Annotated in this window: 428 protein-coding genes, 5 tRNA genes, 1 other RNA gene, 6 pseudogenes and 1 riboswitch (2 of these 441 cut by a window edge); of the genes and pseudogenes, 239 read left to right on the top strand and 201 right to left on the bottom strand. The window is 64.8% G+C overall.

Annotated features, from left to right (window positions below; genetic code table 11):
- Together polA and AC24YW_RS12625 are read right to left on the bottom strand one after the other, a co-directional pair.
- Positions 1-2523, bottom strand: the 5' portion of a protein-coding gene (polA, locus tag AC24YW_RS12630; protein ID WP_487483030.1) for a DNA polymerase I. Its footprint begins 567 nt before the window's first position; 2523 of the gene's 3090 nt are visible here — the first part of the coding sequence; it begins with the start codon at positions 2521-2523; the stop codon falls past the left edge of the window.
- A 135-nt stretch (positions 2524-2658) separates the two neighbouring features.
- Positions 2659-3726 carry an acyltransferase family protein gene (locus AC24YW_RS12625; protein ID WP_487483029.1) on the bottom strand — a complete coding sequence of 356 codons (1068 nt, stop codon included), beginning with the start codon at positions 3724-3726 and terminating at the stop codon, positions 2659-2661.
- A 203-nt stretch (positions 3727-3929) separates the two neighbouring features.
- On the opposite strand from AC24YW_RS12625, the gene AC24YW_RS12620 reads away from it, so the two are divergent.
- From AC24YW_RS12620 to AC24YW_RS12605, 4 genes are all read left to right on the top strand, one after another.
- Entirely contained in the window at positions 3930-5246 is a 1317-nt protein-coding gene (locus tag AC24YW_RS12620) for a UDP-glucose dehydrogenase family protein (protein WP_487483028.1), read from the top strand.
- Positions 5247-5420: 174 nt separating this feature from the next.
- Positions 5421-7895: an ATP-dependent helicase HrpB gene (gene hrpB / locus AC24YW_RS12615; RefSeq protein WP_487483027.1), complete on the top strand. Its 2475-nt coding sequence runs from the start codon at positions 5421-5423 to the stop codon at positions 7893-7895.
- 127 nt (positions 7896-8022) lie between these two features.
- Positions 8023-8535: a TIGR02281 family clan AA aspartic protease gene (locus tag AC24YW_RS12610; protein ID WP_487483026.1), complete on the top strand. Its 513-nt coding sequence runs from the start codon at positions 8023-8025 to the stop codon at positions 8533-8535.
- Positions 8536-8722: 187 nt separating this feature from the next.
- Complete coding sequence (locus AC24YW_RS12605) at positions 8723-10222, top strand: phosphomannomutase/phosphoglucomutase (RefSeq protein ID WP_157283377.1); 1500 nt, start codon at positions 8723-8725, stop codon at positions 10220-10222.
- A 12-nt stretch (positions 10223-10234) separates the two neighbouring features.
- On the opposite strand, the gene AC24YW_RS12600 is transcribed toward AC24YW_RS12605, so the two are convergent.
- The 3 genes from AC24YW_RS12600 to AC24YW_RS12590 all read right to left on the bottom strand — a co-directional run bounded on the left by AC24YW_RS12600 (position 10235) and on the right by AC24YW_RS12590 (position 11702).
- Complete coding sequence (locus AC24YW_RS12600) at positions 10235-11074, bottom strand: sterol desaturase family protein (RefSeq protein WP_487483025.1); 840 nt, start codon at positions 11072-11074, stop codon at positions 10235-10237.
- 9 nt (positions 11075-11083) lie between these two features.
- On the bottom strand, positions 11084-11404 hold the full coding sequence (locus tag AC24YW_RS12595) for a cysteine rich repeat-containing protein (protein ID WP_487483024.1): 321 nt from the start codon (positions 11402-11404) through the stop codon (positions 11084-11086).
- A gap of 76 nt (positions 11405-11480) precedes the next feature.
- The gene (locus AC24YW_RS12590; RefSeq protein ID WP_487483023.1) at positions 11481-11702 is read right to left on the bottom strand and encodes a hypothetical protein; all 222 of its coding nucleotides are present in this window, start codon (positions 11700-11702) and stop codon (positions 11481-11483) included.
- 184 nt (positions 11703-11886) lie between these two features.
- Here AC24YW_RS12590 and AC24YW_RS12585 point away from each other — a divergent pair, with 184 nt between their 5' ends.
- Positions 11887-12609 carry a response regulator gene (locus AC24YW_RS12585; protein WP_487483022.1) on the top strand — a complete coding sequence of 241 codons (723 nt, stop codon included), beginning with the start codon at positions 11887-11889 and terminating at the stop codon, positions 12607-12609.
- A complete protein-coding gene (locus tag AC24YW_RS12580) occupies positions 12609-13958 on the top strand; it encodes a sensor histidine kinase (RefSeq protein ID WP_487483021.1) in 1350 nt (449 codons plus the stop codon). The genes AC24YW_RS12585 and AC24YW_RS12580 overlap by 1 nt, the downstream gene beginning before the upstream one ends.
- A 64-nt stretch (positions 13959-14022) precedes the next feature.
- On the opposite strand, the gene AC24YW_RS12575 is transcribed toward AC24YW_RS12580, so the two are convergent.
- The 4 genes from AC24YW_RS12575 to AC24YW_RS12560 form a co-directional block, all read right to left on the bottom strand.
- A complete protein-coding gene (locus tag AC24YW_RS12575) occupies positions 14023-14532 on the bottom strand; it encodes an Lrp/AsnC family transcriptional regulator (RefSeq protein ID WP_025032510.1) in 510 nt (169 codons plus the stop codon).
- Positions 14533-14629: 97 nt separating this feature from the next.
- Positions 14630-15547, bottom strand: a complete 918-nt coding sequence (locus tag AC24YW_RS12570; protein ID WP_487483020.1) for a sugar kinase — start codon at positions 15545-15547, stop codon at positions 14630-14632.
- Between the two features lie 11 nt (positions 15548-15558).
- The gene (nudC, locus tag AC24YW_RS12565) at positions 15559-16500 is read right to left on the bottom strand and encodes an NAD(+) diphosphatase (RefSeq protein ID WP_487483019.1); all 942 of its coding nucleotides are present in this window, start codon (positions 16498-16500) and stop codon (positions 15559-15561) included.
- Between the two features lie 10 nt (positions 16501-16510).
- Positions 16511-16930, bottom strand: coding sequence for an HIT domain-containing protein (locus AC24YW_RS12560; protein ID WP_487483018.1), 420 nt, complete (start codon positions 16928-16930; stop codon positions 16511-16513).
- A gap of 210 nt (positions 16931-17140) precedes the next feature.
- On the opposite strand from AC24YW_RS12560, the gene ffs reads away from it, so the two are divergent.
- The 5 genes from ffs (at position 17141) to AC24YW_RS12535 (ending at position 20584) form a co-directional block, all read left to right on the top strand.
- An RNA gene (gene ffs, locus AC24YW_RS12555) (signal recognition particle sRNA small type) lies at positions 17141-17237 on the top strand.
- A 96-nt stretch (positions 17238-17333) separates the two neighbouring features.
- A complete protein-coding gene (locus tag AC24YW_RS12550; RefSeq protein WP_487483017.1) occupies positions 17334-19169 on the top strand; it encodes a DNA polymerase III subunit gamma/tau in 1836 nt (611 codons plus the stop codon).
- 27 nt (positions 19170-19196) lie between these two features.
- Positions 19197-19517, top strand: a complete 321-nt coding sequence (locus AC24YW_RS12545; RefSeq protein WP_487483016.1) for a YbaB/EbfC family nucleoid-associated protein — start codon at positions 19197-19199, stop codon at positions 19515-19517.
- Positions 19517-20122, top strand: coding sequence for a recombination mediator RecR (gene recR / locus AC24YW_RS12540; protein ID WP_487483305.1), 606 nt, complete (start codon positions 19517-19519; stop codon positions 20120-20122). Before AC24YW_RS12545 ends, recR begins: the two co-directional genes overlap by 1 nt.
- Before the next feature lie 27 nt (positions 20123-20149).
- The gene (locus AC24YW_RS12535; RefSeq protein WP_487483015.1) at positions 20150-20584 is read left to right on the top strand and encodes a hypothetical protein; all 435 of its coding nucleotides are present in this window, start codon (positions 20150-20152) and stop codon (positions 20582-20584) included.
- A 160-nt stretch (positions 20585-20744) separates the two neighbouring features.
- Here AC24YW_RS12535 and AC24YW_RS12530 read toward each other — a convergent pair whose 3' ends face one another.
- The 3 genes from AC24YW_RS12530 to AC24YW_RS12520 form a co-directional block, all read right to left on the bottom strand.
- Positions 20745-22106, bottom strand: coding sequence for an AmpG family muropeptide MFS transporter (locus AC24YW_RS12530; RefSeq protein WP_487483014.1), 1362 nt, complete (start codon positions 22104-22106; stop codon positions 20745-20747).
- 173 nt (positions 22107-22279) lie between these two features.
- Positions 22280-22582: a GIY-YIG nuclease family protein gene (locus AC24YW_RS12525; RefSeq protein WP_487483013.1), complete on the bottom strand. Its 303-nt coding sequence runs from the start codon at positions 22580-22582 to the stop codon at positions 22280-22282.
- 133 nt (positions 22583-22715) lie between these two features.
- The gene (locus AC24YW_RS12520) at positions 22716-23915 is read right to left on the bottom strand and encodes a DNA recombination protein RmuC (protein ID WP_487483012.1); all 1200 of its coding nucleotides are present in this window, start codon (positions 23913-23915) and stop codon (positions 22716-22718) included.
- 169 nt (positions 23916-24084) lie between these two features.
- Here AC24YW_RS12520 and def point away from each other — a divergent pair, with 169 nt between their 5' ends.
- The 3 genes from def (at position 24085) to truA (ending at position 26523) form a co-directional block, all read left to right on the top strand.
- Positions 24085-24612: a peptide deformylase gene (gene def, locus AC24YW_RS12515; protein ID WP_487483011.1), complete on the top strand. Its 528-nt coding sequence runs from the start codon at positions 24085-24087 to the stop codon at positions 24610-24612.
- 138 nt (positions 24613-24750) lie between these two features.
- Positions 24751-25674 (top strand): methionyl-tRNA formyltransferase, encoded by a 924-nt coding sequence (gene fmt, locus AC24YW_RS12510; protein ID WP_487483010.1) that lies wholly within the window; start codon positions 24751-24753, stop codon positions 25672-25674.
- A 111-nt stretch (positions 25675-25785) separates the two neighbouring features.
- Positions 25786-26523 carry a tRNA pseudouridine(38-40) synthase TruA gene (gene truA / locus AC24YW_RS12505; RefSeq protein ID WP_487483304.1) on the top strand — a complete coding sequence of 246 codons (738 nt, stop codon included), beginning with the start codon at positions 25786-25788 and terminating at the stop codon, positions 26521-26523.
- Between the two features lie 164 nt (positions 26524-26687).
- Here the strand turns inward: truA and dapE are convergent, their stop codons facing one another.
- From dapE to rpmH, 11 genes are all read right to left on the bottom strand, one after another.
- The gene (gene dapE / locus AC24YW_RS12500) at positions 26688-27854 is read right to left on the bottom strand and encodes a succinyl-diaminopimelate desuccinylase (protein ID WP_487483009.1); all 1167 of its coding nucleotides are present in this window, start codon (positions 27852-27854) and stop codon (positions 26688-26690) included.
- Positions 27851-28456 (bottom strand): DUF805 domain-containing protein, encoded by a 606-nt coding sequence (locus AC24YW_RS12495; protein WP_487483008.1) that lies wholly within the window; start codon positions 28454-28456, stop codon positions 27851-27853. Before AC24YW_RS12495 ends, dapE begins: the two co-directional genes overlap by 4 nt.
- Positions 28457-28715: 259 nt before the next feature.
- Positions 28716-29561, bottom strand: coding sequence for a 2,3,4,5-tetrahydropyridine-2,6-dicarboxylate N-succinyltransferase (dapD, locus tag AC24YW_RS12490; RefSeq protein WP_298244734.1), 846 nt, complete (start codon positions 29559-29561; stop codon positions 28716-28718).
- A 235-nt stretch (positions 29562-29796) separates the two neighbouring features.
- Positions 29797-30489 carry a pyrimidine 5'-nucleotidase gene (locus AC24YW_RS12485; RefSeq protein WP_487483007.1) on the bottom strand — a complete coding sequence of 231 codons (693 nt, stop codon included), beginning with the start codon at positions 30487-30489 and terminating at the stop codon, positions 29797-29799.
- A gap of 14 nt (positions 30490-30503) precedes the next feature.
- A complete protein-coding gene (locus AC24YW_RS12480) occupies positions 30504-31490 on the bottom strand; it encodes a DUF1036 domain-containing protein (RefSeq protein WP_487483303.1) in 987 nt (328 codons plus the stop codon).
- A 77-nt stretch (positions 31491-31567) separates the two neighbouring features.
- Positions 31568-32455: an acetylglutamate kinase gene (gene argB, locus AC24YW_RS12475; RefSeq protein ID WP_487483006.1), complete on the bottom strand. Its 888-nt coding sequence runs from the start codon at positions 32453-32455 to the stop codon at positions 31568-31570.
- 252 nt (positions 32456-32707) lie between these two features.
- Positions 32708-33073, bottom strand: coding sequence for a DUF423 domain-containing protein (locus AC24YW_RS12470; RefSeq protein WP_487483302.1), 366 nt, complete (start codon positions 33071-33073; stop codon positions 32708-32710).
- On the bottom strand, positions 33073-33726 hold the full coding sequence (gene yihA / locus AC24YW_RS12465) for a ribosome biogenesis GTP-binding protein YihA/YsxC (RefSeq protein ID WP_487483005.1): 654 nt from the start codon (positions 33724-33726) through the stop codon (positions 33073-33075). Before yihA ends, AC24YW_RS12470 begins: the two co-directional genes overlap by 1 nt.
- Before the next feature lie 174 nt (positions 33727-33900).
- On the bottom strand, positions 33901-35781 hold the full coding sequence (gene yidC, locus AC24YW_RS12460; protein WP_487483004.1) for a membrane protein insertase YidC: 1881 nt from the start codon (positions 35779-35781) through the stop codon (positions 33901-33903).
- 16 nt (positions 35782-35797) lie between these two features.
- On the bottom strand, positions 35798-36184 hold the full coding sequence (rnpA, locus tag AC24YW_RS12455; RefSeq protein ID WP_487483003.1) for a ribonuclease P protein component: 387 nt from the start codon (positions 36182-36184) through the stop codon (positions 35798-35800).
- Positions 36185-36210: 26 nt separating this feature from the next.
- Positions 36211-36345 (bottom strand): 50S ribosomal protein L34, encoded by a 135-nt coding sequence (rpmH, locus tag AC24YW_RS12450; RefSeq protein WP_008542748.1) that lies wholly within the window; start codon positions 36343-36345, stop codon positions 36211-36213.
- A 349-nt stretch (positions 36346-36694) separates the two neighbouring features.
- Between rpmH and AC24YW_RS12445 the strand changes: the two genes are divergently transcribed.
- The 7 genes from AC24YW_RS12445 to AC24YW_RS12415 all read left to right on the top strand — a co-directional run bounded on the left by AC24YW_RS12445 (position 36695) and on the right by AC24YW_RS12415 (position 43250).
- Entirely contained in the window at positions 36695-38194 is a 1500-nt protein-coding gene (locus AC24YW_RS12445) for an ATP-binding protein (protein ID WP_487483002.1), read from the top strand.
- Between the two features lie 265 nt (positions 38195-38459).
- Positions 38460-38536, top strand: a tRNA-Arg gene (locus AC24YW_RS12440).
- A gap of 84 nt (positions 38537-38620) precedes the next feature.
- Positions 38621-38977 (top strand): 6-carboxytetrahydropterin synthase QueD, encoded by a 357-nt coding sequence (queD, locus tag AC24YW_RS12435; RefSeq protein ID WP_487483001.1) that lies wholly within the window; start codon positions 38621-38623, stop codon positions 38975-38977.
- Between the two features lie 152 nt (positions 38978-39129).
- Positions 39130-39708, top strand: coding sequence for a hypothetical protein (locus AC24YW_RS12430; RefSeq protein WP_487483000.1), 579 nt, complete (start codon positions 39130-39132; stop codon positions 39706-39708).
- Positions 39705-39962 carry a helix-turn-helix domain-containing protein gene (locus AC24YW_RS12425; RefSeq protein ID WP_487482999.1) on the top strand — a complete coding sequence of 86 codons (258 nt, stop codon included), beginning with the start codon at positions 39705-39707 and terminating at the stop codon, positions 39960-39962. Before AC24YW_RS12430 ends, AC24YW_RS12425 begins: the two co-directional genes overlap by 4 nt.
- Before the next feature lie 128 nt (positions 39963-40090).
- Positions 40091-40972: an SDR family oxidoreductase gene (locus AC24YW_RS12420; protein ID WP_487482998.1), complete on the top strand. Its 882-nt coding sequence runs from the start codon at positions 40091-40093 to the stop codon at positions 40970-40972.
- A 412-nt stretch (positions 40973-41384) separates the two neighbouring features.
- On the top strand, positions 41385-43250 hold the full coding sequence (locus AC24YW_RS12415; protein ID WP_487482997.1) for an adenylate/guanylate cyclase domain-containing protein: 1866 nt from the start codon (positions 41385-41387) through the stop codon (positions 43248-43250).
- Positions 43251-43350: 100 nt separating this feature from the next.
- Here AC24YW_RS12415 and AC24YW_RS12410 read toward each other — a convergent pair whose 3' ends face one another.
- From AC24YW_RS12410 to AC24YW_RS12400, 3 genes are all read right to left on the bottom strand, one after another.
- On the bottom strand, positions 43351-46860 hold the full coding sequence (locus AC24YW_RS12410) for a DUF4132 domain-containing protein (protein WP_487482996.1): 3510 nt from the start codon (positions 46858-46860) through the stop codon (positions 43351-43353).
- Between the two features lie 73 nt (positions 46861-46933).
- Complete coding sequence (locus AC24YW_RS12405; RefSeq protein ID WP_487482995.1) at positions 46934-48025, bottom strand: hypothetical protein; 1092 nt, start codon at positions 48023-48025, stop codon at positions 46934-46936.
- Between the two features lie 5 nt (positions 48026-48030).
- Positions 48031-48480 (bottom strand): hypothetical protein, encoded by a 450-nt coding sequence (locus AC24YW_RS12400; protein WP_487482994.1) that lies wholly within the window; start codon positions 48478-48480, stop codon positions 48031-48033.
- 226 nt (positions 48481-48706) lie between these two features.
- On the opposite strand from AC24YW_RS12400, the gene AC24YW_RS12395 reads away from it, so the two are divergent.
- The gene (locus AC24YW_RS12395; RefSeq protein ID WP_487482993.1) at positions 48707-49609 is read left to right on the top strand and encodes a hypothetical protein; all 903 of its coding nucleotides are present in this window, start codon (positions 48707-48709) and stop codon (positions 49607-49609) included.
- Positions 49610-49799: 190 nt separating this feature from the next.
- On the opposite strand, the gene AC24YW_RS12390 is transcribed toward AC24YW_RS12395, so the two are convergent.
- Positions 49800-50087, bottom strand: coding sequence for a type II toxin-antitoxin system ParD family antitoxin (locus AC24YW_RS12390; protein WP_487483301.1), 288 nt, complete (start codon positions 50085-50087; stop codon positions 49800-49802).
- Between the two features lie 66 nt (positions 50088-50153).
- Positions 50154-50924, bottom strand: a complete 771-nt coding sequence (locus AC24YW_RS12385) for an IclR family transcriptional regulator (protein ID WP_487482992.1) — start codon at positions 50922-50924, stop codon at positions 50154-50156.
- A 180-nt stretch (positions 50925-51104) separates the two neighbouring features.
- On the opposite strand from AC24YW_RS12385, the gene AC24YW_RS12380 reads away from it, so the two are divergent.
- The 3 genes from AC24YW_RS12380 to AC24YW_RS12370 all read left to right on the top strand — a co-directional run bounded on the left by AC24YW_RS12380 (position 51105) and on the right by AC24YW_RS12370 (position 55113).
- A complete protein-coding gene (locus AC24YW_RS12380) occupies positions 51105-51896 on the top strand; it encodes an enoyl-CoA hydratase/isomerase family protein (protein WP_487482991.1) in 792 nt (263 codons plus the stop codon).
- A gap of 3 nt (positions 51897-51899) precedes the next feature.
- Positions 51900-53993 carry an acetate--CoA ligase family protein gene (locus tag AC24YW_RS12375; RefSeq protein WP_487482990.1) on the top strand — a complete coding sequence of 698 codons (2094 nt, stop codon included), beginning with the start codon at positions 51900-51902 and terminating at the stop codon, positions 53991-53993.
- Positions 53994-54093: 100 nt separating this feature from the next.
- Complete coding sequence (locus tag AC24YW_RS12370) at positions 54094-55113, top strand: tripartite tricarboxylate transporter substrate binding protein (RefSeq protein ID WP_487482989.1); 1020 nt, start codon at positions 54094-54096, stop codon at positions 55111-55113.
- Positions 55114-55164: 51 nt separating this feature from the next.
- On the opposite strand, the gene AC24YW_RS12365 is transcribed toward AC24YW_RS12370, so the two are convergent.
- Positions 55165-55956: a phytanoyl-CoA dioxygenase family protein gene (locus AC24YW_RS12365; RefSeq protein ID WP_487482988.1), complete on the bottom strand. Its 792-nt coding sequence runs from the start codon at positions 55954-55956 to the stop codon at positions 55165-55167.
- Between the two features lie 184 nt (positions 55957-56140).
- Complete coding sequence (locus AC24YW_RS12360; protein ID WP_487482987.1) at positions 56141-56467, bottom strand: hypothetical protein; 327 nt, start codon at positions 56465-56467, stop codon at positions 56141-56143.
- A 273-nt stretch (positions 56468-56740) separates the two neighbouring features.
- Between AC24YW_RS12360 and AC24YW_RS12355 the strand changes: the two genes are divergently transcribed.
- The 7 genes from AC24YW_RS12355 (at position 56741) to AC24YW_RS12325 (ending at position 64353) form a co-directional block, all read left to right on the top strand.
- A complete protein-coding gene (locus AC24YW_RS12355) occupies positions 56741-57406 on the top strand; it encodes a class I SAM-dependent methyltransferase (RefSeq protein ID WP_487482986.1) in 666 nt (221 codons plus the stop codon).
- 15 nt (positions 57407-57421) lie between these two features.
- Entirely contained in the window at positions 57422-58465 is a 1044-nt protein-coding gene (locus tag AC24YW_RS12350; RefSeq protein ID WP_487482985.1) for a zinc-binding dehydrogenase, read from the top strand.
- Positions 58466-58633: 168 nt separating this feature from the next.
- A complete protein-coding gene (locus AC24YW_RS12345) occupies positions 58634-60778 on the top strand; it encodes a GumC family protein (protein ID WP_487482984.1) in 2145 nt (714 codons plus the stop codon).
- 2 nt (positions 60779-60780) lie between these two features.
- A complete protein-coding gene (locus AC24YW_RS12340) occupies positions 60781-61944 on the top strand; it encodes a glycoside hydrolase family 5 protein (RefSeq protein ID WP_487482983.1) in 1164 nt (387 codons plus the stop codon).
- Between the two features lie 57 nt (positions 61945-62001).
- Complete coding sequence (locus AC24YW_RS12335) at positions 62002-63561, top strand: hypothetical protein (RefSeq protein WP_487482982.1); 1560 nt, start codon at positions 62002-62004, stop codon at positions 63559-63561.
- Between the two features lie 104 nt (positions 63562-63665).
- A complete protein-coding gene (locus AC24YW_RS12330) occupies positions 63666-63884 on the top strand; it encodes a hypothetical protein (RefSeq protein ID WP_487482981.1) in 219 nt (72 codons plus the stop codon).
- 10 nt (positions 63885-63894) lie between these two features.
- Positions 63895-64353 carry a hypothetical protein gene (locus AC24YW_RS12325; RefSeq protein ID WP_487482980.1) on the top strand — a complete coding sequence of 153 codons (459 nt, stop codon included), beginning with the start codon at positions 63895-63897 and terminating at the stop codon, positions 64351-64353.
- An 81-nt stretch (positions 64354-64434) separates the two neighbouring features.
- Here the strand turns inward: AC24YW_RS12325 and AC24YW_RS12320 are convergent, their stop codons facing one another.
- The 5 genes from AC24YW_RS12320 to AC24YW_RS12300 form a co-directional block, all read right to left on the bottom strand.
- Positions 64435-64863: a hypothetical protein gene (locus AC24YW_RS12320; RefSeq protein WP_487482979.1), complete on the bottom strand. Its 429-nt coding sequence runs from the start codon at positions 64861-64863 to the stop codon at positions 64435-64437.
- Between the two features lie 22 nt (positions 64864-64885).
- The gene (locus tag AC24YW_RS12315; RefSeq protein WP_487482978.1) at positions 64886-65239 is read right to left on the bottom strand and encodes a hypothetical protein; all 354 of its coding nucleotides are present in this window, start codon (positions 65237-65239) and stop codon (positions 64886-64888) included.
- A gap of 60 nt (positions 65240-65299) precedes the next feature.
- Positions 65300-65824 (bottom strand): hypothetical protein, encoded by a 525-nt coding sequence (locus tag AC24YW_RS12310; RefSeq protein WP_487483300.1) that lies wholly within the window; start codon positions 65822-65824, stop codon positions 65300-65302.
- A 205-nt stretch (positions 65825-66029) separates the two neighbouring features.
- A complete protein-coding gene (locus AC24YW_RS12305) occupies positions 66030-66425 on the bottom strand; it encodes a hypothetical protein (RefSeq protein ID WP_487482977.1) in 396 nt (131 codons plus the stop codon).
- A gap of 74 nt (positions 66426-66499) precedes the next feature.
- Positions 66500-66844 (bottom strand): DUF1236 domain-containing protein, encoded by a 345-nt coding sequence (locus AC24YW_RS12300; RefSeq protein WP_487482976.1) that lies wholly within the window; start codon positions 66842-66844, stop codon positions 66500-66502.
- A gap of 21 nt (positions 66845-66865) precedes the next feature.
- On the opposite strand from AC24YW_RS12300, the gene AC24YW_RS12295 reads away from it, so the two are divergent.
- The gene (locus tag AC24YW_RS12295) at positions 66866-67057 is read left to right on the top strand and encodes a hypothetical protein (RefSeq protein ID WP_487482975.1); all 192 of its coding nucleotides are present in this window, start codon (positions 66866-66868) and stop codon (positions 67055-67057) included.
- A 309-nt stretch (positions 67058-67366) separates the two neighbouring features.
- The gene (locus AC24YW_RS12290) at positions 67367-68686 is read left to right on the top strand and encodes an aminotransferase class V-fold PLP-dependent enzyme (RefSeq protein WP_487482974.1); all 1320 of its coding nucleotides are present in this window, start codon (positions 67367-67369) and stop codon (positions 68684-68686) included.
- Positions 68687-68693: 7 nt separating this feature from the next.
- Here AC24YW_RS12290 and AC24YW_RS12285 read toward each other — a convergent pair whose 3' ends face one another.
- The 5 genes from AC24YW_RS12285 to AC24YW_RS12265 form a co-directional block, all read right to left on the bottom strand.
- A complete protein-coding gene (locus AC24YW_RS12285; protein WP_487482973.1) occupies positions 68694-71195 on the bottom strand; it encodes a hypothetical protein in 2502 nt (833 codons plus the stop codon).
- 302 nt (positions 71196-71497) lie between these two features.
- Positions 71498-72520, bottom strand: a complete 1023-nt coding sequence (locus tag AC24YW_RS12280; protein ID WP_487482972.1) for an LLM class flavin-dependent oxidoreductase — start codon at positions 72518-72520, stop codon at positions 71498-71500.
- Between the two features lie 55 nt (positions 72521-72575).
- Positions 72576-73130 carry a hypothetical protein gene (locus AC24YW_RS12275; protein WP_487482971.1) on the bottom strand — a complete coding sequence of 185 codons (555 nt, stop codon included), beginning with the start codon at positions 73128-73130 and terminating at the stop codon, positions 72576-72578.
- A gap of 147 nt (positions 73131-73277) precedes the next feature.
- Complete coding sequence (locus AC24YW_RS12270; RefSeq protein ID WP_487482970.1) at positions 73278-74138, bottom strand: L,D-transpeptidase; 861 nt, start codon at positions 74136-74138, stop codon at positions 73278-73280.
- Between the two features lie 112 nt (positions 74139-74250).
- Positions 74251-76488, bottom strand: coding sequence for a response regulator transcription factor (locus AC24YW_RS12265; protein WP_487482969.1), 2238 nt, complete (start codon positions 76486-76488; stop codon positions 74251-74253).
- Between the two features lie 371 nt (positions 76489-76859).
- Between AC24YW_RS12265 and AC24YW_RS12260 the strand changes: the two genes are divergently transcribed.
- Positions 76860-77153: a DUF718 domain-containing protein gene (locus AC24YW_RS12260; protein WP_487482968.1), complete on the top strand. Its 294-nt coding sequence runs from the start codon at positions 76860-76862 to the stop codon at positions 77151-77153.
- A gap of 249 nt (positions 77154-77402) precedes the next feature.
- Here AC24YW_RS12260 and AC24YW_RS12255 read toward each other — a convergent pair whose 3' ends face one another.
- The 3 genes from AC24YW_RS12255 to AC24YW_RS12245 form a co-directional block, all read right to left on the bottom strand.
- Positions 77403-78428, bottom strand: a complete 1026-nt coding sequence (locus AC24YW_RS12255; protein WP_487482967.1) for a DUF1254 domain-containing protein — start codon at positions 78426-78428, stop codon at positions 77403-77405.
- A 13-nt stretch (positions 78429-78441) separates the two neighbouring features.
- Complete coding sequence (bla, locus tag AC24YW_RS12250) at positions 78442-79329, bottom strand: subclass B3 metallo-beta-lactamase (protein ID WP_487482966.1); 888 nt, start codon at positions 79327-79329, stop codon at positions 78442-78444.
- 366 nt (positions 79330-79695) lie between these two features.
- Entirely contained in the window at positions 79696-80412 is a 717-nt protein-coding gene (locus AC24YW_RS12245; RefSeq protein WP_487482965.1) for a transglycosylase SLT domain-containing protein, read from the bottom strand.
- 703 nt (positions 80413-81115) lie between these two features.
- Here AC24YW_RS12245 and AC24YW_RS12240 point away from each other — a divergent pair.
- Positions 81116-81373, top strand: a pseudogene (locus tag AC24YW_RS12240) (autotransporter domain-containing protein); the annotation flags it as partial.
- Positions 81374-81606: 233 nt separating this feature from the next.
- Here the strand turns inward: AC24YW_RS12240 and AC24YW_RS12235 are convergent.
- Together AC24YW_RS12235 and AC24YW_RS12230 are read right to left on the bottom strand one after the other, a co-directional pair.
- Entirely contained in the window at positions 81607-82476 is an 870-nt protein-coding gene (locus AC24YW_RS12235; protein ID WP_487482964.1) for an outer membrane protein, read from the bottom strand.
- A gap of 861 nt (positions 82477-83337) precedes the next feature.
- The gene (locus AC24YW_RS12230) at positions 83338-85359 is read right to left on the bottom strand and encodes a YgiQ family radical SAM protein (protein WP_487482963.1); all 2022 of its coding nucleotides are present in this window, start codon (positions 85357-85359) and stop codon (positions 83338-83340) included.
- A gap of 201 nt (positions 85360-85560) precedes the next feature.
- Here AC24YW_RS12230 and AC24YW_RS12225 point away from each other — a divergent pair, with 201 nt between their 5' ends.
- The gene (locus tag AC24YW_RS12225; protein WP_487482962.1) at positions 85561-85725 is read left to right on the top strand and encodes a hypothetical protein; all 165 of its coding nucleotides are present in this window, start codon (positions 85561-85563) and stop codon (positions 85723-85725) included.
- A gap of 6 nt (positions 85726-85731) precedes the next feature.
- On the opposite strand, the gene AC24YW_RS12220 is transcribed toward AC24YW_RS12225, so the two are convergent.
- Together AC24YW_RS12220 and AC24YW_RS12215 are read right to left on the bottom strand one after the other, a co-directional pair.
- Positions 85732-86427: a GntR family transcriptional regulator gene (locus AC24YW_RS12220; protein WP_487482961.1), complete on the bottom strand. Its 696-nt coding sequence runs from the start codon at positions 86425-86427 to the stop codon at positions 85732-85734.
- 7 nt (positions 86428-86434) lie between these two features.
- The gene (locus tag AC24YW_RS12215) at positions 86435-87847 is read right to left on the bottom strand and encodes an FAD-binding oxidoreductase (protein WP_487482960.1); all 1413 of its coding nucleotides are present in this window, start codon (positions 87845-87847) and stop codon (positions 86435-86437) included.
- A gap of 164 nt (positions 87848-88011) precedes the next feature.
- On the opposite strand from AC24YW_RS12215, the gene AC24YW_RS12210 reads away from it, so the two are divergent.
- From AC24YW_RS12210 to AC24YW_RS12145, 14 genes and pseudogenes are all read left to right on the top strand, one after another.
- On the top strand, positions 88012-88896 hold the full coding sequence (locus tag AC24YW_RS12210) for a dihydrodipicolinate synthase family protein (RefSeq protein ID WP_487483299.1): 885 nt from the start codon (positions 88012-88014) through the stop codon (positions 88894-88896).
- Between the two features lie 198 nt (positions 88897-89094).
- A complete protein-coding gene (locus tag AC24YW_RS12205; protein ID WP_487482959.1) occupies positions 89095-91431 on the top strand; it encodes a TonB-dependent siderophore receptor in 2337 nt (778 codons plus the stop codon).
- Between the two features lie 2 nt (positions 91432-91433).
- Positions 91434-92639, top strand: coding sequence for a PepSY-associated TM helix domain-containing protein (locus tag AC24YW_RS12200; RefSeq protein WP_487482958.1), 1206 nt, complete (start codon positions 91434-91436; stop codon positions 92637-92639).
- A gap of 123 nt (positions 92640-92762) precedes the next feature.
- The gene (locus AC24YW_RS12195; protein ID WP_487482957.1) at positions 92763-94052 is read left to right on the top strand and encodes a DUF1963 domain-containing protein; all 1290 of its coding nucleotides are present in this window, start codon (positions 92763-92765) and stop codon (positions 94050-94052) included.
- Positions 94053-94132: 80 nt separating this feature from the next.
- Positions 94133-95365, top strand: coding sequence for a rhodanese-like domain-containing protein (locus AC24YW_RS12190; protein ID WP_487482956.1), 1233 nt, complete (start codon positions 94133-94135; stop codon positions 95363-95365).
- Positions 95366-95484: 119 nt separating this feature from the next.
- Positions 95485-96729: a phosphoglycerate dehydrogenase gene (gene serA, locus AC24YW_RS12185; RefSeq protein WP_487482955.1), complete on the top strand. Its 1245-nt coding sequence runs from the start codon at positions 95485-95487 to the stop codon at positions 96727-96729.
- Positions 96730-96930: 201 nt separating this feature from the next.
- On the top strand, positions 96931-97950 hold the full coding sequence (locus AC24YW_RS12180; RefSeq protein WP_487482954.1) for a patatin-like phospholipase family protein: 1020 nt from the start codon (positions 96931-96933) through the stop codon (positions 97948-97950).
- A 3-nt stretch (positions 97951-97953) separates the two neighbouring features.
- Positions 97954-99406: pseudogene (locus AC24YW_RS12175) on the top strand (GntP family permease).
- Positions 99407-99472: 66 nt separating this feature from the next.
- On the top strand, positions 99473-99922 hold the full coding sequence (locus AC24YW_RS12170; protein WP_487482953.1) for a MarR family winged helix-turn-helix transcriptional regulator: 450 nt from the start codon (positions 99473-99475) through the stop codon (positions 99920-99922).
- A gap of 15 nt (positions 99923-99937) precedes the next feature.
- Complete coding sequence (locus tag AC24YW_RS12165; protein WP_487482952.1) at positions 99938-100708, top strand: enoyl-CoA hydratase; 771 nt, start codon at positions 99938-99940, stop codon at positions 100706-100708.
- Positions 100709-100817: 109 nt separating this feature from the next.
- Positions 100818-102899 carry a methyl-accepting chemotaxis protein gene (locus tag AC24YW_RS12160; protein WP_487482951.1) on the top strand — a complete coding sequence of 694 codons (2082 nt, stop codon included), beginning with the start codon at positions 100818-100820 and terminating at the stop codon, positions 102897-102899.
- Positions 102900-103027: 128 nt separating this feature from the next.
- The gene (locus tag AC24YW_RS12155) at positions 103028-103966 is read left to right on the top strand and encodes a dihydrodipicolinate synthase family protein (protein ID WP_487482950.1); all 939 of its coding nucleotides are present in this window, start codon (positions 103028-103030) and stop codon (positions 103964-103966) included.
- A gap of 285 nt (positions 103967-104251) precedes the next feature.
- Positions 104252-105652 carry a selenium-binding protein SBP56-related protein gene (locus AC24YW_RS12150; protein WP_487482949.1) on the top strand — a complete coding sequence of 467 codons (1401 nt, stop codon included), beginning with the start codon at positions 104252-104254 and terminating at the stop codon, positions 105650-105652.
- A gap of 83 nt (positions 105653-105735) precedes the next feature.
- On the top strand, positions 105736-106329 hold the full coding sequence (locus AC24YW_RS12145; protein ID WP_487482948.1) for a hypothetical protein: 594 nt from the start codon (positions 105736-105738) through the stop codon (positions 106327-106329).
- A gap of 3 nt (positions 106330-106332) precedes the next feature.
- Here the strand turns inward: AC24YW_RS12145 and AC24YW_RS12140 are convergent, their stop codons facing one another.
- From AC24YW_RS12140 to AC24YW_RS12130, 3 genes are read right to left on the bottom strand one after another with little or no spacing between them, the layout of a single operon-like run.
- Positions 106333-107031: a DUF1045 domain-containing protein gene (locus AC24YW_RS12140; RefSeq protein ID WP_487482947.1), complete on the bottom strand. Its 699-nt coding sequence runs from the start codon at positions 107029-107031 to the stop codon at positions 106333-106335.
- Positions 107032-107049: 18 nt separating this feature from the next.
- Positions 107050-108243, bottom strand: coding sequence for an alpha-D-ribose 1-methylphosphonate 5-triphosphate diphosphatase (locus AC24YW_RS12135; RefSeq protein WP_487482946.1), 1194 nt, complete (start codon positions 108241-108243; stop codon positions 107050-107052).
- Positions 108240-108911, bottom strand: coding sequence for an LbetaH domain-containing protein (locus tag AC24YW_RS12130; protein WP_487482945.1), 672 nt, complete (start codon positions 108909-108911; stop codon positions 108240-108242). The genes AC24YW_RS12135 and AC24YW_RS12130 overlap by 4 nt, the downstream gene beginning before the upstream one ends.
- Before the next feature lie 174 nt (positions 108912-109085).
- Between AC24YW_RS12130 and phnC the strand changes: the two genes are divergently transcribed.
- The 4 genes from phnC (at position 109086) to phnE (AC24YW_RS12110) (ending at position 112697) form a co-directional block, all read left to right on the top strand.
- The gene (phnC, locus tag AC24YW_RS12125; protein ID WP_487482944.1) at positions 109086-109895 is read left to right on the top strand and encodes a phosphonate ABC transporter ATP-binding protein; all 810 of its coding nucleotides are present in this window, start codon (positions 109086-109088) and stop codon (positions 109893-109895) included.
- Between the two features lie 65 nt (positions 109896-109960).
- Positions 109961-110896, top strand: coding sequence for a phosphonate ABC transporter substrate-binding protein (gene phnD, locus AC24YW_RS12120; RefSeq protein ID WP_487482943.1), 936 nt, complete (start codon positions 109961-109963; stop codon positions 110894-110896).
- 71 nt (positions 110897-110967) lie between these two features.
- Complete coding sequence (gene phnE / locus AC24YW_RS12115) at positions 110968-111852, top strand: phosphonate ABC transporter, permease protein PhnE (RefSeq protein ID WP_487482942.1); 885 nt, start codon at positions 110968-110970, stop codon at positions 111850-111852.
- Positions 111853-111881: 29 nt separating this feature from the next.
- Entirely contained in the window at positions 111882-112697 is an 816-nt protein-coding gene (gene phnE, locus AC24YW_RS12110; protein WP_487483298.1) for a phosphonate ABC transporter, permease protein PhnE, read from the top strand.
- A 187-nt stretch (positions 112698-112884) separates the two neighbouring features.
- Here phnE (AC24YW_RS12110) and phnF read toward each other — a convergent pair whose 3' ends face one another.
- Positions 112885-113616, bottom strand: a complete 732-nt coding sequence (phnF, locus tag AC24YW_RS12105) for a phosphonate metabolism transcriptional regulator PhnF (RefSeq protein WP_487482941.1) — start codon at positions 113614-113616, stop codon at positions 112885-112887.
- A 170-nt stretch (positions 113617-113786) separates the two neighbouring features.
- Here phnF and phnG point away from each other — a divergent pair, with 170 nt between their 5' ends.
- From phnG to AC24YW_RS12050, 11 genes are all read left to right on the top strand, one after another.
- The gene (gene phnG / locus AC24YW_RS12100; protein WP_487483297.1) at positions 113787-114200 is read left to right on the top strand and encodes a phosphonate C-P lyase system protein PhnG; all 414 of its coding nucleotides are present in this window, start codon (positions 113787-113789) and stop codon (positions 114198-114200) included.
- 4 nt (positions 114201-114204) lie between these two features.
- Positions 114205-114813 (top strand): phosphonate C-P lyase system protein PhnH, encoded by a 609-nt coding sequence (phnH, locus tag AC24YW_RS12095; protein ID WP_487482940.1) that lies wholly within the window; start codon positions 114205-114207, stop codon positions 114811-114813.
- Positions 114814-114817: 4 nt separating this feature from the next.
- Positions 114818-115921 carry a carbon-phosphorus lyase complex subunit gene (locus AC24YW_RS12090; RefSeq protein ID WP_487482939.1) on the top strand — a complete coding sequence of 368 codons (1104 nt, stop codon included), beginning with the start codon at positions 114818-114820 and terminating at the stop codon, positions 115919-115921.
- On the top strand, positions 115918-116814 hold the full coding sequence (locus AC24YW_RS12085) for an alpha-D-ribose 1-methylphosphonate 5-phosphate C-P-lyase PhnJ (protein ID WP_487482938.1): 897 nt from the start codon (positions 115918-115920) through the stop codon (positions 116812-116814). The genes AC24YW_RS12090 and AC24YW_RS12085 overlap by 4 nt, the downstream gene beginning before the upstream one ends.
- Positions 116807-117604 carry a phosphonate C-P lyase system protein PhnK gene (phnK, locus tag AC24YW_RS12080; protein ID WP_487482937.1) on the top strand — a complete coding sequence of 266 codons (798 nt, stop codon included), beginning with the start codon at positions 116807-116809 and terminating at the stop codon, positions 117602-117604. The genes AC24YW_RS12085 and phnK overlap by 8 nt, the downstream gene beginning before the upstream one ends.
- A 22-nt stretch (positions 117605-117626) precedes the next feature.
- Positions 117627-118325 (top strand): phosphonate C-P lyase system protein PhnL, encoded by a 699-nt coding sequence (gene phnL / locus AC24YW_RS12075; protein ID WP_487482936.1) that lies wholly within the window; start codon positions 117627-117629, stop codon positions 118323-118325.
- A 12-nt stretch (positions 118326-118337) separates the two neighbouring features.
- A complete protein-coding gene (locus tag AC24YW_RS12070) occupies positions 118338-119486 on the top strand; it encodes an alpha-D-ribose 1-methylphosphonate 5-triphosphate diphosphatase (protein WP_487482935.1) in 1149 nt (382 codons plus the stop codon).
- Positions 119483-120112 carry a phosphonate metabolism protein/1,5-bisphosphokinase (PRPP-forming) PhnN gene (phnN, locus tag AC24YW_RS12065; protein ID WP_487482934.1) on the top strand — a complete coding sequence of 210 codons (630 nt, stop codon included), beginning with the start codon at positions 119483-119485 and terminating at the stop codon, positions 120110-120112. The genes AC24YW_RS12070 and phnN overlap by 4 nt, the downstream gene beginning before the upstream one ends.
- Positions 120109-120720 (top strand): pyridoxamine 5'-phosphate oxidase family protein, encoded by a 612-nt coding sequence (locus AC24YW_RS12060; protein ID WP_487482933.1) that lies wholly within the window; start codon positions 120109-120111, stop codon positions 120718-120720. Before phnN ends, AC24YW_RS12060 begins: the two co-directional genes overlap by 4 nt.
- A 486-nt stretch (positions 120721-121206) precedes the next feature.
- Positions 121207-121413, top strand: a complete 207-nt coding sequence (locus AC24YW_RS12055; protein WP_487482932.1) for a hypothetical protein — start codon at positions 121207-121209, stop codon at positions 121411-121413.
- A 28-nt stretch (positions 121414-121441) separates the two neighbouring features.
- Positions 121442-122395, top strand: a complete 954-nt coding sequence (locus tag AC24YW_RS12050; RefSeq protein ID WP_487482931.1) for an aliphatic sulfonate ABC transporter substrate-binding protein — start codon at positions 121442-121444, stop codon at positions 122393-122395.
- 14 nt (positions 122396-122409) lie between these two features.
- On the opposite strand, the gene AC24YW_RS12045 is transcribed toward AC24YW_RS12050, so the two are convergent.
- From AC24YW_RS12045 to AC24YW_RS12030, 4 genes are all read right to left on the bottom strand, one after another.
- The gene (locus AC24YW_RS12045) at positions 122410-122913 is read right to left on the bottom strand and encodes a DUF6496 domain-containing protein (RefSeq protein ID WP_487482930.1); all 504 of its coding nucleotides are present in this window, start codon (positions 122911-122913) and stop codon (positions 122410-122412) included.
- A 69-nt stretch (positions 122914-122982) separates the two neighbouring features.
- The gene (locus AC24YW_RS12040; protein ID WP_487482929.1) at positions 122983-123765 is read right to left on the bottom strand and encodes an alpha/beta fold hydrolase; all 783 of its coding nucleotides are present in this window, start codon (positions 123763-123765) and stop codon (positions 122983-122985) included.
- A 4-nt stretch (positions 123766-123769) separates the two neighbouring features.
- Positions 123770-125065: an O-acetylhomoserine aminocarboxypropyltransferase gene (locus AC24YW_RS12035; RefSeq protein ID WP_487482928.1), complete on the bottom strand. Its 1296-nt coding sequence runs from the start codon at positions 125063-125065 to the stop codon at positions 123770-123772.
- 263 nt (positions 125066-125328) lie between these two features.
- Complete coding sequence (locus tag AC24YW_RS12030) at positions 125329-126129, bottom strand: IclR family transcriptional regulator (RefSeq protein ID WP_487482927.1); 801 nt, start codon at positions 126127-126129, stop codon at positions 125329-125331.
- 130 nt (positions 126130-126259) lie between these two features.
- Between AC24YW_RS12030 and AC24YW_RS12025 the strand changes: the two genes are divergently transcribed.
- Genes AC24YW_RS12025 through AC24YW_RS12000 form a run of 6 tightly spaced genes read left to right on the top strand, consistent with a single transcriptional unit; the run spans position 126260 to position 130874 of the window.
- Positions 126260-127225 carry a Bug family tripartite tricarboxylate transporter substrate binding protein gene (locus AC24YW_RS12025; protein WP_487482926.1) on the top strand — a complete coding sequence of 322 codons (966 nt, stop codon included), beginning with the start codon at positions 126260-126262 and terminating at the stop codon, positions 127223-127225.
- Between the two features lie 3 nt (positions 127226-127228).
- Positions 127229-127846: a flavin reductase family protein gene (locus AC24YW_RS12020; RefSeq protein WP_487482925.1), complete on the top strand. Its 618-nt coding sequence runs from the start codon at positions 127229-127231 to the stop codon at positions 127844-127846.
- Positions 127847-127898: 52 nt separating this feature from the next.
- Positions 127899-128759 (top strand): fumarylacetoacetate hydrolase family protein, encoded by an 861-nt coding sequence (locus AC24YW_RS12015; protein ID WP_487482924.1) that lies wholly within the window; start codon positions 127899-127901, stop codon positions 128757-128759.
- A 3-nt stretch (positions 128760-128762) separates the two neighbouring features.
- The gene (hpaH, locus tag AC24YW_RS12010; protein ID WP_487482923.1) at positions 128763-129566 is read left to right on the top strand and encodes a 2-oxo-hept-4-ene-1,7-dioate hydratase; all 804 of its coding nucleotides are present in this window, start codon (positions 128763-128765) and stop codon (positions 129564-129566) included.
- A gap of 24 nt (positions 129567-129590) precedes the next feature.
- Positions 129591-129986, top strand: a complete 396-nt coding sequence (locus AC24YW_RS12005; RefSeq protein WP_487482922.1) for a RidA family protein — start codon at positions 129591-129593, stop codon at positions 129984-129986.
- 12 nt (positions 129987-129998) lie between these two features.
- Positions 129999-130874, top strand: coding sequence for an amidohydrolase family protein (locus AC24YW_RS12000; protein WP_487482921.1), 876 nt, complete (start codon positions 129999-130001; stop codon positions 130872-130874).
- A 182-nt stretch (positions 130875-131056) separates the two neighbouring features.
- On the opposite strand, the gene AC24YW_RS11995 is transcribed toward AC24YW_RS12000, so the two are convergent.
- Positions 131057-132064: an LLM class flavin-dependent oxidoreductase gene (locus AC24YW_RS11995; RefSeq protein ID WP_487482920.1), complete on the bottom strand. Its 1008-nt coding sequence runs from the start codon at positions 132062-132064 to the stop codon at positions 131057-131059.
- 309 nt (positions 132065-132373) lie between these two features.
- Here AC24YW_RS11995 and AC24YW_RS11990 point away from each other — a divergent pair, with 309 nt between their 5' ends.
- The 5 genes from AC24YW_RS11990 to AC24YW_RS11970 all read left to right on the top strand — a co-directional run bounded on the left by AC24YW_RS11990 (position 132374) and on the right by AC24YW_RS11970 (position 136971).
- Positions 132374-132877: a peptidase associated/transthyretin-like domain-containing protein gene (locus AC24YW_RS11990; protein ID WP_487482919.1), complete on the top strand. Its 504-nt coding sequence runs from the start codon at positions 132374-132376 to the stop codon at positions 132875-132877.
- A 13-nt stretch (positions 132878-132890) separates the two neighbouring features.
- Positions 132891-133529 carry a ferric reductase-like transmembrane domain-containing protein gene (locus AC24YW_RS11985; protein ID WP_487482918.1) on the top strand — a complete coding sequence of 213 codons (639 nt, stop codon included), beginning with the start codon at positions 132891-132893 and terminating at the stop codon, positions 133527-133529.
- A gap of 47 nt (positions 133530-133576) precedes the next feature.
- Complete coding sequence (locus AC24YW_RS11980) at positions 133577-134053, top strand: Crp/Fnr family transcriptional regulator (RefSeq protein ID WP_487482917.1); 477 nt, start codon at positions 133577-133579, stop codon at positions 134051-134053.
- A gap of 697 nt (positions 134054-134750) precedes the next feature.
- Positions 134751-135164, top strand: a complete 414-nt coding sequence (locus tag AC24YW_RS11975) for a hypothetical protein (RefSeq protein WP_487482916.1) — start codon at positions 134751-134753, stop codon at positions 135162-135164.
- 238 nt (positions 135165-135402) lie between these two features.
- On the top strand, positions 135403-136971 hold the full coding sequence (locus AC24YW_RS11970) for a hypothetical protein (RefSeq protein ID WP_487482915.1): 1569 nt from the start codon (positions 135403-135405) through the stop codon (positions 136969-136971).
- 716 nt (positions 136972-137687) lie between these two features.
- Here AC24YW_RS11970 and AC24YW_RS11965 read toward each other — a convergent pair.
- Positions 137688-138038 carry a RidA family protein gene (locus tag AC24YW_RS11965; RefSeq protein WP_487482914.1) on the bottom strand — a complete coding sequence of 117 codons (351 nt, stop codon included), beginning with the start codon at positions 138036-138038 and terminating at the stop codon, positions 137688-137690.
- Positions 138039-138101: 63 nt separating this feature from the next.
- Positions 138102-138176, bottom strand: a tRNA-Thr gene (locus tag AC24YW_RS11960).
- A gap of 319 nt (positions 138177-138495) precedes the next feature.
- On the opposite strand from AC24YW_RS11960, the gene AC24YW_RS11955 reads away from it, so the two are divergent.
- The 12 genes from AC24YW_RS11955 (at position 138496) to AC24YW_RS11900 (ending at position 146901) form a co-directional block, all read left to right on the top strand.
- Positions 138496-138684, top strand: a complete 189-nt coding sequence (locus AC24YW_RS11955; protein WP_487482913.1) for a hypothetical protein — start codon at positions 138496-138498, stop codon at positions 138682-138684.
- A gap of 39 nt (positions 138685-138723) precedes the next feature.
- Positions 138724-140430, top strand: coding sequence for an FAD-dependent oxidoreductase (locus AC24YW_RS11950; protein WP_487483296.1), 1707 nt, complete (start codon positions 138724-138726; stop codon positions 140428-140430).
- Positions 140431-140554: 124 nt separating this feature from the next.
- Positions 140555-140863 (top strand): EthD family reductase, encoded by a 309-nt coding sequence (locus AC24YW_RS11945; protein ID WP_157283268.1) that lies wholly within the window; start codon positions 140555-140557, stop codon positions 140861-140863.
- A 206-nt stretch (positions 140864-141069) separates the two neighbouring features.
- Positions 141070-141579: a hypothetical protein gene (locus AC24YW_RS11940; RefSeq protein ID WP_487482912.1), complete on the top strand. Its 510-nt coding sequence runs from the start codon at positions 141070-141072 to the stop codon at positions 141577-141579.
- A 132-nt stretch (positions 141580-141711) separates the two neighbouring features.
- The gene (locus AC24YW_RS11935) at positions 141712-142536 is read left to right on the top strand and encodes an alpha/beta fold hydrolase (protein ID WP_487482911.1); all 825 of its coding nucleotides are present in this window, start codon (positions 141712-141714) and stop codon (positions 142534-142536) included.
- 125 nt (positions 142537-142661) lie between these two features.
- Positions 142662-143105, top strand: a complete 444-nt coding sequence (locus tag AC24YW_RS11930) for a DUF2948 family protein (RefSeq protein WP_487482910.1) — start codon at positions 142662-142664, stop codon at positions 143103-143105.
- A 147-nt stretch (positions 143106-143252) separates the two neighbouring features.
- Positions 143253-144548 (top strand): histidinol dehydrogenase, encoded by a 1296-nt coding sequence (gene hisD, locus AC24YW_RS11925; protein WP_487482909.1) that lies wholly within the window; start codon positions 143253-143255, stop codon positions 144546-144548.
- Positions 144545-145042 (top strand): UPF0262 family protein, encoded by a 498-nt coding sequence (locus AC24YW_RS11920; protein ID WP_025032375.1) that lies wholly within the window; start codon positions 144545-144547, stop codon positions 145040-145042. Before hisD ends, AC24YW_RS11920 begins: the two co-directional genes overlap by 4 nt.
- Positions 145043-145048: 6 nt before the next feature.
- The gene (locus AC24YW_RS11915; protein WP_197953159.1) at positions 145049-145516 is read left to right on the top strand and encodes an arsenate-mycothiol transferase ArsC; all 468 of its coding nucleotides are present in this window, start codon (positions 145049-145051) and stop codon (positions 145514-145516) included.
- A gap of 154 nt (positions 145517-145670) precedes the next feature.
- The gene (locus AC24YW_RS11910; RefSeq protein WP_225124395.1) at positions 145671-146300 is read left to right on the top strand and encodes a Maf-like protein; all 630 of its coding nucleotides are present in this window, start codon (positions 145671-145673) and stop codon (positions 146298-146300) included.
- A gap of 157 nt (positions 146301-146457) precedes the next feature.
- A complete protein-coding gene (yacG, locus tag AC24YW_RS11905) occupies positions 146458-146640 on the top strand; it encodes a DNA gyrase inhibitor YacG (RefSeq protein ID WP_487482908.1) in 183 nt (60 codons plus the stop codon).
- 185 nt (positions 146641-146825) lie between these two features.
- Positions 146826-146901 (top strand) — tRNA-Phe (locus tag AC24YW_RS11900).
- Between the two features lie 101 nt (positions 146902-147002).
- Here the strand turns inward: AC24YW_RS11900 and AC24YW_RS11895 are convergent.
- Positions 147003-147860 (bottom strand): LysR family transcriptional regulator, encoded by an 858-nt coding sequence (locus AC24YW_RS11895; protein WP_487482907.1) that lies wholly within the window; start codon positions 147858-147860, stop codon positions 147003-147005.
- Between the two features lie 164 nt (positions 147861-148024).
- Here AC24YW_RS11895 and AC24YW_RS11890 point away from each other — a divergent pair, with 164 nt between their 5' ends.
- The 6 genes from AC24YW_RS11890 to AC24YW_RS11865 all read left to right on the top strand — a co-directional run bounded on the left by AC24YW_RS11890 (position 148025) and on the right by AC24YW_RS11865 (position 156661).
- Positions 148025-148468, top strand: coding sequence for a (2Fe-2S)-binding protein (locus AC24YW_RS11890; RefSeq protein WP_487482906.1), 444 nt, complete (start codon positions 148025-148027; stop codon positions 148466-148468).
- Positions 148469-148470: 2 nt separating this feature from the next.
- Positions 148471-149448 carry an FAD binding domain-containing protein gene (locus AC24YW_RS11885; protein WP_487482905.1) on the top strand — a complete coding sequence of 326 codons (978 nt, stop codon included), beginning with the start codon at positions 148471-148473 and terminating at the stop codon, positions 149446-149448.
- Positions 149441-151654: a xanthine dehydrogenase family protein molybdopterin-binding subunit gene (locus AC24YW_RS11880; protein ID WP_487482904.1), complete on the top strand. Its 2214-nt coding sequence runs from the start codon at positions 149441-149443 to the stop codon at positions 151652-151654. Before AC24YW_RS11885 ends, AC24YW_RS11880 begins: the two co-directional genes overlap by 8 nt.
- Positions 151655-152268: 614 nt before the next feature.
- Positions 152269-152901, top strand: coding sequence for a DUF1326 domain-containing protein (locus tag AC24YW_RS11875; protein WP_487482903.1), 633 nt, complete (start codon positions 152269-152271; stop codon positions 152899-152901).
- A 48-nt stretch (positions 152902-152949) separates the two neighbouring features.
- Complete coding sequence (locus AC24YW_RS11870) at positions 152950-153741, top strand: DUF2182 domain-containing protein (protein ID WP_487482902.1); 792 nt, start codon at positions 152950-152952, stop codon at positions 153739-153741.
- 352 nt (positions 153742-154093) lie between these two features.
- On the top strand, positions 154094-156661 hold the full coding sequence (locus AC24YW_RS11865) for a bifunctional diguanylate cyclase/phosphodiesterase (RefSeq protein WP_487482901.1): 2568 nt from the start codon (positions 154094-154096) through the stop codon (positions 156659-156661).
- 88 nt (positions 156662-156749) lie between these two features.
- Here AC24YW_RS11865 and AC24YW_RS11860 read toward each other — a convergent pair whose 3' ends face one another.
- The 3 genes from AC24YW_RS11860 to AC24YW_RS11850 are packed head-to-tail and all read right to left on the bottom strand — an operon-like array spanning position 156750 to position 160077.
- Entirely contained in the window at positions 156750-157967 is a 1218-nt protein-coding gene (locus AC24YW_RS11860) for a class I SAM-dependent methyltransferase (protein ID WP_487482900.1), read from the bottom strand.
- A gap of 3 nt (positions 157968-157970) precedes the next feature.
- On the bottom strand, positions 157971-158759 hold the full coding sequence (locus AC24YW_RS11855; RefSeq protein WP_487482899.1) for a DUF1365 domain-containing protein: 789 nt from the start codon (positions 158757-158759) through the stop codon (positions 157971-157973).
- Between the two features lie 4 nt (positions 158760-158763).
- Entirely contained in the window at positions 158764-160077 is a 1314-nt protein-coding gene (locus AC24YW_RS11850) for an NAD(P)/FAD-dependent oxidoreductase (protein ID WP_487482898.1), read from the bottom strand.
- Positions 160078-160243: 166 nt separating this feature from the next.
- Between AC24YW_RS11850 and AC24YW_RS11845 the strand changes: the two genes are divergently transcribed.
- Both AC24YW_RS11845 and AC24YW_RS11840 read left to right on the top strand, forming a co-directional pair.
- Positions 160244-161047: a DUF1295 domain-containing protein gene (locus tag AC24YW_RS11845; RefSeq protein WP_487482897.1), complete on the top strand. Its 804-nt coding sequence runs from the start codon at positions 160244-160246 to the stop codon at positions 161045-161047.
- A gap of 124 nt (positions 161048-161171) precedes the next feature.
- A complete protein-coding gene (locus AC24YW_RS11840; RefSeq protein WP_487482896.1) occupies positions 161172-161573 on the top strand; it encodes a DUF2177 family protein in 402 nt (133 codons plus the stop codon).
- Between the two features lie 60 nt (positions 161574-161633).
- Here AC24YW_RS11840 and AC24YW_RS11835 read toward each other — a convergent pair whose 3' ends face one another.
- From AC24YW_RS11835 to AC24YW_RS11820, 4 genes are all read right to left on the bottom strand, one after another.
- Positions 161634-161936, bottom strand: coding sequence for a hypothetical protein (locus tag AC24YW_RS11835; protein ID WP_487482895.1), 303 nt, complete (start codon positions 161934-161936; stop codon positions 161634-161636).
- 16 nt (positions 161937-161952) lie between these two features.
- Positions 161953-162537: an RNA polymerase sigma factor gene (locus AC24YW_RS11830; protein WP_487482894.1), complete on the bottom strand. Its 585-nt coding sequence runs from the start codon at positions 162535-162537 to the stop codon at positions 161953-161955.
- 79 nt (positions 162538-162616) lie between these two features.
- A complete protein-coding gene (locus AC24YW_RS11825; protein WP_487482893.1) occupies positions 162617-163258 on the bottom strand; it encodes a ChrR family anti-sigma-E factor in 642 nt (213 codons plus the stop codon).
- Positions 163255-163800, bottom strand: coding sequence for a sigma-70 family RNA polymerase sigma factor (locus AC24YW_RS11820; protein ID WP_487483295.1), 546 nt, complete (start codon positions 163798-163800; stop codon positions 163255-163257). Before AC24YW_RS11820 ends, AC24YW_RS11825 begins: the two co-directional genes overlap by 4 nt.
- A gap of 295 nt (positions 163801-164095) precedes the next feature.
- Between AC24YW_RS11820 and AC24YW_RS11815 the strand changes: the two genes are divergently transcribed.
- Positions 164096-164344: a hypothetical protein gene (locus AC24YW_RS11815; RefSeq protein WP_487482892.1), complete on the top strand. Its 249-nt coding sequence runs from the start codon at positions 164096-164098 to the stop codon at positions 164342-164344.
- A gap of 22 nt (positions 164345-164366) precedes the next feature.
- Here AC24YW_RS11815 and AC24YW_RS11810 read toward each other — a convergent pair whose 3' ends face one another.
- On the bottom strand, positions 164367-167255 hold the full coding sequence (locus AC24YW_RS11810) for an autotransporter outer membrane beta-barrel domain-containing protein (RefSeq protein WP_487482891.1): 2889 nt from the start codon (positions 167253-167255) through the stop codon (positions 164367-164369).
- A 506-nt stretch (positions 167256-167761) separates the two neighbouring features.
- Here AC24YW_RS11810 and AC24YW_RS11805 point away from each other — a divergent pair.
- The 3 genes and pseudogenes from AC24YW_RS11805 (at position 167762) to AC24YW_RS11795 (ending at position 170430) form a co-directional block, all read left to right on the top strand.
- Positions 167762-168423: pseudogene (locus AC24YW_RS11805) on the top strand (FABP family protein).
- 19 nt (positions 168424-168442) lie between these two features.
- On the top strand, positions 168443-169150 hold the full coding sequence (locus AC24YW_RS11800) for a RibD family protein (RefSeq protein WP_487482890.1): 708 nt from the start codon (positions 168443-168445) through the stop codon (positions 169148-169150).
- Between the two features lie 9 nt (positions 169151-169159).
- Positions 169160-170430: pseudogene (locus AC24YW_RS11795) on the top strand (flavin monoamine oxidase family protein).
- 60 nt (positions 170431-170490) lie between these two features.
- Here the strand turns inward: AC24YW_RS11795 and AC24YW_RS11790 are convergent.
- From AC24YW_RS11790 to AC24YW_RS11765, 6 genes are all read right to left on the bottom strand, one after another.
- On the bottom strand, positions 170491-170787 hold the full coding sequence (locus tag AC24YW_RS11790) for a hypothetical protein (RefSeq protein ID WP_487482889.1): 297 nt from the start codon (positions 170785-170787) through the stop codon (positions 170491-170493).
- Between the two features lie 228 nt (positions 170788-171015).
- Complete coding sequence (locus AC24YW_RS11785; protein WP_487482888.1) at positions 171016-171363, bottom strand: DUF3088 domain-containing protein; 348 nt, start codon at positions 171361-171363, stop codon at positions 171016-171018.
- 53 nt (positions 171364-171416) lie between these two features.
- The gene (locus AC24YW_RS11780) at positions 171417-171995 is read right to left on the bottom strand and encodes a hypothetical protein (RefSeq protein ID WP_487482887.1); all 579 of its coding nucleotides are present in this window, start codon (positions 171993-171995) and stop codon (positions 171417-171419) included.
- Between the two features lie 200 nt (positions 171996-172195).
- Complete coding sequence (locus AC24YW_RS11775) at positions 172196-173509, bottom strand: tetratricopeptide repeat protein (RefSeq protein ID WP_487482886.1); 1314 nt, start codon at positions 173507-173509, stop codon at positions 172196-172198.
- A gap of 11 nt (positions 173510-173520) precedes the next feature.
- The gene (locus AC24YW_RS11770; protein WP_487482885.1) at positions 173521-174531 is read right to left on the bottom strand and encodes an aldo/keto reductase; all 1011 of its coding nucleotides are present in this window, start codon (positions 174529-174531) and stop codon (positions 173521-173523) included.
- A gap of 179 nt (positions 174532-174710) precedes the next feature.
- Positions 174711-175136, bottom strand: coding sequence for a PaaI family thioesterase (locus tag AC24YW_RS11765; protein WP_036014328.1), 426 nt, complete (start codon positions 175134-175136; stop codon positions 174711-174713).
- 70 nt (positions 175137-175206) lie between these two features.
- On the opposite strand from AC24YW_RS11765, the gene AC24YW_RS11760 reads away from it, so the two are divergent.
- Complete coding sequence (locus AC24YW_RS11760) at positions 175207-175833, top strand: NUDIX hydrolase (protein ID WP_487482884.1); 627 nt, start codon at positions 175207-175209, stop codon at positions 175831-175833.
- Between the two features lie 56 nt (positions 175834-175889).
- Positions 175890-177104: a hypothetical protein gene (locus AC24YW_RS11755; protein WP_487482883.1), complete on the top strand. Its 1215-nt coding sequence runs from the start codon at positions 175890-175892 to the stop codon at positions 177102-177104.
- A 166-nt stretch (positions 177105-177270) separates the two neighbouring features.
- Here the strand turns inward: AC24YW_RS11755 and AC24YW_RS11750 are convergent, their stop codons facing one another.
- Complete coding sequence (locus AC24YW_RS11750) at positions 177271-177576, bottom strand: hypothetical protein (RefSeq protein WP_487482882.1); 306 nt, start codon at positions 177574-177576, stop codon at positions 177271-177273.
- Between the two features lie 192 nt (positions 177577-177768).
- Here AC24YW_RS11750 and AC24YW_RS11745 point away from each other — a divergent pair, with 192 nt between their 5' ends.
- The 9 genes from AC24YW_RS11745 (at position 177769) to AC24YW_RS11705 (ending at position 187443) form a co-directional block, all read left to right on the top strand.
- The gene (locus AC24YW_RS11745; RefSeq protein ID WP_487482881.1) at positions 177769-178248 is read left to right on the top strand and encodes a hypothetical protein; all 480 of its coding nucleotides are present in this window, start codon (positions 177769-177771) and stop codon (positions 178246-178248) included.
- Positions 178249-178578: 330 nt separating this feature from the next.
- Positions 178579-179526, top strand: coding sequence for a TAXI family TRAP transporter solute-binding subunit (locus tag AC24YW_RS11740; RefSeq protein ID WP_487482880.1), 948 nt, complete (start codon positions 178579-178581; stop codon positions 179524-179526).
- A gap of 113 nt (positions 179527-179639) precedes the next feature.
- Complete coding sequence (locus AC24YW_RS11735; RefSeq protein WP_487482879.1) at positions 179640-181751, top strand: TRAP transporter permease; 2112 nt, start codon at positions 179640-179642, stop codon at positions 181749-181751.
- Positions 181712-182131: a DUF1850 domain-containing protein gene (locus tag AC24YW_RS11730; RefSeq protein WP_487482878.1), complete on the top strand. Its 420-nt coding sequence runs from the start codon at positions 181712-181714 to the stop codon at positions 182129-182131. The genes AC24YW_RS11735 and AC24YW_RS11730 overlap by 40 nt, the downstream gene beginning before the upstream one ends.
- 12 nt (positions 182132-182143) lie before the next feature.
- A complete protein-coding gene (locus tag AC24YW_RS11725; RefSeq protein ID WP_487482877.1) occupies positions 182144-182950 on the top strand; it encodes an SDR family NAD(P)-dependent oxidoreductase in 807 nt (268 codons plus the stop codon).
- A gap of 68 nt (positions 182951-183018) precedes the next feature.
- A complete protein-coding gene (locus AC24YW_RS11720; RefSeq protein WP_487482876.1) occupies positions 183019-184260 on the top strand; it encodes an FAD-binding protein in 1242 nt (413 codons plus the stop codon).
- Positions 184260-185582 (top strand): glycolate oxidase subunit GlcF, encoded by a 1323-nt coding sequence (glcF, locus tag AC24YW_RS11715; RefSeq protein WP_487482875.1) that lies wholly within the window; start codon positions 184260-184262, stop codon positions 185580-185582. Before AC24YW_RS11720 ends, glcF begins: the two co-directional genes overlap by 1 nt.
- Before the next feature lie 85 nt (positions 185583-185667).
- Positions 185668-186018, top strand: coding sequence for a hypothetical protein (locus AC24YW_RS11710; protein ID WP_487482874.1), 351 nt, complete (start codon positions 185668-185670; stop codon positions 186016-186018).
- Between the two features lie 411 nt (positions 186019-186429).
- Positions 186430-187443 carry a TorF family putative porin gene (locus AC24YW_RS11705; RefSeq protein WP_487482873.1) on the top strand — a complete coding sequence of 338 codons (1014 nt, stop codon included), beginning with the start codon at positions 186430-186432 and terminating at the stop codon, positions 187441-187443.
- Positions 187444-187686: 243 nt separating this feature from the next.
- On the opposite strand, the gene AC24YW_RS11700 is transcribed toward AC24YW_RS11705, so the two are convergent.
- Positions 187687-189438 (bottom strand): ABC transporter ATP-binding protein/permease, encoded by a 1752-nt coding sequence (locus tag AC24YW_RS11700; protein WP_487482872.1) that lies wholly within the window; start codon positions 189436-189438, stop codon positions 187687-187689.
- A gap of 312 nt (positions 189439-189750) precedes the next feature.
- Here AC24YW_RS11700 and AC24YW_RS11695 point away from each other — a divergent pair, with 312 nt between their 5' ends.
- Together AC24YW_RS11695 and AC24YW_RS11690 are read left to right on the top strand one after the other, a co-directional pair.
- Entirely contained in the window at positions 189751-191415 is a 1665-nt protein-coding gene (locus tag AC24YW_RS11695) for an L-lactate permease (RefSeq protein WP_487482871.1), read from the top strand.
- Positions 191416-191645: 230 nt separating this feature from the next.
- Positions 191646-192044: an META domain-containing protein gene (locus AC24YW_RS11690; protein WP_487482870.1), complete on the top strand. Its 399-nt coding sequence runs from the start codon at positions 191646-191648 to the stop codon at positions 192042-192044.
- A 103-nt stretch (positions 192045-192147) separates the two neighbouring features.
- Here the strand turns inward: AC24YW_RS11690 and AC24YW_RS11685 are convergent, their stop codons facing one another.
- The 3 genes from AC24YW_RS11685 to AC24YW_RS11675 form a co-directional block, all read right to left on the bottom strand.
- Entirely contained in the window at positions 192148-193353 is a 1206-nt protein-coding gene (locus AC24YW_RS11685) for a hypothetical protein (protein WP_487482869.1), read from the bottom strand.
- 197 nt (positions 193354-193550) lie between these two features.
- A complete protein-coding gene (gene groL / locus AC24YW_RS11680; protein WP_487482868.1) occupies positions 193551-195182 on the bottom strand; it encodes a chaperonin GroEL in 1632 nt (543 codons plus the stop codon).
- Positions 195183-195368: 186 nt separating this feature from the next.
- A complete protein-coding gene (locus AC24YW_RS11675) occupies positions 195369-195665 on the bottom strand; it encodes a co-chaperone GroES (RefSeq protein ID WP_025033779.1) in 297 nt (98 codons plus the stop codon).
- A gap of 314 nt (positions 195666-195979) precedes the next feature.
- Between AC24YW_RS11675 and AC24YW_RS11670 the strand changes: the two genes are divergently transcribed.
- Positions 195980-196501: a hypothetical protein gene (locus tag AC24YW_RS11670; RefSeq protein ID WP_487482867.1), complete on the top strand. Its 522-nt coding sequence runs from the start codon at positions 195980-195982 to the stop codon at positions 196499-196501.
- A 91-nt stretch (positions 196502-196592) separates the two neighbouring features.
- Here AC24YW_RS11670 and AC24YW_RS11665 read toward each other — a convergent pair whose 3' ends face one another.
- Positions 196593-197378 carry a protein phosphatase CheZ gene (locus AC24YW_RS11665; protein ID WP_487482866.1) on the bottom strand — a complete coding sequence of 262 codons (786 nt, stop codon included), beginning with the start codon at positions 197376-197378 and terminating at the stop codon, positions 196593-196595.
- A 316-nt stretch (positions 197379-197694) separates the two neighbouring features.
- On the opposite strand from AC24YW_RS11665, the gene AC24YW_RS11660 reads away from it, so the two are divergent.
- Positions 197695-198510, top strand: a complete 816-nt coding sequence (locus AC24YW_RS11660) for a L,D-transpeptidase (RefSeq protein WP_487482865.1) — start codon at positions 197695-197697, stop codon at positions 198508-198510.
- A gap of 625 nt (positions 198511-199135) precedes the next feature.
- Here the strand turns inward: AC24YW_RS11660 and AC24YW_RS11655 are convergent.
- The 6 genes from AC24YW_RS11655 to AC24YW_RS11630 form a co-directional block, all read right to left on the bottom strand.
- Positions 199136-199963 carry a DUF2076 domain-containing protein gene (locus tag AC24YW_RS11655; protein ID WP_487482864.1) on the bottom strand — a complete coding sequence of 276 codons (828 nt, stop codon included), beginning with the start codon at positions 199961-199963 and terminating at the stop codon, positions 199136-199138.
- A 123-nt stretch (positions 199964-200086) separates the two neighbouring features.
- Entirely contained in the window at positions 200087-200932 is an 846-nt protein-coding gene (locus AC24YW_RS11650; protein WP_487482863.1) for a ChbG/HpnK family deacetylase, read from the bottom strand.
- Complete coding sequence (locus AC24YW_RS11645; protein WP_487482862.1) at positions 200929-201975, bottom strand: glycosyltransferase family 2 protein; 1047 nt, start codon at positions 201973-201975, stop codon at positions 200929-200931. The genes AC24YW_RS11650 and AC24YW_RS11645 overlap by 4 nt, the downstream gene beginning before the upstream one ends.
- A gap of 93 nt (positions 201976-202068) precedes the next feature.
- Positions 202069-203046 (bottom strand): ATP phosphoribosyltransferase, encoded by a 978-nt coding sequence (gene hisG, locus AC24YW_RS11640; RefSeq protein ID WP_487482861.1) that lies wholly within the window; start codon positions 203044-203046, stop codon positions 202069-202071.
- A gap of 4 nt (positions 203047-203050) precedes the next feature.
- Positions 203051-204202 (bottom strand): ATP phosphoribosyltransferase regulatory subunit, encoded by a 1152-nt coding sequence (locus AC24YW_RS11635; RefSeq protein WP_487482860.1) that lies wholly within the window; start codon positions 204200-204202, stop codon positions 203051-203053.
- Positions 204203-204345: 143 nt separating this feature from the next.
- Positions 204346-205101 carry a 16S rRNA (uracil(1498)-N(3))-methyltransferase gene (locus tag AC24YW_RS11630; RefSeq protein WP_487482859.1) on the bottom strand — a complete coding sequence of 252 codons (756 nt, stop codon included), beginning with the start codon at positions 205099-205101 and terminating at the stop codon, positions 204346-204348.
- Between the two features lie 211 nt (positions 205102-205312).
- Here AC24YW_RS11630 and AC24YW_RS11625 point away from each other — a divergent pair, with 211 nt between their 5' ends.
- Together AC24YW_RS11625 and ubiA are read left to right on the top strand one after the other, a co-directional pair.
- A complete protein-coding gene (locus AC24YW_RS11625) occupies positions 205313-206002 on the top strand; it encodes a hypothetical protein (RefSeq protein ID WP_487482858.1) in 690 nt (229 codons plus the stop codon).
- Positions 205999-206937 carry a 4-hydroxybenzoate octaprenyltransferase gene (gene ubiA, locus AC24YW_RS11620; RefSeq protein ID WP_487482857.1) on the top strand — a complete coding sequence of 313 codons (939 nt, stop codon included), beginning with the start codon at positions 205999-206001 and terminating at the stop codon, positions 206935-206937. The genes AC24YW_RS11625 and ubiA overlap by 4 nt, the downstream gene beginning before the upstream one ends.
- Before the next feature lie 103 nt (positions 206938-207040).
- Here the strand turns inward: ubiA and AC24YW_RS11615 are convergent, their stop codons facing one another.
- Positions 207041-207559, bottom strand: coding sequence for a DUF6101 family protein (locus tag AC24YW_RS11615; RefSeq protein WP_487482856.1), 519 nt, complete (start codon positions 207557-207559; stop codon positions 207041-207043).
- 264 nt (positions 207560-207823) lie between these two features.
- On the opposite strand from AC24YW_RS11615, the gene AC24YW_RS11610 reads away from it, so the two are divergent.
- The 7 genes from AC24YW_RS11610 to AC24YW_RS11580 all read left to right on the top strand — a co-directional run bounded on the left by AC24YW_RS11610 (position 207824) and on the right by AC24YW_RS11580 (position 213953).
- Entirely contained in the window at positions 207824-209215 is a 1392-nt protein-coding gene (locus tag AC24YW_RS11610; protein ID WP_487482855.1) for a TldD/PmbA family protein, read from the top strand.
- A complete protein-coding gene (locus AC24YW_RS11605) occupies positions 209202-210020 on the top strand; it encodes a 3'(2'),5'-bisphosphate nucleotidase CysQ (protein WP_487482854.1) in 819 nt (272 codons plus the stop codon). The genes AC24YW_RS11610 and AC24YW_RS11605 overlap by 14 nt, the downstream gene beginning before the upstream one ends.
- 59 nt (positions 210021-210079) lie before the next feature.
- On the top strand, positions 210080-210322 hold the full coding sequence (locus AC24YW_RS11600; RefSeq protein ID WP_036009212.1) for a DUF4170 domain-containing protein: 243 nt from the start codon (positions 210080-210082) through the stop codon (positions 210320-210322).
- Complete coding sequence (locus tag AC24YW_RS11595; protein ID WP_487482853.1) at positions 210319-211038, top strand: lysophospholipid acyltransferase family protein; 720 nt, start codon at positions 210319-210321, stop codon at positions 211036-211038. The genes AC24YW_RS11600 and AC24YW_RS11595 overlap by 4 nt, the downstream gene beginning before the upstream one ends.
- Positions 211001-212347, top strand: a complete 1347-nt coding sequence (locus AC24YW_RS11590) for a 3-deoxy-D-manno-octulosonic acid transferase (RefSeq protein ID WP_487482852.1) — start codon at positions 211001-211003, stop codon at positions 212345-212347. The genes AC24YW_RS11595 and AC24YW_RS11590 overlap by 38 nt, the downstream gene beginning before the upstream one ends.
- Entirely contained in the window at positions 212340-213356 is a 1017-nt protein-coding gene (gene lpxK, locus AC24YW_RS11585) for a tetraacyldisaccharide 4'-kinase (RefSeq protein ID WP_487482851.1), read from the top strand. Before AC24YW_RS11590 ends, lpxK begins: the two co-directional genes overlap by 8 nt.
- 261 nt (positions 213357-213617) lie before the next feature.
- Positions 213618-213953 (top strand): GYD domain-containing protein, encoded by a 336-nt coding sequence (locus AC24YW_RS11580; RefSeq protein WP_172787163.1) that lies wholly within the window; start codon positions 213618-213620, stop codon positions 213951-213953.
- 255 nt (positions 213954-214208) lie between these two features.
- Here AC24YW_RS11580 and AC24YW_RS11575 read toward each other — a convergent pair whose 3' ends face one another.
- The 3 genes from AC24YW_RS11575 to AC24YW_RS11565 form a co-directional block, all read right to left on the bottom strand.
- Positions 214209-214694: a hypothetical protein gene (locus AC24YW_RS11575; protein ID WP_487482850.1), complete on the bottom strand. Its 486-nt coding sequence runs from the start codon at positions 214692-214694 to the stop codon at positions 214209-214211.
- Positions 214695-214901: 207 nt separating this feature from the next.
- Entirely contained in the window at positions 214902-215138 is a 237-nt protein-coding gene (locus AC24YW_RS11570) for a hypothetical protein (RefSeq protein WP_487482849.1), read from the bottom strand.
- Positions 215139-215214: 76 nt separating this feature from the next.
- Positions 215215-215439, bottom strand: a complete 225-nt coding sequence (locus AC24YW_RS11565; RefSeq protein ID WP_260372720.1) for a DUF2093 domain-containing protein — start codon at positions 215437-215439, stop codon at positions 215215-215217.
- A gap of 194 nt (positions 215440-215633) precedes the next feature.
- On the opposite strand from AC24YW_RS11565, the gene AC24YW_RS11560 reads away from it, so the two are divergent.
- Together AC24YW_RS11560 and AC24YW_RS11555 are read left to right on the top strand one after the other, a co-directional pair.
- Complete coding sequence (locus AC24YW_RS11560; RefSeq protein ID WP_487482848.1) at positions 215634-216416, top strand: dienelactone hydrolase family protein; 783 nt, start codon at positions 215634-215636, stop codon at positions 216414-216416.
- 65 nt (positions 216417-216481) lie between these two features.
- Positions 216482-216628 carry a hypothetical protein gene (locus tag AC24YW_RS11555; RefSeq protein ID WP_487482847.1) on the top strand — a complete coding sequence of 49 codons (147 nt, stop codon included), beginning with the start codon at positions 216482-216484 and terminating at the stop codon, positions 216626-216628.
- Positions 216629-216807: 179 nt separating this feature from the next.
- Here AC24YW_RS11555 and xseA read toward each other — a convergent pair whose 3' ends face one another.
- A complete protein-coding gene (gene xseA, locus AC24YW_RS11550; protein ID WP_487483294.1) occupies positions 216808-218427 on the bottom strand; it encodes an exodeoxyribonuclease VII large subunit in 1620 nt (539 codons plus the stop codon).
- A gap of 136 nt (positions 218428-218563) precedes the next feature.
- Here xseA and AC24YW_RS11545 point away from each other — a divergent pair, with 136 nt between their 5' ends.
- From AC24YW_RS11545 to AC24YW_RS11530, 4 genes are all read left to right on the top strand, one after another.
- Complete coding sequence (locus tag AC24YW_RS11545; RefSeq protein ID WP_487482846.1) at positions 218564-219568, top strand: alpha/beta hydrolase; 1005 nt, start codon at positions 218564-218566, stop codon at positions 219566-219568.
- 240 nt (positions 219569-219808) lie between these two features.
- A complete protein-coding gene (locus AC24YW_RS11540; RefSeq protein WP_487482845.1) occupies positions 219809-220360 on the top strand; it encodes a hypothetical protein in 552 nt (183 codons plus the stop codon).
- A gap of 2 nt (positions 220361-220362) precedes the next feature.
- Positions 220363-220662, top strand: coding sequence for a winged helix-turn-helix domain-containing protein (locus AC24YW_RS11535; RefSeq protein WP_487482844.1), 300 nt, complete (start codon positions 220363-220365; stop codon positions 220660-220662).
- Positions 220663-220962: 300 nt separating this feature from the next.
- Positions 220963-221151 carry a hypothetical protein gene (locus AC24YW_RS11530; RefSeq protein WP_487482843.1) on the top strand — a complete coding sequence of 63 codons (189 nt, stop codon included), beginning with the start codon at positions 220963-220965 and terminating at the stop codon, positions 221149-221151.
- A gap of 317 nt (positions 221152-221468) precedes the next feature.
- Here AC24YW_RS11530 and AC24YW_RS11525 read toward each other — a convergent pair whose 3' ends face one another.
- From AC24YW_RS11525 to AC24YW_RS11510, 4 genes are all read right to left on the bottom strand, one after another.
- Positions 221469-221861 (bottom strand): HNH endonuclease, encoded by a 393-nt coding sequence (locus tag AC24YW_RS11525; RefSeq protein WP_487482842.1) that lies wholly within the window; start codon positions 221859-221861, stop codon positions 221469-221471.
- A gap of 400 nt (positions 221862-222261) precedes the next feature.
- Complete coding sequence (locus AC24YW_RS11520; RefSeq protein WP_487482841.1) at positions 222262-223011, bottom strand: endonuclease domain-containing protein; 750 nt, start codon at positions 223009-223011, stop codon at positions 222262-222264.
- A gap of 270 nt (positions 223012-223281) precedes the next feature.
- Positions 223282-225033, bottom strand: coding sequence for a GmrSD restriction endonuclease domain-containing protein (locus tag AC24YW_RS11515; RefSeq protein WP_487482840.1), 1752 nt, complete (start codon positions 225031-225033; stop codon positions 223282-223284).
- A 99-nt stretch (positions 225034-225132) separates the two neighbouring features.
- Positions 225133-227103, bottom strand: a complete 1971-nt coding sequence (locus AC24YW_RS11510) for an AAA family ATPase (RefSeq protein ID WP_487482839.1) — start codon at positions 227101-227103, stop codon at positions 225133-225135.
- A gap of 1068 nt (positions 227104-228171) precedes the next feature.
- Between AC24YW_RS11510 and purD the strand changes: the two genes are divergently transcribed.
- Complete coding sequence (purD, locus tag AC24YW_RS11505) at positions 228172-229455, top strand: phosphoribosylamine--glycine ligase (RefSeq protein ID WP_487482838.1); 1284 nt, start codon at positions 228172-228174, stop codon at positions 229453-229455.
- Between the two features lie 204 nt (positions 229456-229659).
- The gene (locus AC24YW_RS11500; protein ID WP_487482837.1) at positions 229660-230562 is read left to right on the top strand and encodes an alpha/beta fold hydrolase; all 903 of its coding nucleotides are present in this window, start codon (positions 229660-229662) and stop codon (positions 230560-230562) included.
- 145 nt (positions 230563-230707) lie between these two features.
- Here the strand turns inward: AC24YW_RS11500 and AC24YW_RS11495 are convergent, their stop codons facing one another.
- The gene (locus AC24YW_RS11495) at positions 230708-231166 is read right to left on the bottom strand and encodes a nucleoside deaminase (protein WP_487482836.1); all 459 of its coding nucleotides are present in this window, start codon (positions 231164-231166) and stop codon (positions 230708-230710) included.
- Between the two features lie 116 nt (positions 231167-231282).
- On the opposite strand from AC24YW_RS11495, the gene AC24YW_RS11490 reads away from it, so the two are divergent.
- Together AC24YW_RS11490 and rsmD are read left to right on the top strand one after the other, a co-directional pair.
- Positions 231283-233316, top strand: coding sequence for a pseudouridine synthase (locus AC24YW_RS11490; RefSeq protein ID WP_487482835.1), 2034 nt, complete (start codon positions 231283-231285; stop codon positions 233314-233316).
- Between the two features lies 1 nt (position 233317).
- A complete protein-coding gene (gene rsmD, locus AC24YW_RS11485; RefSeq protein WP_487482834.1) occupies positions 233318-233872 on the top strand; it encodes a 16S rRNA (guanine(966)-N(2))-methyltransferase RsmD in 555 nt (184 codons plus the stop codon).
- 48 nt (positions 233873-233920) lie between these two features.
- Here the strand turns inward: rsmD and AC24YW_RS11480 are convergent, their stop codons facing one another.
- The 5 genes and pseudogenes from AC24YW_RS11480 to mutL all read right to left on the bottom strand — a co-directional run bounded on the left by AC24YW_RS11480 (position 233921) and on the right by mutL (position 238149).
- Entirely contained in the window at positions 233921-234586 is a 666-nt protein-coding gene (locus AC24YW_RS11480; protein ID WP_487482833.1) for a hypothetical protein, read from the bottom strand.
- Positions 234586-234789, bottom strand: a pseudogene (locus AC24YW_RS11475) (DUF1963 domain-containing protein); the annotation flags it as partial. The gene AC24YW_RS11480 and the pseudogene AC24YW_RS11475, both read right to left, overlap by 1 nt.
- A gap of 39 nt (positions 234790-234828) precedes the next feature.
- A complete protein-coding gene (locus tag AC24YW_RS11470) occupies positions 234829-235659 on the bottom strand; it encodes a hypothetical protein (RefSeq protein ID WP_487483318.1) in 831 nt (276 codons plus the stop codon).
- Between the two features lie 147 nt (positions 235660-235806).
- Positions 235807-235863 (bottom strand): annotated as a pseudogene (locus tag AC24YW_RS11465) (hypothetical protein); the annotation flags it as partial.
- A gap of 471 nt (positions 235864-236334) precedes the next feature.
- Positions 236335-238149, bottom strand: a complete 1815-nt coding sequence (mutL, locus tag AC24YW_RS11460; protein WP_487482832.1) for a DNA mismatch repair endonuclease MutL — start codon at positions 238147-238149, stop codon at positions 236335-236337.
- 317 nt (positions 238150-238466) lie between these two features.
- On the opposite strand from mutL, the gene AC24YW_RS11455 reads away from it, so the two are divergent.
- Positions 238467-238775 (top strand): hypothetical protein, encoded by a 309-nt coding sequence (locus AC24YW_RS11455; protein WP_487482831.1) that lies wholly within the window; start codon positions 238467-238469, stop codon positions 238773-238775.
- Positions 238776-238832: 57 nt separating this feature from the next.
- Here AC24YW_RS11455 and arfB read toward each other — a convergent pair whose 3' ends face one another.
- From arfB to AC24YW_RS11420, 7 genes are all read right to left on the bottom strand, one after another.
- The gene (arfB, locus tag AC24YW_RS11450) at positions 238833-239249 is read right to left on the bottom strand and encodes an alternative ribosome rescue aminoacyl-tRNA hydrolase ArfB (RefSeq protein WP_487482830.1); all 417 of its coding nucleotides are present in this window, start codon (positions 239247-239249) and stop codon (positions 238833-238835) included.
- A gap of 116 nt (positions 239250-239365) precedes the next feature.
- On the bottom strand, positions 239366-240733 hold the full coding sequence (locus AC24YW_RS11445) for a M16 family metallopeptidase (RefSeq protein WP_487482829.1): 1368 nt from the start codon (positions 240731-240733) through the stop codon (positions 239366-239368).
- Positions 240730-242124, bottom strand: coding sequence for a M16 family metallopeptidase (locus AC24YW_RS11440; RefSeq protein WP_487482828.1), 1395 nt, complete (start codon positions 242122-242124; stop codon positions 240730-240732). Before AC24YW_RS11440 ends, AC24YW_RS11445 begins: the two co-directional genes overlap by 4 nt.
- Positions 242125-242327: 203 nt before the next feature.
- Entirely contained in the window at positions 242328-243053 is a 726-nt protein-coding gene (locus AC24YW_RS11435; protein WP_487483293.1) for a hypothetical protein, read from the bottom strand.
- A 97-nt stretch (positions 243054-243150) separates the two neighbouring features.
- Positions 243151-243645, bottom strand: a complete 495-nt coding sequence (gene lspA / locus AC24YW_RS11430; RefSeq protein ID WP_487482827.1) for a signal peptidase II — start codon at positions 243643-243645, stop codon at positions 243151-243153.
- Between the two features lie 10 nt (positions 243646-243655).
- Positions 243656-246700, bottom strand: coding sequence for an isoleucine--tRNA ligase (ileS, locus tag AC24YW_RS11425; RefSeq protein WP_487482826.1), 3045 nt, complete (start codon positions 246698-246700; stop codon positions 243656-243658).
- Between the two features lie 214 nt (positions 246701-246914).
- Entirely contained in the window at positions 246915-247886 is a 972-nt protein-coding gene (locus tag AC24YW_RS11420) for a bifunctional riboflavin kinase/FAD synthetase (protein WP_487482825.1), read from the bottom strand.
- Positions 247887-248114: 228 nt separating this feature from the next.
- Between AC24YW_RS11420 and AC24YW_RS11415 the strand changes: the two genes are divergently transcribed.
- Complete coding sequence (locus AC24YW_RS11415) at positions 248115-248510, top strand: response regulator (RefSeq protein ID WP_008567674.1); 396 nt, start codon at positions 248115-248117, stop codon at positions 248508-248510.
- A 178-nt stretch (positions 248511-248688) separates the two neighbouring features.
- Here AC24YW_RS11415 and AC24YW_RS11410 read toward each other — a convergent pair whose 3' ends face one another.
- Complete coding sequence (locus tag AC24YW_RS11410; RefSeq protein ID WP_487482824.1) at positions 248689-249543, bottom strand: TIGR01459 family HAD-type hydrolase; 855 nt, start codon at positions 249541-249543, stop codon at positions 248689-248691.
- Positions 249544-249558: 15 nt separating this feature from the next.
- On the bottom strand, positions 249559-251037 hold the full coding sequence (locus AC24YW_RS11405; protein WP_487482823.1) for an EAL domain-containing protein: 1479 nt from the start codon (positions 251035-251037) through the stop codon (positions 249559-249561).
- A 314-nt stretch (positions 251038-251351) separates the two neighbouring features.
- Here AC24YW_RS11405 and AC24YW_RS11400 point away from each other — a divergent pair, with 314 nt between their 5' ends.
- The gene (locus AC24YW_RS11400; RefSeq protein WP_487482822.1) at positions 251352-252191 is read left to right on the top strand and encodes a class I SAM-dependent methyltransferase; all 840 of its coding nucleotides are present in this window, start codon (positions 251352-251354) and stop codon (positions 252189-252191) included.
- A gap of 48 nt (positions 252192-252239) precedes the next feature.
- On the opposite strand, the gene AC24YW_RS11395 is transcribed toward AC24YW_RS11400, so the two are convergent.
- From AC24YW_RS11395 to uvrC, 7 genes are all read right to left on the bottom strand, one after another.
- Positions 252240-253370 (bottom strand): YihY/virulence factor BrkB family protein, encoded by a 1131-nt coding sequence (locus tag AC24YW_RS11395; protein ID WP_487482821.1) that lies wholly within the window; start codon positions 253368-253370, stop codon positions 252240-252242.
- A complete protein-coding gene (locus tag AC24YW_RS11390; protein ID WP_487482820.1) occupies positions 253370-253954 on the bottom strand; it encodes a phage holin family protein in 585 nt (194 codons plus the stop codon). The genes AC24YW_RS11395 and AC24YW_RS11390 overlap by 1 nt, the downstream gene beginning before the upstream one ends.
- A 91-nt stretch (positions 253955-254045) precedes the next feature.
- Complete coding sequence (prmB, locus tag AC24YW_RS11385; RefSeq protein WP_487482819.1) at positions 254046-255005, bottom strand: 50S ribosomal protein L3 N(5)-glutamine methyltransferase; 960 nt, start codon at positions 255003-255005, stop codon at positions 254046-254048.
- Positions 255005-255472 (bottom strand): molybdenum cofactor biosynthesis protein MoaE, encoded by a 468-nt coding sequence (locus AC24YW_RS11380; protein ID WP_487482818.1) that lies wholly within the window; start codon positions 255470-255472, stop codon positions 255005-255007. Before AC24YW_RS11380 ends, prmB begins: the two co-directional genes overlap by 1 nt.
- Before the next feature lie 4 nt (positions 255473-255476).
- On the bottom strand, positions 255477-255728 hold the full coding sequence (gene moaD, locus AC24YW_RS11375; RefSeq protein WP_487482817.1) for a molybdopterin converting factor subunit 1: 252 nt from the start codon (positions 255726-255728) through the stop codon (positions 255477-255479).
- Positions 255725-256342, bottom strand: coding sequence for a CDP-diacylglycerol--glycerol-3-phosphate 3-phosphatidyltransferase (gene pgsA / locus AC24YW_RS11370; RefSeq protein ID WP_487482816.1), 618 nt, complete (start codon positions 256340-256342; stop codon positions 255725-255727). Before pgsA ends, moaD begins: the two co-directional genes overlap by 4 nt.
- A gap of 97 nt (positions 256343-256439) precedes the next feature.
- Positions 256440-258500 (bottom strand): excinuclease ABC subunit UvrC, encoded by a 2061-nt coding sequence (gene uvrC, locus AC24YW_RS11365; RefSeq protein ID WP_487482815.1) that lies wholly within the window; start codon positions 258498-258500, stop codon positions 256440-256442.
- A 247-nt stretch (positions 258501-258747) separates the two neighbouring features.
- Here uvrC and AC24YW_RS11360 point away from each other — a divergent pair, with 247 nt between their 5' ends.
- Positions 258748-259371 (top strand): outer membrane protein, encoded by a 624-nt coding sequence (locus AC24YW_RS11360; protein WP_487482814.1) that lies wholly within the window; start codon positions 258748-258750, stop codon positions 259369-259371.
- A gap of 70 nt (positions 259372-259441) precedes the next feature.
- On the opposite strand, the gene AC24YW_RS11355 is transcribed toward AC24YW_RS11360, so the two are convergent.
- The 4 genes from AC24YW_RS11355 to AC24YW_RS11340 all read right to left on the bottom strand — a co-directional run bounded on the left by AC24YW_RS11355 (position 259442) and on the right by AC24YW_RS11340 (position 262276).
- Complete coding sequence (locus tag AC24YW_RS11355; RefSeq protein WP_008544396.1) at positions 259442-259657, bottom strand: cold-shock protein; 216 nt, start codon at positions 259655-259657, stop codon at positions 259442-259444.
- 291 nt (positions 259658-259948) lie between these two features.
- Positions 259949-260809 (bottom strand): 23S rRNA (adenine(2030)-N(6))-methyltransferase RlmJ, encoded by an 861-nt coding sequence (locus AC24YW_RS11350; RefSeq protein ID WP_487482813.1) that lies wholly within the window; start codon positions 260807-260809, stop codon positions 259949-259951.
- A 189-nt stretch (positions 260810-260998) separates the two neighbouring features.
- On the bottom strand, positions 260999-261691 hold the full coding sequence (locus AC24YW_RS11345) for a ribonuclease T2 family protein (RefSeq protein ID WP_487482812.1): 693 nt from the start codon (positions 261689-261691) through the stop codon (positions 260999-261001).
- 123 nt (positions 261692-261814) lie between these two features.
- Positions 261815-262276 (bottom strand): hypothetical protein, encoded by a 462-nt coding sequence (locus AC24YW_RS11340; protein WP_487482811.1) that lies wholly within the window; start codon positions 262274-262276, stop codon positions 261815-261817.
- 184 nt (positions 262277-262460) lie between these two features.
- On the opposite strand from AC24YW_RS11340, the gene AC24YW_RS11335 reads away from it, so the two are divergent.
- Positions 262461-262760, top strand: a complete 300-nt coding sequence (locus AC24YW_RS11335; RefSeq protein WP_487482810.1) for a hypothetical protein — start codon at positions 262461-262463, stop codon at positions 262758-262760.
- Between the two features lie 45 nt (positions 262761-262805).
- Positions 262806-263336, top strand: coding sequence for a DUF3617 domain-containing protein (locus AC24YW_RS11330; RefSeq protein WP_487482809.1), 531 nt, complete (start codon positions 262806-262808; stop codon positions 263334-263336).
- 8 nt (positions 263337-263344) lie between these two features.
- Here AC24YW_RS11330 and AC24YW_RS11325 read toward each other — a convergent pair whose 3' ends face one another.
- From AC24YW_RS11325 to AC24YW_RS11310, 4 genes are read right to left on the bottom strand one after another with little or no spacing between them, the layout of a single operon-like run.
- The gene (locus AC24YW_RS11325) at positions 263345-263755 is read right to left on the bottom strand and encodes a hypothetical protein (RefSeq protein ID WP_487482808.1); all 411 of its coding nucleotides are present in this window, start codon (positions 263753-263755) and stop codon (positions 263345-263347) included.
- A gap of 35 nt (positions 263756-263790) precedes the next feature.
- The gene (locus AC24YW_RS11320; protein ID WP_025033840.1) at positions 263791-265179 is read right to left on the bottom strand and encodes an ATP-binding protein; all 1389 of its coding nucleotides are present in this window, start codon (positions 265177-265179) and stop codon (positions 263791-263793) included.
- 20 nt (positions 265180-265199) lie between these two features.
- Entirely contained in the window at positions 265200-265931 is a 732-nt protein-coding gene (locus AC24YW_RS11315; RefSeq protein WP_487482807.1) for a response regulator, read from the bottom strand.
- On the bottom strand, positions 265928-266470 hold the full coding sequence (locus AC24YW_RS11310) for a MarR family winged helix-turn-helix transcriptional regulator (protein ID WP_057027673.1): 543 nt from the start codon (positions 266468-266470) through the stop codon (positions 265928-265930). The genes AC24YW_RS11315 and AC24YW_RS11310 overlap by 4 nt, the downstream gene beginning before the upstream one ends.
- A gap of 339 nt (positions 266471-266809) precedes the next feature.
- Here AC24YW_RS11310 and AC24YW_RS11305 point away from each other — a divergent pair, with 339 nt between their 5' ends.
- From AC24YW_RS11305 to AC24YW_RS11285, 5 genes are all read left to right on the top strand, one after another.
- The gene (locus AC24YW_RS11305) at positions 266810-267892 is read left to right on the top strand and encodes a branched-chain amino acid aminotransferase (RefSeq protein WP_487482806.1); all 1083 of its coding nucleotides are present in this window, start codon (positions 266810-266812) and stop codon (positions 267890-267892) included.
- Between the two features lie 265 nt (positions 267893-268157).
- Positions 268158-268682 carry a YegJ family protein gene (locus tag AC24YW_RS11300; protein WP_487482805.1) on the top strand — a complete coding sequence of 175 codons (525 nt, stop codon included), beginning with the start codon at positions 268158-268160 and terminating at the stop codon, positions 268680-268682.
- Positions 268683-268722: 40 nt separating this feature from the next.
- Positions 268723-270243, top strand: a complete 1521-nt coding sequence (hisS, locus tag AC24YW_RS11295; RefSeq protein WP_487482804.1) for a histidine--tRNA ligase — start codon at positions 268723-268725, stop codon at positions 270241-270243.
- Between the two features lie 121 nt (positions 270244-270364).
- Positions 270365-270568 (top strand): tautomerase family protein, encoded by a 204-nt coding sequence (locus tag AC24YW_RS11290; protein ID WP_025033847.1) that lies wholly within the window; start codon positions 270365-270367, stop codon positions 270566-270568.
- Between the two features lie 135 nt (positions 270569-270703).
- Positions 270704-271096 carry a thioesterase family protein gene (locus tag AC24YW_RS11285; protein ID WP_487482803.1) on the top strand — a complete coding sequence of 131 codons (393 nt, stop codon included), beginning with the start codon at positions 270704-270706 and terminating at the stop codon, positions 271094-271096.
- Positions 271097-271099: 3 nt separating this feature from the next.
- Here the strand turns inward: AC24YW_RS11285 and proC are convergent, their stop codons facing one another.
- Both proC and AC24YW_RS11275 read right to left on the bottom strand, forming a co-directional pair.
- Positions 271100-271924, bottom strand: a complete 825-nt coding sequence (gene proC / locus AC24YW_RS11280; RefSeq protein WP_487482802.1) for a pyrroline-5-carboxylate reductase — start codon at positions 271922-271924, stop codon at positions 271100-271102.
- A gap of 214 nt (positions 271925-272138) precedes the next feature.
- Complete coding sequence (locus AC24YW_RS11275; RefSeq protein WP_487482801.1) at positions 272139-272639, bottom strand: type III secretion system chaperone family protein; 501 nt, start codon at positions 272637-272639, stop codon at positions 272139-272141.
- Positions 272640-273073: 434 nt separating this feature from the next.
- Positions 273074-273232, top strand: a riboswitch (FMN riboswitch).
- A 78-nt stretch (positions 273233-273310) separates the two neighbouring features.
- Between AC24YW_RS11275 and AC24YW_RS11270 the strand changes: the two genes are divergently transcribed.
- Entirely contained in the window at positions 273311-273871 is a 561-nt protein-coding gene (locus AC24YW_RS11270) for a 6,7-dimethyl-8-ribityllumazine synthase (protein ID WP_487482800.1), read from the top strand.
- Between the two features lie 113 nt (positions 273872-273984).
- On the opposite strand, the gene AC24YW_RS11265 is transcribed toward AC24YW_RS11270, so the two are convergent.
- The 5 genes from AC24YW_RS11265 to lgt form a co-directional block, all read right to left on the bottom strand.
- On the bottom strand, positions 273985-274938 hold the full coding sequence (locus tag AC24YW_RS11265) for a ribose-phosphate pyrophosphokinase (protein WP_487482799.1): 954 nt from the start codon (positions 274936-274938) through the stop codon (positions 273985-273987).
- A 194-nt stretch (positions 274939-275132) separates the two neighbouring features.
- Positions 275133-275750: a hypothetical protein gene (locus tag AC24YW_RS11260; RefSeq protein ID WP_487482798.1), complete on the bottom strand. Its 618-nt coding sequence runs from the start codon at positions 275748-275750 to the stop codon at positions 275133-275135.
- Positions 275751-275975: 225 nt separating this feature from the next.
- Entirely contained in the window at positions 275976-276743 is a 768-nt protein-coding gene (gene pgeF / locus AC24YW_RS11255) for a peptidoglycan editing factor PgeF (RefSeq protein WP_487482797.1), read from the bottom strand.
- Positions 276740-277858, bottom strand: coding sequence for a class I SAM-dependent methyltransferase (locus AC24YW_RS11250; RefSeq protein ID WP_487482796.1), 1119 nt, complete (start codon positions 277856-277858; stop codon positions 276740-276742). Before AC24YW_RS11250 ends, pgeF begins: the two co-directional genes overlap by 4 nt.
- 20 nt (positions 277859-277878) lie before the next feature.
- Positions 277879-278724: a prolipoprotein diacylglyceryl transferase gene (gene lgt / locus AC24YW_RS11245; RefSeq protein ID WP_487482795.1), complete on the bottom strand. Its 846-nt coding sequence runs from the start codon at positions 278722-278724 to the stop codon at positions 277879-277881.
- Between the two features lie 217 nt (positions 278725-278941).
- On the opposite strand from lgt, the gene AC24YW_RS11240 reads away from it, so the two are divergent.
- The 4 genes from AC24YW_RS11240 to ychF all read left to right on the top strand — a co-directional run bounded on the left by AC24YW_RS11240 (position 278942) and on the right by ychF (position 282126).
- On the top strand, positions 278942-279193 hold the full coding sequence (locus AC24YW_RS11240; RefSeq protein WP_487482794.1) for an accessory factor UbiK family protein: 252 nt from the start codon (positions 278942-278944) through the stop codon (positions 279191-279193).
- A 340-nt stretch (positions 279194-279533) separates the two neighbouring features.
- Positions 279534-280253, top strand: a complete 720-nt coding sequence (locus AC24YW_RS11235) for a 50S ribosomal protein L25/general stress protein Ctc (protein ID WP_487482793.1) — start codon at positions 279534-279536, stop codon at positions 280251-280253.
- A 58-nt stretch (positions 280254-280311) separates the two neighbouring features.
- Positions 280312-280917, top strand: a complete 606-nt coding sequence (gene pth, locus AC24YW_RS11230) for an aminoacyl-tRNA hydrolase (protein ID WP_487482792.1) — start codon at positions 280312-280314, stop codon at positions 280915-280917.
- A 111-nt stretch (positions 280918-281028) separates the two neighbouring features.
- Entirely contained in the window at positions 281029-282126 is a 1098-nt protein-coding gene (gene ychF / locus AC24YW_RS11225) for a redox-regulated ATPase YchF (protein ID WP_487482791.1), read from the top strand.
- Positions 282127-282249: 123 nt separating this feature from the next.
- On the opposite strand, the gene AC24YW_RS11220 is transcribed toward ychF, so the two are convergent.
- Positions 282250-282546, bottom strand: coding sequence for a DUF4282 domain-containing protein (locus tag AC24YW_RS11220; protein ID WP_028134403.1), 297 nt, complete (start codon positions 282544-282546; stop codon positions 282250-282252).
- Positions 282547-282725: 179 nt separating this feature from the next.
- Here AC24YW_RS11220 and AC24YW_RS11215 point away from each other — a divergent pair, with 179 nt between their 5' ends.
- The 3 genes from AC24YW_RS11215 (at position 282726) to AC24YW_RS11205 (ending at position 284150) form a co-directional block, all read left to right on the top strand.
- A complete protein-coding gene (locus AC24YW_RS11215; RefSeq protein WP_487482790.1) occupies positions 282726-283178 on the top strand; it encodes a MaoC family dehydratase in 453 nt (150 codons plus the stop codon).
- Entirely contained in the window at positions 283178-283657 is a 480-nt protein-coding gene (locus AC24YW_RS11210) for a MaoC family dehydratase (protein WP_487482789.1), read from the top strand. Before AC24YW_RS11215 ends, AC24YW_RS11210 begins: the two co-directional genes overlap by 1 nt.
- Before the next feature lie 346 nt (positions 283658-284003).
- Complete coding sequence (locus AC24YW_RS11205; RefSeq protein ID WP_487482788.1) at positions 284004-284150, top strand: hypothetical protein; 147 nt, start codon at positions 284004-284006, stop codon at positions 284148-284150.
- 38 nt (positions 284151-284188) lie between these two features.
- On the opposite strand, the gene AC24YW_RS11200 is transcribed toward AC24YW_RS11205, so the two are convergent.
- The 5 genes from AC24YW_RS11200 to AC24YW_RS11180 all read right to left on the bottom strand — a co-directional run bounded on the left by AC24YW_RS11200 (position 284189) and on the right by AC24YW_RS11180 (position 287632).
- Positions 284189-284326 (bottom strand): hypothetical protein, encoded by a 138-nt coding sequence (locus AC24YW_RS11200; protein ID WP_007614812.1) that lies wholly within the window; start codon positions 284324-284326, stop codon positions 284189-284191.
- Between the two features lie 290 nt (positions 284327-284616).
- A complete protein-coding gene (locus AC24YW_RS11195) occupies positions 284617-285039 on the bottom strand; it encodes a hypothetical protein (protein WP_197953693.1) in 423 nt (140 codons plus the stop codon).
- 217 nt (positions 285040-285256) lie between these two features.
- Positions 285257-286180: a hypothetical protein gene (locus AC24YW_RS11190; RefSeq protein WP_487482787.1), complete on the bottom strand. Its 924-nt coding sequence runs from the start codon at positions 286178-286180 to the stop codon at positions 285257-285259.
- A 370-nt stretch (positions 286181-286550) separates the two neighbouring features.
- Positions 286551-286991 carry a nuclear transport factor 2 family protein gene (locus AC24YW_RS11185; RefSeq protein WP_487482786.1) on the bottom strand — a complete coding sequence of 147 codons (441 nt, stop codon included), beginning with the start codon at positions 286989-286991 and terminating at the stop codon, positions 286551-286553.
- A 200-nt stretch (positions 286992-287191) separates the two neighbouring features.
- The gene (locus AC24YW_RS11180; RefSeq protein WP_487482785.1) at positions 287192-287632 is read right to left on the bottom strand and encodes a nuclear transport factor 2 family protein; all 441 of its coding nucleotides are present in this window, start codon (positions 287630-287632) and stop codon (positions 287192-287194) included.
- A gap of 503 nt (positions 287633-288135) precedes the next feature.
- On the opposite strand from AC24YW_RS11180, the gene AC24YW_RS11175 reads away from it, so the two are divergent.
- Together AC24YW_RS11175 and AC24YW_RS11170 are read left to right on the top strand one after the other, a co-directional pair.
- On the top strand, positions 288136-288522 hold the full coding sequence (locus AC24YW_RS11175; protein ID WP_487482784.1) for a hypothetical protein: 387 nt from the start codon (positions 288136-288138) through the stop codon (positions 288520-288522).
- Between the two features lie 21 nt (positions 288523-288543).
- Complete coding sequence (locus AC24YW_RS11170) at positions 288544-289551, top strand: FRG domain-containing protein (protein ID WP_487482783.1); 1008 nt, start codon at positions 288544-288546, stop codon at positions 289549-289551.
- Between the two features lie 35 nt (positions 289552-289586).
- Here the strand turns inward: AC24YW_RS11170 and uvrB are convergent, their stop codons facing one another.
- The 4 genes from uvrB to AC24YW_RS11150 all read right to left on the bottom strand — a co-directional run bounded on the left by uvrB (position 289587) and on the right by AC24YW_RS11150 (position 294175).
- Entirely contained in the window at positions 289587-292562 is a 2976-nt protein-coding gene (gene uvrB, locus AC24YW_RS11165; protein ID WP_487482782.1) for an excinuclease ABC subunit UvrB, read from the bottom strand.
- A gap of 93 nt (positions 292563-292655) precedes the next feature.
- Entirely contained in the window at positions 292656-292883 is a 228-nt protein-coding gene (locus tag AC24YW_RS11160; protein ID WP_487482781.1) for a hypothetical protein, read from the bottom strand.
- Between the two features lie 53 nt (positions 292884-292936).
- The gene (locus AC24YW_RS11155; RefSeq protein ID WP_057027695.1) at positions 292937-293158 is read right to left on the bottom strand and encodes a hypothetical protein; all 222 of its coding nucleotides are present in this window, start codon (positions 293156-293158) and stop codon (positions 292937-292939) included.
- Between the two features lie 102 nt (positions 293159-293260).
- Positions 293261-294175 carry a LysR substrate-binding domain-containing protein gene (locus AC24YW_RS11150; RefSeq protein WP_487482780.1) on the bottom strand — a complete coding sequence of 305 codons (915 nt, stop codon included), beginning with the start codon at positions 294173-294175 and terminating at the stop codon, positions 293261-293263.
- Positions 294176-294484: 309 nt separating this feature from the next.
- On the opposite strand from AC24YW_RS11150, the gene AC24YW_RS11145 reads away from it, so the two are divergent.
- From AC24YW_RS11145 to AC24YW_RS11135, 3 genes are all read left to right on the top strand, one after another.
- Complete coding sequence (locus AC24YW_RS11145) at positions 294485-295264, top strand: TSUP family transporter (protein WP_487482779.1); 780 nt, start codon at positions 294485-294487, stop codon at positions 295262-295264.
- Complete coding sequence (locus AC24YW_RS11140) at positions 295261-295491, top strand: hypothetical protein (protein ID WP_128264786.1); 231 nt, start codon at positions 295261-295263, stop codon at positions 295489-295491. The genes AC24YW_RS11145 and AC24YW_RS11140 overlap by 4 nt, the downstream gene beginning before the upstream one ends.
- Before the next feature lie 163 nt (positions 295492-295654).
- The gene (locus AC24YW_RS11135; RefSeq protein ID WP_487482778.1) at positions 295655-296350 is read left to right on the top strand and encodes a glutathione S-transferase family protein; all 696 of its coding nucleotides are present in this window, start codon (positions 295655-295657) and stop codon (positions 296348-296350) included.
- Positions 296351-296487: 137 nt separating this feature from the next.
- Here AC24YW_RS11135 and AC24YW_RS11130 read toward each other — a convergent pair whose 3' ends face one another.
- Positions 296488-296691, bottom strand: coding sequence for a cysteine-rich CWC family protein (locus AC24YW_RS11130; RefSeq protein ID WP_487482777.1), 204 nt, complete (start codon positions 296689-296691; stop codon positions 296488-296490).
- Positions 296692-296810: 119 nt separating this feature from the next.
- Between AC24YW_RS11130 and AC24YW_RS11125 the strand changes: the two genes are divergently transcribed.
- From AC24YW_RS11125 to hmuQ, 3 genes are all read left to right on the top strand, one after another.
- On the top strand, positions 296811-298364 hold the full coding sequence (locus tag AC24YW_RS11125) for a DUF1800 domain-containing protein (RefSeq protein WP_487482776.1): 1554 nt from the start codon (positions 296811-296813) through the stop codon (positions 298362-298364).
- A 2-nt stretch (positions 298365-298366) separates the two neighbouring features.
- The gene (locus AC24YW_RS11120) at positions 298367-299584 is read left to right on the top strand and encodes a DUF1501 domain-containing protein (protein WP_487482775.1); all 1218 of its coding nucleotides are present in this window, start codon (positions 298367-298369) and stop codon (positions 299582-299584) included.
- 79 nt (positions 299585-299663) lie between these two features.
- A complete protein-coding gene (gene hmuQ / locus AC24YW_RS11115; RefSeq protein WP_025032212.1) occupies positions 299664-299987 on the top strand; it encodes a heme-degrading protein HmuQ in 324 nt (107 codons plus the stop codon).
- Positions 299988-300003: 16 nt separating this feature from the next.
- Here the strand turns inward: hmuQ and AC24YW_RS11110 are convergent, their stop codons facing one another.
- The 6 genes from AC24YW_RS11110 to AC24YW_RS11085 form a co-directional block, all read right to left on the bottom strand.
- Positions 300004-300945, bottom strand: a complete 942-nt coding sequence (locus tag AC24YW_RS11110) for an aldo/keto reductase (RefSeq protein ID WP_487482774.1) — start codon at positions 300943-300945, stop codon at positions 300004-300006.
- 267 nt (positions 300946-301212) lie between these two features.
- Entirely contained in the window at positions 301213-301668 is a 456-nt protein-coding gene (locus tag AC24YW_RS11105) for an N-acetyltransferase family protein (protein WP_487482773.1), read from the bottom strand.
- 86 nt (positions 301669-301754) lie between these two features.
- Positions 301755-302567 (bottom strand): PAS-domain containing protein, encoded by an 813-nt coding sequence (locus AC24YW_RS11100; RefSeq protein WP_487482772.1) that lies wholly within the window; start codon positions 302565-302567, stop codon positions 301755-301757.
- 128 nt (positions 302568-302695) lie between these two features.
- The gene (locus AC24YW_RS11095) at positions 302696-302845 is read right to left on the bottom strand and encodes a hypothetical protein (RefSeq protein WP_487482771.1); all 150 of its coding nucleotides are present in this window, start codon (positions 302843-302845) and stop codon (positions 302696-302698) included.
- Positions 302846-302918: 73 nt separating this feature from the next.
- Entirely contained in the window at positions 302919-303095 is a 177-nt protein-coding gene (locus tag AC24YW_RS11090) for a hypothetical protein (RefSeq protein ID WP_487482770.1), read from the bottom strand.
- 155 nt (positions 303096-303250) lie between these two features.
- On the bottom strand, positions 303251-303901 hold the full coding sequence (locus AC24YW_RS11085; protein WP_487482769.1) for a glutathione S-transferase family protein: 651 nt from the start codon (positions 303899-303901) through the stop codon (positions 303251-303253).
- Positions 303902-304514: 613 nt separating this feature from the next.
- Here AC24YW_RS11085 and AC24YW_RS11080 point away from each other — a divergent pair.
- From AC24YW_RS11080 to AC24YW_RS11050, 7 genes are all read left to right on the top strand, one after another.
- Positions 304515-305717, top strand: coding sequence for a pyridoxal phosphate-dependent aminotransferase (locus AC24YW_RS11080; RefSeq protein WP_487482768.1), 1203 nt, complete (start codon positions 304515-304517; stop codon positions 305715-305717).
- 281 nt (positions 305718-305998) lie between these two features.
- Positions 305999-306478, top strand: a complete 480-nt coding sequence (locus AC24YW_RS11075; RefSeq protein ID WP_487482767.1) for a DUF992 domain-containing protein — start codon at positions 305999-306001, stop codon at positions 306476-306478.
- Between the two features lie 167 nt (positions 306479-306645).
- Complete coding sequence (locus tag AC24YW_RS11070) at positions 306646-308694, top strand: elongation factor G (RefSeq protein WP_487482766.1); 2049 nt, start codon at positions 306646-306648, stop codon at positions 308692-308694.
- Between the two features lie 276 nt (positions 308695-308970).
- Positions 308971-309243: a helix-turn-helix domain-containing protein gene (locus AC24YW_RS11065; RefSeq protein WP_008566993.1), complete on the top strand. Its 273-nt coding sequence runs from the start codon at positions 308971-308973 to the stop codon at positions 309241-309243.
- Between the two features lie 105 nt (positions 309244-309348).
- Complete coding sequence (locus tag AC24YW_RS11060) at positions 309349-311091, top strand: SulP family inorganic anion transporter (protein ID WP_487482765.1); 1743 nt, start codon at positions 309349-309351, stop codon at positions 311089-311091.
- 66 nt (positions 311092-311157) lie between these two features.
- Entirely contained in the window at positions 311158-311997 is an 840-nt protein-coding gene (locus AC24YW_RS11055) for a shikimate dehydrogenase (protein WP_487482764.1), read from the top strand.
- A 56-nt stretch (positions 311998-312053) separates the two neighbouring features.
- Positions 312054-312680, top strand: coding sequence for a hypothetical protein (locus AC24YW_RS11050; RefSeq protein WP_487482763.1), 627 nt, complete (start codon positions 312054-312056; stop codon positions 312678-312680).
- Positions 312681-312799: 119 nt separating this feature from the next.
- Here the strand turns inward: AC24YW_RS11050 and AC24YW_RS11045 are convergent, their stop codons facing one another.
- Positions 312800-313936 (bottom strand): alpha-hydroxy acid oxidase, encoded by a 1137-nt coding sequence (locus AC24YW_RS11045; RefSeq protein ID WP_487482762.1) that lies wholly within the window; start codon positions 313934-313936, stop codon positions 312800-312802.
- A 128-nt stretch (positions 313937-314064) separates the two neighbouring features.
- Between AC24YW_RS11045 and AC24YW_RS11040 the strand changes: the two genes are divergently transcribed.
- The 10 genes from AC24YW_RS11040 to serA (AC24YW_RS10995) all read left to right on the top strand — a co-directional run bounded on the left by AC24YW_RS11040 (position 314065) and on the right by serA (AC24YW_RS10995) (position 323965).
- Entirely contained in the window at positions 314065-314232 is a 168-nt protein-coding gene (locus AC24YW_RS11040) for a hypothetical protein (protein ID WP_167361667.1), read from the top strand.
- A gap of 221 nt (positions 314233-314453) precedes the next feature.
- Positions 314454-315797 (top strand): phosphoglucosamine mutase, encoded by a 1344-nt coding sequence (gene glmM, locus AC24YW_RS11035; RefSeq protein ID WP_487482761.1) that lies wholly within the window; start codon positions 314454-314456, stop codon positions 315795-315797.
- Positions 315798-316076: 279 nt separating this feature from the next.
- A complete protein-coding gene (locus tag AC24YW_RS11030; protein ID WP_487482760.1) occupies positions 316077-317327 on the top strand; it encodes an MFS transporter in 1251 nt (416 codons plus the stop codon).
- 239 nt (positions 317328-317566) lie between these two features.
- Positions 317567-318397: an outer membrane protein gene (locus AC24YW_RS11025; protein WP_487482759.1), complete on the top strand. Its 831-nt coding sequence runs from the start codon at positions 317567-317569 to the stop codon at positions 318395-318397.
- A gap of 165 nt (positions 318398-318562) precedes the next feature.
- Positions 318563-319450: an outer membrane protein gene (locus AC24YW_RS11020; RefSeq protein ID WP_487482758.1), complete on the top strand. Its 888-nt coding sequence runs from the start codon at positions 318563-318565 to the stop codon at positions 319448-319450.
- A gap of 68 nt (positions 319451-319518) precedes the next feature.
- The gene (locus tag AC24YW_RS11015) at positions 319519-320109 is read left to right on the top strand and encodes a glutathione S-transferase family protein (RefSeq protein WP_487482757.1); all 591 of its coding nucleotides are present in this window, start codon (positions 319519-319521) and stop codon (positions 320107-320109) included.
- 18 nt (positions 320110-320127) lie between these two features.
- Entirely contained in the window at positions 320128-320592 is a 465-nt protein-coding gene (locus AC24YW_RS11010) for an N-acetyltransferase family protein (protein WP_487482756.1), read from the top strand.
- A gap of 156 nt (positions 320593-320748) precedes the next feature.
- Entirely contained in the window at positions 320749-320955 is a 207-nt protein-coding gene (locus AC24YW_RS11005) for a hypothetical protein (RefSeq protein WP_487482755.1), read from the top strand.
- Between the two features lie 79 nt (positions 320956-321034).
- Positions 321035-322207 carry a phosphoserine transaminase gene (locus AC24YW_RS11000; RefSeq protein ID WP_487482754.1) on the top strand — a complete coding sequence of 391 codons (1173 nt, stop codon included), beginning with the start codon at positions 321035-321037 and terminating at the stop codon, positions 322205-322207.
- A 168-nt stretch (positions 322208-322375) separates the two neighbouring features.
- Positions 322376-323965 (top strand): phosphoglycerate dehydrogenase, encoded by a 1590-nt coding sequence (gene serA, locus AC24YW_RS10995; protein WP_487482753.1) that lies wholly within the window; start codon positions 322376-322378, stop codon positions 323963-323965.
- Between the two features lie 130 nt (positions 323966-324095).
- Here serA (AC24YW_RS10995) and AC24YW_RS10990 read toward each other — a convergent pair whose 3' ends face one another.
- The 3 genes from AC24YW_RS10990 to AC24YW_RS10980 all read right to left on the bottom strand — a co-directional run bounded on the left by AC24YW_RS10990 (position 324096) and on the right by AC24YW_RS10980 (position 328002).
- A complete protein-coding gene (locus tag AC24YW_RS10990; RefSeq protein WP_487482752.1) occupies positions 324096-324773 on the bottom strand; it encodes a hypothetical protein in 678 nt (225 codons plus the stop codon).
- 189 nt (positions 324774-324962) lie between these two features.
- Positions 324963-326162: a Shedu immune nuclease family protein gene (locus AC24YW_RS10985; protein WP_487482751.1), complete on the bottom strand. Its 1200-nt coding sequence runs from the start codon at positions 326160-326162 to the stop codon at positions 324963-324965.
- 58 nt (positions 326163-326220) lie between these two features.
- Positions 326221-328002 (bottom strand): retron Ec67 family RNA-directed DNA polymerase/endonuclease, encoded by a 1782-nt coding sequence (locus tag AC24YW_RS10980; RefSeq protein WP_487482750.1) that lies wholly within the window; start codon positions 328000-328002, stop codon positions 326221-326223.
- A 479-nt stretch (positions 328003-328481) separates the two neighbouring features.
- On the opposite strand from AC24YW_RS10980, the gene AC24YW_RS10975 reads away from it, so the two are divergent.
- Together AC24YW_RS10975 and AC24YW_RS10970 are read left to right on the top strand one after the other, a co-directional pair.
- Entirely contained in the window at positions 328482-329654 is a 1173-nt protein-coding gene (locus tag AC24YW_RS10975; protein ID WP_487482749.1) for a thiolase family protein, read from the top strand.
- Between the two features lie 208 nt (positions 329655-329862).
- The gene (locus tag AC24YW_RS10970; protein WP_487482748.1) at positions 329863-331833 is read left to right on the top strand and encodes a methyl-accepting chemotaxis protein; all 1971 of its coding nucleotides are present in this window, start codon (positions 329863-329865) and stop codon (positions 331831-331833) included.
- A 119-nt stretch (positions 331834-331952) separates the two neighbouring features.
- On the opposite strand, the gene AC24YW_RS10965 is transcribed toward AC24YW_RS10970, so the two are convergent.
- The gene (locus AC24YW_RS10965; protein WP_487482747.1) at positions 331953-335315 is read right to left on the bottom strand and encodes a PAS domain-containing sensor histidine kinase; all 3363 of its coding nucleotides are present in this window, start codon (positions 335313-335315) and stop codon (positions 331953-331955) included.
- 632 nt (positions 335316-335947) lie between these two features.
- Here AC24YW_RS10965 and AC24YW_RS10960 point away from each other — a divergent pair.
- The 5 genes from AC24YW_RS10960 (at position 335948) to AC24YW_RS10940 (ending at position 338861) form a co-directional block, all read left to right on the top strand.
- Entirely contained in the window at positions 335948-336382 is a 435-nt protein-coding gene (locus AC24YW_RS10960; RefSeq protein ID WP_157287940.1) for a phasin, read from the top strand.
- A 412-nt stretch (positions 336383-336794) separates the two neighbouring features.
- A tRNA-His gene (locus tag AC24YW_RS10955) sits at positions 336795-336871 on the top strand.
- A 226-nt stretch (positions 336872-337097) separates the two neighbouring features.
- Positions 337098-337796 carry a type II RES/Xre toxin-antitoxin system antitoxin gene (gene parS, locus AC24YW_RS10950; protein ID WP_487482746.1) on the top strand — a complete coding sequence of 233 codons (699 nt, stop codon included), beginning with the start codon at positions 337098-337100 and terminating at the stop codon, positions 337794-337796.
- A gap of 9 nt (positions 337797-337805) precedes the next feature.
- The gene (locus AC24YW_RS10945) at positions 337806-338282 is read left to right on the top strand and encodes an RES family NAD+ phosphorylase (protein WP_487482745.1); all 477 of its coding nucleotides are present in this window, start codon (positions 337806-337808) and stop codon (positions 338280-338282) included.
- 81 nt (positions 338283-338363) lie between these two features.
- Positions 338364-338861 (top strand): DinB family protein, encoded by a 498-nt coding sequence (locus AC24YW_RS10940; protein WP_487482744.1) that lies wholly within the window; start codon positions 338364-338366, stop codon positions 338859-338861.
- A gap of 32 nt (positions 338862-338893) precedes the next feature.
- On the opposite strand, the gene AC24YW_RS10935 is transcribed toward AC24YW_RS10940, so the two are convergent.
- Positions 338894-339298: a nuclear transport factor 2 family protein gene (locus AC24YW_RS10935; protein ID WP_157285056.1), complete on the bottom strand. Its 405-nt coding sequence runs from the start codon at positions 339296-339298 to the stop codon at positions 338894-338896.
- Positions 339299-339935: 637 nt separating this feature from the next.
- On the opposite strand from AC24YW_RS10935, the gene AC24YW_RS10930 reads away from it, so the two are divergent.
- Complete coding sequence (locus AC24YW_RS10930; protein WP_271538937.1) at positions 339936-341186, top strand: vanadium-dependent haloperoxidase; 1251 nt, start codon at positions 339936-339938, stop codon at positions 341184-341186.
- 179 nt (positions 341187-341365) lie between these two features.
- Here the strand turns inward: AC24YW_RS10930 and AC24YW_RS10925 are convergent, their stop codons facing one another.
- The 4 genes from AC24YW_RS10925 to AC24YW_RS10910 form a co-directional block, all read right to left on the bottom strand.
- Positions 341366-341770 (bottom strand): nuclear transport factor 2 family protein, encoded by a 405-nt coding sequence (locus AC24YW_RS10925; RefSeq protein WP_157285054.1) that lies wholly within the window; start codon positions 341768-341770, stop codon positions 341366-341368.
- A gap of 340 nt (positions 341771-342110) precedes the next feature.
- On the bottom strand, positions 342111-343040 hold the full coding sequence (locus tag AC24YW_RS10920) for an AEC family transporter (protein ID WP_487482743.1): 930 nt from the start codon (positions 343038-343040) through the stop codon (positions 342111-342113).
- A 6-nt stretch (positions 343041-343046) separates the two neighbouring features.
- Complete coding sequence (locus tag AC24YW_RS10915; protein WP_487482742.1) at positions 343047-343970, bottom strand: HpcH/HpaI aldolase/citrate lyase family protein; 924 nt, start codon at positions 343968-343970, stop codon at positions 343047-343049.
- 2 nt (positions 343971-343972) lie between these two features.
- Positions 343973-345139, bottom strand: a complete 1167-nt coding sequence (locus AC24YW_RS10910; protein WP_487482741.1) for a CaiB/BaiF CoA transferase family protein — start codon at positions 345137-345139, stop codon at positions 343973-343975.
- Positions 345140-345587: 448 nt separating this feature from the next.
- Between AC24YW_RS10910 and AC24YW_RS10905 the strand changes: the two genes are divergently transcribed.
- Together AC24YW_RS10905 and AC24YW_RS10900 are read left to right on the top strand one after the other, a co-directional pair.
- Entirely contained in the window at positions 345588-345950 is a 363-nt protein-coding gene (locus AC24YW_RS10905) for a hypothetical protein (protein ID WP_487482740.1), read from the top strand.
- A 358-nt stretch (positions 345951-346308) separates the two neighbouring features.
- Positions 346309-346986: a ParA family protein gene (locus AC24YW_RS10900; protein WP_025032179.1), complete on the top strand. Its 678-nt coding sequence runs from the start codon at positions 346309-346311 to the stop codon at positions 346984-346986.
- Positions 346987-347148: 162 nt separating this feature from the next.
- Here the strand turns inward: AC24YW_RS10900 and AC24YW_RS10895 are convergent, their stop codons facing one another.
- The 5 genes from AC24YW_RS10895 to trxB all read right to left on the bottom strand — a co-directional run bounded on the left by AC24YW_RS10895 (position 347149) and on the right by trxB (position 351125).
- The gene (locus tag AC24YW_RS10895) at positions 347149-347295 is read right to left on the bottom strand and encodes a hypothetical protein (RefSeq protein ID WP_487482739.1); all 147 of its coding nucleotides are present in this window, start codon (positions 347293-347295) and stop codon (positions 347149-347151) included.
- 128 nt (positions 347296-347423) lie between these two features.
- Positions 347424-347573, bottom strand: coding sequence for a hypothetical protein (locus tag AC24YW_RS10890; RefSeq protein ID WP_167361666.1), 150 nt, complete (start codon positions 347571-347573; stop codon positions 347424-347426).
- 288 nt (positions 347574-347861) lie between these two features.
- A complete protein-coding gene (locus AC24YW_RS10885) occupies positions 347862-348770 on the bottom strand; it encodes a 4-hydroxy-tetrahydrodipicolinate synthase family protein (RefSeq protein ID WP_487482738.1) in 909 nt (302 codons plus the stop codon).
- Between the two features lie 461 nt (positions 348771-349231).
- On the bottom strand, positions 349232-350155 hold the full coding sequence (locus tag AC24YW_RS10880; RefSeq protein WP_025032176.1) for a LysR family transcriptional regulator: 924 nt from the start codon (positions 350153-350155) through the stop codon (positions 349232-349234).
- A 4-nt stretch (positions 350156-350159) separates the two neighbouring features.
- Entirely contained in the window at positions 350160-351125 is a 966-nt protein-coding gene (trxB, locus tag AC24YW_RS10875; protein ID WP_487482737.1) for a thioredoxin-disulfide reductase, read from the bottom strand.
- A 266-nt stretch (positions 351126-351391) separates the two neighbouring features.
- On the opposite strand from trxB, the gene AC24YW_RS10870 reads away from it, so the two are divergent.
- Positions 351392-351871, top strand: coding sequence for an Lrp/AsnC family transcriptional regulator (locus tag AC24YW_RS10870; protein WP_487482736.1), 480 nt, complete (start codon positions 351392-351394; stop codon positions 351869-351871).
- Positions 351872-352055: 184 nt separating this feature from the next.
- On the opposite strand, the gene greA is transcribed toward AC24YW_RS10870, so the two are convergent.
- The 3 genes from greA to AC24YW_RS10855 all read right to left on the bottom strand — a co-directional run bounded on the left by greA (position 352056) and on the right by AC24YW_RS10855 (position 357473).
- Entirely contained in the window at positions 352056-352529 is a 474-nt protein-coding gene (gene greA / locus AC24YW_RS10865) for a transcription elongation factor GreA (RefSeq protein ID WP_487482735.1), read from the bottom strand.
- Between the two features lie 211 nt (positions 352530-352740).
- Entirely contained in the window at positions 352741-356205 is a 3465-nt protein-coding gene (gene carB, locus AC24YW_RS10860; protein ID WP_487482734.1) for a carbamoyl-phosphate synthase large subunit, read from the bottom strand.
- A gap of 143 nt (positions 356206-356348) precedes the next feature.
- Positions 356349-357473 (bottom strand): MFS transporter, encoded by a 1125-nt coding sequence (locus AC24YW_RS10855; RefSeq protein ID WP_487482733.1) that lies wholly within the window; start codon positions 357471-357473, stop codon positions 356349-356351.
- Positions 357474-357586: 113 nt separating this feature from the next.
- Between AC24YW_RS10855 and AC24YW_RS10850 the strand changes: the two genes are divergently transcribed.
- A complete protein-coding gene (locus AC24YW_RS10850; RefSeq protein WP_487482732.1) occupies positions 357587-357958 on the top strand; it encodes an ArsR/SmtB family transcription factor in 372 nt (123 codons plus the stop codon).
- A gap of 228 nt (positions 357959-358186) precedes the next feature.
- Here AC24YW_RS10850 and AC24YW_RS10845 read toward each other — a convergent pair whose 3' ends face one another.
- Positions 358187-358888 carry a class I SAM-dependent methyltransferase gene (locus AC24YW_RS10845; RefSeq protein ID WP_487482731.1) on the bottom strand — a complete coding sequence of 234 codons (702 nt, stop codon included), beginning with the start codon at positions 358886-358888 and terminating at the stop codon, positions 358187-358189.
- A 114-nt stretch (positions 358889-359002) separates the two neighbouring features.
- Here AC24YW_RS10845 and AC24YW_RS10840 point away from each other — a divergent pair, with 114 nt between their 5' ends.
- Positions 359003-359524 carry a Dps family protein gene (locus tag AC24YW_RS10840; RefSeq protein ID WP_487482730.1) on the top strand — a complete coding sequence of 174 codons (522 nt, stop codon included), beginning with the start codon at positions 359003-359005 and terminating at the stop codon, positions 359522-359524.
- A 121-nt stretch (positions 359525-359645) separates the two neighbouring features.
- Here the strand turns inward: AC24YW_RS10840 and AC24YW_RS10835 are convergent, their stop codons facing one another.
- Complete coding sequence (locus tag AC24YW_RS10835) at positions 359646-360167, bottom strand: hypothetical protein (RefSeq protein ID WP_487482729.1); 522 nt, start codon at positions 360165-360167, stop codon at positions 359646-359648.
- A gap of 148 nt (positions 360168-360315) precedes the next feature.
- On the opposite strand from AC24YW_RS10835, the gene AC24YW_RS10830 reads away from it, so the two are divergent.
- Positions 360316-360531 carry a hypothetical protein gene (locus AC24YW_RS10830; RefSeq protein WP_487482728.1) on the top strand — a complete coding sequence of 72 codons (216 nt, stop codon included), beginning with the start codon at positions 360316-360318 and terminating at the stop codon, positions 360529-360531.
- A 41-nt stretch (positions 360532-360572) separates the two neighbouring features.
- Here the strand turns inward: AC24YW_RS10830 and carA are convergent, their stop codons facing one another.
- Complete coding sequence (carA, locus tag AC24YW_RS10825) at positions 360573-361763, bottom strand: glutamine-hydrolyzing carbamoyl-phosphate synthase small subunit (RefSeq protein ID WP_487482727.1); 1191 nt, start codon at positions 361761-361763, stop codon at positions 360573-360575.
- Positions 361764-361909: 146 nt separating this feature from the next.
- Here carA and AC24YW_RS10820 point away from each other — a divergent pair, with 146 nt between their 5' ends.
- The 7 genes from AC24YW_RS10820 (at position 361910) to AC24YW_RS10790 (ending at position 367702) form a co-directional block, all read left to right on the top strand.
- On the top strand, positions 361910-362611 hold the full coding sequence (locus AC24YW_RS10820) for an alpha/beta fold hydrolase (RefSeq protein ID WP_487482726.1): 702 nt from the start codon (positions 361910-361912) through the stop codon (positions 362609-362611).
- A gap of 58 nt (positions 362612-362669) precedes the next feature.
- Complete coding sequence (locus tag AC24YW_RS10815; protein ID WP_487482725.1) at positions 362670-363125, top strand: GatB/YqeY domain-containing protein; 456 nt, start codon at positions 362670-362672, stop codon at positions 363123-363125.
- A 229-nt stretch (positions 363126-363354) separates the two neighbouring features.
- Positions 363355-364491, top strand: coding sequence for an epoxide hydrolase family protein (locus AC24YW_RS10810; RefSeq protein WP_487482724.1), 1137 nt, complete (start codon positions 363355-363357; stop codon positions 364489-364491).
- 208 nt (positions 364492-364699) lie between these two features.
- Entirely contained in the window at positions 364700-366310 is a 1611-nt protein-coding gene (locus AC24YW_RS10805; RefSeq protein WP_487482723.1) for an acyl-CoA synthetase, read from the top strand.
- A 26-nt stretch (positions 366311-366336) separates the two neighbouring features.
- Entirely contained in the window at positions 366337-366804 is a 468-nt protein-coding gene (locus tag AC24YW_RS10800; RefSeq protein ID WP_487482722.1) for a MarR family transcriptional regulator, read from the top strand.
- Between the two features lie 98 nt (positions 366805-366902).
- Positions 366903-367256, top strand: a complete 354-nt coding sequence (locus AC24YW_RS10795; protein WP_487482721.1) for a nuclear transport factor 2 family protein — start codon at positions 366903-366905, stop codon at positions 367254-367256.
- 2 nt (positions 367257-367258) lie between these two features.
- Entirely contained in the window at positions 367259-367702 is a 444-nt protein-coding gene (locus AC24YW_RS10790) for a hypothetical protein (RefSeq protein ID WP_487482720.1), read from the top strand.
- A 1-nt stretch (position 367703) separates the two neighbouring features.
- On the opposite strand, the gene AC24YW_RS10785 is transcribed toward AC24YW_RS10790, so the two are convergent.
- Positions 367704-369932 carry an ATP-binding protein gene (locus AC24YW_RS10785; protein ID WP_487482719.1) on the bottom strand — a complete coding sequence of 743 codons (2229 nt, stop codon included), beginning with the start codon at positions 369930-369932 and terminating at the stop codon, positions 367704-367706.
- A 241-nt stretch (positions 369933-370173) separates the two neighbouring features.
- On the opposite strand from AC24YW_RS10785, the gene AC24YW_RS10780 reads away from it, so the two are divergent.
- Positions 370174-370947 (top strand): DUF2189 domain-containing protein, encoded by a 774-nt coding sequence (locus tag AC24YW_RS10780; protein ID WP_487482718.1) that lies wholly within the window; start codon positions 370174-370176, stop codon positions 370945-370947.
- A gap of 67 nt (positions 370948-371014) precedes the next feature.
- Here AC24YW_RS10780 and AC24YW_RS10775 read toward each other — a convergent pair whose 3' ends face one another.
- Together AC24YW_RS10775 and AC24YW_RS10770 are read right to left on the bottom strand one after the other, a co-directional pair.
- Entirely contained in the window at positions 371015-371527 is a 513-nt protein-coding gene (locus AC24YW_RS10775; protein ID WP_487482717.1) for an SRPBCC family protein, read from the bottom strand.
- A 27-nt stretch (positions 371528-371554) separates the two neighbouring features.
- A complete protein-coding gene (locus tag AC24YW_RS10770; protein ID WP_487482716.1) occupies positions 371555-371869 on the bottom strand; it encodes an ArsR/SmtB family transcription factor in 315 nt (104 codons plus the stop codon).
- A 126-nt stretch (positions 371870-371995) separates the two neighbouring features.
- Between AC24YW_RS10770 and AC24YW_RS10765 the strand changes: the two genes are divergently transcribed.
- Positions 371996-372616, top strand: coding sequence for a LysE family translocator (locus AC24YW_RS10765; RefSeq protein WP_487482715.1), 621 nt, complete (start codon positions 371996-371998; stop codon positions 372614-372616).
- A gap of 4 nt (positions 372617-372620) precedes the next feature.
- Here the strand turns inward: AC24YW_RS10765 and AC24YW_RS10760 are convergent, their stop codons facing one another.
- Positions 372621-373424, bottom strand: coding sequence for an N-formylglutamate amidohydrolase (locus AC24YW_RS10760; protein WP_487482714.1), 804 nt, complete (start codon positions 373422-373424; stop codon positions 372621-372623).
- 76 nt (positions 373425-373500) lie between these two features.
- On the opposite strand from AC24YW_RS10760, the gene AC24YW_RS10755 reads away from it, so the two are divergent.
- Positions 373501-373899, top strand: a complete 399-nt coding sequence (locus AC24YW_RS10755) for a gamma-glutamylcyclotransferase family protein (protein ID WP_487482713.1) — start codon at positions 373501-373503, stop codon at positions 373897-373899.
- On the opposite strand, the gene AC24YW_RS10750 is transcribed toward AC24YW_RS10755, so the two are convergent.
- The gene (locus tag AC24YW_RS10750; RefSeq protein WP_487482712.1) at positions 373896-374459 is read right to left on the bottom strand and encodes a chlorite dismutase family protein; all 564 of its coding nucleotides are present in this window, start codon (positions 374457-374459) and stop codon (positions 373896-373898) included. The genes AC24YW_RS10755 and AC24YW_RS10750 overlap by 4 nt on opposite strands.
- A gap of 237 nt (positions 374460-374696) precedes the next feature.
- On the opposite strand from AC24YW_RS10750, the gene dnaG reads away from it, so the two are divergent.
- The 3 genes from dnaG to AC24YW_RS10735 all read left to right on the top strand — a co-directional run bounded on the left by dnaG (position 374697) and on the right by AC24YW_RS10735 (position 381311).
- Positions 374697-376715 (top strand): DNA primase, encoded by a 2019-nt coding sequence (gene dnaG, locus AC24YW_RS10745; protein ID WP_487482711.1) that lies wholly within the window; start codon positions 374697-374699, stop codon positions 376713-376715.
- A gap of 378 nt (positions 376716-377093) precedes the next feature.
- Entirely contained in the window at positions 377094-379232 is a 2139-nt protein-coding gene (gene rpoD, locus AC24YW_RS10740; protein ID WP_487482710.1) for an RNA polymerase sigma factor RpoD, read from the top strand.
- 150 nt (positions 379233-379382) lie between these two features.
- Positions 379383-381311 (top strand): hypothetical protein, encoded by a 1929-nt coding sequence (locus AC24YW_RS10735; RefSeq protein WP_487482709.1) that lies wholly within the window; start codon positions 379383-379385, stop codon positions 381309-381311.
- A gap of 109 nt (positions 381312-381420) precedes the next feature.
- On the opposite strand, the gene AC24YW_RS10730 is transcribed toward AC24YW_RS10735, so the two are convergent.
- From AC24YW_RS10730 to AC24YW_RS10710, 5 genes are all read right to left on the bottom strand, one after another.
- Positions 381421-382404, bottom strand: a complete 984-nt coding sequence (locus AC24YW_RS10730) for a hypothetical protein (RefSeq protein WP_487482708.1) — start codon at positions 382402-382404, stop codon at positions 381421-381423.
- A gap of 24 nt (positions 382405-382428) precedes the next feature.
- Complete coding sequence (locus tag AC24YW_RS10725; RefSeq protein ID WP_487482707.1) at positions 382429-382800, bottom strand: hypothetical protein; 372 nt, start codon at positions 382798-382800, stop codon at positions 382429-382431.
- Positions 382801-383056: 256 nt separating this feature from the next.
- Positions 383057-383293 (bottom strand): hypothetical protein, encoded by a 237-nt coding sequence (locus AC24YW_RS10720; protein WP_487482706.1) that lies wholly within the window; start codon positions 383291-383293, stop codon positions 383057-383059.
- A 494-nt stretch (positions 383294-383787) separates the two neighbouring features.
- Positions 383788-384126 carry a hypothetical protein gene (locus AC24YW_RS10715; RefSeq protein ID WP_487482705.1) on the bottom strand — a complete coding sequence of 113 codons (339 nt, stop codon included), beginning with the start codon at positions 384124-384126 and terminating at the stop codon, positions 383788-383790.
- A gap of 15 nt (positions 384127-384141) precedes the next feature.
- The gene (locus AC24YW_RS10710) at positions 384142-384648 is read right to left on the bottom strand and encodes a hypothetical protein (protein ID WP_487482704.1); all 507 of its coding nucleotides are present in this window, start codon (positions 384646-384648) and stop codon (positions 384142-384144) included.
- 174 nt (positions 384649-384822) lie between these two features.
- Here AC24YW_RS10710 and AC24YW_RS10705 point away from each other — a divergent pair, with 174 nt between their 5' ends.
- Positions 384823-385629: a lytic murein transglycosylase gene (locus AC24YW_RS10705; RefSeq protein WP_487482703.1), complete on the top strand. Its 807-nt coding sequence runs from the start codon at positions 384823-384825 to the stop codon at positions 385627-385629.
- Positions 385630-385831: 202 nt separating this feature from the next.
- On the opposite strand, the gene AC24YW_RS10700 is transcribed toward AC24YW_RS10705, so the two are convergent.
- Entirely contained in the window at positions 385832-386662 is an 831-nt protein-coding gene (locus AC24YW_RS10700) for an SDR family NAD(P)-dependent oxidoreductase (RefSeq protein ID WP_487482702.1), read from the bottom strand.
- Positions 386663-386780: 118 nt separating this feature from the next.
- Here AC24YW_RS10700 and AC24YW_RS10695 point away from each other — a divergent pair, with 118 nt between their 5' ends.
- The 4 genes from AC24YW_RS10695 (at position 386781) to AC24YW_RS10680 (ending at position 390267) form a co-directional block, all read left to right on the top strand.
- Positions 386781-387155 (top strand): response regulator, encoded by a 375-nt coding sequence (locus AC24YW_RS10695; protein WP_487482701.1) that lies wholly within the window; start codon positions 386781-386783, stop codon positions 387153-387155.
- Between the two features lie 44 nt (positions 387156-387199).
- Entirely contained in the window at positions 387200-387811 is a 612-nt protein-coding gene (locus AC24YW_RS10690; RefSeq protein WP_487482700.1) for a LysE family translocator, read from the top strand.
- Positions 387812-388403: 592 nt separating this feature from the next.
- Positions 388404-389606 (top strand): GGDEF domain-containing protein, encoded by a 1203-nt coding sequence (locus AC24YW_RS10685; protein WP_487482699.1) that lies wholly within the window; start codon positions 388404-388406, stop codon positions 389604-389606.
- Between the two features lie 34 nt (positions 389607-389640).
- Positions 389641-390267: a peptidoglycan recognition protein family protein gene (locus tag AC24YW_RS10680; RefSeq protein ID WP_487482698.1), complete on the top strand. Its 627-nt coding sequence runs from the start codon at positions 389641-389643 to the stop codon at positions 390265-390267.
- A 121-nt stretch (positions 390268-390388) separates the two neighbouring features.
- On the opposite strand, the gene rpoH is transcribed toward AC24YW_RS10680, so the two are convergent.
- Together rpoH and AC24YW_RS10670 are read right to left on the bottom strand one after the other, a co-directional pair.
- Positions 390389-391288, bottom strand: coding sequence for an RNA polymerase sigma factor RpoH (gene rpoH, locus AC24YW_RS10675; protein WP_487482697.1), 900 nt, complete (start codon positions 391286-391288; stop codon positions 390389-390391).
- A 218-nt stretch (positions 391289-391506) separates the two neighbouring features.
- Complete coding sequence (locus AC24YW_RS10670) at positions 391507-392514, bottom strand: RluA family pseudouridine synthase (RefSeq protein WP_487482696.1); 1008 nt, start codon at positions 392512-392514, stop codon at positions 391507-391509.
- Here AC24YW_RS10670 and AC24YW_RS10665 point away from each other — a divergent pair.
- From AC24YW_RS10665 to AC24YW_RS10650, 4 genes are all read left to right on the top strand, one after another.
- A complete protein-coding gene (locus tag AC24YW_RS10665; RefSeq protein WP_487482695.1) occupies positions 392513-392857 on the top strand; it encodes a hypothetical protein in 345 nt (114 codons plus the stop codon). The genes AC24YW_RS10670 and AC24YW_RS10665 overlap by 2 nt on opposite strands.
- A gap of 57 nt (positions 392858-392914) precedes the next feature.
- Positions 392915-392989: transfer RNA gene (locus tag AC24YW_RS10660), tRNA-Glu, on the top strand.
- Between the two features lie 120 nt (positions 392990-393109).
- A complete protein-coding gene (locus AC24YW_RS10655; protein ID WP_487482694.1) occupies positions 393110-393655 on the top strand; it encodes a nuclease-related domain-containing protein in 546 nt (181 codons plus the stop codon).
- Complete coding sequence (locus AC24YW_RS10650) at positions 393603-394004, top strand: 3'-5' exonuclease (protein ID WP_487482693.1); 402 nt, start codon at positions 393603-393605, stop codon at positions 394002-394004. The genes AC24YW_RS10655 and AC24YW_RS10650 overlap by 53 nt, the downstream gene beginning before the upstream one ends.
- Before the next feature lie 317 nt (positions 394005-394321).
- On the opposite strand, the gene AC24YW_RS10645 is transcribed toward AC24YW_RS10650, so the two are convergent.
- From AC24YW_RS10645 to AC24YW_RS10630, 4 genes are all read right to left on the bottom strand, one after another.
- Positions 394322-394741: a CBS domain-containing protein gene (locus AC24YW_RS10645; protein WP_487482692.1), complete on the bottom strand. Its 420-nt coding sequence runs from the start codon at positions 394739-394741 to the stop codon at positions 394322-394324.
- Between the two features lie 35 nt (positions 394742-394776).
- Positions 394777-395247: an aminoacyl-tRNA deacylase gene (locus AC24YW_RS10640; protein ID WP_487482691.1), complete on the bottom strand. Its 471-nt coding sequence runs from the start codon at positions 395245-395247 to the stop codon at positions 394777-394779.
- Between the two features lie 196 nt (positions 395248-395443).
- Positions 395444-396427, bottom strand: a complete 984-nt coding sequence (locus AC24YW_RS10635) for an alpha/beta hydrolase (protein ID WP_487482690.1) — start codon at positions 396425-396427, stop codon at positions 395444-395446.
- A gap of 131 nt (positions 396428-396558) precedes the next feature.
- Positions 396559-397689: a hypothetical protein gene (locus AC24YW_RS10630; RefSeq protein ID WP_487482689.1), complete on the bottom strand. Its 1131-nt coding sequence runs from the start codon at positions 397687-397689 to the stop codon at positions 396559-396561.
- Between the two features lie 405 nt (positions 397690-398094).
- On the opposite strand from AC24YW_RS10630, the gene AC24YW_RS10625 reads away from it, so the two are divergent.
- Together AC24YW_RS10625 and AC24YW_RS10620 are read left to right on the top strand one after the other, a co-directional pair.
- Complete coding sequence (locus AC24YW_RS10625; RefSeq protein ID WP_487482688.1) at positions 398095-399585, top strand: amidohydrolase family protein; 1491 nt, start codon at positions 398095-398097, stop codon at positions 399583-399585.
- Between the two features lie 3 nt (positions 399586-399588).
- On the top strand, positions 399589-400521 hold the full coding sequence (locus tag AC24YW_RS10620; RefSeq protein WP_487482687.1) for a CobW family GTP-binding protein: 933 nt from the start codon (positions 399589-399591) through the stop codon (positions 400519-400521).
- A 61-nt stretch (positions 400522-400582) separates the two neighbouring features.
- On the opposite strand, the gene AC24YW_RS10615 is transcribed toward AC24YW_RS10620, so the two are convergent.
- The 4 genes from AC24YW_RS10615 to AC24YW_RS10600 all read right to left on the bottom strand — a co-directional run bounded on the left by AC24YW_RS10615 (position 400583) and on the right by AC24YW_RS10600 (position 403317).
- The gene (locus tag AC24YW_RS10615) at positions 400583-401410 is read right to left on the bottom strand and encodes a TIGR04222 domain-containing membrane protein (protein ID WP_487482686.1); all 828 of its coding nucleotides are present in this window, start codon (positions 401408-401410) and stop codon (positions 400583-400585) included.
- A gap of 4 nt (positions 401411-401414) precedes the next feature.
- Entirely contained in the window at positions 401415-401993 is a 579-nt protein-coding gene (locus tag AC24YW_RS10610) for a glycine-rich domain-containing protein (protein WP_487482685.1), read from the bottom strand.
- A gap of 338 nt (positions 401994-402331) precedes the next feature.
- Positions 402332-402802 (bottom strand): hypothetical protein, encoded by a 471-nt coding sequence (locus tag AC24YW_RS10605; RefSeq protein WP_487482684.1) that lies wholly within the window; start codon positions 402800-402802, stop codon positions 402332-402334.
- Positions 402803-402816: 14 nt separating this feature from the next.
- Complete coding sequence (locus AC24YW_RS10600; RefSeq protein WP_487482683.1) at positions 402817-403317, bottom strand: hypothetical protein; 501 nt, start codon at positions 403315-403317, stop codon at positions 402817-402819.
- A 295-nt stretch (positions 403318-403612) separates the two neighbouring features.
- Here AC24YW_RS10600 and AC24YW_RS10595 point away from each other — a divergent pair, with 295 nt between their 5' ends.
- From AC24YW_RS10595 to AC24YW_RS10570, 6 genes are all read left to right on the top strand, one after another.
- A complete protein-coding gene (locus AC24YW_RS10595; RefSeq protein ID WP_487482682.1) occupies positions 403613-405295 on the top strand; it encodes a methyl-accepting chemotaxis protein in 1683 nt (560 codons plus the stop codon).
- Positions 405296-405667: 372 nt separating this feature from the next.
- Positions 405668-408859, top strand: a complete 3192-nt coding sequence (locus AC24YW_RS10590; RefSeq protein ID WP_487482681.1) for a patatin-like phospholipase family protein — start codon at positions 405668-405670, stop codon at positions 408857-408859.
- A gap of 92 nt (positions 408860-408951) precedes the next feature.
- The gene (locus AC24YW_RS10585; protein ID WP_487482680.1) at positions 408952-409623 is read left to right on the top strand and encodes an aspartate/glutamate racemase family protein; all 672 of its coding nucleotides are present in this window, start codon (positions 408952-408954) and stop codon (positions 409621-409623) included.
- Positions 409624-409770: 147 nt separating this feature from the next.
- On the top strand, positions 409771-411489 hold the full coding sequence (locus AC24YW_RS10580) for an AMP-binding protein (protein WP_487482679.1): 1719 nt from the start codon (positions 409771-409773) through the stop codon (positions 411487-411489).
- A gap of 12 nt (positions 411490-411501) precedes the next feature.
- On the top strand, positions 411502-414807 hold the full coding sequence (locus AC24YW_RS10575; RefSeq protein ID WP_487482678.1) for an acetyl-CoA carboxylase family protein: 3306 nt from the start codon (positions 411502-411504) through the stop codon (positions 414805-414807).
- A 95-nt stretch (positions 414808-414902) separates the two neighbouring features.
- Positions 414903-416750 carry a sigma-54-dependent Fis family transcriptional regulator gene (locus tag AC24YW_RS10570; protein ID WP_487482677.1) on the top strand — a complete coding sequence of 616 codons (1848 nt, stop codon included), beginning with the start codon at positions 414903-414905 and terminating at the stop codon, positions 416748-416750.
- A 115-nt stretch (positions 416751-416865) separates the two neighbouring features.
- Here the strand turns inward: AC24YW_RS10570 and AC24YW_RS10565 are convergent, their stop codons facing one another.
- Both AC24YW_RS10565 and AC24YW_RS10560 read right to left on the bottom strand, forming a co-directional pair.
- Positions 416866-417420, bottom strand: a complete 555-nt coding sequence (locus AC24YW_RS10565) for a flavin reductase family protein (RefSeq protein WP_487482676.1) — start codon at positions 417418-417420, stop codon at positions 416866-416868.
- A gap of 58 nt (positions 417421-417478) precedes the next feature.
- Positions 417479-418576: an LLM class flavin-dependent oxidoreductase gene (locus AC24YW_RS10560; RefSeq protein WP_487483292.1), complete on the bottom strand. Its 1098-nt coding sequence runs from the start codon at positions 418574-418576 to the stop codon at positions 417479-417481.
- Positions 418577-418810: 234 nt separating this feature from the next.
- On the opposite strand from AC24YW_RS10560, the gene AC24YW_RS10555 reads away from it, so the two are divergent.
- The 6 genes from AC24YW_RS10555 (at position 418811) to AC24YW_RS10530 (ending at position 425686) form a co-directional block, all read left to right on the top strand.
- The gene (locus tag AC24YW_RS10555) at positions 418811-419725 is read left to right on the top strand and encodes a 2-dehydro-3-deoxygalactonokinase (RefSeq protein WP_487482675.1); all 915 of its coding nucleotides are present in this window, start codon (positions 418811-418813) and stop codon (positions 419723-419725) included.
- A 14-nt stretch (positions 419726-419739) separates the two neighbouring features.
- A complete protein-coding gene (locus AC24YW_RS10550; protein WP_487482674.1) occupies positions 419740-420372 on the top strand; it encodes a 2-dehydro-3-deoxy-6-phosphogalactonate aldolase in 633 nt (210 codons plus the stop codon).
- Positions 420373-420481: 109 nt separating this feature from the next.
- Positions 420482-422218 carry a ubiquinone-dependent pyruvate dehydrogenase gene (poxB, locus tag AC24YW_RS10545; protein WP_487482673.1) on the top strand — a complete coding sequence of 579 codons (1737 nt, stop codon included), beginning with the start codon at positions 420482-420484 and terminating at the stop codon, positions 422216-422218.
- A 192-nt stretch (positions 422219-422410) separates the two neighbouring features.
- Positions 422411-423640 carry a tyrosinase family protein gene (locus tag AC24YW_RS10540; RefSeq protein WP_487482672.1) on the top strand — a complete coding sequence of 410 codons (1230 nt, stop codon included), beginning with the start codon at positions 422411-422413 and terminating at the stop codon, positions 423638-423640.
- A 23-nt stretch (positions 423641-423663) separates the two neighbouring features.
- Complete coding sequence (locus tag AC24YW_RS10535; RefSeq protein ID WP_487482671.1) at positions 423664-424524, top strand: hypothetical protein; 861 nt, start codon at positions 423664-423666, stop codon at positions 424522-424524.
- A gap of 1 nt (position 424525) precedes the next feature.
- Positions 424526-425686, top strand: coding sequence for an SCO family protein (locus tag AC24YW_RS10530; protein ID WP_487482670.1), 1161 nt, complete (start codon positions 424526-424528; stop codon positions 425684-425686).
- 96 nt (positions 425687-425782) lie between these two features.
- Here AC24YW_RS10530 and AC24YW_RS10525 read toward each other — a convergent pair whose 3' ends face one another.
- Together AC24YW_RS10525 and AC24YW_RS10520 are read right to left on the bottom strand one after the other, a co-directional pair.
- A complete protein-coding gene (locus AC24YW_RS10525) occupies positions 425783-426148 on the bottom strand; it encodes a hypothetical protein (RefSeq protein ID WP_487482669.1) in 366 nt (121 codons plus the stop codon).
- Positions 426149-426216: 68 nt separating this feature from the next.
- Complete coding sequence (locus AC24YW_RS10520) at positions 426217-427125, bottom strand: PaaI family thioesterase (RefSeq protein ID WP_487482668.1); 909 nt, start codon at positions 427123-427125, stop codon at positions 426217-426219.
- A 136-nt stretch (positions 427126-427261) separates the two neighbouring features.
- Here AC24YW_RS10520 and AC24YW_RS10515 point away from each other — a divergent pair, with 136 nt between their 5' ends.
- Positions 427262-427582 carry a hypothetical protein gene (locus AC24YW_RS10515; protein WP_036009675.1) on the top strand — a complete coding sequence of 107 codons (321 nt, stop codon included), beginning with the start codon at positions 427262-427264 and terminating at the stop codon, positions 427580-427582.
- A 182-nt stretch (positions 427583-427764) separates the two neighbouring features.
- Positions 427765-428991 carry an LON peptidase substrate-binding domain-containing protein gene (locus AC24YW_RS10510; protein WP_487482667.1) on the top strand — a complete coding sequence of 409 codons (1227 nt, stop codon included), beginning with the start codon at positions 427765-427767 and terminating at the stop codon, positions 428989-428991.
- Between the two features lie 19 nt (positions 428992-429010).
- Here the strand turns inward: AC24YW_RS10510 and AC24YW_RS10505 are convergent, their stop codons facing one another.
- Positions 429011-430486: an amidase gene (locus AC24YW_RS10505; protein ID WP_487482666.1), complete on the bottom strand. Its 1476-nt coding sequence runs from the start codon at positions 430484-430486 to the stop codon at positions 429011-429013.
- Between the two features lie 116 nt (positions 430487-430602).
- Positions 430603-431712, bottom strand: a complete 1110-nt coding sequence (atzD, locus tag AC24YW_RS10500) for a cyanuric acid amidohydrolase (protein ID WP_487482665.1) — start codon at positions 431710-431712, stop codon at positions 430603-430605.
- Between the two features lie 1118 nt (positions 431713-432830).
- On the opposite strand from atzD, the gene AC24YW_RS10495 reads away from it, so the two are divergent.
- The 4 genes from AC24YW_RS10495 (at position 432831) to AC24YW_RS10480 (ending at position 437670) form a co-directional block, all read left to right on the top strand.
- Positions 432831-435167 carry a Tex family protein gene (locus AC24YW_RS10495; RefSeq protein WP_487482664.1) on the top strand — a complete coding sequence of 779 codons (2337 nt, stop codon included), beginning with the start codon at positions 432831-432833 and terminating at the stop codon, positions 435165-435167.
- A gap of 281 nt (positions 435168-435448) precedes the next feature.
- The gene (locus AC24YW_RS10490; RefSeq protein WP_487482663.1) at positions 435449-435817 is read left to right on the top strand and encodes a hypothetical protein; all 369 of its coding nucleotides are present in this window, start codon (positions 435449-435451) and stop codon (positions 435815-435817) included.
- Positions 435818-435914: 97 nt separating this feature from the next.
- Complete coding sequence (locus AC24YW_RS10485; protein ID WP_487482662.1) at positions 435915-436607, top strand: response regulator transcription factor; 693 nt, start codon at positions 435915-435917, stop codon at positions 436605-436607.
- Positions 436594-437670: a sensor histidine kinase gene (locus AC24YW_RS10480; RefSeq protein ID WP_487482661.1), complete on the top strand. Its 1077-nt coding sequence runs from the start codon at positions 436594-436596 to the stop codon at positions 437668-437670. Before AC24YW_RS10485 ends, AC24YW_RS10480 begins: the two co-directional genes overlap by 14 nt.
- 12 nt (positions 437671-437682) lie before the next feature.
- Here the strand turns inward: AC24YW_RS10480 and AC24YW_RS10475 are convergent, their stop codons facing one another.
- Complete coding sequence (locus AC24YW_RS10475; RefSeq protein ID WP_487482660.1) at positions 437683-438054, bottom strand: response regulator transcription factor; 372 nt, start codon at positions 438052-438054, stop codon at positions 437683-437685.
- Positions 438051-438917: a S1C family serine protease gene (locus tag AC24YW_RS10470; RefSeq protein ID WP_487482659.1), complete on the bottom strand. Its 867-nt coding sequence runs from the start codon at positions 438915-438917 to the stop codon at positions 438051-438053. The genes AC24YW_RS10475 and AC24YW_RS10470 overlap by 4 nt, the downstream gene beginning before the upstream one ends.
- A 193-nt stretch (positions 438918-439110) precedes the next feature.
- Here AC24YW_RS10470 and AC24YW_RS10465 point away from each other — a divergent pair, with 193 nt between their 5' ends.
- From AC24YW_RS10465 to AC24YW_RS10450, 4 genes are all read left to right on the top strand, one after another.
- Positions 439111-440076 (top strand): VOC family protein, encoded by a 966-nt coding sequence (locus AC24YW_RS10465; protein WP_487482658.1) that lies wholly within the window; start codon positions 439111-439113, stop codon positions 440074-440076.
- A gap of 63 nt (positions 440077-440139) precedes the next feature.
- Positions 440140-441015, top strand: coding sequence for a dihydrodipicolinate synthase family protein (locus AC24YW_RS10460; RefSeq protein WP_487482657.1), 876 nt, complete (start codon positions 440140-440142; stop codon positions 441013-441015).
- Between the two features lie 163 nt (positions 441016-441178).
- Positions 441179-442294, top strand: a complete 1116-nt coding sequence (locus tag AC24YW_RS10455) for a S1C family serine protease (RefSeq protein ID WP_487482656.1) — start codon at positions 441179-441181, stop codon at positions 442292-442294.
- A 126-nt stretch (positions 442295-442420) separates the two neighbouring features.
- A complete protein-coding gene (locus tag AC24YW_RS10450) occupies positions 442421-444745 on the top strand; it encodes a xanthine dehydrogenase family protein molybdopterin-binding subunit (protein WP_487482655.1) in 2325 nt (774 codons plus the stop codon).
- A 154-nt stretch (positions 444746-444899) separates the two neighbouring features.
- Here AC24YW_RS10450 and AC24YW_RS10445 read toward each other — a convergent pair whose 3' ends face one another.
- The 3 genes in view from AC24YW_RS10445 to AC24YW_RS10435 are tightly spaced (at most 13 nt apart) and all read right to left on the bottom strand, a layout consistent with a single transcriptional unit that may run on beyond the window.
- Positions 444900-446096, bottom strand: a complete 1197-nt coding sequence (locus AC24YW_RS10445; RefSeq protein ID WP_487482654.1) for an acyl-CoA dehydrogenase family protein — start codon at positions 446094-446096, stop codon at positions 444900-444902.
- 13 nt (positions 446097-446109) lie between these two features.
- Positions 446110-447258, bottom strand: a complete 1149-nt coding sequence (locus tag AC24YW_RS10440) for an acyl-CoA dehydrogenase family protein (protein WP_487482653.1) — start codon at positions 447256-447258, stop codon at positions 446110-446112.
- A gap of 5 nt (positions 447259-447263) precedes the next feature.
- Positions 447264-447816 carry the 3' portion of an enoyl-CoA hydratase gene (locus AC24YW_RS10435; protein ID WP_487482652.1) on the bottom strand. Its footprint extends 302 nt past the window's final position, so the window shows 553 of its 855 coding nt (coding positions 303-855); its start codon lies off the right edge, out of view; its stop codon occupies positions 447264-447266.

Genomic DNA, 447816 nt, shown 5'->3' with positions numbered 1-447816 from the left:
CACGCCGAACATTTCCGACGCCGTCATGGCGTGAATGTCGAGCCCGTCGCGGAAGGCCTGCTTCAGCACGGGAATGTCGGCGATCTCGGCCAGCAGCCGCAGCTCGATCTGTGAATAATCGGCCGAGACCAGCTTGTGCCCGGGCGTGGCGATGAAGGCGCGGCGGATCTTGCGGCCGTCCTCGGTGCGCACCGGAATGTTCTGCAGGTTCGGCTCGTTCGAGGACAAGCGCCCCGTCGTGGTCGCAGCCAGCGCGTAGGTGGTGTGGACGCGATGGGTCTGCGGATTGACGTAGGTCGGCAGCGCGTCGGTGTAGGTCGACTTCAGCTTGGAGACCTGGCGCCACTCCAGAATCTTCTTCGGGAAGTCGTGGCCCTGCTCGGCGAGCTCGTCGAGCACCTGCGCGGTGGTCGACCACGCGCCGGTCTTGGTCTTGGTGCCGCCAGGCAATCCCATCTTGCCGAACAGGATGTCGCCGATCTGCTTGGGGCTGCCGACATTGACCGGCTCGCCCGCGATCTCCTGGATCTCGGCTTCGACGCGCGCCGCGGTCTGGGCGAAATCGCCTGATAGCCGCGACAGCACCTGGCGGTCGATCGAGATGCCGCGCCGCTCCATGCGCGCGAGCACCGACACCAGCGGCCGCTCCAGCGTCTCGTAGACCGCATTCATGTGCTCGGAAACCAGGCGCGGCTTCAGCACGCGCCAGACCCGCAACGCGATGTCGACACCCTCGGCCGATAGCGGGGCGGCCTTGTCGACCGGCACCTGGTCGAAGGTGATCTTGCCCTTGCCGCTGCCGAGCAGCTCGCTCTCCTTCAGCATGGCATGACCGAACCAGCGCTCCGACAACGATTCGAGCGCATGCGAGCCGCGGCCGGCGTCGAGCACGTAAGAGATCAACAGCGCATCGTCGATGTTGCGCAAGGTGATGCCGTGCTGCGCCAGCATCACGGCGGTGAACTTGACGTCGAAGCCGATCTTGAGGATGCCCGCCGATTCCAGCACCGGCCGCAGCGCCTGCAGCGCGTCGTCGTGCTTGACCTGGTCCGGCGCGAGGCCGGCATCGAACAGGCCGGCGCCGCCGCCGGATTGCTTATGCGCCAGCGGCACGTAGCAGGCCTCGTTCGGCGCCAGCGCCAGCGCGATGCCGCAGAGGTCGGCCTGCATCGGGTCGATCGAGTTCGCTCGCGTCTCGATCGCGACATGGCCGGCGTCATGGATGCGCGCGATGAAGGCGTCGAGCTCCTTCAGCGACTTGATCGTCTGGTACTTGGATCGGTCGACCGGCAGCTTGCGCAACGCCTCTTCGCGTGCGGCGGCGAGCGAGATCGGTGCCCCCTTCGGGCTCGCAGCCTTGTCCTCCTTGCCCGCCGATTTGTTGGGCTGGCTCGGCCGCGCCGGCGCCGGGGTTCCCGTGCCTGGTGTGGGCACGATGTCCGAGGGCGGCAGCGTCGTGAACACGCTGGCGCCGCTGGCATAGCCGGGGTCGGCATCGACATTGGCAGGATCGATCTGCGCATATTCGGCGACGCGCCGCGTCAGGGTCGTGAACTCCATCGCCTTGAGGAAGGCGATCAGCTTGCGCGCATCGGGCTCGTGGACGGCGAGATCGTCCAGCGGCACGTCCAGCTCGACCTTGTCGTCGAGCAGCACGAGCTGTCGCGAGATGCGCGCCTTCTCCGCATTCTCGAGCAGCGCCTCGCGCCGCTTCGGCTGCTTGATCTCGCCGGCGCGGAACAGCAATTGGTCGAGATCGCCATATTCGGTGATCAGCTGCGCCGCGGTCTTGATGCCGATGCCGGGCACGCCCGGCACGTTGTCGGTGGAATCGCCCGCGAGCGCCTGCACCTCGACCACCTTGTTCGGGGGCACGCCGAACTTCTCGATCACTTCGGGGATGCCGATGCGGCGGTCCTTCATCGTGTCGTACATCGTGACGCAATCGGTGACGAGCTGCATCAGGTCCTTGTCGGACGACACGATGGTGGCGCTGGCGCCGCGCTCGCAGGCCTGGCGCACATAGGTTGCGATGAGATCGTCGGCCTCGAAGCCGGCCTGTTCCAGGCAGGGCAGGTCGAAGGCGCGCACGGCTTCGCGGATCAGGGCGAATTGCGGAATGAGATCGTCCGGGGCGGGCGGCCGGTGCGCCTTGTAGTCCGGATAGATCTTGTTGCGGAAGGTGATCTCCGACTTGTCGAAGATGATCGCCAGATGCGTCGGCCGGTTGTCCTCGGGCATCTCGCGCAGCAGCTTCCACAGCATGTTGCAGAAGCCGAGCACGGCGTTGACCTGCAGCCCGTCGGACTTGCGGTTCAGCGGCGGCAGCGCGTGATAGGCGCGGAAGATGTAGGAGGAACCGTCGACCAGGAACACATGGTCGCCCTTGCCGGCCGCCTTCGCTGCGACCGGTTTGGCAGCAGCTGTCACGGCAGGTTTGGTATCGGTGGCAGCGTTGGCTGCGACTTTGGACGCGGCCTTGGTGTCAGCTTTTGCGGTGGTCTTCTGCGATGTCTTGGGCATGGGCCGCAATGTATGAATTTTTGCGGGCTTTGACAGCCTTGGGAGGCGGATTTTTGGCGCGATTCCCACACCCTCGTCGTTCCCCGCCCCCCCTGCGCGATTACCCACTAGGCGGCGACGACTCGAAAAGGAGCGCTACTCCGCCGCCTGCAATCGCACGCCCGTCTTCCTCGGCGCGATCCAGAACGCATCGGGTCGCTCGAACAGGAAGCGCGCATTGAGCCGCAGCGCAATCTGCCAGATCGCCAGCGCACCGAGCACGCCGGCGACGGTGACGAGCAGCGACACCGTGCCGATATCAGGGATGATGCCGGTGTGCAGCAGCAGCGTCCGCGTCGCCGCCATCGGCAGGAAGAAGGCGAGATAGATCACGATCGAATGCTCGCCGCAGAAGCGGAGGAAATTGAGCCAGTGCGCCCGCGCGAGCAGCGTGCCCGCCGCGATGATGGCGCAGGCCCCGGCGAAGCCGAGCGCGAGCGAGACGATCGCCCACTCGCTTATCCCCGCTGCGACGAGGCCGGCATTGACCAGCGCCCAGGCGGCAAGCGCTGCAAGCGCCAGCGCAGGATGCTTCCGCGCGCGATCCGACAAAGCGAACACGTAAGGCGCGAACAGATAGCCCGAATAGAAATAGACGAAACGCGAGCAGAACTCGTCGATGGCGGTCCAGCCGGTGGTGATGTGCGCGGTCTCCAGCGCGGCGGCGACGAGCCAGACCGCGAGCGGCGGGACCTTGCGTGTCAGTTTCGTGACGACGAAGAAGACCGGCAACAGATAGATGAACCACAGCGTGCCGAACGGCTCGATGAAGGATTCGAGATACAACAGGCCAACGTGCTGCCAGCTGGTCTCGGCCGCGAAGGCCGGCGCCTTGAATCCGAATTGGATTGTCACCCAGATGACATAGAAGTAGGCGAAATGCACCACCTTGCGGTCGAGATAGGTTCGCCAGTCCCGGTCGATCACCAGAGACAGGAACAAGCCCGAAATCAGGAAGAAATCCGGCATCCGGAACGGCTTTGCGAAGGCCACGACGGCGTGCATGAAACCGGTCTGTCCGGCGGCAAGCTCGACCCCCAGCACCGAATGCATCATCACGACCATGACGATGCAGATGCCCTTGGCGTAGTCGACCCAGTCGATACGCGCGGCCGAAGTGGCCATGGAGGGGCTGGCCGCCGCGATTGTGCCCGATCGTGCCATGGTGTCCCTTTTCGAGGCGCGTTCCGCCCGCCCCTGTGCGGGCCTGAGGCAGTTTGGAGCCCAGTGGTTTCCGACTTCTTTACCGATTCAAATCGCGGGCCGGTTTTTGCATGTGGACTGTTCCATGACCTCGGGAAAATGCTAAACCGCCCCGGATTGGGCTGAGTTGGACGTCCGTTAACCAAGCTGGAACAGGATTTTTCATGCGAATTGCGATGATCGGCACGGGCTATGTGGGATTGGTGTCCGGCGCCTGCTTTGCGGATTTCGGCCACGACGTCACCTGCGTCGACAAGGACGAGCGGAAGATCGCGGCATTGCATCGCGGCGAGATCCCGATCTACGAGCCAGGCCTCGACGAGCTGGTCGCGAACAACGTGAAGGCCAAGCGGCTCGATTTCACCACCGACCTGAAGCAGCCGGTGGCCGATGCCGATGCCGTGTTCATCGCGGTCGGTACCCCCTCGCGTCGCGGCGACGGACACGCCGACCTGTCTTACGTCTACGCCGCCGCGAAAGAGATCGCGCAGTCGCTGCAGGGCTTCACCGTGGTGGTGACGAAATCGACCGTGCCGGTCGGCACCGGCGACGAGGTCGAGCGCATCATCCGCGAGGCCAATCCCAAGGCCGATGTGGTGGTCGCCTCCAACCCCGAGTTCCTGCGCGAGGGCGCGGCGATCCGCGATTTCAAATTCCCCGACCGCATCGTGGTCGGCACCTCCGACGAGCGCGGCCGCAAGGTGATGGGCGACATCTACCGTCCGCTGTCGCTGAACCAGGCGCCGCTGATGTTCACCGCGCGCCGCACCGCCGAGATGATCAAATACGCCGCTAACGCGTTCCTGGCGACCAAGATCACCTTCATCAACGAGATCGCCGACCTCTCCGAGAAGGCGGGCGCCAACGTGCAGGAGGTCGCGCGCGGCATCGGGCTCGACAACCGCATCGGCACCAAATTCCTGCATGCCGGTCCCGGCTTCGGCGGCTCGTGCTTCCCGAAGGACACCAAGGCCCTGATCAAGATCGCGCAGGACTACGACGTCTCCTTGCGCATCGTCGAATCGGTGCTGGCGGTCAACGAGAACCGCAAGCGCGCGATGGCGCGCAAGGTAGCCCAAGCGCTCGGCGGCAATCTGCGCGGCAAGACCATCGCCGTGCTCGGCCTCACCTTCAAGCCCGACACCGACGACATGCGCGATGCGCCGTCGATCCCGCTGGTGACCGGCCTGATCGACATGGGTGCGAAGGTGAAGGCGTTCGATCCCGTCGGCATGGAGCAGGCCAAGGGCGAATTGCCCGACATCACCTATTGCGAGGACGCCTATGCCTGTGCGCAAGGCGCCGACGCGCTCGTCATCGTCACCGAATGGGTGCAGTTCCGCGCGCTCGATCTCGACCGGTTGAAGGCGACCATGGCGCAGCCGGTCGTCGTCGACCTCCGCAACATCTACCGCCCCGAGGACATGGAAGCCGCAGGCTTCACCTATGAGAGTGTTGGGCGGCCGGCGGTGCAGGGCTGACGGAAGACTCGTTATTCGCGATGGCCCGTGTGACTTTGTCATTCCGCGGCGCGCATAGCGCGAACCCGGAATCTCGAGATTCCGGGTCTGGTCCTGCGGACCATCCCGGAAAGACGGCCTGAGGTAAGACGTGGATGCCCGGCACAAGGCCGGGCACGACGACCGGATGTTTCCTTGCCCCGCAGCTTCGACACGCCCCTCCCGATCGATGCCGTGCTCGACGATCTGTCGCGCACGCTGGAGGCCAGCAACGCCGCCGTGCTGGTGGCGCCGCCGGGCGCCGGCAAGACCACGCGCGTGCCCCTGGCCTTGCTCGATGCGCCCTGGGCCAGGGACAAGAAGATCATCGTGCTGGAGCCGCGCCGCATCGCCGCCCGCGCCAGTGCCGACCGCATGGCCAAATCGCTCGGCGAGCGCGCTGGCGAAACCGTCGGCTATCGTGTCCGCTTCGGCTCGAAGATCTCGCGCGCCACACGCATCGAGGTGGTGACCGAGGGCATCTTCACCCGCCAGATCCTCGACGATCCCGAACTGACAGGCGTTGCCGCCATCCTGTTCGACGAATTCCACGAGCGCTCGCTCGACGCCGACATGGGCCTCGCGCTGGCGCGTGATGCGCAAACCGGCCTGCGCGAGGATTTGCGCATCCTGGTGATGTCGGCGACGCTCGACGGTGCGCGGGTGGCAAGGCTGCTCGGCGATGCCCCCGTCGTCGAAAGCGAGGGCCGCGCCTTTCCGGTCGAGACGCGCTATCTCGGCCGCAAGGCCGACGCGCCGATCGAGCGGCAGATGGCGGATGCGATCGCATCCGCACTGCGCGCCGACAGCGGCTCGGTGCTGGCGTTCCTGCCGGGTGCCGCCGAGATCCGCCGTACCCAGAATTTTCTCGGCGAGCGCGTGCAGGACGCCTCCGTCGAGATCGTGCCGCTGTTCGGCGCGCTCGATGCCGCCGTGCAGGACCGTGCCATCGCGCCGGCACCCAAGGGCACGCGCAAGGTGGTGCTGGCGACTTCGATTGCGGAGACCTCGCTCACCATCGAGGGCGTGCGCATCGTCGTCGATAGCGGTCTTGCCCGTGTGCCGCGCTACGAGCCCGATATCGGCCTGACCCGGCTCGAGACCGTGCGCGCCTCGCGCGCGGCGGTGGACCAGCGCCGTGGCCGCGCCGGTCGCACCGAGCCCGGCATCTGCTACCGGCTCTGGGACGAGCCGCAGACCGCCTCGCTCGCGCCGTACACCCAACCGGAAATCCTCAGCGCCGACCTGTGCTCGCTGGTGCTCGATCTCGCGCAATGGGGCGTCAGCGATCCCGCGGCCCTGTCGTTCCTCGATCCGCCGCCGCAGCCGGCCTGGAAGGAAGCCAAAAGCCTGCTCAGCGAGCTCAACGCGCTCGACGGCGACGGCCGCATCACCGCGGAGGGAAAAAGCCTGCGCGCGCTGGCGCTGCCGCCGCGGCTGGCGCGCATGATCGTGGATTCGCATCGCGCGGGCAGCGGCGAAGCCGCCGCCGAGATCGCGGCCATCATCACCGAGCGCGGCCTTGGCGGCGACAGCGTCGATCTCGAGCAGCGGCGCGACCAGTTTCGCCGCGACCGCTCGCCGCGCGCGGCAAGCGCGCGCGATCTCGCGCGCCGCTGGGCCTCGCAGGTCGCGGCGTCGGAGAAGGCGGCGCAGCAGGAGGATCTCTCGACCGGCCTGATGCTCGCCTATGCGTTCCCGGACCGCGTCGCGCGCAATCGCGGCAATGGCAGTTTCGTGCTGGCCAACGGCCGCGGCGCCTCTGTCGAGCAGACCTCCTCGCTCGCCCGCGCGCCCTATATCGCGATAGGCGAGATGACGGGGACGGCGGCGAGCGGACGCATCCTGCTCGCCGCGCAAATCACCGAGGACGAAATCGAGCGGCATTTCGCCGAGCATATCGAGACCGCCGACGAGATTTCGTTCGATCGCGGCGCGATGGCGCTGCGGGCGCGGCGCAAGCGCGTGCTGCACGCGATCACGCTGTCCGAGGCGACGCTTGCCGTGCCGCCCTCTGAAGACACCGCGCGCATTCTCGCCGACGGACTGATCGCCGCGGGCCTCGACCGGCTGCCCTGGTCGAAAGCCGCCAAGCAATGGCGCGACCGCGTGATGTTCCTGCGCAAGGCCGAAGGCGACAGCTGGCCCGATTTGTCGGACGACGGCCTGATCGCGCGGCGCGACGACTGGCTGGTGCCGGCGCTCTACGACAAGATCGCACTCAAGGACATCTCCGCGGGCGATCTCTCCGATGCCCTGATGGCGCTCCTGCCTTGGGAGATGCGCGCGCGGCTCGATCGCGAGGCGCCGACCCATTTCGAGGCGCCGACGGGGAGCGTGCTCGCGATCGACTACGAGGCCGAGCAGGGGCCGACGATCGCGGTGCGGCTGCAGGAATTGTTCGGCCTCAACACCCATCCCTCGATCGCCGCCGGCAAGGTGCCGCTGGTGCTGGAATTGCTGTCGCCGGCCCAGCGCCCGGTGCAGGTGACGCGCGATCTGCCCGGCTTCTGGCGCGGCAGCTACGCCGCCGTCCGCTCCGACCTGCGCGGCCGCTACCCGCGTCACCCCTGGCCCGACGATCCCGCGAGCGCCGTGCCGACAAGGCGGGCGAAGCCGCGCGGGACGTGACCACTCGCAACCGGCATTAACCCTCCGCTCATCCTTTTCGTCAAAATGACAAGGGCTCCGACCTGCGTTCGCTCGCAGTCGGCATCGTCGCGTGATGAAATCGAGCTTTCGGCTCGGAAGTGGTGTGATGCGCAACATTATGATCATCGCGGCCGTCATGGTCGGCCTCGGCACCTTCATGGCGCAGATGGCGGACAAGATGAGCTCGGCGTCCGCCACGTCAGTGCCGCGCACGACGGTCGCAGTCGCGGCCACAGCCCCGGCCGGCGGCCGCAGCCTGGCCATTGGCCGCGACGGCCGCGGTCATTTCCAGACCGAGGGCCGCATCGACGGCCAGCGCATCGGCTTCATGATCGATACCGGCGCCTCCGTCGTTGCGCTCAACGAAACCTCCGCCGCCCGCTTTGGCCTCCGTCCCTCGCGCGGCGAGTACAACGCCACGGTCTCCACCGCCAACGGCACCATCAAGGCCGCGCGCACCCGCATCGCCATGCTCGACGTCGGCGGTCTCATTGTGCGCGACGTCGATGCCATGGTCCTGCCAGACGAGGCGCTGTCGGAGAACCTGCTCGGCCTCTCCTTCCTGTCCCGCCTGAAGCGTTTCGAATATTCCAACGGCCAGATGGTGCTGGAGCAGTAGCTCCCCGCGCGACCGCGCGGTCGTCATTTCAAGATAATATCCTTGCTCTGGCCGCCCCCGCGGTAACGTTTCTTCGTTACCAAACTGCCGCAATTATCGGCCATAAGCCTTCATTCCCGCCTTTCGCTGCGGTTTGGCATTCGCTAAGCCTGCAGCAATCCCGCCCCCTTTCCACGAGACCGACTCAATGTTCCCGAAGCCGAAATCCGTATTGTTGCCCAACACCTACGCCTTCGAATCCGAGCCGATGGTGAAGCCGACCGGCTTTCGCGAATACGACGCGCGCTGGTTGTTCCAGAAGGAAATCAACCTGATGGGTGTGCAGGCGCTCGGCATGGGGCTGGGCGCGCTGATCGCCGAGCTCGGCGTCCGCCAGGAGATCGTCACCGGCCACGATTTCCGCGGCTACTCGGCCTCGATCAAATACGCGCTGATCTCCGGCCTGATGGCGGCGGGCTGCAAGGTGCACGACATCGGCCTTGCGGTGACGCCGATGGCTTATTTCGCACAGTTCGATCTCGACGTGCCCGCCGTTGCGATGGTCACGGCCTCGCACAACGACAATGGCTGGACCGGCGTGAAGATGGGCGCCAACCGCCCGCTGACCTTCGGTCCCGACGAGATGACGCGGCTGAAGGAGATCGTCCTGAACGCGGAATTCAAGAACAAGGCCGGCGGCTCCTACCAGTTCCACGAGAATTATCCGGCGCGCTACATCGCCGACCTCACCTCTCGTCCGAAGCTGACGCGCAAGCTCAAGGTCGTCGCGGCCTGCGGCAACGGCACCGCCGGCGCGTTCGCGCCGCAGGTGCTGGAGGCGATCGGCTGCGAGGTGATCCCGCTCGACACCGAGCTCGACCACACCTTCCCGAAATACAACCCGAATCCGGAAGACATGGAGATGCTGCACGCGATCCGCGACGCGGTGCTGCAGCACAAGGCCGATGTCGGCCTCGGCTTCGACGGTGACGGCGACCGTTGCGGCGTCGTCGACAACACCGGCGAGGAGATCTTTGCCGACAAGGTCGGCGTGATGCTGGCGCGCGACATGTCGGCGATCCACAAGGACGCGCAGTTCATCGTCGACGTGAAGTCCACCGGCCTGTTCATCACCGATCCGGTGCTGCAGAAGCAGGGCGCGAAGACCGCCTATTGGAAGACCGGCCATTCCTACATGAAGCGCCGCACCAACGAGACCGGCGCGCTCGCGGGCTTCGAGAAGTCCGGCCACTTCTTCTTCAACAAGCCCTATGGCCGCGGCTATGACGACGGCCTGGTCTCCGCGCTCGCGATCTGCGACATGCTCGACCGCGCGCCCGGCAAGTCGATGGCCGATTTGAAGAACGCGCTGCCGAAGACCTGGTCGTCGCCGACCATGTCGCCGCATTGCGCCGACGAGACCAAATACGGCGTCATCGACAAGGTGGTGAAGCACTTCGAAGGCCTGCAGGCGAAGGGTGCGAAGATCGGGGGCCAGGCGATCCGCGATCTCGTCACCGTCAACGGCGTCCGAGTTACTGTGGAAGACGGCAGCTGGGGCCTGGTGCGCGCCTCCTCCAACAAGCCCGAGCTGGTCGTCGTGGTCGAGAGCCCGGTCTCCGAGCAGCGCATGCACGACATGTTCGAGATGGTGAACAGCGTGCTGCGCACGCATCCCGAAGTCGGCGAGTACAATCAGAAGATTTGAGCGCTTGCGCGCTCAGCCTTCCGGCGGACCGAACAGCGCGCGGAGCTTCGCACCTGCGCCGCGCGCCTTCCAGGCATCGCTCAGCATCGCGACCCATTCGCCGAGCGCGATCCGGACCGGATTGTAGGACGGCGTGCGGCCGACGAGGCCGTAGCGGAGCGGCTGATCCGATGGCCGCTCGGCAAAGGTCCCGAACAGGCGGTCGAACACGATCAGGATGCCGCCATAGTTCTTGTCGAGGCACGGCTCGTTGCAGGCATGATGCACGCGATGGTGGCTCGGCGTGTTGAGCACCCATTCCAGTACGCCGAGTTTCGGCGCAAATTCGCTGTGAATGAAGAACTGATAGAGCAGGTTGGTGCCGAGCATCGCCACGATCGCGAGCGGATGAAATCCGATCAGCGCCAGCGGCAGGAAGAACAGGAAATTGCCCGAGATGTTTCCTGTCCAGCCGAGCCGGATCGCCGCGGTCAAGTTCAGCCGCGTCGTCGAGTGATGGACCGCATGCGTCGCCCACATCCAGCGGATGCGATGCGAGGCGCGATGTTGCCAGTAATAGAGAAACTCGCTGCCGACGAATAATCCGGCGAGTGCGAGCGGTGCTGTTTGCGCAAAGTCGAGCAGCCGGTGCTCGTACAGGAATGCGAACGGAATGGCGAGGATGCCGGCCTCCAGCGCGCGCAGCAGGTTCTGTCCCAATGCCACGCCAAAGGACGCGACGCTTTCGCGCCAGTCGTGGATGTCGTGATGCGCCAGGCGGCCGATGCCGTATTCGAGCAGCATCAGGCCGAGCGCGGTTGCGAGGATCATGCTCTTGAGCGCAGGATCGAGCAGGAGCGAAGCGTAGCCCACGTTATCCTCCTATTTCGGCGCTGTGCCGGCACCGACGGAACTGTTGCGCAGCGCCTGGGCGCGGGGCAGCGCTTGGGCGCAGGACGAGGTGACCTGGCCAGCATGGGACTGCAGGCAGGCTAGAACGCGTCCGCCGCCCGGCGTGACGTTGCTGCAGAGCTTGTCGAAGTCGGTACGGCAGGCCTGCATCAGGCTCCTCGCTTCGCTGCGCATCTGCGGTGTGATCTGAGTCTGCGGTTGGGTCTGGGCGAGCGCGGAGGTCGCGGTCGCGACGAAGGCGACGACGGTCGCAATTCGCGGAAGTGAGATGCGATGGAATGTCGATGACACGGTGATGGTCCTTTCTGATCAGGCAGGGCTGGCCGTCGCCGCGCGGGCCGGCTGACGCGGCGACGGCGGCGCGGCGTCAGCGCGAGATTGTGCCGGTGCGGGTGTAGGTTTTGCCGGCCGGGCCCGTGCGGGTGACGTTGCGCGTGCAGCTTCCGTTGGCGCAGGCGCCGCTCGCGGTGACGGTGGACGTGCCGCGCGGGCCGCTCGCGGTCGCCGACCGCGTCCAGGCATTGGCGTCGGCCGCCGCGGCAACCGCAAGGGTGCCGATGACGAGGGAAGTAAGGAAGAACTTGCTCATGGTCGTCGTCTCCGTGTGAGGCTGCCGGGAGCGGGAGCCGTGCGGAGGAGACTGGGCGGGCGGCGTCGGTGCCGCATGGCCGGAACGAAACGATTGTTATGGCTTTGTCGGACGCACGTAACAGTATGTAACAACCGCGCTGCCGCTCTTGCATGCGACGTGCCGTCGGCCAAAAATGCCGACCATGAACGCGCATCCGGCTACGATCCTCATGGTGGAGGACGATCCCGAGATCAGCCGCCTCGTCGCCGACTTCATGCGGCGCGAGGGGTTCGAGGTCGCCTGCGTCGCCGACGGCAAGGCCATGGATTCGATGCTCCAGCGCCTGCGGCCCGACCTCGTCATCCTCGACTTGATGCTGCCGGGCGAGGACGGGCTTTCGATCTGCCGGCGCTTGCGCGCCGACGATGCCATCCCGATCCTGATGCTGACCGCCAAGAGCGACGAGATCGATCGCGTGGTCGGCCTCGAGATGGGCGCCGACGATTACCTGACGAAGCCGTTCGGGCCGCGCGAGCTGCTGGCGCGCGTTCGCGCCATCCTGCGCCGTGCCAACGGAACTCCGTCCAAGCCGCTGGTCCGGCGCTTCGCGTTCGACCGCTTCGTGATCGATCTCGATGCGCGCAGTGTCGAGACGACCGAGGCCGAGGCGTCGGAGCTGCAATTGACCAGCGCCGAGTTCGACCTGCTCGGTTGCTTCGTGCAGCGGCCGCGAAGGGTGCTCACGCGCGACCAGATCCTCGACTGGACCCGCGGCCGTTCGGCCGAACCGTTCGACCGCACCGTCGACATGCTGATCTCGCGGCTGCGCCGCAAGCTCGACGGTGCAAGTCCCGGCTCCAACCTGATCACGACAGTACGCAACGGCGGCTATCTGTTCACCGCGACCGTCAAGCAGGTGTCGTGATGCTGCGCGTGACGCTCGCCGCGCGGCTCGCTTTGATCGGACTGGTGGGGATAATCCTGGTGACCATCGTGGTCGTCGCGATCTTCTACCGGACGACCCTCCGCGAAAACGAGCTGACCCGGCCCTCACCCGCGCGTCTCGATGCTCTGGCCACGCTCCTGGAGCGAACGGACGCGGGTTCACGGCAGGCCGTGCTCGACGCGGTGTCTTCGCCGCAGTTCACCGTGCGCATCGTGCCGTCGGGTGCGCCGGTCGGCGGCGAGACGCCGCCGGATCAGCGGGAACTGCGCGAGACGTATGCGGCCGGCCTTGCGGGTCGCCCCGTCGAGATCGTGCCGCCGTCGGATCATCGGGGTAGCCGGGCGTTTCCCCGCCTCGCGCGGCTGATGGCCAATGCGATCGAATTCCGCATCGGATTGCGCAGCGGCGAGTTACTGGTCATCGACGCCTATACTCGCCTGCCGGTGACCCCGTTCGGCCTTCCCGTCGGCTTCGGCGCGGGCCTGTTCGGCTCGATCGTGGCGCTGCTGGCGCTGCTGGTCATGCAGCGCGAGACGCGGCCGCTGGCGCGGCTCGCCGCCGCCGTCGATCGTGTCGATCTGTCGACCGATCCGCCGCCGCTGCCGGATGCGCGACGCAGCGCGCCGGAGATCCGTGCCGTCATCGCCGCGTTCAACCGCCTGCAGGGGCGGCTTGCCGAGATGCTGCGCGCGCGCATGACGCTGGTTGGCGGCATCGCACACGACGTCAGGACGTTTGCGACACGGTTGCGGCTGCGCGTCGAGCACATTCCCGACGATGCCGAGCGGCAGCGGGCGGTCGCCGACATCGACGACATGATCCGCCTGCTCGATGATGCGCTGCTGTCAACGCGGGCGGGTGCCGGCGGACTGTCTCAGGAGATGGTCGAGCTCGCCGCGCTGGTGGCCGTCGAGGTGCACGACCGGCATGTTCAGGGCGCAGCGGTCGATCTGGTCACGGACGAACATGTGCGCAACGTTGTCGTCCTCGGCGACCGGCTCGCCTTGCGGCGGGTCTTCGCCAACATCATCGACAACGCGCTCGCCTATGGCCGTGCCGCGCACGTACGAACGGGCCTGAAGGATGGCGCCGTCGTCGTGTCGATCGGCGACGAGGGGCCCGGGATTCCCGCCGATCAGCGTCAAACCGTGCTGGAGCCTTTCCATCGGCTGGAGAAGTCGCGCAATCGCGCGACCGGCGGTGCCGGTCTTGGTCTCGCCGTTGTCCGCAGCCTGGTCGAGGCCCATGGCGGGACGATCGCGATCGGCACGGCGCCGGGCGGAGGCACGAGCGTCAGCGTCACCCTGCCGGTGTTTCAGGCGGCTTGAAGGTTTTCCAGCGAAGTGGTTGCCGGTTCGCGTGAAGAAAAACGCGTCAAGATGAGAGTTGGCGTCAGGCCGCCACCACAGCCGGAATCGGCAGCGCGGTGACCGACTTGATCTTCTCCATCGCAAAGCGCGAGGTGACGTTCTTCAGCGGCACGGCGCTGATCAGCTTCTTGTAGAACACGTCATAGGCCTGCATGTCCGCGACCACGACGCGCAGCATGTAATCGACGTCGCCGGCCATGCGATAGAACTCCATCACCTCCGGCATGGCGCTGACGGCCTCGGCGAACCGCTTCAGCCAGGCATCCGAATGATCGGAGCTCTCGACCGACACGAACACGGAGATGCCGAGCCCGATCTTGTTCTGGTCGACGAGCGCGACGCGCTTGATGATCACGCCGTCGGCCTCCAGGCGCTGGATGCGCTTCCAGCAGGGGGTCGAGGACAGGCCGACCCGGTCGCCGATCTCGGCGACGGAGAGGGAAGCGTCTTCCTGGAGCACCATCAGGATCTTGCGGTCGATGGCGTCGAGGCGGCGGCTGGTCTCGGGGATCTGGACGGCGACATCAGTCATTTGAAGAACTTTGTTCCAATTCAGGGGCGGATTTCCCTGATATAGAGAAAATCCTTCCACGGCAAGCCCATAATCTCGGCGCTTCCGTGGAATCGCTCTACGGGCGATCGCGCAAAAACCTTTCAACTTCAACGCGTTGCGGCGCGGCCAGGCCGCCGCCATGGTGGGTGCATTTCAGCGCTGCGGCGGCCGCGGCGAATCGCATCGCTTCGCGCAACCCCTTGCCTTCGGCGAGGCCGAGCGCGAACGCGCCATGGAAGACGTCGCCGGCGCCGAGCGTATCGACCGCCCGGACCGGGAACGCCGGCACCTCTTCCAGCGCGCCCGCATGGTTCAGCCAGATCGTGCCGCGCGGGCCGCGCGTGGCCGCGAGGCAGGCGGGCGTCAGCTGCGCCAAGCGCTTCAAGGCCGCGCCGTCGTCAGCGATGCCAGCCGTCTCCTGCAGCTGCGCGCTGGCGAACAGCAGATGCGAGGCCGCCGTGAGCAGGCCGTCCTGCAGCGCCATCGCGCGGTCGACGCCGACGATGACGGGAATGCCCCGCCGGCGTGCCTCGGCGCAAAGCGAGGTCGCGAACGGCGCGCAGCGGCTTTCGACGAGCACTGCCTGACAACCGGCAAGCAACGCGTCCGCCTCAGGCAGCATCACGGTCCACAGCGCGGGATCGCGATAGATCGTGAGCGTCCGCTCGCCCGAGGGCTCGATCATGATCGCCGACACCGGCGTGCTCAGGCCAGGCATGCGCACGATGTGCGTGGTGTCGATGCCCTCCCGCGCCATCTGCGCCAGAATGAAAGCGCTCGACGTCTCCCGCGCATCGCCCATCGGACCTGCGAACGCGATGCGGCCGCCAAGTCGCGCCATCGCTATGGCGGCGTTGAGCGCATTGCCGCCGCAAATCTCGGCGAGATGGCTGGCGTTCGCCTTGCTGCCGCGTTCGGGCAGGGCCTCGACGCGCAGGATGAGGTCGCGCACCGGCATGCCGATGGAGAGGATGCGCGGCGCGGTACCGGCCATCGTCGCTCGGCTCAGCTGCTCTTGTCGTGCACCCAGCGGCCGAGCAGATGATGGGCGATGGCGAAGGGATGCGGGCCGGCGAGCCCGTCCGGATGTGTCCGCGTCAGCATCTTTGCGGCCTCCTCGCGCGTGAACCAGCGCGCATCCTCGAGCTCGGCGTGATCGACCACGACGTCCTCGCTCACGGCGCGCGCGCTGCAGCCGATCATCAGCGACGACGGATAGGGCCAGGGCTGGGTCATGTAATATTGCACGTCGGTGCAGCGGATTCCGGACTCCTCGAAGATCTCGCGGCGCACCGCGTCCTCGATGGTCTCGGCGGCCTCGACGAAGCCGGCGAGGCAGGAATACATGCCTGCCGGAAACTGCTTCTGGCGTCCGAGCAGGCACTTGTCGCCGGACGCCACGAGCATGATCACGACCGGATCGGTGCGCGGAAAATGCTCGGCCTTGCAGGCCGGGCAGTCGCGCTTCCAGCCGCCTTCCTTCATGCTGGTGCGTGCGCCGCAATTGGCGCAATAGCCGTGGCGCTGATGCCAGCTCACCATCGATTTCGCCATCGCCACCGCCGAGAGCTCGTCGGGCGGAATCGCGCCCTGCATCGCCATGCCGCGCAGCTCGGTCACGGTATAGTCCTCGCGGCCGATCAGTTTCTCGGCGGCGGCCTGCGACAGGCCCATGCCGAACACGGCCGCACCGTCGCGAAGCCCGAGGAACACCGTGCCGGGATTGGCGCCGCATTTCAGCGCTTCGTCGATGCCGAGCAGCGCGCGCACCTTGTCGCCCTCGCGCTTGACCAGCAGCGAGTCGCGATAGACCACATAGGCGCGCGAGGATGGCTTCTGCTCCAGCGCGAACAGCTTCTCGTCGTCGCGGCGTAGATGCGCGGCGCGGTCGAGCACGTTGGTGACGAAGGCCGGCTGCCCCAGGGGAAATGCGTCGAATGCTGACATTATTGTTCTTTCAACCCAACCAGATCTTGCGGCGAAGCGCGCTGATGAAATTCTGAACCTCCGCGGCGTCGTGCGCCAGCGGCGGCATCACGCCCCACACCGGCCGCGGCCACGCGGCGTCACTGGTGCGGCGTGCGATGATGTGGACGTGCAGCTGCGGCACGAGGTTGCCGAGCGCGGCGACGTTGAGCTTGTCGCATTTGGTGATGTCCTTCAGCGCGCGCGAGACGCGGGAGATCTCGGTCATCAGCTGCGCCTGCTGCACCTCGTCGAGATCGATGATCTCGACCGTATCGGCGCGCCGCGGCACCAGCAGCAGCCAGGGATAATGCGCGTCCTTGATGACCAGGACCTTCGATAGCGGCAGATCGCCGATATCGATGGTGTCCTCTTTCAAGCGGGAGTGCAGCGACCAGGCGGGTTCGGACATGAAGGCTTCTCTGGATTGATTCTTACCGTCGCAGAGACCACGCCCCCAGACAACATCCGTATGCGCCGTGGTCCTCATGCGCCGGACCGGGTGGCGCACGCCGTTCGAGGGCGAAACGGTGCCGTTCGGGCCGGGAAGTCCTTAAAGCGGCATTGGAACAGCCTCAGACCCCGCTTGCTTTCCGGCTCCTTTGGCCCCAAATAGGGACCGGGAGATTGGCGGTGGACGAGCCACTCGCCAACCGGGTCAGGTCCGGAAGGAAGCAGCCCTAACGAGGTCCGGATCGGGTCGCTCGTCAGTCTCCTACCTGTTTTTCCGAGCGAACCAGCGCCGGCGGCACCAGCCGCCAGCGCGCTCCTTTCCGCAAAAGCCGGCCAAGAGACATTTCATTGCGGATCGACCGATGACCGACGCTGGCGCCCCTCCGAACCCCGATAGCGCCGGCCAGGCCGGCAATGCGCCCTACCGGGTGCTGGCGCGCAAATATCGCCCCTCCTCGTTTGACGATCTGATCGGCCAGGAGGCCGTGGTCCGCACCGTCTCCAACGCGTTCGAGACCGGGCGCATTCCGCAGGCCTGGATCCTCACCGGCGTCCGCGGCGTCGGCAAGACCACCACCGCGCGCATTCTCGCCCGTGCACTCAACTACGAGATGCCGGATGGATCGGTGAAGGGGCCGACCATCCACATGCCGACCCTGGGCGTGCATTGCCAGGCGATCATGGAAAGCCGGCACATGGACGTGCTGGAGATGGACGCGGCCTCGCATACCGGCGTCGACGACGTTCGGCAGATCAATGACAGCGTGCGCTATGCGCCGGCCAGCGCCCGCTACAAGGTCTACATCATCGACGAAGTCCACATGCTGTCGACGGCGGCGTTCAACGCCTTCCTGAAGACGTTGGAGGAGCCGCCGGAGCACGCCAAGTTCGTGTTCGCGACCACCGAGATCCGCAAGGTTCCGGTCACCGTGCTGTCGCGCTGCCAGCGTTTTGATCTCCGCCGCGTCGAGGCCGACGTGCTGATGAAGCACCTCGCCAGCATCGCGGCGAAGGAAAACGTCGAGATCGAGCCGGAGGCGCTCGGCATCATCGCGCGCGCCGCGGAGGGCTCGGTGCGCGATTCGCTGTCGCTGCTCGATCAGGCGATCGCGCATGCGGCCGGAGCCGTGAAGGCCGATGCCGTCAGGCAGATGCTGGGCCTTGCCGACCGCACCCGCGTCATCGACCTGTTCGAACAGCTGGCGCGCGGCGACATCGCGGCTGCCTTCAAGGAGTTCCGCGATCAATACGATGTCGGCGCCGATCCCATCGTCGTGCTCTCGGATCTCGCCGAGTTCGTCAATTTCGTCACCCGTGTGAAGGTCATTCCGGCGACCGCCGACAACGTCGCCTATGGCGAGACCGAGCGCGTGCGTGCCAAGGAGTTCGCCGCGAAGATCTCCATGCGCGTGCTGTCGCGGATGTGGCAGATGCTGCTCAAGGGCATCGCCGAGGTGCAGGCCGCAACGCGCCCCGCGGCCGCGGCGGAAATGGTTCTGGTGCGCATTGCCTATGTCGCCGACCTGCCGACGCCCGACGAAGCGATCAGGATGCTGGAGCAGAACGGCGGCGGCTCACCGGTCGTGAGCGGCGGAAGTAGCGCGCGCAGCGGCACGCCGGCCGCGCCGATGGCATCCGCAGCGTCGATATCCGCGCCCGTGCGGATGCCGACAGCCTCGCCTTCAGCCTTTGGCGGTGGCGCCCGGCCGCAGATGGCAGCCCCCGCGCCTGATACGCAAGGGGCGGCACCCCAGCTGCGGATCACGAGCTTCACCCAGCTCGTTGCGCTCGCCGGCCAGAAGCGCGACATCATGACCAAGAGCGCGCTCGAAGGCGACATGCGCCTCGTCCGTTTCGAGGAGGGGCGGCTGGAAGTCGCGCTCGAGCCCAACGCTTCCAAGACCATGATCTCGGAACTTGCGAAGAAGTTCGAGGTGTGGACCGGACGCCGCTGGACCGTGATCGTCTCGAACGAACAGGGGCAGCCGACTTTGCGTTCGGTGAACCAGGCGGCCAAGCAGGAGCATGCCCGTACCGCGGAAGCCGATCCGCGCGTGCAGGAGGTGCTGTCGCGTTTTCCCGGCGCCAAGGTCGTCGAGGTCCGCAGGCTTGCCCCCGAGACGCCGGAAACCGATATAAACGCCGACTATGGCAGCGACGATCCGCCCGACGGTTCTGACGGCGACGACGATCTCTGAGCCATTCTTTTCGAAGGACACGCACCGATGGCTGATTTTCTCGGCATGATGAAGCAGGCGGCGCAGCTGCAATCCAAGATGCAGGAGATGCAGGAATCTCTGGCCAACGTCGAGGTCGAGGGCATCTCCGGCGGCGGCCTCGTCGCCGTGCGCATGACCGCGAAGATGGACGTCAAGGGCGTCAGGATCGATCCTTCGCTGATGAAGGCGGAGGAGCGTGAGGTGCTGGAAGACCTGCTCGTCACCGCGCTCAGTGATGCGCGCCGCAAGGCCGAGACCGCCATGCAGGAGAAGATGCAGGCCCTCACCGGCGGGCTCGGCCTGCCGCCGGGGCTGTTCGGCCAGTAATTATGGGCGCTGTTGCGGGTCCTGAAATCGAGCGGCTGGTCCAACTGCTCGCGCGGCTGCCGGGCCTCGGTCCGCGCTCGGCGCGGCGTGCGGCGCTGCATCTGATCAAGAAGCGCGAAGCATTGATGATGCCGCTGGCTTCGGCCATGCAGGTGGCGCTGGACAAGGTCCAGGTCTGCAAGACCTGCGGCAACATCGACACGCAAAATCCCTGCACCGTCTGCACCGATCCGAAGCGCGATCCCTCCATCATCGTCGTCGTGGCCGATGTCGCCGACCTCTGGGCGCTGGAGCGGGCCAATGCCACCCAGGGACGCTATCATGTGCTGGGTGCGACATTGTCGCCGCTCGACGGCGTCGGCCCGCAGGACCTCACCATCGACGCGCTGGTGGCGCGCGCGCATGATTCGCAGGTGCACGAGATCATCCTGGCGCTGAATGCGACGGTGGACGGCCAGACCACGGCGCATTACATCACCGACCTGCTCCAGGACGCCAATGTGAAGGTGACGCGGCTCGCCCATGGAGTTCCCGTCGGCGGCGAGCTTGATTATCTCGATGAAGGTACGCTATCGGCTGCGATGCGGCAGCGCACCCTGTTCTAGCCATTCAGACTTTACGGAACGGACGACATGACGAAACTTTTCGCCACGCGATGGGCTTTGGTCGCGACGATGCTGATGCTGGTGACCCCGGCCATCTCCGCGCAGCAGGGCGACGCGGCGCTGCCGCCGTCCAAGCCCGGCAAGCCGATCAACACTGGCGACGTGCTCTCCGGCGAGCTCAACGCGCTGAAGGTGCGCGACGCCAAGAACGGCAAGCGCGTCGCGACCTACCAGATCACGTCGGAACCGCGCCGCCTGCCGCCGCCGAACGGGCTGTGCAATCTCGAAACCGGCCCCGAGACCTTTCAGCTCGTCACCTCCAGCGAGGCGCAGGCCGCCCAGCTGAAATCCTTCGTCGGCAAGGAGATCTCCGTGAAGGTGGACGAGGTCGCCTGCGCCAGCGATCCCGGCCAGATGAGCGAGGCCGTGATCACCAAGTGGAGCCTGATCAAGAAGCAGTAGGGAGCTCCACTCCCTCGGCCGCCATTGCGAGGAGCCCTCGCGACGAAGCAATCCAGACTGTCTCAGCGGTGACAGTCTGGATTGCTTCGCGGAGCCTGTCATCGGGCCGCGCTCTGCGCGGAGCCCGTTGGCTCGCAATGACGAAAGAGAGAGGTGAGTCCTACACCCGCACCGGCCCCAGCGCCTCGAAATGCCCGCGCCTCTGCAAATACGCCAGCAGCATCAGGCTCGGGATGGCGACGAGGACGGAGATCGCGAAGAACATCGGCCAGCCCGTCGCCTTCGCCAGATAGCCTGCGCCCGACGACAAATAGGTCCGTCCCACGGCGGCGAGCGCCGTCAGCAGCGCATATTGGGTCGCCGTGTGCAGCGGGTTCTGGCACAGCGCCGAGAGATAGGCGACGAAGATCACAGTACCGATGGCGTTGCAAAAATTGTCGGAGGTGATCGCGAGGGTCAGTGCCCATTCGTTGACGCCGACCAGCGCCAGCCACGAGAACGACAAATTGGACATCGCCTGCACGATGCCGCCGATCCACAGGCTGGTCGCGAGCGAATAGCGCCGGGCCACGAAGCCGCCGGCAAAGCCGCCGGCGAGGGTCGCGACGATGCCGACGCCCTTGACGATCACGGCATAGTCGTTCCGCGTGAAACCGATGTCGATGACGAACGGCACCGTCATGTTGCCGGAAAACGCGTCGGTGAACTTGAACAGCACGACGAAGGCGAGCACGACCCATGCTTCCTTGCGTCGCAGGAATTCCGAGAATGCCCCCAGCGCGGCATGGAACACCCGCGTGAGCGCGTCCTCGTCCTGTGTGGCGGCCTCGGCGCGCGCGGATTGTGCGGGCTCGGTGGCGGCGAGCGCAGTCACCGTGCCGATCAGCACCAGAGCTGCCATCACCACATAGCCCCACATCCAGGCGGCGCCACGAGGGACGATCGCCTCGAAGCCGGTGACGATGAACAGGGCGCCTGCGGTCGATACCAACATGCCGATGCGATAGGCGGCGACATAGGCGGCCATGCCGGCGGCCTGCTCGCTTTCGGGCAGGCTCTCGACGCGGAAAGCGTCGACCACGATGTCCTGCGTCGAGGACATCGTCGCGACCAGCAGCGCACCAAGCGCGACCAGTAGCGGCGAACGTGCCGGATCGGTCAGCGCCAACAGCAGAATCGCGCCGATCAAGAGCAGCTGCGCAAACACCAGCCACCCGCGGCGGCGACCGAAGGCGTGCGTGAAGAACGGCACATGCAGCGCATCGACCAGCGGCGCCCACAGGAATTTGAGCGTGTAGGGCGTTCCAACCAGCGCAAACAACCCGATCGTTCCGAGATCGACCCCGGCCTCGGCCATCCACACCAGCAGCGTCGATCCCGACAGTGCCAGCGGCAGCCCCGAGGAGAAGCCGAGAAACAGCACGATCAGCACCCGCGGCTGCAGATAAACGGCAAGGCTGTCGCGCCAGGAGGTCGAGGCGGCAGAAGTCGCGGCGGAGGAGGTCGCGTCGGGTGCGGTCATGGCGGGGTGTTAGCAGATTCTGGGGGGAAAGACTCGCGGTGAGGTGCGAGAAGCCTCAATACCCTCACCGTCATCGTCCGCGAAGGCGGACGATCCAGTAATCACCAGCACCTCAGCTCAACAACGACTGTCACGGGGTACTGGATGCCCCGCCTGCGCGGGGCATGACAGCATCATGGTGGCCCGGCTATCCCGGGATACAGATCATCCCAGGTCGGGTTATGCTGCTCGATCAGTCGAACCTTCCATGCCCTGTTCCACTTCTTCAACCGCTTTTCGCGCTTGATCGCATTCTCGGGGTCATCGAATTGCTCGAAATAAACCAGCCTTGCAACGTCATACTTCTCTGTAAAGCTCTCGATCACCTTTGACTTGTGCTCTGCCACCCGGCGAATGAGGTCGTTCGTCACGCCAATGTACAGAGTGCCGCCGATTTTGCTGGCGAGAATGTACACATAATAGTGGCGTGTGCCCATCTGTCGCCTCCCATTCTGCTGTCATCGTCCGCGAAGGCGGACGATCCAGTAATCACCAGCACCTCAGCTCAACAACGACTGTCACGGGGTACCGGATGCCCCGCCTGCGCGGGGCATGACGGCGTGCCTCGAGTCACTCCCCCGCCTGGAGCTTCCGCGGAAACAGCTCGGCCGCCCCCGTCGCCACCAGCCGCGGCGCCTCCGGCGCATCGCTCTTGCTGAAATCGAGCTCCTCGATGCGCCCTGCGCGCTTCTCGATCTTGTCGGCGGAGATCAGCACCTGGCGGACATCCTCGTTCACGTCGGCAAAATGCTTTTGTAGCTTGAGCACGCGGTCGCGCAGGCGCCCCAAATCGTCGCCGAGCTTGATCACCTCGGTACGGATCTGGTCGGCGGCATCGCGCATGCGCGCGTCCTTCATGATCTGTTGCATCACCTGGATCGCCAGCATCAGCAGCGACGGCGACACCAGCACGACGCGGGCGCGATAGGCCTTCTGGATCACGTCATCGAAGCCGTCATGGATCTCGGCATAGACCGATTCCGACGGCACGAACATCAGCGCCATCTCCTGCGTCTCGCCGGTGACGAGATATTTTTCGGCGATGTCGCTGACATGCTTCATCACGTCGCTGCGTAGGCGCTGCGTGGCAACGCGCCGCTCCTCGTCGGTGCGGGCGTCGTGCAGCGCCGTCATCGCCTCCAGCGGAAATTTTGCGTCGATGCAGAGCGGGCGCTGGTCGGGCAGGAACACGACGCAATCCGGGCGCTTGCCTGTCGAGAGCGTGAATTGGAACTCGTAGGACCCCTTCGGCAGTCCGTCCTGGACGATCGCCTCCATCCGCGCCTGGCCGAAGGCGCCGCGCGACTGCTTGTTGGCGAGCACGTCGCGCAGGGTCGTCACCTGCGTCGTGAGGTCGGTGAGGTTCTTGTGCGCGTTGTCGATGATGCCGAGCCGTTCATGCAGCGCGCGCAGGCTCTCCATGGTGTTGCGGGTCGAATGTTCCATGGACTGGCCGACCCGATGCGTCACCGAATCCAGCCGCTCGTTGACCGCCCGCGCCATCTCGGCCTGGCGGCCGGCCAGCGCCTGGGTCATGGCGTCGACCCGGCCCGACGACTCGCTCTGCGCCCGCAGCACCTCGCTCAGCCGTTCCTCGAGCTCGTCGGCCCGGATCGCGTTCGCCATGGCGAGTTCCGCGCCACGCCGACCCGAGCGCGCGATCACGACCGCAATCACAACCAGCAGGATGAGGACGAGCGCACCGAAGCCGATCAGCGCATCGACGATGCGCACCGGCCAGTCGCCCAGCATGACAATGATCTCGTTCATGCCGCCTTGTAGCCGATTCGTTGGGCTCTCGCGAACGAAGAGAGAACGTCCTGGGTTAACCGCCCCCTAATATTCATGGTTAACGAAAGGCGAAGTTTTATGGTTAGCGAGCGGTTAACGGGTTCCGGGCCGCATTGACCGTATCCGGCGCGCGGCTTAAATCGCGGCCATGGCCCTCAGAGAAATCATCATCCTGCCCGACAAGCAGCTGCGTCTGGTCTCCAAGCCGATCGAGAAGGTCACTTCGGAGATCCGCAAGCTTGCCGACGACATGTTCGAGACCATGTACGACGCGCCCGGCATTGGGCTGGCGGCGATCCAGGTCGCGCAACCCTTGCGTCTGATCACCATGGATCTGGCCAAGCGCGACGAGAGCGGCGAGACCAAGCACGCCCCGCGCGTCTTCATCAACCCTGAGATCATCGCCTCGTCCGAGGAACTGTCGGTCTACGAGGAAGGCTGCCTCTCGATCCCCGAATATTACGAGGAGGTCGAGCGTCCCGCGAAGGTGCGCGTGCGCTTCACTGATCTCGACGGCAAGGTGCACGAGGAGGATGCAGAAGGCCTCTACGCCACCTGCATCCAGCACGAGATCGACCATCTCAACGGCGTCTTGTTCGTCGACTATCTGTCCAAGCTCAAGCGCGACCGGGTCATGAAGAAGTTCGAGAAAGCCGCCAAGCGCGCGGCGGAGTAGGCCACATCCTCCGCCGTCATGCCCGGCCTTGTGCCGGGCATCCACGTTGTTGGCCGCCCGAGCAGGAAGAACGTGGATGGCCGGGACAAGCCCGGCCATGACGAGTACCTTGCTCGTTTTCAAGGATTCCTTCGTCCGATGCCCCTTCGCCTCATCTTCATGGGCACGCCCGATTTCTCCGTGCCGACGCTGCTCGAGCTGGTCGCGCATGGCCACGAGATCGCGGCCGTCTACACCCGCGCGCCCAAGCCGGGCGGCCGGCGCGGCCTGCAATTGCAGCCGACCCCGGTCGAGGAAGCCGCGCGAAAGCTCGGCATTCCCGTGCTGACGCCGAAGACGCTGAAGACGCAGGAGGCGCTCGAAGAATTTCGCGCCTTTGAGGCTGATGCGGCCGTCGTCGTCGCCTACGGCATGATCCTGCCGCAGGCGATCCTCGATGCGCCGAAACTCGGCTGCTACAATCTGCATGCCTCGCTGTTGCCGCGCTGGCGCGGCGCTGCGCCGATCAACCGTGCCGTCATGGCAGGCGACGCCGAGAGCGGCGTGATGGTGATGAAGATGGATGTCGGCTTAGACACCGGCGACGTCGCCATGGCCGAGCGCATCGCGATCACGGACGACATGACCGCGCTCGACCTGCACGATCGCCTGTCCCGGCTGGGGGCGGACCTGATGGTGCGCGCGATGGCCGCGCTCGAACGCGGCGGGCTCCAGCTCAAGGTACAGAGCGAGGACGGCGTCACCTATGCCGCCAAGATCGAGAAGGCCGAGGCGCGGATCGACTGGACAAAGCCGGCGCGCGCGGTGCTGCGTCACATCCATGGCCTGTCGCCGTTCCCCGGCGCCTGGGCCGAGCTCGACAATGCACGCGTCAAGATCCTGCGCTGCGAATTGGCCAAGGGCTCCGGCGCCCCTGGCGAGGTGCTCGACGATCTCCTCACCGTCGCCTGCGGCGACGGCGCCATCCGCATCATCGAGCTTCAGCGCGAAGGCAAGGCGCGCATGCAGGCCACGGACTTCCTGCGCGGCGTGCCGGTGAAGTCGGGATCGAGGTTCAGCTAGCCCACCCGTCATACGCGGGCTTGACCCGCGTATCCATCTTCCACCAAGACTCTTTCCAGGCGATGGATTGCCGGGGCAGGCCCGGCAATGACACTGGATCAAATCGGATCGATGCCCCGCTACAAGCTCACCATCGAATATGACGGCGCGCCGTTCTTCGGCTGGCAGGTGCAGGACACGCTGCCGTCGGTGCAGGGCGCGCTCGAGGCGGCCGTGAAGGCGATGACCGGGGCGGATCTGCGCGTGCACGGTGCCGGCCGCACCGATGCCGGCGTGCATGCGCGCGGCCAGGTCGCCCATGTCGACGTCGACAAGCAATTTCCGCCGGGGCGGTTTCGCGACGGGCTCAACGCGCATCTGCGCCCGCACCCGATCGCGGTGCTCGAGGCGGAGATCGTGCCAGACGATTTCGAAGCGCGCTTCTCGGCGGTCAAGCGCCACTACCGCTATCGCATCGTCAACACCCGCGCCAATCTCGCGCTCGACGTCGGCCACGCCTGGCGCGTGCCGCGCAAGCTCGATGCGGACGCCATGCATGCGGCGGCGCAGCGCCTGCTGGGCAAGCATGATTTCACCACGTTCCGCGACACCGAGTGCCAAGCCAAATCGCCGGAGAAGACGCTCGACCAGCTCGACGTGATTCGCGACGGTCGCGAGATCAACGTCATCACCTCGGCACGCTCGTTCCTGCACAGCCAGGTGCGATCGATGGTGGGATCCCTGGTCTGGGTCGGCGAGGGCCGCTGGACCGCGGACGATCTGTCCGCCGCACTCGCAGCCCGCAACCGCGCCGCCTGCGGCATCGTGGCGCCGCCGGAGGGGCTGTATTTAATGAAGGTGGATTATTAGCGAGGGGGTTAGACGCCCTTTGCCACGTCACCGCTGTCATTCCCCGCGAAGGCGGGGAATCCAGTACGCCGCGGCCTCCCGGTTCAATCACTGACGGTGGTGGAATACTGGATCGTCCGCCTTCGCGGACGATGACAGCTGTAAATTCAGGGGCAGCGCGACCTCTACCCAAAATACCGCGCCAAAATCCCGCGATACACTTTCGTCAGCTTCTCCAGATCCTTGACCGGCACGCGCTCGTCGATCTGGTGCATGGTCTGGCCCACGAGGCCGAACTCGATGACCGGGCAATAGCTAGAGATGAATCGCGCATCCGACGTGCCGCCCGAGGTCGACAGCTCGGGCTTGCGCCCCGTCACCTCCTCGATCGCGGATACCGCAAGGTCGGTGAACGGTCCCGGCTTGGTCACGAACACGTTGGAGTTGGAGGGCTCCCAGACGATGCGCGCCTTGATGCGGTTGCCGCAGGCTTTGGCGAGGCGCGTTTCGACCAATTCGCGCAAGCTCGCCTGGGTGTGGTTGTCGTTGTAGCGGATGTTGAATCTTGCGCGGGCCTCGCCGGGGATGACGTTGAAGGCCTTGTTGCCGACGTCGACCGAGACGAATTCGAGATTGGAGGCCTGGAATTGCGCGCTGCCATGGTCGAGCGGCTCGTCGGAGATCGCGACGATCAGCCGCGAAATGTCGGGCACCGGATTGGAGGCGCGGTGCGGATAGGCGACGTGGCCCTGCACGCCGTCGACGATGAGCGTGCCGGACTGCGAGCCGCGCCGGCCGATCTTGATGGTGTCGCCGAGCGTCTCGACGTTGGAGGGTTCGCCGAGCACGCAATGGTCGAATTTCTCGCCGCGCTCGGCAGCCCATTTGAGCAGCTTGATGGTGCCGTTGATCGAGACGTCTTCCTCGTCGCCGGTGATCAGGAACGAGATCGAGCCCTTACCGTCGCTGCGCGGCCTGCCGCCGTTGGCGGCGAGATGCTCCAGCACGGCTGCGACCGAGCAGGCGATGCCGCCCTTCATGTCGACCGCGCCGCGGCCATGCAGCACGCCGTCCCTCACCTCGCCGGAGAACGCGCCGACGCTCCAGGCGCTCTCGTCGCCGGGCGGCACCACGTCGGTGTGGCCGGCGAAGGTGAGGTGCGGGCCGTCGGTCCCGATCCGCGCATAGAGATTGTCGACGTCGGCGGTGCCTTCCTCGCCGAACGTCACGCGGTGACAGGTGAATCCGCCAGCGGTCAGGATTTTTTCGAGCACCCCGAGCGCGCCGGCATCGGCCGGAGTGACTGAGGGGCAACGGATCAGGTCGCGGGCAATGGAGAGAGCATCGGTCATGCGCCCCGCTTAACATGCATGCCGCCGGGTGGGCTAGCACTGGGCGGGACAATTTCGATCTCGCGGCGCTGGTCCCAGCGTCTCGCAGGCGGCGTCGACGAGGAGTCGTTCTCGGCCAACGGATCCGGACCGAAACGATTGGGCCCCCGGGTGCCGCGCAGGAAGCCGGTCTCGACGAAGCCGGCCAGGAGGAGGACGAAGCAGGCCAGCGCGATTGGCGCTATCCAGTAACTGTCTGGAAGCCGCTCTTCGAACTGCTTGAACAGACCGGGCATCACGAAGTAGGAGAGCAGCCACCAGGCGGACTTGCCGCGGTCGTGGAGACGCTTGACGAAGGCCGCGGCGAACACCCACGTGAACAATGGCGTGCCGATCAGCTTGGTCAGGATCAGCGGGAGATCGGCGCGCGACAGCGCGCGATACGTGTCTGGGTCGAAGGCCTTGAAGATGTCGCTGATCGAAAAGGCGAACGAGCGGGCGCCGAACGCCACCACGATTGCCGCCATGAAGACCATCCAGCAGAGGATGATCAGCCCGGCCAGCCAGAATTTGGCGCGGCCAATGCGCCCGTCGAAGCGGAAAAGGTACCAGGTCCAGCGCATGCGAGCGGCTCCGGGCGGAACGGGGCCGCCCGGAAATTGGTCGCGATGGAGGGAGGGTGGGTTCGACGGGCAGGCTGGTGCCGCGGGTCACTCGCCCCGCTTGCGGGGAGAGGTCGGATCGCCTCGGCGATGCGAAGCATCGTCCGGTGCGATCCGGGTGAGGGGGTACAGGTCTCTCGACGATCCAGCGTGTGGAGAGAGGCCCCTCAACCCAACCCTCTCCCCGTAAGAACGGGGAGAGGGGGAGGAGAGAATCTTATCAATCCCGCAGCAGCTCGTTGATGCTGGTCTTGGAGCGCGTGCGCTCGTCGACACGCTTGACGATGACGGCGCAGGCGGTGCTCGGGCCGATCTGGCCGTTCTTCATCGGCTTGCCTGGCAACGCGCCGGGCACCACCACGGAATATTCCGGCACTTCGCCCATGAAGACCTCGCCGGTCTCGCGGTCGACGATCTTGGTCGAGGCGCCCAGGAACACGCCCATCGCCAGCACCGCGCCCTTGCGCACGATCACGCCTTCGGCGACTTCCGAGCGCGCGCCGATGAAGCAATCGTCCTCGATGATGACGGGCTCGGCCTGCAGCGGCTCGAGCACGCCGCCGATGCCGGCGCCGCCCGAGATGTGCACGCGCTTGCCGATCTGCGCGCAGGAGCCGACGGTGGCCCAGGTGTCGACCATGGTGCTCTCATCGACATAGGCGCCGAGATTGACGAAGGACGGCATCAAGACGACGTTCTTGGCAATGAAGGCCGAGCGGCGCACCACCGCGCCCGGCACCGCGCGAAAGCCGGCATCGCGAAAGCGGTTCGGGCCCCAGCCTTCGAACTTCGAGGGCACCTTGTCCCACCAGCTCGCCTTGCCCGGGCCGCCGCCAATGACGTCCATGTCGTTGAGGCGGAACGACAGCAGCACGGCCTTCTTCAGCCATTGATTGACCTTCCACTTGCCGTCAGCGCCGCGCTCGGCAACGCGCGCCTCGCCCTTGTCCAAGGTCTCCAGCGCCTGGTCCACGGCCTCGCGCACCTCGCCCTTGGTCGAGGTCGAGATGCCGTCACGCGCGTCGAAGGCGCTGTTGATGGTGGATTCGAGGGCTGCAAGGGACATCGTGATTTCCTCTGGGGAGCGCGTGGTTTCGCGAGAATTGGAGCGCTTTTTCGGGATTTGCAGGGGTGGAGTCAAGGCAAACTCCACTGTCGTCCCGGGGCGCGCGAAGCGCGAGCCCGGGACCCATAACCACAGGCGGTCATTTGGCGAGGACTCGGAGTTATCGATCTCGCGCCACAACCACTCTCTGTGGTTATGGATCCCGGGTTCGCTTCGCGCCCCGGGATGACTTCGGTCATTGGGGCGACAGCCCCGCCAAAAACCCCGCCAGATCGTCCGTGACGTGGTCGACATGGGCGGCGTCGCGGCCTTCCAGCTCCCAATCCTCGCGCACCACCTCCTTGGTGCCGTCGGGCACCACCAGCACCGTGGTCATGCCGAGCTGATGAGGGACGGTGAGGTTGCGGGCGAGGTCCTCGAACATGGCGGCGCGAGTCGGATCGACCGCATGCTGGCCGAGGAATTTCCGGTAAGTCTGCTCCGCCGGCTTCGGCTCGAACTCGGCGGCGATGATGTCGAACACGGCCTCGAAATGGCCGGCGAAGCCGAGCCGCGCCAGCACGGCATCGACATGGTCGACCGAGCCGTTGGTGAGGATCAGCTTGCGGCCCGGCAGCTTTGCGATGGCCGCGCCGAGCGCCGGGTTCGGCTCCAGCGGCGAGTGGTCGATCTTGTGGACATAGGCGAGATAGTCGTCGGCGGAGACGCCGTGCAGGGTCATCATGCCGCGCATCGTGGTGCCGAAGCGCCGGTAATAGTCCTTCTGGATCGCCCGCGCTTCCTCCGGGCCGACATTCAGCCAGTTGCAGACGAACTCCCCGATCCGCGCATCGACCTGCTGCCACAGATTGACGTGATGCGGATAGAGCGTGTTGTCGAGGTCGAACACCCAGGTGTCGACATGGCTGAAGCTGCGGGGTGGGCGCATCAGAAGTCCCTCGCTCACGGCACGGCAAAGCGCAGCGTCTTGCCGCCGCTCGACATGTCTACCGCGCCGAAGCCCGTCGGCGCAAAGCCGCGCGCGGTGCAATCGGTCTGCTCGCTGGTCTCGAACTTGGTCTCGCGCGTGCAGAGCTGCCGGTCGCCGCCCCAGTTCAGCGGCTTGTCCTTCAGCTTGACGATTCGGTTGTCGGCGTCGACCGCTTCCGCGAAGCTGAAGATCTGCTTCGGCTGGCCTGATACATCGGGGTGCAGGCAGGTCTTGGGATCGATGCGATACCAGCCGCGGCTGGTCACCGCCTTGCCGTCGTCGGTCGCGATCGCCGCCATCACCTTGTGCGGGGTGTCGTTGCACCAGGTGAGGCCGGTCGCGGACGGCGTCTGCACCGCATCGACCATGGTCTTGAAGAAGGTTTGCGACCCGACGATGTCCGACGACAGGCCCCGGCTCTTCAGGAAGGCGGCCAGGGCGGCTTGCGTCTTCGGCCCGTCGACGCCGTCGATCGGGGCTGCGTCGTAGCCTGCGATCACCAGCAGCCGCTGGATGCCGGCGAGGCGCGCCTGCTCGTCGTCATATTCGGAATCCTCGGCGAGATAGGCGACGAGGTTGCCGTCCGCACCTTGCGTCGGCGTCACCTGCGTGAAGGGAACCTGGGTCTGGCCGCTGCGGCACTGCCGCGCAGCCGCGATGACGAAATTGTCCTGCGCGACGCATAGCATGTCGTTGCCGCTTTGCGGGATCGGGGACGCGCCGTAGACACCGAGCGCGCGGGCGTTGAGCAGGATGCGGTCGGCGGTCAGCGTGCCCTGTACCACCACGCGGCAGGCGGCGGGATCGATCCTGAACCAGCCGCGCGTCGCGGTGGCCGCCTTGTCGTCGATGCCGATCGCGGCCTCGACCACATAGGACATGCGGTTGCAGATCTTGAGGTCGGCGATCGCCGGCGCCGAGGAGAAGAAGAAGGAGACGACGGCCGCAGGCAGCGTCATCAGGAAGCGGGTGAGGGGGGAGCGGCGGTGGCGCTGCTCCCTTCGCTCCATGACGGCTTTCCTTTTCCGCTCCCGCATCACTTGTGGATCAGCGTGCCCGTGCCCTGGTTGGTGAAGAGCTCGAGCAGCACCGCGTGCTGCATCTTGCCGTCGATGATGACGACGCCCTCGACGCCCTGCTCCAGCGCGTAGATGCAGGTCTCGACCTTCGGGATCATGCCGCCGGAGATGGTCCCGTCGGCAATCAGCTTTCGCGCGTCCTTCACCGAGAGCTGCGGGATCAGTTTCTTCGACTTGTCGAGCACGCCGGGCACGTCGGTGAGCAGCAGCAGGCGCTTGGCTTTCAGCGCGCCGGCGACGGCCCCCGCAAAGGTATCGGCGTTGATGTTCAGCGTCTGGCCGTCCTTGGAGGTTGCGAGCGGCGCCAGCACCGGGATCAGCTCGTAGCCGATCAGCTGGTTCAGCAAGGTGAGGTCGACCTTCTCGGGGTCGCCGACGAAGCCGAGATCGACCGCCTTCTCGATGTGCGAATCCGGATCGACGATGGTGCGCGTCGTCTTGGTCGCCTTCACCATGTTGCCGTCCTTGCCGGACAGGCCCACCGCCTTGCCGCCGGCCTCGTTGATGTAGCCGACGATCTGCTTGTTGACGGATCCGGCGAGCACCATCTCGACGATCTCGATGGTCGCGGCATCGGTGATGCGCAGGCCGGCTGCGAATTCCGAGACGATGCCGAGGCGCTTGAGCATGGTCGCGATCTGCGGCCCGCCGCCATGCACCACCACCGGATTGATCGCGGTCTGCTCGAGCAGCACGATGTCGCGGGCGAAGTTCTTCGCGGTCTCCTCGTCGCCCATGGCATGGCCGCCATATTTGATGACGATGGTTTCCTCGTCATATTGCTGCATGTGCGGCAGCGCTTCGGACAGGATGCGGGCCTGGTCGAGCGGAGAGATGTCGGTCATGTCGCGGGTCTCGCTGGCGGGTCGGTCGGTTGCGCGTTCTATCCGATTGGTGGGCGTGGCGCAAAGTGTGGTGTTCGTCCTTACCCTCCCCTGGAGGGGGAGGGTCGATCGCGCGCAGCGCGAGCGGGGTGGGGTGATCTCTCAACACGGGCAGTGTGCGACGTGGAGAGACCGTCACCCCACCCCGCTACGCATTCCGCTTCGCTGCATGCGTAGCGACCCTCCCCCTCCAGGGGAGTGTAAGAGAAAGCGTCACTTCCGCACCACCACTGCGGCCAGCGTCACCGCCACCCAGCCCAAGATCATCACCATCCCACCAGTCGGCGCCGCCATCGGAAACAGCGCATGCCCGGCATATTGCCGCAAGGAGAGGTCGCCTGCGAACAGCGCGGCACCGATCGCGAAGCCGAACGCCGCCACGAGCCCAATTCCGCCGTGCAGAAGGCCGCGCGCGAGCAAGGCGACGGTCGCAAGTATGGCACTTGCATGAAACAGCAGCATGGCGCTGGCGGAGGCAAGACGGCTCGCGTCCGCGCCATGGGCGGAGGCGGCGGCCAGCGCGACGCCGGCGGCGCCCATCAAGCCGGCAAGCCCGATCAGCAGGCGCTGCGCTGGCATCACGAGGCCCGCTCTTCCAGCAGCTTCGCCATCGCGGCACGAAGCTCGGCCATGCCGGTCGCGCTGCGCGACGAGGTCGCGAGCACGGTGGGGAACGCGGCCGGATGCTTGGCGAGCGCGGCCTCGGTCTCGGCGATGCGCGCTTGCAGCTCGGCGGCCTTCACCTGGTCGGCCTTGGTCAGCACGATCTGGTAGCTGACCGCGGAGCGGTCGAGCGTCTTAAGCACCTCGAGATCGACGTCCTTGATGCCGTGCCGCGCATCGATCAGCACGTAGACGCGCGCCAGACTGGCACGTCCCAGCAGGAATTTGTGGATCAGCTCGGTCCAGGACGCGACCTGGCTCTTTGGCGCCTTGGCATAGCCGTAGCCGGGCATGTCGACGAGGCGCAGGTCGTTCTTGCCGGGGACCTCGAAAAAGATCAGCTCCTGGGTGCGGCCCGGCGTATGCGAGGTGCGCGCCAGCGCGTTGCGCCCCGTGAGCGCGTTGATCAGGCTCGACTTGCCGACATTGGAGCGCCCGGCGAAGGCGATCTCCAGCCCCGCCATCGGCGGCAGCGTTGCGATCGAAGGCGAGGCCCAGATGAACTGCCAGTCGCGGGCGAACAGCTTGCGCCCGGCCTCGATCAGCTTGTCGTCTGACTTGTCGGTCATCTGAAAGTCTATCCTCGCGTCATGGCCGGGCTTGTCCCGGCCATCCACGTCTTCACGGAGCAAGCTTCAAAAACGTGGATGCCCGGGCCTTCGCCGCGCCAAAGCGGCTTCGGCCGCGCAGGCGGGACAAGCCCGGGCATGACGACGTGGAGGCAGCTCAGTTCGCAATGACGCCTACACCGCCTCAGGCGTCACTTTTTTTTTGAACGAGTTTCGAATGTTGTCGAACAGCTCCACCTTCACGCCGTTGCGGCGCATGATGTAGCCCTGCTGGATCACCGAGAGCAGGTTGTTCCAGGCCCAGTAGATCACGAGGCCCGCCGGGAATCCCGCCAGCATGAAGGTGAAGATCAGCGGCATCCAGTTGAAGATGATCTGCTGGGTCGGATCCGGCGGCGTCGGATTCAGCTTCATCTGAATCCACATCGTGATGCCCATGATGATCGGCCAGATGCCGAGCGCGAGGTAATAGCCGAACACCGGAATCGTGGTCGGATCGAACGGGATCAGCCCGAACAGATTGAACAGATTGGTCGGATCCGGCGCCGAGAGGTCCTTGATCCATCCGAAGAACGGCGCGTGCCGCATCTCGATGGTGACGAACAGCACCTTGTAGAGCGCGAAGAAGACCGGGATCTGGATCAGCACGGGAAGACAGCCGGCGACCGGATTGATCTTCTCCTTGCGGTAGATCTCCATCATCTCCTGCTGCTGCTTCACCTTGTCGTCGGGATAGCGCTCCTTCAGCGCCAAAAGCTGCGGCTGGATCGACTTCATCTTCGCCATCGAGGCGTAGGACTTGTTCGCCAGCGGGAAGAACAGCAGCTTCACGATCACCGTCACCAGCAGAATCGAGACGCCGAAATTGCCGAAGAAGCGGAAGAAGAAGTCGAGGCCGAGGAACATCGGCTTGGTGAGGAAGTAGAACCAACCCCAGTCGATCAGCAGGTCGAACTGGTTGAGGCCGAGCGCCTTGTTGTAGCCGCCGAGGCCTGCGAGCGGGAAGTTGATGCCGACCACGCCGGCTTCCTTGGCGCCAGCGAACAGCCGCGCGTTGGCCGTCGCGGTGCCGCCGATCGCGACGGTGACGGGGTCGAGCAGGTAGTCGGTCTGGTAGGTATGGACCTTGCCGACCGGGTTCGACGAGAAACGCGCCTGGAGCTGGGCGTTGGTATCCGGCAGCAGCGCGGAGGCCCAGTATTTGTCGGTGATGCCGAGCCAGCCATTGGTGGCCTTGAAGTTCACCTGCTTGGCTTCGTCGATCTTGCTGTAGGCATATTCCTGCAGCCTGTGTTCGCCGAGATAGCCGATCAGGCCCTCATGCAGGATGTAATAGCCCGAAACGTGCGGCGCGCCGTGGCGCGAGATCAGCGCGAACGGATAGAGCGTGACCGGCGCATTGCCGACATTGCTCACCTCGTCCTTGATGGTGAAGAGATAATGATCGTCGATGGCGATGGTGCGGCGGAAGGTCAGGCCGTCGCCATTGTCCCATTTCAGCACCACGGGCGTCGACGGCGTCAGGCTGCCGCTGCCCTCCTGCTGCCAGACGGTCTGCGCATCCGGCATCTTTGCCGTCACGCCCGTCGCCGCAACCCAGCCGAACTCGGCGTAATAGGGCTCCGCCGTACCCGACGGCGAATAGAGGACGATCGGCGGCGATTTCGGATCGACCGTCTCGCGATATTGCACCAGCGCGATGTCATCGATGCGGCCGCCCTTCAGCGCGATGCTGCCGGCGATCCGCGGCGTCTCGATCTTGACGCGCGGGCTGGCTGCAATGGCGGCCTCGCGGGGAACGACCGCTTGGGGCTGGCCCGCAGCCGGCGTTGCCGGCTGGGTCGCGCCCGGCTGCGGCGCGCTGCCCGGCGTTGCCGGCGCGCCGCCCGGCGTCGCCGAGGCGGTCGGTTGCGGCGTCGTCTTCTGGAGCTCGGCCTGCGCCTGCTGCTGGGCGCGCTGCTTCTCCATCTGCGGCACGTTGTAGAAATACTGCCACGCGATCAGTACCAGGCCGGATAGAATGACGGCGAGGATGGTATTGCGATTATCGGTCATCTCGATTGTCTCGTCATCAATCCGGTTTGCGGCTGGTCGCTGCGGCGGGGCCTGGCCTGTGGCCGCGCGCTTTGGCCGTATGCCGCGCGGGCTTCGTGAACGCTATGCGCAGATCGTCGAGCATGGTGGCGAAGTCGCGCGAGAGCGCGTCCCTTCGTCCGACCAGGACATAATCATGGTGGGGCTGCATCGATGTCGGATCGAGCCGCTTCACCAGTTCCCGCAACCGGCGCCGGATGCGATTGCGCTCGGGGGCGTTGCCGTTCTTCTTGGTGACCGTGAAGCCGATCCTGACAGGGCCGGAATCATCGCGGTGGCGGCTTTGCAGGACGAACGCGGGACTGTTGACCCGCGCGCCATTGGCAACGGCGAGGAAATCCGCCCGCTGCCTCAGCCGATCCATGATGAAATCCCAAAAGGGGGTCCGGCTCAGGCGCTCAGACGCTTGCGGCCGCGGGCGCGGCGGGCGGCGAGAACCTTGCGGCCGCCGGCAGTGGCGAGACGGGCGCGGAAGCCGTGACGGCGCTTGCGCACCAGTTTGCTGGGTTGATAAGTCCGCTTCACGGGTTTTTCTCCGCTGACCGGGCAATTTGCCTGTAGAATTGATGGTAAAGTCCGGAAGATGCGGCCCAAAACGGGCCCTTTTCGGCCCCAAGAGAGCCGCTCCCGGTGTCGCACCGGGTCATCGCGGACAATTCGCGCGGCTTATAAGGGAGTGCCTTGTTTTCGTCAACGCCGCACAAGCGCGCGATTTTGGTGAATATCGCTGTTTGCGCGAGGTTTTTAACACTTGAGGTGGCGACTCGCGCTATCAGCGCCTACATCCCACCTCGGCAGATTAGCGATCCGTAATTTGACCGGACATCGGTCGGGTCGCATCCTCCATCAGCCAAGGCCAACAGGGGCGAGTTTCGTGCCAGCCACAGATCGCCAGCCGATCCAGGATCTGGATCAGCCGGACCAGCCGGCGACGCGGCCCCGCGGCTCGCGTGGGCTCGGCCTGTCCGGCAAGCTGCTGCTGCTCACTATTCCCCTGGTCATGATCGCCGCGGTGCTGCTCTACGTGCCCGCCATCGCGAATTTCTGGGTCAACCGGCTGAATGATCGCGTCGCGGCGGCCAACACCGCGGCGCTGGTGCTGGATGCGGCGCCGCTCGGCATGGTTCCCGATTCGCTGTCGCGGCAGATCCTGAAGAGCATCAATGCCCGCGCCGTCGCCATCAAGATGGGCCAGCAGCGCCGGCTGCTTGCCAGCGACAACATTCCCGCCGCTATCGAGCACGACATCGACCTGCGCGACATGACGGCCTGGGAGGCGATCACCGGCTCGTTCCGGATGATGCTGGAGACCGGCAACCAGGCCATCCGCATCGTCGGCCCCGGGGTCGGCAATGCCCAGTTCATCGAGATCGTCACCGACGAGCTGCCGCTGCGGAAGCAGATGTACCGCTTCTCCCGCAACCTCGTCGTGGTCGCGCTGATCATTGCGGTGCTGACGGCGGGCCTCGTCTACCTCGCGCTCCATTATCTCTTCGTGCGGCCGATGCGGCGGCTGACCGCGAGCCTGGTCGGCTTCCACGAGAATCCCGAGAGCTCGGCCGGCATCATCGTGCCGAGCCAGCGCAGCGACGAGATCGGGGTGGCCGAGCGTGAATTGTCGGACATGCAGCGCGACCTGATGTCGATGCTGCATCAGAAGAGCCGCCTCGCCGCCCTCGGCCTCGCCGTCTCCAAGATCAATCACGATCTGCGCAATCTGCTCGCCTCGGCCCAGCTGCTGTCGGACCAGCTCGCCAGTGTGCCGGATCCGCGCGTGCAGCGCTTTGCTCCCAAGCTCGTGCGCTCGCTCGAGCGCGCCATCGCCTTCTGCCAGTCGACATTGTCCTACGGACGCGCCCAGGAGGCCGCGCCCGACCGCCGCATGATCCTGATCGAGCCTGTCGTGATGGAGGTGCGGGAGACCGCGGGGCTCGCCAACGAGGCCTCGATCGCCTGGGTCGCCGCGATCGAGCGCGGGCTCGCGGTCGATGCCGACCCCGACCAGCTGTTCCGCGTCTTGCTCAACCTCGTCCGCAACGCCGCGCAGGCGCTCGAAAGCCATGCGGCGGGCGAGGGGCGTCTGCAGCAGATCCGGATCACCGGAAAGCGAGAAGGCGCCGTCGCGATTCTCGAGGTCTCCGACACCGGCCCCGGCGTCCCCCCGAAGACCCGGGAGCGCCTGTTCGAGGCCTTCCAGACCTCGGGCCGCCCCGGCGGCAGCGGCCTTGGCCTTGCCATCGCCGCCGAGCTGGTCCGCGCCCATGGCGGCGAGATCCATCTGGTCGAAGGCACCATCGGCGCCACTTTCCGCATCGTCATCCCCGACCGCCCGGTGGAACTGCTCTCCATTCGCAACGAGCGGCAGAGGGCCTAAGTCGGCCTGTGGCCGAGGCTGACGTCATTCCGGGGCGGCGCGAAGCGCCGAACCCGGAATCCAGACGTTTTTGGCACGAGATTCCGGGTTCTCGCTTCGCGAGCCCCGGAATGACCGGCGAGAGACCGTCAGCGCCCTGCCAAAATCTCCCCGTCCCGGACCTTGCCAATCGGGGCAAGAGCGGTTAGTCAGAGCGCTCTTTCGCACCCCCTCCGGCTTCGCCGGGGGCTGCTTGCGGGCTTTGCCCGCGCTGCTTGCGAAACACGCGCCCGTAGCTCAGCTGGATAGAGCATCAGACTACGAATCTGAGGGTCGGACGTTCGAATCGTTCCGGGCGCGCCATTCTTCGCCGAAAGGTCAGGACAGGACAGCATCTGGTCGCCAGACCGGCCCGAGACCGGATGGCCATGCCGTGTGGGGAGCTGGATGAGGATATCGCAGGCGTTCAAGTTCGAGGCGGCGCATCGGCTGCCAAACGTGCCCGAGACTCACCGGTGCAGCCGGCTGCATGGTCATTCCTATCGGGTCGAGGTCCAGCTGGACGGACCTGTCGACCCGCACACCGGCTTCGTCGCCGATTTCTTCGACATCGAGAAAAGCTTCGCCGGCATCATGGCGGCACTGGACCACCAGTGCCTGAACGAGGTGGACGGCCTCGCCAACCCGACCGCCGAGAACATCGCGATCTGGATCTGGGAGCGGCTGAAGCCTGGCCTGCCGCAGCTGTGGGCGGTCCGCGTCTATGAAACGGCGGATTGCTGGGCCGAATACCAGGGGCGGTGACGCTGGTCCCTGGCGCTGACCCGGTGCCGGCCTTACCGTCATTAGGTCATGTCAGGGCTCCAAGCCGCTCCGGCCGGAGGGCCGAAGCTTGCTGACGAGGGCGAAGCATCTGACTTGATGCAATCCCCAGTATCCCCCAAGTACTGCATCAGATGTTCAGTCGCATTGACATAGCCCGCCTTGCATTTGGGACCGTTCGCGTCGCGCACCTGCGCATGCCGTCTGTAGCGGAGGGGGGCAACGCATCCGTCGCGTTGCCCGGGTCGATCGCAGTGGGGTTTAACGGTCAGAAGAACGCCATCGTAGAGTTGGCGAGTGGGCGCACCGTCGCTCGCGATGCGCCCGCGGGAACAATCGGTTTGACCGGCGGAGAGCCCGTCAAATGGGTGCGAACGACAACGCCCGCCGAAGTGATAGAGATTTCAGCGGACGCGACTCTCCGAAAGGAAATCGCGGAGGAAGTTGGTGCCGAAGCCCATGCCGATCTCGCCGATCTTCATGGCTGGGAGAACCTGCACGCTTGGGCGATCGCTGACCGCTTCCGCTCAGCCGCTCGCGGGAGGCGCCATTTGAATGATGTTGAGCGCGATTCATTGGTGCGGACGCTCTACGCAATTGTTCTGTGTGTAAAGTTCGGCGGGCGGCCGGCCGAGCGCTCAAAAGGGCGCTGGATGCGCGCCGCCTTGGCAGGGTGCTGGATTTCGTTGAGGCGCACGTTGGGGCAGAATTGACGCTTTCGCAGCTAGGGCACGTTGCAGCACTAAGCCCGTTTCACTTTGCGAGGGCTTTCAAAGCCGCCACCGGGTCGGCACCGCATCAATATGTGTCGAGCCGCCGGCTCGAGCATGCGCGTCAACGCCTTCAGAAAACGCGCGATAGCGTCGAAGTGATCGCCGCCGAACTCGGCTATTCGAACATCAATCATTTTCGTCGCCGGTTCCGCGCCCAGACAGGCCTCCTGCCGTCCGAAATCCGCCCGCGCTGAAGCACACAGCAAGAGCTGGTCAACGCCAAAACAGCAAGAATCAACCTGTCGGCCCGTTGGGCATGCAGATATCGGTCGCGGCTCAGGCATTCACCCGATCCTTTCCGGCCGAGGAGCATGAGCGAGAGATGACAGGAGACGCACCAGAACTGGATGACCACGGCATCGACCGCCGCATGGCGATCACCGGCGTTGGGGTCGCCGTCATCACGGCGATGTCCGCAAAGGCCGAAGCGCAATCGGTTCAGCGCACGGCAGAGCGCGACCTCAACGGCAAGGCCGCGATCGTGACCGGCGCGCGCAACAATCTAGGCCGGGGCTTCGCGGTGGCGCTGGCAGAGATGGGCGCCGATATCCTGGTCCATCACCACACCCCCAACACGCGCGACCAGGCCGATGAAACCGCGCGCCTGTGCCGCGCCCGTGGCGTCCGGGCGGAGATATTCGTCGGCGATCTCTCCGTCCCGGCCAACGTCCGCGCCATGTACGATGCGTGCTTCGACGCCTTCAGGCGTGTCGACGTGGTCGTCAACAATGCCGGGCGCATCCGTAAGCTGCCGATGTCGGAGATCACCGACGAGGAGTTCGAGGCTTGCCTGGGCATCAATACCCGGGCCATGTTCTACTCGATGCGGGAGGCGGCGCGCCGGATTTCGGACCAAGGGCGCATCATCAATATCGGCACTTCGCTGTTGAACGCGTCGACGCCGAATTATTCTGCGTATGCTGGTACCAAAGCGCCGATGGAGGCATTCTCGCGCATGCTGGCACGCGAGATCGGACCACGCCGTGTGACCGTGAACGTGGTCGCGCCGGGTGCGGTCAACACGCCATTCTTTCACAGCCAGGAAACGCCCACGTCCGTCAGTTATCTGCAGAGCGCCACGCCTGCGCGGCGTCTGGGCGAAGTGGCAGACATTGTGCCGACGGTGGCGTTCCTGGCGTCCCCGCGAGCGCATTGGATCACGGGCCAGACGATCTGGGTCAATGACGGCTACAGCACGCGCTAAAAGGGATGCCTCGGCGGCGAGCTAAACTAAGTCGTCGAGAACCCAGGCCGGTCAATCCTTGCGGAACGCCATTCGCAGGGGCGCTGCAAGCCTGTCTAGGTCGATCCCCGCAACGACCCGTCCATTGCTTTCGGCTCGGGAGATCCGGGCCGGAAGCCGTATGTGAGGCGATCCCGAAAGCGTGACGCCCTTTCGGACCGCGCTCAAGGCTATCCGGCCATATTGGAACCCTCAGGAACACTCAGGATCGTTCTCTGAACGGAGTGCTGCCTGCACGCCGCCGCCGGGGCATTGCTCACGCACATATGAGCCGTGTTGATCACCGCATGCGGGTTGGAAGGTTTAATCTCAAGCTGGCGTAGAATGTCCGCAACGCCAGTTTTGGCTTGGCCCCTGTTCAGGGAAACCGTTGATGGAACGCAAGCTCGCCGCGATCATGGCTGCCGACATCGTCAGCTACAGCCTGATGATGGCCGAAAACGAGGCCTCCACCTACAAAGAGCTGCGCACGGTCTTCGACAATCTGATCGAGCCCACAGTCGCGCAGCATGGTGGACGCATCTTCAAGAAGACCGGGGACGGTTTTCTGGCGATGTTTCCCAGCGTCAACGAAGCGGTTGATGCGGGCACTGCTATCCAGCAAGGGTTCGACAACGCCCCGTTTGAGCTGCGCATAGGCATCAACCTCGGTGATGTCATCGAGGATAATGGCGATATGTACGGCGACGGCGTTAATGTCGCCACACGACTTGAGACGATGGCCGATCCCGGCAGCATCTTTGTTAGCGGCGCTGTCGTCATGGCCGCAGACCGCAATCGCGGCGAGGTGTTCGCGCGCGTGGGCCGCAGGCGCGCCAAGAACATTCCCGAGCGTCTCAATGTCTACCGGGTCCGGCGCGCGCAATCCTCGTGGTCTCGCTGGCGAAAAATCTCGCGTGTTCTGCACGGTACCGCTGCGCGCTGGTCGTATGGCGTCGCCGCGATAGCCCTCGTCCTCATCGGCACCCAAATCCAACCGCTTTCCCTGGCGGCGATGGTCAGCCGGCTCCCGGCCGCGCTGTTGTTCGACCAGCCCCGCACCGACCCGCGGCCGTCGGTTGCGGTCATGCCCTTTGCGGCCATGGGCGGCGACCAGTCATACTTTGCAGACGGGCTGACCGAGGATGTGACCACGGCGCTTGCAAGGAATTCCGAGCTTCAGATCATCGCGCGCGACTCCACCTATGCCGTGCGCGGGCAGGAAAGCGACATGCGCAAGCTCGGGGCGAAGCTGGGCGTTTCCTACGTGGTGGAAGGCAGCGCACGCCGCGAGGGGGACCGGCTTCGCGTCTCGGCGCAGCTGATCGACGTGAAATCGGGCGCGCACCTTTGGTCGCGCAGCTTCGACAGGCAGGTTGCCGACGTCTTCACCGTACAAAGCGAGCTGACCACGGAAATCGTCGCCCAGCTCGCGCCGTATATCGGCCGAAGTGAAGCCATCGCTGCCGCGCAACGTCCGACCGACAACCTTCAGGCTTACGATCTCCTCCTGCGGGCTCGTCATCGCTACCGGCATGGCGTCCAGGATGCGGAAGCACTTACGGAGGCACGCGGCCTCTATCAGCGCGCGCTGGAAATGGACCCGGCCTATGCCGCCGCCCGTGCGGGCTTGGCCCTCACTTACATCGCGGATGTGGCCAGGAGGTCGAATGGTCGGGCGACAGCGCATGAGCTGGAACTAGGTCTCAGCGAAGCGCGCCAGGCTGTGCGCCTCGATCCCAATCTCGCGCTCGGCTATCAGGTGATCAGCTTCGGGCTGGCGGTGCAGGGCGATTATGCCGGCGGCTTGCAGGCCGCCAAGCGCGCCGTCGAACTGAATCCCAATGACCCCGACAGCATGATGGCATTGGCAAAGGCGCAAGTCCGTTTCGGCGACTACGCGGACGCCGTTGCCAATGCCGAGCGGGCACGTCGTCTTCATCCCATGGCGCCGGAATATTACGCCTATGTGCACGGCCAGGCGCTTTACGCCGCTGATCGTCGCGACGAGTCGGCGACCGTGATCTCCGAATGCCTCGTAAGGGCGCCGCGCGATGCCAACTGCCTGCTGATCCAGGCTGCACTGCAAGGGCGGCGCGGTGACATAGAAGCGGCGCAGCTGACGATGGCAAATCTGGTAGGGGCCCAACCGACATTTTCGTTGGCGGCAGAGCGCTCTTATCGCCGGTTCGGCAACAAGCCGCTCATGGAGCAGTTCCTCAATGACCTGACGGTGGCGAAGGCGCCGGGGGCTGCGTAACAGGATTTGCAGCTTCTCAGTTTCATCTCGTCGGGCGCGCCGTTTCGATAGTTTGCGAAATGCGCCCGTAGTTCAGAGCATCAGGGTACGAATCTGAGGATCACACGCTCGAATCGTTCCGGGCGCGCCAACGTTCGAACTGGCTCAGGATGTCGGGGTCGGTGATCTCATCGTCGGCTGCGAGCATCGCTGCCTTTGACAGGATGATCGACAACATGTTGTCGCCCTCGAATGGCAGGCGCACATCGTCCCCGCCGGCGGACGCCGGGACGATGCACAGATACTGGTCGTTCGGCTCCATCAGGATGTTGCCGGAGCCAAGATGGATCTTGTAGGCGCGCAGCTTGCCCTCGACGCGCATGAACTTGCCGTCGATGATGCGCGAGACCTTGCCGACCGCCAGGCTCGGCAGAAGGGCGGTCAAGAATGCAAGACGCGTCTCCGCCATCGTGCCGAGGTCGCCGAAAGCCTGTGTCCGCCAATAGTCGGCGCCGATCGTGCGACGCCATTGGTTGGGATGTTCAGCATCTCGGCCGCCATCGGCCCAGTTGGGATCGTTCGCCACCGAGGCCACGCCGACAAACAGGTCGCAATGGCGCATCACCTCCGACAGCACGAGCGGCGGGACGTCGGCGATATCGACGACTGCCCCCCGTTGCGGCCCGTGAGCGGAGGCGACCACGGCTTCGGCGGGATTGGCGATCCGGTAGAAGCGAAGCTGGTCGGTCGTCAGATAGAGATAGGCCTGCGAATCCGTGACCTCCGGATCATCGCCGCCGGCACCCTCGGTCCAGAACTCGGCGACGAGGCCCTGCCGCGGCAGCACGATGTGGGTCGGCTGGTCGTTGGGCGTGTCGGCCCAGATCCGATGCGTCACCATCCAGCCATTGAGGCGAGCCAGCGCCATGAGCTGATGCTGCTTGACGATATGCCCGGCAAAGCGGTTCGAATAGGCGCCGGTACGCCGTTCGGCGTCGGTGACGAGATAGACTTCCCGGTGTGCCTGCTTGAACGGCTGCACGATGCCGAGCGCGTTGACTCTTGCGCGCCACCCCATCACCTCATCGACCTCGCAACCGATCGGGTGCCAGAGCGTGATCTCCGCGTCATCGATCGAGACCGGCTTGCCGCTGTGGTCGCTCATGCCGTCACCCGACCAGAGGGCAGCGACGCGCTCGTCGCCATGATGCACGTTCCAGATCAGTCGGCGGCTCAGCGCGCCGACCAGCGGATGCTGCGCGTAGCGTTGCCGCCAGCTCTCCGCGGTCCAGCGCCGGTCATCGAGCCAGAGCCGTTGCAGGCGTTGCGGCTGGACGGACAGATCGGCCTCGATCTCCTTAGCGAGCGCCTTCGCCGACTTGATGGCGCCCCTGTTCTCCTTTAGCCCGGCCGGGACCGACTTGGAGATTTTCCCGTTCGCCGCGCGCCACGCCACGTCGACCGAGGCTGTGCCGGCGATCGACAGAAGCGCGGCGCCGTCGCCGACGGCGATCTCTGTGGTGCCGAGCGCGTCGAGATCATGCGTCGGGATCGATAGCTCGTCTAGTTCGCTCCGGGTGATGCCTGCCTTCGCCGCGGCTTCGTTCAGTGCGGCCTCGATGCGCTTTTTCACCTTGGGATATTTCACGCGCGCCAGCAGCCGGGCGAGATAGCGCACGCCCCCGCCATCGGGAAGATGAATGAGGGCCCACAGACAGGCGTTGCCGAGGCGCTCGTTGCGCATGCCCAATCCGGGAACGGTTTCGAAGCAGATCTTCTGAGCGTGGCGCGTCAGGATCGGTCCGACGGCATCGGGCGCCCAGTCGGCCGAGATGTAGATCACCGCGCGCGCAAGCGGATCGGTCGGGAAACCCTGCTCGGGGTTCAAGACGTCGAGGATCGTGGTCAGAAACACGATCCGCTGTTCGGCGTTCAGATTGGACACCGAGGGGCGGGCTGCCTTCCGCCACTTCTCCGAAGGCGTGCTCTTGCCCTCGAGTTGGTAGGCGCAAACATGTAGCGCCTTCCAAGCGGCGTGAAATTCTGCGGGGATCGTAGCGGCCTTCCGCATCCGATTCAGGAGCACGTCGGAGAACCATCGCCTTTCCCTATGCCAATGGCTGATCGCCCATTCTTCGTCGAATCTTTCCTGTGTCGTCTCTTCGGTGACCTTGTAGGGCGTGTCGGGTTGCGCCGGGCCCTTCAGATAGTCTTCGACAAAGGCGACGTCCTGCAGGGTGCATTTTCTGAGATCATTGAGGTCGCCATAATAGGCCGTGAGGGCTTTTTCGAACGCAAGGGCGTTGGACCACCCCTTCAATTCGGGACGCGGCGGTAATGGCTCTTCGGTCGCCTGCTTGCCGTCGGTGGTATGAAGCGCGGCCTTGAGGCGGGGAATGGCCTGGGCGCGAAACGACCTTTGCTTGGTCGTAGCCGCGGTCGGATATTTCTCCTCGAGCCACGCAAGGCATGCACTGGCAGCCGCTCTGGTTTGCGGCGCCGCTCCGGCTTTCATCGTCGCGATTACAGCGTTGATGACGCGAACGTCCTGCAGGATTTCCAATCCGCGCATGGCGGTGAGCAAGGTGACCGCGGCCGCCTCACTGGTAACGAGCTTGGTCTTGAGCAGCTGGCGGTACAGATTCGAGAACGGACCGGACCCGTGATAGGTAATGTGTCCAATGCCTGCGTAGTCGGAATACTCCGAATAAGGCGGGAAATTGGCAACCTTTCCCGCTTCCAGCGCCTCCTTGCGGCGGTTTGCCTCGGCCATCATGCCAAGAGCCTCTCCCTTCGCCGACGGGGAAAAGGCCAGGATCTGCGCTGCCAGAGAATTCTGCATCTGCTGGACTTTGGCGTCCGGAGATCTCTGACAAAGTGCCTCGATCAAGTCTTTGACCGGTGGACTTATCCCGTTGCAAACATGAACGATGGCCAGACGCGCCGTTTCTCTGGCTCGCTCTCTGCGCTGAAACAGGATGCCGTCAGAAAATGTACTGCCAAGCCGATGATACAATGGCTCGACGACGCGGATCGCGTCTGCGTAACGATGGGGGGCCCAAGCAAAGCCATCGATCAAGTCGGCAACATCGGCGATGACTTGGCGTTGCGCGTCGCTCATGGACACGGGTGTGCAGCCGGCGAGGATCTCGGCTATGTACAGCAGATGCATTCTGCCGGCCTTGTCCTCCGGCGTTGACGCGCTGATGTGTGCGGTGCGCGCCAGATCGGTGGCAGTCCGATCATCCAGTTGGGCCTTCGTGTCCACGATTGAATGTACGGCATAATCGAGCAGGCGAGCCCACAACCGAGCTTTGTCCATTCGAAGCGTCTCGGGCCACGTCAGGTTGGGATTGCTGACGATCGCCGAGGTCTGCGCCGCGCGCCCGAGCAATCGCAGCTTGTCGGTATCGGGCAATTCGCGGGCGATACGCGATACGCGAAGGTAGTCGACCTGAAAGGGCAACTGCTCGCCGTCGAGGCACTCGCTCAGGAAGCTGTCGAGCGCCGTCACGCCCGACCGGCGCAGGTCGGCGAGCAGCGCGTTCATGTCGATGCGTGCGGGAGGCGTATCCGGCGACCAATCCTCGAGAGTCCGCACCTTCGGCTTCAACAGGTCGAGCGGCGCCATGAACGATCATCCTTCAAAGGTATCGTAGGGTTGTCACGCGCCCAGCATGGATCGCATGTGCGCACCGTCGCGGCTACCAAGTCAAACCTGTAAGCGCGCGGTATTCGTCGTGTGAAATGCGGTTCGTTGCGATCAAATGGCGGACACGGCGGGCATATTCCTCGGACATCATGCGCTTAGTATCCTTTGGGAGTTGCTCGGCCCAAGCCTCCTCGCCCTCGTAGATCAGCATCGGGATTTCGGCATACCGGCCGCCGGTCGGCTCGTATGAGTCGGCGGCGCGCGCCTCGAGCGCCGTCAAGCTGTTCCAATTCGCGATCCTCTCGTCGACTCGGCTATTGAAGTCGGCCCGCGCCTTCAATTGAAGTTCTTCCGCCGTGTGGGTCCGCCAACCCAATTCGCTCATGATGTCGTGAATTTCACGCGTGTAACGGTGGATGTCGGCGGCCGGAATTCCAACGGTGGTCGCGCCGAATTTGTAGTCCGTATATATTTCACCGCGATCACGGAGGCCGGCGATCATCGCCGCGAGGCTGCTGCTCAACGCTGGTAGCTCGTCGCGATCGCCGACATTGAACCATTCGAGCTGGCTCAGCAGCAGGTAGGCGACGCGCGCGCAATCCGGGTTGGCGACCGCGGCACGGAACCGCGGCGACGTCGCCAGGAGCTTTTCCTGCTGCGTCGCTTCCGGGTCTGCATCGGGATCGTATTTCGGCTTCGCTCGGGGATCGTCGATGAGCACGACATCGTCAGCCGTGATTTCGAAGCGGCCCCAAATCCAGCCGTCTCCGGAATCGTCGGGACGTCTCGGCTGTGCAGCCTCGATGCGCTTGCCCGTGGCGATGAGAACATTCCGCGCCAGGCAGAAATCGCAAGCCCCGCGCGTTCCGTGAAGCGACCAGAGGATCGTCGCGCGGCCATGACGTGTCCGGCAAAAATTGACGCTGTTGGGGATGCCAGCGAGAACGGGCCGTCCAGTCCGCGAATCGAAGGCTACAATGGGTTCGCGTTTTCCGCGATACCACCACAAGCTCAGGCGCATTCTGAGATGCGAGATCCTGTTCGAAACAGAACGTCGCATGGAGAACCATGCGCTCCGCACGCCTGCAACGAAGCCCCGCGCTGGCGGGAAATGGACGAAGCGATCGTAAGGATATTCCGGCATCCGAATCAGCCGCCGACCAGCGGCACAAGGCGAAGGAAGGTCACGGTGCTGTCGTGCCGGACCGACAAGACCTCGTCGAGATCGACGATCTGGCGGCCGTCGAAGATCATGAAGAAGCCGTTACGCGCAAACGCCTTGAGGGCGACCGCGATCAAGGGCTCGCTCTCGATCAGGTCGAGATAGGAGCCTGGACCGTAGACCTCGCGAGGCCCGTTCAGGGCTCGCTCGACCGGACCCGGCGTGACCAACCATCCGTCGGCAGCATCACGCTCCGCGGCGGCTTTCCCGTCAAGGCGGGCGCGTTCGAGCGCATTGTGCATGGCCACGTCCGCCTCGATGCGGCAGCGGATCACGTCGCGAGCGGTCATTCGTTCGGTCGGCAATTCGAGCCGGTGGCGCAGTTCGCGCGTGGCGCCCGGCTTCCGCTCGTCATAAACCTCCAACACGGCATTCATGCATCACACTCCCTGCGAGCCTACCCCGGAGAATGCTACCGCGAGATTACGATTCCGAAAATGCGATTCACTGCAATTGCGGCACCGTCGTAAATAGTTGGAGGTCGACTTTCCGCCGGTGTGCCAACTTTCGGCCCGCGGCGGATGGATTGAGATTGAAATTTCAATGGGATACATGCTCGCAATTGGTCCTGAATGGCGCGCCATTTCGATAGGAATTGATCCGATGCCTCCCATCGCCCGTCTGCTCTCCGGCCTCCTTCTATTCCTTGCCATCGCAGCCGCCCCGGTCCTTCCCGCCCGCGCGGCCGAAACCTGCCCGTTCATCAGCGCCCAGGAGCTCGCCCGCGCGATGCCGGCGCTGAAATGGTCGCTGATTTCGAACCAGGACGGCCGCGGCTGCATCTACCAGGCTGGGCGCGGCGACACGATGATGCTGAGCGTATTCCGCAATCCCGACAAGGACCGCGCCAGGGAATTGTACGCGACCTTCGTCAAGACGCTCGGTGAGCGCATGAAGCTGAGCGCGGTGTCAGGAATCGGCGACGAGGGCCAGGGTGGAACGAGCGCCGCGGGCGCCGAGCGCCAGGAGGCCTCGGTCGTCGCCCTGTCCGGCGACTACATTCTGCAGATCAGCGTTTATCCGATCGGCCGGCGTGCCGACGATGCGCTGCTCGCGCCGATCGCCGAAGCCGCGCGCGTTGCCGTCGGCAATGTGAGCAGGAGCAGCGAGCGGTTCGGCAATTGCGAGTGGTTCACGGCCGCCGATGCCGACGGCTTTCTCGACAACGGCACGCTGACGGTGCAGCGAACCGGCGCGGGCAGCTGCATGATGTTCGATCGCGAGGCCAACACCATGACGGTCGCGGTGATCGCGACCTCCCGCGATACCGCCCTCGGCATGATGAAGCGCGCAGGGCCCTGCATGCACGTGGCGATCCCCGAGCTCGGCCGCGAAGCCTTCGGCGAGCATTCCTGCACCAAGGGCAACGCCAACGCCGTCACCATCTATGTCTGGAAGAACGGCCGGCAGGCCTCGATCCTGTTCGCGCCGGTCAAGCCGCATCCGGAGTCCGGCTCGGTCGAGCGCCTGAAGGCGGTGGCGGCGCGGGTGTATGGAAAACTGTGACGGCGCCGGCCTGGAGCCCGCAACATTGGGACCGTCGGCAAGCTCGCCTATCGCTCGAACAATTGTGTCGCGATAGATCCGAGATTGTCGCGCGCCGAAATTCTCTGTGGTCCATCTGAGGATGTTGGCGAAGTCGACCTCTGCGGCTGCACCGAGACGAACGCGCCATCTCCGGCCGGCCATGACGGCTCTATTCGGCCGTTCGGGAGATGATCTTCTCCGAGAGATCGTTCAAATAGGTTTGCAGGTCTTTGATCGTTGCAAATTCCTTGAAGTCTCCCCGATCCAAGGCACCGACACCAGCGCGCGCTGCTGCCCGCAGGGCTTTCAGCTTGCCTGCGTCCTCCGCCTCGCGTTGCTCCACCAGCCGCAACCCGTCACGCAGAACCTCGCTGGCATTCTGGTAGCGGCCAGACTTGACGAGGGTCTCAAGCAGTTCTTCCTGACGCTCCGTCAGCACGACGTTCCGGGTGGGCATTGCCATTTACCTGTTGCTCAAAGCCAAGCTACCTATGGCATATTGTGCCATAGGCGTGTGATCGCCTCAACCCAGCACTTCCTTGCATTTCGCCGCAAACGCTTTGAGATACCCGCCGAGCTCGCTCGCCAGCGCATCGGAGCGCTCTACGTTCTGCAGGCTCATGTTGAGCGCGTAGACCGGAAGGCCCTCCAGCACGATCGGCGTTGCGACGGCGAGAACGGCGGGCTGCCACGACACCGCGCAATAGCCGTCGCGCTCGACGGCGCTGATCGATTGCCTGACCTCCGCCAGCAGCGCCCTCGTCGCAGCTGCGCTACGCCGCTTGAATTGCTTCAGCAATCGCTCGCGCTCGGTCTCTGTAGTGCCGGCGAGATAGGCGCGACCCAGCGACGTCAGCTCCATCGGGACCTGCTGGCCGGCGACCACGTTGCGCAGCGCCGCGCGCGGGCTGTAGCGGATCGATTCCAGGTAAACCATCATGGTCCTATCGGCAGTCGCGAGTCCGACGTTCAGCCGGCGCCTGGCCGATTCCGCCCGCATCATCGGGCCGATTGCGTTGAGCACGGGCGATCCGGTCCGCATGGCGTGACCGATGCTGATGACGGATGCGGCAAGGCGGTAGGCCCGCTCGCTGCGGACTTCGTCGAGCATCCCGGAATTGACCAGCGTCCGTGTCAGCCGGCTGACCGTCGATCGCGGCAAGCCTGTTCGCTCCGCGATCTCGCCATTGCCCAGCGTGTCGACGCCGGGACGGAATGCCCGGAGGATCTCGACGCCCCGCTCGAGCGAGCGGTTGCCGTCGATTCCGCCCGCATATCTGCGCGCCTGTGCCATCTCTGCTCTCTCCGACATTTCCACTGAGTGGAATTAAGAGGATGTGCGGGTTGCTGCAAGCCGCTATAGGCAGCGGAAAGAACAATGCCGGGCTGCGCAGGGCTCGACGAGGAAACCGCCGCTGCGGAGCTCGTGCCGATCATTCGTCGCGCAGATCGATCCGACTCCAGGGAGCTTGCCATGTCCTATCAGCTCATCGAATTTTCGCTCGAGGCCGGGATTGCGACGATCGCCTTCAACCGGCCGGACCGGCGCAATGCCATGAGCGACGAGATGCGCGCCGAGTTCTCAGGCGCGCTCGAAACCGTGTCCCGCGACAAGGCGATCAAGGCGCTGGTGCTGACCGGGCGCGGCAACGCGTTCTGCGCCGGCGGCGACATCAGCGGCATGAAACGCCGGCTCGAGGCGCCGCAGGGCGAAGTCGCATTCAACGGATGGAGCCGTCAGCAGGGCGTGCATCACGTGCAATCGCTGCTGCTCGGCCTGCCGAAGCCGACGATTGCCGCCGTCAACGGCGCCGCGGCGGGCCTCGGCGCCGACATCGCGCTCGCCTGCGACTTCGTCATGGGCACGGAACGATCGAAATTCACCTGGTCCTACATCAAGCGCGGCTTGATCCCCGACGGTGGCGGCCTGTATTTCCTGCCGCGTAGGGTCGGGCTTGCCAGGGCCAAGGAGCTGATCTTCACCGGCCGCGTCGTCGAGGCCGACGAAGCGCTCGCGCTCGGCATCGTCGATCGCAAGGTGGCGGCGGCCGAGCTGCTGTCAGCCGCACAGGCCTGGGCGGCTGAACTGGCGCAGGGGTCTGCCACCGCGCTCGCGCTCGGCAAGAAGATCCTGAACGAGACGTTCGAGCATTCCGCGCACGATATCTTCAATCTCGGCAGCCAGGCGCAGGCCATCTGCTACACCAGCGCGGAGCATCGCGAGGCCGTGGCGGCCTTCCTCGCGCAATCCCCGGCGAAGGGTTGAGCGATGAATGCGATCGAACGCCTGATCCGGCCGCGCAGCATCGCCGTGATCGGTGCATCCGCGGATCCGAGCAAGACCTCGGGGCGGCCGGTCTCCTATCTCCGGAAGCACGGCTTCGCGGGTGCGATCTATCCCGTCAATCCCAAGGTCAAGGAAATCGGCGGTCTCGCCTGCTACCCCGACATCGCCTCGCTGCCTGATGTGCCCGACGTCGGCCTTGTCCTGCTCGGCGCCGAACGGGCCCACGTCGCGGTGCGCGAATTGTCCGCGCGCGGTGCCGCCGCGGCCATCGTTCTCGCCAGCGGCTTCACCGAAACCGGCGCCGAAGGCGCCGCGCGCCAGCAGCAGCTGATGCAGGCCGCCGGAGCCATGCGCCTGCTCGGGCCGAACACGATCGGCCTCGTCAATCTCACCGACAGCATCGTGCTGTCGGCGTCCGGCGCGCTGGCCATGGACCATTTCCCGGCAGGTCCGGTCGGGTTGGTCTCGCAGAGCGGAGGCATTCTCGGCGCCATCCTGTCGCGCGCCGCGGCGCGCGGGGTCGGATTGTCGAAGCTGGTGTCGACCAGCAACGAAGCCGATCTCGATCTCGCCGACTTCATCGACTTTCTCGCCGACGACAATGCGACCAAAGTCATCGCGCTCTACATCGAGGCGATCCGCAATCCGGCGCGCTTCCGCGAAGCGGTGCTCAAGGCGCGCGGTGCCGGCAAGCCAATCGTCGCCTTCAAGATCGGGCGATCGGAAGCGGGCGCAAAGGCGGCTATCTCGCACACGGGCGCGCTCGCAGGCTCCGACCGCATGTACGACGCCTTGTTCAGGCAGCTCGGGGTGATCCGCGCGAAAACCTTCGAAGACCTGCTCGACATTCCGGCAGTGCTTTCGACGGGGCGGAAGCTCTGCGGCCGGCGCGTGGCGATCCTCACCTCGACCGGCGGCGCCGGCACCATCGTCTCCGACAGTCTGGGCGTCGCGGGCTTCGCAACGCCCGCTCCCGACGCGGATACGGCCGCGCAACTGCGCGCCCTGCAGTCGGGATCGCACGCCATGCTCGATCGCAACCCGATCGATGTGACCCTCGCCGGCCTGCAGCCGGATGTGCTGCGCGCCGCAATCCGCATCCTGCTCGCAAGCCCGTCCTACGATGCGCTGGTCGTCATCGCCGGCTCGTCAGCCGTGGGATCGCCGGCGCTGATGGCCGACGCCATCCACGATGGCCTGCCGCTCAGCGACAAGCCCGTCATTGCCTATGTGAGCCCCCACGCGCCCGACGCGGTCTCCGTCCTCACGCAGCGAGGCGTCCCCGCCTACACCTCCGCCGAAAGCTGCGCCGCTGCGCTGGACGGATTGTTGCAGGCCGGAATGCCGGAGCAGGTCGCGACGTCCGGCTCGGCTGCGACGGGCGTCGACATCACCGATCTCCCCGCGGGATCGCTGGACGAAGCACAGGCCAAAACCTTGTTCGCCCGCTTCGGTATTCCGACCGTGGCAGAGCAGGTGGTCGCGACGGCTGAAGAAGCGGAACGGGCCGCGCAAGCCTTCGGCGGCAAAGTCGTGCTCAAGATTCTCTCACGCGAGATCGCACACAAGAGCGACGTCGGTGGCGTCGCGGTCAACCTGACAGCCGAAACCATCGGCGCGCGACTCACGGCGATGGCCGACGAGGTCGAGGCAAGGACCGGGAAACGACCCGAGCAATTCGTGGTTCAGGAGATGATTTCGGGCGGCGTCGAAATCATTCTCGGGATGCACCGCGATTCCCTCGGCGTCGCCATCCTCCTCGGCATGGGCGGCGTCGCCGCCGAGCTGTTCAAGGACACGACGATGCGCCTGCTGCCGCCGGAAGGCGGCCTCGGCCTCGTAGAGGCACGCGCGATGGCGCGCGACCTCGTCACATGGCCGTTGCTGGATGGCTTCCGCGGCCGGCCGAAATGCGATGTCGAAGCCCTTACAGCAGCGATCGTCGCTTTCTCGCAGATGGTCGCGCAGCTCGGCGACCGGCTCGTCGAGGCCGAGATCAATCCGGTCTTCGTGCTGCCGGCCGGCCAGGGCGTGAAGGCGGCCGACGGGCTGGCTGTTCTCAACGCAAGCAAGTGAAGCCGCACCGCCAGGAACTTGCAGAAAGGCGCGTGGCTGCGTTCGTCGAACACGACAAACCTCGTTGAATAACTCGACAAGAATCGGATGGGAGGTCCGCATGGCAATCGGCAAGATCATCGGTCGCAACCGCGCTGCAGGGAGGGGCTGGCCGCGCTCCGTCATTCTCGTCTCCTCGGCCTTGCTGGTGCTGGCGGGACTGAGCACTGCGCCTGTTCGGGCCGAGTATCCCGAGAAGATCATCAAGATCGTGGTGCCCTTCGCGGCCGGCGGCGGAACCGACATCGTCGCGCGAACGACCGCCCAGGAGATCCAAACGGACCTCGGCAAGCCCGTCATCATCGAGAACAAGCCGGGCGCCGGAACCATCGTCGGGACCCAGACCGTCGCGACGAGCGAGCCGGACGGCTATTCGCTGCTGCTGGCGACCTTCGCGCACGCGGTCAACCCGAGCCTCTACAACAAGCTGCCGTTCGATCCGCACAAGGATTTCGCGGCGGTCTCGCTCATCGCGCGGTCCTTCAATGTCGTCGTCGTCAACCCCGCATCCAAGATCAACTCGATCTCCGATCTGATCACGGAGGCCAAGGCCAAGCCCGGCAAGCTCAATTTCGGCACGTTCGGCATCGGCACCTCGGCCCACCTCGCCGGCGAGCTGTTCAACGCCATGGCGAACGTCAAGATGACGGCGGTCCCCTACAAGGGCGCGGCGCCTGCGATCAGCGATCTCTTGGGCGGACAGATCGACGTGATGTTCACCACCGTGGCGAGCGCAGCATCGCTGGTAGCGGCGGGTCAGCTCCGGGCCCTGGCCGTCACCTCGGCCGAGCGTTCGGCCGCGTTCCCGCAATTGCCGACGGTTTCCGAGGCTGGATTGCCCGGCTATGCCGCCGAGTCCTGGTACGGATTGTACGCGCCGGCCAAGACGCCGGCTGCGGTGATTGCGCGCCTGAACCAGGCGATCGCGAAGGCGGTGCAGTCCGGGGCATTCAAAAAGCTGGAGACGAACGAAGGCCTCATCATGGTCGGCAGCGCACCGGAACAGCTCGATCGCTATGTCGCCCAGGAAGAGGAACGCTGGCGCAAGCTGATCAAGGACGCGAACATCGAGGTGCAATAGCCTCGAATCCGGCAACATCCGGGACCCTCGGAGGTCCCGGATGTCATCCGCCTAGACCGTCAGCCCGCAAGCCCGCCGGATCGCGAGCTGAACCGGCGAAGGTGGCAGCGCCGGATCGAATTCGCGCTTCGGCAGCAGCGGAGGCTGTGCCATGAAGCGCGGCTGTTTCCCGCGGTGGGGTTGCGCGGCATGAACAAGGAACGGGTGGCACAGATAGACGGTGCCTGCCGTGCCGGTCGCAAGTTCGACCTCGCAATCCCTGGTCGACGCCCAGTCGTCGGCCGCAAGTTGCCGGAGCGTTGCGCCCGCCTCGCCATGGGGCAGCAGCTCCCGCGCGATGGCCGCATGCGAGCCTTTCCGGATCCGCGTGGGCGCATCATCGTTTCCGACGTCCGAGAACAGGAACAGCATCAGCAGCGCGCGGCCGCTGCTCGTCACATTGGCACGCCATTCCATGAAGTCGGCATGGGCGGTGCCAAAGCTCATGTCCACATGCCAGCCATCGTCGCCCGGTGATTGCGATGACGGGAAGCGGATCGGAAAGGTTCCGAGCCCCGTCGGCGCAAGCCAGCGCCCTTCGCCGGCGAGCTGATCATAGGCCGTGTGCAGACGCGGCGTATTCGCGGCTTCAACGAAGGGGGGCGTCGCTTTGGCGCCCACCCGGACCACGGGCTGGGTCCAATGTTCGGGCTGGTCCGGCGACAGGCCGATATCCGCCCACAGCTCGTCCCTGCATTGCTCGGCAAGGTCGGCGCTGAAGGCATTCTCGAGTTTGACGAAACCGTCGTCGATGAAGGTCTGGACCTGACCGGGCGTCAGGCCAGCCTGTTCGGTCTTGGGCATTGCACATCTCTCCGTTCGGCCACCGCATCGCGCGAAGCCGTTTGATCTGAGTGGCGCAGGAGCGCCGGAACGACGTTCTGCCGTTCAGATCAGCGGGAAGAATGTGGAGATGAACATCATGGCGGGAACGTATAGCGCGGCGGAGCGCGGAATCAAGACACGGACAAACGGATGGGCAAGGCTTTCACCGCAGGCCCTGCTCGTCGATCAGGATGCGGTGGATCTCGATGCGCTCCGGCAGCTCGATCAGGAACTCCGCGTCGCGGGCGAGATGATGGACCTTGGTCGGCTCGCCCTTGGTGAAGGCGGTCATGGCTGCGATGTCGGCCCAATAGGAAGTGGTGGTGAACCACGTCTCCTCGTCGCGGTCCTCGCGCAATTGCTGCACGCCGAGCGCGGTCTTTCGCAGCGGCGGGATGCCCTCGGCTTGCAGATAGGCCTGGTAGGCGTCGGCGAGGTCGCGGCGGGTACGGCCGCGCCAGATGCGGGCGATGGTCGGCTTGGTCGGCATGGCAGGATTCTCCCTGCCTGCCGAACGCTGCGCGGCGCTTCTCGTTCCAGCGTCGCGATGTCACGGCACCGGCGGCTGCAGCTGGAACGCGGCGCTGGCCGGCTTGGCGAATCGGCGGCCGGTACTTGACCGGCGCCGCAGCAGCATCTCCACATCATTGATCTGAAACGATGATGGCCTTCGCCGCAACTGCTAGGGCTGCTCGCAGCTCACGTGCGAGGCTCACCAGGCCGGCCAAGACAATCTCGCGCGTGATGAAGATCCGAGGGGTCAATGGGACGACTGCTGAATATCGTGACGCCGCTGCACACTGCGACCAGGCGCGACTACATGGGCCGCATGAACGACGACAAGATCGGCTGCTCGCTGAAGGCGCGGGAATACGAGGCTGATTACTGGGACGGCGATCGCCGTTTCGGTTATGGCGGCTACCGCTTCATCGAGGGGCGCTGGGCTCCCGTCGCCAAGGCGCTGATCGAGACCTACGGCCTGAAGGACGGGTCCAGCGTGCTCGACGTCGGCTGCGGCAAGGGCTTTCTGCTGTACGAGATGCAGAAGATCCTGCCGGGCCTTGAGGTCACCGGCTTCGACATCTCCAGGCATGGTCTTGCCAATGCGCACGAGCAGGTGAAGCCGTATTTGTTCAATTATCGCGCCCAGGACGTCTATCCCTACGGCGACGACAGTTTCGACCTCGTCATCTCGCTCGGCACCCTGCACAATCTCAGGCTCTATGAGCTCGAGGCCGCGCTCAAGGAGGTCGAGCGGGTCGGCAAGAACAAATACGTCATGGTCGAGGGCTACCGCAACGTCGCCGAGCTGCACAACCTCGAATGCTGGGCGCTGACGGCGGAATCCATCCTGCACACCTCGGAATGGATCTGGCTCTACGGCAAGCTCGGCTACACCGGCGATTACGAATTCATCTATTTCGAGTGACCGGGCGCGCGATCCATGGACATCAAGACCGCGAAGGCCGCGATCCTTGTCGAATCCGGCAAGCCGCTGATCGTCGACGAGTTCAATCTGCCCGACAGGCTCGAGCACGGCCAGGTGCTCGCCCATGTGCACACGTCGAGCATTTGCGGCGCACAGATCAACGAGATCGACGCCGTCAAGGGCGTCGACAAGTTCCTGCCGCATCTGTTGGGGCACGAGGCGCTGGCGACCATCGTCGAGACCGGACCCGGCGTGGTCTCCTGCAAGCAGGGCGACACCGTCGTCATGCATTGGCGGCCGGGCAAGGGCATCCAGTCCGACACGCCGGTCTATTCCTGGCGCGGCAAGCGGCTCAATGCGGGCTGGGTCACCACCTTCAACGAATATGCCGTGGTGTCTGAGAATCGCGTCACGCCCGTGCCCGATACGATCGACCGCACCAGCGCGCCGCTGCTCGGCTGTGCGGTGACGACCGCGCTCGGCGTCGTCAACAACGACGCACAGATCGCCATCGGCGAAGCGGTCGTCGTATTCGGTGTCGGCGGGGTCGGATTGAACATCGTGCAATTCGCCGCGATGGTCGGCGCCTGGCCGGTCATTGCGATCGACCGTCTCGACAACAAGCTGGCCATGGCCAAGGATTTCGGCGCCACCCACGTCATCAATTCCGAGACGGTAAAGGATGTGGCCGCCGAGGTCCGGTCCATCACGGGGGCCGACGGCCCCGACAAGGTCGTCGAGACCACCGGCGTCAAGAACCTGATCGAGCTCGCCTACGAGATCACGGCCAAGAAGGGCCGCTGCATCCTCGTCGGCGTGCCCCGCGAGAAGGCGGAGATCTATACCCTGCCGTTGCATTTCGAGAAGGTGCTGAAGGGCTCCGAAGGCGGGCAGTGCCAGCCCGCGCGCGATATCCCGCGCCTGGTGCGTCTCAGCGATGCCGGCAAGGTGAGCTACCGGGGCATCGTGACCCACCAATTCGCGCTCGACGACATCAACGCCGCGCTGGATCTGATGCGCAGCGGCACATCGGGACGGATCCTGCTGAACATCAGCTGAGCGTCACTTCTCGCGCGGGAAGCGCATCGCAACCTTACACGGGGGCGGCGCCGGGGCGGGCCTATTCGGCCATGACCCCCGCGCGCTCGTAACCGCCGGTTAACCATGGATATTTACGGTGTGGCAAGCCTCTGAGCTATGTCTGTCAGTTGATTTCGAGTCCAACCCATGGCGTTCGGTAGCCGCGCATCTCCGCGAAGCATCGCCCCGACGGAGCAAGCGGCTTCGTGGGAAGCGCCGCCGGCTGCGAGGGCGAAGCCTGACGGCGCCGCGCCGGGCCTGACCAAGGGATCGCTGACCGTCTCCGGGACGCTGTCCTTTCTGCGCGAGAACGGCCGGCGCATTCTGACACTGGCCCTGGCCCTGTTCGCCCTCGGCGTCGTCGCCCTGATGGTGCTTCCGGTCCGCTATGCTGCGACGGCCCTGGTCGTGCTCGATCCGCGCGAGCTGCGCGTGACCTCCGAGCAGGACGTGCTGCCCGGCATCGGCCAGGATGCCGCGGCGCTGCAGAGCCAGATCGAGATCGCCAAATCCGACGGCTTCCTCCGCCCCCTGATCGAACAGCTCAAGGTCGCGGACGACGAGGACGTCGCGGGCGGCTACACCGACATGACGCGCCTGCTCGAAAGATTCCGCAACCGCCTCGAAATCACCCGGCGCGGGCTGACCTACGTCATCGCGATTTCCTTCACCTCCAACCGGCCGGATCGCGCCGCCTATTACGCCAATGCCATCGCCGAGGCCTTCGTCGCCAGCCAAGGCCGCGTCCGCACCGAGGCGACGGACGAGGCGGCCGGCTGGCTCCAGGACCGGCTGAAAACGCTGAGCGAGCGCCTGCGCGCGTCGGAAGACGCCGTTGCCACCTTCCGGCTCGAGCACAACATCGTCAATGCCGGCAAGGAATCCACCACGCAGCAATTGCGGGTGACCGACCTGACCCAGCAGGTCTCCGCCGCCCGCGCGCGCACCGAGGAGGCCAAGGCGCGCTACGAGCAGGCGCAGCGCGACGTCAAGGCCAATGTCGAAGGGCCGGTGAAGCAGGACCTCCTCAGCATGCTGCGCGCGCAGCGCTCGGCCCTGAACGACCAGATCGCGCAGAAGAAGGCGGTCTATGGCGACCGCCATCCCGACCTTGCGATCTCCTACAGCCAGCTGGCGGACATCAACCGGCAGATCGAGATCGAGCGCAAGAAGAACATCGACACGGCCAAGTCCGAATACGAGGCCCAGCTGGAGCAGCAGAACGCGCTGGAAAAGCAGCTCAAGGCGGTCGAGACCAAGATGCTGCGCGACGGCCAGGCGCTGGTGAAGCTGCAGGAGCTGCAGCGCGACGCCGATGCCAACCGCAACATCTACGAGCAGTTCCTGTCGCGCTTCAAGACCACCAACGAGCAGCGTCAGCTGCAGGCGTCCCAGACCAAGATCGCTTCGGTTGCCATTCCGCCGTTGCGCTCGACACGTCCGCCGCTCGCCTTGCTGCTTGCGGCGCTCGTGATCGGCTCGCTGCTGACGTCGACCGCCGCCGTGGCGGTGACGGCGAGCCTGTCCGCCGGCAAGCCCGATTCCGTTCAGGCGCCCGCCTCACGCGAAGCGGAGGAGGCGCCCGGCCCGCAAGTTGCCCCTCCGGCCGCCGCGGCGCGCCGGGCCGAGGCGATGCCCCGCCTTCCGGTCTGGGCCCGCATCCCGGAGCTCGCGCCAGGAGCCGGGATCAACACGGTCTGGCAAAGACCGGTCAGCGCGTCGGCCGAGCTCGATCTCGGCCCCCACTTACGGCCGCTGCTCGAACGCATCGACCGCGTGCCGGTGCGCGGCTGCAAGGTCGCGCTGGTCTTGTCCGTCGGCAAGAGCGCCGGCGGCAACACCGTCGCGCGCTCCCTCAATCGCGCCGCCGTCAACCGCGGCATGATGAGCGTGCTGATCCGGCTTCAGCCGGAATTTGCAGGCACCCAGCCGCCCGTGACCGAATGGAATGACGGCTCGACCACGGCGGGACTTCAGTCGATCGACGAGCTGCTCAGTGCCGGCCGCAAGCCCGATGCGCGGCCCGAGGACGATATTCGTTCCGAGTTCGACCTGATCGTCGTCCACGCCGGCAATCTCGCCTTGCAGCCCGACGCCATTGCCCTGGCCGCGCATGCCGACCTGATCGTCCTGGTGGCGCGCGCCGGCGAGCTCGGCTCGTCCGCGATGCGCAGGGTGACCGCGGCGCTGTCGAGATACGCGGCGGTGCCGACCGGCCTCGTCGTCAATCACGTGCCCGCCGATTCGATGGCGCCTCAGCCCGGCGGTGGCGCTTTGGGTGTTGCGGTCTGACGATGATAGCCTTGCGCCGCCGTCTGCTGGCTGCGGTGATGCTGTTGTCGATCTCGTTCGGCCGGCCGGTGCTCGCTGGCGATTGCGTGGCCCTGCCGTCGACGGTCTCGCCCGCGCGCCTTGCCGCGCTCTCGCGCGGCTTCAACGCCGATGGCTGGATCAATGGTGCACCGCCGAGCCGCGCGCTGCTGCAGCAGCTGCGCAAGGCGGGCATGAGCCATGTCCGCCTGCCGGTGCCGGCGGAGCGCGTGATGCCGCGCTTTGCCGCAAGCGACGAGCGCGAGGCGACGCTGCGCGTGCTCGACGGCGCGTTGAAGCAGCTGACGTCGCTCGGCTATTCCATCTCCGTCGACCTTCATCCGGGCGAGCGCTTCAATCGCCTGCACAAGGATGACCCGGATGCGGCGATGGGCGAGATGCAGGAGGCCTGGCGCGCGCTTGCAGAGGTCATGCGATCCTATCCTGCCGATCGCATCTTCGCCGAACTGCTCAACGAGCCCGATATCGAAGCGGACAGATGGCAAAAGCAGGTCGAGGCGCTCGCCGCCTTCGTTCGCGGGTTGCTGCCCACGACCACGCTGATCGTCGGTCCGGTCAACTGGCAGCGCGCGGACTCGCTGCCGCGGTTTCGTCCGCTGGCGGACCCTGACGTCGTCTACGCCATTCATTTCTACGATCCGATGGTGTTCACTCATCAGGGCCATTGGGACCTGCGCGATCCGCTGCACGACATCATGGACCTGCCTTATCCGATCGATGCCGGCGATCCCAAGGTTCAGGCGCAGCGGCAGGATTTGCAGGCGAGGGGCGCGGTCAAGGCGCTCGCCATGCTCGATACCGCGATTGCCGCCGCCAGGGACAAGCCGGGGGCCGATCGCTGGCTCGCGCCCGCGCTTCAATGGCAGCAGCAATTCTCGCGGCCGATCATCGTCAACGAGTTCGGCGTGTTGAAAGCCGGCGCGCCCCGGCAGAGCCGGTTGCGCTGGCTGGCGGAGGTCACGGCCTTCGCCCGCGCGCATTGCTGGGGCTGGGCGCATTGGGAACTGGCGCAAGGCTTCGGTCTGGTCGACGCCGCAACCGGCAAGCCCGATCCCGACGTGCTACGGGCGCTGCTCGGCGCGCCCGGCCGGCTTGAAGGGGCTCCCGCCGCAGGCCGCGATCGTTAACGGATCCTTACACCTCGCGCGGCTATCGTGTCCGGGCGCGATGCCAAAGGACGATTGATGAGCGCCGGGTACTCACCGCAAGGCCAGAGCGTGCAGGCCGCGCCGTCGCCGCCGGCCTGGCGCGAGCTGGCCGCGACCTTCTGCATCGCCATTGCGGCGATCGGCTCTGCGCCGGTCCTGCACCTCGCCAATCCCGCCCTGGCCATCGCCATCGAGGTCCTGATCGGCATCGCCATCGTCGTTGCGGTCCCGACCTCTGCGCCGGCCGTCGCGATCTTCGTCCTGTTCTTCCAGAACCTGTTCGTCTCCGTCCTGTCGCAGCTGGTCCCGCTACCCTCCGATCTCGATTTCATCAAGGGCTACAATTTCCTGCTCTGCTCCGTGATGTGGCTGGCGACGTTTGCGCTTTACGTACTGGGCCAGAGGAATCAGTCGAGGGAAATCAATCAGATCATGCGCTGGGGCGTCGTCACCCTCGCAATCGTCTCGCTCTATTTCGCGATTGGGTTCGTCCAGGACGGACAGCCGGCGGCGGTGTATTTGCGCAACATCGTTCTGCCGTTGTTTCTGTTTCAGCTGTCGCTCCTGACCGCGGCAACCTTTGAGGTGCGCATCACGCCGTTCCTGGTCGCGCTCGCAATCATCCTCATGCTGTGCGGCTATGTCGAGCTCGTCTTGCGCGATGTCTGGCTGGCCGTCACCAACGGCCATACGTTCTGGGGCTTCGACGAGCTCAAGGCGACCCATTCCGGCGTCTGGGAAACCCAGATGCGGCAGACCGGCAACGTGCCGGTCACACTCAAGGATCGTTTCAGCTTCGACTTCCTGAACACGCCCTTGCTCGAGGGCTTCGGCCTGTCGAAGATGCTGCGCATCAACGGTCCGAACATGCACCCGATCAGCTTCGCTTACGGGATCGGCTTTCTCGCCCTGTTCCTGTTCTCGGTCGGACGCCCGCTGCTCGCCCTGGCAGCCCTGCCGCTGCTGGTCTTTTGCAGCGTGAAGGGAGCGCTCATCACAGTCATCTTCGTGGCCGCGGGCTGGATCGGGACTCGCCTCATCGGTGCCGTGGCGACGTTGCTGCTGGGGTTCGCCGGCATGATCGCCTTTGCGATCCTGGCGATCCGCCTCGGCCTGCAGATCGGCGACTATCACGTCATTGGCCTGATGGGCGGCCTCGACGGATTCCTGCAGAGACCTTACGGACGGGGCCTCGGTATCGGCGGCAATCTGTCGGACAGTTATTTTTCGATCGATTGGAGCGCTGCGCAGGCGGCCGGCACGATCGACGGCGCGGTCGAAAGCGCGATCGGCGTCCTCTTGTACCAGATGGGCATCGCGGCCTTCGTGCCGTTGGCCTTCTATTTCGCAATGGCGCTCAAGGCCTGGCGCCTGTACGCGTCGTCGGGATATCTGACGCAGGGCCTCGCCGGCTTCGGCGTCCTCGTCGTTCTGCTCAACGGATTGTTTCAGGAAGAAGCCCTGTTCGCACCGCTCGCGCTGGGCCTGATGCTCTCGCTCGCCGGCCTCGTCATCGGCAGCCACGCGAGGGTGCAGAGCGTTGCAAACGAGGATGCCGAGCCCGCTGGGCTCACCGGCTACCAGCCGGCTGCGTGAGCTGCCGACCTGCCGACGGTCCCGGTACTCGGGACCGTGCCCATCCAGGAACTTCCGTTTTCTCCCGGCGTTGAACACGATCCGCACAAGCGGCCGACGCAGCGATGAAGAATTTTTCCAACGCCGAGTTTTCTCCCGAGGTGATCGAGATCATGACGACCGCGCTGGAGGCTGCCGTTGCGACCCTGCCGGACCCCGTGCATTCCGCGCACGTCAACGCGCTCGCCGAATCCATCCTGCGCACCGCCGGCGCCGGCGAGCGGAACGTCTCCGACCTGCAAAGGATCGCCTTGTTGGAGCTGCAGCTGGCGCCGCGCGAGTGACGAGACGGACATGAAGACATTGCTTGCCGCAATCATCGCGCTCTGTGCGACGTGCTCGATTGCCTCGGCAAACGGCTGGAGGACCTACCGCATCCCGGAATCCGGAACGTCGGTCGACATTCCCGCCTCGATCTTCATCGAGCCGGCCGGCAAGCCCGACGGATATGGGCAGCAGTTTCGCAGTTTCGACGGCAGTGCGGACCTCACCGTTCAGGCCGTCGAGAACCGGCAGGGTCTGTCGCCGGCCGAATTCCTCGCCGGGAAGAATCCGCCGACAGGGATCGTCTACAAGCGGATCACCTCGAACTTCTTCGTGGTCTCGAGCATCAAGCGCGACAAGATCTGGTACAACCGCTGCAATTTCGCGCGTGGCTACGTGCACTGCGTTCTGATCAATTACCCGGCCGCCCAGAAGCGGCGATGGGATGCCGTCGTCACCCGGATCAGCCGCAGCCTGCGCGGCGGCTGAGCCCGCACACATGACGGAAAAATCGCAAACAGAGAAAGCTGCCCGGGCGAGCCGGGCAGCAGATGTGAGAGCCACGCGATTCTAGCGCGCCGTCGTCGTCGTCCTCGACATGGTCGGCTTCGAGCCCGGCACGTGCGACATCGTCTTGGTGGTCGAGCCGACTTCCTCGCCGGCCTTGACCTTGGTGCGGGTATGTGAGCGGCTGAACGTGCCGCCGTCATGAGCCTGCGCACGGGCATTGGAGTTGAGCACCGGGCCGTTGCCCTTGTTCATGCTGACGCCGGTCTGGGACTTGCCGCTGGCGGCAGCTGCGCTTCCGCCGGCCGCGATCGACGAGCCGGTGTTGCCGGTCGCCGAGGTGGACGTGCCACCGGTGCCGACCGTCGAGGCCGACGTGCCGCCCACCGCGGCCGAGCCGCCGCTTCCGCCGGTGATACTTTTCTGGGCGAGAACGGGGGAAGTGGCGGCGAGCAGGCACGCGACCGCCGAGGTCGTAAGCAGAGTCCTCATGTTTCAATCCTCTCAGATGTGTTTAAGGCGAAGACGTCGAGATCGTGCAGCCGTTGACGGTAACGGTGCTGGCGCTGGTGGAGCCAGGTCCGCCGGCCGTCGACGAGGAGCTCGAGACAGTGCCGCCGCCGGCTTGCACATGGACCGACGATCCGCCGGCCGAGCTCGAGCTCGACAGCGAGCCGCTCGAAGCGGTCGAGCCCGTCGTGCCCGAGCCCGATGCGCCGACCGCCGTAATGCTTCCATCGGCATGCTTCTCGACGGTGACCTTGCAGGTCTCGCCGGATGCCGTCTTGCCGGTCTTTTCCATGGTTGCCGCCTGTGCTGCGCTTCCGATCAAGGCCAACGCTGCGATCGCGATGATGGATCTGTTCATGCGAGTTCTCCTCCAACGAAGACGAAGGGAGCGGCATCGCTGCCGCTCCCGGTCAAGGCCTTAGTCCTTGTCCTTCTTCATGTGGCCCTTGCCCTTTTCCATGCCTCGGTCGCTGGCATGACCGGCAGACGAGCCGGCCGCGCCGACGGTCGAGCCGCTCTTGCCATCGCCCGCAGACGAGCCACCGGTGCCGACCGTCGAGGCGGAGTTGGAGCCGGAGCCTGCAGCCGAGCCGCCGGTGCCGACGCTGGACGAGCTCTTGCCGCCGCCCGCCGATGAACCACCGGTGCCGAGCGTCGAGGCAGACCCGCTGCCCGAGCCACTGCCGGCTGCCGAGCCGCCGGTGCCGACGGTCGAAGAGCTGGTGCCGCCGCCCGCGGACGAGCCGCCGGTGCCGAGCGTCGATGCAGAGCCCGACCCGCTGCCGCCAGCCGACGAGCCGCCGGTGCCCACCGTCGAAGAGCTGGTGCCGCCGCCCGCCGATGAACCGCCGGTGCCGATCGTCGAGCTCGATTGCGCAACGGCGAGCGCCGTGCCGGCCAGCAGCGCGGCCGCAGCCGCAGAGAGCTTCAGGATCCTCATGATCATTTCCTCCAGGTTTGCAAAATCAAATCGCCAATCAGGCTCGGGATAAATTGGCAATCGAGCAAACGTTCCTTGTCGCGGACACGTTTGACGCGTCGATGCGGCCAGAGCCAGGTCCGCGACACCGGGCGCATCGCCCTTCATTCATTCAGCGTTCATCTGAGGTGCTGCAGCCACGAAGTCGCGTTCGCTGCGATCGCGGCTCTCAAAATGCTTCGACCGTCACCCGAGGCGTGGAGAGACGAGAGGAAGCCGCGCGGCCGTTCCGGTTCGATTGCAGACCGGCTGCTCGCGCAGTGTCGCGTCGAGATGTCGGCGCGACGTCCGGCTTGCGCGGCTCGAGCATCGCCATTGCATCGTTCGGACCATGATCGGGCGACCCGGCGGCGAGGAGCGGAGTGGAGACCGTGGCGGCGATCCGGGTGGACGTGTCGAAGATGATCTTCTCGGGCAGCGCCCGTGCGGAGTGGATGCGGATGGTGGTTCGAGCGGCCTCCGGGCCGGCAGCACGCTCGGTAGGCTGCGGCAGAGAGCGATCCAACAGCAAGAGCAGCGCCACCGCGAAAATGCTTGCAAATACGATATATCGAACGATCGGCATCAGGCGCTGCCGCAAACGAAGCTATCGAGAAAAGGCACCGGCGGGCCGCCTCCGACGACCCGCCGTACGGCGGTTCAGTCGATCTCCTGGACGACCACGCGGGTGCTGGGATCGACCAACATCACGCGGCTGCCGGAATAGACGTAGCGATACTTGGTGAGCGAAGGACCCCAGTCACTCGGCACGGCCGCGAGTTCGACGTCGCTCGGCACGGACGAGCCGACGACGATCTTTTCGCGTGTTTCGACCGGACGGATCTTGCGCTCGGTGACGTAGGACCGGATCTTGGTGCGGTATTCCGGTTCGATCTGCACGGCGGCGCCGTGCCCGGCCCCGGTCGTGGTGGTGATGGTGGTTTGTGCCATCGCGCCCGTCGACACGAGCAGAGCGGCGGCCGAAATCAACATGAGCTTCTTCATCGCGTTCTCCCTCGCCGCTGCATGCGGCGCTGCAATGAACTCGCCATCAGCCGCACCGTTCCGGGGAAACCCGGAACGTTTGCCGTTTTTTCCCGTTCTCTCCCCCGGGAGGATGCAACTGGAGGAGAGGAAATGCCCGTATTGATTCTTTGGGCGGTGCCCGCGATCGTGGTGCTGGGCGGCGGCATCTATCTCATCGGCTACCTGCACTGAACGTGAACGCTCCGGTTTCCGGACAAAGGAAGAAACCGGGTCCGACATCCGCTCGCGAGTGTTGAGGCCGATGCGCCGGCCGCGTCGTCGCCATCGCTTCCGATCATCACATTGTCATGCTGCGGTCATCTCCGCTGCATCGTCCGTTGCTCTTGTCCCGCGCGCCGGAGCCTGCTTCGTCCGGTGACGTCGGCACGGAGCTCGGGCTCGTCGTTTGGCGCGTCTTCGCGATGCGAGCCCAGGACGCTCCGCGCGAAAACGCGCCGCTTCGCCCGAAACGCTCTTGGGGAAGCTCTTGGGGAAAGTGACATGCAACTGATCAGGACGATTTCAGCGGACCGCCGCGCGATGCTCAAGGGCCTTGCGGCAGCGGCCGTGGCGTCGCTTGCGGCGCCGGCCTTTGCCGGTGTGGGCCTTCCGCCGCAGCCGGCCGGCTCAATGGCCGCCATCGCCACCGACAAGTCCTATTGGGCGGCCGTGAAGGGGCTCTACGCCGTGACGCCCGACATCGTCAATTTCGAGAACGGCTATTGGGGCATCATGGCCGAGCCCGTGCGGCGCGAGTTCATCCGCCAGTCCGACATGGTCAATTATCAGAACACCTATTACGCCCGGCTGCGCGCGGGTGCGGATTTCGAGGCGGTGCGCACCAAGGTGGCGGAGGCTGTCGGCGCGCGGACCGAGGAGATCGCGCTCACCCGCGGCGCCACCGAAGCGCTTCAGCTCCTCATCGGCGGCTACAACAGGCTGAAGCCGGGCGACGGCGTGCTCTATGCCGATCTCGACTATGATTCGATGCAATATGCGATGAACGCGCTGAAGGCGCGCCGCGGCGTCGACGTGGTCAAGTTCGACGTGCCGGAGCCCGCCACCCGCCAGGCGGTGCTCGACGCCTATGCCCGCGCCATCGAGGCGAACCCGAAGACGAGGCTTCTGCTCCTGACCCATGTCAGCCACCGCACCGGCTTCGTCATGCCGGTCGCCGAGATCGCCCGCATGGCCAGGGCCAAGGGCATCGACACCATCGTCGATGCCGCCCATTCCTGGGGACAGCTCGACTTCCGGGTGAGCGAGCTCGAGGCCGATTTCGTCGGCTTCAATCTGCACAAATGGATCGGCGCGCCGCTTGGCGTCGGCTTCCTCTACATCAGGAAGGATCGCCTTTCGGCCATCGATCGCGACATGGGCGACGAGGATTTTCCGGAAGGCGACATCCGCTCGCGGGTGCATACCGGCACGGTAAATTTCGCCACGGTGCTGACGGTGCCGACGGCTTTAGCGCTGCATCAAGAGATCGGCCCGGCGGCGAAGCAGGCGCGCCTGCGTTACTTGCGCGATTATTGGGTGAGCCGCGCCCGCGGCTTCAAGGACATCGAGATCCTGACGCCGGACGAAGCCGGCTCATATGGCGCGATCACGTCCTTCCGCCTCGCCGGCAGGACCAGCAAGGCCGACAACGAGGCGACGGTCGTGAAGCTCAGGGACAGCTACAAGATCATGACGGTGCGCCGCGCCGGCGTCGCCAGGGGCCAGTGCATCCGCGTGACGCCGGCGCTGTTCACCGACGAGGCCGACCTCGACCGCCTCGTCGAGGCGCTGGCCGTCATCACGGGGACGAAGACGGGGTGAGGGTTCGTCAATGAGGGAGCATTGAGCCGTCGTGTAATTGATTAGGGTCGAACTTGATCACCTCGATTTTGGTGACCCCATCCAGGCGCTCCCTCAGTCCTTTGATGCGGGGTTCTAAATCGGCACCGTCCATGCTTGCAAGTAAGAGAACGTCGGGGCGCACTCGGGTGCAGACGGCCGCGAGCTGGTCCATTTCACCGCTGCTTAGTCGCGAACCTGCCTTGACCTCGCAGAGGTATAAGGTTCCGTCCACCACTGCTAAGGCATCTAACTCAGCAACTGGTTCGGGAGCATTTTCGGGATATTCGTCCCACAATGACATCGAAGGCGCAAAGTAAAATGAGACTCTCGCGCGTTCTGACAACTGCCACAGAGTCCAAATCAGGGGCTCGATTCCGTGATCTCGATACGCCTCCAAGACGAAGCTATTGAGACGAAAGGCCCAATCACCTGAGACAGGAGCTGATTTCGTAGTGCCGCAGACTTCACACTGCAGCAAACGCGACATCTGCTCAATCGAGACCCAATTTCGGCTAAAGCATTTTTTGCATTGCCATTCTCTGCCTTGAAACAGAATCTGTGCGTCACAAAGAGCTTGAATTGATCGGTCGAGATGGTGATTACTTTGATAGTATTCCTTATCGCGCTCCGAAAGATCGGTCGCCTCCTCCATATCCTTTCGAACCAACTCCTCCCATTTGGACTTGAGTTGGCTATACTGAACGAAGCGCCTTTCCCTTTGGACTTTGCGGCCGAACTGCAGAGCCACACGTGCGAGCTGATGCCACTGCTCCTCACCTGCTACTGTGAGCGTGCTCGACTTAGACGCTAATCGCTTCTTTAAGGTCGCCACCAGTTCCTTTTGAAGAGTAACATTCTTTTCTGGAGATATACCACCAAGATGAATGACGATGTCTCGCCAATAGCCATTCATCAAGAACTCGAACGCTGTCGGCACTTCTTCAAAGTGCCCTAGTACGCCAAGCAGATATCGACCTTTGTCAGATGGCTCTGCGTAACGATATCGGCTGAAGCCGTGGACATTCGTCTCACGTTTGAAGGGTAGCCACTCCCTTTCGGCGCAAAGCGCGTACCGAAATGCGTCGATGTCTTCCGGAATCGCGAGTGTGCCGAAGTCGATGTCGGATCCACCCGTCACCGATAGCCTGCCAAAACGGTCGGTCCGAACAACGTTGGCATTGTACTGGAACGGCTGTTCATTTCTCGTAAGCTTAAAAGCGCCTTGTAGTCGGAGTCTTCTTGGCAAGACCCAATTGTGCACTACGTTGGAGTATGGGGAATGATTGACAGCGCGATTGATTGAAAGATCGATCATCCAATAGCCGTCGCGGATCGATGCCGGCGGTTTGGACTCGTGCATGTGCCACGGAGTTGCTGCCGGAACTCGCGTTTCGCTTCCTACGAAATCAATGTCGGTTGTCGTCCTTGGCGACGGACCAAAGTTGTATTCGTACGAGTAACCGATGTACCTCTCTTGATCTTTGAATTGAGGGATGCAACTAGCATGCGTTCTATCCGCGAGGATCTGCACAGAAATCCATCCGCCGTCGCTAAGCATACTTCCTATCTCGCGCAGATCTTCGATAGAAAGCGAGCAAGAGTATAACGACAAATGGTGATGCCCTTCACTGACTGGGCCTCGTCGTTTGATCAGCTCGCAAAGCGCTGTCATAAAATTCGGATCGTTAGTCTTCTCTCTGTAAAGATGAAGTGAGCTTAGCTCATGCAGCCCACGATTGCTTCGGTGATGACCGTTCCAAAATAAGAGTCTGTCATCGATACTATCCCCAACGACCAGCGTTAGCGCGGTCTCGGCTGCGTAATTGTTGGTTTCTAAGCGGGGTGCAAATACGTCGGATAGGTCAGATAGGCCAAAAATCTGGTTTGGCTTGGACAGCGCGCCTAGAATTGATATCTCATCGGTGAAGTACGTGGCGCTGGAACTCTTTCGAAGGCGACCGTCCGAAAGCGAGCTTTCCGAGATCAAGGTAGCGCACCTGTAATATTCGGGCGCCGCCTCAGAGCGGTTGGAGTTTCTGAAGGAAGTACGGATAAATCCGAAATTCTCCCTCAGAAACGCACTCTCACTTCTATCGAAGTATTTGTCGATGACTTGGATATCAGTTAAACGCTCCCAGAATAGTGACTGACGGCCCTGTAAGAATGGGACGATAGAAAGAGAATTTAGTCCTCGCCAGGGGAGTGCGGGTTCGTAGTTTGCCGGGTCAGAGGAAAAACGTCGATCGCGGTGAGCGACCAGGTATGCCGGGCAAAGCGTTTCATTCAGGTAAGCCACGGCTGAGTCGTCAAGCGACACGTAGCTATAGATAATGTCAGGATCGAAGAGTCGAAGCCACTGGAAATATCTTGCGTCGATCCCGGCTTGAGCCGTTGGAACAATAAGGGTGCGACGACCGCCCCAGCGGCTGTATGATTCATCGAATAGGGCGTCTAGCAGGTCGTGCGGACATTCCTCAAGCGCGATCAAATACGCGATGCGTACTGGCCGAGCGGATCCAAGTGCAGTTAGCTTTGATAGAGAGTCAGGCATAACTTTCGTAATTGTAAACGGAATTGAGCTGCCTTGTATGGAAAGTTTGTGAGCGCGGATAGAACTCTACTGGACTGGAACCGACGGCTTCATGATAACCAGAATAGCGGTCGTCAAACGTAAGTGAAATTGTCTGCAAGATAGCCGAGCCGCAAGAGAATTTCGCGTCTCAATCAAGGCAGGCTGGAGCCGTGAGTAGGTTTGTGACTGATGTCTAAGCTGGTTGTCCGGACATTCAATCACCGCCACCCCAGCGCCGGCGCGACGTGCTTCAGGAGCGCCTCGATCGCGTGCGCGCAATAATCGACGCCGAGCTGGTTCGGGATCGTCAGCAGCAGCGTATCGGCCTCGGCGATTGCCTCGTCCTGGCGCAGCTGCTCGATCAGAACGTCCGGCTCGGCCGCATAGCTGCGGCCGAAGATCGCGCGGGTGCGCGGGTCGATGAAGCCGATCTGGTCTTCGCTGCCGCGCTCGCCGCCGAAATAGGCGCGGTCGCGATCGTCGATCAGCGCGAAGATGCTGCGGCTGACGGAGACGCGGGGCTCCCGGCCGTGGCCGGCTTCCTTCCACGCCGCACGATAGCTTCGGATTTGCGCCGCCTGCTGCAGGTGAAAGGCCTCGCCGGTCTCGTCGTTCTTCAGCGTCGAGCTCTGCAGGTTCATGCCGAGCTTGGCTGCCCACACCGCGGTCGCGTTCGAGCCGGCGCCCCACCAGATCCGTTCGCGCAGGCCCGGCGCATGCGGCTCCAGTCGCAAGAGCCCCGGCGGATTGGGAAACATCGGCTGCGGATTGGGCTCGGCAAAACCTTCGCCGCGCAGGAGGTCGAGGAAGACCTCCGCATGGCGCCGTCCCATGTCGGCATCGCTCGCGCCTTCGGCCGGCCGGTAGCCGAAATAGCGCCAGCCGTCGATCACCTGTTCGGGCGAGCCGCGGCTGATGCCGAGCTGCAACCGCCCGCCGGCGATGAGATCGGCGCTGCCGGCGTCCTCCACCATGTAGAGCGGGTTCTCGTAGCGCATGTCGATCACGGCCGTGCCGATCTCGATTCGGCTGGTCCTGGCGCCGACCGCCGCAAGCAGCGGAAACGGCGAGGCCAGCTGCCGCGCGAAATGATGCACGCGGAAATAGGCGCCGTCGGCACCTAGCTGTTCGGCCGCGACCGCCAGCTCGATCGATTGCAGCAGCGTATCCGCCGCCGAGCGCGTCCGCGATTGCGGCGAAGGCGTCCAGTGCCCGAAGGAGAGGAATCCGATCTTTTTCATGCGGGCAAACATATGGTTGATCGGAAGAGTTTGCGAGACGTTCCTGGAGACCACCTCAGATTTCGCAGCCGGTCAGGTTCAAGGCCTTGAGCAGCCCGCCGAACGCCTTGAGCCGACAGTGCTCGGTCTCGCCGGCGGTCTTTGCGCGCTGAGCATTGGCGGCTCGTTTCACGACGATCGCCTTTGGCTTCGGCCTGGGAGGTTCGGCGCTCGCGGTCGGCTTCGGTTTGCTTCGCGGACGGACGATCGGCGCCGGCGCGAATGAACCGACATGCGCGTCCTGCGGAGCGACGGAGTTCTCCACCGAAGCGGTCTGCGTCAGCATCGTGCGGCTCTCGGCGGCAACCTCGAGGCGATCGGCCTTCGCCGGCGCATGGTGCGAAGCGGGGATGCCCGCGTTCTGCTCGGCAGGCGGCTGGACGGTCGCGGCGGCGCGACGCGGTGGCGCATTCAGCTCCATCGCCGACAGCATTCCCACACCCAGCAGGATGAGGAGGCCCAACAACGCCATTCTCAGCATAACGCGCCTCTGACCCAGGTTAGCGCCGCTGAAAATTCTCCGCGCCAATGAGGCAACTTTGCCGGCGGCTGCCGGCCCGTCGGCAATCATTTGCCGACAGGGTTAATATCGGTGATGCGTCCCGCCAGCGCAGACCAGCCTTGGTCAGGCAAGATGGTCTGATCGGCCCTGGCTCGCCAACGTGGAGTGACGACTTGAATTGTCTCTCTGTCTCCAGTGGCAGGGCCAGAACGTCAACTACTGCACCTCGGCGATCTTCGGTCCGGGTGACGGCAGCTGCGCGCTGGTTGCCGACGGCCGGTTCGACGGCGAGGCCGGGTCCGGCGATCGGGATGCGGCATCGGACGGCGCACCCTGCGACGGCCGCCGGGCCGCATTCGTCGGAAGCACGATCACCTTCGCGCCGACTTTCACGCGCTCGTAGAGGTCGACGACATCCTCGTTGGTCAGCCGGATGCAGCCGGACGACACCCGCTTGCCGATCGTGTCGGGCTTGTTGGTGCCGTGAATTCGATATTCGGTCTCGCCGAGATACATCGCGCGGGCGCCGAGCGGATTGCCGGGGCCGCCTGCCATGAACCGCGGCAGATAAGGCTGGCGCGAGACCATCTCCGCAGGCGGGCGCCAATCCGGCCATTCTGCCTTGCGCGCCACGGTCTGCTCGCCGGACCACGCAAAACCTTCGCGGCCCACACCGATGCCGTAGCGCATCGCCTGCGTGTCGTTCAGGACGAGATAGAGGAATGTGTTGCTGGTATCGATGATCACGGTGCCCGGCGCCTGACGGCTCGCGTAGTCGACCACCTGCCGGAGCAAGGCTCCGGGAGCATCGGCGTCGGCTTTGGGTGGTTCGACCAGCGGCGCCGGAGCCGGAAGCGGTGTCGGCGCGGGCGCTGCCGCATGAACCTGAGGTGCCACGTAGACCGGCGTTGACGATGCCATCGCCTGGGGCGCGGACGGCTTCCGCACCGGCTGCACGCTCGGGGGAGCCAGCAAGCCATACCCCAACGCTGCGACGGCCACGGCGGCAATTCCAATTCTCGCGGCCATCGGCAATGCGATCGTCTCGACCTTCCGGCGTTTGGGCCGCTTGCTCATGTCCTCTCCGAGATCACCATGCCCATGAGAGGTATCCAGCAAAATTTAACAAAGCTCGAAGCGATTTCGCCTGGGCTGGAACCGCTGGCGATGGTTAACGCCGGAACGAGAGCTAGAGGAAGAAATCCTGCGTCGGATGCTGCTCAATGCCTCTTGCGTGGTCGATTGCGCTTTGCTCCGCGTGCGAATGGCCAATCAGGTCCGTACTCAGGATCGCCGCCAATTCAGCATGTCCGGCGTGGTGCGGACCATGTTCAGCCCTATCGGTGCCGGAGCCAACTTCGAGATGATCTGAATGCCTTGGCGCCGGCAGGTCCTTCTTGAAATGGAACGACTCTCCGGCCCTGGGCGCAGCAGCGGCTTGTGCCGACCCTGAGTCCTGCTGGGCCTGGTCGTTGCCGCCAGCCTTCTGGGTCGGCTCCCCATCCGAATTCTTCGAATGCGAATTCTTGGCAGCTGCGGCACCGTCCTCCGACGCGTGATGCGGTTGCCCAGAATTGGTGTCGTGTCCGGTCGAATGCTGCTTCGCCTCATGCTTGCCGGCCGCGCCGTTCTCGGAAGCGTGCAGGTCACGCTGCGACTGCCCATGACTTGAACCATGGCCGGGTGGCTCGTGCTCGCCGTGCTTGCTGCCGGCTGCCGCGCTTTTCTCCGAGGCGTGCGATTTGTCTTGTTTCGATGCGTGGTCCGGTGGCCCGTGATCGGCATCCTGCTTCGCCTCATGCTTGCCGGTTGCGCCGTTCTCGGAAGCGTGCAGGTCACGCTGCGACTGCCCATGACTTGAACCATGGCCGGGCGGCTCGTGCTCGCCGTGCTTGTTGCCGGCTGCTGCGCCTTTCTCCGAGGCGTGCGATTTGTCTTGGTTCGATTTGTCTTGGTTCGATGCATGGTCCGGTGGCCCGTGCTCGCTATCGGGCTTGCCTGCTGCTGCGCCGTTTTCCGAAGCGTGCAAATCACGCTGCGATTGTCCATGGTCGCGTGCGTCTAGTGCGGCCGCCTGTGTCGTGCCGTGTCCTTCATTCCTCGCACCCGCTGCGGCAGCATGTTCGATGCCGCCATGATCGCTCAGAGCATCGATGGCGCCGGATCCGATAGGAGGGCTGCCGCTGCCGCTGTCCTCGCGTGCGGCCGTATCGATGATCAGAGCTTCGTCGCCCCCGGCGAAGGCCTCGCCCCGGGCAGCCGCGAAGGCGAATGAATCATGGTGAATTTCGGGATCGGGCCAGGCCAGCTTGTCGAAGCCGTCGAGGTTCGCATCCGGCGTGCCCGGATTGAGGGCGGCCGACGCGCTGGTGCTTGCGGCAGCCGACTCAAGGACGTCGCTCGGGCTGTCCCAAACAGCGAGCGCCTGTGCGTCACTGCTGAGGAGTTCGTAGACCGAGATTCCGACGGCCGTCATCATGAACGTGCTGAAGCTGCTCGAGCCCGGCCTTGGCGCGGTGACTGTCGGCACCGTGAACGTGCTGGCGGCAATGTCGGCCCGGGATTCCATCGGCTTGCCGGCCCGCGACGGCATGTCAGCCGGGGAATTCTCGACGCGGAGGGCTTTGCCGACAGCTTTGGCCGGTTTGTCCGGAGCAGCGGCCGCTTTCTGCGGGGTGATCTTGATGGTCACGACCGCGCCGGAGCCGTCTGCGGTCATGACCGTGACACGGTCGGCATCCTCGTGAACGCGTGCGGCCGCGCTCGCGGATTGAACGTCCTCGAGCGCCGCCCAAATCAGAGCTGTAAGCGCGCCGACCCCGCCGTAAAGGCGCGACAGCGTGAAGCTTGCGAGTTCCGTTCGAGTCTTGATGTCGAGACGCGCGGATATGCGATCGATCCGCGCCTGAATGGCGCCTGGAGAGGCCTTGAGCTCGCGCGCAATCTCCCTGTTCGACATGCCGCTGGCGACCAGGCGCATGATCTTGCGCTCCTGGTCCGTCAGCGCTGCCAGGCCATTTTCGCCAGACGCGCCATTGCCTGCCTCGGGGGCGGCCGCCGCTGGCGCTACCAGCCTCAGGGACTGCAGCAGGTTCTCGGGCTCTTCGCGCATCGGTATAGCCGTGCAGGCACCCGCTGCGATGGCCGTAGCGAGTTCGCCGCGTGCGATCGATGCGATGTAGAAGACCAGCCGTGTGGGAAGGCTTTCGGCATTGACGGCGGCGAGCATTGCCGAGGCCGTCAGGTCGCGAAATCCGTCCTCGACGAGCGCGACATCCGGCATCAACGTCCTGATAGCTTCGAGGCAATCGGCTCCGGTGAGGCAGGACGCCACGATCTCGAAGTCACGCTCCGTCGCAAGGAGCGTCGCAAAACCCTGCAAAACGACCGGACGGCGATCTGCGATCACGAGTCGGATACGACGCATCTGGTCTGGCTCGCCCGGCTTTCCCGTCTTGATTGGCCCAGCAAAGGCGACCTGGCTTCAGCCGCGTCACCTGCGAGAGCAGCGCGGCAACGCGCGACACCGGTGTTGGTTCCGCGAGGTGTGAAGTCCAGGGATGTCCGTTCGTAAAATCAGCAGAATGCGCAGCGAAAGATCGTGCTCGCTGGAGCAGCCAGGCCCGCTGCGGAGATCTATCCCGTCTCGCCGGGTTCTAAGCCGTTGATTTTGTTGCGCCGCCTGATGTGGCATGGGGTTGTTTTCGACTTTTCGCTGCGGGGGTGCAAAAATATCGGTCCGAACCCGATCCGGTCCGGCGCTCGCATTTTCATCCATTCATTTTCCGGAGGCGCATCATGCAGGTTTACAATGTGGTCAAGTTCAAGGTGAAGCCGGGCGAGGAAGCCGCTTTCCTCGACGCACACCGGAACGGGAAAGCGAAATGGCCGGGGCTGGAGCACGGCGTCATCATCAAAACCGGCGATCAGACCTTCTGCCTCATCGGCACGTGGTCCAGTCAGGATGCGATGGTGGCGGCACGTCCCGCGATGATCAAGACCCTCGACAGCTTCAGGTCTGTGCTCGAGGACCAGGGCAACGGACGCGGCGTGACGGACGCGGTGTCGGGCGAGGTCGTGCTCGCGCTGTAGCAGGCGAGCAGCGCCGCGCCGTCATTGCCCGCCCTCGGTCCGCGGATCGACACTTCCGGTATCCGTCCGGCAACCGGCGCTCGAATTGTCGTGCGAGTGGACGGCTCCGACATTCACTAGAGCATGAATGGGACAGCCTCCAAGAGGCGAAAGCCTTCACCCGTGCCTTCGGTGCGACCTCTCCCGCAAGCAAGCGGGAAAGGTTCGCACCGAGCCCGGGCAATCGATTCAACCTAAAGCCATTCCGCTCTAGGATGCTGGTCGCGCCTCCGGCAGCTTCCAGCTTCCGTTCAGGATTTCCTTTCGGGGCCTGTACAGGCGCATCGTGAAGTTCCAGCCTGCCATGATGGGCAGGCAGTTGGGTGTTGCCTTCTCGCAGCCGCCGAACTGTATCACGTAGGCGCCGCTCGCGTCCGGCTTGGCCGTCAGGTTGTTGAGCGAATAGGCGCCGAGCTCGTTCTTCTCGAAGAATCCGTTTCCGTTGTAGACGCTGATCGACCAGAAGCCGTCGACCGGCACCTCGTTGAGCGTGAGGCGATAGACCGTCTTGCCGTCGTTCTTCGACGGATAGACGCTCTGGTAATCGGCCGCGTAGCGCGGGTTGCCGCCCCATCCGATGGCGGTCCCGATGAGATGGTCGATCGGATCAACCTCGTCCTTCCTTCCGAAGCGATCGACAACGCTGCCCAACGAGCCGAGGCTTTCGAGCGCCGACCTGGCCTTGGTCTGTGAAGCCTGGTCCCAGTCCGGCACCTCGAACTTGCCCACGCCCGCCTGCTGCACCTCGATCGCGTCCTGCATCCCGTTGGCGGCTTTTACGTCCTGAGGGTCATCCGAGTTGGCCAGCGTGCGGATGATGACGTAGACGTAGCGGGTGCCGACCTTGTTCTTGTCGTAGCTGAAGGTGCCGGGCCCGTAGGCCACCTCGGTCGTGTAGTGATCCTGCGAAACCACCTGCATCGACATGAAGCGCTTGCCGGCGTCCGGCAGCTTGATGGTGATCGGTCCGGCCTCCAGGTCGAACACCCCGGAGGAGTATAGCGTGTCGCGGTTCATGCGCACCACGTCCTGCTTGTCGATCGAAGCCATTTCGCGCCGGTGCCTGAGCTTGCCGAAGGCGCCGTCGTCCACCGCGGCCTTCCGGAAATAGAGGTCGGTCTCGGCGCGAACGAAATTGTGGACATTGACCGCGCTGGGTTTGGCATCCTGAGCGAGCGCCGCAGTTGCGGAGGCCAGCAGCGCCACGGCAAATTCCGGACGGAACGGAGATTTCATCGCCAACAGCTCCCTATTTTGACGCAGCCTTAGGGGCGCCGAGTTCTTCGTCGACCTCGTCTTCGAACGCGCGCTTCTTGCCGGCGATAAAGCGCCTGTAGCCCTCCGGATCGATCCATGCTGCAACCCCTTCCGTTTCGGCGCGCTTCCGCTTGCCTTCGAGGTCGTAATACTCGTTGTGCTGCGCCAGCCAGATGTCGGGCTTGATCATCTCGAGCGCGTGGTGCGTTTTACGGTAGTCGTCGGTGATGCCGGGATACGAAGGATTCTTCGCCAACCGGTAGCCGGGGTTGAAACCCGCACCGTCCGGAAACGCCACCACGTAGGCCTTGCCGTCGATGACCAGGTTCGCGATCCAGGTGGTGGCGCCGCGGGTGTGGCCGGGAGTGTGGTAGGCCGTCAGCAGCACGTCGCCCAGCCTGACCGTGTCGCGGTCGCGCAGGACGCGGTCAACCTTCACGCCTTCGTAGGTCAGATCGTTGCCGTACTTGAAGTCGTCGCGATCACCGCTCTCCATCGCGGCGACGTCGTCCTTCATTACCGCCAGCTGGGCTCCGAACTGCTTCTTCATGAAAGCGAAGGCGCCGGCGTGATCGGCATGGGCGTGGCCGTTGATCATGACCTTGATGTCGTCGGGCCTGAAGCCGAGTTTGCGGATCGAATCCACGATCATCGGTCCCGAGGAGGGCATGCCCGTGTTCATCAGGATATGGCCCTCGGAGGTCGTGAACAGGAAGACGCCCAGTCCCTTGGTGCCCACGAAGTAGATCGGCCCGGCGATCCTGACGGGCTCGGCGGGCTCCTCCCATTTCAGCGCCCTCTTCGCCAGCGTGATGAAGAGGTTGTTGTCGTTGGCCAGTTCCTCTTTCGTCGGCAGATTGGGAGGGAGCGCTTGTGCCACTGCATGCCCTGTTGCGAGAAGGGTAGCAGCGCTCAGAATTGCACCAATTCGAGTTCGCGAAGCCATTTCAACCCCACGGAACTGGTATCGAGTTGTTCAAGCATAAGCTGAAACATGGCTATTGGAAGGTGGATATCTCGTGAGATGCAGCGATGAAACGCCGCTGTCATCCTGTCCGCTGTGAATCAAAAGCGTCGTTCAACCGGCGGTCGGGCGGTTCCGGTTTACCGCTGGCTCCGGACAACTCGCCGCGACGCACTCATGGAAGCGATGGGCCCCGAGTGGACTGCGTCTACCCAGCCGGGTCCGTTCCTCCACGATGACCAAAGGGAAATCAAGCGTGGCAGGGCGCTGCCGACGGCGGAATCATTGGCCCGCCGCCGCAGCGGCAGTCGCCAGATATTTCCCGTAGAATTCTGCGACCCGGCCGCGCCACATGCCGACGAACGCTTCCGACGTCACGTTGTCGACCGATTTCCAGGTGCGCTTGAAGGCCGGAAGTGCATTGCCCCAGATCGCGCGTTTGCACCACCTCTCGCCCTTCTCCTTGCCTTCGCCGGTGGCGCACATGGATTTCCACGCGAGGCGAGCGGGCTTGCTGATGTGCTCGGCGGCGCCTTCCCAGCCCTGCTGATGGATCAGGTAGAGATCGCTCATGTCCGGCTTGCGGTGGGTGATCCACTGGAACAGGACGCCTTCGGTGATGATCTTGTAGGCGGCCGCAACGGCGTTATCCCGCGGACTGCGAATCTCACCGACGCCGAACTTCCCGAACTCGTAATAGCTCAGCTGAAACAGCCCGATATACGAGCCGGTGCGTTGATTGGGGTTGAAGCCGGATTCGATCTTGGCAACCGCCATCATGAAATTGACATCGAGGCCGAACGCGTCGGCAGCGCGCTTGATCTCCTCGGTCGGCGTTCCCACTGGAATGTCCCTGAACGCACGCAAGACGATCTCCGCCGGCTTCTCGGCGGGCGGCAGTTCGGACCAGACGTAGTAGATCAGATGACGGAAATCCTGCGTCGACGCCGCCTTCGGAGCACCGCTCGACGCATCGCGCTCCGGCGGCAGCGTTTGCACGACATCCTGTCCCAACGACGCCAGTTTGGGCCCTACGGGTTCATCGACGATCTCGGCTTCGCTGAGTGGCGGCAAGGAACCTGCCGACGTCGCTGTGACAGGCTCTGCTCGTTCCGCCCGCAGCGCTGCCGCGAGTCTGGCGGCTGCCTCTGCGTACACGTCAGGCGTCACCACGCTCGCGGGAGCTGCCATGCTCGCCGCAGCCGGTATGCTCGCTGCCGCTTGCGACATGACATCCGGCACCGTCGCGGCCGGTCTGTTGGCCGCGGCCAGAAAAAGTCCCACGGATGCGAGCACAGCCACGACGCAGCCGGTCTGCCAGGCCTTCATTGCCCGAAGTCCACCAATGGCTTCTGTACGAAGGCTGTTCGCATGGTCCTGCGGCCTGTGGGTGAGTACTCTTGGTAGAATCTTAAGGTTTAAATGTGGTGAACGAGGGCAGGATTGCCGCCTGCGACCCGACGTGTTCCCCTTTGGGTCACAATCGGCGGTCCAGACCTCTGCAATCAGTTTCCGCTCTACACCCTAGAGCCGACGCCCCACCGAGCATTCCGCTGGGCAGCGATGGGCCCCCATAGCCGGCGTTGTCTCGCCACGCACTCCCCTCAGGAAAGCGGGAGATCGCCTCTGACGCGCGGCCCCCAAAAGCTCGCCTTTTTGTTGCGCCGCCGACACACCAGCCGGCAATCAAGCAGGGAACGAGAAAGGCACGCTGCGCGGCCGTGCCGCCTGGGCGCATGACTACAACCCGGACCGCAGCATCAGCGCGACGTTCCAGACGCTGCCTGGCGCATCGTTCGTCGTCAATGGCGCGCGACAGGCCGCCGATGCGGCATTGGTGACGGGCTCTGCCGAAATGAAGTGGATCAACAGCTGGTCGATGGCCGGCACGTTCGAGGGCGAGTTCTCCAACGTCACCGAGAGCTATGCGGGCAAGGGCGTGGTCCGATACGCCTGGTAGTTCTCGGACCTCTTGCAAGTCTGCTTCGGGTCAAAAGCGCCGGTTTGAACGCACCGCTTCACTTCCGGTGTGCCCCGATTAGCAGCCCATTTCTGATCCAAACCGAACTTCGCCATCGGCCCAGAAGCAGACTAACACGATCGCGGTAGCCTATTGCAGTTTGCAGATCTCCATAAGCGGAATGCCCGCACCAAACTTACCATTCACACATCTTCATCAATAGGAAGAAGAACTCAGTACTTGGCGACGACCGGGCCACCAAAGTGATAGTTCACACCGACACGGACGGTCTGAATGTTGGGGTTGGAGTGTACGTGGTTGATCGTACCCCCCGTGAAAGCGAACGGCGGGAAGTTCACGAAGGTGGAAGTCGTCGTGAAGTTTTCGAAGCCCATATAAAGGTACTCAGCCTTCACGCTCCAATTCGGGGTGAACTTGTACTCACCGCCCACGCCAGCCACCCAGCCAATCCGGAATTGATTGGTGGTCGCCAAGTTGTAGCCCGAGCCCCCTGAGGCCGCCAAGGTCGAACAGGTCGGCAGACGGACACCTCCAGTGTTGCAATCACGATAGTCGAAGTCAGCAAAGGCGACGCCGCCGGTCACGTACAGCAGCCAATTGCCCATGCCGCCTGTGAAGCCCAGCCTACCGCGGACCGTGCCGAAGCCCCGAACCCTGTAGTCTTGCGTCTGCGTGAAGTCACCACCGAAGCCGGTCGGCGGCAGTGCGTTACGAACGCTATGAAAGTCGGCCCAGTCGTAGTCGCCTTCGATGCCCAGAACAAACTGGCCGGTCTGCCAATTACAGCCGATCTGGCCGCCAGCCGCGGCGCTGTCAGACGTGTGGCTCGCGAGTGACGAAGCGTTGATCGCAACCGCACTGCCCGGACCAATCGCCGTACCGCCCGGCACCGGGTTCCACGACGAGCCGACCCTGTGCTCCGCCCAGCCGCCGTTGACACCGACATAGCAGCCCGTCCAAGTTGCAACGGCTACTGGCGCGGCCAACGGGCGAGCCTTCAGAGCCATGTCGGCGGCAGAGGCCGCGCCGGCAGCGGCAAAGGAAATAAGTCCGGTCAGGACTACAATCAATTTCTTGGTCAAGTGCGCCCCTCAATTTCAATCGAAATCTGACCAAATGACCTCCCTTTTAAGATGCATAGACAGATAGAGCTATCGGAAACGCGGCGACAACGGCGGTCTGCCAGCGTCTGTGGCACCTCCGCCACAGTCGGGCTTCCACACCCTATCCGTACGCTCCGTCCGCTTCGGGTCAGAAGCCGCTGTGAAAGGCGGGTCTGCCGGTTGTCTGGTCCGCCCCGAAGAGCGGCCATCATCGCACGCAGGCGAAGGGGCAGCAACGCGCCACCAGCGGCGAGCACCTTGAGCGCGGTGGCTAGGGCAAAGCAACGATATCGCAGGCTCTTGCTGGGCTGCCGGCGATCAAGCGATCAGGAGCGCCACCGCCTGCAGCGCGTCGACCCGCAGAGCGGATTGCGCGCGCGAAGCGATCGTCAGCTCGACGACGGTGGCACTGAGCAACGGGAGGGGCGCCTTGGCCCAATCCTTCCGATGCTGCCATTCTGCTCCTGTTTTGCCCGACGGTGCAACGGATTCTTAAAATCAGCAGAATGCGCAGCGGTCGTTCGACGAGTCGCGCTCGATGTGGCAGCCGGGTCGTGGTGACGACCAGATGCGCTAGCCCTCAATGACCCACGTTCCGCGATGATGGCATCATACGCCTGCTTTGCCCGACGATCAAGTAGATTTCGCAAAAACAGAAATTTGGCGTTTCGCGGGGCAGATCCCGGCTCGATTCGCGGTCGACGGCCGCGCCAATCCCATCGCGCCCGCAAGCCGTTGATATTGCTACCCCCGCCTACTGTGCATGGGGTTGTTTTCGAACTTTTGTCTTGGACGGCACGAAAGCGCCGCCGACCTGCGCGCCTGATCCGGCTCTCGCGGCTACTTCATCACCCGCAGGCCCTTGGTCGTGAACTTCTGCGTCTTGCCGCCTGATCGTAGCGGACGCCTGGTGCCGGCCGCCTTGCCGGTGCCGGGCGGCTGGTGCGCCGGCACGAGTTGGTGCGGCTGCGAGCCGATCAGGTCGCGGCGGCCCATCTCGATCAGGGCTTCGCGCAGCAGCGGCCAATTGTCGGGGTCGTGATAGCGCAGGAACGCCTTGTGCAGGCGGCGCTGGCGCAGGCCCTTGATCGCCTCGACCTTGTCGCTGCCGCCGCGGCGCACGCCGCGCAAGGGGTTGACGCCGGTGTGGTACATCGCGGTCGCGGTCGCCATCGGCGAGGGCAGGAAGGTCTGCACCTGGTCGGCGCGGTAGCGGTTCTTCTTCAGCCACAGCGCGAGGTTCATCATGTCCTCGTCGGTCGTGCCCGGATGCGCCGCGATGAAATAGGGGATCAGGTAGTATTTCTTGCCGGCGCGCTCGGCCGCCTCGTCGAACATGCGCTTGAACTTGTCGTAGGCGCCGATGCCCGGCTTCATCATCTTGTCGAGCGGGCCGCGCTCGGTATGTTCAGGCGCGATCTTCAGGTAGCCGCCGACGTGATGGGTGACGAGCTCCTTGATGTATTCGGGGCTCTCGACCGCGAGGTCGTAGCGCACGCCGGAGGCCACCATCACCTTCTTGATGCCTTTGGTCTCGCGCACCTTGCGATAGAGCCGGATCAGGTCGTCATGCGAGGTGTTGAGGTTCGGGCAGATCTCGGGGAAGACGCAGGAGGGACGGCGGCAGGCCGCCTCGACCTTCGGGTCCTTGCACGCCATCCGGTACATGTTGGCGGTGGGGCCGCCGATGTCGGAGATGACGCCGGTGAAGCCGGGCGTCTTGTCACGGATGCGCTCGATCTCGCGCAGGATCGAGCCTTCCGAGCGGTTCTGGATGATGCGGCCCTCGTGCTCGGTGATCGAGCAGAAGGTGCAGCCGCCGAAGCAACCGCGCATGATCGTCACCGAGAATTTTATCATGTCCCAGGCGGGGATTCTGGCCTCGCCGTAGGATGGATGCGGCGCGCGCGCATAGGGCAGGTCGTAGACCGCGTCCATCTCTTCGGTGGTGAGCGGGATCGGCGGCGGGTTGAGCCAGAGGTCGCGGTCGCCATGGCGCTGCACCAGCGGCCGCGCATTGCCGGGATTGCTCTCCCGGTGCAGCACGCGCGAGGCGCGCGCATAGGCTTCCTTGTCCTGCTCGACCTGCTCCAGCGCCGGCAGGCGGATCACGGTTGAACCCTTGTGGCGCGATGCGCCCTCGTCGGCGGACTCGAGATCGTCGGCGTGCAGCTCGGTGTAGTCGTCCGGCACTTTTCGGAACAGCGCCACGCCCCTGATGTCGTCGAGCTCGCGCGGCGCTTCGCCGGCGGCGAGCCGGTGCGCCACCTCGACCACGGCACGCTCGGCGTTGCCGTAGAGCAAGAGGTCCGCCTTGGCGTCGGCCAGCACCGAGCGGCGCACCTTGTCGGACCAGTAATCGTAATGCGCGATCCGGCGCAGCGAGGCCTCGATGCCGCCGAGCACGATCGGCACGTCCTTGAACGCCTCGCGGCAGCGCTGGGCGTAGACGATCGTGCAGCGGTCCGGCCGCTTGCCGCCTTCGCCGCCCGCCGTATAGGCGTCGTCGCTACGGATGCGCCGGTCCGCGGTGTAGCGGTTCACCATGGAATCCATGTTGCCGCCGGTGACGCCGAAGAACACCTTTGGCTTGCCGAGCGCCCTGAACGGCTCCGCCGAATGCCAGTCCGGCTGCGCGATGATGCCGACCCGGAAACCCTGCGCTTCCAGCAGCCGGCCGATGATCGCCATGCCGAAGCTCGGATGGTCGACATAGGCGTCCCCGGTCACCAGCACGATGTCGCAGGCGTCCCAGCCGAGCGCATTCATCTCGGCGCGGCTCATGGGAAGAAACGGCGCCGGCTTGCGCGGGCGGGCCCGGGCCATCAGCGGCTTTTCGGCGGTGATCATCTGGGTGTCCATGGCGCCTACGCATAGGACCGGGGGCGGGCGAATTCAACCGCTCGCTGTGCCGATGCTGCGGTTCCGGCGCCGATCGGATCCGGCCGCGGGAACCAACCGCGCCCGCGGGCATTCTGGCTTAAGGGTTCGATGTGGGACCCGGGTTGCGCGCGCCTCCATCGTTTCGGCGTCCGTGACGTCGCCTCTGGCGATGGGGAAATCGTGGGTACGGTCATAGAGAACTTGCTGCTGCGGAAGCAGAAGCTGGTGGAGCAACTCGAACAGGCGCCGTCTGTCGAAGACCGCGACAGGATCGAGCACCAGCTCGAGCAGATCAACACCGCGCTCGATTTTCTGGACAGGCCGGGGTCGAAGGAGGAGCGGTAGACGCGCTCAATCCACCTTCAGCGCCTCCACCTTCAGCGCCTCCACCTTCAGCGCCTTGGCATAGACGATCCCCGAATTCGTGATGTGCATGGTCATCAGGGCTTCGAAGGCGGCGAACTCGCCGCGTGCGAACAGATCGAGCAGCTTGCGGTGCTCGTCGAAGGACGTGCGGGTGCGCACGTCGATCGGCGAGGTCAGATTGGTGCGGAGCGCGGCGACGCGGCCGGAGACGAGCTGATAGGATTCGGCGAGATAGCGGTTGCCGCAATGGGCGAACAGCGCCTCGTGTAACGCGGCATCGGCGCGGCCATAGGCGATGTTGTCCTTGGCCGCGACCGCCGGCTCCATCGCCGCGATCGCGGCGCTCATGGTCGCGATCGCGCCGTCGCGGTCATGGCGGAAGGCGAGCTCGGCGGCCTTCGGCTCCAGCGCGATGCGGAAGGTGCAGAGCGCGTTGATGTCGTCCGCGCTCGGCGTGAAGACGAAGCTGCCGACCTGCGGCCGGATCACCACCAGTCCCTGCGCCTGCAGCTGGCCCATGGCCTCGCGCACCGGCGTGCGGCTGACGCCGAAGGAATTGGCCACCATCTCCTCTGAGATGGCCGCGCCTAACGCGAACTCGCCGTCGATGATGGCCTGGCGCAGCCGCAGCATCACCCGCTGCGACAGCGATTTCGGCGTATCGAGCTTGAGCGATCGCATGGTGCGTTCAGATCACCTTGCCGGGATTGAGCAGGTGATCGGGGTCGAGCGCCGCCTTGAGCGTGCGCATCAGCGCGATCTCGGCCTCGCTCCTCGCATGGCCCAGCCATTGCTTCTTCAAAGTGCCGATGCCGTGCTCGGCGGAGACGCTGCCGCCGAGCTCGCGGACCAGACCGTAGATGATCGCGTCCATCTCCTCCTTCGGCTGCTGCGCAACGGAAAGGCCGGTGACCCAGGAGACGAGATGCAGGTTGCCGTCGCCGATATGGCCGTAATAGACGCTCTCGCAGCCCGCAATGCCGGCCGCGAGCGCGGCCTTGCAACGCGTGACGAACTCGTCCATGCGTGCCACCGCAAGGCCGATATCGTAGGAGATGTGCGGTCCCAGCACCTGGCCGAACTCGGCGCAGATGTCGCGCACGCGCCAGAAGCTCAGCGTCTGCGCCAGCGATTGCGCGACCGCGGCATCCGCCAGCAGCCCGCGCTCCATCAGGTCCTCGAGCCAGCTCTGGAAGCGCGGCGCATCCACGCTCTCGTCGGTGCCTTGCGCTTCCACCAGCACGTAGAGACCGTGGCCTGGCGCGACCGGCGGCTTCACGCCGGCGCGATTCGTGATCACGTCCCAATAATCCGGCCACATTACCTCGAAGGCCGACAGCAGCGGGCCGAGCCCTGAGCGCGCCGCGTCGAGCAGCGCGATCACCGCGTCATAGTCCTTCAACGCGCACAGCGCAGCCATGGTCGAGCGCGGCTTCGGGAACAGTTTCAGCACCACGCGGGTGATGATGCCGAGCGTGCCTTCCGAGCCGATGAACAGATGCTTCAGATCATAGCCGGCATTGTTCTTCATCAGCTTGTTGAGGCTGGTGATGATGGTGCCGTCCGGCAGCACCACTTCGAGACCGAGCACCAGCTCGCGCGTCATGCCGTAGCGGATCACGCGGTTGCCGCCGGCATTGGTCGAGAGGTTGCCGCCGATCGCGCAAGAGCCGCGCGAGCCGAGGTCGAGCGGAAAGAAGAAGCCGGCTTCGTCCGCCGCCTTCTGGATCGTCTCCAGCGGCGTGCCGGCCTTCACCGTCATCGTCATCGAGGCGCGATCGATCTCTTCGATGCCGGTCATGCGCTCCAGCGAGATCGCGACCCAGCCGGCTTCCGGCGAAGCGCCGCGGCACAGCCCGGTCAGTCCGCCCTGCGGCACGAACGGCAGATGCGCCTGCCGGCAGGTCCTAATCGCATCGGCGACGCCCTGCGCATCGACGGGGCGGATCACTGCCAAGGGCGTCTGCGGCAGGCTCGCGCTCCAGTCGTTGCAATTGCGCGCCGGCACGTCGGTGCCAACAAGCACCGCGGCCGCGCCGAGCCTGTCGCGCAACGCGCCGAGCAATTGGTCAGGTCGTCCGGCGGGGGTCACCATGTCCATGCGAGACCTCCTCAAGATCAGGCTGCGCTCATGGCGCGTGTGATTTGCATCAGTGTTGTATGTAAGGTACAAGAGCGAAAGTAAAGTAACAACAGAGCCTCGGCAAGCGCGAAAGATCGTTGAAGATCAGTGGCTTGACCCGGGACGGCAGCAATGGTGGTGTGATGGCGGAGGCGATTCGCGGGTTCTGGGTGGCGTCGGCGACGCCGCTGGCGACGGACGGCAGTGTGGACGCCGCCAAGCTCGCCGCGCACGCCAAGCACCTCTTCGGCAAGGGCGTCGACGGCGTCGTGCTGTTCGGCACCACCGGCGAGGGGACCTCATTCAATGCCGCCGAACGGATTGCGACGATCGAGGCGATGCTCGAGGCCGGGGTCGCGCCGGAGCGCATCGGAATCGGTGGCGGCTTTCCTGCCATCACCGACAGCATCGCGCTGACGCGCGCCGTGCTCGGCCTCGGCCTGCGCCACGTCTTGCTGCTGCCGCCCTATTTCGATCGGAGTGTCACGCCCGAGGGCATCGAGGATGCCTTTGCCGCCATCATCGATGGTGTTGCCGATGATCGCCTGCGCGCCTCGCTCTACCACATTCCACAAGTCTCGGGCGTTGCGATCCCGACGACAGTCGCCGCAAGTCTGCGCAAGCGCTACGGCCAGGTGGTTGCGGGTCTGAAGGACTCCAGCGGCGACTTCAAGCAGTTCCAGGCCTTCCGTGCCGCCGCGCCCGAGCTCGCCATCACCGTCGGCAACGAAGCCGACATCGCCCGCGCCATCGCCGCGGGCGGCGCCGGCACCATCTGCGGCATGGCCAACGTCGTGCCCGAGCTGGTCAAGGGCATGCTCGACGGCAGGGAGGTCGAAGCGCGCATGCAGGCGGCGATCGATATCGTGGTGAAGACTCCGTCCCTGGTCGCGACGCTGAAGGCGATCCTCGCGGCGCAGACCGGAGATGCAGGCTGGCTGCGCGTGCGTCCGCCGCTGCGCGCGTTGTCGAACGGCACTGCGTTCAAGCGGAAGCTCGACGAGTTGGTCGCTCCTGCCATCGCGTGATCGTCATTTCGGGCCACGCTCTGGCAGTTTCGCGTACAGCGTGTCGTGCACGGAGCACCGGCAATTCATGATTGCGGTTGAGCGTCCGCCTGCTCTTAGAACCATTCAACACTAGAGCGATTCAAGCCTGGCTACGGTTCTCCTGGATCTCGGCGGCTGTTACACGCGCACACTTCAATGCTCCTGACTTGAAGTGGAATGAAAGTGCGTGCCTTTGTGGATGGCCAGCGTGATAACGGCCATCGAGCTCGTGTCGGCAAGAGCCGCGCAGGTCTTCTCATCGGAGCAGCGGTGCTGCTCGTCGAATGTCCGTCCATCACGACGAGCGCACAGGCCCAATCGGCTCTGCCGCCGGTGACGGTGGAAGCTCCGGCGCCACGACCGAAGCCGGCCCGCGCATCGGATCAGTTCTCACGCCGCAACCAAGCCGTCGCGCGTCGCCAGCCGAGTCGCAATCCCGCACAAGCGGCGCCGACGCTATCGGAGCGCGCCGCTGCCGAAGCCGCTGCGCAACAGGCCGCAAAGCTCGGCTATCGAGCGATGCCGAGCTCGACCACGCTGCGCAGCGGCGCCTCGCCGCTCGACACCTCGCAGGCGGTCAACGTCGTGCCCGCGCAGGTGCTGAAGGATCAGCTCCCGCGCAACATCGACGACGCGCTGATCAACGTCTCCGGCGTCACCCAGACCAACACGCTTGCCGGCAGTCAGGACGCGGTGATCCGCCGCGGCTTCGGCGACAACCGCGACGGCTCGATCATGCGCAACGGCATGCCGCTGGTGCAGGGCCGCAGCCTCAATCCCGCGGTGGAAAGCGTCGAGGTGCTGAAGGGCCCGGCCTCGCTGCTCTACGGCATCATGGATCCCGGCGGCATCGTCAACACCATCAGCAAGCGGCCCGAGCTCTATCAGCATGGCTCGATCACGCTGCTCGGCTCGGCCTTCAGTGCCTCCAAGACCGGCGCCGACGGCCTACTCGACGTCACCGGTCCAATCGGCGACCAGGGGCTCGCCTATCGTTTCATCGGCTACGGCGTCAGCGAGGATTACTGGCGGAATTTCGGTCGTCACCGCGAGATGCTGGTTGCGCCCTCGCTCGCGTGGTACGGCCAGGACACCACGGTGCAGCTGAACTACGAGCACCGCGAGTTCATCTATCCGTTCGATCGCGGCACGGCGTTCATCAATGGCGCTCCGCTGGCGATCCCGGCCACGCGCCGGCTCGACGAGCCCTACAACAACGTCTGGGGGACGTCCGACCTGATCCAGGCCTCGGTCGAGCATCGCCTCAATCAGGACTGGAAGCTGTTTGCCGGGTACAGCTACAACACGGAGACCTTCAGCGCCAACCAGCTCCGCATCACCGGCGTCAACGCGATAACCGGCGTCGAGACCCGCAGCAATGACGGCACGCAGGGGTCGCTCAGCAATTCGAGCTATGGGACGTCCTACATCTCGGGCAACTTCTGGCTCGGCAGCATGCGGAACGAGGTGCTGTTCGGCGGCGACGGACAGTATCGCACGATCTACCGCGACAACCTGATCCGGCAGGCGGCTCCCTCCTTCAATGTCTACAACCCGGTCTACGGGCTGATCGGGCCCGGCACCACGGTGTCAAATACCGACAGCGCCCAGACCGACAAGCTCGGCCAGTGGTCGCTGTTCTTCCAGGACACGCTGCATCTGACCGAACGCTTCGCGCTGGTTGGCGGTGTCCGCTATATGGACTACGATCAGATCGCCGGTCGCGGAAAGCCATTCATCACCAACACCAACGTGTCGGCGGACGCCGTGCTGCCGCTCGGGGGCGCGATTTTCAAGCTCACCGATCAGATGTCGCTGTATGCCAGCTACACCCAGTCGCTGAAGCCGAACTCGACCATTGCTCCGCTGAGCAATAGCGGCGGCGTCGTGCTCGGATCGAACATCGCTCCCGAGGAGGGCACGCAGTATGAGGCCGGGCTCAAGTTCGATCTCGACAAGCGCCTCTCAGGCACGCTCGCGGTTTACGAGATCGAGAAGCAGAACGTGCTGGTCAGCCAGCTCAACACTGCGACCGGCCTCAACGTGTACACCGCGGCCGGCAAGGTCCGCTCGCGCGGACTTGAGATCGACGTCACCGGCCGTCTCTCCGACAATTGGAGCATGATCGGAAGCTATGGCTACACCGATGCGCGTGTGATCGAGGATCCGACATATGCCGGCAAGCAGCTCCAGAACGTTGCGATGAATACGGCATCGCTCTACCTGGTCTATGATTTTGGGACGGTGCTTCCCGGCCAGCTCAGGTTGGGCGGCGGTGCGCGCTATGTCGGCGACCGGCCAGGCGATGCGTTGAATACGTTCGTGCTGCCGTCCTATGTGGTCGCAGATGTCTTCGCGACCTATGAGACGAAGCATCAGGCGCTGCCCGTCATCTATCAGCTCAACGTCAAGAACCTGTTCGACACCGTCTACTATACTTCTGCGCAGAACAATCTGGGCGTTGCCCTCGGCGACGCGCGCCGGGTGTCTGTCTCGGCGACGGTGAAGTTCTAGCCATGGCCGCGCGCGTAGGACCCACGGTCAAGGCGGTCCTGCTCCAGGTCCATTCCATCGCGGGCCTGCTGCTCGCGCTGCTGCTTACCCTGATCGCGCTGAGCGGCGCGATCATGAGTTTCGAGGACGAGATCGTCGATCATCTCAACGCCGGCATCATGCACGTCGTGCCGCACCAGATGCCGGCGCTGATGCCGGACGAGCTGGTCGGGCGGCTGAAGGCGGGGCGGGATTTCGGCCAAGCCTCAAGTCAGGTCTCGGCCGTCATGCTGTCGAGCGATCCGACTGCGGCCGTGCGGGTTCGCTTCGCGCGCGACGAGCAGGGCGATCGGCCGAATTCGCTCTATGTCGACCCCTTTGATGCGCGCGTGCTCGGGGCGCCGCGCGGCGAGGAATTTTTCGCGACGGTTCGCAAGCTGCATCGCTGGCTGCTGATATCAGGCGATGCCAAAGGCTGGGGCCGCCAGATCACCGGTGTGGCCGCGCTCGGCCTGATCGTCATGCTGGTCTCGGGCCTCGTGCTGCGCTGGCCACGTCGCGCGCGCAGCGTGAAGATGTGGCTCAAGCCCAATCTCGGTCTCAGTGGACGCGGACTGCATCGCTCACTGCATGCGGTGATCGGCACCTGGGTTCTTCCAGTCTATCTGGTGATGACGCTCACAGGGCTCTGGTACTCGTTCGACTGGTACAAGGACGGCGTGGTCTGGCTGCTGTCGCGTCCAGAAGTCTCTGCTGCAAAGATGCAGCCAAAAATGTCCGCGAAGGCGCCGCGCGCGCCGGCCCGTGCCGAACCGGCCCAGCCGATCGGGTTCGATCTGGCATGGACGACATTCCGGCGTGAGGAGGGCGGCCGCTTTGCCAGGGCCTTGCTGACGCTGCCGCCCAGCCCAGGCACAGTGATACGGATCCGGTCGTGGGGGAGGGATTCGACGCTCGACACCACGCGCGATGAATTCCGCATCGATGCGGTCACCGGTCAGATCGCCTCCGCGGAACGTTACGCCGACAAGACGTTCGGCGAGAAGATCATCGCCAACATGCTCGATATCCATCGCGGGGCGGTGCTGGGCTGGCCCGGCAAGCTCGCCTTCATGATTGCCGCGGCCCTGATGCCGCTGTTCTCGGTCACCGGCATTCTGCTCTATCTGTCGCGCCGCAAGCTACGGCGCCCGGCGCAGCCGCTGGGGCACCTCGTTCCAGGCGAGTAATGGAGCCTCCGGCCGAGCCGTTGTCCGCTCCGGCCACAACACTCCGCGTGTGCCATGAACACGAGGTGCTTGTGTCCGGTTACGCAAAGTGGTTCTTTGCACGCAAAAGTCGCGGAGAGCTTGATGGCGCGGTCCGAACGAGACGAGATTGAAGAAACGGCGCTGCCCGCGGTGCTCGTCCGGCGTAGTGACCTGCCCGTGCCCCTGAGCCATCCCTCGCGGAGCTTCTTCGGCGGGCTTCCCAAGTTGCCGCCGCAACTTGATTGGCCGACGGCAGAGGTCAGGGCGTGTGAGGCGCTGGAAGCGGCTGCGCTGACATTCGTGGCTCAGATTGACCTCGCCGACGTGCCTGGAGCCGGCTGGTCGCCGCTTCCGACGCGGGGTACCCTTTATTTCTTCTGCAGTTCTGTGTTCGTTGGCGAAGGACATCCGCCCTGTCGCGTGCTTTATAGCCCGAGGGACGGTGGCGCGTATCCCGACCGCGCGCCGCCGCCGGACCTGATGCCGTTGGCAGGCACCAAGGGTGATCGCCAGGTTAAATGGCTCGATCCCAACCAGGATCTTCATTCCAAGGTGGAGTTCAAATATCCGATCACCTTCCGACCGTTCCGTGACTTCTACTTCCGGGAGGACTCCGTGGGAGGGGAGCTTATGGTCAGGGAATTACGCAAGGCGCTGGGTCCGGGGAAGCCGGACCAGGATGATCTGCTTCAATTCCGAGGCGTCCGCGAATACGAGAAGGACGAAGCTTGGCCATTCAACTGGCTCCTGATCACGTTCGTGGTCCGGTCTGTACTGTCGTACGTCCAGGGCGATCTGACATGTGGATTTTATGGCAAGCCGCTCACCGACGAAGCAACTTTGGAATTGAAGCGCCTTCGCGCTGGTGCGATCGGGTGGCTAGAACGCTGTCGGGCGCTGACCCCCATGGATGACGTCGATCCGGATACAAAAGCGAGCTTCAGATCCTGGTGGTTCAACATCGTGCACACCTACGGGGAGCTGGCCGAGCAGGTGCCCACATATGCGAGTACAATCGTGGACTGCCTCGGCGATGCCATCAACCATACGGTCCGCTGCATGGTGACCCACGATACGGATATTTCCGACCATGCGCCCTCCAGCTACGTCACGAATCTGGCGCGGCAGAATCACTGGAAAACGCCGAGTGTGGACGAGGGCAAGCGCCGTCACTTCAGAACAGCGCTTCATCAGATGCTGGGATACGGCAGCGGCCCGCAAGATTCGACCGAGGTGCATTTGGAAGACGTGTTGTTGCTTCAAATTCAGGGTGATCGCGCTTTCTTCGATTGGCACTCCGACATCGGTGGTGTGCTCCATTTTTGGATCGACCGCGATGCTCTTGCTCAACGCGATTTCTCCAAGGCCGTTGCCACGTACGAGTGCGGCTAGCCCTGCTGTTCTCCGATATCACTGGTCAACGCCGCTGTGATGGTTCAAAAGCTCCTGGCTCCTCTCTCAAGGTCCCCGCCATGAAGCTGCCCACGGTCACCCCTGCCGATACCCGCCGCGCGCTGCTGCTGCGCGAGGAGATCGCGCTGCTCGATCTCAGATACGAGGCGGGCTTTGCCACCGGTCATCCGCTGTTTGCCGCCAACATGGCCGTCGACCGGATCGCGATCGAGGCCGAGGTGCGGCTGCCGCGCAAGGACGTTGCGATCGTGCTCTATGATGACGGTGAGGGGCTGGTCGCGACCGGCGCCGAACGTCTGGCTGCGCTCGGCTACACCAATGTCAGCGCACTCGACGGCGGGCTGAAGGCCTGGCGTGATGCGGGCTACGAAATGTTTGAGGACGTCAACTCGTATTCCAAGGCGTTCGGCGAGCTGGTCGAGTCGCGCCGCCACACGCCCTCGCTCACCGCCGACGAGGTCGCAAAGCTCATCGCCGACAAGGCCAATATCGCCATCCTCGACGTCCGCCGTTTCGACGAATATGCGACCATGAACATCCCGGGCTCGGTGAGCGTGCCCGGCGCGGAGCTGGTGTTGCGCGCGGGGCAGGCCGCGCCAAATCCTGAGACCACCATCATCGTCAATTGCGCCGGCCGCACCCGCTCCATCATCGGCACGCAATCGCTGATCAATGCCGGCGTGCCGAACAAGGTGCGCGCGCTGCGCAACGGCACCATCGGCTGGACGCTGGCATATCATACGCTCGATCACGGCGCCGACAGGCGCGCTCCGATCGGCCCGTTCGAGGGCGGCCCGGCCAATGCCCGCGACGTCGCCTATCGTGCCGGTGTCCGTCACATCGGCGCGAACGAGATGGCTACGCTTGTCGCAGAGACGCATCGCACACTGTATCGCTTCGACGTGCGCGATGTTGAAGACTACGCGGCCGGCCATCTCCCCGGCTTCCGCCATTATCCCGGCGGCCAGCTCGTGCAGGAAACCGACATGGCTGCGCCGGTGCGCGGCGCGCGTATCGTCCTGACGGACGACAGGAACATCCGCGCCGACATGACGGCGTCGTGGCTGGCGCAGATGGGTTGGGAAGTCTATGTGCTCGAGGGCGGCTATGACGGCGCGCTCGAGGTCGGCCCGCCGCCCGCCTTGCCCAAGCCCGATCCGGCCCACCGCTACCGGCGACCCTATGAAGGCACTGATGTAGGCGAAGCTGCGATGCAGGCCTATCTCGATTGGGAATACGGTCTCGTCGAGCAACTCCGCCGCGACGGCACGCACGGCTTCTATGTGATTTGAGCGAGCTCTGGGATGCCAAGTGCACCCATCGCCTCGTTCTCCCCGTATCCCAGCCCTATTGTGCTGTGCACCGCCCGCGGTCTATGTGCTCAGGCAAAGCTGCCACTTACGGAGATGCCATGCCAGCCCCCGGCCAAAGCCCTGAGCGAAGCGCCAAGGCGCTGCTGCTCGAAGGCGTCAATGACAGCGCTGTCGACCTTTTCAAGGGCGCGGGCTTCACCAATGTCGAACGGCTGACCAAGGCGCTGGACGGCGCGGATCTGCGGCGCGCGCTCGAAGGCGTGTCGCTGCTCGGCATCCGTTCGCGCACCGAGATCACCGATGAGGTGCTGGGGGCGGCGGACCAGCTTCTCGCGGTCGGCTGCTTCAGCGTCGGCACCAACCAGGTCGATCTTTCGGCGGCGCGCAAGCGCGGTATTCCCGTCTTCAACGCCCCGTTCTCCAACACGCGCAGCGTCGCCGAGCTCGTGATCGGCGAGATCGTGATGCTGCTGCGGCGGATCTTTCCGCGCTCGGTGTCGGCGCATGCCGGAGGCTGGGACAAGTCGGCGGCCGGCAGCCGCGAGGTGCGCGGCCGCACGCTCGGCATCGTCGGCTACGGCAATATCGGCTCCCAGCTTTCCACCTTGGCCGAAGCCATGGGCATGCGCGTGATCTATTTCGACCGCACCGACAAGCTTCGCCATGGCAACACCGAGCCGGTCGAGAAGCTGGAAGATCTGCTGGCGCAGAGCGATGTGGTCAGCCTGCACGTGCCGGAGACGCCGGAGACTGCGGGCATGATCGGCGAGACGGAGCTGCGGGCGATGAAATCAGGCTCGTTCCTGATCAACAACAGCCGCGGCACCGTGGTCGATCTCGATGCGCTGGCGCGTGCCTTGCGCGATGGCCATCTCGCCGGCGCGGCCGTCGACGTCTTTCCCGTCGAGCCCTCGTCGAATGCCGATCGTTTCAAGAGTCCCATTCAGGGCCTCGAGAACGTCATCCTCACCCCGCATATCGGCGGCTCGACCGAGGAGGCGCAGGAGCGGATCGGCGGCGAGGTCGCGCGCAAGCTGGTCGATTATTTCATCACCGGCTCGACCATGGGCGCGGTGAATTTTCCGGAGGTGCAGCTGCATCTTCGCCCGTCCGGCGCGCGCTTCAGCCATGTCCATCGCAACGTGCCGGGCATGTTGCGGCGGCTGAACGAGGTCTTCCTCCAGCGCGACATCAACATCGCCGCCCAATATCTGGAGACCGCCGGCGACCTCGGTTACGTTGTGCTCGACGCCGATCTCGGCGGTCAGGATTCCGGCGAGCTGCTTCGGCAGATCCGCGGCCTCGAGGGAACGGTCGGCGCGCGGCTGGTGTTCGAGCATTGAAGCGTCTTCGAGCGACGTGGATACAAAGAAGCGTCGACCCGAATCCTGAGCCACTCCGTTACGATCGCATCGGAATGGAAATAGCTCGAGACCATCCCACGTTCCGGTTGCAACTTGTAGCAATTGCTCCCAGACTGTTGTCGAATTCGGCCGGGTCGAAAATCGCGTCGAATTTGAGCTTCAGTTGCGTGAGTGTCCGCCATGGAACGGGACGGCGTACTGATTGATCTCGCGCTTCAGGGCGGCGGTTCGCACGGCGCCTTCTCCTGGGGTGTGCTCGACCGTCTTCTGGAAGAGAAATGGCTGGAGATTGCCGCGATCTCCGGAACCTCCGCAGGCGCGATGAATGCGGCGGTTCTGGCGGACGGCTGGACAGCCGGCGGCGCCGAGGGCGCGCGAGAGGCGCTCGACCGATACTGGCGCCGTGTCTCCAAGGCCGCGGCCTTCAGCCCGCTGCAACGCTCTCCGCTCGACCGCTTGATGGGGCGCTGGACCCTCGATACGTCGCCCTTCTACATTCTCACTGATTTGATGTCGCGTGTGCTGTCGCCCTACGACCTCAATCCGACCGGCTACAATCCGCTGCGTGCGGTGCTGGCCGAGAGTATCGATTTCGAACGCCTCGCGCGCTCCCCGATCCAGCTGTTCATCACCGCGACCAGGGTACGCACCGGGCGCGGCCGTATCTTCCGCAACGCGGAGATCACGGCGGATGTGCTGCTGGCATCGGCCTGCCTGCCGACCATGTTCCGCGCGATCGAGATCGACGGCGAGCCCTATTGGGACGGCGGCTTTGCCGGCAACCCGACGATCACGCCGCTGGTTCGGGAGAGCGACGCGCACGACACCATTCTCGTCCAGATCAATCCGACCGAGCGGCTGGAGGAGCTGCGGACGGCTGCGGAGATCCTCAACCGGGTCAACGAAATCTCATTCAACTCGCCGCTGATGAAGGAGCTGCGCATGATCGCGCTGCTGCGCCAGGCGGCCGATCCGGGCAGCGGCGAGGGCGCACGCTGGGCGAAGATGCGCACACACCGGGTCAAGAGCGACATGCTGGCGAAGTTCGGGGCCTCCTCGAAGCTCAACGCGGAGTGGGAGTTCGTCTCGATGCTGCGCGCCGAGGGACGCAAGGCTGCGGACGACTTCCTCGCCGAGCACGGCGCGGAGATCGGCCATCGTTCGACCGCCGATCTCGATATTCTGCTGTCGGAGTGCTGAGGCATGGGACTCCTCGGCCTCCTCGTCGGGCTCGGCCTGCTCGTCCTGTTCGCCTTCCGCGGCTGGAGCGTCCTGCTGCTCGCGCCGTTCGCCGCACTTGTTGCCGCGTTGTTCGGCGGTGAGCCGCTGCTCGCGAACCTGACCCAGGTGTTCATGGTGAACGCGGCGGGATTTCTGGCGCAGTTCTTCCCGATCTTTCTGCTCGGCGCCGTCTTCGGCAAGTTGATGGATGACACTGGCGCGGTGACGTCGGTCGCCGGTTTCATGGCGGAGCGCCTCGGCGAACGGCGCGCAATCCTGGCGGTCGTGCTCGCCGGCGCGCTGGTCATCTATGGTGGGGTCAGCCTGTTCGTTGCGTTCTTCGTCATCGTTCCCATGGCACGCTCGCTGTTTCGCGGCGCTTCGATTCCGCGTCGTCTGATCCCGGCCGCAATCGTGTTGGGAACGTCGACGTTCACGATGTCGGCCCTGCCCGGCACGCCGTCGATCCAAAATGCGATTCCGATGCCGTTCTTCGGCGCGACGCCGTTTGCCGCGCCGGGACTCGGCATCGTCGCCTCGCTCGTCATGCTCGGCACCGGATTGTGGTGGCTGCATCGCGCTGAAGCTGCGGCGCGCCGCGCTGGAGAAGGCTATGGCGACGATGCCGAGGGCGCGGTCGAGCAGGCCGCTGCCGACGAGCTCGTGCGCGAGCGCGCGACGACTGCCCGCGAGTTCGATCCGGCCGAGCTGCAGCACGGTCATCGCAGCGAGCGGCCATCGCCCGTGCTGAGCGCCATGGCGCCGCTCGTCGTCGTCGTGACCGTCAATCTGGTGATGTCGCTGGTGGTGCTGCCGCGGCTCGATGTCAGCTATCTCGCCGAGCAACGCTTTGGTGACACGACGCTTGCGGCCGTCGCAGGCGTATGGTCGGTCGCGGTGGCGCTGGCTGCCGCCATCGTCACAGCCATCGCGCTGAACTGGGTGCGCCTGCCGGCGCTGCGCCGGACCATGGACGCCGGGGCCAATGCGTCGGTCCTGCCTGCGTTCAGCGTCGCCAGTCGTCGGCTTCGGCGCCGTCGTGGCCTCGTTGCCCGCGTTCACGGTCGTGCGCGACTGGGTGCTGGCGATCGAAGGGGGGCCGCTGGTCTCGCTCGCCGTCGCGACCAACATCCTCGCCGCATTGACGGGGTCGGCATCGGGCGGCCTGACCATCGCCCTCGATGCCCTCGGCCCGACCTACGTCGAGCTTGCCGCGCGGACCGGCATCGACCTTGCGTTGATGCATCGCGTGGCGGTGATCGGTGCGGGTACCCTCGACATCCTGCCGCACAACGGCGCAGTGGTCAGCCTGCTCGCGATCTGCGGCCTGACACATCGTGACAGCTATGTCGACATCGTCATGGTGGGCATCGTGAGCTCGCTCCTGGCGCTGGTGGCTGTGATCGCCCTGGGCACTGCGCTGGGCTCGTTCTGACGGAAACCTGCGCGCCGTAGCGAACGCTCGTTTGACAACCGTCCCGCGCCCGGCTATCTATTTCGCATGCGAAATAACGGCGCCGGCGCGAGGCATCATCGGCTGATCTACCTGCTGAGCGTCGCCCATCGCCGGCTGCAGCGCTGGATGGCGGCGCGGCCCGAGAGCGCGGTGACGCCGGCGCAGGCGGGGCTGCTGTTCATCCTGGGCAAGCAGGACGGCATCCTGATGGGCGAGGCGGGCGCGGCGCTCGATCTCGGGCCGGCCGGCATTTCCGGTCTCGTCGACCGCACGGTGGCCGCGAAGCTGGTCGAGCGGCAGGCCGACCGCGAGGACGGCCGCGCCTCTCGCATCTGGTTGACGCCGAAGGGGCGCACCGCGCTCGCGCAGGCGAAGATGAGCGCAGCGGAGGTCAATGCGGCGCTGACGGAAGGTTTCACGGCCGCGGAAATCGACATCGTCGCACGCTGGCTGACGAGCATTCAGGGCAAGTTTCCAAGACGTTCAGACGACTAACCACGGAGCAGACCAATGACCGAGCACGTCCGGATCGAGAGCAGCGGCGGAATTCTCACCCTCACGCTGGCACGCCCCGACAAGAAGAACGCGCTGACCGATGCGATGTACGGCAAGCTCGCCGACGCGATCGAATCCGCCGAGCGCGACCCATCCGCCCGCGTGATCCTGATCCGCGGCGAGGGCGACATGTTCACCGCCGGCAACGACGTCGGCGAGTTTGCGGCCGTCGCGGCCGGCAAGTCCGAAGGCAGCCGCAACGTGGTGCGCTTCATCCAGTCGCTGGCGCGCTGCACCCGGCCGCTGGTCGCGGCCGTGCAGGGCCGTGCCGTCGGCGTCGGCACCACGATGCTGCTGCATTGCGATCTCGTCGTGCTCGCCGACAATGCGCAATTGTCGACGCCGTTCGTCAGCCTCGCGCTGGTGCCTGAAGCCGCCTCCAGCCTGTTGATGCCGGCCCGCATCGGCCACGCCCGCGCCTACGAGATGTTCGCGCTTGGCGAAAGCGTGCCGGCCAGGTCGGCGCTGGAATGGGGCCTCGCCAACCGCGTGGTGCCGCTCGACAAGCTCGATGCCGAAGCGCTTGCGCTGGCGCAGCGTCTCGCCCGCCAGCCGGCGGGCGCTCTCACCGCGACCAAGCGGCTGATGCGCAACGGCGAGGCGCTGGTCGCGCAGATGCAGGCCGAAGGCGAGCTTTTCGCGCAGCGCCTGCGCACCGCCGAAGCGCGCGAGGCGTTCACGGCGTTTGCGGAGCGCCGCCCGCCGGATTTCACCAGAATAGGATAGTATTCCGAATGGGTGCAGGTTGGATCGCTTCGATTCAACTCAAACCTTAACGAAACTTTGGCACGTGGCGGTTCAAGGTGACCTCTCCCCCGAGTTAGGTCCCCGACCCATGTCCATTTTTAAGAATTCGGTAAGCACGCTCCTCCTGGTCCTGATGACGCTGCTGGCGGCCGGCGCGCTGACCAGCACGGCTATCCAGATGGTCGGGGCTTTCGGTCGCTATAGCGACAGTCTGGAGACCGAGCGGCTGGCGAATGCCGACAAGTCGATCTTCCATGGCGTGGTCGCCCTGCGCAGCAATCGTGGCGATGCCCAGAGCGCGCTGCTCGGCGAGGACGATCCGCGCGCCAAGCTCGGGGTTGCCGAGAAGGCGGAGCAGGCCGGCTTCGAGGCCATCAGCGCTGCGCTCTCCACCGTCGAATTCGCCCGCCGTGACGAGCTCGCCAGCACGCTGAAGCAGCGCTGGAGCGAGGCCGCGCCGAAATTCCAGTTGTTCTACGACGAGGCCAAGCTGCCGCGCGCCGAGCGCAAGCTGGAGCGCACCGCGCCCTGGTACGATGCGGTCACCAAAGTGATCGAGACCGCCAATCTCGCGTCGACCGCGGTGTCGAACCGCGCCTGGATGAACGATCCTTACATCGCCCGCATGATCCAGGCCCGCCGCCTCGCCTGGCAGGTACGCGACCGCTACGGCATCCAGTGCTCGACCCTGCGGCCGAACGTCAACGCCAGCAAGCCGCTCGACGATGCCCAGAAGCAGACCGTGGCCGGATGGAACGGCGTCGTCACCGCCGGCTGGACCGGCATGGAGGAGCTGCTGGCTGCGCCTGACGCGCCTGCCGACCTCGTCAACACGGCCAAGGAGGCGAGGGCCAAGACCGACGGCGCCCTCAAGCATATCGGCGAGATCACCAAGGGCTTCGACGGCAGCGGCCGTCCCGCGATGCCCGCCGCGGAATGGAACGCGTTGTGCCAGTCTCCGTTCGCTTCGATCGTCGCGGTCGCGAGCAAGGCGCTCGACCTTTCGATAGCGCACGCGGAGGCGGTTCAGGCGAAAGCGCTGACCAATCTCATCGTGCAATCCTTCGCGTTCCTGCTTGCGCTGGCCGTGACCATGGCCGGCGTGTTCGTGGTGCGCAATCGCCTCATGCGGCCGGTGCGCGCCATCCTCGACGCCATCGCCCGCATCAGCGCGCGCGACTATGCGACGCCGGTGCCGCAATCGCGGCATCCCGACGAGTTCGGCACCATGGCGGCTGCGCTCGAAAGCCTGCGCGAGAGCGCAGCGACCGCGGAGCGGCTCGGTAAGGAACGCGAATCGCAGCAGGCGCTTCAGCTCGCCCGCTCCGGCACCGTCGACGCCGCCTGCCGCAGCTTCGACGACACGGTGCAGGCGGTCATCCAGAGCGTTGCGGCCTCGACGCGGGAGCTCGACGCCACCGCAAGCGGCGTGCGCTCGCTGGTCTCGGAATCGAGCAGCCAGACCGCGGCGGTCTCCTCGGCAGCCGAGCAGGCCACCAACAATCTCGAGACCATCGCCGCCGCGACCGAGGAGCTCTCCGCGTCCGTGGGCGAGATCTCCGCGCAGGTGCAGTCGAGCGCGCGCGAGGCCCGCGAGGCCGTGGCCCAGGCCGAGCAGACCAATGCGACGGTCGAGATCCTCGATCAGACGGCAAGCCGGATCGGCGAGGTCGTGAAGATGATCAACGCCATCGCGGCCCAGACCAATCTGCTGGCATTGAACGCCACCATCGAAGCCGCGCGCGCCGGCGAGGCCGGCCGCGGCTTCGCCGTGGTCGCGGGCGAGGTCAAGAGCCTCGCGGCGCAGACCGCGACGGCGACGGAGGAGATCTCGCGCCAGGTCGAGGAGATCCAGGGCGCCACCGGCCAGGCCGTCGCCGCGATCCGCTCGATCGGCGGCGCCATCGGCGGCATCGACGAGAAGATGACGGCGATCGCCGCGGCGGTGGAAGAGCAGCGCGCGGCGACGACGGAAATCTCGCGCAACTTCCAGCAGGCGGCGCAGGGTACCCGCGAGGTCACCGACACCATCGGCAGCGTCGCCAGGCTCAACCAGGAGACCGGCAACGCCGGCACGGTGCTGTCGGAGTCCGTCAAGAAGATGTCGGCGGATGCCGATCGTCTTCGCGTCGCGGTCGAGGGCTTCCTGGGCGCCGTGAAGAGCGCCTGATTTTCATACTCTTTCCATCGGACGTCGCGCGGGCATTGCCGCAGCTCGGCACTGCGGGTACATCTGTGCCGCCTCGCTCCCCGCGGGCGCGGCGACAGACGCAAGACAGATCAGGGATGGAGAGTTCGATGCCGGTCACCCCACACAAGGCCCAACGCCCCTATCGCGGCGTGTTCCCGGTCGCGCCCACCATCTTCGACGAGCGCGGCGAGCTCGACCTCGAGGGTCAGCGCCGCTGCATCGATTTCATGATCGATGCCGGCTCGCACGGCATTTGCATCCTCGCCAATTTCTCCGAGCAGTTCGTGCTCACCGATGCCGAGCGCGAGACGGTGATGCACGCGGTGCTAGACCACGTGGCCGGCCGGGTTCCCGTGATCGTCACCACCACGCATTTCAGCTCGGCCGTGTGCGCGGCGCGCAGCAAGCAGGCCGAGGCGGCCGGCGCCGCCATGGTGATGGTGATGCCGCCCTATCACGGCGCGACCTTCCGCGTCCCCGAGAAAGGCATCGTCGAATTCTTCAAGGTGCTCTCCGGCGCGATCAACATCCCGATCATGATCCAGGACGCGCCGGTTGCCGGCACGCCGCTGCCCGTCGAGTTGCTGGCGCGGCTGTCGCGCGAATTCTCCAACATCCGCTATTTCAAGATCGAGGTGCCGGGCGCGGCCTCAAAACTCCGCAGCCTGATCGAGGCGGGCGGCAAGGACATCGAGGGACCCTGGGACGGCGAGGAGGCGATCACGCTGCTCGCCGATCTCGACGCCGGCGCCACCGGCGCCATGACCGGCGGCGGCTATCCCGACGGTATCCGCCAGATCATCGATCCTTATTTCGCGGGCGATCGCGAAAAGGCGAAGGCTGCCTATGAGCGCTGGCTTCCGCTGATCAATTACGAGAACCGCCAATGCGGCCTGATCGCCTGCAAGGTCATGATGCAGGCCGGCGGCGTGATCAAGTCGGAGGCGGTGCGCCATCCGCTGCAGCCGCTGCATCCGGCGACGCGCGCGGGGCTATTGGAGTTGGCCAAGGAGCGCGACGCGCTGGCGCTTAGGTGGGGGAAGTAATTCTCTCCCTCGTCATTGCGAGGAGCGAAGCGACGAAGCAATCCAGACTGTCTCCGCGGAGAAAGCCTGGATTGCTTCGCTCCGTTTGCAATGACGTAGCCCATCGCTTTCGGCTGAAGGCGTCGAATTAACGCGATTCCGCCAGTTTCCCCCGGCGCGGCGATCAAGTATCGTACGCCTTGCCAGCCAAGGCCTGCAGAGCGATCGCGACACATCGAACAGCTCTTCTTTTGCCACGATCCCGAGCCAGGTTGGTGCAAACCGACAGAACAGGGAGGCAGTGCCATGACGATGAGGCCGGATCCCACCTTTCACGCATCGCCCAAGCTTGCGATGGAAGCGCCTGCGGAGAACTTTGCTTACACCTTGCTGCTCAGTCCGGATTTCTCAAAGCCGGACGCTCTCGCGGTCATCGACGTCAAGCCGGGATCGCCGACCTACAGCCAGATCGTCCACACCGTCACGATGCCCAACAAGGGTGATGAGTTTCATCATTTCGGCTGGAATGCTTGCTCCTCCGCCCTGTCGCCGCTCGCCGGACACGCCTTCATCGAGCGGCGCTATCTCGTCATCCCGGGGCTGCGCTCGTCGCGGATCTACATCATCGATACCAAGCCCGATCCGACGAAGGCCAAGATCCACAAGATCATCGAGCCAGAGGAGGTCTTCAAGAAGACCGGCTACTCGCGGCCGCACACGATCCATTGCGGGCCGGACGGCATTTACGTGAGCACGCTGGGCGGCGGCGGCAAGGACGGCACCAACGGACCTCCGGGCGTCTTCATCATGGATTGCGAGACGTTCGAAGTTCTTGGACGATGGGAGATCGACCGTGGCCCGCAGACACTGCACTATGATTTCTGGTGGAATCTGCCGCGCGATTACATGGTGACGAGCGAATGGGCGTTGCCGCCGCAGTTCGAGAACGGGATCGTCCCGGAAGATCTGCTTGCGAATAAATATGGCCATCGTCTCCACTTCTGGGACCTTCGCGCCCGTCGCAACGTCCAGACCATCGACCTCGGCGCCAATCATCAGATGGCGCTGGAGGTGCGCCCCGCACACGATCCGGTTCGCGAGTATGGTTTCGTCGGTGTCGTGGTCGACACCACCAACCTCGAAGCGTCGATCTGGACCTGGTGGCGCGAGGGCGGAAAATTCCATGCCGAGAAGACGGCGACGATTCCTCCCGAAGCCGCGCCCAAGGAGAAGCTGCCGCCGCTGCTGCAGGGATTTGGCGCCGTGCCGCCGCTGGTGACGGACATCGACCTGTCGATGGACGACCGGTTTCTCTATGTCTCGTGCTGGGGGACGGGTGAGATGCGCCAGTACGACGTCAGCGATCCCAGAAAGCCGAAGCTTGCGGGCTCAGTCCATATCGGCGGCATCGCGCGGCGCACGCCCCATCCGAACGGAAAGGCCTTTGCGGCGGGCCCGCAGATGGTCGAGATCAGCCGCGACGGCCGGCGCGTGTACTGGACCAATTCGCTCTATTCCACCTGGGACGACCAGTTCTATCCCGACGGGGTTCCGGGCGTGGAAGTCATGGCCAATGTCGGTCGCAACGGCGGCCTCGAGCTCGACAAGGACTATTTCGTGAGCTTCCCCGACGGATATCGTGCGCACCAGATCAGGCTCGAGGGCGGCGATTGTTCGACGGACTCGTTTTGCTACCCGTCGGTCTAGATGGGACGCAGGCGAGCCCGGCCCCTGGCTGGCTGTGGCTCGCGCTTGTTGCGAGCGGTCTCTACCACGGGGTCAATCCGGGAATGGGATGGCCGCTCGCTGTTTCGGCCGGGCTCATGGACAAGAGCCCCCTCGCGCTCTTCCGCGCATTGTGGGCTCTGGCGGCCGGGCATCTCCTGGCAACACTTCTCGTGCTGCTGCCGTTCGCCTTCCTGCTCGTACTGGCCGAATGGCAGCGTCCAATCCAGATCGGTGCGAGTCTTCTCGTCATCGGCTTTGGCGTCTACCGGCTGATCGGCCGGAGTCATCCGCGCGCGCTGGCACGAATTCCGCCGACGCAATTGGCGCTCTGGTCATTTGCCGTCGCCATCGCTCACGGCGCTGCCTTGATGCTCGTGCCGATCTATCTCGGGCTCTGCCAGGCCTTCGAGCTCGATGCCGGCCATCAGGCGGCAAGCACGCTGATGGCGGCAAATCTCGGGATGGCGGTGCTGGTGTCCCTGGTGCACGTTGCCGCCATGGTCGGCGCTGGCGGATGTCTGACGTGGCTCGTCTACCGCCATCTGGGATTGAGGTTCGTCTCGCGAAGCTGGTTCAATCTGGATGCAGTCTGGGCGATCAGCCTCGTTCTGGTTGGCGCGGTGGCGCTCGCTTTCAATCTTGCGGCCTCGCGCTGAGGTCTACCGCGCCAAAGCCCACTCGCCGATGATGCGAAACCGCGCCTTGGCATCATCCTGCTTGAACAGCGCAATGCGATCGATCGCGAGCGCCTCGATCCCCAGCGCCGCAAACCTTGTCCGCAGCATCTGAAGGATGGGCCCGCGCTGCTCCGCATCCAGCCGACGCGTCAGGGTCATGTGGAAGCGGAATTCTTCCATCACGTAGGGATAGCCCCAGCGGTCGAGATAGTCGCGCTGCTGCGCGCTGAGCTTCTCGGGCTTGCGACGGGCGCGATCTTCCGTCGTCAGCGCGGCGCGAAACGGGTCGAACTCGCGAACGCAATCGGCGGCAAGCTGTTGGAGAGCCTCGACCGGCTCGGCCGGAATGACGGCAATGAAGCCGCTGATGGCATCGACTATCGGTCGGACCGCCGGGATCGGCCTTGTCTTGCCCGCGAAGGCCGCGCAGGCGGCCACCAGTTCGGCTTCGGTCTTGCCAGGCGCCAGCGCCATCGGCGCCTTCAGCGTGGCGTGAAAGCCGTATTTGCGGGGATCGGTGGTGACCTCGCGCCAATCCGGTGCGACCTTCAGCGCCTGCTCTGGAAACGAAATCTCGCCGCCGCTGTACGCGTCATAGCCGAGCAACTCGGCGCCGAAGCGGGAGAGGGCGCTGTCGTGGCCGGCGGCAAAATAGATCGCGTAGCGAGGGAAACCTGTCATTGCCTCAGCATAACCAATCTACGCCGCGACGACAGTCTCGCGCGGCGCCGCCATTGCGGTGAGCAGCCGCGTCGCGTCGGTGAGATGCACGAGCCTGCCGCCCGAGATCACCGCGATCAGCCGCGGCCGCAGCTCGACGCTGTCGTCGACGAGGAGAATGTCGGCGCGGCGTCCCTCCGCGATCAGGCCGCGATCGGTGAGCCCGGTCGCGCGCGCCGGGCCGGCGGAGACCAGATCCCAGGCCTGCGCCAGCGGCACCACGCCATCGGCGGCCAGGCGGAACGCGGCGAGCAGTTGCGCGGGATAATAATAATCCGAGGCCAGCACCGAGCAGAGCCCTTTCGCGATCATGTCGGAGGCCCTGGTCCAGCCGGTGTGGCTGCCGCCGCGCACGACGTTCGGCGCGCCGTAGACGATGGCATCGCCGTGGCTGGCCGCAGCCTGCGCCGTCTCCTCGTTGATGGGAAATTCCGCGATCAAGGCGCCGAGCTCGCGAAATTCCCGGCGCATCGCCGGGCTCGCATCGTCGTGCGAGAGCATCCGCACCTCGGCCCCGCGGGCCGCGGCGGCCAGGCGTGACACCGAGGCGGGCACCTCGTCGGCACGCGAGACCACGCGCTCGACCAGCCGGTCGAATGCTTCACTCGACAGACCGGTGCGCTCCACCATGCGGTTGCGCTTGCGCGGATTGGAGATGTCGGCAACGACGCCGTCCATATGATCGTTGAAGGCGAACAGGTCGACGCGGCCCTCGCTGAGCCACTGTGCGATCTCCGCTTCGGCATCGAGATTGTAGGTCTCGTGCCGCAGGTGGAAGCGGGTATCGGCAGCGAATTGCGGACGCTGCCGCTCGATCGCCTCCATCAGGCCGAGCGCATTGTCGGCACTGCGCAGGCCCGGCTCCCAGGAGCAGGTCGTGGCGTGAAACACGGTGGTGATGCCGTTGCTGATCGCCTGGCGGTCGCTGTCGGCGAGCGCAACGTCGATCGGAAAGTCGACGCCGGCGCGCGGCATCATCTGCCGCTCGAAGGCATCTCCGTGCAGATCGACGATGCCGGGCAGCACCAGGAGGTCACGGGCATCCAGCGCCAGCCGCGCCCGGCTGCGAGAGGCATCGACCTCTGCAATGTCCGTTCCGGAGATGAGAAGGGAGGTTTCGACGAGTTCGGCGCCGATCAGGGCCCGGCCGCCTTCGATGAATGTGTCTGTCACGCGACCGCGCTTCGTTTGCTGGCAGGAGGATTGGCGAGTGAGCTCGCTTGTGCTTCGTATGTCGAGAGGAAATCTTCAATCCCGAGCTTGCGGAAATTGGGCAGCGCCTCGCGCAACTTGTCGTGATCCCAGTCCCACCAGGCAAGCTTTGCAAGCCGGCCGGCGATCTCCTCCGAGAACCGCCGCCGCACGATGCGGGCCGGATTGCCGGCGACGATGCCGTAGGCCGGCACGTCCTTGGTGACGATCGCGCCGGCGGCGATCACCGCGCCGGTGCCGATGTTGCGGCCCGGCAGCACGATCGCGCCATGGCCGATCCAGACGTCATGGCCGATATGAACGTGATGCTGTCGCCGCCAGTCGAAGAACTCGGAATCGTCGCTTTCACCCTCGAAATAGGCGCTGGAGCGGTAGGTGAAATGCGCCTGCGTGGCGCGATGCATCGGATGGTTGCCGGGATTGATGCGGGTCATGGCCGCGATCGAGCAGAATTTGCCGATGGTGGTGTAGGTGATCTGCGCATCGTTCACGACATAGGAGTAATCGCCCATCGCCACTTCATGCAGGATCGTGCGCGCGCCGACCTCGGTGTAGGCGCCGAGCCTGGTCTCATGCAGCTTGGCCGAGGGATCGACGGTCGGCTGAACCGAAAGAGCTTTGGCGGCCATGTTGCATCCGAAGTGCGAGGGCGGGCGTTTCTCTTCGAGCGCCTGGATGACGATGTCATGACAATGAGATGACAGGGGATGATCTGCGTAGGATGGACGCACTGCAACAGCGCTGTCACACAAGTGTTAACCACGGGCGTTAGCGGTTGGCTCCAGCTACTCTGGAGCCCCTGTATGCTGGTGGTTGAAGGCCTGACGTGTCGCTTCGGCGCGAAAGCCGCGGTGGACGATGCTTCGTTTCAAGTTTCCCCCGGCGGCTTCGTCGGGGTGATCGGGCGATCCGGCGCCGGCAAGTCGACATTGCTGCGGAGCGTCAATCGCCTCGTGGCGCCGACCGGCGGGCGCATCATGTTCGACGGCGTCGACGTGACCTCGCTGCGCGGCAAGGAGCTGCGTCGGTGGCGCGCCCGCTCGGCGATGATCTTCCAGCAGTTCAACCTGGTCGGCCGTCTCGACGTGCTCACCAATGTCCTGATGGGTCGGCTCGCCACCATGCCCGCCTGGCGCTCGCTGTCGCAGGCCTGGCCCGAGCAGGACAAGGCGCTGGCGATGTCCGCGCTCGAGCAGTTCGACATCGCTTCGCTCGCGGCCCAGCGCGCCGACCAGCTCTCCGGCGGCCAGCAGCAGCGCGTCGCGATCGCCCGCGCGCTGGTGCAGCAGCCCGACATCATCCTCGCCGACGAGCCGATCGCCTCGCTCGATCCGCGCAACACCAAGATCGTGATGGATGCGCTTTTGCGCATCAACAAGCATTTCGGCATCACGGTGATCTGCAACCTGCATTCGCTCGATCTGGCGCGGACCTATTGCGATCGCCTGATCGGCATGGCGGCGGGTCGCGTGGTGTTCGATGGCGCCCCGTCCGCGTTGACCGATCACGTCGCACGCGATCTGTACGATCTCGAAGCCGCCGACGTCATGGGTGGGCTGCCTGTCCCGGCGCCCGACGGCGTGCCGGCGCTCGGAACCGCCGCGGCTGCCTGAGCCGCGTCGCACCTGTTCAATTGCCAGTTTTCCGTCAACCGACCCCAAACGATGAAGAGGGTATCATGATCACTCGCAGATTAATCCTTGCCGGCGCCGCCGTGCTCGCGTTCACGGCCTCCGCTTCGGCGAGCGACTGGAAGGCCAAATATCCGGAGCTGACCTTCGCGGTCGTTCCGGCCGAGAACGCCTCCGGCGTCACCGAGCGCTGGGCGCCGTTCATGAGCTATCTGTCGAAGGAGCTCGGCGTGAAGGTCACGCTGCGCATTGCCAACGACTACGCCGCCGTCATCGAAGGCCAGCGCGCCGGCAACATCCACATTGCCAGCTACGGCTCGGCTTCGTTCGCCCGCGCCCGCCTCACCGGCGTCAAGACCGACGCCTTCGCCAACGACATCAACGCCGACGGCTCGACCGGCTACTACTCGGTGTTCTTCGTCAAGGCGAACAGCACCTACAAGAAGATTGACGACCTCAAGGGCAAGAACCTCGGCCTGGTCGATCCGAACTCGACCTCCGGCAACAACGTGCCGCGCTTCGAGCTCGACAAGATGGGCATCCACGATGCCGAGGGCTATTTCAGCAAGGTCGTCTTCACCGGCAGCCACGAGAACGCGATGCTGGCGTTGTCGCAAGGAACGGTCGACGTCGCGGCCAACCAGTGGACCACCGACGACGATTCGACACTGGCGCAGATGCTGACCAAGGGCATGCTGAAGAACGCCGATGGCACGCCGATGAAGAAGGACGATTTCCGCATCATCCACAAGTCGGCGCCGATCATCAACGGTCCTTACGCCTACAACTCCGACTTGCCGGACGACGCCAAGGCGGCCATCGCGAAGGCCTTCTTCGACGCGCCGACGAAGGACAAGGCGGCGTTCGATCGCCTCCAGGACGGCCAGAAGAAGGGGTTTAATCACGCCACCACCAAGGACTGGGATGGCACGATCGAGCTGATCAAGTTCGTCGACACACTGCGTAAGAAGAAGGCGTCCTGAGTTTCGGGACGAGGCACCTGGAGCCGGGTCGATGGACCCGGCTCTTTCTTTGACGGGACCTTCTCAGGCCGATGACAACAGCGGTTTCGATCCTCCCCGAGCAGCAGCTCGCCGCGCTGAACGCTGGCTATCGCCAGGCGGTTTCACGCAGGCGGCTTCGTCTCCTGTTGGGAGCGGGCGTGTTTGCCGCCGCGCTGGCTCTCGCCGCGATCGGCGCCGAAGTGAATTTGCGCACGCTTTTCACCTATTTCGGCAACTTCGTCAGTTATTTCGACCGCATCCTCACGCTCGACAGCGGCCAGCGGGTCTGGACCGATGTCGGCGAGTGGTTCTGGGGCTGGCGCAAATGGCTGAAGATGCTAGGTGAGACGCTGCTGATCTCCTATGTCGGCACGCTGATCGGTGCGACCTTCGCCTTTGCGCTCAATTTCTTCGCGGCCGAGAACACCTCGCCTGCGCCCTGGCTGCGCTTCGTCGTGCGGCGCCTGCTCGAATTCGCCCGCTCGGTTCCCGGGATCGTCTTCGCGCTCGTCTTCGTCATCGCCTTCGGGCTTGGACCGATGGCAGGCGTGCTGGCGATTGCGATCCACTCCACCGGTGCGCTCGGAAAACTGTTCTCGGAGATCGTGGAGAATGCCGACATGAAGCCGGTCGAGGGCATCCGCTCGACCGGGGCGAGCTGGCTCGCCTGCATGCGCTTCGCCATCGTGCCGCAGGTCACCGCCGGCTATGCCAGCTACGCGCTGCTGCGCTTCGAGATCAACGTCCGCGAAGCCTCGGTGATGGGATTTGTCGGCGCCGGCGGCATCGGCCAGGAGCTCGTCGTTGCAATTCGCAAATTCTATTATTCGGACGTCAGCGCCATCCTGCTCACCATCATCGTCACCGTGTTCCTCATCGACATCGCCACGGGCTGGCTGCGCGGCCGTCTGTTCGGCAAGGAGGCGCGGACGTGACGAAGTCGCAGGAGGTCGATACGCACCAGATGCGCGCGCGCTACCCCGATGTGTTCGACCGGCCGGCCTCGGCGCGCCTCGCGACGCCCGTTATGATCGCCGCGGCGCTCGCGATCCTGATCTATGGCCTCGTCGATCTCGACTTCTCGCCGTCGCGCTTCTTCGCCGGCCTCAGCCAGCTCGGCTGGATCAGCCTGATGATGATCCCGCCGGATCCCGGCTCCTCGCTGCCGGTCTACTTGAAGGCGCTCGGCGAGACGCTCTCGATCGCGCTGCTCGGCACCACGCTGGCGGCGGTGTTCGCGCTGCCGGTGAGCTTGCTTGCTGCGCGCAACATCGTGCCGTCGGGCATCCTGCGCTTTCCCGTCCGCCGCTTCCTGGATTCGATCCGCGGCGTCGACACCCTGATCTGGGCGCTGGTGTGGATCAACGTGGTCGGGCTCGGCCCGTTCGCCGGCGTGCTCGCCATCGCGGTGGCGGATTTCGGCGCCTTCGGCAAGCTGTTCTCGGAGGCGATCGAGAGCGCCGACCAGAAGCAGGTCGAAGGCATCCGCGCCTCCGGAGGCAGCGCCCTGCACGAGATCCGCTTCGGCTTGATGCCGCAGGTGCTGCCTGTCATTGCAGGCCAGGTGCTTTATTTCATCGAGTCCAACACCCGCTCGGCGACCATCATCGGCATCGTCGGCGCCGGCGGCATCGGCCTCCAGCTCGCCGAGCAGATCCGCGTGCTGGAATGGCAGAAAGTGTCGTTCCTGATCCTGATGATTCTGGTCGCGGTCGCCGCGATCGATTTCATCTCGGGCAAGCTACGCTTTGCGATTATTGGAAGGCGGGCTGTTGCGTAGCTTGCTTTTTCCCTTCTCCCCTTGTGGGAGAAGGTGGCGCGAAGCGCCGGATGAGGGGTGTCTTTCAGCGTGCTCAAGCGAGAATTGGACTCGCGGAGACATACCCCTCGCCCGTCTCGCCGCTATCGCGGCGAGCCACCCTCTCCCACAAGGGGAGAGCGGAAGAAGCGTGCCCGCGGCGAAACGCTCACCCGTTCTCCACCACAAACTCCACCCGCTCCGCGGCAAAGCGCGAGTGCTTCGTCATCAGCGGCTTGCCCGTGAGATCGTGGTCGGTGGCGTCGACCACCAGGATCGGTCGCCCCAGCGCCAGATCGAGCCGTGTGGCGTCCGTCGCGTCGACGATGCCGGCAGTGATTCGGGTCGCGCCGCGGCGATAGTCGCGGACACCGAAATGCTCCAGCAACTTCGTCATCGAGCGCGTCGCCGCGAACACGGCGCCCGCATCCGGGAACAGGTCGGCTGAGAGCCAGGTGGTAGAAACACAGATCGGCGTGCGGTCGGCGAGGCGAATCGCCTCGATCCGCACTAACGGCGCACCCGTCTTTAATCCCAATTCTCGTGCGAGCTCGCGCGTCGCGACGTCATCGGTCGCCTCGATCAGCCGGCCGTGCGGCTCGCGGCCATCAGCGCCGACGATCTCGGAGAAGCGCGTGCGCGAGCGCAGGGGATAGGCGAGCTTCTGCGCCTCGACATAGGTTCCGCTGCCGCGCTCGGCGCGCACCAGGCCGCGCTCGGCAAGGGCTGCCAGCGCGCGCCGCACGGTGTGGCGGTTGACGCGATAGGTCTCGGCGATCTCCATCTCGCCCGGCAATTTGTCGCCGGCCGCAAAGCGGCCGTCGGCGATGCCGCGCTCGATGCCGTCGGCCACGAGGCGCCATAGCGCGACGCCCGAGGAGGCTGTGTCCTGCATGCTCATGTCGCGGGAAGCCTACTCCAGAAATCACAGCATTGTCACGAAACAGTCATGGCGCGTCCGTATGAAGTTGTCTATTATCATAGACAACTTCGATGCGGCAAGTTCTGTAGAAGAGCTCGGTGGACCAGGTGAACCAGCAGACGACCCAGCAAGCCCAGCGCAAGGCCGCCATGGCCGTGCTGGCGCACGCGGAGGCGGGCGAGATCGCCGCTCGCCTCCGCAACTTGGCCCTCCCGGACCATCAGGATCTGCGCACGCCCGAGAGCGGCCTCGTCATGCTGCGCGGCCGGGTCGGCGGCGACGGTGCGCCGTTCAACCTCGGCGAAGCCACGGTGTCGCGCGCCGCGGTGCGGCTTGCCAGCGGCGAGGTCGGTTTCGGCTACACGCTCGGACGGAACGGCGAGAAAGCGCGGCTGATCGCGCTGTGCGACGCGCTGGTGCAATCCCGTGATTTCAGTGCGGCCGTCGAGCGCGACGTAATCGCGCCGTTGCGCGACCAGCTTATGATTCGCCGCAAGCAGGCGGCGGCCGAGACCGCCGCGACGAAGGTTGATTTCTACACCATGGTGCGCGGTGAGGGGTGAGGTCATGACCACGATTGCGGAGCTGCCACCGGGTTTCGCCGACAAGGTGCTGTCGGCGCAATCGACCTTTCGTTCGGTCATGGACGCCATGGCGCGGCCGGGCTCGGTGCAGCGCATCGTGCCGATGGCGGGCGCGCCGGGGCCTATGATGCGCGGCACCGCCGCGATCGCGCTGACGCTGTTCGACCACGACACGCCGCTCTGGCTCGATGCGCGGATGGCGGAGAGCTCGGACGTGACGAAGTGGCTGAAATTCCACACCGGCGCGCCGGTCGTGCAGGATTCGTCGATCGCCTCGTTCGCTCTCATCAGTGACGGTGGCGCCTTGCCTGCGCTCGAGCGCTTCGCGCTCGGTACCAGCGAGTATCCGGACCGCTCGACCACGGTCATCATCCAGATCGACAGCCTCGCCTCCGGACGCAGCTTCGAGCTTCGCGGCCCCGGTATCGACGGGATGGCGGCGCTGCAGGCGTCGATCAAGCCTTTCGACCTGTTCGAGCGCCTGCAGATGAACGAGGCGCTGTTTCCGCGCGGCATCGATGTGGTGCTGGTCGCCGATGACGCCGTGGTCGCGATCCCCCGCACCACGCGCATCGTGAGCAAGGGAAGTTAGAAGCATGTATGTCGCAGTCAAAGGCGGCGAACGCGCCATCGAGAACGCCCATCGTCTGCTCGCGCATAAGCGGCGCGGCGACCAGAGCGTTGCGGAAATCTCCCTTGACCAGATCTCGGAGCAGCTCGGCCTTGCCGTCGATCGCGTCATGAGCGAAGGCTCGCTCTATGACCGCGAGCTCGCATCGCTCGCGATCAAGCAGGCGCGCGGCGATCTGATCGAGGCGATCTTCCTGGTTCGCGCCTTCCGCGCCACGCTGCCGCGCTTCGGCGCCAGCGAACCGGTCGACACTGGCGCGATGCGGGTGCAGCGCCGGGTGTCGGCGACCTTCAAGGACATTCCCGGCGGCCAAATCCTGGGACCGACCTTCGACTACACCCACCGCCTGCTCGATCCATCGCTCGCCCAAGGTTTTGTGCCGGAGGCTCCGGCCGCGGCCGAAGCCTCCACCGCGCCGACCCCGCGCGTGACCGACATTCTCGGCCGCGACGGGCTGATCGAAGCATCGCCGGAAGCCGAGGACGGCGCCAGCGTCGGCGATCTCACCCGCGAACCGCTGAATTTCCCGGCGGATCGCGACTTGCGCCTGCAAAACCTCGCGCGCGGCGACGAAGGCTTTCTGCTCGCGATGGGCTATTCCACCCAGCGCGGCTATGGCCGCAACCATCCCTTCGTCGGCGAGATCCGCTTCGGCGAGGTGGAAATCGACTTTGTCGCGGAAGACGTCGGCTTCGCCGTGCCGCTCGGATCGATCGAGCTCACCGAGTGCCAGATGGTCAACCAGTTCAAGGGCTCCGCGACCGAGGCGCCGTGCTTCACCCGCGGCTATGGGCTCGCCTTCGGCCAGAGCGAGCGCAAGACCATGTCGATGGCGCTGGTCGACCGCGCATTGCGCGCCCGCGAGCTCGGCGAGGAGGCGCTCGCACCGGCGCAGGACGAGGAGTTCGTGATGTCGCATTCGGACAACGTCCAGGCGACCGGCTTCGTCGAGCACCTGAAGCTGCCGCATTATGTCGATTTCCAGTCCGAGCTCGGCCTGCTCCGAAAGCTGCGTCAGGAGTTTGCCGAGGCCAATGCGCCTGATGCCATGAAGGAGGCCGCGGAATGAACGCGCCCGCCTACAATTTCGCCTATCTCGACGAGCAGACCAAGCGCATGATCCGCCGCGCGATCCTGAAGGCGATCGCGATCCCCGGCTATCAGGTGCCGTTCGCCAGCCGCGAGATGCCGATGCCGTATGGCTGGGGCACCGGCGGCGTGCAGGTCACGGCCGCGATCCTGGGGCCGCAGGACGTGCTGAAGGTGATCGACCAGGGTTCGGACGACACCACCAACGCGATCTCGATCCGCAAGTTCTTCGCCAAGACGGCGGGCGTTGCGACGACGACGGCGACGGACGAAGCAACCGTGATCCAGACCCGTCACCGCATCCCCGAAACGGCGCTGAACGCGAACCAGGTGCTGGTCTATCAGGTGCCGATCCCCGAGCCGTTGCGCTTCCTCGAGCCGCGCGAGACCGAGACGCGGCGCATGCATGCGCTCGCCGAATACGGCCTGATGCATGTGAAGCTCTACGAGGACATCGCGCGCTTCGGCCACATCGCCACCGCCTACGCCTATCCGGTGAAGGTCAACGCGCGCTATGTGATGGACCCGTCGCCAACGCCGAAATTCGACAATCCCAAGATGGACAATTGCCCGGCGCTGCAATTGTTCGGCGCCGGCCGCGAGAAGCGCATCTACGCGATTCCGCCCTATACGCAGGTGGTGTCGCTCGATTTCGAGGATCACCCGTTCGAGCCCTACCGCTTCAACGCGCCCTGCGCGCTGTGCGGGGCGGAGAATTCCTATCTCGACGAGATCGTGACCGACGACAAGGGCGGCCGCATGTTCGTGTGCTCGGACACCGATTATTGCGAGGGTCGCCAGGCCGCCGGTCATCACGGCAGCCTCAGTGCCGCGCCGTACAAGGAGAAGGCTCAGGAGGCCACGAATGGCTGATCAGAATCTGATCGAGAACGACGAGCCGCTGCTGGTCGCGCAGTCCCTCAGCAAGTCGTTCGGCCGCATCAGTGCCTGCCGCGACGTCTCGTTCTCGCTCTATCCCGGCGAGGTGCTGGCGATCGTCGGCGAATCCGGTTCCGGCAAATCGACGCTGCTGCAGATGCTGTCGGGCCAGCTTGCGCCGAGCGCGGGCCATGTGTCGTACCGGATGCGCGATGGCGTCACCCGCGATCTCACGACGCTGGGCGAGGCCGAACGGCGCTTCCTGTTCCGCACCGATTGGGGATTCGTGCATCAGGATCCCGCACAGGGCCTGCGCATGGCAGTCTCGGCCGGCGCCAATGTCGGCGAGCGGCTGATGGCGGTGGGGTGGAATCATTACGGCCGCATTCGCGACACCGCGTCCGACTGGCTCACCCGGGTCGAGATCGACGTCGCGCGGATCGACGATGCGCCGCGCACCTATTCCGGCGGCATGCGCCAGCGCCTCCAGATCGCCCGCAACCTCGTCACCGAGCCGCGGCTTGTGTTCATGGACGAGCCGACCGGCGGCCTTGACGTGTCGGTCCAGGCGCGCCTGCTCGATCTCCTGCGCAGCCTGGTCGCCGAGCTGGACCTCGCCGTCGTCATCGTCACCCATGATCTCGCCGTGGCGCGCCTGTTATCGCACCGCGTGATGGTGATGAAAGGCGGCCGCGTCATCGAGACCGGCCTTACCGATCAGGTGCTCGACGACCCGCGCGAGCCCTATACCCAGCTGCTCGTCTCCTCGATCCTGCCGCCATGAACTTTACAATATGAGCTTTCCAATGACCGCCATGATCGAAATCACCGACGCCGGCAAGACCTTCACGATGCACCTGCAGGGCGGCATCGAGCTGCCGGTGGTGCGCGGCGTGACCTTCCAGGTCAATCCAGGCGAGTGCGTCGTGCTGTCGGGCCCGTCGGGCGCCGGCAAATCGTCGATCCTGAAGATGATCTTCGGCAATTACCGCTGCGACAGCGGCCGCATCGGCATCCGCCATCGCGGCAAGGTGGTCGATCTTGCCACCGCCGAGCCGCGCCAGGTGCTCAACGTCCGCCGCTCCACCATCGGCTATGTCAGCCAGTTCCTGCGGGCCGTGCCGCGGGTTGCGACCATCGACGTCGTCGCGGAGCCGCTGATCGTGAACGGCATGAGCCGGACTGAGGCACAGGCGCGCGCTGGCGAGCTGCTGCGTCGTCTCAATATCCCTGAACGGCTCTGGCAGCTTCCGCCTGCGACCTTCTCCGGCGGCGAGCAGCAGCGCGTGAACATCGCCCGTGGCTTCATCTCCGACCTGCCGATCCTGCTGCTGGACGAGCCGACCGCCTCGCTCGATGCGGCCAATCGCGCCGTGGTGGTCGAGCTGGTCGCCGAGAAGAAACGTCAGGACGTCGCCATGGTCGCCATTGTCCATGACGACGAAATCCGTCATTTGATTGCCGACCGCATCGTCGACGTCACCAGCTTTGCCGCCGCGGCCTGAAGGAATGGGGACATGAAGAAGGAATCCGTGATCGCCAACGCCAGGATCGTGCTGGCTGACCGGGTGATCGAGCGGGGCTGGCTCGCGCTTGCCGACGGCCGCATTGCGGAGATCGGCGAGGGGAGGGCGCCCGCGGGTGCCGAGGACGCCGGCGGCGATCTGATCATGCCCGGCCTGATCGAGCTCCACACCGACCATCTCGAAGCGCATTACGTGCCGCGGCCAAAGGTGTTCTGGAATCCGGTCGCCGCCGTCATCTCCTATGACGGCCAGCTTGCGACCTCGGGCATCACCACCGTGTTCGATTCGCTCCGGGTCTGGCGCGAGGACGGCGCCGAGGAGGTCGATGGCCGCGCCGGCGTGCTCGCCGCCGCGATCACCAATGCGCGCGAGGCCAACCTGCTGCGCGCCGATCACTTCCTGCATCTGCGCTGCGAGATCCCGATGCCGAGCGTGGTCGAGGAAGCGAAGGAGCTGATCGATCGTCCCGACGTCAAGCTGATGTCGCTGATGGACCACACGCCGGGCCAGCGCCAGTTCCGCGATGAGGTCAAGCTGCGCGACTATTATCGCGGCAAGGGCGGCGGCAAGACCGATGCCGAGCTCGACGAATTGTTCGCAAAGCGCTTCGAGTATCAGAGGCTCTATGCCGCGGCCAACATGCGCGAGATCGTGGCGCTGGCGCATGAGTACAACATTCCGCTGGCGAGCCACGACGACACCACCGAGGAGAACGTCGCGGACGCCGTGCGCGACCGCGTCTCCGTCGCGGAATTCCCGACCACGCTTGAGGCCGCGCGCGGCCTGCACCAGGCCGGCATCGACATCCTGATGGGCGCGCCGAACGTTGTGCGCGGCGGCTCGCACTCCGGCAACATCGCGGCGGTCGATCTCGCCCGCGAAGGCCTGCTCGACATCCTATCGTCGGACTACATCCCGTCGAGCCTTCTCATGGCCGCGTTGCAATTGCCCGAGCATGTGCCCGCGATCAGCCTTCCTGCCGCGGTCCGCACCGTGACCAAAGCGCCCGCCGAAGCGGTCGGGCTCACCGACCGCGGGGAGGTCGCGACCGGCAAGCGTGCCGACTTGATCCGCGTCCATGTCGCAGGCCAGGTTCCCGTGGTCCGCAGCGTCTGGCGCGAAGGACACCGCGTCGCATGAGCGAGGCCATGGCCACGGCCGAGGGCGAGACGGGTGCGATCGGCCCCGGCCGGCTCGTGCTCGTGGTCGGCCCCAGCGGCGCCGGCAAGGATACGCTGTTGCGACTGGCGCAGGCGGCCTGCAGCGACGATCCCGGCATCGTCTTCCCGCGCCGCATCGTGACGCGCGCGTCGTCCGCCGATGAGGACAATATCGCGGTCAGTCCCGACGAATTCCGCCGCGCGTGCGAGCACGGCGACTTTGCCGTGCACTGGGAGGCGCATGGGCATTCCTATGCGCTGCCGCTCGAGATCAACGACGACATCCGCGCGGGCCGCACCATCGTCGTCAACGTCTCACGCACCGTGATCGCCGCCCTGCGCCAGGTCTATGCCAACGTCGTGGTGGTCGTGATCACGGCGCCGCCGGAGGTATTGGCGCGGCGGCTCGCCGCGCGCGCCCGGAAGAGCGATGGCAACATCGCCGAGCGGCTGTCGCGCAGCGTCGATGAGGCGTCGGCACACGCGGACGTCACCATCGTCAATGCCGGCAGCGCGGATTATCACAGCCGCCAGCTGGTGCGCGTAATCAGGAATGAAGGCTGGCAGGATCAAGTTGCCGGCAATAACACGGAGAGAATGGAATGACGGTGATCGAAACGGTCGAGCAGCTCGAGGCCATCTACGGCGCCACCAACGACGCCTCGACCGTCAAAGTCGCCGACCACGTCACTCCGCTCTACCGCGCCTTCATCGAGAAGGCGCCGTTCGCTGCGCTCGCCACCATCGGGCCCGAGGGTATCGACTGCTCGCCGCGCGGCGATCTGCCCGGCTTCGTCCGCGTCCACGACCCCAAGACGCTGATGCTGCCCGACCGCCGCGGCAACAACCGGGTCGATTCCTTGCGCAATATCGTGCGCGACCCGCGCGTGTCGTTGATGTTCCTGATCCCCGGCTCCGGTAATGCAGTGCGCGCCAACGGCCGCGCGCATCTCTCCGTCGATCCGGAGCTGCTGGCCTCGTTCAAGGTCGAAGGCAAGGCGCCGCGCAGCGTCATGGTGATGAACGTGGAGGAAATCTACTTCCAATGCGCTCGCGCCATCGTCCGCTCCGAGCTCTGGAATCCCGACAAGCGCGTCGATCCGAAAACGCTGCCGACGCCGGGGCAGATTCTCGCGGAGATGAGTGACAACAAGGTCGGTGGCGCGGAGTACGATCGCGCTTGGCCAGAACGGGCGGCGGCGACGATGTGGTGATGTTCTTACCCTCTCTTCTTGTGGGAGAGGGTGCCTCGCCGCGAAGCGGCGAGACGGGTGAAGGGTATCTCTCCATTCGCGCATCTCTCGCGATCGCGTTCGTGGAGAGATACCCCTCATCCGGCGCTTCGCGCCACCTTCTCCCGCAACGGGAGAAGGGAAGAAGCGCCGGATGAGATGATTTCGGCTGCCGGTGCTTTCGGCAAGAGAAATGCTCCAGCGCGACGCTGCCAAATATGGATAGCCATTTCATTGACCGATCGCGCCGATCGTTCGATATTCGCAGCATCGTAACTGCTTCTCGAGCCCAAGCCGCGATATGAAAATCGATCACCAGCGCAGTCAGAACGACATGCATGCTTGCATGATGCTGCGCTGTGTCTCGGCAGCCACGGGCGCCTGTTGTTGTTGCTGACCGCCTTCTAGCAACTCTCCGCACCAACACTCCCGGAACAGGAACGCCGAGCCACCGGCGAACGAGCAGTCATGTCCCAGACCCAGTCGAACGCCTACATCATCGAGATTCAGGACCGCGCCGCCGGCATCATTACGAGAGATGAGCGCGGCTTCCGCTTCTTCTCCTCCGAGCGTCTGTTCGACAGCCTCGAAGGCCGCCAGTTCCATTCGGCCCGCGAGGCCGAACGGGCAGCCCGTGCCGTGTTGGCAGAGCGCCGGCACCTTCTCTCAATCTGAGCACCAGCAGAGCGAAAGGAATTTGCAAATGATCACGCGACGACACATTCTGGCAACGACGCTGTTGCTTGCGACGGCCCTGACTGCACCCGCGCACGCCGAGGACAAGCCGGCGGAGATCCGCATCGGCACGCAGAAGGGCGGCTTCTTCCCGGCGGTGCGCCAGCGCCAGACGCTTGAGAACGCCTTCAAGCCGCTCGGCATCGAGATCAAATGGGTCGACTTCCAGTTCGGTCCGCCGCTGCTGGAAGCCATCAATGTCGGCAGCGTCGATTTCGGCTATGTCGGCGACTCCCCGCCGATCTTCGCGCAGGCCGGCGGCGCCAAGATACGCTACGTCGCTGCGGTGAAGTCGGACGGCAACACCCAGGCGATCATCGTGCCGAAGGACTCGGCCATCAAGACGCTGGCCGATCTCAAGGGCAAGCGCGTCGCTTTCGGTAAGGGATCGAGCGCGCATAATCTCCTCGTCGCTGCGCTCGAAAAGGCCGGCCTGTCCTGGTCCGACATCACGCCGGCGCCGCTCGCGCCCGCCGATGCGACCGCGGCCTTCGTGAAGGGCTCAGTCGATGCCTGGTCGATCTGGGATCCCTATCTGGCGCTCGCCGAGCTGAAGGAAAAGGCGCGCGTCATTGCTTTCGACAAGGACGTGCACAAGCCGAATGCCTTCTACATCGCCAACACGGATTTCGTTGATAGATATCCTTCGCTGGTGGCGAAGCTGAACACCACCTTCGCGTCTGAAGGCGTCTGGGCAAACGAACACCACGAGGACGTTGCCAAAGCGCAGGCAGACGCGACCGGCGTCGACATCGAAGCCGTCAGGCGCTTCGTGGGTCGCTCCAACTTCCGCGTGGTGCCGCTGGATGCCGAGATCATCGCAAGCCAGCAGGCGGTCGCCGACCGTTTCGCCAAGCTCGGCCTGATCCCGAAACCCGTCAACGTCTCCGGCATCGTCTGGAAGTGGAATCCAGGCTCCTGAACCGGCGCGCCTGATCAGCTCCGCCGCCGCGCGCGGGTGCGCGCCGCCTTTTTGGCGGCGGCGGAGCGGACCTTGGCACCCTTGGTGTGGCTTGCCTTGCGCGCGGCGGCTGAACGAGACGTTGCGGTTCGGCGGCTTGCGGCGCGCTTGGCCTGTTTCGACAGCGCACCGCGCGATGCGGTCGAGCGCGGTTCCTTCTTCAGGACGTTCGTGACGGCGCGCGATACTTTCGGCCTCCGCTTCGGCGTGCGTTTGCCCTGGCCGACCTCATAGGCATATTTGGCACTGCGCCGTGTCGCCTTCTTGGTGCGCCCCTTGCGCGGCGGGGGCAGATCGACGCCGGCGCGCCGTGCTTCGGACAGGCCGATCGCGATGGCCTGTTTGGTCGAGCGCGCGCCGTGCTTGCCCTTGCGAATCTTGTCGATCTGGTCCTTGACGAATTCGCCGGCCTGCGTGCTGGCGGACTTGCCGGCGCGCTTGTCTTGCCTGGCTTTGCGAACGACTTCCTGTCTCGGCATGGTCGGGTTCCCCTGTCTTGAGTGAGAGGGATGTCTGACCGCAACGCGCAAGACATAAGATTGATCCGCTTAGTTCCGCAGCGCCGCCAGCAGTTCGTCCGGGCGCTCGGCCATGATCATGTGGCCGGCGCCGGGCACCACGACGGTCTTTGCATGCGGGATCGCCGCGGCGAGCGCCTTGCCGGCCTTCGCCGGCGTCATCATGTCCCGCTCGCCGAGGATCAGCGTCGTCGGCACTTTCACGCTCGCGGCAGCGGCAAGCGCATTCGTATAGGCGTTGCAGGCCGACAGATCCTTGAAGAGCACGCCCGGCTTACATGCCCTGAGGACCGCCTGCGCGCCGCCATGCATCCACAGGCCCGGCGCCAGGCTGCCGCCGAGCTCCGCGTTGAAGCCGAGGCCCCAGATCGAGACCATGTCGTTGGCGTCCTGCGAATTGGCTTCGGCGGCTTTGAGCAGATCCGGACCCACCGTCATGGTCGCGGCGGTGCCGATCAGGCTCAGCGCCGACACCTTGTCGGGATGCCGCGCGGCGGTCTCCAGCGAGATCAGGGAGCCCATGGAGTGGCCGATCAGATGCGCCTTCGCAGCTCCCGCCGCATCGAGCAGCGCCGCAGTCCAGTCGGCCATCTCGGCAATAGTCGAGAGCGAGGATCCAGCCGAGCGGCCGTGGCCGGGCAGGTCGGGCGCCAGCACGGCAAAGCCGTGATGGGCAAACCAGCGCGTATGCAGCGCCCAGGTCGAATGGTCGAAGCCGGCGCCATGAATGAAGACCACCGCGGGCAGGGATTTGTCGAAGTCGCGGCCGCCGGTTGCGACAAACACATCGGCGCCGTTGACGGAAAGCTTCATGGTGTCAGGCCTTTTGCGAGATGCGCAGCGCTTGGTTGAGGTCGTCGATGATGTCGCTTGCGGTCTCGATACCGACCGAGAGCCGCACCAACTCCTCGCCGATGCCGGCCGCCTTGAGCTGCTCGGCATCCATCTGCTGATGCGTGGTCGAGGCCGGATGGATCACCAGCGTCTTGGCGTCGCCGACATTGGCGAGATGGCTGATCATCCGCAAGCTCTCGATGAACTTGCGTCCCGCGGGACGGCCGCCCTTGATGCCGAAGGAGACGATCGAGCCCGCACCGCGCGGCAGCAGCGTCTTGGCGAGCTGGTAGTCCGTATGGTCCTCGAGCGACGGGTGCAGCACCCAGTCCACGGCCTTGTTGGACTTCAGCGCCTCCAGCACGGATAGCGTGTTCTGCATGTGCCGGTCCATGCGCACGCCGAGTGTCTCGACGCCCTGGAGCAGCTGAAACGCGTTGGTCGGCGACAGGCAGGCGCCGAAATCGCGCAGGCCTTCCGTGCGGGCGCGCATGATGAAAGCGGCGGTGCCGAACTGCTCGTCGAAGACGATGCCGTGATAGCCGCCATAGGGCTCGGTCAGCACGCCGAACTTGCCCGATGCGCGCCAGTCGAAGCGGCCGCCGTCGACGACGGCGCCGCCGATCGCAATGCCGTGGCCGCCGATCCATTTGGTCGCCGAATGCATCACGATGTCGGCGCCGAGCTCGATCGGGCGGCTGAGATAGGGCGTGGCGAAGGTATTGTCGATCAGAAGCGGAATCCTGGCCTCATGCGCGATCGCCGCAACCTTGGGGATGTCGAGCACCTCGAGGCCGGGATTGCCGATGGTCTCGCCGATCACGAGCTTGGTGTTCGGCTTGATCGCCGCACGGAACGCGTCGAGATCGCGCGGCTTGACGAAGGTCGTGGTGATGCCGAAGCGCGGCAGCGTGTGCGCCAACAGGTTGATGGTACCGCCATAGAGCGAGCTCGATGCCACGATGTGGTCGCCGGCATTGAGCAGCGTGGCGATGGCGAGGTGCAGCGCCGCCATGCCGCTGGCGGTGCAGATCGCGCCGACGCCGCCTTCCAGCGCCGCGAGCCGTTCTTCCAGCACGCCGGTGGTCGGATTGGAGATGCGCGTATAGATGTGGCCGGCGCGCTCCAGGTTGAACAGCGCGGCGGCGTGGTCGGAATCCTGGAACACGTAGGATGTGGTCTGGTAGATCGGCACCGCCCGGGCGCCGGTCGTGGGATCCGGATGCTGGCCCGCATGCAGGCTCAGGGTCTCGAAGGCAGGCGGTTTCGGCGCGGGCATGCGTGGCCTCGTTGGACGGTCGGTGATGGCGGCCGTTGTGCCACAAAACTGTGTGCCAAGTCAGCCCGTTGACAACACCGATGACTGTGCGCTCCCTCCCCCGCCAGCGGGGGAGGGTTGGGGAGAGGGTCTCTCCGCGTTGGGGGTGTTGAGAATTTGCCGAGTATGTCCCTGTGTGGCGAGAGCCCTCACCCGCCGCGCTCTGCGAGCGCGTCGGCCTCTCCCGCAAGCGGGAGAGGCGAAGAACCGGCACCGTACGTCCCCTACCCCCCGATCGCCTGCTCGATGATCCGCGCCTCGCGCAGCAAAATCTCCGCGACCTCCTGCTCGCGCCTTGGGCCGAGCCTCGTGCGAACGGCGGAGACGGTCATCGCCGCGGCCGGCTGCCCGTCCGGCGTCTTGATCCAGGTCGAGATCGATTTCGTCCCCTGCACCAGGCCGATCTCTCTCATGCCGTATCCCAGCCGCCTGGCGGCGGTGACCGCGCCGAGCACGGTCGCGACGTCGGTCCGGTAGGCCTCGAACCTCTTCTCGTTCGCCGCAACGATCTTTCGCGCCTCCGGCGCCGGCATCGCGGCAAGGATGGCAACGCCGGCGCTGGAGACGCCGAGCGGCCGCCGCGCGCCGACCTCGATCGACAGCACCTGGATCGGGTAGACGCCGATCCGGCGATCGACGCACAGCGTGTCGTTGCCGGTGCGCACCGTGAGGAACAGCGTGTCGCCGATCGCGGCTGACGCGCGCTGCAGCGACGGATTTGCGGCGACCAGGAGCCGCGAGGGCCGTGGACGCGCCAGCGCGAGCTCAGGTACCTGGTTGCCGATCGCGTAGCGGCCGGTGCGCTGGTGCCGCTCGACGATGCCTTCCTCGATCAGCACGTGGACGATGCGATGCACGGTCGGGCGGGTGAGACCCGTGGTACGGACCACCTCGGCCAATGGCACACCGTCCTCGCGTCCTGCGGCGAGGATGCGCAGCACCGCGAGCGCGCGCCGGATCGCCTGCGCGCCCTGTCGCGGTTCCACGGCGCTGCGGGCGGATGTCGTTGCGCGTCTCTTGTCCATAATATGGACGAGAACGCCACAATTCACTCGACAGGGCAAGCGCGCATCTGGAGATTGCGTTCCGATCGGGATGCCATGCACGACGTCATCTGCACCCGATATGGAATTGAAGCGCCGCCGGGAGGTTAACATGAGATTAATCTGGATTGCCATCGCTGCTGCCACCGCGATGCTGGCGGGCCCCGCCTCTGCCCAGCAATGGCCGGCGCGCAACGTCAAGCTGATCGTGCCCTATCCCGCCGGCGGCAATGTCGACAGCGCCGCGCGCATCGTCGCCGACAAGCTCCAGGAAAAGCTCGGCCAACCCTTCGTCATCGAGAACAAGGCCGGTGCCGGCGGCATGATCGCGGGCGAAGCCTTCGCGAAATCGGCGCCCGACGGCTACACGCTGTTCGTCGGCGCCAACGGCCCGGTGCTGTTCGCGACCGAGATCAACAAGCGCGAAGCCTATAATTGGAAAAAGGACTTCATGCCGATCTCGACGATCTCGATGACGCCGCTGGTGCTCGAGGTTCATCCCTCGGTGCAGGCGACGACGCTTAAGGAGTTTCTCGACCTCGCCAAGCGCGAGCCCGGCAAGCTGACCATGGCCTCGCCCGGCCCCGGCACCACCAACCACCTGCTCAGCGAGCTGATGCAGTCCAGCCTCGAGCTGCAATGGGTCACGGCGCATTACCGTGGCAACGCGCCGGCGATCAACGATCTCCTGGGCGGCCAGGTGCAGTTCGCCTTCGACCAGCTCACCGTTAGCCTGCAGCACATCAAGGCGGGCCTGTTCCGCGCGCTCGCCGTCACCTCACCGCATCGATTGAAGTCGCTGCCCGACGTGCCGACCTTCGCCGAGCTCGGCTACAAGGATCTCGACGGCCAGACCTTCACCGGCCTGTTCGCGCCCGCAGGTACCCCGGCGCCGGTTATCGAGAAGCTGCACGAGACGCTGGTCGCGATTCTCAAAGACCCGGCCGTGATCGACAAGTTCGAAAAGCTCGGCGGCGAAGCCACGCCGATGACGCCGGGCGAGTTCAGGGCCTATCTCGAGCGCGAGGACGCCAAGTGGATTCCGGTGGTGCGCAAGGCCAATATCAGGGCGGATTGATCGATGCGGATCGACCCGACCGAGCTCGGCGCCGAGCGCATCTACCGCTTGATGACCGGCATCGTGGTGCCGCGCCCGATCGCGTGGGTGACGAGCCTGTCAGCTAAGGGCGTGCTCAATCTCGCCCCGTTCAGCGCCTTCACCTTCGTCTCGCAGAAGCCGCCGATGCTCGCCATCAGCGTCGGCCGCAAGGGCGCCGAATACAAGGACACCGCGCACAACATCCTCGATACCGAGGAATACGTGATCCACATCGCCGACATGCCGCTGATGTCGGCGGTGCACGACTCATCCATCGAGCATCCGCCTGAGATCAGCGAGGTCGAGCATCTCGGCCTGGAGACGCTCGCGAGCGAGCGCATCAAGGTGCCGCGGCTCGCCGCCGCGCCGGTCGCGATGGAGTGCCGGTTCCGGCAGTGCCTCGAATTCGGTGACGCCAAGAGCCGGCTCATCGTCGGCGAGGTCGTGCTGTTTCATTTGCGCGACGGTCTCGTCAACGACGGCAAGGTCGAGACGAAAGCGCTCGACCCGATCGCGCGCATCGGCGGTCCGCGCTACGCCCGCCTCGGCGAGATCGTGACGCTGGGCAGCGTGTTCCAGACGCCCAAATCGAAAGACTGAGCGCGCGGGCCTCATCGCCGGACGCGGCCTCAAGATCATCGGAGGACATACAATGCGACTGCTGAGCTATCTGCTGGACGGCGAGGCGCGTTACGGCGCGGCCGTGGACGGCGGCGTGGTCGATCTGACCAGGCGCATCGGCCGCGACTATTCGGACGTGAAGGCGCTGATCGCGGCCAACGCGCTCGCCGATGCGCAGGAAGCCGTCGCCGGCCAGAAGCCGGATCATGCGCTGGACCAGCTCGTCCTGTTGCCGCCGGTGCTGGCGCCGGAGAAGCTCTGGTGCATCGGCGTCAACTACGCCGAGCGCAACGCGGAGTATAAAGACAATTCGGACCTGCCCAAATATCCCAGCCTGTTCGTGCGCAGCATGTCCTCGATGACCGGCTCCGGCCAGCCGATCGAGAAGCCCAAGGTTTCCGATCAGCTCGACTATGAAGGCGAGCTCGTCATCGTGATCGGGCAGGGCGGCCGCCACATTCCGCGCGAAAGCGCGTGGTCGCACATCTTCGGCATGACGCTGTGCAACGAGGGCACGATCCGCGACTGGCTGCGCCACGGCAAGTTCAACGTCACGCAGGGCAAGAACTTCGATCGCTCCGGCAGCATCGGCCCGTGGATCGTCACCGCCGACGAGCTCGACCCGCGCGGGCCGCACGACATCACCACGCGCGTCAACGGCGAGGTGCGGCAGCAGGACACCACGGAACGGCTGATGTTTCCGTTCGACTTCATCGTCTCCTATCTCTCCACCTTCGCGACGCTGAAGCCCGGCGACATGATCGTGACGGGCACGCCGACGGGCGCTGGCGCCCGCTTCGATCCGCCGCGCTGGCTGAAGCCCGGCGACGTCGTCGAGGTCGAATCGAGCCGCATCGGCGTGCTGCGCAACACCGTGGCCGCGGAGCAGTAAACGATGCTGGACACTGCCACGATCGAACGCCTCGCCGCGCGCCTCGACGAAGCCGAGCGCACCAAGACGCTGATCCCGATGTTCACGAAAGAATATCCCGATTTCAGCATCGAGGATGCCTACGCGGTCCAGCGCGCCTGGACCAAGCTCCAGCTCGGCCGCGGCCGCATCATCAAGGGCCACAAGATTGGCCTGACCTCGAAGGCGATGCAGAACGCGGTCGGCATCAATGAGCCCGATTACGGCGTGCTGTTCGCCGACATGTTCTATGCCGATGCCACGCCTGTTCCGTTCGACCGCTTCCACGCGCCGCGGATCGAGGTCGAGCTCGCCTTCGTGCTGAAGGCGCCGCTGCGCGGGCCCGACTGCACGATTTTCGACGTGCTCAACGCCACCGACTACGTCACGCCCGCGCTGGAAATTCTGGAGACGCGCATGCACCGCGTCGACCCCGAGACGGGCAAGACCCGCAAGGTCATGGACACGATCTCGGACAACGCCGCCAATGCCGCGCTGGTGCTCGGCGGCCGGCCGATCCGCCCGATGGATGCGGATTTGCGCTGGATCGGCGCATTGCTGTTCCGCAACGGCGAGTTGGAGGAGACCGGCCTTGCCGCCGGCGTGCTCAATCACCCGGCGAGCGGCATCGCCTGGCTCGCCAACCGCCTCGCGCCGCATGACGAGCATCTCAAGGCCGGCGAGGTCGTGCTGGCGGGATCGTTCACGCGTCCCGTCGACATCCGCCGCGGCGACACCTTCCATGCCGATTACGGCGCCTTCGGCTCCGTGTCATGCCAGTTCGTCTGAAGCAACAATAAAAGGGAGCGCACCATGAGTGGTCAAACGCGGCGCAGGAGCATCCACATCGGCGGCTTCAAGCATGTCAATCCGATTCCGAATGCCTGCCGCATCGGCAATCTCGTGATGTCCGGCGTCATCCTCGGCCGCGATCCCGCGACCAACGCGATGCCCGAAAGCCTGGATGCCCAATGCGCCAACATGTTCGCGCATATGAAGGCGACGGTGGAGGCCGCCGGCGGCTCGACCGCCGACATCATCAAGATGACGGTGTGGCTGAAGGACCGCGGCAATCGCGGCCCGGTCAATGTCGAATGGCTGAAGATGTTTCCGGACGAGCATTCGCGCCCCGCGCGCCACGCGCTGCCGATGGACAACATGGATGGCGGCGCGCTGGTGCAATGCGATTTCACCGCCGTGATCGACTGAGGGAGCGCTTGCATGCCGACTTATCTGCCGTTCGATCCCAACCCGCGCCGCCCGATCAAGGCGCCGCCGCCGAAGACCATCGATAGCCAGTTCCACGTGCTCGGGCCGATCGAGAAATATCCTGAGCGCCCCGGCGCCGCCTATCGGATGCCGACCGCGACCTGGGAAGCGGCGCTGCGCATGCACAAGACGCTCGGTATCGAGCGCGGCATCATCGTGCAGACCACGACCTACGGCGCCGACCATGCCGTCGTGCTCGACGGCCTTGCCGCGATGGGGCCAAACTATCGCGGCTGCGCCAACGCGCTGGTGTTCGCCGAAGCGAACGATGCCTATCTTGCAAAACTGCATGACGCCGGCGTGCGCGGCGCACGCTTCAGCTTCCGCCAGGAGCTCGGCGCCGTGCTGTCGGATGCCGATTTCGCCCGCGCCATCGCGCGCATCCGCGAGCTCGGCTGGTACGTCAAGATCCAGCCGGAGAAGGACGGCATCGTCTCGAGCGTCGCCAAATACGAGAATCTCGACGTGCCCGTGCTGATCGACCACATGGCGCGGCCCGACCCCGAGGCCGGCAGGAACGATCCGAATCTGCGCAAGATGCTGGAGCTGCTCGCCAAGGGCAATTTCTGGGTGATGCTCTCGCTCGGCGAGAAGACCTCGAAGGCCGGTCCTCCTTACGACGACGTGATCCCGATCGCGCGCGCCTATATCGAGGCCGCCCCCGACCGCTGCGTCTGGGCCAGCGACTGGCCGCATCCGGTCTCGGTGAAGCAGCCGCCGAACGATGCCGATCTGCTCGAGTTGATGTACCGCTACGTCGCGGACCAGACCGAGCTGGAGAAGATCCTGGTGAAAAATCCGGCCAAGCTGTTCGGCTTTGCGGATTAGGCATGAGAGAATTGGGCCGAGCACCTCGCCACGCGCACGGTGCGCTCCCTCTCCCGCGTGCGGGAGAGGGTCGGGGTGAAGGCTCTTTCCTCTAGGGGATAGTCCCGTTGCGGAGGCACCCTCTCCCCAGCCCTCCCCGCAAGCGGGGGAGGCGCACCTTCATCGCCGCGACAATCGGGCCCTCACACCGCCGGCTGCTTCGCAAGCCTATCCCGCACCTCGGCTGCGATCTCGAACGAGCGCAGCCGTGCCGTGTGGTCGTAGATCTGCCCCGTCGTCATCAATTCGTCCGCGCCGGTTTCAGTGATCAGCGCCTTCAGCTTTGCTTCGACCACATCGGGCGAGCCGACCGCCGAGCACGACAGCGCCTGCGCAACGCCGGCCTTCTCCGCCGGCGACCACAGTGCGTCCATGTCGTCGACCGGCGGCGGCAGCGGCCCCGGCGTGCCGCGGCGCAGGTTGATGAACTGCTGCTGCAGCGAGGAGAACATCCGCTGCGCCTCTTCATCGCTGTCGGCCGCGAACACGTTGACGCCGATCATCGCATAGGGCTTGTCGAGCTGCGCCGAGGGCTCGAACCGCGCCCGATATTCGCGCAGCGCCGGCATCATCATCTGCGGCGCGAAATGCGAGGCGAAGGCGAACGGCAGCCCCAGCATCGCGGCAAGCTGCGCGCCAAAGGTGCTCGATCCCAAAATCCACAACGGCACCTTGGTGCCCATGCCGGGCACGGCGCGGATCGCCTGGTTCGGCTGCACGTCGCCGAGCAGCGCCTGCAGCTCCAGCACGTCATGCGGGAAATTCTCGGAACTGGTGGCGAGGTCGCGCCGCAGCGCCCGCGCGGTGAACTGGTCCGTGCCCGGCGCCCGCCCGAGCCCGAGATCGATCCGTCCGGGATAGAGCGATTCCAGCGTGCCGAACTGCTCGGCGATGACCAGCGGCGAGTGGTTCGGCAGCATGATCCCGCCGGAGCCGACGCGGATCGTCTTGGTGCCGCCCGCGACATGTCCGATTACCACCGAAGTGGCCGCACTCGCGATGCCCGTCATGTTGTGATGCTCGGCGAGCCAGAACCGCTTGAAGCCCCACGTCTCGGCATGCTGGGCCAGATCGAGCGAGTTGCGGAACGCCTGTGCCGCGTCGCCGCCCTGGCGAATGGGTGCGAGGTCGAGCACGGAGAAGGGGATCATGTCGGGGAGTCCGGGAGAGGAGGATATGGAAATGACATGTAGTGTCAGCGCGTAGGATGGGTAGAGCGACTTGTCCGCCGTAGCTCAAAGAGCGAAGGCGGAAGCGAAACCGATCATGTTTATCGTTTGAACTCGGCCTTGATGGGTTGCGCCGCGCTCTACCCATCCTACGAAGCTGCTCGGGCGGTCCGCGCCTCCGTTCACAACACTGTTATTGCAGGCCCTGGCGCCCCTCGTGCCAACTGGGCGTTTTGCACTTGGTATTGTAGCTTGCGGGAAGCAGCTGCGCTGCTGCCAGGAGGAACTGACATGACCACGGTCGTATTCACCCGCCGCAATCTCCTCGCGGCCGGCGGCTCCGTCGTCGCAACCGGGCTACTGGCAACCGGCGCTTCCGGTCTCCTGCTGCCCGCCCGTGCGAGCGGCCTCGCGCCGACCGAGTCGATGTCGGGCGGCGCGAACAATTACCGCAAGGGCGCGGCGATCGTGGAGCGGATCGGCAAGGGCGGTTTCTGGATGAGCGGCACCGTGCGCCGCGCGGGCGACGGGGCTCCGCTGGCCGGGCAACGCATCCAGATCTGGGCGCACACCGTCGAAGGGCGCGAGCACGAGCCGCAGAGCCACGGCGCAACGCTCACCGACAAGGACGGCAAGTTCCGGCTGGAGATGCCGCAGATCATTCCGATCTTCGGCCAGCCGCACGGCCACCTCGCCTATGACAGCGGCGAGTTCAAGACCGTCTTCCTGCGGCCGGTGATGCGGAGCGCCAAGGAGACCAGCCTCGAGGCGCACTTCGTGCTGCAGCCGGCTTGAACCCGACTTGCAGATGACGCGATGGAGATTGGCCCGGGCGCCCCTGATCTGGGTCGCGCTTGCCTTGGCGATTGGCGTGCCGTTCGCAGCTGCTGCAGCCAGCGAGCAGCTGGCATGGCGCGATCCTGTCTACATTGTCGCCGGCTTCGCCGGGATCATCGCCCTCGGACTCGTGCTCGTGCAGCCCTTGCTGATCGGCGGCTACCTGCCGGGATTGTCGGCCTATCGCGGCAGGCGCGCCCATCACTGGATTGGCGGCACGCTCGTTCTGGCGATTCTGATCCACGTCGCCGGCCTCTGGATCACCAGCCCGCCCGACATGGTCGACGCGCTGACCTTTTCGTCGCCGACGCCGTTCTCCCCCTTCGGCGTGACCGCAATGTGGGCCATCTTCATCGTTGCCCTCCTGGCTCTGCTGCGAAGGCGATTGGGATTGCGTCCGCGAACCTGGCGCATCATCCATGTTCCCCTCGCCGTCGTCATCGTCGCAGGCAGCGTGGTCCATTGCCTGCTGATCGAGGGGACGATGGAGACGATCTCCAAGGCGGCGCTCTGCGCGCTCGTCCTCGCCGCGACGGTGAAGGTCTTGATTGACCTGCAGGTGTGGCGGAAGCGAAGGACGACGCGCGGGGAGAGTGCCGCGCAGCAATGAACGGCGCCTTGCTTGCCGCAGATAGCGGCGGGGCGTATCTTGGCGCAATGATCGTCACGCCCCCCGATCTGAAAGCGTTCCTGCTGGCGACGCCGTTCTTCGGCGGTCTTTCGGAGACAAGTCTTGACCTCCTGATCTCGATGCTGGTCGAGCGCCGTTTCGAGGCCGGCGCGACCGTCGTGGCCGAGGGCGAGCCGGGGCGCTCGATGTTCATCGTCAAGTCCGGCCGGCTCGCGGTGAGCAAGCGGACCCATGCGGGCAGCGTCATCCCGATATCGCGTCTGGAGCCTGGCGATTTCTTCGGCGAGATGACGCTGATCGAAATGCAGAACCGCTCCGCCAATGTCGTCGCGGAGGCGCCGACGGTGCTGTACGAGCTGACGGCCCAAAAGCTCTACGCCTGCTACAAGGCCGACATCCACGCTTACGTGATCGTCCTGCAGAACATCAACCGCGAGCTATGCCGGCGGCTGCGCCGTTCGGACGAGCGGTTTGCGGCGCTGCAGAGGAATGGCGACCATTGATGGTGCACAGGCAGGGCGATTGAATTTGAGAATTTTTCCCTGCGGCCATCCTTCGAGACGCCCGCTTGAGGCAGGCTCCTCAGGATGAGGACGCAGTGCGTGGCCACAGTTTCAAAGGGCACTGACGCTGATTAGCCTCATCCTGAGGAGGCGCGTCAGCGCCGTCTCGAAGGACGAGGCGTGCGTGCAGGCCGCGCAACGAGTCAACTGCGATAGCCCTGGCGCGCAGAGGGTAGAGCCGTCGCGAACCGCCATGTTAGCCACGGAGATCGGCCTCGATGGATCCTGGCAATCACGACTTGTCGTGCGCGTACTTCTCCAGGACCAGCCGATTATACTCGTCCCTGACGGCTCGGCGGGACACATGCCCCTTCCGGTCCTTGGCGATTTTCAGAAGATCAGGGTCGGTCGGTGCCTTCGATTTCCGCCGAAATCTCGCAAAGAGAGGAATCGTCGGCTCCGACATCCTTCCAAACAGGCGGTCGAACCATCCCATCGTGTCCTCCCGGGACAGGCTGCGAGCGGAAAGATTATCACCATGAAATGAGGGGTCAACGTGCCGTGTGAGGGTAGAGGCGCGACAGGTGAGCACTTGCGAAACCCCATCATGCCTTGTTGCCGATCATCGAATACGGCCATACCGCTTTCCGTGTATGTTGTATATTGCAACCTCACGGAGAATCTGGGAGGGAGAATCGTGCCGGGCTGGTGGGTCGACTATCAATATTGGAAGCAAGGCATCCCTCGGTTTGAGTACCGGGTCTTGCTCATCATTATGTTGGCATCGGCTACATTTTGTCTGGTCATTGGCTTTGGTTTAATCGAAATCACGGTGCGCGAAAAATGGGTGAATAGCGCGGGCCTTTTGCTTGATGTCAGCGGCGTGGTGCAGCTACACATTAGCGGTCTGTTCGACGAGATGATCAGAAATTACGGCGACGAGAAGAAATTTCCCTTCGGTCCACCGTCGCATATTACCCGACGGATAATCGATAATCCTGACGCTCCTGCTGGCATGTGGATACGCAACAAGCTTTTTTTTGAAGGCGCTACAGGCTTCTATCTGTTGTTAGGGGGCTTCATATTTCAGTTGCTTGGGACGTGGTTGTGAGTTCTGCCATGTTAGCCGCTGTGATCGCAGGTGCAGTCGCAATGCTTGTATCCAATTGATTATTAGAAACTCTATAGGCCTAGAGGCTGCGCTCGCAGTCGGTGATCAGTGCTGCCATATATAAATCAAAACTTCTAAGAGCTTCCAATATTTTTCGAAAAGGTGCACGAACGTGCCAAGGTCTCTAGGTCAGGGAAAGCATTTTACACCACAGGCGTCAGCGATCTCTGATGCAGTCATGTTCAGAGAGTGGCTGCAGGAACAGCCTCTCCAATGGTCGACCGTCATTGCAGCGCGCGCCAATTTAAGAACTATTCCGACTGCGTCGCTTCACCTCGGCGAGGTTGCCGAAATACTTCCGATTTTGCGTGCCAGTGCCGCTGCTTTGTACTCTGCAAAATTTCCAAATGAGACCTTGGGAAACTGGTACATACAATCTTCAATGGAAGCGGCTAGCAGCGCCATTAGCGTGAGTTCAATTGCTGCACATGCTGCGGCCGGAGCCGCGCGCACCGCGGCTGAGATTGTTGACTCGCGCATGAGACGGAGTTCGGCCAAAGCCGTATACGATATAGCTGCGAACACCGTAGCAGATTGCGTTGATGCTGCGGCGGAGTGTGGCTTTAAGGATCAATTGATCGAATCCATTCAGCTCGACATCGAAAGCTTGAAGAGCAGTAAGTTCAAAAGGCTTGCACACGAAAGTAATACGTTCAGCGATCTGATGGCCTCGCCGCTGTGGCACCCCATTCAACCGGAGCGCGCCCAATTTCTTTGGACCCAGCTAGCAACAGCGCTGCTCAAGAAGGCGGATCACTGGTCGGTATGGATTGATTGGTTCAACAAGTTGCTCGCTGGAGATGCTGGTCATCGGTCTCAGGCTGCTGCTTACACCGACTTGCACCGGAAGCTCCCTTGGCAGGATCCTGAGTCAGCAAACAGGGAGATCATCCAACGTCTTGCTACACTGCAACCTGACCCGGTTGCGATTGAAGGAATTGTAAGTCCTATCGCGATCGGGCTTCGATCGGACGGGCGAATCGGAATAGAGCCAGGTCCGTTCTCGATGCCAACGCTCCCCAGCGCAGCTGCATCTCGCGACCATGGAAACACTCTACTGGCGTGCAAGAACCGAGCCCGGCAGTTAATCGATGTGGCATCGTCTCCGAATTTTCAGGGCCGATCCGAGTACGCCCAAATTCTGGAAGATTATCTCGACTGGCTGCCCACGGACGTTGGTACCGGAAATCTGCTGCTCGCAGACGGGGAGGCTAGAACGCTCAACAAGCTTTTCACGGTCGAAGAAGCGATCCTTCCTGCAGTCTTTGCGAGCAGGTTGTCAGTCCTTTTGGAAGATCACATCGCGCTAAGATCATTCTACCCGGACATCGAGAGACATTATCACTCCGTAAACACTGGTCGGTTGCTCCAGCCATTGTCCCGCGATGCAGTGACTGCGATCCGAGCAATCATTCACGAGCAAACCCCAGCCGTATTTGATGACAGTGTTTCGCCGGCGATCGACGAGGCGACAAAACCTGCGACAGAGATCAAATCGCTCCCTGTCGAGGATCTGCCGCCCGTCGATCGGACCCGACCAAGACCGCCTAATGACCCGATTGTCGTTGCTGACCCCCAAAAATCTCAAAGCTACATCATAGCAAGTGCATACAACAGAATCTGGTCGATCCTGCAAAAGGGAAAAACTGCAGGTGAGACGATCGAAAGTTGGCAGAAGACCTACAACTCACTCAAACCTCACATTGGCCAGATCATTGACTTTCTGCGGAGCTTTCTGCCGGGGTAGAAGTTCCGTAAGTCACCTTACTCCGGCCCGTCGGGCAAAACACCCCCGCGTTCCGCGCAGCCCCCGTCAACCCTCCCTCACAAAATATTCCACTTTACCGAAATTCGGAATTAAAGTATCCATCGCGCATCCCGGCCCGAGGAGAGGGGCGATCGTACGTCGCAACGAACGAGGGCCGGGGTGCGGTGGACGCGGCTGCGTCGGGCACGCGGGGCGGGACCAGGGCGAGATGAACCTCGTGAGGTCTCACGGCGTGCGGAACGGACGGCGCCAACATCCGGCGAAGCCTCTGGGCCGAGCCGGAAGCTGCGTACGGCAAAACCGTGTGGTCCTGACCGTCGTTGCTACGGTCAAGCCTTGCGGAGATGCTTTTGGGCTCAACCGGGTCTGAAGGCATCGTCAATTCGCGAGGCGACGGAGGCCAGAAGGAACTCGGCTCCGGGGAGAGCAGGCATAAGCCGTCAAACCATCGCGCAGGGAAGGCCGGGTGTTTCCGGCCCACCTGTCGTTCCGTCTGCGCATTTGCGTGTGCAAATTCTTCGCGCGGCGGATCATGGGTGCCAGCCGGCACCCGGCCTTCCCTGCGCCCTCTCTTCAAAGAGGGACAAGGAAACAAGCAAAACTCGGGCGTTTTCGGGCCGCGAGAATGCTGCGCCATGTGTGGAGTGCTCGCGAAGCGACCGAGCTTTTTCGGCTCGCCGATGCCCCGTCGTCTATCAGCGGCGGGCGGCGGTCGCCGTCAGCTCCAGCTTGACGCCCGGGCCGAGATCCGCAACGCCGATCGCGGCACGCGCCGGCAGTTGCTCCGCGGTGAAATAGCGCTTCCACACCTGGTTGAACGCGGCCTTCTCAGTGAGGTCGGCCATGAAGATCGTCACCTGCAGGACGCATGACAGATCGGAGCCGGCCCCCTCGAGCAAGGTCTTCAACTGGCGCAGCACATCCTCGGCCTGGCCCGCCATGTCGAGCCCGGCATCTTCAGGGACGATGCCGCCGAGATAGAGCACGCCATTGTGCTCGACGATCTCGTGGAGCAGTCCGTCATAGGGCAGGGAACGTGTGATCACGATCGCGTCCGTGGCTGTTGCGGGCTCGCTGCCGGGTGGAGGGCTCGCGTCGATGAGGAAAGCTGGTGCTGCCAGACAGGATTGAACTGTCGACCTCTCCATTACCAATGGAGTGCTCTACCACTGAGCTACGGCAGCATGTGCTGGGACAAGAATCGGCCGCCCGAGGGGCCTACCAAGCGGGCCGATATCTGCCACAAGCCCCCCTCCTGCGCAAGCTTGCAAGCCCCGCCAAAACGAGAAAATCGGGCCGATATCGGCGCCAAAATCCCCGTTTTCGCTCGAACTGACCGCCTTCACGCCATTTCGGGGTCCGGATATCCCTGTCCAACTGGTCAGTTGGCGTGGGGGTCCGGATTCGATCCATCTTGCGTTTCGCAAGGGGTCCTATCGTCTCGCCTCTTGAGCTGCCACACTTCGATGGCATCCTGTCGCCGGTTGCTGGGATGGAGCGGCGATGGCTGACGAGACCGACAAGAGCGCGAGGCAGGCGAGGGCGTCCCGGGACGACAGGCTGAAATCGGCGCTGCGCGAAAACCTGAAGCGGCGGAAGGTGCAGGCGCGCGAACGCGCCGCAAGCACCGACCACTCGCAGAACGACGATGGTTCCCTAAATGAGGGGGCCGCCGGCAAGTCCTCTCGTTGAACGCCGGCGGCTGGAAATTTTGGAGTGCATGCAGTGGCCATGGGGCAGGACGACACACAACGAGCCGACCGTGATGCGCAGCTGATGCGGTTTACCCGCCCCGAGCAGACCTTTCCGACGCTGACGCCCGCCGAGATCGAACGGATCAGGCATTTCGGTGAAATCCGCACCTATGGGGACGGTGAATTGCTGTTCGAGACCGGCAAGCCCGGGCCCGGCATGTTCGTGGTGCTGAAGGGCCACGTCGCCATCACCCAGCGCGACGGTCTCGGTCACGTCACTCCGGTGATCGATCAGGGGCCGGGGCAATTTCTGGCCGAGCTCGGCCAGCTCTCGGGCAGGCCGGCGCTGGTCGACGGCCGCGCCGAAGGCGATGTCGAGGTGCTGCTCGTCCCGCCGGACCGGCTGCGCGCGCTGCTGGTGGCCGAAGCCGAGCTTGGCGAGCGCATCATGCGCGCGCTGATCCTGCGCCGGGTCAATCTGATCCAGGACGGCATCGGCGGCCCCGTGCTGATCGGGCCGTCGAACTCCGCCGGCGTGGTGCGCCTGCAGGGCTTTCTCACCCGCAATGGCCAGCCGCATCATCTGCTCGATCCCGAGAGCGAGCATGACGCCGCCGAACTGATCGCGCGCTATTCGCCGAAGCCGGAGGATTGGCCGCTCGTCGTCACGCCCGGCGGCACGGTGCTGCGCAATCCCAGCGAGACCGAACTCGGCCGCGCCATCGGCATGATCGGCGGGGCCAAGGACAACCGCATCTACGATGTCGCCATCGTCGGCTGCGGGCCGGCGGGGCTCGCGACCGCGGTCTATGCGGCGTCCGAAGGTCTCTCGGTCGCGGTCGTCGATACCCGCGCCTTCGGCGGCCAAGCCGGCGCCAGCGCGCGCATCGAGAACTATCTGGGCTTCCCGACCGGCATCTCCGGCCAGGCGCTGGCTGGCCGCGCCTTCACCCAGGCGCAGAAATTCGGCGCCGACATCATGATTCCGATGTCGGTGAGCTCGCTGGATTGCTCGCGCGCCAACGGCACCTTCGCGCTGGCGCTGGATTGCGGCGACACCTTGCGCTCCCGCTCGGTGGTGGTCGCCAGCGGCGCGCGCTATCGCCGTCCGGATATCGCCAACCTCGACAAGTTCGAGGGTCGCGGCGTCTGGTACTGGGCCTCGCCCGTGGAGGCGCGGCTCTGCGCCGGCGAGGAGGTGGCTCTGGTCGGCGCCGGCAATTCGGCCGGCCAGGCCGCCGTGTTCCTGTCGGGTCACGCGAAGAAAGTGCTGATGATCATCCGCGGCGGCGGCTTGGGCGCCAGCATGTCACGCTATCTCATCGAGCGCATCGAAGCGACCCCGAACATCGAATTGATGTTCAACACCGAGATCACCGCACTCGAGGGCGACGAGGCCTCGCTGCTGCGGCGCATCCGCTGGAAGAGCCGACTGTCGGATGACGAGGATTCCGCCGACATTCGCAATCTCTTCCTGTTCGTCGGCGCCGATCCCGCCACGTCCTGGCTCGACGGTTGCGGCGTGACGCTCGATCGCGGCGGCTTCGTCGTCACCGGCGCGCAGTCGGAGCAGAACCAGGGCAAGCTGGTCGCGCCGCTGGAGACTTCCGTGCCCGGCGTCTACGCCGTCGGCGACGTCCGCTCCGGCTCGGTCAAGCGCGTCGGCGGCGCCATCGGCGAGGGCGCGCAGGTCGTCGCCTCCCTGCACGGCTATCTCGGCGACGCCGCAAAACCGGCGCTTTAGGCAAGGACAAGACAAGGCAATGGCAAGCCGAAAGTGGCTTGCCATCGTGCCGCGTCCCGCGAGACTATCGCCTCGTCGCGAGGTCAATAGCGCGTGGAAAACAAAGATTCCCAGGGAGGACCAAATGGCTGAAATCGTCGTGCTCTACAAGACACCCAAGGATGCTGCCGCCTTCGACAAGTACTATGCCGAGACGCACATCCCGCTCGCCAAGAAGCTTCCCGGCCTGAAGAACTACGCCGTCAGCAAGGGGCCGGTCGCATCACCCGCAGGCCCTTCCGGAATCCATCTCGTCGCCATCCTCACCTTCGATAGCGTCGCCGACATCCAGGCCGCCTTTGCCAGCGAGGAAGGCAAGGCGACTGGCGCCGACGTGCCGAAATTCGCCAGCGGCGGCGCCGACATCCTGATCTTCGACACCAAGAACGTGTGAGAGATCGATTCAACTTTCGTTGAATCCCGCAGATCACAAACTGCTGTCGTTTGTGACAGCGCTGCAAAAAGATCAGTCATGCGCTTGTCGATTTCGCACGACGACGCATGGCTGCGCTCATGCATGTGACGACAAGGCAGGTGGTAATCCGATGAGGATCGTAATACTACTCTCGTCACCTCAACGCGGAGTGTAGGAGAGATGTCATGATGCTTGGCTTGAGTTTGCCCGCTCTCACGCTGATCCATGTCATCATCAGCCTGATTGCCATCGTCGCCGGGCTCGTCGTGATGTTCGGCCTGCTCGGCTCGAGGTCGATGCCGGGCCTGACTGCGATCTTCTTAGCTTTCACCATTCTCACCAGCGCCACCGGCTTCCTGTTTCCGTTCAAGGAGCTGCTGCCCTCGCACGTCATTGGCATTATCTCGCTGGTGCTGCTCGCGATCGCCTGCCTTGCGCTCTACGGCATGAAGCTCGCCGGCATCTGGCGCCCGGTCTACATCGTCACCGCGATGGTCTCGCTCTATTTCAACGTCTTCGTGCTGGTGATCCAGTCGTTCCTCAAGGTGCCCGCGCTTGCCGCGCTCGCGCCCGCCGTGCCGCCGGCGCCGCCATCGGGGCCGGTGTTCGCCGTGGTGCAGGGCATCGTGCTGGTGTTTTTCGTCGTGCTGACCATCGGCGCCTGGCGCCGCTACAAGCCCCTGGCGTTTGCCTGATCACTGACATCCCGCCGTCATTCCGGGGCATCGCGCAGCGATGAACCCGGAATCTCGCGCAACAATCTCTGGATTCCGGATCCCCGCTTCGCGTGGTCCGGAATGACCGAGATGCAACAAGGAGCCCCCACCATGCCCACCATCACCACCAAAGACGGCGTCGAGATCTTCTACAAGGACTGGGGCTCGGGCCAGCCGATCGTGTTCAGCCATGGCTGGCCGCTGTCGTCCGACGATTGGGACGCGCAGATGATGTACTTCGTCACGCGCGGCTATCGCGTCATCGCCCATGACCGCCGCGGCCACGGCCGCTCGGCGCAGGTCGCCGACGGCCACGACATGGATCATTATGCCGACGATCTCGCCGCGCTCACCGCGCATCTCGAGCTCAAGAACGCGCTCCATGTCGGCCATTCAACCGGCGGCGGCGAGGTCGTGCACTACATCGCCCGCCACGGCGAGAGCCGCGTCGCGAAGGCCGCGATCCTCTCGGCGGTGCCGCCGCTGATGGTGCAGACCGCGGCCAATCCCGGCGGCCTGCCGAAAAGCGTGTTCGACGATTTCCAGACCCAGCTCGCCGCCGGCCGCTCGGCCTTCTACCGCGACATCGCCGCCGGCCCGTTCTACGGCTACAACCGCCCCGGCGCAAAGCCAGTGGAAGCCGTGATCGAGAACTGGTGGCGCCAGGGCATGATGGGCGGCGCCAAAGCGCATTACGACGGCATCGTCGCGTTCTCGCAAACCGATTTCACCGAGGATCTGAAGAAGATCAACGTCCCGGTGCTGGTGATGCACGGCGACGACGACCAGATCGTGCCTTACGCGGACTCGGCGCCGCTCTCGGCCAAGCTTCTGAAGAAGGGCATCCTGAAGACCTACAAGGGATTCCCCCACGGCATGCCGACCACGCATGCTGAGACGATCAACGCCGATCTCCTTGCGTTTTTCAAGGAATGAGGCTTCCCTTGTTGTGGGAAGGGCGCCTCGCCGCGTAGCGGCGAGACCGGCGAGCGCCTAACTTGTGTGGAAATTTCGGGGCTCGTGCGCGTTGAGCCCCGTCCACTCCAGGAGAGGCGCCGGCGATGTCGCCCCAGCTCAAACTAATCGCGCTCGACGCCGACGATCTCGCCGTGATCTCGACCCATGTCCAGGACGCTCGTGTCCAGGCGTCCGACATCATCTGGCGGCAGGGCGAGAAACGGCTCGTGGTCGGAATGAGCCGGCTGGACTGGGAGCAGACCTTGGCGGCCGAGACCGAGCCGCGCCGGCTGGTCGCAGCGCTCCGTTTCGACCGTGTGCTCGCCTGCAAGTCGCGCAACATCGACCTCGCCGCGCCGGACAAGGTCCTGGACCTCGTCGGCATTGAATTTCACCCCCAGGACGGCCGCGCCGAGGAGCCCGGCGGCAGCGCCCTGCTTTTGTTCGCGCAGGGCGGCGCCATCCGCCTGGACGTCGAGTGCCTGGAATGCGAGCTGACCGACCTCGGCGCCGACACGCTGGGCACGGGAATCGAGGGGGAGGGGTGAAGCAGCCGTATACCAGCCGAATGGGGCTCCGGCCCCGGCCGGAACGGCATCTGCCGAGGGTTGACGCAGCTTCCCCGCCGCGCCATTGAGCAGGGGATCTGGTTGCGCCGATCCGCCCCTCAAGACCAGCCGGAAGCCAAGCGAAACATGCCCGTTCGCCTCGACCGCAGCAGCGCCGATTTCGACCAGCGATTCGCCGCCTTCCTCGCCGCCAAGCGCGAGGCTTCGGCCGACGTCGAGGCCGCCGCGCGCGCGATCGTCGATGACGTGGCCAAGCGTGGCGATGCCGCCCTGCTCGAGGCGACGGCCAAGTTCGACCGCTTGAGGCTGGATGCATCCTCCTTGCGCGTCTCCGCCGCCGAGATCGAGGCCGCCGTGAAGGCCTGCGAGGCTGCGACGCTGGATGCGCTCGAGCTCGCGCGCGACCGCATCGAGACCTATCACCGCCGCCAGCTGCCGAAGGACGAGCGCTTCACCGATCCGCTCGGCGTCGAGCTCGGCTGGCGCTACACCGCAATCGAATCCGCCGGCCTCTATGTGCCGGGCGGCACGGCCGCCTATCCGTCCTCGGTGCTGATGAACGCGGTGCCGGCCAAAGTCGCCGGCGTGTCGCGCCTCGTGATGGTGGTGCCCTCGCCGGACGGCAAGCTCAATCCGCTGGTGCTGGCGGCCGCCCATCTCGGCGGTGTCACCGAGATCTATCGTGTCGGCGGTGCGCAGGCGGTGGCCGCGCTCGCGCACGGCACAGCGACCATCGCGCCGGTCGCCAAGATCGTCGGCCCGGGCAATGCCTATGTCGCCGCCGCCAAGCGGCTGGTGTTCGGCAAGGTCGGCATCGACATGATCGCCGGCCCCTCGGAGGTGCTCGTCATCGCCGACGACACCGGCAATGCCGACTGGATCGCCGCCGACCTGTTGGCGCAGGCCGAGCACGATTCCAGCGCGCAGTCGATCCTGATCACGGACTCCTCGCGCCTCGCCGCCGACGTCGAAAAGGCGGTGGAGGCGCAGCTGAAAACGCTGCCGCGCGCTGCGATCGCCGGTGCGTCCTGGGCCGATTTCGGCGCCGTCATCATGGTGAAGAACTTAGGGGACGCCATCCCGCTCGCGGACGCCATCGCCGCCGAGCATCTCGAGATTATGACCGTCGATCCCGACGCGCTCGCTGCGAAGATCCGCAATGCCGGCGCGGTGTTCCTCGGGCCGCACACGCCCGAAGCGATCGGCGATTATGTCGGCGGCTCCAACCACGTGCTGCCGACGGCGCGCTCGGCGCGGTTTTCCTCCGGGCTCTCGGTGCACGACTTCATGAAGCGCACATCGATCCTGAAATGCGGGCCCGACCAATTGCGTGCGCTGGGTCCGGCCGCGATGACGCTCGGCAAGGCGGAGGGGCTGGACGCCCATTCGCGCTCGATTGGATTGCGCCTCAATCTGTCATGACCAAGCCGCCCGCACAGGACGACTCGACCAATCGCATCGTCGGCGTCACGCTCGACGAGGAATCGATCGGCCGTTCCGGGCCCGACATCGAGCACGAGCGGGCGATCGCGATCTACGATCTGATCGAGCAGAACCTGTTCGCGCCCGAGGGTGCGGACGGAAAGGGCCCGTTCACGCTGCATATCGGCATCACCGGCAACCGGCTGATGTTCGACATCCGCCGCGAGGACGGCACGCCTGTGGTCGCGCATCTGTTGTCGCTGACGCCGTTCCGGCGGATCGTGAAAGACTATTTCATGATCTGCGACAGCTATTACCAGGCGATCCGCACCGCGACGCCGGACAAGATCGAGGCCATCGACATGGGCCGCCGCGGCATCCACGACGAGGGATCGCGCACGCTACAGGAGCGGCTGAAAGGCAAGGTGCGGGTCGATTTCGAGACCTCGCGCCGGCTGTTCACGCTCATTACTGTTCTCCATTGGAAGGGCTGATCACGGATGGCTGCGCCCCCACGCGCACGCGATCCGCAATCGGTGCTGTTCGCCTGTGCGATGAACAGCGTGCGCTCGCCGATGGCCGAGAGCCTGCTGCAGCACATGTTTCCGCAAGGGCTCTACGTCAAGTCGGCCGGCACCAGGAAGGGCGAGCTCGATCCCTTCGCCGTTGCCGTGATGGGCGAGCTCGGCCAGGACATCTCCGGTCACAAGCCGCAGACATTCGAGGAGCTGGAGGATTGGGAGGGACTGAATTTCGACCTCATCATCACGCTCTCGCCCGAGGCGCATCACAAGGCGCTGGAGCTGACGCGAACGCTCGCCGCCGAGGTCGAATACTGGCCGACGCAGGATCCCACCACGATCGAAGGCAGCCGCGACCAGAAGCTGGCTGCCTATCGCGAGGTCTGCGATCAGCTCCTGATGCGCATCCGCCGGCGCTTCGCCAAGGTCGGCGCGGCGAGCGGGTAGCATCGGCCCGCCGTAACACCCGCGTCACAGAGAGCAGGCACAGCCGTGGCGGAGACCTCGAATCACCAAACTCCGGTTCCCGGGTTGTGAAACCGGCCCCCTTCCGATAGGTTCCGCGCGCAATTCACCCCTGCCTCATCCCCCAAATCACCTGATGCTTGGCCGCCCCAAATTCGTACTTGCCTCCGGCTCGCCGCGTCGGCTGTCGCTGCTCAACCAGGCCGGCATCGAGCCGGATGCGCTCCGGCCGGCCGACGTCGACGAGACGCCGAAGCGGGGCGAGCTGCCGCGCGCCTGCGCCAACCGGCTGGCCAGGGCCAAGGCCGACGCCGCGCTGAAGTCGGTGCAGCTCGACGACGAGCTGCGCGGCGCCTTCATCCTCGCCGCCGATACAGTGGTGGCGGTCGGCCGCCGCATCCTGCCGAAGGCGAACCTCGTCGACGAGGCCGCGCAGTGCCTGCGGCTGCTGTCGGGCCGCAACCATCGCGTCTACACCGCGATCTGCCTGGTCACGCCGCGCGAGGCCTTCCGCCAGCGCCTGGTCGAGACCCGCGTGCGCTTCAAGCGCCTCTCCGAAGACGACATCCAGGCCTATATCGGCTCCGGCGAATGGCGCGGCAAAGCCGGCGGCTACGCCGTGCAGGGCATCGCCGGATCCTTCGTGGTCAAGATGGTCGGGTCCTACACCAACGTCGTCGGCCTGCCGCTCTACGAGACCACGACGCTGCTCGGCGGCGAGGGCTTTCCGATCCGCTTCGGCTGGCTCAATACCACCACCGTGTGAGCCCCAAGGGCCGCGCCGACAAAAACCTCGAAAACAACCCCATGCACAGTAGAATGGCCCCGCCGGGTCTGCGCCGGAGCGTAGGCGCGGCTGCTCCGGGAACCCGTTTCCCGGCAGGCACTTGAACCCCGTCACCCCGTGCAAACTGCCGACATCCATGGACGACCAGGTCACCAAGCCCGACGCGCCGCTCAAAACCTGCCCGATCTGCGGCAAGCCGCAGTCGCAGGCCACCCGTCCGTTCTGCTCCTCGCGCTGCCGCGACGTCGATCTGAACCGCTGGCTGAAGGGCTCCTACGTCATCCCCGGCCGCGACGACGAAACCGACGACGTCGAATAATCAAGTCGTAGCAAAGTGTTAACGCCCTCGCTGAGGCGCCAGGCAGCACCCGCAGCAACCCCGCCCCACCTTGTGCACAGCCGGGCCGCGCCCGGCGCAGCCTCTTGGCGAAGCGGGTGGACAGGCCGCTCTCGGCCCACTATAAACCGCCCGCTCGATGGGCCTTGGCCCCTCTCTTGGAGCACGCCCAGGTAGCTCAGTTGGTAGAGCATGCGACTGAAAATCGCAGTGTCGGTGGTTCGATTCCGCCCCTGGGCACCATTTCTACGATTTTCCAGGCTGAAGCACACGATCTTTGTACGATGGCGCCTCGCCAGATGATCGGCGCAAAGCGCGATCGCGTTTTTCTCTTCCTGGCTGGATCAGCCAATCGCACTGGCTTGCTCGCAAAGCCACGTGCAGAAATTCTGTGGTGCGGGCCGAGTTTCATCAGTGCGCAGCAGCGCATAGTGCCAGGCTGGTCCACGAAGAACGCATGAATATGGAGCGATTAATAGACCCTCCGCGAGGAGCGGCCGGAACAATGATGGAGACAACAAGGCGATACCGACACCCGCCACTGCCGCGCTGGCGTTCAATTCGTGTGTCGGATAATCGATGCCTACAAAGCGCAGATTGTCTGGCATTGTACTGCCGATTTCCGCAAACCACAGTTCCCAATCGGGGTGTGGCAGAAGCGCAAAGTCGGCCAATTGCTCAGGCATGGTCAGCGCCCGGGCTCCAAGCAGCGACGGCGCCAGCATCGGTGTCACTTCCACGGGCGCAAGTCGATGTTCCCGCAGGCCCGCCCACCCGCCAGATCCGGTTCGGATGGCTACGTCGAATGCTTCCCGATTCCGTATGTCCGTCGACACATCGAGTTCGATGCCTATGCCGCTCGAGACGGTATATTGCGCCAAGCGTGGCGCAAGCCAGCGTGACGCAAAGGTCGGCGGTGCCGTGACCTTGAGCAGCGGCGCGGATGTCTGAAATTCGTCGAGCGCCTCATTGATATCCTCCAACGCGTCTCGAACCCGGTTTGCCAGGGCAGAGGCCGCATCGGTCGGGATCACGCGCCGGCCAGAACGCACGAACAGCGGTTGATTGAGTTCGGACTCGAGCGTTCGGATGCGCAGGCTGACGGCAGCGGGGGTCAGAAAAAGGCGTTCCGCCGCACGCGCAAAACTGCCTGCCGAAATACACGCTTCTAATATTCGTAAGGATTCCAGCGACGGGCGCATGCTTAGCTTTCTCTTGCGACAACGACAAGCAAAGCTCGTTTTCGGGTCGGCGAGCGATGTGCGAAGATCAGTTCAGAGAGTAGGAGAACCACGGCGCTACCGCAATCAGGCGCGGCCCGGTGTCGACTCGCCCCAATCGGAATGGACGCTCCATGATGCGACGCATGCTGGCACTGACCGTGAACGATCGGCCGATCCGCTGCTCCGTCCGGTCAAGTGCAAGCCTCCTGGAGGTGCTGCGGGAGGAACTCGGGCTGACGGCCGCGAAATGTGGCTGCGACCAGGGCGCCTGTGGCGCCTGCACAGTCCTCGTCGACGGCCGGCGGATCAACGCTTGCCTCGCTCTGGCGCTGTCGCACGACGGCCGGAATATCGAGACGGTGGAGGGTTTGGCGGGCAAAACCTTGCACCCATTGCAGGCGGCATTCATCGCTCATGATGCCCTTCAATGCGGCTACTGCACGCCGGGACAGATCATGTCGGCGCGCGGGTTGCTGGGCGAAGGCCTGCCTCTTGACCGAGAAACGATCGCAGAGTGCATGAGCGGCAATCTTTGTCGTTGCGGGGCCTACGCCAACATCGTGGACGCGATCATCGCGGCGGCCTGACAATGAGCCTGGAGCCTTTTGATTATCACCGCGCCGCAGACCTTTCCGACGCCATCGCGCGTCTCGGAGTACCAGGCGCTGTGGCAGTGGCGGGCGGCACCGACGTGCTGCCGCTTTGGCGCGCGGGAGCCTTGCAGCCGATCGAGCTCGTCGACCTCAGCGGTCTGGGGCTTGCGGCTGTGGAGTCGGAGTCCGGGCAGCTCACACTGGGCGCGCTTGCCCGGCTCAGCGACGTCGCCGACCACAGCGAAGTGCGTACGCGCTGGCGGATCATTGCAGCGTCGATCGAGGCCAGCGCCTCGCCACAAGTGCGCAACCTGGCGACCGTCGGCGGCAACCTCCTGCAGCGGACGCGCTGCGCCTATTTTCGCAGTCGCGATCTGCCCTGCAATCGGCGCCGGCCAGGCTCGGGCTGTGGCGGACGCGAAGGCCTCCACCGCCAGGCCGCGATCTTTGGGGTGAGCCCCTACTGTGTCGCAACTCACGCTTCCGACCTCGCGGTCGCGCTCGTTGCGCTCGGTGCAACCGTGCATATCGCAGGCCCGAATGGTGCACGACACCTTCCGCTTGGCAATTTGTGGAGACTGCCTGAGGAGCATCCGGAAATCGAGTCAGTGCTCGCACCCGGCGAAGTGATCACGTCGGTTGTAGTACCTGCGGCGCCGACGACCGCCACCTATCGCAAGGTTCGTGACCGCGCGTCGTTTGAGTTCGCGGTTGTATCGGTCGCCGCGATTCTTTCCGTCGAGGACGGACTAATCGCGCGCGCCGGCCTGGCAGCTGGCGGCGTCGGTACCGTGCCCTGGCGCCTGCAGACCTCTGAGGCCGCGCTGCTGGGACAACCCGTTCATCCCGAGACATTTCGGGCCGCGGCGCGATTGGCGACGGGCGGCGCCACATTGTTGCAGCACAACGCGTTCAAGGCAGAGCTGCTCGAGCGGACGCTCGTTCGCGCCCTCATGGAAGCGGCGGATGCTTGACGGGCAATCACATCCGCGGCTGGACGCGGAATCCAAGGTGCGGGGCGACGCTCGCTACGCCGGCGACCTCGTCGACGACGGTGTGCTCCATGCTGCAATCGTGACGTCGACGATCGCTTGTGGTCGTGTCGTCAAGGTTCATGCCGATGACGTGCTTCGGCTGCCAGGCGTCATTGCCGTCATCACCCATGACCAGGCGATGCAACTGAGACCGGCAGGATTTCGGCTGCCGCTGCAGGATGATCTGGTGCGCTTCGCCGGAGAGCCGGTCGCCGTCGTGGTCGCCGAGAGTCTCTTTGGCGCACGCCGCGGCGCCGCGGCGCTGCGGGTCGACTATGACGTGGCGCCGGCAATCCTCGAATTGCACAGGGCGGCGGCGAACGCCTATGCCGCGCAGGAGGCCGCAGGCGGTGTCGCGGTGGACAGCTGCCGTGGCGATCCAGAAGCCGCGATCGCGGCCGCGCCCGTTGTTCTAACGAAACGCTATCGGACCCCGGCCCAGAACCACCATCCCATCGAACCGCAAGTTGCAGTCGCCACATGGGAAGGTGATCATCTGACTGTGCGAACGGCTTCCCAAGCGATGTTCACCAGCCGTCGCATGCTCGGCCAGGTGTTCGGCGTACCCCCCGAGAATGTGCGGATTATCTCGCCGCTGCTCGGCGGTGGCTTCGGATCGAAGGGGCGAGCCTGGTACCCCGAAATGACCTTGACCGCCATGGTCGCCAGGCTCGTCGGCAGATCCGTCCGGCTGGAACTCACGCGAGCCCAGATGTTCACCTTGGTCGGCCGGCGTCCCGAGGCGATACAGGACGTCACCCTGGCATCCGACCACGAAGGGTGCTTGCAAGCCATCGTCCACCATAGTCTCAACGAGACCTCGATCTATGAGGCCTATGCAGATCCCAACGCCGCCATTTCGCGCTGGCTCTACGCTTGCCCGAACGTGGCCACGCGCCATCGCTGCGCCCCGCGGAATGCGCCGCACTCCAATCCGATGCGCGGGCCAGGCGAAGGAACCGGAAGCTTTGCGCTCGAATGCGCGCTGGATGAACTCGCCTGGACCCTGACGCTCGATCCACTTGAGTTGCGGCGGATCAACTACGCTGACCGCGACCCTCATCTCAATCGGCCATGGTCCAGCAAGCGATTGCTGGAATGCTATCGCATCGCCGCTGATGCCTTCGGGTGGAGCAGACGGCCCTTTCAGATCGGCGGCCTGCGCGACCGCCACTTGCAGATCGGCTGGGGCATGGCAACTGCGGCTTATCCCGTCTATCGGGCTGCAGCGGAAGCAGCAGCGAGATTGAAACCGGATGGACGGATCGAGATTCGCTGCGGGACGCAGGACCTGGGCACCGGAACACTGACTGTTTTGGCGCAATTGGGCGCGAATATCCTGGACGTTCCCCTATCGCAAACGGATGTCGCGCTGGGTCATACCCTCTTGCCTCAGGGTCCGGCGTCCGGGGGGGCCATCGCGACGGCGAGCTTCACGCCTGCGGTGGAGGCAGCTGCATGGGCATTACGCGACAAACTACTCCAATTTGCGATCACCGACTCCGCGGGCCCCTTCTTCGGTCTCGACGCGAATGAGCTCGATGTCGCCGATGGCGCGATCCGTCACGTGGGCGGCAATCGCAGCGAAAGTCTTGTCGGACTTGCCCAACGATGTGGACCCAATGGTATTGAGGCGATCGCCGCATCAGCTCCGAATGCTGACACCGCAACGAGCGCCTTAAGTCACGGCGCGGTCTTCGCGGAAGTCTCGGTTGATCCGGAGCTCGGCGAGGTGCGCGTCAGACGCTTGACCGCTGCGTACGCCGCCGGGCGCATTCTCAATCCGATGCTGGCACGCAGCCAATATCTCGGCGGCTTGGTTTGCGGCATCGGAATGGCGCTGCACGAAGAAACCTGCATGGATTCCTCGCTGGGCCGGATTCCCGGCGACAATCTTTGCGACTACCTCGTGCCTGTCCATGCGGATATGCCAAGCTTCGACATCCATCTTGTGGAGGAGGCCGATCCCTGGCTGGCGAGCGGCATCAAAGGCATCGGCATGATTGGCGCGGTAGGCGCAGCGGCGGCGATCGCCAATGCCGTATTTCACGCTACGGGACGTCGACTCTATGACCTGCCGATCCGACTCGAGCACGTGATAAACCGTGCTGGCCGGCCCGAAACTCGGCATCAAGGAAGCCGATGACGGCATTTGGTTCACCAGCTTCATGCACTATCTGCCGGCTGGAGCCTGACGGCATGGATTTGCTCTCACTTGCTCGAAGAGGGGGGCCTGCCACCCCCGGGGGATCAAGCAATTGCGTGCATTTCGCAAGCGGATTTCAGGAGGTTGCGATGAGTAAAGTTCGTGTCGGTGGTTCTAGCGTCTCAGCAGACGGATTCGGAGCCGGCCCGGTCAGGATATGAAAACCCCTTGGGCGTTGATCGCACCTTTCCCTGGACCGAAGCGGTCCGACGCACTACGCCATCCGGGGCGCGGCCGCATCGCCCCACAGCTCCTCCGTTCCGCGACAAAGAGCCAGACTGAACAAGCTTTTGCCGGTGGCAATGTCCCCGTTTTCCTGACGTCGGACATCCCCGAGATGTGGCTGCCGCCTGAGGCACTACCCTTTTGGTATACACGGCCGGCGGCCGCTGATATGATCCTCGGACGGTAAACGGCAGCTCGCCACCATACTCTGCGATGCCGGCCTTCTGATCGGACCTCGATCCCGCTCGCGCCTTTTCGCATTGCTCGACAGGAACGCTTAACAAGTTCGTCAACGGCTGCCGCCCCCCGCTCACATCAGGAGATGTGCCATGGCTGCATCGGACTGGCGTCTCGAAGGCGAATGGATGAAGAACTGCAGCTGCGCGTTTGGCTGCCCCTGCGATTTCAACGCACGGCCGACCCAAGGCTATTGCAAGGGATTGGTCGCCATGCGGATCGCCAAGGGACATTTCGAAGAGACCAGGCTCGATGGTCTCTGCTTTGCGATCACGGTCGATTTCCCCGGGCCGCTGCATGAGGGCAACGGGACAATCCAGCCCATCATCGACGAACGCGCCACGGCGGAGCAGCGTCAGGCGTTGTTCGATATCTTCTCCGGCAAGCATTCGGCCGAAGGCACGCTTTTTCGGATCGTCAGCATGATCGTCACCAAGATCCATGATCCCGTGTTTGTGCCGTTCGAGTTCTCCTTCGACAAGGACGGACGTGTCGCACGACTCGTTGCCAAGGGCGTGCTCGAGACCGATGTCGAGCCGATCAAGAATCCGGTGACCGGTGATCCGCACCGCGTCCAGGTGGTCATGCCCGAGGGGTTCGAACATCGGGCGGCCGAGATCGCATCCGCCGACATCCGCTCGACCGGCGCGATCCTGTTCGAGACCCGCGGTACGCATAGCTCGCTCGCCAACGTCGTGCAGACGCCCGAGGGCGTTGCGGCATGATGCGGCGCTGACACCGACACAAAACCTCGGTGTCAGCTCCTCGTCGCCATGGACAAGTCGATGCAGGGGCGCTCGATACTGGAACGCTTGCTCCACCGCGACCGGCTGATCGTCGCCATCGGGACCGCCGCAGTGGTGGCGCTCGCCTGGGCCTATCTCGCTGCCGGCGCCGGCATGGACACCGAGATGATGGCCGACATGCCGGACATGGCGCCGATGCCGTGGACGCCATTCTACGGCGCGCTGCTGTTCGTGATGTGGTGGGTGATGATGGTCGCGATGATGGCGCCGAGCGCGGTGCCCACCGTTCTCTTGTATGCGACCGTGAAGCGCAGGCAGGAGGCTGCCTCCCGCGCCGCAATCGACAGCTGGATCTTTCTCGCCGGCTATCTCGTGACCTGGGCCGGGTTCAGTCTCGCTGCGGTCCTGCTGCAAGGCGCGTTCGAACGCTTCGGGTTGCTGTCGATGGCGATGGCAAGCACCAGCGCGATTTTGGGTGGCAGTGTTCTGATCGCAGCAGGGCTTTATCAGTTCACGCCGCTCAAACAGGCCTGCCTGCGCTACTGCGACAGTCCGCTGTTGTTTCTCAGCCGACATTGGCGGCCCGGCACGAGCGGCGCATTCCGGATGGGACTTCGCCACGGCAGCTACTGCGTCGGTTGCTGCTGGTTTCTGATGGCATTGCTGTTCGTCGGCGGCGTGATGAACCTCGCCTGGATCATCGGCATTGCGCTCTATGTCGCCGGCGAGAAACTGCTGCCCTTCGGCCAACGACTAAGCTATGCGGCAGGCGCGCTCCTCGTCCTGTCCGGCACGATCGTTGTTGCGCGCGCGATGTGAAGCGGTCCAAAGATGGTTAAAATGTGCCGCTTGCGACATGTTGGTGTGCCTGATTGCTCAAATCCAGCCGGCCTCCGTGATGATACGGATGCTTTGAGCTGAAGAATTGAGCATTGCCCAAACAAAAGCTTAAGGCTGTTTCAGCTAGCTTTGCGCCATCAACAGCACCGCGCCCCGGCATCGAACCGCGGGTGCCCCCTGTGCAGTCGAGGCGGAGACAGGCGATGCCAATACTGCGGGCGAGCGCAGTTCTACCCTTGCAGCCGAAGCGGGGGTGCGCGTCGTGATTCCCGCAGGGGCAGTCCGCAAAGCCGGAAGAACGATCCTGCGGAATGGCCCGCTGCAGATCGCATTGTTCTTTCTGCCCCTGGTCTGGATCGGATATTTCGCAATCACCGCCTCTGAGCGGATGGATGCGATGCAGCAAGCGCGGTCGCACGGTAACAGCGTCGCCGAATTGTTCGAGGAGAACACCGAGCGCATCTTTGAGCGCGTGGATCAGTCGTTGCTGGTGGTCCGGGCACTTTACGCCCAGGATCCGGTGGCCTTCAGCCTGAAGTTCTGGTCCGACAAAGCCCGCATCGCCACCGGCGACGTGGTCCAGTTCGCTCTCATCGGATCGGACGGATTCATGATCGACACGACGGCGGGTTATTCCGGTCCGCCGCTCTATCTCGGTGATCGCGAGCACTTCATCCATACCCTGTCGCAGGCCGACGACCGCCTTTACGTGGCGAAGCCGGTGCTGGGCCGCGCGTCCAAGAAGTGGACGATACAGCTCGCGAGAAAGCTGTTCGACCTCGCCGGGAATCCGGTCGGCGTGGTTGTCGGCTCGATCAGCGTCGACGTCGTCGGCAGGTTCTACGACACCGCAAAGCTCGGCATCGGAGGAACGCTGGTGCTCAGGAATGCGAGCTACGTCGTGCTGGCCGCCCGGGGCGTGGACCAGGGCTCCGTGCTGGGACAAAGCGCGCCGGGCCGGGTCGCGGGCGAACTGGGCGACGGCTTCCATGCGCAATATTGGAACGAGAACCGACCGGGCCGCAGCGACCGGCTCATCACGGCGCGCAGGTCGCGCGCGTTTCCGCTCATCTTCACCGTCGGCATTTCGGAGGAGGAGATCTATTCCCGCTCCGCCTTCAGGCAGAAGGTCTATCTCGGCGGCGCGCTGCTGCTTACTTTCATCATCCTCGTCGCAACGATATTTCATTGGCGACGGCAGCAGGCGCTGGATCGCGCCCACCGCGAGCGGCGCGATTTCGCCAGCAAGTTCGAGGATGCGCTCAGGAACCTTCCCCAGGGTTTGAGCATGTTCGATGGCCGTGACCGCCTGATTGCGTTCAACCGGCAATGGCTCGAACTCTATGACCTCGTGCCGGAAGACATCCGGATCGGCATGGACTTCCGGGAGGTGTTCGCGAAGCAGACCGCCGTGCTCGACGTCGAGGCGTACCTCGTCGATTTGAAGAACCGGCTCGCCCAGTCGGAGCAAATCTCGAACACCGTGCAGTTTCCGGATGGACGGGTCGTCTACATCTCCTACGGCCGGCGCGAGGACGGCGGCTGGGTTGCCACGCATGAGGACATCACCGAGCGCAAGGCGTCGGCGGACCGCATCGAGCGGCTCGCGCATTACGACAGCCTGACCGGCCTTGCCAATCGCAACCTGTTCAAGGAGCGCATCGACGAGGCGCTGGCCCGCCCGCGCCGGCCGGAGCCCGCGTTCGCCGTACTCCTGCTCGATCTCGACAAGTTCAAGTCGGTCAATGATGCGCTCGGCCATCAATGCGGCGACGCGTTGCTGAAGCAGGTCGCCGACCGGATCAAGGCGCAGATCCGCGATGTCGATACGGCGGCGCGAATCGGTGGTGACGAGTTTGCCGTGATCGTGGCACCCGGCGGGGCCGCGATGCGCGACGGCGCTGCGAGCCTGGCCGCGCGGCTGGTCGAGGCCATTGCCGAGCCCTTTCACATCGATGGCCACCCCGTCGTGAGCGGCTGTAGCATTGGCCTTGCGCTCGTGCCCGAGCACGGCACGCGGGTCGACGAGATCCTTCGCAACGCCGATCTTGCGCTCTACAGATCGAAGAATGCCGGAAGAAACTGCTTCCACGTCTATTCAGCGGAGCTCAAGGCGGAAGCGGATCAGCGCAACGTGCTCGAGATCGAGCTGCGTGAAGCGATCTGGCGCGAGGAGATAGAGCTGTATTATCAGCCTGTGATCGAGCTCGGCACCGGTCGGGTCAAATCGGTCGAGGCCCTGGCGCGCTGGCATCACGGCACCAGGGGCTACATCCCTCCGGCGGAGTTCATTGCGGTTGCCGAGGCGGGGGGACTGATCGTGGAGCTCGGCCACCAGGTGCTCGCCAGGGCCTGCCGCGATGCGATGAGCATGCCGGGCGACATCAAGGTCGCTGTCAATCTCTCCGCCTTGCAATTTGCCAGCGCCAATCTCGTCGACACCGTGACCTTTGCGTTGACGCAGAGCGGGCTTCCGCAGACCCGGCTCGAGCTCGAGATCACCGAGAGCGTATTTCTCGCCGACACCGAGGAGAACCTCAGGACGCTCCAGCGCCTCAAGGCGCTCGGCGTCTCCATTGCCCTCGACGATTTCGGTGTCGGATACTCGTCGTTGTCCTATTTGACGGCCTTTCCTTTCGACAAGGTCAAGATCGACAAATCCTTCATCGACAGGATCGATCGCTGCGAGACCGTCGCCGTGCTGAAATCCATCGTGCAGCTGGCAAAGACGCTGAAGCTGTCGATCGTTGCCGAGGGGGTCGAGTCCTCCGAACAGGTCAGACGGCTCCAATCACTCGGCATCCCGCTCGGCCAGGGATTTCACTTCAGTAAGCCCGTGCCGCTTGCAAACCTCTCCTGGCAAGCCCCCACGGCGCGCCGGAAACGGCGGGTGGCGTGAGCTGAACGGCGCCGGCGTTTGTCATCATGACCCGCCACTATAGCCGCTTGGACTGAAGAGCAGTCGGGCTGCCGCGTCCTAAGCCGCCTCACCCCCGCCGCGCAAATACCAACTGCTTGACGTCGATCTTTCCGGCCCTGAACCCTGCCTCGCAGTAGCACAGATAATATTCCCACAGCCTGCGGAACGGCTCGTCGAAGCCGAGCGAGGTGAGGTCGGTCCATGCGCGGCTGAAATTGTCGCGCCAGAGTGAAAGTGTCCTGGCATAGTCCTGTCCAAACACGCGCTCATGAATCACGGGCACCTCGAAGCGTTCGCCGAGCGTGTGCAGGATATTGGTCGAAGGCAGCATACCTCCGGGAAATATGTACCTCTGGATGAAGTCCACGCGCTTGCGATAGAGGTCGAAGAGCTCGTTGCGGACCGTAATGGCCTGGATGCCCGCCAGACCGCCCGGTTTCAGCCGCTGGTACAGCTGGCTGAAATAGGCCGGCCAAAATTGCTCGCCGACGGCCTCGATCATCTCGATCGAGGCAATGCGGTCGAAGCGACCGTCCTGATCTCGGTAATCCTGCAGCCGCACCTCGACCTTCTCGGCGAGCCCGGCTTGGTGAATTCGCCGACTCGCAAATTCGTGCTGCTCCTTGCTGATGGTCAGTGCCAATACGCTGGCGCCGTAAGTCTTCGCGGCAAATTCGGCGAAGCCGCCCCAGCCGCACCCGATCTCGAGCACGGTCTGGCCGGGCTGCAGTTCGATGGCCTTTGCGAGCTGTTCGTATTTGTGTTGTTGAGCCGCGGGCAAGTCGGTCGTTTCGGCTGAAAACAAAGCCGATGAGTAGGTCATGCTGGAATCGAGCCAGGCGCCGAAGAACGCGTTGCCGAGATCATAATGCCTATGAATGTTGTGCCTCGACCCCCGTCTGGTGTTTCGGCGCAGCCGATGAAGGGCCTTTCGGCAGAGCCGGATCACCACATTCCCGGCAAAGGCGCCGTCAATAAGATCTTCGTTGAGGCAGAAGACGTAGAGAAGCTGCGTGAGATCAGGCGTGGTCCAATCGCCGCGTATGTAGGCCTCGGCCATGCCGATGTCGCCGCCCAGGACGAGGCTGCGCGCGAATCTGTAGTTGTTGAGCTCGATCGTGGCCGACGGACCCGGAAGCTGCCCACGCAAGCTAACGGTTCTGCGGTCGGGCAGGCGCACATGGACGGTGCCGTACTTCAGCTGCGACGCCAGGCGTAGAGCCAGCCGGGCAAGGAGTGGGACACCATCAAATTGAACGGCTCGATGAGCGGCTGCCAGGTCCATGGATCAAATCCCGCGTTGTTTCAAACGAGGCAAGTACGGCACACCTTTGAGCCACAGCCGCGTCGCTTCCCAATGAATGGCTGCGGTCACCTTGAACGTCAGGAAGGGCAGGCGGACGAGCGCCGCAAGCAGCGCGCGGCTGGTGAGCGCCCGGTGTCGTCCGCGGAAAGCTGCGGCGAACATCGCGCCCTGATCACCCGCCTGTACGATTCTGACCGTTACATTCTGCCCCGGCGGAGAAATGCTGAAGCGGTAATACGTCCCCATCTCCATGAAGGGTGAAACGTAGAACTCCTTGGCCTGGCCCTGTCTTATTGCGCAGCCCGTTGCCGCGTCCTGCACTGGCAGGACGTAGGAATGCATCTCTCCGAAGGTATTGCGGACCTCGTAGATCAACAACACAAGATCGCCAGATGCGCCATAGCAGAAGTAGATCGAAAGCGGGTTGAACACGTAGCCCAGCACCCGGGGATAACACAGCAGGAGGATTCGGCCCTCCGAGAGGTCGATGCCGCGCTCCGCGGCCATGCGCCGGACGTATTGGCTGAGGCTCGCGCCTTTGCCGTCGCCGTGATCGCGCTCGTGGAAGCTGAAGGGGGCTGCTCGATTGACATCGAACAGCCAGGACTGGCGAGTTGCCTCATGCAAGCGGTCGAGGTCGATCAAGAGGCTCATCACGCGATAGGTGAACCGGTGTTGCACAGGCCGCCAGCGTGCGTGCATCACCTTTCCCCAATAGAGCGCGGCGGGTGCCGTCGCACCGTCCGCTTTGTCGGGGTTGGTTCGGATCATCGGGCTACTCGGCAGCTTGGACCAGCAGCGAGTCCGACCGCCGCCAGGGAGCCTGGCCCCCCAATGCCTCGGCAACGGAGATGCCGGACTGCAAGCCGTCCTCGTGAAAGCCGTAGCCGGTCCACGCACCGCAGAACCAGGTCCGACGCCGGCCCTGAATTGCGGGGAGCCGTCGCTGCGCCGCCAACGCAGCCAGGTCGTATTGGGGATGAGCAAAGCTGAACTTTGCAAACGTCAAGTGATCCGCCGGCTCGAAGGGAGGGTTGAGGCTGACGAACAATGGCTTGCGGTCGTCGATGCCCTGCAGCCGGTTCATCCAATAGGTCACCGCAACGTCGTTCTGAGCCGGCGTTTGTCGCGGCCATTGCAGGAAATTCCAGGAAGCCCAGGCTTGGCGGCGCCTGGGCATGAGATTGCGATCGCGATGAAGATAGATCGTGTTCGGAGCGTACCTGATCGCGCCCAGAATAGACCGCTCGCGGGCATCGGCATCCGACAGCGCGGCCAAGGCCTGATCGCTGTGGCAGGCCATCACCACCGCATCGTAGGTTTCAGCCCCGCCATGAGTGTCGCGGATGGTCACGCCATGCTCCGCCCGGTTGACCGACGTCGCGGCGCAGCCTAGCCGAATGTTGTCCTTGAACAAAGCGGTGAGCTTGTCGACATAGCGCCGGCTGCCGCCCGCGACGGTCCGCCAGCGCGGCCGGTCAAGGTGCAGGAGCCGGTGATTGTCGAAAAAGGCGACAAAGTTCTCCGCCGGAAAGGACAGAATGTCGGCCGACGAGGACGACCAGATGGCCGCTCCCATCGGTCCGAGATAATCGGCGAACAGGCGGGGTCCGAATGATTGCTTGCGCAGATACTCGCCGAGCGTCAACCGCTGCAGCCTGCCGGCGCGCAAATCCGTCACGCTCTGCCGGTTGAACCGCACCACTTCGGCCAGCATGCGAAAATATGACGGCGATCCGAGATTGCGCGGTTGTGCGAACAAGCCGCAGGCGGTTTGGAGAAGAGTCTCGCCGCCGCCCCGCCATTCGAACCGGCCGTGGTCGGCAGACATGGCGAAGCTCATGCAGGTCTCGACGGTCTCCACGCCCAGGTGCGCGAACAGCGCCGTCAGCTGCGGATAATTCGTCTCGTTGTAGACGATGAAGCCGACATCGACGTCGATGGGCTCACCGTCATAGTCGATGCGAACGGTGTGGCTATGCCCGCCCGGCCGCAGCTCCCGCTCGTACACCGTCACTGCATGGCGTTTCGACAGGAGCCACGCGGCAGCGTTGCCGGCAATTCCCGTCCCGATCACGGCTAAACGCATAACCTCTCGCCCCCAATGCTGTCGCCAGCTACGGTCGTTGAAGAATGATCTGACAGGGAAACGTCTGCCACTATGGTACGGATCACTCCGCCGCCAGGTCCGTCGTCGGACGTGAAACCGGCTCTTGCAGCCGGCGTATCGATGGGATGTCAGCTGCGGGTAAGGCATGATTCCAGTGCAGGTTCAGGCGATCGGCGGCATGGCGCTGGCATTCTGTCTCTTGATGGGACTGGCCTGGGTGGTCCAGCAGCGCACCGGCAATTCCGGCTGGGTCGATGCAATCTGGTCCTACGCGACCGGTCTCATCGGTGCGGCTGCTGCCGTGTGGCCGCTTGACGGCTCCCTCCCGGCTCGCCAGGCGCTCGTTGCAGGGCTGGTGCTGCTTTGGTCGTTGCGGCTCGGGACGCACATCGCGGCTCGCTCCTCCGCCGGGATCGACGATCCCAGATACGCGAACTATGCACGCCAATGGGGAGCGGATGCCCCGCGCCGGATGTTCTTCTTCCTGCAATCGCAAGCGCTGGTCTCGCTGCCGCTGCCGTTCGCCGTGTTCCTCGCAGGCCACGCACCGGCGCCGGGACTGCGGCTGCAGGATTATCTCGGGGTGGTGATCATCCTGGTTGCCGTCGCCGGCGAGGCCTTGGCAGACCGCCAGCTGCGGCGCTTCAAACACGATGCGTCGAGTAAGGGGAAGGTCTGCGACGTCGGGCTCTGGCGCTGGTCGCGCCATCCCAACTATTTCTTCGAATGGCTGGGGTGGCTGGCTTACCCCGTCATCGCGCTCGAACCCGGATACCCGTGGGGCTGGGCCAGCCTGGCGGCGCCAGTTATCATGTATTGGATCCTTGTGCATGTGACCGGGATACCGCCGCTCGAGGAGCAGATGCTGCGGTCGCGCGGCGACCTGTATCGGCAGTATCAGGCCCGGACCAACGCATTCTTCCCATGGCCGCCCAAACAGGCGCTGTGATTCGGTGTATCGCCGCGGCGGCCATGACGGACATGCGTGCGCTCGTGTGATCCGGCTTGAATTTACGGGCGTTATCTCTGGCTACTCGACAATCGGCCAGATGCATTGCACGGGGAATGCGGACATGAATCTTCTCTTCACCTATCTTGCCGTTGCCGTGACCTTCGTTGCAATCGACATGATCTGGCTCGGGATCATGGTCGAGCGGCTTTATCGGCCGGTGATGGGCGATATGTTGCGAGCTGAGCCCAACCTGCCCGCCGCCGCGGTCTTCTATCTGCTGTATCCCCTCGGCTTGATCTGGTTCGCCGTGCTGCCGGCACAGAACGACGGCAGCGCGCTGCGCGCTTTCACCTCCGGCGTGCTGCTCGGCTGCTTCACTTATGCGACCTATGATCTCACCAATCAGGCGACCTTGCGGAATTGGTCGACCGGACTGACCCTAGCCGACGTCTGCTGGGGATCGTTGCTGGCTGGCGTCAGCTCCTGGATCGGATTTCTCGTCGCGCAGAAGCTGGCCCACTGAACGTGCGCCGCTCGACGCGCACAAAGCCGAGTTGATGTCGGGCATTCGTGTACAGGCGGGTCAGGTCGAGCTTCGCCCTCCGAGCCGGTCGAGCGTGTCCCTGGTATCCGCGATCTTGTCGGTCAAGGATATGAATGCAATCTGGGCCTGCGCTCTTGTCTCGTCGTCGAGCAACAGGCATGCGAGGTCGACCAGCTGATGGCCCATGCGTTCCATGGCGGCAAGGAGTCCATCGAGGCCGGCCCCGGGATCGTCGGGCGCAAACCGCTCGACCTCGCTGATGATGGCTTCGAGCCGCGCGACCGAAGAGACAAGCCGGTCGTTGCGCCCACGCTCGGGAAACTCGATGATCTCCGCGGCCATGCCTGCATTCTCCGCTTCAGGCCGCTGCCGCTGCCGCGAGGCAATCCTTGCGTACCGCCACGATGGTCCGGTGCAGCCAGGTCTTGACGGTGCCAACCGGCACACCGAAGCGTCGCGACAAGCTCGCGCGGCTCTCGCCTTCGAGGTAAGCCAGAGCCACGAGCCTGCGGCGATCTTCGGGAAGCCGCGCCAGGACCGCGCGTGCAATCGGTTCGGCGCGGGCGTAATCGAAATCATCGGCGGCCGAGGTACCGGACGCCGATGCAATCAGGAGCGCCTCGTCCAGTTCGTAAGTCGGCTGCCTTCGGATCCGCAAATGGTCGATTGCGGTATTCCGGACGATTGCGGACATCCACGCCAGAGCCGGTGCCCGCCTGGAATCATACCGTGTAGCGTTGCGCCAGATCTTCAGGAAGCTTTCCTGGAGGATGTCGTCGACGTCATCGGGCGCGGCGCCAACGGCCAGCACGATCCTGCGCAACCTGGCGCGTGTCAACGCATGAAGTTCCGCGAAGGCCCGCATCTCACCCGAGGAAACGCGCGCCAGCAGTTCGGGTAACCTCTCGCTCCGCACCTGACTTGCCAGGCTTGAACAGGCCATGTCCCGTCTCCCTTGCGTTTGTTGCAGAACGCTTCGGGGGCAGAACCGGATCACTCCGGAGGAGAGGAGGGAATGAGAATCAAAGCCGCACGAATGGCGCGATCAGACGGCCGAGCAAGCCGTTCATGCGCAGGTCGCCGGTCATAGCGACCAGGCACAGGCATGGTCCTTCTTTGCCCACGATCGGACGATGCTCGACCTCGTCGTCGCCGTAATCGAAATCACCGGGACCAAACCGACCGCCCTCGTGGCTGAAGCTGCCTTCGAGCACGAGCGTGAGCTCGGTGCCGGTATGCGTATGCTCGAGCATGCGCGAGCCCGGCGCGGACCGAAGCAGGAAGGCGCGCGCCTTGCCCGAACCGGAAAGCTCGATCGGCCGCATGCTCAGACCGGGCGCGACACGCCGGCGCTTGCCGATGCGGTAGTTTCGCAGGGCCGGCGGAATATCATGGTCCGCGGCGAAGGCGGGAGGAGGAGCCGCACTGGCGGCGGGAGAATTCTCAATTCGCGACATGACGCGGTCGAACGCATCCGGCGCGGTCGGCACCGGCTCGACCTCCTCCAGCGCCGCGCCCGCAAGCTGCTCTATGGCCCGCACGAAGCGGGTGCACCGTGCGCAACCTGCCACGTGCACACCGACCACCAGCTGATGGGCCTCTTCCAACTTGCCGGCCGCGAAATCGGCCAGAAGATCTTCAGGCGGATGGTGGCTGATCGTCATGTGTCTTCGTCCAAGATGTCTCTCAACCGGTTCATCGCCAGTCTTATCCGCGATTTCACCGTACCGAGCGGAATACCAAGCAGGCTCGCGATTTCAGGATGCGCCTTCTCCTCGATGAACGACAGCCTGACCACCATGGTCTGCTCTGCCGAGAGTTGCTTGATGGCGGCTTCGATGCGCGCGGCGTCTTGTCCGCGGGAAATGACGGCGTCTGCAGGTTCGGCCGGGTCTGGTGCATCAGGCAGCTCGGAGACGGCTTCCAGGCGGTCGCTCCGTGCTCTGCGGCGGAGCAGGTCAATCCGCAGATTGCGCGCGATCGTGAAGATCCAGGCCGCCGCTCCGGCAGTGGCGGGATCGAACAGGCCTGCTTTCCGCCACACGGCGAACATCGCGTTTTGCGCGATCTCTTCCGCCTCGTCGGGGCTGCACCCGGCCTTCTGCATCAACCCCTTGATACGGGGCGCGAAATGCTCGAATAGCCGCTTGAAGGCCTCCCGGTCGCGGTGAGAGGCGACGTGTCCGATCAAATCAGCCCAGTCCACCTTTGCCTTCGGCCCTTTGCTCGCACCAATCGACCGCCGCGCCTCGAAACGCCGGGTCAAACCAGCCTCAGCCCGGATTGGCACGTCCATAGCCCGGATAGCAGCGATCATAGCGCCTCGACAAGCGACCTCTGAGGCTGACAACGGGCGGGAACGACCGTCGGATCACCGTGAGCTGCTCAATTGTCGGTTCCGAGCCTGCGCCCGCGCGCCCGCCCGTCCTGGCACTTCCCTTGCTCAGTCTCGACCCAAGCCCGGGCCTCGGCGGAGAGGCCGTTTCAGGTTGAGGCAAGTGATGCAGGAAGTGTCCCGTTCTGGTGCTGCTGACGAACTCCGGCTCGACGCGTTGATCGCCGATCTATGGTGGCGCGTTCGGCTGATTAATACCGACATTCTCGAGGAAGAGGCGCGCGCCGGGGTGTTCGACCCGGGTCAGCCGACCTATCCGCTTCTCGCGGCCAACCTTCGCGCCCGGCGCGACAATCTGGTCGCGACGATCGGCGTGCTCGAGCAGCGGGCGAGATCGGTGTCGGAAGCGGCTTGACGACGGCCTTGAGGGCGCGCAGCTACCAGTTCACGCGCAGCGTGCCGGTTCCGGCATAGCTGGCGGCATGGCTTGCGAACTCGCCGTCGAATTTGGCGAGCAACGACACTCCGTTCGCAAATCTCAATTCGGTGCCGGCTGAGGCAAGCGCGGAGTCCCTCGCGGGCGCGGCCCCGTTCACGACGAAGCTGGCGCCGGGCAGCGCCTGAAATACGGCGGTGAGCGAGGGATCGCTGACCCAATCATGCGCCCAAGCGAGCCTGCCGCGTAACGTCAGGATCGCGGACGGACCGGTCAGCGCAACGTGGTCGAGGCGCGCGCCAAGCTCGCCGCGCACGGCGGTGGCCGAGCGGGCATTGTAGGTGAGGTTGAAGCCGCCGCCGCCCGGGTCGGACTCCGTGTAGGTCGGGGTGCGGAAGCCCTGCGCCTGGAGCGCGCCGTAGGGCGTGACCGCAGATGCAGGCGTGCCGAGGCGATAACCGCTCTCGACGCGGGCGCCGATGCTCTGGGCGTTGAAGCTCGCGGTGAGATGATCGCCGAGCGGCGCGAACCGGTCCGTCGACGTCCAGTGATTGGCGAAGGCGAGCGAGGCGGCGAGGTAGGCCGGACCCGAGCGTGCCGCGCCATAGACGCCGGCCTGAAAGGCATCGCTCTTGCCGCCGCCGAGGCCCTGCGCGAGATCCCACTTGGTGCCGCCGCCCGAAAGCGCAAAGCCGATCACCGCGTCGCGGCTGAGGCGGTAGTCGAGGCCGGCGGCGACGCCGGCGACGCTCGCCGTCAGGTCGTGGCTGCCGACGACGATGGGATCACCGCTCGTCTTGTTATAGCCGCCGAAGCCCGCGCCCCAGGCGGTCCAGCGCTGCTCGAAGCCGGCAGGTGGCGATGCCTTGGACGGTGGCGCCTTCATCACCTTGGCATAGGCCAGCGCGATGTCCTCGGGCAGCGCGTCACGATCCGGCGCAAGGCCCAGCGGCAGGCTGTTCGCGTCACCTGCGCCGCCGCGGCCGTCGACGAACGGATCGATCATCAGGCCGAGGAATTGGCCCATGAAGCGGAACGCGCTTTGCTGCGCGCCGGTGGCAGCTTCGCCCGACAATTGCGACAGGGCGTTGGCGAGATTGCCGCCGGTGAGCCCGTAGATGCTGACGAAGCCGGGCGGCAGCGCGCCGCCATTGTTGAAATAGGTGTTCAGCCCGGTCGCGACGTTCTGCTGGTTCTGGTTGAGTCCGCTGGCGCCCAGCTGGCCGACGAGGTTCAAGACCACGTCATTGCCGGCGTAGCCGAGACTGGCCCTGAATCCGGCCGGCAAGCCGCTCGTCGACAAGCCGTCGAAGGTGGTGCCGCCCAATCCGCCCGCTGCCGAAAGGATCGTGTAGCTGCGCGTGACATAGCTTCCCGGAGCGAGCGATGCCTGAACGGTGCCGGCCAGTGTCGCCGTGCCGCCCGCGATCACGATCGCCTTCGATGCGGTCGATGGATCGACCTGCACGAGATAGAGGGCGCCGGACTGGAAGGCGAGATTTCCAGCAATTGTCATGGTGCTGCCGGCCACGCCGGAGCCCGGGGCGAACTTGCCGCCCGCCGCGACCGTCGTGCTTCCGACTGTGCCGGTGCCGGTGAGGAGGCCGCCATTGTTGACGGTCGTGAGGACCGAACTGGCGGTCGATCCGTTCACCACCAGCGTGCCATTGACCGTCGTGGCGCCGGTATAGGTGTTAGCACCGGACAAGGTCAGGATGCCAGTGCCGCCGAACACTGCCCCTGCGGCCACAAGCCCGGTCGCGCCGGTAATAGCGCCGCTCGATTGACCGCCGCCGATGGTGATCGCGCCGTTGTCGCCGTTGACGGTCCCTGCCGCCTGAAGATTGCGGACGGTTTTCACGCCCGTGCCGAAATCGAGCGTCGCCCCCGCTGCGACGTTGGTCGCAACGGCGATGCCGGCGTATGCGCCCAGAATGGCGCTGTTGGGCGCAGCGCGCAACGTTCCGCCGAGAACGTCCAGGGTGTAAACGAACGGGCCGTTCAGAGCGGAAAGTCCGCTCCATTCGATGACGCCGGTGTTGGCCGCTTCACCGAACCGGACGGCCACGGCATTGCCGGCGACGGAAAAGGCGCCCCCTAGATTCAGCGTGACGCCGTTCGAGGCGATGATATGCGAAGCCGCACCGGCATCGACCACGAACCCTTCCGAGAGAGCGCCGCTGACATTCGCACGCAGGGTCCCGCCCTGGAAACGGACAAAGCCGCTGCCAAGCGCATTGAGATTATTTAGCTCGACTGTTCCGGCAGCCAGGCGGGTCTGGCCGGCGTAGGTATTGGCGTTGTCCAGCTGCACCGTGCCCGGACCGATGAAGTTCAGATCGCCGGCGCCCGTTATGGTGGTCGCGTTGCCGAACCGGAGGAACTGGCCCGTTGCGACGTTCACGTCGAGGTTCGAACTCAGATTGACGACGACCGGCCCGATCGTGTTGGCCGCCTCCGCAAAGAACGGCGTCTGCGTGTTCGAGGCTGTCACCGCCAGAAGCGCGTTGCCTGCGACCACCTGGAAATTGAGCGTGCCGGCGGCGCCATTGGAGTTGGCGATCACGTAGCGCGTGGCGGACTGCAGGCGGAGCGTTCCGACGGTGTAAGTGTTGTTGCCGAGGTCGATGGCATAGGCGCCGGCAGGCGGCGTGCCGCTGAAGATCGCTTCCGCGCCGATGGAATTCGGCACCACGTTCGGCGACCAGTTCGTCGCGGTTCCCCAGGCGCCATTGTTGCCATTGCCCGAAATCCCGATCCACACGCTTTGCGCCGAGGCGATCCCGGGAAAGGAGGAAAGCGCCGTGGTGACGAGGAGCGCTTGCCCGAGCAGCGATATGTGACGAGGCGCACAGTTCGTTGCGATCGGCAGGCGGGAAGAAAGCGACATCGCTCCGTCACATAAGCCTGTTGTGCATCCTGAACCTTCGCTGGTGCGCCGACGCTGCGTGTCCGGCCTTCAGGATCCGAATGTTTCCGACGAGCGACGATATCTGGCTCGGCAAGACAGTGGCAACAAGGAACGATCGATGGCACGCAGCAAAAGCGCGGGAGTGGCATTACAGCCACGGTACACCCCGAGAATGGGGCATATGTCCGCGCGGATAGTCCCGGTCGTCGTCGCGATGCTGGCCGACGCGACACTGATCATGTCCATGACGTCTCGCGTTGCATGACGCGAAGTTGCCAAGCCCGCCGCCACCGCGAACGATTGCGCCGGCGGCCGCCCATCGATCTTCACGTCGGGCGATAGCCCTGGGTCGGATGCTGCGTTTCGGGCGAAACATCCGAGATCGCTGCGCATGGCGCTCATGTCATTTACGCTTGTGAAGTCGGAACACGAGCCAGGCCGGTGCCCTCATGCTATTGCTGCCATCGCATCCCCGCGAGGCCGCCATGCTCCCCATTCCCGCCGATATTTTCACCGACCCGAGGACGTCTCGCCCGACGGCCTGGCCAATCTCGGCCCGCTTCGGCGTCTTGCCGGCACCTGGCAGGCGGACAAGGGCATTGACATCAATCCGAAGGCGGAAGGGCCGGAGCGGCGGACCTTCATCGAGCGCATCCGCATGGATCCGATCGATCCGCAGGCCAACGGGCCGCAGCTGCTGTACGGCCTGCGCTACCACATCCACATCAACACGCCCGAGGAGGACATCACCTTCCACGACCAGGTCGGATACTGGCTGTGGGAGCCGGCGACCGGGCTGATCATGCAGACGCTGGCGATCCCGCGCGGGCAGGTGCTGCTGGCCTCGGGCAAGGCCGCGCCGGATGACAAGACGATCTCGGTCACCGCCAAGCGCGGCGACACCGCCTACGGGATCTGCTCGACCGATTTCCTGGAACAGGCCTTCCGCACCGATGCCTACCGCTGCGACATCACCTTCAACGACGACGGCAGCTGGACCTATCTGATCCAGACCGAGTTGTTCGTGCGCGGCGCGCCGTTCAATCACCATGACACCAACACGCTGCAGCTCATCGCGCCGCCCAGGCTCAATCCGCTGGCGGCGATCGTGAACGATCGTGCGGCGCGCGGTGGATCCGCGGCCTGAGCGCTGCCCGGAGGATCGCATGAAGCCCCACGTCATCTGCCTGATGCACTCCAGCCTCGACGGGCGCACGCATCCCAGCCGCTGGCGTCCGAAAGGCGCGGGCACGGACTGGTTCGAGAAGATCCACGACGAGCTTGGCGGCGATGCCTGGGTGATCGGCCGCGTCACGGGTTCGGAGTTCGCCAAAGGCAGGCCCTATCCGCCGACAGACGCGAAACTTCCGCGCGAAAACTGGTTCGCTCGGCGCGATGCGAAGACCTACGGCGTCGTGCTTGATGCGGACGGCAAGATCGGCTGGGGGCGCGCGGAGATCGGCGGCGATCCGATCATCGTCGTGCTGACCGAGAATGTCCCGGATTCGCATCTCGCGGGTCTGCGCGGCGAGGGCGTGTCCTACATCTTTGCCGGCAAATCCGAGATCGACCTCGCCCTGACGCTGGACATTCTCAGCCGCGAGCTCGGCGTGAAGCGTCTGCTGGTCGAGGGCGGCGGCGTCGCCAACGGCGCGTTCCTGCGCGCCGGCCTCATCGATGAATTCAATCTGATCCTCAGCCCTGCGATCGACGGCGCGAAGGGCGCTCCCTTCGTGTTCGATTCGACCGAGGCGGACAGCGACCGGCGCGCGCCGATCGCCGCGATGACGCTGGAGAGCACGCGCGAGCTCGGCGGCGGCGTCCTGCTGCTGCGCTATCTGATCCAGAACGATCCGCAAGCCGTGAGCCGGTAACGCGCGGCCATGTCCGATCGCTCCGAGCACATCGTCATCGTCGGCGCCGGCGCGGCCGGCCTGATGGCGGCGCGCGAGCTGGCGCGTGCCGGCCGCAAGGTGACGATCCTGGAGGCGCGTCAGCGCTGCGGCGGCCGCATTCATCCGCTGCCGGCCTCGCAGTTCGGCTATGCCGCCGACGGCGGCGCCGAGTTCGTCCATGGCGAGGCGCCGGTCACGCGCGCATTGCTGCGCGAGGCCGGCCTCTCGCTTTCCGAGATCGAAGGCGAGCAGTGGCGCTTTGACGGGACGAAGCTCACGCGCGAGCGCGACGATCCTCATGAGGCGGAGCTTCAGGCCAAGCTAGCGGACTTGAAGGAGGACCTCACAGTCGCCGACTTCCTGCGCCGGCATTTTGCCGGCGACGACTACGCGCCGCTGCGCCGTTCGATCGAGCGGATGGTCGAGGGCTATGACGCGGCCGATCCAGAGCGAGCCTCCACGCTGGCGCTGCGCGCGGAATGGATGGACGGTGGACACGCTCCGCAGGCGCGCATCGAAGGCGGCTATAGCGCGATGATCGAGGCGATGGCGGCCGACTGCCGCAGGCACGGCGTCACCATCCGCCTCGGCTCCGTCGTGTCGGCCATTGCGGAGGAGGGCGGCGCGGTGGCTGTTCGCTGCGCCGGCGGCGATGTGCACGCCTGCGACCGCGTGATCCTCACCGTGCCGCTGCCGCTGCTACGCGGGATCGCGCTGCCGGCAGGCGCGCGTGCCAAGCTGGCCGCTGTCGACGACATCGGCTTCGGCAACGTCATCAAGATCCTGCTGCGCTTCGCGCGGCCATGGTGGCGCGAGCGTAAGGAAGACCTCGCCGACATGACCTTCTTGTTGTCGGACGAGGCGATCCCGGTCTGGTGGACGCGCTATCCGGACCAGCATCCGGTGCTGACGGGCTGGTTCGGCGGCCCGCGCACGGCGGAGCTGGAAAGCCTCGACCCGCAAGCATTGATCGATGCCGGGCTCGGCTCGCTCGCCGCAATCTTCGGCCTGCCGCGCGATCACATCGCGCGCGAGCTGGTGGCGTCCGCCGCGACCAACTGGGCGCATGATCGCTTCGCGCGCGGCGCCTATTCGTGGGCGACGCCGCGCACGCGCGCGGCACAAGCGATCCTCGCGCGTGGCGACGGCTTGGTGCTGTTTTCCGGTGAGCGCTCTATCGCGGCCGCGACATGGGCACGGTGGAAGCGGCACTCGCAAGCGGCCTCGAGACGGCGTTCACAATCCTGCGGGGACAATGAAAAGAGGCCCGCATCTGATGCGGGCCTCTCGTCGCCTATCTTACCAGCGGCTGGCGTGTTTTACCAGCGGCCGCCGCCGAAGCTGAACGTCACGCCGGGGCCTCCGCCGTAATAGCCGTACGGTCCGCCGCCGTAATAGCCGTGGTGCCGCGGATAATAGCCGTAGCTTCTGTAATAGGGCCGGTAATAGCCGTGATGATGCCGCCAATGATGATGGCGGTGTCTGCGGTGCGCGCTGATGTCGGTGGTCTGGCTTTCCTGCGCGGTCTGCTTGGCACTCGTGCTGCCGGCCGCGCTTGCCGATCCGCCGGCCAACGCGGCAGCACCGAGGGCGATCGCGGCAATGAGATATTTCATGTCATCACTCCAGTTGAAGGTCGTGTGACAACACATGAGCATTCCGCGCGTTCCTGCCCGTGCGGGCGTCGAAACGACGCAGATTTCAGTTCCTCGATGAACGCATGTTAACGTTCGTGAACGAGAGAAGGTCGCGCGTTCTATCGTCGCATGAGCGAGCGGCGCCATTCGACTCCGTCCAGCGCATCCGGACGCGAGAGAGGCGCACGCAGATCTTCGCAAAAACTGTCACGGATGCGGATCGGGAAAGCCGTGCCGATCCGATAGCGCAGTGAGGATCGCGTCCTTGTCTGCGATAAAGGCGCGGCCATGATGGCTGCCAGTCTGATGCGGCGAGGTCGCGCCAGTGGCGAGCACGAGCAGCGGCAATGATTGATTCTCTTCGCCGACCAGCGCGATCACGGATTGCCGCGGCCGTGGCCATGCGATTCGTTCGACGTCGAGCTTCCCGGCGAGTTCTGGAAACGAGGCCAGCACGCCCTCGATCAGCGCGCAGTGCCAGCAATAGAAGCGCTGGCCCGGGAAGGCAGGATCCTCGAAGCCGGGACGCAGCAGAAACAGGCGGTCACGTTTCATGGCTCGCTCCGTGGCGTCATCGCGATCGTACACGCTGGGGGCGGATGACCAGGCTACTTGAACGGATCCTGGATCGACGGTGCCGATTGCCGGATGCGGCGCACGCTGACCGGGCTGCCGTCCGAGACGAACAGCAGCTCGTATTTGCGGCCTTCGCTGTCGGTTGCCGAGCAGGTGACGTCGTTGACCTTCCTGGCGGCGAAGTTGCCGGTCTGGCGGCAGATGCCGGTCGAGGTCTGCTCGGCCGGCACCGGCAGGCCGTCGACCTTGGGGCGGTTCTTGGAGTTGAGCAGCACGCGGTCGATCCGCAGCTCGTAGGAATTGTCGTCGGCGCGCTTGCCGTTCTCGCCGGAGAAAGACACCACATGGCTGTCATCGGAGGGATCGTCGACCGCCACCGCGAAATTGACCCGGCCCGAGTCGCCGTGGGCATAGGCCACCGTCTTGCACGGCAAGGTGCGGCCAGCGACGCTGAATGTCTTGCACTGGCCGGACATCAGCGCCAGGAGATCGATGAAGGCGTTCGGCCGCGCGGGCGGATTGTTGACCGGAATGGGTGTGGAAGTCTCGGCGAAACAAGGGCTTGCCGCGACCACCAGCAGCGCGGCGAGGACCAATCGGCGAAGGCGCATCAATGGGCTCATGAGCCAGGGGGCCATGGCGGCGGAGTTCCGCACCATAACCATCGAACCGCAAAATGGTTGCGATCCCGTTTGTGCCGCAAGTCCCGTCTGGAATACCACCGCGTCCACCCTGACGGCGATTCGTTCAAATCGCCCGATCCATCCCGGCGGGCACATGCCATCAGGGCGGTGTTTTTTTCGTGGCGGAGCTAACCCATTGCAGCCTGCCAGCGCCTGTCGCGCAAGGAGGGGCGGCGGTGCAGGCGGGCTTCCAGCACGGCGCGGGCGCGGGGCAGGTCACCGCTGCGCATGAGCGCGACGACATAGGTGTCCTCGATCAGCTCGCGCTGGGCGTGACTGCCGCCGATGCGCACGACCTCGCCGAGCACCGGCGCGAGCACCTGCACGCAGGTCCGATAGTCCTCGTCGGCGAAAGCCGCGAGCGCCCGGAAGATCGCCGGCACCACCGGTCCGGCCGGCAGCTTGCCGTCGGCCAGCCGCTGCTCGATCACCGCAAGGCGGGCCGCGAGCGATCCGCGATTTTGCGTCGCCGCCGCGAACAGCGCCATGTGGACGTCGGCAAAGGACAGGCCCGATTTCGGAAACAGTTCTTGCGCGGCCGCGTCGGCTTCCAGCCACAGCGCCTGCGGCACCGCGTGACCGTAAGCCGACAGGCGCCAGAGCAGCGAGGCGCTGTCGGTGACCGCGTTGAGTGGCGGCGCCTGCGTCACGCCAGGCCGAAGCACGTCGGCATAGATGGCCAGAGCCCGCGCCGCATCGCCATACTCGAGCGCGCCGAGCGCCTGATGCCAGCTTATATGGCCGTGGAGGATGCCGGCGCGGTCGTAGGCCGGGAGCCATTCGTCGACGAGACGATCGGCGTCCTCGATCGATCCATCCTCGAACATCGCATGCAGCACCGCGTGCGCGGCGTGGGCATTTTCCCGGCGCAGATTGAAGCCGCGCTCGGTGACGGCGCGGCCGCGCGCGACGTCGCCATTCTCCGTCATCGCCCAGCCGGACATGGTCAGGAACCACCAGTCCTCGCCGTAGTGTGGGGCGACGCGTTCGCAGAGCTCGTGCCGGGCGCGATCGTGGTCGGCCATGCCGGAGAAGGCGAACAGGCCGAACGCGCCGAGCGGCAGCGACAGCACCAATGCGTCGCGCGGCCATGCGTCGATGTGCTTCAGCGTCGAGGCGATCGCCTCCGGCAGCCGGCCCTCGATCGCGAGCGCCAGCGTCTCGACGTGGGAGCGCTCGCGCTCCGTGCCGCGCTTCGCCACCAGCTCGCGGGCCCGCGCCGCCTTCTGCCGTGCCAGATCGCCCTGCTGGTAGAAGGCATGCACGCGGCCGCGGGCGATGTGGGCCAGCGCGAAATCAGGATCGGCGTCAATGGCGCGCTCGAAAGCCTCGGCCGTACCCTGCCAGCTCGCGAGCAGGAGGTCGACGCCCTCCCGGTAGGCATCCGCCGCTTTGTCCGATGACGTCGTGAAGGCATTCCCGTAGCGATCTTCATGCATCATCGGCGCTCCCCTCACGCCGTCCGCGCGCGGCGGCCTTCGATCGGATAGGCCGGGTCGTTATAGCCCGGCGTCGAGGGATGGCCCGGCGTCACCAGGCGGTCGATCAGTGCCTCGTCCTCCGCGGTGAAACGATAATCGAGCGCGCTGATGTAGCCGTCCCATTGCTCCTCGGTGCGGGGACCGGCGATCACCGACGAGACGAACGCGGAGTTGAGCACCCAGCCGACCGCGAACTGGCCGGCGGTGATGCCTTTGTTCTCGGCGTGAGCCTTGATCTGCTGCGCGAGCTGAAGCGATTCCGGCCGCCATTCGGTCTGCATCATGCGGGTGTCGTTGCGCCCCGCGCGCGTCTCCTTGTCGGGCGCCGCATCGGGCCTGTACTTGCCGGTGAGCACGCCGCGCGCAAGCGGGCTGTAGGGGACGATACCGAGGCCGTAATAGGCGCAGGCCGGAAAGTGCTCGACCTCCGGCATGCGGTTCATGGCGTTGTAATAGGGCTGGCTCACCGCGGGCCGGTCGATGCCGAGCCGGTTGCAGATGTTGCAGATCTCGGCGACGCGCCAGGCGCGGTAGTTGGAGACTCCGAAATAACGCACCTTGCCGGCGCGGATCAGGTCGCCCATCGCGCGCACCGTCTCTTCGAGCGGCGTCGCATGGTCTTCCTTGTGCAGATAGTAGATGTCGATGTGATCGGTGCCGAGCCGCATCAGGCTCTCGTCGGCCGCCTGCAACACCCAGCGCCGCGACAGCCCGCCGCGATTGGGATCATCCCCCATCCTGTTGGCGAGCTTCGTGGCGAGCACCCAGGCGCCACGATTGCGCGCGATGGCGCGGCCGACGACCTCCTCCGAGCCGCCTTTCGAATAGGCGTCCGCGGTGTCGATGAAGTTGATCCCGGCGTCGTGGGCCTTGTCGATGATCCGCTTTGACATCGCTTCGTCGGTCGGCCCGCCGAACATCATGGTGCCCAGACAAATCGGCGAGACTTTCAGGCCGCTGCGGCCGAGCTGGCGGTATTGCATGAGCGAGTCCTCGGTGGTGGTTAAGGCCAGCATAGCCAGCAACGCACGTCATTGCGAGCGCAGCGAAGCAATCCAGAGATGCATCCGCGGAGAGATGCTGGATTGCTTCGTCGCAAGAGCTCCTCGCAATGACGGCGGTGAGTGCGGTGTGCAGCGTTGGCGGCTTGCTGACCGAACAGCTACCCCGGCCCCTTCAGGATCTTGAACACGCCGTTCGCCATCACGATGCAGCGGTCGTCCACCGTCACCTCGGTGCTCATGAAGATCAGGCTGCGGGTCGAACGCACCACGCGCGGACGGGAGATCAGGGTGTCGCCGATCTGGCCGGCCTCGACGAAATGGGTGTCGAGCTGCACCGTCGCCAGGTACTCCTTGCCGGAGACGTAGCGGGCCGTCATGCCGCAGGTGCGATCGGCGAACGTCATCATCACGCCGCCCTGGACCATGCCGCGGCGGTTGTGGTGCTTGTCCTCGGTCGCCAGCGCGAACTCGTAATGACCGTCGACCTTGCGCTCCCACAACGGGCCGATCAGGTGCAGGAAGCCCGTGGTCTCCAGGATGCTCCAGCCCTCTGATTTCAGCCTTGCGGCGGCCTTGCTGGTCATGTCGTCGTTCGTCCTTGCAACGCGATGTCTCCTCGTTTCATCAGATGCGGTCCTGGTGTAGTCAAGCATCATGAGAGCGTTCGACGATGCCACCAGACGGAATATCGCGGAGGCCTGCGCCGCCTTCGCGCGGCTGCCCGAGATAGCCGGCCCGTCGGCGCTGAAGCGCGCCGCGGTGGTGCTGGCGCTGACTGAATCCGACGACGGCGGCGACACCGCCTTCCTGCTCACCAGGCGCGCCTCGCACCTGCGCGCCCATCGCGGCCAATGGGCGCTGCCCGGCGGACGCTGCGATGCCGGCGAGACGCCGGTCGAGGCCGCGCTGCGCGAGCTCGACGAAGAGCTCGCACTCGCGCTGTCAGCCGATGCGGTGCTCGGCCTGCTCGACGATTATCCGACGCGCTCGGGCTATCTGATCACGCCGGTCGTGGTCTGGGCCGCCGACAGTGCCGCGATCCGCCCGAACCCGGACGAGGTAGCCTCCGTCCATCGCATCGGGCTGGCCACGATCGAGCGCGACGATGCCTTCGATTTCACGGAGATTCCCGAGAGCAGCCGCCGCGTCATCCGCTTCCATCACCAGATGAGCCTGATCCACGCCCCGACCGCGGCGCTGATCTACCAGTTCCGCGAGGTGCTGGCGGGGCGGCACACCCGCGTCACCGACCTGGAACAGCCGGTCTTCGCCTGGACGTGACGATGGTAAACGGCGCGTTAACGCGACGGTTACCGGATGCCTGCTAAGAAGGCAGCATGCATCATTCGATTCGAAACCTCGCGCTGGTTCCGCTCGCGCTCGTCCTGATTTCGTCCGCCGCGCGCGGCGCCGAGGCCGACGCGCTGCCGCCCGCCGTCCGCAATGCCAACGCCCAGCTGCTGTCGCAGTTTTTCGCGCAAGGCGGGGCGGCCTCGCCGGCGGTGCTCGAATATCGCCGCAAGCTCGCCGAATATCAGGCCGCGCGCGCCGCCTTCGATGCCGAGGCCGGCGCCTATTGGAGCCAGATCTCCGAGAAGCGGAAGGCGCGCAACGCCAAGCGGCGCAGCGGACAGCAGATCACGCTCGATGACTACGTGCTGGAGCATCCGCCGCTCTATACCGGGCCGAAGAAGCCGGTGAATCCGGAGCCGGAGGAAACGCCGGACCGTCCCGCCAAGAGGCCGATCCCGGTCGTCGCCGATTTCCTGCGCGCGGCAGAGGAGCTCTACCAGTTCACGCCGCAGCGCCCGACCAGCGAGCTCGAGTTCAAGCGCGCCTATGCGCGCTACGCGCTGGCCCATGGCCTGACGCGCGAGCAGGCGGTGCGGGTCTATTCGTTCGAGACCGGCGGCACCGGCAGTTACGACGTGCAGGCCGGAATCGAGCACGGCGGCAAGCGCGCGATCTCGACGGCGATGGGCTACAACCAGCTCCTGACCACCAACAGCGTCGAGCTGCTGGCCGAGCAGGGCCACGAACTGATCCGCGCGTTGTCCGAGAAGGTGGCGCGCACATCAGGACCGGCGCGGCATGCGCTCGATCACAAGCTCGCTGTCCTGAAGAAGATGGTGGCGCACGCGAAGTCGGTGCCCGATACCTGGTCGGAGCACGAGAAGATGGGCGCTACCCCGCAGGGCTGGGCCATGCATGCCATGGTGCTCGACATCGACATCGGCCCGATGCTGCAGACCCACAAGCTGCTGACGTCAGTCCATTTCGCCCGGGCCAAGGGACACTCGCGCCCGCTCTCCGCGGCCGAGCTCGAAATGATGAACCTCACCGGCGACGGCACCGGCCTCGACATGGTGACGATGCCGCAGGCGATGCGCGAGCGGGTGCCGACCTCGAACTTCTTCCAGCGCGGCGGCTATGAACGCAACCCGGTCGCGATCCGCCACAACACGGTGGCGAAGCTTCTTGCGGTGACGGACGAGCGCATGGACTTCAACAGCAGCAAACCCGGCGCGAGGGAGCTGGCAGGGGCGTTTTAGCCCTTGCTTGCCATATCCTCCGCTGTCATGCCCCGCGCAGGCCGGGCATCCAGTACGCCGCGGCCTCTCGTTTCAACCACGACGGCCTCTGGAATACTGGATCGTCCGCCTTCGCGGACGATGACACCGAGTGTGTAGCGGCTGTGTTGCCCCGCCACCTTGAGCCCTACTGATCCGGCCCGAACTTGAACTTGCCGTCGCCCTCCAGATAGGGGCCGGTGCGCATGTAGAGCTGGCCGTTTTGGCCGATGAAGAACAGCGTGCCCTTGGGCACCTTCTTGGCGCCCTTCAAGAGCTCGCCGGCGTTGCTGGTGCCCATCTTGTAGGAATAGGTCTTGCCGTCCCTGTCGTAGGCGTAGCCGGTGTCGGTCTTCAGCTCCCAGGGCGTCGCTGCGGTTTGCGCCAGTGCGGGCGCTGCCAATGCGCCGAGCGCAGCGGCGATTGCAAATGTCTTGATTGAAAATGCCGTCATCCCATCCTCCCAAGATCGGGACATTCCAGATTGAACAAATCACGAACGATGCGTTCCGGTCAACTTGCGATAGCGCCGCAGCGCATCACGTCTTGCCCAGCAGTTTGTGATTTTCCCTTCGTCCCCTCGCGACTATGTTCCGCTTTCCGTCTAGAACGCAACTCGACAAAAATATTGGTGGGGGTGATTCGAATGAACCTTGTCGTCAAAGCCTGCTCGGCTGCCGCGCTGTTGCTCACGGCGCTGGCGCCGGCCGCCCAAGCCGATGACTACCGGCTCAGCCACAACCAGCGGATTTCGTGCAGCCGCGGCCTTGCCCCGGGCAAGCTGAACACCGCGACATGCAAGTCCTACACCTATCTGTTCAACACCAAGACCTCGGAATATTTCCGCTGCCAGGTCTCCCTGGCGCTGACCCGCGACAACAAGGAAGTCATCAACGTCCAGACCGACGGCGGCTGCACCAAGAAGCCGCGCATTTTCGAGACCGACGGCAAGTACGATTTCGACGCCACCGAGACCGAGCCGCCGAACACCAATTCGTTCTTCGGCCCCGGCGGCTACTCGGTCTGGGCCGCCGACGTCGGCGCGCAGAAGGTGCGCGGCTGCATCATCATCTCTTCCGGCCTCGGCTCCGACATCTCCAAATGCCTGGACATGACGTTCCAGTAGGAGCGCTCGATCGCTTGCAGGCAGGGCGATCGCATTCGAACATTTGGCAAAAGGTCGTCATGCCCGGGCTTGTCCCGGGCATCCACGTTCTCCGTGCGGTGTGGAGAGGCGTGGATGGCCGGGACAAGCCCGGCCATGACGCTGTGCGGCTGTCTGTGCCCCTGGTCCACACCGATGCGATCGTCCCCACTGCGCCACCTCGCCGCAGCAGGTTCCCGAAAAGTCCAGCCGCATCGGCCGTTTACTGCAGCCCAGCTTTATCTTTTGGATGGGTTGACCCGCATCCCTCATCCGGCCAATTTCGCCGCCGGTTTGGGGAGAACAACAACCATGAAACGGACGATTTTCGGCGCGGCCGCGGCTCTGGCTCTGGCGGCGTCGGCACCCTGCGCGCAGGCGCAATCCTTCATCAACGTGCTGACCGGTGGAACCTCCGGCGTCTACTATCCGCTCGGGGTCGCGATCGGAAAGATCTACGGCGAGAAGATCCCGAACGTGAAGACGCAGGTGCAGGCCACCAAGGCGTCGGTTGAGAACCTGATCCTGCTGCAGCAGGGCCGCGGCGAGCTGGCGTTCACGCTGGGCGACTCGCTGAAGGCCGCCTGGGACGGCGAGGAGGAGGCGGGCTTCAAGACCAAGCTCGACAAGCTCCGCACCATCGGTGCGATCTATCCGAATTACATCCAGATCGTCGCGACCGCCGAGTCCGGCATCAAGACGCTCGCCGACCTCAAGGGCAAGAGCCTGTCGGTCGGCGCGCCGAAGTCGGGCACCGAGCTGAACTCCCGCGCGATCCTTAGCGCAGCCGGCATGAGCTACAAGGATCTCGGCAAGGTCGAATACCTGCCCTTTGCCGAATCGGTCGATCTCATGAAGAACCGGCAGCTCAACGCCACGCTGCAATCGGCCGGGCTCGGCGTCGCCTCGCTGAAGGACCTCTCGACCTCGAGCCCGATCACGGTGGTGTCGGTGCCAAAGGAGACGGTCGACAAGATCGGCCCGCCCTTCGTCGCCGCGACCATTCCGGCCAACACCTATACCGGCCAGGACAAGGACGTGCCGACGGCGGCCGTGATCAATTATCTGGTCACCAGCTCCGCCGTCTCGGACGATCTCGCCTATCAGATGACCAAGCTGGTCTATGAATCGCTGCCCGAACTCGTCACTGCGCACGCGGCCGGCAAGGAGATCAAGCTCGAGACCGCCGCCACCGGCAGCCCGGTCCCGCTGCACCCCGGCGCGATCCGCTATTACAAGGAAAAGGGGCTGATCAAGTAGTACAGGTGTCATGGCCGGGCTTGACCCGGCCATCCATCCTCCAGGGATTCATCTTTCGATGGATGCCCGGGTCAAGCCCGGGCATGACGATTTCAGGGTGCAGGGATATATCGATGTCGCAGGCAGAAGCCATTGAAGCTGCGCCCGTCAAGGTCGAGTTCGACAATTTCGAGCATGGTTTTCCAGAAGGCTTCGGCCCCGCCTGGTGGGGCCGGCTCGCCTACTGGATCGGCATCGCGTTCGCGACCTTCCAGCTCTACGTCGCCGCCTTCAACTACCTGCCGAGCCAGGTGGTGCGCGGCGTCCATGTCGGATTCCTGCTCCTGCTGACCTTCGGCCTGATCGCCAACTTCACCGCGAGGAGCAATTTCGGCCGTGCGCTGGGCTGGGCGATCGGCGGCGCCGGGTTCTACTGCGGTCTCTACCAATGGATATTCTACGCCGACCTGATCGCGCGCGACGGCGATCCGACCAGGCTCGATCTCGTGGTCGGCACGCTGCTCGCGGTGCTGATCTTCGAGGGCACGCGGCGGCTGATGGGCGCGGCATTGCCGCTGATGTGCGGCGCGTGTCTGCTCTATTGGTTCTTCGGTCAGTACCTGCCGTCGCCGCTCAACCACCGCGGCTATGATTTCGACCAGGTCGTCACGCATCTGTCGTTCGGCACCGAAGGCTTCTACGGCGTGCCGGTCTACGTCTCAGCGACCTACATCTTCCTGTTCATCCTGTTCGGCTCGTTCCTGGAGCGCGCCGGCATGATCCAGCTGTTCACCGACGTCTCGCTCGGCCTGTTCGGCCGCACCCGCGGCGGCCCTGCCAAGGTCGCGGTGTTCGCCTCGGGCATGATGGGCACCATCTCCGGATCGGGCGTCGCCAACGTCGTCACGGTCGGCCAGTTCACGATTCCCTTGATGATCAGGTTCGGCTACCGCCGCGCGTTCGCGGCGGGCGTCGAGGCGACGGCCTCGATGGGCGGCCAGATCATGCCGCCGGTGATGGGCGCGGTCGCCTTCATCATGGCCGAGACGCTCGGCGTGCAATATTCGGAGATCGTCAAGGCCGCGGCCATCCCTGCGATCCTCTATTTCGCCTCCGCCTTCTGGATGGTGCATCTGGAGGCCGGCAAGCACGGCCTCGTCGGCATGAAGCGTTCGGAGATCCCGAGCGCCTGGAAGGCGCTGGTGACGCGCTGGTACCTCGTGCTGCCGCTCGCAGCGCTGGTCTACATGCTGTTCGAGGGCTTTACGCCGCTCTATGCCGGCAGCATGGGCCTTGCGCTGACAGTGACGCTGATCCTCGGCACCGCCATCACGACGGGCGCCTCCTCGAACGTGATCCGCACCATCTTCTGGGTCGGGCTCGCGCTCGTGGTCGCCGCGCTGTCGCGCGACGGCCTCCAGATCGTGCCGGTCGCGACCGTCGTGGTCGGGTTGATCGTGATCACCGCGTTCGTGCGCGGCGGCTTTGCGGCGTTGCGCGCCTGCCGCGATGCGCTGGCCGAGAGCGCGAAATCCGCCATCACCGTCGGCATGGCCTGCGCCATCGTCGGCGTCATCATCGGCATGATGTCGCAGACCGGCGTCGGCACCATCTTCGGCGGCTGGGTGATCGGTCTCGGCGAGAAGAGCCTGTTCCTGGCGCTGGTCATGACCATGCTGTTGTCGATCCTGCTCGGCACCGGCATCCCGACCATCCCGACCTACATCATCACCGCCGCGCTCGCGGCTCCCGCGCTGGCCAAGCTCGGCGTGCCATTGATCGCGAGCCACATGTTCGCATTCTACTACGGCATCATGGCCGACCTCTCGCCGCCGGTGGCGCTGGCCGCGCTTGCGGCGGCGCCGATCGCCAAGGAGAATCCGGACAAGATCGGCTGGGAAGCGATGCGCATCGCGCTCGCCGGCTACGTCATTCCCTTCATCTTCGTCTATTCGCCGGCCTTGATGCTGCAGGCCGGCGATCCCATGGCGGCCCAGCTCGGCTTCTACGGCGCGGTGGCGCTGGCGAGCCTGAAGGCGCTGGTGGCGATCGGCCTGTTCGGCATGGCCGCGATCGGCTTCCTGTTCACGCGGCTGACGCTGATCGAGCGCCTGGTCGCGCTCGGCGCCGCGTTCTGCCTGCTCGGTGAATTCCCCTTCAGCGACACCGCGGGCTTCGTGCTCGCCGCCGCGCTCGCGCTGTGGCAATGGCGACAGCGTCCGCCGGCGCCGGTCGAGGCGGTGTGAGCCTCTGCCTCGCAGCAGCGGGTGGCGTGAAGGCGCTGGCGCTCACCGCCTTCACGCTGGCCTGGACGCATTCGATCGCGAAGGTCGAATGGCAGGAAGATTGGCGCCTCACGCCCGCCGGCCTCGAGCTGGTCCAGGCCCGCGTCAAGGGCACCGGCCCCGGCATGGAGCCGCCGCCCGAGGCGCGACTGGTCGACGGCTGGTTTCGATGGCGGCCGCAGCGTGCGCCGATGCAAGAGGTCGTGCTGGGCAATTCGGACGCGGCGGGAGAGTGGCGGCTCTGCCAAGAGGGGCAATGCCGGACGCTGTCGGAGATTGTCGGTCATCCCATTGGTGCTAACGTCACCAAAATGAGCATCTGCAAACAACAAGAGAAATAAGGGAGAACCGCGATGGATCGGCTCAAGGGCAAGGTTGCGATGGTGGTGGGGGCCGGCTCGATCGGTCCGGGCTGGGGCAACGGCAAGGCGACCGCGGTGACCTTCGCGCGCGAGGGCGCGCAGGTGTTCTGCGTCGATCGCAACGGTGCTGCGGCCGAGGAGACAGCGAAGATCATCAGCGGCGAGGGCGGCAAGGCGATGGCGTTCACGGCCGACGTGTCGCGCGCCAGCGAGATCGAGGCGATGGTCGCGGCGTGCCTCAAGGCCCATGGCCGCATCGACGTGCTCGACAACAATGTCGGCATCGCCGAGATGGGCAGCGTGGTGGAGGTGAGCGAGGACAGCTGGGACCGCGTCTTCAGCGTCAACCTCAAGAGCGCCTATCTCGCCATGAAGCACGTCATCCCGGTTATGGTGAAGCAGGGCGGCGGCTCGATCATCAACATCTCCTCGATCGCCTCGATCCGCCACATGGGGATCTCCTACGTCACCTACGGCGCCTCGAAAGCGGCGATGAACCAGATGACGCGCACCACCGCGATCGAGTTCGCGCGTCATCATGTCCGGGTCAACGCGATCCTGCCCGGCCTGATGAAGACGCCGATGGTCGAGCACTCCGCCGGCCTCGCCGCCAGCTACGCCAAGGGCGACGTCGAGGCGATGTGGCGCGCGCGCGACGCGCAAGTGCCGATGGGCCACATGGGCGATGCATGGGACGTCGCCAACGCCGCGCTGTTCCTGGCTTCCGACGAGTCGAAATACGTGACCGGCATCGAGCTCGTCGTCGACGGCGGCATCACGTGCAAGGCCGGGGCTTGATCCAGCCCCAACGCGTTCCGTCAGGATCGAATTGATTTCCCGCGCGAATTTCGCTACCGCCTTTTCCCGTGGATACGCTCAAGGTCAGAGACGCCAAAGACGTCGAAGCGGTGGTGCGCGCGGCGATCGCGAACGAGCAGCCGCTCGAGATCATCGGCCATGGCGGTAAGCGCGGCATCGGCCACGCCATGGCGACCAACGCCGTGCTCGACCTCTCCGCGCTCAATGCCGTCACCGCCTACGAGCCGAGCGAGCTCATCATCACGCTCCAGGCCGGCGCGCCGCTGGCCGACGTGCTGGCGCTGATCGACGCCAAGAACCAGCAATTCGCCTTCGAGCCTGTTAACACCGCCCCGCTACTCGGCACGCCGGCGACAGGCACCATCGGCGGCATGATCGCGGCCGGGCTCGCCGGACCGCGGCGGATCCGGGCGGGCGGGGCGCGCGATCATCTCCTCGGGGCGCACGCCGTCTCGGGCTTCGGCGACAGCTTCAAGACCGGCGGCAGGGTGGTGAAGAACGTCACCGGCTACGACCTCTGCAAGCTGTTGGCGGGGTCCTGGGGCACGCTGTCGGTGATGACCGAGGTGACGCTCAAGGTGATGCCCAAGCCCGAGGCCGAGCGGACGCTGCTGCTGCGCGGGTTGGATGATGCCACGGCCAACAAGGCCATGACCGCGGCGCTGGGCTCGCCGTTCGACGTCTCCGCCGCCGCGCATCTGCCGAAATCCGCGCTCCTGGCCGGGACCGAGGGGCTGAGCGACATTGCGGGCCAGGGCGAGGGCGAGGCGCTGACCGTGCTGCGGCTCGAGGGCATCACCGCGTCCGCCGCGCACCGCGCCGGCTCGCTGCGCGACTTGCTGGCGCCGTTTGGCACCGCGATGCTGATCGAGGACGTCGCATCCGCGGCGCTGTGGACTGCGATCCGCGACGTGCTGCCGTTCGCGGCGAGCGGCGCGCTCGGCGCCTGGCCGGTCTGGCGGATCGTCTGCCCGCCGGCCTCGGGCGCGGTGCTGAGCACGCAGCTGGCGCGCGAGACGGGGGGCGATGTGATCTACGATTGGGGCGGCGGCCTGATCTGGGCGGCGCTGCCGCCGAAGCCGGACGCGCATGCCCCGGCCGTGCGTGCGCGCGCGGACGCGGTCGGCGGGCATGCCACGCTGATCCGGGCGGACGAGGATGTCAGGCGCAAGGTCGACGTATTCCATCCGCAGGCGCCAGGCATTGCCGCGCTGAGCGAGCGGGTGCGCGCCAGCTTCGATCCGAAGACCATTCTCAACCGGGGGCGGCTCACGCGGAGCGCTGGCTGATGAAGACCGAATTCTCACTCGCGCAGCTCGCCGACCCCGATATCGCGGAGGCCGACAAGATCCTGCGCGCCTGCGTCCATTGCGGCTTCTGCACCGCAACCTGCCCGACCTATGTGCTGCTCGGCGACGAGCTCGATAGCCCGCGCGGCCGCATCTATCTGATCAAGGAGATGCTGGAGAAGGACCAGGCGCCGACCGGCGAGGTGGTCAAGCATATCGACCGTTGCCTGTCGTGCCTTGCCTGCATGACGACCTGCCCCTCAGGCGTGAACTACATGCACCTGGTCGACCAGGCCCGGGTCCGGATCGAGCAGCGCTATCGGCGGCCGCTGACCGAGCGGCTGTTGCGCCAGGTGCTGGCCTTCGTCCTGCCGGACCCGCAGCGCTTTCGCATCAGCATGTGGCTGGCGCGGCTCGTCCGTCCGCTCGGCGTCTTGCTGCCGACGCCCCGGCCTGCGGCGACGCCGGGCTTGATCCAGCGCATCAAGGCGATGCTGGCGCTGGCGCCGGACCGGCTGCCGCCGGCCGGGCCCGCCGCCGGCAGCGTGTTCGCGGCGCTGGGCAAGAAGCGCGGACGTGTGGCGCTGCTCCAGGGCTGCGCCCAGCAGGTGCTGGCGCCCCGCATCAACCAGGCCGCCATCAATCTCCTGACCCGCCACGGCATCGAGGTCGTCCTTGTCAGGGACGAGCAGTGCTGTGGCGCGCTGACCCATCACCTCGGCAACGACGAGGATGCGTTGGCGCGGGCTCGCGCCAACGTTGCGGCGTGGGGTAAGGAAATGGCCGGCGAGGGGCTCGATGCCATCCTGGTGACGACCTCCGGCTGCGGCACGGTGATCAAGGATTACGGCTATCTCCTGCGTGAGGACGATGCGTTCGCAGCCGACGCGGCGAAGGTCTCCGCGCTCGCCAAGGACATCACCGAATACGTCGCCGGGATCGAGCTTGCGACGGCGGCGAGAGCGGACGCCATCGTCGTCGCCTATCACTCCGCGTGTTCGTTGCAGCATGGACAGAAAATCACAGGCCTTCCGAAAGAATTGCTTTCCAAGAATGGATTCGTGGTGAAAGATGTGCCCGAGAGCCATTTGTGTTGCGGTTCGGCGGGGACCTACAACATTCTCCAGCCCGAGCTTGCGGGTCGGTTGCGCGATCGCAAGGTCGCCAACATCGCGAGCGTCAAGCCGGACATGATTGCCGCGGGCAATATCGGCTGCATGGTGCAGATTGCCAGTGGCACGTCAGTTCCGGTCGTACACACGATTGAGCTTCTCGATTGGGCGACGGGCGGGGCGCGGCCGGCACTGAACGCGCGGGTTTGAGCTTTCAGGAGCCTGAACTGTCCTCCCGAGGTGACGACTGAAGACGCCCGATCAAGCATTGTTCGGCGGCAACAGGAGGACCACGATGGCGAAAGCGAAGAAGAAGAAAAGCAAGAAGGCCAAGAAGGCCGTAGCGGCGAAGAAGACCGCGAAGAAGGCGACGAAGAAGAAGGCAGCCAAGAAGACCGCCAAGAAGTCTGCCAAGAAATCTGCCAAGAAGGCCGCCCCGAAGAAGGCAGCCAAGAAGACAGCAAAGAAGTCGGCGGCCAAGAAGGCGGCTCCGAAGAAGGCCGCGAAGAAGACGGCACCGAAGAAGGCGAAGGCAGCGCCTGCTCCGAAGCCGTCGGCACCGGCGGAGGCTCCAGCGCCCGCCGAGCCCAGCTGGGCGATGCCTTCGTCTTCTGCGGAAGCGGCGCCGGCCGAGGGGCAGGGGTAGGAAGGCGGCCTCTCATCGCCTTCGGACTGTTACTTGGGATTGTAACGAGAGGGCCGCGGCGCTCCGGTGCTGCGGCCTTTCTGCATCGCGGAAAGCCGCCCTGGCGCTGGCGCTACGGACCCACTCTGATTCGTAGCGAAGGTGTCACGCCGCTTGGCGATCTCCGGGTTTACACGGGTCTGCACTGCACCTTGGAATGCAAATAATGTGATCGAGAAGCCACACAGGCTCACAACCTTTCGTGAATTCGTCAAAACGCCTAAAAAGTCGGCAGATGCCCGCGCTTTTTGCTTCACGGTTCCTGTTCATCGATCCAAATTGCCGCAGTGACGCAATTTTGTAGGTAGGCCGCATGCCCCGGGGGGCTTCCGGGGGCGACTGCTAAGTAAGAACGGGTAGATGGGGACCGAAATGAAAAAACTGGCTTTGTTGGCAACGGCGCTGGCGATGGTAACGACGGGTTCGGCGTTCGCGGCAGATCTGCGCGTGAAGGCACTGAAGGCCCCGCCGCCGCCGGCCTTCGATCCCTGGGATATCGCCTTCGGTGGCGGCATCATGAGCGATTACGTCTTCCGCGGCATCACCCAGTCGAACCATAAGCCGGCCGTCACGGCCTATTTCGAGCCCCGCTACAATGTCACCAAGGACCTGCAGCTCTACGTCGGTACGTCCGCCTCGAGCATCTCCTTCCCGAACCGCGCTGCGGCGGAAGTCGACTTCTACGGCGGTATCCGCCCGACCTTCGGCATGTTCGCCTTCGACTTCGGTCTCTGGGGCTACCTCTATCCGGGCGGACAATGCTTCGGCTCGCAGGGCACCTTGGCTCAGGGCAATTGCGGCGGCGACATCGATTACTCGCAGGGCGCGATCGGCCTTCCCATCAACGGCAACTTCGCCAAGAAGGACGCCAGCTTCTTCGAAGCCTACGCCAAGCTGAATGTCGTCATCAACGATCAGTGGACGGTCGGCTTCAACGAGTACTACTCGCCGAACTTCCTGAACCTCGGCGCTTGGGGCAACTACGCCTCGATCACCGCCAAGTGGACCGCCCCGAGCACGATCTTCGGTGCCAGCGGCGTCGGCATGTACGTGTCGGGTGAGTTCGGCCGGCAGTGGTTCGGCACGTCCGACATCTTCTACGGCATCGCGGGCGATCCGGTGTATGCGAACGGCATCAAGGAGCCGAGCTACAACACCTGGAACGTCGGCGTCGGCTTCACGTACAAGGTGTTCACGCTCGATCTGCGCTATCACGACACCGACCTGAACAAGGGCGACTGCAACGCCTTGACCAGCGATCACACCGCGAAGTTCACCGGCAGCTTCACCCCCATCAATCCGGGCGGCTTCGGCTCCAACTGGTGCAGCGCGGCAGGCGTGGCCAAGCTCTCGTTCGATCTGACGGCGATGAGCAATCTGAAGTAAGCTTCTTCCCGAACGACTTCGCGAGGGCGGCAGGGCAACCTGCCGCCCTTTTGCTTTTCTCCACCGTCATGGCCGGGCTTGACCCGGCCATCCACGGTTAGCCCCGAGGCCGGAAAGACGTGGATGCCCGGGCCTTCGCCGCGCCGAAGCGGCATCGGCCGCGCCGGCGGATCAAGCCCGGGCATGACGAGTGTGTGGAGTGGCGGCTCGAACCTGATGACCAGCGACCATAGAGCGCTCGCCTCAGCGCGCGGCGCTCGGCTCCGCCGCACTCCGCTCGCCGCCGACGACGTGGATCGCACCGTCCTTCACCAGCGCCACCTTGCGGGTGTGGAAGGCATCGAGCGTCGAGCGGTGGCCGATCGAGACGATGGTGGCCTGCGGCAGTCTCTCCGCCAGCAGCCGGTAGAGCCGGGCCTCCGACGGCTCGTCGAGCGAGGCGGTGGCTTCGTCCAGGAACAGATAGTCCGGCGCATGCAGCAGCGCGCGCGCAAGCCCGAGACGTTGCTGCTCGCCGAGCGAGAGCATCCTGTTCCAGTGGCCTTCCTCGTCCAGCCGCTCCGCGAGATCGGGCAGCCCGACCGCGATCAGGGCGTCGCGGACCTGCGCGGCGTCGAACGCGCCCGGCGCTGCCGGATAGACCACGGCATCGCGCAACACGCCGACCGAGAAATAGGGCCGCTGCGGCAGCATCATCAGCTTTGCCTTTTCCGGGACCACAACGGTGCCGGTGCCGAACGGCCAGATGCCGGCGATGGCCCGGAACAGCGTGGACTTGCCGGAGCCGGACGGTCCGGTCACCAGCACGCGCTCGGAAGGCTGAATGGTGAAGGCCTTGGCGGCCACCAGCGGCGTGCCGTTGGGCAGGTTCACGCAGAGCTGTTCGAGGTCGATATGGCGGCCGGCGACCTCCAGCGCGATGGCTGGCTCATGCGCCGGCAGATTGACCGCCGAGGCGACCGACATCTCGAAGCCATCGAGACGCGCAACCACCGCACGCCATTCGGCTAACGAGCGGTAGGCGGTCACGAAGAAGGACAGGGCCTTCTGCACGCTGCCGAAGGCGGACCCGGTCTGTACCATCCCTCCGAGTTGAATCTTACCTGCAAAGTAGGCAGGCGCGGTGAGGATGAAGGGGAAGATCACGGCGGCCTGGGAATAGCTCGCCGTGAAGGCAGTCAGGCGCTTGGTTCGGCTCATGATCGCGTACCAATTGCCGACGACAAAGCCGTAGCGGAGCAGGAGACGTTCGCGTTCGGCGCCCTCGCCCTTGAGCAGCGCGATCTGTTCGGAGTTCTCGCGCACACGGACGAGGTTGAAGCGGAAGTCGGCCTCGTAGCGCTGCTGCTCGAAATTGAGATTGACCAGCGGCGAACCGACCCAGTGCGTGAACAGGGTGCCGAAGATCGCGTAGACGAGCGCCGCCCACACCAAATAGCCGGGGATGGGAAAGTCGATGCCCGAAATATGCAGCGGTGCCGCGTTCGACAGCCCCCACAGAATGACCACGAACGAGAGCAGCGTGACGATCGAGGAGAGCAGCCCGATGCCGATATTGAGAGTCTGCTCGACGAAGCTCCTGACGTCGTCGGTGATGCGTTGGTCCGGGTTGTCGGCCGCATCGCCCTTGAGCTGCATCCGATAGTGGGTCGCGCTATTCAGCCACTCGCCCAGATAGTGACGCGTCAGCCATTGCCGCCAGCGAATCTGGAGCCACTGATTGAGATAGAGCTGGTAGACGGACAGCGCGACGCTGGCGCTCGCGAGCACTGTGAAGACGCCCAGTTCCCAGACGAAGCCGTTCCAGTCGCGCTCCTGGAGATAGTTGTAGAAGCGGCTGTACCACTGGTTCACGAGCACGTCGATGGCGACCAGCAGCAGCTCGATGACGATCACCGCGGCGAGCAGGCCGCGGCCGGCCCATTTGTCCTCTGACCGGAAATAAGGGATGGCGATTCGCCAGACGATCGCGAGCGTGGCGCGGATGTTGTTCACAGAGCTGGATCTCCTCAGGGGATGTGCACGATGCCCGGAGCCAAATAGCTGAGGCGATGGCGGAAATGGGCGCGCTTAGACTAAAGTCGCAAGTTCTGCAATTTGCGTTGGATTGTCGCAGCCAGCAACCCTAGCATGGCGCCTGGCGGCGCGGTGCGGGGTGCTCCGCGATTTCGCGACCTTGTGAGCGGCCGGGAACCGGCTGCATTCGCAAGAATTCACGTCCAACGCGGGGGGCTATCGCTTCCGGCGTCAAGCAGGACCGGCTCTCCACGCGGGCCGCCTGCCGCAACATGCGTGGGGAGAAAGACGATGTGGAATCAGATCTATGATCCGCTGCACAGCCCGGTGCTGTCGACGATCGCGGCGGCGGTGCCCGTCGTCACGCTGCTGGTTTTGATCGCGAGCGGCCGCGTCCAGGCGCATATCGCAGCAATCATCGCCGTGATCGTGACCAACCTGATCACGATCTTCGTCTTCACCATGCCGGCGAACATGTCGATCCGGGCTTCGGTGCTGGGCATCGTCACCGGGTTCTTCCCGATCGGCTGGATCGTTCTCAACGTCATCTTCCTCTACCAGGTCACGGTGACCACCGGGCGATTCGAGCTGCTCAAGCGCGCGGTCGGCGGCGTCACCGAGGACCGGCGGCTGCAATTGCTGCTGATCGCGTTCTCGTTCGGTGCGTTCTTCGAGGGCGCCTCGGGCTTCGGCACGCCGGTCGCGATCACGGGCGCGGTGCTGATCGGGCTCGGCTTCTCGCCGCTCGCGGCCTCGGGCTTGTCGCTGATCGCCAACACCGCGCCGGTCGCCTATGGCGCGCTGGGCACGCCGATCCAGGGCCTCGCCTCGGTCACCGGCCTCGATCCCTACATCCTTGGTGCGATGGTCGGACGGCAATTGCCGTTCTTCTCGCTGATCGTGCCGTTCTGGGTGGTGTGGGCATTCGCGGGCTGGAGGGGCATGAAGGACGTCTGGCCGGCGATCCTCGTCACCGGCGTGTCGTTCGCGATCCCGCAATACGTGATCTCGAACCACATCAATCCCTGGATCGTCGACATCGGCGCCTCGCTGATCTCGATGGGCGCGCTGATCCTGTTCCTGAAGGTGTGGCAGCCGCGGCAGCTCTGGCTGTCGCCGGCGCTGCGCGGCCGCGACGAATCGGCCGCCACGATGGCGGCGGCGAAACCGCTCGACAAGACGCCGCTGACGCAGAGCGAGCTGTTCGACGCGCTGCTGCCGTGGATCATCGTCTGCATCGTGATGCTGGTCTGGGGCAACGGTGCCTTCAAGGCCTGGGCGAACGCGATCTTCGTCTGGAACTATCCCGTTCCCGAGCTGCACCAGATGATCAACAAGATGCCGCCGGTCGCGCCAGGGCCGACGAAGGAAAGCGCGGTGTTCGCCTTCACCTACCTGTCCTTCACCGGCACGGGCATGCTGATCGCGGCGATCATCTCCGGCCTGTTGATGGGCGTCGGTCCCGGCAAGCTTGCGATGCAATATGGCCGCACCATCCGGCTCTGCGCGATCTCGCTGATCACGATCTCGGCGATGCTCGCGATCGGCACCTTGACGCGCCTGTCCGGCGTCGACGCCACGCTCGGTCTCGCCTTCGCCGCCACCGGCGTGCTCTATCCCTTCTTCGGCACGCTGCTCGGCTGGCTCGGCGTGGCGCTGACCGGATCGGACACCGCCTCCAACGTGCTGTTCGGCAACCTGCAGAAGATCACCTCCGAGCAGCTCGGCCTGTCGCCGGTGCTGATGGCGGCGGCGAACTCCTCCGGCGGCGTGATGGGCAAGATGATCGACGCGCAGTCGATCGTGGTCGCCTCGACCGCCACCAATTGGTACGGCCATGAGGGCACGATCCTGCGCTTCGTGTTCTGGCACTCGATCGTGCTGGCGTGCCTGGTCGGCGTGCTCGTGACGTTGCAGGCCTATGTCTGGCCGTTTACGGCGCTGGTCCTGAAGTAGAGCATGATCCGGAAAAGTGTGAAGCGGCTTTCCGAAAAGATCATGCTCAAACAAAGACCTAAAGCGCGATGACGATTCATCCAAATCTCATCGCGCTTTAGGGTCCAAGCCGCACCCGCAAATCCCCGCGAGGCTCGTTCCCGCGGGGATTTGTGCGTCCGCCGCGAACCTTCTCAACCGCACCGCCGTCCTATAGAAGGTGCCGCAAATCAGGTCGGTCGAGAGGTCTCATGGTTCCGCTTCTGCGATTGCTGTGTGCGACGGTTGCAATGCTCGCGATGTCCACGCTCGCGCGTGCCCAGGAGGGGTTTCCGTTCGGCACCGAGATGACGCTGGAGGCGTTGCCGCAGGCAGGCTCGAAGCGGATTCCCAACATCGAGATCGGCGACAATGGCGAGGTCGTGCTGGAGCTCTGGTGCAAGGGCGGCAAGGGCCAGTTCTCGGTCGCCGGCAACACCGTGATCTTCGTGCCCGGCCAGATCCAGAACCGCAACTGTCCGCCGGCGAGAGCGCAGGCCGACGACGAGCTCGTCGCCGCCCTCGGCAGCGTTGAGACCTGGAAGCGCCAGGGCGACGTGCTGACGCTGATCGGCCCGAAGCCGCTGCGCTTCAGGACGACGGGGAATTGAGCGTCAGGTCATTCCGGGGCGACGCGCCAGCGTCGAACCCGGAATCTCGCGCGACAAGCTCCAGATTCCGGGTTCGCGCTTCGCGCGCCCCGGAATGACTGCGTCACTTCCACGCCGATCTGTCGGCGTCCCAGCGCTGGCCCTTCAGCTCCTTGACGAGCGCCTCGATCGAGCCGTTGTCGTCGGGCAGATCGCCTTCTTCGTCGAGGCTCGCATCGTCGGACAAATTGAGCCTGGCACCGCTGCCCTCGTCGGCCGTCGTGGTCGCCGGGCTGCCGAGCCAGAGCATGAGCTTGTCGGTGGTGCCCGGCTTGTCGGGCGAGACCAGGCCTGCAACCTCGATCGTGTCGGTGAGCTCGAGCGCCGGGAAATCCTGATTCGGCCGCTTGAACACCAGCTTGAGCTTGCCGGTGGCCGGGTTGAAGTTTTGCGCGACCGGCTTTGCCGCGAGCGTCCTGCTCAGCACGTTCGCGACCGCAATTGCCAGCTTGCCCTTGTTGATCTTGTCGCCCTCGCGCCAGTCCGCCGCGGGAAAGCGGATGGTGCGGTCCATCTCGGTCATGCCCGCGGTCCAGCCAGCGGCCGTGACGCCGGGCATCGCCTTGAACTTGGCCAGCAGCGCGCCGGCGCGCTCGGGATCGACCGACATGGTGATGGTCTGCTCGCCGGCGCGCAGCGCGTCGCAGCCGACATTGAGGCTCGCCAGCGTCACCTCGACCTCCTGGCCCTTCAGGCTCTTCAGGAAGTCGGTCGCTGCGTCGAGCTTGACCTTGACCGCGATCGCTTCCGGCGAGACGTCGGTGAAATCCTTCGGCTGCGGCGTGATGCCGTCGTCCGAGCTCTGACTGTCCAGGAATTCCTTTTCGCTGAGATCGGAATTGTCCGGCGAGGTCACTTCGGTCACCGCCTGGCCGATCGCGATCTGGCCGCGGAATTCGAACGTGTCGCCGGACTGCTTGCGTGTCAGCTTGACGCTGACCGGCGACTTCTCGCCAACGCTCTGCGTCGTTCCCGTCAGCGTCTGGCCCGCGACCTGGAGGTTGACGACGAAGCGGTCCTTGCGGTCGGAGTTCTTCGCGATGGGGTAGCAGACGTCGAGCACCGCCGCGGTCAGCGCCTTGCCCTGGCGCGTCTCCTTCAGGATCACGTCGGCATGGCCGTCCATCACCCCGTCGATCGAGGTGAAGTAGCGCGTCTCGGCTCCGCCCGGCGCGGTCGCCTTCGGCGACAGCTTCATCTGGGCGGAGGCCGGTCGCGGACCGGCGAGCAGGGCCAGAACGGCCATGGAGCAAACCAGAAGCGCACGCATCGATGACATCCTCGCGCAACGGCCATGATCCGGAAAAGCGTGAAGCGGTCTGAGGATCATGCCCAAACAATCAGAATCGGCGCGCCACCGTAGTGGGTTTTGGCCGCTGGTTGAATCGGAAAGCGAAACAGGCAGGGTCGGCAAAAAAGAAGGCCGCCCGGAGGCGGCCTTCGCAACTCTGTCACGGAACGGCAGGCTCAGAAGCCGCCCATGCCGCCGCCGGCGGGCATGGCGGGCGGAGCTTCCTTCTTCGGCATCTCGGCGACCATGGCTTCGGTGGTCACCAAGAGGCCGGCCACCGAGGAGGCGTCCTGCAGCGCGGTGCGCACCACCTTGGCGGGATCGATGATGCCCTTCTCGACCATGTCGACATAGTCCTCGTTCTGGGCGTCGAAGCCGAAGGTCTCGGACTTGTTCTCCAGGATCTTGCCGACCACGATCGAGCCCTCCACGCCGGCGTTCTCGGAGATCTGGCGGATCGGGGCTTCCAGCGCCTTCAGCACGATGTTGATGCCGGCCTGGACGTCGTCATTGGCGTTGCTGAGACGGCCGACCGCCTTCTTGGCGCGGAGCAGCGCGACGCCGCCGCCGGGGACGATGCCTTCCTGCACCGCGGCGCGGGTGGCGTTGAGCGCGTCCTCGACGCGATCCTTCTTCTCCTTGACCTCGATCTCGGTGGCACCGCCGACGCGGATCACCGCGACGCCGCCGGCGAGCTTGGCGAGGCGCTCCTGCAGCTTCTCGCGGTCGTAGTCGGAGGTGGTCTCCTCGATCTGCGCCTTGATCTGGCCGACCCGGGCCTCGATGTCGGGCTTCTTGCCGGCGCCGTTGACGATCGTGGTGTTCTCCTTGTCGATCACCACCTTCTTGGCGCGGCCGAGCATCTTCACCGTGACGTTCTCGAGCTTGATGCCGAGCTCCTCGGAGATCAGCTGGCCGCCGGTCAGGATCGCGATGTCCTCCAGCATGGCCTTGCGGCGGTCACCGAAGCCCGGCGCCTTGACGGCCGCGACCTTGAGGCCGCCACGGAGCCGGTTGACGACCAGAGTGGCCAGCGCCTCGCCCTCGACGTCCTCGGCGATGATGACGAGCGGCTTGCCCGACTGCACCACGGCTTCGAGCACCGGCAGCATGGCCTGCAGGCCCGAGAGCTTCTTCTCGTGCAGGAGGATGTAGGCGTCCTCGAGCTCGGCGGTCATCTTCTCGGCATTGGTGACGAAGTAGGGGCTGAGATAGCCGCGGTCGAACTTCATGCCCTCGACGATGTCGACCTCGGTCTCGAGCGACTTGTTCTCCTCGACGGTGATGACGCCCTCGTTGCCGACCTTCTGCATCGCCTGGGCGATCATCTTGCCGATGGCGGCATCGCCGTTGGCGGAGATGGTGCCGACCTGGGCGACCTCGGAGGAGGAGGCGACCGGCTTGGCGCGCTTCTCGATGTCCTTGATGACGGCGGCAACCGCGGTGTCGATGCCGCGCTTGAGGTCCATCGGGTTCATGCCGGCGGCGACCGCCTTGGCGCCTTCGCGCACGATGGCCTGGGCCAGCACGGTCGCGGTGGTGGTGCCGTCGCCGGCGAGGTCGTTGGTCTTGGAGGCGACCTCACGCACCATCTGGGCGCCCATGTTCTCGAACTTGTCCTCGAGCTCGATCTCCTTGGCGACGGTGACGCCGTCCTTGGTGATGCGGGGGGCGCCGAAGCTCTTCTCGATGACGACGTTGCGGCCCTTGGGGCCGAGCGTCACCTTGACGGCGTTGGCGAGAATGTCGACGCCGCGCAGCATGCGATCGCGCGCGTCTCCGGAAAACTTGACGTCCTTGGCAGCCATGGTCTGGGAATCCCTCGTGTTAGGTGATGTGTCTTGTGCTCTTCTCTCCGTCATTGCCGGGCTTGACCCGGCCATCCATCATCTTGCGAAGAATGATGGATGCCCGGGTCGTCTAGCGCGAACGCGCTTCGCGCTTCTGCCCGGGCATGACGGCGGCGCATTCAGCGGCCGTTCAGGCGGATGGCCCTAGGCCAGCACGCCCATGATGTCCGACTCCTTCATGATCAGGAGCTCTTCGTTGTCGATCTTGACCTCGGTGCCCGACCACTTGCCGAACAGCACGCGGTCGCCGACCTTGAGGTCGATCGGGATCAGCTTGCCGGTCTCGTCGCGGCCGCCGGGGCCGACGGCGACGACCTCGCCCTGCGACGGCTTTTCCTTGGCCGTGTCCGGAATGATGATGCCGCCCTTGGTCTTTTCCTCGGCGTCGATACGTTTGACCACGACACGGTCATGCAGCGGACGAAATTTGGATTTAGCCATGACGTTTCCCTTTGGAGGCTCGCTTCGGAAGTAGTGGGGTCGGTGGGGCGGCGCTTCCGTCCACCCTCTCCTCGAGGATCGAACGGCGCGCTTAGCAATCGGGCTTTCCGAGTGCTAAGAGTGGGTCCGGAAATATGGCTTGGCCGCGATCCTGTCAAGCAAAGGTGGTTAAGCGATTGTTGAGGCGGATATAGGATGGTGGCATTGGAAACTCGCTCGGGGCGTCGGCGTAAAGAACGACGTCATTGCTCCGGCAGCGGTTTTGCGCTTGGCTGCGGGAGGGGTGCGGCCGTGGTCTTGTTCGGGGGAATGCCATGATGAGTTCGGCTCACGCGCGCACGGTTGCCAATCTGGCGGCCGCCTGTTGTCTGGCGCTGCTGCTGGGCGCCTGCGGCGGCGGCTTCAACCTGCCGTCCCTCACGTCGTCCCCGCCGCCGCCGGAGACCGAACCGGGCGTCGCGCCCGAAATGCCGGCCACCATCCGCGCCGACGAGATCGTCGGCCGCTGGGGCCTTGCCTCGTTCCAGAACCCGGCCGACCGCGCCCGCACCGAGAAGATGGCGCGCGAGCAATGCAAGAACCCCTACGTGATCACCGCCGGTTCCTCCGGTGGCGTGATCATGCATCTCGCCGACCAGGCGACGCCGCAGGAGCTGCGGCTGAAGGGCTCGCCGAGCGGCAAGAACTACATCGGACCGGCCGGCCCGACCCCCGGCGACCAGGACCGCGAGATCGTCTCCTTCGACGGGCGCGTCATGATCACCCGCTTCATCGACAAGGACGCCGCCACCCGCTACGGCAACATGGTCTACGTCCGCTGCGCGCCGAGGGCGTGACAAGGGCCCCGGCCCAGCCGCTCGCAATGACGGGTAAACAAAAAACGCCGGCCCCAAGGCCGGCGTTTTGTTATTCCTATGTCGTCGCCGCTCAGTCGAACAGTGCGTCGATGTCGTCCTGCGAGGCGTGGCCGACGTCGCCGGCGAGCTTGGGGCCGTTGAGGAGCTTCTCGTCCTCGCTGCGGTTGTCGACCTGCGCGGGCACATGGGACTTGATCGCGTCGACGCCGCCCCAGATCTCCATCATTGCGTTGATATGCTGCTCGATGAACTTCATCGTGCCCATGACCTTGCTGATGCGCTGGCCGGTCAGGTCCTGGAAGTTGCAGGCTTCGAAGATCGAGATGACGCGCTCCTGGATGTCGTCGGCAAGGCGCTTCTGCTGATCGATCGAGTCCACCTTGGACATCGCGCTGGCGGCCTGGTCGATCGATTCCGCGGCTTCGAGGATCTGCTGGGTCGCCTGCTCGGTGCCGCCCACCACCGCGCCGAGTTCGCCGTTGACCTTGGCCATCTCGCCGCCGTCGAAGCTCTTGCCGTGCAGCGTCGCGATCTCGCGCTTGGTGCGGTCGATGGCGTCGTGGATGAGGTCGAGTTCGACCTTCAGCTTCTCGCATTGCTCGATCTGCGCCCGGTAGGTCTCGAGCATGGTGCGCGCTTCGGAAAGCTCGTGCGCTGTCGAGGCGTCGATCGCCGCCATGGCGGCGCTGCCGGACAGCGGGGCCGCGACGATGCCCTTCGCCATCTGGGCGCGGATCGCGCGCAGCTCGGCCATGATCTCGCTATGCATCGGGGGAGCCTCTTCAGTTACGTCTACAATGGGCATCTCGCCACCGACGATATCTTCGACGCGAAAACGCTTGCGGTGAACAGCCATCAGGATACTCCCCCCACCTCACTCACGCGTCTTTGTAGCCAGAAGCGATTTAACACGAAGTTCACAGCAGGAACTGTTGTGCAGCGGCGCGCGACGCCCTGCAAAGAAGCGATTAACCATCATCGCGCGGGATTCATCGAAAATAAACGCTGATCGCCAAATTGCAGGCGCGTTTGCGACGTGGTGAATCCAAACGCCCTTTCCGTTTACCAAACAAAACGGCTTTTGCCTTTTATTGACCACGTCGAAGGGCGCGGATCAGCCACCGGCTCTCCACGACGCGTGTGATCTAGACGAAACAGTACAGAGTACGTCGATGTTCAAGAAAATGTCTGTCGCGCTGCTCGGCAGCGCTTGCACCTTCATGGCCGGCGCGAACGACGCCAGCGCCTTCGACAACAGCGTGCCGAACGATCCGCCCGCGGTGCTGTACCAGCCGCGCGTGCCGCCGGCACCGGTGCGCGTCGCGTCCCATTCCAACATGGGCGGCGGCTTCATCGAGTTTCTGTTCGGCGACGGCCCCGGCCGCGGCCCGGCCTACGCGCCGGAGCAGCCGGTGTATCAGCAGCAGCCGGGCTATTACGACCAGCGGCGCCTGCCGCCGATGGGCGAGCCGCAGATGCAGGGTGGATATCAGCAGGGCGCGTCTCTGCAGCAGGAGGCGGTCGATCCGCGGCAGCGTCCGTTCGACCCAAAATTCGAGAAACAACTCGTTGACTATAGCGGCAAGGAAAGTCCCGGCACGATCGTGGTCGATACGCCGAACAAGTTCCTCTATCTCGTCGAGGGCAACGGCCGGGCACTGCGCTACGGCATCGGCGTCGGCCGTCCCGGCTTCACCTGGTCCGGCGTGAAATCGATCACCGCCAAGCGCGAATGGCCGGACTGGACGCCGCCGGCGGAAATGCTCGCGCGCCGGCCCGATCTTCCCAGGCACATGGAAGGCGGCCCGGAAAATCCGCTCGGTGCCCGCGCGATGTATCTGGGATCGACGCTCTACCGCATCCACGGCTCCAACGAGCCCTGGACCATCGGCACCAACGTCTCCTCCGGCTGCATCCGCATGCGCAACGAGGACGTCATCGACCTCTATGGCCGCGTCAACGTCGGCACCAAGGTCGTGGTGATGTGAAGCGTCATGCGTGCGATGGAGCGATGAAATCCGCGTGCCGCGTCGGCTCGAATTGCGCGGCATCGAAGGGGGGTGCCGCTGCCGCACGCGTGCCTGGATGGTCACATCTGCCGACGGTGCTTCGACCCAGGACGAGGGACAGCGGAGCGGCGACGACGAGTTGATGAAGCCGAATGCGGTGCGCGAGCCGAGCGCTTCAACCGCCGCACCGACAGCTCTGCCTTCCTGAGGCGCTCGTGCAATCCCTCCAATTCGTACAGTTCGATGATGAGATGGGTTGTGACGTCGCTCAGGTTCGCGATGCGCTGTTGAAATGGGCTCATTCTTGAAACTCCCGACTGTAGCCAAGAGAGGCAGCCACGCAGTGTGGCATAAGCAACGTGTTCTTCCAGTTGAACACCCATGTCCAAATTTGGAAATCCGGGAGTCTACGGCGGCGTGTGTTGGCGGGCGATTTCGCTCTGTATGGTGACGGTGCACGGTGCTGTCCGACTGCGCATGCACTAGTCATATTATATCGAATGGCCTCGTGGCGTGTGGTCGGAGAGGAGGCGCGCATTGAGCTCTGCTGGAAAAGAAATCGGCCGCCCGGAGGCGGCCGTTCCACATCTCTTGGTCGAATAGCCTACGCGTAATCGCTGCCGCCATCGTCATCGCCGCCGAAGTCACTGTCGTCGGCCGCCGTGTCGAAGCTGTCGTCTCGATGGTCGCTGTAGTTCTGGTCGTTGTTGTCGCGGTCATTCGACGCCTGGTCGAAGAAGCCCTGGCGGGACTCCCGGTTCGAGCCGAGATCATCGAGACCGGCTTGTTGCGCGAGCGAGCCACCGGACTGGTCGCTGCCGCCCCAGGGGCTTCCGCCGGCGCTGCGCTCGCCGAGCGCATTGCTGTCGCCGAAGCCCTGCTGGTGCGATCCGCCGCCCATCATGCCGCGGATGCTGGAGAGCAGAAGCGAGCCGCCGACGACGCCGGCCGCGGCCGCCGCGGCCGTGCCGAGGAACGATCCGCCGCCGCCACCGCCGACCGGCGGAGCGCCAAAACCCTGACCTTGTCCGTAAGCCTGCCCATAGGGCGGCGGTGCACCATAGCCCGGCTGGCCCTGCGGCATCGCCTGTGCGGTGTTCCATGCCGGCCGCTGCTCACGCTGCGGCACATTCGGAACCGAGCCGCGCGACGGGCCGCCGCCAAACAATGTATCGCGCATGGTGTCGAGGAAGCCGCCGGACTGCGCCTGCTCGGGCGCGTGGGCCGCTTCCAGCTCCTGGATGCGGGCATTGGCGCGCTTCAGCGCTTCGTCCTGAACCAGCGTGGTCTGCACCAGCGCGTAGACAGCGCCGGGCGCCTTGCGCAGGCCGTCGGAGATCGCGGCGATCGCATCGGGATCGCGCGGTGCATTTTCCAGCTTCGAAAGCCGGTCGAAAAGGTCGTCGACGAGCTGGCGTTCCTGCGGCGTCATGATCTGTCTCCTTCGCGCCAAACCAAGCGCGCTGGAGATGTAGGGTTCCATTGTGGCCCCAACAGTGCCGTCCGGATTAAATTTCGGTATGCGACAAGCTGCCTCTGGCCCGCTTTTCGCCATTCATCCCAATGTCACGTTGCTATCCGCCAGCAGGCGCGCGAAGGCATCGCTCGCGAGATAGCCATGTTCGCGCTCGCGAACGTCGGTCATGGGATCGAGGCCGGTGAGGACATCATCGACGAAGCCGGGATGGCACATCACGAGGCCGCCGTCGGGAAGGCCGTCCAGGAATTGCCGCATCAGCGCGCCGAAATCGGCAGCCCGGGTGAAATCATAGGCGCCGGCGAAGCCGGGGTTGAAGTTGAGGCCGGCGCTGCCGGCGCGGCGGCGGAATTGCGCGCTGAGGCCATCGAGCACCAGGGCCTTCGGTGAGGCCAGCCGCTGCCGAAGCGGCAGGTCGCGGCCGCCCTGGCGCACCCAGGCCTTCGGCGCAGCCTCGACCACCGCATCGACGAAGCCGTCGCGCACCTGCGGGAAGAGCTGCACGTGCTGGTGACCGTCGACGAAGTCGGGGGCGCGTCCGAACGCGTCCATGAAGGCGGCCAGCTGCGCCTTCACCTCGTTGCGGATGAATTCACGGTCGAGCCGGCGCATCAGTCCGGCGCGCAGCAATTTGGGAAAGGCCAGGAACATGTCGCCGTCCAAGGGGCGGAAATGCATGGTGAGCGGCCGGAACGGCGCCGACAGCGTCACGTGCAGTCCGATCGCGCATCGCGGGCTTTGCGTTGCCGAAGCCTGCAGAGCCTCGACGTCGCTGCGCGCGATCGCGGGCCCCACCATCATCACCGAGGTGGCGTTGAGGCGGCCGCGTTCGATCAGGTCGCGGATGGCGCGGTTGACGCCCGGGCTGATGCCGTAATCGTCGGCGCAGAGCCAGATCCGCCGCGCCCTCGCGGCCACGTTCATTCGGCTGCCGTCCTGCTCGCGGCCTCATCGGCCTTGCCGGCTTCGAAATGCTTCTCGCTGTGCTCGGCGACGAAGTAGATCGGACGCGCCTTCAGCTCGGAGAGGATCTTGCCGATATATTCGCCGACGATTCCGATCATGATGAGCTGCACGCCGCCGATCGTCATCAGGCCGATTACGAGCGAGGGATAGCCAGGCACCTGTTTGCCGGTCGTGAACACTTCCCAGAGGATCGACAGGCCGAACAGGAAGGCGCCGCCGGCGAGAATGACGCCGAGCAGGCTGGCGAAGCGCAGGGGTGCAACCGAAAACGAGGTCAGACCCTCGATCGAGAGGCCGAGCAGGCTCGCGGCGTTGAAGGTGGTGACGCCATGGGAGCGCGCCGCGGGCTCGTAGTCGACGCGGATCTGGCGGAAACCGATCCAGCTGGCGAGGCCCTTGAAGAAGCGGTTGCGCTCCGGCAACTGCCTCAGCGCCGCGACCGCGCGCGGCGACAGCAGGCGGAAATCGCCGGCGTCCTCCGGAATCTTCTGACGGGCGCCCCAATTGATCAGCGCGTAGAAGCCGTGCACCGCGACCCGGCGCAGGAACGGCTCGTTGTCGCGATGCGCCTTGGCGGTGTAGACGACGTCATAGCCGTCATCGATCCAGTGCCGCACCAGCTGTTCGACCAGCGCTGGCGGATGCTGGCCGTCGCCGTCCATGAACATGACGGCGCCGAGGCGGGCATGGTCCAGGCCCGCCATCAGCGCGGCCTCCTTGCCGAAATTGCGCGACAGCGACACCACCTGAACGTCGACGGCGTCGGCCGGCAATGACCGCGCGATCGACAGCGTCGCATCCTTGCTGCCGTCGTCGACATAGACGACCTCGCAAGACAGGCGGTAGCGCTGCCGCAGGGTCTTGGCGAGCTCGCAGATGCGCTGGTGCAGAGCGGTGAGGCCCGCCGCCTCGTTGTAGACGGGGATGACGATCGACAACCCCTTCGCTGCGGCGTTGCTTGCTGTGGTCGTCATGCCGGAAACGTCAGAGCCCAGCGTCATCGATCGAGGTTCCAGAGGTGTTTAGGTCTTCTCAACAGCATATGGTAGCAGCCGTTTGCTGTCGCTACGCTGAACGGAGCTGCTCGAAAACGTTCATCGCCGCAGGAACGCCTCGAGCTTGGCGAACAGCGGGTTCTCCCGGTCGAACACGTAGTCGAGCGAGACCACCGAGACGGTCTCGGCGCCATGCTCGCGCAGGAAGCTCGCCAGCGCGTAGAGCTGCCCCGGCGGGCAGTGCAGGGTCAGCATGCCTGACGAGGTTGGACCGCCGAACGGGGCCTCCACGCCGAACCGGCTGTGGGCTTCCCCCAGCAGGGCGGCGTCGCATTGCCGGAAGCGGGTGCGGACCTCGCGGTACTTGTTGGCCCGCGCCCGTGCTGCGATGTGATCGAGGATGACACGCGCCGTCTCGCGCGCCTGCGGCGACCAGTCGGCCTCCTTGGCGGCGACCAGATTGGCCTGGCTGCGCAGGATCACGCCGTCGTCGAGCACCCGCAGGCCGTTGGCGGCAAGCGTCGCGCCGGTCGTGGTGATGTCGACGATCAGCTCGGCGCTGCCGGCCGCCGGCGCGCCTTCGGTGGCGCCCGCGCTTTCGACGATGCGGTAATCGCTGATGCCGTGAGCCTGGAAGAAGCCGCGGGTGAGGTTGACGAACTTGGTCGCGACCCGCATCCGCATGTGATGCTGCTCGCGGAAGCCGGTGGTGACGTCGTCGAGGTCGGCCATGGTGCGGACGTCGATCCAGGCCTGCGGCACCGCGACGACGACGTCGGCATAGCCGAAGCCGAGCCCCTCGATCAGCGATACGCGCTTGTCGGCATCGGCGATGTTCTCGCGGACCAGGTCTTCGCCGGTTACGCCGAGATGGGCGAAGCCGCGCGACAATTGCGAGGCGATCTCGCTCGCCGAGAGATAGGCGACCTCGACATTGTCGAGCCCCGCGATGGTGCCGCGGTAGTCGCGGACACCGCCGGCCTTCGACAGCTTGAGGCCGGCACGGGCAAAGAAGGCTTCGGTGTTTTCCTGCAGGCGGCCCTTGGAGGGAACGGCCAGAACGAATGGCGCGCTCATGACTTTACGCTCCCACCTTGCGGCCGATCCGGTTCAGCGCTTCCACCCAGACCGAGAAGCCGACAGCGGGGATCGGCTCGGCGGAGCCGAGCTGGGTCATCAACCCGTCGTAGCGGCCGCCGGCGACCAGCGGCTCGGCGCCGTTGCCGCTGTGATGCAGCTCGAACTCGAAGCCGGTGTAATAGTCGAGCCCGCGCCCGAACGCGGTGGAGAAACGGGTCTGCTTCACGTCGATGCCGCGCGCGGCCATGAAGCCGACCCGGCTCTCGAACTGATCGATCGCGGATGCGAGATCGAGCTTCGCGTCGGTGGTGAGTGCGCGCAACTCGGCGATGGCATCGTCGGGATTGCCTGCGATCGACAGGAAGCGCTTGAGCACGGTAATGGCCTCGCGCGGCAGCGCGCCGCCCTTCAGTGTCGATTGCTCGAGGAAGCGGTCGGCGATCTCGGCCGTGGTGCGGCCGCCGACATTGGTGGTGCCGGCGATCGACATCAGATCGGTGACGAAGGCGAGCGCCGCCTTGCGGTCGGAGCCGGCAAGGGCCGCCAGCACGCCCTCATACTCGCTGCGCGTCGCTTTGGTCGCGGCCGCCAGCCGCTCCAGATCCTGCTCCAGGCTGATCTTGCGGTTGAAATCCTTGACCAGGCGGCGGCGCCAGACCGGATAGAGGTTGAGCGCGTCGAGCAGCGCATTGAACAAGGCGACATCGCCGGTGCGGATCTCGACGTCGCGGACGCCGAAGGCGGCCGTCGCCTCCAGTCCCAGCGCCAGCATCTCGGCGTCGGCCGCGGCGCGATCCTGACGGGCGAACGATTCGATGCCGGCCTGGAGGAATTCACGGGCCTGGCCGCTGCGGTAGCGGAACACCGGGCCGAGATAGCTGAACCCCGCCGGCTGGCCGGCGCGCCCCGAGGCCAGATAGTCGCGCGCGACAGGAATGGTCAGGTCCGGGCGCAGGCACAGCTCCTCGCCGGAGAGGTCGGTGGTCAGGTACAGGCTCTTGCGGATGTCCTCGCCGGAGAGGTCCAGGAACGGCTCGGCCGGTTGCAGGATGGCGGGCTCGGCCCTGACATAGCCCGCCTGCGCAAACGACAAGAGCAGCGTATCCGCCCAGGCGGCGGAGCCGGCAGCATTTGAGGTGGCAGTCGCGGTCATCTCGGGTCCATCGTCCCGGCGGAACCGGGCAGGCAAGGGGAGGCGAATTGGCGCAGCCCTTAGCATGGCCCGACAGCGGTTTCGACCTCCAAAGGATCAATCGCTTAACGAGCGGCTCATTCGCCATGCGTTTGCTGACGAAGCTAGCTGGCCTTTCCGCTCCAATCACCCAGCACCGCCTGCACCAGCGCCAGCGCCGCCACCGCGGCGGTGTCCGCCCGCATGATGCGGGGGCCGAGCGCCAGCCGCAGGATCTTGGGCTGGCGCAGCAAGAGCGCCCGCTCTTCCCCGGCAAAACCGCCCTCGGGGCCGATCAGCACGTCGATGCCCTGTCCGCTCTCGCGTGCGCCCTGCAGGCTCTGAATGGGATCCTGGACCTCCGCTGCCTCGTCGCAGAAGATCAGCAACCGGTCGGCGCGACGCTGGCTCAGGAAGCGCTCCAGCGGCACCGGCTCGGCCACGCTGGCGATGCTGAGGATGCCGCATTGCTCGGCCGCCTCGACCACATTGGCGCGCATCCGCTCGGTATTGACCCGGGAGGCCTGGGTAAACCGGGTCAGGACCGGCTGCAGGGCGGCGGCGCCCATCTCGATGGCCTTCTGCACCATGTAATCCAGCCGGGCATGCTTGAGTGGGGCGAAGACGTAGGTGAGGTCAGCGAGCCGGTCCTGGGGCCGGGTCTGCTGCAGGATCACGAGGCCGTCCGGCCGCTTGCGGCCCTCGATGGCGGCCTGCCACTCGCCATCCCTGCCGTTGAAGGCCAGGACCTCGGCCCCGGCCGCCAGCCGCAGCACATTGCCGAGGTAATTGCTCTGGTCGCGGTCGAGCGGCACCCTGGCATCCTGGGCCAGGGGGGCATCGACGAACAGGCGGGGGGCACGAAAATCGTGGGAAGGCATCGCTCGGGGTCCGATTACCGGCCGTTCTTAACCGAAAGGCGCCATTCCGGGGTAAATATTGCCGAACTGGTGCGTCCCAGCGCCGCGCTCTCGCCCTATTCCACGGGTTGTTAAGCGCCGGCGGGAATCGTAGAAACGCGAACGCGCTGGTCGCGCTTCAATTGGGAAGCTCTGAACCCCGTAAGCTCCTCCTGCCGGAGAGACTATCTTGATGATCCGTCAATTGATGGTTCCTGTCACTGCCGCCATGGTTGCCACCACCTTGGTCGCCACCGCCTTGGTCGCCAGTGGTGTGGGCGCTCATGCGCAAAGCGCGTTTCCCGCGCCGCTGCCCAACCAGGCTGCCGCCAGTTCGCCATTTCCTCCGGTCAACGGTGCGGCGCCGAGCGCGTCAATTGGCACTGCGCCGCAATCGTCCTTTCCGGTGAACGGTGCTGCCCCGATCGGCGGCGCCGGCGCCTTCAGCGCCGCTCCGCCGACGCAGGCCGGTCCCGGCGAGGACTGCATGAAGGCCTTCATTCCGCTGCGCGAGGAAGCCGAGAAGCGCGGCAAGCTGATCAAGGCCGCGAGCGACCGTCACGCGGCGCCGGACGAGGCCTGCAAGCTGATCCGCAATTTCAGCCAGGCTGAAGTCAAGATGATCAAGTACATCGAGACCAATGCCGCCAAATGTGGAATCCCGCCGCAGATTGGTGCGCAGCTGAAGGACGGTCACAAGAACACCGAGGCCATGGCGACGAAGGTCTGCAACGTCGCGCAGCAGATGCAGAACCAGCCGCGCGGTCCGGCCGGTCCGTCGCTGAGCGAGGTGCTGGGCTCCGGCTCGGCGCCCGAGGCCAATGCCGGCAAGAAGGGCGGCAGCACCTTCGATACGCTCAACGGCAACGTCCTGACCCGATGAGCGATACATCCGCCCGCGTTGCCGATTCCACCGGCAACTGGGTCGATACGCTCGCGCCGCATTGGGCGCGGCCTTACCTGCGACTGTCCCGTTTCGATCGCCCGATCGGCTCCTGGCTTCTCCTGATGCCATGCTGGTGGTCGGCGGCGCTGGCCGCCGGCATGGCGCATGACATTCGCGGCCTGCCGCTCGCCATCGTGCTGTTCTTCATCGGCGCTTTCGTCATGCGCGGAGCCGGCTGCACCTGGAACGACATCACCGATCGCGACCTCGACGACAAGGTCGAGCGCACGCGCTCGCGGCCGCTGCCGTCGGGGCAGGTCAGCACGAAGCAGGCGCTGGCTTGGATGGCTGTGCAGGCACTGATCGGCCTCGTGGTGCTGCTGCAGTTCAACCGCTTCGCGATCGCAACGGGCATCGCCTCGCTCCTGATCGTCGCGATCTATCCTTTCATGAAGCGCATCACCTGGTGGCCGCAGATCGTGCTCGGGCTCGCCTTCTCCTGGGGCGCGTTGATGGGGTTTGCCGTCACCTTCGGCCGCATCGACGCCACCGCGCTCGTGCTCTATGCCGGCGCGATCTCCTGGGTGATCGGCTATGACACGATCTACGCGCATCAGGATGCCGAGGACGACGCGCTGATCGGCATCAAGTCGACCGCGCGCCTGTTCGGCGCGCATACGCGTCAGGCGCTGGTCCTGTTCTACGGTCTCGCGGTGATGCTGATCGGCGTCGCGCTGGCATCTGGCGAAGCGCGCTGGCTGGCCTGGCTCGGGCTTGCCGCCTTCGCCGCGCATCTGGCCTGGCAGATCGCGCGGCTGCGCATCAACGATCCCGAACTGTGCCTGCGCCTGTTCAAGTCGAACAAGCATGCGGGTCTGCTATTGTTTGCGGGATTGCTCGCGGACGCCGTGCTGCGGGCGCAGCTCTCGTAGGGTGGGCAAAGGCGCCCTTGCGCCGTGCCCACGTTCTCTCAATGATCGACAAAAACGTGGGCACGCTTCGCTTTGCCCACCCTACGGCACCTGCGATCGCTGTTTAATGCCTCGCGATGATCTCGCGCTCGCCCTGATGAACCGGCAGCTCGCGCGCCATTGCGCTGCGCCGGCGCATCAGGAATTTCGGGCGGCGGGCGCGGATCGCGTTGGCGCGGCGGCGGCGTGGTGCGGGTTTGCGCGCACCTTCGTCGAGCTGCGGCAGCGCGAAGATCTCGCTCCAGATCGCCCAGGCCTGCGCGATCTCGTCAGCGTCAGTGCTGATCAGCAGCGGGATGGATAGCGAAGGATCGCGGTGCACGAGGACGAGCGTCTGCGCCTCGTCGTTGCCGCGGAGCGCAACGCCGGTGAAGTCGGCAACGCGCACGTTGATCGCCATCTGCATGCCGCGCACGGCACGGCGCAGCACGACGCGCTCGCGATGAAGCTCGATCTGCCTGACATGTCCGTCGGCGCGCGGGTCATGCGCATCGAAGCGGACCGGAAGGGAAAGAGGGTCGAGCCGCAGGGAGCGGCTCGACCCGGCGGGGTGGACCCCGCATGTTGCTGTTTGACGCCTCACGGCTTCGTTCTCCCCGCCGGGATTATGTTCCCGGTCGATGCGAGGAGCCTAGCGCGGGGCGGTCCGAAACCGCTTAAAAAGGCTGGTTAACCCACCGTCACTCGGTCCTCATGATTGACAAGACCTTGGCGCGCATGATTGACGAGACGTTGCGCCGGCGTCGCGAATCTGAGCTTTTGGCGGGCTGAAAATGCTTGAAGTCCGCGCTATCAGGGCACATCTGTGGGTTCCGGTCCCGAACCCCGCCCCAACAGGATTTCGTTCGTGAACTCTTCACCAAGCTCGACGCTTTCGCCTACCGCCAATCGCGACCTGTTCGATCAGTCCGCGCTCTCCGATCTCGCGCAGCGGCTGGTCGAGGCGGCCAGGCGCGCCGGCGCGGATGCGGCCGACGCGGTCGCGGTGCGCGGCGTCTCGCAGGGCGTCGAGGTCCGCGACGGACGCGTCGAGGAATCCGAGCGGTCCGAGGGCGACGATGTCGGCCTGCGCGTGCTGGTCGGCCAGCGCCAGGCGGTGGTCTCCACCAACGACGTCAGCGGCGATGCCGTCACCAAGCTCGCCGAGCGCGCGGTGGCGATGGCGCGCGTCGCGCCCGACGACAAATATGTCGGCCTCGCCGATCCTGCGCTGCTCGCGCGCGACTTCCCCGATCTCGACCTGCTCGATCCTGCCGTGCCGACGACCGCCGAGCTCGAGCGCCGCGCGCTCGCGGCCGAAGCTGCCGCGCTTGGCGTCAAGGGCGTGACCAAGTCCGGCGGCGCTTCGGCATCATCAGGCATTGGCGGCATGGTGCTCGTCACCTCGACCGGCTTCCACGGCTCCTACCTGCGCTCCAGCCAGGGCATCTCCGCCACCGCCATCTCGGGCGAAGGCACCGGCATGGAGCGCGACTACGACTTCACCTCGGCGCCGCACGGCGCCGATCTGCTGTCGCCGGAGGTCGTCGGCCGCTCCGCCGGCGAGCGCACCGTGGCGCGCTCCAATCCGCGCAAGGTCGAGACCTGCAAGGTCCCGGTGGTGTTCGATCCGCGCGTCGCCGGCTCCCTGGTCGGCCATCTCGTCGGCGCCATCAACGGCGCCTCGATCGCGCGCAAGACCAGCTTCCTGAAGGACAAGCTCGGCCAGCAGCTGTTTGCGAAGAACATCCGCATCATCGACGATCCCTTGCGCAAGCGCGGCCTGCGCTCGCAGACCTTCGATGCCGAAGGCGTCGCGGTGAAGCGGACCGCGCTGGTCGACGACGGCGTGCTGACGACCTGGCTGCTCGACTGCGCCACCGCGCGCGAGCTCGGCCTCGCCACCACGGGTCACGCCCATCGCGGCGTGTCCTCCTCGCCCTCGCCGGGGCCGTACAATTTGCATCTCGAGCCCGGCACGCCAACGCCCGCCGAGCTGATCGCCGACATCAAGCAGGGCTTCTACGTCACCGACCTGATCGGCTCCGGCGTCAACGGCGTCACCGGCGATTACAGCCGCGGCGCCTCCGGCTTCTGGATCGAGAACGGCGAGCTCACCTATCCCGTCAGCGAGGTGACGATCGCCGGGCACCTGTTCGACATCTTCAAGTCGATGCAGCCGGCGAACAATCTCGAATTCCGCTACGGCGTCAATGCGCCGACGGTGCGCATCGAGGGCTTGACGCTTGGCGGACGCTGACGCGCACTCTCTCGACGACACCATCCTGACCCGCGACGCGGCGCTGCTGAAGGACACGGTGCGGGAGGCGGGCGCGCTGGCGCAGTCGATGTTCCGCACCGAGCTGAGGAAGTGGACCAAGGGCGCGTCTTCGCCGGTGTCGGAGGCGGACATCGCCGTCAACGATCTGCTCGAATCGCGCCTGCGCGCCGCGACGCCCGAATATGGCTGGCTGTCCGAGGAGAGCGCCGACGATGCGGCGCGGCTGTCGCGGCGGCTGACCTGGATCGTCGATCCCATCGACGGCACGCGCAATTATCTCGGCGGCCACGACGAATGGTGCGTCAGCGTCGCGTTGGTGGCGGACGCATCGCCAGTGCTTGCCGCTGTGTTCGCCCCGGCCACCGACGAATTCTTCTTCGCAACGCGCGGCCGGGGCACGACGCTCAACGACAAGCCGGTGCGCGCGACGAGCGGATCCGAGCTCGACTTCGCCCGCGTCGCCGGCCCGAAGCCGCTGGTCGAGCGGCTGAAGCCGTCACTCGGTGAGATCAAGCTGCATCGGCGGATCGGGTCGCTGGCGCTGCGGCTGTGCCGGGTTGCCCATGGCGCGCTGGATGCGGCTTTTGCGGGTGGCAACAGCCATGATTGGGACCTTGCGGCAGCCGATTTGATCGTGCAGGAAGCGGATGGTAGGATGAGCGACCTCTCCGGAGAACCCATCCTCTATAACCGCCGGGAAGTGGCGCACGGGGTGCTGGTGGCAGCGGGACGCGAACGTCATGCGGGCATCGTCGCGCATTTTCGCAACCGTCCCTTGGCCTAGGCGCTTCGTCGTGCTTCTCGAACACTGCTTTGCCGGGCAGCCCGTTAGGAACAGAACTCATGCCAGATAGTGCCCCGCAACAACTGCTCCACCTCGTCATCGGCGGCGAGCTCGTCGATCTCGAGCACAACACCTTCAAGAATCTGGACGAGGTCGACATCGTCGGCCTCTATCCGAACTATGCCACCGCCCACGCCGCCTGGCGGGCCAAGGCGCAGAGCACGGTCGACAACGCGCAGATGCGCTACTTCATCGTCCACCTGCATCGGCTGCTCGATCCGAACCAAGAACCGGCGCGTTGAAGAAACTGCTTCGCAATACGCTGCGAAGCAGCTGGTTTCAGCGTGCCGTCGGGGTCCTGGCGGCCGAATATCTGCGTCTGGTTTGGCGGACCAGCACCTTCACGTTCGATCCGCCCGAGGTCTACGAACGGGTCGAGCCGCAGCTCCCTGCGATCTTCGCGTTCTGGCACGGCCAGCATTTCCTGACGCCCTTCATCAAGAACCAGGACAAGGCCTCCTATCAGGCCAAGGTGCTGATCTCCCGGCACCGCGACGGCGAGTTCAATGCGATCGCCGCCGAGCGGCTCGGGATCGGCACCATCCGCGGTTCCGGCGACCATGGCGGCGCGTTTCACCGTAAAGGCGGCGTCGGCGCCTTCAAGGAAATGGTGCGGACGCTCCAGGCCGGTTGTAATGTCGCGCTGACCGCCGATGTCCCCAAGCGCTCGCGCGTGGCCGGGCTCGGCATTATCATGCTGGCACGGGAATCGGGACGGCCGATCATGCCTTTCGCGATGGCGACCAGCCGCTTCGTCCGGCTGAAGAACTGGGACCGCACCACCATCAATTTGCCATTCGGGCGGGGCGCTTTGGTCGGCATCAAGGAGATCCACGTTCCCGCGGACGCCGACGCTGCCATGATGGAGACGTTGCGGCAGGAGCTGGAAGACACGTTGAACGAGGCGACCAGGCGCGCCTATGCGCAGCTCGGCCGCCCGGGACCGGAAGATGTCTAAGTCGCTGCCCATTGCGCTGCCGATCACGCTGCGGATGTACCGGCGCCTGGCCGCCGGCCTGATGCCGCTTGCGCCTGCGCTGATCAAGCGGCGGCTGAAGCAGGGCAAGGAGGATCCCGCACGCGTCGGCGAGCGGCGGGGCCTGTCCCGCGACGTGCGGCCGCATGGCCCGCTGGTCTGGATCCACGGCGCCAGCGTCGGCGAGGTGCTGGCGGCAGCCGCCCTGATCGAGCGCCTGCGCGATCTCAATCTGCGCATCCTGCTCACCTCGGGCACCGTCACCTCGGCCGCGGTCGTCGCAAAGCGCTTTCCGCCCGACGTCATCCATCAATACCTGCCATATGACTCGCCGCGCTATGTCGCGCGCTTCCTCGATCATTGGAAGCCGTCGCTGGCGCTGTTCATCGAATCCGATCTATGGCCGAACCTGATCCTCGCCGGCGCGGCGCGGCGGGTGCCGATGGTGCTGATCAACGGGCGGATGTCGCCGCGTTCGTTCCCGCGCTGGCGGCGCATGCACGGCACCATCTCGGCGCTGCTATCGCGGTTCGACATCTGCCTTGCGCAGTCGAAGCTGGACGCCGAGCGCTTTGCCGCGCTCGGTGGCCGCGACGTCGTCACCACGGGCAATCTCAAGCTCGACGTGCCCGCGCCGCCGGCCGATCCCGCCAAGCTCGAACGGCTGATGGCGATGACGCGCGGGCGGCCGATCATCGTCGCGGCCTCGACCCACCCGGGCGAGGACGAGATGCTGGTCGCGGCGCATCGCAGCCTCTCCGGCTTCTTCCCACAGCTTCTCACCGTGATCGTGCCGCGGCATCCGGATCGCGGCTCCTCGATCGCAGGCCTCGTCACGGCGTCGGGCCTGAAGCCGGCCCTGCGCTCGCGCGAGGAGCTGCCGACGGCGACGACCGACGTCTATGTCGCCGACACCATGGGCGAGCTCGGCCTGTTCTATCGGCTCTCGGCAATCGTGTTCATGGGCGGATCGCTGATCCACCATGGCGGGCAGAACCCGATCGAGGCGATCAAGCTGGGCGCCGCGATCGTCCACGGTCCGCACGTGTTCAACTTCGCCGACGTCTATGAGGCGCTCGATGGCAGCGGCGGGGCGCGGCAGGCCGAGACGCAGGAGGCGCTGGTCAAGCAGCTCGGTCAGCTGCTGGCCGACCCCGCCATGCGCGACAAGATGCAGCGCGCAGGCACGGGCGTGGTCGAGCAGCTCGGCGGTGCGCTCGATCGCACCATGACCGCGCTCGAGCCGTATCTGTTGCAGTTGCGGATCGAGATGGGGGCCGCCAATGCGTGAGCCGGCCTTTTGGTACCGGCCACGTTCCCTCCAATCGTACGCGCTATGGCCGCTCGGAGCCGTCTACGGCGCGATCACTGCACGGCGCATGCTGCGCCGGGGCGTGGACGCCGGCATCCCCGTGATCTGCGTCGGCAACTACCATGTCGGCGGTGCCGGCAAGACGCCGACCGTGCTGGCGCTGACCAAGCTCCTGCGCGAGCTCGGCGAGACGCCGGTGGTGCTCAGCCGTGGCTATGGCGGGCGCCTGAAGGGGCCTGTGATGGTCGACCGCGAGCGTCATGGCGCGGCCGATGTCGGCGACGAGCCCCTGATGATGGCGCGCGACGTTGCGGTCGTGGTCGCGCGCGACCGCCTCGACGGCGTCGCGCTGGCGAAGTCGCAAGGCGCCACATTGATCCTGATGGACGACGGCTTCCAGAATCCTGCTCTGCTCAAGGACGCCTCGCTGATCGTGATCGACGGCGAGCGCGGCCTCGGCAACGGCGCGGTGTTTCCCGCGGGGCCCCTGCGCGCGTCGCTCGCGGCGCAGCTCGCGCGCACCGACGCGCTGGTGCTGATCGGCGACGGCAATGCCGCGGGCGATGTCGCGGCGGAGATCGCGAAGCGGAACAAGCCCGAGCTGCGCGCGCGCCTGAAGCCGGATGCGGCCTCGCTGGCGCCGCTATCCGGCAAGCGGGTGTTCGCCTTCGCCGGCATCGGCGATCCCGAACGTTTCTTCCGCACCTTGCGTGCGAGCGGCATCGACGTGGCGCGCACGCGCGCCTTCGCCGACCACCACGTGTTTTCGGACGGCGAGATCGCGGCGCTCGCAGCGGAGGCGCTGCGCCAGCAGCTCACGCTGGTGACCACGGAAAAGGATCTTGCGCGCTTGCGCGGCCGCGAAGGCGTGCCTGACGGCATCGTGCCGTTCGCGGTTCAGCTCGAGTTCGACGACCCGGCAAAGGTGCGGCAATTGATCGGCGACCATCTCTACAAGGCGCGCGAGCGAAGGTTCAGTGCGCGCTGATCTCGCAACGTGAGGCAACGTCTCTGCCCTAGTCGCGAAGCGTGAAATGTCGCTGCTGGCGAATCTTCTTCCGCGCCTTCGGGAGTTGATGTAGCTTTGCATGAGAGCCGTCACCGGGACGTGCCGAACTCCCGGAAATCATCGACGGCGTTGATGCCCACGGCGGGCAACGAATCTTCATCATGTCAGGTGCAGCGGCCGTAACGACCAGTTCGCAACGGCACGGAAAGTCATTGCCAACAGTTCAGAGGAGAACATGCCATGCATTTTTGCCTCACCGGACAATACACGCCACGCGCTCTCAATGCCATTTTGGAGAATCCCACGACCAATCGCCAGGAGGCAGCTCGAAAGCTCATCGAAGCGGCCGGTGGAAAGTTGGTCTCGATGTACAGCGTCGCGGCCGACGGCCCCGGCGTCCTCGTCATTTTCGATGTGCCTGATCCCAGTGCGGCTCCGGCCATTTCCGGCCTGACCGTCACGGCCGGCACGCTGCAGAACGTGAAGCTGGTTCGGTTGTTCACGCAGGACGAGATCAAGCAGGTCCGCCAGAACGCGGCGAAGCTGCGTCCTTCCTATTCGCCGCCGGGAAGCTGATCTCCAGATCCAAAGCGCAGCCGCCGCCGTCGGACGACGCGGCGGCTGTACTCATGTCGAAGCCGGAATCATGTCTGCAACGAGCGAGGAGCATGTTCACCACGCACCCGCGGCCATCAATCCGATGATGGTCAGGCACGACATGCAGGCGACGACGACGGTGTAGCATTCGGGTGTATTCATTGCCGTCTCCCAAACTGTTGCCAATTGCTTGGCCACTGCTACGCGGGAGTGATCGCCGGTGTTGGAGCCGCTTCAATTCGGCAGGCCGAGATCGGTCTTGCGGTGCGGGTCCGTTCTCTCATCGTCACTCAGCGTCGCGGGATAATGATCCGCTGCGACAGCTTCAGCGCGCTCAGCTGCGATCAGAAGCTGTTTGCGCATTTCTGCGAGACGGGCGCGGCAATATTCACGATAGAGCAGGTCGAAAATGGCGGGCATGGTCACCCCCATCGCTTGATTTGATTTACAGATGTTCCACCGCTGAATTTCGAGGTGATCGTAGCCCGCTAAATGGCTCTTCATATGAGCCCGTTCACAGACCGTCCCAATTCCAGAGCTCAGTGGCTGATTGGTTGGTCGATTGCCTGTGCGATAAAAAAGGAACGGGGGCCGGTTACCTGGCGTGCGATATAGCAGCTCTCTGTTCAGCAAGACTTCGTCAAACAACTTAAAGAAGCGGAACTGCAAAAAAAATCCAACCACAGCGCGAAATGATTTATCTCGGAGTGCAAGGAACATTCAATGCACGCAGGTTGGCACGACTGAGATGATTCAGCTGTGAGACTCGCACTTCAGCTTCGCGCCATCATCGCGTCCATACCTCGCGATAGGCGGCGCAACTGGTGCAACGACAGCGGCAGGTCAGCTGCCATTCCCTCATCGACCGCAACCGCAGCTAGCCATTCACGCCTCATTCATCGCAACCCTCCTACCAGTGTCGGACGATCAGGAGAGTTCGATGAAACTGTCGCATGCAGGTATCGCCGCCAGCCTTGTGTGTCGACGATCGATCAGAAGGCCGTCGGCGAGGCGCGCAGAAGCGTGATCGAGAATTGCGTGGGCACTGATGGTCCCGAGCAGCAACAGCACGACGGCGCCACGAACCCGGTCTCGCAGGGTGGGCAAAGGCGCAAAGCGCCGTGCCCACCATCTCTTCGCAATCGAGACGACGAAGGTGGGCACGCTTCCGCCTTCGCTCTGCGAGCTTCGGGGGACAAGTCGCTTTGTCCACCCTACGAGGATGAAGCGAGCCGAAGGATCACGGCTGCTTCAGCGCGCCGGGAAAGTGCCGCTGCAGCACCGCGGCGGGCGTGGCATAGGCCTCCTGCAGATCGACGCTCCAGTATTTCAGCTCGTCGAGCGGGATGCGGACGTCGGTGATCGCACAGCGCACGAAGGTCCCCGGCGAGATCACGCGGAAATCGCCGTCGAGATATTGCACCTGCGCTTCGCCATGGCCCGAGGGGCCGAACTTGTTCAGCACGGTCGAAAGTCTCCGTGGGAGGCCTCTCCATGGCAAGCCGTGGAAGGCACGATGTGTTGGACGGGATGTAGCATAGATGGGGTGGCTTGTCCGCCCGTTAAACCCACCGGTTCGTGATGATTTGCCGCCGTTTTCGCGTGATATCGCTTCAGTTGAACGGGCGCCGGTTCCGGCAGCTGCTGCGGCAGACTCCGATGATCGCCCTGTTCCTGACGCTGCTGATGTCGGCCGCGCACGCCGCCGAGGACCCGCAGCCGGTCGAGATTCCGCTTCCCTCCGGCGTACTCCACGCGCAGCTCTACAAGCCCGCGGGGGCGGGGCCGTTTCCGGCCGTGATCGCGCTGCACGGCTGCGGCGGGCTCGGCGGCCATTCCGAGCCCGTGCTGCCGCGCTATCGCGATTGGGCCGTGCGCCTGCTCAAGGCGGGCAACGCCGTGCTGCTGCCCGACAGCTACGGCTCGCGCGAGCTCGGCCCGCAATGCCGCGTCAAGGAGATGCACGTCAAGGCGCGGCGCGAGCGCGTCGCCGATATCGCGGCCGCCCGCGCCTGGCTGCTGCGGCAGCCTTTCGTGGCGCAGGATCGCATCAGCCTGATCGGCTGGGCCAATGGTGCGAACGCGCTGCTCTGGGCGGTGCGTCCGCAGAGCGCCGGCCGCGATGGCACCCCGGATTTCCGCGCGGCGATCGCGTTCGATCCGGACTGCCGGATCTCGGCGGGCCTCGGCTGGAGCACGCGCCTGCCGACGCTGCTCCTGATCGGCGCCGATGACGAGGCGTCGTCGCCGCCGGCCTGCCGCCAGATGGTGGACGGCGCGCGCGGCCGCAGCGCGCTGGCGCGCATCGTGGTCTATCCCGGCGCCGATCACGATCTCGATCGTGCCGCCACGCCGCTGCACGCCGCCGCCGCGCCCGAGCACGGAGAGGCCGCGGCCCGCGCCGCCGCGCAGAAGGATGTCGCGCAGTGGCTGGCACGGTGAGGGCGGCGCCGCCGGCCCTTGGCCTCGCCATCATTCGACCACGATGTCGGTTAAACGCATCTCACATGCCTGGACGCATCACGCTCTTCGCTTCCGCCCTGATCGTCTTCACCGTCGCGATCCTGCTGTTCGAAGCCCACGCCGGCCCCCATCGCGCGCCGGACCATTGCGGCTTCTGGACCACGATCGAGGCGGGATTGTCGTGCCGGTAGAGGCACGCTGTTTCCACGCATTTGTGGCGACGCGCGTTCCCAACACGCGCTGTCATCGCCCGGCTTGACCGGGCGATCCAGTACTCCGAGATGTCAGTGAGTCATCGAGAGGCTGCAACGTACTGGATTCCCCGCCTTCGCGGGGAATGACACCGAGAGCGGAGCGGCGTCCTCTTGCCTCAGAACAAGCTGCCCTGATCCACGGGTTTCGCCGCGCGCCTCAGTGCCGGCTTCGTCTCCGCAGCCGCCTTCGGCTGCGCCGGCGCGCGCCTGGCCGCAGGCGCCGGGCGATCCGCATCCGCGGTCGCCCCCACGCGGCCGTCCGCGAACTCGATCTCGACGCGCGCGCCGGGGCCGACGCTGTCGGCCGCATGCACGGGATGCCCGGCCTCGTCGCGCACCAGCGCAAAGCCGCGCGCGAGCACGCTGCGATAGGACAGCGCGGAGAGCAGCTTGCCGCTGTTCTCGACCCGCGCCTCCAGCCGGTGCAGCAGCGTGACGAGCGCGCGCTCTGCCCGCTCGGTCAGACGATGCGTGCGCTCGCGCTGGCGGGCAATCGCGTTGCGCTGCGCCTGCGCATTCGCAAGTTTTGAGGCGCGTAAGCGCACCTGCAAGCCCGCAAAGCGGTCGCGCCGCTGCCGCAGCAGCGAGCGCGCGGAGAGGCCGAGCCGCTCGCCGCACACGGTGAGGCGATGATCGGCCTGCGAGATCTGGCCGTGCAGCACGCGCAGCGTCAGCTTCGCGCTCGCCGCGGTGAAGCGGCGGAAATGCGCATGCGTGTTGGCCTTGAGGCAGCGGGGCAGCGACGCGCCCGCCGAATCCAGCCGCTGCCTCGGAATCGCGAGCAGATCGCCGGCCGCCGGCAGCGCGCGCGCGGCGGCGCGCAGCTCGCTGCGGCGGCTCTCCTGGGCGCGCTGCCAATAGGCGCGGGTGCGGCGGCCGAGATCGCCGACCTCGACGAACAGGTCGCTGCGCACCGGCACGGCCATCTCGGCCGCCGCCGTCGGCGTCGGCGCGCGCTTGTCGGCGACGAAGTCGATCAAGGTGATGTCGGTCTCGTGCCCCACCGCCGAGATCAGCGGGATCATGCTCTCGGCGGCCGCGCGCACCACGATCTCCTCGTTGAACGACCAGAGATCCTCCAGCGAGCCGCCGCCGCGCGCGACGATCAGCACATCAGGGCGCGGAATCCGGCCGCCCTCGGGCAGCGCGTTGAAGCCGCGGATCGCGGCCGCGACCTGCTCGGCCGAACCGTCGCCCTGCACCTTCACCGGCCACACCAGCACGCGGCGGGGAAAGCGGTCCTCCAACCGGTGCAGGATGTCGCGGATGACGGCGCCGGTCGGCGAGGTCACGACGCCGATCACCTCCGGCAGCCACGGCAGCAGCTGCTTGCGCGCCTCGTCGAACAGGCCCTCGGCGGCGAGCTTCTTCTTGCGCTCCTCCATCAGTGCCATCAGCGCGCCGATGCCGGCCGGCTCCAAGGCCTCGATCACGATCTGGTATTTCGAGGAGCCTGGATAGGTCGTCAGCTTGCCGGTGGCGATGACCTCGAGCCCCTCCTGGGGCTTGAAGCGCATGCGGGAGTGCACGCCCTTCCAGATCACCGCCTCGATCTTGGCGCTCTCGTCCTTGAGCGCGAAATAGCAATGGCCGGAGGAATGGGCGCCGCGGAAGCCGGAGATCTCGCCGCGGACGCGGACATGGCCGAACGCGTCCTCGACCGTCCGCTTCAGGGACAGCGACAGTTCAGAGACGGTGAATTCAGGCGCGTTGAGCAGTTGTTCCGCAGGCGGCATCGGCAAACGATTCGGCATTTTGGGGTCAGACCCGACGTTAAGGATTTTCGTTAGGAAGCGCCAATCCGGGGGTTGATCGGGAGAGTACTCTGTACTATAGAGTTCTCTATAAATTGATGAGTTTGAGGAGTGAGTCATGCCGATCCGGTTGCTGCGCGGCGTCTTGAACGGCCTGAAATGGGCTCTGTGTGCGGTCGGCGCCGTGGCGCTGATCCTGGCCGCCATGATCGCGAACCCGCTGCAGCGGCCGCCCGAGATGCGCTCGGTGTCCGACTCCAGCAAGGGAATCGACTGGTCCACGCTTCCGCCGCTCGAGCGCTTCCAGGCCCGTGACGGCACCTGGCTCGGTTTCCGGCACTATGCGGCGAAGGGGACCGATCGCGGCGCCATCTTCATCCACGGCTCCTCCGGCTCTTCGGCCACGGTCAATCACGCGCTGACCGCGGCGATCGCCGCCCGCGGCGTCGAGACCTGGGCCCTCGACATCCGCGGCCATGGCGGCTCCGGCACGCGCGGTGATATTGGCTACGTCGGCCAGCTCGAGGACGACCTCATCGACTTCGTCGCCCATGTGCGCAAGACCGCGCCCGACCTGCCACTGACCCTGATCGGCCATTCCGCCGGCGCCGGCTTCTCGCTGCGCGTCGCTGCCACGCCGATCATGCAGGACATGTTCGTGCGCACCGTGCTGGTCGCGCCCTATCTCGGCTACGACGCGCCGACCAACAAGCCGAATTCCGGCGGCTGGGCCAATCCCGACATTCCGCGCCTGCTCGGCCTTGCGGCGCTGCGCAAGCTCGGCATCGACTGCTGCTCGCATTTGCCCGTGCTCGCCTTCGCGGTGCGGCCGAACATGGAGAAGCTGCTCGTCTCCACCTATTCCGACCGCCTGATGCGCAACTTTGCAACGCGCGGCTACCGCGTCGATTTGCCCGGCGTGACGCATCCGATGACCATCTTCGGCGGCACAGACGATGAGATGATGCTCTCGGACAAATATGCGGGGGCCGTGCGGGCGGTGAAGCCGTCGGTCGACGTCAAGATCATCGACGGCGTTAACCACATGGGCATGGTGACGAGCCCGAAGGCGGTCAACGCGATCGCTGAGGACGTGGCAACGCGCGGGAGCGGGCAGTCATGATGTGCCCCGTTGACGGCAAAGCAATCGCAGGGAGGGGTTTCCCCGCGGCCATCCTTCGAGACGCCCGCCTGCGGCGGGCCCTCAGGATGAGGGCGGAGTTTGCGGCAGACGCTTCAACGGGTTCTGGTGCAGCTGAGCCTCATCCTGAGGAGACCGCGAAGCGGTCGTCTCGAAGGACGAGGCGCGTGCTCAGGTCCCGCCGCGAGTCATGTCCGACAGCCCCGGTATGAAGAGGATGGCATGATCGACAGCAAGCAGGCCTCCGAAGCGTTGACCGACATCGAGGACACCGTCCGCCGCGTGCGGCAGTCGGTCATCTATCAAGTGTCCAGCCTGGCATTGTTGATGTGGGGCGTGCTGGCATTCGTCGGCAACATCGCGGGCTGGTTCTGGCCGCGCCATGGGCTCCATATCTGGATCGGCCTTTACGCGGTGTCGATCATAGGCTTCGTCGCCATCGGCGCCTATCACCGGTCTCGAAGCCGCATTCGGGTGTTCGACGGCCGCTATCTGCTGGCATTCCTGCTGATCGCCGCCTTCGGCATCTTCGTCTGCTATTTCGGTCAATTCACCCCGCGCCAGCAGACGGCGTTCTGGCCGATCTACATCATGCTGTTCTACATGCTGGCCGGGGTGTGGTTCGGCGCTGCCTTCCTCGTCATCGGCGCCACCATCGTCGCGCTGACCCTGATCGGCTACTACCTCGTTCCCGGCCTGTCGCTGCTGTTGTGGATGGCCGCCGTCAACGGCGGCGGCCTGACGATCGGCGGCCTGTGGATGCGGCGGAGCTAGCGATGGCCCAGCTCGACGACGTCATCCACCAGCCGCTGCGCCTGAAGATCATGGCCGCGCTGAACGCGCTGCCTGCGGAGGTCGGCCTGGAATTCGTGCGCCTGAAGAAGCTGACCGGCGCCACCGACGGCAATCTCGGCGCCCATATCGAGACGCTGGCAAAGGCGGGCTATGTGTCGGTGGAGAAGGCGTTCGTGGGGAAGAAGCCGCAGACCACGGTGACCGCGACGGCGGCTGGCCGCGGTGCGTTCGCGCGGCACGTGGCGACGTTGCAGGAGATTATTGCGGGGAAGCAGGTTTAGCGCTGCGCCGTCATGCGGACGCACGCCTCTGTCATTCCGCGGCGTCGCGAAGCGACGAGCCCGGAATCCATTCATCCGCCGACGCTGTGGCCCGATGGATTCTCAGGTGCGCAAGTGCGCACCATAGCTCGCGCTGCGCGCGCCCCGGAATGACGGTTCGTAGGATGGGCTTCGCCACGGCTCAACCCATCCTGCGGGCTGGAACAATGTCCAGGCGATCTGATTGGAACGTTGGTACGTCCAATCCAGGATCGACCAGCGAGCTTCCTGGATGGCGTCCTTATCAGGGAGGAGCCACCAATGGATGACGAACGAAAATCATCAAAGGCGGGCGAACAGGCCGCCGAAGACTTGCGTGAAGCGGCGTCCAGGGACGAAGCGAAGAACGAGCGCAAGATGGGCCACGATCTGCCCAAGGGCGCTGATCGTTTCGAAGAGCGCTCGAAAAGCTCCGACGGACAAAGCGCAGAAGAGAAACAAAAAGGGTGAAAGCTCGCAGGATGGGTTGAGCCCTTGCGAAACCCATTACTGCTCTATCGCCGCCCACCGTATTCGCGGCCGTCATCCGACTGATCGCCGGCCCAATCGGCTGGGTCATTGCCGAGCCTGACGTGGCGATGAAACGAGGAGGGCACCCAGCAAGCTCGTAGGATGGGTTGAGCCCTCGCGAAACCCATCGCCTTCCTCCTCCTGCTCTCGATCATCGCGGCCGTCATCCGACTGTAGGTGACGACGAATGACGGACGGCTAAGTAGGGTAGGTTAGGCAGGCGCAAAAAGCAGCCGCCGCTCAATCGTTGCTACGGACTACCACTCATCCGCTTTGCGCTCCAACCATTGCTCGTATTCCTCTGAGACCGCTTCGTAGTCGCGGTCACTTTCCCAATCCTCGCCGTATTTCTTCTCCGCAAACGTCGCGAGGCCGGCATCGTGGAGGGCTGCTGCCGAACGGCGGCGGCCTGCCGCTGCACGTTCCGCATCGGCGATCGGGTGGCAGCGCTGGCAAAGCAATTCGAGGTCCGACAAATGTTCGCGTCCAAATCGCTCGTATGTCTTGTGATGCAATTCCAGTGTCGCGCTGAGGTGGCAGCGCTCGCATCGATCGCCGCGGATCCGGATTAGATCGCGCTTCATGTTCTTCCACTGCGAACTGCGAATGCGTTGCTCATATCGCTCGCGCCAACTGCTGCTTTGCGTCAATTCGCGCCCCCGATTCTCACGGTCGCATTGGATCTACCACACGTTTAACGCCGGACTTAGACCTTGATCCAGCTCGTAGGATGGGTTGAGCCCTTGCGAAACCCATCGCTATCGTAGTCCCTCTCTACGTCTTCGCGGCTATCATCCGACGCAAGTGACGATGAAGCGAGGTTGGCACTCGGTGGCTAGCTTTGCGGACTCTGCGAGAGAAGTGTGATGGGTTTCGCAAGGGCTCAACCCATCCTACGGGCTGGCTCAATCCGCACACCAACAGATGGTACACGGGCCGGATCGTGTACGAGGTCGACGTCGTGGCGGAGCCGTTCTGAGAGCATTGGCGCCCTCGTGCGGCACGTGGCGACGTTGCAGGAGATCATTGCGGGGAAGCAGGTGTACGCTGTTAGCCAGTCGGTACACCAACTGCAGTCCGTGCTTCTTTCAATTCTTTGTAGCATGGCTCGATTTCTGGCCAGACTTCCTCTAGGAACTTGAAGATCTTGAAAAGCGTCGGCATCACCTCTTCTGGCGGCCTCCAACTGGGGTCCTTTTCCAACTCGTTCTTAATGTACGCGGCGATGGCCGAAAGCGCCTTGAGGAACTGCTCAGGTGTCCGGATGATACTGCGCTTCCGTTGCTTGATCTCGTCAAACCCCCACTGCCACGGATAGGACTGCTTTCGGGGACCCCACTCTTTCCAATCATCAAACTTGTCCAGAAAGTTTCGGCGTCTCAAGTATTTGAGGGTACCCATCTGGTCTTCAAGCTGGCTTTCATACAGCCCAAGGATTCGGTTGTCGTAGGCATAGATGTACCTTTCCCACTCACCATCTGAAATGTAGCTGTCGACGTCGTCGAACCCTCGATACTCTCCATTGAGGTCTTTCTCGTAAATCATGAGGTGCCAATTGCACCGTTGGCAAACAAGCCCGCGGATGTTGAACGCGGTTAGCTTGTCCCCGGCACCGAATATGGGATCGTGATCATGTTCGATGATGAGGTTGCGCTCGCGCGGACAGTGAACACACTTGAAGTTTTGCTCCTCGGCAAGCCGCACGACCAGACGCTTGACGTCCGGGCCAAGCCGATCCCATGCCTTGAACTGCTTCTTGAGCAAGCCGCGGGGAAGCTTCTTCCAAAGAACCCAGCTCATTACTTCTGTCCGAGATGAATAAAGTGCAGGAGGATATAAGCACTGCTCTCGGTAGAAGTAGGGGAGAAGGTGGATGAATTATGGCGGGGCCTGCCGGAATCAGGGTGACAGTAGTGGACTAAATTATGTCAACTGATGCTTTAGCTTTGAATTCAATGCACTGGACTGCAGTGTCACCCTAATCCCCTGATCTTCCTCCCTTGTAGCGGCCCTTCCCCCCTTGTCAGACTTGCCGGTCTGCTTCTCGACTGCCCACGTAGGCAACAAACGTTATCGCGAAACCTCGCCTGCCTTTTTCGCGATAAAGTCATTCATACATTTCGCAAGGGCTATGCGACGCGCCTTCAGGAATGCCCTGTAATTCTCGAGCTTGAGAAGCTCCGAATCGCTTGGCACGAGCTGCGCATCAAGCGACTCCCGCCCTTGCTTCGCAACAATGCCAGGGAAGTAAGCTGTAGGTTCCTTGTTACTTAAGCGACGATTAGTCTGTCCGGTAATGAAGGCCATGTTGGCAATCTCATTGATCTCGCCCGTCTCATATTGCCGGTCCTTAAGCAGAGATTTTGGGAAAATGTGATGCCATTGAATGAAGTGCAACTTGCCTTGGTGTGTCAACGAAAGGCCGAGGCCGCTGAACCAATCCTTCGCGCCAGCATCCTTCAGCGCAAGATAGGCCAGCGAGAAGAGCGGACTGTTCACGCCGCGGCCGGCGAGATCCTCGGGCTCCACGTGGAGCCTTCCGAATTGCCGCTTCACGGGATCAATCAGGGCCGCAACGTCGCCGCTACGAAAGATGATCGCAAGATCTTCGTTCAATAGCGTTTCAGTCGATCCGCGGGAATATCGGCCACGCGCATTTGCAGCGAGTAGCCAGTAGAGCAGTGCGCGGCTCTCGTCTTTGGTTAGCTTGTTGTCCTTGACGCGGCTCACCGCGGCAAGAGCAATCACGAACATGGGGGAAGAAAGCAGGCTTTCGTCTTCGATGCCGGCGTTTGTCCGCAAGAAATTGATAGCGAAGCGCAGGCCCTCTTTTGCTTCCTCCCATCCCTCTTTCAGGCGCGAAATGGGTGTCGCGCCAACCACACGGAAGAGGCCTTGCTTAGTCGCAAACACCACGATCGCGCGCACGAGAAGGCCAAGATCGAGGGTGAAGCCATTATCCTCACATTCATCTTGAAACTCCTCCAGCTGTTGAAGAAGATTCTGCCATCGCGATGTCATCTGCGCCAAGGCTAGGTCCGAGGATCGCAGCTTAGCCCCTAGTGAATTCACGCGAACGAATATCTCGGTTACCTCCTCGTAGCTCATCCCCCGTTCGAGGACGTGGACGACATAGGAATAATTCTTGACCTGCCTTAGGCGCGTCAGCCGATCGAGATACTTCTGGTAGCGCGGATCGTCGAAACCCGTGATGCCGGCTCTTTGAAGAATGGCCGTGTCGCTCGACTTGAATATCTCGCTGACCGGCACCCAATTCGGCATCGCCAGCAGCGCGCGGCTGGAGACCACGAAAGTGCGCCGGCCTAGCCGTTCGGCAAGGCCCTTATCGCCGCCTCCATCCTCGTCCGCGATATCGTCCCCGTTCCCGTCATCCGCTAACTCGTCCTCGGCCGAAAGCAGTGACTCCTGGTCATTGTCAACCTCTAGTGCCTCACTTGGGGGACCATCCGGATGATCGAGATTGAATAGGATGTCGATGGGTCTCTTGCGGTGCCTCACGGTCACCGGCTCGCCGTTGATGACCGCCGTAAGGGAGGTAAGCCGTTGCTGTCCATCAAGGAGGAGCTTTCGTCCTGCGAACGCCGTGGTGTCCTGTGCGATCGCGAAGTCGCGGGTCGGTATGGGCTCGTCTGTTTCCCACATCAGGATGGAGCCGCTGGGATAGCCACGGTATAGCGAGTCCAGAAGGTCGCGAACGCGCGTTCCTTTCCAGACATAGTGGCGTTGAATCTCAGGAAGTCTGAGTTCGCCCCGCTTGTACATGTCGACGAGCGCGCTGATCGGAACGTTCTGTTGCTGCATGAAGCCCCCAAAAATTGTGATGAAGATTATAATGACAGTGCACTAAACGCGGCCGAACGAATGCTTAGGGCTTTGAAATTTTGTGCACCGTCACCGTATTTAGCTAGTCTGGATCGCCGCATTTACTGCCTCAAAGAGCTTTTCCGCACGATCCAGCGTCTGTTCCACCTCCCGGCTCGTTGCGTCAAGCACGGCGAGATTCCGGATCAACCACGCGGCTGCGGTGAAATGATCGAATGTAGGCAGTGGCTCGGGAAGTACATTGAAGGCTGCCTCCGCCTTTTTTACGAGCCGCACGGTGCTTGTATCCGCCTTCTCCAAGCTCACGGCCGTTAGCCTGTGCTTTGCAGGTAGTTCATAGGCCTCGTTTACGATCTCCGCGAACAGCCCGACTTCGAGCAGGTCCTCGATATCCGACTCAGTTTTCGCGGTAAAATCTGCGATCGTGAAAACTTTTCCTGCTCGCAATATTTCGCTCTTTCGTAGCTCCTCTATTTTCTTTGCGTCCTGCTTCGTCTGGTCGGCGAGTACGGCAATATCCAGCTTGTTGCCGCCGAAGAGAGAGACGAAGGCGCGAACATTTCCGATTCCGCCTGTCGGACACACAGTCCATCTGGGATCGAGTCCGGTGCGCTTGCGCGCTTTCAGCGCGGAGGAAAGTGCTTGCAAGTAAAGGATGTCTGACGCGCCTTCGACAAGAAGTGTGTGCTTGCCGATGAAGAGTGACTGCGTGATCTCGTAGCCCAAAGCTCCTTGCAGAGGAAACAAGGTGTCGGGATCCCGCGTCAGGACGTCTTCGCGGACCTTAGTTCCGAGCGGCACGCGCCGGGTGCCTTTCAACTCTACTTGGTCTTCGACTACCCTTGCGGCAGTCAATTTGTGCGGCGCGACCATGAATGGCGAATGGGTTGAATAAACGATCTGATGAAATGGAGCCAACTTCTCGTCGAAGTAACGGAGTAGGTCGCCCTGCGCCTTACCGTGTAGCGTCAGGCCCGGCTCGTCGAGCAGAAGGACAACGGGAGTGGCATCCTCTTTTACTTGCGCGAACTTCACTAAGAACGAGAAGAACCAAACAAAACCAGCGCTACGCTCGGAGAAAGGAGTATCCACGCGATGTAGGGCATTGTAAATGCGCGCCCGACCGATAATGTTTTCGTTCAATGGGGGCTTGTCTTGCGGTCGGGCCGGATCAATTGTGACGACAACTGACAAGTCAGGATTTTGGGTCCAGAACTCAAGTATTTGGTCAGTGATGTTGTTCGATGCCGCCTGAAGTTTGGCGTTGAACGTCTCGTATGTACCGACGGTTAGAATTTCATCCAGAGGAACTCCGGCATACTCCAAAAATTCCATGAACAAGCGCGCGCCGCTATTCTCGTCCTTCAGAATTTCATTGTTGCTCTTCCACGTCTTCAGGAAATCCAGGCGGACCGCGCCATCCATCCGATCGTAGTTCGAAAAATACATGAACTTCGGGAAGTGCGGCTTAAGTATTGCGTACACAAGCGTCTTGAATGATGCATGCGGTTTGAGCCAATTCAGAAACGTAGTCTGATCCTCAGTTAATTCAGGGATTGTTGCGATCTTTGCCGCAAGATCAGAAGTGTCGTCCGCGACCTTGAGTGCGGCAAGCTGCTCCTGATTGAAGCCGCGACCATCAAGCAAGTGCGCAACCGCCCGCTTCGTGTCGATCTCGAATTTCCATTCGGGCTCCGAGCTGTATCGACGACTTATCTCAATAATCGGGGATTTGAGTGCTTTGTCACCGAGGACAGCGCGAACATTTGCGATTTCCTCGTCAGTCAGCTTCCACTTGGTCTGGATCGCGACCGCTTCCTCACCCCTGTGTCTCTGCGAGTATGCAGTGAGGTGACGGCGGGGATAATCTCGTTCTCGGTCGAACGCGATTGGTGTGCTCGGGTGCGGGTTAAGCGCAGCGAGCGCTAGTAGCACAGCGCTCTTACCGGCCTCATTTTTACCGACCAAACAGGTGACGTTCTCAAGGGTAAAAGATTCTGAGTCTTCAGCGGACCGGAAATTCGTAACGTGAGCTTCAATTAGCTTCATTTAATCCCCCCAGCGAATCGGATGAGTGGCTACGATGGCACAATGCTGGGTAGCAGTTCGAGTCCGAGGACGTTGTCCCACTTATTCACAGGGGAGCTGGACGGATCAGAATCGCAAGTCATGGATCGAGTCTGTCCTAAGGGGTCGCCCGGTACCGCGCCCGGCCCCATAAGCGTTGCGAATTTGACCGCGCCGCGCTTGCCGCAGCCGCGAAGTTGGATCCGGGAGAGCCGGACCTGATCGGGCCAGCCATCGGCATGGGTCTCGACGTGATGGCTGCGGGTCACGGCAATCGATCAGGATGTCGCGCGTGCCTGATGCGCAATTCGCGGGTCGTCAACCAGAGGACTCAGATTTGACTGTCGAGATTATGGGGGATTATCCAATCAGACCATACAGCCCGAAGCCTGCAGCATAGGCCGCTGCCGCTTGGAGAATGTTTAAGATTGATATTCGAAAAAGGTAGGCTAGCGGACCGCCTGATGCGACCTGCATTGGCCGCGCCCGGAAATATATCAAGTTCCAAATTACCATAGCGCCGCCCACGAAAATCACTGTGTAGAGAGGCCATCCCTTGTACCCCGCGTAAGCAGCAACCCCGAAGATAATGGCTAGCAAGGTTGGCATAGTTGGACTGTCAAAAATATCCGGCGTGTGTGCCTGCACGCCACGCAGCCCAAGAGAGCACGCCAATTAGTACGATCTTGACTGCCAGAAGACTCCGTATTCCAGAGTTGAAGAAATCGACTGGCAAATTCGCTTCCAATCGTTTGCGCATGTACCAATCCGGGTCCACGACGGCCCTCACGGCGGCTCCAGCGTTATTTACGATTCCAAATGCGCTGAACCAAAAGGCGAGTTTGTACTCGCCGATCACGTAAAGGAATCCGGCAAATCCGACGAAAAAATAGTCAGTGACGCCCGTCATTCGACGAGGGTAGCGCAGTCCGCGTTCTGTAGCGACTTTTGTTGCCCCGGAATGCCGGGGGTTCGGGCCCCATCCCCCTTGAGCCCCACCCCGATTCGTGCGACCTCCGCCCCAGCAACCCCCCTCATCCTGAGCCTCTTATGCACATTCTCCTGCTCGGTTCCGGCGGCCGCGAACATGCTCTGGCGTGGAAGATCGCGGCGTCCCCCCTGGTGACCAAATTCTGGTGCGCGCCCGGCAATGCCGGCATCGCCAAGGAGGCGGAATGCGTGGCGCTCGATGTCGCCGACCATGCGGCGGTGATCGACTTCTGCAAGGCGAACAAGGTCGAACTCGTGGTGGTCGGGCCGGAGACGCCGCTGGCGGCCGGGATCGTCGATGATCTCACGGCCGCCGGCATCAAGGCGTTCGGGCCGAGCAAAGTGGCGGCGCAGCTGGAAAGCTCCAAGGGGTTCACCAAGGCGCTGTGCACCGAGTTCGGCATTCCCACGGGCGCCTACAAGCGTTTCACCAATGCCGATGACGCGCGCGCCTATGTGCAGAGCCAGGGCGCGCCGATCGTGGTGAAGGCCGATGGCCTTGCCGCCGGCAAGGGCGTCGTCGTCGCGAAAACCGTGCGCGAGGCCGAGGATGCCATCGCCATGATGTTCGAGGGCGCCTTCGGCGAGGCCGGCGCCGAGGTCGTGATCGAGGAGTTTCTGCCGGGCCGCGAGATCAGCTTCTTTGCGCTGTGCGACGGCGAGACCGCGATTCCGCTGGCCTCGGCGCAGGACCACAAGCGCGTGTTCGACCACGATGTCGGCCCGAACACCGGCGGCATGGGCGCCTATTCGCCGACGCCGCTGGTCACGCCCGCCATCCACGACGCGATCATGGCCAAGATCATCCTGCCGACGGTCGCGGGCATGAAGCAGCGCGGCACGCCGTTCCGCGGCGTGCTCTATGCCGGCATCATGCTGACGACGCAGGGCCCAAAACTGTTCGAGTTCAACGTGCGCTTCGGCGATCCCGAGTGCCAGGTCTTGATGCTGCGCATGATGAGCGACATCGTGCCGGCGCTGCTCGCCGCCTGCGACGGGCAGCTCAAGAACTTCGATCTGCGCTGGTATCCGGAATCCGCCATCACTGTGGTCATGGCCGCGAAGGGCTATCCCGGCGACTACCAGAAGGGCACGCGCATTGGCGGACTGGATGAGGCCGCCAAGGTCGACACTGTCGAGATCTTCCACGCCGGCACGGTGGCGAAGGACGGCGCGATCCTCGCCAATGGCGGCCGCGTGCTCAATGTCTGCGCGCTGGGGGCGACCGTGACGGAAGCGCAGGCGCGCGCCTATCAGGCCGTCGACCGCATCGACTGGCCGGACGGCTTCTGCCGCCGCGACATCGGCTGGCAGGCGGTGGAGGCCGAGAAGGCGCAAAATTAGCGTGTCATTGCGGACGGCGCGCCAAACGCGCCGATCCGCAAATCTCGACGTTTACGTCACCGCGCCGCCACATCCGCACTCCAGAATGTGCAATCGGCTGTTGGGGTTAGTCGCCCCGACGATAATACCGGTACTGTGCATGGGGTTGTTTTCGACACTTTGTTGTCGAGCGGCCCCGCGACCGACCAACAAGGATGCAAGAAGATGTCCGATCTCGCCGACCTCTATCCGGGCTTCGCCGCCGAATGGATCGATACCTCGTTCGGCCGCGTCTTCGCCCGCGTCGGCGGCAAGGGCCCGCCGCTGCTGCTGCTGCACGGCTTCTCCGAGACCCATGTGATGTGGCACCAGGTGGCGCCTGAGCTTGCGGAAGCCTTCACGCTGATCATCGCCGACCTGCCGGGCTACGGCTGGTCCGACATGCCCGCGAGCGACGCGCTGCATATCCCCTACTCCAAGCGCGCCATGGCGAAAGCCATGGTGGAGGTGATGGAGCGCCTCGGCCACGTGCATTTCGCGCTGGCCGGCCACGACCGCGGCGGCCGCGTGTCCTATCGCCTCGCGCTCGACCATCCCGGCCGGCTATCAAAACTCGCCGTGCTCGATATCCTGCCGACCTATGATTACTGGGAGCGGATGAACCGCGCCTACGCCCTAAAGATCTATCACTGGACCTTCCTCGCGCAGCCCTATCCGCTGCCGGAGACGCTGATCGCAGGCCAGGGCGAGTTCTTCCTGCGCTTCAAGATGGCGAGCCAGACCAAGTCGAAGACGCTGGATGCGATCGACCCGCGCGCGCTCGAGCACTACCTCGCCCCGTTCCGCGATCCCGCCCGCATTCACGCGATGTGCGAGGATTACCGCGCCGGCGCCTATTTCGACTACGACCTCGACAAGGCCGATTTCGAGGCCGGCAAGAAGATCACGATTCCGATGCTGGCGCTGTGGGGCAATGCCGGCATCGCCCAGGCCGCCGCGACGCCGCTCGACACCTGGAAGCAATGGGCCACGAACGCCTCCGGCATGCCGGTGGATTCCGGCCACTTCCTCACGGAGGAGAATCCGGATGTGACTGCGAGGGCGCTGCGCGAGTTCTTCGCGGCTTAGGCACCGCTGTCCGCCACACCCACAACTGTCATCGTCCGCGAAGGCGGACGATCAAGTACGCCGAGACGGTTGTGGTTGAATCGACGGGCCGCGGCGTACTGGATGCCCCGCCTTCGCGGGGCATGACAGGGGTGGGTGCGGGCACCTACCGCCGCTCCCGAAAGAACGCCCTGAGCAGCCGCGCCGCCTCGCTCTCGCCGACGCCGGAATAGACGTCCGGCGCGTGGTGACAGGTCGGCGAGGCAAAGAACCGCACGCCCGAGTCCACCGCGCCGCCCTTGGGATCGGCCGCGCCGTAATAGAGCCGCCTCACCCTTGCAAACGAGATCGCGCCCGCACACATGGTGCAGGGCTCCAGCGTCACGTAGAGGTCGCAGTCGACCAGCCGCTCGCTGCCGATCTTCGCGGCGGCCGCGCGCAGCGCGACGATCTCGGCATGGGCGGTCGGATCATGGTCGGTCAGCGTCCGGTTGGCGCCGGTGGCGATCACCTCGGAAGCGCGGACCACCACGCAGCCAACAGGAACTTCGCCCGCTTTTCCGGCATTTTCGGCCGCCAGAAGCGCCAAATCCATGAAAGAAGGGGCTTTCATGCCTCGTATCATCGCCAGAAACCTGCTACTAGCTCCGCCTTCAGCAAGAGTGGATACCGATTTTGCCTGAGCATGCGGCTCGCAGCGAGCGCGCACAATGCTCGGCCACCCCTTAAGTGAGATTAGTCATGCCTCGCGACAGCGACAAAGACAACGATTCCCGCGGCCGGCGAGGCCCGCCCAAAGGCGGCCGCAGCGGCAAGCCGCGCGGCCCTGAGAAGAAATTCGCCAAGCGCGGCTTCGAAGGCAAGGGTGGGGGCGAGCGCGACAGCCGTCCGCCGCGTGGCGATCGCGACAGCCGTCCATTCCGCCGGCGCGAGGAGGGCGATGCGCCGCGCCGCGATTTCAGTGACCGTCCCCGCTTCAAGCGCGACGACCGCGGCAGCGAGGCGCGCGGCGAGCGCAGCTTCAAGCCGCGCGGCGATCGTCCGTTCTCCGATCGCTCCTCGCGTGACGGCGATAAGCGGCCCTTCAAGCCGCGTGGCGATCGCCCGTCCTACGGTCGTGACGATCGTCCGCCGCGCAGGGACCGCGACGATGCCCGCTCGGCCGGCCGCTCCAGCGACAGGAAGTTCGGCGACAAGAAGCCCTACGCGCCGCGCGGCGACCGTCCGGAGCGCAAGTTCGACGGCGAACGGAAATTTTCGCGGGGCGGCGACCGTGGTGATCGTCCGCGCGATCGTGGCGAGCGCGGCGATTCAAAGCCTTGGCAGAAACGCGACGACCGCCCCGGTGGCGATCGGCCGCCGCGCAAGGATTTTGGCAAAGGCCCGCGCAAGGATTTCGGCGGCCGCGATCGCGGCGACGAGAAGCCTTGGCGTCAGCGCGACGAGCGTCGCGAGGGTGGCCGTGGCGAGGACCGTCCGCGTTTCTCGCGTTCGCGCGATGACCGCGCATCGGGTGATCGTCCGTTCCGCGAGCGGCCAAAATTCGACCGGCCCCGTGACCGTGACAGCGAACGTGGTGACCGTCCGAAATTCGATCGGCCGCGCCAGCGCCCGGAAGGCCGCATGGACTGGCAGGAGCATCCGCGCAACGAGGGCCGCTTCCGCGACCGTCCGCGCCGCGAGAACGAGGACGACGGCAGGATCTTCGAGAAGCGTCCGGCCTTCGGCGGCCGCGGCGCCTATCGCGAGCGCGATCGTGACGTCGAGGGCCGGCCGCGCCGCGACGACGCGCCGAAGCCGAAGAAGGCCGGTGAGCGCATCGCCAAGGTGCTGGCCCGCGCCGGGCTCGCCTCGCGCCGCGATGCCGAGGAGATGGTCACGCAGGGCCGCGTCACCGTCAACGGCCGCGTCATCAATTCCCCCGCGCTCGACATCACCAGGAACGACGTCGTCATGGTCGACGGCAAGCCGTTGCCGGAGCGCGAGCGCACGCGCCTGTTCCTCTACCACAAGCCGCGCGGGCTGATGACGACGCATGACGACCCCGAGGGCCGTCCGACCGTATTCGACAATCTGCCCGAAGGGCTGCCGCGCCTGATCAGCATCGGCCGGCTCGACTTCAACACGGAGGGCTTGCTGCTGCTCACCAACGACGGCGGCCTTGCGCGCACGCTCGAGCTGCCTGACACCGGCTGGCTGCGCCGCTACCGCGTCCGTGCCCACGGCGACGTCACCCAGGCGCAGCTCGACGAGCTCAAGAACGGCATCGAGATCGAGGGTGTCAAGTATGGTCCGATCGAGGCCACGCTGGAGCGCGACCAGGGCGCCAATGTCTGGCTGGTGTTCGCGATCCGCGAGGGCAAGAACCGCGAGGTGCGCAATGTCTGCGCCCATCTCGGCCTCGAGGTGAACCGGCTGATCCGCGTCTCCTACGGCCCGTTCCAGCTCGGCGAGATTCCGGAAGGCCAGGTCGAGGAGGTCCGCGCGCGTGTGCTGCGCGAGCAGCTCGGCGAGAAGGTGATCGAGAAATCGGGCGCGCAGTTCGACGCGCCCTCGAAATCATCTCCGCGCGCCGACGACGCAGCGAGCGAGAAGAAGCCCGCCAGCAAGCGCGCCGTGATCGCCGACCGCAAGGGCCGCCGCGTGCTGGTGCAGCGCACCGGCAGCGAGGAGGCGCGCGAGCGCAACGAGATGGAGGCGAGCGGCTACGGCCCGCCGCGCCGTCCCAAGCGCGGCTATCACGGCAAGCGCGACCTGACGCCGCGGGAGGACTAGCTTGCGCGTCGTCGGCGGTCGCTTGAAGGGGCGCAATCTCGCCTCACCGTCCTCGCGCGACATCCGCCCGACGGCGGACCGGTTGCGCGAGTCCGTGTTCAACATCCTCGTGCACGCCTATGACGATCCGATTCCCGACGCGCGCGTGCTCGATCTCTTCGCCGGCACCGGCGCGCTCGGCATCGAGGCGGCCTCGCGCGGCGCCAAGTTCACACTGTTCGTCGATAATGGCGCAGAGGCGCGCGCGCTGTTGCGCAACAACGTGGAATCGCTCGGTCTTGGCGGGGTGACAAAAGTCTATCGCCGCGATGCCACCGATCTCGGCCCCGCACATCCCGTCGAACCGTTCTCGCTGGTGTTCCTCGATCCGCCCTATGGCAAGGGCTTTGCGGAGAAGGCGCTCGCATCCTTGCGCGACGGCGGCTGGCTCACCCCGGGCGCGCTGCTCGTGGTGGAAGAGGCGAAAGCCGCGCAGTTCGCGACGCCGGAAGGTTTTGAGGAGCTGGAGCGGCGGGCTTATGACGATACGGAGTTCGTCTTCCTGAAGAAGTCGTAGCCCAACACTTCCGCTTCATAAGCCCTCATGCTCGGGAGCGTGAAGCACTCAGGCTCCTTCAGCTGCCAGCGTCAGCCTTGCAGCAGAAATCAGTTCGAAGCGGTCATGCATCGAGGCGCCGTCGGGTGGCTCGCCCGCGCGGCGGTTCACCAGAGCGACGATCATGTCGGCCAGCTCGAGACGCTTGATTGGCTGAAGGTCCGTCTTGGGACTGCCGCGCTGCGCAGGAAAGGCAAACGGCGGCGTCGGTATGCCGAGGATCACGTTGCGACGATCGAAGTCGGGCCTCGGTCTTCCGATCTCCACCCGATCCGCGAAAGTCCTGTAGGCCTCCTCGCCGAGGGTGAGGATCAGCTGGAAGCCAGTATAGTCGATCGAACCGCGCATGTAGGTGTCTTCGACCAGCGCTTCGTTGATCTCCAGCGTCCCCAGATAGCTGCCGCACTCGCCAGTCGTTACCCAGAAGAAGCGATCGCGCATGAACTCCTGGCAAAGGGCCATGTTGCGCGGCGGGAGTGAGGACAAAGGATCGGCCCAGCCCGCAGCAAAGCCAACCTCATCGATGAAGCCGCGTGTTCCGACGGCCATCTTTTTGAACAGATGGCTGTGTTCGCCCGACATCCGCATCGCGACGAACAGCGAAGGATGTTCGCTGTGCATGAGATCGTCGTGCGCGATCGGAGCGACGATCACGCGTGGCCTGCCGTTCATCATCAGTAACATTCCAGCGTGATCGTCGCCCGCGAGAAATCCATCGTCTTCAACGCGTCCATGTCGATTAAGACATAGTACGTGCCGGCATCGCCCCAGCTCCAGTGCATGGCCTCGTCGGTTGCGATCTGGAACAGCAGGAGCTTCCGGGTGGGGCCGATCTTCGCATCCGACTGCAGGCCGTCGTGGTAGCCACCGATGCGATGCGGACGATTGTGATAGAGGCTGCGCCAATGCGGCTCGAATTAGGAACGGACCGCGGGCGGGATCAGCGCCCGCTTCGCTTCATCGACATAATAGTCGGCCACCAGCTCGCGAATGTGGCCGCGCTGGAAGGACCATGCGGAAATGTCGTGTTCGTAAAAGGTAACGTGGCCCCGCTCGCCATGCCGGTCAGTGGGGGAGTATCTCCAAAACCGAAATGCGTCCTGCTGCAGACGCGCCTTGAGCGCTTGCCAGGCATCGTGCGGAATCGGGCTGTCGAGGTCCTGCGCCAGCACGGCCGACCGCTCCCGGGCAACGCGTTCGCGCATCGCGGTGCTCCACTCGGCAAGCTCGTGCTCGGACCGGTGCAGAGAGTCCACGATCGACTCCGGCGTGGGATGGCTGGCCAGAAATGCCGCCAGCGCTTCGCGTCGCGTTCTGCGGTACTCCGCCGCGCGCCGAGTTTGTGCACGGCGCAGGCGCGTCGCCTCGTCTTCCGGCTCGGGGCCTTCGAGATCAGCCCGGGACATCGCGGCCCAACTGGCGTCGTCGGCTTCGATCACGGCGAGGATGGAGCCGATATAACCCGGCTGGCTCAGCCGCTCGACCAACCGATCCGGTATCTTAAGCTCGCCGGGCGGGCTGGCTGCCGGCCGATGGGTGCGCGCGATGCTGTCGAGGACCTGAAGCGCGCCGCGCCAGGTGAAAGGCTCGGGCTCGTCCGGCCGCTCGCGGTCCGACGCGACCGGCTGCCCCGGATAGAGAATGCTCGCAAAATTCTCCGGCGCCACGCGCGTGCGCTGGCCTTCGATCCGCGCCTCATTGCGCACGACGACGAGATCGACCGGCCAGCGCCGCCAGCGCCGCGGCACCTCGTCGGGAGTGCGGCAATAATCATAGTCGAACCCGCTATAGACGCCGTCATGTACCGGCCCGAGATCGGCCGGGGACTGCCGCTCGGAGCCGAGCGCATCAACATGGAGAACGCGGAAGGCATCAGGTCCCTCGGGGGCGCCCTGATTTGGATCGATGAACAGCAGCAGCCAGCCCTGGCGGGGCCCAAGTCCGCCCCACAATTCGGCCGGCAGGTCGGCGCAGGCAATCTGCGCTACGAAGTGAAGCGGCCGCTCGTCTCTCAGGGTATTCCGACGAAATCGACCGCGGCCATTCGATGTGATCGGGCATCATTGGCAGCCCGCCCAGCCATGATCGTGGCGCTTCGAACCGCGGCGGAATCTGCCGTCGCAAGACGACCGACACGCTCTCGCTGATCCCAAGCGGCGGTGGAATCGGAGCGTCGTGCCGCACCCGCGCGAAAGTGGCCGGACTTTGCCCCGAAGGCGAGGTTGTGGCTCTCGCCCGCTGAAAGCGGCGAAAATTCCAAACGACAAACGCCACGGCGCATACGACCAGGACTTGCCACCAAGACATGCTGGACCCTAGACATCGCAGGACAGCCTCAGGTAGCAGCTAAGAGTTAATGGCTTGCGGATGAAATAGCTCGAAGCTGCGCAGGGCAGGTAGCTAAGCCTACCAAACCCTCGCGCTCACCGCCGCCCGAACAGCTTCTCCACGTCGCTCAGCTTCAGCTCGACATAGGTCGGCCGGCCGTGATTGCACTGGCCGGAGTTTGGCGTCTCCTCCATCTCGCGCAGCAGGGCATTCATCTCCTCCGGCCGCAAGCGGCGGCCGGCGCGAACAGAGCCGTGACAGGCCATGGTCGCCGCGACGTGCATCAGGCGGCGTTCGAGCGGCAGCGCCTCGTCCCATTCGGCCATGTGCTCGGAAAGATCACGCAAGAGACCGCCGGCATTTGTCTTGCCGAGCAGCGACGGCGTCTCGCGCACCGCGACCGCGCCGGGGCCGAAGGATTCGATCGCGAGGCCGAACGACGCCAGCTCCTCGCTGCGCTCCAGGAGGCGCTCCACCGTCGCCTCGTCCATCTCGACGATCTCAGGGATCAGCAGGATCTGCCGCTGCACGCCGTTGGCGGCGAGCGAGGCCTTCAGCCGCTCGTAGACGATGCGCTCATGCGCGGCGTGCTGGTCGACGATGATCAGGCCGTCGCGGGTCTGCGAGACGATGTAGGTCTCGTGGATCTGCGTGCGCGCCGCGCCGAGCGGGCGATCGACGAGATCGCCGGTGGGTTGGCTCTCGATCCGCACGTCCGCACTGGGCGCGCCGACGTCGAACGCAGCCTGCGCGCGCTCGGCAAAGGCCGGCGCGGCCGAGCCATCGAACGACGGCATCGGCGCGACCGGGGCAGATGGCGAGGCGCGCCAGTCCCAGCCTGCCGGACGCGGCGGCGTGAAGGCGGGCCGGAACGAGGACAGCGCGCTCTCGCCGCTGTTGGCGGCGGTGCGGCGGCCCTCACGCGCCAGCGCTTCCTTCAAGCCATGCACGATCAGCGCGCGGACGAGGCCGGCATTGCGGAAGCGCACCTCGGTCTTGGCCGGATGCACATTGGCGTCGACCTCGCGCGGATCGAGCGCGACGAACAGCGCCAGCACGGGATGGCGGTCGCGCGGCAGATAATCGGAATAGGCCGCCCGCACGGCGCCGAGAATAAGCTTGTCGCGCACCGGCCGGCCATTGACGAAGAGATATTGGCCGAGCGCGTTGGCTTTTGTGAGCGCAGGCGCTGCGGCATAGCCGGCGACCACGATCCCCTCGCGCTCGGCATGGACCTCGATGGCGTGGCTGCGGAACTCGGCGCCGAGGATGTCGCCGAGCCGGGTCAGCCGTCCGGCCGCGCCGGGCAGCGCCGCGGTCCAGGTCACCGGCGCGCGCTCCTCGCCGGCGAGCGTGAAGGCGATGTCGGGCCGCGCCATCGCGAGGCGCCGTACCACTTCGCGGATCGCCTCCGCCTCGGTGCGGTCGGTCTTCAGAAACTTGAGCCGCGCCGGCGTCGCATAGAAGAGATCGCCAACCTCGACGCGCGTGCCATGCGCCAGCGCCGCCGGCATGATCCCGGACTTCTCACCGCCCTCGACCGACAGCGCCCAGGCGTGCGGCTCGCTGGCGTGGCGCGTGGTGATGGAGAGGCGCGCCACCGAGCCGATCGAGGGCAGGGCCTCGCCGCGAAATCCGAGGGTGCGGATCTGGAGCAGGTCCTCGTCGTCGAGCTTGGAGGTAGCGTGGCGCTCGACGGCGAGCGCAAGGTCTTTTGCGGTCATGCCGCTGCCGTCGTCGGTGATGCCGATTCGCCGCCGCCCGCCGCCGTCGGTGAAGACGTCGATGCGGCTCGCGCCGGCGTCGATCGCGTTCTCGACCAGTTCCTTGACCACGCTCGCCGGACGTTCGACCACCTCGCCGGCGGCGATGCGGTTGACGACCTGTTCTGGCAGCTGGCGGACGGGCATGAGGCTCACTCGGCGAATATTCTCAAGTCTAATGCCGCGCAGCGACAAATGCATGGGGGAGGGCGAGCTTCCCACACCCGAAATGGGGGACATTCTCGACGCGCATCGCCCGCTGGGAATGCGTGGCCTGTTCCGCGCCGCCGCATATGAGGAGCACAATTCCGCGAAAGCGCCGCGAAAACCCTAAACGATCACCACACGACGCGGCTTGCATCACAGCGCGCCGTTCGAACTCTCTAAGCGATGAACCGGTCCGGTGCAGGCGAACGGTGCAGAAGGCAACCGAACGGTTCATCGCGACATTCCAGGAGACATGGATGAAGTTGGTGAAGACCTCTGCGATCGCTTGCGCTCTCGCAGCCCTCGTTGCGACGCCCGTTCTCGCTCAAGGCACCTCGTCTGGGATGAGGCCTGGCGGCACCGTACAAAGCAAGCCCATGCAGGGCGGCGCGTCAGGCAGCGAGGATGAGGATCTCGGTGCGCAGCAGGGCGCAGCTGGCGAGAAGGTCGGCATGAAGTCGGGCAAGGGCACGAAGGGGTCCGCCGGAACCACCGGCAGCGCGACGCGCAAGGGCACCGCGGACGATGCGGCGACCGGCGGCGCTGCGGCCGGCAAGCGCTACTGACGCCAGCTCGCGAACGACAAACCTCCGGCCGCTCGCGCGACCGGAGGTTTTTTTGCATCAATCGTCGAAGCTCCGACCGCGGCCGGCCTTGATGTCGCTGCGGCGTTTCTTGCCCTCGAGCCGGCGCTGCTTGGAGGCGAAGGTCGGCCGCGTCGCGCGGCGAGGCGTCGGCCGCACCATGGCCTCCTTGAGCATCTCGACGAGACGGTCGATGGCATCCTGACGGTTGCGCTCCTGGGTGCGGAAGCGCTGGGCGTGGATCACGATCACGCCGTCCTTGGTCATGCGCTGGCCGGCAATGCGGGCAAGGCGCAGCGAGGCGTCCTCGGGCAAGGTCAGCTTGCGGGTGTCGAAGCGCAGCTGCGCGGAGGTCGCGACCTTGTTGACGTTCTGCCCGCCCGGGCCGGAGGCGCGGACGAAGCCGATCTCGATGTCGTCCTCGTCGATGACGAGATCGCGGGATATCCGCAGCATGCTGGCACCATTCGTGATGTCAGGACATACCGCGGAGATCTGCCTTCAGCAATGGCGCTGCAGAAACGCAAATGGCCGGGTGAGCCCCGGCCATTCACGAAACGTCCAGAAAGAGATCAGTTCGACTTCGTCGCCGGTGCAGCCGCCGGTTGCGCCGCGGCCTGCGGGGCCCGGCCGACGACGACGGTCAGCAGCCCCTGGCCCCAGAGCCGCTTGGCGGCCGCCTTGGCATCGTCCAGCGTCACGGCGTCGACGATGGCGTTGCGCTTCTCGATATAGTCGATCGGCAGTTTGTCCTGCTGATATTGCAGCAGTGCCTGTGCCAGCTTGGACGAGGTGTCGAGCGCCAGCATCTGCGAGCCCTTGAGGTAGGACTTGGCCTCATCGAGCTCCTTCTGCGTCGGGCCCTCCTCGGCGATGCGGCGCACCTCCTGTTCGATGGCCTCGATGGTGTCGCCGGCCCGATCGGCGCGAGTGCCGGTATTGCCGATGAAAATCGCCGAATGCTGCATCCAGAGCAGCGACTCGTACACGGAATAGGCCAGCCCGCGCTTTTCGCGCACCTCGCGATAGAGCCGGGACGACAGGCCGCCGCCGCCGAGGATGTGATTGACGACATAGGCCGCCATGAAGCTGGGGTCACTCCGCTTCACGCCGGGTCCACCGAAGGTGATCACGGTCTGCGGCACGTCGAGGGTCACGAAGGCGCGTTGCGGCGGCTTTGCAGCCTCGACGTCGGGGACTGGCGTCAGATTGGCCTTGGCGGGCAGGCTGCCGAAGGTGTGGTCGAGCAGCTTGCCGAGGATCGCCGGATCGACGTCGCCGACGACGGCGATCTTCAGCCCGTCTCTGGCGATCACCCGGCCGACATAGTCCTTCATGTCGGCGACGGTGATGGTCGGCACGCTGTCGAGGTTGCCGTTGGTCTGCCGCCCATAGGGATGATCGCCGAAGGCGACCTCCAGGAATTTGCGGCTCGCCAGCGAGGTCGGGTTGGTGGTCTCGCGGCGCAGACTCGAGATGACCTGCGAGCGGATGCGTTCGACATCGGCCGTGGCGAAATGCGGTGAGGTCAGCGCGCTCCTGAGCAGATCGAACGCCTCGTCCTTGTTGTCGCGCAGCATGCGCAGGCTGCCGCGCAGGGTGTCGCGTGTGGCGCTGAAGGAGAGCTCGATGGCGCGGCGGTCGAGCCGTTCATGGAAGGTCTTGGAATCGAGATCGCCTGAGCCTTCGTCGAGGAGGGAGCCGACCAGATTGGCAACGCCCGGCTTGTCCTTGGGGTCCTCCGCCGAGCCGCCCGCGAAGGAATATTCCATCGCAATCAGCGGCACGGTTGCGTCCTGCACGAACCAGGCTTCGATGCCGCCCGGCGAGATCAGGTGCTGGATCTTTGCGGCGGCCTGCGAAGGCGAGGCCGCAGAGAATGCGAGGACCGCGCCGACGGCAACGGAGAATGCAACGCGTCGAAGGAAGGAATAGGTCACGAGCGCTTCTCCTCGCGCTTGGCGGTTGCAGTGTCCTTGATCAGATAGCCGGTCACCGAACGCTTCTTCTCGAGCCATTTCTGCGCAACGGCGCGGACCTGCTCGGCGGTGACGGCGCGAATGCGGTCGGGCCAGCTCCTGATGTCCTCGATCGACAGGCCCGTGGTCAGCGCGCCGCCGTACCAGCGCGCCAGCACCGCCTGGTTGTCCTGGGCGTAGATCGCTTCGGCGATGAGCTGAGTCTTGACGCGCTCCAGATCCTCGGCGCGGATCGGGTTCTGCGCCACGCTGGCGATGACGCCGTCGACCGCCTGTTCGACTTCGGCGAAGCTGACGCCGGGTTTCGGCGCAGCCGAGATCGCGAACTGGGTCGGGTCGAGCGAGATGCTCGAATAGCTGGCGCTGGCGGAAACCGCGAGCGGCTTGTCGACCACGAGGGCGCGGTAGAGATAGGAATTGCTGCCGCTGCCCATCAGCTGCGCAAGCACGTCGAGGGCCGCGCTCTCGCCGGCCGCGGCCGTGGTCGCCGAGGGCACGAGATAATAGCGCCGCATGTTCGGCTGCTCGACGCGCGGGTCGGCCAGCGTGACGGTGCGCGGGGCGGCGGGCTCGGGCTCCTGCGGACGAACGCGCCGCGCCGGGATCGCGGGCTGCGCGGGGATCGAGCCGAAATTGCGCTCGACCAGCGGGCGGACTTCGGCGGCCTCGACGTCGCCGGCGATCACCAGGATCGCGTTGTTCGGTGCATAAAAGCGGCGATAGAAGGCGAGCGCATCCTCGCGATCGAGCTTCTCGATCTCCTGATGCCAGCCGATCACCGGCCGCCCGTAAGGATGGTTGAGATAGAGCGCGGCCATGATCTGCTCGTTCAAGCGCGCGTCCGGATTGTTGGCGACGCGCATGTTGTACTCTTCGAGCACGACGTCGCGCTCGGGCAGCACGTTCTCGTCCTTGAGGACGAGGCCCGTCATGCGGTCGGCCTCGAACTCCATCATGGTCGGCAACTGCTCTTTCGGCACGCGCTGGTAATAGTTGGTGTAGTCGACCGAGGTCGAAGCGTTCTCGTTGCCGCCGACACGCAGCACGGTCTGGGAGAACTCGCCGGCCGGATGCTTCGCGGTGCCCTTGAACATCAGGTGCTCGAGGAAGTGCGCGAGGCCGGACTTGCCGGGCGTCTCGTCCGCCGAGCCGACCTTGTACCAGATCATTTCGGTGACGACGGGGGTGCGGCGGTCCGGGATCACGACGACCTGCATGCCGTTTCCGAGCGTGAAGCTGGTTGGCGGAGCCGATGTCACCGTGGTCTGGGCAAGGGCGGCGCCGGCCGAAAGGACACTCGTCGAAAGCAGCGCGGCAAGGAGGCAGACAGCCGATCGGTAAGATGACATCATGATCCCTGGTTGTGAGGTGCCGAGCCCGGATCTCCGGTTCGGAGGGCACGGCATGCTACACCGTGCGGCTGAGGCTTCGCGTCACGAAGCAGAGAACTCAACGCTTAGGCAAGTTACTGATAAGCAATTTGAACGAGATGGGCGGACACGCGCCGCCGGCCCACGCTTCGCGTGGGTCAGAATGTCGTGACAGGACAGGAACGCTATTGCTCCTTCTCCTTGCCGGATCGGACGTCGAAATAGGTCCGCTTCGAATTATCCGGGCCGGAGCCGTAGGCGTAGTTCGGCGACGGAGTCTGATATCCCGGCGGCGGCTCCACCAGCGATTGGCGTGGCGGTTCCGACGTGAACGGCTTCGACTCGGCGTCGTTCCCTTTGAACAGTTTCCACAGCCCGCCGGTATATCCGAGTTCGGCAGGGCTCATCGTCGGATTGGCGGTGTTTCTGCCTGGCTGGACCGGATCATTGCCGGTCTTTTCGGCGGCGGCCGTCTTGTGGGCGTTCATCTCGGCGGGCGACAGCGGCTGGGCGTTTTTCCAATACTCCGTTGCCTTGTTTCCGGACTTCTTCCGCTGGGCGATGGCTTCCTTGCGCCGCTTCTCGTCGGGGTCCTTCGGCCAATTCGGCGCAGCCGTGGCTTCGGCGGCGGGCGGCGGCAGGTCGAGCCTGGGCGGCACGACCAGCGGCGAACGCTCGCGGTATTCGATGCCGGGTTTTTCCATGCGCGTGGCGCCAAGGCCGGTCATCAGGTTGTCGATGAGCTTCTCTTCGAAGGTCATGTCGTCGTCGTCGTCATCGTCGGCAGCACGGGCGGCGCCGGCCGACATGACGAGGCCGATGCCGAGCGCGACGGCGAACAATTTCAGGGCCAGCCAGCCCCCCGATTGGGGGCCTCGAACCATCGAACCGCTGGTCTTCGAGCTGCGCATTACCGTACCTGTTTCATATTGTAGCAGATTGCCGCTCACACGCGGCTCAAACCCTTGCAAAAGCCGGGTTCCACCTGCCGGTCCGTATCGGCCGGGATCAGGGCGCTTTTGCGGCGGGTACCCCCAGAAAGGAATCATACAATAGCGCTGCCACCCCAGCAACGATGGCCACGTCCGCGAGGTTAAACACATACCAATTATAGGTATTTCCGGCGATCTCGATGTGGAACAGGGCGAAATCCACCACCGCGCCATAGGCCAGGCGGTCGATGCCGTTGCCGATGGCGCCGCCGATGATCAGGCCGAGCGCGATCGTAGCGAGCATGGTGTGCGAGCGGGCCATCCAGATCGCCAGCGCAACCACCGCGATCACTTTGACGGCCATCAGCGCGAGCTGCGCGGCCTGGCTGTCGTTCTGCAGCCAGCCGAAGCTGATGCCGATATTCCAGGCCAGCACCAGGTCGAAGAACGGCGTCACCCGCACCGCGCCGCGACGGGCGAGGTCGAACACGTTCAACAGCCAGAGCTTCGAGGCCTGGTCGGCCACGAGCGTGACCATGGCCGCGAGGATGCCGGCGCGGAGCGGGGTCATGGCCGACCGATCAGACGCTCACCCCCAGCGCCTTCCACTCGCGCAGCGCCTTGGCATCGCGCGGGGTGACGTCGGGGTATTCGGCGTCTTCGCCGACCATCGGCGAGATCTTCCAGGAGCGGGCGCATTTGGTGCCGACCGCCTTCTCCACCACGACCGCGACGCCGGGGACGGCATCGAGGCGGAACGCCGAGGCCGGCGCCTCGCCCTCCCGCACCTCGTAGTTCGAGGTGATGCAGACTTCAGCCAGATCGATGTCGAACAAGGTCGCCAGCATGCCGCGATCGGCGACATAGATCACCGGCGATGCCTCGAGCGAGGAGCCGATGTTCTTGGCGGCGCGTTCCAGCTCGAGTGCGCCGGTGACGACGCGACGCACGTTGCGGATCGCCTCCCATTTCGCGGCGAGCTTGTCGTCGCGCAAGGCTTCGAGATCGGTCGGGAACAGCGTCAGGTGCACGGACGGCTCGGCGTCGGGCCGGTACATGCGCCACGCCTCCTCAGCGGTGAAGCTGAGGATCGGCGCCAGCCATTTCAGGATCGAGGCGCACAACAGGTCGATGGTCGTCAGCGCCGCCTTGCGCGTCAGCGAGGAGGGCGGATCGCAATACAGCGTATCCTTGCGGATGTCGAAGTAGAATGCGGAGAGCTCGCTGTTCAGGAACGCGGACAGGATCGCGACCACGGTCTTGTAGTCGAACTCCCGATAGGCCTTGTCGACTGCGGCGGCACGAACAGCGAGCTCGTGCAGCATCAGCCGCTCGAGCTCGGGCATCTCGGCGGGCGCGACTGCATCCGCCGGCTTGTAATGATGCAGCGTGCCCAGCATCCAGCGCACGGTGTTGCGCAGCTTGCGATAGGTCTCGACGGTGTTCTTCAGGATCTCGGGGCCGATGCGCTGGTCGTCGGTGTAGTCGCAGGACGCGACCCAGAGTCGGAGGATGTCGGCGCCGGATTCCTTGATGACGGCCTGCGGTTCGATGGTGTTGCCGAGCGATTTCGACATCTTGCGGCCGTCCTCGGCCTGGGTGAAGCCGTGGGTCAGCACGATGTCGTAAGGCGCGCGGCCGCGCGTGCCGCAGCTTTCCAGCAGCGAGGAGTGGAACCAGCCGCGGTGCTGGTCCGAGCCTTCCAGATACATCACCGTATCAGTGCCGCCGTCGACCTTGCGCTTGATGCCGGCCAGCCCGGGAAACTGCACGGGGTCTTCGAGCACGAAAGCGTGGGTCGAGCCGGAATCGAACCAGACGTCGAGAATGTCGTCGACCTTCTGCCAGTCTTCGTTGGCGCGGGGCCCGAGGAAGCGCTCGCGCGCGCCCGTGGCGTACCAGGCGTCGGCGCCTTCCTTCTCGAAGGCTTCGCCGATGCGCGCATTGACAGCCTCGTCCTGGAGGATCTCGGCGGAGCCGTCACCCTTCTCGCGCACGAACACGGCGATCGGCACGCCCCAGGCGCGCTGGCGCGAGATCACCCAGTCCGGGCGCGCCTCGATCATGCCGTTGATGCGGTTTTCGCCCGACGGCGGCACCCATTGCGTCACCGAGATCGCGTGCAGCGCGCGGGCGCGCAGCGTGTCGCCGGCCTTGGTCTTGCCGCCCTGCGCGATGTCCATAGCCCCGGGCTTGCCCGGGGCGTCCACAATAGGTTTATCCATCGCGATGAACCATTGCGGCGTGTTGCGGAAGATCACCGGTTTCTTGGAACGCCAGGAATGCGGATATTGATGCTTGAGCCGGCCACGCGCCAGCAGCATGCCTCTGTCGACGAGCGCCTTGATCACGGCCTCGTTGGCGTCGCCCTTCTCACCCTTGTCGGTGATGACGCGCTTGCCGGCAAAGCCCGGCGCATGATCGGTGTAGGCGCCGTTCTCGTCGACGGTGTAGGGGATCGCGGTGTTGATGCCACGCGCATCGAGATCGCGCGCCTGTGCCATCCAGACATCGAAGTCCTCGCGGCCATGGCCGGGTGCCGTGTGCACGAAGCCGGTGCCGGTGTCGTCGGTGACATGGTCGCCGGCCAGCAGCGGCACGATGAAGTCGTAGCCGCCGCCGACGCCTCTCAGCGGATGGGCACACTCGATCGCGTCCATGGTGTCGCCGGGGACGTCGCGGACCTTCTCATAAGCGGTCACGCGCGCCTGCTTGAAGACGTCTTGCGCGAGCGCATCGGCGAGGATGAGGAGGTCGCCGTTCCTGGCCCAATTGTCGGCGGGGGCGTCCGTCACCTTGTAGAGGCCGTAGGCGATCTTCGGCGAGAACGAGATGGCGCGGTTGCCGGGCAGCGTCCAGGGCGTGGTGGTCCAGATCACGACGCTTGCCGAGGCGAGCGCACCGTGCGCGGGCGAGGTCACCGGGAATTTCACCCAGACCGTATCGGACGTGTGGTCCTCGTACTCCACCTCGGCTTCGGCGAGCGCGGTCTTCTCGACCACGCTCCACATCACCGGCTTGGAGCCGCGATAGAGCGTGCCGTTGGCGGCGAACTTCATCAGCTCGCGCGCGATCTGGGCTTCGGCCGGATAGCTCATGGTGGCGTAGGGATGGTCCCAATCGCCGATCACCCCTAAGCGCTTGAACTCCTCGCGCTGCACGCCGAGCCAGTGCGTGGCATAGGCGCGGCATTCCCGGCGGAAATCGATCATCGCCGCGGAGTCGCGGAAGTCCGGCTTCTGCTTGCCCTTCTTGCGATAGTGCTCCTCCTCGACCTTCCACTCGATCGGCAGGCCGTGGCAGTCCCAGCCCGGCACGTAGTTGGAATCGAAGCCGAGCATCTGCTGGCTCTTGGTGACGAGATCCTTCAGGATCTTGTTCAGCGCCGTGCCGATATGGATGTTGCCGTTGGCGTAGGGCGGACCGTCATGAAGCACGAACTTGGCGCGGCCCTTCGCGCTCTGGCGCAGCTTGTCGTAGAGGCCGATCTCGTACCAGCGCTTGAGGATCTCCGGCTCGCGCTGCGGCAGGCCGGCGCGCATCGGGAATTCGGTCTGCGGCAGGAACAGGGTCTTCGAATAGTCTTTGGCTTCAGACTTTGGGGACTTTTGCGGCTTTTCGGACATGAGGCTGACTGGCTCGGAAAATGGCGCGGGAACGGATGGCGATGCGGAATCGGTGAAACGACGAAATCCCGGTCTTGCGCCGAGCCTTCAGGCTCAGGCGGAAGCCGGGCCGCTAATCCCTATGATGCGCCGCGCAAACATGGGCTCTCCATAGCAGGGGGGCGAGAGAAGCGCAAAAGGAAGCGCAAAGGTTCGGGGAGGCCCCGTTCAGGGCTCAATCGATCGCGCCCAGCCGCGGAAATGCGTCCGGGGCGGCGGCGAGCATGGCGCGGGCGCGGGCGGAATCGTTGTCCATCTGCCGGATCAGGGCCTCCAGACTATCGAATTTCAGCTCTTCGCGGATGAAGCCGATGAAGGCGCAGTCGAGCGCCTGGCCGTAGAGGTCGCCCTTGAAGTCGAACAGGAAGATTTCGAGCAGCGGGGCGCCATTGTCGAAGGTCGGACGGCGGCCGAAGCTGGCCACGCCGTCCAGGCGCTCGGTCCCGCGGCCGACCCGGACCGCGTAGATGCCGTGCTTGAGGCCGCAATTGGCATCCAGGCGGATGTTGGCGGTGGGATAGCCGAGGTCGCGGCCGCGCTTTTCGCCGTGGATCACCTCGCCGGTGATGAACCAGGGCGCGCCCAGCATGGTCGTGGCTTCGTCCAGCTGGCCCTCGGCAAGCGCGATCCGGATCGCGCTGGAGGAGACCGGCCGCTCGTCGATATCGACATGCGGCTGGACGTCGACCTCGATGCCGAGCCGGGGCGCCTCGTTGACCAGGAGGCTGGGCGAGCCGACCCGTCCCTTGCCGAAATGGAAGTCGTAGCCGACCGCGATGCCGCTGACGCCGAGACGCCCGATCAGGTCATGGTGAATGAAATCTTGCGCGCTGGTTCCGGCCCGCGCCTTGTCGAAGGTCATGACCACGGCGCCGGCAAGCCCGGTGCCGGCCAGAAGCCGCAGCTTGGCCCGCTCGTCCGTCAGGCGGAATTGCGGGGTGTTGGGGCTGAAAAACCGCCGCGGATGCGGCTCGAAGGTCAATGCCAGCGCAGGGCGGCCATGCACCCTGCCCATCTCCAGAGCAGCCGCGATGACGGCGCGATGGCCGAGATGAACGCCATCGAAATTGCCCATGGCGACCACGGCGCCCCTTGGAATCGCGGAATCCGGCGTTGTATCGCGGATGACGGTAAAAGGCGGAGCCATCAGGGGAATTCTCGAACCGGGCAGGACCGGCCCGGACCGTGGCGCGACCGGCACTGCGAAGTCAAGCGGCGGGCGGGCAGACATTGAACACGATTTCAAGCCTTCGGACCTGACCGCAGTTAACGCGCTGTTTAAGGCCTTGATGCTAGTCCTTGAGGCGTGGAACTGCCGGGCGCCGGCCTGGCAGTCCGATCGTAATATTCCTGGGTTTGCGTTGGGGGAGTCGAGATGGCGGTTGATTTGTCGATGCCGGTTCTGGTGGTGGATGACTACAGCACCATGATCCGAATCATCCGGAATCTGCTGAAGCAGCTTGGCTTCGAGAACATCGATGATGCCAGCGACGGTTCGGCAGCGCTGAACAAGATGCGCGGCAAGAAGTACGGGCTCGTGATCTCCGATTGGAACATGGAGCCGATGACGGGCTACGACCTCTTGCGCGAAGTCCGCGCGGATCCGAACCTCGCCACCACGCCCTTCATCATGATCACGGCCGAATCCAAGACCGAGAACGTGATCGCAGCCAAGAAGGCCGGCGTGAACAATTACATCGTCAAGCCGTTCAATGCGGCGACGCTGAAGACCAAGATCGAGGCGGTCTTCCCGGACATGGCGAGCGCGTAAGCGCCCGCTCTTCGCCGGATCAACAATCTTCCATTGGGATCGTCATGCCCGGGCTTGTCCCGGGCATCCACGTTCTTGGATGCAAAAAGGAAGACGTGGATGGCCGGGTCAAGCCCGGCCATGACGGCGTCAGACTCCAGAGACGCGCCTTAGCCGAAGTCATTCAAGCCGCAAGCCCTCACCACTTCAATTCGCGCATCAAGGCCTTCGGCGGGTGGCCGAACAGCTCCATCACCGAATTCGGGTCGAGCTGGTCGAGACCCTCGAACTCCTCGGCATGGATGCCGCGGGTGACGAACAGGCAGTCGATGCCGAATTCACGCGCGCCGGTCAGGTCGGTGCGGACGGAATCGCCGATCGCCAGCACCTTCTTCCGGTCGATCTGGTAGCCTTGGCGTTCGCCGGCGAGCGCCATGGCGCGCTCGTAGATCGGCCGGTGCGGCTTGCCGTAGAAGATCACCTCGCCGCCGAGCTCGCGGTAGAGCTCGGCGATGGCGCCGGCGCAGTAGATCAGCCGGTCGCCGCGTTCCACCACGATGTCGGGGTTGGCGCAGACCAGCGTCAGCTTGCGCTCGCGCGCCTTCAGCATCATGCCGCGATAGTCTTCCGCCGTCTCGGTCTCGTCGTCGTAGAGGCCGGTGCAGACGATGTAGTCGGCGTCCTCCAGCGGCGCGGTCACCGCATCGAGGCCGCGATAGATCGAGTTGTCGCGCTCGGGGCCGAGCCAGAACATCTTGCGACCGGGATGCTCGGCGACGTAGAGCCGGGTCAGATCGCCTGAAGATACGATCGCGTCGTAGGTCTCGTCGGGGACGCCGAGCTTGCGCAATTGCCGCTGCACGGAGTCGGCCGGCCGCGGCGCGTTGGTGATCAGGATCACCGTACCGCCGCGGCTGCGATAGGTGTGCAGCGCCTCGCAGGCCTCGGGGAAGGATTCCAGCCCATTATGGACCACGCCCCAGATATCGCTGAGCACGACCTCCACACCGCCCACGAGCGCGCGCAGGCCTTCGGCAAAATGCAGCGCGGTCATGACGTGCGCGGCCGATCAGATGCGGCGCGCGAGCGCGGCGTTGCCGGTGATGCGCTGGGGCGAAGGCGCCGAAGAGGTCGCGCCTGAGCTGGGTGTGGCGGAGCCATTGGATCCCTGAATATCCTGCGCCTGGTTGGGCGAGGCCCCGCCGGTAGCAGATGCCCCCTCCGGCCGCAATGGCCGGGGCGGCGCGAACAGGAAGCCCTGTCCAAACCGCACGTCATAGTCGAGCAGGTCGACCACGGCGCGCTCGCCTTCGATCCGTTCGGCGATCAGGTCGATGCCGAAGCGGCCGAGCAGGTCGGAGAGGTCGGACGGGTGGATGTCGGAGGCGGAGGCCTGCTTGGGATCGAGCAGCAGCGTGGCCGGCACCTTGATGAAGCGAACCCCGCGATCGGCCAGCTCGCGCGGCTCGATGCGCAGATCCGTGACATGGTCGATCGAGAAGCGGAAGCCGCGCTGGGCGAGCGCCGCGAGGTTCTCGGTCTCGGCGGGGCCGAGATTGCGGAAGGTCGACTGCTTGAACTCCAGCACCAGCGAGGGCGCCAGCGCGCGGTTGGCTTCCAGGAAATCGAGGCATTGCGCGAAGGTGGTGGAATTGCCCAGTGTGGAGGCCGCGACGTTGCAGAACACGCCGACGTCCTTGTTGCGCACCATCAGGCGCCGCAGCACCTGGACGCAGCGCAGCATCACCATGTTGTCGATGCGTCCGATGAGGCCCGAGGCTTCCGCGATGCTGATGAACTCTTCGGCGGCGACCAGCTGGTCGCGCTCGTCGCGCAGGCGCGTCACCGCCTCGTAGAACCGCACCTTGCGCTGCGGCAGCGTCACCATCGGCTGCAGGAAGATGTCGATGCGGTTCTCGTCGACCGCATTGCGCAGCGTCGCCAGCAGCTGGGTCTGGTTGCGCCCATTGGCGGTCTGAACGGGGGTGGCGGCCTGAACCTGCACCGCCGGCGGCGCCGGCCGTGGCGGGAGCTGCGGAAGCGGAGGAGGAGCGAGCGGCTTCTCCTCGAAGGGGGCAGCCAGATCGATCGGCGGTTCCGGCTCGGGCCTTGTGACCGGGGCGGGTGCGGGGGCCGGCGCGTTGCCGGCGAGCAGATCCTCATGGGCCGCCACCGTGGTGGCGAGCTGCCTGACCAATCCGCCGAGTTCGTTGATCTCGCCGATGACCGACTGGATGCGGTCGGAATTGGTCGAATTGGACGCGGCGATGCGGCTCTCGACCGCAGCCAGCCGGCGGCCGAACTCGGCCACCTGGCGGGCGAGGTCGGCGGTGCCGCGCGACAGGTCGGCGATCTGGCCGCCGACGTCGCTGCGGTCGCGCAGCCGCATCGATACGGCATTGTAAAGGATCAGGAAGGTCAGCGCGGTCAGCGCCACGATCGCCGATTCCGTTCCGCTGATGCCGGCGACCGAATAGAGCAAAAGCCCGAGCGAGGCCGCGACCAGGACCATGCAGATGGCGATGAAGATCGTCGAAATGCGAATCATGCCGCGCGTTATGCCTTTATGGGCTGAATGCCTCACCCGGGAAAAACACGGGTCGCGCTCGACTCCGTCACGCCTCATGCTCCCCAAGCATCGATGAGCCTAACATCATTGTTGATTCGAGGGGATAGTTGCTGTTTCGCAGCCCGGTCGGTCCCCCGCCGAAGCTTTCCAGGCAGCGGCTGCGAAACCTCGCAGGGCCTCCGCGGCTCAGGCGCGGAAATCAAGACGTTCTCAGCGGAAAATCATGCCGCCCTCAAGGCCAGCGCGCCGCATGCGCCCTATCGTCCCGGCGTTTTCAACCGCAGGAGATTGCCATGTCGACATCCGCCGCGCTCAAGCCAGCCGCCCCCAAGTCCGATCTTGCCGCCGTCAAGCAGCGCCAGCATGGCGCCTGGTCGTCGGGCGATTATGCCGTGGTCGGCACCACCTTGCAGATCGTCGGCGAACAGCTCTGCGAGGCCATCGACTTGCGTGCCGGCAGCAAGGTGCTGGACGTCGCTGCCGGCAATGGCAATGCGACGCTGGCGGCGGCGCGGCGCTGGTGTGACGTCACATCCACCGACTATGTGCCGGCGCTGCTCAAGCGCGGGCGCGAGCGCGCCATGGCCGAACATCTCGCGGTCGAGTTCCGCGAGGCGGATGCCGAGGCGCTGCCCTTTGCCGATGCCAGCTTCGACGTCGTGCTCTCCACTTTCGGCGTGATGTTCACCCCGGATCAGGACAAGGCGGCCTCCGAGCTCGCGCGTGTCTGCAAATCCGGCGGCAAGATCGGTCTCGCCAACTGGACGCCGCAAGGCTTCATCGGCCAGCTGTTCAAGACGATCGGCAAGCATTTGCCGCCGCCGGCGGGGGTGAAATCGCCGGCCATGTGGGGCACGACCGCACGGCTCGAGGAGATGTTCGGCGGCGTGGCCGCGGAGATCGCCGCCGAGCCGCGCATGTTCGTGTTCCGCTATCGCTCGCCGGACCACTGGCTCGACATCTTCAAGACCTTCTACGGCCCCACGCTGAAGGCGTTTGCCGCGCTCGACGCGAACGGGCAAGCCGCGCTGACGCGCGATCTCCTGGCGCTGCTCGAAGAGTTCAACCACGCCGATGACGGCACGATCGTGGTGCACAGCGAATATCTGGAAGCCGTGATCACCAAGCGCTGATAGTGCCTGAGGATGCGGTCAGGCCAGCTCGGGCCTGACCGCCACCGATCAAAATGGCGCGGTGGCGCCGACCGTGTCGGCGGAGACGGCGTCCCGGGTGCCGAGCGGCTTCGCCCGACCGGTGGTGGTATCGCGCAGCGTCTGCCGCTCGATCTCCGAATTCAGCTCGGCGCCGAACATGATGACGATCGCCGACATCCACATCCACGTCATCAGGCCGATCGCCGCGCCCAGCGAGCCGTAGGTCGCGTTGTAATTCGCGAATTCCGAGAGATACCAGGACAGCAGGGCGGAGCCCGCGATCCAGAGAATCGCGGCAATCACGGCGCCGAGGCTCAGCCATTGCCAGCGCGGCGCATCGCGGCTCGGCGCGAAGCGATAGAGGATGGCGAGTGCGACCAGCAGGATGATGAACAGCAGCGGCCAACGTGCCAGCGCCACGATCAGCTTGCTTTCGGGCGCCATGCCGAGATGATTGAGCGCAAGCGGGAAGGCGACGACGGCTCCCACCATCAACAGCAGCGCCACGATGCCGCCGACGGTGAAGGCCAGCGAGACCATGTTCAGCCGGATGAAGCTGCGCTTCTCGCGTTCCTCATAGGCGACGTTGAGCGCGTCGAAGATCGCCTTGACGCCGGCATTGGCGCTCCAGATCGCAAGCAGCAGGCCGACCAGGAAGGTGACGCCGAGCGTCGTATTGCCGTTCGACACCACGCGCGCGACCTGGTCCTCGACGATCTGGAACGATCCCTCGGGCAGCATGGTGGCAAGCGTGTGCAGATTGGCGCTGATCGTGGCGGGATCGGCGAACAGGGCATAGGAGGAGACGAGCGCGGTGACTGCGGGGAAGAGAGCGAGCAGCCCGAAGAAGACGACCCCGCCCGCCGTCGCGAGCAGGCGATCCTCGTCGATGCGCTGATAGGTCCGCCAGAAGATGTCCTTCCAGCCCGCCCAGGGGATCTCGAACGGGCTTTTCGCCCGGCGGCCGCGGCCCGGCTGCATCGCCGCACCGGCCGGGTGCGTTTCCGGGGAATTCGCTTCGCCCTTGCGGTGATGTTGCGGAGGCCCGGGCCTCGCCAGGCCGGAATCCTGAAAGTAGCGCTCCGCGGTCAGCACGAACACGGCCGTTGCCGCCACCAGCAGCCAGGAGTCGATCTGCTCGGAGCGCCGCGCCAACATCACGCCTCCAGATGGTGCCTGTTGCGTCGCCGCCGGGCGGCCGTCAGCCCGACCAGGCCGACCGCCGCGAGCATCAGGCCCAGCTGCACGGGGCGGTTGGCGCGGGCCGGCCAGGTTTTGATGCCGCCGCGCTCGCCCGGTGCGAGCGGCGCGAGAGGAATCGACGTCGCGACCTCCTTCACCGCCTCCTTGACTGTTCCACGCGGGATCCGGGGTGTGGCGACCGCCACGCGCAGACGGCTCGCGAGCGGGACGACCGGCTTGGCCTTGCGTCTCATCTGGGCCATGGCGACGGCGACACAGACCACAGCCAGCACCAGCAGCACTGCGGCGACGGCGCCAAATCCCCAGAACTGCCCGTAGGTGATCCCGACCCAGCGGTACAAGGCGACCAGTCCGACGAAAAATGCCGCGACAACGAACAGGCCGGCGACCGCGAACAGCCCGCCGGCCACTGCATAAGACGTCACCTTGCCGGTTGCCTGGCTGGTCTGGTCGCGCAGATAGGATTGAGCAGCGCGTTTGACGTGATTGAGCTTGAGCGCCATCCCGGCGCGCAGCAATTCGCCCGATGGCGCGAGCATGCGGACATCCTCCAAGGACTAGAAAATTCGTCGGGGGATGAACGTGGCGATATTTGACTTGTTCCGACGGAGCGCGATCGGCCGCGATGAATCAGCCGAGATCGGCGGCTGCGATCCAGAACACCTCGCCCTCGGAATCTTCGGTGTCCAGCCAGAGCAGCGGCAGTTCCGGAAAGGCCTCGTCGACCAGCTCGCGGCCGCGGCCGATCTCGCAGATCAGCCCGCCATCCGGCGTCAGGTGATCGGGCGCATCGCGCAGGATCCGGCGCACCACGTCGAGACCGTCGGCGCCGCCATCGAAGGCGAGCTTCGGCTCGGCCCGGCACTCCGGCGGCAATGCCGCCATGCCCTCGGCGTCGACATAGGGCGGGTTGGTGATGATCAGGTCGTATCTGTTGCCGCCGAGCGGGGCGAACAGATCGCCGCGATGGAGGCTGATGCGGTCCTCCAGCCCGTATTCGCCGACATTGCGCGCAGCCACCTCGAGCGCGCCCTTGGAGATGTCGACGGCGTCGACATTGGCGTTCGGGAAATGATGCGCGGCGAGGATCGCGAGGCATCCCGAGCCCGTGCAGAGATCGAGCACGCGCTCGACCGCCGTCGGGTCGTCGATCAGCGATCCGGCCTCGCCGTCGCCGCCGAAATGCGAATCCAGGAGCTCGCCGATGAAGGAGCGCGGAACGATGACGCGCTCGTCGACATAGAACGCCAGGCCGCGCATGTAGATCTTGTTGACGAGATAGGCGGCCGGTTTGCGCGTCGTGACGCGCTGATGGATGAGATCGAGGAGGGTCTTGCCTTCCGCGGCGGTGACGCGCGCGTTGGCAAAGATCTCGAACTGGTCGGGCGTGAGATGCAGCGCCTCGCAGACCAGGAACGCGGCTTCAGAGACGGGGTCGGTCGTGCCGTGGGCAAAGGCGAGCTTGGCCTCGACGAAGCGGCTCACCGCGTAGCGGACGAAGTCGAGCAGCGTGAGAAGCTCGCCGGGTCCCACCTTCGCGAGGTCAGGCGCGGCGCGGCCGCGCGCGGTCTTTTTCGTTGGCTTAGCCATCAGGATTTGGTCCAGCGTGCGACGGCTTCGTCGTCACGGGCATGGGCCTCGACCCAGCCGGTGCCGGTGGCGCTCTCTTCCTTCTTCCAGAACGGCGCGCTGGTCTTGAGATAGTCCATCAGGAACTCGGCCGCCTGGAACGCCGCCTGTCGGTGCTGCGAGGCGGTCACCACCAGCACGATGTTCTGGCCCGGCATGAAGCGGCCGACGCGGTGGATCACCGTGATGCCGTTGAGCGGCCAGCGCGAGACGGCCTCGTCGGCGTGGCGCCTGATCTCTTCCTCCGCCATGCCGGGATAATGTTCGAGCGTCAGCGCGGCGACGTTGGCGCTGTCCGCGTCGGCGCGGCAGATGCCGGAAAATGTCACCACAGCGCCGATATCGGTCCGGCTGCTCGTCAGCACCGAGATCTCGCGCGCGACGTCGAAATCGTCTTCCTGGATACGGATGGTGACGGGGCAGGTCATGAGGCTAGCCGCCGGTCATGGGCGGGAAGAACGCGATCTCGCGGGCGCCTGCGATTGTCGCGTCCTGCTTGACGTGAGCGCGGTCGATCGCGGCGCGGATCACCTTCGGCTTCTCGAACGCGTACGCATAGGCTTCGCTTTGGCCGGAGAGCCAGGCGATCAGCTCCTCGACGGTGCGTACGCTCGCGGGAGGCTCGATCGTCTCTTCGGCCTTGCCGACGCGCTCGCGTACCCAGGCGAAATACTTCACCTTCATCCCTCGTCCTCCTTGATGAGGTGATGGATGCCGGCGCGGAAATAGTCGTAGCCGGTGTACATGGTGAGGATCGCCGAAGCCCACAGCAGTGCGAGCCCAATCATCGAGACCACCGGCACCACCTGATCGCCGGCTGGGCCGGCGATCAGGAAGCCGATCGCAACCAGCTGGACCGTGGTTTTCCACTTCGCAAGCTTGGTCACGGGCACGCTGACGCGGAGCGCAGCCAGATATTCGCGCAGGCCCGAGACCAGGATTTCGCGGCACAGGATCACGATGGCGGCCCATAGCGACCAGCCGTGAATGATGCCATCCGCGGCCAGCATCAACAGACAGGAGGCGACCAGCAGCTTGTCGGCGATCGGATCGAGCATGCGGCCGAACGCCGATTGCTGATTCCAGATCCGCGCGTAATAGCCGTCAAGGTAGTCGGTCACCGCGGCGCCGATGAAGATGGCGACCGCGAGCCAGCGCAGCCAGAGCGGCTGATCCAGAATCGACTGTGCATAGATGCATCCGACCACGACCGGGATCGCGGCGATCCGGCCATAGGTCAGGATGTTGGGGAGGGACATCGCGCGGCTGGTGGTCCCTCGTGTCGTGGCGATGTTCATCCGTCCTACCAATACCGCTGCTGCCTGAACGTCAACCGTCCCGCACCCCAAATGAGGTGCGGACACGACGATCATATGACTGCGGTCCCCCTTTAGTTCATCCCGGCTGGGGATGGAAATACTCGAAAATCCTGCGGGCACTCTCGGCGCTCACCCCCGGAACCTTGCCGAGATCGGCGATCGAGGCCCGTTCGATCTCCTTCAGAGTTCCGAAATGGTGCAGCAAGGCACGTTTGCGTGACGGGCCGATGCCCGGAATCTCCTGCAAGCCGGCCTCGCGAATGTCTTTCTTGCGCAGCTTGCGGTGTGAGCCGATGACGAAGCGGTGGGCTTCGTCGCGCAGGCGCTGAATGAAATAGAGCACGGGATCGCGCGGCTCCAGCTTGATCGCCTCGCGCTCCGGCATGAACAGGGTTTCGCGGCCGGCATCCCGGTCCGGTCCCTTGGCGACCGACATCAGCGACACCTGGGCCAGGCCGAGATTGGCGAATATCTCGCGCACCGCGTTGAGCTGGCCGCGGCCGCCGTCGATGATCACGAGGTCGGGCCATTGCGGGAAATCGTCGTCCTTGGCCTTGCTGGCGGCGTCCTCGGGCGGATTGATCAGGCGCTTGAAGCGGCGCTCCAGCACCTCGCGCATCATGGCGAAGTCGTCGCCGGGCGTGATGCCTTCCGACTTGATGTTGAACTTGCGGTACTGGTTCTTCACGAAGCCATCGGGGCCGGCGACGATCATGGCGCCGACCGCATTGGTGCCCTGGATGTGGCTGTTGTCGTAGACCTCGATGCGCTTGGGCACGTGCGGCAGGCTCAGCGTCGCGGCCATGGCCTCGAGCAGCCGGCCTTGCGTCGCGGTGTCCGCGAGCTTGCGGCCGAGCGCCTCGCGCGCATTGGTCAGCGCGTGGGTGACCAGCTCCTTCTTCTCGCCGCGCTTGGGCGCGGTGACCTCGACCTTGTGGCCGGCCTTGATCGACAGCGCATTGGCGAGCAGCTCGCTCTCCTCGATCTCGTGCGAGAGCAGGATGTTCTTCGGCGGAGGCTTGTCGTCGTAGAACTGGGCGAGGAAGGAGCCGAGCACCTCCTCCGGGGTGAAGCTCTTCTCCGCGCGTGGAAAATAGGCGCGGTTGCCCCAGTTCTGTCCGGTGCGGAAGAAGAACACCTCGACGCAGGAGAAGCCGCCCTCCTGGTGGATGGCGAACACGTCGGCTTCCTCGACCGTGCGCGGATTGATGCCCTGCTGCGACTGGATCGCCGACAGCGCGGCGAGGCGGTCGCGGTACAGTGCGGCGCGCTCGAATTCGAGCTCGTTTGAGGCCTTCTCCATCTCGCCGGCGAGCTCCTGCTTCACCGCCTGGCTCTTGCCGGAGAGGAAGTCGCTCGCCTCGCGCACCAGCGTCGAATAGCCGCCGAAATCGATCTCGCGGGTGCAGGGTCCGGCGCAGCGGCGGATCTGGTGGAGCAGGCAGGGCCGGGTGCGGCTCTCGAAGAAGGAATCGGTGCAGGAGCGGATCAGGAACGCGCGCTGCAGCGCCGTGATGGTGCGGTTGACCGCGCCGGCGGAGGCAAACGGGCCGAAATAGCGCCCGGGCCGGGTCTGCGCACCGCGATGTTTCAGGATCTGCGGCGCCCAATGATCGCCGGTGATCAGGATGTAGGGGAACGATTTGTCGTCGCGAAGCTGCACGTTGAAGCGCGGCCGCAGCTGCTTGATGAGGTTGGCTTCCAGCAGCAGCGCCTCGGTCTCGGTCGTGGTCGAGACGATCTCGACGGTGACGGTGGCCGCGATCATGCGCAGGATGCGGGCCGGCAGCGGCGCGCTCTGGCGCGCATAACTGGACAGGCGCTTTTTGACGTTCTTGGCCTTGCCGACATAGAGCACGTCGGCATTCGCATTGAGCATGCGGTAGACGCCGGGTGAGGTGGGCGCGAGGCGGACCGCGCGCTCGATCGCCTCGTGACCGGTCGCGAGCGGGCCTTCGCCGACAGCGCCGCTCTCTTCCAGGATGTCCGGCAGCAGGGCGTCGTCCTCGTCATCGCCCCCTGCCGCGGCGGGATCGACGTCCGGCGCGGCCAGCCGCTCGGGCGGCGTGTCGCTCGCAGCAGCCGGCGGCGACTTGCGCGCGCGGTCGTCCGGATTGTCGGGGGAATCGTGAACCATGGGGCGAATTTAGGCGCTGGGGGTGCCGATTTGAAGTTCCGGCCGTGCGGCACGCACAGATGGCGGCCAGTTCCCGGTAACGCTTCCTTAAGTCTGTTAAGCGGGCGGTAACCCGGCTTAACAGGCCTTTAACTTAAAACTCTCGATAAATCCTACGCGAAAAGTTCTTGGTTCCGTAACCATGCGGTTTTGCTCGCGCGGCGGCGCGGGCATCGCTCGGGTTGCGACGATTGCGTTGGAGTGAGTGATGAAGAGGCTCGTTGTGGGCGCAGCCGCGTTGGTTGCAGCCGGCTGGTCAGCTTCGGCAGAGGCCGCCGATCTCAATTACGGGCAGCGGGCGCCCTACACCGTCAATCAGCCGCTCAATGCCTATAGCTGGGCGGGTCCCTATCTCGGCGGCAACATCGGCTATGAATGGGGCTCGGTCGACAACAACCCCACCAAGCCGTCCGGCTTCGTCGGCGGGGTGCAGGCCGGCTACAATTTCCAGAACGGCCCGTGGGTGTTCGGCGTCGAGGGCGACATTCAGGCCGCCGGCGCCGACGACACCTTTGCGCCGTGGAAATTCTCCAATCCGTGGTTCGGCACCCTGCGTGGCCGCGCCGGCTATGCGTTCAACAACGTGCTGTTCTACGGCACCGCCGGTCTCGCCTTCGGCGAGCTGCGGGCGCAGACCTTCGGCTGGTCGGAGTCGCACACCAGTGCCGGCTGGACCATCGGCGCCGGTGCGGAAGTCGGCCTCGCGCCGAACTGGAGCGCCAAGCTCGAATATCTCTACATCGATCTGTCGACCAGCCAGTTCGCAATTACGGGCGTGTCAAACGGCTATAGCGCCAACGTTGTGCGCGCAGGCGTGAATTACCGCTTCTGACATCCAAAGAAGAAAATACCGGACCAGCCTCCCGGCCGCTCGCGGCCGGGATTTTTTTGCGCCAGGCGCGCTAGGAGAGGATCACCAGATTGACCGCCTTCGGTCCCTTCCCCTTCTTGTCCGGTTCGACTTCGAAAGTAATACGCTGTCCTTCGGCAAGGTCCTTCAGTCCCGCCCGCTCCACAGCGGTGATGTGAACGAAGACATCGCGACCGCCGTCGTCAGGCTTGATGAAGCCGTAGCCGCGCTCGCCGTTGAAGAACTTGACCGTTCCCGTCATGGCCATCGGGAAACTCCCCCTCATTGCTCCTCCGTCGCGACGCAGACTCACGTCGCGACATGACCGGGCCTTACGGAGCCCGGGAGCTGGCCATCCTTGGACGGACCTATTGGTCCGGCGGGATCTTTCTTAGGGCCTTCACTCCGCCGCAACCATTCGCGGAAGCGGAACGTAAAGCCAGTCACGGAAATAGCATAATACGGTTCTTTGCAGATTGACTACCGGTCCTGCATATTTTTCCCAAGAATGCCGGAGTGTTACGGCTTGGCATTACGGCTTGGCGTCAAGGCCTTGGCGTCAAGGCTTGGGCACCTCCAGTCGGAATCTGGCAGCCCCGCCCTGGCCGAGCGGTATTTCCAGCTCCGGCAGAATGGTCTTGAGCTCGCCGTGCAGCGTGTAGGGCGGGTTGACGATCAGGAGTCCGGTGGAGGTGAGGGCGGCGCTGTCGGCTTGCGGCGCGACGCTGAATTCGAGGCGCAGGCATTTTCCAGGCGGCTTTGCTGCAGCTGCGAGCCGCGCCACGGTTTGCGCCAGCGTGTCGGTGGCGCGCCGGTTCTTGGCGGGATACCAGATTACGTAGATACCGGTCGGCCATTTCGCGAACGCCGCCGAGAAGGCTTCGCCCAGCCGCTCGAACTCGTCCTTTGCCTCGAAGGGCGGATCGATCAGCACGAGGCCACGCCGCTCCTTCGGCGGCACGAAGGCCGGCAGCGCCACCCAGCCGTCAAGATCGACCACGCGGGCCTGCTCGTCGCGGCGCAGCGCATCGATCAGCGCTTTCCGGGCCTTCGGCTCGAGCTCGCAGGCGACGAGCCGGTCCTGCGGCCTGAGCAGGCCGCGCGCGATCAACGGCGAACCCGGATAGACCTTGAGCTCCGCCTTCGGATTGAAGGCGCGGACGATGTCGAGATAAGGCTTCGTCAGCGCCGCGCTCTCGTTCGACAGACGGGACTGCAGCAGCCGCGCGATGCCGGTCAGCCATTCGCCGCCCCGGCGCGCCTCGTCGCTGTCGAGATCGTAGAGGCCGGCGCCGGCATGGGTGTCGATGACGCGGAACGCTGCCGGCTTGTCCTGCAGGTAAGTGAGGATGCGCGCCAGCACGATGTGCTTGATGACATCGGCGAAGCTGCCGGCGTGGAAGGCGTGGCGGTAGTTCATGGCAAGAGCACTACGCCACGTGAAGGCTTGAGCAAAGAGCGACGATCACGCGTCCCGGACGCGGTGCAGCGTGTAACGCTGCGCCGCTGAGCCGGGACCCAGCTCTTCTTGCGTGATGGGCCCCGGATCAGCAGTGCACTACGCCGCGTCGCGGCGCATTGCACTGCGTCCGGGGAACGATATCTTGGCCTACCCGCCCCGGATCGGCGGCATGGTCACCTGGTCGCGGCGGCAGGCGCGGCGCTCGATCTCGTCGCAGGCGCGGAATTGCAGGTCCTTGCTGAGGCAGATGCGGACCTCGGACAGCCGTGTCCGGTTGCAGGTGACCGAGACGGCGGCACTGCTGAGACCTGGATTGGCCTTGATGAAGGCCTCCTCGACCTCCGCCGGCGCGACGGTCTTGGCCTGCGACAGATCGAGATATTCGGCCGGAATCTTGATCGCGGCACGCGCCTTGCGGATCATCTCGAAATAGCCGCGGCCCTCCAGCCCGGAGCAGGTGCCGTGCTTGTCCCACTCGTTGAAGATCAGGCCCGGCGCCGGCATCAAATCGAGCATCGAGGAGACGATGTTGCGGTTCAGCCGCGGCGCCGGGCGCTGGCAATACTCCGGAAAGCCGTTCTCGTATTGCGGCCACAGCCCATGCACCACGAAGGCGTAGGGCCGTCCGCCGCATTGCATCTGGGACCGGCCGCCCCGTTCGGCGGCTTCCTCGCAGAACGAGGGCGACCATGACAGCGCCAGCACGTAGAAATCGAACTCGCCGGGTGCGTTCTGCCGCCTGTCCTGCGCCTTCGCACCGCCGGCCAGGCTGGCCAACCCCGCAGCGAGAGTGAGCGAGATCATCAAACGGGACAACGAACGCAATCTGAAGTGAAACATGGCGACGCCCTTCAACTAGACTGTGCATACACAGCCTAGCAGGGGATGGGAACATTTCAAGAACAAAATTGCGGTGGCAGTCATCGGGCTGGCTGATCAGCCCGAATCAGCCGCTGGTGGGAATCAGGGCCTGGCGGCGCGGCAGGCCGGATTGTAGGCCCAGTTGCGATCCACCCCGACGACGCACCATTCGACGCCATTGCCGTAGGCGGCAAAGCCGCCATCCTCGATGATCGAGAAATGCACCTTGCGCGCCTTGCCGTCATTGAGCATGGCCTCGCCGCTGCAATAGCGGCGCGGAATGTTGTCGGACTGCCAGGGCCGGAACGCGGTCTCGCGAACGGCGGAGAAGCCGGTGATCTGCAACGAGGAATTCCAGAACGTGGACTCCTTCTCGGCGAACTCGTGCACGATCCTCGGCAGAGCCCAGTCGCAAGGGGCGACGGCGCCGTCATAGCGCGGCCCGCTCAGCCAGAAATTCAGCTCCAGCGGATTGGCAGCTTTTGCCTCGCCAAGCGAGAGTGCCCCGAACATGAGGCCGAGCATGGCGGCAAAGCGGAGCGATTTCGGGAAGGGGGCGGGCATGGTCAATCCGGACAGTTCAGGTCTTGCGAAGGTCGGACGGTGCCGCGAAGGTTGGGGGAGGTCAAGTGCAGCGCGGCAACACTTCGCCAGGACTTGACCAGGATGTCGCGGCCAACAGGGGTTCGGTTCTTTTCACGCCGGTCCCGGCACCGTAAACTGCCGCCAGCCAATTGGAGTGACGGTAATGCGAATCATTGCGGCCGCGGGTTTTCTCGCCAGCCTGGTTGTCTCGGGTCTGATGGCGAGCCAGTCGGCGCACGCCGATTTCGTGCCGCCGTTCAAGGGCAATGACACCGGCGGCATCATCGCCTATTCGATGGCGGCACAAGTCGATGCGCGTCAGGTCGCGGTCGATCATTGCGCCCGCTACGGCAAGGTCGCGAAATTCCTGGGCGTGCAGGGCTATGAGGGCGGCTATATCTCGTTCTCCTGCCGCTGGGTGCCCTATGGCGCCGCCGACCGGCCGATCCGCACGCTGTACTGAGGCGTTGTCGCAAGGCCGCACCTCTCTCAGCCGGGAGCTTCTCTCATGACGCGCAAACCCGCTTTGCTCGGCTCGATGCTTTGCCTCGCCTTGTCGGCAGGCAGCGCCGGCGCCGACGAACTGCCGCTGCGCAAGGCCGGTCTTTGGGAGATGAAGCTGGTCACATCAGGCTCGCCCGTGCCCGAAATGACCATGCAGCACTGCACCGACGAGACCGTCGACAAGGAGATGAGCAACAACGTCTCCCCGATGGCCAAGCAGATCTGCGCCAAGCAGGAGATCAAGAAGACCGCGACCGGCTATGTCAGCGATTCCGAGTGCAGCGTCGCCGGCGTCAGCACGACCTCGCATGCCGAGATCACCGGCGATTTCAACTCGGCCTACACGGTGAAGACCACTTCACACGCAAAAGGCGGCGTTGCCGGCGCGGCGGGGCGCGACAGCACCACGACGCTGCAAGCCAAGTGGCTGGGGGCCTGCAAGCCGGATCAGAAGCCCGGCGACATCGTCATGCCCGGCGGCTTCAAGATGAACACGCGCGACATGGACAAGCTGAAGGCGCTGCTGCCGAAATAGGTGGGGTGCTATTTTAACACCTGCGCCAGCGGACCGTCCTTGGCAGCCAAGGCTGACCAGCCCGGCTGACTCCCGGCTTCCAATCTCGCGAAATAGTCATCGCGCAGCAGGATTTTGGCGGCGACAGGGCCGCCGGCTCCATCCCACGTGACGGCGAATTCGTGGGTCGAGCCGGGAGGGGCGAAGCGAGAGCTTTCGTTGACGAACGACGCCGCATTGGCGAACGGCAGGTTCGCCGGGTCGTGCCACTCAGGCTCAATCGGGGTTGGGCAGCGATTGTAGAGCCAGACGTCGCTACAGATCTTCCGGTTTCGATCGAGCATGTAGGCGTAGGCCACCTTGCCATCATCCTCGATGATGACTGCGCTCTCATCGAATGGTGAGACGAACTTAGCGACGAATCCATCCGTGCCACTCATTCTTCAACTCCGCAGGATTGCCGCGCCGCATTCATCTATACCGGTATCCTCACGCTCGCCCTCAATCCCCCCATCGGGCTGTCACCGAGCGTGATGTCGCCGCCGTGCGAGCGGGCGATGTCGCGGGCGATGGCGAGCCCCAGGCCGGTGCCGCCTTCGTCCTGGTTGCGGGCGTTGTCCAGCCGCAGGAACGGCTTGAACACCTCTTCGCGCAAGTGGGCGGGAATGCCCGGGCCGTCGTCGTCGACGGTGACGGTCAAATAACGGTGATCGCGCTGGCCGGTGATGGCGATGTTCTTGCCGTAGCGCGCTGCGTTGGTGACGAGGTTGGCGAGGCAGCGCTTGAACGAGGCCGGCTTCACCGTCACCACGGGCAGGCCGTTGAACGCGACGGTCGCGGTATGGCCGTGGCGCTCGGCATCGCTGCGCAGCTCCTCGAGCGCCTGCGCCATGTCGGTCGGCTGCGACTGCTCGCCGGAATCGCCGCGGGCGAACGCAAGGTAATCCTCCAGCATCATCGACATCTCGTCGACGTCCTTGCGCATGCCTTCGAGCTCGGGGCTGTCGCCGATCAGCGCCAGCTCGAGCTTGAAGCGGGTCAGGATGGTGCGCAGATCGTGGCTGACGCCGGCGAGCATCGCGGTGCGCTGCTCCATGGTGCGCTCGATGCGCGACTTCATCTCCAGGAAGGCGACCGCGGCGCGCCGCACCTCGCGCGCGCCGCGGGGCCGGAAATTCGGCGCCTCGCGGCCCTTGCCGAAACTCTCGGCGGCATCGGCAAGGCGCAGGATCGGCTTGATCTGATTGCGCAGGAACAGCACCGCGACGATCAAGAGGATCGAGGACGTGCCGACCATCCAGAACAGAAAGATCTCCGAGTTCGAGGCATAGGCGGCGCTGCGCTGCGCGAACACGCGCATCACGGCATCGTCGAGTTGGATGCGGATCTCGACCAGATTGGAGCGCCCGACGGTGTCGATCCAGAACGAGCGGCCGATCTGGCGGCCGAGCTGCACCGACAGCGTCTGGTCGAGCAGCGAGAAGAACGGCTTTGGTCCAGGCGGCGGCATGTCGCCAGCAGGCAGGAAATCGACCACGAGGCCGAGCCGCTGCTGCGCGATGCGGCGGATCTCGTTGCGGTCCTTGTCCTGGGGATAGCCCTTGTAGACGTCGATGAGTGCGGCGATGTCCTGCACCACTGCGGCCGACAGGCGGCGCGTCACCGTGTTCCAGTGCCGCTCCATGAACACGAAGGCGACGACCGATTGCAGGATCACCATCGGCACGATCATGATGAGCAGGGCGCGGGCGTAGAGGCCGGTCGGCATCCAGCCCTTGAACGCGTTGCCCATCCAGCCGTTGGCGGCCGAGACGCGGCCGGCTGCGCTCTTCAGAAGCGTCAGGCCGGTGTCGATCGTGCTCATCGGGCGCGCTTCACTACGGTCTAAGGCGAGGCCACCAGGCGGTAACCGATGCCGCGCACCGCCTGCAGGAACAGCGGATTGGCGGGATCGGTCTCGATCTTGCGCCGGAGGCGGTTGATCTGCACGTCGACGGCGCGCTCGTTGACGCTGCCATTGCCGGTCAGCGCGCTGCGCGGCACGGTCTCGCCCGGCGTCTCCGCGAGAATCCGCAGCATCTCGCGCTCGCGGTCGGTGAGGTGGATGACCTCCTCGCCCTGACGCAGCTCGCCACGCTCGAGATGGTAGACATAGGGGCCGAAGGCGATCTTCTCGATCGTCGTCGCCTGCGGCGGCGGCGCGGCGCGCTTGAGGATGTTGTTGATGCGCAGCGCCAGCTCGCGCGGCTCGAACGGCTTTGCGACGTAATCGTCGGCGCCGATCTGCAGGCCCTCGATGCGGGCTTCCGCCTCGTGGCGCGCCGTCAGCATCACGATCGGCACCGACGACGAGGTGCGGATGAAGCGGGCAAGGTCGAAGCCGGTCTCGCCGGGCATCATGACGTCGAGGATCAGGAGATCGAAATGCAGGCCCATCAGCTTCGAACGCGCGTCGCCGGCGCTCGCCGCGGTGGTGACGCGGTAGCCTTCACTTGCAAGAAAGCGCGAGAGCAGGTCGCGGATGCGGCGGTCGTCGTCGACCAGCAGGAGATGCGGGGCATCGTCGGCCGGTTGCACCGTCGGGCGCGCGAGCGTAGCTGCGAGCGGCACGGTCACTCCTTGGCGTCTTGTTTGACGGAAGCGAAGATCGTCTCCAGCACCTTGTCCGGATCGTCGCGGTCGATCATCGCGCGCAGGAAGCGCTTGACCGTCTCGGCGTCCTGCGGCCCCATCTCCGCGAGCGCCCTGGTGATCCGCGTGGTCTGCAGTCCGGCGAGCTTCTGCACCAGCGCCTCGCCCTTCGGCGTCGCATAGAGCAGGCGCTGGCGGCGATCATTGTCGCCGGTCTTCTGCACGATATAGCCCTCGTCCAGGAGCTGCTTCAGCACCCGGCCGAGCGATTGCTTGGTGATGCGCAGGACGTCGAGCAGATCGGCGACCTTGAGCCCGGGATAGCGGTAGACGAAATGCATGACCCGGTGGTGGGCCCGGCCGAAGCCGAACGCCTCCAGCTCCTGGTCGGGATCGCCGACGAAATCGCGATAGGCGAAGAACAGCAGCTCGATGATATCCCAGCGCAAATTGCCTCCATCGCCTGCCGCCGGCCGGGGCGCGGCAGCGTCTTGAGAAGGAGTCGCGAAATTTATGTCAGGCATATTGACGTATCTTGGGTTCAATGTTACAAAACGATTGACCCGCACGAAATTTTAGATCGTTTCGCGCCGGGCGGCATCGTAGCAGGACGGCCGGAGAGAGCCGGACAGGCGGCGACGGCCGAAGTAGATCTACCGTGCGATTGTCGAGCGGCATTTCGGCAAAACATACTGGACTTCCGCCTTCCGCAAAAGCATGTCCTGCCCGACATGCTGGCTGCGGAAACCGGCCGTAACATGGCTGGCGGCGGTCCGGCCAGAAAACCAATCAAGCCAGCCGGGCCCTGAAAGGGCAGGCGGGCGCGAGAAACAGCGCCGCCACCGGCAGCGGGAGGCAAGGACATGAGCATGACATTCGACATCCAGCCCGCATCCAATCCGACGCCCGAGAAGGACCGTGTCGCCAAGCTGGTGGATCCCGGCTTCGGGCGGGTCTTCACCGATCACATGGCCATCGTCCGCTACAGCCAGGCCAAGGGCGGCTGGTACGAGGCGAAGATCGAGGCGCGCGCCAACTTCCAGCTCGATCCCGCCGGCGCGGTCCTGCACTACGCCCAGGAGATCTTCGAAGGCCTGAAGGCCTACAAGCGTGACGATGGCGGGGTGAACCTGTTCCGTCCCGACGCCAATGCGCGCCGCTTCAAGGACTCGGCCGATCGCATGGCGATGGCGCAGCTGCCCGAAGACGTCTTCATCGAGGCGGTCGAGCAGGTCGTGCGCATCGACCGCGCCTGGATGCCGGGCGGCGAGGGCAGCCTTTACCTGCGGCCGTTCATGATCGCGAGCGAGACCTTCCTCGGCGTCAAGCCGTCGTCCGAATACATGTTTGCGGTGATCGCATCGCCTGTCGGCTCCTATTTCAAGGGCGGGCCCGCGCCGGTCTCGATCTGGGTGTCGGAGAACTACACGCGCGCCGCGATCGGCGGCACCGGCGCCGTCAAATGCGGCGGCAATTATGCCGCGAGCCTGCGCGCCCAGGCCGAGGCGATCCAGCATGGCTGCGACCAGGTCGTCTTCCTCGACGCGGTCGAGCGCCGCTACATCGAGGAGCTCGGCGGCATGAACGTGTTCTTCGTGTTCGACGACGGCTCGCTGTCGACGCCGCCGCTCGGCACCATCCTGCCCGGCATCACCCGCGACTCCATCATCACGCTCGCCCGCGACGCGGGCAAGACGGTGCGCGAAGAACCCTATACGCTCGAGCAGTGGCGCAAGGACGCGGCCTCAGGCAGGCTGAAGGAAGCGTTCGCCTGTGGCACCGCCGCGGTGATCTCGCCGATTGGCAAGGTGCGCTCGGTCAGCGGCGACTTCGAGATCTCGGGCGGCGTCGCCGGCCCGGTCGCCATGGGCCTGCGCAAGCAGCTCGTCGACATCCAGTACGGTCGCACCAACGATCCTCACAACTGGATCCGCAAGGTGTTTTGAGATTCTTCACCCTCCCCTGGAGGGGGAGGGTCGATCGCGCGTAGCGCGAGCGGGGTGGGGTGATCTCTCCACTCGGGCAGTGTTCGATGTGGAGAGACCGTCACCCCACCCCGTCTCTCATCTTCGCTACGCTCAGATGCGAGCCGACCCTCCCCCTCCAGGGGAGGGTAAAAAGCAAAACGTTTGTGGACTGTTGCGCACTGAACGCGCTGCTGCCGACATGCGACAAAGCCAGGACACAACAAGCATCCCGGACATCGCGATCATGGCAATGAAACTCTCCCAACCCATGAAATGGGTCGTTCTCGCCGCCGTCACCGGCGTCTGCGCCTTCGGCATCCTGACCACCGGTCCGACCCACGAGGTCGCAGCGCAGGACCGCTCGCCCATCGTCGACGTCCGCACCACCGACCCCGAGATGAACACCGCGATCGCTCGCGCCCGCGGCTCGCTGCCGACCTTCTGGGCCTCCTATGAATCGGCGAAGCCGACGGAGACCGGGCACGCTTTGAAGGTACGCTTCCCGACCCGCAAGGGCGGCGAGCATATCTGGATCGGTGAGGTGAAGAAGCTGCCGGACGGCGCTTATTCCGGCCTCTTCGCCAACGAGCCGCGCGACATCCCGGGCAAGCACGCAGGCGATCCGGTCAAGTTCACCGAGGCCGACATCTCGGATTGGATGTTCATGCGCAACGGCAAGATCGTCGGCGGCGAGACCATCAAGCCGACGCTGAAATCCATGCCGAAGGCCGACGCCGACGCGCTCCGGGCGCGAATGGAGCAGCCGTAGGGCAGTTGCCGCCTCCCGCGCTGGCTGGTAAACGCCGCGCATGGCCGAGAAACCCAAAAAACCCCAGAAACTGAAGGCGCGCCTGCCGCGCGGGCTCGAGGATCGCGACGCTGCCGCGATCCGGGCGACGCGCGAGATGGTCGAGAAGATCCGCGCCGTCTACGAGCTCTACGGCTTCGAGCCGGTGGAGACGCCGGCGATGGAATACACCGACGCGCTCGGCAAATTCCTGCCCGACCAGGATCGTCCGAACGAGGGCGTGTTCTCGTTCCAGGACGACGACGAGCAATGGATCAGCCTGCGCTACGATCTGACCGCGCCGCTCGCCCGCTATGTCGGCGAGCGCTACGGCACCGACGCTCTGGTGCTGCCCTATCGCAGCTACCGCGTCGGCTATGTGTTCCGCAACGAGAAGCCCGGCCCCGGCCGCTTCCGCCAGTTCATGCAGTTCGATGCCGATACGGTCGGCTCGGCGACGCCGGCGGCGGACGCCGAGATCTGCATGATGGCGGCGGACACGATGGAGGCGCTCGGCATCGCGCGCGGCTCCTATGTCGTGAAGGTCAATAACCGGAAGGTGCTCGACGGCGTGCTCGAGGCCATCGGCCTTGGTGGCGAGGAGAACGCGTCGCGCCGGCTGACCGTGCTGCGCGCGATCGACAAGCTCGACAAGTTCTCTGCCGACGAAGTGCGCAAGCTGCTCGGCCCCGGCCGTTGGGACGGCGGCGAGGAGGGCAAGGGCGACTTCACCAAGGGCGCCAATCTGAGCGCGGATGAAGCTGACGTCGTTCTCGCCATCACCAAACCGCGCGAGGATTGGAAAGAGGCCATTGCCGCAGCGGAAACCTACCTTGCCAAGAGTGCAGTCGGTCAGGCCGGCGTGAGCGAGCTGGAGGAAATTGCAAAACTGGTCACGGCGTCGGGTTACGGTGCTGACCGCATCAAGATCGATCCCTCCGTGGTGCGCGGCCTCGAATATTACACCGGTCCCGTCTACGAGGTCGAACTCCTGCTTGAGACCAAGGACGAGAAGGGCCGTCCCGTGCGTTTCGGCTCGGTCGGCGGCGGCGGGCGCTACGATGGTCTCGTCTCGCGCTTCCGCGGCGAGCCGGTGCCGGCGACCGGCTTCTCGATCGGCGTGTCGCGGCTGCAGGCGGCGCTGACGCTGCTCGGCAAGCTCGACACGCGGCCCGAATTCGGCCCCGTCGTCGTCACCGTGTTCGACCGCGACCGCGTTGCCGACTACCAGAAAATGGTGGCGAGCCTGCGAGGTGCCGGCATCCGCGCCGAGCTCTATCTCGGCAATCCCAAGAACATGGGCAACCAGCTCAAATATGCCGACCGCCGCAACTCACCTTGCGTCATCATCCAGGGCTCGGATGAAAAGGCGCGCGGCGAAGTGCAGGTCAAGGACCTGATCGAGGGCGCCAAGGCGGCCGCCGCGATCGCCTCCAACCAGGAATGGCGCGAGACCCGGCCGGCGCAGTTCTCGTGCAGCGAAGCCGATCTCGTCGCGAAAGTGCGCGAGGTCCTGGCCCGCCATGACGTAGAGTGGGGCTAGCCATTCGCTGGCGCCGTCATGCCCGGGCTTGTCCCGGGCATCCACGTCTTGTTTGATGGAAAAGAACGTGGATGGCCGGGACAAGCCCGGCCATGACGGATAGAGAAGAGGGAGCGAACAAATGCCTGAGATCACCATCAGCATGGCCGAAGGCCGTACCGACGAGCAGAAGGCCGGCATGATGCGCGACATCACCCAGGCGCTGGTGAAGAATCTCGGCGTCGATGCCGATGCCGTCGTCATCCAGATCAACGAAGCCCCGCTCCGCCACAAGATGAAGGGCGGCAAGACCTTCGTGGAGCGCGCGGCGGCGGCGAAGAAATGACACGCTGGCGTCATTCCGGGGCAGCCCGCCAGGGCTGAACCCGGAATCTCGATCGACAATCTCTGGATTCTCAGGTGCGCAACTGCGCACCATAGTTCGCGCTTCCCGCGCTCCGGAATGGCGAGCAAGCACACCATGGACGCACGAGACTTCATCACGACAGGCATGAGCGCCGAGCGCACGCTGGTGGTTCCGGTGGAGCGCACCGTCGGGCATTTCGTATCAGGCATGCCGTTTGTCTATGCGACGCCGATGATGATCCTGGAGATGGAGATGACATCGGGCGATGCGATCCGCTCAGCGCTGCAGCCGGGCTGGGTCACGGTCGGGACCGAGGTCGACATCCGCCATCTTGCCGCAGCGCTCGTCGGCGCAACCGTGCGGACCACCGCAAAGGTGGTCGCGGTCGAGCGCCGCGTCATCCGCTTCGAGGTCGAGGCGTTCGAGGGCACGCGCAAGCTCGGCGAAGGCCGCCACGCCCGCGGCCTCGTGAATGTCGAGATGTTCAACAAGCGGTTGGGAGCGTAGCCGCTACTTCGCCAATTCCTTCGACCGCTGCGTCGCCGCGGCGATGGCGCGGATCATGAGATCGCGCAGGCCCGGCTCGCCCATCAGCACGCCGAGCGCTGCGGCCGTAGTGCCGCCGGGCGAGGTGACGTTCTGGCGCAGCGTGCTCGCTGGCTGGTCCGACCGGTGCAGCAGCTCGCCGGAGCCGGCGACGGTCTCGCGGGCGAGCTTGGTCGCAAGCGCCTCCGGCAGTCCCGCTTCGACGCCGGCGCGGGCGAGCTCCTCAGTGAGCAGGAACACATAGGCTGGCCCTGAGCCGGACACCGCGGTGACCGCGTCCATCAAGCCTTCGTCCTCGACCCACTCGACCGAGCCGGTGGCGCGCAGCAGCGCATTGGCCACCGCGCGCTGCGCGGCGCTGACGTCGTCCGCTGCGACGGCGACGGTGATGCCGCGGCCGATCGCGGCCGGCGTATTCGGCATCGCGCGCACCACGGCGCCGCCGCAGACCTCCCGGAGCGCGGCGATCGTGGTGCCCGCCATGATCGAGACCACCGCGGTCTTGTCCGAGACGAACGGCTTCAGCCTGGCGCCGGCCTCGCGGAACATCTGCGGCTTCACCGCCACGACCAGCGTCTCGACGGCGCCCGTGGTGCTCACATCAGGATTGAGCACGACGCCCTTGGCGGCCAGCGCGGAGATCTCGGGCGCAATGTGCGGCTCGATCACCGCGACGCGGCGAGGATCGAGCCCGCCCGAAAGCCATCCCGTCAGCATCGCGCCGCCCATCTTGCCGGCGCCGGCGAGCAGGATGGTGCCGGTGATGTCTTGAAGAGGATTGTTTGCCATCGCCGTTGCCACACACTCAGGTGTCATCCCCGCCTGGTGCGCAATTGCGCACGGGGCGGGGATCCCTGCGCGAGCGCTTGCTCGTCGCATAACCACAGGCGGTTCTAGTGGATCGAGGTGTTGGCAGCAAGCCGCGGGCCCCAAGTGGCCATCACGCGGAATGGGTCCCGGATCTTCGCTTCGCTCGTCCGGGACGACGCTGGAAAGGCGAGCCCTAAGCCTCGCCCACCGTGTCGAACATCGCCGCGTCCATCGCCTCCGCGGTGCTCTTGCCGGCCCACACCACGAACTGGAATGCGGGGAAGTAGCGCTCGCAGGCATGGATCGCGCCGGCGAGCATGACTTCGCATTGCGCGGGCGAAGCGGTGAGGCCGCCCGGCAGCACCAGGGCCTGGCGGTGCATCACCATGCCGGTGTTGGTCCACAGGTCGAAATGGCCGACCCACAGCTGCTCGTTCACGGCGGCGACGAGCCGCTGCACCTCGCCGCGGCGCGCGGGCGGAATCTTCATGTCGAAGGCGCAGGCCAGATGCAGCGCCTCGATCTCGCCCATCCAGGTGAAGGAGAGCTGGTAGTCGGTCCATTGTCCCTTGGAGACAATCGTGAGCTCGTCCTCGCCGGAGCGTTCGAACGGCCAGTTGTTGTTGGCGGCGATGTCCTCGACCACCGCGAGCGGATGGTTTCTGGAATCGATAGTGCCTTCGAGCAGGGACATGCCGTCTCGACCTCTTGCCTTCTTGTTGTCTTTGATACGCACGCGGTTGGGCCCGGCGCGCACTCCCTAAACGTCGCTGCGGCGTCCCCTCGGATCAGCCTTTGCAATCCCCTCGGAGTCGCTGTTGCGATCCCTCGGATCAGCGCGGCCTGTCGCGGATCAAGTGATGTGATTTGCGGAATCTGCGCAACGGGGTCGCGAGTCCGTCCACAAGCCAGGACTCGTTCGTCCACAGCTCATCTCCGCCACAATTCTTAACGGACGAGAACAAATCGGAATCGGATTCTGCAAAAAACGCTCAGCGCAAATTCCGCCGGGCGAGGGGCCGGACCGCCCTGTGGGCATGGGACCATGCGCTTTGCCCATGCGGAACACGCTTGCCGCGACTGCCCGCCGGCGGCATATTTCCGGACAGGCCGTTCATCCCGGACGGCCGATGTTCTCAGGGCGGGGTGAAAGTCCCCACCGGCGGTAAGGGCCGCAAGGCCCAAGCCCGCGAGCGCCTTCCGCGAGGGTTCTCCCGCACGGAAGGGTCAGCAGATTCGGTGCAACTCCGAAGCCGACGGTTAAAGTCCGGATGAAAGAGAACGGTCGCTGGCAGACGCATCGCAACGATGCGGCTGTTTGTCGTTCCGTGTGCCCTGATTCTGGTCCTTAAACCGAGGAAAGCCATGAATCAGATGCTGCAAGACCCCCAAACCGAAACGTCCCAGATACAGCCGCCGCCGGTTCCCGCGGAGCCGGCCCCTGCGCATCCGCGCTTCGCCAAGCCGCAGCGGGTGGCCTTCGTGCAGGCCTGCTGGCACCGCGACGTGGTCGCGGAAGCCCGCATCGCCTTCATGAAGGAAGCCGAGGCGCGTCACCTCACCCATGTCGACGTGTTCGAGGTGCCGGGCTCGTTCGAGATCCCGCTGCACGCGCAGGTCCTCGCCAAGACGCGGCGCTACACCGCGATCGTCGCCGCCGGTCTCGTCGTCGACGGCGGTATCTACCGCCACGAATTCGTCGCCGACACTGTGATCAAGGCGCTGATGGACGTGCAGCTGCGCACGGAGGTGCCGGTGTTCTCGGCCGTGCTGACGCCGCAGCAATTCCACGAGACCGAGGTGCACTACGATTTCTTCCGCAAGCACTTTGCGATCAAGGGCGTCGAGGTCGCGGCCGCCTGTGCCGAGACGTTGCACGGCCTGGAGCGCCTGCGCGGTCAGGTCGCAGCGGGAATCGTGGGGTAGTGGCGGTCATTCCGGGGCGCGCGTAGCGCGAGCCCGGAATCCATCGATCGACACGATTTGCTGCAAGATGGATTCCGGGTTCGGCGCTTGCGCGCCGCCCCCGAATGACGCTGTCAGTCGAACAGGCTCGACACCGATTCTTCCGCCGCCGTGCGCGCGATCGCATCCGAGATCAGGCTGGCGATCGGCAGGGTGCGGATGTTCGGGGCCTTGGTCACGGCGTCGGTCGGCAGGATCGAATCGGTGATCACCAGTTCCTTCAGCCTGGAGCCGGAGATGCGGGCAGCCGCGCCGCCGGAGAGCACGCCGTGGGTGATGTAGGCGTAGACGTCCTTGGCGCCGTTGGCGAGCAGCGCATCGGCCGCGTTCACCAGCGTGCCGCCGGAATCGACGATGTCGTCGACGAGGATGCAGGTGTGGCCGGAGACGTCGCCGATCACGTTCATGACCTCGGACTCGCCCGGCCGCTCGCGGCGCTTGTCGACGATCGCGAGCGGGGTGTTGATGCGCTTGGCGAGGCCGCGCGCGCGGGCGACGCCGCCGACGTCGGGCGAGACCACCATCGTCTTGGTCAGGTCGAACTTGTCCTTGATGTCGCGCACCATCAGCGGCGCCGCGAACAGGTTGTCGGTCGGGATGTCGAAGAAGCCCTGGATCTGGCCGGCATGCAGGTCGAGCGTCATGACGCGGTCGACGCCGGCCTGCGTGATCATGTTGGCGACGAGCTTGGCCGAGATCGGCGTGCGCGAGCCGGACTTACGGTCCTGTCTGGCGTAGCCGAAATAGGGCAGCACCGCTGTGATGCGGCGCGCCGAGGAGCGGCGCAGCGCGTCGGTGATGATGAGCAATTCCATCAGATGGTCGTTGGCGGGGAACGAGGTCGACTGGATGACGAAGGCATCCGAGCCGCGGACGTTCTCCTGGATCTCGACGAAGATCTCCATATCGGCGAAGCGCCGCACCACCGCCTTGGTCAGCGGCAGGTCGAGACCTTGCGCGATCGCCTGGGCGAGGGCCGGATTGGAGTTGCCGGCGACGAGCTTGATGGAGCCGTTTTTGGCCGACATGGACGCTTCCTCCCGCGCTTTGCTGGATACGACCTTCAACATGAGAAAATACCCGCTGGCAGCACGGTTACGACGGGCGAGGAAATATCAGGCGGAAGCCTGCAATGGCAACCCGGGATGCTACGTTTTCCCTTTGAAAATCCTGAGTCGGGCCAACGGTTTGGCCGCAAGTTGAGGCCGTGGTTTAGCGGGGGTTATTGCTCGGCATAGCCGAGTGCTGAGGCCGGCATGTCAGGCGCGGGAGCGTCCTTGATGACGCTGGCCACTGCCGGTCCACGCAACGCCGGAGCCGCACCGGGTGCATCCGGCGTTCCGTTGATCATGTTGGAAAGTCCGCTGAATCCGGCCTGGGCGATCTTCCGCAGCACCAGATCATCAGCAGCTTGCCAGGGATCGCGGCCGCCCTTTGCCGAGGTCGGTTCCTCGCCGGAGAGGCGCAGCGCGCGCTGCTGGTTGGCGTCGTAGACGTCCCAGACCCAGGCGATCACGGTCTTGCCGCGCACCACCTGGGCGGAGAGGTAGCTGCGCACGCGATAGGCAGCCGCGCCCTCGCGGGAGACCACGGACAGGCTGCGCAGCTTGGATTCGCTGTCGAGCACGCCGACCATGCGGTCGAACACTTGCGGGGGTGGGCCGTCGATCGATTCGAAGGCGACGGTGGCCCCGCTGCCGGCGCTCGGCGCCATCGCATAGGAATTGACGGCATTGCCGCCGCCACCGGCGCAGCCGCCCAGCGCGGCCGCCGCTGCCAGCAGCATGACCGCCAATACGCGCAAACCCGCGCGGCCGAAGATGAATGACGCGTCCCTCATTATGGAGGGCAGCGATATCGTTAAAATCGATTAAGGTCTAGGGCGGGCGCGACACAGGCCACTGTCATTCCGGGGCTACTCGTGTGTCCCGGACGCGCTGCAGCGTGCAACGCTGCTGCGCAGAGCCGGGACCCAGATTGCCGCCGACATTGAGATTGCAGAGACATGGGCCCCGGCTCTGCGGCGCATCACTTGCGTGCTGCGCCGCGTCCGCGGCGCGAGATCTCATCCCTCCAGTGCAATCGCGTGGACGTGGCGGCCGTAATCCGGCTCCTTGCGATGCACCGAGCGGCGATAGCTGAAGAAGCGCTCGTCGGCGTAGGTGTCGAGGCCGAGATCGTCAATCATCAGGATGCCGGCGGCCTCCAGCCGCTTGCGGATGAAGCCGGCGAGATCGAACATCGCATGGCCCTCGCGCACCGAGGGGATGAAGAACACCGCGTTCTCCGCATCCTGATCGATGAAGCGCGCGACGAACTCGTTGCCGACCTCGTAGCTGTCCTGGCGGATCAAGGGGCCGATCGCGGCAATGATGCCGCCGCGCGTGGCGCCGAGTTTCTCCATCGCCGCGATGGTCGCTTCCAGCACGCCCGTCAGTGCGCCCTTCCACCCCGCATGCGCGCCGCCGATCACGCGCGCCTTCGGATCCACGAACAGCACCGGCCCGCAATCGGCGGTGGAGACGCCGAGCGCGATGCCCGGCGTCTTTGTCACCAGCGCATCGCCTTTGGGCCGCGGTCCGCTCGGCCACGGTGCCTCGGCAACGAGCACGTCGGGCGAATGAATCTGGTGCAGGCTGAGGAAGCGCTCGGGCGCAACGCCGACATGCTCGGCCATGCGGCGCCGGTTTTCGGCGACCAGGGCCTGATCGTCGTTGGAGCCGAGCCCGCCGTTCAGCGCGGAATAGATGCCGCCGGAGACGCCGCCTTCGCGGGTGAAGAAAGCATGGCGCAGGCCGGGCACCGCCGACAGCAGCGACGAAGCTATCGTCATGAGGCCTCTCCTGCCTGTTCGAGATCGCTGAGGCCGGCAAGGCCTGTCAGCCGCGGCTCGGAGATGCCGAGCACCTTGAACATCGAGCCCATGCCGCCGCGCCCGGTATCGGTCAGGCGCCTGAGTGCCACCGAAATGTCGGTGGCGACGTCGGGCGCAGCTTTCTGCATCAGGGCGGCGGCGCGGGTGTCGATGCCGATCCGCTTGAGGAAGTCGCCTTGCGTCACCGGCCCATGCACGCGCGCGCCGACATCCTCGGCCGCGCGCGCCAGCGCCTGGAAGTCGACATGGGCGGTGACGTCGGCCTGGCCCGGCGCCTTCAAGGGGTCGGTGAAGGTGTGGCGTGCGATCGCCTGAAACGTGTCGCCGGCATCGCTGCGCAGATGGCCGTAATCGACGATCAGCGCCGCGCCGTCCTGGTCGCGCACGCGCGTGGCGAGCTTCATGATCTCGGCGTCGGGGCGCCACTCGAACACGGCGCCGATGGGGGCGGCGCGCACTAGGGGCGGCAGCAGCACGTCGAAGCGCGGCGTCGGCTCGGGCGCAGCGCCGAACTGAAGCTTGCCGTTGGGATCGATCTCGATCACGCGCTCGTGCCAGCCGTTCTCGAGCCTGACCATCTGGTGGATCGGCAGCACGTCGAAATATTCATTGGCGAGGATGATGCTCGGGCCGTCCGGCACCTCGTCGATGCTGTCGTGCCAGGCGATGTTGCGCACGTTGGCGAGCGTCGCGCTCTGCCGGTCCCGCAACACGGGATTGACCTCGACCATGTGGATGTGGAGCGCCTGGTAGAGCGGCGGCAGCACGCGGAGCGCGCGCAGCGCATCCGCCATCATGGTGCCGCGGCCGGGGCCGAGCTCGATCAGCCGCAGGAATTGCGGCGAGCCCATCTGCTTCCAGACCGAGGCGGTCCACAGGCCGAGCAGTTCGCCGAACATCTGGCTGACTTCGGGCGCCGTGGTGAAGTCGCCCTCGCGGCCGAGCGGATCGCGCGAGACGTAATAGCCGTAGCGCGGGTGCATCAGGCACAGTTCCATGTACCGCCAGACCGGCATCGGCCCGGAAGATTTGATCAGCGCCTTGATCTCGTTGAGCAGCGGCTGGTCGGTCACGGCGTTCTTCTCGAAATGAATTAACGAATGGCCTCGACGGGCGTCGGCGCACCGCGCCTCACTGCCAATACAATAAGTATGAGGCCTGCGATAAGCATCGGGATCGACAGCAGCATGCCCATGGTTAATCCGCCCCAGAGAAAACCGAGCTGCGCGTCCGGCTCGCGGAAACGCTCCCCGGCAATGCGGGCCAGGCCATAGACCAGGATGAAGGCGCCGAGGATCATGCCGGGCCGCTTCAAGGCACCGAACCGGATCATGATCGCGAGCACCGTGAACAGCAGGATGCCCTCCATGCCGGCCTGGTAGAGCTGGCTCGGATGGCGCGGCAGCTGCGTCGGATCGTTGGGGAAGATCATCGCCCAGGGCAGGCTCGGGTCGGTGGCGCGGCCCCACAGCTCGCCGTTGATGAAATTGGCGATGCGTCCGAGCAAGAGCCCGACCGGGGCGACCGCGGTGGTGATGTCGCCGAGCGACAGGATCGAGATGCCATTGCGCCAGGCGAACCACATCACCGCGACGACGCAGCCGAGGAAGCCGCCGTGGAACGACATCCCGCCCTCCCACAATTTGAAGATTGCGGCGGGATGATCGATGAAGAAGGGCAGGTTGTAGAACAGCACGTAGCCGGCGCGGCCGCCGAGGATGATGCCGAGCGTCACCCACAGGATGAAGTCGTCGATCTGCAGCAGCGAGATCGGTGCCGGTCCGCCCCACAGGCGTTTGCTCTTCAGCAGCGCGCGGGCATAAAGCCAGCCGAACACGATGCCGCAGATATAGGCGAGGGCATACCATTTGATCGCGAACGGACCGATCTCGAGCGCGATCGGGTTGAAGGCGGGGAAGTCGATGAGCAGAAACGGCATCGCGCCTTCTATGTCCAAGCGGGATCGCGGTCCAAGCGTGATCGCGGCGGTCGGGCGCCGCCAGGCGCCCCGTGATTCCTCTTATGCAGGGACGTTGAATACGATTGCAAGGAAACCCGCGCATGACAAGGATACCGCCGCTTCGCCCTTGAACCGGCTCCGTCGGATTGCCATTGTCATTCTGCGTGTTCGCGCAAAGTTTATCGAAAGGCCCACAATGACCCAGACCAACAACCGGTTTTTCGACGAGATCGGCCGCCTGATGAACGACGCCGCCGGAGCTGCCCAGGGCGTCAAGCGCGAGTTCGATTCCGTGATGCGCAGCCAGGCCGAAAAATTCCTGCGCGACATGGACCTCGTCAAGCGCGAGGAGTTCGAGGCGGTCAAGGACATGGCGCGCCTGGCGCGCGAGGAGAACGAAGCCCTGAAGGCGCGGATCGCGGCGCTGGAGGCGAAGTTGGGGGGATAGGCGCCCTTTCTTACCCTCCCCTGGAGGGGGAGGGTCGCTGGGCATGCAGCGAAGCGGAATGCGCAGCGGGGTGGGGTGATCTCTCCACTCGGGCACCGCCTCTGTGGAGAGACTGTCACCCCACCCCGTCTCACATTTCGCTGCGCTCAATGTGAGCCGACCCTCCCCCTCCAGGGGAGGGTGGAAACCGCCCGGCAGCCCATTCTCCTTGTCATTTCCGCATCTTCCGGGTAAAAGCCCGCCACGTCCGCGGCCCCCGCACCCCTGGAGGCTTGCTGTGGACCATGCCATGGGCCGCCTTGCGGCCCATTAACTTTTGCAAAAACAAGGACTTAACGACATGGCGACGACCGTCAAGGAATTGAAGGCGACCGCACGTCCGAAGAGCGGCAAGGGGGCCGCCCGGGCTGAGCGTCGCGCCGGGCGAGTGCCCGGAGTGATCTACGGCAACAACCAGCCCCCGCTGACGATCTCGATCGAAGATCGTGAACTGCGCCAGCGCATCCTTGCCGGCCGGTTCCTGACCACGCTGGTCGACATCGACCTCGAGGGCAAGAAGCACCGCGTCATTCCGCGCGACTACCACCTCGACCCGGTCAAGGACTTCCCGATCCATGTCGACTTCATGCGGCTGGGCGAAGGCGCCACCATCCGCATCAGCGTTCCCCTCCACGTGGTGAAGGCGGAAACCTCCCCGGGCGTGAAGCGCGGTGGCACCGTCAACATCGTCGCCCATGCGATCGAGCTCGAATGCGGCGCCGAGAGCATCCCGCAATACATCGAGGCCGATGTCGGCGCGCTCGAGATCGGTCATTCTCTGCATCTGACCGACATCAAGCTGCCCGCCGGCGTCAAGGCGCTGACCCGCGAGGACGCGACCCTCGTCACCATCGTGCCGCCGTCCGGCTACGCCGAAGAGCAGAAGGCTGCTGCCGCGGCTGCGGCTGGTGGTGCGGCTCCGGGCGCTGCGGCGGCTCCGGCCGCTGGCGCCGCGGCTCCGGCTGCTGCTGCGCCTGCCGCTGCTGCCAAGGCTCCCGCCGGCGGCGACAAGAAGAAGTAATCTCTCGAAGCTGGCGCGCGGCTCCTCGCCGCGCGCCGAGCGGGGGGCGCGCCGCGTCATGCGACTCTTTGTTGGGCTCGGCAATCCCGGCGCGAAATACGCACGTAACCGGCACAATATCGGCTTCATGGCCGTCGACGAGATCGCGCGGCGTCATGGCTTTGCGCCGTGGCGCCGCCGCTTTCAGGGCGAGACCTCGGAAGGTGCGCTCGGACTTGAGCGCGTGATCCTGCTCAAGCCCACGACCTACATGAACGAGTCCGGCCGCAGCGTTCAGGACGCGGCGAGCTTCTTCAAGATCGCACCTGGCGACACCACCGTGTTCCACGACGAGCTCGAGCTGCCGCCGGGCAAGGTGCGGGTGAAGATCGGCGGCGGCATCGCCGGCCATAACGGCCTGCGCTCCATCTCGGCGCATATCGGCAACGATTATCGCCGGGTCCGGCTCGGCATCGGTCATCCCGGCGTCAAGGAGCTGGTACACGGCCACGTGCTGTCGGACTTCGCCAAGGCCGACAACGAATGGGTGACGACGCTGTGCGACGCGGTGGCCGAGCATGCCGCACTGATCGCCAAGGGCACGGACGCGACCTTCGCCAACAGGGTGCATCTGGCCATGCAGGCGAAGGGGTTTTTGGCCAAGGACGAGAACGGCAAGGAATAACACCGGTCGTCGCCGGACATGATCCGGCGAAGACGATGGATGCGCGGGTCAAGCCGGCGCATGACGAGTTCGAAAGACATTTGCGCGCGAAGCGCGGAGGCCAGGACCACCATGGGATTCAAATGCGGGATCGTCGGATTGCCCAATGTCGGCAAGTCGACCTTGTTCAATGCGCTGACCGAGACGGCCGCGGCGCAGGCCGCGAACTATCCGTTCTGCACCATCGAGCCGAATGTCGGCGAGGTCGCCGTGCCCGATCCCAGGCTCGACAAGCTCGCGGCCATCGCCAAGTCGGGCCAGATCATCCCCACCCGGCTGACCTTCGTCGACATCGCCGGCCTCGTGCGCGGTGCCTCGAAGGGCGAAGGCCTCGGCAACCAGTTCCTCGCCAACATCCGCGAGGTCGACGCCATCGCGCATGTGGTGCGCTGCTTCGAGGATTCCGACATCACCCATGTCGAAGGCAAGATCGCCCCGCTCGCGGACATCGAGACCATCGAGACCGAGCTGATGCTCGCCGACCTCGACAGCCTCGAGAAGCGCGTCGACAACCTCACCAAGAAGGCCAAGGGCAACGATAAGGACGCCAAGGAGCAGCTCGACCTTGTCAACCGCACCCTGGTGCTGCTCCGTGACGGCAAGCCCGCGCGCCTCGTCGAGCGCAAGGCGGAGGAGGAGCGCGCCTTCGGAATGCTCGGCCTGTTGTCGTCCAAGCCCGTGCTCTATGTCTGCAACGTCGAGGAAGGCTCGGCCGCAACCGGCAACGCCTTCTCCAAGGCGGTCGAGGAGCAGGCCGCGAAGGAGGGCGCGGTTGCCGTCGTCATCTCCGCCAAGATCGAATCCGAGATCGCGACCATCTCGCGTGACGAGCGCGCCGACTTCCTGGAGACCTTGGGCCTCGAAGAAGCCGGCCTCGACCGCCTGATCCGCGCCGGTTACGGGCTGCTCGACCTCATCACCTACTTCACCGTGGGCCCGAAGGAAGCGCGCGCCTGGACCATCCATCGCGGCACCAAGGCGCCGGCGGCGGCCGGTGTGATCCACACCGATTTCGAGAAGGGTTTCATCCGCGCCGAGACCATCGCATACGAGGACTACGTCGCACTCGGCGGCGAAGCCGGTGCCCGCGATGCGGGCAAGCTCCGCCTCGAAGGCAAGGACTACGTCGTCGCCGACGGCGACGTGATGCATTTCAGGTTTAATACGTAGGTACCAACATCGCTTGCGTAGGGTGGGCAAAGCGAAGCGTGCCCACCACCTCCCTTATCTCGCGGAATGATCGTGGGCACGGCGCTGTGCGCCTTTGCCCACCCTACGCGCCTGTGCGTGCCGCTACCGCATCCCTGATCCCTGGTCCCTTATCGCGCCGAGATGCTCGTTGATGCGGAAGACGATCAGGATCAGCTCGGCGACGATGCGCGAGAACACGATGCCGACGACGACGCTGGCGATCGAGGACAGCAACACCAGGAAGCCGCCGAACGGGCTGATCGCCATCGCAGCCAACCCTGAGAAGATGCCGGAGAGGCCGAACAGGCAGATCAGCGCGATCACCAGCCAGTAGAAGGTCTTGATGATCGTCGGCGTGATGAAGCGGTCCCATTGGAACAGGTCGCTGAATGAGAACATTGCTCTCCCCAAGGCACATCGGGACTTCAAATCGGGACTTCGAATCGGGTTCGGCCGTCGATCGATCCGACTCAAATCAACGCCGATCCCAAGTATGTAGCACGAGCCATGCGGGCCGGCGGGTTGAGATTGCCGCAAAGTGCGGCCACAATCTGTCATTCCCGTAAACCGCTTCCGAGATGACCCTGACCTTCGAAGATTTCCCGCCCGGCCGGTTCGGAACGTTCGGCCCGCGCCATGTCACCCGCGACGAGATTCTGGCCTTCGCCGCCGAGTTCGATCCGCAGCCGATGCACCTCGACGAGGAGGCCGCGGCGAAAAGCATGCTGCGCGGCCTGTCCGGTTCGGGCTGGCATCTGTGCTCGCTGATGATGCGGATGATGGCCGACGGCTTCATCACGCGCGCCGCGTCGCTGGGATCGCCCGGCGTCGACGAGGTGCGCTGGCTCTCGCCGCTGCGGCCCGGCGACGATCTCACGCTCGACGTCGACGTCGTGGAGGCGCGGGTCTCGAAGAGCCGACCCGAGCTCGGCATCGTCAAGTTCAAATGCACCGCGCGCAATGCGGCGGGGCAGGCGCTCGCCGAGATGACTTCGCCGATCCTGATCGAGCGGCGCGAGGGAGCGGCCTGATGCGGTTCTTCGAAGACATCGCGATCGGCCAGCGCCGCGAGATCGGCGCCTATACGTTCACGGCGGAAAAGATCAAGACCTTCGCCGCGAAGTTCGATCCGCAGCGCTTTCACCTCGACGAGGAGGAGGGCAAGAACTCGCTGTTCGGCGGTCTCGCCGCCTCGGGCTGGCATGTCGGCTCGGCCTGCATGAGCCTGCTTGTCGCCGACGGCCAGCGCCTGGCGCGCGAGGCCGCCTCGCGCGGCGAGGAGGTCGCCGTATGGGGTCCGTCGCCGGGCTTTCGCGACCTGCGCTGGATCAGGCCGGTGCTCGCCGGCGATACCGTTGCTTACGTCAATGAAGTCATCGACAAGCGCACCTCTGCCTCCCGTCCCGGCTGGGGCATTTTGACGGCCCGCACCACCGGCACCAATCAGCGCGGCGAGGAGGTCTATTCCATCACCGCGTCCGCCTTTGTGCCGCTGCGCAAGAGCGCGTGATTTAGAATCGATCGAGAAGGTTGCGGCTCTTCACCTCTCCCCCGCTTGCGGGGAGAGGTCGGATCGCTCTTGCGATCCGGGTGAGGGGGTACAGCTCTCTCGCTGGATCTCGCGTGTGGAGAGAGGCCCCTCACCCCGACCCTCTCCCCGTAAGAACGGGGCGAGGGAGAAGCGAAACCGAGCGAGTGTTGCCCGCGCGCTATGGACGCGATTCCGGGTGGCTGCCATAAGCCTGCGCAACATGGTTACGGCGAAGCAGTTTCGCGGAACCAGTCAGTTGCTAACTAATTATGAACCTGTCGCTGTCTATTTGAAACGAATGGGGCAGAGACAGGGGACGAGGACCATGGCAGATCGCGGCGCACTCAAATTTGTTGGATTCATCTTCGCGACTGCGACGTTGGCCGTGATGCTGGTCGCCGGCATGGTGGTGAAGGGCTATGCCGATGGCGCCTACACGCTGGAAGCCTCGACCATCGAAGCGGCCCGGTAAGAATTCGTTAACGATCGCGGCCGGCATCCGGCCGCAGCTCAGCGGCTATAGACGAACGCCAGGATGGCGATCGCAACCGCCAGCAGCCCGACAAAGCGCAGCATGATCGTGCCGAATTGATTCGGCGCGGGCCGCAACGGGATCGGGTCCGTGGTGTCGGGCCGAATGCTTTCCATGACATGTCCCCCGAGCCCGGCCGTAGCTGCACGGGCGCTTGGCGTTAGTCGCCGGGAAGGGGCGGTGGGTTCAAAGGGCGGTCTCGTGTCCCGGACGCGCTGTAGCGTGCAACGCTGCTGCGCAGAGCCGGGATCCATTGAGCGGCGCTGGAGAAATGCCGTGACATGGGCCCCGGCTCTGCGACGCGTCACTGCGTGCCGCATCGCGTCCGGGGCACGAGACCTCTCTGAATCAAAACCGCCGCGTCCCTTCCGGAACGCGGCGGCCAATGATGCGTCCGTGTCGGCGATCAGCTGTTGCGCAGGCCGTCGGCGGCGCGTTTCCACTGCGCGACGTTGTCGGCGATCATGCGGGTCGACTTCATCGCGGCCTGGCTGAGCTGGGCGTAGCCGGAGATCTCGCGCTGGACGCGCTGGCCTTCAGCGTGCAGCAGGTCGCGCAGGCTCTCGAGCTCGGAGATCAAATTCTCGATCTCGGCGAGCGAGGTGCCGGCAACGCGCTGGATCAGCGAGTTGACGTTGTTGACGGTGGCTTCCGCGCTCGGGTCGAGCGGCGGCGCGTCGGTGGTGCCAGAGGCCGGACGGCGCAGATAGGCGATGTCGTTGCGGACGAAGTCGCGGATGCCGGCTTCGACCTCCGTCACGGCGGCGAGGTTGGTGTCGACCGTCTCGGTCTCGGTGGCTTCGACCTTTTCAGGACGCATGGCGTTCATCGTTATTCCCCTGTTCGCGTTGAGCGCAGCGCGAGTGTCCCCCGCACGACGACGTCTGTGAGGCAGGCCGTATCAGGGCGTCCGATTTTGACCGCAAATGGGCCGAGATGCGGCAAGGCCGGACGTTTCAGGGGTTTTGCCGTGGCGTATGGTTAGGGAAGTGTGAATGCGGTCGCGGTGATGGCCTCTCCCCGCAGGCGGGGAGAGGGGAAGGGGCTCACCAGCTCTTCTTGAAGCCTGCCGTCACGCTCTTGTTCAGCGTGCCTTGCGGGGTTTCACCGACCGAGCCCGATACGGTGACGTTGTCGAACAGCTTCTGCTCCGCGCCGAGCTTGCGCAGCCATTTGTCGTCGGTGGTCGACAGCGTCTGGCCGGCGATGATGCTGGTGCCGGTGTCGGTCACGGTGACCTTGGCGCTCTGGTCGGTCTCGTAATTGCGCGTGACGTGGCCGCCGATGCCGGGGACCGCACTGGTGCCCTGCTGGTTGACGCTGTAGCCGTTCTGCAGCGTCAGCGAGGTGTCGCCCGACAGCGGCACCGATTTGGTCAGTGACGCCCCGACCTTGCTGTGCTCGGCGCCGGGATCGACCCTGGCTTCCACCGCGGTCTTGTCCCAGATCGCGCCCGCGCCCGGCGCGGTTGCCGTCGCCCAGGCGCTGCCCGAGGAGTGCGGCAGGTTGCCGCCGTTGGTGGCCTTCTGTGCCAGCAGCTCGGACATCGTCCTGGGCTCGCTCGCCAGCGTCATGTCGGCGCCGATCCGGGTATCCCAGAACGAGGACACCGATTGCTTCACGGTCACCGCCGAGGAGCCGTTGGCATTCGGGTTCGACGACCAGTCGAGGCCTTCCCTGGCGGCGGCCTGGGCGCGCTTCTTGGCGGCCATCGGATCGATGCCGGTCCCGGCATCGACCGCGAGCTGGCTCCAGTCGAGCTTGTCGACGTCGATGTCCTTGAGCACGTCGGGGTCGTTGACGTCGGGGGCTTCCGCCACAGTCTCTGTCTCGGCCTCGTCGTCAGGCGCGGCTGCTGGGGAGGAGAAGGGCGGAATGATCTGCGCCTGTAACGTCAGCGCCGAGCCCAAGATGAATGCAGCCGCCAGCAACGGCAGCCTGGTCCAGCCAAACCCTGTCGAGAATTCCATCGTCCTGCCCACGAACCCCGGCGCATGTCCGCCTCACTATAGCGGCCGCAATGACCATGCGCCATTCCGGCGCAGAAAGTGCCGATTTATCGTTGCGGAATTGTGGCGGTTCGCAAGGGGAGGCGAACCAACGGGCCGCGCGAAAGGCGCGCGTCCGATGACAAGCTCGTGATGCGACGGCATCCGGCGGGGCTGGAGGCCGGGACGGTCGCGATCGCCTCGTCATCGGTCCCGAACAGCGGGGCCCGTTGGCGTCCCGCCTGAAGCGCGATGATCATCATCGTGCTTCAGGTTGTTGTTTGCGCATGATCGTCTCGGAAAACCGCTTCGCATTTTGCGCTAACGCGGCCCTGCGGGTCCGGATCATGGGTTAGCCGACGCTGGTCATCTTCGGCAGATGAATGGCGCGGCCGAGCGCCTGCTCGACCAGGTCGAAGGTGTCGATCAGCACCCGCATGCTGATCAGCTTGCCCGCCCTGAACTGGGCGAACTGCGCCACGCGCAAGCTGATCGGCTTGTTGGAATCCAGGGCCGTCAGCGAATAGCGCACCATCGAGGCGGCGGAATCGACGCCCAGCATGATGCTCTCGCGGTCGAAGCGGCGGACGTGGAAATTGTCGGCGAGCTGGCGGATGACGTCGAGCACGGCATCCTTGCCCTGGCGCGCGCCGAGGAACGGAAACATGTCGATCGGGCCGTAGAGCGCCCATTCGACGTCCTCGTCGATCAAGGCCTCGATGTCCTCGAAATGCCGGTCGTTGATCGCGCGGTGCAACGCACGCGAGAAACGCCAGAGACCGTGCTCTGTCATTTGGGGCAGTCCTGAAGCTGGCTTTGCGGAAAAAAACGGCAAACAACCCCATGCGCACGCGGGCGCCGGGGCTTAACTCATTTGTATACGAACAAATTAGCAGATTTCGGCCAAAACGCAATTCACGTTTTCGCAATGCACACTTGATCGTTCTCTGTGAGATTTGCAATAGAACCCCGTAATTGTCCGGGTCCCGGCGCTCAATCCGGCCCCGCGATCAGCGGCCCGATCTCCCGTTCCAGCACCTGCTGCACCAGGTCGTAGGAATCGATGATCTCGCGGATCTCCGCCACCAGGGCGCCGCGGAAGGTGTAGAATACAGCCATGTCGAACTGCACCATGCGGTCGTTGCTGCGCTTCTTGAAATAAGCGTGCACATAGGTCGCGACCGCCTCGCCCTCGGCGACGATGTGCGGCGCCTTGTAGCGGATCTCGGAATAGCGCGACCAGATCGTCTGCCAGAGCTCGCGTAGCTCCTGCTTGCCGTGGCGCGGCACCATGTGCGGCAGCACGTCGATCGGCGCGTGGGTGAGAAAATCGACGTCGTCGGTGCAGCAGGCCAGCGCGGCCTCGATGTCGCCGCGCGCGAAGGCATCGAGCAGGTGCACCACGCGTTGGCGATTCAGCTGCTCGACCGTCATTCCCGCCCGTCCTCGTTCCGCGCCCCGTTGCGCTCCGCAACGCCAGCGCGCGGCCTCGCGCACCGGCAATCCGCGAAATCACAGGGATGTTGCAGACGTTTTGACGCACGAGCGCAATACTCGGTTCAAGACATGCAATTGCCGGTTGAGTTGCCTGATGGCTGCACGAATTCGCGCCCCTTCCGATTGCGGGACGCGCAACGCGCATGGAGCAATGCGCAACATCACTACGACGCAGGGGCAACAGCAGTGCCAGGTGAACGGGAAGAGGAAGTTATGAGCGAAGCTGACCTGTCGCCCCGCCGGCGGTGCGCTCCCTCGCCCCGCTCTTCGCGGGGAGAGGGTTGGGGTGAGGGGATGTTTCGGCGAATTCGCTTCGCGATCGACCTCTCCCCGCAAGCGGGGCGAGGTGAAGCGCGCCGCCGCCCCCCGCGTGACCCATCTCACATCACCCCTCCCGCGCCGCGACTACCGTCATCGACATGTCATCAGGGAGACGTGCCATGGCCGCCATCGCCACCGTCAGAAAGTCCCGCCTGCACAACGCGCTCGAAGGCCTCGCGCTGACCGCGACCCTGCAGAGCTTCCCGACCTTCGCCACGGCGGCCTTCCTGCTCAAGCTCGCCGGCGACCAGGACCTCGTCGGCGACCCCGGCGTCGCCATCTTCGTCGCCTTCGCCTCGCTCACCCACGCGACGCTGGCCGTGACCCTCGGCCCGAGCTTCCCCGTTCTCTTCAAGACCGTCTACGAACCCAAGTTCTTCGAGGCCCATCTGCCGCTGTCCGACAAGATCACGGCCTGGCGCACCCAGCCCGTCGCCTCGCTGCAACTGGTGACGATCGTGCTGCTGCTGTCGGTGATGGCCGTGGTGACGGCGAGCGTGGGGTGACAGGCTTTTCTGATCGATCAAATGCTCGTATGCTACTATTGGTTGTCTTATAGAAGCCGCTCCGACATCCACATTTTTGACTTCGGTGAAGGGGGCAACATGGCCAAGCGATCCACACGAGGTAAGTCTAGGCTAGTGGTACCGGGAGGCATCGGCGCAAACGTTGTAACTTACCGCATCGAGACGTGGTCCGAGTTTATCGGCATGATCCAGCGATGGCGCAGCGTTAGAAACTGGTGCTTTAGGGGGCAGGGCGACGCACGATGGCCGCTTCGATCATCCTTGTCCCGCCATATCGAGGTCTCCAAAGTCGTTAAGAAGGCGTGGGCCGTCCAAGAAATGCGTATTCGACGAATATTCGAACGCAAATCGCATCTGTACATGGCAGACGTTCCTGACGGCGACGAACTCGAATGGCTTGCTTTGATGCAGCATCATGGTGCGCCAACCAGATTGCTGGACTTTACATGGTCACCCTATGTTGCCTCGTTCTTTGCTCTTGAGCGAGCAACCGACGATGCGGCCGTGTGGGCGCTCAATCTTCCATTGCTATGGGATATCTATGAAAAGCGGCTCATCGACGGCGTAGACGTGCGAGACACTGATCCGCGGAACGCTGAGAACTATAAGAGGTATTTTCTTGAGAACCAGCATGCCTTTGTCTGGCAAGGCGATCCCCACAGTATGCCTCAACGTGTCATCGCTCAATCTGGTACATTCCTGGTCTCAAGCCACGTCGGAATGACAGTGGAGGAGATTCTTGCGAGCTATCCAGATGCAAGCGAACTACTAATCAAGTTCGTGCTCCCCGCGGCCAAGGTTCGTGGCGAAGCGATGGCATCGCTTTATTCGATGAACATTACGCAAGCCACTCTTTTCCCCGGACTTGACGGACTTGCCCGCTCGATGGCTTACGAATTCGAATATAGTTGGTCTGTCGATTTGAGGACGAACGAGCGGCTTAAAGCCTTGCGCAATCCTCGATTGGGCAGGCCACCTCTTGGGCGGAGACGAACACGAGGGAAGTAGTCATGAGCGTAGATCGTCACATAACCGGAGAATTACTACCTCTTCTTCCACCCACCCCTTCGCCCCGGCATCCCACCCGTCGACTTCGGCGCCGGACCGAACTCCGGTCCCGACTGCCTTGAATCCGTCGGCTGGATGATCCGGCTGTTTCCGCCGAACGGCTTTGCCGGCAGTGCGCGGCTCTCGCGATAGGGCAGCGATTCCGGGCCGTGCATCTCGTCGAGATGCGGCTTGTGCACCTTCGAGCCGGAGCCGCCGCCGCTCGCCTTGAGGGCGGAGCTGACCGTTTTCTTCTTCATGGCGCTGACCGGCAGATTGGCGGCGTCGCCGTACTTCTTGCTGCCGGCATAGGCGCCCGCCTTGCCCTGCACGACGCGCTGCTTCGCCGAGGGATCGTCGACCACGGCGAGCTCGGTCGCGCGCAGGCGCTTGACCTCGTCGCGCAGGCGCGCGGCTTCCTCGAAGTTCAGATCGGCGGCGGCCTCGCGCATCCTGGTTTCGAGATCGGCCAGCACGGCCTCGAAATTGTGGCCGATCGAGATGACGTCGTCGGTCATGTCGTGGCCGCCGACCTCGATCAGCACGTGGTCGCGCTCGTAGACCGAGTTGAGGATGTCGCCGATCTGCTTCTTCACGCTCTCCGGCGTGATGCCGTTGGCGGTGTTGTATTCGACCTGCTTCTCGCGGCGGCGATTGGTCTCGGCGATGGCGCGCTCCATCGATCCCGTCATCTGGTCGGCATAGAGGATCACCTTGCCGTCGACGTTGCGCGCGGCGCGGCCGATGGTCTGAATCAAGGACGTTTCGCTGCGCAGAAAACCTTCCTTGTCGGCGTCGAGAATGGCGACCAGCGCGCATTCAGGAATGTCGAGGCCCTCGCGCAAGAGGTTGATGCCGACCAGCGCGTCGAAGGCGCCGAGCCTGAGGTCGCGGATGATCTCGATGCGCTCGATCGTGTCGATATCGCTGTGCATGTAGCGCACGCGGATGCCCTGCTCGTGCAGATATTCGGTGAGATCCTCCGCCATGCGTTTCGTGAGGACCGTGATCAGCGAACGATAGCCGGCTTGCGCGGTGGCACGCACCTCGCCGACGAGATCGTCCACCTGGGTGCGGGCGGGGCGGATGTCGACGGGCGGATCGATCAGTCCGGTGGGGCGAATGACCTGCTCGACGAACACGCCGCCGCTCTCGTTCAGCTCCCAGCTGCCCGGCGTTGCCGACACCGCGACGGTCTGCGGCCGCATCATGTCCCACTCCTCGAAGCGGAGCGGGCGGTTGTCCATGCAGGAGGGCAGGCGGAAGCCGTATTCGGCCAGCGTCGCCTTGCGGCGGAAGTCGCCGCGGAACATGGCACCGATCTGCGGGATGGTGACGTGGCTTTCGTCGGCGAAGATCAGCGCGTTGTCGGGCACGTATTCGAACAGCGTCGGCGGCGGCTCGCCCGGCCGGCGCCCGGTGAGGTAGCGCGAATAGTTCTCGATGCCGGCGCAGCTGCCCGTCGCCTCCATCATCTCCAGGTCGAACGTGGTGCGCTGCTCCAGCCGCTGCGCTTCCAGGAGCCGGCCCTGGTTGTGAAGCTGGTCGAGCCGCTGCTTCAGCTCGGATTTGATCGACTTGATCGCCTGCACCAGCGTCGGGCGCGGCGTCACATAGTGCGAATTGGCGTACATCTTGATGAATTCGAGCTCGTCCTGCTTGTGGCCGGTAAGCGGATCGAACTCCTCGATGGTCTCGATGGTGTCGCCGAACAGGTTCACGCGCCAGGCGCGGTCTTCATAGTGCGCCGGGAAGATGTCGATGACGTCGCCGCGCACGCGAAACGTGCCGCGGGTGAAATCGGCCTGGGTGCGCTTGTATTGCAGCGCGACGAGGTCGGCGATCAGCTGGCGCTGGTCGATGCGCTCGCCCTTCTTCAGCGCGAAGGTCATCGCGGTGTAGGTCTCGACCGAGCCGATACCGTAGATGCAGGACACCGAAGCGACGATGATGACGTCGTCGCGCTCCAGCAGCGCGCGCGTCGCCGAATGACGCATGCGGTCGATCTGCTCGTTGATCGAGGAATCCTTCTCGATGTACGTGTCCGTGCGGGGCACATACGCTTCGGGCTGGTAGTAGTCGTAATAGCTGACGAAATACTCGACCGCGTTGTCGGGAAAGAAGTTCTTGAACTCGCCATACAGCTGCGCGGCCAGCGTCTTGTTCGGCGCCAGGATCAGGGCCGGGCGCTGCGTCGCCTCGATCACCTTGGCCATGGTGTAGGTCTTGCCGGAGCCAGTGACGCCGAGCAGCACCTGCGAACGGTCGTTGCGGTTGATGCCCTCGACCAGCTCGGCGATCGCGGTCGGCTGGTCGCCCTTGGGCTCGTAGGACGATTTGATCTCGAAGCGCACGCCGCCTTCGGACTTTTCCGGCCGCGGCGGCCGGTGCGGCGTCCACACCTTCATGGAGCCGTCGCCCTTGCGGAACTCCGGCCGGCCCTCGCGGATCAGCGATTCCAGCGCATCTGCGGTGGCCTTGACGCCGAGCGCCTCCATCTTGGAACGCGGCGGACGCGCCAGCGCCTCGGCATCGTCCTCCTCGGTGGGCAGGCCGAGCTGCCGCGCCAGTTCCGGATCGAGCGTCGGAATCGTGGCTGCGGTTCCGTAATTGGCCTGCGGTGCCTCCTCCAGCCCGGCAAGCTCACCGGACTGACGAGCGCCCGGCGGCTGCGGATTGGGCCGCAGCGGCATCGGCCGCGCGGCATCTTGCGGAAACTCCTTCGGCGTCGAAGCCCGCGCGCGATGCGCGGCGGCTTCGCCCCCGGCGCGACGGTCGCGCGAATTGTCCGGCGGCGGCTGCAGGCCGGTGCCCGATCCCAGCCCGGCATCGCCGCGATTGATCGCGGGATTGAGCAATTCGGCCAGCGCCGGCCCGATTGGCTGCACGTCGGGGCGATGCGCCTTCGAGTTCGGAGCCTTGGTCTTGGAGGATTTGCCGGATTTTTCGGAGGATGCAGGTTTCTTCGCCATCAAGCGAATATGGGACGAGTCCGCCCCGCAATAAAGGGTGAATGCCCCGAGCCATGCAGGCTGCTGACAGCAGGTTGGCAGCAGCCCTGCGGTTCACGCCGCCGGCAATGGCCCCTCATCGTCTCCGGCGGTGACATTCGGTTCGAGGATATCGAGATGAATGCCGCCGCAATCGGTGCAGCGCATGGTCCAGTACTCGCATCCGGCGCGGCCGCCGATCACGCGGAGCACCGAGAGGGCGCCGTCGCATTCCGGGCAGTTGGACAGCACTGCGCGGGCGTAGATCCGCGGCTGCGCTGCATCGGTTTCGATGATGGACATAACCGGTTTCCCCCCTTTTTGCCGCCCTGTTTCTGGGTTGACCTGCGGACCGCCTATTCGTCGTCGCCGGCTCGTCGCCGGAAACGATCGATGTGGTGCTTGGCATCGGCAATCGCGGCATCGCGATCGGGCCAGGCGAAGCCGACTTCCATGGCCGGAAACAGCACGCCGTCGATGGCCACCGGGCTGAGATCGGCGCGCCGGATCCGCGCGTGCCACAGCCCCTTGCCAGCTTCGAAGGATTCGATGTCAAAGCCGTCGTAGAGGGTCGTCATAGTGTAGGTCCCACGTTTCTTTTTCGGAGAGTCAGGGGACCACATTTGTGGATTTTGGGATGTGAAGCCGTTCACAAGCAGGCGGCTTTTTTCCGCCCGGCATTAGTTCCGCGCGGCGGCGCGGCCGATCCGGCGCGGCCGGGCGGCGGGTTCCGACGCCGCCCGCATGATCCAGCGGCGGAAGGCGGCAAAGTCGCGCTGCTCGGTCTGGAAGCTGCGATAGACGAGGTACCAGCGCATGCCCTTGGGCACCGAGAGGTCGAACGGCGCCACCAGCCGGCCGGCCGCGAGATCGTCGTCGATATAGGGGCGGATGCCCATGGCGATGCCGAGCCCGTCCGCCGCGGCCTGCAGCGCCTGGCCGTAGAACTGGAACTCGGGCCCGCGCGCGTTGATCCTCGCGGTGCCCGCCGCCTTCAGCCAGATCGGCCAGTCCTCGGGTGAGTGCGCGACGCGGATCAGGCTCGGTCCCTTCAGGTCGGCCGGCCGCTTCAATCCGCCGGCAAGGCGCGGCACGCAGACGGGGGTGAGGTCGCCGGCGAACAGCGGCTCGGCGACGAGGCCGGGCCAGTCGCCGGTGCCGAGCTTGATGCCGCAGGTCCAGTCCTCGCCGAACGGCACCGCGGCGCCGCCGGTGGTGAAGCGCACCTCGATGTCGGGCTCCTCGCTGCGAAACTCCGACAGGCGCGGGATCAGCCAGCGCATCGCAAAGGTGTGGCCGACGCCGATGGTGAGCACGCGCACGCTCGCAGGCGCCGTCACCTGCGCCGTGAGGCTCGCCAGCGCATCGAAGATCGGAGTCAGCCCGCTCTGATAGGCGCGGCCGGCCTGCGTCAGCACGAGCCTGTTGGCCTTGCGCTCGAACAACGCGACGCCGAGCCGCTCTTCGAGCAGGTGCACCATGCGGCTGACGGCGGCCGCCGATACGCTCAGCTCCAGCCCGGCCGCAGCAAAGCTGCCGGTCCGCGCCGCCGCCTCGAACGCCTTGATGCCGTTGAGAAACAGCAGCCGCCGCAAATGACCACCCTCAGGAAAGCTGATGCCAGGGCAAGATAACTCAGTTTGCGGAACAGGCGCAAGCGAGGCACAAACATCAGCGTAATTCGTGCTGATTTGTTGAAGGGGGCGCGTGCCTTCGCCTCTCCCCGCCTGCGGGGAGAGGCCGGAATTTGCGAGAGCAAATTCCGGGTGAGGGGACTCTCCGCGAGTCCAACTCTCACCGTCCCCGCGGAGACTCCCCTCACCCCGCCCTCTCCCCGCAAGCGGGGCGAGGGAGCGAGACAGCGTGCCTGCCTGACTGTCCGTGCCACCACCGGAGAATTCCTCGTGACGCCCATCATGTTCGCTGCCCTCGGATTGCTGATGGTGGCCACGGCGTTCCTGTCGGGGCTGTTCGGCATGGCGGGCGGGCTGATCCTGATCGGCGTGCTCTTGGCCCTGATGCCGCTGCCGACCGCCATGGTGCTGCATGCGATCACGCAGATGGCCTCGAACGGCTGGCGCGCGTTCCTGTGGCGGGCGCATATCCGCTGGCGGCCGGTTGCAAACTATATGGTCGGCGCGGCCCTCGCGCTCGCGGCGTGGTCGCTGACCGGCTATGTCCCAGACAAGCCGGTCGCGCTGCTGCTGCTCGGCATCACCCCCTTCATGGCGCGGCTCCTGCCGGCGAACATCAAGCCGGATCCCGATAGCCTCTGGCAGGGCACGGTCTATGGCACGATCTGCATGGGCCTGATGCTGATGACGGGCGTCTCCGGCCCGCTGCTCGACACCTTCTTCCTCGGCGGCGATTTCGGCCGGCGCGAGAAGGTGGCGACGAAAGCGATGTGCCAGGTCGTCAGCCATTTCACCAAGCTGATCTATTTCGGCGGCATCATCGACCAGGCCGCGAGCCTCGATCCCGTGCTCGCCATCGTCGCGGTCGCAGCCTCGATGCTCGGCACCACGCTGGCGCGCCGCATTCTCGAAGCCATGACCGACCAGCAGTTCATCGCCTGGTCGAACAAGCTGATCACCGTCATCGCCTGCTACTACATCGCCCATGGCGGCTGGCTGTTGCTGCGTGCGCCGGTTCTGGCCGCCTTCGACAAGGGAGGTTTGCAATGAGCGAGACGGCCGATCCGCTGGTGCTGGACTTCGTCGAATGGGTGGCGCGCGAGCCGCGCGCCTATGCCGAGGTGATCGCGACCTGGAAGACCTCGTGTCCGCGCCTCACCATCTGGGAGGACGCCGCCGAGCGCGGCTACGTCGCGCGCGAGACGATTGCCGGACTCGGGCTGGTCATCGCGGTGACGGAAGGCGGCGAGAGGCTGCTCCGCGCCAACGGACGGTGACGCGCATATCTGCCTCCACATCGTCATTGCGAGCGCAAGCGAAGCAATCCAGAATGTCTTTCACGGAAGCAGTCTGGATTGCTTCGCTTGCATCAGCGCAAAATTGCTTTGCAATTTTGTCGCGAGCTCCTCGCAATGACGGAGCATGAGGAGGCCGCCAACCATGTCGCTCAAGCTCTACGAACTCGTCGGCACCGATCCCGCGCGTCCCTTCAGCCCGTATTGCTGGCGCACGCGGATGGCGCTGGCGCACAAGGGCCTTGCGGCGGAATCGCTGCCCTGGCGCTTCACCGAGAAGAGCGCGATCGCGCCGCACGGCTCGGAGAGGGTCCCCGTGCTGTTGCATCACGACAAGGTGATCGTCGATTCCTGGACCATCGCGAACTATCTCGAGGACCATTTTCCGGATCGCCCGTCGCTGTTCGGCGGCGAGGGCGGCCGCGCCATGGCGCGCATGATCAATGCGTGGGGCGACATCGCCATCGTCGGCGGTCTCTCTCCGCTCATCATCGCCGACATCCCGAATAATCTCGGCGAGGTCGATGCCGCCTATTTCCGCAAGTCGCGCGAGGCGCGGTTCGGCAAGGGCCTGGAAGAGGTCCAGGCGAGCCGCGACACCGGCATCATCGCCTTCCGCAAGTCGCTCGAGATCATGCGGCAGACGTTCAAGACGCAACCTTTTCTCGGCGGGCAGGCCCCGAATTACGCCGATTACATCGTGTTCGGCGGATTCCAATGGGCGCGCGTGGTGAGCCCGTTCAAGCTGCTGGATGCGGATGATCCCATCTATGCCTGGCGGGAAAAGCTGCTGGATGCGTTCGACGGCATGGCGCGGAAGTCGCCGGGATTTGCGGTGTAACGCACGTCGCTTCGGGTGGGCAAAGCTGCAAAGCGCCGTGCCCACCATCTTCCACGAACGCAATGATAATGGGGGGCACGCTTCCGCCTTCGCTCTTCGAGCTACGGCGGACAAGTCGCTTTGCCTACCCTACAACACTACGACACGGCCTCCGCCGCCGCTTTCCGCAAGCACTCCCGGCACAGGCAGTCCTCGCCCTCGAGGGGCATCGGCAGCCGTGCCGTCTCCTCCGCGCACCAGCAGGTCCCTGAGAGATCGCAGCCGAATTCGCTGCCGCAACGGGAACAGGTGAGACGGCGCGCAAGTGCCGGCGCTGACGGCATTTCTTTCGGATTTGTCATGATCTAGGTCGAAGCTTCGCCGTCATTTTCATGGCGGGTTCATCTGCCGCTGCAGTATATTACGCGCCGACCGCGTCGAAAGGAAAGCACCTCGCAGGCGCGCGAAGGACAGATTATCGATGGCCCGCGATTCGCAAGCCGCCCTCGTCGCGCTCAACCGCTTCGGCTTCGGCGCCCGCGGCGGTGCATCGGGCGATCTCGTCAACGCGAGCTCCGATCCGCGCGGCTTCGTGAAGGCGGAGCTTTCGCGTGCCAATGGCGTGCTGCTGGAAGCGCCGGGCCTGCAATCGACGCCGCAGCTCGGGCAGGCCGTGTTTGCCTATCAGGACCAGGTCAAGCAGGCGCGTGAGGCGGCCAAAGCCGCCGCGCCCGCCGAGACGCCGGCACAAGCGCCTGCCGATCAGAACGCGCCCTTGCGCCGCAATCTCTCGCTCAATGCCGCGGCAGAGATCACCGGCCAAATGGCCGATGCAAAGCCCACGGGCGGCGCACCGAAGCCGGAGGCCATGCAGCCGAGCGCCGCCGCGCCGCCCGCCGCCAAGCCCGCGCCGCAGCCGCTCAATGTGATCCAGAAAACCTTTCGCGCCGAGGCTCTGGCGCGGCTGCAGCGCGCCACGCTCGCCGAGTGCGGCTTCACCGAGCGCCTCGTCGCGTTCTGGTCCAATCATTTCTGCATCTCCGCCAGCAAGGGCGAGCTGGCGCGGATCTGGGCCGGCGCGTTCGAGCGCGAGGCGATCAGGCCGCACGTGCTCGGGCGCTTCGCCGACATGCTGAGGGCGGTCGAGCAGCATCCGGCGATGCTGTTCTTCCTCGACAATCAGCAATCGCTCGGGCCGGATTCGCGCGCCGGGCAAAACCGCAAGCGCGGGCTGAACGAAAATCTCGCGCGCGAGATCATGGAGCTGCATACGCTCGGCATCGGCGGCGGCTACACGCAAGGCGACGTCACCTCGCTCGCGCGCATCATCACCGGCTGGACCTTTGCCGGAAGGCAGGGGCAGCTCGGGGTCCCCGGCTCCTTCGTCTTCAACACCAATGCGCATCAGCCCGGGCCGCAGGTCCTGCTCGGCAAGACCTACGATCAGGCGGGCATCGCGCAGGGCGAAGCCGCGCTCGCCGACCTCGCGCGACATCCCTCGACCGCGAATTTCATCGCCACCAAATTCGTCCGTCACTTCGTCGCGGACGAGCCGCCGCCGGCGCTCGTTGCGCGCCTGCGCGACGTCTTCGTCAGGACCGACGGCGATCTCAAGGCGCTGGCATTGGGGCTGGTCGATTCCGATGAAGCCTGGAAGGCGCCGCTCACCAAGCTGCGCTCGCCATACGATTTCCTGGTCGCAAGCGGCCGGTTGCTGGCACGCGTGCCGGAGGATCCCGGCGCCTATCTGAACAACCTCAATCTGCTCGGCCAGCCGCTGTGGTCGCCGCCGGGCCCCAACGGCTTTCCCGACAGCAATGCCGCCTGGGCCGCGCCTGAAGGCATCAAGCTCAGGCTCGACATCGCGGCGCAGATCGGCGCGCGGCTCGGCAACAACATCGATCCGCTCGACCTCCTGGAGTTCGCCGCTGCGGACGCCGCTTCGGCTGAGACGCGGCGGACCATCGAGCGCGCGGAGTCGCGGCAGCAGGCGTTGGCGCTGCTGCTGATGTCGCCGGAAATGCAGAGGAGATGATGATGACCGACTGCGTCGAGAACCGGCTCCTCACATCCCGCCGAGGTCTCCTGCTCGGCGGCGCCTCCTTTGCGGCTTGGGCCTACCTGCCGAAATTTGCCCGTGCGGCCGACGGACGCGATCCGCGGTTGGTCGTGGTGATCCTGCGCGGCGCACTGGACGGGCTCTCGACCGTCGCGCCGCTCGGCGATCCTGACTATGCCGGCCTGCATGGATCGATCGCGCTCAGCGCCGACGGGGCCCATCCCGCGATCATGCTCGACTCGTTCTTCGCCCTGCATCCGGCGATGCCGGAGTTTGCGCGCATGTATCGCGACAAGCACGCGGCGGTGATCCACGCGGTCGCGACGCCCTATCGGGACCGCTCGCATTTCGACGGCCAGGACGTGCTCGAAAGCGGCTATGCCGGCCCGGGCCGCGTGCAGTCCGGCTGGCTCAACCGCGCGCTGGAAGCGCTGCCGCGCGGCGAGCGCGTGTCCAGCGGCCTCGCGGTCGGCCCCACCACGCCGCTGGTGCTGCGCGGCAATGCGCCCACCGTCGGCTGGGCGCCGGTCGCGCTGCCGCAGGCCGATGACGACACCGCGATGCGCCTCGTCGAACTCTACCGCCACCGTGATCCCGCTTTGGCCTCCGCGCTGTCGCAAGGCCTCCAGCTCGACAAGGCGGCGAGCGGCGACGACATGAAGGCGACGCGCGGCAATGCCGTCGCGCAGATGCGGCAGGTCGCGCGCGGCGCCGCAAAGCTGATGGCGGCTGATGACGGCCCGCGCATCGCCGCGCTCGCCTTCGACGGCTGGGACACGCATGCCAATGAAGGCGGCCCTGTGGGGCGTCTCGCCTTCCTGCTCGGCGGTCTCGATGGCGCGCTCGCCGAGTTCGAAAGCGGCCTGGGAAATCGCTGGCGCGACACAATCGTGATCGTCGCCACCGAGTTCGGCCGCACCGCGCGCATCAACGGCACCGATGGCACCGATCACGGCACGGCTACGGTCGCCTTGCTCGCCGGCGGCGCGGTGAGGGGCGGCCGCGTCATCGCGGACTGGCCCGGCCTCAGGCTCGCGAACCTGTATGAGGGCCGTGACCTCAAGCCGACCACGGATCTGCGCTCGGTGATCAAAGGCGTGCTGCAGGACCAGTTCGGCCTGTCCGATCGCGTGCTGGCCGAGACGGCGTTTCCCGACAGCGCAAGCGCAAGGCCGATGAAGGGACTGGTCGCTTAAGCCGTCATTCCGGGTCCACGCCTTGCGGCGCGTCCCGGAATGACGACATGATGAGCCGAGCATCAGGAGACACCACCCCATGTACATCGCCATGAACCGCTTCCGCGTCGCCAAGGGCTCTGAGACTGCCTTCGAGCAGGTCTGGCTCACGCGCGACACCCATCTCGACAAGGTGCCGGGCTTCATCGAGTTTCACCTGCTGCGCGGGCCGGAAGCCGAGGACCACACGCTGTACGCCTCGCACACCGTATGGGCGAATTATGCGGCGTTCGAGGCCTGGACCAAGTCGGAAGCGTTTCGCGCGGCGCATCACAAGGCGGGCGACAACAAGCCGCTTTATCTCGGCCATCCCCAGTTCGAAGGTTTCGAGGTGATGCAGACGGTGGGGCGCGGCGCCAAGTAGCGCCGCGTTTCAAACGTCAGCCCAGCGTGATCCTGTCGATCTCGGTCATCTCTTCCGCGCTGAGTTTCCAGGCGATCGCCTTGACGTTCTCCTCGATCTGCTCGACGCGGGTAGCGCCCGCAATCACGCTCGACACTTGCGGGCGCGCGGCGAGCCAGGAGAAGGCGAGCTCCAGCATCGAATGACCGCGCGCTTTCGCGAAGGCCTGGAGCTTCTCGACGATGTCCTCGTTGCGCGGCGTGACATAGCGGTCGCGCAGCCGCGGCACCTTGCCGAAGCGGGTGTCGGCAGGCGCGTCCTCGCCCTTCCTGTATTTGCCGGTCAGGAGGCCGCTTGCGAGCGGGAAGAACGGCAACAGGCCGAGCTTGTATTCCGTCGCGGCCGGCAGCAGGTCCTTCTCGATGTCGCGCACGAGCAGGGAATATTCGTCCTGGCAGGAGACGAAGCGGCTGACATTCATCGCGCGTGCGACGTACTCGGCTTCCGCGATCCGCCAGGCCGGAAAGTTCGAATTGCCGATGTAGCGCACCTTGCCCTGGCGGACCAGATCGTCGAGCGCGCGCAGGCTCTCCTCGATCGGCGTCAGCGGATCGTAATCATGCTGCTGATAGAGGTCGATGTAATCGGTCTTGAGCCGCTTCAGGCTCGCGTCCACCGCCTCCATGATGTAGCGGCGCGAGGCGCCCTGCTTGGTGCCGTCCTCGGCCATCGGCTTGGCGTATTTCGTCGCCAGCACGATGTCCTTGCGGCGCTCGCCCAGAACGGTACCGAGCACGGTCTCCGAGCCGCCCATGTTCGAATAGATGTCGGCGGTGTCGAACAGCGTGATGCCGAGGTCGAGCGCGCGATGGATGACCTTGCGCGAGGTCTCAAGGTCGGTGCGCTGGCCGAAATTGTTGCAGCCGAGCCCGACCGCGGACACGCGAAGGCCGGAGGCGCCGAGATTGCGAATTTCCATGAAAGTTCCTGTCGGGGATGAGCGGTCGGCATTCTGACCACGATGCGCCGCAGCAGCAAGCTGCTCGCCGCGCTGCTGCCATGCCGGCAGCGCGCACAAAAAAATGCGGCCCCTGTCAGACGCGGCGACTGACGGGGACCGCTGGGGGCGCATGATCGGTGACGGGGGCCTGACCAGACGCAGGGGCAGCCTAGCCTTGCTGTGTTACGCGCGGGTGACAGGCGGAGTTATCCACAGGCCGCCAAAAGATCATGCTCAACAACAATCTCAGAAGATCTTGCGATAGACGATGAAGCCGGATCGCTCCGCGACCTTGTCGTAGAGGCGCTGGGCCGTGACATTGGTCTCGTGCGTCTGCCAGTAGACGCGCGGCGATCCCGCCAGCTTCGCCCGTTCGTAGACGCCGTGGACCAGCGCCGAGCCGACGCCCGTGCCGCGCGCGGCCTCTGATGTGAACAGGTCCTGCAGATAGCAGGACGGCTCGATCGCAGTGGTGCTGCGATGGAACAGATAATGCGTCAGCCCGAGCAAGCGGCCGTCGTCCTCGGCGACCAGCGCATGCATCGGCTCATAAGCATCGAAGAAGCGCTGCCACGTCATCCCAGTAATCTCGGGCGCGAGCGCGGTCGGACCGGAGCGGCCGTAAAAGGCGTTGTAGCCGTCCCACAGCGGCAGCCATTGATCGTAGTCCTGCCTGGTGACGGCGCGAATGATGAGCGACATGTGAATTTCTGCGATCTCGGAGGTGCGCGATGAAGGGATGCCCTTCATACGTGATGATCCTGCTGCCGATCAATCGCGCACTCGCCTCAATCCGCAACGCGCAAGTACCGGATCAGCTTGCGGCCGGCCGGATCGCGCAGCGAGCGGTAGTAATCGGCGCGTTCCGGCGCATCGGTGTGGCGCACGAGGTCGGTCACCGGGGTGTAGCTCAGCATCCGCCCGCCGTCGGCGAGTGCGGTGCAGACGAAGCGCAGCACCTCGCCGTTGCGCAACGCGACGTTGATCGGCGTGGCATCGCCGACCCGCACCATCTCCATGCGCTGGGCGATGAAGGTGCCGAGCTCGTCCTCCGGCAGCTCGAACGCGCCAGTGTCGCGGCCGTGATACATCAGCGCGATGAAGGGCGGCCTCGCATCGGCGAGCTCGTCCGGCACAGCAAAATAATCGCGGAACGCGCGGTTGATGAATTCCGCCCGGGTCTCGGCATCGAGCAGCACGATGCCGATATCGACCTTATCGAGCGCGGACGACAGCCGCGCGGCAATGGCGTGGCTGCGGCGCTCGGCCGCGAAGCTGCCGAGCAGCCGCTCGCGCATCAGCCCGGTGATGCCGGCGGTGCCGAAAGCGGTGACAGCCAGGAGGCCGAGCTGCACCAGATCGGCCCCGCCATGGCCGGAAAGGCCGTGGCGGTTGAGAAAGAACAGAGCTGCGGCGATCACCGCGACAATCGCGGTCGTCACGGCGGAGGCGAGACCTGCGAGGGCGCCGGCAAGAGCCACGATGCCGACGAACAGAGGGGCGGGTGAGGGCGCGCCGACGACGCGATCAAGCAGCATCGCCAGCAGCAGGGCCGCTGCCGTCAGCGCCGGACCGGAGATCGCACGCCATCCGAACCGCATGGACCTGTCTCGCTCCTCCCGAACGAGGTAAGGCCACAACACTGACTGATTGTTGCGTGACGGAGATGCGATTTCGTGCGGCGTGCTTAAGGCGCGCTTGCACGCAAGCGTAAGGCTTTCGGATGATTTTAGACCATGTGCGCGCGCTGCTGCAGCGTCGGCGCCTTCAGCGTCGACGTGCCTGTGCCCTTGCGCGTGCCGACGATGATCAACAGCGAGGCCGCGACCAGGATGGCCGCGGTCAGGGTGATTGCAACGACTACCACAGGTGATTTCATCGACGTCCTGTCGCGATGCCGGTCGGCGCGGGCCGCACGGCGCCTTGAAGGCTGGTCCAGGATGAAGCGGGAATCAGACCGGCAGGCCCATTGCCATGGTCGCCCTGGTCGACAGCACCGTGAGGGTGACGATCAGGCACAGCGAGAGTGCGGCGATGGCGAGCGAGGCCGCGACCGCATGGGTGAGCCGGGAAGACGCGACGGAAGCGGATGGGCTCTGAAACCCCGCTGTGCCGGACGCCCGCATCATGGTCTAAATCCTTCCACACGCGAGCGAATCACCCGCGACTTTCCAGAATTTCCCAGTTTCAACCGGCAATATTGCGGCGGCGACCGCGCGGAAAATGGCGGGATTGCGGCAAAGACGGCCCTTATGCCCGCTATTCGCCGGTGCGGGGCGTGCCGTCAGGCGCTCGCGGCGATGCTGGCGGGGTCGTCGATGTCGGCCGGGCGCCAGTCCATCGTGACGAAGCCAGGCGCGGCTTCGACGCGTTTCAGCCAGTCCCGGATCGCCGGAAAGGTGGACAGGTCGAAATCGCAGCGGTCGGCGAGGTGGGTGTAACCGTACAGCGCGATGTCGGCGACCGTGAGCTGGCGGGCAGCGAAATAGGAATTGGTCTTGAGGTGATTCTCCATCACCTGGAGCGCGCCATAGCCGCGCTCCATCCAGTCTTCCAGCGAATGGGTCTGCAGGTCGCGGCCGCCCTTGACCAGCGACAGCCAGAAATAGGCCGCGCCGATGTTCGGCTCGAGCGCGTGCTGCTCGAAGAACATCCATTGCAGCGCCTCGGCGCGGTCGATGCGGTTTTCCGGCGCGAGCGGCGTGCCGACGGCGACGTACCACAGGATGGCATTGGATTCGGCGAGATAGCGGTCCTCGCCGACCTCGAGCAGCGGCACCTGCCCCGACGGGTTCTTGGACAGGAAATCCGGCGTGCGGCTCTCGCCGCGCAGAATGTCCACCTCCACCGCTTCGTAAGGCAGGTTGAGCAGCGCCAGCGCAAGGCGGACCTTGTAGCTGTTGCCCGAGCGTTGCATCGAATAGAGCTTGTACATTCTGGCGTTCGAAATCCGAGGACGAGAAGACGCGGCGCTCGTTGCCCCGCGAGGCGGCTAAACAATGATGCCGATGCGAATCCGCCGCAAGAGCCGGCCGATAGAAAAACTCGAAAACCCTACCGCACTGCAATGGAGCGGAAGATCATTTCCGCGACGATGCCGTTCAGTTCACGCTTGCGTCAATGCGTGAAGGTATCGCGCCGTGAATTGTGAATCGACGGATCTGTCGGGGTTCAAGCGTCAATGTTTCCGCACGTCATGGCCGGGCTTGACCCGGCCATCCAGGTCTTGCGCCGCACGAAGAATGTGGATGCCCGGGCCTTCGCCTCGCCGAAGCGGCTTCGGCCGCGCAGGCGGGACAAGCCCGGGCATGACGACGTCCAATGCAAGCAAATTGCTCCGAGGACAGGCCTTGCCGGATATGTGGGGTTTGGCGGTCAAACTTGCGCAAAATTGCGGGAAACCGCGGCTCGGAGTGCTCCAGATCCTAAACTTTTCCGCGATCGGGCCGAAGTTTCTTGCGGCGCAGCGGCACACGTTTTAGGGTGGCTCATTCCCACAATTGGAGTCGTGAGGCGAAGGGCTTCACGACGCTCGCCAGGAGATGACGATGGCCTTCCTTGCTGCTGCGCTCGACCGTGTGAAGCCGTCCGCGACCATCGCGGTCACGGATAAAGCACGCGCGCTGAAAGCGGCGGGCCGCAACGTCATCGGCCTCGGTGCCGGCGAGCCCGACTTCGATACGCCCGCCAACATCAAGCTGGCGGCGATCCACGCCATCGAGGCAGGCAAGACCAAGTACACCGCGGTCGACGGCATCCCCGAGCTGAAGGAAGCCATCATCGCGAAGTTTCAGCGCGAGAACGGCGTCGCCTACAAGCCGAACCAGATCATCGTCGGCACCGGCGGCAAGCAGGTGCTCTACAACGCGTTGATGGCGACCATCAATCCGGGCGACGAGGTGATCATTCCCGCGCCCTATTGGGTCAGCTATCCCGAGATGGTCGCGCTCGCCGGCGGCGAGCCGGTGCCGGTGGTCTGCACCGCAGCTCACGGCTTCAAGCTCCAGGCCGAGGCGCTCGAGCGCGCGATCACGCCGAAGACCAAGTGGGTCATCCTGTGCTCGCCGTCGAACCCGACCGGAGCTGCCTACACGCGTTCGGAACTGAAAGCGCTCACCGACGTGCTGATGAAGCACCCCCATGTGTGGGTGATGACCGACGACATGTACGAGCATCTCGTCTACGACGACTTCCAGTTCACCACCGTCGCGCAGGTCGAACCTGGTCTCTACGACCGCACGCTCACGGTGAACGGCGTCTCCAAGGCCTATTGCATGACCGGCTGGCGCATCGGCTACGCCGGCGGTCCCGCGCAGCTCATCAAGGCGATGTCGACGATCCAGTCGCAGTCGACCTCGAACCCGTCGTCGATCGCACAATGGGCCGCGGTCGAGGCGCTGAACGGTCCGCAGGACTTCATCCCCGCCAACAACAAGGTGTTCAAGGAGCGGCGCGACCTCGTGGTCTCCATGCTCAATCAGGCCAAGGGGATCGAGTGTCCGCGTCCCGAAGGCGCGTTCTACGTCTATCCGTCGTGCGCCGGCACGATCGGCAAGACCGCGCCGTCGGGCAAGGTGATCGCCAATGACGAGGACTTCGTCACCGAGCTCCTGGAGACCGAAGGCGTCGCCGTGGTGCAGGGGTCGGCCTTCGGCCTCGGACCTGCGTTCCGCATCTCCTACGCGACCAAGACTTCTGACCTCGAAGACGCCTGCAAGCGCATCCAGCGCTTCTGCGGCAATCTGCGGTAAGACCGACGCGACAGTGCGAATTGAAAAGGCCCGCTTCGCGCGGGCCTTTTTTGTTCCGGCAGGTGAAGATTTGCCCAGGGCAAGAGGCGCACCGCTCTATCCCGGTCATTGCGAGCGCAGCGAAGCAATCCAGAATCCCTCCGCGGCAAGACTCTGGAATCTTCGCTGCGCTCGCAATGACGGAGGTTCTGGTACGGCCAGAGCTCTTGTGGCATAGACCATCGCGCAACACGGGTGGGGCGCTCTCTCTGCTCGCATCACACTTTTCGCCGGAGACATTCATGCGCCGTTCGTTCCTCTTCGCCGGGCTCACCGCTGCCGGCCTCGTCGCCTCCGTTGTGAACACTGGCGCGCAGCAGCGGATGGCGCGGGTCGGCGTGCTCGAATGCCGCGGCGGCGCCAGCGTCGGCTTCATCGTGGGATCGGTGACCCATCTTGGCTGCGTGCTGCGCGCCGACGGCTCGCCCGACGACCGCTACGTCGCGACCATCCGTAAAGTGGGCCTCGACATCGGCATCACCCAAGAGACGGCTTTGGCCTGGGGCGTGTTCGCACCGGTCGACCGGCTCGGCCCCGGCGACCTCTCCGGCAACTACGTCGGCGCGCAGGGCAGCGCCTCGGTCGGTGTCGGGTTGGGCGGCAACGTGCTGGTCGGCGGCTCCAACAATTCGATCGCGCTGCAGCCGCTGAGCGTGCAGGGCCAGGTCGGCCTCAACATCGCTGCCGGCCTCGAGAGCCTGGAACTCCGTCCGGGCCGTTGAGACATCCTGCGGGCGAGGCTCGCTCCTCACCTCTCCCTTCGGGAGAGGTGGAACACGGACGACGCACCGCAGCGACGTTTGATGCTTGCCAAATCTAAGGGAGGGGCAGAGCATCGGCGTTTGCCGACCCAATCACGGGCCGAGCTCCACACCAAGGAGGCGGCGAAATGGGACAAGACGTCAGAAGTCCCCGAGGTCCACGGTGCATTGCGCTGGTGGGCCCTTTCCAAAGCGGTAAAACCACACTTCTGGAAGCAATCCTGGCGCGAACGGGTGCCATCCCCCGCGCCGGCAGCGTCGATGCCGGAACGTCCGTCGGCGATGCCACGCCTGAGGCCCGCCATCACAAGATGACCGTGGGCCTCACTGCCGCGACCACGAGTTTCATGGGCGACAGCTACACCTTCCTCGATTGTCCCGGTTCGGTCGAGTTTGCCCACGACATGCGCGCCGCGTTGCCTGCGGTCGACGCCGCAATCGTGGTCTGCGAGGCCGACGAGAAGAAGCTGCCGCAGCTTCAGATCATCCTGCGCGAGCTGGAGGAGCTGAAGATTCCGCGTTTCCTGTTCCTCAACAAGATCGACCGCGCCAGTCAGCGCATCCGCGAGACGCTGGCGATGCTGCAGCCCGCCTCGCGCGTGCCGCTGGTGTTGCGCCAGATCCCGATCTGGAAGGGCGAGCTGATCGAGGGCTTCGTCGATCTCGCGCTGGAGCGCGCCTTCATCTATCGCGAGCACAAGGCCTCAGAGGTGATCGCGCTCGAAGGGGGCGATCTCGATCGCGAGAAGGAAGCCCGCTTCTCGATGCTGGAGAAGCTCGCCGACCACGACGATGCGCTGATGGAGCAGCTGCTCGAGGACATCCAGCCGCCGCGCGATGCCGTCTTCGACGATCTCGCCCGCGAATTGCGGGAAGGGCTGATATGCCCGGTGCTGCTGGGCGCTGCCGTGCGCGAGAACGGCGTGCTGCGCCTAATGAAGGCGTTGCGTCACGAGGCGCCCGGTGTTGCGGAGACGGCCAGACGCCTCGGCGTTCCCCAAACCAAGGACGCGCTCGGCTACGTCTTCAAGACGCTGCATTCGCAGCACGGCGGAAAGCTGTCGCTGACGCGGCTGCTCGCCGGCCATCTCGACGACGGCGCCACGCTGCAATCCTCGTCCGGCGGCGCGGGCCGCATCTCCGGCATCCTCGCCGTCAACGGCGCCTATGATACCAAGCGCGCCACGGCCGAAGCCGGCGACACCGTGGCACTCGCCAAGCTCGATCCGGTCAAGACCGGTGACACGGTTTCGAACGGCAAGACGGCGCCCGCGGCGTTGATCGCGATCGAGCCGACGGCGCCGGTGCTCGCGATCTCGGTCGCGGCCACCGACCGCAAGGACGACGTCAAGCTCGGCCAGGCGCTGACGCGTCTGCATGAGGAGGATCCCTCGCTGATGATCGTGCAGAACGCCCAGACCCACGACACGGTGCTGTGGGGCCAGGGCGAGATGCACCTGCGCGTCGCCAGCGAGCGCCTGCGCGACCGCTTCGGTGTCAAGGTCACCTCGCAACCGCCCGCGATCGGCTATCAGGAGACCATCCGCAAGCCGATCACCCAACGCGGCCGTCACAAGAAGCAGTCCGGCGGTCACGGCCAGTTCGGCGATGTCGTGCTCGACATCAAGCCGCTGCCGCGCGGCGAGGGCTTCAAGTTCACCGAGAAGGTGGTGGGCGGCGCGGTGCCGCGCAACTACATCCCGGCGGTGGAGGAGGGCGTGGTCGATGGATTGGCGCGCGGTCCGCTCGGCTTTCCCGTCACCGACGTGCAGGTGACGTTGACCGACGGCTCCTATCACAGCGTCGATAGCTCCGATCTCGCCTTCCGTACGGCGGCGCGGGTCGGGCTCAACGAAGGCCTGCCGCAATGCCAGCCGGTGCTGCTGGAGCCGATCCACATGGTCGAGATCGTCTGCCCGACCGACGCCACCGCCAAGATCAATGCGATCCTGTCGGCGCGACGCGGGCAGATTCTCGGCTTCGACACCCGCGAGGGTTGGACCGGCTGGGACTGTGTTCGCGCCATGATGCCGGAAGCCGAGATCGGCGAGCTGATCGTGGAGCTGCGCTCAGCCACCGCCGGCGCCGGCAGCTTCACGCGCCAGTTCGATCACATGGCCGAAGTCACCGGCCGCGCCGCCGACCAGATCATCGCCGCACATCAGCACGCGGCGTAATCGGTTAGGCGACTCGTGCCCCGGACGCAGCGCAGCGCTCCTTTAGCGGTGCGCTGCAGAGCCGGGGCCCATGTATCAGCGCGCCTGCTTGGAATTTCTGGGTCCCGGCTCTGCGCAGCAACGCCAAGAGCGTTGCAGCGCGTCCGGGACACGAGATTCTCGCACGCCACTGCACCATGACGGAAGGAGGCGCTTGCGCCAGCCTCGCGATGATGTATTTTACATCATTGTATATGTTCCAGATATCACTTATAACTGCTCATAAGTGAGGCCAAGGTGATCACCTCGTTCCAGATGCGGGCAGCCCGCGCGTTGCTCGGCATCGACCAGAAAACGTTGGCCGAGCTCGCCGGCGTGTCGCTGCCGACCATCCAGCGGATGGAGGCCTCCACCGGCAATGTTCGTGGCGTGGTCGAGACCTTGATCAAGGTGGTCGAGGCGTTCGACCGGGCCGGCGTCGAGCTGATCGGCGAGCAGGCCCGCAGCGACAGCGGCGGACGTGGCGTTCGCTTGAAAGAGCCGGGGCCGCCGCGCCGTGTCGGAGCATGATCGCGCGTTGATCATGCCCGGGATCAAGATGGGCTAGCGCATCGTCGCACCTTCGGACGCACGATGCTTCGGAGCATTGTGGGGCCAGCGGAGCACCTTGCTGACATGAGCATCACGAGCGATCAGCCGGGCCGGCTGCACCAGCTGCGCCAGCCGACCTTTGCCGAACTGTATCTGCCGAAGCTCGTCACCGTCTTTCGTGAAGGCTATGGCCTTGCGGACTTCCGCGCCGACGTTTTCGCAGGCCTCACGGTTGCGATCGTGGCGCTGCCGCTGTCGATGGCGATCGCGATTGCCTCGGGCGTGACGCCGGACCGCGGCCTCTACACCGCCGTCGCCGGCGGCTTCATCGCCTCCCTGCTCGGCGGCAGCCGGTTCCAGATCGGTGGCCCTGCCGGTGCGTTCATCGTTCTGGTCGCGGCGACCGCGGAGCGGCACGGCGTCGACGGGGTGATCCTCGCCACCCTGATGGCGGGCCTGTTCCTGATCGGCGCGGGGCTGCTCCGGGTCGGCACCTACATCAAGTTCATTCCCTATCCCGTCACGGTCGGCTTCACCGCCGGCATCGCCGTCATCATCCTGGCCAGCCAGCTCCGCGATCTCTTCGGCATCACGCTCGCAGGCAAGGAGCCCAGCGAGTTCGTGCCGAAGCTCGTCGCGCTCGCCGGTGGCCTCAACACGATCAATCCGTCCGCAGTGCTGGTCGCAATCGTCAGCATCGCCATCATCGCCGCGTTACGGGTCTGGCGTCCCTCCTGGCCCGGCATCCTGATCGCGGTCGTCTTCGCCGCCTTCGTGTGCGCGATGTTCTCGCTGCCGGTGGAAACGATCGGCTCGCGCTTCGGCGGCATCCCGCGCGAGCTGCCATCGCCGGCGTTGCCCGCATTCTCGCTGGAGAAGGCAAGGGCGGTGCTGCCGGATGCGATCGCGTTTGCGCTGCTGGCGGCGATCGAATCGCTGCTGTCGGCGGTCGTGGCCGACGGCATGACCGGCCGCCGTCACCGCTCCAATTGCGAGCTGGTGGCGCAAGGCGCGGCCAATATCGGCTCGGCGCTGTTCGGCGGCATCTGCGTCACCGGGCTGATCGCGCGCACCGCGACCAACATCCGCGCCGGCGCCCGCGGGCCGCTCGCGGGCATGCTGCATTCGGTGTTCCTGCTGCTGTTCATGCTGGTCGCGGCGCCGCTCGCGAGCTACATCCCGCTCGCCGCGCTCGCTTCCGTGCTGGTCGTGGTGGCCTGGACCATGGCGGAGAAGCACGAATTCGCGACTCTGGTGCGCTCGTCATGGGGCGATGCCGTGGTGCTGCTCGCGACCTTCCTGCTCACGATCTTCCGCGATCTCACCGAGGGCATCCTGGTCGGCTTCGCGCTCGGCGCGGTGCTGTTCATCCATCGCATGGCGGAGATGACGGGCATCGAGGAGCGCTCGCCGCTGGTTGCCGATGATCGCCCCGACGACGGCAACGGCGACCGCGTGCGCTACGATCCCGCGCTTGCGGTCGACCGCGACGTGCTGGTCTATCGCATCACCGGCGCGTTCTTCTTCGGCGCGGCCTCGGCGATCGGCAGCGTGCTCGACGGCATCGCCGACAGGCGCAAGGCCTTCGTGGTGGATTTCGCCGCGGTGCCGTTCCTGGATTCGACCGCGGCCAACGTGCTCGGCCGCGTGGCCGCCAAGGCGCACCGCCAGGGCATCAGGCTGTTCATCACCGGGGCCTCCCCGACGGTCCGCCGCGCGCTGCTCACCCACGGCGTCACGCCGCCGCGCGCGCGCTACCGCACGAGCCTCGAGCGCGCCATTGCCGACATCAAGGGCCGGGCCGCCGACGAGACCGCTGCGAGCTGACCGCGCGCGCTTGACAGAGTGGGCGCGACGCGAAATGGATCGCCTCGGAAACGACCCGAGGGAAAGATGACCGCGCCGAAGTCCCCTGCAGCCTGTCTGATCGGATGGCCGGCCGCGCATTCGCGCTCGCCGCTGATCCACCATCACTGGCTGCGCACGCTCGGCATCGAGGGCGGCTATGTCATCGAGGCGGTGCCGCCCGAGGATTTGCGCGATTTCGTGCTGCGGCTGTCGCTGCGCGGCTTCGTCGGTGCCAACATCACCATCCCGCACAAGGAGGCCGTGCTGGCGCTGTCGACGCCCGACGCGCGCGCCAGGGCCGTCGGCGCTGCGAACACGCTGTGGTTCGCCGACGGCGAGCTGCGCTCAACCAACACCGATGTCGAAGGCTTCATCAACAATCTCGATGCCAGCGCGCCCGGCTGGGACATGGCCGAGGCGGCGCTGGTGCTGGGCGCCGGCGGCTCCTCGCGCGCGGTCGTGTTCGGCCTCCTGGAACGCGGCATCAGCTGCGTGCATGTCGCCAATCGCACCATTGGGCGGGCCGAGACGTTGGCAAGGCAGTTCGGATCGAACGTGCATCCGCTGCCGTGGGAGGCGATCGGCGACGTGCTGCCGCGTGCAAGACTTCTCGTCAACACGACCTCGCTCGGGATGCACGGCCAGCCTTTACTCGATGTCGACGTCGCGCGCCTGCCGCAGGCTGCGGTCGTCGCCGACCTCGTCTATGTTCCCCTGGTGACGCCGCTGCTCGCGGCAGCAACGGCGCGCGGTCTGAAGACCGCAGACGGGCTCGGCATGCTGCTGCACCAGGCGGTGCGCGGCTTCGAGCTGTGGTTCGGCCGGCGGCCCGAGGTCACGGCCGAGTTGCGCGCATTGGTCGAGGCCGATCTCACGAAGTCTTGAGAGAATAGCGCAGGGTCTTTCGGAGTTCTCCATCCAGGGGGCAATCGGAGACCGTCATGACTGTTCAACGTGCAACCTTCACACGTCCCCTGATCGCCGTCGCGATGCTGGCCGTGTCCACCTACTGCGCCTTCGCCCAGAGAGCGCCGGTGCCGACGCGCGTGCGCGGGACCATCGAAAGCGTCAATGGCGACACCATGCAGGTCAAGTCGCGCAGCGGTGAAGAGCTCAAGCTTCGCCTTGCCTCCGACGTGAACGTGTCGGGTGTCACGAAGATTTCACTCGCCGACATCAAGCCCGGCTCATTCATCGGTGCGACCACCGTGCCGGGACCTGACGGCAGCCAGAACGCCGTCGAGGTGCACGTGTTTCCGGAAAGCATGCGCGGCACCGGCGAAGGCTCGCGACCCTGGGACCTCAAGCCCAACTCCAGCATGACCAATGCGACCGTGGCCGAGAGCGTCGTCGGCAATGACGGTCACACGCTGCTGGTCAAGTACAAGGACGGCGAGAAGAAGGTGTTCGTCGCCGACGACACGCCGGTCGTGACCTTCGTGCCCGGCGACAGATCCGAGCTGAAGCCCGGCGCCAAGGTCATCGCCTTCATGAAGCAATTGCCCGACGGCTCGTTCGAGACGAGCCGCGTCAGCGTCGGCCGCGACGGCCTGACGCCGCCGATGTGAGCGATCGAGCGCCGAACGGGTAGGGTGGGCAAAGGCGCGCTTGCGCCGTGCCCACGTCTTTTCTCGCTCGCGAAAGGTGGTGGGCACGCTTCCGCTTTGCCCACCCTACGGCACCGCGCTCACACCGCAATCACGTGATCGTCGATGTCCTCGACCCGGCTGACGCCGCACAGGCCCATCGTGGTGAGCAGCTCGTTATGGATGATGTCGATCGCCTTGGCGACGCCGGCCTGGCCGCCGGCGCCGAGGCCGTAGGCATAGGCGCGGCCGATCATGCAGGACTTCGCGCCGAGCGCGAGCGCGCGCATCACGTCCTGGCCGGAGCGGATGCCGCCGTCGAACATGATCTCCATCCTGTCACCGACCGCGTCCACGATCTCCGGCAGCACCTCGATCGAGGACGGCGCGCCGTCGAGCTGGCGGCCGCCATGGTTGGAGACCACGATCGCCTGCGCACCGGTTTTCGCGGCGAGCTCGGCGTCCTCGACGTCGAGGATGCCCTTCAGGATCAGCTTGCCTGGCCAGATCGAGCGGATCCAGTCGATGTCGTTCCAGTTCAGCGCGGTATCGAATTGCGAGCTGATCCAGGTCGACAGTGAGGTGATGTCGTCGCTGACCTTCAGATGACCGGCGAGATTGCCGAAGGTGCGGCGCTTGCCCTGCAGCACGCCGGAGACCCAGGCCGGCTTGCTGGCGAAGTCGAGCAGCTTCGACAGCGACCATTCGGGCGGCACCGTCATGCCGTTCTTGATGTCGGCATGGCGCTGGCCGATCACCTGCAGGTCGACCGTCAGCACCAGCGCGCTGCACTTGGCGGCCATCGCGCGCTGGATCAATTCCTTGATGAAGCCGCGGTCCTTCATCACGTAGAGCTGGAACCAGAACGGCTTCTCGACACTGGCGGCGATGTCCTCGATCGAGCAGATCGACATGGTCGATTGCGTGAACGGGATGCCGGCGGCCTGCGCGGCGCGGCAGGCGTGGATCTCGCCGTCGCCGTGCTGCATGCCGAGCAGGCCGACCGGTGCGAGGATCAGCGGCATCGTCGACGGCTCGCCGAGGATCGTGGTCGAGGTGTCGCGCTTGGAGACGTCGACCAGGATGCGCTGGCGGAACTTGATCGCCTGCATGTCCTCGCGGTTGGCGCGTAGCGTCTCCTCGGCGTAGGAGCCGCGGTCGCAATAGTCGAAGAACGCCTTCGGCACGCGGCGCTTATGCAGCGTGCGAAGATCGTCGATACAGGTAATATGCTTCATGTCGTTTCCCCGGCCCGTCACGTACCAACAGTCTTGCATCGGAAGATTTCGGGGTCATCTAGCATGGTTGGATGCACAGCCAAATCGTTTGCAGAACGTTTTGGAAGGAGAGCGCCAGGGAGAGCGTCATGACGAAGCCGCACGCAGGACCTTCGCCGGAAGAGATCAAGGAGAAGCATGATCTCGAAGAGGCGCTCGAAGAGGGGCTGGAGGAGACCTTCCCGGGCTCCGATCCCGTCAACGTCACCCAGCCGGCGCCCAGCCGCGCCGACGGCCATGTGAAGCGCTCGGATTGAGGCGAGTTCCACCGCTTTTCGCTGGTCACGCCGGAATTGCAATGTTAACAATGTGTTATCGGGGCGGTCGCGGCGCCGGTTCCGTAATGATTCATCATATTTTTTGAAGCCAAGTTAGCCGCGATGGCTTTATAAGACCTCGGCAAATCAGGGATGCGGGTCCCGTTGGGGCAGCCCGTGGTTGTAGAGGGGAGTCCCTGGTTGCTGCTTGGGGGACGATTATGAGCCGCAAATATTTCGGGACGGACGGGATTAGGGGCCGCGCCAACGGACTGATCACGCCGGAGCTCGCGCTCAAGGTCGGGCAGGCCGCGGGCCTTGCGTTTCAGCGCGGCGACCACCGCCACCGGGTCGTGATCGGCAAGGACACCCGTCTGTCCGGCTACATGATCGAATACGCCATGGTGGCGGGATTCACCTCGGTCGGCATGGACGTGCTGCTGGTCGGCCCGATGCCGACGCCGGCGGTCGCGATGCTGACCAAGTCGATGCGCGCCGATCTCGGCGTGATGATCTCGGCCTCGCACAATCTGTTCGAGGACAACGGCATCAAGCTGTTCGGGCCGCAGGGCTTCAAGCTGTCCGACGACGTCGAGCGGCAGATCGAGCAGCTGCTCGACGAATCCCTCGACAAGCGGCTCGCCCAGAGCGCGAGCCTCGGCCGCGCCCGCCGCATCGACGGCGTGCACGACCGCTACATCGAATTCGCCAAGCGCACGCTGCCGCGCGACCTTTCGCTCGAGGGCCTGCGCGTCGTGATCGATTGCGCCAACGGCGCCGCCTACAAGGTGGTGCCCGAGGCACTGTGGGAGTTGGGCGCCGACGTGGTGCCGATCGGCGTCGAGCCCGACGGCTTCAACATCAACAAGGATTGCGGCTCGACCTCGCCGGAGGCGCTGTCAAAGAAGGTGCGCGAGATGCGCGCCGACATCGGCATTGCGCTGGACGGCGACGCCGATCGGGTCATCCTGGTCGACGAGCGCGGCCATGTCGTCGACGGCGACCAGCTGCTCGCGGTGATCGCGCAGAGCTGGAAGGAGGACGGTCGCCTCTCGCGTCCCGGCATCGTCGCCACCGTGATGTCCAATCTCGGGCTGGAGCGCTTCCTGCAAGGGCAGGGGCTCGAGCTTGTGCGCACGCCGGTCGGCGACCGCTACGTGCTCGAGCAGATGCTGAACGGCGGCTACAATCTTGGCGGCGAGCAGTCCGGCCACATCATCCTGTCCGACTACGCCACGACCGGCGACGGTTTCGTCGCCGCATTGCAGGTGCTCGCCGTGGTGCAGAAGCTGCGCCGCCCCGTGTCAGAAGTCTGCCACCGTTTCGATCCGCTGCCGCAGATCCTCAAGAACGTCCGCCACAAGGGCGGCAGGCCGCTCGACGATTCCGACGTCAAGTCGGCGATCTCCGACGGCGAGAAGCGCCTCAACGGCCACGGCCGCCTCTTGATCCGCTCCTCCGGCACCGAGCCCGTGATCCGCGTCATGGGCGAGGGCGAGGACCGCATGCTGGTCGAGGACGTCGTCGATACCATCGTCTCCGCGTTGGGGCAGGCGGCGGCCTGAGCCGGTCTTTACCCTCCCCTGGAGGGGGAGGGTCGATCGCGCGCAGCGCGAGCGGGGTGGGGTGATCTCTCCACTCGGGCAGTGTCGGATGTGGAGAGACCGTCACCCCACCCCGTCTCACATTTCGCTGCGCTCAATGTGAGCCGACCCTCCCCCTCCAGGGGAGGGTAAGCGACGAGAGCACCCGCGCATCCCAGCCATTTGCGATTGACGCTGGTCTCGCCGCCGCTTGCGTCGTAGTCAGCACCTCGCGGCAATCTGCCGCGCCGGATTGCCGCCTTGAACAAGCCTGTCGTCGTCTCAGAGGAAACGCTGACCGAGCCCGTCGTCGTCAGCGAGGTTACGCCCGCCGCCGGCAAAGCCGCGGGGCCGGCCTATATCGTGCTCGCCGGCATCAGCGTCTCGCACTTCCTCAACGACACCATGCAGTCGCTGATCGCCTCGGTGTACCCGATCCTGAAGGACGCCTACGCGCTCGACTTCGCGCAGATCGGCATGATCACGCTGGCGTTCCAGTTCACGGCCTCGCTGCTGCAGCCGGTGGTCGGGCACTATACCGACAAGAAGGCGCAGCCCTATTCGCTCGCGATCGGCATGGCCTCGACCTTCTTCGGCCTGCTGCTGCTCAGCATCGCGCACCAATATCTCGTCATCCTCCTCGCCGCCGCGCTGGTCGGCCTCGGCTCGGCGGTGTTTCACCCGGAGTCGGCGCGCATTGCGCGGCTCGCCTCGGGCGGGCGCTACGGCTTTGCGCAATCGGTGTTCCAGCTCGGCGGCAGCTTCGGCACCTCGATGGGGCCGGTGCTCGCCGCGCTGATCGTGGTGCCGTTCGGGCAGGGCAGCATTGCCTGGTTCTCCTCGATCGCGTTTCTCGCCATCCTGATTCTCTGGCGCATCGGGCGCTGGTACGCGCCGCAGATCGCGACGAAGAAAGCGGCGCCCGTCCACACCCAGCCTGGCGCGCCGAGCTCGCGCCGCGTCGCGGTCGCGCTCGTCGTGCTCGTCGCGCTGTTGTTCTCCAAGCAGCTCTACGTCTCGAGCCTGTCGAGCTATTACATCTTCTACCTGATCGACCGTTTCGGCGTGTCGACGCAGGCAGGCCAGATCTATCTCTTCGTCTTTCTCGCGGCGAACGCCGTGGGTGCGTTTCTCGGCGGTCCCCTGGGTGACCGCTTCGGCCGCAAGATCGTGATCTGGGTGTCGATCCTCGGCGCGCTGCCGTTCACGCTGGCGCTGCCCTATGCCGGGCTCGTCGGCAGCGCCGTTCTCAGCGTCGTCATCGGCCTGATCATCTCCTCGACGACGTCGTCGATCATCGTGTTCGCGCAGGAGCTGGTGCCGCACCGCTTCGGCATGATCTCCGGCGTGTTCTTCGGCGTCGCCTTCGGCATCGGGGGCCTGGGCGCGGCCGCGCTCGGCAAGCTCGCCGACCACACCTCGATCGAGTTCGTCTACCAGGTCTGCGCCTATTTGCCGGCGATCGGGCTGCTCGCGGTGCTCCTGCCCAAGCTGCCGCGACACGCGGGTTAACGCATCCTCTCCTGCCGCGTTGCGGCTTCACACATCGTTAGGGAATGCGGCGGGGATGCCGCATTTTGCGCGGCATTTTTGCAACGCTCGCAAGGCCCGCGCGTGCAGGGTGAGAAAAAATCAACCTTAAAAATTAGGGTTAAGTGGCGCTTAAACATTTGCTGCCATCGTCCTCCCCGTGAGTTTCCAGAACGTGAGGCGCTCGTATTCAGCCTCACCCGGCCATAAGGACGAAGCCAATGCGTAGCGTTAAGTCTCTCCTTGCCGCGGGTGCGGCAACCCTGATCTCGTCGATGGCGTTCGCCGCCGATATGCCGATCGCCGCCCCCCCTCCGATGTACGCGCCGCCGGCTCCGCCCGCCGACTTCGGCGGCTGGTATCTGCGCGGCGACATCGGCATGACCAACCAGAGCGCCAAGCGCATCGAGAGCAGCCTGCCGGCCGGGTACTCGAAGACGACGGAAGGCCTCGGCTTCGACTCCTCGCCGCTGTTCGGTCTCGGCGTCGGCTATCGCTTCAACAACTGGTTCCGCGCCGACGTGATCGGCCAGTACCGGGGCAAGGCCAATCTGCACGGCAGCGACAACGTCGTCGGACCCGGCTTCGTCGGCGTCAACAACTACACCGGCAGCAAGTCCGAGTGGCTCGTGATGGCGAACGCCTATGTCGACCTCGGCACCTGGTGGTGCGTCACGCCGTTCATCGGCGCGGGCGTCGGCGGCTCCTACAACAAGCTCAGCGGCTTCCGCGACGACGGTGTCTCCTACAACCCGCTGCTCAACAACAGCGTCGCCTACTTCGCCGACAACGGAAAGTGGAACCTCGCCTGGGCCGCTCACGCCGGTCTTGCCTACAAGGTCAATCCCGGCTTCACCGTCGAACTGGCCTACAGCTACATGAACCTCGGCGATGCCGCGCCCGGCAACTACCGGCTGTTCGACAACAGCGCCTCGGGCCCGACCTCGATCAAGGTCAGGGACATCACCTCGCACGACGTCAAGCTCGGCGTGCGCTGGGATCTCAACAGCCCGCCGGCCTACGTGCCGCCGCCGCTGGTCACCAAGGGCTGATCGCAAGCTGATCGGTTAGGACTCCTTAACGGCGCGGGATCATCCCGCGCCGTTTTGCTTTGCGTATTTTTCATGGCGAGGGGCGCCGAAGGCGTCCGACGCAACCATTGGTTAAGGTTAACAGGCGATGATCACCGCAACAGTTCGAGTCCATGGAGCGTGGTGATGCGTAGGCTGGTGTTGGCAGCGGCGATGTTGGGAACGGTGTCTGCCGCGCAAGCGGCCGACATGCCGGACCTGCCCGTGCTGCGCGGCGGCTTCGCCGATGGGTTGTCGAAGACGACCCGTAACTGGGACGGCTACTACGCCGGTGGTCACTTCGGCTACACGTCCGACTCATCCGATTTCGGCCAGAGCGTGGTCGGCCTCACCAACTACATCTTTCGCGACAGCGTGCTCGAGCAGCCGACCTCGACATGGTCGCTCCTCAGCAAGAACACGGCGCAGAGCACCAACTTCGGCGGATATGTCGGCCGCAACTGGCAGTGGTACGATGCCGTGCTCGGACTCGAAGGGACTTACACCTACTTCAGCAATCTCAAGACCGCGTCGAGTGGCTCCAACTCTCTGGACATCGTCAACCCGCCTGGCGACACGGTGCCGCCGGGTGCCTACAACCATTGGGGCGTGACTCTGACCGGGGCCGCCACGGCTCGGGTCAAGGATATGGTCACGTTGCGCGGCCGCATGGGTTGGGATGGCGGCGACTTCATGCCGTATATTTTCGGCGGCGCTGCCATAGGCCGCATGGATGTGTCCCGCACGGTGACCAGCGACGTTACCAAGCGGACCGATACGACGGCGACCGATATATTGGGCAACACCGTCATCGTGACGGGACCGACCTTTCCGGTTCCGGCTCAGTCGCAAACGCAGAGCCAGCACAAGACCAACGCCTTCGTAGCCGGCTGGACCGCCGGTATCGGGCTCGAATACTGCCTATGGGGCGGCTTGTTCGCGCGCATCGAATACGAATATGTGCAGTTTTCACCCGTCATGAACACCTCGGTGTCGCTGAACAACGCGCATGTCGGACTCGGCTATAAGTTCTGAGCCTGTCCCCTCTGGTTGACAACTTTCTCGCCTCCTGATGCTCTGTCGCCCGAAATGGGGCGGCAGCGATGAAGATCTACGGCGACAGCAATTCCGGCAATTGTCTCAAGGTGAAGTGGGTCTGCGACAAGCTCGCATTGCCCTATCAGTGGATCGAGACCGACACCCGCAAGGGCGAGACGCGCACGCCGCAATTCCTGAGGATGAACGGCGCCGGCCAGGTGCCCACGATCGCATTCGACGACGGCCGCACGCTGGCGCAGTCCAACGCCATCATCCGCTATCTCGCCCGCGACAGCGCGCTGGTTCCGCGCGACGCCTTCACGGCGGCCAAGATGGACGAATGGCTGTTCTGGGAGCAGTACAGCCACGAGCCCTATATCGCCGTGTGCCGCTTCCTCATGGTCTATCTCGGCAAGGATGCCTCCGAGCTCGATCCTGAAAAGGTCAAGCGCGGCTATGCGGCGCTCGACCGCATGGAACAGCATCTCGCCGGCAGCCGCGTCTTCGTCGGCGACGAGGTGTCGCTCGCCGATGTGTCGCTGCTCGCCTATACGCGCGTCGCGCATGAAGGCGGCTTCGACCTCGGCCGCTATGCCTCCGTCCGCCGCTGGATCGGCGACGTCGAAGCGTTTCTCGGCCTTCCGCCGGCACGCTGAGGTGCGGAGTCGTCTGACATGAATGCCGAAGCCGTGTCCATCCGTCCCGCGCGCCGCGAGGACGTCGCCGCGATCGTGGCGATGCTCGCCGACGATCATCTCGGCCGCGCGCGCGAGCGCGTTGAGGATCCGTTGCCGGCCGCCTATTACGACGCATTTGCGCGGGTCGCGCGCGATCCGAATCTCACGCTGGTGGTTGCCGAGAGCGAGGGCAGGGTGGTCGGCTGCCTGCAACTCGCGATCCTGCCGGGCATCAGCTCGCAGGGCGGCATTCGCGGCCTGCTCGAGGACGTTCGCGTTGCCGCCGATTGTCGCAGCCGCGGCATCGGCGAGCAATTGGTGCAATGGGCGGTGACGGAAGCAAAGGCGCGCGGCTGCAATCTTGTCGAGTTGCTGACGCATCAGACGCGCGTCGATGCGCAGCGCTTCTACAAGCGGCTCGGCTTCACGGCGAGCCATGTCGGCATGACTGTCCGCTTTTGAGGCAGCGCAATGCGGGCTGCGCAAGCGGCGAAAGCGGGCTTTTCATTCGCTCGTGTTAAGAGCCGGTAAACTACCGCTCCGTCGTTCACATTGATGAAGGAACGAACGGTGCTACGGGGGCATCTGACACCGGGCTCGCTCGGTTGGGACATTTCAATGACAAGCTATTCGATGATCAAGGTCGGCAACGACTACGTCGTGCAGGCCAATGACAAATGCATTTTGAAGGTCGGCAGCCGCCGCAAGGCCGCGCAATTGATCAGCGATGCCACGGACTTGCTGAATGCTCTGACTGTTGTCGAATCCCCCGAGATTGCACCGGAAGCGCCATCACTGGCGCGTGAGGCCCCGGAACTTCCTTGACGGACCTTCCCGATTCCCGTATCAGCCGCGGCGGGACACCTCCCCCCAACGGGAGGCTTACTATCTGGAAGGGTAGATCATGACCGTAGCGAAGCCCGCTTCGCGGCCGACCGTGCCGCATTTCTCCTCCGGCCCCTGCGCCAAGCGCCCCGGCTGGAACGCCCAAAATCTCAAGGACGCAGCCCTCGGCCGCTCGCATCGCGCGAAGATCGGCAAGACCAAGCTCAAGCTCGCGATCGACCTGACGCGCGAAGTGCTCGAGGTCCCCGCCGATTACCGCATCGGCATCGTGCCGGCCTCCGATACCGGCGCGGTCGAGATGGCGCTGTGGTCGCTGCTCGGCGCACGGCCCGTCACCACGCTCGCCTGGGAATCCTTCGGCGAGGGCTGGGTCAGCGACATCGTCAAGGAATTGAAGCTCAAGGACGTCACCAAGCTGAATGCGGCTTACGGTGAGATCCCCGATCTGTCGAAGGTCGATCCCAAGACCGACGTCGTCTTCACCTGGAACGGTACCACGTCGGGCGTGCGCGTGCCGAATGCTGACTGGATCAGCGCGAGCCGCGAAGGCTTGACTATCTGTGACGCGACTTCCGCCGCGTTCGCGCAAGCTCTTGATTGGTCCAAGCTCGACGTCGTCACCTTCTCCTGGCAGAAGGCGCTTGGCGGCGAGGCCGCGCATGGCATGCTGATCCTGTCGCCCCGCGCGGTGGAGCGGCTCGAGACCTACAAGCCGGCCTGGCCGCTGCCGAAGATCTTCCGCATGACCAAGGGCGGCAAGCTCAACGAAGGCATCTTCGTCGGCGAGACCATCAACACGCCGTCGATGCTCTGCGTCGAGGATTATCTCGATGCGCTGAACTGGGCCAAGTCGATCGGCGGGCTCAAGGCACTGATCGCGCGCGCCGACGCCAACACCAAGGTGCTGGCGGACTGGAAGGCGAAGACGCCCTGGATCGACTTCCTCGCCAAGGATGCTTCGATCCGCTCCAACACCTCGGTGTGCCTGAAGTTCACCGATCCCGCGATCACCTCGCTGTCCGAGGACGCGCAGGCGGAGTTCAGCAAGAAGCTGGTTTCCCTCGTCGAGAAGGAAGGCGCGGGCTACGACTTCGCCTATTACCGCGACGCGCCGGCCGGCCTGCGCATCTGGTGCGGTGCCACGGTGGAAGCAAAGGACGTCGAGCTGCTGACGCAGTGGATCGACTGGGCCTTCGCCGAGACCAAGGCCACGCTCGCGAAGGCGGCGTAAGCTCTTACCCTCCCCTGGAGGGGGAGGGTCGACGCACCGCCAGGTGCGGCGGGGTGGGGTGATCTCTCCACACGGCACACCGGCGATTTTCTTCGTTGCGGCTTCACCCCACCCCGGCGCTGCGCGCCGACCCTCCCCCTCCAGGGGAGGGTGTGAAGGACACATCCCATGACCAAGCCTAAAGTTCTCATTTCCGACGCGCTCTCGCCCGCTGCCGTGCAGATCTTCAAGGACCGCGGCATCGAGGTCGATTTCCAGCCCAATCTCGGCAAGGACAAGGACAAGCTGGCCGAGATCATCGGCAATTACGACGGCCTTGCGATCCGCTCCGCGACCAAGGCGACCGCCAAGATCCTCGAGAAGGCGGCGAAGCTGAAGGTGATCGGCCGCGCCGGCATCGGTGTCGACAATGTCGAGATCCCGGCCGCGACGGCCAAGGGCATCATCGTGATGAACACGCCGTTCGGCAATTCGATCACGACCGCCGAGCACGCCATCACCCTGATGCTGGCGCTGGCCCGCGAGATCCCGCAGGCCGACGCCTCGACCCAGGCCGGCAAGTGGGAGAAGAACCGCTTCATGGGCGTCGAGATCACCGGCAAGGTGCTCGGCGTCGTCGGCTGCGGCAATATCGGCTCGATCGTCGCCGACCGCGCGCTCGGCCTGCGCATGAAGGTGATCGCGTTCGACCCGTTCCTGTCGCCGGAGCGCGCGAAGGACATCGGCGTCGAGAAGGTCGAGCTCGACGATCTGCTCAAGCGTGCCGATTTCATCACGCTGCACACGCCGCTGACGGAGAAGACCAAGAACATCATCGACGCGGCCGCGATCGCCAGGATGAAGAAGGGCGTGCGCCTGATCAATTGCGCCCGCGGCGGCCTCGTCGACGAGCAGGCGGTGGTCGATGCACTCAACGCCAAGCACATTGCGGGTGCCGCCTTCGACGTCTTCGTCGAGGAGCCCGCGACCAAGAGCGTGCTGTTCGGCCATCCCAACGTGATCTGCACGCCGCATCTCGGCGCCTCCACCACCGAAGCGCAGGAGAACGTCGCGCTGCAGGTCGCCGAGCAGATGTCGGATTACCTGCTCACCGGCGCGATCTCGAATGCGGTCAACTTCCCCTCGATCACGGCGGAAGAAGCGCCGAAGCTGAAGCCATTTATCGCGCTCGCCGAGAAGCTCGGCTCGTTCGCCGGACAGCTCACCGAGAGCGGCATCCTCAAGGTCGAGATCACCTATGAGGGCCACGTCGCCGAGATGAAGATCAAGGCGATCACCTCCGCGGTGCTGTCGGGCCTGCTGCGGCCGATGCTGGGCGAGGTCAACGTGGTGTCAGCGCCGGTCGTCGCCAAGGAGCGCGGCATGGTGGTGGACGAGATCGTCCGTGCCGCCCAGAGCGACTATGAGAGCCTGATCACCGTCACCGTCACGACCGAGCGGCAGGAGCGGTCGGTCTCGGGCACCGTCTACGCCGACGGCAAGCCGCGCCTCGTCGACATCAAGGGCATCCGCGTCGATGCCGAGTTCGGCAAGTCGATGATCTACGTCACCAACGAGGACAAGCCGGGCTTCATCGGCAAGTTCGCGGGGCTTCTGGGCGACGCCAAGATCAACATCGCGACGTTCCATCTCGGCCGCGTCGCCCCCGGCAGCGATGCCATTGCGCTGGTCGAGGTCGACGGTGCCGTGCCCGCGGATGTCCTCGCCAAGGTGCAGGCCCTGCCGCAGGTCAAGCAGGCCAAGGCGCTGACGTTCTGATCTCGCGTTCTCTCCTCTTGCGTCATGGCCGGGCTTGTCCCGGCCATCCACGCCTTTCTCACGTCAAGACCTGGATGCCCCAGTCGAAAATGCTGTCCGACCTACCCACTTGACGGGAAAAGATGGGGCTTCACCCCTTTTCGTTCATCGGCGGATATTCGCCAAACCGATCGTTGTATGAACTGAGCAGCCAGCTCTCAGCTCGCGGTGCTCCTATGACCTCATCGCCTTTGTGATCAGTCCAGTGCTCGGTGTAGGCCCAATCAACGGCCAAAGAGGACCAAGGATACTTTTGCTGCCGCGCGTCATAATAATCCCACGCCTGAGTGACGTGATGCTCTCGCTTCGCAAGCTGCATGAGGCGAGTTCTAAGGATTGACCAGCCTCGTTTGCTGCCCGCCCGTCCAATGTAAATTGTACCGGTCGGGTCTACTCCGCAAAATCTGCCTATCGAGACGCCCGGCACGAACACCCGGTACACTCCGTACCACTGACTCGTATACTTGGATGACGGTAGCAAGCCGTAATTGTCTCTCAGTTCCGAAAGGAGGCGCGGCTTGACCCAGGAATACTTGACGGCTGTCTGAATTTCTCTGTGGTCATGGTGGACCTTTCCCAGTTGAAATCTAGGCGTCCAAAGCGTTCGCCGGAGAAAGGTCGGAACGCGATCTTCCCAGCCCGGCCAGACATCGCTATCCCTCAAGAGGGGGAGCAGCTTTCGGGCTTCTGCGAGGGCGTCGTCGGCAGTGTGCACGTACTCCCTGCCGTACTCGATCTCCCCGTCGTCATCTTCCTCTGGCGCAATCACGAAAACTCCTGCAGTATTGCAAGGCTTGCTGATTGTCCGGCGCGCACCCTGAACGCGCGCGGTGATTGTGCAAAAGCGTGGTTTGCAACGAGGGCATTCCTTTATCGTTGGGAGTCCGCCCCGATATTCATTGCTGCCTTGACGGCAAGCCATCACTGAATCGCCGTCGCAAGGCCAAAATGCCAAGCGCTAAGAGCGAGCTGGACTGTTGGGCTCGCTCGAAACTCCGGGAGCATGCTCAACAATAAATCGGGCGCGCTGCAGAAGCTCGTCAAAGGTTACAATCTCGGGCCGCCATGTATGTCTCCGATAAAGTTCGAATGAACGGTATTTCGGCACATTGATGCCCGCGGCCGTTTGAAACTCGCCTAAAGACCCTACGACGAGGCAGGAGCGCGGTTCGATGTTGAATAGCAGTTCGCCAGTGGGATCACCGATTTCATCTTGGGGATACAGCGTTTGACCAATCGCCTCGACCGCGGCATGAACAGTCGCTTGAATTTGCGCTACGCCACCCACTAGCTCCGCCGACGGAGCCCATGCCCCCGGCCGATATTGAGCTGCTCCCAGAAGAGTGGTGTCATGCCTCTTTATTTCAATGAAACATAGCGAGCCGATGATGCCTCTCGTCTTCATCAGAGCGTCGGAACGCTTTCCGGCGCCCGTCAGATCTCGTCCCCGAACAATTGTTTCGAGTTTGCGGTGATCGAGCTTTGATAAGAATTGGTACGAAAGTCCGTATCCAAATATCCAAGCATTCGCTTCAAAGAAGCTTTGCCAAACTTCTTCGGGTTTGCATTGCAGTCGATCGCGTTCTTCAACAAAAAACTGCTCATCTTGCAATAGTGCCTCGAAATATTTCAATTGCTTCCGGCGATAACCAAGCGCGATAAGATCTTGCGCTACGTCCTCCTGCTGTGCCAACTCTAAGAACAGTGCGGAATTCTTTTCGAACAGACGGCGTGCCTGGCTTTGATCGAGAATGATCTCTCGTAACACGTCGTCAGGTAGGTGAACCTTCGCAGCTCCGTCGAGCGGCACTGTTCTCACACCTGCAATGAAATTGATCAGTGTTTCAATCTCTTTGCCGACGAACGAGAAATATTGCTTATCTTGCGGCCCTGTCTTGGTGTGCCGCTGAATTGTTAGAGTCCGAATGGATCGGTCATCTTCAAGAAATGCGGCCTTAATTTCGTAGCGGCCACCCGGCGTCTCGCGAAGCACGATCTCGTCCTGCAGGCTTCCAAACCGCAGGCCAGGTTGACCGTCGATTATATGCGAGGCGATCCGCATCTTCTCGCCACCCGCCGCAGAGAAGCGCCGACTGATAATTGTCTTGTCTGTTCTTCGTTGGAAGAACATTTTCCGTTCATCGTATTCGTCGCTCACGATGCACCACCAAGAATTCTCGGGCTACGAACTTGAGTTGCCCTGGTCTTTTGATGACTTATGCTGCACGTGCCAAAGCAACTAATGTGGGTCGCCGCTTCGCGAAGTCTTTCTGCACTTCCACTATAGCGTTTAGCAGCGGCTCAAATCCTGTAAAATCGATCCTGCTGCGCTCTGGTTTTACAATCTTGGTTGCGAAATCAACTTTCGAATACCACTTTCCGAGATCTTTCTCTTTTCCCGTCCTATCGAATTTCCTCCCGTCCAACGTTCGCGCCAAAAGAGACGGGGCAAACAAATCCTCGATCGCGGTGGTCGCGCCCTTTTTCGGCACTGGAACAACGTAAAGGTTTTCGAAGGCATAATAAAATGGGTCCATGCCCCCAACAATCGTGCCCAGAACGCTCCCTAAATACTTAAATAGACCTGTAGACCCGGAGTCGTTATCGACGATCATGATGACGGGCTGCACAAAGCCGTGCTTGAAGTGCGACAACCGTGAACGGTAGTCGATCAGTAGGTTTTTTAGCTGATCGCTTCCACCTGATAGTTTTTGAAATATCGCTGACGTTTTCGTGCAATTGAAAAAGTCGACCCGCAGTCCGATCGTCGGGTCTGGGTTGATTAACTCTGGAAATTTCGCGCCGAGTGCGGTGATGGCGCTCCTTAGATAGATATTGTCTGTCTTACCCTCGCAAATGATCCTTGGCCTCACAATCCCGTAGAAGGCTCGGTAGTCCAAAAATCTGCGATACAACTGCGCGAAGCTCTTTTGTTCCGTCCACCAGTCCGAAGTATTTAGACCGCGAATGTGGAAAATAAAACTCATAGCACCTGCGAGAGCGCTGTCGGGTATGACTTCACGCTTCTCGCCGCGCGGTATGTAACAGTATCCGTGCTCGAACAGATGATCACACTGAACGCGAACGGTCTTGTAATACTCATTCCGTACATTGACTTTCTTATTGACGATGAGGCCTGTGGCATCTTGACGAGAGTCGCGACGCTGCATTCGCGTCTTTTCGTGATTCAACTTAAATCCTGATCGATGGACATACCTAACCAGTCCATCGCCCGCCATCCAGACGTCGGTTGAGCCCGTTTTCAGTCTGGCAATGAGGTCAGGAAAAACCCTTTCATTGGTCGAGAATGTTAGATCGTCCACATATCGAGTGTATGTGCATCGACCGGAATTGGCGATCCGGTTTAGGTGAATATCGAGCACATGCGCGATGAGATTTGATATCACGGGAGAGCATGGACTTCCTTGAGGAAGCTCGTTGTTGTGACATGCTATTTGTCCGATGATTGTCGCAATATTGGGCGCTAGCTGAAAATTGCGGTCCTTTGCGAAAAAGCCCAGAACTCGGCCAAAATTGATCGACGGGAAGAAATCCTTGAGATCGGCATTGAAGACGTACCGCTTGTTTCGATGGGCGGCAGCATTCGTAACGATAGAGAAATCTTTCTTGAATCCGTGAGAAAGCACGCATTGACTCCGTGCACGCGATTTCTCCATCTCGGCCTGTATACCTAATAGTAGCTTGGCTAGTTTTGTCTGGACCATCTTAAGGCGCGGCTTGGGGGCCGTGATTGTCCTCCATCCGCCCCCCTTTTTTGCAATCTTGAATGTTTCGTACTTCTGCTCTGGTGGCGTCCAGTAGAGGATGTATGAAAGTGATGCTGGCTTTATGTCCAACACGCGAGCTAATTGCGGAAGGGTTTGCGCCGCCCTTAATTGAACGAGACTTGTCATGGCAAGAACGGCTTGCGGATACTCGTACGCCAGATGATCATAGCGACCATAGCGATCCATAGGAGCGCGCATTCGGGCGCGCATTCATATCAACTGTCGCGAACCACAACAGCAAAATCTATCCGCAAGCCGTGGTTGTATTTGAGCAAGTTGAGCAATCAGGAGCAAGTCTTGTGGTTACTTATCAACAGGACGAGAGCAGTAATCGTCTTTTGGACTCGCAGCTGCACCCCGTTGCTCTCTGTCTCTGCTGCACAGGATGCCCGACAGCCGCGCTCTTCTCAGACCGAAAACCCTGGCGTTTCGCGTAAGGGTAGTCGTCGAGGCGTAGACGGCGGCGCATGCCGCCGGTGTGCTGAACAAATGTGCCCCTGTGATGAAGCGCGGTTGCTGTGCGAGCGACGACAATCGTTCTCTGTCTGACACCATCTATATTCCGACGTGCGGAACAACTTCGCCTCGCCCGCGGGAGGCGGCGTTTTATTTTCCCCGCGACCTCCTGACTTTGTGTACCAATGGCGTCAGGACGCTCCGTTCCAAATCGTTCGACAAGGGAGAAAACAATGCGTGAAGCCGTCATCGTTTCCTATGCGCGCACGGGCCTGGCGAAATCCGGCCGCGGCGGGTTCAACATCACGCCGCCGATGTCGCTCGCGGCCCACGCCATTCACCACGCGGTGGACCGCGCCGGCGTCGAGAAGGACTATGTCGAGGACTGCTATCTCGGCAATTGCGCCCATGGCGCGCCGAACATCGGCCGCCAGGCCGCGCTGCTCGCGGGCCTGCCGAAGACCACCGCCGGCGTGTCGGTGAATCGCTTCTGCTCGTCGGGCCTGCAGACCATCGCGATGGCCGCCAACTCGATCCGTTCCGACGGCGCCGATTGCATCGTCGCCGGCGGCGTCGAAAGCATCTCGATTCCGGGCGGCGCCACGCCGAAGGAATCGGTCGATCCGGAACTGCTCAAGGTCGCCCCCGACATCTTCATGGCGATGATCGACACCGCCGACATCGTCGCCGAGCGCTACAAGCTCAGCCGCGAATATCAGGACGAGTTCTCGCTGGAATCGCAGCGCCGCATGGCCGCGGCCCAGCAGGCGAACAAGTTCAAGGACGAGATCGTCCCGATGAAGACCAGGATGAAGGTCGTCGACAAGCAGACCAAGGCCGAGAGCATCGTCGATTACGTCGTCGATCGCGACGAATGCAATCGCCCCGAAACGACGATGGAAGGATTGGCAAAGCTCGAGCCGGTGAAGGGCCCCGGCAAGTTCGTCACCGCCGGCAATGCCAGCCAGCTCTCGGACGGCGCCGCCGCCGTCGTGCTGATGGAAGCCAAGGACGCCGAGAAGCGCGGCCTCAAGCCGCTCGGTCGCTTCGTCGCCTGGGCCACCGCCGGCTGCGAGCCGGACGAGATGGGCATCGGCCCGGTGTTCGCGATTCCGAAGCTCTTGAAGCGCACCGGCCTCAAGATCGACGACATCGATCTGTGGGAGCTCAACGAGGCCTTCGCCAGCCAGTGCCTGTATTGCCGCGACCAGCTCGGCATCGATCCCGCCAAGTACAACGTCAACGGCGGCTCGATCGCGATCGGCCATCCCTTCGGCATGACCGGCGCCCGTCTCACCGGCCATCTCTTGCAGGAAGGCGCCCGCCGCAAGGCGAAGTGGGGCGTGGTGACGATGTGCATCGGCGGCGGCCAGGGCGGCGCCGGCCTGTTCGAGATCTACAGCTGAGCCGATCCGAAAGTCGGCGGTTCGACATTCTGGACACGGCGCCGCAAGGCGCCGTGTTTCGCTTTCGGAACCCGCTTGTGCACTCGAACGTGCACAGAGGCGAGTATTTCCAGGAATGCACGTATTTGTACGTGCTCGCAAATTAACGGAAGATTTTACGCATTATTGCTTCATCAACCGTATCGACCACGACCGGATTCTCGTTCCGATGCGGCTCTCCCTTCGACTCACCCACAAGATCACTGCGATCGGCGTCATTGGTGTCATCGGCGTCGTCCTGATCGGCGGCATCCACTTCTATGGCGAACGCGCCATGGGGATCTATCGCGACGCCGCCGAGGATGCGCGCACCGTGTTCGAGCTGAACAACAGGATCGCGGTCGAGCTGCTCGAGGCGCGCCGCGCCGAGAAGGACTTCCTGCTGCGCAGCGATCCGGCCAAGGCGCAGCGCCAGGTCGAGATCAGCCGGCAGGTGGCGCTCGACATCGACACGCTCCGCGGCAAGATCGCGGCGCTCGGCCGGCCCGAGCTGGCGCAGAAGATCGATGCGATGAATGCGTCGCTGAAGACCTACCAGGCGCGCTTCGCCGCGGTGGTCGAGGAACGACAGCGGCTCGGGCTCGACGAGAAGTCCGGCCTCGAAGGCCGCTTGCGCGCCTCCGTCCACGGCATCGAGAGCCAGGTCGATCAGTTCCAGAATTCGCAGCTCAAGGTGATCATGCTGATGATGCGCCGGCATGAGAAGGATTTCATGCTGCGTCGCGACGCCCGATATGGCGAGGAGATGAAGAAACGCGCCTCCGAATTCGCCGCTGGCCTCGACGCGGCAGCCATTGCCGACGGCGCCAAGGCCGAGCTGCGCCAGAAGCTCGCCGACTATCAGCGCGACTTCTCCGCCTGGATGGAGACCGCGCTGAAGCTGGCGGCCGAATCGAAAGCGATGTCCGAGGCCTTCTCGTCGGTCGAGCCCGTGATCGAGCAGGTCTCGACGTCGGTCGACCGCATCCGTGCCGACGCCGACCGTCTCAACGACGCCGAGCGCACCAGCATCCAGTTCTGGATCGCGGTCGCGATCGCGCTGATTGCGACGGGCGTGCTCGGCCTCGGCATCTTCATCGGACGTTCGGTCTCGCGGCCCTTGACCGCGATGCGCGCGGCGATGATCGAGCTCGCCAACGGCAATTTCGCCGTCGTTCTTCCCGGGCTCGGCCGTCTCGACGAGATCGGCGAGATCGCGCAAGCCGTCGAGACGTTCAAGATCAACGCCGAGCGGAAGGCGCAGCAGGAGGCCGAAGAGAAGATCAGGCAGGACAAGCTCGCCGCCGAGCGCCGCCGCGCCGACATGATCAGGATGGCCGACGATTTCGAGGGTGCGATCGGCGAGATCGTCGAGACCGTGTCGTCGGCGGCCAACGAGCTCGAGGCGTCGGCGACGTCGCTGACCACGACCGCGAGCCGCTCGACCGAGCTTGCCACGCTGGTCGAGGTGGCGTCCGAGGAAGCGGCGACCAACGTGCAGTCGGTGGCGTCCGCCGCCGAGGAGCTGACCGCGTCCGTGAACGAGATCAGCCGCCAGGTGCAGGCCTCCGCGCGCATGGCGGGCGAGGCCGTCACCCAGGCCGGGCAGACCAACGACCGCGTCAGCGAATTGTCCAAGGCGGCTGCGCGCATCGGCGACGTGGTCGAGCTCATCAACGCCATCGCCGGCCAGACCAATCTGCTCGCGCTGAACGCCACCATCGAGGCCGCGCGCGCGGGCGAGGCCGGACGCGGCTTTGCCGTGGTGGCCTCGGAAGTGAAGGCGCTGGCCGAGCAGACCGCGAAGGCGACCGGTGACATCGGTCAGCAGATCTCGAGCATCCAGGTCGCGACGCAAGACTCCGTCGGCGCGATCAAGACCATCGGCGGCACCATCGAGCGCCTGTCCGAAATCTCCTCCACCATCGCGGCCGCGGTGGAAGAGCAGGGCGCCGCGACCAGCGAGATCTCGCGCAACGTCCAAAGCGCCGCCGCCGGCACCACGCAAGTCAGTGCCAACATCAGCAGTGTCAGGCAAGGCGCGACCGAGACGGGATCGGCCTCCTCGCAGGTGCTGTCCGCGGCGCAATCGCTGTCGAACGACAGCAGCCGGCTGAAGATCGAGGTGAGCAGGTTCCTGGAGACGGTGAGGGCAGCGTAACCAGATGTAAGGCGCGCGCCGCTCTTGCCGCACGTCATTGCGAGCGGAGCGAAGCAATGCAGAATCTTTCTGCGGCGGCAGCTTGGATTGCTTCGCTGCGCTCGCAATGACGGCGACGCCTACGCCCCCGCCAGCGCGGGTGCGAGCACCACCTCGATCAGCGTGCCGTGGCCGGCGCTCTTGATGTTGAACCGGGCGCGGTTGGCTTCGACCAGCGCTTTCGTCAGCGACAGGCTCAGCGCCGAGCTGTCGGCGGCATCGCCGGGCGGCGGGGTGCGGAACGGCTCCATCGCGGCGGCGACTTCGCGCTCGGAAAGGCCATGGCCGGTGTCGCGGATGCGCAGCGCGATCTCGCCGCGATCGGTGAGCGCGGTCGAGACGATGACCTGGCCGCCGGCGCTGGCGAGCCGGATCGAGTTCGAGATCAGGTTCATGGTGATCTGCCGCATCGCGCGCGCATCGACGCTCACCTGCGGCAGCGCATGGGCGAGCGAGGTGCGGATGATGATGCGCTCGCGGTTGGCCTGCGGCTGCATCACCGTCACGCAGGCTTCGACCAGGTCGTTGAGGTTCAAATTCGCAAAGTTCAGATCGAGCTTGCCGGTCTCGATCCGCGACAGCTCCAGCAAGTCGTCGATGATGGCGATGACGCGCTCGCCGGAAGCGCGAATGTCCTTCATGTATTCGCCGTAGCGCTCGTTGCCGAGCGCGCCGAAGCGCTCGGAGATCATCACCTCGGCAAAGCCGATGATGGCGTTGAGCGGCGTGCGGATCTCGTGGCTGATCCGCGCCAGCATGTCGGCCTTGGCGTTGGCCGCACCGTCGACGAGGCGGCGGGCCTTCGTCAATTCGCTCTCGCCCTTCTTGGCGTGCGAGAGATCGCGGAACACGGCGAAGAAGTTCGGCCCTTCGGGGCGCGTGCGGCCCATGATCATCGCGAGCGGGATGACGCCGCCCTTCTTCTCGCGGCCCAGCACCTCGCGGCCGTGATCGAGCAGGCTGGAGATGTCCTGGCTCTTCAGGCTTTCGAGGTAATCGGCGACGATCTGCTGGCTCTCCGGCGCGAACAGCGTCAGCAAATTCTGCTGCAGCAGCGCCTCGCCGTCATAGCCGAACAGCGCTTCCGCGCTGCGGTTGCAGGCGTGGATGTTGCCTTCGGCATCGAACATCACGATGCCCTCGGCCGTGGTGTCGAGGATGGCGGCGAGATCCTCGGCGTCGGCATCGCCCGCTGAAGGCTCCGCGTCCGCGGCGTCAGGCTCTGCGGCCACCACCGTCTCTGCGACGGCAGCCGCCGCGGCGATCGGGGCCGCCTGCGGCAGCGCGCAGATCAGCGCATGTGCGCTGTCGCCGTCCCACTCGATCGCGTGCAGATGCGCTTCCGTCGCGGCCGGCGGCGCTTCGCCGTTCGGAGCCGTCGCGCTGATCGTGACAGGCGTGCCGCCCTGCGAGGTGCTGCTGGCCGCCGACACGCCCGGCTCGACATAGAGCGCATCCAGCCCGCCGGCATGCTCCAGCGCGTTCAGGCTGTCATAGCCCATGCGCGCGAGGAAGGCGGGATTGGCGTAGAGCAGGCGGTCGAGCCGGTAGATCAGGATGCCCGTCGGCAACAGATCGAGCAGTGTGCGGTCGCGCGCGCTCATCCCCCGCGGCGGCGGTGCCGGCTCGGTCAGCCATTCGGCTGCGGCCTGCGGCGGCTCCGGCTCCGGCTCCGGCGCTTCGGCGCTGATCTCCGCCACCGGCTCGGCGGCGTCGGTCGCGATGGCCTCGCGCTCGCGCTCGAGCCGCTCGGACAATTGCCGCGCGAGTTCGTTGAACGCGCTGTTCTCGACCGGCGTCAGCGTCGGAGGCCGGGTATCGCCGGCGGCGCGGAACGGCACGACATTGGGAGGCGTTTCCACGGGCGTGTCCAGTTCGGTTGGGTGTGAAGTCGTCTCGCTTGTGGGCGCTGGCAGGTCGGGTTCGGCTTGCGGCTCGGGCTCGATCGGTGCGATCGGCGATGCCGCCGCTGCTCCCCCCTCTGTTTCCGCCTGCGCTTCAGGCTCGTCCTCCGCATCGGGCGCGACGGCCTCAGTTGTGCGATCCTGCGGCGGCGGCTCGACGAGCAGCTCGAAGCGCCTGAGCGCCTCGAGCCGGTTGAGCGCGTCGAGATCGCGGCAGACGCCGAAGCCGCGGAAGCCGGCGAACTGACGGTTTCGGTCGTAGACCGGCAGGCCGGCGAGCTCGACCGGAATCTGCTCGCCGCCGTCGGCCGGCCAGTTCACTGTGATGCCCGCCCAGGTGTCCTGGCTTTCGAGCGCCTTGGCCACGCGCCCGTCGGGATCGAGCGAGAATTCCGCGGCGATCTCGCGCCAGGGGCGGCCGAAGCCGGCGGCCGTTTGCGTGCCGATCAGGCGGATGAACTCGTCGGAGCCGAGCACGAAGCGGCCCTCGTCATCCATCTGCCAGAGGAAGCGCAGCGGATGCTGACGCGGTGCGGGCGGCTCTTGGTGGCTCGAAGAGTCCTGACCCGAAGAGTCCTGACCAGAAGAGTCCTCGCCCGAAGAGCACTGGCCCGAAGTCGGCTCGACCATGCCTGCATTGATCGGCGCTGGCTGCGGCGACACAATGGCTTGCGGCTGGTTTTCAACCGGAGTTTTGGCTGCCTCGGGGATGATCGGCTCGGGCGTGGGTGCGATCGTCTCGGCGGGCAGTTCGGCCGGTTCGGTGAAAGCGTCGAACAGCGCAATGGCAGACGGCGCCTCGTCCGGCGCGGCCTGCGAGTGCTCCGGCACCGTGTCCGGAGGCTGCGCGGGCGCCACGTCGGGCGCGGCCTCGCCCGCCGCCGTGGCGGCGGCCGGCTCGATCAGCGCGACCAGGCCGATATCGGCGCCGCTGCCGACCCGCTGCAGCACCATCTGGCCGATGCCGATCGGCGTTGCGGCGCGGCCGTTGGCCAGCGCATCGCTGCGGGCGCGGTCGAGGCCGGCCTCGAACAGATCGCGGAAGCCGAGCAGGGAGCGCGCGGCCTCGCTCGCGCCGACGAACTGCCCGTCCGGCGCGAACGCCGCCATCGGCACCTTGGCGCCGGCGACCAGCCGATGCAGCCGTTCGACCAGCGGCATGGTGCGCAACGTCGGGTCCATGGCGATGACGAGCACGCCGTGACTTCCGTCGGCAAAGTCGAGCCGCGCGCAAGCACAGGTCATCAGCGCCCCTAACCGGGCGCCGAAGCCGCCCAGCCGCTGCAGCCGCATGGCGCCGCCTCCCGGCAGCTGACGGGCGAGCCGCACGACCTGGCGGCGATGGCCGTCGGCGGGGCCGAACACCTTTTCCGCAAGGCCAGCGCTGCTCGCCGCGCCGAACAGCTTGGCGCCGACCGGATTGGCCCACAGCACGCGCGCGCCGTCGGTCGACCACAGCCAGGCCGGCAGGGCAGAGGTCGCATGCACGGCCAGCCGCGGATCGTCCACCCCTCGCAACTGGAAATCCGAACGCGTCATCAGGCCGGCTGCATCTCACGCATGCTGTGGCGCTGCCGGAATGGCAGCCTTAAGAAAGAGTTAGTATCGCCCGCGCGTGCGGGCAGGTCCACGGCCCAAAGCCTCCAAGCGGCGATAACCTTAATCCCGGCAACCCTGCAAGCCGAGCCGACGTTGCATCCAAGGGATTCGCGCGCAGGGGACGCAACAAACAGCGCCGCACCATTGGTGCCCATCCTCCCCTGGAGGGGGAGGATCGGTTCGCGCGCAGCGCAAACCGAGGTGGGGTGACAGTCTCTCCTCACAGGCAGTCCCCGAGGGGAGAGATCCCCCACCCCGCTCGCGCTGCGCGCGATCGACCCTCCCCCTCCAGGGGAGGGTAACAGAGCCGACCGCACTCCCCCTCAACCCCCGGTTCCCACATACCGGAACCTCATCCTCACCGAGATTAAATTTCGCATCGCACCCGTCTGCCGCATTGCGATGCACAATGTTGACATGATAGGCAGCCATAGTTCTGGCGCTGGGCGAGCCATCTCTTTGTTTCGCGTTTCCAGTCTTCGTACCCGCTCAATGCGCGAGGGCCCATGGTCGGGGCCGGCGGGCGCGCCAGAAGGCTCACTCCATTTTTTCAATTAGCGTGAGGGACCAACATGACAGGTGCGACTGATCCGTTTTCTGCCTCGATCATTCCGTTCGAGGTTCCCGAGCAGGTGCGTGCGTTCGCCGAGAAGGGCGCGGCGCAGGCCCGCGAGAACTACGCCAAGTTCAAGGACGCCGCCGAGACCCATAACGGCACCGTCGAAGCCGTGTTCACCTCGGCCTCCAAGGGCGCGAGCGAGTACACCGCCAAGCTGGTCGAGTTCATGAAGGCCAATTCGAGCGCCCAGCTCGACTTCGCCCAGCAGCTGTTCGGCGCCAAGTCGCCGACGGAAGCGATGGAGCTGTGGACCGGCCACGCCCGCAAGCAGCTCGAGACCTTCCAGGCCCAGGCCAAGGAGCTGGTCGAGCTGACCCAGCGCGTCGCCAATGAGACCGCCGAGCCGATCAAGGCCAGCGCGTCCAAGTACTATCCCTCCGCCGCCTGAGCGGCCGGTTTGGTGTGAGATGCGAAGCCCGGGCCCGAAAGGCCCGGGTTTTTTTCGCCTCTCCCGCTTCGCATTTGGGAAGGTCGTCATGCCCGGGCTTGTCCCGGGCATCCACGTTCTTGGCGCCGCGCACGAAGGCTGTGGATGGCCGGGACAAGCCCGGCCATGACGGTGTGGAAGCAAAGCGCCCATAACCGCGCGAGCGTCATATGCGGCCCGCGCAAGCGGCACCGGGCAGCACAGCCCTCGATCCCCGCCAGCACGCTCAATTTCCCTGCACCGACGGTGATGTCCGCCGGCTTTTCACCCCATTGCGGCCTTGCCAAACGGGGCCGTTGCACCTAGTTTCCGCCCCGTCCAGCCCCCTAGGTCGACGGCCTCTCAGGCACCCTTCAGGGCGGCTCGCCAGGATGCAGTTGTAGCTCAGTTGGTTAGAGCGCCTGTCTGTGGAACAGGAGGTCGGTGGTTCGAGCCCACCCAACTGTACCAATGATCGCGATGATTGATTGGCGCGCGATGCATTGCTCCGACTGCTGAATTTCGACTCATTGTCAGACGGCTAAAGCGCTGGCGGAGGATTGCTCACGCACTACTTGGCGTTGCCGGGGGTGCGGGGGAGCCAAGTGCGACGACGCTTGAATCCATCCCTGCATATGCTTAGATGCCAATTGGCCGAGTTCTTGAGGCATTTGGCACAATGCCTGCCGAGGAAACCATGAGCAAGAAAGAGCGCAGCGGCAAAGGCGCTGTTCGAGTTTCTTTGCGGGGCGTTCGCGCCTCCGACTCCCTGACGAACAAGGAGATCAAGGCGATTGCAGCGTCGGCCCTTACTCAGCGGCCCGACCATAAGAGGGGGTCTCATAGATCGGCCAAGTCGGCGGAACCTGAACGCCGGTCAGCCGCCGAGCCGGACCAGTCCTATCAACCGCGACCCGGCGCGGTCGTCGTGCGTGGGCATTTCGACGCGGTCACCGGACTCTCGACCGTCACCGATGCGCCTTCACTTGGGCTTGGCAAAAGCGCACTCGATGAAGCGCATCCTTCGGCCGAGCTGTTCGACGTCGTGATCGATGCAAACAGCCTGTTTCGCATCGAGCCCGCCGCGCTCAAGCGCCTCTCGAATTACAGCGACGATGAAATCCATGCGCTCGTCGTGCCCAAGCGAACGCTGGCGCGGCGGCTGTCGGATGGTGAGCCGCTGACCATTGAGGAGACCGACAAGGCGGTGCGGCTGGCGCGGGTCGACCGGCTTGCCGCAAACGTGTTCGGCGATGCCGCGAAGGCGCACCGCTGGCTGCGCAAGCCGAAGAAGGCGCTGGGCGGGGAGACGCCGCTCGCATACCTCGCGACGGAAGCGGGCGCGCGCGTGGTCGAGGAGATACTGCATCGGATCGATCACGGCATCCTCGCTTGAGGATTCGGCGTGCGGATCTGGCGTATCTCCAATTTCGACGATCTTTCCGGTATTGGCGGCCTGAAGGCCGACGGCCGATGGCACGATCGCGGCCGGCACGTGGTCTACGCTGCGGATCATCCGGCCTCGGCGCTGCTCGAAGTGATGGTGCATCTGGAAATCGATCTCGAAGATTTGCCGACCAGCTACCAATTGCTCGCCATTGACGTGCCTGATAACCTGTCAGTCGAAAAGGTGAGCCTGAACGATGTTGAGAGAGTATCGCCGAATTGGGCCGTTGATCCCAGGGTGACACGTGATGTGTTGAGGCCATGGTTCGACGACATGCGCACCGCCGTGGTGTCGGTGCCGTCTGTCATCGTGCCGTTCGCGCAAAACTATCTCATCAATCCAAGACACGTGGATGCGGCGCGCATCCGCGTGTCTCATGTCGGGCGCTATCCTCACGACGAGCGGCTGTTTGGGCTGCGAACGGGTGATGTCTGAGGTTGATTGGTTTCCTGCTTCGCGCACCTCTGGGGCAACATCCCAACATCAGCCAACATCGACAACCTGGAGCCTGAGCAAATGATCTCAGCCGACTACTGCCGGCTTATGGCCCGCTACAACACTTGGCAGAACGCCTCTTTGGTCAATGCCGCCGACCGGCTGACCGACGAGGATCGCTGGAAGGATAGAGGGGCGTTCTTCCGGTCGATCGCAGCGACATTGAACCATCTCCATTGGGCTGACGCCCTGATACTGGAGCGACTGAAGGGAAACGCGCGTCCAGAGGAAACCATCAAGCACTCCCTCACAAGTCCCTCGGATTGGGAGGCCTTCAAGGCGCTCCGCCTGCAACGGAACGAGGAAATCGAAGCGTGGTCAGCGCGATTGCGCGATGCGAACCTGAACGGGATGCTCGTTTGGTATCCTGGGGACGGTTCAACTCGGATCGAGAAGCCAAAGACGCTCGTAGCTATTCAACTCTTCAATCACCAGACCCACCATCGAGGTCAGGTCCACGCGATGTTGACGGCAGCGGGTGCAGACCCGGAGCCGACTGACATCCATCTTCTGGCGTAGCGCGAGGACGCCTCAATCCATCTCATCGCCCGTCAGGAGATCATCGCCTTTACCTGCGCCGTATCCGCAAACTCGATCAACTCAACGATCTTGCCGTCTTGAAGCCTGAATAGGTCCAGAATCTCGGTGCTGGAAACCTGGCCGGTTGGACGGTATCGAACGTCGACGCGGGAATGGATGGCGACACGGTCGCCGTCGACCAGCTCGGCCAGGATCTCGCGGCCTTCGAAGCCGAAGTCTTCGATCAATTTGCTGAAGGCACCACGCAGGTTCGGGTGTCCCTCCACGCTTCCCGTCAATTCGAGCGCATTCTTGTCGCCCATCAAGGTGAACAGACCCTTGGGATCAAACGCTGATACCAAACCCTCAGCGTCATCGTTGTCGCGTGCAGCGTAAGCGCGCCTGACGGTTGCAAGCATCTCTTCGCGTTGTGCCATGTTACCCTCCCTGACGTATCAGCGGAGCCTAGCGACCTTTGCGTGCAAAGGCAAAATGATTGGAACTGTGCTGCACGACCTTCCACCCGCCACCATCCGCACCGCCACCGGCAGCGTCATCGCCGCCAGCAGCGTCCCAGCGCCACCGCGCCCGACACCGGGTTCACCAGCCGCCGATACTGCACGGCAAAAATCTACGCATTCGCGCCGGTCGACATCGCCGCGAACAGCACGATGAACGCCCGCGGCAGGTCGAGCAATCTTACGAACGCAGCGGCCGGCATTGCCGGAAGCTTGAGCGGCACGCATCACCAAGATGCTCGGCCTCTCGCTCTTCACCTCGCGCGAACAAATAGATGCCGAGCTTGATCGCCGTCGACGGCGAGCCCGAATACCCAAAGAATGTGATGATTGTTCGGAAGACTGCCGAGATTGCAGGTCACCCATCAGGTAAGCCAGTCGATCTTACTCTTTGAGCGCGGCCTCAAACTCTTTTTCGACGAAAGCGAGGACGGGTGTAAGCTGTTTCACAGCAGCCGACTTGCTGCACGCTTAAGATCGCTCTGCACTTCTACGTTCTTGCGCGGCTCGTCCGTACAAGATGTCGCTCTCTGTTGAAACAACGAGGAGCATGAAGATGAAGACGTTTCTTGCAACGAAATCCCCATTCCTGATTGTCGCCACTCTTGCAGTCTGCATCGGCACTGCGCGTGCCGATGTCATCATGGACTGGAATGCGAAAGCAGATGCGATTGCCGCTGAAAAGAAGGTCCTGCCTGTGCCACAGGCCCGGACGATGTCGATGCTGCACGTTGCCATGTTCGAGGCCGTCAACGCGATCGACAGGCGATACACTCCATACAAGCTGGATCTCGTGTCAGACCGCTCCACGTCCAAGGAAGCGGCGGCGGCTGCTGCGGCCTACAACATTCTTCTGACGATCTATCCGGACCAGAAATCTGCCCTTGATACCGCCCTCCATGCATCGCTTTCCGGCATTCCGGACACGGAGGGAAAGGCGAATGGAATCGAGCTTGGAACGATGGCCGCTTCCGGCGTGATAGCATTGCGCAGGAATGACGGCAGTGACGTCCAGGAGACTTATCGTCCCTATACAGGCCCGGGGGCCTATGTGCCGACCGTGGTGCCGATCGGCACGACGGTCGGAGCAATGACCCCTTGGGTCATGACTTCGGTCTCACAATTCCGTCCAGCGCCGCCACCGGCGCTTGATTCCGAGATCTGGACCAGAGACGTCAACGAGATTCGGGAGCTCGGTGCTCGCAACAGCACCACCCGAACGGCAGAGCAGACCGCGATCGGGCGAGCCTGGTTTCTGGTCGGGCCTCCCAGCTTCAATCCAATCGTCCGGCAAGTCGCATTGGCCAAGAATATGGACGTCGTGGACTGCGCTCGTCTCTTCGCCCTCGCCGAGATCGCGGGGAACGACGCAATCGTTGCCGTCCTTGATGCGAAGTATCACTACAATTTTTGGCGGCCAATGACGGCCATACGCAACGCGGACATCACGCACAATCCGAAGACGCCACGCGAACCGTCCTGGTTGCCGCTGGGCGAAACGCCGATGCATCCCGAATACCCCTGTGCCCACTGTATCGTATCGGCGGCGGTTTCCACGGTTCTCCGGTCCATCGCCGGCGATGAAGTCGGAGAGCTAACGATGACTAGCCCCACTGCGCCAGGGGTGACTCGCAAATGGACCAAGCTCCAGGATTATAGCGATGAGGTCTCAAATTCCCGCATCTATGCCGGTTTCCATTACCGTTTCTCGACGGAGGTCGGAAAGGACATGGGCCGTAAGATCGGTGACTTGGTTGTCGGGACACAGCTTCGCGGGCTGGAAGCGCGAGCTGAACCGAAGCAGTAAGCCGGCGTGCAGGTAAACTGCGAACACACAGAGGTCGAGAAGCGCTCGACATCGAGGCATCCAGGCTTGAGATAGCAGAACAAGTCGACGTTCGAACATGGTGGGCAGGCAGCCAGTGCTCTGCCCACTTATATGGTGGCTTGCTGCCCGCTCTGAAGCAAATCGAACCTCATCGTCCGTCAGGAGATCATCGCCTTGATCTGCGCCGTATCCGCAAACTCGATCAGCTCCGCGATCTTGCCGTCCTGAAATGTGAACAGGTCCACGATCTCGGTGCTGACCGCTTTCCCGGTCGGGTGGTATCGCACGGTGACGCGGGAGTGGACGGCGACGCGATCGCCGTCGACCAGCTCGGCGAGGATCTCGCGGCCTTCGAAGCCGAAGCCCTTGGTGAATTGGCCGAAAGCTTCGCGCAGGGTCGGGTGGCCCTGCATGCGTCCTGTCAATTCGAGCGCACTCTTGTCGCCCATCAGGGTGAACGCGCCCTCGGGATGAAAGGCCGTCACCAGGCTATCGGTGTCGCCGCCGTCGCGCGCGGCGTAGCCGGCCCTGATCAATGCGAGCATGTCTTCGCGGTTTGCCATGTGCCCCTCCCTGCAATGTGTATCAGGGCAGCCTAGCCACCTTTGCGTGCAAAGGCAAAATAATCGCGCGGCGCTAGGGCGCCCGAAGCAGGAGGGTTCGTTTTCGTTCCCCGGCTGTGGCAGAAAACGGCGGCCAGCGCCGGCGAACCTTTTCATGATCCCAAGTGTTTGTAGCTGCGGCAGGACAGACAAGGCTGAGGGAGCTGAGCTATGAACGGTATCATCTATATCATCGGGCTGATCGTCGTAATTGCTGCGGTGCTCTCGTTCTTCGGCCTGCGCTGATTGGCAATTCGGGGCGGGGAGGCCGTGCGGCGTCGCCCGCCAAGCTTCCGACGCTTCAGCGCGCCACGACCCACACCACCACCGGCAGCGTCGCCGCCGCCAATAGCGTCCCCAGCGCCACTGCCCCCGAGACCGGGTTCACCAGCCGCTGATATTGCACGGCAAAAATGTACGCATTCGCGCCGGTCGGCATCGCCGCGAACAGCACGACGACGCCCGCCGCGATCGGCGGCAGCTCGAGCAATCTTGCCAGAACGAACGCGGCCGCCGGCATCGCCGCCAGCTTAAGCGCGCACATCACGAGAATGCTCAGCTTCTCGCCCTTCACCTCGAAGCGAAACAAATTGATGCCGAGCGCGATCAGCGCCGCCGGCGAGCCCGCCTGCGCCAGCAGTTCGATGGTCTTGTCGACGACAGGGGTGAGGCCGAGGCCGGTGAAGCGCCAGACCACGCCGAAGCCGATCGCCAGCATCAGGGGGTTGCGGGCGAGATCGGTGAGCACGGGGCGGATCACCGACAGCGCCGAGCCGGTGCGTTTCTGGCTGACCAGCTCCATCTGCAGGATGCCGCAGAGCCAGAGCAGCGGCGTGTTCACCGACAGGATCAGCGCCATCGGTCCCGCGGCCTCAACGCCGAGCGCGGAGAGCACGAGGGGAATGCCGAGCATCACGATGTTGCCGTAGACCGAGCCGATCGCGAAAACGACGCCGTCCTCGCGTTGCTTGCGCAGCAGCGCGGAGATCAGAAGCGCCGCGATCCAGGTCAGCGCCAGCGCCCCGTAATAGGCGCCCCACATCCTGTAGGGGCTGACGTCGGGGAATTTCGAGACGACGATGGTGCGGAACAGCAGCGCGGGGATCGCGATGCTGAAGGCAAATTCCGAGATGCCCTTGTGCGCGCCCTCCGAGACGAAGCGAAACAGCACCGCGGCATAGCCGGCCGCGATCAGCGCGAACACCGGCGCGACGATCAGCAAGGTGGCCATGCGCCGCTAAGATCCCAGTTCGATGATCCGGCGCGCCATGCGTACGTTGGCGTAGTCGATCATCTTGCCGTCCAGCGTGACCGCACCCTGGCCCTGCGCTTCGGCCTGCTCCATGGCTTCGACGATCCGCCGCGCCTGGGCCAGCTCCTCGACCGACGGCGTGAATGCGCGCAGCGTCACCTCGATCTGGTCGGGATGGATCACCTGCTTGCCGTCGAAACCCATCGCCGCTGCCTTTTGCGCGCTGGCCTCAGTCAGCTTGGCATCGCGGAACGCGCCGCAGGGGCCGTCGATCGCGCGCAGGCCGCACGCGCGCGCGGCGACGAGCAGGCGCATCATGGGATAGGCGAACAGGTCGAGCGGGGCAGACGCGTAGCCGCTTTGCACTGAACCGACGTGGCGATAGCCGTCCGGCGAGATGCCGATGTCGGAAGTGCGGGCGCCGAGCGAGGCCGCGAGGTCGCCGACACCGAGATGCAGCGCGGCGACGCTGTCGTGGCAGGCGGCAAGCGCGTCGACATTGACGAGGCCGAGCGCGGTCTCGATCAGCAGCTCGAGCGTAACAGGCGCGGCGCGATCGGGCGCGGCCGCGTGCAGCTGACCGGCGATGGCGACGATGTCGCTCACCCGCTCCGCCTTCGGCACGATCAAAGCGTCCAGCCGGGGCAGGTCCGCCAGACTACGGATCTCCTCTGCGATGAACGGGCTGTCGACCGCGTTGAGCCTGACCGCGACGTGCTTGTTGCCCCAATGAAGCGAGGATAGCGCGCGGGCGGCTTCCGCCAGCGCAAGGCCCTTCTCGGCGGGCGGCACGGCGTCTTCGAGGTCCATGAACACCGCGTCCGCCGATGATGCCGCCGCCTTGGCGACGACACGGGCGCGATGCGCGGGAACGGCGAGATAGGCCCGCGTCAGGCGCTGGGTGGCCATTGTCACGTTCCCTCGTCGAGGCCGAGCTCGCCGAGGATCGACGCGTTGTGCTCGCCGACATCAGGCACCGGGTCCATCCGCGGCGTCACGCCGGCAATGGTGAGCGCGGGCAGAAAGCTCATCACCGGCCCGCACGGCGATCCCACGCGTCTCACCCGCGCGCGGGCATGCAGCTGCTCATGCTGGACGAAGGCTTCGACCGAGTTCAGATGCGCGTTGGCAATCGAGGCCTCATCGAGCAGCCGCAGCACCTCCTCGCTGGTCATGGCTGCAAAGCGCTGCTCGATATATTCTTGCAGCTCGTCCCGGTTCTGCATGCGCAGCGGATTGGTGCGGAAGCGCAGGTCGTCGGCAAGTGCGGCATCGCCCAGCACGATGCGGCACAGCGAGCGCCATTCCCGGTCGTTCTGGATGCCGAAGAAGACGGTCGTGCCGTCACCGACCCGGAACGGTCCGTAAGGCGCGATCGTCGCATGCCGCGCGCCTGTGCGCGGCAGCGGCCGGCCGGTACTCATCGTGTAGAACGCGGGATAGCTCATCCAGTCCGTGATGGAATCGAACAGCGAGGCCTGCAACGCCGTGCCCTTGCCGGTGCGCTCGCGGGCGTACAGCGCCATCAAGACGCCGTTGAGGATGTACATGCCGGTAGCAATATCGACGACGGAGAGCCCGACCTTGGCGGGCTCCGCCTCGGTGCCGTTGATGGCGAGCACGCCGGCCTCGCACTGCACGAGGAGATCATAGGCCTTCTTCTCGCTGTAGGGGCCGCCGCTGCCATAGCCCGAGACGTCGCAGGCAATGAGGCGCGGGTATTTGCGCAGCAGCGAGGCGGCATCGAGGCCGAGCCGCTCGGCCGCGCCGGGCGCCAGGTTCTGGATGAAGACGTCCGCCCGCGGCAGCAGGGCGTCGAGCACCTTACGCCCTTCGGGGCTCTTGATGTCGATGGCGAGGCTTTCCTTGGAACGGTTGGTCCAGACGAACTGGCTCGACATGCCGTTCATGACGTGATCGTAGTCGCGGCAGAAATCCCCAGTGCCCGGCCGCTCGATCTTGATCACCCGCGCGCCCCAATCCGCTAAATGCCGGCTCGCCAGCGGCGCTGCGATCGCCTGCTCCAGCGAAACCACCGTCACGCCCGACAGCGGCAGCTCCGCCTCATTCCCCGTCATGTCGCCTCCACTCCCGCTCGCGTCTGATCAGCGCGGGAGGACGAGCACCATCCACGCGCATTTTGATCGTGACATCATGCCCCTGTTTTGCCCGACGAGTCAAACTTGACTTCGAAAAATCCTAAAATTTGGCGATGTGAGCGTTTACAATGACTTGGCTACTGTGCATGGGGTTGTTTTCGCACTTTTGTTTTGGAGGGCCAGAACTCTCCCTCACAGCTGTCGTCCCCCGCGCAGGCGGGGATCCAGTACGCCGCGGCCTCTCAGGGAACGTTGAGCGTCTCTGGAATACTGGATCCCCGCCTTCGCGGGGATGACAGCGGTGGAGATGGGCCCACGCCACCCTGTTGCCGAGAGCGCACACGTGCCGGCTTTCGCACTTGCCCTCGGTTGCCAACGAACCGCCATTCACCCACTATTCGCGCTGACTCGTGATGTGGGGGGATCGATGCCGGCGTTTCGCTTCAAGTCCTTTGCTAAGCCCTTGGCCGTTGCAAGCCTCGCACTTGCCCTGGCCGTCCTGGCGCTGCCGCGCGCCGGTTTCGCCTACACCCAGGAGGAGCAGCAGGCCTGCACGCCGGATGCGATGCGGCTGTGCAGCGAGTTCATTCCGAACGTCGATGCCATCACCGCCTGCATGATCAAGAAAAAGGCGCAGCTCTCGCCGCCATGCGCGGTGTTCTTCCGCCGCGGACCGGCGCCCGCCGAGCAGCGGGCCGGCAAGCCGACCAGCATCGCGCCCAAGAAGGCGTCAACGACCGCGAAGAAGAGCGCCAAGCCGGCAGCGAAGAAGAAATCCAGCCAAGGCTGACCCCAGCGCCTTTCTCGGTGCGGCCCTGACATCGGCTTCGCGAGAGCCAGCGGACTCGTTTTGTTCGCACAGAGGACTTGCGTCGATCGACGGCGCGCCTGAAAAAGACATGCGGGCAGGATTACGCGGCAAGGTTGCGTTCCACTTTGTCCCGCGCGTTGCTCAAAAAACGCACAGACGCGCGCACGGGCGGGCATTTCGATGGGCCCGTGTCTCCGTCCTTGCGAAGCAGTGTGACTCAAAAGCCAACACGTCTTGTTATTTCGTGGCTGTCGCGCAGCTCCCGACAAATTTTTCTTTCACGAATCAGCGCGCTGATTCATTTTCGCGGCCTGGGGTCAATCTGGAGGCCGAAGGTATGAACGTTATTGTTTTTGCATCACGTAAAGGCGGTTCGGGCAAGAGTACCCTCGCCGCGCATCTTGCCGCGCAGATCAAGGCGAGCAAGCAGGTCATGCTGGTGGACGCGGATCCGCAAGGCTCGCTTACGCTGTGGCACAAGCTGCGCGGCACCAACGAGCCGCCGATCAAGGCTGCCGTCAACTCCGTCAGCGGCATCGTCTCCGCGGCCAAGCGCGACGGTTATGAATGGGTATTGATCGACACGCCGCCGAACCTGTCGGCCGTCGTCGACGACGCGATCAAGAATGCCACCATGGTGGTCATCCCGGCGCGTCCCGGCGTGTTCGACGTCAACGCCGTGCAGGAAACCATCCAGATGTGCCGCGCGGCGCGCAAGCCCTACGCGGTCGTGCTCAACGGTGCCCCGGCCAAGCGTGACGAAGCCGAAAGCCCGATCGTCACCATCGCCCGCGAAGCACTGGCGAAATTCCGCGCTCCGGTGTGGGGCGGCCAGATCACCAATCGTTCGGATCTGCTGATGGCGCTGAGCCACGGAGAAGGCGCGCGCGAGTATCAGGCCGAGAGCCGTGCGGCTCAGGAAATCGCCAGGCTCTGGGCGGCGATCGAGCGTTCGGTGAAGGCTATTCGCGGCACCGCGTCGGCCTCCGGCGCAATGCACAAGCAGGCAGCTTAATTTTCATTGGTTATTTCAAGCGGCGAAAAACGCGCGGGAATGTCCGCGCGTTTTGCGTTTCCGATGTCCCGCGTCATTCCGGGATGGCGCGCAAGCGCCAGACCCGGAATCTCGAGATTCCGGATTCGCCCTTCGGGCGCTCCGGAATGACGGATTGAAACCTCACGCCACCATCAGCATGTAGAACACGATGACCGGCGACAGGGTCAGGATCACCGACCAGATGCCGACGGCCCAGAGAATGTCTTCGGTGGTAAAGCCTTGCTGTTGGGCGTCGAAATGCGACGCCACTTCATTCTGACTATTCACAAACGCCCCCGCGATTTCTTCGCTGATGGACGTCAGTGATAGCAGCGATGTTTTAAGATCCGGATCGCATCTGCCCGTGCATTTTGAACGCAGGTGCTACCACGGATTAACCATCCCGCGCGCGTTCGTCAGCCGACCAGCCAGACACGAAACAGCAGCACCGGCATCAGGCCGAGCATCACGGCCCAGAACCCGAACGACGAGACGACGAGAATTCCCTTCAAGAGATCGGCGGGCGCGAACTGGCTCGCGGCCGTAGGCCGGGTGCGATACCCCATGGTCATTCCCCCTTCGGTAACTTTGAAGAGAACGATAGGCGCGGTCACGTAAACGAGACGTGGATGCGGATTGCGGCAGCTGCGAACGCCGTTGGGGCGCGGTTAACCACGGGCACGCTTCACCCTCTCCCCTTGTTGTGGGAGAGGGTGGCTCGCCGCAGATCGGCGAGACGGGTGAGGGGTCTGTCTCCACACAAACAGTCTTGCACTTGGAGAAAACCCCTCATCCGGCGCTTCGCGCCACCTTCTCCCACAAGGGGAGAAAGAGCAGTGTGCACGGAGAGAAAACTACGCCGCGATCGTCACCCGTCGCTCGATCTCGCGATCGATCGTTGCCGCGAGCTCGCTGCTCACTTCCACCATCGGCAGGCGCACTTCGGGGCTGTCGATCAGGCCGCATCGCCACAGCCAGTACTTCGCCGGCGCGGGGCTCGGCTCGGCGAACAACAGCCGCGTCAGCTCGGCGACCTCGTGCCAGCGCGCCTGCGCCGCATCGTGGTTGCGGCGCTTGTGCTCGCTATAGATCGCCGCGAACGTCGCGGTCTCGATATGGGCCGAGAGCACGATGCCGCCGTCGGCGCCGTCACTGAGTGCCTCGAAGAAATTGACGTCCTCGCCGGTGAGCACGCGAAAGCCCTTCGGCCGGTCGCGCAAGAGCGCGACCGATTGCTCACGGCTCGCGCCGCAATCCTTCAGGCCGACGATGTTCTTGTGCTCGGCCAGCCGTAGCATGGTCTGGTTGGTGATGTTGACGGCGCAGCGATAGGGAATGTTGTAGAGCGCGATCGGCCATGCGGCGTGGTCGGCGAGCGCCTCGAAATGCGCCAGCAGGCCGCGCTGCGACGGCCGCACATAATAGGGGCTGGCGATCAGGTAGCCGTCGATCGGCCAGTCCGCGGTCTCGTCGAGGCGCTCCTGCAGACGCGAGGTGTCCGCGCCCGACAGGCCGAGGCAGATCGGCAGGTTGCGGCCGGCGGCCACCATCTCCTCGCGCACCACGGCGACGAGACGTTCGAGCTCGGCCGCGCGCAGCGTCAGGCCTTCACCGGATGTCGCGCCCAGGATGAAACCGTCGATGCCGTGCGCGCAATAGTGCCGGGTCAGCCGCCGCAGCGACCTCTCGTCCAGCGCGCCGTCCTGGAACGGCGTCACCAGCGGCAGCCACAGCCCGCGAAAGTGATCTCGTAGTGCGGTCATGTTTCCATCTCCTTCTCGGGAAAAAAGCCTGAGACGGAGGGCACATGAAAAAACCCCGTCCAGGCGGCGGGGTTTTCGGGATTGGCTCGCGATGACGAAGTCAGCTTAGCGCGCGCAAAAATCCGAGGCCCCGGGATGGGGGCCTTTTTTCGAGACGATGGCCTCGAACGAGATTGCGCACGACTTCGTGATCATGGGCGAATGATGCGGGGTATGCGCGGAACTGTCAACACACGCGGAGAGCGAAGCAGATTTTGACGAAAAAAAGCCGGACCCGAGGGCCCGGCTTAGGTATTGGCCACGTGAGGCCGACACAATCACCTTCCAAGAGGGATTACTGAACTCCCGCGCCACTGGAGGAGGGGGACAAATGCGCAACGCGAAGGCTCAGCGTGCAAACATTATGGGCTTGCCGAGTGCCCTGCAGCAACAGCCGAGGCCGCATGTCAGTCATGCGGAAATCAGGACGGCCAGCGCTGCGCCTTGCTCACCACGAAGTCGCGGAACACCTGCACGCGCGCGACCGTCTTCAACTCCTCGGGATAGACGAAGTAGGTGTCGAGCTGGATCGAATCCGACTCGCCGAACAGCTGCACGAGCTTGCTCTGCTCCTCGACCAGGTAATCGGGCAGGGCGGCGATGCCGAGGCCTTGCGCGCAGGCGCGCACGAGACCGAGGATGTTGTTGACCTTGAAATAGGCTTCGCGCGGACCGGAGCCGTTGCGTCCGGCTTCGATCAGCCAGTTGCGGTTTTGCAGGTGCGGCGCGAAGTTGCCGTCCGAGAGCGTGATGATGCGGTGGGAGTCGAGCTCCTCCAGCGTGCGCGGCGTGCCGAAGCGCTTGATGTATTCCGGCGAGCAATAGGCGTGGAAGCCCATCGCGAACAGCTTGCGCTGGATCAGATCCGGCTGCGTCGGCTTGCGGGTGCGGATCGCGACGTCAGCCTCGCGCATCGACAGGTCGAGCTCCTCGTCGGTGACGATCAGCGAGATGCGGATCTCCGGATAGAGCGCGGTGAATTCGCCGAGCCGCGGGATCAGCCAGTTGATGCCGACGCCGGGTGTGGTGGTGATCTTGAGATCGCCGCTCGGCCGCTCGCGGCTGTCGGTCAGCTTGGCGCGCGCCGCCTGCAGCTGCATGAACACGTCATGCGCCGTGCGGAACAACAGGTCTCCCTGCTCGGTGAGGATCAGGCCGCGGGCGTGGCGATGGAACAGCGAGACCGAGAGCTCCTGCTCCAGCGCCGAGACCTGGCGCGACACCGCCGATTGCGACAGGCCGAGCTGCTCGCCCGCATGGGTGAAGCTGCCCGCTTCCGCCGCGGCGTGAAACACCTTCAGCTTGTCCCAGTCCATATCCGTAAATCCGTCGCGTGTTCGGGGCATGATTCTATTCCGCTGCCGCGCGCTCGCTGGCGCGAAGGGCCAAGAAACGTTCGGCTTCGAGTGCGGCCATGCAGCCGAGGCCGGCGGCCGTCACGGCCTGGCGATAGGTTTCGTCGGCGACGTCGCCGGCGGCGAACAGGCCGGGCACCGACGTCGCGGTCGAGTTCGGGGCGACCTCGATATAGCCGGAGGGTTTCAGCTTGACCTGGTCCTTGACGAGCTCGGTTGCCGGCGCATGGCCGATGGCGATGAAGACGCCGTCGGCCTTCACATCCGTGAGCGCGCCGGTCTTGACGTTCTTGAGCCTGACATGAGTGACCTTGTTGGGATTCTCGGTGCCGCAGATCTCGTCGACCGCGGCGTCCCAGATCACCTTGATCTTCGGATGCTTGAACAGGCGCTCCTGCAGGATGCGCTCGGCCCGGAAATGATCGCGACGATGCACGATCGTGACCTGCGAGGCATGGTTGGTGAGGTACAGGGCTTCCTCGACCGCGGTGTTGCCGCCGCCGACCACGATCACGTCCTTGCCACGGTAGAAGAAGCCGTCGCAGGTGGCGCAGGCCGACACGCCGCCGCCCTGGAACTTGGCTTCCGACGGCAGCCCGAGCCAGCGCGCTTGTGCGCCGGTGGCCAGGATCACGGTCTCGGCGAGATAGACGTCGCCAGAGTCGCAGGTGAGGCGGAACGGCCGCTGCGCCGTCTCCAGCTTGGTCACCAGGTCCGAGACGATCTTGGTGCCGACATGGACTGCCTGCTTCTCCATCTGCTCCATCAGCCAGGGCCCCTGGATCACGTCAGCGAAGCCCGGATAGTTCTCGACGTCGGTGGTGATCGTGAGCTGGCCGCCGGGCTGGATGCCCTGGATCAGGATCGGCTCAAGCATCGCGCGCGCGGCGTAGATCGCGGCGGTGTAGCCGGCGGGCCCGGAGCCGATGATGACGACCTTTGCATGAACAGGAGCGGACATTTCGATGGACGCCTTTCACGGGGGATTTGCAGCGCGGGCGCGGAATGTGCCGGGAGGCCTCGCGGAGGCGCTGAAATATCAGAGCTAATCTAAGCAATCTGGCGAGCCATGCAAGAATTGCATTCCCTGTCGGCGGATTTTTCCAAAAGGGAACAAAAGTCGATTGCGCTGCACGCGCAATAAAATTGCGCTAGCGATGCGGGTTGGGCTATGAGGATTTCGACAAATCACCCGATACCGCCGCAAAGGCCAGGAGTTCCAATCACGTGTCGCGGAGCCTAGACGAGATCGACCTGAAAATTCTGACCGAGATTCAGGCCGACGGCCGAATCACCAATGTCGAGCTTGCCAAGCGGGTCGGCATCTCGCCGCCCCCCTGCCTGCGCCGGGTCCGGGCGCTGGAGGAGGAGGGTTACATCCACGGCTATCGCGGCCTCCTGGATGCACGCAAGCTGGGCTTCGACGTCACCGTTTTCGCCGCCGTGCACCTGTCCAGCCAGGCCGAAGGAGATTTGCGCGCCTTCGAGGAGTTCGTCCGCGCCGAGCCCCTGGTGCGGGAATGCTGGATGCTGTCCGGCGAGGTCGATTTCATCCTGAAATGCGTCGCCCCCGACATGGCGACCTTCCAGGATTTCGTCACGCACCTCACCGCGGCACCGCATGTCCGCAACGTGCGCACGTCATTGGTGCTGCACAACTCGAAATACGAGGCCGCCGTGCCGCTCGAGGTGAAGGGACGGCGGTAGCACCCATCCGTCATTGCGAGCGCAGCGAAGCAATCCAGAGTCTTTCTGCGGCGATGGGCTGGATTGCTTCGTCGCTTCGCTCCTCGCAATGACGAACGGTGAGAGCGTGGCCCCTTACGAGCAAAAAGGCCGCGCATTGCGCGGCCTTTTTGCCTTTTTCAAACGTCAACGCAGCGGCAAGTCCTTATCGCCACTCCACCTTGGTGATCTCGTACGCCTTGGCGCCGCCCGGCGTGTTGACCTCGACCGTGGCGCCCTTCTTCTTGCCGATCAATGCGCGCGCGAGCGGCGAGGTGATCGAGATGCGGCCCTTCTTGGCGTCCGCCTCGACCTCGCCGACGATCTGCCACACCGTCTTCTTCTCGGTGTCCTCATCGACCAGCGTCACGGTGGCGCCGAACTTGATGGTGTCGCCGGAGAGCTTGGAGATGTCGATGATGTCGGCGCGCGCGAGCTTGTCCTCAAGCTCGGCGATGCGACCCTCATTGTGCGACTGCTCTTCCTTCGCGGCATGATATTCCGCGTTCTCCGACAGGTCTCCGTGCGAGCGCGCCTCCGCGATATGCTCGATGATCCGCGGACGATCCTCCGACTGACGCCTCTTCAATTCTTCCCCGAGCGCGACAAAGCCGGCTTGGGTCATCGGAACCTTTTCCATCTCTTCTCTCGTCCTTCGATCGTGCGCCCCAGATGCGGATGGGCGCCGCAACCTTGATTCGTCAGTCCTCCAGAGCCCAAAGAGGGGCTGCCGGACCTTGACAGATATGGGCTTTAGCGCCGGAACAGAACTGCCGCCTGGCCGGACAGTTCCTCCGGCCATTGTGGCTTCATTGCCAATCACTTAGCGGAAGCTTCGCTGCCGCTAGCGATCAGGTTTCCGAAAAGTAGCTCTGCAGGGTACGAACCTCAAGGTCCCCGCCCAGATAGGCGCGGATGCCCTGCGCGGCCGCCACGGCCCCGGAAAGAGTGGTGTAATATGGCACTTTATGCAAGAGGGCCGCGCGCCGCAGCGAACGGCTGTCGGCCAGCGCCTGCGGGCCTTCGGTGGTGTTGAAGACGAGCTGGACGTCGCCATTGGTGATGGCATCGACGATGTGAGGCCGTCCTTCCAGCACCTTGTTCACCTTCTCGGTCGGGATGCCCTGGTCGGTCAGAAAGCGCGCCGTGCCCGAGGTCGCCAGCACCTTGAAGCCGAGCGAATGCAATTCGCGCACGGCATCGGCGATGCGCGTCTTGTCGCTTTCGCGCACCGAGACGAACACAGTGCCCTTGCGCGGCACCCGCGTGCCGCCGCCGAGCTGACTCTTGGCGAAGGCGACCGCGAACGAGCGGTCGATGCCCATGACCTCGCCGGTCGAGCGCATCTCGGGGCCGAGCACGGTGTCGACGCCGGGGAAGCGCGCGAACGGGAAGACCGATTCCTTGACGCCGACGTGCTTGAGCGTCGCCTTCTTCAGCTTGAAATCAGCCAGCTTCTCGCCGGCCATGATGCGCGCGGCGATCTTGGCGACCGGCGTGCCGACCACCTTGGCGACGAACGGCACGGTGCGCGAGGCGCGCGGATTGACCTCGAGCACGTAGATCTCCCCGTCCTTGATGGCGTATTGCACGTTCATCAGGCCGATGACGTCGAGACCGAGCGCGAGCTCGCGAGTCTGGCGCTCCAGCTCCTCGATCATTTCCGCATCGAGCGAGTGCGGCGGCAGCGAGCAGGCGCTGTCGCCGGAATGGATGCCGGCTTCCTCGATGTGCTCCATGATGCCGACGATGAAGGTGTCCTTGCCGTCGCACAGGCAGTCGACGTCGATTTCCGTGGCGTCCGACAGATAGCGGTCGAACAGCAGCGGATTCTTGCCGAGCACGGTGTTGATCTGCCCGGTCTTGTCGTTCGGATAGCGCGCCTTGACGTCGGCCGGCACCAGCTCCGGCAGCGTGCCGAGCAGATAATCGTTGAGCTGGTTCTCCTCGCGGATGATCTGCATCGCGCGGCCGCCGAGCACGTAGGACGGGCGCACCACCAGCGGCAGGCCGAGATCGGCGGAGACGAGCCTCGCCTGCTCGACCGAATAGGCGATGCCGTTCTTCGGCTGCTTGAGGCGGAGCTTGTCGAGCACGCGCTTGAAGCGGTCGCGGTCCTCGGCGAGGTCGATGGCGTCGGGCGAGGTGCCGAGGATCGGCACTTCGGCGGCTTCCAGCGCGCGCGCCAGCTTCAGCGGCGTCTGGCCGCCGAACTGCACGATCACGCCGTGCAGCGTGCCCTTGCTGCGCTCCTTGGCGATGATCTCCAGCACGTCCTCGGCGGTGAGCGGCTCGAAATAGAGCCGGTCGGCTGTGTCGTAGTCGGTCGACACCGTCTCCGGATTGCAGTTGACCATGATGGATTCGTAGCCGGCGTCATGCAGCGCGAAGCAGGCGTGACAGCAGCAATAGTCGAACTCGATGCCCTGGCCGATGCGGTTGGGGCCGCCGCCGAGAATGATGACCTTCTTCTTGTCGGACGGCGCGCTCTCGTCCGCGGGCAGGCCGGCGAACGGCGCCTCATAGGTCGAATACATGTAGGCGGTGGGCGAGGCGAACTCGGCCGCGCAGGTGTCGATGCGCTTGTACACCGGGTGAACGCCGAGCGCGTGGCGCTTCGCCTTGACCTCCGCCTCCGTCGTCTCGGCGAGCACGGCGAGCCGCGCGTCGGAGAAGCCCATGGCCTTGAGCGTGCGCATGCCGAAGGCGTTGCCAGGCAGGCCGTTCTTCCTGACCTTCTCCTCCATCTCGACGATGCCGCGCATCTCGGCGAGGAACCACGGATCGATCTTGCAGGAGTTGAAGATGTCTTCGTTCGACCAGCCGAGCCGCATGGCCTGGGCGACCTGGAGGATGCGGTTCGGTGTCGGAGTGCCGAGCGCGGCGCGGATCGCGTTCTTGTCGTCGTCGCGGCCGAGGCCCTCGATCTCGATCTCGTCCAGGCCGGTCAGTCCGGTCTCGAGCCCGCGCAGCGCCTTTTGCAGGCTTTCCTGGAAGGTACGGCCGATCGCCATGACTTCGCCGACCGATTTCATCGAGGTGGTCAGCGTGGTCGAGGCGCCCGGGAATTTCTCGAAGGCAAAACGCGGCACCTTGGTGACGACATAGTCGATGGTCGGCTCGAACGAGGCCGGCGTAGCACCGCCCGTGATGTCGTTGGCGATCTCGTCGAGCGTATAGCCGACCGCGAGCTTGGCGGCGACCTTGGCGATCGGAAAGCCGGTGGCTTTCGAGGCCAGCGCGGAGGAGCGCGACACGCGCGGATTCATCTCGATGACGACCATGCGGCCGTCCTCGGGATTGACGCCGAACTGCACGTTGGAGCCGCCGGTCTCGACCCCGATCTCGCGCAGCACCGCCAGCGAGGCGTCGCGCATGATCTGGTATTCCTTGTCGGTCAGCGTCAGCGCCGGCGCCACCGTGATGGAATCACCGGTGTGCACGCCCATCGGATCGAGGTTCTCGATCGAGCAGACGATGATGCAATTGTCTTTCTTGTCCCGCACCACCTCCATCTCGTACTCTTTCCAGCCGAGCACGGATTCCTCGATCAGCACTTCGTTGGTGGGAGACGCGTCGAGGCCGCGCTCGATGATGTCGAGGAACTCTTCCTTGTTGTAGGCGATGCCGCCGCCGGTGCCGCCCATGGTGAAGGAGGGACGGATGATCGCAGGCAGGCCGATCTCGGACAGCGCCATCATGGCCTGGCCGAAGGCGTATTCCTGATAGCGCTTGCGACGCTCGCTCTCGCCGAGCGTCCACTGCCGGTCGAGCTCTTCGAGCGCGGCGCCCGACAGCTTCTCGCGTTCGGCCTGGTATTTCTCGCGGAACGACTTCTTCAGCTCGGAGGCGTTGGCGAGCCGAGACTTCGGCGTCTCGAGCCCGATCTTGGTCATGGCCTCGCGGAAGAGCTGGCGGTCTTCGGCCTTGTCGATGGCGTCGGCGGTGGCGCCGATCATCTCGACGTCGAACTTCTCCAGCGTGCCCTGGCGGCGCAGCGACAGCGCGCAGTTCAGCGCGGTCTGCCCGCCCATGGTCGGCAGCAGCGCGAAGCCGCCGGGAACGACGTGACGTTCCTTCTCGATGATCTTGGCGACGATCTCGGGTGTGATCGGCTCGATATAGGTCGCATCGGCCAATTCCGGGTCGGTCATGATGGTGGCCGGGTTGGAATTGACGAGGACGATGCGATAGCCCTCTTCCTTCAGCGTCTTCACCGCCTGGGTGCCCGAATAGTCGAACTCGCAGGCCTGGCCGATCACGATGGGACCGGCGCCGATGATCAGGATGGTGGTGATGTCTGTACGTTTGGGCATCAACTCTCGCCGAAGTGGAATTTGGGCACAAAAAAAGGGCGCGCTTGCCGCGCGTCCCCTTGTGCGAGAGCGCGGGGTCTTCCCTCGCGCGCGGGTGGGTCTTAGACCAGTTTTCGGGGCGGCGAAACCCCGAAAAACGCCCATCAACCGGCAATTTTGACGGGTTTTGCAACGCTCGTTCCGCCGATCCAGCCGAGGTCATCAGGCGAGAGGGTGGCCAGCACCGCTCCGCCGAGCGCTCCGCCAATGGCGAAGCCGAGATATATCGACGAGGCGTTGAGCGAGAGCGCGATCATCGAGGCCTGCGGCTCGATCCGGATGATGCTGGCGATCTGGGCCGGATAGAACGCCCAGCCCGACAGGCCCCACAGGAAGATCGCGCCGAGCACCGCGTAATGCGCCTGTGCGGGCATCAGCTTCAGGACCAGCGAATGCAGGATCAAGGCGCCCGCCATGCCGGCGAGCCCGAGGCCTGCGGTCACGAGCGTGCCGAGCCGGTCGGCCAGGACGCCGCCGAAAATGTTCCCGATCGCAGCCGCGCCGCCAAACACCAGCAGAGCAAGGCTGATCTGCGAGGCATCGAAGCCGAGACCGCGCAGCGGGACCGCGAAATAGGTGAACACCGTGAAGCCGCCCAGTGCCCACAACATCGTGATCAGCAGCGCGACCATAACGTCGCGATGGCGCGCCACCGCCAGCCTCTCGCTGAGCGAGGCCGTATTGCGCGGCAGGCCGCGGGGCAGCCCGAGCAGCAGGCCGGCGAGCGCAACAGCGCCGATCAAGGCGACCATGGCGAAGGTTGCGCGCCAGCCGAACAGGCTGCCGACGAGATTGCCGAAGGGAACGCCGATCACGGTCGCAACCGTGAGGCCCGCGGTGACGAGTGCCACCGCCCGGCCGCGCCGTTCGGGCGCGGTAACCGCCACGGACACGGCAAGCGCCGTCGGCATGCACAGCCCCGAGCCCAGCGCCATCAGCATCCGCGAGGCCAGCAGCAGGGCATAGTTGGACGCGACCATCGCGACGAGGTTGCCGGCGATGAAGGTCGATAGCGCCAGGGCCAGCACGGTGCGGCGATCGATATTGTTCAGCACCACGGCGAGGATGGGCGAGCCCACCGCATAGGTAAGGGCGTAGGCCGTAACCAATTGGCCCGCGGCCGAGACGGAAATCGCAAGGTCGGCGGCGATCGCCGGCAAAAGCCCTGCGATGACAAAGCCTTCCGTGCCGATCGCGAAGGCCGCCAAGGCCAACCAGAACACGCTCATGGAAAAGGGCCCATTTGTTCAATGTTCATTGAACTATCGAACGAAGCGGATTCACTGTCAATTGGTTCAAGAACTATTGAACATTGCGGTCGCATCGCTATGATTCCCGGACCATGAGCCGCACGCCGCACCATCCCACCCGCGAGCAAATCGAGCTGCCGATGGTGCTGGATTGCCTGAGCGATCCGATCCGTCTGGCGATCGTCTACCAGCTCGCCCAGCAGGAACGTGTCAGCAGCGAACTTCGCTGCAGCGACTTCAGCGCGCTGAGCGGCAAGTCCAACCTCGCCTATCACTTCGCCAAGCTGCGCGACTGCGGCCTGATGCGGACCCGCGTGGCGGGCACCAACCGCTTCATGCGGCTGCGACGAGAGGATCTGGAGGCGCGCTTCCCGGGCTTGCTCGATGCGGTGATCAGCTCGGCCGCGAAGGATGCGGACCGGCTGCAGCTCGTGTCCGGCTGCGACTTGATCGAGGCGGGATAGCGCGCTGCGCCACGCCCGGCTTCGCCCTGCGGGCTTCGCCGCGGCAGCCTTCGCTACGACAGGGCTTGCCGAGCCGAAGCTGCGGTAGCAGCGAAGGCTGGAGACCCGGCCTGGATTTGAACCAGGATGAAGAGCGATGCACCGCCCCCGCGTAGACATTTCCGCCACCGGGCCGCGGCGATCATTACCGATTGCAGTGCGACAAGCTACAACGGCTAATTGTTATGCTTAACGGACCAGAGGCGGCCTTGCGATGAAGGTCATGCGCCAGCTGTTGTGGCCGATATTGCTGTGGGCGCGCTGGACGGCGAAGCCCGCCGCCTTCAGCTTGGCCGTGATCTCGTCCTCGCTGTAGCGCTGCAGCCCGACGCGCGAGCGCAACTGGCGATAATCCGACAGCGCGGTGCTGATCAGCCCGATCAGCGCGTCCTTCAGGAAACCGTGGCGCAGGCCGAAGCTGAGCAGCGCCATCACGTCCCTGACCATGCCGACATTGGGCTGTAGAATGTCGCCCAGCACCAGCTTGCCGGAGGGTTTCAGGATTCGGCGGATGTTCAATAATGCGGCATCGAGCTCGTCCGGCGTCATGTATTGCGCGACCGAGTTCATCACGACGAGATCGATCGACTGATCCTGCATCTTGCGAACGTCGTCGAGCGAGCGGACGCGGATCTTGGTGTTTGGGGCAAACCGCGCGATCAGGCGGCCGCGCACGCCCGGCGCGGGCTCGGCCAGGATCAGCATGCCGCAGGCGGCTGCCACCTGGCTCGCCGACAGCGCTTCGCCGCAGGCATAGTCCAGCACCGTCGCGTCCGGCGAGGGGATGTAGCCGATGATGTCCCGCGCAATGATCTGGAAATGCAAGTCGCGATGCAGCTTGCTGACATAGATCGTATGCGTCGAGTCGTAATAATCGATCCAATCATCCATGGTATTCGAAGGTCCCGGCCAAACGGTTCCGATGGAGGAACCGGCGCTGCTCGCCTTGCGTTAGGGGTGCGGCGGCGCGCCGTCAATGTCCGCGTCCTAACAGGAAGGTCTCCCGTGAGCAAAACCAACAAGGTCTCGCCCGAACTCGATACCCCCACCGATCTGTCGGCCGACGGGGTCAAGAAAGTCTCTGAGGCGCTCAACGTGCTATTGGCCGACGCGTTCGCGCTTTATCTGAAGACCAAGAATTTCCACTGGCACATCAGCGGCCGCCATTTCCGCGATTACCACCTGCTGCTCGACGAGCAATCCGACCAGATCTTCGCCACCACCGACCAGCTTGCCGAGCGGGTCCGCAAGATCGGCGGCACCACGCTGAAGTCGATCGGCCAGGTCGCAAAGCTCCAGACCATCAAGGACAACAACGAGGACTACGTCCCGCCGCGCGAGATGCTGCGCGAGCTGATGCAGGACAACAAGCACGTCGCAGCCGCGATGCGCAAGGCGCACGACGTCTGCGACGAGGCCGGCGACGTCGCCAGCGCCAGCATTTTGGAGAACTTCATCGACGAGACCGAGCGCCGCACCTGGTTCCTGTTCGAAGCGACGAGGCAGGAGGGCGGCAACGAGGCATAGGCCGAGCTTTTGTAGGGTGGGCAAAGCGAAGCGTGCCCACCAACTGGATTGTACTGATGGAGTGGGTGGGCACGCCGCGCAAGCGCGCGCCTTTGCCCACCCTACCGCACCACGCGTGTGGCTACCGCCACAACCGCATCAGCGCGCCGTCCTTCCCCGTCACAGGATCCGCCGGCGGCAGCGCGACGTGCGGAATCGTCTTCAGCGCCCTGGCGTGATTCTCCGGGGTCGCCCGCGTGATCTCCATCTTCGCGCCCGGCGGATAGGCGCCGATCACGCAGAAATCGTCGCTGGCCTTGATACATTGATGTCCGGTGCCGGCGGGCAGGATCGCGACGTCGCCGGCCTTGATGTCCAGCTCCTGACCGTGGTCGCCGCCGAAACGGACGCGGGCGCTGCCGCGCGCGACGCCGAGCGCCTCGTGCACCGTCGCATGATAGTGCAGATAGTCGTAGACGCCGTTGCGCCACGTCCCGCCCCAGCCGTTCGCTTCGAACAGATTCTCGATGGTCTCTTCCGGGCGCTTTGGGTCGAGCTTCACCGCGCCCTGGTAGACCAGGAACGGAAGGATGTTGTTCGGCACGAGCCCGTCATCCTCGAACACGATGGCGAGCGGCTCGGCCTTGTCGCGAACGACGGACATGGCGGGCTCCCAATGGCAACAAGACCTCGAATCAAGAGAGCGCAAGGCTTCTTGTTCCTTGTGACAGTCCATACGCCGGCTTGACGGAGATCAAGGCGCAGGCGGCCATTGGCGGGCACGCAAATCAAAGCGAAAGAAGGGAAACGCCATGTACGCATCCGAGGTAGCGCAGCGTCACTTCTCGGCGGCCGTCGACGAGGCGGAGACGGCCGGCCTCGGGCACGAAGCCGTCTGCCGGGCTTTGCTCAATCTGGTGATCTCGAAATATCTGGAGACGAGGCCGGTCGCCGACATCCAGGCGGAGCTGCGCTTCATCGCCGAGAACTGCGATCCCGACACGGACTTCATGTTCATGCGTCCGTGACTTCCGGGCCCGGCAGGCTCACCCGCCGGGCAGCCGAGTGCTTACGCGCTCTTCCTCTGCCGCATCAGATCGGCGAAGCGCTGGAACAGGTAGTGCGAGTCGCGCGGGCCGGGTGAGGCTTCGGGGTGGTATTGCACCGAGAACACCGGCTTGCCGTCGAGCTGGATGCCGCAATTGGACCCATCAAACAGCGAGATGTGAGTCTGCGTCGCGCCCTTCGGCAGCGTGGTCTCGTCCACGGCAAAGCCGTGGTTCATCGAGGTGATCTCGACCTTGCCGGTGGTCTCGTCCTTCACCGGATGATTGGCGCCGTGATGACCCTGATGCATCTTCTTGGTTCTGGCGCCGACGGCCAGCCCCAGCATCTGGTGGCCGAGGCAGATGCCGAAGGTCGGCGTGCCCGACTTGATCACGTCCCGGATCACGGGCACGGCATATTTGCCGGTCGCGGCGGGATCGCCCGGACCGTTGGACAGGAACACGCCGTCCGGCTTCATTGCCAGAATGTCTTCGGACGATGTCGTCGCCGGCACCACCGTCACCTTGCAGCCGACGCCGGCGAGCAGGCGCAGGATGTTGCGCTTGATGCCGTAGTCGATGGCGACGACGTTGAACTCGGGCTTGTCCTGGCGGCCAAAACCCTTGTCCCAGGCCCAGGGCGTCTCGTCCCAGGTGAAGCGCTGGCCGCTCGTCACCATCGGCACGAGGTCCATGCCCTCGAGCCCAGGCCACTCGCGCGCTTCTTCCTTGAGGCCATGCAGGTCGAACTCGCCGGTCTTCGCGTGTGCGATCACGGCGTTGGGCATGCCCTTGGAGCGGATCAGCGCCGTCAGCGCGCGGGTGTCGATGCCCGAAAGACCGATGATGCCGCGCGCCTTGAGCCAGGCGTCGAGATGCTTGGTGGCGCGGTAGTTCGAGGGATTGGTGATCGCGGTGCGCAGGATCACGCCGCGCGCGCCGGGCGTCGCGGCCATGTTCACCGTCTCGATGTCGTCGTCGTTGGTGCCGACATTGCCGATATGCGGGAAGGTGAAGGTGATGAGCTGGCCGGCATAGGAGGGATCGGTCAGGATCTCCTCATAGCCGGTCATCGCGGTGTTGAAGCAGACCTCGCCGACGGCGTGGCCCTCGGCGCCGAGACCAAAGCCCTCCAGCACCGTGCCGTCGGCAAGCACGAGGAGCGCGGTCGGTTTGTGGTCCGGCCAGGCGGGATCGTTGTCGTGTTGTGTCATGAGCCCGTTTCATAAGCCCCCCGCGTGGGCACGTCAAAGCGAGAGAGGGCCGATTCACATGCGTTTTTGCATATTTGACAGGCCTCCTCCCACCCTTAAGCTCGGCCGCACAATTTCCGGCAATTTCCTGGGCTTGCGAGGTAATAATGGACCAGACCACCCCCATTGTGCTGGTTCCCGGGCTGGCGTCCTCGGCCCGGATCTATGCGCCGGTGATCCCTGCGCTCTGGCGCTTCGGGCCGGTGACGGTCGCCAACCACATCCGCGACGACAGCATGGCGGCGATCGCCCGCCGCATCCTCGCCGAGGCGCCGCCGCGCTTCGCCCTCGCCGGCCATTCCATGGGTGGCTACATCGCCTTCGAGATCATGCGCCAGGCCAGCGAGCGCGTGACAAGGCTCGCGCTGATCAACACCCAGGCCCGGCCCGATACGCCGGAAGCAACCGCACGCCGTGTTGCCCTGATGGAGCGCGCCAGGCGCGGCGAGCTCCGCGCCGTCCGCGAGGAGAGTTTTCCGGAGCTCGTGCACCCGTCGCGGCGCGATGACGCCGGGATTCTCGCGCTCGTGCATGCACAGGACGAGGACGTCGGCATCGAAGGCTATCTGCGGCAGCAGACCGCGATCATCGCCCGGGTGGATTCGCGGCCCTTGCTGGCGACGATCACATGCCCGACGCTGGTGCTGACGGGCGATACCGACAACACCATCCCCAACGCCTTCTCCAAGGAAATGGCCGAGGGCATCGCCGGCGCGAGACTCGTGATCCTCGATCGCTGCGGACACCTGCCGCAAGCCGAACAGCCGAAAGCGACGGTGCGGGCGCTGACCGAATGGCTCGAGAGCTAGGTTGTGCGAGGGCCGCAAAGGGCCTAGATCAGGCGTTTATACCGAAGGGATCACGATCATGCTGCGCGACGACATCAACAATGCGGTCAAGGAGGCCATGAAGGCCAAGGACGAGCGCAAGCTGTCCACGCTGCGCATGGTCAACTCCACCATCAAGAACGCCGACATCGACGCGCGCGGCAGCGGCAAGCCGCCGCTGTCGGACGCCGACATCCTCGCGGTACTGCAGAAGATGATCAAGCAGCGCCAGGAGGCGGTCGAGCTCTACGACAAGGGCGGCCGCGCCGAGCTTGCCGCGCAGGAGCGCGAGGAGATCGCGGTGATCTCGGCGTACCTGCCGAAGCAGATGTCCGATGACGAGGTGAAGAAGGCGATCACGGATGCGATCGCCGAGACGGGCGCGGGCGGCATGAAGGACATGGGCAAGGTGATCGCCGTGCTGCGCGCGAAATACGCCGGGCAGATGGATTTCGGCAAGGCCAGCGGCCTGGTGAAGGCTGCGCTGTCGGGCTAGTGCTCTTACCCTCCCCTGGAGGGGGAGGGTCGATCGCGCGAAGCGCGAGCGGGGTGGGGTGATCTCTCCACTCGGGCACCGCTTCCGTGGAAAAGACTGTCACCCCACCTCGGTTCGCATGCCGCTTCGCTCTATGCGAACCGATCCTCCCCCTCCAGGGGAGGATGGGCACCTTTGATGCCCGCATCAGTTCGGTCTACTCTCCCACAACAAGAACAAGGGAGGCACGATGACCGCCAGCAAGCCATTTCGCATCGCCATCGGCGACGACGTCCTCGCCGATCTCAAATCGCGCCTCGCCCGCACGCGCTGGCCGGAGGCCGAGCTGGTCGACGATTGGAGCCAGGGCGCGCCGCTGAAATGGATCCGGGAGATCTGCACCTATTGGGCGAATGACTATGACTGGCGCTCGCGCGAGACAAAGCTCAATCGCTTCGCGCAGTTCTCCACGGAGATCGACGGGCTCGACATCCACTTCATTCATGCGCGCGCGAAGGAACCTTCGGCGCTTCCGTTGATCATCACCCATGGCTGGCCCGGCTCCATCGTCGAGTTCCAGAAAGTCATCGCGCCGCTCACCGATCCCGCCGCGCATGGCGGCAATCCCGCCGATGCCTTTCACGTGATCTGCCCCTCGCTGCCTGGCTTCGGCTTCTCGGGCAAGCCGGCGACTACCGGCTGGGGCGTCGACCGCATCGCCGCGACCTGGGCCAAGCTGATGAACCGCCTGGGCTATGTGCGCTACGGCGCGCAAGGCGGCGACTGGGGCTCGGCGGTGACGACCTCGCTCGGCGCGCAGGACGCCGAGCATTGCGCCGGCATCCACATCACGCTCGCCTTCAACGCGGCGCCGAAGGTCGAGGGCGAGCCGACGCCAGAGGAGAAGCGGGCGCTCGCCGGCCTCAAGCATTATGTCGATCTCGATTCCGGTTACTCCAAGCAGCAATCGACGCGGCCGCAGACGCTCGGCTATGGCTTGACGGATTCGCCGAGCGGGCAGGCGGCCTGGATCCTCGAAAAGTTCTGGGCCTGGACCGATTGCAATGGCCACCCCGAAAACATCTTCAGCAAGGACGAGCTGCTCGACAACGTCATGCTCTATTGGGCGACGCAGACGGCGACCTCGTCGGCGCGGCTCTATTGGGAGAGCTTTGGCAAGCGCCGCACCACGCCGGTGGTGAAGGTGCCGACGGGCGTCGCGGTGTTTCCGAAGGAGATCATCACGCCGGTGCGGCGCTGGATGGAGCCGAACTTCCATGCCATCACGCACTGGAGCGAGATGGAGAAGGGCGGTCACTTCGCGGCATTCGAGCAGCCGGAGCTGTTCGTGCAGGATGTCAGGAAGTTCTTTGCGACGGTGCGGTGATTCACCGCTGTCGTTCCGGGGCGCCCGCAGGGCGAGCCCGGAATCCATTGGGCCGCAGCAAATGGGGTATGATGGATTCCGGGCTCGATGCTTCGCATCGCCCCGGAATGATGGAGAGAAGGACTGTCTCGGCCGTCACGCCCGGGCTTGTCCCGGGCGTCCACGGCCTTAGACTGACCGCCAAGAAGAACGTGGAAACGCCAGGCCCATGCTCACCGAAGCCGCAACCTACGACGAACTCGTCCGCAACTTCCGCTGGGATATCCCCGCGCGCTTCAACATTGCCGAGGCGTGCTGCGATCGTCACGCCGACGGCACCGGCCGGCTCGCGCTGATCTATGTCGACGACACCGGCGCCACCAGCCGCACCACCTTCGATGAGATCGCGGAGATATCGAGCCGTTTCGCCAATGTGCTGAAGGCGGACGGGCTTGTCCGCGGCGACCGCGTCGCGGTGTTCCTGTCGCAATCGCTGGAATTGCCGATCGTGCACATGGCGGCGTTTCGCTCGGCCCTGATCTCGATCCCGCTTTTCGCCCTGTTCGGCGAGGACGCGCTGGAATTCCGTCTGTCGAATTCGCAAGCGAAGGCGATCGTCACCGACGAAGCCGGCTGGGAAAAGCTGTCCAAGATCCGCGACCGCCTGCCGGAGCTGAGGAACGTCTACATCGTCGGCGCGCGCGTGCCCGCCGGCACGACATCGTTCTGGGATGCGGTGAAGTCCGCTTCGCCCGACTTTACGCGCGCGGACACCTCGGCCGACGATCCCGCCCTGATCATCTACACATCGGGCACGACGGGTAACCCGAAGGGCGCGCTGCATGCGCATCGTGTCGTGCTCGGCCATCTGCCGAACGTGGAGATGTGCCACAATTTCTTGCCCAGGCCCGGCGATCTCATGTGGACGCCGGCGGATTGGGCCTGGATCGGCGGGCTCATCAACGGTCTGCTCGCGTTCTGGTACCACGGCATTCCCCTGGTCGGCCATCGCGCGCGGAAATTCGAGCCGCAAGCGGCGATGCAGATGATGGCCGATCTTGCGGTCCGCAACGTCTTTCTGCCGCCGACGGCGCTGAAGCTGATGCGGCAGGCCGGAGTCAAGCATTCCGGCGTCAAGCTGCGCAGCATCTTCACCGGCGGCGAATCGCTCGGGGGTGAATTGCTCGGCTGGGTGCGCGAGACGTTTGGTGTCGACGCGCATGAGGTGTTCGGCCAGACCGAGTGCAACCTCGTGATCGGCAGCAACGCAAACCTGTTTCCGATCCGCCCGGGTTCGATGGGCAAGGCGACGCCGGGCTTCGATGTCCGCATTGTCAACGACAAGGGCGAGGAATTGCCGCGGGGTCAGCGCGGCATCATCGGCGTGCGCCAGCCGTGCCCCGTCACCATGCTCGAATATTGGCGCAACAAGGAGGCGACCGCGAAGAAATATGCCGGCGACTTCCTGCTCACCGGCGATCTCGGCGTGCAGGACGAGGACGGCTATTTCTGGTACGTCAGCCGCGAGGACGACGTCATCACCACCGCCGGCTATCGCGTCGGTCCCTCCGAGATCGAGCACACGCTGATGAAACATCCGTCGGCGGCCATGGCCGCTGTGGTCGGCATACCCGATCCGATCCGCACCGAATCGATCAAGGCCTGGATCGTGCTGCGTCCGGGCTTTGCCGGCAGCGATGCGCTCGCGCGCGAGATTCAGGAGTTCGTCAAGGTGCAGCTCGCCGCACACGAGTATCCCCGCTTCGTCGAATTCACCGAGACGCTGCCGATGACGGCGACCGGCAAGGTGCTGCGGCGCGAGCTGCGGGCCAAAGGCTGACTTCTTACAAGGGCTGGCTTCCGACCATGGCAAAGACGTCTCAAGCCGCAGGGCTTCACCGCGCCTCGCTTGCAAAGCTGCACGAGCTCGATACGGCGCTGGAGCTCATGTATTACGGCTGGCGCGGCATGACGCTGCAGGCGGACGCATATCTGGCCAAGCAGGGCCTGTCGCGTCCGCACCATCGCATCCTCTACGTGGTGGCGCGCCGGCCCGATATCGCCATCGGCGCGCTGATCGAGATCCTCGGCATCTCCAAACAGGCCCTCAACCGGCCACTCAATCTGCTGCTGGAGCGCAAGCTCCTGACTTCGAAGCGCTCGCCGGAGCAGCACCGCTCGAAATTGCTGCGCCTGACCGAAGCGGGGCGGCGCATCGAGCAGCGGGCCTCGGACCACGAGCGGCAGGTCCTGCGCGAAGCGTTCGCGCACGCCGGGGCGAGCGGTGCAGCGGGATGGATCGGCGTGATGGAGGCGATCGCCGACAACAACTGACCGAAATCTCAAGTCAACATAGTTGACATGAGGCGCGCGCTTTGCCACCTTCCTGGCCACAAGCCGAAGGGAGGATCCGTGTCGTGAGCGGACCGGCAATGGACCGCGCGGCCGCCGCAAGCTTCGTCGCGGCATGGTGCGCGAACTGGTGCAAAGTGGACGTCGACGCGGTCGTCGCCCATTTCGCCGACGATGCGCAGATGCGCAGCCCTCTCGCGCTCGCCCTGACGGGGTCTCCGACCGTCACCGGCGCCGAGAACATTCGCGCCTATTGGCGGAAAGCCTACGGCCACATCGAAAGCGCCGACCTGAAGATCCTGGGCTGGAGCTGGGACGAGGCGATCGCGCGACTGACGGTGTGGTGGCAATTGGGCGATACGCGCGCCAGCGAATTCATGGACTTCGACGATGCGGGCCGTGTGGTGCGCAGCGAAGCCTTCTACGGGAAATGACCATGCGATTTTCGGATATCGTCCTGCTTCTCAACACGCTCTGGTTCGTGGGCGCGTTCATCCAGTTCAGCATCGCCCAAACCAACACGTTGAAGATCCTGCTGCCGCGGGAGGAGCGCAACAATCCGATCGCGCCGACCCTTGCAGCGAGCGTCGCGTTCCTCGGCGGCATGAATCTGCCGATCGGGCTCTTGTCGCTCTATCTTCTGGCCGCCCGTCCGTCCTTCTTCCAACCGGTCGAAGCGCAGCTCGCGCTGTTCCTGTTCTTTGCCGCCTGCCATCTCAGCCAATTCGCCTATAACGTCCCGGTGCTGATGCGCGGCGGCCGCGTCGGGGTGGCCTATTGGCCGGTGTTGAAGGGCCCGATGCTCCGGATCTTCGTCATCGATGCGGCTCTGTTCGCGGCCAATATCGCAGTGGCGCTGCAGCTCACGATCGCGTCCTGATCTACCGCGGCGGCTCCGAGAGGGCCGCCCGCAGCATCGCGGCGAGCTCCTTGCGCCGGAACGGCTTGGTCAGAATGCGCGCGTCAATCCCGTCAGGCGTCTTGACCGGATTTTGGCTGTAGCCGGAGGTGAAGAGCACCTTGAGGCCGGGCCGCAGTTGAACGGCCTGCCTCGCCAGCTCCGGTCCGAACATGCCGCCGGGCATCACGACGTCGGTGAACAGCAACTGGATGTCCCCGGACCGGCGCAGCACGTCGAGCGCCGCGGGTCCGTTCGACGTCGCGATGACGCGGTAGCCGAGCGCCTTCAGCTCGCTTTCGACGTAGGCGCGCACCATGTCGTCGTCCTCGACGACGAGAACCGTCTCGCGTCCCTCGGCTGCGGCGCCGCGCTCTGCCGGCGGCGGCTCCTCGTTCGACGACGTCGCGAGGCGGGGAAAGAACAGCCTGACCACGCTGCCTTGACCCGGTTCGGACTGCATCTGGACAAGTCCGCCGGATTGCTGTGCAAAGCCGTAGACCATGCTGAGGCCGAGGCCGGTGCCCTTGCCGACCTCCTTGGTGGTGAAGAACGGCTCGAATGCGCGCCCCAAGACCTCACTGCTCATGCCGGAACCGGTATCCGTCACAGCCAGCATGACGTAGTCGCCGGGCCGCGGCTCGCCGTTGACGTCGAGGTCGGATTCACCGAGCGATGCATTCCGCACCTCGACCATCAGCTTGCCGCCGTCGGGCATCGCATCGCGCGCGTTGAGCACGAGATTGAGCACGGCCGTTGCCAACTGGCCGGGATCGACGCTGGCGAGCCAGAGATCCGGCGCGAAGGTGAAGCTGGATTCGATGTGCTCGCCCAGGGTCCGCTGCAGAAGCTGAGTCATGCCGGTCACCTGCTCGGCGATGTCGATCTCGCGCGGCCGCAGCGGCTGCTTGCGTGCGAAGGCGAGCAGGCTCTGCGTCAGGTCGGAACCGCGCTCGGCGGCGGTTGCAATGTCGTCGGCGATCCGGTGCAATTCCTCGTTGCCCGCAAGCCTTTCGGCGAGGTGCTCGGAATTGCCGAGAATGACGGTCAGGAGATTGTTGAAATCGTGCGCCACGCCGCCCGTGAGCTGGCCCATGGCTTCCATCTTCTGGGACTGGCTGAGCTTGTGACTGAGATCGGCGATGGCGGCGCGCTGTTGCTCGAGCGATTCGGCCGTGCTGTTGAGCAGGGTCATTAGCCCGCCGAGCTCGCCGCCCGGGTGGGGCTCCGGAATGCGCGCGCTGAGATCGCCGCGCCCGAGGCTCTTCGCCATGGCGGCGAGCCGTCCGACCTGTCGACCGATGCTCACGGTCGTCAGAATCCACAGGCCGGCGAGGAGCAGCAGCGATGCCACCGCCAAGATCGCCATGTCCTCGTAAAGCCGGCGGTTCGCTGCCGCGATCAGTCCGTCCTTGGACCGCCCCACCAAGATGTAGAGTCCGGCCTTGCGGATCGCGGGCGAGCGGGCAACGCCCCAGATCTGCGTGCCGCCGCCGCGATCGGTGATCTCCCGGAACGGCTCGGCATCGGGCGCTGCCGCGAAGCCGAACAGGTCGGAGCCTGCAATGGAGCCGCCGACCGGTACGCTCCAGCCGCCACCCTTGGGGGCGGCCAGGACCGTGCCTTTGGCGTCGACGAGCAGGATGTCCTTCTCGGCGAGCAGCCGCTTGTCGTGAAACTCCGCGAATTTGTTCAGGTTGAAGGACGCCAGCAGCACGAATTTCAGCGCGCCCGTCTCCGATCGCACCGGATAGGCGATCTGCAGCACCGACAGGCCCGTGAGGCGGCCGAACACCGGCTCCACCGCGACGACGCCGTGAAGGTTCTTGACCTCCTTGAAATAGCCGCGGTCGTTCAGGTCGAGCGTGCGGTTGGTCCGCAGCGAGTCGCAGAACAGTCTGCCGTCGGGATCGATGGTCAGGATCCCCGTGAACTGCGGATATTCCTCGCGGACGTCGGACAGGAACGCCGAGCATGCGGCCTTGTCGCGCGTGTCGAGGTCGCGGGCACGGGCGAGCCCGTAATGAAGCTGCGCGGTGCCCTGGATCTTCTCGCCGAGATCGGTCGCGATGTCGTCGGCGGATGCCGCGAGATTGGCCAGGGCCGCGTCGATCTCGCTCGTCCGGTTCTGCACGAAGCGCAGCCCGACCAGACTAGCCGGGACGAGCATGGCCGCGATGACGAGGATCAGTAACCGGGTACGCAGGCTCATCGGTGGGGGATATCCGCTCTCGGGCGAGGATGCTCGGAGGTACAATTTGAGGCACGATCATCTGCCTCGTCCATAGTGTCGTCGCGAAAATCGCACGAAAGGCTAACGATTTCGCCGTGCGAGCATTGTTGTTTCGCTGCTACCCTTCGCGCCGGCGGACATCGAGTTGCGCCGCCGCGCGGCGGCGCTAGTATCGCGGCATGCGCGCGACGAAGATCGCGCCGATGTGCGGAGGAAGCTGATGTCCATCTCGGGCAAGGTCGATCCGGTGGTGCGTCCGGTGGCGGCGGTCGACATCGCCGAGGCGCTGGCCCTGGGCCTGCGCGATTTCCAGGCGCTGCCGCTCTACGGTCTCTGCTTCGGCGCGCTCTACGCCGCCGGCGGCATCGTCATCATGCTCTGTCTCACCGCCTTCGGCATGGTCTACCTGGTCTATCCCCTCGCTGCCGGCTTTGCGCTGATCGGACCGTTCGTTGCGATCGGCCTGTACGAAGTCAGCCGGCGCCGCGAGCGCGGCGAGCCGGTCTCGTTCGCTGCGATCTGGTCCGCGATCCGCTCGCGCAGCGAGATCGGCTGGATGGCCTTCGTGACGTTGTTCGTGTTCGTGGTCTGGATGTACCAGGTGCGGCTCCTGATCGCGCTGCTGCTCGGCCTCAATGCCTCGTTCTCGAGCTTGCAGGAATTCATGACCGTGGTGCTGACGACCAGCGAGGGCCTCTTGTTCCTGGCCATCGGCAATGCGGTCGGGGCCGTGCTGTCGCTGATCCTGTTCTCGCTGACCGTGGTGTCGTTCCCGCTGCTGCTCGATCGCGAGGTCGATTTCGTCACGGCCATGGTGACGAGCGTGCGCGCGGTGGTGACCAGCCCGCTGCCGATGATCGGTTGGGCCGCCGTGATCGTGATGCTGCTGATCGTCTCGGCGCTGCCCTATTTTCTCGGGCTGGTGGTCACGCTGCCCGTGCTCGGGCATGCGACCTGGCATCTGTATCGGCGCTTGGTAGCGCCGGTTGTTTAGGTATCGTCGCTCTTCCTTTTCCCCTTGTGGGGAGAGGGGAAGGTACCGCTCCTTGTCCTCACATCCACTACGGCACCTTGATCCCCATCGCCTTCAGCGCTTCCAGCAACCGCACCGGCGGAGCCATCTCGATCTTCGGCGCCTTGCCCGTTTCCAGCAGGCTCTTCAATCCCGACAGGATCGCCGGCCAGCCGGTGCGGCCGCCGGAAAGGATGTCGTCGCTGAGCTCGCGGTCGTGGCGCTGGCTCAGCGTGAGGCGGACGGCTTCGCCGGCCGGCTCGATCTCGTAGGTGACGACGGTGATGCCGAGTTTTTCGACGAGACCGGGCCAGTTCACGTTCCACGTCACCGTCAGCTTCCTGGGCGGATCGTATTCGAACACTTCGCCGCGGATGTGCTCGGAGCCGTCGGGCGCATGCACGATGAAGCTGCCGCCGAGCTTCGGCTCCATCTCGACCGCAAAGCCCGAGAAATATTTCCGGCTGAACTCGGCGGAGGTCAGCGCCTCCCACACCTTCTCCGGCGTCGAGGCGATGTAGATGGTGTAGACGGTCAGCGGCTTGAATTGATCCAGGTTCATCGTGCATCGATCCTTCTTTGAGCGAACTTACTCATCGCGTTTCTCCAACTGACGCTTCAGCTCGCTGAGCGCAGCCAATTTGTTGCGCTCGAACTTCTTGATCCAGCGTTCGCCGATCTGATGGATCGGCACCGGGTTGAGGTAGTGCAGCTTCTCGCGGCCTTGTCTGATGGTCGTCACCAGGTTGGCCTCTTCCAGAATGACGAGGTGTTTCGTGACGGCCTGCCGCGTCATGGCGAGGCCCTCGCAAAGCTCGTTCAATGTCTGGCCGTTCCTGGCGTGAAGCCTGTCGAGCAGCGACCGTCGTGACGCATCGGCGAGCGCTTTGAAGACTTCATCCATGGCCGCAACAATAGGCAACTAAAAGGTTGCATGTCAAGCCGCGAAAGCGAGGAGAGAGGGAACGTCTTCCGTTCCAGCGCTCGCCATGCATTAATGCGGCAAAACCGCCTTCAGCGAGTCCCTTCCATGATGTCCATGCAAGCCTACCTCGCCTTCGTCGCCGCCTGCATTGCGCTGGCGCTGCTGCCGGGGCCGATCGTCACCCTCGTCATCGCCAATGGCTTGCGCCACGGCACGCGTGCGGCGCTCATCAACGTGGCCGGCGCGCAGGCCGGGCTTGCCATCGTCATCGGCATCGTCGCGATCGGCCTGACCTCGCTGATGGCGACCATGGGCTATTGGTTCGACTGGGTGCGCTTTGCCGGCGCCGCCTATCTCGTCTGGCTCGGCATCAAGCTGATCCGGACGCCGGTCGAGGGCGTCGATGTCGACGCGCCGCCACCGCCGCCGCGCGGCGGCTTCTTCCTGCAGGGATTCCTGGTGCTGCTGTCGAATCCCAAGGTACTGGTGTTCTTCGGCGCTTTCATTCCGCAGTTCATGGACATGAGCCAGCCGCATGTCCCGCAGGTCGCGCTGCTGGGGGTCACCTTCATGGTGACGGCCGTGATGAGCGATGCGCTCTATGCGATTGCCGCCGGGCGCGCGCGAAAATTCTTCTCGGCGCGGCGCACGCGGATGATGTCGCGCATCTCCGGCGGCTTCATGATCGGCGGCGGCATCTGGCTGGCGCTGACGCGGGCGAAGTGACCGCTCAACTCATTCCCTGCTCGCGCAGCGTGGCCTCGATCTGGCGCAGGATCCGCGCCAGCCGCTCGGCCCATTGCTGCTGGCCGCTCTCCTCAGTGATCAGGTCCTGGCGGATCTCGATGCCGGTGTTGACGAGGCCGCGCGCCTCGCCGTGGATTGGAATCGTGTAGTCGGTGATGTCGCTCACCGCATAAGGCTGGTTGTCACCGACGACGAGCGCGCTCTCGGCCCGCAAATGCTGCAGCATCAGCTGCGGCAGCACGGTGTCGCGGCGATAGAGCGTGCCGATGTGCCAGGGCCGCGGCTCGCCGTAAAAGACCGGCGTGAAGCTGTGCAGCGCCACCAGCACTGTCGGCCTGCCCGCCTTGAGGCGTGCATCGATCGCAGCGCCAATCCGGCGGTGATAGGGATCGAAGATCTCGCGCCGGCGCATCTCCTTGGCCGCGGCCGACAGATCCTCGTTGCCGGGGATGGCGGTCGCCTCGGAGATCACGGGAATCGAGCTTGCGACGCCGGGCGGGCGGTTGCAGTCGATCACCAGGCGCGAATAACGCTGCGCGATCAGATGCGCATCGAGCATCCGAGCGAGCCGCTCGGCGACGCCGGCGATGCCGATGTCCCAGGCGATGTGCCTGTCGAGATCGCGCTCCGCGACGCCGAGATCGCCGAGCGCGCGCGGCAGCACCCGTCCGTAATGGTCGGCGGTGACCAGGAACGGCGATGCCCCTGCCGCATTCACCTCATGCACGGGCGGAATGTCGCCCTCGCCGAGCAGCTGGTCGGTTGCGTCGGCTATATCCAAAGCCATCCTGATTTGCCTATGGAATGACAAACTGTGTAAACGGAGTAGCGGTATCGCAGCGACGCCGCAACGTTGGAACGGAATGAACTCGGATCGACTCTTCGTTTACGGCACCCTGATGCGCGGCTTCGACCACCCTATGGCGCGGCTGCTCGCGGGCCATGCTGAATTCATCAGTGAAGCCACCTGCCGCGGCCGGCTCGTTCTGGTCGAGCACTATCCGGGATTGCTGCTCTCGGAGGCGCCGTCGGACATCGTCCATGGCGAGCTGTTTCAGCTGCGTGTGCCGGACGAGCTCCTGCGCGAGCTCGACATGTACGAGGCCTGCGGCGAGGGCTTTCCGGAGCCGACCGAATATCTGCGGCAGATGATCGACGTGACGTTGCCCGACGGCACCACCGCGAAGGCGTGGACCTACGTCTACAATTGGCCGGCCACCGATCTGCCGCGCATCGAATCCGGGCGCTTCCTCGATCGCTAAGCCGACAGCACCTCCTTCACCACGCGCACGTCGACCTCGCGCTCGACATAGGTCCACTCCTCGCTCCGCCGCAGCATCGCCACGAGCTCCTCGAACAGCGCGGCGTTGGCGGGCGCGAATTCGAACCAGGTCAGGAAATCGAACGGGCCGCCGAGATCGCGGCAATGATAGAGCTGGCGCGCGATCGCGGGCAGAAAGCGCAAGCTGCTGGCAATGTGGTGCGACCTGTCCTCGAAAATCTTGCGGCGCTCTTCCTGGGTCAGCTCCCACCAGGCCTGCGACTTGCGGATCGGGATCAGCGCCGCGCTGGTGGCTTCCAGCCGGCCGAGGCCGGCCTGCACGGCGACGAGCTGCTGCTTCTCAGGCCTTTCGGTGTAGCGCAGGCTGCTGGCGACGCCGACCAGCCGCCAGGCATTGCGCGAGGGCACCAGCGGCAACGAGACGGCCTCGCTGTCGGTGACCGACAGCGCCGGCACGAAGGGCAGGGACTCGCCCGTCACGGGCGAAAGCGAGGTCACCCGCCAACCCCCGGTCTGGCCGCCCCGAAAGGTCCTGAACATGGCGGTATGGAAGCGTGGAACCGGGCGCAGTTCAAGGGCCCTTTCGAGCGTCATTCCGGGGCGATGCGCAGCATCGAACCCGGAATCTCGAGATTCGGGGTTCGCCCTTTGGGCGCCCCGGAATGACGGAGAGGGCTGTGAACAGCGCGCATAAGCCCGACAAACCTGACTTTTAGGCCCGCCGTCCCTATATCCCTGATCCTTCGCCCGACTCAAACGCTCGGCTAAACTCGCCCCATGCGCTTCACACCCCAGTTCCTCGACGAGCTTCGTGCCCGGCTTTCGGTCTCCGAGGTCGTGGGCAAGCGCGTCAAGCTGAAGAAGGCCGGGCGGGAGTGGAAGGGGCTGTCGCCGTTCCAGCAGGAGAAGACGCCGTCCTTCTACGTCAACGACCAGAAGGGATTTTATCACGACTTCTCCTCGGGCAAGCACGGCGACATCATCACCTTCGTGATGGAGACCGACGGCCTGCCGTTCGCGGAAGCGGTGGAGCGGCTTGCCAACATGGCGGGCCTGCCGCTGCCGGCGGTGACGCCCAACGCGGCGCGCGAGGAGCAGCGGCGGCGCTCGCTGTATGACGTGATGGATCTCGCGGCGAAATTCTACGCCGAGACGCTGGCTTCGCGCGTGGGTGCGAAGGCGCGCGGCTATCTCGCCGATCGCGCCATCTCGCCGGCGACGCAATTGCAGTTCCGCCTCGGCTATGCGCCGCCGCCGCCCGATCGCTTCGCGCTGAAGGAACATCTCGGCAAGCTCGGCGTCTCCGTCGAGGACATGATCGAGACCGGCCTGCTTGTGGCCGGCAACGACATTCCCGTGCCTTACGACCGCTTCCGCGATCGCGTGATGTTTCCCATCACGGATCTGCGCGGCCGCGTCATCGCCTTCGGCGGGCGCGCGCTGGAGAAGGACGTTCCGGCCAAATATCTGAACTCGCCGGAGACGCCGCTCTTCCACAAGGGCGATAATCTCTACAACCACCAGACCGCGCGCAAAGCCACCCATGACGGTGCGCCGCTGATCGTGGTCGAAGGCTATGTCGACGTCATCGCCATGGTCACCGCGGGCTTTGCCGGCAGCGTCGCGCCGCTCGGCACCGCGCTCACCGAGAGCCAGCTCGCGCTGCTCTGGAAGATGGCGGACGAGCCGATCCTCTGCTTCGACGGCGACCGCGCCGGACAGAAGGCGGCGTATCGTGCTGCGGACCTTGCCTTGCCGTTCCTCGCGCCCGGCAAGAGTCTTCGCTTTGCGCTGCTGCCGGAAGGGCAGGACCCCGACGATCTCGTGCGCTCCGGCGGGCGCGGCGCGATCGAGGAGGTGATCGCCGCCGCCCGTCCGCTCGCCGACATGATCTGGTCGCGCGAGTTAGAGGGCGGCAATTTCGCGACGCCCGAGCGGCGCGCCGCGCTCGAGGCGCGGATCAGGGAGCTCACGGGCGGCATCCGCGACGAGGTGGTGCGGCGCTATTATCGCGACGAATTCGTCGAGCGGCTGCAGCGCACCTTCGCGCCCGAAGGCGGGCGCGGCTTCGGCGGCCGGGGCAATTTCCGCGCAGGTGGCGGCCGGCCGTTCCAGCCGCGGGGCGGGGCGAATCGATTCGGCGGGCAAGGCTTTGGCGGGCAAGGCTTCGGTGGGCGGCGCGGCCCCCCGGGTCCGGCCCCGCTGCCCTCCGGCCCCTACCAGGCGGCGAGCCCGCAGCTGGCGGCAAGCCCGATCCTGCGGGGCCAGCGCAGCGCCATCTCCCGCCGGGAGGCGCTGATCCTGCAATGCCTGATCAACCACCCCTGGCTGCTGCACGAGCACCTAGAGGAGGTCGCCGCCCTGGAGCTGGCCCATCCCGAGGCCCACAAGCTCCGGGCCGCCATCATCGCCGCCTTCGCCAACGACCATCACCACTCGCCGGACCCCGGCGAGCAGGCCGAAAAGATGCGCGGCGACCTCGCAAAGGGCGGATTTTCTCAAACTCTTCAAAGGGTTGAGAACGTCATCACGACCCAGGCGGTGTGGGCCGCCCGCGAGGGCGCGGCGCGGGACGACGTTCTTGCCACCTGGCACCAGCTGGTTGCCTTGCATCGGCAATGGCATTCACTACTTAGAGAGCTGAAAGACGCCGAGCTGGCCTTGGGGGAGGATCCCAGCGAGGCCAATTTGGCGTGGCTGCGTGACGTCAAGGCTCGGATAGGAGAAGTCGACGGTACCGAGGCCCTGATCGAGGGTTTTGGCGAGCTGTCGGGCCGGCTCCAGAAGAGCATGTGATGAAAGAATCATGCGGACGGAAGCGGCTGGAACCGCTAAAAGACTCGCCAAATCCTAGGTTTGGCGGCAAAAACAGGGTTAATCGAGGCTTAACGGTCTTGTAGCACTTTGGCCAAGAGGCGGCCGCAGGCATAACAGACGCGTCAGGAATGAATCCGCGCAATCGCTGTTGGCACTACACCTGCATCCGCTGCGACAAAGAGGCTGACGAAGCGTTAGGCAATTCCGGCGAGAGAAAGTTGGGGGTGGCGAGAGGTTTGTGCGCCGCCCTTTCCGTGTCGAGAGCTGCCGAAGCGAGAGCGTCGAGCAACAGGTTCATGTGAATTCACGCGAAGGCGCGGGCATGCGTCTCGCATGAAGCGCGTTTAGGAGCAATGGATGGCCACCAAGGCAAAGACGCTGCAGGCGAAGGACAAGGAAAAAGACGACAAGGCAGCGGATGCGCCGGAGAAGGATTCCCAGGACGCGCCCTCGCCCTTGCTCGACCTGTCCGACGCCGCCGTGAAGAAGATGATCAAGCAGGCCAAGAAGCGCGGCTTCGTGACCTTCGATCAGCTCAACGAAGTCTTGCCGTCCGACCAGACCTCGCCCGAACAGATCGAGGACATCATGTCGATGCTCTCGGACATGGGCATCAACGTCACCGAAGCCGACGACAGCGAAGGCGAGGAAGAGAAGGACGAGGGCGAGGACGAGACCGATAACGAACTCGTCGAGGTCACCCAGAAGGCCGTCACCGAGGTCAAGAAGAGCGAGCCGGGCGAGCGCACCGACGATCCCGTGCGCATGTATCTGCGCGAGATGGGCACGGTCGAGCTGCTTTCCCGCGAAGGCGAAATCGCCATCGCCAAGCGCATCGAGGCCGGCCGCGAGGCGATGATCGCGGGCCTCTGCGAAAGCCCGCTGACCTTCCAGGCCATCATCATCTGGCGCGACGAGCTCAACGAGGGCAAGATCTTCCTCCGCGACATCATCGATCTCGAAGCCACTTATGCCGGCCCGGATGCCAAGGCCGGCATGAACACTGCGATGATCGCAGGTCCCAATGGCGAGGGCGGCGAAGCCGCTGCCGAAGGCGGCGAAGCCACCGCCTCTGCCGGTGCGCCCGCGCATGTCGCGCCGCCTGCCGCGCCGCCGGCGCCGACCCCGTTCCGCGCCGCGCCCGCTGGCGGCGCAGTCGACGGCGAGGAGAAGGATCCGGGCGAGGCCGCGGCCGAATCCGACATGGACGACGACGAGTTCGAGAACCAGATGTCGCTCGCGGCGATCGAGGCCGAGCTCAAGCCGAAGGTGGTCGAGATCTTCGACCGCATCGCCGACAGCTACAAGAAGCTGCGCAAGCTTCAGGAGCAGGACATCCAGAACCAGCTCCAGAACGAATCGCTCTCGCCGCACCAGGAGCGCAAGTACAAGAAGTTGAAGGACGAGATCATCGTCGAAGTGAAGTCGCTGCGCCTCAATCAGGCCCGTATCGACTCGCTCGTCGAGCAGCTCTACGACATCAACAAGCGCCTCGTCTCGCATGAGGGCCGCCTGATGCGCCTTGCCGACAGCCACGGCGTCGCGCGCGAGGATTTCCTGCGCAACTACACCGGCTCGGAGCTCGACCCGCGCTGGCTCAACCGCGTCTCGAAATTATCGGCGAAAGGCTGGAAGAACTTCGTCCACCACGAGAAGGACCGCATCAAGGACCTCCGTCACGAGGTGCATCAGCTCGCCGCGCTGACCGGCCTCGAGATCGTCGAGTTCCGCAAGATCGTGCACTCCGTGCAGAAGGGCGAGCGCGAGGCCCGCCAGGCCAAGAAGGAGATGGTGGAAGCCAACCTCCGTCTCGTGATCTCGATCGCCAAGAAGTACACCAACCGCGGCCTGCAGTTCCTCGACCTGATCCAGGAAGGCAACATCGGCCTGATGAAGGCGGTCGACAAGTTCGAGTACCGCCGCGGCTACAAGTTCTCGACCTACGCGACGTGGTGGATCCGGCAGGCGATCACCCGCTCGATCGCCGACCAGGCCCGCACCATCCGCATCCCCGTGCACATGATCGAGACGATCAACAAGATCGTGCGCACGAGCCGGCAGATGCTCAACGAGATCGGCCGCGAGCCCACTCCTGAGGAATTGGCCGAAAAGCTCGGCATGCCACTGGAGAAAGTGCGAAAAGTCCTCAAGATCGCCAAGGAGCCGCTGTCGCTGGAGACCCCGGTGGGCGACGAAGAGGATTCGCACCTCGGCGATTTCATCGAGGACAAGAACGCGATCCTCCCCATCGACGCCGCGATCCAGTCCAATCTGCGCGAGACCACCACGCGCGTCCTCGCCTCGCTCACCCCGCGCGAAGAACGCGTGCTGCGCATGCGCTTCGGCATCGGCATGAACACGGATCATACGCTGGAAGAAGTGGGGCAGCAGTTCTCGGTGACGCGCGAGCGCATCAGGCAGATCGAGGCGAAGGCGCTGAGGAAGCTGAAGCATCCGTCGCGGTCAAGGAAGCTGCGGAGCTTTTTGGATAATTGATTTCTTGGCAACTGCAATCGAGAGCCCGGCCATACTGCCGGGCTTTCTCTTGCGATGGTGTTCTACCTTTGATTGAGATATGACGAGATGAGTAGGTGGGACAGTACCCTCCATAGGGAGTGGTTAAGCACGGCAGGTCGTGACGAGTGCATGGTGATTTCACTTCGCGCGGTATTGCGAGTATTTCCGTTGGCGATGATGCCGATTGTATCCGGCAACCGACGGGATCTAGGGTTTGCTGTTCAATCGTTCCGTTTCCTATTCTCTACTTGGACGGATGTATTTCATTTCGGGAGTGAACGAACTGAGCCTATTTCGGAGAAATTCCGTCGCCCATCAAACTACACAGCTGCTGTGCCAGCCGGCTTGGCGACTCAACCGCTTCATCGGATAAGCTCGCTGAAGACGATGCCTGGGGTCAGAGCGGCCGCAGCGAGAGTCGCTGAACTCGTTGAGAAGGCGGCCTTGTTACAGGGCAGCTCAAGAGCGACGCTGCAGTTGTGGCAAAGTATCGGTGCCGACGTTGATCTACTCAAGAAGTCCGATGTTTCGCGACTCGTTGGCAGCAGACTTTGGCTGACCGACGTGCTGGAAGGTGAAAACTTTAGGGTGAACTTACCTAAGTGGGTACGTCGTCCGCTAGATGCCTTCGATAAGAATTCCGATATTCCCCATTACTGGAAAATTTGGCTTCGATGGTATCGCTCCATCTTGTCGGACCGCCCTACTGCGCAGTCGGGGGAGCTGTTGCGCGAGGACGTTGCTGCCTATTTAACGACCCGGATGCCAGAATTCTGGAAGCGGGATCCTAGCGATGTGATGTCCCAAATTGCCCTCGTCGCCAAGCAGGGACCGCCGCCGGAAGAAGATGCTCAGACAATGAAGCAGTTTATTGTCCAGCTACTGGAAGCGCATGATCGAGCTTTCTCTATCGATGAGATCGAACAAGAGTTCTTGAATGCTAGATACTTTTTGACCAGACCTTCAATTCGAGGGCGACTCAATTCTTTGACCTATGAAGGGCGCATTAAGCGGGTAGCGCGAGCCGCATACGCGTCGATCAAGTTTAATAGTCCGGCGATTGATGTTGAGCCCTTACCCTCGCAAGGGCCCGGACCGCATTTTCGGGCTACCGAGGACGGCGTCATTGATCGTGCGCCAGCCTCTGCGATCGATTCTCAGGGCAACGATAGCGCTGTGATCGATCAACTTAGGCCTCTAGCCTTGCGTTATGCCAAGGAACTGCATGCGCGCCTGTCTGGTAACGAATTTCCTGAGTTGCTTAGCGCAACTGAAAAGTACATGTCTGCGCTCGATCCCCTTGAGGGCGACAAGATCGAATGGGGCGAAGTATGGGGTCTTGGCGTGGTGCTGCAGAATGCTGCTGCGTCTGCCCAACGTGAGATTAAAAATCGAACGCTTCCAGAGCTAGAGGATCCAGCGAAAACCGCTCTGGACAGCCTTCTAATGATCCATGGGCCTATGATCCTAGCTTCTCGGGATGGGGCTAAACTATCCCAAGTCGCTAGCGATTTTTCGATGACACGAGAGGAGCAGCAAGTTGTCGCAGAGGCGGCAAAGGAGATTGCGGATCATTTGGCGCAGAGTCCATCGATAGTCACCAAGCGAGCCGCAGAATCGGTCGATGGAGCAGCCGATGCAATCGGTGAAGGGCGTCATCCGGAACGAGGTGCTGTTTACGGGCTCGCAACCATCAAGAATGTCTCGATTGTGCTGGTGGGAGGAGCCGCTGCCGCAACACCGACAATAGTGGGAGCTTTGCTCGGCGGTCCCGTTGTTGGTGCAGTAGTTGGAGCGCCGCTTTCTCTCTTGATGGTAGAGGCTGTAAAAAAGAATCCCGCTTTCACCGCTTTGGTAACACAACTTGGTGCCAAGCTCGAAACGATGACGGATATCGAACTTCGTTTATGGTTGGAAAAAACGGCTCTACGGTTGGCGCCGTTTAAGTCATTCGTTTCGAACAACAAAGAACATCTGATCAAGATTGCTGAGAGCACTCCAGAGTTGGGATGGATGCTCAAGTACATTGCATTCATCGACAAGGATCAATCGCATTAACTGCCAGATATTCCGCGCATCGCGGCGCATACTACCCTAGTTTGCATATGCGGTGGGCTGAGGACGTCCGTCTGGAAGAGCCGCCAGTCGAAGCGCCAAAGATGAAACCTCATCGTGTAGCTTGGTCGCGATCCTTGCTGTCGAGCTTCCCCAAAATAAACCATCCACCGCCGATGGCGCCAGCTGGTTTCATATAGCGTATCGCAAAGCGGCCGTTCGTCCTTATGTTTTCAGCAGCAATAATAATCGGTAGCGCCGTTAAGATCTCATGGTAGCTCGCACCATGGAGGGCCGCGTATCCGTAAAAAGATGAGATCAGTTTAGACAAGTGGAGGGCTTCTAGATACGTAAGAGGCAAGGGGAGACCAATTGAGTTTCCACTCACAAACTGCCGAGAGGAGCAAGAGAGGAAAACGCAGATCTTCTGAATCCTCGCGCAACTTTCCGCCATGCCGCTCAAAGGCATTTCATGGCCGCCCACTAGCTTTAAGACGCCCCCCTCGTTATGGCCGGTGATCAGAATCAGACGTTCACGTCTACTAGAAAGCGTAGCCTCAAAGTTGCTTAGAGTGGTGGGAATGTCTCGAGCGCCATCTTGGGCAAACTTCTTCGCTGCCTCGCCTGTATTTGCAGCAACTTCGTCATTGGGGAGTTTGCCGAATATTTGGTTGAACTGGTTTTGATCGCTTGGGACTGATGCAAGTTGGAAAATGCCTCGTTCGGTCGGCTGATGATCGAGACTAACAAAGTTGGAGGGAATCGTCGCCCTGGACGATTTCACCTCGGCATTGGCCAATTTCAGAATTGCTGACCATTGTTGGTCGGGTTGGGTTGAACTGCCTATTGCCGCTGTGATCGTAGCCTTTGTCGTCACAGGCTCGAAGTTCTGGACCGAGCCAATACCGGTGTCCTTTGATACGGACGCTGTTGCAGCGCCTGCTGGCTTGGGCGCGTGGGCAACATCTTGAAGAACATGTGTCGTGGTAGCGGCTGGAGGTTTGAAGCGAACGTGCTCCAGCCCGCGAAGAAGCCCCATTCCAATCATCGGAACAGCGGCGATAAGCGCCATAGCTATTAGCCTCATGAGTGGCATTACGATGCCTCGAACTACGAGAAGCTATCTTAAATACGTCGTCCAACGAACTCCTAGGGTCGGGTTCGTGGGCTCCGGCGTAGCAGCAGACAAGCTTTTTCGCACAATAGCTGGAAAGGAGATGCCAAGGATCAGGGCGTCTCTTACTTTGTAGCGGTCAAGCTCGTCGAACATCCAGAAGTATGTTGCAGTAGTGCCTGCCGCTAGCATGGCGAAGACGACGATCCAGTACGCTGGATCTCTCAAGGTTTGCTGATGCTCCTTCTTCGACAAAACTGATCGAAGCGAGTACCATTGAACAACTTCTTGAACGAGTATTCCGACGCCAGCTGCAGCGATCAACGTAATTGACTGCATAGTCCCTCGCCCAAAAAACCAATAAGTGAAATCAATCATGAATTGTATTACAAGCAGGCACACGCCGTAAACATCGAAATTGAATATTGCCCTGCAGCGATGCTTGCCAGCGGTACATGGCCGAACGACCAGAAGTTCAAGCGACCTCTGCTTCGCGGGTGAGCGAAAGCGTACACAGTTTATGGATGGTAGCTCAGCACCTTAGGTCTGGCTGGGCATCCACTGAAATGAAGATCTGGACTGAATGGTCGCCGTATTGTTTGTGCTGACGCCTCGCGTGTCCGCTGACGCCGCGCTACTTCTTCTTCGCCCCGACCCGCTCGATCCGCTTGATCTCCATCGGCGGTCTCCCGCTCTTCTCCGCGATCTCGCGGTCCTGCTCCCTGATGAAGGCGCGGGCGGGTTCGTCGCCGTCGAGGCCGCCGAGCAGCTCGGCGGGGACGCGGCGGTTGGAGCGCTGGGTATCGTCTTCGTAGACGACGTTGAAGAAGGCGAATTCGCCTTTCGGGTTGGTTCCGGGTTTCTTGGCCATGGCGGCTTGTCCTCGATCAGGACGCCGCAGTCAAATGACTTTCGGGATTATGACGTTCGAGATCGTCGCCACGCCCTTCAATAAACGGCGGGCCGAAGCCCGCCGTTTATCGCTTCAGCGTCGCCCGGGGCTGGCGGGGCGACAACCTGAGATAGAAGGCTATAGAAGGCGCGCTGGCATGGCAAGGCAAATCGTGGTGGCCTCGATGTCGCAGCGAGCGCACCAGATATGCGCTGGGTGATACAGCGTCGCATCGAAGCAATTGTTTGGATTGCCAAATCAGTTTGTTCATCTCATTTGCTCGCGCGACGCGGCGAGGGCGCACGGGCGTCAACGTCTGGAGCTTGCGATGTTGGCACACTACCACTGTTTTGCCCGACGGTCAACGTTTATTCGGAAAAATAGCAAAGGCCATCGCTTGACGTCTACTGTGCATGGGGTTGTTTTCGCGTTTTTTGTTTCGGCGCCGTCGCGCACGCTTCGCGCTGCGCGGCTCAGTCTCGTCGGTGGCGCACCACCTCCTGTACGGCGAGGTGCGAGCCGTGTCCGCCGCCTTTGTCGCCATCCTCTTTCCGTCCCTGCGCCATGATCGCGCTGCCCATGGCGGCCGAGCCGAAGGTGATGAGGAAGGAGCCGAACAGCACGAGAAGCGCAATGCCGGGTGCGCGGTCGGCGAAGATCAATTCGCGCAGATGTCCGGGGTTGAGCCAGAGCAGGCCGCCGACCAGGAGCATTGCGGCGCAGGCGCCGATCGCGAGATTGATCGCGAGCGGGCGAAACAGCGGGATGCAAAGGAGCGAGCGGGCTGAATGCGGCTGCTGGGCATTGGGCATGGCGACGCCGCTCCCTCACGCCGCCGGCGCGGCGCGCACGGCCTGCTGCCGTTCCATCATGGTCTGCCACAGCGTCGCGATGCTCGCTTGCGTCTGCGGCGCGATCAGGCAATGGCCCTCATTGTCGAAGCCGCAGAACCGCGCGGACGCGTCCTTCTTCACCTCGGTCAGCGCCTGGTTGATCATCTCGAGGCACGTCATGACCTCGCCGACGTCTTGCAGGCGCGTGTGATGCAGGATGTCCATCAGGCGGAACGTCATCACCGCGGGGCGGCCGAAGCTGATGCCGGGGCGGCCGAGCTCGAACAGCACGTTGACGGCAGGAAGCACGCCGCGGATGTGCTCGAGCACGCCGGCCATGTCTTCCACGCTGCAGGCGACGAGGTGGGGGACTTGCGGCGGCGCGGCTGCTGGCGTCCGTGGGCTGAGGCCGAGCGCGGCGGTCACCTCCTGCTCGATCCATTGCCGCACCGGGGCGGGCGCATTGCGAATCTGCTCGGCGGTCAAGGTAATTCCGGTCATGTGCGGTTCTCCTGCTCGGCGCAGTCTAGAAAGCACGGCGTGAGACGGTTTGATGCGGATCAAGCCTTGTCCTTCAAGCCTTGTCCTTCAAGCGTTGCACTTTGACGCTCGCGACGTTCCCGGGCATGATCCCCAGCGCTGCTTCGCGCTGGGATTCTTGGGGGATAGCTCCACATGCTGAGACTGCTTCTCGCCGCCGCCTTCGTCGTGTCTCTGGCCGGCGGGGCGGCACAGGCCGCCCGCTGCGGCGGCGAATTCAACGGCTTCATCGCCAGCATGGCGCAGGAGGCCCAGGCCGCCGGCGTCTCGCCGAGCGTGACCCAGACGGCGCTCAGCGGCATGACGCCGGACCCTGCGGTTCTCGCCTTCGACCGGCGCCAGCGTTACACTTTCAACAAGACCTTCGAGCAGTACGTGTCCACCCGCGTCGGTGCGGGCCGCATCAATGCCGGCCGCGCGATGCTGCAGCGGCATGCCGCGCTGCTCTCGCGCGTCGAGCAGAAGTTCGGCGTGCCGCGCTATATCCTGGTCGCGATCTGGGGATTGGAGAGCGATTTCGGCAAGGGCGACACCGGCAAGCTGCCGGTGGTCCGCACGCTGGCGACGCTCGCGCATGATTGCCGCCGCACCGATCTGTTCCAGGGCGAGCTGCTGGCCGCGCTCAAGATCGTGCAGCGCGGCGACCTGCAGCTGCGCGACATGATCGGCGCCTATGCCGGCGAGATCGGCCAGACCCAGTTCCTGCCGTCGTCCTACATCAAGTACGGCGTTGATTTCGACGGCGACGGCCATGTCGACCTCCGCCACAGCATCCCCGACGTGCTCGCCTCGACCGCGAACCTGTTGCACACCAGCGGCTTCAAGATGGGCCAACCCTACGGCGAGGGCACCCCGAACTTCGAGGCGATGCGCGAGTGGAACAGGGCGGTGGTCTATCGCAAGACGATCGGCTATTTCGCCGACCGGCTGATGGGGCAGTGACTTCACCCTCCCCTGGAGGGGTCCGGGACGAGCGTAGCTCGCCCGTGGGTCGATCGCGCGCAGCGCGAGCGGGGTGGGGTGATCTCTCCACTCGGGCAGTGTCGGGATGTGGAGAGACCGTCACCCCACCCCGTCTCACATTTCGCTGCGCTCAATGTGAGCCGACCCTCCCCCTCCAGGGGAGGGTAAAGCCGCACGCACATCACGCCCCCCGCGCCATCTTCTCCAGCTTCCGCTGCAACGGCGCCCAATAGGTTCCTGGGCGGAAGCGCTGCAAGAGGTCCATGAAGCGGGCGTCGTTGCCGATCAGGATGCGCGGCTCGTTGCGCTCGATGCCGCGGATGATGCGCAGGGCCGCGTCCTTCGGCGAGGTCTTCGCCGCGGTCTCGAACCGTTCGATCGACTGCGCGCGGCGGGCATTGTCGGTGACGCCGATTCCGGTACGGGCGTTGCGCGCGATCGCGGTGGCGATGCCGCCGGGATGCACGACCGACAGCTTCACCGGGCTGCCGGCGACGCTGAGCTCGTGCCGCACGCTCTCGGAGAAGCCGCGCACCGCGAACTTGGCCGCGGCATAGGCCGATTGGCCCGGCGGGGCGATGATGCCGAAGATCGAGGAGAGGTTGACGATGTGCGCCTCGCCCCTCGTCTTCAGATGCGGCAGGAAGGCGCGCGTGCCGTGCACCACGCCCCAGAAATTGATGTCGAACAGCCAGTCCATCTGGGCCTGGTCGATCTCCTCGAACGTGCCCATCAGCGCAACGCCGGCATTGTTGACGACGATGCCGAGGGCGGGATGCGCGGCGACGGCTTCGCTTGCGAACTGGGCGATGTCATTGGGCTCGCCGACGTCTACGCGATGCAGGCTGACCTTGCGCGTTGTTCCGATCTCCGCCGCGAGTGCCTTCAATCCGCCCTCGTCGCGATCGGCCAGCGCGAGGTCGCAGCCGCGCTGCGCGAGCTCGATCGCCAGCGCCCGGCCGATGCCGCTCGCAGCTCCCGTGATGGCGGCGGCGCCCCGAATCGTCGTCATGAATTCCCCCCGTCAAGTCCCCGATGATGGAACTATGCTTTACATTTTTTCAGAATGGAACCGAACCGTGGCCGTCCCAGGTTTTTAACATTCGTTATTGAGGCATTGGGAGCCGCCGATGGGACAAGCAAAGCCATTTCGCGCGACAGCGCTGATCGTTGAAGACGACGTCATGCAGCGGGAGATGCTTTGCGTCCTGCTCGAGGAGAGCGGCTACCACGTCATCCAGTGCGAAAGCGCCGAGGCCGCCGAGCGCGTGCTCGACAAGAACGCCGGTGCGCTCTGCCTGATGATGACCGACGTGCAGCTGGCCGGTCGCATGAACGGCGTCGAGCTCGCGCACGTCGCCAAGCACCGCAATCCCAAGCTCGACGTCGTCGTCACCTCGGGCCGCCCCTTGAAGCAGGCCTTGCCCGACGGCGCCAAGTTCTGGGCCAAGCCCTGGGCGCCGCTCGACGTGCTGCGCGAGGCCGAGCTCGCCCAGCTGTCCTGACCGCTTCGCTTTCTCGAACCGCGCTGCGGTGATAAGGTCGGCCCATGACCTGGTCCTTCCTGCTCACCTCGCTCATCGTGGTCGCTTCCCCCGGCACCGGCGTGCTCTACACGCTGGCCGCGGCGCTGACCCGCGGTTCGCGCGCCAGCGTGGCGGCCGCCTTCGGCTGCACGCTCGGCATCGTGCCGCACATGGCGGCGGCCATGCTCGGCCTTGCCGCCGTGCTCCACACCAGCGCGCTCGCCTTCGCCGCGCTGAAATGGTGCGGCGTCGCCTATCTGCTCTACATGTCCTGGCAGGCGCTGCGTGAGACCGGGGCGCTGGCGGTCGGCGGCGAGATCCGCGAGCGGTCGAGCCGCCGCGTCATCGTCACCGGCTTCCTGATCAACATCCTCAATCCGAAGCTGTCGATCTTCTTCCTCGCCTTCCTGCCGCAATTCATCGCGGCGGACGAGGCCCATGTGCTGGCGCGCATGCTGGAATTGAGCGGCGCCTTCATGGCGATGACCTTTGCGGTGTTCGTCCTCTACGGCTTCTGCGCCGCCGCGGTGCGCGAGCGCGTCATCTCGCGCCCGGCCGTCATGGCCTGGCTGCGCCGCGGCTTTGCCGCCGGCTTCGCCGCTCTCGGCGCCAAGCTGGCGTTGTCGGAGCGGTAGCTGCGGCTACGCCTCGAACACTCACGCAATAAAAAAGCGGGCCTTGCGCCCGCCACCTTCGATCGACCCGACGCCCGGGCGGAGCTCACTCCACCCGGGCAAAGAAACAGAAGCCTCGTTACTTCTTCTTCGCCTTCTTGGCCTTTTTCGCCTTCTTCTTCGTCGCCTTCTTCGCTTTCTTAGCCATAGTATCCTCTCAAGGGTTAATGGTGGAACGCGACACGAGGGTGCTCGGCGGAGGGCCAGCCTCGCAACATCCTCGATGACAAACTCAGCAGATTCGGAGCCGGCTGCCCCGCGTCGTCACATCCGTGTCATCCTGTTATCCACAGCTCAGATGCATTTTCGGATGATTTTTGGTCGCGAATCCACCTCACGCGCCGGCAGCGCTCATCGGCGGCGACAGCCTTAACGATCCGACAATAGCCGCGTGCCGTTCATGAATCCAAAACCAAGGCTGCGTTTTCGCAGGTCGCAGTGAGACTCCATTAAGCGCAACCGCCGCATTGTCTTCCGTAAGAAAGCGGGGATGGGTCATGGACGGACGGCTACCGGGAACGGGGGGCGCGACGCAGCGCGTGCTATACGCGCCATGCTGAACGTACCGACATTGTGGACGGTCTTCGTCGTCAACTTCCTGGCGCTCGGCGTGGTCTGGGCCTACGTGACGCGCTCCTATCCGAATTTCGCGGCCGCGCGATTCTGGATGGCATCGGCCTTCGTTGGTTCGGGCGGGGCAGTGCTCGCCCTGATCGGCATTTCGGCCATGTCCCCTCTGCTGCTACTGATCGCCGGGGCCGGCATCATCGGCGCGAGCTGCTTTGCCGCAATGGGGATCGAACGCTTCTATGATCGGCCGGTGTCCTGGCGGTTCATGGTCGCGGCCGGGATCTTGAGCCTCGGCGGAGTCGTCTTGTTCAAGTTCGGCTTCGATCACATGCCGCTGCGGATGCTCTGCTACACGCTCGGGCAGTCCCTGCCGCTGCTGCGCTCGCTGGACTTGTTGCTGTCTCCGCCCAAAGGGCGAGCCAGCCCAGGCGCCCGGCTGTCCGGCATCGTCATCATCGCCATGGTCGCGACATTCTGCGCGCGCGTCGTGGGCAACCTGTTGGAGTATGATTTCTCGGCTGTGGCCGGCGGCCAGAACCATGCCATCATGGTGCTCGGGCTGCTGTTCCTGTCGATGACGCTCAATTTCGGCTTCCTGCTGATGGCGATGGACCGGCTGCGGGGCGAGGTTGCCGACCTCGCGCTGCTCGACGATCTCACCGGCGTTGCCAACCGGCGGCATCTGTTGCAGCGCCTCGCCGAGGAATGCGCCCGTTCGATGCGTAGCGGCGAGCCGTTCTCGCTGCTGCTGATCGACCTCGACGGCTTCAAGACCATCAACGATACGCATGGCCATGCCGCCGGCGATGCCTGCCTCAAGCACTTCACCTTGATGGCACAGACGCGCCTGCGGCCTGGCGACATGCTCGCCCGCACCGGCGGCGACGAGTTCTGTATCGTGTTGCCGTCCTCATCCCTGCGCGAGGCTGCCGCGATCGCCCGCCGCGTGCTCGAGGTCTGCCGTCAGGATCCCGCCAGCTGCAGCGGCCGCGACATTCCGATCGCGATCTCGATCGGGGTGGCGGAGTGGGACCGCGGCATCGGGGAATTCCCGGACCGCCTGATGGCCAATGCCGACCACGCCCTCTATGCGGCCAAGAAGAACGGCAAGAACGATTTTGCGGTTTATGACCCCGCCCCGCCGCTGTCGCCCGAGTCTGTCGGGACGGTGAGGACATTCGCGTAAAGCCTGCTAGGCTCGAGGTCGCATTGGACCTTGCATGATGACGTTTCGCCTGCTCGCGGCCGTGTTGGCCGCTCTCCTTCCGATCGTCCCCGCCGTGGCCACGGATGCCGAGCTCGCCAGGCTCGCGCGCGCCTCCGGCACGCCCGACATCCCCGGCCTGAAGATCGTCTGGCTGGCGCCGTGGGGCGACGTGGCTAGCGCAAGACCCTGGCGCAACATCATCGTGCACCAGACTGAGGGACCTGCGGGCTCGGCCCGCGGCGGCGCCCAGGCGCAGGCGAAGAACCCGACGCGGCGCGGCGTCACGGTGTGGGTCGAGACCGACGGCACGGTCTATTGGGCGATCGCCGAGAACCTCGTGCCGACCCATGGCGACGGCGCCAACCGCAACGACAACAAATACATCGATAACCGGCCGACCTATCGCCAGGTGGTGCGCGACAATTCGATCGGCGTCGAGTTCGCCGGCAACTATCCCGACGTGACGACGGGGCCGACGGAGGCACAGGTCGCGGCGTGGAAGATCCTCGTCAAGGTGCTGCGCGCGCGCTACGACATCCCGCTCGACCGGGTCTACGCGCACAACTGGATCGACTACAAGGACGCCCGCTATTGCGAAGGCTGCACGCTCGCGACGATGGCACGGGAATGGGGGGAGTAGGCGGTGTGCCCACACGCACCGCTATCGGGTGCAGTTCGCATCACACCAACAAAAAAGCCGGCGTCGCCGCCGGCTTTTCGTCTCTTTCGATCCGCCAATCTCTGGCGCTGAACCGCCCCGCTTAGTGCGCGGCTTCCAGCGCGGCCTGTTCGGCCTTTGCGATCGTGCCCTTGACCGCGGACTGCACCTTCTCGAAGGCGCGGACCTCGATCTGGCGGACGCGCTCACGCGATACGCCGAACTCGGCAGCAAGGTCTTCCAGCGTCATCGGCTCATCGGCGAGGCGTCGGGCCTCGAAGATGCGGCGTTCGCGCGGGTTGAGCACGCCCATGGCGCCGTTCAGCGCGTCACGGCGGTGATCATATTCCTCGTGCTCCGCCATCAGGGCTTCCTGGTTGGGCGTGTTGTCGACCAGCCAGTCTTGCCATTCGCCGGCTTCGCCGTCGTCGCGGATCGGTGCGTTGAGCGACGCATCGCCACCGAGGCGGCGGTTCATGTCGATCACGTCCTGATCGGTGACGCCGAGGCGCTTGGCGATCATCTTGACCTGGTCGGGGCGGAGATCGCCTTCGTCCAGCGCATTGATCTTGCTCTTCGCCTTGCGCAGGTTGAAGAACAGCTTCTTCTGGTTCGCGGTGGTGCCCATCTTCACGAGCGACCACGAACGCAGGATGTACTCTTGAATCGACGCCTTGATCCACCACATGGCGTAGGTGGCGAGACGGAATCCCTTCTCGGGTTCGAAACGCTTCACCGCCTGCATCAGGCCGACATTGCCTTCCGAGACGACCTCGGAGATCGGCAGGCCGTAGCCGCGATAGCCCATGGCGATCTTGGCCACGAGGCGGAGATGGCTGGTGACGAGTTGGTGCGCCGCGTCGCGATCGTCATGCTCGCGCCAACGCTTGGCGAGCATGTACTCCTCCTGCGGTTCCAGCATCGGGAACTTGCGGATCTCGGCGAGGTAGCGAGATAGGCCGGATTCTCCATTGAGGACCGGCAAAGCAGCGGTACGGGCCATAGTGCGCCCTCCAAAAGGTTCAGGCCCCCGATAGCGGCGGGCCAGGCAGACGACCGCTGTGTTAAAGCCGGCCGTAGCTGCGATGTTCCGCGTTGGTCATTTCAACGCAAACGCAATATACCCCATCGGGGGTCAAAAAGGGAAGGATTGCTGACGTCACGTCCCCGTGTGGCAGCTATAACTTTTTGTAATGTAAAGGCTTTCTGAAGCGTCCTGCGTCATAGCGCCGCTTTGAGGGCGCGTTGCAGGAGAAGCAAATCCTCCGGCAGAGACGCCTCCCAGTGCAGAAGTTCTCCCGTCCTCGGGTGCTGCAATACCAGCAGGTAAGCATGTAAGGCCTGCCGCCCCAGCGCCGCCAAAGCCGCCTGCGACTCGGGGCCGAGCTGGTTGGCCTTGGTCTTGAAATGCGGGCCATAGACGGCATCGCCCATCAAGGGGTGGCCGATATGAGCGAGATGGACGCGGATCTGGTGGGTGCGGCCGGTCTCGAGCTCGCAGGCGAGCAGGGCGGCTACCGGCTTGCCGTCGCGTCCGTTGAAGCTCTCCAGAATCTCCCAATGTGTCACCGCCTCGCGGCCGCCCTGGCGCACCGCCATCTTCTCGCGCGCATGTGGATGCCGGTCGATCGGCGCATCGACGGTGCCGCGGTGCCGGTTCGGCACGCCCCAGGCGAACGCCATGTAGCCGCGCCGCATCGCGCCGGTACGGCCGTGGTCGGCGAATTGCGCCGACAGCGAGGCGTGAGCGAGATCGTTCTTGGCGACCACCATCAGCCCCGTCGTGTCCTTGTCGAGACGGTGCACGATCCCGGGCCGGCGCACGCCGCCGATGCCGGAGAGCGAGGCGCCGCAATGGGCGATCAGCGCATTCACCAACGTGCCGGTCTCGTGGCCCGCCGCGGGGTGCACGACGAGGCCCTTGGGCTTGTTGAGGACGATGATGTCGTCGTCCTCGAACACGATGTCGAGGGCGATCTCTTCCCCCTTGGGCTCGGCGGGCGCCGCTTCCGGCACGTCGATTGTGATCGTATCGCCGGATGCGACGTGATAAGCGGGGTCGCGGACCGCGCCGGCCTTCAGCTGCACCGCGCCCGCCAGGATCAGGGCTTTCAGCCTCGATCGCGACAGCTCCGGCAGGCGCGCCGCCAGCACGCGGTCGAGCCGGGCCGAGCCCTCGGAGCCTTCGACCACAACCTCCAACCTTTGCGCTGACCCAGGGCTATTCATGACGACGTCTGATACCGCTGTTCCCGAACCGACCCCCGAGCAGGCCGCGCTGTTCGCGCGGGTGCGGCGGATGATGCTGATCGCGGGGTTGACCACGGCGCTGGCGATCTGCGCCGTGCTGATCGCGGTGGGCTACCGCCTTTTCAAGTCGGAGGGAAGGGCGGTCGAAGCGGCGGGCGATGTCACCGCCACCCTGCCCAAGGGCGCCAAAATCGTCTCGACCGGGGTCGCCGGCGACCGCCTCGTGGTCACGCTGGATCTCGGCGGGGTCATCGAGATCCGCACCTTCGATGCTCACACCCTGAAGCCGGCCGGACGGCTGAAATTCGCCAATGAGCCGTAAAAGGCCCGTCGGGGTCCTTGCGGCGAACAAATTTCGAGGCTATTGGCTAGCCCTCACGCTCCCTTCGTCTAGCGGTTAGGACGCGGCCCTCTCAAGGCTGAAACAGGGGTTCGATTCCCCTAGGGAGCGCCAGCCAAATCCTAAGCCATTGAAAACCTGCACACACTAGGCGACCATGCAAGCCTGGAGAGGCCGCCCTGCTACGCAACGTGGCTCACGCGGTGGTCCGCAAATGGTGCTCGCAGTCGCGGCATGGCAATCCTGATCCCGAGTCTCGGCTTCGCGCGCTTCGACAGCCGTGGGGAGCTACGACTGGCGGAACGACTCAAGGACTTTCTCGAAGAGAACGCCGTCGTTTGGCACAACCTGCCCGTCGGCCCTCGCAACCGGCATCCCGATTTCATCATCGTTCATCCCGCGAATGGCCTGCTCGTGCTCGAGGTGAAGGACTGGCGCCTGGAGACGATCGTATCGGCCGACAAGACCAAGGTCGAGCTGCTGACAGATCTTGGTGTGGTGCGGGAAGCAATCCGTTGGAGCAGGCTCGCAGATATACGTTCGAGGTCGTGCGCACGCTGGAGCGCGACGGGCAATTGTTGTTTCCGCGGGGTCATCGGCTCGCGGGCCGGTCCGCTTCGCCGCAGACGTCATCGGCGCTCCCGGCGTCACGGCCGACGACGACCACGCCATCCTGCTGCCCGAAGACGCAGGTCGGCAGGGATTGGAGCCGGACGTGCGGCGCTGCGTGAGCATCGATGTGGAAGCTCACTGCGTCGCCGAGTGGTTTCTCGGCCGTAAGAAAGCCGGCTACGAGTGGTCGCAGATGGCGTGTCTCTACCCGGAGCACTGGATCGGCGGGCGCGTCGCGCAGATTCTCGCCGGGCACGGCGTGCCGATCGACATCGCCAAGGACAATCGCAACAGGGTTTCGGTCAAGCGGGTGGCCGTGCGGTTCCTGAGCATGCACAGCGCAAAAGGGCTGGAGTTTCCCTGCGTGGCCATCGTCGGCTTGGGCCTGCTCGGCCGCCACGGCGAGACCATCGAAGAAAGTGTCCGGTTGACCTATGTCGGGGTGACCCGGGCAACCCACGAGGCACTCCTGACCTATTCGAGCGAGTCGGCATTGGTGCAGCGCTTGATCGCGTAGCCGACGCCGCGCAGGCGCTCTTTCACGCGGTGGTGCAGTCGATCGAACGGCGGATCGTCTGCTGCACGTCCGCATTCGAAAACGCATCGTGGTAGCTTGCGCGTCGCAGCGTCACTGACGATGACGTGATCGAGTGAACGGGCCTTGCATCCATCCGGCGCAACTTGCATTTACTCCGGCGCAAAATGAGCCGCATCGCGTCGTCGCTTCTGCGCCGCGCAATGGTTGCACCACGAGCGCATGGCTTGGGCTCCCCTCAACCCCTGTTCGAGCGGCGATCGCGAGAGGAGACCTGGCCATACGTCTTGGCCGCAAGTTCAGTGATGCGCCGAAACGCTTCTGACGGTCTCGGTAAGCATGTCACCCGATGAGGAATGGCTGACGTCACCCAGGCTGATGATGCCGACCATCCGCTTGTGCTTGTTGATCACCGGCAGCCTGCGGACCTGCAGCTTCTCCATATGACGCATCGCCTTGGCGAGATCATCGTCCTCGCGGCAGCAATGGATGCCCTCAGTCATTACGTCGCGCGCCTTCGCGCGGCCGGCATCGAAGCTGTGGCTCGCGAGTCCTTTGCAGACGATGTCGCGGTCGGTCACCATTCCGATCAGCCTGTCATCCTCGCCGATCGGAATGCAGCCGATGTCATGCGCCCGCATCAGTTTGGCAATCTCGGTGATTGGGGTATCGGGGCTGACCCAGTCGACACCCTTATGCATCACGTCTTTGACTTTCATGGCGAGCCTCCGTTCGTGGGCGTGTTACAGGATCCTCAGTCATGCGCGCTGAAGCGCCCGTGCGGTGCGTTGGCCGTCAGGCGCGAAAACTGCGCGTGACCCATATGGAGCAGCGTCTCATGATCACCGGCTTCCATGTAGATGTCTGGTTGTGCCTCGAGGCTGTCGTCGACGATCATTTCCAATCCGTAGCATTGGCCGACGGCGGGAACCGCACCATGCGCACAATCGCCGAACAGCCGATTGATCTCGGTTTCATTGGCCATGTGGACATTGTCGCCGAGGCTTGTCCTCAGGTCCGACAGGCGGAGGTGATGCGATGCTGGCAAGATCGCCAGCATGTATCCGCCGTCGCGCCGCAGCACGATGCCCTTGGCGAGACGGTCGCCCGAGATATGGCATGCCTGCGCCGTTCGGGCGGACGTCATGCTGAGTTCGTGCGGGATCACCTCGTACTGGATGTTCTCAGCCGCGAGGTATTTCTGGAGGGTGGGAGCAATGGCCATGGCATCACCTCCGATGCTGAATGGAAACCATCCACCGTGAGGTCGATCCTGCAGACTCTCGCCATACGATGGGCGGCTGCCTGACTAGAGACCCACCATAGGTCTTCCACCCGCAAGCTGCAATTCAATTCCCCTCGGAGCCGCAACGGGTGTGTGGGCAGGAGCAGGCTAGTGTGGCTCGGCGCAGGTGCTCTCCTCACGCCGTCGTGCCGTCGATCGAGCGGCGGATCAGGCGCTGCACTTCCGCGTTCGACAGGAATAGATCGTGGTTGATGATGCCCCAGCCTTCCGCCGACGCATCGACCACGCGCACGCCCAGCCCCGCGATGGCGGCCTTCTCGGCCGCACCGACCCGGGTCATGCCGCCGGCGAGCTGCCCCGACAGCGCCAGTGCGCGATCGTTGGTCGAGGCGATCACCGTGATCTTGCCGGCGAGCGGGCCGATGCGCTGGATCGCCGACGAGAACACGTCCATGTCGATGTCGGGGGCGGCAAACACCACCGCGCCGATCTTGCTCGTTACCGTGTCGCCGTATCGCCCATGGAGCTGACGCAGGCTCTCGAGCGTCAGCATGGTTCCCATGCTGTGGGCGACGATGTGCACGCGCCCCGTCCCCGGTGCCGAAACCAGCGCCGAGAGCACGCGTTCGAAATTGTCGCGCGACCACATCGCACTGTCGCGGTCATAGGCGTAGTCGAACAGTCCTGCCTTGGAAGGCCAGGAGAACGCCATGGTCCGGCCGCGGAACTTTATCCCCTCGGAGAGATGGGCCGCATCCAGCACCGCCGTCTCGAATGTCTGCTTGAAGCCATGCACATAGATCAGCACATCCCCTCCGCCGGCCTGCGCGGCGAGATCGCCCGCCTCGGCCGGCACCGGTTCGATCCGGTCGAGGCGCCAATCCTCGAGCCCAACCGAGGCGAGGGAAAGTCGGCTGTCGTCCGGCGCCGTCAGCTTCGCCCGTGCGACCGTCATGCTCGCCGCACGCTCCGGTCCGAACCAGGGTTTAGCGCGGGCGCCGTTGACGGGCTTGCGCGTGGTGACCACAAGCAGCGTCGGGTCGACCGAGAGCGACGAGGCGTCGTAGCGCGCGCCGGTCGCACCGAGGCCGGCGCATCCGCCGAGCGCGAGTGCGCTCCCCGCCGACACGAGGCCGCCGACAAACGCGCGGCGCGACATGAAACGATTTGTGTGTAGAAGACGTCGGCCTATCACGAGGAACCTATGGGAACTTTGCCCCCGACAGCCGCCCCATCTGCTCCTGAATGACAATGGGGGCGAGAAGACGGCAGAGCCCCTTCCATTTCAACTCATAGCGCTTCGAGCGCCTCGCGCGACGGCGCCATCGGCAGCCATTCCGGGATGCGGCGCTTGGCTAGCCAGTATGGCCGCCACAGCGACATCCAGATTCCGCGGTCGAGCGGCATGGTTCCCCAGCGACGTTCCCTCATGTCGATCTGAGACAGATCGTGATTGTGCAGCCATTGGCGTGCGGCCCACCACAGCTCGTTCGATACCTCGACATTGCGCGGCCCCTTGAGCTCGACGATGTTCGGCAGTGGGTCGCGTTGGCGGCGGGCGATCCGAAGTGTCGCCACCCGAGCGCCCTCTTTGCGCACGCTCCAGACCCGCGACCGATTGTGCACGATGTTCCAGCCATACGAGTTGAGACAATTCCCCATGGCCTTCGATTCGTCGGTGATTGTGGCGATCGAATCCAGCGGCACGAACTCGTAACCTGCCATCCAACCCGGACGCAGCCACATGTCGGTGATCGGCAAGCGGCCGAGATCCAAATGCAACGCCACCACCGTTCGCCAATCCTCCGCGGCCGAACGCGCGGCATCGATGCGCAGGTCCGGCGTCCACGGCCGCTCGATCACATCGCGCCCAAACGTCAGGGGTTGAGACGAAAACCACGCCCACAGACAGATGAGCCGCAACCGTGCAGTCTGCACCCGCCGCGGCGAACGCACATGTTCGCGGGCGATCCAGGCGGCCATCGGCTCATGCGCGAGATCGGCGGCCTCGGCAACGAGCTGAAGCCAGATCGGCGCCAGCTTGGGAGAACGCGGAAGGTGGTTCGCGATCTGCCGGCGAAACAGCTCGCCGTCAGGCAGGCGCGGGACCGGGCGCACGAATGCCTCCGGTGGCAGCTTGCGCAGCCACAGGGGCAGATCGGCAGACGCGGCGGCTTGCGCGAGGGGAGCGCCGTCGACGACGCATGCTATCGCGCGCGCTGGATCGAGCCGTGCCGGCGGAACAGCCAGCGCGAAGAGGAGCGCGGGAAAGCTCGCGGCGAGGTCGGCCAGGCGCGGGTGCCGCGCGGCCAGGGCACGCACGGCGTTCTGGAAGCGCGGATGATATCGCCGAAGCCGCCGTTCGAGCAGCTCGGAACGTCCAGCCACCTGATAAGGCGCCGGCAGGGTGTTGAGTGTCATGACACAAAGTTCGCAATCGCGCGCCGATGGGCGGCGGCAAATTCGATCTGATATGGGGTTTTCTGATCTCACCCGGGGAATCGATCCCGGGGGACGCGCTAGATATCGCGCGGCGAACCCGGGAAGCGTACAGTCGTAGACATTGTCGCCTCCAGAAATTGAAATTGCGCGCATCCCATAGCTTGGCGTTGGGGAAGTTGCAACCCGAGACTGCATCCTGCCCGTACGCTTCGGCCGATGGCTGCGCGGCAATACGCATGCAGCATCGGCATCCGCAGCGGTGGTCGTTTCCTCCAGAATCTGCATCATTCGCGCCGGGACGGCCCCCGCGACGTGGCCGGTTTCATCCTCCGAAGCTGCCGGGACTTCGGGGGCTTTTGGCTTTCAGTTTTTCGGAGTGACGAAATGAGCGGTTTGGTGATCAGCGGCGGGCGGGTGGTGGATCCCGCGAGCGGGATGGACGCCGTTGGCGATGTGGCGGTCGTGGACGGCAGGGTTGCCGCGGTCGGTACCTCGCTCGGCGGCGCCGCGCGGGTGATCGACGCCACCGGCCTCGTGGTGGCGCCCGGCTTCATCGATCTGCATGCCCACGGCCAGTCGATCCCGGCCGATCGCATGCAGGCCTTCGACGGCGTCACGACCACCCTCGATCTCGAGGCCGGCGTGCTGCCGGTCGGGTCCTGGTATGAGCGCCAGGCGCGGAAGGGGCGCGTGCTGAACTATGGTGCCGCCACCAACTGGGCCTTCGCCCGCATCGGCGCGATGACGGGCTCCAACGCGGAGAGCTCGCTGGAAGCGTTCGGCAACGCCATGCGCGACCGCCGCTGGATGGACAACGTCGCAACCGATGCGGAGGTCTCGGGCATCCTCGAGCGTCTGGCCCGCGGCCTCAACGAGGGCGGTATCGGCATCGGCATCCTCAACGCCTATGCGCCCGGCGCCGGCGTGCAGGAGCTGACCGCGGTGTGCCAGCTCGCCGCAAAGCAGGACGTACCCACCTTCACCCATGTCGCGTTCATGTCGCGCATCGACCCCGAGAGCGCGGTGGAAGCCTATATCCGCCTGATCGGCTATGCCGGCGCCACCGGCGCGCACATGCACATCTGCCATTTCAACTCGTCGAGCAAGACCGACGTCGAGCGTTGCCGCGTGCTGATCGAGAAGGCGCAAGGACAGGGCCTGCCGATCACGGTCGAGGCTTATCCTTACGGCACCGGCTCGACCGTGCTGGCCGCCGCCTTCTTCAGTGATCCGGAGTTCGTCGAGCGCAACGGCACCGGTTACGATTCCGTGCAGCGAGTCACCGACGGCTACCGCTTCCGCGACCGCGAGGAGCTCTTGAAGGCGCAGGCCGAGGAGCCGTCCTCGCTGGTGCTCTGGCACATCCTCGACACCGAGAACAATGCGCATCACCGCGACCTGCTCGACATGTCGGTGCTGTATCCCGGCGGCGCGATCGCCTCCGACGCGATGCCGTGGACGCTGTCCGATGGCTCAACCTACACCGGCGATGCCTGGCCGCTGCCGGATGACGCCACCTCGCATCCGCGCTCGGCCGGCTGCTTCACGAAGTTCATCCGCGAATGGGTACGCGAGCGCAAGGCCGTGTCGCTGCTGGAAGGCGTGCGCAAATGCGCGCTGATCCCGGCGGAAATCCTCTCGCAGAGCACGCCGGCGATGCGGAGCAAGGGGCGGCTCGCGAAGGATGCGGATGCCGACATCGTCGTGTTCGACTACGAGAAGCTCTCGGACCGTGCGACCTTCACCGCAATGAACCGGCCCTCTGAGGGCGTCCGGCATCTGGTCGTCAGCGGCCAGGTGCTGATCAGCGACGGTATTCTCGATGTCGCTGCGCGGCCGGGAAAACCCGTGCGGCGCCCAATCGTCGAGGGCTGATCCATGCCGGTCCCCATTCTCCTGGTGACGGGCTTTCTGGGGGCCGGCAAGACCACGGTCGTCAATCATCTGCTGGCGCATGCGGAGGGGCGGCGCATCGCCGCCGTCGTCAACGATTTCGGCGCCATCAACATCGATGCGGAGCTGATCGCGGGCGCGAGCGATGGCGTGGTCAGCCTTGCCAATGGCTGCATCTGCTGCTCCCTGGAGGGCGATCTGCTCCGCACGCTTTCGACGCTGCTGCGGCGTGATCCCAAGCCCGACACCATCGTCATCGAGACCAGCGGCGTTGCCGATCCCGCCGACATCGTGCGCAACCTGATGGACCCGGTGATCCTGCGCGAGGCGCAACTGGAGACGGTGCTCTGCGTGTTGGATGCGACGGCACCGCCCGCCGCCCTCGACGAGGCGTTGCACCGGTCGCAGCTGCGCGTCGCCGATATCGTGGCATTGAGCAAGCTGGATCTGGCGGACGCGGGCGCTGGCGTTCGGATGCGCGAAGCCATCCGCGCCCAGCGCGTGCCCGCGGTGGTGGTCGACGCGCAGCACGGCGAGATTCCGCCCGCGCTGCTGTTTCCCGCCGGCGCCGACCGCGCCCCGCCGCCGCCGCGCCAGATGGGGCCGAAGCGGCCGGCGGAAGAGCGTTTCGAGACGCTAAGCTGGACCTCGGACAAGCCGGTCTCGCTGCCTCGCCTGCAGCAGGCCATCAACCGCCTTGCGCCGAAGCTGGCGCGCGCCAAGGGCCTGTTCGAGACGCTCGAGCAACCCGGCCGCACGATGGTGTTTCAGTTCGCCGCCGGCCGCGCCACGCTGGCGCCCGGCGATGCGCCGGCACCGGGCGTAGCGCGGACGCGGATCGTCTTCATTGCCGAGCTTGGCATGCTCTCCCGCGCCGAGCTCGACGCGATCATGGCGGGATGCCTCGCCGGTGGCTGAGGCGGGCGCGGGATCGTCGTGCTTCGAATGCGCCGGGCCTCATCCGGCCGCGGCATCCGCCTCAACTGCAGCCGCCGCATCCGCCGTCACCCCCGCCGCCGCCTCCGCAGCCTCCGCTGCCGCCGTCGCCACCACCGCTGCTGCTCATCGTCTGCGAGGCACTGTAGACGGAGGCGTGCGCCGTCCCGGTCAGGACGACCGCGCCCGAGAGCGCCACCGCGAGAAGGAGCTCGTGATCACGCGGCGCACGTGAAGCCCGCTCATGCGAGGCTTGATAGGTTTCGAGAATCCTCGTGCCGGCCTGTGTGCGCCGGGGAGATTTCACCAGCATGACGGCGGCGGCTGCGGTGAGCAGGATGAGGAGAATCAGGAATTCGACGGGATGATGCCGCGACGCGCCAATCACAGCCTTGGTGATCCCGAAAACCATCAGGAGGCCGACGAAGGGAAGGACCGTCAGGCGGAAGGAAGTCATCTCCTCGGGGGTCGGGCAATAGCCGGACCGCTGCAGGAATCTGTGGATGCGCTCGGCGATCGGGCCGATGGTCGTCTGAAACTGCTGCCGCGTCATGCCGGGCTGGAATTGCATCCGGGGCGGCTGGTTGATCAGGGCCGCCAGCGGCGCCTGGTCGATGACAGTGATCTTGTAACCCCGAGGTTCGATCGTGGCGCCGTGTCCGGAAGTGAGCCTGAACAACACCGCATCGCCGAGGCGGCGCTCGCCGCCGGCCAGATAGGCCAATTCCAGGATGCCCAGCCGACTGCTGGTTTGCGCGGCGGGACCGATCCTGGACCTGAGGCGAAAGCCCACGGCGAAGATGACGAATGCGAGAGAGAGATAGAGGGTGAGGAAAGGGCCGGCAGTCCAGTTGAACGGATTCCATTCCATCAGTTCACCTCTTGGACCAGCGGCGGATCCAGGTGATTGGACGCGGAACGATCAGCCAGTTGTTCCGGTCCGTCACGTGATAGCGCGGAGGTCCGAAGCGCAGATGCGTCGCCGGCCACAGATCGGGGGCGGGCCGCCCGAAGAATTGTTCGTGCAGGGCGAGGGTTTCGGCATATTGCCGGCGATAGACCATCTGCGCCTCAGCGCCGCCGGGCGTCGGGTCGTGATGCAGCGCTGCCTCGAGCACCTGGCCGCACCAGATCGTCCAGTAGTCACGCGAATAGATCAGGTGTTGATGCCAGACCTCGTCAACCACTTCGCTCGGTGTGACCGGTGTCGGCGACACCACGGCGAGAAAGCAGAAGCGCCGATAGGCGTCGACCGCCGCGCGGGTATCGTCGAGGCTCCAGTGATGATCGCGCGCCAGCCTGCGGGTGAAGTTCAGTGGCGTGTCCGGCTCGAAATCATGCCGCACGATGCGCTGCCACAACTGCCGTCGTGGGGCAGTCCAGACCGGCTCTTCCGCCTGAAGATCGACCTTGAGCGGCGCCCCTCGCAACGAAAGCTCCGGATCATGGTCCATGCCGCAAGAATAGCATGGGATCGCGGCCCTGCACGAGGGTTGAATGGCAGTATCCTTACCCAAATATGAGGAATATCGGTAATGCCGGGCTTCAATCCTCTGCTGGCAATCCGTCCCCATGCCGTACCATTCGGCACGGGAGCTCACTGCACATGGCGTTCAGGCGTCGCATCCGGCGGTTCGTCGAACGCGCCGGCATGGAAGATCGCTTCGCTCGATCGACATCGTCATGCCGTCAGGTCCGGGGTGTGCAGCAGGGATTTCTCCTCCGCCTCCCATCAGAGCCTTCCGGCGATCAATTCTCAAGAGGGGATCTGCGACCAGAGCCTGTCGAGCCCTCAGCACAGCGCGAGCGCGTTGACAGCGCGTGTCGCAGCATCCTCCGTCCCGGAGCCAACGACCCGGCCAACGATGGATTCGCGCTCGCCCGGCTGCTTGCGGCGCGCGACGGCCAGCAGTCGCATCAATTCCGCCTCGTCCTTGGACAGGCGCCTGCAGGACGGCGGCATGAAGCACAGCTCGCAGGGCCGGCCGCTGCGCAGGATTCGGACGAGGGCTGCGGCCCGCGCCACCAGCAGCGGGCTGTCGGCAATGCCGGGGGCTTCCTCGGCAAGGCGATAGGCCGCCTCCCAGCAATCCGATGCGCCGGTCGCATAGGCCGCTCCGATGAAGCGGAACAGCGCCAGCGCGAGGCGGGAAAAATCATCGTAGCCGTCGATGTCCCGCCGGGTCGCACGCGCGGCTTGGAGTGGACAGAGCAGCGGTTCGCCCGCGTCGGGATCAGGCGCAGCATTGCAAATGGCCTGCATCGTGAACGATCTCGTCAATGCAACGTCGCGCTGCCCACGAACCAGCTCTTCATCGCCAACATCCCGTCATGCTCGAACGACCGCACGTGACGGTCGGGCAGGACGAGGCCGGCCATGCGGAAGATCGTCGCAAGCCCCAGGACCGGCGCGAGCGCCCAATCGGCGCCGATCGGCGGCAGCCAGCGCTCGAATTGCTCGCGCGCGACATCGACGCGGTCCTGCTGGGCTGCGGCAATCGCGCGCAAGATACCGTGCTCGCTGTCCGACATGCGCGGACAGGTGGGGCAGTGCACCTCGATCGCGGTATGAGCGGTGCAAGCAAAGATCTCGATGATGGCTTCCAGCGACAGCACGGCATCGCTGACGCGAAAATGGTCGTACACCTGCTGGATATCGGCCGCCGTCGGGACGGCGCTTCCGCTACGCGCCTTCGCCCGAAATCCCCAAATGAAGAGCCGCTCCGCTGCGCTCAGCGCAGGAAGGTCGACGGGCCTCGTGTATGTCGATCGATGCATTGTGCCTCTGGCCTCCGGCCGCGCTCACGCCAGCGCTGGCGCGGATGATCTGCGCCGATCGTTCTGCCAGAGAGCTCTCCAAGTCAACGCGCGGAGAGGCGATGTCGAGGTGTTCTAGATTGGAAGAATTCGTATCTCGGGTGAGGTCGGTCCCGCTTGTCTCGTTGTCATGACGAGCGTGCCGGCATCGTCCCCCGCGAAATTCTGCGGTTTTCGGGAACCCGAATGCTTAAAGCTTTGCTAACGGACTCGGGATAATCTGGCATATCAGCCCTTCCAATTCCTGAGAGCACCGATGATTTTCTCCCGCATCAGTTTCAAGCTGGTCCTGATTGTCGGCATCAGCCTCCTCGGCATGATCGCGCTGGCGCCGGTCGCGCTGTCGACCCTGCGCGCGCAGATGGTCGCCGACCGGCAGGCCAAGACGCAGCAGATGGTCGACATCGGCTACGGCATCCTGGCGCATTACCAGAAGCTCGAGAGCGACGGGAAACTCTCGCGCGAACAGGCGCAGGCCGGCGCGATCGCCGAGATCAAGAGCCTGCGCTACGACAAGGTCGAGTATTTCTGGATCAACGACACGACCCCGAAGATGGTCATGCATCCGATCAAGCCCGAGCTCGACGGCAAGGATCTCTCCGGAATGAAGGATCCCGCCGGCAATGCGCTGTTCATGGGCTTCGTCGACGTCGTCAACAAGCAGGGTGCGGGCTTCTACGGCTATCTCTGGCCGAAGCCCGGCTTCGAGCAGCCGGTCGGGAAAATCTCCTATGTGAAGGGTTTTGCGCCCTGGGGCTGGATCATCGGCACCGGCATCTATCTGGACGACGTCGACGCCGCCTTCCGCCAGAACGCGATGACCTTCGCCTATATTTGTCTCGCTGTGCTGGTCGTGGTGCTCGGCGCCTCCTTCCTGATCGGCCGCAGCGTCACCCGGCCGCTGGCCCGGATCACCGCGCTGACCGAGCGCCTTGCCGCCGGCGACAGCGCCTTCGACGTGCCCTACACCGACCGCCGCGACGAGGTCGGCGGCCTCGCCAAGGCGCTCGCCGTGTTCAAGGACAATGCATCGGCGGTGAGCCGGATGCATGCCGAGCAGCAGGAGCTGAAGCAGAAGGCCGACGAGGAGAAGCGCAAGACCATGGCCGATCTCGCCGGCAAGTTCGAAGCGAGCGTCCAGGCCGTCGTCCGCGACGTGTTCGACGAGGCCCGCGCGATGCAGCAGGCCGCGCAGGGCATGTCGGAAACCGCGAACAAGGCGAGCGACCGTGCGAGCTTCGTCGCCACCGCGTGCCAGCAGGCCTCGAGCAACGTGCAGACGGTGGCCTCCGCCGCCGGCGAATTGTCGGCTTCGATCGCCGAGATCAGCCAGCGCGTGGCACAGGCCGCGACGGTCGCCGACAAGGCCGCCGCCGACGGCCAGCGCACCAACGACACCGTGCAGGGCCTTGCCGCCGCCGCGCACAAGATCGGCGAGGTCATCGACCTCATCAACCAGATCGCCTCGCAGACCAATCTGCTCGCGCTCAACGCCACCATCGAGGCGGCGCGCGCGGGCGAAGCGGGCAAGGGCTTTGCGGTGGTTGCGAGCGAAGTGAAGTCGCTGGCGAGCCAGACCGCGAAGGCGACCGACGAGATCGGCGCGCAGATCACCGCGATCCAGGCCGAGACCAATCAGGTCGTCGGCAACATCGAGAGCATCCGCGCCACCATCATGGAGGTCAACGAGATCTCCTCCTCGATCGCCGCCGCGGTCGAGGAGCAGGGCGCCGCGACGAAGGCGATCGCGCACAGCGTGCAGGAGGCGGCCTCCGGCACCGACCAGGTCTCGCACAACATCTCCGGCGTCACCGATGCGACCGCCGAGACCGGACAGGCCGCCGGCCTCGTGCTGCAATCGAGCGGCAGGCTGACGCACAAGCTGCAATCGCTGCAGGACGAGGTCAGCGCCTTCGTTGCGGGCGTACGGGCCGCCTAGTCCGCGCGCTGGACCCCGGTCGCCGCATCGCCGGGAGCTCTCGGCACCTGCATCGCCCGTAAGGCCGTCGACGTCCCGACCGCCCCGCCGCCTCTCGCGCCATCCGGGGCGGACGGCCACGCCTGATCGAGAGGGGCCTCGGCCTGCCCCGATGTGTCATCGCACGCAGATGGGACTTGCGCCGGAAGCAACAGATTGTATGGTTTCGGGCAATACTTCTGTTGGTTGTATCATATGATTGCTCGAATTGGCCGGAACGTGGCCACGCCAAGCCCTCGACGCTCGCCGCACCGACCGTCCGACTCGCGGCGCAGGTAGGCCGGCCTACCTTGTGGGACGCAGCCCGATCGGCACCTTTTGCGGAGTACGACGATGCCAACTGGCCCTGCTGTCATCGCGCTTGCTGGCCGCCGGATCGATGCGCCCGATACCGACCCGCCCCGCTTCCCGCGCGATGCCATCACTAGCGTGCATCGGCGGATCGCTGCGCTGTTCAGGGATGAAAACGCGGTGGCGCTGGTCTGCTCGGCTGCCTGTGGCGCCGATCTCGTCGCGCTCGACGAGGCGGCGCAGTTCGGCCTGCGGATCCGCATCGTCTTGCCGTTCTCGGTGCAAAGCTTTCTCAAATCCTCCGTTAATGATCGCCCGGGAAAGTGGCAGCCGATCTTTGATCGCGTGATCGAAGCAGCCGAAAGGCACGGCAATCTCGTCGTGCTCACCGGCAAGCCGGAGGATGGCGAAGCGGCCTATGCGGCCGCAAACGCGGCGATCATCGAACAGGCGAAGGCGCTCGCACAGGAAGACGGGGTGCAGCGGCGGGTCTCCGCCATTGTGTGGGAAGGTTCGGCCAGGAGCGGCAACGATGCGACCGCCCAGTTTCGTCAATTGGCGAGCCAAGCGAATTTTGAGGAACGCGTGGTTCTGACCTGTCCGGTCATCGACGAGGCCAAGGTCTATCTCGGAGGAAGCGGCCTCTCGCCCGAGCAGGTCTTGTCTCTGGTCACTCGGCTGAAGGAGGAGGACAGGTTCGGTTGGGCGCGCCAGGTCATCGGGAAGGTTCGTAACACCCAGATCGACAGGGCCGATCTCCGCGACAAATTTGCGCGGCAGCATGCGCTGTGCACCTATAAGGATTCCGACATGCCGGTCTTGACGGCGCTCGGCAGCGCGATGGAGATCCTTGGCGGTCATTTCGACCTGTCGACGACACGGGATCAGGAGGTGCTTGGCCTGGCCGGCGCGATCTTCAAGCGACGCTGGCAGGCGACCGGCCAGAAGGACCAGCTCGAACGCTCATACCGCTTTTACCGGCGGGGCTTCGAGGTCGGATCCGAGCACGACAAGGGCTACACCGCGATCAACGCCGCATTCGTTCTGGACCAACTCGCCGAGATCGAAGCGGCCAACGAGGCGCCATCGGTCGCTGAGCGGCGAGCCGAGGCTCAGAGGATCCGTGAATCGGTCGTGGCCCAGCTGGTGCCGATGCTGGACGGGAATCCCGATCTCGACAAGGAGTGGTGGTATCTGGTCACAGTAGCCGAAGCGCTGTTCGGACTGCGAAAATACAAAGAGGCCGGGATCTGGCTGACGAGAGCAAAGAGCGTGCGCGGCACGCCGGATTGGGAATTTCGCAGCACGGCCACCCAACTCGCGACGCTTGCTCAATTGCAGCAAAAGGGGACGCCATCTCCTGACTCGCCCGAGGTTCTGAAGGCATCCGAGGTGCTTGACGATTTCCTCCAATTGAGGGGGGCTGGCAAGAACGCTTCGGCCAAATCGACGGCAGCGCGCGAGAGCGCCTTCATCGGCAAGGTCGGTCTGGCACTGTCCGGCGGCGGCTTCAGGGCATCGTTGTTTCACATCGGTGTGCTTGCAAGGATGGCCGAGCTCGATGTGTTGCGCCGGGTGGAGGTACTCTCGTGCGTCTCCGGCGGCTCGATCATTGGTACCCATTATTACCTCGCGCTGCGCGAGCTGATGATGACCACGAAGCTCGACGAGCTCGAGCCGGAGAAAATTCGCCAGAAATACATCGAGCTCGTGAAGCAGGTCGCGACCGACTTTCTCGCGGGCGTACAGACGAACATCCGGATGCGCGTGTTTGCGAATCCGGTCGCGCTGCTGCGCTCCATTTTCAGCCGCGCCTATACGCGAACGGTTCGGTTGGGCGAATTGTTCGAGACTCAGCTCTTCGACAAGATCGGCATCAAGAGGGAAAAGCCCGGCACTCCCCTACTGCTGAAAGAGCTGAGAATTATTCCCGAGGACGCGGAGGAGGGCTTCGATCCGAAGATCCACAATTGGCGCCGCGCCGCAAAGGTGCCGATGCTGATTCTCAACGCCACGACCTTGAACACCGGCCATGCCTGGCAATACACAGTGAGCTACATGGGCGAATCTCCGTGGGCCATCGATCCGAACGCCGACGGCACCAACCGGCTGCGCAGGATGTACCATTACGAGGCGCCGCCGGCGCACCGGAATACGCCGCTGTCGCAGGCGGTGGTCGCGTCCGCCTGCGTGCCCGGCCTGTTCGAGCCCATCAGACTAGATGGCCTCTATCGGCTCGAGCAGCGCGGCGAGAAGGCGAAGCCGCTCGTCCTGCGCCAGGTCGACGGCGGCGTACACGACAATCAGGGCATCGCGGGCCTGTTCGAGCAGGGCTGCAGCGTCGTTCTCGTGAGCGATGCTTCGGGACAGACAGACATTGCGATTGATCCCGGCGGCGGAACCGTTGCGCCGCTCATGCGCAGCAATTCGGTGCTCATGGAGCGCGTCCGGCAGGAGCAATACAGCCGCCTCGATACGCTGGAGAAGCGCGGCCTCCTCAAGGGGACGATGTTCATCCACCTGAAGAAGGATCTCGACGTCGTGCCGCTCGACTGGGTCGGATGCCAGGAAAAGCGCGAGCCGATGTCCACCGAGGGCGAGCCACTCACCAGCTACAATATCCGCAAGGAGGTCCAGCAGCTGCTCGCCGGCATCCGCACCGACCTCGACAGCTTTTCCGACGTCGAAGCCTTTGCCCTGATGACCAGCGGCTATCGCATGACCGATCATTATCTTGCCAGGGTCCAGGTTTTGCCGCAGGTCCCACAGGCGCCGGGCAACTGGAGCTTCCTGGCGATCGAATCCATCATGAATGACGCAAGGACGTCCGATCCGAACTACCAGCGTCTGCTCGACCTGCTCGGCAGTGGAGGCAAACTCATGTTCCGAGCGTGGTCGCAGTCCCGCGTTCTTCTCCTGTCGACCGGTCTGCTTGCCACTGTTGGGGCTGTCGCGCTGGCCATCTGGCTCTACGGGCTGTTCACACCAGGCGCAAATGAGACGCCGGTCACGATCGACCGCCAGACCATTCTCGGCGCCGTCGTCGCGGTCGTCGTCACGGCGATTTTGCTGGCCGTTCCCATCATTCGCGAACACGTCACCAGGATCGCCGTCGGCATCTTGACGCTCGTGTTGTGTGTCCCGGCGCGGCTCCATCTCTGGCTCGTCGACGGGTTCTTTCTGAGGCTGGGACGGCTCAATCGACTGGGGTTGAAAGCTGACGATACGCGATGAGGCTGTGAAAAGCGAGGGAGCTGAACCCCTCAGAAGACGCGAAGGTCAGCGCCTTCGTTGCGGGCGTGCGGGCGGCTTAGTACAACGGAAGGATGGGCCGAAACTCCGATCGACACGCTCGCATCCTCCTGATCAATCCTAACAGCAACGAGGCGACCACCACGATGATGGTGGCGATCGCAAGGTCCGCTGCCGCCGATGGTTTCGACATCGTCGGCGCCACGGCAACGCGTGCGCCCGCGATGATCGTCTCGTCGGATGCGCTGGAGGCGGCTGCGCCGGAGGTCGAGGAGATCGCGCTTGCCAACAACCGTGATTGCGAGGGCATCATTGTGTCGGCATTCGGCGACCCCGGTCTCGCCGCGATCAAGGCGGCGATGAAGCTGCCTGCCGTAGGCATCGGCGAGTCCGCGATGCTGGAAGCCGCCGGGAACGGTCGCCGGTTCGGCGTGGCGACCACGACGCCGTTGCTGAAAGCAAAGATCGATGCATTGCCTGATAAGCTGGGCTTGCGCGCGAGCTACACCGGCACGCGCTTTGCTGATGGCGATCCGCAAGAGCTGATGCGCGATCCGACGCAGCTGCGTGCAGCGCTCGCCAGCGCGGTCGAGGCGTGCATTGTGCGAGACGGAGCGGAAGCGGTCATCATCGGCGGCGGGCCGCTGGGTGAAGCGGCGCGCGAGCTTCAGCCGATGTTCACGGTGCCGGTCATCGCGCCGATCCCATCCGCCGTGCGACAGATCATTCGTCTCATCGCGGCGTGACCGCTGGTTTTTCCGCGCCGCGGCATCGGCCGTGCTGCGGAAAACTGTTTTCCTTGACATGAACTCTGCGGTGCTCGACCTGTAACCAGGTCGAGCGATGCCGCCTTGCGTCCCTCGCGACAAGAGAAGCAACACGGGAAGGACGTCATGAACACGGGCCTCGACGAGAACGACTACCTCGCCACCTTGCGCGGCCTGTGGGACAAAGCCTGGCCGACCGGCCTGCCGCGCTCGCCGAATTATCCGCATGGCGAAGTTGCGCTGACGGAATATCTGCGCGCCTGGGCGAAGCGGAGTCCGCAGCGGCCCGCGGTGATCTTCTACGGCCATGTGACCACCTATGCCGATCTCGATCGGCAGAGCGATCGCTTCGCGGCATTGTTGCAGGCGAAGGGCGTGCGCACCGGCGATCGCGTCGCCGTGTTCCTGCCGAACTGCCCGCAATTCCACATCGTGTTCTTCGGTATCCTGAAGCTCGGCGCGGTCCATGTTCCCATCAGCCCGCTGTCGCGTGCGTTCGAATTGTCCTACCAGCTCAACGACACCCAGGCCGAATTGATCGTCGCGCTCGACCAGCTCATGCCGATCGTCGAACAGGTCCGCAGCGAAGTTCGCCTGCGCGAGATCATCGTCACCAGCTTTGCCGATGTCGTGCCGGCGGCGCCTGCGTTTCCTGCGCCGGACTCGATCCGCACGCCGCGCGTTGCGGTCTCCGGCGCAACTGATCTTTTACCGGCGCTCGCGGCACTGCCCGCACCGACCCCGCTGCCGCCGCCTCACCTCGATGATGTCGCTGCGCTCAATTACACCGGCGGCACCACCGGCATGCCCAAGGGCTGCGTGCATACCCATCGCGACATGGTCTACACGGCCGCCGCCAATTACGGCATCTCGTTTCCCTCGGATGAGAGCAGCGTGTTCCTGTCATTCTTTCCGGAGTTCTGGATTGCGGGCGAGAATTCCGGCCTGATCTTCCCGCTCTTCTCGGGCGGCACGCTGGTTCTGCTCGCGCGCTGGGACGCCGTCGGCGCGATGGCGGCGATCGAAAAATACAAGGTCACGATGACGGCGATGCCGGTCGACAGCGCGGTCGAGATGATGGACCATCCGCGCTGGAGCGAGTTCGACCTGTCGTCGCTGCAACAGGTGCGCGTGGTTTCCTTCGTCAAGAAGCTCAACGCCGGCTATCGCAGGCGCTGGAAGGACCTCACCGGCACGATCCTGATGGAGGCGGCCTGGGGCATGACCGAGACGCACACCTCCAATACTTTCACCGCCGGCTTTCAGGACGGGGATTTCGACCTCAACAGCCAGCCGATCTTCGTCGGCCTGCCGGTCCCCGGCGCCGAGTTCAAGATCACCGATTTCGAGACCGGTGCGCTGCTGCCGCTGGGAGCCGAAGGCGAGATCCGTGTGCGTACGCCGTCGCTGCTCAAGAGCTACTGGAACAAGCCTGAGGCGACGGCGGAATCGCTCGTCGACGGCTGGTTGCGTACGGGCGATATCGGCACCATCGACAAGGACGGCTTTCTGCACTTCCTCGGCCGGCGCAAGGAGATGCTGAAAGTCAAGGGCATGAGCGTGTTTCCGCCGGAGATCGAGGCGTTGCTGGGGCAGCATCCGAAGGTGCTGGGCTCGGGCGTGGTCGGCCGCGACGATCCGGACAAGGGCCAGGTGCCGGTCGCCTACATCCAGCTCAAGCCGGAAGCGATCGGCACGGTCTCAGAGCAGGATCTGCGCGCCTGGTGCGCCGAGCGCATGGCCGTCTACAAGGTTCCTGAAGTCCGCATTATCGATGCGCTGCCGCTGACCGCGACGGGCAAGGTCAGGAAGCAGGACCTCAATCCAAATCCTCCTGCCGGTTAGTTGAGAGATACGATGTCGTTCAAGAAGCTCCTGATCGCAAATCGCGGCGAGATCGCCATCCGCATCGCACGCGCGGCGGCTGATGCCGGCATTGCGACGGTCGCGATCCATCCCGCGGACGATGCGCTGTCGCTGCACGGGCGCGTTGCGGACGAGGCGATCGAGATCCCCGGCCGCGGCGCACGGGCCTATCTCGATATCGAGGCCGTGGTGAAGGCGGCCAAGAGCGCGGCTTGCGATGCCGTGCATCCCGGCTATGGCTTCCTCAGCGAGAACGCGGCCTTCGCGAAGGCCTGCGCCGATGCCGGAATCACCTTCGTCGGGCCAAAGGCGACGGCGCTCGAACTGTTCGGCGACAAGGTCGCGGCACGGCAATTGGCAAAGCGCTGCGGCGTGCCGATCATTGCCGGCACCAGCGGGCCGTCCTCGCTAGAGGAGATCACCGCGTTCTTTACCTCGCTCGGCAGCAATGCGGCGATCGTGATCAAGGCGATGGCCGGCGGCGGCGGCCGTGGCATGCGCGTGGTGGAGAGCGCGTCCGATCTTTCGGAAGCCTATGCGCGCTGCCAGTCCGAGGCCAAGGCGGCGTTCGGATTCGACGGCGTCTATGCCGAGCGGCTGATCCGGCAGGCGCGCCACATCGAGGTCCAGATCATCGGCGACCGCCATGGTGCGATCTCCCATCTCTGGGAGCGCGAATGCACCATCCAGCGCCGGCACCAGAAGCTGATCGAGGTGGCGCCGAGCCCGTCCTTGAACGATGCCTTGCGCGGCCGCATCATCGAAGCGGCAAAGCAGCTGGCGGGCGCGGCGTCTTACGACAATCTCGGCACGTTCGAGTTTCTGGTCGATGGAACCGTCGAGGACAGCTTCGCCTTCATCGAAGCCAACCCGCGGCTCCAGGTCGAGCACACCGTGACCGAAGAGGTGCTCGGCGTCGATCTCGTCCGTGCCCAGCTCGCTGTCGCTGCAGGCAGCACGCTGGCCTCGCTGGGGCTTGCGCAGGACTCGATCCCGAAGCCGCGCGGCCAGGCCATGCAGCTTCGCGTCAACATGGAAACGCTGGATGAAACCGGCGCCACGCATCCGACCGGCGGCGTGCTCGCCGTGTTCGAGCCGCCGTCGGGGCCCGGCGTCCGCGTCGACAGCTTTGGCTATGCCGGCTACAAGACCAGCGCCGCTTTCGACTCGCTGCTGGCCAAGGTGATCGTGCATACGCCGAGCGAGGCCTGGCATGACGTGGTCGCGAAAGCCTCGCGCAGCCTGCGCGAGTTCCGGATTGACGGCGTCGTCACCAACATTGCCTTCCTCCAGTCGGTGCTCGCGCATCCCGATTTCAGGACCAACCGCATAGCGACTGATTTCATCGACCGCAACATTGCCAAGCTCGTGGAAGCATCGGATGGCGCTGCCAAGCCACTTTATTTCGCGGCAGCCGATCGCGGCGGCGGTCACGACACTGAGGCCCATGTCACGCAAGCCGTCCCCGAAGGCACGGTGATGGTCGCGGCGCCGCTGCAAGGCACCATCGTCACCATCCAGGTGAGGGAAGGCGAGGTCGTCCGACCCGGCCAGCAACTCGCCGTGATCGAGTCCATGAAGATGGAGCACCTGGTGATGGCCGAGCAGGGCGGGCGGGTGACAAAACTCGTCGCAGGTGACGGCGTCACGCTGATGCATGGCGAGCCGATCCTCTATCTCGAGCCGCTCGACGTCGCGGCCGACAGCACGGCGGCGGAAGCCGATGTCGATCTCGACCATATCCGCCCCGACCTCGCGGAGCTGATCGCCCGCCAGGCCAACACGCTCGACGAGAATCGCCCTGCTGCGGTCGAGCGCCGCCGCAACACCAATCAGCGCACCGCGCGCGAGAACGTCGCCCAGCTCGTCGACGACGGCTCGTTCATGGAGTACGGCAGTCTCGCGATCGCCGCGCAGCGCCGCCGGCGGAAGCTCGACGATCTCATCAAGAACACGCCGGCCGACGGCCTGGTCATGGGCGTCGCCACGGTCAATGCCGAGAAGTTCGGGCCTGAAAGCGCGCGTTGCATCGTCGTCGCCTATGACTACACCGTGCTCGCGGGCACGCAGGGCCACATGAACCACAAGAAGATCGACCGCATGCTGACGCTGGCGGAAGACTGGCGCGTGCCGCTGGTGTTCTACGCCGAAGGCGGCGGCGGCCGGCCTGGCGACACCGATCGGCTCGGCATGACCGGGCTCGACGGCCCGTCCTTCGTGCAATTCGCGCGGCTCTCGGGTCTCGTCCCCGTCGTCGGTGTTGTTTCCGGCTATTGCTTCGCCGGCAATGCCGCGATGCTCGGTTGCTGCGATGTCATCATCGCCACCAAAAACGCTTCGATCGGCATGGGCGGTCCTGCCATGATCGAGGGCGGTGGCCTCGGTGTCTATCATCCGGCCGAGGTCGGCCCCGTTTCATTCCAGTCGCCGAACGGCGTCATCGACATCCTGGTCGAGGACGAGGAGGAAGCGACGCGCGTTGCGCAGAAATACCTGTCCTATTTCCAGGGTGCGGCTGCGGATTGGGAGGCCGCCGACCAGCGCCTGCTCCGCCGCGCCATTCCCGAGAACCGCCTGCGCGTCTATGACATCCGCAGCGTGATCGACCTCGTCGCCGACAAGAATTCCGTGCTGGAGCTGCGCCGCGACTACGGCGTCGGCATGATCACCGCGCTGATCCGCATCGAAGGCAAGCCGTTCGGCCTGATCGCCAACAACCCGCGCCATCTCGGCGGCGCCATCGATGCCGATGCCGGCGACAAGGCCGCCCGTTTTCTCCAGCTCTGCGACGCCTTCGATCTGCCTGTTGTCTCGCTCTGCGACACGCCCGGCTTCATGGTCGGTCCGGAGGCGGAGAAGACCGCGATCGTGCGCCACGTCTCGCGCATGTTCGTGACCGGCGCCAGCCTCACGGTGCCGCTGTTCGGCATCGTGCTGCGCAAGGGCTATGGTCTGGGCGCGCAATCGATGATTGGCGGCGGCTTCCACGCCTCGTTCTTCACGGCGGCCTGGCCGACCGGCGAGTTCGGCGGCATGGGCCTGGAAGGCTACGTCCGCCTCGGCTTCCGCAAGGAGATGGAGGCGATCGCCGATCCCGAAGAGCGCGAGACCTATTACCGCAACAAGGTCGCCGAGCTCTATGCCAACGGCAAGGCGGTCTCGATCGCCTCCGTGTTCGAGATCGACAACGTCATCGATCCGGCTGAGACGCGGCGCTGGATCATGGCGGGCTTGCGCACCGTGCCGAAGCCGCCGGCGCGAACGGCGAAGAAGCGGCCATGCATCGATACGTGGTGAGGGCGGTGCAGCAATAGCTGTATTCCCGGTTTCCGATTGACATCCCCGCCTGTGCTGCCAGATTTACACAATAATACAGGGTGGAGACGTCCGCGATGGCCAGCCTTTCGGCCTCGAACCATGTCGCCCGTGTCTTGTCCGTCGCCAATCATGTGGCCGACGTCGATGCCTCCTCGCGGATTGCCAATTCCTGGCGGCGTTGCCTCGTCAATCACAAGCTCGATCCCGCCCGCCGGGGCCCGCCGCAGACGCTGACCGAAGCCGAAATCCGGCACGTTGCCCAGCCCATGGAGGAGACGATCCGGCTCGCAACGGCCGAGCTCGAAGACCTCGCCCGCGTGCTGCGGGACGCCGGCTATTGCGTCAATCTCGCTGATGCCAACGCAACCATGCTGTTCAGCCGCTTGCCGGGGGAGGCCGACACCGAGATTTTCCTGCGCTGGAAGGTTTATACCGGCTCCAATTTTTCGGAGGCCCATGAGGGCACCAACGGGCTCGGCACCTGCCTTGCGGAGCAGAAGCCGATCCTGGTTCATCGCGATGAGCATTTTCGCGAGCAATGGGGCATCTTCTCCTGTGCGGTCGCGCCGCTATTCGATCCTGTCGGCCGCATCGCGGGCGCAGTCAACATCACGTCTTGTCGGGATGATCTCAGCCGCGCCGCGCATCAGCTCGCGCTCGCGGTCACGATGCAGGCGACGCGCCGCATCGAGGCCGCGATCTTCCGCGACCATTTCCGCAACGCCTGGATCGCGACCGTGCCCGGCGGCAGCGGCCTGCTGGCCTATGACGATGATCGCCGCGTCGTCGGCGCATGCCGGTCCGCGCGCGCATTGCTGGGCCTCACCGATGGCCTGATCGCGTCGGGCATCGACCTGTCGCGCTACATCAAGTTCGATCGTCATGCTGCGCGCGACGCAGAAGACATCGTCCAGTTGCGCCGCGCCGATGGCAGCCCGTTGGGACAGGGGCAGATCGCGCCGCCGCAGCGCGCGCGACCGCTCACCAAGCGCCGCGATCCGCCCGTCGATCGCTTCGACGCCTTGCACCGGCTCGCCGGCGGCGATCCCGGCCTGATCGGAAGCGTGAAACGGCTGATGCGCATCGGTGACCACAATCTGCCGGTGCTGCTGCAGGGCGAGACCGGCGTCGGCAAGGATGTGTTCGCGCGCGCTATTCACGCGGCGAGTAACCGGGCGCGCAACAACTATGTCGCGCTGAATTGCGCAGCGATGCCCGAGAGCCTGATCGATGCCGAACTGTTCGGCTACGAGGCGGGCGCCTTCACCGGCGCGCGCCGCGACGGCTCGAAGGGCCTGATCGTTCAGGCCGACGGCGGCACGCTGTTCCTCGACGAGATCGGCGACATGCCGATCGGCTTGCAGACGCGCTTGTTGCGCGTGCTGGAGAATCGCGAGGTCTGGCCGCTCGGCGCGCCCAAGCCGGTCGCCGTCGACATCCGTCTGATCAGCGCCACCCACCGCGACCTCGGCCGCATGGCGGAGGAGGGCGCCTTCCGCGCCGATCTGTATTTCCGTTTGCGCGGCATCGCGGTGCGGCTTCCGGCCCTGCGCGAGCGCGCCGACCGCTACGACATCATTCGTCAGATCGCGCGCGAGGAGGCGCCGAGCTGCCGCCTCTCGGACGAGGCCTGGTCGCAACTCGTAGCCTATCCGTTCCCCGGCAACATGCGCCAGCTTCGCCACGTCCTGCGGCTCGCCGGCTGCACGGCGGAGAACGGCGTCATTGCCGGTACCGATCTCGATCTGCCGCCGTTCGGCGGGCGGATCGAGATCGGCCTCGAAGCCGCCGAGCGCGCCACGATCGTCGAGGCCCTGCGCAGGCATGGTGGCCGCGTGACGGAAGCGGCTCGCGCGCTGAAGCTCAGCCGCGCGACGCTCTATCGGAAGATCAAGGCGATGAAGATCGAGACGGCGCAGTAAGGCTCGTATCGTAGGGTGGGCAAAGCGAAGCGTGCCCACGCATCTTTTGCGATCGAGAGAGGTGGTGGGCACGGCGAAAGCGCGCCTTTGCCCACCCTACAATTTCGGCGCCAGCTTACGAAAAATCCGTCCAGCTGAGATGGCGTGAATCGAGGTCGCCGACCGTCACGGTCTCGCGCATCTCTTGTGGCGTGTGAAAACTGCTGCGCAGGTACACCAGCGGCCGCGCCGTATCCGCATGCGACACGCCGCGGACCTCGCCGACGAAGATCGAATGCGTCGTCGTCTCGAACTCCTGCGCCAGCACGCAGTCGAACGCGGCGACCGCGTCCGCCAGCACCGGTGCGCCGGTCACGCCACGCGTCCACTGCCCGAAGGCGAAGCGATCGTCGCCGTTGACGCCCTTCTGGGCGCTGAAGGTGAGGGCGAGCAGCGCGTGATCCTCGTGCAGGAAGTTGATGGCGAAAGCACGTTCCTCGCGGATGCGGGCATGGGCGCTGGCATTGCGGTTGACGCAGACGATCAGCGACGGCGGCTTGTCCGACAACGAGCAGGCCGAGGTCACCGTCAACCCGGTGCGCTTGCCGTGTTCGGCACCGACCGTGACAAGTGCCACGGCGCCGGCGCATTGACGCATGGCCTGCTTGAAGTCCTTCGCGTCCACCGTCACGCGGAAATCTCCTAGAATAGAAGCGGGTGCAGCACGATCCTGCCGCACCCGCATGGGGTCAAGCCGCCTTCTTCGCGGAGCCGAGATGCGCAAGGCGCGGCATCACCTCGTTCTTCAGCAGCGCGAGCGAGTGGTGCCAGGCCTCGGCCTTGTGCTTGTAGTCGAAGCCGAACACGAGCAGCACGCCGAAGCCGCCGACCTCGTCGTAGATCTTCTCGATCTTCTCGGCGACGGTTGCGGGCGAGCCGACGATCCAGTTCCGCTTCGCGCAATACTCGACCGTGACGTCGCTGTCGGGCACATCGGGTGCGTGCTTCAGATAATCCTTGAAGCCGAAATGCCCGAGCAGCGGCAGGAAGTACTCGCTCATCATCCGGCCCATCATGTCGCCGGTCGAGAGCTTCCAGGCTTCTTCATCGGTGTCGGCGACGAACACCTCGCGCACCAGGCGCCAGTCCTGCCGGTTCGGCTTGCGGCCGGTCTTGGCCGCCCCTGTTACGACAGAGTCCCAATGGCTCGAGACATAGGCCGGGTTGAGGTTGAGGCTCATCGGGATGAAGCCGCGCTCGCCGGCAAGCTTCAGTGTGTCCGAGTTCTTGGAAAGACCCGCAACGCCGATCGGCGGATGCGGCGCCTGCAACGGCTTGATATGGGGCTTGAGGAAATCGAACATCGTGTCCGGCTTGGTCACCGTCCAGTACTTGCCCTTGTGGGTGAAGGGCGCCGGCTCGGTCCACAGCTTCAGGATGATCTCCAGCGCCTCGCGCGTCATGTCGCGGTTCTGCCCGCTCATGCCGTCGACGTTGAACATCGCCCAGTCGCTCGGGAGGCCCGAAGCCGCGACGCCGAAATTGAGCCGGCCTTCGGAGAGATGGTCGAGCATGGCGACGCGGTTGGCGAGTTCGGCCGGGTGATGATAGGGCAGCAGGAAGCCGCCCGGCCCGATGCGCAGGCGTTTGGTCTGCATCAAGGCCTGCGCGATCAGGAGGTCCGGCGTGGGATTGGGTTCCCAGGGCGCGGTGTGGTGCTCGCCGACCCAGGCCTCCTGATAGCCGAGCTCGTCGAGCCAGCGCATGACCTGCAGGTCCCAGTCGTTCCCTTCCTTCAGGCCGCACTCCGGCGGATGCGAGGGCATCGTGAAATAGCCGATCTCCATGGGTTTCCTCATCTGATGTTGACGCGTCTTGTCGCGCGTTGTCGGAGTTGAGTGATGAACCTTGTCGAGTGATGAACCTTGAGCAAGCGGTGTGCCAGCGCGGCGGAGCCTCGAAATGAAGAGAAAGGGCTGGTTTGCCCGGGCAATAGCCGGTATCTCGACGGGAGCCTGCCGGACATCGTCTCATGTGTCGCGAGACGGCGTCTTGGCGATGAGACGAGGACGAGACCTGACATGACCGAACCCGCTTACGTCGCGGTGGACTGGGGCACCAGCAGCTTCCGGCTCTGGCTGGTCGATCGTGCTGGCCAGGTGCTGGCCGAGCGCCGCAGCGGTGAGGGCATGCTGGCGGCCGCCAGGAGCGGCTTTCCCGCCGTACTGCAAGCGCATCTGGCCGCGGTCGAAGCGCCCGCGCATCTGCCGGTTCTGGTCTGCGGCATGGCCGGCGCCAAAACCGGCTGGGTCGAGGCCGGCTACGTCGACACGCCGGCAAAGCTCTCAGCCGTCCTGAAACAAGCCGTGCGCGTGCCGGGCGAGGCGCGCGACATTCGCATCCTGCCGGGCATCGCCCAGCGCGATGCCAAAGCGCCGGACGTCATGCGCGGCGAGGAGACGCAATTGCTCGGCGCGCTCGGCCTTGATGGCGCGGGCGAGGCGCTGGTCTGCATGCCCGGCACGCATTCGAAATGGGTGCGGGTGACAGACGGCACGGTCGAGCGCTTCTCCACGTTCATGACCGGCGAGCTGTTCAGCGCCGTCTCGCGCGAGACCATCCTGTCGCTCGCGGTCGCCGACGCTGATGACGCCGAAGACATCGCGAGCTTCGAGGCGGCCGTGAAGGCGGCATTCGCCGCTCCGGCCTTCGCCGCCAACCTGCTGTTCACCGCGCGGTCGCGCCAGCTTTTGTTCGGCGGCACGCCGGCCGCGGCGCGCGAGACGGTGTCGGGCACCCTGATCGGTGCCGAGCTGGCGGCGGGGCTCTCCGGCGCGGTGCCGCGAGCAGGTGTCCAGCTGATCGCATCGGGACGGCTTGCAGCGCTGTATCGGCTGGCATTCGAGGCGCTCTCGGTGACCGCTAAGACGATCGATGCGGATGAAGCCGTGCGCCGCGGCCTGTCGATGGCGGCTGCCGCGATCTGGACGAAGTAGAAGGACTGCGAGAGATGAGCGTTCCCTTTCCGTCGATGCAGCGGCCGCTGGTCGCGATCCTGCGCGGCGTCAAGCCAGAGGAGACTGAGGCAATCGTCGGCGTGTTGATCGAGGCCGGCATGACCGCGATAGAGATCCCCCTGAATTCACCCGATCCGTTCGGTTCGATCGCGCTGGCCGTGAGGCAGGCGCCGCCAGGCTTGTTGATCGGCGCCGGCACCGTGCTGACGACGGCAGATGTCGATCGTCTCAACGACGTCGGCGGCAGGCTGATGGTCTCGCCGAACGTCGACACCGACGTGCTGGCGCGCGCGCATCAGCACGGAATGGTGACCATGCCGGGCGTATTCTCGCCGACCGAGGCGCTGCTGGCGTCGCGCTCGGGCGCGTCGAGCCTGAAGTTCTTTCCGGCGAGCGTGCTCGGCGCGTCCGGCATCGCCGCGATCCGCGCCGTGCTGCCGGCAGGCGTGATGATCGCCGCCGTCGGCGGCGTCTCCGACCAGAATTTTGCCGAGTACATCAAGGGCGGGGTGACCGCGTTCGGGCTCGGCTCCAGCCTCTACAAGCCAGGCATGACGGCAGCAGACGTCGCAGCCCGCGCAAAGGTGACAATTGCCGCTTACGATCGGGCAATTCAGAAAGATTGAGCCGACAATAAACTAGCCGTGATCCTGACATGCTCTATCCTGCCATATGGTGGCGCGATGCCGGCATGCGCGCATCGTGGTACGCGACCGGCTGAATCAGGAGACCGACATGGCGATCAACAACGTAGCCGATCTGTTCGTGGCAACGCTCGAACAGGCCGGCGTCAAGCGCATCTACGGCATCGTCGGCGACAGCCTCAACGCGTTCACTGAGGCGCTGCGCCGCCGCGGCACGATCGAATGGATCCATGTCCGCCACGAGGAGGTCGCGGCCTTCGCTGCGGCCGGCGAAGCCGAGATGACCGGGAGCCTCGCGGTCTGCGCGGGCTCCTGCGGCCCCGGCAATCTGCATCTGATCAACGGCTTGTTCGACGCGCATCGCAGCCGCGTTCCAGTGCTGGCAATCGCGGCGCAGATCCCGACCGCCGAGATCGGCGGCGGCTATTTCCAGGAGACGCATCCGCAAAACCTGTTCCGCGAATGCAGCCATTATTGCGAGCTGGTGTCGGACCCGAGTCAACTGCCTTACGTGCTGGAGAACGCGATTCGCGCGGCGGTGGGCTTGCGCGGCGTCGCCGTCGTCGCCATGCCCGGCGATGTCGCGTTCCGGAATCCTCCGAAGCGCGCGCTGTCGACGACGCGCGGTCTTGCGGTGGCTCGGCCGAAGGTCGTGCCGCAGCCGGACGAGCTGAAGGCGCTCGCCGATCTTCTCAACGGCATCGAACGCATCACGCTGTTCTGCGGCCGCGGCTGCGCCGGCGCGCATGCGCCTTTGATGCAGCTCGCCGAGACCTTGAAGAGCCCGATCGTGCACGCGCTCGGCGGCAAGGAGCATGTCGAATACGACAACCCCTATGACGTCGGCATGACCGGATTCATCGGCTTCTCCTCCGGCTACGCCGCGATGCACGCCTGCGACGCGCTGGTGATGCTGGGCACCGACTTCCCCTACAAGCAGTTCTTCCCTGCCGATGCGAAGATCGCGCAGATCGACATCCGTCCGGAGAATCTCGGACGGCGCTGCAGGATCGATCTCGGTCTCGTCGGCGACGTCAAGCTCACCATCGAGGCGCTGCTGCCGCTGCTCAAGACAAAGACGCAGCGCAAGCATCTCGACGACGCCGTCGCGCACTACAAGAAAGCCCGCGAGGGGCTCGATTCGCTCGCCAGGGGCACGCCCGGAGCCAAGCCGATCCATCCGCAATATCTCGCCAAGGTCATCAGCGACCATGCCTCCGACGATGCCGTCTTCACCGCCGATGTCGGCACCCCGACGGTATGGGCAGCGCGCTATCTCGACATGAACGGCCGCCGCCGCCTGATCGGCTCCTTCGTGCACGGCTCGATGGCCAATGCCATGCCGCAGGCGATCGGCGCGCAGGCGGCACAACCCGGGCGCCAGGTCATCTCGCTCTCCGGCGACGGCGGCTTCACCATGTTGATGGGCGACCTGATCACGCTGACGCAAATGAAGCTGCCGGTGAAGGTGGTCGTTTTCAACAACGGCGTGCTCGGCTTCGTCGCGCTGGAGATGAAGGCGGCGGGCTTCGTCGACACCAATGTCGACCTGGAGAATCCGGATTTCGCCGCGATGGCGCGCGCGATGGGCATCTTTGCCAGGCGCGTCGAGGATCCCGGCGAGCTTCCGGGTGCGATGAAAGAGATGCTGGCGCACAATGGGCCGGCGCTGCTCGACGTCGTCACCGCCAAGCAGGAGCTGTCGATGCCGCCGACCATCACGGCCGAGCAGGTCAAGGGCTTCAGCCTCTGGGTGCTGCGCGCGGTGATGAACGGGCGCGGCGACGAGGTGCTCGACCTCGCGAAGACGAATCTGTTGCCGCGGTAGGCGCGTAGCGTAAGCGCATCCCGGCTGCTCTCCGAATGCGACGCGAAGCCAACCAGGGCCAGAAGCTCGCCGCCGGCCGGATGGCATTCGGCCGCGGAGAGCATCTTGCCAACTGCACGATGTGATTGTATCGTAAGCTATTACTCGTAGAGAATGTTGTTCGGGCCGCCCAATTGCAGGGAGGGCGCATTCATGAATGTCGAACTTCAGATCAACAACAGCACAGCTCCAGAGGCGCGGTTCGTGACATGGGTACCGTCTCCGTGTCGGATTCGCGTGGCTGACCCGTCGGGCGCCAACGCGTCGACCGTCAGCGTCAAGATTGCCGCTGTGTCGGCGGCAAATGGCGGTGGAGTCGGATTTCGCAGCGGTACGACGGGAGCGTTCGCGAACAGCCTTACCCTGACCGTTCCGACGAACGGCACAACGGTCCCGTTCTTCGTTGCCGGGAAATTTGGCCAGCCGAGTACGAACTCCGGAGACGTGAAGATCGAGGCACGCGTGGGCAGCACGCTCGTCGGATCTTCCCAATTGATGGTGCGCATCCGCAAGAATGCCAACAAGCTGACGAACGGCGAGCGCGATCGGTTCATTGCGGCGTTTGCCAAGCTCAACAATCAGGGCCTCGGTCGCTTCGCGGATTTCAACAAGATGCACAAGGGACCCGGTCTGGCGCAGGCGCATTCCGCGCCGGGTTTCCTGCCATGGCATCGCGCTTATCTGCTCGACCTCGAGCGCGAGATTCAGGCGATCGATCCAAGTGTGGCGCTCCCTTATTGGCGCTTCGACCAGCCCGCTCCGAAGGTTTTCACACGCGACTTCCTGGGCGAGTCCGACGCAAATGGCACGGTGAAATTCCGCAATGGCAATCCGCTGGAATTCTGGGTGACGGACGGCACTCCCGGCATCAATCGCACTCCGGACTTTCCCACGTCGCAGGCTCCGCCAAATCCAATGAAGGAAGCGCAAACGCTGGCGCTGGGTAATCAGTTTCGCACGTTCAGGGGCATGGAAGGAGATCCGCACGGCCTTGCACACACAAGCTTTGGCGGTTCCATTCAAGATCCCAGGACCGCGGCGAAGGACCCGCTGTTTTTCCTGCTTCACTGCAACGTCGATCGGCTGTGGGCAAAGTGGCAGCGCCAGAACGGGCGTTTCGATCCAGCGACCGCGGCGTCGTTCGACGAGAGACCAACCAGTCGGCCGGGCCACAAGCTGAATGATACGATGTGGCCGTGGAATGGCGTCACCAGCCCCGCGGACCCTACTCGTCCGCCGGACGCGCCGGGCGGGACGTTGGCCGCATCACCCTGCGTCACGGCGCCGGGGCCGCAGCCGCGCGTCAAGGACTGCATCGATTACCTCGGCGTTGTCAACGCCGCCGCCAACGCGGGATTCGGCTATGATGATGTCCAGATCTAGCGCGCCTTGCGCGGGGAGATAAGATGATGGCAACGAAGCGGAAAGTTGCAAAGAAAAAGGCAGGGAAGAAGACGGCAGCAAAGAAGACGGCAGCAAAGAAAACGGTCTCGACGAGAAAGCGAAGCACCGCCTCGGCCCCTGTCCGGGTTGCAGAGAGCACTGACGATGTTCAGCGTCTATTGAAGGTCTTGTGCGATGCCGGCAAGCCCATCGTCGTACGGATGGCTGCGCTGCAATCGCTCGGTGCGGCGGCTTTCAGTGTCCCAAATTTCGAATCCGTCCATGCGGACTACATTGCGGCCTTACGCGAGGTCTCGACCGATTCTCATGAGCAGCTGCGGCGGCGTTCACTCGGCATTCTCATGCGCAACAAGGATGGATTTGCGCAAAAGAAGCTCCTGGACGGCCTGAAGAATCCCGCTAAGGCGCTGCTCCCGCCGGAGAAAGCGCTTCAGCTTCTGGGCAACGACGTTCATGCCGGAGCGTATTCGGTGGCGCGCGCGATCGTGAAGAAGCCGCCGAGTCAGGACGCGAAGCGTGAGGCATTGCGTCTGCTGGCGGCCGATGTCAAGTCGGCGCCAATTTTCGAGAAGGTGCTCCGCGACAAGAAGGAGTTGCGTGAGAATCGGCAGCTCGCAGCCTCTGCATTGCACTCGCTGAACCCCCAAAAGCTGCAACGGCAGGCACTCAAGATCCTGAAGGACAAATCGGACTATTCGGATATCAAGGCCACGAGCTTGACCGCACTGGAGCAATTCGGCGATGAGGCCAAGTTCGCCAAGGACAAGGCCTTGATGCTGGGCGTCAATCGCTTCAACTCGTCGAAGACGCCGGCAAGATACAAGCAGTCCGCACGTCGTTTCCTCAGCAAATACGATCAGTAGAATGCCCATTTCCGGCGACGCAACAAGCGTGATGTCGGAGGAACGATTTGCCGAACTGGTCGGCATGCTCTCCGTCGATCCGGTCGGTGGTGCGAAACTCACGGATCTTCTGCGCGAAGGGCATCCTGTCTACGTCGGGCGAGGAACCGCGACCGTCGTCCAAATGCGAGGCTGGATTCTGCTTGCTCTGGCGCGGATCGGACTCTCGGATCAGGCACTGATCTTCGTGCTCGAAGAGCTGGATACGGGGATCGATGCCTACCTGATCGCTGCCGCCGCGCGTGCATTGCGTTCCTATGCGAAACCGAACCAAGCCCTTGCGCCCTTTGTCGCGCGGGCGCTCGACCGGATTCGATTCCATGACGAGCCGGTTTCGTTCGAGAAATACGGCGAGTATGCGACCACGTCCACCGGGACCAGCGCGGTATCGGAATTGCTGGCCGCCCTGGTCTGGCTCGGCCCGAACGCGCAAGCGGTTCAACCCCAGCTCGAGCGCTGGCGCGCGGAGCACGGCCTGTCACGGAAGTTGCGGCTCGATCTCGACCGAGCCCTGAAGGCCATCCGAGAGCCCGACCGCGCCATTCCTTCGTGCTGCGGTGGCTTGCCAGCGGCCGGAAGCGTCGCGATCAGGGGGGCGATGGACAGCCGGGAGCCCCGCTCGATCAGTTCCGTCCTGATGCAAGACCAAGACGGGAAATCGGTGAAGTTCCTTGAGTTCTTCGGCGGCAAGCCTGCGATCGTGGTCTTCTTCTATACCCGCTGCGACAATCCGTTGAAGTGCTCGCTCACCGTCACAAAGCTGGCGCGCGTCCAGGCATTGCTTGGTGCGCGGGGACTCGCAGGACGGATCCGTACAGCCGCGATCACGTATGATCCGGAGTTCGATCGGCCCGAGCGCTTGCGGGTGTATGGCCGGGACCGTGCCGTGCGCACGGACGATGATCACCGGATGCTACGGGCCGTCGAGGGGAATGACGCCTTGCGCTCGTATTTCGAGCTTGGCGTCAATTTTGGTGAAGCGCTCGTGAACCGTCACCGCATCGAACTCTTCATTCTTGATGCCACAGGACGGATCGCGGTGTCCTTCGAACGTCTTCACTGGGATGAGGAGCAAATCGTGGCTCGCGCAGTCGAGACGTTGAACGGCCTCGAGCCGTGCTAAAGCATGATCCGGAAAGTGCGAAGCGGTTTTCCGGAAAGATCGTGCGCAAACAACAACCTAAAGCGCGATGACGATTCATCGAAATCTCATCGCGCTTTAGCCGTGCTTCGGCGAAGGCACGGGCAACTCCTCGTGGCGACGCTGGAAGCGTTGCCAGTGCAGCACGATGCCGATCAGAAGCGCCGGCACGAAGCCGAGCGCGATCAGGAAATGCGGCAGCTGCTTCGGCGAGATGAAGGCGATGGCGATATCGGAGATCAGCCACAGTGCTGCGAACACCACCGCAAAATCCGTTCGCGGGCAGCGCAGGTAATAGAACACGGCGGTGATGACGATGGCCGGGCCGATCGCGATGCCGATCATGATCGCGGTCAGCTCCTTCGGCGTCAGCGTGTCGAGCACCATCGACGCCAGCAGCCAGAGCGCGGCGAACATGGCAACGATGTCGAGCGGATGCCGCAATCCAATTCCTCTGGCGAAAGGCGGGCTATCGTTGGGGCCGGGACTGCGGCCGTCAAGTCAAAATGAGCTCATTCTTCGTCACTTCCAGGCGTCGGGCGCAGCATGAAGTGACCGAAAGCGGTGGCGATCGGCTTCAAGGCATCGTCCTGCCAGGCCCGCGCCTCGAAGGCGACGATACGTCGACCCTGCTTCACGATCGACACGTCGGCAAAGGTGTCGAGCGCGCGGCCCGAGCGCAGATAGTTGACGGTGAGGCCGATCGGCTTGGGCGGTGCTGCCGCGCCGAGCTCCCGCGCCACGCCGATGATGGCGGTGGTCTCGAGGAAGGCGCCCGTCATGCCGCCGTGGATCGCCGGCAGGATCGGATTGCCGATGATCTGCGGCGAGAACGGCATCGTCAGCGTGCCGTCGTCGTTGACGCGGATGCCGAGCGCGCGCGCGAACGGGCTGCGCGCAAAGGGACCGTCCGGATGCTCCGGCGCCTCCAGCGTCGGGATGCTGCGTGCATCCATCCGGCGGTCGGCGAGCATGTTGGTGCGGTTGGCACCGATCATGAAGCAGGCGGTCGCGGTCGCGACCGGATCGTCCTCGGACTCCTGATAGGCGGTGGAGCGCACGAAGGCGATCGAGCGCGTGGTGCGGTAGCACATCGAATGCGCCTTGATGTCGAGACCGGGCGTCGCCGGCTTCTGATAGTCGATGCGCAGATCGAGGGTTGCGATGGCGCGGGTGCCGTCGAGCGCAAGTTGCACCGCCATGCCGCAGCTCTCGTCCAGCATCGCGGTGACGACGCCGCCATGCAGCACGCCGGTCTCGGTGTCGCCGACGAAGACCGGACGATAGGGCAGGCTGGACCACGCCTCGCCAGGTGCGAAGCGGTCGAGCTGGAGCCCGCTGATATGGCCGTAATCGGAGCGGCGTCCCTTGATGGCCTCGGCGAGTTCCTCGAAGGCAAGCGTGGTCGGCGTGGTGCTCATGAGGACCTTCTAGACCAGTGTCGGGCCTCGCGCAAAACCCCGAATGCGTCCCGCATGGGACGGTTTGGTCTCGACAGGGCGCGCCGAAGCGCCGATGGTGGGCGCTTCGTTCGCCGATGAACTGCAAGGAGCGCCCATGGCCGACCCCGAAACGCCCTCGACCGCCCAGGGGCCCGTCACCATTTCCACCTCCAGCGCCGAGCGGGCGCCGATCATCTATTTCGACGGCGCATCCTGCTTCGGCCACCACAACGGCGCGATCCAGATCGAGCTCGCAGCAAACCTGTTGATGCCGGTCGGCGCCGCCGTCAGGGTCGACGTGGTCCAGACCGCGCATCTGCGTTGCAGTGTCGCCGCGGCGCTGGCACTGCGCGAAGCCCTCGAAAAGGCGCTGGCGATGTATCAGCAGGGTCAGAAGCAGCCGGTGGCGGAGGAGATCCCGGCGGTCAAGAACTGAGATCGCAATTGACAGCAAACTTTCTTTGCGCCACCTTTCGCGCAGGTTGATACGACCTGCCGGTTGCACCCTCTGTGGAATGGTGAACGTATCGAGCCCTGATCGGCCCCCTTTGCCCGAGCGACCGGGTCAGCAACGCAACCACCTGACACACCTGGATCGCTCATGCAGAGGACGAACCGATGCGCGATTTTCGCGATGCCAAGGCTATGGCGCACACCCTGCGCGAATCCCTGACCACCAAGGCCGTCACCATCAGTCACAGCGAGAGCCTCGAGCTCGTATCGAGGATGCTGGGTGTTGCCGACTGGAATACGTTGTCTGCGATGCTCCAGACCGGGCGTCGCGACACGCCCGTGCCGATCGCAAGGCTCAAGAGCTCGACCGCGGTCTATCCGGCGGTCCCGCTGCGCGATTTCGTGCCGTTTCCAAGCGCGACCTTTCCGCTGTTCGTCGGCCGCGAGAACACCGTGCTCGCGCTCAACCATGCGTTCGAGGGCGAGCGCGAGATGGTCTGCGCGATCCAGCGCGACTCGGGCGTCGATGAGCCGCAATTTGCCGACGTCTACGAGGTCGGTCTGCTTGCTCAATTGGTCGAGCTCGAACGGCTCTCCGACGGCTCGATCAGGGTACTGACCCGCGGACTCCGCCGCGTCGGGCTTCGCAGCTTCGCGGCGACGAACAGCGGTTACCAGTCCGAGGCTTTCGAATTACCCGAGAGCCCGCCTGCGGATGCGCCTGAGCTGATTCGCCGAGCCATCCAGCGCTTCGAGGATTACGCGGCGGCCCACGGTCTGCTCATGCCGGACGTCTGGTCGTTCCTCGATCGGACGCGCGACATCGGACATATCGCCGACACGATGGCGCCGCGGATGAAGCTGTCGATCAAGGACAAATATGAGCTGCTCGCCATCCTCGACCCCGTGAAGCGGCTGGAGACGATCGACGCGTTGCTCGACGTGTCGTCTCGTCCGTTCGCTCCGGCCTATAACGCTACGCGGCGCCGGGCGCTTGATCTTGCCGACCGGCGCCGCCATCAATTTGCAACGCTGGAACATCTTCTGCTGGCGTTGACCGAAGACGGCGATGCCGCGCCCGTCCTGGAAGCCTGCAATGCCGAGCTCGGCGCGCTCAGGCAGAAGCTGACCGACTATCTCGACAAGGAGCTCGCTCACATTGTGATCGAGACCGGCGCCGCTGCGCCAACGGCTGCATTCCAGCGTGTCGAGCGCCGGGCCGCGCTGCACGCCCGGGAGGTCGACAATCCAGGGGTAACCGGCGCCAACGCACTGGTCGCCCTCTTTCCGGAGACGCGAAGCCCAGCGGTGCGCTTGCTCGCCGAGCAAGGCGTATCGCGCTGGCGCGTGGACGAGACCATCGCGAAAGCGAGCGCCAAGGACAAGGGCTAGAGAAGGGAACGGCGGCCGTCTACGCTTTGGTCACATGCACCTTCGCGGTCTTGCCGCCGTTCCACTTGCCGTCGAGCGCGCGCTCGATCTGGGCGGCGAGCTGCAGCAACAGGCCGTCATTGGCCTGCTTGGCGATGGCCTGGATGCCGAGCGGCAGGCCGTGGTCTTGCGCCGCCATCGGCATCGAGATCGCCGGCATACCGCAGAGATTGGCCAGCGGGGTAAAGGCGAAGAAGCGCCACAGGTTCTCGAACCAGTCGCGCACATCAGGATTGTCGGAGATGGTGAGGTATTCCCTGGTGCCGACCTTCGGCGTCGGCAGCGCCGTGATCGGCGTCAGGATCACGTCCCATTGCTCGAAGAAGCTGCCGAAGCCGCGTGAGGTCGTGTTGAACACGCTTTGCATCTTCGCCCGTTCGGCGAAGCTGGTGTGACGCCCGGCTTCCCAGATGCGGATGTTCATGGGCTCGATCAGATCCTCCGGCGGCTTTTCCAGTCCGCGCGCGGCGAGCATGTTGGAGATCACCACCGCGAAGTTCGAGATGTAGCAGGTGGTCTGCGCCTCGAAGGCGGCAGGCAGGTCGATCTCCGGCAGCGCGTAGTCGACGTGATGGCCGAGGCCTTCGAGGAAGCGTCCAGCCTTCTCCAGCTCGGCGGCGAGCTCGGACGTCGCGGTGTAATTGCCCCATGTGTGAGACAGCGCGATGCGAAGCTTGCCGGGATCGCGTTTGATCATCTCGGTGTAAGGCTGCGCCGTGGTCCAGAACGGCATGAACTCGCCGGGCGCAGGCCCGCGCGCATGATCGACGAAGGCGGCAGTGTCGCGCACCGAGCGCGACTGGCAGCCCTGGATCGAGACGAGGCCGGTGAGGTCGGACATGTGCGGCGCCAGTGAGAACACGCCACGCGAGACCTTCAGGCCGATATTGCCGTTGACGCCGGCGGGAATGCGGATCGAGCCGCCGCCGTCGGTCGCATGCGCGATCGGCACCACGCCCGCGGCGACCATCGCGGCGCTGCCTGCCGACGAGCCGCAGGTGGTGTAGTCGGTATTCCAGGGATTGCGCGTGACGTAGACGGCGGGATTGTCGGCCGAAGAGCACACGCCGAATTCCGGCGTCGTGGTGCGCCCGATCAAATTGAGCCCCGCCTGGCGGAATTTGCCGGTGAGGAACGTATCGGCGCTCGCGCGATTGCCGCGCATCAAGAGCGAGCCCATCTCCTGCAGCCGGCCCTTCATGGTCGGCCCGAGATCCTTCATCAGGAACGGCAGGCCGGCGAAGGGACCTGCGAGATTGGCGCCGTCCTTGGCGGGATCGGCGATCACGTCCTCGAACAGCTCGACCACGCCCGACAGTGCCGGATTGACCTTGGCAACGCCGGCGGCGGCCTGCCGCGCCAGCTCCTTCGCCGCCAGCTCGCCCTTGCGGACGCGCCCCGCCAGCGCGACGCCATCGTGCTGCGCCCATTCATTCCAGCTCATCGGCAAAGTCATGAAGTCAAATCCCCTCAAGGTCGCGGCGTCACCTTTTTCGCAACGGCCCATGTGAATCAACCGAGGCGCCGCGAGGGGCAGGGTTGCGCCCGGCGGAGAGGTCGGGCTGTTGGTTATCAATCCGACAGTCGTGCGATCGCTGCAACCGGGCCGCCGCCGGCCGGCCCCTGATGCTCGGCGCCGCCGGACACGTAGACCGCGCTGGTGCCGGCAAGGCCAGCGATCAGGCCGCCGACCGCGGCGCGCGCGTGGCGGGTCGAGCTGATATCGGTGTCCTCGAGCATGGTGTGACGGAAGCCGCGCACGCTGCCGTCGGGAGAGGCCTCCGCCTTGGCGAAGATGTTGACGAGCGTGCGGCCGGCGGTAGTTTGCGGCGCCGCGCCGAGCCCGACGCTGTTCAATGCCGATAGCACCGCCGCAGCGTCAATCGCATCCTCCATCACGGCATGGCCGATCTCGAACTCACTCGCTGAAGACGCCGAGTTGCCGAGCACGATGATCACGTTATGCATCAGCTCGATCCCCGATGAGGTCGAGGCCACCTTGGAGAACAGATCATAGCGCCGCAGCACGTCCTCGTCGCCGACGTCGGCGCCGATCTCGCCGAGCGCGACCGCGACGCCCAATGCGGACGCACCGCGCGAATAGGCCATCGAGCTATAAGCGCTCGTCGTCGCCGTTGTGTTGCCGCGCGCGTTTGCCGCCGCAACGCGCTCGCTGGTCAGCAGCGGGCACTTGATCTGCACGAAATGGACGTCCGCGGGATCGTTGATGCCGGCATCGGCCATCGCGGCCTTCACGGCCTTCGCCGTCTCGGTGATTTGCGCGGAGCGGCCGAGCTCCTCCGGCAGGAAGTCCCGCGTGTGCGCCATGCCGATGCCGAGGCGCCTGCCGGAAAGGCCTGCCGGGCGGTCGGCCTCGCGGCGCGTGAACACCGTGATGTGCGGGCTCAGGACGCCCTCGGTGCCGCCGGACATCACGAAGGCGATGCGCTGCTCCACTGCCGCCGGCGACAGGCCGAGCCTGGGCGCCAACGCCGTGCAGAGCGCGGCCACCGCGTATTCCCGGGTAAAATCGTTGACGCCGCCATTGCCCTCGGTCTTGCCGAGAATGGCGAGGATCGCGTTGGGATCGATTGCGCCTGAAACGATCAGGTCCATCAGGCCGGAGACGTCGCCGGGGCCGGTGGTGGCGATCCTGAAGACTCCGACCGATGTGGTGCGCATGAGTGGTCCTTTGTTCGGTGGCCCGGCGGAGCAAACAGCCTTGGAATGGACGCTCATGTCAAGCCGCGAGCGGTCCGTAGCCTGGATTACACTCCGCTCCATTCGAGCTACAAGATCTTGCGTTGCCCGTCGGGCAAAACACCCGATCGGCGGGTCAATCCGCATGGGTAAAATATTCGTCTTTACAGAATTTCTGATTTATCGCATTCTCTCGCCACCTCATCCCGGTCAGAGGGGCGTATCGCGATCGTCACGAACGTGGGGTGAGCCGTGGTGGACGCCAGTTACACCGGCGCGAAGGGTTTTGCAGGGCGGGAAACCGTGAGCGAAATACCTCGCGCACACGACCGGTGTGATCGGCGTACGGCAAAACCGTGTCGTCCTGACGCCCGGGGTCTGTGCGTCAAGTCTTGCGGTGATGTGGCGGCCCAACCGGGCGCGCGCGTCAGTTATCGGCAAGGCGACGGGGGCAATAGTGCATCGCTCCCCGGGGAGAGCTCGGCATAAGCCGTAAAACCACTGCGCAGGGAAGGCCGGTTGTTGGGCTTCACCTGTATGCCGCTGTGCAGCCTCTTGTAGCGCAACCTTCGCACAGTGGACCGTGGGTGCCCGGCCGGCACCCGGTCTTCCCTGCGCCCTCTGACAATTGGAGGGTGGAGTGACCTGCGCAAAGCTCGGGCCTATTCCGCCGCGAGGATGCGAAGGCGTGTCTGCAAGTGAGATGCAAATTGAAGAGCCGATGCCGCGCAAAACATTCCGTCATTGCGCTCGCAATGACGAGCAGGAGAGTGCGCGCGACTTGACCTGCTCTCGTGCCCCGGACGCAGCGCAGCGTCCCTTCGACGGTGCGCTGCAGAGCCGGGGCCCATCTCGCCGCATGCCGTGCTGCCTTATGGGTCCCGGCTCTGCGCAGCAGCGTTTCACGCTGCAGCGCGTCCGGGACACGAGCGCCCGGTCTCAGATCGACGATTGTGGCGAGATCGCATCGGTCGAGAAAAAAATCCTCTGTCGACGGCCCTTCACCGCACCTTGATGAATCAACCTGGGTTGGTCCATAAGCGGCGTCCCGCGGCCGGTGGTTCGCCCCTGCGCCGCGTACTTGGATAGAGGGATCTCGCGTGGCCAACATCAACCAGAAAATTGCGCAGGAGCTTGGGGTTCGCGCCGAGCAGGTCGAGGCGGCGGTGACGCTGCTCGACGGCGGCGCCACGGTTCCCTTCATCGCCCGCTACCGCAAGGAAGCGACCGGTGCGCTCGACGACGCGCAATTGCGCACCCTGGAGGAGCGCCTGGTTTACCTGCGCGAGCTCGAGGACCGCCGCAAGGCCATTCTCGAATCGGTCCGCGAGCAGGGCAAGCTCGATGCCGCGCTCGAGGCCTCGATTATGGCCGCCGACAGCAAGGCCCGCCTCGAGGACATCTATCTGCCGTTCAAGCCGAAGCGCCGCACCAAGGCGGAGATCGCCAAGGAAGCCGGCCTCGAGCCGCTCGCCAATCAGCTGATGGCTGAGCCCGGCAATGATCCGAAGGTCGTGGCGGAAGGCTTCATCAACGCCGAGAAGGGCGTCGCGGACGCCGCCGCCGCGCTCGACGGCGCCCGCGCCATCCTGGTCGAGCGGTTCGACGAGGACGCCGATCTGATCGGCGCATTGCGCGAGGAGATGTGGACCAATGCGCGCATGGCCTCCAAGGTGCGCGACGGCAAGAAGACCGAGGGCGAGAAATTCGCCGACTATTTCGATTTCTCCGAGCCGCTGACAAAACTGCCCTCGCACCGCATCCTCGCGATGTTCCGCGGCGAGAAGGAAGAGATTCTCGATCTGCAGATTCAGCCCGAGGCGGAAGCGCCGCCGCCTGGCGTGCCGAGCGCCTATGAACTCAAGATCATGAAGCGGTTCGGCATCGCCGACCTCAAGCGCCCCGGCGACCGTTGGCTGATCGACACCGTGCGCTGGGCCTGGCGCACCAAGATCCAGGTGCATCTCAATATCGATCTGCGCATGCGGCTGTGGAACTCGGCCGAGACCGAGGCCGTGCGCGTGTTCGCCTCGAACCTGCGCGACCTCCTGCTGGCGGCGCCCGCTGGCACCCGCGTCACCATGGGGCTCGATCCCGGCTATCGCACCGGCGTGAAGGTTGCCGTTGTCGACGCCACCGGCAAGGTGGTCGACACCACCGCGATCTATCCGCATGAGCCGCAGCGGCAATGGAACGAGTCGCTGGCGACCCTCGGCCGGCTCGCAATCAAGCACCGCGTCGAGCTGATCGCGATCGGCAACGGCACCGCCTCGCGCGAGACCGACAAGCTCGCCACCGAGCTGGTCAAGGGTCTGCCCGAGCTGAAGATGAACAAGATCGTGGTGTCGGAAGCCGGTGCGTCGGTCTATTCGGCCTCGGCCTTCGCGTCGGAGGAGCTGCCCGGCCTCGACGTCACGCTGCGCGGCGCCGTGTCGATCGCGCGGCGCCTGCAGGACCCGCTCGCCGAGCTCGTCAAGATCGAGCCGAAGGCGATCGGCGTCGGCCAGTATCAGCACGACCTCGGCCAGGCCAAGCTCGCCAAATCGCTCGACGCTGTGGTCGAGGATTGCGTGAACGCGGTCGGCGTCGACGTCAACACCGCCTCCGCGCCGTTGCTGGCGCGCGTGTCGGGTGTCGGCTCCGGCCTTGCCCAGAGCATCGTGGCGCATCGCGACGCCAACGGCCCTTTCAAGTCGCGCAAGGCGCTCAAGGACGTGCCGCGGCTCGGGCCGAAGGCGTTCGAGCAGTGCGCGGGCTTCCTGCGCATTCTCGGCGGCGAGGATCCGCTCGATGCCTCCGGCGTGCATCCGGAAGCCTATCCCGTGGTGCGCCGGATTCTCGAGGCGACCAGGAGCGACATCAAGGCGCTGATCGGCAACAGCGACGTCGTGCGCACCTTGAAGCCGAAGGATTTCGTCGACGAGACTTTCGGCCTGCCGACCGTCACCGACATCCTGCGCGAGCTGGAAAAGCCGGGCCGCGACCCGCGCCCGGCGTTCAAGGCGGCGGTGTTCAAGGAAGGCGTCGAGGAGATCAAGGATCTCAAGAAGGGCATGATCCTCGAGGGCACCGTCACCAACGTCGCCGCCTTCGGCGCCTTCGTCGACATCGGCGTGCACCAGGACGGCCTCGTGCACATCTCGGCGATGTCCAAGACCTATATCAAGGATCCGCGCGAGGTGGTGAAGCCGGGCGACATCGTCAAGGTGAAGGTGCTGGACTTCGAGGTCGCCCGCAAGCGCATCTCGCTGACGCTGCGGCTCGACGACGAGGTCGGGCCTAAGAAGGACGCTCCCGGCATGCAGCGCGACAACAATCAGCGCAACGCGAGCCGCATGACGTCGGCGGCGCCGCGCAAGCAGGAGTCTTCCGGAGGCGGCGCGCTCGCCGAAGCGCTGCGTCGCGCGGCGGAGAAGAACGGCGGCAAGCGGGCGTGACCCCTTAACCTCTCCCGCTCATTGCGGGGAGAGGTCGGAATTCGCTCCATCCACGTCGTCATTGCGAGCGCAGCGAAGCAATCCAGTCTCCCGTCGTGGAAAGACTCTGGATTGCTTCGTCGCAAGGGCTCCTCGCAATGACGGGGAGAGAGCTGGGACTACCCTCCTAACACCCGCGTCAGAATCTGGCGCATTTGTAAGTTGAAGCCGACGGCCCGTTCTCCTCATCTGATCCTCCTCGTGCGGCGCTAAGACCGCCGCACTGCAAGGAGAACGTCTCGATGAACAACAGGCTTCTCAAGAGCCTCACGGCGACCTTGATCGCAGCAATGATGGCAGTCGCTTCACCGGCGCTCGCGCGCGGCGGTGGAGGTCATGGCGGCTTTGGCGGTGGCGGCCATTTCGGTGGCGGCGGCCATTTCGGCGGGCCTTCCTTCGGCGGGGCGCGGTTCGCGCACGCGCCGATCGGTCCGCGCTTCGCCGGCGCAGGCTGGCACGGCCCCCACGGCTTCCGTCACCACCATTTCCGTCGTTTCGCCGTCTTCGGCGCGCCCTATTTCTACGGCGGCTACAATGACGGCTGCTGGAGCAGGAGCTGGACGCCCTATGGATGGCAATGGGTCAATGTGTGCGGAGACGATTGGTACTAGCATCGCCGTACCGCACCATTGTCGCGATCGCCACCGGGCGGTTCCGTCCAGCCCCGGAACGGGATAGTCTGGTGGCGATTGTCGCGCGGAGTCATGCATGACCGGAGGTCACCGTCGCATCCTGGTCGTCGAAGACGATCCGGAAACCGCAGGCCAACTCGTCGAGGAGCTGACGGTTTCGGGCTACGACGTCGACCTCGCCGCCAATGGCCGCGAAGCCCTCAGCCAGGGCGCCGCGCGCGACTATGCGGTGATCACCATCGACCGCATGCTGCCCGATATCGACGGCATCAGCGTGATGCGGCAGCTGCGCGAAGACGGCATTGCCGCCCCCTTCTTGATCATCTCCGCGCTCGGCGAAGTCGACGACCGCGTGCGCGGCCTGCGCGCCGGCGGCGACGACTATCTCGTCAAGCCGTTCTCCTTCACGGAATTGCTGGCGCGGCTCGAGGCGCTCGGCCGCCGCAGCGAGACCATCGCCAAGGAAACGCTGCTGCGCGTTGGCGATCTCGCCGTCGACCTGATCGCGCGCAGTGCCTCGCGCCGCGGCCGCAAGATCCCGCTGCTGCCGCGGGAATTCCAGCTGCTCGAATATCTGGTCCGCAACGAGGGCCGCGTCGTCTCCCGCGCGATGCTGCTGCAGCACGTCTGGGACCTGCATTTCGATCCCTCCACCAACATCATCGATGTCTATGTCGGCCGGGTCCGCCGCAAGGTCGACGATGCCCAGGCCTATCCGCTGATCCACACCATTCGCGGCATCGGATATTGCCTTCGTGCTCCTGGTTAAGACGCTCCGCTCCTCGACCTTCCGCCTGGCGCTGATTGCGATTGCAGCGTTCGGGCTGATCGTCGCGGCGATCATGGCTTACGTCTATTTCGGCACCTTGGCCTATGTGGAGAGCCGGCTCGGCACGGTCGGCGATCATGACGGCTTCACCGGCATGATCGAGCTCGCGATGGCCGCCGTCGCCGCGCTGCTGCTGGTGCTCGCCGGGCTCGCGGCGGTGCTGGTGACGCGGCGCACCGTGGGGCGGATCGAGCAAATCAACGCCACCAGCCGCGCCATCATGCTCGCAGGCCTCGACCAGCGGATTCCCTTGCGCGGCAGCAATGACGAGTGGGATCGCGTCGCCGAAAACCTCAACCAGATGCTCGACCGCATCGAGACGCTGATGGGCGAGGTCAAGCAGGTCAGCGACAACGTCGCGCACGATTTGCGCACGCCGCTGACGCGCATGCGCGGCCGGCTGGAGAAGGCCTATCACGCGCCGCGCAACAGCGAGACGGATGCCGCGCTGATCGGCGACACCATCGCCGATCTCGATGCCGTGCTCGGCATGTTCGCCTCCATCACCCGGATATCGGAGATCGAGACCCGCGCCCGCACTGGCGCCTTCCGCGTGCTTGATCTTTCCGAGATCGCCGCCGAGGTGGTCGAGCTCTACGATGCCGCTGCCGAGCAAGTTGCCACGCGCCTCAGCCTCGATGGTGACCACGAGGTCGCGATCACCGGCGACCGCGACCTCTTGTTCGACGCCATCGCCAATCTCGTCGACAACGCCATCAAGCATGGCCGCAAGGGCGGGCGGGTGATCGTGAGCTGCCGCAAGGCCGACGGCGGTGCGGTGATCTCGGTTGCCGACGACGGTCCTGGCATTCCCGCCGAGCAGCGCGAGCATGTCTTCAAGCGCTTCTACCGGCTCGAGCAGAGCCGCTACACGCCGGGCAATGGTCTCGGCCTCAGCCTCGTCGCCGCGGTCGCGCGGCTTCACGGCGCCGAAATCGCGTTGCGCGACAATTCCCCGGGCCTGAAGGTCGAGCTCGGCTTCCAGCCGAACTCGGCCAAGTGAGGCGCGGTGCCGTCAAAGCTCGATCACGCCGCGCCGTGCCGCATGCGCCACTGCATCCGTGCGGCCGGTCGCATCCAGCTTGTCGAGCAGCGAGCCGACATGGAATTTCACGGTGTGCACGGAGATGCCGAGCTGCCGCGCGATCATCTTGTTGGAAGCGCCCTCGGCCATCAGCGCCAGCACGTCGAGCTCGCGCTGGGTCAGCGCGATGTCCGCTGGGCTGATGCGCGGATCCCGGGCGACGATCGTCGCGGCGGCCTGCTCGCCGGGCGCGGCGAGGCGAAGCCCGGCGACATTGCCGAGCAGGGCCGCCAGGCGATCGGCGAGGCCGGCATCGTCGATCTCCAGCGACAGCACGATCTCCGGTGCGTTGTCTTCGCTCACGCCTCCGGCCTTTCGCCGACCATGACTTTGAAGCTGACCGGCTCGCCGCCACGGTGCACGGCGAGGTCGACCACCACGCCGACGCTAGCAGGTCCCAGCGTCCGCGACAGCGCGCGCACGCCCGACAGCTTCTGGCCGTTGACCGCCACGATCACGTCGCCCTGGCGGATGCCGGCCGCGGCCGAAGGTCCGGCCTTGTCGACATTCATCACCATCGCACCGACGCCGTCGTCGAGCCGTACCGGCTGCAGCCCGAGACCGAGATAGCCGCGCGCGATGCGGCCGCGCGCCTCGAGCTCAGGCGCGACACGCTCGATCGTCGCCGTCGGGATCACCAGCACGCGGCGCGGGCCGAGCACGGCCATGCCGAAGGCTTCGCCCGACGCTTCGAGCGCGAGCCCGCCCTGCTGGCTGCCGCGCAGGCGCACATCGAGCTCGATCCGCGCGTCGATGTCGCCGCCGCGCAAGGAACGCCAGCCCTTGCCGGATGCCGATACCATTCCGAGCGCCGCGCTCGGCGTCTCGCGGTTGGTGGCGACCACGATCGACAATGCGCCGAGCGGCGGGACTGTCGTTGCGAACTTGACCGGCGCGGCCGCGGCCTCGGTGCGCAGCAGCGCGATGTCGGTGGTGTGGTCGCGGCCGGCGATCGTGGCAGCGACCCGACGACCATCGGCGAGGCCGATCTCGACCTCGCCCTCGTCGGCCAGTGCCTCGTCGGCGGTGATGATCAGTCCGCTCTTCCAGACGAAGCCGGTTGCGCGAGCGCGATGCGAATGCACGGAGACGACGGACGGCGCGGTGCGCGCCACAATGTCCGCGAGCGCGGACGACAGTGAGGACAGGGGACTAAGATCAGTCATGGCGGGCTCCTGTAAGTTGTCCTCAATCTGGGATGCCGCGGGCGATTGCGAAACTGGCCGGGTGGCCAGGACCTGGATGGCCCCCGGAGGGCCGCGGCCGACGAACATGTGATTGGGAGCGCCTCACGGGAACGTGTAGCAATCGCAAAATTGGAGCCATATGGCCTGAAGGATTTCCAGCGAGCCCTGACTGATGACCATCGACTTGACCCGCCGCACCCTGCTGCAGCTCGCCGGCGCCTCCTCGCTCGCCATGGCCGCTGCCGCCGCGGCCCGTGCCGAGGGCATAGCGCAGGGCGGCGGCCCCACCTTCGCCAGCCGCACGCCGATGCGGGTCGGCATGGTGACGCTGCGGGTGAAGAGCCTCGACAAGGTCGCAGATTATTATCGCGACGTGATCGGGCTCACCGTGATGGAGCGCTCGGCGACCATGGCCAGGCTCGGCACATCAGGCCTCACGCTGCTGGTGCTGGAGGCTCGGCCCGATGCCGCGATCGAGCCGCGCAACGCCGCCGGCCTCTACCACACCGCCTTCCTGATGCCGACGCGCAAGGATCTGGCGCGCTGGCTGGTTCATGCCGCCTCGCACCGCGTGCCGTTATCGGGCTTTGCCGATCATCTCGTCTCCGAATCCGTCTACCTCGACGACCCCGAAGGAAACGGCATCGAGGTCTATGCCGACCGCGACCCCTCGCAATGGCAATGGAGCGAGGGCAGCGTGAAGATGGCGACCGACGAGCTCAACATTCCCGACCTGTTGTCGCTCACCAATCCGCGCGTCCCTGATTACGCCAAGGCGCCGGATGGAATGCGCATCGGCCACATGCATCTGCGTGTCGGCGATCTTGCGCAGGCCGAGCGCTTCTATCACGGCACGATCGGCCTCGACCCGACCCGTCGCCGCAACGGCGCCGCGTTCCTGGCGTCGGGCCGCTATCACCATCACCTCGGCATGAACGTCTGGCAGAGCCAGGGCGCCGGCCAGCGCGACGATTCCACGACCGGTCTCGCCTGGTTCTCGCTGATGATGGCGAAGCCGGAGCTGCTCGCCGCGCAGGAAGAACGGCTGCGCAAGGGCGGAGCGAAAGTCACGGCGCTTGCGGGCGGGGTGGAGGCGATCGATCCCTGGGGCACGCGGGTGCGTCTGCTCAAGGTTTGATCGCCGGCGCCGGCATTGGTAATAGCGGTCAGACGCAAACCAATCGATCGGGATCCGCGCCTCATGTCCGAATTCCACGGTGTCTTTCCGTACCTCGTCTCGCCCATCGATGCCGATGGCACGGTGCGAACCAACGTGCTCGCAAAACTCTGCGACGATCTGATCGGCGCCGGCGTGCACGGGCTGACGCCGCTGGGCTCGACCGGCGAATTCGCTTACCTCAATGCCACGCAACGCATGGCGGTCGTGCAGACCACGAGTGAGGCCGCACAGGGGCGCGTTCCTGTCGTCGCCGGCGTCGCGTCCACCACGACGGCGGATGCGGTGGCGCAGGCGAAAGCCTGCCAGAAGTGTGGGGCCGACGGCATCCTGGCGATTTTGGAGGCGTATTTTCCGCTGGCCGATGCGCAGGTCGAATCCTATTTCCGCGCTATCGCCGATGCCGTCGACATTCCCGTCGTCATCTACACCAATCCGCAATTCCAGCGCTCCGATCTCACGCTCGACGTCATCGCGCGCCTCGCCGAGCATCCGCGCATCGGCTACATCAAGGATGCCTCGACCAACACCGGACGGCTGCTCTCGATCATGAACCGCTGCGGCGACGCCTTGCGCGTGTTCTCGGCGTCCGCCCACATTCCGGCCGCGGTGATGCTGATCGGCGGCCGCGGCTGGATGGCGGGACCTGCCTGCATCATCCCGCGCCAGAGCGTGACGCTCTACGAGCTCGGCAAGGCCGGCCGCTGGGACGAGGCCATGGCGCTGCAGCGCCGGCTCTGGCGCATCAACGAGGCCTTTGCCCGTTTCAATCTCGCGGCCTGCATCAAGGCCGGCCTTGCGATCCAGGGCTATGACGTCGGCGACCCCGTCCCGCCGCAGGCGCCGCTGACCGCCGACGCGCGCAAAATCGTGGAAGCGGCGCTGCGCGAGCTGGAATAGCTCGCCACGCGGCAATATGCCCCGTGCGGGAGCCAAAAAGAGCCCCCACCTGCGCAGTTAAGAAACTTCCGTGCGTTTGCGACGTTGCCGCGTGAGCGGCCTCTGTCGCCTACGCGTGTGCATCTCAGAGCCCGCATTCAGCACAAGACACGGTGATCACCCAATGAATCGTCGCTATGCGATTGCCGCTGCAGCCTTCGCCGCCCTGCTGCTCGCCGTCACGGCCGCGAAGATCCTGCACGTCCCCAGCTCGTTTGTCCCATGGGCGGCGCCCTCCGCACGTGCCGTCGAGCAGCGCGGCCCGCTGTCGGACGGCGAGAAGGCGACTATCGATATCTTCGAGCGCGTGTCGCCGTCGGTCGTTCAGGTTGCGGTCAAGTCGGCGGCAAGTCCGCTCGCAAGTCCCCTCATGGGCGAGGAGGCTCAGGGCGCCGGCGCTTCCGGCACCGGATTCGTCTGGGACCGCGACGGTCACCTGGTGACGAACAATCATGTCGTCGCCAACGGCGGCGAGATCGCTGTGCGCTTTGCTTCGGGAGAAGTGGCCCAGGTCGACCTGGTCGGCACGGCGCCCAATTACGATCTCGCGGTGCTGCGCATCCGCAGCGTGCGCCAGCTTCCAGCGCCGATCGCTCTCGGCAGTTCGAGCGACCTGAAAGTCGGGCAATCCGCCTTCGCGATCGGCAATCCTTTCGGGCTGGATCAGTCGATGACCTCCGGCATCATCAGTGCGCTCAAGCGCCGGCTCCCGACCCATGGCGGCCGGGAGATCGCCAACGTCATCCAGACCGATGCCGCGATCAACCCCGGCAATTCGGGCGGGCCGCTATTGGATTCCGCCGGCCGGCTGATCGGCGTCACGACGGCGATCATCTCGCCGTCCGGATCGAACGCCGGCATCGGCTTCGCGGTGCCGGTCGACGTCGTGAACCGGATCGTGCCGGAGCTGATCCGCAACGGCCGGGTGCCGACCCCCGGCATCGGCATCGTGGCCGCCGGCGAGGACGTCGCGACGCGGCTGGGCGTCGAGGGGGTGATCGTGGTGCGCACGGCCCCCGGGAGCCCTGCCGAGCGGGCAGGCATTCGCGGCGTCAACTTTTCGACGGGCGCGGTCGGAGACATCATCACCGCGGCCGAGGGCAAGCCGGTGCGCCGCCTCTCCGATCTGACCGATGCGCTGGAGCAGGTGGGGGCCGGGAAGACCGTTCGGCTCACGGTCAAGCGCGGCTCGGACAGCCGCGATGTCAATGTCGGCATCGTCGATATCGACCGGTCCTAGCAGCCCGATTCCAACTCGCAAGGGGCCTTGACGCGCATTGCAGATGTGCCGGGCCTCGGTTGTCTGGCGCGCAAAATCGGTTAAAACCGCCGCGGTCGTTTTTCCGGATCTCGAGGATACAGCGGAATGAACATTCTTCCCGGCAATTTGCGTTTCGGAGCGGGGCAGCCCGTCAAGCGTTTGGAAGACCAGAGGCTGCTCACCGGGAAGGGACAGTTCATCGACGACAAGCCCGCGGACGGCGCGCTGTGGTTGCACGTGCTGCGCTCGCCGCACGCCCACGCCAGGATCGTCTCGATCGACACCAGCGCCGCTGCTTCGATGCCGGGCGTTGCCGCGATCTACACCGGCGCCGACCTCGTCAAGGACGACATCGGCACCATCCCGACGCTGAACATCTTCAAGCGCCCGGACGGCAAGCCGATGACCGTGCCGCCGCGCCGGCTGCTCGCCCACGAGGTCGTGCGCTATGCCGGCGAGGCCGTGGCCGCGGTGGTGGCTTCATCGCGCGTGGAGGCGCAGAGCGCGGCCGAGGCGATCGCGGTCGAATACGACGTGCTGCCCGCGGTGGTCGATCCGGTCGAGGCGGCAAAGTCCGGCGCGCCCGTGGTGTGGCCGGAGGCGCCCGACAACATCGTCGGCGCGATGGCTTACGGCGATGCAGCCAAGGTCGACGAGGCCTTTGCCAAGGCCGCGCACACCGTCGAGCTCGATATCGTCAGCCAGCGCCTCGTTCCGTCCGCGATGGAGCCGCGCTCGACCATCGCCGAGATCGACAAGACGTCCGGCCGTCTCCTGTTGCACGTGCAGTCGCAGACCCCGGCCTCGACCCGCGACGTGCTGGCGGAAGCCGTGCTCAAGCGTCCCAAGGACAGCATCCGCGTGCTGGTCGGCGACATCGGCGGCGGCTTCGGCCAGAAGACCAACCTCTATCCGGAAGACGGCATCGTTGCCTATGCCGCGACCAAGCTGAACAAGAAGATCCGCTGGCGCGGCGACCGCACCGACGAGTTCGTCGGCGGCACCCACGGCCGCGATCTCACCTCCACGGCGTCGTTCGCGCTGGACGAGAAGGGCAAGGTGCTGGCCTATCGCGTCAAGTCGATCGGCTGCACCGGGGCCTATTCCTCGGGCGCGGCCAACATCATCCCGCTGGTGCTCGGGCCGTTCGTGCAGACCGGCGTCTACGACCTGCCGCTGGTGCATTTCGAGGTGAAGACGGTGATGACCCACACCGCGCCGGTCGGGGCCTATCGCGGCGCCGGCCGTCCCGAAGCCGTCTTCATCGTCGAGCGCCTGTTCGACGCCGCCGCACGCAAGATCGGCATGGACCCGCGCGCGATCCGCAAAGCCAATTACATCAAGCCGGCGCAGCTGCCCTACACCAATGCGGCCGGCCAGGTCTACGATTCCGGCGCCTTCGCGCACATGCTCGACCGCGCCGTGAAGCTTGCCGACTGGGACGGCTTTGCCGCGCGCAAGAAGGCGGCGAAGAAGAAGGGCCTGCTCTACGGCCGCGGGCTCACCTCCTACATCGAGTGGACCGGCGGCCGCGCCCACACCGAGAAGGTTACGCTGCAGGCGACTTCGCAAGGCCGCGTCGTGCTGCATTCCGGCACCATGGCGATGGGGCAGGGGCTGCAGACCACCTACACCCAGATGATCTCCGACACGCTCGGCATTCCCATGGACAAGATCGACGTCGTGCAGGGTGACACCGATCTTGCGATGGGCTTCGGCAGCGTCGGCTCGCGCTCGCTGTTCGTCGGCGGCACGGCGGTCGCGGTCTCCTCCAACGATCTGATCCAGAAGGCGCGCGAGAAGGCGGCGAACGTGCTGGAGACCTCGGTCGAGGACATCGAGTACCAGGGCGGCATGCTCACCGTGGTCGGCACCGACCGCCGCATCAGCCTGTTCGATCTCGCCGAGAAGGAGAGCGGCGCCAAGCTCAGCGTCGATTCCGAAGGCGAGGTCGATGGTCCGAGCTGGCCGAACGGCACGCATATTTGCGAGGTCGAGATCGACCCCGAGACCGGCGTCTCCAAGGTCGTGCGCTACACCACGGTCGATGACGTCGGTGTCGCCGTGAACCCGATGCTGGTCACGGGGCAGATCCATGGCGGCGTCGCGCAGGGCATCGGCCAGGCGCTGTATGAAGGCGTGTCGTATGATGCCGACGGCCAGCTGCTGACCGCGAGCTACCAGGATTACTGCATCCCGCGCGCCGACGACGTGCCGCCGATCGTGGTCACGCTGGACGATTCCGCGCCCTGCCGCACCAATCCGCTCGGCGCCAAGGGCTGCGGCGAATCCGGCGCCATCGGTGGCCCGCCCTGCGTCACCAACGGCGTGATGGACGCGCTCGCCGAGCTCGGCATCACCCAGCTCAACACGCCCCTGACGCCGCAGAAGATCTGGCAGGCGATCCGGGACGCGAAGGCGGCGGGGTAGCCTTCAACGGCACCGTCATTGCGAGCCACCGGGTCCGCGCCGAGCGCGGCCCGATGACAGGCTCCGCGAAGCAATCCAGAGTCCATCCGTGGAGGATTCTGGATTGCTTCGTCGCAAGGGCTCCTCGCAATGACGAAGGAGAGAGTCGCGGCCCTCAAATCCCCAGCATCATCTTCGCGATGATGTCGCGCTGGATCTCCGAGGTGCCGCCGAAGATGGTGTAGGCGCGGCCGTTGAGATATTCCGGCATCACCGTCAGCATCTCCTCAGGCGTCGCCGGCTCGTGGTTGAGCTTGTAGAGCGGTCGCATCGGCTCGACGGCGAGGGCGTCGTGGCCGATCACGTCGGCCCCTAACCGCGTCACGGCCTGGCGGATCTCGCTGTTGCGCAGCTTCAGGATCGACGACACCGCGCCGGGATTTTGGCCGGTCTGCAGTGCCGAGAGCACGCGCAGCTCCGTCATCTCCAGCGCGTCGATATCGACCTCGACCTCCGAGATCCGCGTTGCGATGTCGGGGCTGTCGATCGCCCGGCCCGTGAGGTCGGACTCGGCAAGATCGGCAATCGCCTTCAATCCTTCGCGCAGCTTGGCCGAGGCGATGCCCGCGCCGCGCTCGAACTCGAGCAGATATTTGCCGTAGGTCCAGCCCTTGCCTTCCTCACCGACGCGGTTGGCGACGGGCACGCGGACGTCGTCGAAGAACACCTGGTTGACCTCGTGGTCGCCGCCGATGGTGAGGATGGGACGGATGGTGATGCCCGGCGTCTTCATGTCGATCAGGATGAAGCTGATGCCGTCCTGCTGCCGCGGCCCGTCGCTGGTGCGCACCAGCGCGAACATGCGGTTGGCGTGATGCGCGTGGGTGGTCCAGATCTTGGTGCCGTTGATGATGTAGTCGTCGCCGTCGCGCACCGCGCGCGTCTTGAGGGACGACAGATCTGAGCCGGACCCCGGCTCGGAATAGCCCTGGCACCAATAATCCTCGCCGGAGAGAATCCGCGGCAGGTAGAAATTCTTCTGCTCGGGGCTGCCGAAGCCGATGATGACCGGCCCGACCATCTTCACGCCCATTACGTTGACGTTGGGCACGCCGGCGCGGGCGCATTCGGTTTCGAAGATCCAGCGCTGTGCCGGCGTCCAGTCGGGGCCGCCATATTCGACCGGCCAGCCCGGCGCTCCCCAGCCTTGCCTGTGCAGCGCGCGTTGCCAGGCCTTGCCGATGTCAGGGTCGGAGAACACCGACGGCGTCAGCGCCGTCGCGCGCTTCATCTCCTCGGTGAGGTTCCTGGCTATGAATCCGCGCACCTCTTCCTGGAAGGCGCGCTCCTCGGCATTGAACGACAGGTCCATGATGCGCTCCTTGTTAAGCCGAGACGGCCCTGCGGCCCAGCTCGGCGTGGCGGGCATAGTGATGCGCGCTGCCGCCGAACAGCGTGTCGAAGGCGACGAGCCGCTTGAAATAGGCGCCGACCTCGAGCTCCTCGGTGACGCCCATGCCGCCATGGAGCTGGATCGACTGCTCGCCGACGAAGCGCGCGCATTTGCCGATCTTCGCCTTCGCGCCCGACGCCGCCCGGGCACGCTCGATCCGCGTGCTATCGGCCATTAGCGCAGCCCGCAGCGCCATCGAGCGCGCCTCGTCCACCTGCATCGCCATGTCGGCGAGGCGATGGCGGATGACCTGGTTGGCGGAGAGCGGCCGGCCGAATTGTTTTCGGATCTTGGTGTAGTCGAGCGTGGTGTCGAGCAGCGTCTGCATGATGCCGACAGCTTCGGCGCCGAGCGCGGCCATGGCGCGATCGATCGCCCATTCGATCGCGGGTACGGCATCGCTGCCGTCGCCGAGCAGGGCGTCTTCCGGCAGATGCACATCGAACAGCTCGATGTTGCAGGCCCGTCCGCCGCCGAGACGTGGATAATCGCTGATGACGAGACCCGGCGTCGTCGCCTGCGCCAGGAACAGGCCGATCCGCCCCGAGGGGCCCCGATGATCGTGGATATGAGCGGAGACGATGATCGCGTCCGCGGCATGTCCGTCGAGTATGGCGATCTTGCTGCCGGACAGGCGCCAGCCTTGTCCCGTCTTGTCGGCGCTGGTCGTGACCTTGGCAAGATCGAACCGGGCCGCGCGCTCCGAATGCGCGAGCGCAAGCTTCAGTGATCCTTCCGCCACCTTGGACAGGCTCGCCTGCTTCTGCTCGGTGGTACCGCATCTGGCGATCAGCGCGGCCCCGAGCACGATTGTTGCGACATAGGGTTCCGACACGAGGCCCCGGCCGAAGGCCTCCATCAGGATGCCGATGTCGACCGCGCCGCCGCCGAGCCCGCCGAACTCTTCGGGAAGCGGCAGCGCCAGCCAGCCGAGCTCGGCGAATTGCTTCCAGACGGCCGGGCTGAAGCCGAGCGGGTCGCTCACCATCTTGCGGCGGTGCTCGGCATCGTAGCTTTCGGCCACGAATCGTTCCGCGCTCTCGCGCAGCAACTTTTGCTCGTCACTGAGATTGAGATCCATCGCATCTACTCCGCGGCGGCCGGCGGCTTGCGCACGGACGGATGCAGGCCGGATGGATCGACGATCATGCCGAACTCCTGGAGATTGTGTGCGTGGCAGAGCTGATGCAGCGCGAAGGCCTGGTCGATCGCTGCCGGCTGGCCCATGACGTCCACCGAGCGGTTGACCGCCTCCTTGGTCAGCTTCAACGCAAAGGACGGTTTTGTCGCGATCCTTCGCGCCAGCTCCAGCACGCGCGACGAGAGCTCGGCGCGCGGCACGATTTGGTTGACCATGCCGAGCTGGTGCGCCTCCTCGGCGCTCCAGCTGTCGGCGGTGAACAGGAACTCCTTGGCCTTGCGCGGCCCCAGCTCCCAGGGATGCACGAACCATTCGACGCCGCACACACCCATGGTGACGACGGGATCGCAGAACTGCGCATCGTCGCTGGCGATGATGAGGTCGCAGGCCCAGGCCAGCATCAGCCCGCCGGCGATGCACTTGCCGTGCACCTCGGCAATGGTGGGTTTTGCCAGATTGCGCCAGCGCCGGGTGATCTGGAGATAAATTTCCTGCTCG

The sequence above is a fragment of the Bradyrhizobium sp. USDA3516 genome, from assembly GCF_057651995.1.
This window is presented reverse-complemented; position numbering and strand designations above follow the sequence as displayed.

Coding starts and splice junctions, on each gene's coding strand:
- AC24YW_RS11590 (WP_487482852.1), top strand. CDS start 211,001: ATGCGCAGCTCGGCCGCCCGGGACCGGAAGATGTCTAAGTCGCTGCCC.
- AC24YW_RS11540 (WP_487482845.1), top strand. CDS start 219,809: ATGATCGACAGCAAGCAGGCCTCCGAAGCGTTGACCGACATCGAGGAC.
- AC24YW_RS12330 (WP_487482981.1), top strand. CDS start 63,666: ATGAAGAATTTTTCCAACGCCGAGTTTTCTCCCGAGGTGATCGAGATC.
- AC24YW_RS11220 (WP_028134403.1), bottom strand. CDS start 282,546: ATGTTCTCATTCAGCGACCTGTTCCAATGGGACCGCTTCATCACGCCG.
- phnN (WP_487482934.1), top strand. CDS start 119,483: ATGAGCGAGGCCATGGCCACGGCCGAGGGCGAGACGGGTGCGATCGGC.
- AC24YW_RS11160 (WP_487482781.1), bottom strand. CDS start 292,883: ATGTCCATCATCGAAACCGATGCAGCGCAGCCGCGGATCTACGCCCGC.
- AC24YW_RS11630 (WP_487482859.1), bottom strand. CDS start 205,101: ATGCCTTCCCACGATTTTCGTGCCCCCCGCCTGTTCGTCGATGCCCCC.
- AC24YW_RS12535 (WP_487483015.1), top strand. CDS start 20,150: ATGACGAAACTTTTCGCCACGCGATGGGCTTTGGTCGCGACGATGCTG.
- AC24YW_RS10800 (WP_487482722.1), top strand. CDS start 366,337: ATGGCAAAGACGTCTCAAGCCGCAGGGCTTCACCGCGCCTCGCTTGCA.
- AC24YW_RS11120 (WP_487482775.1), top strand. CDS start 298,367: ATGACCGACTGCGTCGAGAACCGGCTCCTCACATCCCGCCGAGGTCTC.
- AC24YW_RS12155 (WP_487482950.1), top strand. CDS start 103,028: ATGCCGGTCACCCCACACAAGGCCCAACGCCCCTATCGCGGCGTGTTC.
- AC24YW_RS12545 (WP_487483016.1), top strand. CDS start 19,197: ATGGCTGATTTTCTCGGCATGATGAAGCAGGCGGCGCAGCTGCAATCC.
- AC24YW_RS11235 (WP_487482793.1), top strand. CDS start 279,534: ATGGCGACGACCGTCAAGGAATTGAAGGCGACCGCACGTCCGAAGAGC.
- phnE (WP_487482942.1), top strand. CDS start 110,968: ATGACAACAGCGGTTTCGATCCTCCCCGAGCAGCAGCTCGCCGCGCTG.
- AC24YW_RS12320 (WP_487482979.1), bottom strand. CDS start 64,863: ATGAGGACTCTGCTTACGACCTCGGCGGTCGCGTGCCTGCTCGCCGCC.
- AC24YW_RS11685 (WP_487482869.1), bottom strand. CDS start 193,353: ATGCGTGCGCTTCTGGTTTGCTCCATGGCCGTTCTGGCCCTGCTCGCC.
- AC24YW_RS11175 (WP_487482784.1), top strand. CDS start 288,136: ATGGCCGCCATCGCCACCGTCAGAAAGTCCCGCCTGCACAACGCGCTC.
- AC24YW_RS11860 (WP_487482900.1), bottom strand. CDS start 157,967: ATGGACCTGGCAGCCGCTCATCGAGCCGTTCAATTTGATGGTGTCCCA.
- AC24YW_RS10835 (WP_487482729.1), bottom strand. CDS start 360,167: ATGTCCGTCGTTCGCGACAAGGCCGAGCCGCTCGCCATCGTGTTCGAG.
- AC24YW_RS11480 (WP_487482833.1), bottom strand. CDS start 234,586: ATGATGAACGGCAGGCCACGCGTGATCGTCGCTCCGATCGCGCACGAC.
- phnK (WP_487482937.1), top strand. CDS start 116,807: ATGGCTGATCAGAATCTGATCGAGAACGACGAGCCGCTGCTGGTCGCG.
- AC24YW_RS12030 (WP_487482927.1), bottom strand. CDS start 126,129: ATGGACAAGAGACGCGCAACGACATCCGCCCGCAGCGCCGTGGAACCG.
- AC24YW_RS10645 (WP_487482692.1), bottom strand. CDS start 394,741: ATGAAAGTCAAAGACGTGATGCATAAGGGTGTCGACTGGGTCAGCCCC.
- AC24YW_RS12200 (WP_487482958.1), top strand. CDS start 91,434: ATGGCCGCGCGCGTAGGACCCACGGTCAAGGCGGTCCTGCTCCAGGTC.
- AC24YW_RS11735 (WP_487482879.1), top strand. CDS start 179,640: ATGTCGCAGGCAGAAGCCATTGAAGCTGCGCCCGTCAAGGTCGAGTTC.
- AC24YW_RS11285 (WP_487482803.1), top strand. CDS start 270,704: ATGGACGCACGAGACTTCATCACGACAGGCATGAGCGCCGAGCGCACG.
- lspA (WP_487482827.1), bottom strand. CDS start 243,645: ATGACCCCGCTCCGCGCCGGCATCCTCGCGGCCATGGTCACGCTCGTG.
- AC24YW_RS11655 (WP_487482864.1), bottom strand. CDS start 199,963: ATGACGCCGCAGGAACGCCAGCTCGTCGACGACCTTTTCGACCGGCTT.
- AC24YW_RS12530 (WP_487483014.1), bottom strand. CDS start 22,106: ATGACCGCACCCGACGCGACCTCCTCCGCCGCGACTTCTGCCGCCTCG.
- AC24YW_RS10655 (WP_487482694.1), top strand. CDS start 393,110: ATGGCAATCCTGATCCCGAGTCTCGGCTTCGCGCGCTTCGACAGCCGT.
- AC24YW_RS11575 (WP_487482850.1), bottom strand. CDS start 214,694: ATGTTCCTTGCACTCCGAGATAAATCATTTCGCGCTGTGGTTGGATTT.
- AC24YW_RS10930 (WP_271538937.1), top strand. CDS start 339,936: ATGAAGACGTTTCTTGCAACGAAATCCCCATTCCTGATTGTCGCCACT.
- rnpA (WP_487483003.1), bottom strand. CDS start 36,184: ATGGATCGGCTGAGGCAGCGGGCGGATTTCCTCGCCGTTGCCAATGGC.
- fmt (WP_487483010.1), top strand. CDS start 24,751: ATGCCCCTTCGCCTCATCTTCATGGGCACGCCCGATTTCTCCGTGCCG.
- AC24YW_RS11690 (WP_487482870.1), top strand. CDS start 191,646: ATGGTTCCGCTTCTGCGATTGCTGTGTGCGACGGTTGCAATGCTCGCG.
- AC24YW_RS10450 (WP_487482655.1), top strand. CDS start 442,421: ATGAACATTCTTCCCGGCAATTTGCGTTTCGGAGCGGGGCAGCCCGTC.
- AC24YW_RS11085 (WP_487482769.1), bottom strand. CDS start 303,901: ATGTACAAGCTCTATTCGATGCAACGCTCGGGCAACAGCTACAAGGTC.
- AC24YW_RS11730 (WP_487482878.1), top strand. CDS start 181,712: ATGGCGACAGCGTCCGCCGGCGCCGGTCGAGGCGGTGTGAGCCTCTGC.
- carA (WP_487482727.1), bottom strand. CDS start 361,763: ATGACACAACACGACAACGATCCCGCCTGGCCGGACCACAAACCGACC.
- AC24YW_RS11415 (WP_008567674.1), top strand. CDS start 248,115: ATGGCGGTTGATTTGTCGATGCCGGTTCTGGTGGTGGATGACTACAGC.
- AC24YW_RS11815 (WP_487482892.1), top strand. CDS start 164,096: ATGCAGGAAGTGTCCCGTTCTGGTGCTGCTGACGAACTCCGGCTCGAC.
- AC24YW_RS11950 (WP_487483296.1), top strand. CDS start 138,724: ATGGGGCAGGACGACACACAACGAGCCGACCGTGATGCGCAGCTGATG.
- AC24YW_RS12610 (WP_487483026.1), top strand. CDS start 8,023: ATGCGCAACATTATGATCATCGCGGCCGTCATGGTCGGCCTCGGCACC.
- AC24YW_RS11005 (WP_487482755.1), top strand. CDS start 320,749: ATGACAAGCTATTCGATGATCAAGGTCGGCAACGACTACGTCGTGCAG.
- AC24YW_RS12160 (WP_487482951.1), top strand. CDS start 100,818: ATGTCCATTTTTAAGAATTCGGTAAGCACGCTCCTCCTGGTCCTGATG.
- AC24YW_RS10970 (WP_487482748.1), top strand. CDS start 329,863: ATGCGGCTCTCCCTTCGACTCACCCACAAGATCACTGCGATCGGCGTC.
- AC24YW_RS11075 (WP_487482767.1), top strand. CDS start 305,999: ATGCGCCGTTCGTTCCTCTTCGCCGGGCTCACCGCTGCCGGCCTCGTC.
- AC24YW_RS12015 (WP_487482924.1), top strand. CDS start 127,899: ATGCGACTGCTGAGCTATCTGCTGGACGGCGAGGCGCGTTACGGCGCG.
- AC24YW_RS10775 (WP_487482717.1), bottom strand. CDS start 371,527: ATGAACCTGGATCAATTCAAGCCGCTGACCGTCTACACCATCTACATC.
- AC24YW_RS10960 (WP_157287940.1), top strand. CDS start 335,948: ATGACAGGTGCGACTGATCCGTTTTCTGCCTCGATCATTCCGTTCGAG.
- AC24YW_RS11265 (WP_487482799.1), bottom strand. CDS start 274,938: ATGTCGGCCAAAAACGGCTCCATCAAGCTCGTCGCCGGCAACTCCAAT.
- AC24YW_RS11000 (WP_487482754.1), top strand. CDS start 321,035: ATGACCGTAGCGAAGCCCGCTTCGCGGCCGACCGTGCCGCATTTCTCC.
- AC24YW_RS10585 (WP_487482680.1), top strand. CDS start 408,952: ATGGGCCGAAACTCCGATCGACACGCTCGCATCCTCCTGATCAATCCT.
- nudC (WP_487483019.1), bottom strand. CDS start 16,500: ATGTCAGCATTCGACGCATTTCCCCTGGGGCAGCCGGCCTTCGTCACC.
- AC24YW_RS10665 (WP_487482695.1), top strand. CDS start 392,513: ATGACGACGTCTGATACCGCTGTTCCCGAACCGACCCCCGAGCAGGCC.
- ileS (WP_487482826.1), bottom strand. CDS start 246,700: ATGTCCGAAAAGCCGCAAAAGTCCCCAAAGTCTGAAGCCAAAGACTAT.
- AC24YW_RS11555 (WP_487482847.1), top strand. CDS start 216,482: ATGCCTGGACGCATCACGCTCTTCGCTTCCGCCCTGATCGTCTTCACC.
- AC24YW_RS11020 (WP_487482758.1), top strand. CDS start 318,563: ATGCGTAGGCTGGTGTTGGCAGCGGCGATGTTGGGAACGGTGTCTGCC.
- AC24YW_RS12570 (WP_487483020.1), bottom strand. CDS start 15,547: ATGGCCGGTACCGCGCCGCGCATCCTCTCCATCGGCATGCCGGTGCGC.
- pgeF (WP_487482797.1), bottom strand. CDS start 276,743: ATGACGATAGCTTCGTCGCTGCTGTCGGCGGTGCCCGGCCTGCGCCAT.
- AC24YW_RS10535 (WP_487482671.1), top strand. CDS start 423,664: ATGATGGCAACGAAGCGGAAAGTTGCAAAGAAAAAGGCAGGGAAGAAG.
- AC24YW_RS11205 (WP_487482788.1), top strand. CDS start 284,004: ATGGCAGATCGCGGCGCACTCAAATTTGTTGGATTCATCTTCGCGACT.
- AC24YW_RS11775 (WP_487482886.1), bottom strand. CDS start 173,509: ATGATGCATGAAGATCGCTACGGGAATGCCTTCACGACGTCATCGGAC.
- AC24YW_RS10760 (WP_487482714.1), bottom strand. CDS start 373,424: ATGGCTTTGGATATAGCCGACGCAACCGACCAGCTGCTCGGCGAGGGC.
- AC24YW_RS12335 (WP_487482982.1), top strand. CDS start 62,002: ATGAGCGCCGGGTACTCACCGCAAGGCCAGAGCGTGCAGGCCGCGCCG.
- AC24YW_RS11060 (WP_487482765.1), top strand. CDS start 309,349: ATGAGCATCACGAGCGATCAGCCGGGCCGGCTGCACCAGCTGCGCCAG.
- AC24YW_RS12070 (WP_487482935.1), top strand. CDS start 118,338: ATGAAGAAGGAATCCGTGATCGCCAACGCCAGGATCGTGCTGGCTGAC.
- AC24YW_RS11875 (WP_487482903.1), top strand. CDS start 152,269: ATGGCTGCATCGGACTGGCGTCTCGAAGGCGAATGGATGAAGAACTGC.
- AC24YW_RS11040 (WP_167361667.1), top strand. CDS start 314,065: ATGACGAAGCCGCACGCAGGACCTTCGCCGGAAGAGATCAAGGAGAAG.
- AC24YW_RS11100 (WP_487482772.1), bottom strand. CDS start 302,567: ATGCGGTTCGGATGGCGTGCGATCTCCGGTCCGGCGCTGACGGCAGCG.
- AC24YW_RS10465 (WP_487482658.1), top strand. CDS start 439,111: ATGACCATCGACTTGACCCGCCGCACCCTGCTGCAGCTCGCCGGCGCC.
- AC24YW_RS11750 (WP_487482882.1), bottom strand. CDS start 177,576: ATGACGGCATTTTCAATCAAGACATTTGCAATCGCCGCTGCGCTCGGC.
- AC24YW_RS12300 (WP_487482976.1), bottom strand. CDS start 66,844: ATGAAGAAGCTCATGTTGATTTCGGCCGCCGCTCTGCTCGTGTCGACG.
- AC24YW_RS12035 (WP_487482928.1), bottom strand. CDS start 125,065: ATGCCCGCGCCGAAACCGCCTGCCTTCGAGACCCTGAGCCTGCATGCG.
- AC24YW_RS11325 (WP_487482808.1), bottom strand. CDS start 263,755: ATGAGTGGCACGGATGGATTCGTCGCTAAGTTCGTCTCACCATTCGAT.
- AC24YW_RS11845 (WP_487482897.1), top strand. CDS start 160,244: ATGATTCCAGTGCAGGTTCAGGCGATCGGCGGCATGGCGCTGGCATTC.
- AC24YW_RS10670 (WP_487482696.1), bottom strand. CDS start 392,514: ATGAATAGCCCTGGGTCAGCGCAAAGGTTGGAGGTTGTGGTCGAAGGC.
- AC24YW_RS10965 (WP_487482747.1), bottom strand. CDS start 335,315: ATGACGCGTTCGGATTTCCAGTTGCGAGGGGTGGACGATCCGCGGCTG.
- AC24YW_RS10850 (WP_487482732.1), top strand. CDS start 357,587: ATGAGCCGCACGCCGCACCATCCCACCCGCGAGCAAATCGAGCTGCCG.
- AC24YW_RS12170 (WP_487482953.1), top strand. CDS start 99,473: ATGCGAAATAACGGCGCCGGCGCGAGGCATCATCGGCTGATCTACCTG.
- AC24YW_RS10700 (WP_487482702.1), bottom strand. CDS start 386,662: ATGACGACGATTCGGGGCGCCGCCGCCATCACGGGAGCTGCGAGCGGC.
- AC24YW_RS12195 (WP_487482957.1), top strand. CDS start 92,763: ATGGCGCGGTCCGAACGAGACGAGATTGAAGAAACGGCGCTGCCCGCG.
- AC24YW_RS10780 (WP_487482718.1), top strand. CDS start 370,174: ATGTCCATCTCGGGCAAGGTCGATCCGGTGGTGCGTCCGGTGGCGGCG.
- AC24YW_RS10855 (WP_487482733.1), bottom strand. CDS start 357,473: ATGAGCGTGTTCTGGTTGGCCTTGGCGGCCTTCGCGATCGGCACGGAA.
- AC24YW_RS11405 (WP_487482823.1), bottom strand. CDS start 251,037: ATGATTCGCATTTCGACGATCTTCATCGCCATCTGCATGGTCCTGGTC.
- AC24YW_RS10630 (WP_487482689.1), bottom strand. CDS start 397,689: ATGACACTCAACACCCTGCCGGCGCCTTATCAGGTGGCTGGACGTTCC.
- AC24YW_RS12230 (WP_487482963.1), bottom strand. CDS start 85,359: ATGGACACCCAGATGATCACCGCCGAAAAGCCGCTGATGGCCCGGGCC.
- poxB (WP_487482673.1), top strand. CDS start 420,482: ATGGCGATCAACAACGTAGCCGATCTGTTCGTGGCAACGCTCGAACAG.
- AC24YW_RS12415 (WP_487482997.1), top strand. CDS start 41,385: ATGGAACGCAAGCTCGCCGCGATCATGGCTGCCGACATCGTCAGCTAC.
- AC24YW_RS11880 (WP_487482904.1), top strand. CDS start 149,441: ATGCTTGACGGGCAATCACATCCGCGGCTGGACGCGGAATCCAAGGTG.
- AC24YW_RS11810 (WP_487482891.1), bottom strand. CDS start 167,255: ATGTCGCTTTCTTCCCGCCTGCCGATCGCAACGAACTGTGCGCCTCGT.
- glmM (WP_487482761.1), top strand. CDS start 314,454: ATGAGCCGCAAATATTTCGGGACGGACGGGATTAGGGGCCGCGCCAAC.
- AC24YW_RS11340 (WP_487482811.1), bottom strand. CDS start 262,276: ATGCCCGCCCCCTTCCCGAAATCGCTCCGCTTTGCCGCCATGCTCGGC.
- lgt (WP_487482795.1), bottom strand. CDS start 278,724: ATGCCGTTTCTGCTCATCGACTTCCCCGCCTTCAACCCGATCGCGCTC.
- AC24YW_RS10770 (WP_487482716.1), bottom strand. CDS start 371,869: ATGGATGAAGTCTTCAAAGCGCTCGCCGATGCGTCACGACGGTCGCTG.
- AC24YW_RS12470 (WP_487483302.1), bottom strand. CDS start 33,073: ATGCCAGCGCAGCGCCTGCTGATCGGGCTTGCCGGCTTGATGGGCGCC.
- uvrB (WP_487482782.1), bottom strand. CDS start 292,562: ATGGCGAAGAAACCTGCATCCTCCGAAAAATCCGGCAAATCCTCCAAG.
- AC24YW_RS11985 (WP_487482918.1), top strand. CDS start 132,891: ATGACGCGATGGAGATTGGCCCGGGCGCCCCTGATCTGGGTCGCGCTT.
- AC24YW_RS12190 (WP_487482956.1), top strand. CDS start 94,133: ATGAAGCTGCCCACGGTCACCCCTGCCGATACCCGCCGCGCGCTGCTG.
- AC24YW_RS11125 (WP_487482776.1), top strand. CDS start 296,811: ATGGCCCGCGATTCGCAAGCCGCCCTCGTCGCGCTCAACCGCTTCGGC.
- AC24YW_RS10490 (WP_487482663.1), top strand. CDS start 435,449: ATGAACAACAGGCTTCTCAAGAGCCTCACGGCGACCTTGATCGCAGCA.
- AC24YW_RS10540 (WP_487482672.1), top strand. CDS start 422,411: ATGAATGTCGAACTTCAGATCAACAACAGCACAGCTCCAGAGGCGCGG.
- serA (WP_487482753.1), top strand. CDS start 322,376: ATGACCAAGCCTAAAGTTCTCATTTCCGACGCGCTCTCGCCCGCTGCC.
- AC24YW_RS12400 (WP_487482994.1), bottom strand. CDS start 48,480: ATGAATGCCGTGTTGGAGGTTTATGACGAGCGGAAGCCGGGCGCCACG.
- AC24YW_RS11980 (WP_487482917.1), top strand. CDS start 133,577: ATGATCGTCACGCCCCCCGATCTGAAAGCGTTCCTGCTGGCGACGCCG.
- AC24YW_RS11885 (WP_487482905.1), top strand. CDS start 148,471: ATGAGCCTGGAGCCTTTTGATTATCACCGCGCCGCAGACCTTTCCGAC.
- AC24YW_RS11240 (WP_487482794.1), top strand. CDS start 278,942: ATGACCCAGACCAACAACCGGTTTTTCGACGAGATCGGCCGCCTGATG.
- AC24YW_RS12380 (WP_487482991.1), top strand. CDS start 51,105: ATGTCCTATCAGCTCATCGAATTTTCGCTCGAGGCCGGGATTGCGACG.
- dnaG (WP_487482711.1), top strand. CDS start 374,697: ATGCGCTTCACACCCCAGTTCCTCGACGAGCTTCGTGCCCGGCTTTCG.
- AC24YW_RS12340 (WP_487482983.1), top strand. CDS start 60,781: ATGATAGCCTTGCGCCGCCGTCTGCTGGCTGCGGTGATGCTGTTGTCG.
- AC24YW_RS12420 (WP_487482998.1), top strand. CDS start 40,091: ATGACAGGAGACGCACCAGAACTGGATGACCACGGCATCGACCGCCGC.
- AC24YW_RS11830 (WP_487482894.1), bottom strand. CDS start 162,537: ATGGCCTGTTCAAGCCTGGCAAGTCAGGTGCGGAGCGAGAGGTTACCC.
- AC24YW_RS12020 (WP_487482925.1), top strand. CDS start 127,229: ATGCGGATCGACCCGACCGAGCTCGGCGCCGAGCGCATCTACCGCTTG.
- AC24YW_RS12520 (WP_487483012.1), bottom strand. CDS start 23,915: ATGAACGAGATCATTGTCATGCTGGGCGACTGGCCGGTGCGCATCGTC.
- trxB (WP_487482737.1), bottom strand. CDS start 351,125: ATGTCCGCTCCTGTTCATGCAAAGGTCGTCATCATCGGCTCCGGGCCC.
- AC24YW_RS11665 (WP_487482866.1), bottom strand. CDS start 197,378: ATGGCTGTTCACCGCAAGCGTTTTCGCGTCGAAGATATCGTCGGTGGC.
- dapD (WP_298244734.1), bottom strand. CDS start 29,561: ATGTCCCTTGCAGCCCTCGAATCCACCATCAACAGCGCCTTCGACGCG.
- AC24YW_RS12260 (WP_487482968.1), top strand. CDS start 76,860: ATGCAGGTTTACAATGTGGTCAAGTTCAAGGTGAAGCCGGGCGAGGAA.
- phnD (WP_487482943.1), top strand. CDS start 109,961: ATGATCACTCGCAGATTAATCCTTGCCGGCGCCGCCGTGCTCGCGTTC.
- AC24YW_RS10455 (WP_487482656.1), top strand. CDS start 441,179: ATGAATCGTCGCTATGCGATTGCCGCTGCAGCCTTCGCCGCCCTGCTG.
- AC24YW_RS12205 (WP_487482959.1), top strand. CDS start 89,095: ATGAAAGTGCGTGCCTTTGTGGATGGCCAGCGTGATAACGGCCATCGA.
- AC24YW_RS11490 (WP_487482835.1), top strand. CDS start 231,283: ATGCCTCGCGACAGCGACAAAGACAACGATTCCCGCGGCCGGCGAGGC.
- AC24YW_RS12560 (WP_487483018.1), bottom strand. CDS start 16,930: ATGTCCGAACCCGCCTGGTCGCTGCACTCCCGCTTGAAAGAGGACACC.
- hpaH (WP_487482923.1), top strand. CDS start 128,763: ATGCTGGACACTGCCACGATCGAACGCCTCGCCGCGCGCCTCGACGAA.
- xseA (WP_487483294.1), bottom strand. CDS start 218,427: ATGCCGCCTGCGGAACAACTGCTCAACGCGCCTGAATTCACCGTCTCT.
- AC24YW_RS12315 (WP_487482978.1), bottom strand. CDS start 65,239: ATGAACAGATCCATCATCGCGATCGCAGCGTTGGCCTTGATCGGAAGC.
- AC24YW_RS10720 (WP_487482706.1), bottom strand. CDS start 383,293: ATGGCCAAGAAACCCGGAACCAACCCGAAAGGCGAATTCGCCTTCTTC.
- AC24YW_RS10815 (WP_487482725.1), top strand. CDS start 362,670: ATGCTGCGCGACGACATCAACAATGCGGTCAAGGAGGCCATGAAGGCC.
- ubiA (WP_487482857.1), top strand. CDS start 205,999: ATGAGCGATACATCCGCCCGCGTTGCCGATTCCACCGGCAACTGGGTC.
- AC24YW_RS11215 (WP_487482790.1), top strand. CDS start 282,726: ATGACCCTGACCTTCGAAGATTTCCCGCCCGGCCGGTTCGGAACGTTC.
- AC24YW_RS11530 (WP_487482843.1), top strand. CDS start 220,963: ATGGATGACGAACGAAAATCATCAAAGGCGGGCGAACAGGCCGCCGAA.
- AC24YW_RS11520 (WP_487482841.1), bottom strand. CDS start 223,011: ATGAGCTGGGTTCTTTGGAAGAAGCTTCCCCGCGGCTTGCTCAAGAAG.
- AC24YW_RS12295 (WP_487482975.1), top strand. CDS start 66,866: ATGCGGCGCTGCAATGAACTCGCCATCAGCCGCACCGTTCCGGGGAAA.
- AC24YW_RS12395 (WP_487482993.1), top strand. CDS start 48,707: ATGCCTCCCATCGCCCGTCTGCTCTCCGGCCTCCTTCTATTCCTTGCC.
- AC24YW_RS11440 (WP_487482828.1), bottom strand. CDS start 242,124: ATGATGTCATCTTACCGATCGGCTGTCTGCCTCCTTGCCGCGCTGCTT.
- AC24YW_RS10925 (WP_157285054.1), bottom strand. CDS start 341,770: ATGGCAAACCGCGAAGACATGCTCGCATTGATCAGGGCCGGCTACGCC.
- AC24YW_RS11080 (WP_487482768.1), top strand. CDS start 304,515: ATGGCCTTCCTTGCTGCTGCGCTCGACCGTGTGAAGCCGTCCGCGACC.
- AC24YW_RS12385 (WP_487482992.1), bottom strand. CDS start 50,924: ATGGCACAGGCGCGCAGATATGCGGGCGGAATCGACGGCAACCGCTCG.
- AC24YW_RS11725 (WP_487482877.1), top strand. CDS start 182,144: ATGGATCGGCTCAAGGGCAAGGTTGCGATGGTGGTGGGGGCCGGCTCG.
- AC24YW_RS11015 (WP_487482757.1), top strand. CDS start 319,519: ATGAAGATCTACGGCGACAGCAATTCCGGCAATTGTCTCAAGGTGAAG.
- AC24YW_RS12210 (WP_487483299.1), top strand. CDS start 88,012: ATGGCGGAGGCGATTCGCGGGTTCTGGGTGGCGTCGGCGACGCCGCTG.
- AC24YW_RS10820 (WP_487482726.1), top strand. CDS start 361,910: ATGGACCAGACCACCCCCATTGTGCTGGTTCCCGGGCTGGCGTCCTCG.
- AC24YW_RS11780 (WP_487482887.1), bottom strand. CDS start 171,995: ATGCGCCTTCGCCGATTGGTCCTCGCCGCGCTGCTGGTGGTCGCGGCA.
- AC24YW_RS11580 (WP_172787163.1), top strand. CDS start 213,618: ATGCATTTTTGCCTCACCGGACAATACACGCCACGCGCTCTCAATGCC.
- AC24YW_RS11650 (WP_487482863.1), bottom strand. CDS start 200,932: ATGAACGTGGCCGCGAGGGCGCGGCGGATCTGGCTCTGCGCCGACGAT.
- AC24YW_RS11090 (WP_487482770.1), bottom strand. CDS start 303,095: ATGATGCGGGCGTCCGGCACAGCGGGGTTTCAGAGCCCATCCGCTTCC.
- AC24YW_RS12525 (WP_487483013.1), bottom strand. CDS start 22,582: ATGGGCACACGCCACTATTATGTGTACATTCTCGCCAGCAAAATCGGC.
- AC24YW_RS10710 (WP_487482704.1), bottom strand. CDS start 384,648: ATGACCGGAATTACCTTGACCGCCGAGCAGATTCGCAATGCGCCCGCC.
- AC24YW_RS11455 (WP_487482831.1), top strand. CDS start 238,467: ATGAAGTTGGTGAAGACCTCTGCGATCGCTTGCGCTCTCGCAGCCCTC.
- AC24YW_RS11200 (WP_007614812.1), bottom strand. CDS start 284,326: ATGGAAAGCATTCGGCCCGACACCACGGACCCGATCCCGTTGCGGCCC.
- hisG (WP_487482861.1), bottom strand. CDS start 203,046: ATGAGCGCGCCATTCGTTCTGGCCGTTCCCTCCAAGGGCCGCCTGCAG.
- AC24YW_RS10600 (WP_487482683.1), bottom strand. CDS start 403,317: ATGCATCGATCGACATACACGAGGCCCGTCGACCTTCCTGCGCTGAGC.
- AC24YW_RS11660 (WP_487482865.1), top strand. CDS start 197,695: ATGTTCAAGAAAATGTCTGTCGCGCTGCTCGGCAGCGCTTGCACCTTC.
- AC24YW_RS10570 (WP_487482677.1), top strand. CDS start 414,903: ATGGCCAGCCTTTCGGCCTCGAACCATGTCGCCCGTGTCTTGTCCGTC.
- AC24YW_RS11380 (WP_487482818.1), bottom strand. CDS start 255,472: ATGACCTGCCCCGTCACCATCCGTATCCAGGAAGACGATTTCGACGTC.
- AC24YW_RS10515 (WP_036009675.1), top strand. CDS start 427,262: ATGGCCGACCCCGAAACGCCCTCGACCGCCCAGGGGCCCGTCACCATT.
- AC24YW_RS12355 (WP_487482986.1), top strand. CDS start 56,741: ATGGGACGACTGCTGAATATCGTGACGCCGCTGCACACTGCGACCAGG.
- AC24YW_RS11155 (WP_057027695.1), bottom strand. CDS start 293,158: ATGACGACCCTCTACGACGGCTTTGACATCGAATCCTTCGAAGCTGGC.
- arfB (WP_487482830.1), bottom strand. CDS start 239,249: ATGCTGCGGATATCCCGCGATCTCGTCATCGACGAGGACGACATCGAG.
- AC24YW_RS11170 (WP_487482783.1), top strand. CDS start 288,544: ATGCTCGTATGCTACTATTGGTTGTCTTATAGAAGCCGCTCCGACATC.
- AC24YW_RS10580 (WP_487482679.1), top strand. CDS start 409,771: ATGAACACGGGCCTCGACGAGAACGACTACCTCGCCACCTTGCGCGGC.
- AC24YW_RS10905 (WP_487482740.1), top strand. CDS start 345,588: ATGCCGGCGTTTCGCTTCAAGTCCTTTGCTAAGCCCTTGGCCGTTGCA.
- AC24YW_RS11260 (WP_487482798.1), bottom strand. CDS start 275,750: ATGAGGGACGCGTCATTCATCTTCGGCCGCGCGGGTTTGCGCGTATTG.
- AC24YW_RS10460 (WP_487482657.1), top strand. CDS start 440,140: ATGTCCGAATTCCACGGTGTCTTTCCGTACCTCGTCTCGCCCATCGAT.
- phnL (WP_487482936.1), top strand. CDS start 117,627: ATGACCGCCATGATCGAAATCACCGACGCCGGCAAGACCTTCACGATG.
- AC24YW_RS11330 (WP_487482809.1), top strand. CDS start 262,806: ATGACGCGCAAACCCGCTTTGCTCGGCTCGATGCTTTGCCTCGCCTTG.
- AC24YW_RS11675 (WP_025033779.1), bottom strand. CDS start 195,665: ATGGCTAAATCCAAATTTCGTCCGCTGCATGACCGTGTCGTGGTCAAA.
- AC24YW_RS11110 (WP_487482774.1), bottom strand. CDS start 300,945: ATGGAAATTCGCAATCTCGGCGCCTCCGGCCTTCGCGTGTCCGCGGTC.
- AC24YW_RS10880 (WP_025032176.1), bottom strand. CDS start 350,155: ATGCCCCGAACACGCGACGGATTTACGGATATGGACTGGGACAAGCTG.
- AC24YW_RS11410 (WP_487482824.1), bottom strand. CDS start 249,543: ATGACCGCGCTGCATTTTGCCGAAGGCCTGCGCGCGCTCGTGGGCGGT.
- AC24YW_RS10685 (WP_487482699.1), top strand. CDS start 388,404: ATGCTGAACGTACCGACATTGTGGACGGTCTTCGTCGTCAACTTCCTG.
- AC24YW_RS10530 (WP_487482670.1), top strand. CDS start 424,526: ATGCCCATTTCCGGCGACGCAACAAGCGTGATGTCGGAGGAACGATTT.
- AC24YW_RS11990 (WP_487482919.1), top strand. CDS start 132,374: ATGACCACGGTCGTATTCACCCGCCGCAATCTCCTCGCGGCCGGCGGC.
- AC24YW_RS10785 (WP_487482719.1), bottom strand. CDS start 369,932: ATGAGCCTGCGTACCCGGTTACTGATCCTCGTCATCGCGGCCATGCTC.
- AC24YW_RS10765 (WP_487482715.1), top strand. CDS start 371,996: ATGATGTCCATGCAAGCCTACCTCGCCTTCGTCGCCGCCTGCATTGCG.
- carB (WP_487482734.1), bottom strand. CDS start 356,205: ATGCCCAAACGTACAGACATCACCACCATCCTGATCATCGGCGCCGGT.
- AC24YW_RS10505 (WP_487482666.1), bottom strand. CDS start 430,486: ATGACTTTGCCGATGAGCTGGAATGAATGGGCGCAGCACGATGGCGTC.
- parS (WP_487482746.1), top strand. CDS start 337,098: ATGAGCAAGAAAGAGCGCAGCGGCAAAGGCGCTGTTCGAGTTTCTTTG.
- AC24YW_RS12580 (WP_487483021.1), top strand. CDS start 12,609: ATGCTGCGCGTGACGCTCGCCGCGCGGCTCGCTTTGATCGGACTGGTG.
- AC24YW_RS10520 (WP_487482668.1), bottom strand. CDS start 427,125: ATGAGCACCACGCCGACCACGCTTGCCTTCGAGGAACTCGCCGAGGCC.
- AC24YW_RS10900 (WP_025032179.1), top strand. CDS start 346,309: ATGAACGTTATTGTTTTTGCATCACGTAAAGGCGGTTCGGGCAAGAGT.
- AC24YW_RS12045 (WP_487482930.1), bottom strand. CDS start 122,913: ATGCCGAGACAGGAAGTCGTTCGCAAAGCCAGGCAAGACAAGCGCGCC.
- AC24YW_RS12370 (WP_487482989.1), top strand. CDS start 54,094: ATGGCAATCGGCAAGATCATCGGTCGCAACCGCGCTGCAGGGAGGGGC.
- AC24YW_RS12005 (WP_487482922.1), top strand. CDS start 129,591: ATGAGTGGTCAAACGCGGCGCAGGAGCATCCACATCGGCGGCTTCAAG.
- AC24YW_RS10635 (WP_487482690.1), bottom strand. CDS start 396,427: ATGTCGCGCCGCGCGTTTGTCGGCGGCCTCGTGTCGGCGGGGAGCGCA.
- uvrC (WP_487482815.1), bottom strand. CDS start 258,500: ATGGTTCACGATTCCCCCGACAATCCGGACGACCGCGCGCGCAAGTCG.
- AC24YW_RS11910 (WP_225124395.1), top strand. CDS start 145,671: ATGCTTGGCCGCCCCAAATTCGTACTTGCCTCCGGCTCGCCGCGTCGG.
- AC24YW_RS10555 (WP_487482675.1), top strand. CDS start 418,811: ATGACCGAACCCGCTTACGTCGCGGTGGACTGGGGCACCAGCAGCTTC.
- AC24YW_RS11320 (WP_025033840.1), bottom strand. CDS start 265,179: ATGAGCACGATCGACACCGGCCTGACGCTTCTGAAGAGCGCAGCCGGC.
- AC24YW_RS12085 (WP_487482938.1), top strand. CDS start 115,918: ATGAACGCGCCCGCCTACAATTTCGCCTATCTCGACGAGCAGACCAAG.
- AC24YW_RS11130 (WP_487482777.1), bottom strand. CDS start 296,691: ATGACAAATCCGAAAGAAATGCCGTCAGCGCCGGCACTTGCGCGCCGT.
- AC24YW_RS11870 (WP_487482902.1), top strand. CDS start 152,950: ATGGACAAGTCGATGCAGGGGCGCTCGATACTGGAACGCTTGCTCCAC.
- proC (WP_487482802.1), bottom strand. CDS start 271,924: ATGGCAAACAATCCTCTTCAAGACATCACCGGCACCATCCTGCTCGCC.
- AC24YW_RS10680 (WP_487482698.1), top strand. CDS start 389,641: ATGATGACGTTTCGCCTGCTCGCGGCCGTGTTGGCCGCTCTCCTTCCG.
- AC24YW_RS11710 (WP_487482874.1), top strand. CDS start 185,668: ATGGCGAAAGCGAAGAAGAAGAAAAGCAAGAAGGCCAAGAAGGCCGTA.
- AC24YW_RS10605 (WP_487482684.1), bottom strand. CDS start 402,802: ATGCAGGCCATTTGCAATGCTGCGCCTGATCCCGACGCGGGCGAACCG.
- AC24YW_RS12215 (WP_487482960.1), bottom strand. CDS start 87,847: ATGGACATGGTGACCCCCGCCGGACGACCTGACCAATTGCTCGGCGCG.
- AC24YW_RS12180 (WP_487482954.1), top strand. CDS start 96,931: ATGGAACGGGACGGCGTACTGATTGATCTCGCGCTTCAGGGCGGCGGT.
- AC24YW_RS12305 (WP_487482977.1), bottom strand. CDS start 66,425: ATGCCGATCGTTCGATATATCGTATTTGCAAGCATTTTCGCGGTGGCG.
- AC24YW_RS11535 (WP_487482844.1), top strand. CDS start 220,363: ATGGCCCAGCTCGACGACGTCATCCACCAGCCGCTGCGCCTGAAGATC.
- AC24YW_RS12270 (WP_487482970.1), bottom strand. CDS start 74,138: ATGAGCAAGCGGCCCAAACGCCGGAAGGTCGAGACGATCGCATTGCCG.
- AC24YW_RS12325 (WP_487482980.1), top strand. CDS start 63,895: ATGAAGACATTGCTTGCCGCAATCATCGCGCTCTGTGCGACGTGCTCG.
- AC24YW_RS10470 (WP_487482659.1), bottom strand. CDS start 438,917: ATGACTGATCTTAGTCCCCTGTCCTCACTGTCGTCCGCGCTCGCGGAC.
- AC24YW_RS11195 (WP_197953693.1), bottom strand. CDS start 285,039: ATGAACGCCATGCGTCCTGAAAAGGTCGAAGCCACCGAGACCGAGACG.
- AC24YW_RS10735 (WP_487482709.1), top strand. CDS start 379,383: ATGGTGATTTCACTTCGCGCGGTATTGCGAGTATTTCCGTTGGCGATG.
- AC24YW_RS11560 (WP_487482848.1), top strand. CDS start 215,634: ATGATCGCCCTGTTCCTGACGCTGCTGATGTCGGCCGCGCACGCCGCC.
- AC24YW_RS11945 (WP_157283268.1), top strand. CDS start 140,555: ATGGCTGAAATCGTCGTGCTCTACAAGACACCCAAGGATGCTGCCGCC.
- AC24YW_RS12290 (WP_487482974.1), top strand. CDS start 67,367: ATGCAACTGATCAGGACGATTTCAGCGGACCGCCGCGCGATGCTCAAG.
- AC24YW_RS11300 (WP_487482805.1), top strand. CDS start 268,158: ATGGCAATGAAACTCTCCCAACCCATGAAATGGGTCGTTCTCGCCGCC.
- AC24YW_RS10910 (WP_487482741.1), bottom strand. CDS start 345,139: ATGACGGGGAATGAGGCGGAGCTGCCGCTGTCGGGCGTGACGGTGGTT.
- AC24YW_RS12480 (WP_487483303.1), bottom strand. CDS start 31,490: ATGACGCTGCCTGCGGCCGTCGTCTCCTTCTTCTTCTCCTCGGCGCCG.
- AC24YW_RS12165 (WP_487482952.1), top strand. CDS start 99,938: ATGACCGAGCACGTCCGGATCGAGAGCAGCGGCGGAATTCTCACCCTC.
- hisD (WP_487482909.1), top strand. CDS start 143,253: ATGCCCGTTCGCCTCGACCGCAGCAGCGCCGATTTCGACCAGCGATTC.
- phnC (WP_487482944.1), top strand. CDS start 109,086: ATGCTGGTGGTTGAAGGCCTGACGTGTCGCTTCGGCGCGAAAGCCGCG.
- AC24YW_RS11890 (WP_487482906.1), top strand. CDS start 148,025: ATGCTGGCACTGACCGTGAACGATCGGCCGATCCGCTGCTCCGTCCGG.
- rpoH (WP_487482697.1), bottom strand. CDS start 391,288: ATGGCCCGTACCGCTGCTTTGCCGGTCCTCAATGGAGAATCCGGCCTA.
- AC24YW_RS10625 (WP_487482688.1), top strand. CDS start 398,095: ATGAGCGGTTTGGTGATCAGCGGCGGGCGGGTGGTGGATCCCGCGAGC.
- AC24YW_RS12145 (WP_487482948.1), top strand. CDS start 105,736: ATGGGATGGCCGCTCGCTGTTTCGGCCGGGCTCATGGACAAGAGCCCC.
- AC24YW_RS11185 (WP_487482786.1), bottom strand. CDS start 286,991: ATGACAGAGCACGGTCTCTGGCGTTTCTCGCGTGCGTTGCACCGCGCG.
- AC24YW_RS11275 (WP_487482801.1), bottom strand. CDS start 272,639: ATGTCCCTGCTCGAAGGCACTATCGATTCCAGAAACCATCCGCTCGCG.
- AC24YW_RS11045 (WP_487482762.1), bottom strand. CDS start 313,936: ATGAAGCATATTACCTGTATCGACGATCTTCGCACGCTGCATAAGCGC.
- AC24YW_RS11515 (WP_487482840.1), bottom strand. CDS start 225,033: ATGCAGCAACAGAACGTTCCGATCAGCGCGCTCGTCGACATGTACAAG.
- AC24YW_RS12365 (WP_487482988.1), bottom strand. CDS start 55,956: ATGCCCAAGACCGAACAGGCTGGCCTGACGCCCGGTCAGGTCCAGACC.
- AC24YW_RS10750 (WP_487482712.1), bottom strand. CDS start 374,459: ATGTTCAGGACCTTTCGGGGCGGCCAGACCGGGGGTTGGCGGGTGACC.
- AC24YW_RS11180 (WP_487482785.1), bottom strand. CDS start 287,632: ATGACGGTCGAGCAGCTGAATCGCCAACGCGTGGTGCACCTGCTCGAT.
- AC24YW_RS11600 (WP_036009212.1), top strand. CDS start 210,080: ATGCCAGATAGTGCCCCGCAACAACTGCTCCACCTCGTCATCGGCGGC.
- phnG (WP_487483297.1), top strand. CDS start 113,787: ATGGCCGTGCTGGCGCACGCGGAGGCGGGCGAGATCGCCGCTCGCCTC.
- AC24YW_RS12585 (WP_487483022.1), top strand. CDS start 11,887: ATGAACGCGCATCCGGCTACGATCCTCATGGTGGAGGACGATCCCGAG.
- AC24YW_RS11395 (WP_487482821.1), bottom strand. CDS start 253,370: ATGTTGGCGCGGCGCTCCGAGCAGATCGACTCCTGGCTGCTGGTGGCG.
- AC24YW_RS11345 (WP_487482812.1), bottom strand. CDS start 261,691: ATGTTTCACTTCAGATTGCGTTCGTTGTCCCGTTTGATGATCTCGCTC.
- def (WP_487483011.1), top strand. CDS start 24,085: ATGGCCCTCAGAGAAATCATCATCCTGCCCGACAAGCAGCTGCGTCTG.
- AC24YW_RS11645 (WP_487482862.1), bottom strand. CDS start 201,975: ATGACGCTGGGCTCTGACGTTTCCGGCATGACGACCACAGCAAGCAAC.
- AC24YW_RS11770 (WP_487482885.1), bottom strand. CDS start 174,531: ATGCAATACCGCCAGCTCGGCCGCAGCGGCCTGAAAGTCTCGCCGATT.
- AC24YW_RS11695 (WP_487482871.1), top strand. CDS start 189,751: ATGTGGAATCAGATCTATGATCCGCTGCACAGCCCGGTGCTGTCGACG.
- AC24YW_RS11825 (WP_487482893.1), bottom strand. CDS start 163,258: ATGACGATCAGCCACCATCCGCCTGAAGATCTTCTGGCCGATTTCGCG.
- AC24YW_RS11745 (WP_487482881.1), top strand. CDS start 177,769: ATGAACCTTGTCGTCAAAGCCTGCTCGGCTGCCGCGCTGTTGCTCACG.
- AC24YW_RS11765 (WP_036014328.1), bottom strand. CDS start 175,136: ATGACCAGCAAGGCCGCCGCAAGGCTGAAATCAGAGGGCTGGAGCATC.
- AC24YW_RS11400 (WP_487482822.1), top strand. CDS start 251,352: ATGTCGACATCCGCCGCGCTCAAGCCAGCCGCCCCCAAGTCCGATCTT.
- AC24YW_RS11420 (WP_487482825.1), bottom strand. CDS start 247,886: ATGGCTCCGCCTTTTACCGTCATCCGCGATACAACGCCGGATTCCGCG.
- AC24YW_RS11545 (WP_487482846.1), top strand. CDS start 218,564: ATGCCGATCCGGTTGCTGCGCGGCGTCTTGAACGGCCTGAAATGGGCT.
- AC24YW_RS12390 (WP_487483301.1), bottom strand. CDS start 50,087: ATGCCCACCCGGAACGTCGTGCTGACGGAGCGTCAGGAAGAACTGCTT.
- hmuQ (WP_025032212.1), top strand. CDS start 299,664: ATGTACATCGCCATGAACCGCTTCCGCGTCGCCAAGGGCTCTGAGACT.
- truA (WP_487483304.1), top strand. CDS start 25,786: ATGCCCCGCTACAAGCTCACCATCGAATATGACGGCGCGCCGTTCTTC.
- AC24YW_RS10890 (WP_167361666.1), bottom strand. CDS start 347,573: ATGGGGTATCGCACCCGGCCTACGGCCGCGAGCCAGTTCGCGCCCGCC.
- AC24YW_RS11095 (WP_487482771.1), bottom strand. CDS start 302,845: ATGAAATCACCTGTGGTAGTCGTTGCAATCACCCTGACCGCGGCCATC.
- pgsA (WP_487482816.1), bottom strand. CDS start 256,342: ATGAACATCGCCACGACACGAGGGACCACCAGCCGCGCGATGTCCCTC.
- AC24YW_RS10730 (WP_487482708.1), bottom strand. CDS start 382,404: ATGCCACTCATGAGGCTAATAGCTATGGCGCTTATCGCCGCTGTTCCG.
- AC24YW_RS11915 (WP_197953159.1), top strand. CDS start 145,049: ATGGCTGCGCCCCCACGCGCACGCGATCCGCAATCGGTGCTGTTCGCC.
- AC24YW_RS12090 (WP_487482939.1), top strand. CDS start 114,818: ATGTATGTCGCAGTCAAAGGCGGCGAACGCGCCATCGAGAACGCCCAT.
- AC24YW_RS12590 (WP_487483023.1), bottom strand. CDS start 11,702: ATGAGCAAGTTCTTCCTTACTTCCCTCGTCATCGGCACCCTTGCGGTT.
- AC24YW_RS11355 (WP_008544396.1), bottom strand. CDS start 259,657: ATGGCCATGACGGGAACGGTCAAGTTCTTCAACGGCGAGCGCGGCTAC.
- phnH (WP_487482940.1), top strand. CDS start 114,205: ATGACCACGATTGCGGAGCTGCCACCGGGTTTCGCCGACAAGGTGCTG.
- AC24YW_RS12575 (WP_025032510.1), bottom strand. CDS start 14,532: ATGACTGATGTCGCCGTCCAGATCCCCGAGACCAGCCGCCGCCTCGAC.
- phnF (WP_487482941.1), bottom strand. CDS start 113,616: ATGAGCATGCAGGACACAGCCTCCTCGGGCGTCGCGCTATGGCGCCTC.
- AC24YW_RS11625 (WP_487482858.1), top strand. CDS start 205,313: ATGATCCGTCAATTGATGGTTCCTGTCACTGCCGCCATGGTTGCCACC.
- AC24YW_RS11135 (WP_487482778.1), top strand. CDS start 295,655: ATGTCGCTCAAGCTCTACGAACTCGTCGGCACCGATCCCGCGCGTCCC.
- ychF (WP_487482791.1), top strand. CDS start 281,029: ATGGGATTCAAATGCGGGATCGTCGGATTGCCCAATGTCGGCAAGTCG.
- AC24YW_RS12625 (WP_487483029.1), bottom strand. CDS start 3,726: ATGGCACGATCGGGCACAATCGCGGCGGCCAGCCCCTCCATGGCCACT.
- AC24YW_RS11390 (WP_487482820.1), bottom strand. CDS start 253,954: ATGCTCGCGCCATCGGGCGAATTGCTGCGCGCCGGGATGGCGCTCAAG.
- AC24YW_RS11740 (WP_487482880.1), top strand. CDS start 178,579: ATGAAACGGACGATTTTCGGCGCGGCCGCGGCTCTGGCTCTGGCGGCG.
- AC24YW_RS12410 (WP_487482996.1), bottom strand. CDS start 46,860: ATGGCGCCGCTCGACCTGTTGAAGCCGAAGGTGCGGACTCTCGAGGAT.
- AC24YW_RS12485 (WP_487483007.1), bottom strand. CDS start 30,489: ATGCGCCCACCCCGCAGCTTCAGCCATGTCGACACCTGGGTGTTCGAC.
- AC24YW_RS10935 (WP_157285056.1), bottom strand. CDS start 339,298: ATGGCACAACGCGAAGAGATGCTTGCAACCGTCAGGCGCGCTTACGCT.
- AC24YW_RS10620 (WP_487482687.1), top strand. CDS start 399,589: ATGCCGGTCCCCATTCTCCTGGTGACGGGCTTTCTGGGGGCCGGCAAG.
- AC24YW_RS11840 (WP_487482896.1), top strand. CDS start 161,172: ATGAATCTTCTCTTCACCTATCTTGCCGTTGCCGTGACCTTCGTTGCA.
- AC24YW_RS10790 (WP_487482720.1), top strand. CDS start 367,259: ATGCGATTTTCGGATATCGTCCTGCTTCTCAACACGCTCTGGTTCGTG.
- AC24YW_RS12040 (WP_487482929.1), bottom strand. CDS start 123,765: ATGAAGCTTTCCGTCAACGGCGCCGATGTGTTTGTCGCAACCGGCGGC.
- AC24YW_RS12280 (WP_487482972.1), bottom strand. CDS start 72,520: ATGAAAAAGATCGGATTCCTCTCCTTCGGGCACTGGACGCCTTCGCCG.
- prmB (WP_487482819.1), bottom strand. CDS start 255,005: ATGGCTAAGCCAACGAAAAAGACCGCGCGCGGCCGCGCCGCGCCTGAC.
- AC24YW_RS11850 (WP_487482898.1), bottom strand. CDS start 160,077: ATGCGTTTAGCCGTGATCGGGACGGGAATTGCCGGCAACGCTGCCGCG.
- phnE (WP_487483298.1), top strand. CDS start 111,882: ATGCGCGCGCGCTACCCCGATGTGTTCGACCGGCCGGCCTCGGCGCGC.
- AC24YW_RS10440 (WP_487482653.1), bottom strand. CDS start 447,258: ATGGATCTCAATCTCAGTGACGAGCAAAAGTTGCTGCGCGAGAGCGCG.
- AC24YW_RS12605 (WP_157283377.1), top strand. CDS start 8,723: ATGTTCCCGAAGCCGAAATCCGTATTGTTGCCCAACACCTACGCCTTC.
- yidC (WP_487483004.1), bottom strand. CDS start 35,781: ATGACCGATAATCGCAATACCATCCTCGCCGTCATTCTATCCGGCCTG.
- AC24YW_RS11635 (WP_487482860.1), bottom strand. CDS start 204,202: ATGACCGCGACTGCCACCTCAAATGCTGCCGGCTCCGCCGCCTGGGCG.
- AC24YW_RS12620 (WP_487483028.1), top strand. CDS start 3,930: ATGCGAATTGCGATGATCGGCACGGGCTATGTGGGATTGGTGTCCGGC.
- AC24YW_RS10445 (WP_487482654.1), bottom strand. CDS start 446,096: ATGGACCTGTCGTTCAATGCCGAGGAGCGCGCCTTCCAGGAAGAGGTG.
- AC24YW_RS11920 (WP_025032375.1), top strand. CDS start 144,545: ATGACCAAGCCGCCCGCACAGGACGACTCGACCAATCGCATCGTCGGC.
- purD (WP_487482838.1), top strand. CDS start 228,172: ATGCACATTCTCCTGCTCGGTTCCGGCGGCCGCGAACATGCTCTGGCG.
- AC24YW_RS12375 (WP_487482990.1), top strand. CDS start 51,900: ATGAATGCGATCGAACGCCTGATCCGGCCGCGCAGCATCGCCGTGATC.
- AC24YW_RS10940 (WP_487482744.1), top strand. CDS start 338,364: ATGATCTCAGCCGACTACTGCCGGCTTATGGCCCGCTACAACACTTGG.
- AC24YW_RS10550 (WP_487482674.1), top strand. CDS start 419,740: ATGAGCGTTCCCTTTCCGTCGATGCAGCGGCCGCTGGTCGCGATCCTG.
- AC24YW_RS12550 (WP_487483017.1), top strand. CDS start 17,334: ATGACCGACGCTGGCGCCCCTCCGAACCCCGATAGCGCCGGCCAGGCC.
- AC24YW_RS10830 (WP_487482728.1), top strand. CDS start 360,316: ATGTACGCATCCGAGGTAGCGCAGCGTCACTTCTCGGCGGCCGTCGAC.
- glcF (WP_487482875.1), top strand. CDS start 184,260: ATGAAGACCGAATTCTCACTCGCGCAGCTCGCCGACCCCGATATCGCG.
- AC24YW_RS12350 (WP_487482985.1), top strand. CDS start 57,422: ATGGACATCAAGACCGCGAAGGCCGCGATCCTTGTCGAATCCGGCAAG.
- AC24YW_RS12495 (WP_487483008.1), bottom strand. CDS start 28,456: ATGCGCTGGACCTGGTACCTTTTCCGCTTCGACGGGCGCATTGGCCGC.
- AC24YW_RS10615 (WP_487482686.1), bottom strand. CDS start 401,410: ATGGAATGGAATCCGTTCAACTGGACTGCCGGCCCTTTCCTCACCCTC.
- AC24YW_RS11210 (WP_487482789.1), top strand. CDS start 283,178: ATGCGGTTCTTCGAAGACATCGCGATCGGCCAGCGCCGCGAGATCGGC.
- AC24YW_RS11140 (WP_128264786.1), top strand. CDS start 295,261: ATGAGCGAGACGGCCGATCCGCTGGTGCTGGACTTCGTCGAATGGGTG.
- AC24YW_RS12405 (WP_487482995.1), bottom strand. CDS start 48,025: ATGCCGGAATATCCTTACGATCGCTTCGTCCATTTCCCGCCAGCGCGG.
- atzD (WP_487482665.1), bottom strand. CDS start 431,712: ATGCGCACCACATCGGTCGGAGTCTTCAGGATCGCCACCACCGGCCCC.
- groL (WP_487482868.1), bottom strand. CDS start 195,182: ATGGCTGCCAAGGACGTCAAGTTTTCCGGAGACGCGCGCGATCGCATG.
- AC24YW_RS10485 (WP_487482662.1), top strand. CDS start 435,915: ATGACCGGAGGTCACCGTCGCATCCTGGTCGTCGAAGACGATCCGGAA.
- AC24YW_RS10610 (WP_487482685.1), bottom strand. CDS start 401,993: ATGGACCATGATCCGGAGCTTTCGTTGCGAGGGGCGCCGCTCAAGGTC.
- AC24YW_RS10575 (WP_487482678.1), top strand. CDS start 411,502: ATGTCGTTCAAGAAGCTCCTGATCGCAAATCGCGGCGAGATCGCCATC.
- AC24YW_RS11705 (WP_487482873.1), top strand. CDS start 186,430: ATGAAAAAACTGGCTTTGTTGGCAACGGCGCTGGCGATGGTAACGACG.
- AC24YW_RS12255 (WP_487482967.1), bottom strand. CDS start 78,428: ATGAAATCTCCGTTCCGTCCGGAATTTGCCGTGGCGCTGCTGGCCTCC.
- AC24YW_RS10810 (WP_487482724.1), top strand. CDS start 363,355: ATGACCGCCAGCAAGCCATTTCGCATCGCCATCGGCGACGACGTCCTC.
- AC24YW_RS10690 (WP_487482700.1), top strand. CDS start 387,200: ATGACCTGGTCCTTCCTGCTCACCTCGCTCATCGTGGTCGCTTCCCCC.
- AC24YW_RS11335 (WP_487482810.1), top strand. CDS start 262,461: ATGCGAATCATTGCGGCCGCGGGTTTTCTCGCCAGCCTGGTTGTCTCG.
- AC24YW_RS11350 (WP_487482813.1), bottom strand. CDS start 260,809: ATGAACTACCGCCACGCCTTCCACGCCGGCAGCTTCGCCGATGTCATC.
- AC24YW_RS10975 (WP_487482749.1), top strand. CDS start 328,482: ATGCGTGAAGCCGTCATCGTTTCCTATGCGCGCACGGGCCTGGCGAAA.
- AC24YW_RS11055 (WP_487482764.1), top strand. CDS start 311,158: ATGACCGCGCCGAAGTCCCCTGCAGCCTGTCTGATCGGATGGCCGGCC.
- AC24YW_RS11025 (WP_487482759.1), top strand. CDS start 317,567: ATGCGTAGCGTTAAGTCTCTCCTTGCCGCGGGTGCGGCAACCCTGATC.
- AC24YW_RS11510 (WP_487482839.1), bottom strand. CDS start 227,103: ATGAAGCTAATTGAAGCTCACGTTACGAATTTCCGGTCCGCTGAAGAC.
- AC24YW_RS11800 (WP_487482890.1), top strand. CDS start 168,443: ATGAAGCCCCACGTCATCTGCCTGATGCACTCCAGCCTCGACGGGCGC.
- AC24YW_RS11930 (WP_487482910.1), top strand. CDS start 142,662: ATGTCGCCCCAGCTCAAACTAATCGCGCTCGACGCCGACGATCTCGCC.
- AC24YW_RS12150 (WP_487482949.1), top strand. CDS start 104,252: ATGACGATGAGGCCGGATCCCACCTTTCACGCATCGCCCAAGCTTGCG.
- AC24YW_RS10915 (WP_487482742.1), bottom strand. CDS start 343,970: ATGGCCACCCAGCGCCTGACGCGGGCCTATCTCGCCGTTCCCGCGCAT.
- AC24YW_RS12360 (WP_487482987.1), bottom strand. CDS start 56,467: ATGCCGACCAAGCCGACCATCGCCCGCATCTGGCGCGGCCGTACCCGC.
- AC24YW_RS11500 (WP_487482837.1), top strand. CDS start 229,660: ATGTCCGATCTCGCCGACCTCTATCCGGGCTTCGCCGCCGAATGGATC.
- AC24YW_RS11895 (WP_487482907.1), bottom strand. CDS start 147,860: ATGCGCCCGTCGCTGGAATCCTTACGAATATTAGAAGCGTGTATTTCG.
- AC24YW_RS12140 (WP_487482947.1), bottom strand. CDS start 107,031: ATGACAGGTTTCCCTCGCTACGCGATCTATTTTGCCGCCGGCCACGAC.
- rpoD (WP_487482710.1), top strand. CDS start 377,094: ATGGCCACCAAGGCAAAGACGCTGCAGGCGAAGGACAAGGAAAAAGAC.
- greA (WP_487482735.1), bottom strand. CDS start 352,529: ATGGAAAAGGTTCCGATGACCCAAGCCGGCTTTGTCGCGCTCGGGGAA.
- AC24YW_RS12430 (WP_487483000.1), top strand. CDS start 39,130: ATGTTCAGTCGCATTGACATAGCCCGCCTTGCATTTGGGACCGTTCGC.
- AC24YW_RS11360 (WP_487482814.1), top strand. CDS start 258,748: ATGAAGAGGCTCGTTGTGGGCGCAGCCGCGTTGGTTGCAGCCGGCTGG.
- AC24YW_RS11310 (WP_057027673.1), bottom strand. CDS start 266,470: ATGCCTGACATAAATTTCGCGACTCCTTCTCAAGACGCTGCCGCGCCC.
- AC24YW_RS10595 (WP_487482682.1), top strand. CDS start 403,613: ATGATTTTCTCCCGCATCAGTTTCAAGCTGGTCCTGATTGTCGGCATC.
- AC24YW_RS11935 (WP_487482911.1), top strand. CDS start 141,712: ATGCCCACCATCACCACCAAAGACGGCGTCGAGATCTTCTACAAGGAC.
- moaD (WP_487482817.1), bottom strand. CDS start 255,728: ATGAAGGTGAAGTATTTCGCCTGGGTACGCGAGCGCGTCGGCAAGGCC.
- AC24YW_RS11270 (WP_487482800.1), top strand. CDS start 273,311: ATGAATCAGATGCTGCAAGACCCCCAAACCGAAACGTCCCAGATACAG.
- pth (WP_487482792.1), top strand. CDS start 280,312: ATGCGACTCTTTGTTGGGCTCGGCAATCCCGGCGCGAAATACGCACGT.
- AC24YW_RS11670 (WP_487482867.1), top strand. CDS start 195,980: ATGATGAGTTCGGCTCACGCGCGCACGGTTGCCAATCTGGCGGCCGCC.
- AC24YW_RS12275 (WP_487482971.1), bottom strand. CDS start 73,130: ATGATTGCCGACGGGCCGGCAGCCGCCGGCAAAGTTGCCTCATTGGCG.
- AC24YW_RS10755 (WP_487482713.1), top strand. CDS start 373,501: ATGAACTCGGATCGACTCTTCGTTTACGGCACCCTGATGCGCGGCTTC.
- AC24YW_RS12220 (WP_487482961.1), bottom strand. CDS start 86,427: ATGCGATCGCTCAAGCTCGATACGCCGAAATCGCTGTCGCAGCGGGTG.
- dapE (WP_487483009.1), bottom strand. CDS start 27,854: ATGACCGATGCTCTCTCCATTGCCCGCGACCTGATCCGTTGCCCCTCA.
- AC24YW_RS12025 (WP_487482926.1), top strand. CDS start 126,260: ATGAGATTAATCTGGATTGCCATCGCTGCTGCCACCGCGATGCTGGCG.
- AC24YW_RS11050 (WP_487482763.1), top strand. CDS start 312,054: ATGACTGTTCAACGTGCAACCTTCACACGTCCCCTGATCGCCGTCGCG.
- AC24YW_RS10980 (WP_487482750.1), bottom strand. CDS start 328,002: ATGCGCGCCCGAATGCGCGCTCCTATGGATCGCTATGGTCGCTATGAT.
- yacG (WP_487482908.1), top strand. CDS start 146,458: ATGGACGACCAGGTCACCAAGCCCGACGCGCCGCTCAAAACCTGCCCG.
- AC24YW_RS11190 (WP_487482787.1), bottom strand. CDS start 286,180: ATGGAATTCTCGACAGGGTTTGGCTGGACCAGGCTGCCGTTGCTGGCG.
- AC24YW_RS10695 (WP_487482701.1), top strand. CDS start 386,781: ATGGGACAAGCAAAGCCATTTCGCGCGACAGCGCTGATCGTTGAAGAC.
- queD (WP_487483001.1), top strand. CDS start 38,621: ATGAGGATATCGCAGGCGTTCAAGTTCGAGGCGGCGCATCGGCTGCCA.
- AC24YW_RS10640 (WP_487482691.1), bottom strand. CDS start 395,247: ATGGCCATTGCTCCCACCCTCCAGAAATACCTCGCGGCTGAGAACATC.
- AC24YW_RS12000 (WP_487482921.1), top strand. CDS start 129,999: ATGCCGACTTATCTGCCGTTCGATCCCAACCCGCGCCGCCCGATCAAG.
- AC24YW_RS11955 (WP_487482913.1), top strand. CDS start 138,496: ATGGCTGACGAGACCGACAAGAGCGCGAGGCAGGCGAGGGCGTCCCGG.
- AC24YW_RS10920 (WP_487482743.1), bottom strand. CDS start 343,040: ATGGCCACCTTGCTGATCGTCGCGCCGGTGTTCGCGCTGATCGCGGCC.
- AC24YW_RS11790 (WP_487482889.1), bottom strand. CDS start 170,787: ATGAAATATCTCATTGCCGCGATCGCCCTCGGTGCTGCCGCGTTGGCC.
- AC24YW_RS11940 (WP_487482912.1), top strand. CDS start 141,070: ATGATGCTTGGCTTGAGTTTGCCCGCTCTCACGCTGATCCATGTCATC.
- AC24YW_RS11070 (WP_487482766.1), top strand. CDS start 306,646: ATGGGACAAGACGTCAGAAGTCCCCGAGGTCCACGGTGCATTGCGCTG.
- AC24YW_RS10845 (WP_487482731.1), bottom strand. CDS start 358,888: ATGGATGATTGGATCGATTATTACGACTCGACGCATACGATCTATGTC.
- serA (WP_487482955.1), top strand. CDS start 95,485: ATGCCAGCCCCCGGCCAAAGCCCTGAGCGAAGCGCCAAGGCGCTGCTG.
- AC24YW_RS12265 (WP_487482969.1), bottom strand. CDS start 76,488: ATGCGTCGTATCCGACTCGTGATCGCAGATCGCCGTCCGGTCGTTTTG.
- AC24YW_RS10510 (WP_487482667.1), top strand. CDS start 427,765: ATGCGCGATTTTCGCGATGCCAAGGCTATGGCGCACACCCTGCGCGAA.
- AC24YW_RS12050 (WP_487482931.1), top strand. CDS start 121,442: ATGATCACGCGACGACACATTCTGGCAACGACGCTGTTGCTTGCGACG.
- AC24YW_RS11755 (WP_487482883.1), top strand. CDS start 175,890: ATGCATCATTCGATTCGAAACCTCGCGCTGGTTCCGCTCGCGCTCGTC.
- AC24YW_RS10705 (WP_487482703.1), top strand. CDS start 384,823: ATGCTGAGACTGCTTCTCGCCGCCGCCTTCGTCGTGTCTCTGGCCGGC.
- AC24YW_RS12345 (WP_487482984.1), top strand. CDS start 58,634: ATGGCGTTCGGTAGCCGCGCATCTCCGCGAAGCATCGCCCCGACGGAG.
- AC24YW_RS11970 (WP_487482915.1), top strand. CDS start 135,403: ATGTTCAGAGAGTGGCTGCAGGAACAGCCTCTCCAATGGTCGACCGTC.
- argB (WP_487483006.1), bottom strand. CDS start 32,455: ATGACCGACATCTCTCCGCTCGACCAGGCCCGCATCCTGTCCGAAGCG.
- AC24YW_RS11010 (WP_487482756.1), top strand. CDS start 320,128: ATGAATGCCGAAGCCGTGTCCATCCGTCCCGCGCGCCGCGAGGACGTC.
- AC24YW_RS11495 (WP_487482836.1), bottom strand. CDS start 231,166: ATGATACGAGGCATGAAAGCCCCTTCTTTCATGGATTTGGCGCTTCTG.
- AC24YW_RS11105 (WP_487482773.1), bottom strand. CDS start 301,668: ATGTCGCTCATCATTCGCGCCGTCACCAGGCAGGACTACGATCAATGG.
- AC24YW_RS10715 (WP_487482705.1), bottom strand. CDS start 384,126: ATGCCCAATGCCCAGCAGCCGCATTCAGCCCGCTCGCTCCTTTGCATC.
- hisS (WP_487482804.1), top strand. CDS start 268,723: ATGGCCGAGAAACCCAAAAAACCCCAGAAACTGAAGGCGCGCCTGCCG.
- AC24YW_RS11760 (WP_487482884.1), top strand. CDS start 175,207: ATGAGAGCGTTCGACGATGCCACCAGACGGAATATCGCGGAGGCCTGC.
- AC24YW_RS10885 (WP_487482738.1), bottom strand. CDS start 348,770: ATGACCGCACTACGAGATCACTTTCGCGGGCTGTGGCTGCCGCTGGTG.
- AC24YW_RS11855 (WP_487482899.1), bottom strand. CDS start 158,759: ATGATCCGAACCAACCCCGACAAAGCGGACGGTGCGACGGCACCCGCC.
- AC24YW_RS12060 (WP_487482933.1), top strand. CDS start 120,109: ATGACGGTGATCGAAACGGTCGAGCAGCTCGAGGCCATCTACGGCGCC.
- AC24YW_RS11785 (WP_487482888.1), bottom strand. CDS start 171,363: ATGAAACGTGACCGCCTGTTTCTGCTGCGTCCCGGCTTCGAGGATCCT.
- AC24YW_RS11305 (WP_487482806.1), top strand. CDS start 266,810: ATGAGCATGACATTCGACATCCAGCCCGCATCCAATCCGACGCCCGAG.
- AC24YW_RS10560 (WP_487483292.1), bottom strand. CDS start 418,576: ATGGAGATCGGCTATTTCACGATGCCCTCGCATCCGCCGGAGTGCGGC.
- yihA (WP_487483005.1), bottom strand. CDS start 33,726: ATGACCGACAAGTCAGACGACAAGCTGATCGAGGCCGGGCGCAAGCTG.
- AC24YW_RS10590 (WP_487482681.1), top strand. CDS start 405,668: ATGCCAACTGGCCCTGCTGTCATCGCGCTTGCTGGCCGCCGGATCGAT.
- AC24YW_RS11290 (WP_025033847.1), top strand. CDS start 270,365: ATGCCTGAGATCACCATCAGCATGGCCGAAGGCCGTACCGACGAGCAG.
- mutL (WP_487482832.1), bottom strand. CDS start 238,149: ATGCCCGTCCGCCAGCTGCCAGAACAGGTCGTCAACCGCATCGCCGCC.
- AC24YW_RS12055 (WP_487482932.1), top strand. CDS start 121,207: ATGTCCCAGACCCAGTCGAACGCCTACATCATCGAGATTCAGGACCGC.
- AC24YW_RS10795 (WP_487482721.1), top strand. CDS start 366,903: ATGGACCGCGCGGCCGCCGCAAGCTTCGTCGCGGCATGGTGCGCGAAC.
- AC24YW_RS10805 (WP_487482723.1), top strand. CDS start 364,700: ATGCTCACCGAAGCCGCAACCTACGACGAACTCGTCCGCAACTTCCGC.
- AC24YW_RS11835 (WP_487482895.1), bottom strand. CDS start 161,936: ATGGCCGCGGAGATCATCGAGTTTCCCGAGCGTGGGCGCAACGACCGG.
- AC24YW_RS11435 (WP_487483293.1), bottom strand. CDS start 243,053: ATGCGCAGCTCGAAGACCAGCGGTTCGATGGTTCGAGGCCCCCAATCG.
- AC24YW_RS10725 (WP_487482707.1), bottom strand. CDS start 382,800: ATGATTGATTTCACTTATTGGTTTTTTGGGCGAGGGACTATGCAGTCA.
- lpxK (WP_487482851.1), top strand. CDS start 212,340: ATGCGTGAGCCGGCCTTTTGGTACCGGCCACGTTCCCTCCAATCGTAC.
- AC24YW_RS12130 (WP_487482945.1), bottom strand. CDS start 108,911: ATGGCCGCCAAAGCTCTTTCGGTTCAGCCGACCGTCGATCCCTCGGCC.
- AC24YW_RS11995 (WP_487482920.1), bottom strand. CDS start 132,064: ATGATCCCCTTCTCCGTGCTCGACCTCGCACCCATTCGCCAGGGCGGC.